We start from the raw sequence: 461,373 nt of genomic DNA, 5'->3' as shown, positions 1-461,373 counted from the left end.
AGCCACAGATACTCCTCCAGCCTCGCGGCGGGGCCCGGCTTCGAGGGGCCCAGAACTTCGCCAAGTCGGTACGCCAGGGCATCCGGATCGCAGACATCCAGGATGTTCTCGGCGACCAGGCGGCCACACTAAATGTCCTGTATCCAGACGGAATCGCTCGATTGTGGGGTGCCACTCCTACCGCGCAGGCCGACAACGAGAAAGTGCGAGCCCTGCGAGATCGCCGCGTCGGTGACGATGTGTACTTCTATACGGCGAACCGCTTCTTCGCTCGTGCACGCATCCTTCATCTGTTCACGAGCTCGCCTGTGGCACGAAAAGTCTGGGGAGCCGGCGAGGACAACGCCACTTGGGAACACATCATGGCGTTGGGGGACGTCGAGGAATTCCCCACTCCTGTCCTGGCAGCGCCCATACTGCGCCGCATGAAGGTCCCAGCGCCCCTGCGGAGCCTCACGCTGCGGCCCTCCGAGACCTACCGCAGCGTTCTCCAACTCCTACCGAGGGAAAGACAGCCGGTAGGTCCCTCATCGGCGGCGGCGCCTTCAGCCATACCCCACCAGCTCACCACGGAGAGTCTGCTGCAGCGACTGGGCTCCCTCCGCACTCATCGTCAACCAGGAAGCAAAACGCCCAGCCGCCACCAGCCATTGGCTTTGCTGTGGGCGATATCCCGGATTTCTGCAGATATGCCTCGCCTGACGCCCTGGGCCCTCTTCCGAACCGAAGTGAGCCCGCTCCTCGCCGAGTTCGGACTCCCCGGTTCCCAAGTCACACCCGAGTACCCCTTCTGGCACCTGCGTGGCAGCGGCCTTTGGGAGGTGCACGGGATGGAGCGTGACGCCGGTTCTGCCCCTGGAACAGGCGCCCTCGACACGCACCAGCCCGTCGCCGGTCTGGCCCACACAAGCGCTGAGTTGCTGAGGGACCCCCTTACCCGTCTGCAGGCCGTGATCAAGCTGTGCAACACCTACTTCGACGGTGTCGACCAGCGCGAGTTGCTCAATCGGGTAGGCCTCGCCGGATACGCCACGGCTGACGGCCTGGTCGATGGGGACAACGACGCTGACGGCCAGCAGGGTGCCGCTGCGACCGAGCGTGCGACCGGTCCAGCCGCACGACGGACGCGCACCTCCTCACAGCTTGTTCGCGACGCCGCGATCGCCACGCGGGTCAAGGAACTGCACGGCCAGGCCTGCCAGGTGTGCGAGACCCGCCTGCAGTACAGGCGCAGGCCCTACAGCGAGGCTGCCCACATACGTGGCCTCGGATCCCCGCACGACGGTCCGGACGAACAGCCGAACCTGCTCTGTCTCTGCCCCAACCACCACGTTCTGTTCGACGGGCTCGAGATCTACGTCGACGTCGACGGGATCGTGCGGCAGACACACGGAGGCGATTCCCTGGGACACCTCCGCCGGCACCCCGACCATTGGATCGACGAGGAGTACCTGCAATACCACCGAACTCTGTGTGAGCTCAACAGGCTGACGATGAGCTGACGGCTCAGACTCGACGCTCACCACTCGGCACTCTCGTCCCGACGGCATGGGAGTGCCGAGTGCCAGCCCGTCCGTCAGGCTTTCACAACCCCGTGCCGCCCCACTCGCCAGTTCCCAAAGCTTCTCCCGTGGGTTCGGGAACAAGCGCGAGCACGTCGGATGGAGGGGGCCCTGCCACTGGAGAGCGCCTCTATCTGGAAGTCCCTTACGCGGACAAGGGCGAGGCGAAGGAGCGGCTCGGCGCACGATGGATCGTGATCGCCGTAAGTGGTATGTAGACGCGGCCAAGGTGAGCCGTGAGCAGGCCGCGCCGGTTGCCGCCGTCATCGTGCCTTCCGCCGAACGGTCGAAATGCCAGCCGGGTTGGTCGGCAGACGGCACCGCAGGCGATGTACAGACCGGTCGCCCCTCATGCATGAACACTGCGCCTCACCCATGCCACTGCACAACTCCGGTTGCAGTAAAGTTGGTTGTGCTGCGCGTCCTCCCGGAGGTGTACGAGCGCGGAGTTCATGTGCCGGTCGGCGGCATGTGAGCAGTGGTGGTGAATCGCCGTGCGGACTCGCGCGGTGTGTGAGCGGATGCCCGGTGGGCCGTCCCCCCACCATTCCTGCTCACCGCCTAGGAGTGGTCACCTGTGAACCCTGCCGAGTACAAGCCTGCGCGTTTCGCCTTGGTCCGTAAGGTCCTGGTGGACGTCGCCATCAGTGTCGTCGCCAACGTGTTGGTGGTGGCGATGATGTCGGCAGCGCACCTGCTTTTCTGAGCAGGCGAGTGGCGGGCGCCCGGGGGTGCCCGCCACTTCACTTCGAGCGCAGGACTCAGAACAACATCATTTCGTTCTTCAATTTGGCCTTGCTCTGTGCTCGTCGGGCTCTGCGGCTTCGCGCGGCCCCGCTGTTCCGCGCGATTCTCAGCTCGGGCGGGATGGTCGCCTGAGTCGGCCGGAGCCCGTGTACGTCGACCTCCCCGACCAGTTTCCTGAGGTGCCGCCGGGTCTCCTCGTCGGTGGAGTAGAGGACGGTCGCCCGGCTCGCTCTGGTCAGCAGGACGTGGTATGCGTGACGCACGCAGCGCGCGAACTCGTCGTCGTCGAGGGTGCTGACCCGGACCTTCGGATCGAGCGACCCGGGCTTCGCGACCCGCATCACGCCGGCTTTCGGGTCCTTGCGCTGCTTTCCCCGCTGAAAGACCCAGCGGTCGGTACGCCAGACCATGTCATCGCCCATGATCACCCCGCACCAGTCCCACTCGAGCCCTTGTGCGGTGTAGACACAGCCGATCTGCCCGATACCGGCATCGTGCACGGGCCAGATCCTCGACGGAGGCTCACCGTTGGCGCAGAAGGACTCGCTGGACGCGTTCCACGGGCGGTGCCAGCCACCGATGCGCACGTCATTCTCTAGGTTCTTGTTCGCGTCCGGCTTGCTCCAGGGCCAGCAATAGCCCGCCACCATGCGGGCGGTCGCTCCCGCATCGAACTCGGTGCGGACGACGTGCTCCATCTCGTCGGGCGTGTCGACGACCTCGATATGCATGAGTCCGTCCGGGACCCACTCGTGCGGCTCCTGCGCGGAAACACCGAGCAACGCCCGAGCCCAGCGGAGGTAGGCGTCGCTGCCTCCGCATCGGTACTGCTCCGTCAGACGGTAGTGACGGACGACCGCATCGCGGCGTCGCGCGGCGTCCTCGATGAGTTCCGCGGTGCCGACCTCCTGCGGGCGCACGGTCTGACCGGCGTCCAGAAAGAAGACGGTCAGACGTGACGCGTCGAGCAGTTCGTCCACCTGTGGCTTCGTACCCTGCTTCTCCGTGGGGAGGCGGTAGTTGGTGGTCCTGTCCCGTAGCCGGTGCGCCTCGTCGCAGATCAAGACGTCCAGCGGCGGATTCGGTGGCGTCACGAAACTGCTGAAGTACGCGAAGCGTTCCCTGAACTCGGCCTCGGTGTACCCGACGCTCTCCTTGATCGCGGCGTTGAAGGCCCGCGAACCACTCGCGTACTTCACTGTTCGACCGGCGGCTTCGAGATCGGCTCGTAGTTGTAGCCCGATGGCACTTTTCCCCGTGCCTGGTCCTCCGCTGACCAGGAAGACGGCGTGCTGCGGACGTGGCACGATCGCCTCCCGGTCCGGGCTGTCCAGAATCAACTCCGAAGCCTCGAGTACGTCATCAGCCACCTTTTTCTGGCGCCCCCGCAAGGTGAAGACCGTGTCCTCTCCGCACGAGTTGACCATGGCGTCGAGAAGCGGCGTGTTACGGAGGTTCATCCGGTGCAGTATGTACTCGGCCGCCGAGTAGTCGTCCTCTGCGCTGAAATGGCTCTGCAGGTCCTTGAGAAGTCTGTCCCGGGTATCACTCGTATACGTGTACGCGTATGGACCTGTAGGCGCGTCAACGCCGAGCAGTGGCCGGACGGATTCATCCGTGGCGTTGTGCAGATACGCGAAACCACCGCATTCGAACCGCAGCCCGCGCAACGGGCCTTCGGGGCCGGTGAACAGCACGTGATATTGGCTGAGTTGGAGGGCGGGGTGTTTGACAGGATCTTCGATCCCGTCGACGTATACGAGATCGGCTGTCGCGGCCTCCACCCTCGTCACCGCCGACCACTGCTTCAGCTCGACGAGTTGCACGGAAAGGACGCCTTCCGCCGGGTGCCTGCCCACGAGAACCACGTCGATCTGCCCGTCGGCGTCTGGAGTTTCGGATTCCTCCACGGTCGGCGAGCATTCGACGATCATCTCGACGTTGCCCCGCTCGGCGGCCACCAGATCCTCAGCGAGGGAGACGAGGCTGCTGGCCCACGCCTGGCGCTCGCCGTCAGAGGACTCGCCTCGTCCGAAGTGCACCCAACGGGCGGCCAGGTGCGGCACCAGACGGCGCCGTGCGTGTAAAGCGAGCAAGTCCCGTGCTGTCAGGCGCAGCAGGAGCATGGACACGAGATGGTTCCCCCAGGGCACGAGTGACTCGTGCGGGTGGGGGCGTGTCCGCGCAGGGAAGCCCGTCGGGCCGCAATCGGTTCCCGTGATCTTAAGGAGACGGCCGGCCGTCCGAAGGCGGCTACGCCGTTGTCGGCCCGAAGTGCAGACATCATGGCTGGATCACGTGTTCGATGGCGAAGAATCGTCCCGTCAGACCATGGAAGGCTGCCGCTCCTGACAGCCGCCCGTCAGCTGCCGCAGCCTCTCCCGCGTCTCCGGGTCCGTCGAGTACACGATCGTGCCGACCATGCCCCGGGTCAGCAGCACCTTGTACGTGTTGCGGATCAGACGGTCCACGTCGGTGTCCGGGGTGGACTTTTTGAAGACCGGGTCCTTGGACGCCGTACGGTCCGTGACCCAGCGATCGCCACGCCAGACCAGGTCGGGGCCGATGATGACACCGGACCAGTCGTACTCGAAGCCCTGGGCGGTGTAGACACAGCCGACCTGCCCGAAGCCCGCTGGATCTGTGGCCCACAGCGCGGACGGGGGCGCGCCGGAAACGGACCTGTCCCCGCGCAGGTTCCAGGGGCGGGCCCAATCGTCGATCACGACGTCGGGAGGCAACGGGTTGCCGGGCTTGGGCTCCGGGGACCAGCGCCAGCAGTAACCGGCGGACATGCGGGCGCCGTAGCCGTGGGCCCGACGGGCTTCCAGGAACGTCTCCATCTCCTGCGGACTGTCGGCGACCAGCAGGTGCATACGGTCGTCGGGTTCCCAGACGACCGGTCCGCCAGGCTCGAGGCCGAGGAGTCTGACGACCCAGCGCAGGTAGGCGTCGCTGCCTCCGCAACGGAACTGGCTGTCCAGTGGTACGACGTGGCAGGGGATGCCTCGTCTGGCCGCTGCTGCCTTGATGTCGGACACTGTGCCCAACTCGCCCGGCCGCACGACCTGATGCTCGTCGAGGAAGAAGACGGGTACGTATGCCACGTCGATAAGCTCGTCGATCTGTGCCCGGCCGGTCCGATGGGCCGCACGGGTGTAGCGGTTGGCGGAGGTCTCCCGGATGCGGTGCGCCTCGTCGCAGATCAGCGCGCTCAGACTGTTCTTCTCGACGGTCATGAAGCTGTTGAAGTACTTGAACAGATCCTGGACTTCCCGCTTCCGGGACCCGACGACCTTCCTCATCGTCTTCGTGAACGACTGCGAGCCGGTGGCATGCAGCGCCGGAACCCCGCGCCGGCACAGCTCTCCGAGCAGTTGGAGGGCGATCACGCTCTTGCCCGTACCGGGACCGCCGGTGACGATCACGATTTCCTTGCCGTCGGCGCGCTTCGCCCTCTCCACCGCGTTGAGCACCATGCGGTACGCGACCTGCTGCTCGTCGAGGAGAACGAACTGCTGACGTTCCCGCACCTCCTCAGCGGCCACGGACATCAGCTGCTTCGACGGCACGGTGGCGCCCGCGAGCAGTTCGTCCGCCGCACGGGCGCCAGGATGTTTGTCACTCAGCTCGGAACGGAGGTGATCGAGGAAGTCGGCACGGCGATCCCCGGTGAAGAGGAGTCCATGACCGTCACGCTCGATCTCCCGCAGGCCTGCCACACCGGACTCGGTCGCGTTGTGCAGGAACGCCACTCCGTGGACCCGGTCCCCGTGCTCGGCCACCGCTCCGTTGAAGTTGACCAGGTAGTCGCAGTAACGGCGCACCTGCTCGATCGGGTTGAGGACCGGGTGGGTGTAGGGGTCGACATAGCACAGGGCAGGGTCGTCGTCGTGCGGAAGCGCCTGGCTCCACTGCTTCAGCTCCACCACGACGTACGACGGCTCCCCTGTGACCGGATGCACACCGGCGAGCACAACGTCCGCTCGCTTGCTGTTCAACGGGAGCGCGTACTCCAGCATGACCTCCACATCGCCCAGGCCCGCGTCGTTGAGCGCGGCGGCCAGGAGGGGGATGCTGCGCTCCCAGGAACGGATCTCCGAGGCGCCGGGGCTGTACCCGTGCATGTGGGCGAACCGGTCGGTGAGGTGCAGAAACAGTGAACCGTCGAATGCCATGACGGCGACCGTTCTCGCGGACGCACGGAACAGCAAGGACTTCCCCCAGGCAGCACGAAAAGACTCGTGCGGGTGGGGGCATGTCCTTCAAAACTCCATCGGAGTGGAGCGGAAGCCCGTCGGGCCGCGTTGACGATGTGTTTGAGGGTACCTGGCGGCCCTGGCAGTCGTACGCGTGGTCGCAGTGGCGGCAGCTGAAGCCGTGCCCGGTCTCCCCTGCCGACGTCCGGATGCCGGAGTGCACGGCCTCTGCTGTCTGGATCAAGAATCCTTCGCAGGCATCAGGCCGCCCTCCGACTCGACCAAGTCCCGGGCGGCGATCAACGCGTCGACATCGCCCGTCAGCGCGTCCCGGATATCGACTCCGAGCCGCGCCCATCCGAAGAAGCCAGCGGCCTCCCGCAGCAGATCATCGCAGTGCACGCCCGGTCCTTCGTCGACCACGTTTCTGAGCACGAGCTGCCGTTCCACCAAGGGAACCTCCGCCACTCGTCGGGCGCACCGCTCCGTCGGTGTGCGGGCGAACTCTGTCTCGTGGCCGGGCCTGTCGTAGGCCGTCCCGACGTGGACGATCTTGCCCTGCCTGAGCAGACGGCGAAGAGCTCGGTCGATGCGGTCACGGACCACCTGGCGGCTCGTATGCGGCCACCCGGAGACGACCCTCGGGCAAGTCGGGCAGCGCCCGTTCGATCATCCACTCCGCCAGACGGGACCGCACGGCAAAAACCATGCCATTGGGGACAGAGCGGCCCAACATCTGCCGGTCACTGGCCCGCTCGGGCGACAGATACAGCCCAGTACTGGCGTCACTTTCGGACGCCAGCAGCCGCAACCTGGTCAACTCCGAGATCGCCCCGCGGTCGCCTGCGACGGTTCGGCCTTGACGTCCAGGGCGTCGAGGCTGGCATCACCGAACGGGGCGGGACGGTCTTGCGTCCCAAGCCCGCTTCTACGTAGGGGGCTTCAGCACCATGGCCTCGCTCTGGCGTTGTTCATCGCCTAGCCGGATCCAAGTCCCGACTTCCCCTTCGACTTCCGTCCGCCGATGAGTCTGCGCGCGGGACGGATCGCGGTGCCTTTCGCGGAACGTGCCGAATGCGAGGGCACTTTTCCTGGTCCGGCGAAAATCACGCGCAGCGCCAGCAGCATGATCTGACGGCCGCCGTGAACGGTCGGCTCAGTGACCTTGCCCTCTCATCTGCGCTAGGGACTTTTTCAGGGCATCCAATGGTGCCCGAGGGGCTTTCCGCCGCGTAACCCGGCAAGTCCCCGAAAGACCGGAGAGGGCCTCTGTCGCAGAACAGAGGCCCTTTTCTGAAGCCAAGCCGCAGGTGACGGCAGACGAGTCGGGCTGTACGCCGGGTTCTGTCGCCCGGTCGCCTCGCGGCGGCCGGGGAGACGGCCATCCATCTAGGGCCGGTGTTGCCACCGGCCTCGTGCGGTCTACCCGCGGACTCGGGCGGGCAGCCCTCGAACGTCCGCGCAGAGACACCGGAGTGTCTCCTTTTGACCTTGCTCCGGGTGGGGTTTACCTAGCCGCCTGAGTCACCTCAGGCGCTGGTGGTCTCTTACACCACCGTTTCACCCTTACCGGGGACCGAGATCCCCGGCGGTCTGTTTTCTGTGGCACTGTCCCGCGGGTCACCCCGGGTGGCCGTTAGCCATCACCCTGCCCTGTGGAGCCCGGACGTTCCTCGGGAAGGTCCACAAGAACCTCCACGCGGCCGTCCGCCCGGCTCGTCTGCCGTGTGGACCATGGTACCGGCCGCGCGGGCCGCCTCGGTCCGGCCGTCGCCGTCGCCAGGACCGAGCCGGCCAGGATGAGGGCGAAGGCCGCAACGGTGCCCGTGGTCAGGCGCTCGTCCAGGAAGAGCGCTCCGGCCGCGACGGCCACCGCCGGGTTGACGTACGTGATCACCGTCGCCCGCGTCGGTCCCGTCTCCTTGATGAGTTCCAGGAAGGCCACGAAGGCGACCGCGGTGCAGATGACGCCGAGGCCCGCGAGGGCGGTCAGGACCTCGGGAGAGGGAACCGAGGACGGCCGGGTCGCGATCGCCGCGGGGGCGTAGACCAGGGCCGCCAGGGTCAGGCAGGGGGCCGTGAGGTGGAGCGAGGGGACGTCCTTGAGGTGGCGGGCGGCTATCACCGGCGCCGTCGCGTAGCCGATGACCGTCAGCAGCACCTCGGCGAGCGAGCGGGCGTCGCCGCCGGTCAGGTGCGGGATCGTGAGGACGGCGACGCCGGACAGCCCGAGCGCCAGGCCCGACATGCGGCGGGCGCCCAGGCGTTCCGTGTCGCCGAAGAGGCGGGCGGCGGCCACGCCGACGATCGGTACGCCCGCGATCAGCAGACCCGCCGTGGAACTGGAGAGGTGACGCTCGGCGTCCGTCAGGGTCCACCAAGGGATCATGATCTCGATGCACGCGAAGGCCAGCATGGGGCGCCAGTGCGTCCGTACGCTGCGGGTGAGCCCGGTGAAGCCCCCCTGGCGGAGCGCGAAGGGCAGCAGCAGCGCGGCACCCACCGCACAGCGCGCGAACACCACCACCGACGGGGACACGCCGTCCACCGCCACTTTGATCATCAGGTAGGGGATGCCCCAGACCACTCCCATCAGGGAGAACAGGAACCAGCCGCGTGCAGTCATGCGGGCAGTGTGGGTCGGGTGGGGGGTCTTCGTCTTGAACGTTGTTGCGCCGCGGCGACCGGAACGCCCTTGCGCCGCCCCCGCTTGGACGCGCTACGACCACACGCTCGCGCGGTACGCCGCCGGGGTCACCCCCAGCACCCTGCGGAACCAGCGCGTCAGATGCGCCTGGTCCGCGAAGCCCACGAGAGAGGCGACCTCCGCCGGGCGCAGACCGCGCTCCAGCAGGCCGCGGGCCCTGTTCACCCGGTGCTGCGCCAGCCAGGCGTACGGGGGCATGCCCATCGTCGTACGGAAGGCGCGCAGCAGTTGGTAGCGGGACAGGCCCAGGTCCGCGGCGAGGTCCGCGAGGGAGGGAGGGCTGAGGAGTTCGTCGGCGAGGCGGTCGCGGACCGTGCGGGCGACGGTGCCCGCGCCGGGGATCGTGTCGGGGGCGGGGCGGGCCGTGGAGTGGCGGCAGGCGAGGGCCGTGAGCAGCCAGGGGATTCGGGACTCGGCCTCCAGCGGGTCGGGGCAGGCGCTCAGGTCGGTGTGCGCGGCGCGCAGGGCGGCGGCCAGTTCGGGGTCGTCGATGACGGGGTCGCGGAAGTGGGGAACGGTGCGGGTGCCTTCGGCGAGGAGGGCCGGCTGCGGGTACAGGGCGCGGTACGCGTAGCCGTCGGGGATCGCGGGGCCGCCCGTGTGGGCCTCGCCGGGGGCGAGGACGACGATCGAGCCCGGGCCGGTGTGGATACGGCCGCCCCGGTAGTCGATGAACTCGGCTCCGCCCACGCAGACGCCGACGGTGTACTCGTCGTGGGCGTGGGGGGCGTAGCGGTGGTTCTCGAAGCGGGCGGTGAGGAGGTCGAGGGGGTGGCCGTCCCGGCCCAGGGTGGCTCTGGTCCAGTGGGTCTCTTCGCGTCCTGTGCGCATGATTCTTTCCCCCGGTGTCGTCGAGGGGGCAACACCGTTGGGGGCTGTTCCATGCCCTGGCCTTCGGCTCGGCAGGGCGTTTGTTCGCCCCCGCCGCCCCTACCCTTCCCATCCCCGGGGGCTGCGCCCCGGACCCCGCCCGGGGCTGCGCCCCCGCACCCCCTGCGGGGCTCCGCCCCCGCACCCCGCCAAGGGGCTGCCGCCCCCTGGACCCCCGCCATCGCCCGAAGGGCTCGTCCTCAAACGCCGGACGGGCTGAGTGTGCGGGCCAGCGCCAGGGGGCCCGACGGGCCAGGAATGCGCGCCCACGCAGGAAGGTTCCGGGCGGGGGGGCGGACATGCGCACCCCCACCAGATGGTTCCAGGCGGCCGGAGATGTGTGGACGCGCCCACCAGAGGGTTCCGGGGTGGGTCGGAGGCGCGAGGCTGTGTGGGAGGGGAGGGGCGGCGGCGGGATCTATACGCTGCCCTGCCGCCCGGAGGATCACCCTTTCACGCCGGTGCGAACCGTGCCTTCGTCGTGCCGGGGTTCGCCGCCGTGAGGCGTACGCGCAGGTGTTCACCCAGGGGAAGTCTCGAACGGCCGCCCTCGATACGGGCGACGACCGCCGGGGACACCAACTGCACCGTTCCGACGGTGGGGTCATGGTCCTGTACGTCGACCACGCAGGCCTCGAAGAGGTCGCCGACGCGGTCCTTGAGCAGTGCGGCCTCGACGATGTCGACGCACTCGCGCTCGACGGTGCCCGCGCGCCGGCTGCCCTCGGCCATCTCCTTGGGCAGGGCGTCGAGGGCGGTGAGGACCCACTCGGGGGGCTGCCGGCCCTCGGCGGCGGCGAGGCAGATCTCCGCGGCGTAGCGGTCGCCGAGGCGGCGCAGTGGGGCCGTGCAGTGGGCGTAGGGCGCGGCTACGGCGGCGTGGGAGGTGACCTCGGGGAGCAGGCCGTCGCGGAAGACCGTGTAGCCCGCGCCCCGCAGCAGCGTCGTGCACTCCTGGAGGAAGGCCGCGTGGTGCGGCAGGTGCGGGTCGAGGGAGCGGATGAGCCGGGCGTACGAGACGTGGTGCGGCCAGTCGATGCGCAGGGCCTTGGCGGTACGGCGCAGGCGGCCGACCGCGCCGTCGGGGGCGGCGGGCAGGGTGCGCAGTACTCCGGTGCCGTGCGCGAGCATCAGCTCGGCGGCGGCCATCCCGGTGAGCAGGGAGATCTGGGCGTTCCAGCCCTCTGCGGGGAGGGGGGCGCGGTAGGCGAGGGCGCAGGTCCCGTCCCCCTCGACGATCTCCTGTTCGGGAACGTTGAGCGAGATGCCGCCGCGTTCCACCTCCAGCCGTTCGCGCAGCGTTCCGATGTCCTCGAGGAGGGCGACGGGTTCCTCGGCCGTCCCCGCGTCGATTCCCCGCTGGACGTGCGCGTAGTCGAGCTTGGCCCGGCTCCGTACGAGGGCGCGGCGTACGTCGGCCGACTCGGTGCGGCCGTCCGCGTCGAGGTCCAGCGTCCACAGCACGGCCGGGCGGATCCGGTCGGGGAGGAGGCTGGCGGCGCCCTCGGAGAGCCGGGGCGGGTGGAGGGGCACCGTCTCGTCGGGGAAGTAGAGCGTGGTCACGCGGCGGTGTGCCTCGGCGTCGAGCGGGCCGCCGGGTGTCACGAAGGCGGCGACGTCGGCGATCGCGTACCGCACGCGGTAGCCGCCCTTCTCGCGCCGCGCGAGGTGCATCGCCTGGTCGAGGTCGGTGGAGGTCGGCGGGTCGACGGTGAAGAAGGGGATGTCGGTCGCGTCGTAGGAGGGCAGCCGGGGTGACCGGCCCGCCTCCTCCAGGACGTCGGGCGGGAAGCTCTCGGGTACGCCGAGCTCGGTGCGCAGGGCGCACAGGGCGGCCCTCAGGGGAGCCTCCGGTGCGCAGACGGCGCGCATGTGGCGGCGGGGCATGGGTCGAGCGTAGGTCGCCCACGGGCGTCGGGCACCCCGGGCCGCACCCCTTAGGCTGGCGCCGGGTCCCACCCACTGTGAGGAGAACACCACCGTGCTCGTGCTGCTGCCGCCCTCCGAGGGGAAGGCCCCCTCGGGCCGGGGAACCGCTCTGAAACTGGAGTCGCTGTCCCTGCCCGGCCTCACCGGGGCGCGTCGGGCGGTCCTCGACGAGCTGGCCGAGCTGTGCGCCGGTGACGAGGAGAAGGCGCGTGAGGTGCTCGGGCTGAGCGAGGGGCTGCGCGGCGAGATCGCCAAGAACACGGAACTGCGCACCACCGGCGCGCGGCCGGCCGGGGAGATCTACACGGGCGTGCTGTACGACTCGCTGGACCTCGCCTCGCTGGACGCGGCCGCCAAGCGGCGCGCGAACCGTTCGCTGCTGGTGTTCTCGGGGCTGTGGGGCGCGGTCCGGGTGACGGACCGCATCCCTTCGTACCGCTGTTCGATGGGCGTGAAACTGCCCGGACTCGGGGCGCTCGGCGCGCACTGGCGGGCTCCGATGGCCGCGGCGCTGCCGGAGGCGGCCGGGGACGGACTGGTGCTCGATCTGCGGTCCTCGGCCTACACGGCCGCGTGGAAGCCGAAGGGCGAGGTGGCCGGGCGGACGGCGACGGTGCGGGTGCTGCACTCGCAGTGGGTGGACGGGGTCGAGAAGCGGTCGGTGGTCAGCCACTTCAACAAGGCGACCAAGGGCCGGATCGTGCGCAGCCTGCTCAGCGCGGGCGCGGCGCCCAAAAACCCGGCCCAGCTGCTGGAGGCGCTGCGGGATCTCGGGTACGTGGTGGAGGCGAAGGCGCCGGCCGGCGCGGGCCGGGCGTGGGCGCTCGACGTGGTGGTGACCGAGATCCACTAGCGGCCGTCCGGGGCGTCGCACGGGACGGTTCTCCCATGCGTTGCAGCATACGCAACGACCTTTGCGCATGCTGCAAACCCCGGGCAGGATGACGGGCATGACCTCGTCGCTGCCCTCGCCTTCGCCTGCCCCCGCACCCGGTCCCGCGTCCGGCTCCGTGCTGGACCTCGCGTCCGTCATGCCCGTCGTCGTGGTCACGGACGCCGCCGACGCGGTGCCGCTGGCGCGGGCGCTCGTCGCGGGCGGCCTGCCCGCGATCGAGGTGACGCTGCGGACCCCGGCCGCGCTGGACGCCATCCGGGCGATCGCCGCCGAGGTGCCGGACGCGGTGGTCGGCGCCGGCACCGTCATCACGCCGGTCCAGGTGGCGGACACCGTGGCCGCCGGAGCGCGCTTCCTGGTCAGTCCCGGCTGGACGGACGGGCTGCTGGACGCCATGAAGGCCTCCGGGGTGCCGTTCCTGCCGGGGGTGTCCACGGCCTCGGAGGTGGTGGCGCTGCTGGAGAACGGGGTGCGGGAGATGAAGTTCTTCCCGGCACAGGCGGCGGGCGGGACGGCGTACCTCAGGTCACTGGCCGGGCCACTGCCGCAGGCGCGCTTCTGCCCGACGGGCGGCATCACGCCGGACTGCGCCGCGGAGTACCTCGCGCTGCCCAACGTCGGGTGCGTGGGCGGCACCTGGATGCTTCCCGGCGACGCGATCGCCGCGAAGGACTGGGGCCGGATCGAGTCGCTGGCCAGGAACGCGGCCACGCTGTACGCCCGTTGAGCCACGGCCCGGGGATCGGTTCACCCCGATGACGACCTCGACGACCGCGGAGACCCTCCGGGCCGGGGTCACCCGGCGAGAGCGGACCGGCGGTCCGCTCAGCGCAGGTGCGAGGTGTCGTTGAACAGGCGCAGGCTGGCGTTGCCGTCCGCGTAGTACGCCACCGCGGACAGGGAGGCCGCGGACAGCTCCATACGGAACAGTGACTCCGGCGGGGCGCCGATCGCGAGCTGTACGAACGTCTTGATCGGGGTGACGTGGGTGACGAGCAGGACCGTGCGGCCCGCGTAGGCGGCGAGCAGCTTGTCGCGGGTGGCGGCGACGCGGCGGGCGGTCGTCTCGAAGCTCTCGCCGCCACCGGTGGGTTCGGCCCTCGGCGAGGCGAGCCAGGCGTTCAGGTCGTCGGGGTGGCGCTCGCGGACCTCGGCGAAGGTCAGGCCCTCCCAGGCACCGAAGTCCGTCTCGCGCAGGCCGTCCTCGACGGTCACGTCGAGCCCGAGACGCGCGGCGACGGCCTCCGCGGTCTGCCGGGTCCGGGTGAGCGGGGAGGCCACGATCGCCTGGATCGTGCCGCGCGCGGCCAGCGCCGCGGCGGCCCGCTCGGCCTGTTCGCGGCCGGCGTCCGACAGCGAGGGGTCACTGCCGCCACTGCCGGAGAACCGCTTCTGCGGGGTCAGCGGGGTCTCGCCGTGCCGCAGCAGGACGAAGGTGGCGGGCGCGCCCATGTCGGGGGCCGCGCCCCATCCGACGGTCGGGGCGGGGGCGGCCACGTTCCGCGCGGCCCGTACGTCGTTCTCGGACTTCGCGGCTTCGCCGCCGCCCGGTGACGGGGGTGCGACGGGAGTCGTCGGGCTGCCGGACCGTGGGGGCTCGTCGCGCAGTTCCCCGCGCCCCTTGCGGGGCCCGTGCGAGACCGGTGCCATCAAGGCCGCTCGGGCCTTCGCCGCACCCGCCGCCGCGTCCCCCGGCGGGCCCGACGGCTCGGGCGCCGCGGACCTCGTCACCCTCGCGTCCAGCTCCGCCGTCGACCGCGACGGCGACCACCGCTCGCCCCGCTTCCCGGCGTCCATGGCCTCGTTGGCCAGCCGGTCGGCGTGCTTGTTCTCTTCGCGCGGGATCCACTCGTAGGTGACCTGCTCGGACGGCAGGACGCGGGCGGCCTCGGCGGCCAGCGGCTTCATGTCCGGGTGCTTGATCTTCCAGCGGCCGGACATCTGCTCGACGACGAGCTTGGAGTCCATCCGGACCCGGACCGTGGCGGCCGGGTCCAGTTCGCGGGCCGCCTTCAGTCCGGCCACCAGGCCCCGGTACTCGGCGACGTTGTTGGTGGCGACGCCGATGTACTCGGCGGCCTCCACCAGCGTCTCCCCCGTGACCGCGTCGATGACCACGGACCCGTACCCCGCCGGGCCCGGGTTGCCCCGGGAACCGCCGTCGGCCTCGACGATGAACTCCCGCACGCCCATGGTCCCTACAGGCCGGACTCGGACGTGCGCACCAGGATCCGGCGGCAGTTCTCGCAGCGCAGCACGGTGTCCGGGGAGGCCGCCTTGACGTCGTTGACCTCGGTGATGTTGAGCTCCAGGCGGCAGCCCTCGCAGCGGCGCTGGTAGAGCCGGGCCGCGCCGACGCCGCCCTGCTGCTCGCGCAGCTTGTCGTAGAGCTTGAGGAGATCGGCCGGGACCGAGCCCGCGACGACACCCCGCTCCTTCGTCAGCGAGGCCGCCTCGCCGTCGAGGGACTCGAAGGCCCCGTCCCGTCGCCCGGTGGCGTCGTCGGTCTTCGACTGGACGGAGGAGACCCGCCCGGTCAGTTCGGCGACCCGCTCCTGCGCGGACTCGCGGCGCTCCATGACCTCCAGGACGACGTCCTCCAGGTCGCCCTGCCGCTTGGCGAGGGAGGTGATCTCGCGCTGGAGGTTCTCCAGGTCCTTGGGGGAGGTCACGGCGCCCGAGTCCAGGCGCTGCTGGTCACGGGTGGCGCGCTGGCGCACCTGGTCGACGTCCTGCTCCGCCTTGGTCTGCTCGCGGGCGCAGTCGCTCTCCTCGGTCTGCGCGGCGACGAGCAGGTCGCGCAGTTGCGTGAGGTCCTTGTTCAGCGACTCGATCTCGGCGTGCTCGGGCAGCGACCTGCGCTTGTGCGCGAGCTGCTGCAGGCGGGCGTCGAGGGCCTGGACGTCGAGGAGTCGGATCTGGTCGGCGGGCGCGGCGTTCAGTTGGGGGCTCCAGATGTGTCGGTGTTCGAGGCCGCGTGGGCGGTCCAGGGGTCGGTGACCGTCTTCGAGACGTGGACCCGCAGGTCCCATCCGTGGCGGTCGGAGATCTCGTCGAGCTGGGTGGCGGCCAGCTCGCACCAGGGCCACTCGGTGGCCCAGTGCGCCGCGTCGAGCAGCGCGAGAGGACGGGGGGCGCGGACCGCCGTGAACTCCGACGCCGGGTGGTGGCGCAGGTCCGCGGTGAGGAAGGCGTCGACACCCGCGGCACGCACGTCGTCGAAGAGGCTGTCGCCGGAGCCGCCGCTGACCGCGACGGTCCGTACGAGTGCGTCGGGGTCGCCCGCGACCCGGACGCCCTGCGCGGTGGCCGGCAGCCGGCCCGCGGCGCGCGCGGCGAACTCGCGGACGGTAACGGGGTGGTCCAGTTCACAGACGCGGCCGAGGCCACGGCGTCCCTCGGGGTCGGCCGGGTCCGGTACGAGGGGGCGGACGACGCGGAGGCCGAGCGCGCCGGCCAGGGCGTCCGAGACACCGGGGTCGGCCCGGTCGGCGTTGGTGTGCGCGACGTGCAGCGCGATGTCGTTCTTGATGAGGGTGTGCACGACGCGGCCCTTGAAGGTGCCGGCGGCGACCGTCGTCGTCCCGCGCAGATAGAGCGGGTGGTGGGTGACCAGCAGGCCGGCGCCCAGCTTCACCGCCTCGTCGACGACGTCCTGGACCGGGTCGACCGCGAACAGGACCCGCGTGACCTCCTGGTCGGGGTCGCCGCAGACGGTGCCGACCGCGTCCCATCCCTCGGCCCTCTCGGGCGGCCAGAGGGCGTCGAGCGCGGCGATGACTTCAGACAGACGGGGCACGGGCAAAGGCTACCTGCCCCACGTCCGTGTCCCACCGGTCACGGGTTCTCCCGACCGGGCGGGCGGGCCGCCCCCGGACACGGGACCGGCCGTCACCCCCGCCCCGCCCTCTCCTCCCCACCCCGCTCAGCACACCCGTCCCCGTTCCCTCAGGCGAATCGCGGCACCGCCACCCTTATGTGTGAAGCGGCCGGGCGTCGCTCCCGCGTCTGTGCGTACGAAAACTAGCTTCGTCGCCGGAGGTGACCGAACGATGACGGCCTGTGCGACCGAGTCCGCGGCGGAACACGAGAACGCGGAACACGAGAAGGGCCCGGCCAGCCGCCCCGGATGCGTGCTCACCGCCGACGGAACCTACGCGGCGCGCCTCGCGCTCGACGGCGAGTGCTGGTTCCCGGAGCGCTGGACGCTGGACGGCCCCGAGCCGTACGCCGTACCGCTGCCGTCCCACCAGCCGGAGGAGCCCGGCACCGAGGTGCTGCCGATGACCGACGGTCGGGTGCTGATCCACCGGGTGACGGCCGACCGGCACGCGTTCTCGCTGCTGTACCCGACCGGGCCCGGCACCGGGGAGCTGCCGCTCGGCGCCGTGGAGTGCCCGGAGGAGGGCTCCCGGCTGTGGCTGCTGCCGCCCGCGCCCGACGGGGAGCACGCGTACGCCCTCGCCGTGGGACGGGGGTCCACGGCGGTCTGGCTGGTGGCGGGCGGCGCCTTCGGGCCCGAACACCTCGCCGAGATCCCGGGCCGCTGTTCGGGCGGGGTGTGGCTGGACGGCACGGGACGCATGCTGGCGCTGGACCGCTTCCAGGGCGGCCGGACCAAGACCGTGGTCGTCGATCTGGAGCGCGGCGGCGAGGTGTCACCGCTGCTGCAGATCGCGGAGGACAGCGACGACCGGCTGCTGCTCGCGGACGCCGACAGCGGGCTGCTGCTCATCCGCTCGGACGCGCCCTCGCCGGGGCACGCCCGGCTGGGCTGGGGGGTGCTGGGAAGCACGCTGCCGGTCCGCTTCCCGGAGTGCCTGCGCGCCTCGGACTGCGCGGTGACGCCGTTCGCGATCCAGCCGGGGCAGGTACTGACACCGGAACGCTGCGTGGTGGCCCTGCGGATCGACGGGCCGGCCGGCACCTGGGTGGGGATGTGGCGGCCCGTCGAGCGCCAGGTCCACCATCTCCCGGCGCCCGAGGGGTGGTTCGCGGGCGCGGGGCTGCTGACCGAGGAGGGTGTGCTCCGGCTGCCGTACGCCACGGGGGCGGTGCCGTGCGGGGTGGCGAGTCTGGCGGCGCCCGCCGTTCCGGTGGACGCGGAGTGCGCGCGTCCGGCGGAGCGGGTGGCCGCGCGTCCGGTCCCGCTGCAACAGGCACCCCTGACCGGCCGGACCGCTCCGTCCGCCCGGCCGGCGGGACGGGACGGGCCCGTTCCGGCCGTTCCCGGCCTGCCGTTCGTTCCGGCCGTTCCCGCCGTTCCGGTCGCCCGGGCCGAACGGGGGGCCGGCGGCAGGGCGCCCGGCGGATGGGAGCGGGTGGAACTGGCGGAGGCGAATCCCGGTCACCCGCCGACGGCCCGGACTTGACCACCGGTTAGAATCCCCCGGCTGCAAAGAAGGATCTTGTTGACGGGGTGAACACCAGATGAGCGACATCAGCACCATGGAACCGCCGGTCACCGACGCCCAGGACGCCACGGCGTCGGACACGGGCCACGGCAGGCACCGGGGGCCGGTCTCCGGCCAGGACGACGAGGCGATGCCGCACGGCCGGCACCGCAAGCCGTCCGGTCAGCCGGACAGCGCGGCCTGACGGCACGACGGACCTGCGACACGACGGACGTACGGCACGGCCCCGCTCACCTCGGGTGAGCGGGGCCGTGCCGTACGTCGACGTCCGCCGCGGAATCTCCCGCACGTCGCCGGGGCCGCGCGCGCTCCCCGGAACCCGGTCCCGCCCGACCCAGTTCGATCCCGCCCGGTCGAGTGCTACCCCCGCTTCAGCCCGAGTACCTCCGCCGCCGCGAACGTCTCTCCTCGCGGGCGGCCGGCGTAGTGCGGGCTGAGCAGGGCGTCGAGTTCGTCGTACGTGAAGACGTCCTGTTCGGTGTCGAACTTGGCGGCGACCCGGGGCCGTTCGACGACCGCCACCATGCCGCCGTGCACGACGAGCAGTTGTCCGTTGATGTGCGCGGCGGCGGGCGACACCAAGTAGCCGACGAGCGGGGCGACATGCTCGGGGGCGAGCGGGTCCAGCCCCTCTCCCGGCTCCGCAGCGGCCTGTCCGGGCGGGAATCCCGCGAACACGTCCTCGGTCATCCGGGTCCGGGCGCGCGGGCAGATGACGTTCGCCGTCACCCCGTATCTGGCGAGCGCCAGCGCGGTCGACGTGGTCAGGCCGACGATCCCGCCCTTGGCCGCCGCGTAGTTGGGCTGTCCCGCCGAACCCGCGAGGAACGCCTCCGACGAGGTGTTGACGATCCGCCCGTACACCGGCCCGTCCGCCGCCTTGGACCGCGCCCGCCAGTGCGCGGACGCGAAGTGCGTCATGTTGAAGTGGCCCTTGAGATGGACCCGCACGACCGAGTCCCACTCCTCCTCGGACATCGAGAAGACCATCCGGTCGCGCAGGATGCCCGCGTTGTTGACCAGGATGTCCAGTCTTCCGAACTCGGCGACCGCCGACTCGACCAGATCGCGGGCCTGTTCGTGGTCGGCGACGTCGCCGGTGTGGGCGAGGGCGCGGCCGCCCGCGGCCCGGATCCCGGCGGCGACCTCCTCGGCGGGCGCGGCCGAGGCCGCGCCCGAACCGTCCCGCCCGGGGCGTCCGTAGTCGTTGACGACGACGGACGCGCCCAGGCCGGCGAGTTCCAGCGCCTCGGCCCGGCCGAGGCCGCGCCCCGCGCCGGTGACGATCGCGGCCAGTCCCTCAAGTGGCAGTGACATCAGGGTCCTCAGCGGTGGTCGGGGTCGGAAGCGGTGACCGGGGGCGGAAGCGGTGACCGGGCTCAGATCTCGATGCAGGTGCGCAGGGCGGTGCCCGTCCGCATCTGGTCGAGTGCCTCGTTGATCCCGGACAGCGGCACCCGGTGGGTGATCAGGCCCTCCAGGTCGATGCGGCCCGCGCGCCACAGGGCGATGGTCCGCTCGTAGGAACGCAGGACGTCCCCGCCGCCGTACATGGAGGGCAGGATGCGCTTCTCGTCGAAGAACAGCTCGAACATGTTGAGCTGGAGGAAGTCGTCCATGGCGCCCGCGCCGACGACGACGAGGGTGCCGCCGCGCCGGGTGTTCTCGTAGGCGGTACGCGCGGTGGTCGACCTGCCGACGACCTCGAAGACGTAGTCGAAGCCCTCGCCCGCGGTCACCGACTGCTTGGCGTCGGCGAGTCCGTCCGGCGCGACCGCCCTCGTCGCGCCGAACCTCAGCGCGGCCTCGCGACGGGAGGCGACCGGGTCGACGGCGACGATCTCGGCGGCACCCTTGAGCCGCGCGCCCTGGATGGCGGAGATGCCGACACCGCCGCAGCCGATCACCGCGACCGACGAACCGGCTTCCACGTCGGCGGTGTTGAGGGCGGCGCCCAGGCCGGTCGTGACGCCGCAGCCGATGAGGGCCGCGATGTCGAAGGGCACGTCGTCGGGGATGGGCACGGCGCAACCCGCGTCCACCACGACCTCCTCCGCGAAGGTACCGGTCCCGGCGAAGCCGAAGACGTCCTGGCCGGAGCGCCGGAAGTTGGGGGTGCCCGCGTTCATGAAACCGGCCAGACACAACTCGGTCTGGCCGCGCCCGCAGGCGGGGCAGGCACCGCAGGCCGGCAGCCAGCAGACGACGACCCGGTCGCCGGGCTTGAGTTGGGTGACCCCCTCGCCGACCTCGATGACCTCCCCGGCACCCTCGTGACCGGGCACGAACGGCGCGGGCTGCGGCAGTACGCCGCTCATCGCGGACAGGTCCGAGTGGCACAGTCCGGTGGCCCGCACCCGGATCCTGACCCGGCCGGGCCCGAAGCCCACCGCCTCGACGTCGTCGAGGACGTCGAGTTTGTCCTGGCCTGTCTCGTGCTGTACGGCTGCGCGCATGGTGCGGCTCCTCTCAACGGTGGGCTGGACTCACGCGTGTTCGACGACGGTGTCGGCCAGCACCGGCGCGTCGTCCCGGTCGGCCGCGGTCACCGACACCCGGATCGCGCCGTCCCGGACCGGCCCGCGCCACATGCGGACGCGCAGGGTCTCGCCGGGGAACACGACACCGGCGAAGCGGGTGGTGTAGGAGCGGACACGGGACACGTCCCCGCCGAGCAGGGTGTCGACGACCGCCTTGAGCGTCACGCCGTAGGTGCACAGGCCGTGCAGGATCGGCCGGTCGAAGCCGGCCAGCTTCGCGAACTCGGGGTCCGCGTGCAGCGGGTTCCAGTCGCCGGAGAGCCGGTAGAGCAGCGCCTGGTCCTCGCGGACCGGGCGTTCGACGGTCCGGTCCGGCGGGCCGTCCGGCGCGTCGAGGCGCGCGGAGGGACCGCGGTCACCCCCCCAGCCGCCCTCTCCCCGTACGAAGATCTGGGCGTCGTTCGTCCACAGGGGTCCCTCGGCGTCCGCGACCTCGGTGCGCATGACCAGGATCGCGGCCTTGCCCTTGTCGTACACGGCGGCGATCCGTCCGGTGGCCGTCGCCCTGCCCTCGGCCGGTATCGGACGGTGCACGGTGACGCGCTGCCCGCCGTGCAGGACGCGGGCGAGGTCGACGTCGACGCCGGGCATGGACAGACCGCTGATCACGCCGGGTGAGCCGGCGCCCGCGACGGTGGCGAAGCTCGGCAGGACGTGGAGGGCGGATTCCAGGGTGTACCGCAACTCGTCGGCGTCCGTGGCGGGATGGGGCTTGTCCGGGTTCGCGCCCGCTCCGACACCGAGGTGGTAGAGCTGGACGTCCTTCCGGTCCCAGGTGATCTCACCGCTGCGGGGTTCGGCGGCGAGGGCCTTTGCGGCGTCGATGGGCATGGGGCTCCTGATCACTAGCGCGAAAGACCTCGATGCGGCCGTCCGCACCGTCGGCCGCACCGAGGTCGACACGGGGCCTCGGAACCCGCCTGTTCTAGAACGCGTTCCAGTACGGCGACCCCCTGTATAGCCCAGCGCCCCCGAGTTGTGAAGGCTGCTGACGTCATGTCAGATCCGGGGTTCGCGGCACCGTCCGTGACACGGGATCCGGGGCGGGTCGCGGCGCCGGGCGCGACCCCGGCCGACGGAGGCCGTGACATTTGTCCCGGCCGACTGCCCACAAGTGCCTCTGCCGGGCCCGGTGTCCGGGCTCGTAGCGTCGTCCTCATGACATGGACGACGGGGACGGAAGCGGCGGTGTCCTTCAAGGGGGCCGCCAAGGCGTTCGGCGCGGTGCGCGCCGTGGACGGGGTGGATCTGGAGATCGCCCGCGGCGAGACCGTGGCGCTGCTCGGGCGCAACGGGGCGGGCAAGTCGACCACGATCTCCCTCCTGCTCGGCCTGAACGAGCCCGACGAGGGATCGGTGGCGCTCTTCGGCGGGCCCCCGGAGCGGGCGGTGCGCGCCGGGCAGGTCGGCGCCATGCTCCAGGAGGCCCGGCCGGTGCCGCGCGTCACGGTCCGCGAGCTGGTCTCCTTCGTGGCGGGCCGTTATCCGGCACCGCTGCCGGTGGACGAGGCGCTGCGGCTGGCGGGGATCGCGGAGCTGGCGGGGCGACGTGCCGACCGGCTCTCCGGCGGCCAGTCCCAGCGGGTGCGGTTCGCGGTGGCACTCGCCGGGAACCCCGCGCTGATCGTGCTGGACGAGCCGACCGCCGCGCTGGACGTGGAGGCGCGGCAGGCGTTCTGGACGTCGATGCGGGCGTACGCGAGGCGCGGGCACACCGTGCTGTTCTCGACGCACTACCTGGACGAGGCGGACGCGCACGCGGACCGGATCCTCGTCATCGACCGGGGCCGGATCGTCGCGGACGGCACCGGTGAGCAGCTCAAGCGGTCCGTGGGCGGCAACCTCGTCTCCTTCGACCTGACCGGAGCGGGGACGCAGGGGCTGACCCTGCTGCCCGGCGTGGTGTCGGTGGAGGTGCGCGGGGACCGGGCACGACTGCGGACCGACGACTCGGACGCGACGGTGCTCGCGCTGGCCCGGCGGGGCTCCATCCGTGGCCTGGAGGTCACCGCGGCGTCACTGGACGACGCGTTCCTGGCCCTCACCTCATCCGTTCCGGAGGGATTGTGATGCTCGACTATCTGCGGCTGGAAGTACGCCGGACGCTGCGCGACACCGGCTTCGTGATCGGTGGCGTCGCGATGCCGGTGATGATGTACCTGCTCTTCACCAACCTCGGCGGCGGAGGCGACGACGGCGGCTGGAAGACCGGTTCGATGATCGGGATGGCCGCGTACGGAGCGGTGGGATCGGCCCTGAACACCGGCGGCGGTGTCGCCGAGGACCGGGTGACGGGCTGGCTGCGGCAGCTGCGGGTGACGCCGATGACACCGCGCGAGGTGGTGCTGGGGCGGGCGCTGACCGGCTCGGTGACCGTGCTGCCGGCGATCGCCGCGGTGCTCACGGCGGGCGGTGTGGTCAACGGCGTACGTCTGGCGATCTGGCAGTGGGCGGCGGTCGCGGTACTGCTCTGGCTCGGCTCCGTCCCGTTCACGCTGCTCGGCCTCGGCAACGGTTACCGGCTGACCGCGCAGACCACCGGCGTCGCGAACATGGCGTGCAACCTGGGGCTCTCGGTGGTGGGCGGCCTGTGGTTCCCGATCACGCTGTTCCCCGGCTGGCTGCGGTCGGTGTCCGTGTACACGCCGGCCAACCGCTTCGCGGAGCTCGGTATGTCCATCACGGACGGCCACGCTCCGGCGCTCGGTGCGGTAGCGGTGCTCATGGCCTGGCTGCTGGCCTTCGGTTCGTACGCTGTGGTCTCGTACCGCAGGGCGGGGCGGACCGCCTGAAGGCGGTGGGCCGTCCGCGGTGCGGACGGCCCGCTCCTCAGGGGTGCGGGCCTCGCGTCACGGGTGCGGGCCCTTTTCACGGGTGCGGGCCCTCCTCACGGGTGCGGGCCGCCCGCACGGCACCGGGCCGTCCGTACGACGGCGACGGCGACGGCGACGGCGACGGCGACGGCGACGGCGACGGCGACGGCGACAACGGCGCGGCGGCCGGGAAGACTTTCGACAGGCGCGGGGAACGGGGAGCACGGACATGGCGTGGACGGACAGCTCGTGGATGCGTGGAGTCGTCTGCCGGATGGAGGCGCGGCGGGGGGCGAGGCGGCGGTGGAAGGCGGACATGGCGAGGTTCAAGGCCGCGCGGCGCATCGCGCGCAGGAACGGGGAGCCGCTGCCCGAGAATCCCGGCCCGCCGCCGACCGGGTTCGCGCTGCTGCCCTGGCTGCTGCTGGGCATGGGCGCCTTCTCCAACCTCTTCCAGGGCACGACCGCCAACCCCTGGATCGGGGCCATCGGCCTGTTCGCCTTCAACTCCCTCTACGTCTACGTCGCGTTCCGTGCCTTCGTGAAGAAGACGCGCGAGGCCCGCTCCACGCGTCTGGCGCTCACCGCGATGGGTGTGCTGACCTGCGGCCTCGCCATCGGCTACGGCGGCAACTGGCTGCTGTTCTTCCCGCTGCTGGGTCTCGCGACGGGGGCGATCCTGCGCGGCCCCTGGCTCGGCCGGACGGGAATCGGTCTGGCCGCGCTGGCGGGCGGCGTCTCCGGCGTCCGCGAGGGCTGGGACGCGATCAACATCACGTACGGCACGTTCCTGTCCACGATGGTCACGGCGGCGATCCTGTCCCTCGCCGAGGCGGTACGGGAGCTGCGGGCGGCCCGTGAGGAGCTGGCCCGGCGCGCCGTCGAGAAGGAGCGGCTGCGCTTCTCCCGCGACCTGCACGACCTGCTCGGCCACACGCTCTCCGTGATCGTGGTGAAGTCCGAGGCGGCCCGCCGGCTGGCGCCCCGCGACCTGGAGGCGGCCCTGGTGCAGGTCACCGACATCGAGTCGGTCGGCCGCCAGGCGCTCACGGAGATCCGCGAGGCGGTCACCGGTTACCGCGAGGGCAGCCTCGCCACCGAGCTGGACCGGGCCCGCTCCGCGCTGTCCGCGGTGGGCGTCGACCCGGTCGTACGGCAGTCGGGGCCGCCCCTCGTGCCGCGGGCCGAGGCGCTGCTCGGCTGGGTGCTGCGTGAGGCGGTCACCAACGTGGTCCGGCACAGCGGCGCGACCCACTGCGAGATCACCGTCCACGGCGCGCGGGACCGGGTCCGTCTGGAGATCGTGGACGACGGGGACGGCCCGCTCGCCCCGGCACCCGTGCCGGGTATCGGCGGAACCGGCCTGAAGGGCCTGACCGAACGTCTGGCGGCGGCCGGCGGATCCCTGCGGGCCGGCCCGTCCCCGCGCGGCGGCTTCACGGTCACCGCCGAACTCCCCGTGGAGGGCGAACTCCCCGTGGAGGACGAACCTGCCGGGCAGGACGCACTCGCCGTGGAGGACGGACTCACCCTGGAGGGCGAACCCCTCGCGGGAGGCGGCCCCGCGGCGGGGGAACGCCGGACGAAGGGCCTGCTCCCCGCGGGCACGGCGCAACTGCCGTCGCCCAGGACACCCGAAGCGCCCAGGACGCCAGAGACGTCCAAGACGCCGAAGACGCCGAAGACGTCCACGGCACCCGACGCACCCGACGCACCCGGAGCGCGGTGACCACCCATCTCACCCCGTCCGTCCGGGACATGACGCTGCCGCGGGCCTACGCTGGGCCCGTGGACGAGATGCCCCGGGATCACCGGCCGGTGAAGTGTGTGAGGGTCCTGCTCGCCGAGGACCAGGGAATGATGCGCGGGGCGCTCGCCCTGCTGCTCGGCATGGAGGAGGACCTGGAGGTCGTCGCACAGGTCGCGGCGGGCGACGCGATCGTGGACGCCGCGCTGCTGCACCGCCCGGACGTGGCCCTGCTGGACATCGAACTGCCGGGCATGAGCGGTCTGGACGCGGCCGCCGAGCTGCGCCGACAGGCCCCTGACTGCCGCGTGTTGATCCTCACCACCTTCGGACGGCCCGGTTACCTGCGCCGCGCCATGGAGGCGGGCGCCGCGGGGTTCCTGGTCAAGGACGGACCCGTGGAGGAACTGGCCGAGGCGATCCGGCGGGTGCTGACCGGCGAGCGGGTCATCGACCCGGCACTGGCCGCGGCCGCGCTGAGCGCCGGGCCCAGTCCGCTCACCGCCCGCGAGTGCGACGTTCTGAAGGCATCGGTGGACGGCGCCACCGTCGCCGACATCGCGGGCAGGCTCCACCTGTCCGAATCGACGGTCCGCAACTACCTGTCCTCCGCGATCGGCAAGACCGGCACCCGCAACCGTATGGAGGCGATGCGGGAGGCCCGCCAGCAGGGATGGCTGTGACCGGCGGTCCCCCGCGCCGCCGCGCGCCCGCTACTTCGTCACCGCCGCCGCCTCGAAGGTCCTGCCCTCCGGCCCCAGGCAGACGAACCAGTCGGACGGGGATCCGTCCGCCGGACGGATCAGGTCCTCGAAGTCCCCGACGATGCCCGTGCCCGGAGCGGGCCGGTACACCTTGGTCGTCGTGGCGTCGTCCCAGGTGCAGGTGACCTCCTGAGCGGTCCTGGGGACCCGGCCGATCACGAGCCGCTCACCGGACCCTCTCGGCGTCGTCCCCCTGGTCTCCAGCGGCAGCGCGGCGGACCGCAGGTCCCGGCCCGACAGCGTGCCGTGCTTGTCGAACACCCCGAGCATCTCGGTCGACGTCCTGCCGTCCAGGGTCAGGCGCACGAAGTACGCGCTCCTGCCGACGAGTCCGGCGGCGGTCGGCGGCGCCGCCTCCGGATGCCCGAATCCGGACTCGGTGACGGCCCGCAGCTGGCGCTGTGCCTGCGTCCGGTCGCGGGGCGCCCCATACACGTAGACGACCACCTTCCACTTCTTGCCGTGGTCGGTCCCCCGGGCCAGATCGCTGCTCCACGGCTCGTACAGATGCCGTTCGTCGTTCAGCGGCGGGCGCGTCGCGGCCGGCTCGACCCGCTTCGCGCCGTCGCCCGCCGCCCCGGCCAGCGCCAGCGTCCCCGCCGACCCGGCGACCACCAGGGCGGCGGTCGCGGCGATCGCCCAATGGCGGGCCCTGCGGCACCGGCCGCCGCGGGGGCCCGCGAGATCCGGGCCGTCCCCGCCCCCGGGGTCCGGGCGGCCACACTCCCGAGGGCCGGACGGCCCCTCTCCCGGACACGGTCGGTCACAGCGGCGCGGTCACCGCGGACGCCGCCCCTCCCGCCCGTGCCACGGACCGGCAGGCATCGCGGGCGGCCCGGGAACGTACGACACAGGGCGGGCGGCGTACGGAACAAGCCGGGGCGTACGACACAAGCCGAGGGCGTACGACACGCGCCGCGGGGTGTACGACGCCGCCCCCTCCCCGTTCAGCCGCGGGCCGCCCGCAGCAGCGTGACCACCGCCGCGCCGCCGAGCCCGATGTTGTGGGCGAGGCCGACCCGCGCGCCCGTCACCTGGCGCTCGCCGGCCTCGCCCCGCAACTGCCAGACCAGCTCGGCCACCTGGGCGATCCCGGTCGCTCCCAGCGGGTGCCCCTTCGAGATCAGACCTCCGGACGGGTTCACCACCCACCGGCCGCCGTAGGTGGTGGCCCCCGATTCGACGAGCTTGCCGGACTCCCCCTCGCCGCACATGCCCAGCGCCTCGTACGTCAGCAGCTCGTTGATCGAGAAGCAGTCGTGCAGTTCCACGACGTCCACGTCGTGGATGCCGAGTCCCGCCCGTTCGTAGACCTGGCGTGCGGCCTCCCGGGACATGGGCTGCCCCACGACGTCGATGCACGAGCCGGAGGCGAAGGACTCCTCCGTGTCCGTGGTCATGGCCTGCGCGACGATCTCCACCGCCCGTCCGCCCAGCCCGCGCTCCTCGGCGAACCGCTCGGACACGACGACGGCCGCCGCGGCGCCGTCGGAGGTGGGCGAGCACTGGAGCTTCGTCAGCGGCCGGTGCACGACCCGGGAGGCGAGGACCTCGTCGACCCCGTACACGTCCCGGAACTGCGCGTACGGATTGTGGGCCGAGTGCCGGTGGTTCTTGGCGCCGACCGCGGCGAGCTGTGCCTCGGTGGTCCCGTACCTCTCCATGTGCTCGCGGGCCGCGTCACCGAAGATCTGCGCGGTGGGCGGGGACATCTCGAAGCCGTGCCGGGCGGCCATGATCCCGTAGTGCCGGGCCACCGGGGACGTCGCGAAGTCCCCGCCGTCGGCGCCACCGCCCAGCGCCCCGCGCTTCATCTTCTCGAACCCCAGCGCCAGCACGCAGTCCGAGATCCCGCCCTCGACGAACTGCCGCGCCAGCATCAGCGCGCTCGCCCCGGTGGCGCAGTTGTTGTTGACGTTGTAGACGGGCACGCCGGTCAGGCCCAGCTCGTAGGCGGCCCGCTGCCCCGCCGTGGAGGCCTGGAAGCAGTGCCCGACGGGCACCTGCCGGACGTCGGAGTACGCGATCCCCGCGTCCCCCAGGGCACGGGTGCCCGCCTCCTTCGCCATGTCCCAGTACTGCCACTCCCGGGTCTCCGGCTTCTCGAAACGGGTCATCCCGACCCCGACGACGTACGCCTTCACGGCACCCCCAGCCTCACGGTGCGCGCCAGACTAGAACACGTTCTATTCGAGCGCCAGGTCTGACGGCCGTTCAGATCCTCACGAGAAGGTCAAGTTTTCGTTAGTACGCCGAAGCATCGGAATAGTTGCCCCGGCACACCGGGTTCACCTTGCACGTATCCCGTACCGACTCCCGCACGGATTCCCGCACGGATCGTTCTCTCCTCTGCTCATCTCCCGGCCTGGAGGCCTCACGCAATGACGCACACGACGACCCAACAGCCCGCCCGGAGGACCAGTACCGCGGTCGTGCCGGTGCTGGCCTTCGCGGGCATCGTTGTCGCGGTGATGCAGACCCTGCTCGTCCCGGTCATCAAGGACCTGCCGAAGCTGCTGGGCACCGCCCCCAGCAACGCCACCTGGGTCCTGACCTCGACGCTGCTCGCGGGAGCCGTCGCCACCCCGATCATGGGCCGGCTCGGTGATCTCTTCGGCAAGCGGCGCATGCTGCTCACGAGCCTGTCCGTGATGGTCGTCGGCTCACTCGTCGCCGGATTCACCAGCGACCTGCTCGTGATGATCGCCGGCCGTGCGCTGCAGGGCTTCGCCATGGGCGCGATCCCGCTCGGCATCGGCCTGATGCGCGACATGCTGCCCCGCGAGAAGCTCGGCTCGGCGATGGCCCTGATGAGCTCCTCGATCGGTGTCGGCGGCGGTCTCGCGCTGCCGCTCGCGGCCCTGGTCGCGCAGCACGCCGACTGGCACTCCCTGTTCTTCCTCGCCGCCGGACTCGGCGTGGTCTCGATCGTGCTGACCCTCGTCGCCGTGCCCGAGTCCCCGATGCGCGCCGAGGGCACCTTCGACGTCCTGGGCGCGATAGGCCTGTCCGCGGGACTCGTCCTCTTCCTGCTGCCGATCACCAAGGGCAGCGACTGGGGCTGGAGCTCGGGCACCACGCTCGGTCTGTTCGGCGCCTCGGCCGTCGTGCTCGTGCTGTGGGGCGTGATGGAGCTGCGCGTCAAGGCGCCGCTGGTCGACCTGCGCACGACCGTCCGACGCTCGGTGCTGTTCACCAACCTGGCCTCGATCATGGTCGGTGTCTCCTTCTACGTCGTCTCCCTCGTGCTGCCCCAGCTCCTCCAGTTGCCGAAGGCCACCGGTTACGGCCTCGGCCAGTCGATGGTGGTCGCGGGTCTGTGCGTGGCGCCGCTCGGCCTGACGATGATGTTCACCGCGCCGGTCTACGCCCGGATCTCCGCCAAGTACGGCCCCAAGGTCACGCTGATCATCGGCATGGTGATCATCGGGATCGGCTACGGCGCGGGGCTCGGCCTGATGAGCGCCGCCTGGCAGACCATCGTGATCGCGGTGGTCCTGGGCGCGGGCATCGGCCTCGCCTACTCCTCGCTGCCCGCGCTGATCGTCGGCTCCGTCCCGGCCTCCGAGACGGGCGCGGCCAACGGCCTCAACACTCTGATGCGCTCGATCGGCACGTCGGTGTCCAGCGCCGTCATCGGCATGGTGCTCGCGAACACGGCCAGTGACGCGGGCGGTGTCGCGATCCCCACCATGCACGGATTCCGGGTCTCCTTCATGATCGCGACGGGCGCGGTGGCCGTCGGCCTGGTCATGGCCCTCTGCCTGCCCCGCCAGCGTCAGGCCACCAAGCCGCGGCTGCGTGCCAGCAGCGCCGAGGACGCCGCGCTGGAGCGGGCCCAGGAGGTGCTCGGGGGCTTCCGCGGCCGGGTCCTGAACACCGACGGCGACCCCGTCGCCCGCGCCAAGGTCACCCTGATCGACCGGCGCGGCCGGCAGGCGGGCGCCACGCTCTCCGGGGAGGACGGCAGCTACGCGCTGGCCGTGCCCGCCGAGGGCGCGTACGTCCTCGCCGCCAGGGCCGCGGGCCACGGCCCGCTCGCCTCCTCGGCGACCCACTCCGGCGACGACCGCCCGGTCGACCTGGACCTCGCCCTGCCGGGCGAGACGGTCCCCGCGTAGATCCGGCCGAACGGGGTCCCCCGGACCGGCACCACCGACCGGACCCGGTGCCGGCACCACCGGCCCCGCCGGCACCACGCCGAAGACCGGCCCCACTCGGATCCGGACCGGCCCCACCCCGGACCGGCGCCACCGGCCCCACCCCGGACCGGCACCACCGGCCCCGCCCGTAGGACCCGCAGGGCACCGCCCGCAGGGCCTGTCGGCGGCCCCTGGTCGCAGGTCCCGCCGGAGGCCCCGCCGAGGGTGTCCGTCGGCGGGTGTCCATGGGTGGGTCCCCTCGACCGGACGGCTCCCCTCGACGGGGACCGCCCACAGGTGCCCGTCGACGGTCCCGTCCGGAGGGTCCTCGTCGGCGGGGTCCGCCGACGAGTCCCGCCCGCGGAACCCGCGCGGCCCCGGCGGCCCACCCCCGTCACCCCCGTGGCGGGGGTGTGGTGCAGCATGGGGCGCCCACGGCCCGTACCAGCGGGACCGGTATCAGCTGGAGGAACCCATGCCCGCGGCACCCAAGCCGGAGATTCTCGCCGCCTTCGAGGCCGCCAAGGGGTTCATGCCGCTCGACGAGGGCCTCGCGCTCCACGACGCCGCCGTCGAGGCGGGCCGGCTCGGGCTGCCCCTCCTGGAGGTCGGCACCTACTGCGGGCGCTCCACGATCCTGCTCGCCGACGCGGCGCGCGCGGCCGGAGTGACGGCGATCACCGTCGACCACCACCGGGGCAGCGAGGAGCAGCAGCCCGGGTGGGAGTACCACGACCCGTCCACGGTCGACCCCGAGATCGGCCGGATGGACACCCTGCCCACGTTCCGCCGCACCCTCCACCGGGCGGGCCTGGAGGAGCAGGTGGTCGCGCTCGTCGGCCGCTCGCCGCAGATCGCCGCGTTCTGGGGGACACCCCTCGGTCTCGTCTTCATCGACGGCGGTCACACGGACGAGCACGCGTCCGGCGACTACGAGGGCTGGGCCCCCCATGTGGCCGAGGGCGGCCTGCTGGTGATCCACGACGTGTTTCCCGACCCGGCCGACGAGTTCACCGGCCAGGCCCCGTACCGCGTCTACCTCCGGGCCCTGGAGTCCGGCGCCTTCACGGAGGTCTCGGTGACCGACTCGCTGCGCGTCCTGCGCCGAACCGGCGCAGGGATCTGAGGTCACGGTTAGAGTCGCTGACGTGTCGTACGTAGGCCCTGACTTCGAACCTCCCCAGCCGCGCCGCCCCCGGCGCGGGCCGATGACCGTGACGCTCGCCGCGCTGGTGACGGGCGCGCTGGCGGGATGGCTGGTGTGGCAGGCGGTGGGGGACCCGGGCGGTCCCACCGGGACCGCCGCGTCCTCGTCCATCTCACCGACGTCCCCCTCCTCCGGGCCCGCCGCGTCCTCCGCGTCCCGGACACCGTCGGCGTCCGCGACGGGCGGCGAGAACCGCCGAAGCCCGTCCCCCTCCGGGTCCGCCGGCCGTTCCGGTCCCTCCAGCGCGGGCGGCGGCGCCGCCTCCGGCCCGCTCAAGGGCAAGGTCGTGGTCGTCGACCCGGGACACAACCCGGGCAACTTCCAGCACGCGGCCGACATCAACCGCAAGGTGAACATCGGCACGAACTCCAAGGAGTGCGACACCACCGGTACGTCGACCAACGCGGGTTACACCGAAGCCCGGTTCACCCTCGACGTCGCCCGCCGGCTGCGTACGCTCCTCCAACAGGAGGGCGCCACGGTGAAGTTCACTCAGGACGGCGACCGCCCCTGGGGTCCGTGCGTCGACGAGCGGGCCCGGATCGGCAACGACGCGCACGCCGACGCGGTCGTCTCCATCCACGCGGACGGCTCCGCGGCCGGCAACCGCGGCTTCCACGTCATCCTCCCCGCGTCCGTCCACTCGGGCGCCGCCGACACCCGGCCCATCACCGCCCGGTCGCGGGACCTGGGCGAGCGCATCGCGGGCAACTTCGTCCACGCCACCGGAAGCGCGCCCTCCAACTACATCGGCGGCGGCACCGGACTCGACGTCCGCAGTGATCTCGGCGGTCTCAATCTGTCAACGGTTCCCAAGGTGTTCATCGAGTGCGGCAACATGCGCGATAGCAAGGACGCGGCGTTGCTGACCAGCGGCGCGTGGCGGGAGAAGGCGGCGCGTGGAATCTCTGAGGGAATCGTGGGGTTCCTGCGCGGGTAGTGACCGGCGGGTCACACCCTCCGGACGCCTCGATCGTACGGGCGATAGTGTCGCCCGTACGATGTGGGGCCGTCCACGCGCTTCACACCAGGGCCTTACGGCGACATGGTGTCAGCGACGCCTCCACCGACGACGAGACGACCGACGAAGGACCTGAAGTGAATATCCGCTCCCTCACTCGAGGCGACGGCGTGGTGATCGGAGCAGCGGTACTGCTGTTCATCGCGTCGTTCCTCGCCCTCTTTTCGATCGACGCCGTCAGCGTCAACGGGACGAAGTACAGCTACGCCAGCCCCGGCATCTGGTCGAGCGGCCCCTTCGTGTTCAGCGTGATCCTGGCCGGCCTCTTCGGAGCCGGGCTGGTCGTCGCCTCACGCGCCCTGCCGCGGGTGCCGAAGGTCGCCGGACTCGACCTCGGCCCGTTCGGTGTCGCGCTCACCGTCTTCGCGGCGTGGAGCGCGCTCGGGAACCTCTTCGACCCGGCGGGCGGCGGGGGCGGCGGTGTGAGCCCCGGTGCCGGTCTCATCCTCTCCCTCATCGCGACGCTGCTGATGGCGGGGGCCGCGATCGCCACCCCTCTCGTCCCCGCGCTCCAGGTCGCCCTCGTGCCCGCCCCGCAGCCGGCCGCCCCGCAGCCCTACGGTGGTCAGCCGCAGGGTGGCTACGGGTACCCGGGTGCCCAGCAGCCCGGTCAGCCCTCCTACGGCGGCCAGCCGCAGCAGGGACAGGCGTTCGGTGGCCAGCCCGGTCAGCCGCAGCAGGCGCCGGCCCCGCAGCCGCAGCTGCCCGCCGGGGACTTCTCGCCGTTCTGGTTCGCCGTGCCGGTGCCGCGTCCGCTGTTCTCGGAGGACGGTTCGCCGACGCCGATCGCCGAGCTCGCGCCGGGCACCTGGTACCTGGCCGTGGAGCAGCGCGGCCAGCACCTGGTGGCGCAGACGCAGGACGGCCGTCGCGGTGTGCTGCAGGACAGCTCGGGGATCCAGCGCGGCTGACGCGCGACCGTTTCCCCACGGCCCCTCGCCCTTTCGGGCGGGGGGCCGTTGCCGTACAGTCGCCTGACGGTTGCACAGAGCTGACGATGCGTCAGAACGTGGCGCCTGGAGGGGACATGCGGCTCGGCCTCGCACTCGGTTACTGGGGGCGCGGCCCCTCCGCGGACCATCTTCCGCTGGCGCGGGAGGCGGAGCGGCTCGGGTACCACTCCGTGTGGACCGCCGAGTCCTGGGGTTCGGACGCCTTCACCCCGTTGACCTGGATCGCCGCGCAGACCACCCGGATCCGCCTCGGCACGGCCGTCGCGCAGATGGCCGCCCGCTCCCCCACCACGACCGCGATGCACGCGCTCACCCTGGACCACCTCTCGGGCGGACGGATGATGCTCGGCCTCGGTCTCTCGGGGCCGCAGGTGGTGGAGGGCTGGTACGGGCGCCCCTTCCCGAAGTCCCCGCTGACCGCGACCCGGGAGTACGTGGACGTCGTACGCCAGGTACTCGGACGCGAGGGACCGGTGCGGCTCGACGGGCGTTTCCACACCCTTCCCTACCGGGGCGCCGACGGCACGGGGCTCGGCAAGGCGCTGCGGCCGATCACCCATCCCCTCCGTGCCGACCTGCCCGTCCTGCTCGGCGCGGAGGGGCCGAAGAACATCGCGCAGACGACGCGGATCGCGGACGGCTGGCTGCCCCTGTACTGGTCGCCCACCCGCCCGCAGGCGTACGAGGCCGCCCTGGCCGAGCTGGGTGACGCCCGCGCGGGCGCGGCCCCGTTCCTCGTCGCGCCCATGGCCCATGTCCGTGTCTGTGACGACGTCGCCGAGGGGCTGCTGCCCGTCAAGGCGATGCTCGGCTTCTACATCGGCGGCATGGGGCACTCGGCGCGCAACTTCCACGCCGATCTGATGGCCCGCATGGGCTACGAGGACGAGGCGCGGCTCATCCAGGAGTTGTTCCTCGCCGGGCGCCGTCAGGAGGCGGTGCTCGCCGTGCCGGACGCCTTCGCCGACGAGATCTCACTGGTCGGACCGCGTGAGCGCATCGCCGAACGGCTCGACCTGTGGCGCAAGGGACCGGTGACAGACCTGCTGGCACTGTCACCGGACCCTCACTCGCTCCGCGTACTGGCGGACCTCAACCAGTAGCCGCGGCAGGGCGGAAGGAACTCACCCGCCGGTCAGCTGGGAGGTCGACGGCACCTTGTCGGTGACCTTGGCGCCCGCGCTCTTACCGGCGTCCTTCACCTGGTTGATGATGTCGTCGAACGAACCCACCGTGTCGTCGGTCGACTTGCCCTTGCGGAGCTTGGCGGGAAGGCTCTTGAGGGCGTCGATGCCCGCGGTCAGCGGGCCGATCGCCTTGGACAGGGTCGGGTCGCCCTTGGCGTTCCTGCTCGCGGCCTTGAGCCTGTTGTACGCGAAGGCACCGGCGACACCCGCCTTGATGAGGGCGAGCCTGCGTCCCTTCACGCCCTTCTTGAACTTTCCGGCCTTCCACGGCTTCACGATCCACTGGTAGGTGGCTCCGGCCGCGAGGCTCGCGTTGGCGACGAAGCGGGTCTTCGAGAGCCTCTGCTTCTCGACGGTGGTGCTCGGGGACGGGGTCGCGGCCACCGCCGCCGCGACGGCCGCGGTGTCCTTGGTGGCACTGCTGCCGCTGCTGGAGCAGGCGGTGGCACCGGCGACCAGAGCACAGGAAAGAGTGAGCGCCACGATGAGGCGCCGTATCGATACAGGCACGGGGTCCTCCGGGGTGGGGGAACGGTTCTCCTCGGATGCCGGAGAACACGTCTCTTACAGCAGCCTCACCCGTCACGACGCGTTACGCCACTTGGGCGAAACCCGTACGGGTTTCAACCCTGGATACGCGGCAACCCGGACGGCATGTCCCCTCGATATCGCAACGGCTCCAACCAGGCGGGCACGGTCATCGCGATCGTCGCCGACGTGATGGCCCTCATCCTGGGCCTGTGGATCCTCATGTACCTGCTGGACGCGAACCGGGCCAACGACCTGGTCCAGTTCGTCCACAACCTGGCGAGCTGGCTCGCGGGCTGGTCCCGTGACCTGTTCACCTTCGACGAAGCGTGGGCGCGCGTCGTGGCGGGCTACGGTCTCGCGGCCGTCGTCTACCTCTTCATCGGCCACGCGATCGCCAACCGCATGCACCGCCACTGAGCCCGTCCGCCACCGCGGCTCGCCGGGCCCGAGGGCTGTCCCCTGATCCCCGGTGGATGAGCGCGCGGCGTCGGACGCGGTGCGTCGCGAGGCGGAGGGTCGTCCTCGTACCGGGTGTACGCGGGCGACCCCGACGACGCGGCGAGGCGCCGTAGCTGTCGTCGTGCGCCCGCCGGGGATCACCGAACAGCCCTCAGCAGCACTCCGCGTCGAGCCCCCGCGGCAGACGCTCACCGCCGAAGACCGCGCAGGTCGGCTCGTCGCCGCCCAGCGCGGCGACGGCGAGGAGCAGCGAACCCGCCGTCCAGGTGGTCAGCTCCTCGGGCCAGATCGCCCGGGCGTCGAAGACGTAACCCGTCCAGTACAGGCCGGTCTTCGGGTCGCGCAGATGCTGGATGGACTGAAGAATCTCCAGAGCACGGTCGGACTCGCCCACGGCCCAGAGCGCCAGGGCGAGTTCGGCCGACTCACCGCCGGTCACCCACGGGTTGGGCACGACACAGCGCACGCCGAGCCCGGGTACGACGAAGCGCTCCCAGCCCTCCGCTATCCGGGACTTGGCCTCGACGCCCGTCAACGCGCCGCCGAGCACCGGGTAGTACCAGTCCATCGAGTAGCGGTCCTTGTCGAGGAACCGCTCGGGGTGCCTGCGGATGGCGTGCCGCAGCAGACCGAGTGCCAACTCCCAGTCGGGCTGCGGCTCCTCGCGCTGGTCGGCGATCGCGAGCGCGCAGCGCAGCGCGTGGTGGATCGACGAACTCCCGGTCAGCAGTGCCTCGTCGGTCGCCGTCCCGTCGTCCCCGCGCTTCCAGCCGATCTGCCCGCCGGGCTGCTGGAGCCGCAGCACGAACTCCACGGCCGCGTAGACCGAGGGCCACATCCGGTCCAGGAAGGTGTCGTCGCCGGTGGCCAGGTAGTGGTGCCAGACGCCGACCGCGATGTACGCGCAGAAGTTCGTCTCCCGGCCGCGGTCGGTGACGTCCTCGAAGTCCCCGTCGGCGTAGGCCGCGTACCAGGACCCGTCCGGGTTCTGGTGCCGGGCCAGCCACGCGTAGGCCCGCTCGGCCGCCTCGTGCTCGCCCGCCGCGTCCAGCGCCATGGCCGCCTCGGTGTGGTCCCACGGGTCGAGGTGATGACCGCGGAACCACGGTATGGCGCCGTCAGGACGCTGCGCCCCGAGGATCGCGCGCACCGTGACGGCGGCCTCCTCGGCGGTGAGCACCCCGGGCAGGACGAGGTGCTCCGTGCGGGGTGTGGTCACGAAGCGTCCACCGCGGCGGCGTCGGCGGGCAGGTGCGGCTTGGTCGCGTAGGCCACGAAGCTCTTGCCGATCAGCGGGTTCAGCGCGTTCTCCGCGACCCGGGTGGCCAGCGGCTTCTTCATGATGTCCCAGACCAGCAGCTTGTGGTACGCCCGCACGGGCAGCGCCTTGTCGTTGTCGACGCCGAACGCGCACTTCAGCCACCAGTAGGGGCTGTGCAGGGCGTGGGCGTGATGGGTGCCGTACGGCTTGAGCCCGGCCTCCTTCATCTTGCCCAGCAGTTCGTCCGCCCGGTAGATGCGGATGTGGCCGCCCTCGACCTCGTGGTAGGCGTCGGACAGGGTCCAGCACACCTTCTCGGGCCCGTAGCGCGGGACGGTGATCGCGATCCGGCCGCCGGGCCTGAGCACCCGGACCATCTCGGCGAGGACGCCCTTGTCGTCGGGGATGTGCTCCATCACCTCGGAGATGATCACGACGTCGAACGACTCGTCGGGGAACGGCAGTCGGAGTGCGTCGCCCTCCATGGCGGTCGCGGTCGCGCCCTCGGGCGCCTCGCCCGCCTCCTTCATCGCCGCGAACCACTTGGCGACCTCGCGGATCTCCTCGCCGTTCTGGTCCAGCGCGACGACCCGGGCCCCGCGCCGGTAGCACTCGAACGCGTGCCGGCCGGCACCGCAGCCGAGGTCCAGCACGCGGTCGCCCGGGGCGAGCGGGAACCGGGAGAAGTCGACGGTCAGCACGTGGCCCTGCTTTCGCGGTTGGGTACGACAACTTCAGCTGCTTCTTCGGCGACGCCTGCGGGGGCGGCGCCGGGAGTCACGGGGAGACCGGGGGCCGGGGTCGCGGAGGGCGCGGGGCCCGGGGCGACGCGGGGGGAGGCGGGGTCCGGTGCGGCGCGCCGGGGAGCGGGTCCCGCGGCGTGGGCGATGGCCTCGCGGTAGTGGGCGACCGTGCCCTGGGCCGCGCGGGCCCAGGTGAAGCGCTCCAGGACCCGCGCGCGTCCGGCGGAGCCGAGCCTCACGCGCAGTTCCGGGTCGCCCAGCAGCCGGCTGAGGCCCGCGGCCAGCGCGCCGGCGTCACCGGGCGGCACCGCGAGGCAGGTCTCGCCGTCGGGGCCCGCGACCTCCGGGATCGCTCCGCCGGTGGTGGCCACCAGCGGCGTACCCGTGGCCATGGCCTCCGCGGCGGGCAGCGAGAACCCCTCGTACAGGGAGGGCACACAGGCGACTTCGGCGGACCGGACGAGGTCGACGAGTTCGGCGTCCGAGATGCCCTTGACGAACTCGACGGCGTGCTCCAGGCCGTACCGCTCGATGGCCTGGGCGACGGGCCCGTCCTCGGCGCGCCTGCCGACGACGACCAGGTGGGCGCCGGAGTGCTCGGTGCGGACCTTGGCGAGCGCCTCGACGAGGTGGACGAGTCCCTTGAGCGGCACGTCCGCGCTGGAGGTGGTGACGATCCGGCCCGGCACCTGCGGTACGGCGGGGTCGGGTGAGAAGAGGTCGGTGTCGGCGCCGATGTGCACGACGTGGATGCGGTCCTGGGTCACGCCCAGGTGGTCGACGATCTCCTGGCGCGAGGTGCCGGAGACGGTGAGCACCGACGGCAGACGGCGCGCGACGCGCTTCTGCATCCGCGTGAAGGCGTACCAGCGGCGCACGGACGCGCGGCGGCGGCGCCCCTCGGCGGCGTCCAGCTCCAGCCGGCGGTCGACGGTGATGGGGTGGTGGATCGTGGTGACCAGGGGTGCGCCCACGTCTCCCAGCAGCCCGTAGCCGAGCGTCTGGTTGTCGTGCACGACGTCGAACGCGCCCTGCCGGGCCCGGAGATGACGGCGGGCACGCAGCGAGAAGGTCAGCGGCTCGGGGAAGCCCCCGGTCCACATGGTCCCGACCTCCAGGGCGTCGATCCAGTCGCGGAACTCCTCGCGCGCCGGCGTGCGGAAGGGGTCCGGCTGGCGGTAGAGGTCGAGGCTGGGCAGTTCGGTGAGGCTCAGTCCCGGGAGGCCCTCGTCCAGCACGGGGTAGGGCTGGGAGCCGATGACCTCGACCCGGTGGCCCAGGCGGGCGAGTTCGCGCGAGAGGTGCCGTACGTACACGCCCTGACCGCCGCAGAACGGGTTCCCCTTGTACGTCAGGAGCGCGATGCGCAACGGTCCGTCGCCGTCGATGGCCGCGCCCGCTCCGGGGCCCGCCTCCATGGCCTCAGCGGTCACTTACGGCCCCCTTCTCCCTGCACATTCCCGCGAGATTACGCCGGGACGCTAATCTAGAACAAGTTTCAGACTTGATCGTTCGAGGAGCACTGAATCTACCGGCAGGTAGGGCCCCTGTGAGAAGTGGATCAGGTGATCCGCGCCACGACGGAGACGTTCCGGCCCACGGATGTGTTCTGCCATGCTGTCTGATCGCTCCTCCAGCTGAACCCACGGAACGGGACCCATGCCTGCGGAAGTCAAGGTGGAAGCCAAGTCCGCGCAGTTCGCCTCTCCCCCGCTCACCGAGCGCCAGGAAGCACGCCGTCGGCGGATCCTGCACGCGAGCGCGCAGCTGGCCGGCCGGGGCGGATTCGACGCGGTGCAGATGCGCGAGGTCGCGGAGTCGTCGCAGGTCGCCCTGGGCACGCTCTACCGCTACTTCCCCTCGAAGGTCCATCTGCTGGTGGCCACCATGCAGGACCAGCTGGACCACATGCACGGCACCCTGCGCAAGAAGCCGCCGGCCGGCGACTCGGCGGCGGAGCGGGTCGCCGAGACGCTGATGCGGGCCTTCCGCGCCCTGCAGCGCGAGCCGCACCTCGCCGACGCCATGGTCCGCGCGCTGACCTTCGCGGACCGCAGCGTCAGCCCCGAGGTCGACCAGGTGTCCCGGCAGACCACGGCGATCATCCTGGACGCCATGGGCCTGGACGACCCGACCCCCGCGCAGCTCTCGGCGGTCCGCGTCATCGAGCACACCTGGCACTCGGCCCTGATCACCTGGCTCTCCGGCCGCGCCTCCATCGCCCAGGTCAAGATCGACATCGAGACGGTGTGCCGGCTCATCGACCTGACCGACCCGGGCGAGACGGCTCCGGCCAAGAAGGCGTGACGGCGCGGGGCCGCTCCTCGTTCACTCCTCGGGCGGGAACACCGGCTCCCCGCTGCCCAGCAGCGTGATCATGATGGCCTCCACCGGGCAGCCCTCCGCCGCCGCCAGGATCCTCTCATTGGCGTCGGTCTCAGGTTCGGCGGGGTGGGACTGCATGCCGGAGTCGAGGCGGAAGGCCCCGGGGACGAGGTGGACGCACTGGGCGGAGCCGATGCACAGGGAGCGGTCGACCTCGATGTTCCAGCGGTCGCCCATCCCTTACGCCTCCCAGCCCGCGGGCAGGTGGATCATCTTGTGCTCCAGGAACTCGCCGTAGCCCTCGGGCCCGAACTCCCGCCCGAGTCCGGAGTTCTTGTAGCCGCCGAAGGGACCGAGCATGTCGAGGCTGAAGGTGTTGACGGAGTAGGTGCCGGTACGGACCTGGCGCGCGATGTCGACGCCGTGCGCGACGTCCGCCGTCCAGACGCTGCCGCTCAGCCCGTAGTCGGAGTCGTTGGCGATCTTCACGGCCTCGGTCTCGTCGCCGTAGGGGAGCAGGCAGATCACCGGTCCGAAGATCTCCTCACGGGCGATCCGCATGGAGTTGTCCACGTCACCGAAGAGGGTGGGTTCGACGTACCAGCCGCGGTCGAAGCCGTGCGGGCGGCCGCCACCCGTGAGGATCTTGGCGCCCTCCTCCTGGCCGATGCGGATGTAGTCGAGGTTGCGCCGCCGCTGCCGCTCGGCGACCAGCGGGCCCACCTGGGTCGCCGGGTCCAGCGGGTCACCGACCACCAGGGCGCTCGCGGCGGCCGCGAAGGCGTCCGCGAACTCGTCGTAGCGCGAGCGCGGCACAAGGATGCGGGTCTGGGCGACGCAGGCCTGGCCGTTGTTCATCCAGGCGGCCTGGACGATCCCGGGGACGGCCGTGGCGAGGTCGGCGTCCGGCAGCACGACCGCCGCCGACTTGCCCCCCAGTTCGAGCGTCACGCGGGTGAGGTTGCGCGCCGCGACCTCCATCACGCGCCTGCCCGCCGCGACCGATCCGGTGAAGGAGACCTTGTCGACGCCGGGATGCCCGACCAGGTACTCGCTCACCTCGCGGTCGGCCGGGAGGATCGACAGGACGCCCTCGGGCAGTCCGGCCTCCCGGGCGATCTCGCCCAGCAGATAGGCGTCCAGGGGTGATTCGGGGGACGGCTTCAGTACGACCGAACAGCCGGTCAGCAGCGCGGGAGCGAGCTTGGCGGCCGCCACGAACTGCGGCACGTTCCACGGCACCACGGCCGCGACGACCCCGACCGGCTCCCGCCGGACGAGGATCCTGCCGAGGACTCCGTCGCGCGTCTCCTCGTACGTGAAGTCGCGCGCCACCGTGAGGGCGGCGTCCCAGACCATCATCGCGCCGAGGGCCTGCGCGAGGACGCTCCAGGAGTACGGGGAGCCGTTCTCGGAGGAGATGACGCGGGCGATCTCCTCGTGGCGGGCGCCGATCGCGTCCTTGATCCGGGTGACGACCGCGATCCGTTCGCCGGGGCTCATCCGGGGCCAGGGGCCCTCGTCGAAGGCGCGCCGCGCGACGGCGACGGCCCGGTCGACGTCCTCGGCGCAGGCGTGCGGGACGCGCCCGATGACCTCTTCCGTGTGCGGCGAGATCACCTCGATGACGCCGGTGCCCAGCGGGTCCGTCAACTCCCCGCCTATGAACAGCTGTCCGTGTTCCACGAGCTCGGTCATGACCGACCGCCTCCCCGGGGGGCGTTCTCCGACACTGCCGACTTCTGACGCTTCATCAGATACGAGAACTGATACCAGCTCCGGTCGGAGGAGTCCACGGGCCGGAGTCCTCGGACCGGGCTCCGGGGCGCAACAGTTGGTTCGGGCACCCATTGGAATACGTTCTAGTTATAGTGACGGCAGGACGGCGATTGGTGGGAGCCCATGACTCAGGTGACCGATCACGGCGGGGGCGTACGGTCGCTCGCGGTCCCCATCCCCGACAACCCCCTCGGCACCACACTGGTCCACGTCGTCGACACCGACCGGGGCCCCGTCCTGATCGACACCGGCTGGGACGACCCGGCCTCCTGGGACGTCCTGACCGCCGGGCTCGCCGCGTGCGGCATCCCGGTCGCCGAGGTGCACGGCGTGGTCATCACCCACCACCACCCCGACCACCACGGCCTGTCCGGCAAGGTGCGGGACGCGTCCGGCGCGTGGATCGCGATGCACGCGCTGGACACCGAGATCGTCCGGCGGACCCGGGAGCACAAGGCGGAGCGCTGGTTCGCGTACATGGCGGACAAACTCGAGGCCTGCGGCGCGCCCGAGGAGCACGTGGCGCTGCTGCGCGCCGCGCGCACGGCCCGGCGCTCGAGCGGCCTGCCCCAGTTCGCCCCCGCGCTCCCCGACCGCGAGATCGTCCCCGGCGAACTGCTCGACCTGGCCGGCCGCCGGCTGCGCGCGATCTGGACCCCGGGCCACACACCCGGCCATGTCTGCCTCCACCTGGAGGAGGCTCACCCGGCCGGACTGCCGGGCCACGGCCGCCTGTTCTCCGGCGACCACCTGCTGCCGCGGATCACCCCGCACATCGGCCTGTACGAGGATCCGGACGACGCCACCGTCGCCGATCCGCTCGGCGACTACCTCGACTCCCTGGAGCGCGTGGGCCGTCTCGACCCCGCCGAGGTACTCCCGGCCCACCAGCACTCCTTCACCGATGCCCCGGGCCGGGTACGGGAGTTGCTCACCCACCACGAGGAGCGCCTCACCGGTCTGCTCACCCTCCTCGCGACCCCGCTCACCGCCTGGCAGCTCGCCGAGCGCATGGAGTGGAACCGGCCCTGGGAGCAGATCCCCTTCGCCTCCCGGAACATCGCCGTCTCCGAGGCCGAGGCCCACGTGCGCCGCCTGGTGAAACTCGGCCGCGCGGAAGCCGTCGCGGGAAGCGGTCCGGTGACGTACGTGGCGGTGTGAGCCGCCCGGCGCGGCCCGCTTCCGTCGTGCCTCAGCCGTCCCCCGCCGCGTAGTCCAGCCCTTCCTCGTACGGCATGGAGCGGCCCTGGTCGTACGCCTCCTTGTACGCGGTGCCGCCGATCTCGGCCCGGATGCGGCGTTCGTGGGAGCGGCGGGTGGCGAGCAGGTCGGGTGAGTCCATCTGCGCGCGGCCGGTGAGCTCCCAGACGCGCTCGCCGATACCGAGGAGCCGGGCCGCGCGAGGTCCGTCGCCGGCCGCGACGACGGCCGCGGCCAGGACGTCCAGCGCCATGGCCGCGCCCACGGTGTTGTGCAGCAGGACGTGCCCGGCCAGCGCGGTGCGGGCGTTGCCGACCGCCGCGCCGACCTCGCCGCGGGCCAGGTCGGTCTGCGCCACGACCGTGTCGGCGAAGGCGCCCGCCCAGGACTCCCCGCACGCCGCACTGGCCTCCCGGGTCTCCTCGGCCACGACGCGCGCCCGCTCGTACTCGCCCCGCAGCAGGTGTGTGAACGACAGCGCCACCCGGACCTGGAGCTGGGCGGCCCCGAACCCGTCCGGTCTGATCGGCAGCCGGGGTGTGGCGGACAGCACGTCGACCGCCTCGGCCAGCCGGCCGCTCAGGGCCAGCCCGCCTCCCGTGAGGTACGCGGCGGCCACCACGTCCGCCGGGTCGCTCTGTTCGTCGGCCGCGTCCGTGCAGCGTTCCGCCCAGTGGGCCGCGACCGCGAGATCGCCCTGGAGCAGCGCCACCGCGCCCCGCGCCCACATGGCGCGGGTACGGTCGGGTCCGGGTGCCGGGTCGGTGGCGAGCACCAGGTCCAGACAGTGCCGGGCGTCGCGCGGATATCCGCAGTGCCGCCACAGGAACCCGACGTCGGCCGCCATGCCCAGGGCGATCCGGCTGTCGGGGTCGGTGAGCGCGCAGTCCATCGCCGCACGGAGGTTGGCGTGTTCGGTGAGAGTGCGTTCGCACCAGGCCACCTGCCGTCCGGTGTTCCACTCGGCGCAGCCCTGGCGGGCCAGCCGCCGGAAGTGGTCACGGTGGCGCAGACGCAGGGCGTGTTCCTCGCCGAGGGCGCGCAGCCAGTCGGCGCCGAACTCCCGCACGGTGTCCAGGAGTCGGAAGCGGGCGGGGTCGGTGCGGTGGCGTTGCACGACGGACTGCTCGACGAGCCGGTCCAGCAGGCCGGGGATCCGCCCGGCGGGCAGCGGGCCGCCCACGCAGACCTCCTCGGCGGCGCCCGCGCAGAAGCCGCCCGCGAACACCGAGAGCCGGGCCCACAGCAGCCGCTCCAGCGGCGCGCACAGTTCGTGGCTCCAGCCGATCGCCGTGCGCAGGGTCCGGTGGCGCGGCTCCCCGCCGCCGTCCGGCGGTGAGCTGAGCAGGTCGAGCCGGGAGGGCAGCCGTTCGCCGAGGCGGTCGTGGAGCTGGGTGAGGGAGAGTTCGCGGAGCCGGGCGGCGGCCAGTTCGAGGGCGAGCGGGATCCCGTCGAGGCGGCGGCACACGGATTCCACCGTGGCCCGGTCGGTGTCGTCGGGGGTGAAGTCGCCGGTCGCTACGGCCGCGCGCTCGGCGAACAGGGTCACGGCGTCACCGGCGACCGGCAACGGGTCCAGCGGCAGGACGAGTTCGCCGGGCAGTGCGAGCGGCTCCCGGCTGGTGACGAGGACCCGCAGTCCGGGGAGGACGGGCAGCAGGGTCTCGACCAGGGCGGCGCAGTCCGCGAGGACGTGCTCGCAGGAGTCGAGGACCAGGAGCAGCCGTTTGCCCCGGGCCCAGTCGGCCACCAGGTCGGCGACCGGGCCGGTCGACTGGTCGGCGAGCCGCAGCGCCTCCACGACCGCGAGACCGACCAGTCCGGCGGTGCGCAGCGGGGAGAGTTCCACCAGCCAGACGCCGTCGGGGTACGCGTCCTGGACGCGGGCCGCCGCCCGCAGTGCGAGCCGGGTCTTGCCCACTCCGCCGGTCCCGACGACGCTCAGCAGCCGGTGGACACCCGCCGCCGGGTCCAACTCGTCCTCCAGTACGCCGAGTTCCTCGCGGCGCCCGACGAAGCCGCGCGCCTGGGCGGGGAGGTTGCCGGACCGGCCACCGGTCGCCCCGTCCTCCGCGTCACCCCCCGAACCGCAGCCCGGCCCACGGGCCCCGCCGTTCCCGGCACCACTCCCGGCACCGCCCGCCACCCCGCCAGTCGCCTTGTCGGACACACCGACCAGTCTGACCGGATCATGGGCGTGCCCGGCCCCGGTCCCGGAACTCGGACGGGAAGCCGTCCGCATCGGCCTGTTTCCGGACACGTTCCGACACCGTGCGGTCAACTCCCCGCGAGCGGGGCGGTAAGGGCGCCGACCGGAGCCCGGCTCCTCCCGTACGTACGAGGACACCCGCGGCCACCGCCGGCCGTCCCCGGTGTCATCACCCGGCGACACTCGCCCCGTCGCGGCACCGGCGCGTGTCGCGGCACCGGCGCGTGTCGCGGAAGGCGCGCCCGTCTCCCGGCGTCGGCTCGGCCTCCGGCCGGACGGCGGGCGACCCCCGGCCGGACGGCGGAGCCTTCGGGCCGGACGGCGGGGCCTAGAAGGCCAGCGTGCGAACCAGTTCCTCGGCCTCGCCGAGGAACTGGACCTCGGTCGTGCTCATCGTCGGATTGACTGCCCGTCGCCGCACCGCCTGTGCGAGACCGTCGCGCGTCACACAGTCCGTGTTCGCGTCGAGCATCGCGGCCAGGGTCTCCCCCGCCACCCCGGCCCGCGCGTCGCCGCCGACGGCGACCTGCGCGAGGATCACCGCGGACATGCCCCAGTCGAGGCCGGGCGGGCCCTCCTCGGCGTCGGTCCAGTCGATGACCTTCGGACCGTCCGGGGTGAGCATCACGTTGTCGGGGTGCAGGTCCAGGTGCAGCACACGGACGGCGGGGTCGGCGGAGAGCCGCGCGGGCACGGCGTGCAGTCTGCGCAGCAGCCGGGCGAGGGTCAGCCCGGCCTCCTCCGCGGAGAACAGTCCCGCGCCGAACGCCTCCAGCATGGTCGGCCCGGTCAGCCGTTCCATCACCAGGTCGCCGCGGGTCGCCGCCCGCACCCCCGGCACCGGATAGCCGTGCCGGCGTACGTGTTCCATCACCGTGGCCTCGGCCGTCGCGTCGCCCCGGCCCTCCCGGTCACGCCGCAGCACCCATGTCTCGTCGATCTCGTAGACATCCGCCGAACGTCCCGAGCCGAGCAGTCTCCCCGTCCGCATGAGGCGAACCTAGCCGGTCGCGGGCCCCGCCCCGAAGGCGGCGCCCGGCCGATTCCTACGGGCCGGTAGAGTGAACGCGTCGTCATCACCCCCGTACGGGAGGAAGCCGGTACACATCCGGCGCCGACCCTGTCCCCGAACTCTCGGCTCCGTCCGAGCGGGGAGACCCCGATCCGTGAACCGCCCAGCCGGCGGTGAGCCGGATCATCGCGCCCGGGACGTGAACGACTCGTGCCATCGGCAGCCCGCCGGTGGCCGGCACCGTCGAGGCATACGGAGCCGGAGCCGCTCGGGGCCAAGCCTGCGCCCGGTGCTGCCCGGCCCCCGCAGGGAGAGTCATGATCGTTCGCCGCACCGCCGCGGTACTGGCAGCCACCGTCGTGATCGGTACGGCCCTCGTCCCGGCCGCCGTGGCGGACGGTTCCTCCCCGTCCCCCACCGCGTCCCCGGCGATACCCTCCGGCCTCTTCGGCAGCACCGACCCCACCTACGACGGCGTGTGGCGGCAGTCCCTCGCCCTGCTCGCCCAGCACACGGTGGGCGAGCGGCCCGCGTCCAAGGCCGTCGACTGGCTGGCCGGTCAGCAGTGTGCGAACGGCGCGTTCGCCGCGTACCGCGCCGACGCCGCGGCCGCGTGCGACACGAAGACCATGGTCGACACGAACAGCACCGCGGCGGCCGTCCAGGCCCTCGCCGCGCTCGGCGGCCACGACGGCGGGACGCGTAAGGCGGTCGGCTGGCTGGAGTCCGTACAGAACAAGGACGGCGGCTGGGGCTACACGGCGGGCGGGCCCAGCGACGCGAACTCCACGTCGGTGGTGGTCGGGGCGCTGGCCGCGGCCGGCGGCAAGCCCGGGGACGTGAAGTCCAAGGAGGGCGGGTCGCCGTACGACGCGCTGGTGAAGCTGTCGGTTCCGTGCGACGGCAAGGGCGCCGACGCGGGCGGCTTCGCCTACCAGCCGGACAAGCACGGCGCGCTGGCGGCCAACGCGGACGCCACGGCCGCGGCGGTGCTGGGATCCCTCGGCAAGGGGCTCGTGACGACGGCCGGAAAGCCTCTCCCGCACGGCTACACCTGTGAGAAGGCGGCCACCCCGACGCCCGGGCAGGCCGCGAACAACGGCGCCTTCCAGCTCGCCCGTCTGCTGCACGACACCCCGTACCTGAAGTCGGCGATGCCCGGCGCCAAGGACCGGCCCGACTACGGCAACACCGCGGACGCGGTCGTCGCGCTGGCCGCCCAGGGCGGGATCGCGGAGACGAAGAAGCCCCTCGCCTGGCTGGAGAAGAACTCCGGGCCCTGGGCCACGGCGTCCGGTCCGGCCGCGTACGCGCAGCTGATCCTCGCCGCGCACGCCACCGGCACCGACCCGCGCGCGTTCGGCGGCACCGACCTCGTCGAGCGGCTCGGCGCGACGGGCCCGGCCGTCCAGGCGTCCGCCGGCGCGGAGAAGAAGGACCAGAAGGACCAGAAGGACGACAACAAGGGCGTCAACGTCTGGTGGATCATCGGTGTCGGTCTCGTCGGCGGCATCGGCATCGGCTTCCTGATCAGCGGACGCTCGAAGAAGCAGCAGCCGTGAGCAGGCGCCGTACGACGGCCCCGGCCCCCCTCCTCGCCCCACTGGTCCTCCTCTCCCTGCTGCTCGCTCCGCTGCTGCTCGTCCTCACCGCCGCCGGGCAGGCGCAGGCCGTCGGCTACCGCTACTGGTCCTTCTGGGACCGGACCGGCGGCACCTGGACGTACGCGACACAGGGCCCGTCGACCGCGCGGCCGTCCGACGGCGACGTCGAGGGTTTCCGCTTCGCGGTGAGCGAGGACTCGCAGGACGCCTCGAAGCCGCGCGGGAAGGCCGACTTCGCGTCCGTCTGCGCCGGGACCGGGACACGGGCGGGCACCAAACGGGTGGCCCTGGTCCTCGACTTCGGCACGGCGGCCGACGCCCCCTCCGGAGAAGCGCCTCCGGCACCGCGTACGGCCTGCGCCCGCGTCCCCTCCGACGCGACGGCGGCGGACGCCCTGGCCTCGGTGGCCAAGCCGCTCCGCTACGACACCAACGCCCTGCTGTGCGCCATCGCCGGGTACCCGCGGGCCGGCTGCGGCGAGCAGGTCTCGGCCCCGCACCAGCCCACGGCCTCCGGCCACCCCCGGTCCGGGGCACCCCACCACGGTCCGTCCGCGGGCCTGCTCGCGGGCCTCGCGGCGGTGGCCCTGCTGGGCGCGGCCGCGATCTGGCAGGCCCGCCGCCGCCGGGGCTGAGCCACGATGACGACAGGCAACGAGAAACGGGAAGCGGCGGCGGCCGGCCGGTACGTCGCCCGGCGGAGGCCCGCGGCGCCGACCACGCCACCCGGGACACCGCTGTCGGCCACACCTGCCGCACCGGTGCCGACACCGGCACCATCGGCGGCGACCCCTGTCGTCCCGGCCACACGGCCCGCGTCATCCGCGCCGCCCGCCTTCGGCACACCAACCGCACCCGGCACTTCCGCCGCACCCGACGCCTCCGCCGCGCCCGACACACCTGTCACTCCCGCCGTGCCCGGCGAACCCGGCACTTCCGCGGCCTCCGCCGCGCCCGCCCAACCCGACGCACCCGCCCCCGCCGGGCTCGGCGAACCCGCCGCGATGCCCGGCGAACCCGACGCCCCCGCCACCCTCATCGCGTCCGGCACTTCTGTAACCCCCGCCGCGCTCGGCGAACCCGCCACACCCGCCACCCCCGTCGCCCCCCGCACGTCCATGACCCACGCCGCACCCGGCGAACCCGTCCCGGCCCGCGTCCGCTCGAACCGGCGGCTCCCCCGGCCTGAGTCCGACTCCGCCCTGTCCGTCGTGCCGGACGACGGCAGCGGCGGGCGCGGGCGTCGGCGGCCACCCCGTACCCGCGCGCCGCAGACGCACCGCGGCAACGCCCTGCATCCCGGCGCCTGGTGGATCTGGGCCCTGGGTCTGGGTACCGCCGCCTCCCGCACCACCAACCCGCTGCTGCTCGCCCTCCTCGTCGGCACGGCCGGATACGTGGTGGCGGCACGCCGCACCTCGGCCCCCTGGTCCCGCTCGTACGGCGCGTTCGTCAGGCTCGGTCTGGCCGTGCTCGGCATCCGTCTCGCCTTCGCGGTCCTCCTCGGCTCCCCCGTCCCCGGTTCGCATGTCCTCGTGACGCTCCCCGAGGTCCCCCTCCCGCACTGGGCGCAGGGCATCCGCATCGGTGGCCGGGTCACCGCCGAGGGCCTGGTCTTCGCGCTCTACGACGGCCTGAAACTGGCCACGCTCCTCATCTGCGTCGGCGCCGCGAACGCCCTCGCGAACCCGGCACGGCTCCTGAAGTCCCTGCCGGGCGCGCTGTACGAGGCGGGTGTCGCGGTCGTCGTCGCGCTGACCTTCGCACCGCACCTGATCGCCGACGCCGGGCGGATGCGCGCCGCCCGCCGGCTGCGTGGCCGCCCCGACCGGGGCCTGCGCGGTCTGCTGCAGGTCGCCCTCCCGGTCCTGGAGAGCGCGCTGGAGCGTTCGGTCGCGCTCGCCGCGGCGATGGACGCGCGCGGCTACGGCCGGACCGCCGAGGTGGCGCCCGCCGTCCGCCGCACCACCGCCGTCCTGACGCTGAGCGGCCTGGTCGGCGTCTGCGCCGGCACGTACGGACTGCTGACCGCCGAGGGCGACGGTTACGGACCACCCGTACTGCTCGCCGGGCTGGCCGCCGCACTTGGCGGTCTGTGGCTGGGCGGCCGTCGCTCCCCGCGCACGCGCTACCGCCCCGACGTGTGGGGCGCACGGGCATGGCTGGTGGCCGGGTCCGGCGTCGCCGTCGCCACCGGACTGATCGTCTGCGCCGCGTACGACCCCGTGTCGCTGCGCACCGGTGTCGTCCCGCTGGTGGCGCCGGCCCTTCCCCTGTGGCCCGCGGCCACCGTGCTGGTCGGCCTGCTGCCCGCCTTCGTCGCCCCCGTTCCCGGGTCGCCCCGCCCGCCCGCGGAACGCCCGGCCCGAGAGCCCGCCGCCCCCGAGGAGCCCTCATGATCCGCTTCGAGGATGTCTCCGTGACGTACGACGGAGCGGCCGAACCCACCGTCCAGGGCGTGGACTTCGAGGTGCCCGAGGGTGAACTGGTGCTGCTCGCCGGGCCGTCCGGGGTCGGCAAGTCCACCGTTCTCGGCGCGGTCGGCGGTCTCGTCCCCCACTTCACGGGCGGCACCCTGCGCGGTCGTGTCACGGTCGCCGGCCGGGACACCCGCACCCACAAACCACGTGAACTCGCCGACGTAGTCGGCACGGTGGGCCAGGACCCGCTGTCCCATTTCGTGACGGACACGGTCGAGGACGAACTCGCCTACGGCATGGAGTCGCTCGGTATCGCACCGGCGGTGATGCGCCGCCGCGTCGAGGAGACCCTCGATCTGCTGGGCCTGGCCGACCTGCGTGACCACCCCATCGCCACCCTCTCCGGCGGTCAGCAGCAGCGGGTCGCCATCGGCTCGGTCCTCACCCCCCATCCGCGGGTCCTGGTCCTCGACGAACCCACCTCCGCCCTGGACCCGGCCGCGGCCGAGGAGGTCCTCGCCGTCCTGCAGCGCCTCGTCCACGACCTCGGCACGACCGTCCTGCTGGCCGAGCACCGCCTCGAACGCGTCATCCAGTACGCCGACCGCGTCGTCCTCCTCCCCTCCCCCGGGACACCGCCGCTCCTCGGCACCCCGGCCGAGATCATGGCCGTCTCCCCGGTGTGTCCGCCGGTGGTGGAACTCGGCCGGCTGGCCGGCTGGTCCCCGCTCCCCCTCACCGTGCGCGACGCGCGGCGCAGGGCGGGGGCGCTGCGCGAACGGCTCGCGGAGCTCGTACCGCCGGCGACCTCGGCACGCGGGCTCCGCCCCGCGTCGGGCGCCCCCGCCGCCGGGCCGCCCCCGCGTCCCCGGTCCTTCCCGCCCGCACGTCCGCGTCCGCGTCTCCTGCGCCGGCACACCCCCGATTCCCCGGACCCGGCCGCACCGGTCGCCGTCGTCGAGGGCCTCGCCGTCCGCCGCGGTCCGGTCGAGGCGCTCCGCCGCGTGGACCTGACCGCCTCCCCCGGCGGGATCGTCGCGCTGATGGGACGCAACGGAGCCGGCAAGTCCACCCTGCTCGGCACACTGGTCGGGCTGGTCGAACCGGCCGCCGGATCCGTCCGGGTCAAAGGCGCGGTCCCGCACCGGACGGCACCCCAGGACCTGATCCGGCGCGTCGGTCTCGTACCGCAGGAGCCACGGGACCTGCTCTACGCCGACACGGTCGCCGCCGAGTGCGCCGCGGCCGACGCCGACGCGGGCGCCGAGGCGGGTACCTGCCGGGCACTGGTCTCCGCGCTGCTGCCCGCGATCACCGACGACACCCACCCCCGGGACCTGTCGGAGGGGCAGCGGCTGGCGCTGGCGCTGGCCGTCGTCCTGACGGCCCGCCCCCCGCTGCTGCTCCTCGACGAACCGACCCGGGGCCTCGACTACGCGGCGAAGGCCCGGCTGGTCGCCATCCTGCGCGAGCTGGCCGCCGAAGGGCACGCCATCGTCCTGGCGACCCACGACGTGGAACTCGCCGCGGAGCTCGCGCACCGCGTGGTCGTGCTCGCGGACGGCGAGGTCGTCGCCGACGGCCCGACGGCCGAGGTGGTCGTCGCGTCCCCGTCCTTCGCCCCGCAGGTCACGAAGGTGCTGGCCCCGCAGCCGTGGCTCACCGTCGCCCAGATCAGGGACGCGCTCACGAGGGACACGCTCGCATGACCGGGTCCAGCACCCCACGACGCCCCGCACCGCACCAGCCCCAGGTCCGTGCCGTCCGCCTCGGCCCCCGCTCCCTCGCCGCGCTCTGCCTGGTGAGCGTCATCGGCGTCGCCGGATTCGGCTGGCCGCTCTTCGCCGACCCCGCCTCCCAGGTCGGCACACACGCGCAGGACGCCCCCTGGCTGTTCGCGGGGCTGCTGGTCCTGCTCGTCGCGGTCGTGGCCGCGACGATCTCCGAGTCCGGGCTCGGCCCGAAGGCGGTGGCCATGCTCGGGGTGCTGGCCGCGACCGGTGCCGCCCTGCGGCCGATCGGGGCCGGGACCGCCGGGATCGAGCCGATGTTCTTCCTGATGGTGCTGAGCGGACGGGTGCTCGGACCGGGGTTCGGGTTCGTGCTCGGGTCCGTGACCATGTTCTCGTCCGCGCTGCTCACCGGCGGGGTGGGGCCGTGGATGCCGTTCCAGATGCTCGCCATGGGCTGGTTCACGATGGGCGCCGGACTGCTGCCGGGGCCGGACCGCCTGCGCGGGCGCGCCGAGCTGTCGCTGCTCGCCGCGTACGGGTTCCTGGCCGCCTTCGCGTACGGCACCGTCATGAACCTGGAGGGCTGGCCCTTCATGAACGCGCTGGCCTCGAACGTCGCCTTCGACCCGCACGCCGGCGTCCCCGCCAACCTGGCCCGCTTCCTCGCGTACTGCCTGGCCACCTCGCTCGGCTGGGACCTGGGCCGGGCCGTCGTGACGGTCGTCCTGACACTGACGCTGGGCGCGCCGCTCCTCAGGGCGCTGCGCCGGGCCACCCGGCGGGCCGCCTTCGAGACGCCGGTCACGTTCGACCCCCGGTGATCTGCGGCGCCGGTCACACCGGCCGGACGCGCTCCGCACATCCCCGTGCGCGCTGTGCGAGACGGAGGGTGAGGCAGCCCACAGGACGTTGGTCACATCCGAGGCGCGATAGTAGCGATTCCTGGTGGCATGAACGCGTCGTTGTGCCCTCTGACCTGGGGTTTGAGAGCCAGATCACATAAGGCACTTTCTCCCCGGATGCGACCACCACTAGTAAAAGGGGGTCATTGCGGACCGGCCGCCGGCCTGTTTCTCTGAAGCAGTCGCGAGGCGCCGAAGAACCCACCCGGGTTTCGGCACCGACGTACGCAGTCACCACGCACCACATGGTTCCGGCCTACCGCGACGGTCGTGTCCCCGAAGAAAAAGGTTCTCCGTGTCCGTCTCCTTCATCCGCCGCATCGCCTCTCCGAAGAAGGTCCTCACCACTGCCGCCGTGGCCACCGCCACCGTCGGCATGGCTCTGGCCGCGGCTCCCGCCCAGGCCGCCACCACCTCGGCCTCCTCCGCCCAGTCGATCGCGCACGAGATGATCCCGGACGCCACGCAGTTCACCGCCTTCAGCAAGATCGTCGAGCGCGAGAGCGGCTGGAACCCCAGCGCCACGAACGCCGCGTCCGGCGCCTACGGTCTGGTCCAGGCCCTGCCCGCGTCGAAGATGTCGACCGCCGGCTCCGACTGGAAGACCAACCCCGCCACGCAGATCAAGTGGGGTCTGGACTACATGAACTCCCGCTACGGCAGCCCGGCCGCCGCGTGGAGCTTCTGGCAGGCCCACAACTGGTACTGAGCGACCCCCACCGCACGTGAAGGCGGCGGCCCCCGATCCCCGGGGCCGCCGCCTTCGCCATTCCCGGGCCCCGTACCGGGCCTGACCGGGCCTGACCCGGCCGGGCCGCGTACCCGATCCGCCTCGGGCCGCGTACGCCGCGTGCCCCCGGCCGCGTATCCCTCCCGGCACGGGCCACGTACCCCACCTGACCCGGACCCCTTACCCCGCCCGGCACACGCCGCGTACCCCACGTGCCCCGGCTGCCTACCCCGCCCGGCACGGGCCGCGTACCCCACCTGGCCCGGGCCTCGCATCCCGCCCGGCACAGGCCGCACTCGCCGCCCTGCACGGGCCACGGCCCCCGGTGGCGTCGAGCGGGACGGCACCCACGCGCGAAGCCCCCGCCGTGGAGGGCGCCCGGTCGCGGCCGGTCGCCGCGCCCGCCCGGGTGAGGGGCCCTGCCGAAACCTCCGGGCGCCGTACGCCCGGACCCCGCCACGCCCGGACCCCGCCACGCCCGGACTCCGCGACACCCGTGCGCCGAACCGCGGCGATCCGGTGGCGGTCTGCGCCCCCGGCGCGGGACCCCGGACATCCGGGCGGCCCAGGCGTCCGTGGTGGACTTGGGCGCACCACGACCGTCCAGCCGACCGGAGGCCCCATGAGTGCGGACAGCGCGGCCGCGCGGACCGACGACCACGAAGAGCGCGGACTGCGCCTGGTCGTGGTGCTGTTGGGGCTGACCGTGGTCAGCGGGCTCATCGACGCGGTGAGTTATCTCGGGCTCGGGCACGTCTTCACCGCGAACATGACCGGCAACGTGGTGGTGCTGGGCTTCGCCGCGGCCGGGGCACCCGGCTTCTCCGTGTGGCACACGCTGACCTCGCTCGCCTGCTTCCTGGTCGGCGCCGCGGTCGGCGGACGGGTCGCGGTGCGGTTCGGCGGCCGCTCCCGCCGGTCCTGGGCGCGGGTCACGCTCGCCGTCGAGGCGCTGCTGGTCGGCGGGTGCGCGGCGGTCGCCTTCGCCGCGCCGGACGCCACCGGCACGACGTACACCCTGATCGCCGTCACGGCCTTCGCCATGGGCCTGCGCAACGCGACCGTCCGCAAACTGGGCGTCCCCGACCTGACGACCACGGTCCTGACGATGACACTGACGGGCCTCGCCGCCGACACGGCCGTCGGCGCCGGTGCGGGCAACCGCTCCCCTCGGCGCGCGGCCTCCGTCGCCGCGATGGCCGTGGGCGCGCTGCTGGGCGCGTGGCTGGTGCTCCGTCACGGACTGGGGATCCCGCTGCTGATCGCGGCGGTGGTGACGGGGGCGCTGGCCGTGGCGGCCTCCGGGCGGGAGTAGTCCGACCCCCGGACGGGAGTGGGCTGCCACCGGGCGGGAGCGGGCATGCTCCGGGCGGGAGCGGCCCTTGGGCTCACCCGGCTGCCGCCGTCCACGGGGCTCCGGGCAGACTGCATCGGAGCAGTCCCATGACCAGGAGGACCACGCATGATCACGCTCACGAAGGAAGACGGCCCGGCGGACCTGGACGGAGTGACCCATCTGTCCATCGGGGTGTCCTGGGACCCCACCGCCGGATCGAGCGGCGGACTGATGGGAAAGCTCCGCCGGCAGGCCGGCACCGACCTCGACCTGATCGCGATCGCGATGCAGGGCTCGGACCCGGTGCGGCTGGCGGGCCTCGACTCCCTGGACCCGCTGGGCAACGGCTCGTTGGTGCACAGCGGCGACAACCAGACCGGACGCGGTGAGGGTGACGACGAGACGGTGACCGTCGAGTTCGCCCGGGTGCCGGCCAACGTCACGTCGATCGTCTTCGTCGCCGCCGCGTTCAAGAAGGGCAGTTCCTTCCAGAAGGCGCGGAACATCAGCATCAAGGTGTACGACGCGACCGGGGGCAGCACCCAGCAGGTCGCCGACATCTGGCCGAGCCTGCTCAGCAACGACAACGGCTGCGCCGTGGCCAAGGCGATAAGGGCCGGCGGTGTCTGGAAGCTGGAGGTGATCAACCAGACGGGCAGGATCAAGCAGGGTGACGAGCGGGACCTGATGCGCTTCGCGGTGAACAAGTAGGGACACGAACGGCCACACGAGTGGGGGACTTGGGGGCTGACCTCCGTGTCAGCCCCCGCCCGACGTGACTCCGGTGCCTCCCGGTCACAACCGCTGGATGATCGTCCCGGTCGCCAGCGCCCCGCCGGCGCACATCGTGATGAGGGCGAACTCCTTGTCCCTGCGCTCCAGTTCGTGCAGGGCGGTCGCGATCAGACGCGCTCCCGTGGCCCCCACCGGATGGCCGAGCGCGATCGCGCCGCCGTTCACGTTGACCTTCTCCAGGTCCTGTTCGAAGACCTGGGCCCAGCTCAGCACCACCGAGGCGAAGGCCTCGTTGATCTCGACCAGGTCGATGTCCCTGAGCGACATGCCGGCCTTGCCGAGTACGGCCCGAGTGGCGTCGACCGGTCCGTCCAGGTGGAAGTGCGGGTCCGCGCCGACCAGCGCCTGGGCCACGATCCGGGCCCGCGGCCGCAGCTTCAGCGCCCGCGCCATCCGCTTCGAGGCCCACATGATCGCGGCGGCTCCGTCCGAGATCTGCGACGAGTTGCCCGCCGTGTGGACGGCCGTGGGCATCACCGGCTTGAGGCGCGACAGCGCCTCCGCGGATGTGTCGCGAAGCCCCTCGTCGCGGTCGACGAGTCGCCACATGCCCTGCCCGGCGCGCTGTTCGTCCTCCGTCGTGGGGACCTGCACGGCGAACGTCTCCCGCTTGAAGCGCTCCTCGGACCACGCCACGGCCGCCCGCTCCTGCGAGAGCAGACCGAGCGAGTCGACGTCCTCCCGCGTCAGTCCACGGCGACGCGCGATCCGCTCCGCCGCCTCGAACTGGTTGGGCAGGTCCACGTTCGCCTCGTCGGGGAACGGCTTCCCCGGGCCGTGCTTGGACCCCGAGCCCAGCGGCACCCGCGACATCGCCTCGACACCGCAGGAGATGCCCACGTCGATCACCCCGGCCGCGATCATGTTGGCCGTCAGGTGGGCGGCCTGCTGCGAGGAGCCGCACTGACAGTCGACGGTCGTCGCGGCGGTCTCGTAGGGCAGGCCCATGGTGAGCCAGGCCGTACGCGCGGGGTTCATCGACTGCTCCCCCGCGTGCGTCACCGTGCCGCCGACGATCTGCTCGACGCAGTCGGCGTGGATGCCGGTGCGGCCGAGGAGTTCACGGTAGGTCTCGCCCAGGAGATAGGCGGGGTGGAGATTGGCGAGCGCGCCACCGCGCTTGCCGATGGGGGTGCGTACGGCTTCGACGATCACGGGTTCCGCGGCCATGGGGCTAGGTCCTCTCCTCGCTGACCCGCGCAGCGCGGGGCGTCCCGGCCCACCCACCGCGCCGAACTAGAACCTGTACTAGTTCTCCGTGCAGTCTGCTGAGCCGAGCCCCCGCGCCGCAAGGGTCGTGCAGGCCCCGAAGTCGTCACCGACGCCGTCTCCGCCCTCAATTGAGGGCGCCGCACCCCTTGCGACTTGTAGAACCCGTTATTACCTTCACGGCACTTCCCATCTTCTGATGGGCCGTCAGGCGGTTGGAACTCGGCTGCCGCGGCACGACTGTCAGAACACGGCGTCGGAACGACGTCGTCACGACAACGGCGTCAGAACACGGCGTGGAACAACGTCGTCACAACGGAACGCGTGAGACCTGGAGTTGCCGATGCCCTGTCCAGCGCTGCCCGACGGGTTCGACTTCACCGACCCCGACCTGCTGCACCATCGTGTGCCCCTGCCGGAGTTCGCCGAGCTGCGCCGGGCCGAACCGGTCCGCTGGATACCCCAGCCGCCCAACCTGGCCGGCTTCCAGGACGAGGGCTACTGGGCGGTGACCCGGCACGCGGACGTCAGGTACGTCTCCACGCACCCGGAGCTCTTCTCCTCGTCCCTCAACACCGCGATCATCCGCTTCAACGACCACATCGAGCGCGACGCGATCGACGCCCAGCGGCTGATCCTGCTCAACATGGACCCGCCCGAACACACCCGCGTCCGCCAGATCGTGCAGCGCGGTTTCACCCCGCGGGCCATCCGGGCGCTGGAGCAGCGGCTGCGCGACCGCGCCCTCGCGATCGTCGGGAGCGCGCGTGCCCACTCCGGGCCCTTCGACTTCGTCACCGAGGTCGCCTGCGAACTGCCCCTCCAGGCGATAGCCGAACTGATCGGCATCCCGCAGGACGACCGGGTCAAGATCTTCGAGTGGTCCAACCGGATGATCGCGTACGACGACCCGGAATACGCCATCACCGAGGAGGTCGGCGCCGAGTCGGCCACCGAACTCATCTCGTACGCCATGAACATGGCCGCCGACCGCAAGCAGTGCCCGGCGAAGGACATCGTCAGCACCCTGGTGGCGGCCGAGGACGAGGGCAACCTCGGCTCCGACGAGTTCGGCTTCTTCGTGCTGATGCTGTCCGTCGCCGGCAACGAGACCACCCGCAACGCCATCACGCACGGCATGCACGCCTTCCTCACCCACCCCGAGCAGTGGGAGCTCTACAAGCGCACCCGTCCGGCGACCACCGCCGAGGAGATCGTCCGCTGGGCGACCCCCGTGGTCTCCTTCCAGCGCACGGCGACCCAGGACACCGAACTGGGCGGCAAACGGATCAGGAAGGGCGACCGCGTCGGCCTGTTCTACGCCTCCGCCAACCACGACCCCGAGGTGTTCGCGAACCCCGACGACTTCGACATCACGCGTGACCCCAACCCCCACCTCGGCTTCGGTGGCGGAGGCCCGCACTACTGCCTGGGCAAGTCCCTGGCCGTGCTGGAGATCGACCTCATCTTCCACGCGATCGCCGACGCGATGCCGGACCTCTCCCTGGTGGGCGACCCACGCCGGCTGCGCTCCGCGTGGATCAACGGTGTCAAGGAGCTCCAGGTCGACGCCGGCTGACCCCGGCACCCGCTCGGGCCGGCGGCCTCCCGGCGCCCGTCGGCCCGTCCCGCGGGAGGCAGGGGCAGCCCCCTACGCTCCGCCCCTGCCTCCCCCGAGGGCCGGCCCCCGGACGCGGCGCGTGTCGCGATCCGCCGACTCACCCGCCGACCTGCCCACCCGCCGGGTTGTCCGCGGGAGCGCCCGCCCGGCTGCCCGCGGGAGCGGCTGTCGCCGCGGCCGGCTCCTCCGTACCGGTCGCCACGGCCGGTGTCCGTGGCCTCGGGCCCTGGAGGAGGTGGGTCAGGCCGAAACCCGCGGCGACGACCGCCGCGCCGCCCACCGCGTCCAGTACCCAGTGGTTGCCGGTCGCCACGATCGCCGACACGGTGAAGAGCGGGTGCAGCAGACCGAGGGCCTTCATCCACCACTTGGGCGCCAGGATCACGATCACCAGTCCGCACCACAGGGACCAGCCGAAGTGCAGCGAGGGCATCGCCGCGTACTGGTTGGTGAGCGCGGTCAGCGTGCCGTAGTCCGGCTTGGAGAAGTCCTGCACGCCGTGCACGGTGTCGATGACACCCAGCCCCGGCATCAGGCGCGGCGGGGCCAGCGGGTAGAGCCAGAAACCGACGAGCGCCAGCAGCGTGGCGAAGCCGAGTGCCGAGCGCGCCCAGCGGTAGTCGCCGGGACGCCGGATGTAGAGCAGGGCGAGGACGGTGAGCGGGACGACGAAGTGGAACGACTCGTAATAGAAGTCGAAGAAGTCCCGCAGCCACTCGACCTTGAACACGGCGTGGTTGGCCCAGTGTTCGATGTCGACGTGCAGGAACCGCTCGATGGACAGTATCTGGTCGCCGTGGTGCTCGGCGGTGGCCCGGCCGCCCGCGTTGGTGCCGCCCGTCGCGGCCAGTCTGACCTGCTGGTAGGCGGAGTAGCCGACGCGGATCAGGAGCAGTTCGAGCAGCAGGTTCGGCCGGGTGCGGACGCGGCCGAGGAAGGGCAGCAGCGGCACCCGCTTCCACCGGGTGGGGACGGGCTTCGCGTAGTCCGTGGGGATCGGCGCCCGGTAGTACTCCGAGGTGCGGGAGAGGAACGGCACGACCGTGGCGGCGGCGAGCGCGGCGAGCAGCACCACGTTGTCGCGCAGCGGGTGGACCACGGTCATGTTCGGCAGCATCATCGTCGCCGGCAGGGTCATCACGAGGATGACGGCGACGGGCCACATGGCGCGGTCCGAGGCCTTCCTGCCGACGCGGCCGACCAGCGCGAGCAGGACCCACAGCAACTGGTGCTGCCAGGTGGTCGGTGAGACGGCGACGGCGACGCAGCCGGTGATCGCCACGGCCAGGAGCAGCTGCCCGTCCTCGGCGTAGCGCACGGCACGGCGCAGGCCGAGCACCGCGACGGCCGCGCCGAGCAGCAGGAACAGGCCGATCTCCAGAGGGCCGTTGAGGCCGATACGCAGCAGCGCGCCGTGCAGCGACTGGTTGGCGAGGCCGTCGGCCTCCCCGCCGAGCCCGACACCTCCGAGGTGGTGCACCCAGTACGTGTGGGAGTCGTGCGGCATCGCGGCCCAGGCGAGGGCCGTGCAGGCGGCGAAGGTCAGCGCGCCGGACACGGTGGCGCGGCGGCGCCCGGTGAACCAGAGCAGCGGCGCGAAGAGCAGCACGGTGGGCTGCAGCGCCGCCGCGAGGCCGATCAGGACGCCGCTCGCGCGCTCCCCGCGGACGGTGAAGCAGCCCAGCAGGACGAGCAGGACCGGGATGATGCTGGTCTGGCCGAGGTAGAGGGCGTTGCGGACCGGCAGCGACAGCATCAGCAGGCTGATGGCCACGGGTGCGGCGAGCAGCGAGGTGCGGCGGCTCACGGGCTGCGGCAGGGCGCGCGCGGCGACCACACCGAGCACGACGACGAGCGACAGGCTGCCGAAGGTCCATCCCCAGCCGAGCCCCTGTTCGGCGGCGCGGGTGAGCGGCTTGAGGACGAGTCCCCCGAAAGGGGTTCCGGTGAACTGCGTCGAGTCGTACAGCGACCCCTTCACATGCAGGACGCCCTCAGGTCCGACCCAGGTCTCCAGGTCGGTCAGCCGGTCCCCTTTGGGGGTGCTCAGGACGACGGCGACCTGTCGCACCGCGAGGACCGCGGTGATCAGCCACAACCCGATACGGATCGTGCGCAGCCGCGCCTGCGCCGATTCCGCCGCCCCCGCCCCGAAGGCACCACCCGCTCGCCCGCCGTGCTCCACATTCGCCACGCCCCGTCGACCCTCCCGCCCCGTTCGTCCCGCATGTCCCGTGCGCCGGTTTCCTTCCGAACCTCTAGAGGCTCGCACCACCCCCGTGGATGGACGCAGGCAACCCCCCCTTCACCTGACGTCCCCCTACCTTTTGTCCGGATGACGATAGTGCGAGATCGGTTCGGTTCCCCGCCCGGTCTGCGACATGGATCACATTCGTCCGCGACAAAGGTCACAGACAGGCCATCCGGAGCCCGCCCCCCGGCCGCCCGTCACCCCTGCGCACACGGCGTTTGCGCACGTTGCGCGCAGGTTCGGCGACGGCGCGTGACGGGACGGAGCGACCCTATGGTCGCTTTTCCGTCTGTCCCGGGTCACCCCCGGGGCGGACCACGTCCTTGTCCCCGTCGAAAGGCAGGCGAGCGGAATCTTGCCCTCCGTCAGTCCCGTCGCTCCCGCAGCTCCCGTCGCTCCTGTCCGGCTCCGGCCCCCGGCGCGCCCGGAGGTCACCGTCACCGACCCCGCCCTGGTGAAGCGCGCCGTGAAGGCCGCCGCCCTCGGCAACGCGATGGAGTGGTTCGACTTCGGCGTCTACAGCTACATCGCGGTGACGCTGGGCAAGGTCTTCTTCCCGTCCGGCAACCCCACCGCCCAGCTGCTGTCCACCTTCGGCGCGTTCGCCGCGGCCTTCCTCGTCCGCCCGCTCGGCGGCATGGTCTTCGGACCGCTGGGCGACCGCATCGGCCGCCAGAAGGTCCTGGCGCTCACCATGATCATGATGGCGGCGGGCACCTTCGCGATCGGCCTGATCCCGTCGTACGCGACGATCGGAGTCGGCGCCCCCCTGCTGCTGCTCGCCGCCCGGCTGGTGCAGGGCTTCTCCACCGGCGGCGAGTACGCGGGCGCCTCCACCTTCATCGCCGAGTACGCGCCCGACAAGAAGCGCGGCTTCTTCGGCAGCTGGCTGGAGTTCGGCACGCTCGCCGGATACATCGGCGGCGCGGGTCTGGTCACCCTCATGACCGCCTTCCTGTCGACCGAGGACCTGCTGGCCTGGGGATGGCGCGTGCCGTTCCTGATCGCGGGCCCGATGGGCGTCATCGGGCTGTATCTGCGGTTGCGCCTGGAGGAGACCCCGGCGTTCGCGGCGGAGCTGGAGAAGGCCTCCAAGAAGGAGAAGGACCGCCCCAAGGTGGCGCTGCGCACGATGCTCGCCGGCCAGTGGCGCGCGCTGCTGCTCTGCGTCGGCCTGGTGCTGGTCTTCAACGTCACCGACTACATGCTGCTGTCGTACATGCCGAGCTATCTGACGAGCGAGCTGAAGTACGACGAGACGCACGGCCTGCTGGTCGTCCTCGGCGTAATGGCGCTGATGATGATCGTGCAGCCCTTCGCGGGCGCGCTGACCGACCGGGTCGGCCGCCGCCCGGTGATCGCGGCCGGCTGTGCCGGATTCCTCGCGCTGTCCGTCCCGGCCATCCTGCTCATCCGCCAGGGCAGCCTGCTCGCGGTCGCGCTCGGCATGGGCGCGCTGGGCCTGCTGCTGGTGTGCTTCACCTCCGCGATGCCCGCCGCGCTGCCCGCGCTCTTCCCGACGAAGGTCCGCTACGGCTCGCTCTCCATCGGCTTCAACATCTCCGTCTCGCTCTTCGGCGGCACGACCCCGCTGGTGGTCACGGCGCTCATCGGGGCGACCGGCAACATGATGATGCCCGCGTACTACATGATGGCCGCGGCCGTGATCGGCGGTGTGGCGGTGTGGTTCATGTCCGAGTCGGCGGGCCTGCCACTGCCGGGTTCCGCCCCGGCCGTCGAACCCGGCACCCGGCCCGACGCCGGAACCGGCACCCCGCGCGCCGCCGGGACCGACGCCTGACCCACCGCCGGGGATCGGGCCCGTGCCGCCAACACCGATCGGCCCGCGTCACCGCCGCCGACCGGCCCGTATCACCACCGCTGATCGGCCCATCCCACCGCCGCGTCCGGAGGACCACTCCGGTCATGCGGCTGACAAGCGCGGGGAGCGCGACTAGATTCGTCGACGGAACTAGTTAGCACTTCTAACTAGGCATACGAAAGGTATGGTGCATGAGCGAGTCGCAGTTGTGGAACGACGTCGACGACTACTTCACCGCCCTCCTCGCCCCCGCCGACGAGACCCTGACCGCCGCGCTGCGCGACAGCGACGCCGCCGGCCTTCCGAAGATCGGCGTCGCGCCGAACCAGGGCAAGCTGCTCCAGCTCCTCGCCCATGTCCAGGGCGCGCGCCGCATCCTGGAGATCGGCACCCTCGGCGGCTACAGCACGATCTGGCTGGGCCGCGCGCTGCCCGCCGACGGCCGGCTGGTGACCTTCGAGTACGACGCCACCCACGCGGAGGTCGCCCGCCGCAACCTCGCCCGCGCCGGCCTCGACCGGATCGCCGAGGTGCGGGTGGGTCCCGCGCTGGAGTCGCTGCCGAAGCTGGCCGAGGAGAACCCGGAGCCGTTCGACTTCGTCTTCATCGACGCGGACAAGGTGAACAACCCGCGCTACGTGGAGTGGGCCCTCGAACTCACCCGCCCGGGCAGCCTGATCGTCGTCGACAACGTCGTCCGCGACGGCCGCGTGACCGACGCGGACAGCACCGACCCGAGCGTGCGCGGCACCCGCGCCGCGCTGGAACTGATCGCCGCCCACCCCAGGTTGAGCGGTACGGCGATCCAGACCGTGGGCAGCAAGGGGTACGACGGGTTCGCGCTGGCCCGGGTCCTCGACTGAGGAGCCCGGCCGGGGAGACCGGCCGGGCGCCCGGGACGCGTTCGCGGGCGCTACCGCTCGTGGTAGAAGCCCACGTTGACGCTCTGCGGGCCGGTGCGGTCGAAGATGACGATCTCTCCGGTGCTGCCCGCGGGGAGCTGCGCCGTCCCGCCGTACGGGACGGACCGGGTCGACATCCCGGCGAAGGTCAGCCGGACCTCGGAGGAGGGCTCCGGACGGGAACCGTGCAGCCACGTGACCTGCCAGGAGCCCTCCGGACCGCACAGGAACTCCAGATGGACCCGGGAGACGAACAGCCAGTCGTCGGGGGTCGCGAGCCGGCACACGGTCCGGTCCCGGCCCACCCGCAGCACGGCGCCGGGGTCGCTCGGTGCGTCGGCCATCAGCATTCCGGCCGTCGCGCCCGCGTCCGCCCCGGTGACCGAGGCCATGGTGAGTTCGAGCACGTGCGCTCCTTCGCGTTCCGGTGGTGCTTCCCACCGGTTCGATCGTCCTGGTGCCGGGCGTGGTCGACACGCCGCCGCCGCATGATAATTCGACCGATCGTCCGCTCGGGCGTCCTCCGGCACAATGGACGTATGACCGAGCGCAAGCCACCCGGCGTCAGCTTCGAGTCCTGGGTCGACCGGCAGATCCGCGAGGCGGAGGCACGCGGTGAGTTCACGGACCTCCCCGGCGCGGGAAAACCGTTGCCCGAGGTGACCGACACGTCGTACGACGAACTGTGGTGGATCAAGCGGAAGATGGCCCGCGAGGGCCTGTCGGTGCTGCCCCCGACCCTCGCCCTGCGCAAGGAGGCCGAGGACGCGCTCGCCGCGGCGTCGGCGGCGCCCTCGGAGCGGGCCGTGCGCCGGATCGTCGAGGACATCAACGCCAAGATCCGCGAGGTCATGTTCAAGCCGCCGCCCGGGCCTCCGCTCGGCCTCAAGCCCTACGACGTGGACGAGATCGTCCGGGACTGGCGCGAGCGCCGGGCCGGGTGACCGGCGTCGACGCGTGAGGCCGCGCCCCGGAACATGGTCCGGGACGCGGCCTCACGATTGCCGTGCTGTGCCGTGCGGTGCGGTGCCGTTCAGAGGTGGAGCAGGCGCTCCGTGACCTCGCGGTAGTCCCGCAGGGCCAGGCGCAGTTGCTCGGTGTCGGACGCCTCGTCCGCGCCGGCCTTCTCCCAGGACGTGCGCAGCGTGCGCCGACGCCGGGCCATCGCGTCCGTGAACTGGGCCGTGAGCTCCTCGAGGACATGATCGGCCTCCTCGACGGACGCCCGCGGACCGTCGACGAACCCGCCGACCGCGTGCCGCATCCGCAGCGCGTACTTGTCGCACGCGTCGTGGGACAGCAGCGCGCTGTCGTCCGCGCCGGAGACACCGTTCCCGCGTGCCGTACCCGGGTCGTGCGCGCCGGTACGGGCGGGCTCTCCGGAGCCGTCCGCCGCGCGCCCGGCGGCCGGGGTCCCGGTCCCGCGGGAGCCCTTGGACTCACGCGCCGAGGTCGCCTCGCGGGAGGTGGTCGCCTCGCGGGAGCCCAGGGGGACCGGAGTGCGCGGCGTCACGGCGTGCTCGCCGGTGGTGGATGCGGCCCGGTCCGGTGTCTCAGGGTGATCGTCCGCGGTCGCGCCGGACGGGGCCACCGTCTGTTGGGCGGGCGCGGGGAAGGGGGTGCGCGCCGCCGTGCCGCGCTCACCGGCACCGGCCGCCCGGTCCGGGGTGTCGCGCAGGGTGTCCGTGGCCGCGCGGCCGCGGTTGCGCTCGTCCCCTCGTACCGCCGCGCCGTCGGTCCGCTCGGCGCCGGTACCACTGGTCCCGGCCTTCTCGGCGTCGGCCCTGTCGGCTTCGGTCTTCTCGGCCTCGGTCTTCGATGTCGTCCCGGTCCTCGGTGCCGACTCGTCCCGCGGGGTCGTCTCGTGTCGCGGGGTCCGCCCGGCGGGTGCCGCCTCCGCGTCGCCCTTCAGCACCTCGCGGCGGGTCGCCGTGTCCTTGCCTTCGTCCGGTGTCATGTCATTCACCTTCCTCAACTCCCCTTCACCTGGCGCCTGTTGAGCGCCCACGGCGTCCGGGATCGGTTGTCGGGAGCCGGGTCCGGCCGGTCGGCGGCGGAGTCCTGGCGCTCGGTGGACACCAGTTCCTCGAAGAGGCCGCGGGCCTCGATCATGGCCTCGCGGAGTTCCTCAGTGCCGGCGCGGTCGTCCGGGGTGGGGCTGTGCGTGGCCTCGTGAACCCGCCGGTAGCCGTGGACACGGTGTCCGTGGTGGACCGAGAGTGCCTCCAGCCGCTCGTCGTAGCGCTCACCGTCGGGGAAGCCGCGCTCACCGGCCACCTCGCCGAGCAGCTGGTCCGCCTCGGCCACCGCGTCCCGGGGGGAGTCGACGAAACGTTCCTGGGCCGCCGTCCAGCGGGCCGTGTACCGCTCACGGGCCGCCTCCTCCAACGGCCGCCGCCGCAGCGAGCCGTGGCGCTTGACGCGCTCGGCGAGGTCGCGCTCGGCGGCCCTGGCGTCGCCGTCGTGCCGGGCGACGACCCGGTCGTACTCGGGCCCGAAGCGCCGCCGCAACGTGCGTCCGCCCTGCGGCCTGCGGGCGAGAAGGGTCAGGGCGGCTGCGACAACGGCAACGGCCGCCACGATCACGATCAGAGCGATGATGACGCCTGTGGACATGGATGCCTTCCGGGGTTTCTCGACCCAACGGGCCGGTTCGCGGATCGGGTTGCCCGGAAGTACGCCTTCAAACGGGGCCGGCCGCGCCCGGTCCCGCACGATCCGGCGCCGGTCGACGCATAACCGGTTGCGGACCGGGCCCGGTGCCTCCTGACAATGACCGCCATGACACGTACCGGCGACCCCGCGACCGACGAGACGGCCGACGACGCGAGGAACGACCCGAAGAACGACGCCGAGGCGGCCGCCGCGAGCGGCTCGACCGGCCCCGCGCGCAGCTGTGTGCCGAGCCACGCGACGGACGTGGCTTCCTGGACCGTCGGCCCCGAGCCCTTCGGCTCCCCCGCCGCCCGGGCACTGTGGCGGGCCTACTACACCGAGGTCAGCGACCGCTGGTACCTGCTGCACGAGGGCCACGCGACCGATCCCGGCGAGCTGGAGCGGGAGATCGCCGCGAGCACGGGGGCCGAATTCACCGCGCCCACCGGAGTGCTGCTGGTCGCCCGGTACGGCGGCGAACCCGGGGGCATGGCGGGAGTACGGATGCTCGACACCGTCACGGGTGAACTGAAGCGGGTCTTCGTACGGCCGGAGCTGCGCGGCCGGGGCGGCGCGGCACTGCTGCTCGCCGCGGCCGAGCGGGCGGCACTCGGCCTCGGCGCCCGGAAACTGGTCCTCGACACCCGCGGCGACCTCGTGGAGGCGCGCACGCTCTACGCGCGGCACGGCTACGAGGAGACCGCGGCCCACAACGACGACGTCTACGCCGACCACTGGTTCGCGAAGCGGTTGCGGACACCCTCCTGAGCTGTCGTCGCGCCGATCTCGTCGTCAGGGCGGATCTGGGTACGGGGGCGGATCTGGGGAGGGGGTCAGGGTCGGTGGTCGGGGTGCGGTGGTGTGCGTGCGCTGGTGTGCGTGCGGTGGTGTGCGTGCCGTGGTGTGTGGTGTGGGTGTGGGTTCGGGGCGTCAGGTCGGGCCCTGCGGTCTCGGTACCGACCCGTCGTGCGGGCGCTCCGCGTCGGAGCCCGACATCTCCGCGTTCAGCTCCTCGACCAGCCTGACCAGGTCCGTCGGACGGTCCGGACCCCACCAGTCGCCCAGCAGCTCGGCGAGGGAGTCCTCACGGGCCTTCGCCAGGTTCCCGGCGGCCTCGCGGCCCTCGTCGGTGAGCACGAGGTCGAGACCCTCCCGGTCGACGAGGCGGCGCACCTCCAGCTGACGGGCCGCGGCGAGCACCACCGGCAGCGGTACGGCGCTGCCCTCGGCCAGTTGCGCCGGCTCGGCCCAGCCGTACTTCTTGATCCGCAGCAGCAGCCAGCTCGCGGCGGGCAGCAGGTCGTACCCGGACCGCGCGGTGATCTTCTCGTAGATCTCGCGCCGCCCCTCCCGGGTGCCCAGCACCGACAGCGCGCGGCACACCTCGTCGTACGACGACCGCTCCACCGGATTGGTGGCGAACGTCTCGGTGAGGTCCGGCGCCGTGACAGATCCCCGCAGCTTGTCCTCGCGCAGGAACCAGGCCAGCACGAAACCCAGCAGGGCGACCGGAGCCGCGTACAGGAAGACGTCGGTGATCGACGAGGCGAACGCGTGCAGGATGGGCCCGCGCAGCGTGGGCGCCAGGCCGGAGATGCCCTTCGGGTCGGCCTTCAGACTGTCCGGGGAGATGCCCGGCGGCAGCTGCCGCCCGCTCAGCGCGACCGTCAGTTTGTCGCCGAGACGGCTCGCGAAGACCGTGCCGAAGATCGCCACTCCGAACGAGGCGCCGATGGAGCGGAAGAAGGTCGCGCCGGAGGTGGCGACGCCCAGATCCTGGTACGAGACCGCGTTCTGCACGATCAGGACCAGAACCTGCATCACCAGGCCGAGTCCCAGGCCGAAGACGAAGAAGTACGCGCTCATGCGGCCGGTGCCGCTGTGCTCGTCGAGCTGGTGCAGCAGGAGCAGACCGATGGTGGTGATCCCGGTGCCGGCGACGGGGAACACCTTCCAGCGGCCGGTACGGCTGACGATCTGGCCGGAGACCGTGGACGAGATCAGCAGCCCGAACACCATGGGCAGCATGTGCACGCCCGACAGCGTGGGCGACACGCCCTGGACGACCTGGAGGAACGTCGGCAGGTAGGTCATCGCACCGAACATCGCGAAGCCGACGATGAAACTGATCACGGCCGAGAGGGTGAAGGTCCGGATGCGGAACAGTTTCAGGGGCAGGACGGGTTCCGCCGCGCGCCGCTCCACGGCCACGAAGACCACGGCCAGCGCCACGCCGACCGCCGCGAGGCCGATGACCTGTGGAGAGCTCCAGCCCCAGGTGGTGCCGCCGAGTGAGGCGACCAGGACCAGACAGGTGGCGACCGTGGCGACGAGGAAGGTGCCGAGGTAGTCGATGACGTGCTTGGCGGCCTTCCCGGGGATGTGCAGGACGGCCGCGATCACGACGAGCGCGACGACGCCCACGGGGAGGTTGATGTAGAAGACCCAGCGCCAGCTGAGCTGCTCGGTGAAGAATCCGCCGAGCAGCGGGCCGAGCACGCTCGTCGCGCCGAACACGGCGCCGAACAGGCCCTGGTACTTGCCCCGTTCCCGGGGCGACACGATGTCGCCGACGATCGCCATGGACAGCACCATCAGTCCGCCGCCGCCCAGTCCCTGCAGCGCCCGGAAGCCGATCAGCTCGCCCATGTTCTGCGACATGCCGCACAGCGCGGAGCCGATCAGGAAGATCACGATCGCGGTCTGGAAGAGCTTCTTGCGGCCGTACTGGTCGCCGAGCTTGCCCCACAGCGGGGTGGCCGCGGTCGAGGCCAGCAGATAGGCGGTGACCACCCAGGACAGGTGCTCCAGGCCGCCGAGGTCGCTGACGATGGTGGGCAGCGCGGTCGACACGATCGTCTGGTCCAGGGCGGCCAGCAGCATGCCGAGCAGCAGTGCGCCGATCGAGACGACCACGCCGGCGTGCACCGTCTCCTGGGCGTCGGAGGCGGCCGCGGAACGCCTTCGTTCGGCGGACTCGTTCACGGCGTACGGGGGTGTACCGCCGTTCGTGCCCTGCGCGTCCGTGTGCGTGTCCGGCCGCGCGTCGCCCTGCGCGTCTCCCTGGACGTCGCCGGGTATGTCGCCCGTCATTCGCACCTCCCGTGGGGCCCGCGGTCTCGGTCACCCTCCATGGTGGGCGGTATGTCCGTCTGCGGCCTGTCGAGCCGGAAGGGGGAGTTCCGGGGGCTCCCGGAAGTGGCCGGGGGACCTGTGGATAGCCTCAGGGGCTCAGCGGGGGATCTTCAGGGGAGGGGACCCAAGGCGTGACTGAACCGAACGGGCATGTCTGTCCGGAGTGTGCCGTGCCCCGGGCGGGGGACGGGACGCCGTCGTGCGCCTGCACGCTACGCGCGTCCGACGCCCTGCGGGACGCCCGTACGGCGGAGGCGGCCGCGGCGGAGGACTTCGATCCGCTGCGGATACGTCCGTACGTGGAGCTCGGGGTGGGCGGCGGAGGTGAGCCATCCGGCGCCGCGCGCGGAGGCGTGGACGGAGGCGGGGACGAGGACGCTTCGGCTCGGACGATGCGGCTGGGGAGGGTGCCGGCCGACGACACGGTGGCGCTCTTCCGGGTCGGGCACGGGATGCCGGCTCCGGGTGCCGGGGCGGGCGCCGGTGCCGGCGCCGAGGCGGATGCGGATACGGACCGTGGCGCCGGGGCGGGGCGGCCGCGGCGGGGGCGGCGGACCGCGTTGCTGGCCGCCGCCGGTGTGGTCGTGGCTGTCGCGGCGGCGGGGTTCGTGAGCGGGCTCTTCTCGTACGACGCTCCCGCGCGGGACGGGGCGCTGCCGGACGAGGTGAGGGCGAGCGTGCCGGATCCGTCGCCGACGTCCGCCTCGGCGTCGGCGTCCGCGCCGCGATCGTCGCGGTCGGCGGTGGCCGCGGCGCCGTCCAGTACCGGTCCGTCGCCCTCGGCGTCGGCCTCGACCGCGTCGGCCTCGCCGTCCTCATCGGCTTCGCCGTCACGGTCGGCCGGGCCGTCGCAGTCTCCCCGGAGTCCCGCGACGACTGCCCCGGCGGCGCCCGGACAGGAGACCTCGCCGTCGAACGGACAGCTGTCGGCGACGCTGCGGCGCGGCGACCGGGGGCCGGAGGTCACCGAGCTCCAGCTGCGTCTGCGTCAGCTCTTCCTCTACAACGGCAAGGCCGACGGCACCTACTCACGTCAGGTGGAGGACGCCGTACGCCGGTACCAGTGGGCCCGCGGCATCAGGAGTGACGAACAGGGCGTGTACGGCACGGCGACCCGGGCGAGCCTCGAATCGGAGACGCGGGAGCCGTAGCCGCTGGGTGGTGGGGCCGTAGCCGCTGGGTGGTGGGGCGGGGCCGGGGCGGTACGTCGAGGGTGTCGCCGCCGGATCAGACGCAGTCCGGGCAAGCGACCCGCAGCTCGATCCGAACGTAAGCGACACCCTTACGACGTACCGCCCCGGCCCCTCCCGCAGGACGAACGGCTGCGGGAGGGGGAGCGCTCCCTGCGTGCGGGGTCATCACCCCATCAACCCCCGGGGAGCCATCACCCCATCAACCCGCGGAGGAGCCGAGGCGCAGCCCCAAGGGCGTAGGGATCAGCCCCGGGCTGGGTTGGGGGCCCGGCTGGGTTGGGGGCCCGGCTGCGCTGGGGGCGGAGGCCTCGCCCCTCGGGAGGGCAGGGGCGGCGGGGGTGAGGGAACCGGCCGCCCGGGTCAGTTGACGTGCAGGCGCAGGGAACCGTCGCCGACCCGCTCCACCCGTATCTGCGTCAGGTCGCGGACGAGGACGTCGGGACGGTGGAAGCCGGCCCGCGGCCCGACCCCGACCACCCGCATCCCCGCCGCCCGCCCGGCCGATATCCCCGCACCGGAGTCCTCGAAGACGACACAGTCCTCGGGCGCGACGCCCAGCTCGGCGGCGCCCTTCAGGAACCCCTCGGGATCCGGCTTGCTCGCCCCGACCGACTCGGCGGTCACCCGTACGTCGGGCAGTTCCAGCCCGGCGGCGGCCATCCGCGCGCTGGACAGGCCCACGTCCGCCGAGGTGACCAGCGCGTGCGGCAGTCCGTCGAGCGAGGCCAGGAACTCCGCGGCACCGGGGACGGCGACCACGCCGTCCATGTCGGCGGTCTCCTCGGCGAGCATCCGCGCGTTGTCGGCGTGGTTCTGCTCCATGGGCCGGTGCGGCAGCAGTACCGCCATCGAGGCGAACCCCTGCCGTCCGTGGACGACCTTCATGACCTCGTCCCCGTCCAGCCCGTGCCGGTCCGCCCAGCGGCGCCAGCAGCGCTCGACGACGGTGTCCGAGTTGACGAGGGTGCCGTCCATGTCGAGCAGGAGGGCGCGGGCGGTCAGAACGGTGGTGGCCGTCATCGGCAGGCTCCAGAACGCGGGGGGAAAGAGAGGAAGGGCACGGCGGAGGGGGCGATGTCCGGTCCGGCCGAGGCCCGGCACCGGGTCCCCCCGGAGGGACAAGGCGGCCCCGTCCGCCGGTCAGGGAGTGCGGACGGGAGCCACTTTGTTTCTCTACGATACAAAACGGGCGGCCCCGGCGCCACCGCTTCCGCCGGGACCCCACCCGTTCCGGGCGGCTCGGCACCGTTCCGGCCGGCTCAGCCCGCGACCGCCTCGTACAGGCTCCACACCCCGAGCGCGAGCATCAGCACCGCGGCGACCTTGGTGATGAGTTCCAGCGGCACCCGCTTCATCAGCGCCTTTCCGCCGACGATACCGAGCCCGCCGACCGCCCAGAGCGCGAGCACCGCACCGAGACCCACGGAGAGCGGGTCGTCGTAGCGGGCCGCGAGGTTCGCCGTCATGATCTGCGTGAGGTCACCGAACTCGGCGGCCAGGATGAGCATGAAGCCCGCCCCCGAGACCTTCCAGAAGGTCTGGTTCTCCGGCTTGCGGACCTCCTCCTCGTCCTCGCCCTTCTTCAGCAGCAGCACGGCCGCACCGGCGAGGAAGAGCACACCCGTGAGCGCGTGCACGATCTGCTGCGGCAGCAGGGTCAGCACGCTGCCCGCCGCCACGGCGAGCGCGACATGCACGGCGAACGCGGCGGCGACGCCCGCGAAGACGTACGAGGCGCGGTAGCGGGTGCCCAGGACGAGCCCGGCGAGCGCGGTCTTGTCCGGCAGCTCGGCGAGGAAGACGACGCCGAACACGAGCGCCATCACGGTGATGCTGATCAAAATCCCTCAATCGGTCGGGGCCGCCCCACCGAGAGTGCTGTGACTGCGACGCGACACCTCGGCACGGCAGCACACATCGGCGCCCGCGCGCACGAGGACGCGGCGGGCGGTGCACTGCGTTGCCGAAGGTCTCGCCAGCCGGCCCGCACGGACCCGTGGGTCCCGGTCGAGGCCTGCTTCCGGGCGCCGGCTCAGACGAGCTGAGCAGTATGTCGACGGTCCGGCGAAGAGCTACTCCCCTTCTGCGCCGACCACTCTACGGGACGGCGAAAAGGCCGGGTAAGGGCCGAAGGTCCCTTCGACGGGAGCCGGCGATCCGTGACGTCAGAGGTCTTGGCATGTCATGAGCACGTCACTAGTTTCTTACCTGACGCACCCCTCCCGGAAACGAGCCGGCGCAAGCATGGGCCCGCTCGCTCCAACGTCCCCCCACTCCAAGGGAGTTCGCATGCCGAAGGTCTACGCGCGTCGACGGCTGAGCATACTCGCAGCCTTCACCGGCCTGATAGCCATGGCCGGGATATTCAACGGCCCCACCGCCTCCGCCGCGCTGCCCACCCCGGTCAGCGCCGCCACCGCCCGCACCTACCTCGCCTCCCTCTCGGTGAAGACGGAGAACCGCACCGGCTACAACCGTGACCTGTTCCCCACCTGGATCACCATCAGCGGCACCTGCAACACCCGTGAGTACGTCATCAAGCGCGACGGTTCGAACGTCGTCACCAACTCCGCCTGCACGGCCACCAGCGGCAGTTGGTACTCCGTCTACGACGGCGCCACCTGGACCGCCGCCTCCGACCTGGACATCGACCACCTCGTACCGCTCGCCGAGGCCTGGGACTCCGGCGCCGGCGCCTGGACCACCGCGCAGCGTCAGGCCTTCGCCAACGACGTGACCCGCCCGCAGCTCATCGCCGTCACGGACAACGTCAACCAGCAGAAGAGCGACCAGGACCCGGCCGAGTGGATGCCCCCGCTCAGCTCGTACGCCTGCACCTACGTCCGCGCCTGGGTCCAGGTGAAGTACTACTACAACCTCGCCGTCGACTCCGCCGAGAAGGCCAAGCTGAGCTCCGTCCTCAACGGCTGCTGAAACGGCCGCCGAACCAGCGCCGTCCCCCCACCTCCGAAACCGGCGCGCTTCGCGGAACCTCCGCGCTCCCCTCCGTCGTTCCGTACCGTACGGGGCGACGGAGGAGGGTGATCACCATGGCGGAGCTGCTCCTGGGGCCGCTGTTGAGGTATGTCGACGGCTCGTCCGCGACCTTCTGGGTCGAGGCGAACCGTCCGTGCACCGCCGAGGTACGTCTGGCGGACGGCGCCCACGGCGAGGCACGCACGTTCCAAGTCGCCGGACACCACTACGCGTTGGTGCCGGTCGACGGACTGACGCCGGGCACGGTGTCCGCGTACGAGGTGCTGCTGGACGATGTCGCCGTCTGGCCGCTGCCCGACTCGGCCTTCCCGCCCTCGGTCGTCCGTACCCCGGACGGACAGGACGCGGTCCGGGTCACCTTCGGCTCCTGTCGCTGGGCGGCTCCCCCCGCCGACGAGAAGGACCCGGTGGGCCCCGACGCCCTGGACACCCTCGCACGACGTGTCGCCGCCACCCCCGACGGCGAACGCCCCGACGTCCTCCTGCTGTTGGGCGACCAGGTGTACGCCGACGAGGTCTCGGACGCCACCCGCGCGTGGCTCACCGCCCGCCGCAGTCTCGCCGACCCCCCGGGCAGCCAGGTCGCGGACTACGAGGAGTACACCCGCCTCTACTACGAATCGTGGCTCGACCCCGAGGTCCGCTGGCTGCTGTCGACCGTGCCCAGCTGCATGATCTTCGACGACCACGACGTCATAGACGACTGGAACACCAGCGCCGCGTGGGTCGCCGACATCCGGGCCACGGTGTGGTGGCGCGAACGGCTGCTGAGCGGCCTGATGTCGTACTGGGTCCACCAGCACCTCGGCAACCTCTCGCCGCGCGAACTCGCCGAGGACCCCCTCTACGCCGCCGTGCGCGAGACCCCCGACGGCACGGACGTGCTGCGCGGCTTCGCCGCCCAGTCCGACGCCGACCCCGCCTCCGTACGCTGGAGCTACCGCCGCGACTTCGGCCGCGTCCGGGTCCTGATGGTGGACACCCGGGCAGCCCGGGTGCTGGCCGAGGACGAGCGGGCGATGCTGGACCCGGGCGAGGCCGGGTGGCTGCGCGAGCAGGCGCTCGACGCCCCGGGCTCGTACGACCACCTCCTGATCGGGACCTCACTGCCCTGGCTGCTCCCCCATCTGGTGCACGACGCCGAGGCCTGGGACGCCGCGCTGTGCCGGGGCGAACGGGGCGCGCGCTGGGCCGGGTTCGGGGAGAAGCTGCGCCGCGGGGCCGACCTGGAGCACTGGGCGGCCTTCCCCGCCTCCTTCGACGCGCTGGCCGGGCTGCTCGCCGAGGCCGGTACGGGTCCGGACGCGCCGGCCACCGTGTGCGTGCTGTCGGGAGACGTCCACCACGCCTATGTCGCCGAGCCCGCCTGGCCCGAGGGCACGCCCGGCCCCGACGCCCGCGTGCTCCAGCTGACCTGCTCCCCCGTCCACAACTCCATACCCCTGTACATACGGCTCGGATTCCGCTTCGGATGGAGTGCGGCGGGCCGGGCGATCGGCCGCCGTCTGGCCCGGCACGGCGGCTGTGCGCGCCCCGCCGTCAGCTGGCGCAGGACGGGCGGACCCTGGTTCGGCAACCAGCTCATGACCCTGACCCTGCAAGGCCGTTCCGCCCGGTTGCGACTGGAACAGGCGCGGACGGGGTGGAGCGTCGGGGGCAGGAACGGCGACAGGAACAGCGGCAAGAACGGCAGCGGGAGCGGGAGCGGGAGCGGGGGCAGGAACGACGGAAGGAACGGGGGCACGAACGACGGGAGGAACGGCGGTGCCCGGCTGCGGACCGTCGCGGAGTCCGAGTTGAGCCCGTGAGTCCGGGAGGCGGTACGTCCGGGGGCCCGTGAGTCCGGGAGGCCGTGGGTCCGGAGGCGGCGGGTCCGGGAGGCGGCGGGTGGGCCGTTTACGGGAGTCCCCTGGGGTCCCGCACGTCCGCAGTCGTCCGCAACCGCCCCTTGCGGGCGGTGTATACGGTTGTCGCGCGCGTCGCCCGTGATGCTCGTGACGCATCACACAACCGGCGCCCCTCCAGCCGCCCGGGGCTCCGCCCCCGTGGCCCGCGACGGCATGATGAGGCGGACCGTCCGCTTCCAGCGGGCAGTTCACCGCCATGCGCCCCACCATGTCCGGGAGTCACACTCTTGTCTGCACCGACCGCGGAATCCGCAGGGCCCGCCGAGCCGACCGAGGTCTCCGTCGCCGTGGTGGGCGCCGGACCGCGCGGTACGAGCGTCCTCGAACGTCTCTGCGCCTCCGCGCCGGAGCTCCTCCCGCCGGACACCAGACTGACCGTCCACGTCGTCGACCCGGCACCGCCCGGTCCCGGCCGCGTCTGGCGCACCGCGCAGTCACCGCACCTGCTGATGAACACCGTGGCCTCGCAGGTGACCCTCTTCACCGACGACAGCGTGGACTGCTCGGGCCCGATCCGCCCCGGGCCGAGCCTGCACACCTGGGCGGGCGGTGACCTCGGCCCGGACGAATACCCGACCCGCGCCCACTACGGCCGCTATCTGGAGTGGGTGTTCGCCGAGGTGGCGCGGGGAGCACCGGACACGGTCCGCGTCCGGACGCACCGGGCGCGCGCGGTACGGCTCGACGACGGCCCCGGCGGCCACCAGACCCTCACCCTCGACGACGGACGCACGCTGCCCGGACTGTCCGCGGTCGTGCTCGCGCAGGGCCATCTGCCGGTGTCCGCGGACCGGAGCCCGCGCGGCCTCGCCTCGTACGCACGACGGCACGGTCTGCGGCACGTCCCGCCCGCCAATCCGGCCGACGTCGACCTCTCCGCCCTCGCGCCCCGCGAGCCCGTCCTGCTGCGCGGGCTCGGCCTCAACTTCTTCGACCACATGGCGCTGCTGACGGCGGGCCGCGGCGGCCGCTTCACCCGGACCCGGCGGGGCCTGCGTTACCACCCCTCGGGCCGGGAGCCCCGGCTGTACGCGGGCTCACGCCGCGGCGTCCCGTACCAGGCCCGCGGCGACAACGCGAAGGGACCGTACGGCCGTCACACCCCGCTCGTCCTCACCCCCGAGGCCATCGCCCGCTTCCGCGCACGCGCCGACTCGGGTGCGGCGCCGGACTTCCTGGGCGAGATATGGCCGTTGGTGGCGAAGGAGGTCGAAACCGTGTACTACGAGCGGCTGTTGAGGGGACGCGGGAGGCTCCACGGCGTCACGGACGAGTTCAGGCGGCGCTTCCTCGCCGTACCCCACGGCGATCCCCAAGAGGCCCTCGCCCTGGACGAGTTCGACGTGCCGGAAGCCGACCGCTGGTCCTGGGACCGCATGTCGCGTCCGTACGGCGGGCACGCCTTCGCCGACGCGGGCGAGTGGCGCGGCTGGCTGCTCGCCCATCTGCGCGAGGACGCCGAGCAGGCCGCGCTCGGGAATGTCGAGGGCCCGCTGAAGGCCGCCCTGGACGTGCTGCGGGACCTGCGCAACGAGGTACGGCTGGTCGTCGACCACGGCGGCCTGCGGGGCCATTCGCGCCGGGAACACCTGGACCGCTGGTACACGCCGCTGAACGCCTTCCTGTCCATCGGGCCGCCCCGCCGACGCGTCGAGGAGATGACCGCGCTGATCGAGGCGGGTGTCCTGGACGTCCTCGGCCCCCGGCTCGACGTGCGGGCCGAGGACGGGGCCTGGATCGCGCACTCCCCGGACGTACCGGGCTCGGCCGTACGCGCGACCACGCTCATAGAGGCACGGCTCCCGGAACCGGACCTCAGGCGGACCGCCGACGAACTGCTCGCCCGGCTGCTGAAGACGGGCCAGTGCCGCCCGCACACGACGGACGGCCACGAAACCGGGGGGCTGGACGTGACACGCCGCCCGTATCACCTGATGGATCGTCAGGGTCACGCGCACGCACGGCGGTTCGCCTTCGGAGTACCGACGGAGGGCGTGCACTGGGTGACCGCGGCCGGCGCCAGACCAGGAGTGGATTCGGTCACGCTGTCGGACGCCGACGCGGTGGCGCGGGCCGCGCTACGTGCGACAACACCCGAAACGGAACCGGAAACGGAAGTCGGACCGTGGCTAAATGTTGAACTTGCAAGCATAGATTAGGTTACCCTAACGTTGTTGACTCACTCGGTTCCGCCCCCAGGATCCGGTTCCCCACGGACCGGACCAGACCGAAGGAGTCCCCCCACATGACCGAGCGTCTCGACAGCGCCCAGCCGTACGCCATCGGCCTGTTCCGCCTCGTCATAGGCCTGCTCTTCGCCGTGCACGGCGCCGCCTCCCTCTTCGGCGTCCTCGGCGGCGCCGCGGGCACCGACGGAGGCGCCATCCCCTCCGGCACCTGGCCGGGCTGGTACGCGGCCGTGATCCAACTCGTCGGCGGCACCCTGGTGCTGCTGGGCCTCGGCACCCGCGGCGCCGCGTTCCTCGCGTCGGGCTCGATGGCGTACGCCTATTTCGACGTGCACCAGTCGACGGCCCTGTGGCCGATCGAGAACGGCGGCGAGCTGTCGGCGCTGTTCTGCTGGGCCATGCTCCTGCTGGTCTTCACCGGCTCGGGCGCCCTCGGTCTCGACCGGCTGCTCACCGCGCGCGCGACCCGGGCCCCCGGCGAGGACGAGCGGGCCACGGAGCCCGTCGCGGCCTGACCCGGCCGGCACCGCACGAGCACCCTGACCCGCCCCGCACCGCACCGCACGACCACGGCGCCCGCCACCTCACGGAGGTGACGGGCGCCGCCCCTTCGGACCCCTTTCGTCCCCACCCCGCTCCGGCTGCCCCCGCTCGCCCTCCCGCTCCCCCGGCGTCAACGCACCGTGAGCAACACATAAGCCCCCCGTGACCCCACTGTCACACCCGCCGCGTACGCTGTATGGCTGTCACAGGCCGCCCTGCCGCTCCCCCGCGACGTAGCGGCGAGGTCGTGCCCTCGGGGGAGTACAGGGGAGTTTCGGTGCTGGAGAGTGTGGGGTCGCTGACGGGCAGCCCATGGATCTACGCGGCGGTGGCCGTCTCGGTCCTGCTGGACGTCTTCCTGCCGGTGCTGCCCAGCGGCGTCCTGGTCATCACCGCGGCCACCGCCGCGGCGGCGGGTTCCACGGGAGCCGTGCCGCACGCGGTGCCCGACATCCTGGCGCTCACCCTCTCCGCCGCCACCGCCTCGGTCCTCGGCGACCTGGTGGCGTACCGGCTGGCCTGGCGCGGCGGCGAACGTCTGGACCGTGCCATCGCCCGCTCCCGCCGCCTCTCCAGCGCGCAGGAACGTCTCGGCGCGGTCCTCGCGCGCGGCGGAGGCGCGGGCGGCGCGCTGGTCGTCCTCGCCCGCTTCGCGCCCGCCGGCCGCTCGGTCGTCTCGCTCGGCGCCGGCGCCGCCCACCGCCGCGTCCGCGAGTTCCTGCCCTGGTCCATACTCGCGAGCCTGACCTGGGCCGTATACAGCGTGGCCCTCGGCTACTTCGGCGGCCAGTGGCTGGGCGCGACCTGGCTCGCCACGGCGGTCTCGTTCGCGGCGCTGTTCGGCGCCGGCGCGGGCGCGGCGTACCTGATGCGCCGGCCCGTACCCCAGGAGTCGAGCACCGGCGCCTGACGCACGGAGCGCCCGGGACGTACGGAGCGCCCAGAGCCCACGGGACGCCGGAAGCGGACGGGACGCCCGGGGTGCTTCATGATGCTTCATGAGGTGCTCCGCGCGGCCGTTCCGCCAGGTCGGTTCATCCGGCCCGCTGGGTGACCCCTCGTACCTCCAGGCCGTCCAGCAGCTCGGCCGTGGCGGCCGCGACCGCCTCCACCGCCCGCTCGAAGACCTCGCGGTTGTGCGCGGCCGGGGCACGGAAGCCGGAGACCTTGCGGACGTACTGGAGGGCGGCGGCGTGGATGTCCTCCTCGGTGGCCTCTTCGGGGAGTACGGGCGGGCGGAGAGTCTTGATGCTGCGGCACATACGCCCAGTCTCGCGCGGACGACGCCTCCGTGGCCTCCGGTCGGCACATCCGGTCGCCCCTACCGGACGCCCCTACCGGACGCCGCCCGCGTTCGTGATCCCGGCGCGGCGCGCACCCCGCTCGTGCCGGACTCCCCGCTGACCCCGACCAGCGAGCAGGCCGCGCGGGCCGCGCGGGCCGCCGTGATCCTGGGAGCCCGGCACGTCGTCCCCCGCGCTTCGAGCACTGGGGCCACTTCACCGAGGACGGTGCCACGCCGGCGAAGGCCTTCACGGAGGCCGGACTCGGCGACCGGCTGCACCTGTTGGAGCCGGGGGCGTCGGTGCGGCTGTAGCGCCGGACGGCGCGGCCCGGCATGATCCACTCCCAGGCGGCCACCTTTCCGGGGCCGACCGACGAGAGGATCGGACGGGCATGACGAAGGACGTACGCGACGAGCACGACGGGCGCGATGAGCGGTTCACGGTGGCGGTGCTGGGCCCCGGCGGTGTCGGCGGGCTGCTCGCCGCGCTGGTGGCGCGGGCCGGACACCGGGTGATCTGCCTGGCCGGGGACGACACGGCGGAGGTGCTGCGCGCGGACGGCATCCAGGTCCGCAGCGGCCGGTTCGGGGATTTCACGGCGCGGGTCGAGGCGGACACCGAGCTGCGCGAACCGGTCGACGCATGTCTGATCGCGGTCAAGCACACGGCGCTCGACGCGGCACTCGACCGGGTACCCGCTGGGGCGCTCGGCGACGGCCTGCTCGTCCCCTTCCTGAACGGCGTCGAACACCCCGCGGCCCTGCGCGCCCGCTACGGGTCCGCCCGGGTGGCCCCCGCCGTCATCCGTGTCGAGTCGACCCGGACCGCCCCCGGAGTGATCGAACACGGGAGCCCCTTCGCGGAGATCGATCTGACCGGCGACACGGTGGCGCGCGAGCGGCTCGACGCGCTCGCCGGGGTCCTCGCGGCGGCCGGTCCGGCCGTCCGCGTCCAGGCCGGCGAGGCGGCGGTGCTGTGGGCGAAGATGTCGTTCCTCGCCCCGTTCGCGCTGCTGACGACCCGTTACGGGCTGCCGCTGGGCGACGTCCGTACGCTGCACCGCACGGAGTTGACGGCTCTGGTGGCGGAGACGGCCGCCGTCAGCCGGGCGAGCGGGGCCCCTGCCGACGCCGCCGCGGCCCTCGCCCGCTACGACGCCTTCCCGCCCGGCACGAAGTCCTCCATGCAGCGTGACGCCGAGGCGGGTCGTCCGCTCGAACTGGACGCGATCGGCGGCGCGTTGCTGCGCGCCGCGGCCCGGCACGGGGTGCCCGTGCCGGTCGCCGAGCGGCTGGTGCGGGAGCTGGAGGGCGCGGGTCCCCGCTGACGCGGGGCACGGGTCACGCGTGGGTCTTGGCCAGCAGCTCCACGATCTCGGCGGTCGTACCGGTCTCGCCGAGACGGGGGAAGATCCGCTCGACGCTGTTGCGGTGGGTCTCGCCGTCCAGGTCGGACATGGCGTCGGTGGCCAGGGTCACGTGGTAGCCGTGCTCGTGGGCGGCACGGGCGCTGGACTCGACGCCGATGCTGGTGGCGATGCCGGTCAGCACGATCTGGGTGACCCCGCGGCGGCGCAGCTGCAGGTCGAGGTCGGTGCCGTGGAAGGCGCCCCAGTTCCGCTTGGTGACGGTGATGTCCCCGGGGTGTCCGGCCAGTTCGTCGACGACGACGTCCCAGCCCTCCGGGAAGCTGCGGGCGCGGCTCGGACCGTCGATGCGGCCGCGTACGGCGTCCGCTCCGTCCGCGGCGGCGGTGACCCGTACGAGGACGACCGGGAGCCCCTGCTCGCGGAAGGCGTCGGCGAGCAGCACCGACCGCTCCACGACCTCGGCGGCGGTGTGGGGGACGAGGCCCGGGTTCCCGACGATGCCGTTCTGCAGGTCGATGACGACGAGGGCGGTGTGCGGGTCGAGCGTGGTGACTGCCATGGTCAGGCCTTTCGGAGGGTTGTGCGGGTACGGGTGCCGGTGTGGGTGCCGGTGCGGGTACGGGTGCCGGTGTGGGTACGGGTGCCGGTGCCGGTGCGGGTGCCGGTGCCGGTGCGGGTGCCGGTGTGGGTGCGGGTGCCGGTGTGGGTACGGGTGCCGGTGTGGGTACGGGTGCCGGTGTGGGTACGGGGTGAACGGTCCGGGAGCGGCGCCGCCGGGAGCGGTACGGCGCCGGCGGCCAGGAAGGACGGGGGACGCTCGGTGCGGTCAGCCGGCGTCGGCGTCGTCCGCGCGGACGACGTCGGCGGCGGCGGGCAGGGCGTGGAGTGGCGGCGCCGGGGGGCGGGACTCCGCGTCGGCCGTGCGCGGGGGGCGGAACTCCGCCGGAGTCGTGCGCGGGGGGCGGGTGTCACGGGCGCGTGAGCCGGTCCAGTACGGCCATCGCCTCGATGACGCTCTGCCGCTCGGCCTCCGTGCAACGGTCCTGAAGGGCCTTGGCCAGCCATTCCCCGCGGGCCTGCCGCGTGCCCTCGACGCGCTCGCGGCCGGCGTCGGTCAGCGTGACGAGCTGTCGGCGGCCGTCTCCCGGGTCCGGGTTGCGGGCGATCAGTCCCTGCTGGTCGAGCACGGCGAGCGTGGCGGCCATGGACTGCGGCCGTACGCCCTCGGTGGCGGCCAGCGCACTCGCCGTGGCGGCTCCGCTCTTGCTCACCAGGGTGAGCGCGGAGACCTGTGAGGGGGTGAGGTCCTGACGTTCGGAGACCTCCCTGATCCGCCGCCGCAGCCGGTTGAACGCCACCCGCAGATCCTGTGCCGCGCGGGCGGCCGACTCGGAGACGCCCTCGGCGCTGTCGTCCATGGCGCCACACTAAATCCGTCAGTCAAGACTGTCCAGTTTGAACTGACCAGTTGAGACTGCCCAGTCCGGGCCGACCAGTCCGAGCCGGCCGATCCAAGCCGGCCGGTTCGCACCGCACGATCCGGGGCGGCCACCCGTTCGCATGAACTCCCGGAAGGAACTCGCACCCCAAAATCGAACAGGCGTACCATTGTCGGGTGGCGGCGACCTATGACTTTCCGAGTGACCTCCTGGCCGGCCAGGAGGACCTGCATCAGGTCCGGGCGGAGCTCCTGGCCCTGCTCAAGCGGCTCCCCTGGTCGGTGGAACCCCTGGACGGCTTCAGCGACGACAGGGGCTGGCGCCAGGTGGAACGCCCCGCGTCCCCCGGCTGGACCGCCGACGAGCAGGCCGAGGTGGAGAAGCTCAGACAGCGTGAGCGCGAGCTCGCCGTGTTCGTGACCTGCCACCGCTTCTGGGCGGAGGTCGCGCCTCCGGACACGGTCGACGCCCGCGCGAACCTGAAGCACGCCCATGGGTCGCCGACAACGAACCCGTCGTAAACCGCCTCCGGGACGGACCGACGGCCCGCGTACGCGGCGACAGGAGTACGTGGGAGGTGGCGGGCGGCGTACGGGGGCCGGCGGGCGGGGTTCAGGGTCCGGCGGGCGCGCACGAGGTCCGGTGGACGGCGTACAGGGTCCAGCGGGCGCGTACGAGGTCCGGTGGACGGCGTACAGGAGGGTGACCCTCGCACGGCGCGACGGCCGGAGTACGGGCCGGCCGTCATGGCGGCCGCCGCAACTCCCCCCGGGTCGCGGCCAACTCCTTCTGAACCGCGGCGAATTCACCACACCGGAAGTCGCGTCCGAGGTACCCAGGAACCCCGCGAGCCAACACAATGAGTCACCGGCGATTACGCGGAGGCGGCCATGCGCATGCTCCTCATCGAGGGTGACTACCGGATCCTGAACGGGGAACCGGACGGCGACACCGTCCGCTTCGACCCCCACGACGCGGCCTTCTGGTACGACGTCCCCGGCTCGCACAGGATCGACAAGAGCCACCGCAACAGCCGCGGCGGCGCCAATCTCAGGCTCGACTCGATCGACGCGCTGGAGACCCATTACCTGGGCACGGGCCCGCACCAGGTGCACCAGCCGCTGGACTGGGCGCACGCCGCCCGGGACGAACTGCTGGCCTGGCTCGGCTTCACCGCCGTCCAGCTCTCGGGCGAGAAGGTCACCGGCACGACTCCGGCGAGCGTGCCCGGCTTCGTTCTGGCCAGCACCATCGACGTCCACAGCCGCTGCGTCGCGCTGGCCGGGCGGGGCGCGCCGCCCGCCGGCACCAGGAGCGGTGACTGGGTGACCGTGGACGCGCCCCTGCTGCGGACCACCGTCAACCACCACCTGCTCGCGCTCGGCCTGGTCTTCCCGACCTTCTACGCGAACCTCTCCTCCGGCCTCCGCGCCGAGATGACCGCCGCGGCCGCGCAGGCCGACGCGGCGGGCCTCGGCGTATGGGCCGCCGACCGGACCACCGAGGGGGCGAAGATCACGGGGCTGTCCTCGATCACGGACGACCTGGTGCTCCTCCCGAAACTCTTCCGCCGCCTCGCGGACTACCTCCGCTTCGCCGACGGTCCCTCATTGGACGGCTTCCGCGCCTACCTCTTCGGCGGCGGCGACCGGTTCCGTGTCCTCTCCCAGGGCCCGGCCGCCAAGACCCTGACCGGACTGCACCACGTCGTCGACGTCACGGACGGAACGGTCCGCATGACCCACCCCGTCACCGACCTGGTCTTCGCCGAGGAGTGACCGCGCCCTCTCCCCTTTCGGGTGAAATCCGGCGGACGGAGACAACCTCGCGTCTCCCCGCCACGTCGTAGACCCACACGACACCGACCGCCCCAGGGGAGACCATGAGCGACCACCAGCACCAGGAGCGCCAACAGCAGCCCGGATGGGGCGGACCGCCCCAGGCGCCGGGTCACGGGGCGTCCGCACCCCGGCCGCCGAGGAAGCGCGGGGTGGGCAGAGTCGTGGGGCTGGGCCTCCTCGGCGTCCTCGGCCTCATCGTGGTCATCGGGATCGCCGGGGCGGCCGGCCGCGGCGGCGGCGCGGACGAGGACAGCGGCGCCTCGAACTCCTCCGTCCACAACGAGGCGAGGAGCGAGGCGAGGAGCGACTCACGCGACGGCTCCGGCGACGGGGCCGGGGACACCGGAGCCGGATCACAGGCCGCCGACTTCAGGTCCTGCGTGGACAAGAACGGCACCGCCACCGAGAAGGCGGCCGTCCGGCACATCACGAAGGTGACCGGGGCCGACAAACGGAACAACATCCTCGACGCCCCTGAGGTGTTCACCGACTTCAGCGGCGGCCTCACCGGCCCGCACCAGGGCGAGGGCAAGCTCATCGCCTCCGCGTTCAGCTCCTGCTACGAGTCGGACAACGGCCTCGTCACCGTCTACGACAAGGCCGGCCAGATCCTCGCCAACGGCACCTTCTGAGGGTCCCCGCGCGGGCAGCGCCACCCGTGGAGGTCCTCTTCGTCTTCGACCGGTTCCCGGAACAGGACGGCCACCGCGAACCCCGCCCCTACCGCGGCCGCTCCGACCTCCCGCCCGTCGGTGTCTTCGCCGGCCGCGGCCCCCGCCGGCCGAATCGCATCGGGGTGACGAGCTGCGCCGTCGAATCCATCCGCGTCCACGCGTCGACGGTGGTGGGCCTCGACGCGGTCTCGGGGACCCCGGTCATCGACCTGAAGCCGACGACGACCGAGTTCCTCCCCGCCCACACCAGGCAGCCGGAACGGGTCAGCGACCTGACGTCGGAGTACTTCCAGTCGTAGATCCGGAGGACGGAAGGTTTCCAACCACCGGGATCCGCCAGGTGAGTTCGTTGTCCGGTCCGAGCCCGTGCCGACGCGGTCACGGTGGGGTCGGGTTGAAGGGCCGAGCCCTATCCGTCGCCTTCGCCCCGGACGCCGTCCGCGAAGACGAAGAGCGGTTTCGCGCCGTGCCCGGGTGCTTCGGCGAACGAGATGGCCTCGGTGAACCGTTCGAGCGGGAACGGCTCGCCCTCGGGAATGCTCAGCACTTCGTCGGTGACGAGTCCGCGGACCTCGGACAGCGCGCGCAGCGCGTCCTCCGGCGAGGTGGCGCCGAACCAGCGGTTCAGCCAGAAGCCCCGGACCGTCTTGGTCTCGTAGATGACCGAGCGTGCCGACAGCGGGATCGTCAGCGCCGCCGGCTCGGTCTGCCGATGGGTGGAGAGCGCGCCGTAGACCACGACCTGCCCTCCTGGAGCCAGGGCCTGGGAAACCTGGGCACCCACATGGCCCGCGACACAGTCGACGGCCTTGCGCACACCGGCCGATCCGGCGATGTCGGCCACACGCCGCATCAGGTCCTCGTCCTCCGTGCAGATGACCTCGTCACCACCGAACGTCCTGATCTCCTCGACGGCGTCGCGCCGCCGGACGACGTTGATCGTGCGGATACCCAGGTGCCTGGCCAACTGGATGACGAGCCGGCCGACGGTGGAGCCCGCGGCCGTCTGCAACAGCCATTCACCCGGCTGTACGTCGAGTTCGCGAGTCACCAGGAGCAGCGCGGTCAACGGGTTGACGGCGAGCTGACAGGCGCTGGAGTCACTCAGATGATCGGGGACCGGCAGAAGTCTCCGTGCATCGGCGACGAGGTACTCCTGCCAGGTGCCGGCCACACTCGGCCCGGGTACCGCGGGGACGGCGGCGGCCACCACGCGATCACCGGTCTCCAGTCCCTCGGTGTGCGGACCGAGCGCCTCGACACGGCCCACGCATTCCATGTGCCCCCCGACAGTCGGGAACTCGGGCGAGAAGCCGTAGCGGCCACCCAGCACGTGCAGATCACTGGCGTGGATCGGAGTCGCCTTCACACGGACGAGGGCCTGACCGGCGTCCGGCGTGGGAACGGGACGGGATTCCAGCCGCAGGACGTCGGCCGGCTCGCCGACCTTTCCGGCTACGAGCGCGCGCATGGACCGGGGCATGAGTGACCTTCCGTCTCTCGGCGGCCGACGAACCCGGCGGGCCGAGGTCAGTGTTCGGGTCCGCTCGTCGCGCCGAGCGGAGGACCGGCGGATCCGAGGCCGGGCGGAGGACCGGCGAACGGATCGGCTGTCTGAAGGTGTCGGCGAGACGCGTGACGAGCGCCTGTGTGCCGTCGGTCGGCGTTCATCACCTCGATGGACCGGACCCCGGGCACATCCTCTGCCGACCCGCCGTACGCACCGCACCCGCACCCGCGGGCCCCTGGTCCCCCACATCACGCTAAGCGCCACGAACAGGCTCTGCAATCCAGCCCCAGCCCCCGCACCAGCCCCCTCCACCACCCACGACCGAAGCACCGCACGGACCACGCGCCGGTGCGTGGACTCCGTGTGGGCTCTCCGGCGCGTGAATGGCACGACGCCACCCTTCGTCCCGAGCCGTGGGCACGGCGGTCCTGGGGTCTGCCGGGCACGTCAGTCGGCCGCTTGGGCCTGGTGGCGGTCGCTCGGAGGGACGGAAGTTGCCGTACTTCGCTGCTGTACGGCACCCCTGGAGGGTCCGCCCCCGAACGAGACAGCGTGGCGGCCGGCGCTTGCGCGATCATCAACGCATGGAATCGTGGACGATCAAGCACTTCTCCCAGGCCAACCCGGCAGGAACCGGGCAGGATGACGTACCTGCGCTGCTTCGCAGAGTCGCCGACTCCATCGAAAACCTCGGCTCGGTCGAGGTCCAGGATCTCGTCATGCATACGGAGGTCACCGCGGACGGCTATTGGCCGAGTCTTACGGTCTACTTCCACGACGCCGAAGACTGATCCGGGCCGTACGCGGACGCTTGCACTCGGTCCGCTTCCTTGTCGGACCGATCACAGGGACCCGTCGACGGCGGGTCAACCTGCCCTCTGCCCGGTCCTGTTGGCCGCTGGGGTGCGGCGTCGACCGCCCGCGTTCGCGCCTGTTGGTGTCGGGTGCCGGTGGCAGACCTGAGACTCGGACGGGGCGCCGCCGCCTGGACGGCGCCCCTCCGGACGTCAGCCGACGTGCAGGGTCAAGGCGGCCGTGTGGAGCGTGCCGCCAGTCCGGAACTGCAAGAACAGCCGCCAGTTGCCCGCGGTGGGCAGTTCGGCGTGGAAGGCCAGATCCGGGCCTCCGTTGCCGCCGGTGACCTTGGTGGTCGGGTGAAGATGAGCGAACTCCTGGTTGCCCTCGTGGAAGGCAGTCAGGTGGGCGTAGGTGTTCAGGTAGGGCTCGAGGCCGGTGACCGGCTTGCCGTCCTTCGACACGCTGACGCCCAAGGGGTGGGCCATGCCGGCCATCGGTTCGCCCTTGACGGTGACGGTGTACCCATCGACCTCCGCGGTGGTGGCCGGCGCGGGCAGCGGGGTTTTCGTGGCGTTACCGGGGACGGTCACGGTGCGGCTGAGGACGAAGTCCCTGCCCTTCCCCGTCCCGCTGTCGGGGGTGAAACCGGCGAAGGTGCGCCAGGAGCCGGGTGCCAGGGCGGTCAGATCGGCCGTCCAGGTGCCGTCCGGGGCCATCGTGGGGTGGATGTGCTGGAAGCCGGTCAGGTCGGAGCGGATGGCGTAGAAGTGCATCCGCTTGGTCTGGTCGAGGGCGAAGCCGGTGACCGGCTTGTCCCCCGTGCCGGTGACGGTGAATCGGTAGGCGGCCCGCTTGCCGGACGGCAGGGTCGTGTCCTTCGAGGCGAGGCGGTAGCCGTCCTGAGTGTCGGACAGTCCGTTCCCGTCGGCCATGTGGTCCATGCCCGGCATGTCGCCCATCGAGGGTGACGCGCTCCGCGACGAGGACGCCGAGGCCTTGGTGTCGTGGTCCATGCCGGGCATGGACGAGGAGTCGCCCGAGGAGCCGCAGGCGGCCAGAGTCAGCGCGAGAGCGACTGCCGTACCGGCCGCGGCGACAGCACGGCGGCGCACAGTGGAACGAGATGAAGCGAACATCGAGTGGTGGTCTTTCCGGGTGGGCGCACCACACCGGTGGCGCGCGGAAGTGAACAGGACACGGGGCCGAACCGGCTGTCGCCGAGGTTCGGCGTCGTGTCTGTCAGGTCCGCGCGACGCACACCTGATTCAGGAGATCCCGTCCACTGGTCGGCGGACCCCGCCGCCCCGTCCGGCCGACCGCCGCCCGCAGTCCCGCGGGCATCCAGAAAGCCGGCACCGCGACAGCGGCCGGCGCGAGCAGGCCTGGCGTCGGCAGGGGGATCCGCTTGGACGCCGGCGTGGACACACACAGCACCCCGGGCATCCCCGAAGCATCAGCGTGGCGCACACTCAGGCCCGGCTGATGCGCGCCCGGCGCATGGCCCATGGTCACCGGGGCAAGGTCATGCCCGTCGGACATCGATGAGGACATGGGTGAGGACATCGGCGACGACATCGCCGGCATCGCCCCGTGGCAGCCACCGGCGGCGGTGGCCGGAGCGCCATGCATGAAGAACAGGCCGAACAGGACCGCGCACACCGCCAGCAGCCGGGTGACTCCCCGGTTGCCCGCCTGTCCGCCACCCACAACCGTTCCCCTCCCGTGCTCGACCGTGCTCGCCGTCCGCGTACCGCCCTACTGGACGATACCCCGGCAGGGTATTGCTCGCCCGACTCCTTCGCATCCGGAGCCGGCGCCCGGACTGTCGGCCCAGGGCGCAACGCGCGCTCGACGCCCCGTCGCCGACCGGCCAAGGGCGATGCACGCCCAGCACAGGCTTTGAGACGTGACCTCATCCTTCTTATCGGGTCGATCACGGGGGTCCGTCAACGTCGACCAACGGCCCTTGCGCCTTGGTCGATCGTTCACCATGATCAGCCGGGGGCCTCATTCCTGGTGGGCGCGGACGGTTTCGAACCGCCGACATCCGCCTCGTAAGGGCGGCCGTGGTCGGCGACGTAGTTCCCCAGGTCGCATCGGCTGTAGCGACGACCCAGGTGAACAGTGCATCTCGACTGCGACGAGCCGTCATTGACCGTGGTTGACCGCACGATGTGGCACGACTGTGGCACGGTGCGATCGACGGAGCGCTTAGAAGGCGCTTGGCGCGTCGAGCGTGGCACCGCCTCTAACCTGCGCCGCTCCCCCGCCCCGACTCTCAGTCGGCCAGTCCTCGACACACATTCGACAGGGCATGGCTTCGCTACGGCCGCAGGTAGACCTCCTCGACGTCAACTCCCGCCTCGGGCTGCCTGGCGAAGCTCACATAGACGGGGTACTCGCGATAACCCACCTGCATGTTGGCGAACTGATCCACATCGTGGTTGGCGAACCGGTGCAGATACTGGAGGAACAACTCCAACTCCGCTTTGGACAGTGGCTCGTCGTGCCGCTCATTGCGCATGCACGCACGATACGAGGTTGGCGAACGGTGTGGGGCCGTCCCCATTGCAGTCCGCTGACCGATCCGCGAGGCGCTGTCGCAGGCCTCGGCTACGTTGCCCACATGACTGACAGAGATCCACTCGTGCCCGCGCTGACCCGACTGCTCGTCGACATCGTGCGGTGGCTGGACGACTGCGACGACGACGAAGTGAACCCCGACTCCGCGGTGAAGATGATGGAAACCATTGGCTGGGCGCTGCTGCAACTACCGTCCGATCAACGCCGCCGATTCCTGCAAGTGATCACAGACTTGGCCGAAGCGGAGCAGGAACCTGCGGTACGTGACTTCCTGAAGTCGTTCCCCCTCGACATCGGCATGATCGAGGACGAGGAGAGCTGAGTCCGGGCTGATCGGCAGCCGCCAGTTCAGTTGTCGTCCTACATGTGCCGGCTACCGGTTGATCGGGATCTCGTAAACGATCTCGCAGTGCGCAGCGGGCACAACGATGTCCGCCGTCTCGACCGGTCGCCCCTGGTCGCTGTAGTACGTCCGCCGGATGTGCGTGACAAGCGCGGCCTTCTGGATGCCGAGCAGGGACGCCTCCTCGGCGGTCGCCTGCCGCGGCTCCGGCTGCTCCACGGCATGGCTGACGGTGACACCGATGGCGGCCATCCGGTTCACGACACCCGCTCCGGCATGCGGCCCGCCCTCCGGGAGAACGACGAGAGTGCCGGCGGTGAGGTCGTAGGGCTCCCAACTCGTCGACAGCTGCACCGGCCTGCCATCGGCCAGGAACTCGTACGTCGTCCGGACGCACAGGTCGCCGTCCGCGATACCGAGACGCTGCGCGATCTCCTCGGGCGCCGGCACCTTGGCGTCGGTCCGGCTCTCCCAGTCACCCTGCCTGCCGACTGCCTTCATATCCGTACGGAACGGTGACCCGTCCGGCTGCTCGCGCGCTGACGAACGGACGACCCGCACCCGCTGCCGCGGTTCGGCCACGTACGTCCCCGAACCGGCCCGGCCCTCCAACACGCCCTGGGAGATCAGCAACTCCTGCGCCCGGCGCACCACGTTCTCGCCCACGCCGCACTCCTGGCCGATCTGGGAACGGGAGGGGAGGCGATCCCCCGGCTCCCAGACGTGCTCCGCGATGCGCCGCCGGAGTTCGTCGGCGATACGGAGATACGGCGGCTGCTCAGGCATGTAGAAAATCTAGTCCACTAGCCCTAATCTAGTTAACTAGCTTTACTCAAAGTGATCGCCGGTGACGGAGGCTGCCCTGTGCCCGCTTCGGGAGTAAGCGCGGCCGCCATCGCCGCACGACTGTCCGCCGCTGGGCTCCCCACGCGCCTGGAGGAACACGACCGGCACACCTCGATCGAAGCGGAGGTGCCGGAAGAGCTCTCCGCGGACTCATGGCGGGAGGTCCTGGAAGTGGTGGCCGAGGCAGATCGATTCGGCCTCTTCGCCACCAGCCTGAACGGCCGCACCCTCTGGGCGGTCGTACGCAAAACGGCCCCCGCGACGGGCGATGTCGGGGGACCCAGCCATCAGCGATAGGAGCTGAAACCCGTGCTCAACCGCATCCGCCGCGCCCTCTCACTCACCAGAAGGCACCACTCCCCCAAGGACCGGCACCGCCGCGCCTTAGCCTCCACGGGACCGACGGGTGCCCGCGCCCGCTCGGCGCCAGTTGCCGAGGCCGCGGCCATCCTGCGGCAACACCCCGGCCGCCCCCACCGCATGGACTCGCCAACGGGGCCGGACATCCTCCTCGTTCGACCGTACGTCCTGGCCTGGGAGGAGCGCAGACGCCCACGGCATTCGATGATCGTGGCCCCCCATCTGCCACCCGCGGCCTGGTCGCTCCTCGCGGGAGGCCGATGATGCCCGCCCACCAGCGCCCCCGAATCACGGACACTTCACCCATCCCCTACCGGTCGACCGCGTGCCGGCTCGGCACACACCACGCCTGCTCGGAGTCCTCCCCCGACGCGGCACCGGTGGATGTACCGGTGGTGTACGAGGCGTGCGCCTGCCCGTGCCACTCGACGCCCAGCCGGCCCGCACCCACGGAGGTGCAGCAGTGAGGGACTGAACGCCCAGCGGCGCGCTGGTCTCCCAAGTCGAGATCACCTCGACGACCGTGCAACGCGGCGACGTCATCCAGATCGGCGGTCACGCGTACAGAGTGAGAGACCTTTTCCAGCTGCCCCAAGGAGCCAAACAACTGCTCTTCGAGTCAGGCGAGTTGCTGACCATGCACACACGGACCCGGCTACTCGCCGTACGCATGTCGAGAAGGCGGTGACCCGGACCATGCCTGCCCGCCACCACGACATCGCCGACGACCTCCGGCGCCAGATCACGACCGGCCGCATCAAGCCCGGCGAACGCCTCCCATCCGAATCCGGGCTGGCCGACCGATACACGGTCAGCACAGCGACCCTGCGCAGCGCCCTCGCGCTACTGCAAGGGGAAGGCCTGGTCGAGAAGATCCACGGCAAGGGCAACTACGTCCGCCACCGCCCCCGCAAGATCACATACGTCGGAGGCTGGGGAACGCTGGACCCGTGGACGGCGGCCGAAACGGCTCTGCGCGTCACCGACCAGGCCACCGCGATCGAAGCTCACGGACATCTGGCAGCCCTGCTACGCCTCCCCAACGGCAGCCCGCTGACCGAATACCTCAGCGTCAGCTACGAGGGAGACTCCCCGCACAGCCTGGCCCGCATCTACGTCCCCCGCGGACCGGAACCCACTGAAGTACTCGACAACGGCGCTTCCTACGTGCGTGCAGAAGCGAGTTTTGCCGTTCTGAGCGCCCTGTCGGCGGAGGTCCGCGAGACAGTCTCCGCCCGCCTCCCGACGCCAGATGAGGCTTCCGCTCTCCGGATCAACCCGGGCCTGGCAGTACTCGCGATCACCCGAGTAGCCGCCGACACCGCCGGCCACGTCCTCGAAGCCGCACTCCTGGTGTTCCCCGGAGACCGCGTCGAGGCAATTTTCACTACCCACCACGTACTCAACGAGAGGCTGAAGCACGGATGACGGCGCAGGACGAATTACGACTTCTCCCGTGGACGGGGCCCGAGGGCAAGCCGTGCTACCTGAGCACGGACGACAGGGACGGCTTCATGTCCCGCCTGGCGGACAACATCGAATCGATACAGCTCGGCTCGGCGGCTGAACTGCTGGACCAGGTGGAATCCCTCACCGAGGAGCAGGCAACCCCTGAAGACCTGCGGCTCTTGGCGAAGGAAATGGCCGGAGCTCTGCGGGACGTCCTCCGCATTGCGACCAGCCGCGGTCAGCTTCGGGAGGTGAACGCTCACCGCTCCTGAGAGGACAATCGGCATGGGCGGTCGCCGGCAGCAACGTTCCGATCTCCCGCACATGGGGAAGAGCCGAACACCCCTGACTCTTCCCCCTTCTGCACTGGTCAGCTTCAACGGATGCACCGTGCCAGGTACACCCAGAGGTGAAGAACTGCACGTGCTCTGCGAATCAACCGACGACACTCGGCCACAGGGCTCTCGGCTTGGTAGGCATAGGCGGTTCGAGGCATCAACCCCCGGTGTTCCACGTGGTTCCCTGTACAAACGGCCACGCGTCCGGCTCGGGACCTGTTACCGACGACAGTGCGATGTCAGTGCAGTCGAACAGAATGCGGGCCATGAGCGACCACTACGAACTTGTCTTCTCCACCTTCCTGCACGATGACACGCCTGCCTCGGTTCTGGCGGCCCTGCGTTGGCATATGGGCATGGACGACAACGTCAAAAATCCGGAAGGCCTGGACCCGGACGACATCCGTACCCGTTGCTCCTCCCGGGCCAGAGCCGACTCCCCGGCGGCGACATCGCGTCCCTGCGCCGTTCGGTACTGGAGTTCACATCATCGGGGACGCGGTACGAATGGGAACTCTTCGTGCGCATCTACTGGGTAGATGACCTCACGCTCCACCTTGACGCACTGCTCGAGCTGATCGCTCCTCACGTCGCGGAACGAGGCTACGGCGGCTACATACGCGACGTACACGACACCGAGGTGAACCCCTTCAAGTTCCACGACGGCACATACGATCCCGTCGAAATATAAAATGGTGCATTCCCACGCCCACAACGAGAGACACCACATCTCGCCTGACGGGCAGCCGACCCTGGAAGGAAACCCCTTCGATCAGGGGCTGTGACCTGCCCGTTCACCGGGTGCCCTGGTAGCTGACCTGTCACGGGTTGTCGCCGCACGTCACTGTCGAACCACCTCGCACGGCCCTTCGACTGCTGCTCGGGACTGTCAAGGAACATGTGGTCGGATCGTCAGTGTTCTGTCACGTAAGAGTGCCGGGGCGCCCTGCTGTAGCCGAGCCGTCAGTGCACGCTCTGCCCCTCCCCAAAAATGATCGACCCAGCCATGCCTTAATCACCCGACATCCGCGTTTGTCGTACACAGCCCGGTCGGAGACATCACGATGTACGCACCATCGTGAGAGGGCACCCATGACGAACACTCTTGCCAAAGGCGCCAATGCAGCTCTGTCCACAGCGGTCTGCCGCGTCACCCTCACCTCGCCCACGACGGGCATCGACGTCTCTGCCGTTCTACTCGGGCAGGACGGCAAAGTCCGGGGCGATGACGATCTTGTCTTCTACAACCACCCGGCACAGGACGGGGTCGTACAAGAAAAGCAAACGATCGTCGCGGACCTGGCAGCGGTCCCCACCACGGTCGACCGCATTGCGGTCGTCGCCAGCATCGACCCCGAACTGCGTGTCACTCACTTCGATGCGAGTAACACCCCGCACGCAGTCGTCGACTGCGGGAGCGCCCGGTTCGCCTTTCTGCCGCCGCCGCTCACGCATCGGGAGACGGTGGTGATCCTGATTGAGCTCTACAGACGTGCAGGCGGGTGGAAGACCAGAGCAGTAGGCCAGGGGTGGGATACAGGGCTGGCAGGGCTGGCTTCCGACTTCGGTATCGTCGTGGACGATCCGGGGCCATCCCCGTCTCAGGACTCACGCGCCGTGAGGGCTGCACAGACCCGGCGCACGCCTGCCGTACCGCCGCCGCCCACCTACGCGCCGCACATGCCAACAGCGGCCCCACCAGTCCGCCAGATGACGCCGTCTCGCCCACCCGTACCGCTGGGCAAAGTCGCCCTCACCAAGGCCGGCCAGGCGACCATTGACATGCGCAAGGACGACCCAAGCCTTGTCGTGACGGCCACGTTGGAGTGGAACGGCGGAAGCGCAGCTCGGCGACGAGCCGGCGCCGACCTCGACCTGTATGCCCTCTACGTTCCCGGAAGTCTCGTTACTCCTCCCGGTAAGCGCCCGAACAAATCTGATCAGGTCGTCTACTACCGGCAGCTCGGATCGCCCTTTGCCATGCCCTACATCGCCCTCGCCGGTGACTCCCGGGTGCCCGGCCGCGAGACCATCACCATCCGTCGCCCCGACCTACAGGGCTACGTCCTCTTGTGTGCCTACAGCGCGGTAGAGAATGGCGCCGGTTCGTTCAAGTCGTATGGGGCTCGGGCAGTCGTCACCGACGGCCGGGGCTCCACAGTGACGGTGCCGCTGTTCAACAACCGCAACTTGTCCTACTGGGTCGCCATTGCTTTGATCGACTTCACAGTTCCCGGCGGTGCCCAGATCCGGCACGTGGAGAAATACAGCGGCAACCACGTCGAGGCGCGCCCCACGCTGTACTCCAACGGGAACTTCCGCATGAGCACCGGAAAGGTCGAATTCAAGACCAGGTAGTCGATGCCGAGCGAAGAGAAGGTCCCAAAGAGCCGACGAAACCCCGCCTCCCGGGCAGCGGATGTCCTGAGCTTCGGGAGCTAAGGGAGTTTACGGGAGGTGGCCGAACCGACCTGTGGCGATGCCCTGTCGGAGCCTGAGTCTCGGCCGGCCTCCTCCCCGCTGTTCCCCGTGGTTCCCCGCCCGATCTGGCACGGGTCTGGCACGGCTGCGTCGCCAAGCAGTACGGCGAGTTCCCTTAGGTCGTTCGCGACCATGACTTGAGCGAGACGTCCGGCGATGGCCACGACCTCTGGCCAGGCAGATGCCCGGAGATACTCCGCGTCGGTGTCGTGGGGCGCCTCGGCAGCCGCGGCGTTGAGTGCGGCACCGAGTTCTCTCATCAGACCGACCTCTTCGTCACTTCGTAGGCTGACGCCGAGGTACCGCTCTGGCTCGTCGGCGTCGCAGAAGTCGTCGAAGAGCGTGTGGAAGACATGGGCCAGGCCTTCGAACGCTGCCGGATCGAGCCACACATTCCGCTGCCACGGCGGATTGGCCAGAGCCAGCACCACAGGTACAACGTGGGCTCGGTGGTTCGCTAGCACTCGGGCGGCATCGCTCACGAGTCCGAGCGTAGCGACCGCAGGTGATGGAGGCATCGGCTCTCTCAGAGCACCGTATTAGGAGTTCGATCCCGCGCCTGCGTGGCTGCTGTCCAACCTGTGCGCGGGTGCCATTGTCGGATACTGCCGTATGCCGCCGTCCGGGCTCGTTGATGTCAGCGTGGGATGTCAGCGAAACAGCTGCGGCAGCTGGGTGACGGCCATGCCAAGCAGCTGACGGCCCTAGCACTGATCTAGCTCCCCAGCAACGGAGAACCCGTTGGTGGGGGCTAGATCAATGCGTAATATCTCTGTCTACCGCACGTCCACGTAGTCCCCGGCGGTCTTGACCGTCGCGGTCGTGCTGGTGCCGGAGAAGTAGTAGCGCCAGTAGCCGTCGCTGGCAGCTGTCGCAGTGGCCTTCAGGTTGCCGGTGCTGTTGGTGTACACGGTTTTGACCGTCGTGTAGGTGTCTGTTCCCGCTTTGCGGAACTGCAGCTTGACCGGCTGATTGGTGTAGCCACGGTAGTCGTGGGACTCCCAGTTGGCGCGGGTCAGTTTGCCCGTGACAGTGATGGTCTTGCCCTTGGCGACCGGCTCCGGTGAAGCGTTGACGCTGAGCTTCGAGTAGCGCTGGATGTTCGTGTACTTGTAGGCATCTAGGGAGATGCCGCCGTTGCCCTTGTCGAAGGCGTCGACGCCGACTTTCCACTGCCCGGACCAAGAGTTCTTCTCCAGGTCGCGGGGGTTGAGGGTGAAGGGGACAACGCAGGTCTTCGTCGTGGCGTCGACGGCTGTGCACGTGGGACGGCGGAACGGCACCGTCATGTCCGTGTCTTCTTCCTTGGGGCCGCCGTGCCACACGAACACGCGGGCCGTATCGATGCCGTCCGGATCGGTGGCGGTCACCGAGGCCGAGAAGGTGACCGTGTTGTAGATGCCGACCACGATGGGCTTGCCACCGTTGACCGTGACGCTGGTGATCGTTGTGTCGCCACCCCACGACTCGTCGGCCTGAGCCGTTGGAGCGCTTGCGACGGCGAGTGCCAGGGCGCCGGACAGAGCGGCACCTATGGCGATTGAGCGCATGTAGTCCCCAGGAAAATCAGGCCTGCCGGTCGAGCCCCCGCCGCAGGCACCACGATAGATAGCGGGAGCGTACTGCGTTCACGCCAACTTGGCTGATTGTCCACCTGTATGTCAGTCACCAACCCCAGCGCGACCAACATCGCGGAGGACCGGACCACCTGCACGACGCCCCGGGGCACACCGCAGACCGCAAGCGCACATGGGCCAAGCCTCCAGGGAGGCAGATCCCGAGACGCCACCATGCCTGCCATCCGCGCCGTACGCACAGGTGGCAGGCGTGATCGCGAGGCTACTTCTTCTTGCCCTGGGTCTTGCCGGAGATCTTGAGGGCCTGCGTTTTCGCTGCTCAGAGGCAGTGGGCTCGGGCGCCTGGCGGTCGCCGTTGGTCGTCCTTGGCCGCTGTCGGTCAGCCTCGGACGGCCCAGAGACGACCCCGGGACGGCCGACCGGCCTATACCTCGCTCATGCGGTACGGCTCAGGCAACGGCGACAACGGCACGTCGAGAACGTGTCCCAACAGAGCACGTGCAACGGCATCGCGCTCGCAGTCCGGTTGGCCTGGCCTCATTGAGAGGATCACACGATCCCGGGTGACCACCGCAGCGCCTGTGAAGCTTGGGTCGGTGATCGAAGACTCATCGAGCGTGACGTCCAGCTCCGCGAGAAGATCGGGCAGAGGGACGTTGAGAAGGTGTTCAGGACTCAGCACCAACTGCGCGTTGCCGGTTGGCAGCTCTGCCGTCCGTACTTGGTCGAACTTCGTCGAACTTCGTCACGGGCCTATCTCCTCAGCTGGCCTTTGATGGGTGCCAGAGTGCCGCCACAGGGCCGGGGCTGGCGCAACGCCACGCTGAACGGTCCCCCCATCACGGTGAGGACCAAGACGCCAGTGCGAGGACCGGGCGGAGCACATCAGCTTGGGAAGCTGTGGGCATTCGGGGCTGGTTCGGGCGCTGACCTGGGCGGACGGCGCGTCTGCGGCCTCGTTGGAATGGGCCGCGTTCACCTTGGTTCCCCGCTGTTCCCCGCTGGATCTGGTGCGGTTGTGGTGCGAGCTCCCGGGCGTGGCTTTCTGGCAGCCATCAGTCCCAGCCCAACGATGATGACGGTCGGCACGAGGCTCAACACTTCGGACAGGGCCACGATCGGGAACGGGGCGCTGAGAGCTCGGGGGAGCTTGCCCAGTGCTGCGACACCGAAGCCGAGGGGAAGCCAGACTCGGAAGAGGCGGAAGCGAAAGGCGTCTGCTCCGCGGCGTACCCGTTCTTGTTCCATGAAGCGTCAATACATGGCCGCGACGATGAAGAGGGCGCCGATGCCCACGATGCCCCAGGTCAGTGCTGCCACGATTCCCCCACCACGCCGTATGCGCCACGCTGAGTGAGTGGGTGGCAGCGATCGAACGCAAGTTTTTGCACTTCACCTTAGAGTGAGCTGATCGACTCCTGTGTTGGATGAGCCGGGAGTTGGTTTTCAAAGGAAAGGGGCGGGAAGCAACTGATGTCCGGATTTTGGGGTGGGCGGATCCGAAGACCCGCTGTGGTGGGAGCGAGCGGGGCGTTGGTCGCGGCCTCAGTGCTGCTCGCACCCGTGGCGAGTGCCGCGGAGGGCGAACTCGCCACGGTAGGCCTGGTCTCCTCGGTACAGGACCCGGCACACCGCAGCGCGTCGAGTGCCGAGTTGGGAGACGGTAGCCGCGTCGAACTCGTCGACGGGCGGAACCTCCGGGTCAGGGCGGACCCGGGAGGCTCCGGGGGTCACCCGGCCCGCTACTCGGTCGCCGCCATGAACGGCACGCTGTCCGTACGGCCGACAGGGAAGTCCGCGGCAGACCGTACGGGTGCGAAGCTTCCGCTGACTGCGACGGGTACCGTGCGCAGCGGTCTCAGGACGGCGACCGCCACCGCGTCGACGTATACGGTGAAACTGAGCATCACGCACGCCGACGTCAGATCCAAGCTCTTCTACGTCTGGAACCGCAAGACCTGGACGTCGTACGCCGTCAACAGTGACACCGCAGGCGGCACGGCGAGCGTGAAGCTGCCGCCGGGCGACTACTTCTCGGTGGCGTTGCACAACGACTGGCTGGAGCCGAGCTACCTGCTCACTCGTACCTTTACCGTCGGTTCGGCCGCCACCACGGTCACTTTCGACCAGAGCGCGGCGAAGGAGACCGCGATCCGCACCGACGACACCACCGCCACCCGGGACTCCTCTGCCGTGTGGATCAGCGTCCCGGGCGGCGACCTGGCGGGCTTCGCCGGCGGCGGGCCCGAAAAGGTGTATGTCACCCCGTTCTCGGTGCCCGGTGTCTCGCTGCGACTGCACGAAGTGCTCGGCAAGAAGGGCTCCTCCGCAAGCGTTCCGAGCCCCTACCGCTACGACCTCACGCACAGCTACACCACGACGGTGCCCACCTCGCCCGTCACCGCGGTCCGTACCTCCGCCCTGGCGAAGACCGTCACGAAGGTCAACGCCCCGGGCACCCGCACCACCGCGTACCTGCAGAGCTCCCCTTCTTTCGGTGAGTGGACGGGGGTGTTCATCGGCGGCTCGGTGCCGGCCGCCGGTTCCCTCACCGAGTACGCCACCCCGGGCGTCACCTACAGCCGCCTCCTGAACTACGGCACTGGCGAACTGAACCTGAACCTTCCCGATCGCACCCTGCCTGCCGGGACCAGCGCGGGCGAGGTCCTGGGCGCGGCCCCGCTCCAGCCGGTGCGCGGCCAGTGGATGGGCTCGCAGCGGTACTACGGGAAGATCTCGCTGTACGAGGGAAACGCCTTCGGTGACGTCGCGGGCCACTCGGGCTCCGACTTCCGCGCGACCAGTTCCTACAAGCTGACGTCGGACGGCGTCACCTATGCCCAAGCTTCGGGACTCGACAGCTCCCACGGTCTGATGTCGTCGAGCCTGCCGTCATTCGAGAGGGTGTACGCCCTCGACCAGACCGTGCACCGCCGCGTCCCTTACTCCTCGTTGTCTACGGACGTGCGCAACGAGTGGACGTTCCGCTCGGGTTACGCGGAGGGCAGGGAACTCCCGTTGATCGATGCCCGGCTGAAGGTCTCGGGGCTTGACAGCCTGGGCCGTGCGGCTGCCGGGACGGTCCGGATCGACGCGAGCGCGAGCACCCGCAACACTGCCGCGGCCGAGGCGAACACCAAGGTCACGGGCCTCGCGTACTCCACGGACGACGGCACGAGCTGGACCGACCTGCCCGTCGCGGCCGACGGCTCCGCCACCCTGGACGTACCCGCCACCGCTTCCTTCGTCACCCTGCGCGTCACCGCCGACGACGACGGGGGCGGCAGCCTCCGCCGCACCATCGTGCGGGCGTTCGGGGGCCCGGCCACGCCGAGCGACGAGACGGTGGGCGCGACCCGTATCTCGAACGTCGTGGTGAACGGCGGAAAGCCGGTGGAGCTGACCGACCAGCCGCTCCAGTATTTCCAGGCGAAGTTCACCGCGACCGACCCGTCGGGAATCGCGAACGGCGACATGTACCTCTACCGGGGGTCGTACGCCAGCCCCGACGCCATCCTCTACGGCACCTGGACGGCGACCTGTACCAAGACGAACGCGACCACCTCCACCTGCGAGACGGAGTTTGCCTACATCCAGCCCCGCTGGACCCTCGGCCGCAACTCCCTCGCCGGTACCTGGAAAGCCGCCGTCTGGGCCGAGTCCGCGGACGGCACGGGGCACGTGGATCTGCACGCGGCCAAGTCGCCGTCCGTGCTGCGCGACGCGACGGTGACGGCCGACGCGTCTCCCGAGCCGGTGACTAAGGGCAAGACGATCACCATCACGGGCAAGCTCTCCCGCGCGGACTGGGAGACGCTCGGCGGCTACCACGGATACGTCGGACAGAAGGTGATGCTCCAGTTCCGCAAGAAGGGGGCGTCCGCGTACACGACGGTGAAGACGGTCTCCACCAGCAGCACGGGAGGCCTGAAGACCACGGTGAAGGCATCGACGGACGGCTACTGGAGGTACGCCTTCACCGCTACGTCCACCACCGCGACCGCCACCTCCAGTGGCGACTTCGTCGACGTCCGCTGATCCAGCTCACCCTGCCGGGCCCCTGGATCGATCCGGGGGCCCGGACCGCCTACCACCTCGGTCGCGCGCAGGCGTAGGCCGCGGTGCCGGCGGTCTGAAGGAGCAGGGTCGTCCAGGTGCCCGCCGGTGTGCCGGGCGGCAGCAGCAGCCAGGTCGCCATCCGCATAGGCGTGCTCGTGGCGAGCGGGGCGAAGAACGAGAACAAGAGCCGGGTGAACATCGGCGGGTGCGGCGGCCGGCGGCGGCTCGGCATGGTGGGCTCTGCGCTGGAAGGTGTCGGCGAGGCGGCGTGGGGCGATCGTCCACGGCCAACCCGTGGCCGTCCCGCCCATCCAGACGCGGCCCGGCTTTGCCACGCGTGATTGACAGCTGGCACCGTCGATGCGCGCCGTCTGAGCCTCAGCCGAAAACAGTCAGCCACGACGGCGGGCGCGGCAACCGACCACGCACGCGTATGCCTCGCTCCGCCCCCACGAGCCTCAGCCACGCTGTCGCTGCCGTCGACCAGAGCAATCTGTGACGGCCGGGCCGTGACGACAGGGCCCTCGGCATGTCGCGGCCAAGGGGCTCGCATACCTTCACGTCATGGACTTCAACATCACCGCAGGGGAGGAAGCCGTCGTGTTCCACGTGGCGAGCCTCGTCCAGGATGGCCTCTCCCCCACGGATGACGACTTGGCGAAGGAACTGGGTGAAGAGGTTCGCCCAGTGCTGCAAGCGCTCCTGGGCAAGGGTTGGCTTGTGGTTGACGAGGATCGCGAGCTGGCCTTGTCCACGATCGCACGGCACGTCGTGTCCAGCCGCAGGGATGCCGAGGGGCCGCCGGCCTAGCAAGAGAGCTTGCCGTCGCCCTGGTTCGTTCGCCACAGCGCGGATTACTCGTAGATGGTCGCGGCCTGCAGAGCTCGTGCGAAGAAGGTCCAGTCGCCACTGACCGGCAGCTCGCGGCTGGCATTGCCGTACCAGCCGTCGGCGTCATCGACCCATGCCGCCAAAGCCTCCAAGAAGCTCGGGAGGTCCGCGTTCTCCCATGAGCTTCCGTCCTCGGCGTGGCTGCGCTGCAACGAGCAAACGAAGGCGGCCAGGGCCTCTCTGCTGTCGACGTGCTCAGGAGAAACAGTCACCCGGGGGACCCTACTTGGCCCATCGCCCCGAGGCTTGGTGAGCACCGCCTTGTAAGGGCGGTCGTGGTCATCGGCATGTCCGTCCAGGTCACTACGGCTGTAGCGGCGGCCCGGGTGAACGGTGCATCTTGACTGTGGCGAGCCGTCGTTGACCGTGGTTGACCGCACGATGTGGCACGCCTGTGGCACGAGGACCGCTTCGTCCCGAAGCAAGTGGGTGGGCCCTCAACCTGGGGCCGGCACTTCTCACCTGTGCGATGCCGATTGCTCCAGAGGATGCCACGTGGCAGCAGCACTCCGCGTCCGTGGCCCCAGCAACTGATGGACTCAAACAGGTGGTCTGAGCGTGCACGCTTCCTCAATCGCCCGCACCACACATGTTGAAAACGCATCACCAACAGCCATGAAGAATTGAACGTAATCTTCCAAATCTGCTGAAGTAGGCTTAACGGAATAGTCTCCGTGTGCAATCAGATTCCTTTTGTTCACGATCTCTTCTAGCTTTATGTCGACGCGAACACTCAACCCGGAGCCCTGCAGATGCGATGTCGCACTATCGATGATGTCGTCGATCCCGATCAGCGCGAATGATTCGCGCAAGACATCGGGTTTCAGGCTCGTCATCTGACGCGACAGGATCTTTGAGGAAATTACCTGTGGGTCAATAGTGCGTTCTTGGTCCCACAAGGCCGAGAAGGCTGTAAAGAGCCGCCTTGTTCTGTGCACTCGATCTACGCCAGGCGGCAATGATGCAATCTCCTGAATCCTGTCTCGGGTGAACAGCTCCAGGAATGCTGGAGGCATCTTGCGTGCGGGCGGGCGCACTGCGCAGACCTCGTCGACATACTCGCTGAGCGCTCCCTTTGCGAATCCCTCAAAGTGTGCAACTAGGAGGACCAGACAAGCGCGGTGTACTGCATTCTCCAATTGGATGGCCTCGTCGGCCCTAGGAACAAGAGGCGAGTGGGGTCGTACCGCCAACAAGAGATTGAGTTCTGCCGTGCTATTGACAAAATCCTCGTACGCGGCAAGCTTGGTCGACATTTATCATGCACTCTCAAGCTCTTCATGCAGAGAGCATGAAATTCCGAGATCAGCCAAGCCCTTAGCAAACCTGGAAACCCGATAGTGCACTCGGGACCGGTCGGCGGTGGCGCGACCGATAGAGAAGAGAAAATTCTCGTCCCGTAGAAGCTCTTCCCGCAACTCCCGTACTTCGTTTGGCTTAGCACGGATCGCTTCGCGGTCCGCGTGAGCAAAGGGGATCATGATTGCATCAAAGAGTGCCTTGTTCATGCCCGGAGCGGGCCTGCCGTTAGGCGCAGGAAGCCTGAAGGCGGATTCCCCGAATACTTCGGCAACCGTGCGGCACACGTCAGCGAAAACGTCCATTTCTGCTTTCGATGGAACGCCTGCCCGATTTTCCCGCATGTAGCTATTAAGTAGCTGCCGGAGGGGAGGCCGGTAGTCGGCAATGGTTTCATAGAGCGAGAAGAAGCGCAGAACCAGCTCTTCAAACTCCATCCGTCGATTTCGGATGCCGCTGAGGATTCCTGTGAAATACGGAAGTTCTGCCGTGCGCCTCAAGAAGTCGTTTAGGTCGCCTCTGTAGATGCAATTCCTGAGTTCCTGAGAACCGAGGCGAGCGGATCCAGTGTTCAGACGCTCGAAGACGTCGAACTTGATGTCTGGATCGGAATCCTCCGTGATTACAATGCAACGGATGGTCCTGCCGCTAAGTCGTCGTTGATCTCGCACTGTCAAGTCAGAGAAGAACTTCCCTTCTAGCTCCGAAAGAACCGGGATCCCTTTAAGTTCGAAATCCCCCTCGAGGTAGTTACTGATCGTCGTAATGCGCTGCAACCCATCAATAACTTCGTACGCGCCATCTTCGTTTTCGGCAAAATAGCACACAGGTACAGGAATATTGAGGAGCAGGCTTTCGATTAGCCTGCTCGCTTTTGCCCTATCCCACACGTACTGGCGCTGATATTCGATGTTGAGGAGCAGGCGGTCTTTCTTGATGTCATCAACCAAGGTGCCTACGGAGAGATCGTACGGTTGCGTGACGAGTCGCCGTTCGCGGTTAGCGAGATTCAAGGGCTCTCGTTGGTCCCCCGTAACGTCCTCGTCGGCGTCGTCGTCGAACAGCGTCTGATCCTCAGTCACGCGTTGCTCCTTGGTTGTAATTCGATACTCAGCGTAGCGTGCGCTTCCCGCCGTATCTATATGTTTGCTGCTGATAGCACTCGAGCGAGCCGTGTCCCTCGAGGTCGGCGGAGCGGCTTTGGGCGGGAGCTGCCATGGGGCGAGTGATCATGGCCCCGTAAGCTTCCGGCGAGTCGGGCAGTCTGTGGACCTGCCCGCTAAAGCACGACGTTGGGGCCATGATCTTCGAGGCTCGCCCCATGGTGGCTGCCTAAAGCCGTGGAGCCGACCGCCCCAGCCACAGAGGGTGTCCCCCCACTTCACGCCCGCAGCTCGCTAGCGCGCCGCCGGGCGGGGCCGCCGCTGGCGAAGACAGGGCGGCGGCCCCGCCGACAAGGCGGCGCGCACCCGCGCCGTGCGCGGGCCTTGATGAAGTAGGGAAAGTTCTACCGCGCCGTGATGAGGCTCTTGCCGTCGTGGCTGCGCACGTGAGGCCCGTTGCCGTCCAAGGCGTCCAGGAGCCGGACTGCGAAGACCTCGGCCATGCGCTCGCTGACCTCTTCGGGCGTGAGCCAGTCGACCGCGGTTGATTCGCTGGAGGTGCGCTCGGTGCCGCCGGAGGGCTTGCAGCGGAAGACCAGGGCGACGATCCCCCGGGTGGTGTTCTTGTACACCCCGGTGAGCTGGTCTACCTCGACGTGGATGCCGGTCTCCTCAAGGACTTCGCGGGCGACGCCGGCTTCGGGGGTCTCGTTGAGTTCCAGTACGCCACCGGGAAGTTCCCAAGTGCCGTTGTCCGCGCGGCGGATCGCCAAGAGTCGGCCGTCCTCACCAATCACCACTCCGGCTACGGACACGGAGTGGAGCGGCGTTGACTCGCCTTCATGGGCACTGTTACTCATGTGCAGGAGCATAGGAGGAAGAGAAGGACTATGGGAACAGCAGTAGGAGGTGAGCGGTCCGTACCTCGCTACGTACAGATCGCCGACGAGATCGTGCAGCAGATTCGGGCCGGTGTCATCAAGCCCGGCGACATGGTGCCCAGCGAGTCCGAGCTGGTCGACCGCTACGGCGTATCAGGCGGCACGATCCGCAAGGCCATGGTCGAGGTGCGTGCGAGCGGGCTGGTCGAGACACGGCACGGCAAGGGATCGATCGTGAAGGATCGGCCGCCCGTGCGCCATCGGTCCTCCGACCGCTTCCGGCGATCACTTCGGCAGGGTGGCAAAGCTGCCTATCTCGCCGAGTCCGCGCAGTCCGGCGCCACGGCCAAGGTGAGCGTCCTCTACATCGGCCCGATGGAGGCCCCCGAGGATGCCGCGGAGCGGTTGGGGGTCCCCGCCGGCACTCAGGTGCTCGCCCGGCGACGCCTCTACTTCCGCAACGGCACGCCCGTCGAGACGGCGACGTCGTACCTCCCGTGGGACGTCGTGAAGGACATCCCCGAGCTGTTCGCCGAGAACCCCGGCGGTGGCGGCATCTATGCCCGACTCGAAGACCATGGGCACGAGTTCGAGGAGTTCGTCGAGACGCTGCAAGGGCGGCCGGCCTCCAAGGCGGAGTCCTCGGAGCTGGCTCTCAGCCCTGGCTCCCCCGTGATTCATCTGATCCGTGAGGCGCGTACGACCGAGGGTCGCGTGGTCGAGGTCTGCGACACGCTCATGGCCGCTGACCAGTTCGTTTTCGAATATCGGATCCCCGCAGTCGACTGACGCGCACTCAACTCCCCCCAGCCCGTCGCGAGTTATTTTTCGCGGCGGGTTGACTCATGTACAGGAGTCATGCACTCTTCTTCATGTCACTCATGTACATGAGTGACGGAGTCCAGCCTCTATAGAGGAGTGAATCGCTGTGCGCCAAATTCCCGTCGACACCACGAACGCGACCGTGATGGTCGCCAAGGCCCCGCAGCCGAAGGTCAAGGACCGCCGGACCGGTGAGATCGCCCTCGACAAGGACGGCGTCACGCTGATGACGGTGGAGGTCATGTTCTCCACGCCGGACGAGGTGGAGATCCTCAAGCTCACCGTCCCCCAGCCGGGCGTCTCCGAGGACCTGGCCATGGGCACCCCCGTCGCCCTGACGGGCCTGGTCGCCTCGGCGTGGGAGAACGAGTTCAACGGCCAGAAGCGCCACGGAATCGCCTTCCGCGCGGTCGCCGTCACCTCGCTCGCCGCCGCCGGCTCGACGTCGAAGGCGGCCTGATCATGACCGCGTTAACGGTCGCGCTGGTGGTGGTCATCGCTGCCGCGCTGGTCCTGCGGTGGCGGCGCCCCGCCTGGTACTGGCTGGTCTTCGGTGCCGCCTTCGCCGCGGTGCGCGTCCTGTTCCAGTACACCTCCGTGATGGACGCCTGCGGGCTCACGGTTCCGCCGTCGCGCTGGCGCCTGGCCATGGCCCGTCTCGCCAACCGGCCCGTCCCCGAATCCCGCGCGCCACGCATCCTGCGCCTCCGGCCCACCCGGACCGGCCTGGTGCTCCGGCTCAAGCTCCGTCCCGGGCAAGACGCCTTCGACGTCTCCGCCTCCTGCGACCGGCTGCGCCACTCCTTCGCCATGTACGGCGTCACCTCACGTGAACTGCGCTCCGGGGTCGTCGAGGTCCGGATGACCGGATACGACGTCCTCAAGCGGGTCCAGATGCCCGCCAAGACCGATCCGGCACCGATGCGGGTCCCGGTCGCCCTACGCGAGGACGGTGCGGTGCACTACCGCGACTACCGGACCGTCCCGCACGGGCTCACGCTCGGTGCCACGGAGTCGGGGAAGTCCGTCTACCAGCGCAACCTGGTGGCCGGCCTCGCCCCGATGGATGTCGCGCTGGTCGGGATCGACTGCAAGCAGGGCGTGGAACTCTTCCCGCTGGCTCGCCGGTTCTCCGCGCTCGCCGACAATCCCAACGCCGCCCTCGACCTCCTCGAAGCCCTCGTCTCCCACATGGAAGACGTCTACCAGGTGATCCGGGCCGAGCAGCGGATCACGGTGAACGTGCCGGATGCGGAGATCGCCGCAGACATCTGGGACCTCCCCGACCACCTGCGCCCGGTCCCGATCGTGGTCCTGGTCGACGAGGTCGCCGAACTCGCCCTGTTCGCCACGAAGGACGAGGAGAGGCGCCGGGACCGCATCATCACCGCCCTGGTCCGCCTCGCCCAGCTCGGGCGGGCTGCTGGGATCTATCTGGAGATCTGCGGGCAGCGCTTCGGCTCCGAACTAGGCAAGGGCATCACCATGCTCCGGGCCCAGCTCACCGGCCGCACCGCCCACCGCGTCAACGACGAATCCTCCGCCAACATGGCCTTCGGAGACATCGCCCCCGACGCGGTCCTCGCCGCTATCCAGATCCCCACCGAGACCCCCGGCATCGCCGTGACCGGCGACTCCTCCGGCGGCTGGGCCCGTATCCGCGCGCCGCACACCACGCTGCGCCAAGCCGTGAACCTCTGCAACAAGCACGCCGGCCGCACCCCGGACCTGCCCGCCCTCGCGCCGTTCCGGCCCGTCGCCGGCACCCCGGCACTGGCCTCCGAGCCGCTGGCCAAGGCTGCTCCCGCGACCGCCTGACCCCTCCTGCTGCCCGGCTGGCGCGACCGTCTCGCGCCGGGTCCCTACCCCCTCCATGCCGGAAGGAAGGAACGCCCCCTATGTGTGAGCACATCGAGGACTTCCACCGCACCGTGCTGATGCTCGGCGCCCTGGCCCTCTACGCGGACACGCCCGGCGCCGACGACACGTTCATCGACACCATCGGCCCGTCGCTCGCCGCGTCGCTTCCCGAGCCCCCGCCGGGCATGTTCCCGCCCGGTTACGACCCCACCGACGGCCCCGAATACCCCGGCGGCTCGTGATGGCCCGCCCCGCGTTCCGCGTGGACGCCGTCCTCGTTCAGGCCGTCATCGCCGGAGCCCTCTCCTTCGCCCACCTCCACGAACTCGCCGACGCCGCCGGACAAACCGGCTGGAAAGGATGGGCCTACCCCATCTCCGTGGACCTGCTCCTCGTCGCCGCCTGGCGACGACTCCGGAGCGACGGTCCGTCCCGGCTGGCCTGGTCCTGGTTCCTCATCGCCCTGGTCGCCTCGCTCGGCGCCAACGTCGCCACCGCCGGATTCCTCGACCTCGCACACCCCCCGGCCTGGCTGCGCTTCGGCATCGCCGGATGGCCCGCCCTCGCCTTCCTCGGCGGCACCCTCCTCGCCCACTCCCACACCGCCAACGACCCGGAACCGAATCCGCCGGCCCCCGCGGTCTCGGCCCCGGCGCCGGAAGCCGATCGGGAATCCGCCCCCGAACCGCAGCCCGAACCGGCACCGCTTCCCGCAGCCGAGGACACTCCCGCTCTCACCCCCGCCGCTTCTGCTCCGGCTGGTCCGCCGGTCCCGACTGCGCTGGTCGACCACGCCCGCAAACTCGCCGCCGACCACCACACCCGCACCGGATCACCGATCGACACCGACACACTCCGCGCCCGACTCGGCGTCCCCCCGCACCTCGCCGACGCCATCGCCGCCCAACTCACCTGACCCGAAGGGAGAACCCGTCATGCCCGCTCGCGACCACTTCCACTCCGTGATGCGGATCGGCCCCGTGCAGATCGGCACCCACCGCGACCGCCACGGCCACACCAAACACGCCGCCGTGTGCACCAACGACCGCTGCGGCTGGTCCGCCGACTACTCCAGTCAGTCCGCCGCCCAGCTCGCCGCCCGCACCCACCGCTGCACCGCCCGCTGAGGAGACACCCGTGCAGGTCCCGCTCTGGTTCGCCCTGATCGTCGTCGGCTGGCTCGGCGTGAAGCTCATCCGCCCGCCCTGGTGGCTCGTCGCCGTCCTCCTCCTTGGCGGCTACCTCCTCGCCGACAGCCTGCTCGCCCCCGCCATCGACACCGCCGTCAAGTAACCACCCACGAAAGGAAACCCCGCCATGCTCCGCCCCAAGGTCCCGGCCATGCCCCAGCCCACCGGCTTCGTGACTCCGCCCGCGGTCGTCGAGCCGACCGCCGTCATCCAGCACACCCCGCAGACCCCGGCTCCCGCCCCGTTCGTCTCCCCGGCTCCGGTCCCGACACGGCCGGCCGTGCAGCTCACCCCCGGCGCCGTCATCGCCCTCGTCGGCAGCGGCACCGCGGTGGTCCTGGTCGTCGGCGCCGTCCTGGTCTCGATGCTCCTCGCGGTCGCCATCACCGGCGCATCCGTCGCCATCTGCGCCCTGGTCATCCGCTCGCTCATCAACGCGGACTCCAAGCGGCGCTGACCGGCCCCCGGGTGGCCTCAACCGCCAAGTCTCGCCCGCCCGGGAGCCGTGCCCCATCCCGATCTCGCAACCGGAAGGAACCCCCAGCATGACGCACCGCACCCGCCCGCCGTCCCGGATCTGCCCGAACTGCGACGGCTTCGCCTCCGCCGCCATCACCCTCGGCGGCCGCGACCGGAACGGCCACCTGCGGACCATCACCGCGCAGTGCCCCGCCTGCCACGGCACCGGCACGCTCACCGCACGCCGTTCCGTCCTCTCCCCGGCCGGGCGGTGACGGTCATGCGTCGCACTGCCACTTCCCGGCCCACGTCCATCCACCTGTTCTGTGGTGCCGGAGGCGACTCGGACGGATTCCGCCGCGCCGGCTTCGACGTCGTCCTCGGCGCCAACCACTGGTCCCGCGCGGTCGAGACCCACGCCGCCAACTTCCCCGAGGCCGAACACCTCTGCGTCGACCTCGACCACTACGACATGCGGCGCCTGCCCAAGGCCCGCGTCCTGGTCGGCTCCCCGATCTGCACCGAGGGCAGCCCCGCCGACGGCGTCAGCCGCCCCAAGGCACCGCTCTCCGCCGGGCAACTGGACCTCTTCCAGGAAGGCCCCATGCAGGCAGCCGCGTGGGAACGCACCCGCGCGACGGCCTACGACATCCTGCGCGCCGCCGAAGTCCACAACTTCGACGCCGTCATCTGCGAGAACGTCCCCCGCTTCGCCACCGCCTGGCCCCTGTTCGCCTGGTGGCTGCACGGCATGGAGATCCTCGGCTTCCGCCACCAGATCATCTCCGTCACCGCCGCCCACGTCGGGACCCTCGACAACCCGCACGCCCCGCAGTGGCGTGACCGAATCTTCATCGTCTTCACCCGCACCGGCATGCGCGCCCCGAACCTGCGACTGCGTCCGCCCGCCTGGTGCACGGGCTGCGAGAGCGACGTGGAAGCCGTGCAGTCCTGGCGCAACGGCCGCACGATCGGGAAGTACCGGCAGCAGTACGACTACCGCTGCCCCAACACCCGCTGCCGTCACCAGATCGTCGAACCCTACGTACGCCCCGCCGCCTCCGCGATCAACTGGGACGACCCCGGCATCCGGATCGGCGACCGCGCCGCCCACGGCAGGGGCCCCCTCGCCGACTCCACCCTCCGCAAGATCCGCCTCGGCCTCACCAAGCACCGGGTGCCGTCCGTGGTCACCGTCAACCACGCCGACCAGGGCGACGGCCGCGCGTTCCCCGCGCTCGCCGCACCCCTGCCCACCCGCACGGTCCGCATCGGCGACGGCATCGCCACACCCCCGCTGCTCGTCCCGGCCGGCGGGAGCTGGAACACCACCGCGTCCCCAGTCACCGCACCCATGCGGACCCGCACCACCCGCGACAGCGAAGCCCTCCTGGTGCCCGCCGCGTTCATCACCGAGCACCGCGGGGGCGGCTCGACCACCCGCGCCATCGGTGACCCGCTCGCCTCCATCACCGCCGGCGGCAACCACCACGGACTCGTCATCCCCTACCGCAAGGGCAGCCCTACGACGACCGGCACCCCGCTCCACACCATCGCCACCCGCGAATCCGCCGCCCTCGTCCTCGCCGCCGACAACCGTGTCCCCGACCCGGTCGAGGTCGAGGACTGCTACTTCCGGATGCTCTCCCCGCGTGAACACCTACGCGCCCAGCGCTTCACCGACGACTACACCGTCCTCGGCCACGGCGGCGAACAGACCAAACAGGCCGGGAACGCCGTGCCCGCCAACGTCGCCCAGTGGATCGCCACCGCCCTCCTGGAGGTCCTGTGACCCTGAACCTCCTGACCGACCCCGTCACCCTCGGCGACCTGCTGAGGGTGGCCTCGGCCGACGACTTCGACCGCTGGCACGAACAGATCCGCCGCACCGGCGGCTGCGCCGACCCCATCCACCTCACCGGCTGGACCCTCACCAAGGACAAGACCACCGGCCAGACCCTGCACCACTACTCGACCGAGTCCGAGCCGGGCGGACGGCTGCGGGTCGCGTGCGGCAACCGGCGGGCCTCCCGCTGCCCCTCCTGCGCGTGGACGTACGCCGGCGACACCTACCACCTCATCCGTTCGGGCCTGGCCGGAGACGACCGCCGCGACATCCCCTCCACCGTCCGCGACCACCCCCGCGTCTTCGCCACCCTCACCGCCCCCTCCTTCGGCCCCGTCCACAACCGTCCCGACCGCGGCGTCTGTCGTTGCGGCATCCGTCACCCCGCCGCCGACCCCGCGCTCGGCACGGCCCTCGATCTGGAGACGTACGACTACGCGGGCGCCGTCCTGTTCAACAACCACGCGGGCGACCTGTGGCAGCGCTTCACCAACCGGCTCCGCCGCGAACTTGCTGCCCGCGCTGGCCTGTCACAGCGGGAGTTGAAGGAGTCGGCCCGGCTCTCCTACGGCAAAGTCGCCGAGTTCCAAAAGCGCGGCGCCCTGCACTTCCACGCCGTGATCCGCCTCGACGGAGCGGACGGCCCCGACACCCCGCCCCCGTCCTGGGCGAGCGTCGGCCTGCTCACCGACGCCATCCGCGCGGCCGCCGCGCACTCCTACACCTCGGTCTCCGCCCCCGCGGTCGACACGCAGCCGGCGCGCACCTTCCGGTGGGGAACTCAGCTCGACGTCCGCCCTGTGAAGGCGTTCGGGGACGGCTCCGACATCACCGAGCAGGCGGTCGCCTCCTACGTCGCGAAGTACGCCACCAAAGCCGCGGAGAACACCGGCACCCTCGACCGCCGGATCGGCGAACTCGCCGAACTCGACCGCCACCAGATCCCCGACCACACCCGCCGCCTCATCGAAGCCTGCAAGCACCTCGATCCGCTCTACCCCGAACGGCGCCTGTGGGCGTGGGCTCACATGCTCGGCTTTCGCGGCCACTTCTCCTCCAAGTCGCGCCGCTACTCCACCACCCTCGGCGAACTCCGCCAGGCCCGCGCCGACTTCCGCGCCGCACAGGAACGCGAAGCCCTCGGCCTGGACGACCGCGAGCCGGACACCGTCCTCGTCCTGGCCGACTGGCAGTACGCCGGCCACGGCCACACCCCCGGCGAATCCGCCCTCGCCGCCACCATCGCCCGCGACCTCCAGCACAACCGCGAGACCGCCCGCGAAGCCCTACGCGACCAACTCGCCCTGGAAGGAGCCGCCGCATGAAGGACCGATACCTCAGCGTCGATCAGGTGGCCGAACTGCTCGGCACCTCCGCGCGCTTCCCCCGGCGCCTGATAGCCGAGCGGCGCATCACCTTCGTGAAGGTCGGCCGTCACGTCCGAATCCCGGAGAGTGCCGTGGACGCCTACATCACGGAGCACACCGTGGAGCCGATCACGGTCCGTCCCTCGCGCCTGAAGGCGGTGGCCTGATGGCGAACTCCAAGGGGCGCCGTCGCCGCTTCGGGTCCGTGCGCAAGTTGCCCTCCGGCCGCTTCCAGGCCCGCTACCGAGGCCCGGACGGTCTGATGCGCACGGCTGACACGACGTTCGCGACGCAGACCGATGCGGACCGCTGGCTGGTCAAGCAAGAGGCCAAGATCCTCGACGGCGACTGGACGAACCCCGACGTGAAGATCGCGTTCGGTGACTTCGCGCGGTCGTGGTTCAAGGATCGTGACTACGCGGCCACCACGCGGGAGCGCAACGCCGGCGTGCTCAACCGGCACATCCTGCCGACGTTCCGCGCTGTCCCCCTGCGGGAGATCACCACGCCGCAGGTACGGCGCTGGCGTACTGACCTGCTCGATGCCGGAGTCGGGCCGGCCACCGTCTCCAAGGCGTACCAAGTCCTCCGGGCCATCATGAACACAGCCGTGGATGACGGACTGATCGAACGCAATCCGTGCCGGGTTAAGGGCGCGGGAACGGTCACCCACACCGAGCGGCCGTTCCTCTCTGTACCCGAGGTGTACCGGCTCGCCGACGCGGTCCCGCCGCACTGCCGCGCCCTGGTCCTCCTGGCCGCGTTCGCCGTGCTCCGCTTCGGCGAGCTGGCCGCTCTCCAGCGTCGGGACATCGACGTGGAGGCCCGTACCGTCTCCGTCCGCCGCTCGTACTCCGAGACCCGGACCGACGGCCTCACGGTCAAGGCGCCCAAGAGCGCGGCAGGCGTCCGCACCGTGGCGTTCCCGGCCTCGCTCGTGCCCGAGTTGGCGCACCACCTGGCGGAGCATGCGGAAGCCGGCCGCACCGGGCTCGTCTTCGTCGGGGCCCGCGGCGGTGTCCTCCGGCGGAACAACTTCCGGCGGATCTGGCTCCGCGCGCTCACCGCGACCGGTCTCGGTGACGTCCACTTCCACGATCTCCGGCACACCGGGAACACCCTCGCCGCGACCGGCGGCGCCACCACCCGCGAGTTGATGCAACGGATGGGCCACTCGTCGGTGCGGGCCGCGCTGGTCTATCAGCACCTCGTCAACGGGCGCGATCACGAGATCGCCGACTACGTGGACGGTCAGATCAGGAAGGTGAAGCGTCCTCCGCGCGGTCCATCTGGCACGTGAGTGGCACGGCGGCCCTCACCGGCCGGAAACGACAGAGGCCCAGATCACCGGCATCACACCGGCTGACCTGGGCCTTGTTCGTGTCCTGAGACTGGTGGGCGCGGACGGTTTCGAACCGCCGACATCCGCCTTGTAAGGGCGGCGCTCTACCGCTGAGCTACGCGCCCAGGACGAGTCGACAGCCTACATTGCCCGGGGGCATGCCCCGCAAACCCGTATCCGGTCGGGAAGGGCCGGTGGGCGGGGGTTAACCCCACCCCCGATCCGCCAGCCGCCCGGATCCCCCGGCGGAGCCCGGATCCGTACGGTCGAAGTGCGTCGAAGGAACGGCCCGAGGGGCCCGGCGCACGTCGCGTTCTTCTCAGGGGGATGAATCTTCATGGCACGTACAGCACGTACAGGAAGTACAGCACGTACGGCACATACAGCACGTACTCGGGCAGTGGCCGCGACCGGCGCCGTCGTGGCCCTCGTCGCGTCGCTCGCGGCATGCGGCGCCGGCGCCGGGGACGACCAGCACCCGGATCACCGGTCCTTCGCCCTGCACGGGCGCACGCTCACCGTCGACTCCGACGACTCCGCGCTCGAACTCGTCGTCGCCGGCTCCCGTACGGACAAGGTCGAGGTGACCCGGTGGTTCGAGGGGCACGTCGTCGTCGGAGGCGACCCCCGGGTGACCTGGGCGATGAAGGACGACCGGCTCATCCTGCGGATGAAGTGCTCGGGCATGATCGCCGACTGCAGCGCCAAGCACCGGATCGTGGTGCCGCCCGGCGTCGCCGTGAAGGTCGTCGACGGCGACGGCAGCGTACGGGCGAACGGCTTCGCGGCGGCCCTGAGCATCCGTACGTCGGACGGCAGCGTCCGCGTGACGGACTCCTCCGGCCCGCTGGACCTGCGCAGCGGCGACGGCTCGATCAGCGCGCTCGACGTGGACTCGCGCCGGGTGCGCGCCCGTACCGAGGACGGCTCCGTACGGCTCGGGCTCGGCGTCGTACCCGACCTGGTGGACTCCCGCAGCGGCGACGGTTCCCTCACCATCGAGCTGCCCCACCACGCCTACCGGGTGGCCGCCGGGAGCGACGACGGCTCGGTGCACGTGTCCGTGCCCCGCGACCCGGCCGGCTCCCACCGCGTCTCCGCGCACACCGGCGACGGGAACATCACCGTACGGACCGCGGAGTAGCTCGGGTTCGAGCTGCCCGTCCGAGCCGACGGCCGGGCCGGAGGATCGAGCCGCCGGTCCGTGCTCCGATTCGAACCCGCGTCTCGAACTTGCGAACCTTTCGGCCCGTGTGTTCGTCCTCTACCGGTGGGAGAATGACACCGGTACGGGGTGGATGACAGCACGGGAGAGGGATGTGACGGCGACGACATCTTCAGAGCCGCACACACCGTCGTCGTCGGGCGCGCCCCCGGTGCGCCCACGTGGCCTCCGTCGCGCCCCTCGCTCCCACGCGTACCGTGACGCGCTGACCCTCATGACGCTTCCGCTGCTGGCCGCGCTCGTCCTGCCCGGCGCGTTCGCCGGTGGCGGCACCCGCCGGTGGTTCGGCGGACGTTCCGAGAGCCAGCGTGCCGAGGCACAGGCCGCGAAGGACGCCGCCGCGTCCGCCTTCTACGAACTGGACACCGCCCAGCGGGATCTGCGCATCTCGATCGAGACGATCACCGCTGTCGACGACTCCCCCGCCGCCCGCCGCGCCGTCTCCGACTTCGACGCGCTGGGGCGGCGCATCGACGAGGCGAGCCGGAAGTACATCGAGGCCGTCGACGCCCACGATCTCGACCGGGACGAGCTGGAGGCCTCGGTCGCCGCGCGCGCCCGTACCGAGCTGACCGCCGCCAAGGACGAGTTGAACCGGGTGAAGGGCGAGCTGGACCGGTACGCGCAGGGGCTAGGTCCGCTGCTCGGCAAGGCCGAGACCCAGTTGGCCCGCCTCGCGCCGGCCGTCGAGCGGGCCCGGCAGGCGCTGCTCGCCGCGTCGAACGCGCTGGACGGCGTCCGTGGCTCGGGGCTCACCGCCGATGATCTCGCCGCCCGCCTGGCCGCTCTCGCACCCGAACTGACCAGGCTCAACCAGGGAGCCGGACAGCACGGCGTGCCCGAGACGCTGGAACGGGCCGAGCGGGTCTCCCGGGAGGCCGGGGCGGTGCGCGCGGAGGCCGAGCGGCTGCCGGAGCGGGCCGCCGAGATCGACCACCGGCTGGTGTCGCTGCGCACCCGCGCCGAGGCGCTGACCACCCGTGCCGGGCAGGTGGAGCCGGTACTGAGCGAGCTGCGGCGCCGGTTCACGGCCGCGTGCTGGCAGGACCTCCAGCACGTACCCGACCAGGCCGCGGAGAACGTACGGCAGGCCGAACTCAGGCTGAAGGAGGCGCAGGCCGCGCGGGACGCCCAGCGCTGGCCGGACGCGACCTCGCTGCTGTCCACCGTGCGGGCGCTGCTGAACGGCACCGACGAGGCGGTGTCGGCGGCCGGCGACCGGCTGCGGCGGCTCAACGCCGTCGCCAAGGACCCGCAGCAGGAGATCGACCGCACCCGGTTCGCCCTGCGCGACGCCCAGCGGCTGGCCATGGCGGGCCGCAACACGCCGGACCCGCGACACGCCCGTCCGCTCGACGAGGCCGTGTCCCGCCTGGACCGCGCCGTCTCCGCGCTGGAGGGGCGCCATCCCGACTTCTGGTACTTCCTGACCGAGACGGAGGCGGTACGGGGGGCGGCGGCGCGGGTCGTCTCCCAGATCCGCGAGGAGCGCGGAGCCGGGGCCTGAGACGGCCGGGTCCGCCTCACCCCTGGGTCTGCCTCACTCCTGGGCCGGCCCCATGCCCGACCGTCGCTGTGCCCGGCCGTCGCTGCCCGGCCGTCGCGGCCCGGCCGGTCTGTGGTGGCGGTCCCGGCCACGCGGGCGGATGCTGGTGGGTACGTACGGCCTCCGCTAGCTGCAGAGGGAGGCGGATATGGCCACGCACGTACTTCGTCCCGGACCCAGGAAGCGCTTCGCCCTCGACGAGCACCTGCCCGTCGATCACCGGCTGAGCACGTTCTACCGGATAGGCGCGGGCCTGATGGGCCTGTTCCTGCTCGCCTTCGGCATCCTGGGCCTCACCGACAACATCGGCTTCTTCACCACCCACGGGGACACCGTCGTGGGGCTGAACACCAACGGCACGCTCAGTGTGCTGTCCATCTGCGTCGGGCTCATCCTGTTCGCGGGCATGGTGATCGGCGGGAACGTCGCGTCGACCGTGAACATGGTGTTCGGCGTGCTGTTCATCCTCAGCGGCTTCCTGAACCTGGCGCTGCTGGACACCACCTTCAACTTCCTCGCCTTCCACATCCAGAACGTGCTGTTCAGCTTCGTGGTGGGCGTCCTGCTGATGTTCTTCGGGATGTACGGGAGGGTCGGCTCGGCACTGCCGCACGACAACCCGTACTGGAAGGCCCGCCATCCCGAGACGGTGGAGCGGGAGGAGCGCATCCGGACCCTGAACGAGTCGGCCACGGCGACGGCCCTGCAACGAGGCCGCAGCACCCCGGAGGCACCGGGGACCCCGGGAGCGGGCGTCTCCAGAAGGAAGGACCCGGGTGTCATGGGTCCCGGAGACGGGAGCCGCGGCGCCGGGAAATCCCGCGGTGAGGACCCCGGCACCCTGGGCCGCCAGGGCGAGGACCCCGGCACCGCGGGCCCCGGGGGCAGGGATCCCGGGGCCATGGACCCGTAGGCCACGCGATCCGGGCGGTCACGTGACCGCCCGGATCAGGTGCGGTAGGCGTAGTACGCGGAGTTCGGGTACGACGCGAGGAGGCTCGACACCGACCGGCGGTAGGTGTCGGTGTCGTGGTAGGTCAGATACGGTACGCCGCTCGAACTGCGGTAGGACGTGATCATGGTGTGGTCCTTGGACCCGTCCTTGTCGAAGTCCATCTGCATGACGTCGCCGACGTCCATCTGGTAGACGTTCGCCAGCGGGGTGGTCCGCCGTGCGGTCTGGGTGAACCAGGACCACTCGTTCACCCCGACCCAGGAGTCGGACTGCCCCGAAGTGCCGTAGTACCAGGTGCCGTAGTCCTCGTCCGAGGACGTCACCGACTGCCAGCCACCCGCCTTCAGGGACTGGCTCACATAGTTGGTGCAGTCGCCGCCGGCCGAATTGAAGCTCCGGTAGGCGGTGTTGTAGTTCTTCCAGTACTTCTCGGCGTACGTGGCCATCGCCGCGTAGTCGTACGTGCCGCCGGTGAGGTTCTTGGCGGCGGCGGGCGCGGGATACGTGGTCGCCGCCCTGGGCGCGTCGATGACCGCCATCGTGGTCACGCCCGCCGGCGTGGCGGTCACGGGCTCGGCGACGGTCACCGGCTCGTTGACCTGCCGGGGACCGTCGTCCGTCGAGCGCAGGCCGGACAGCTTCCAGGTGCCGTCCGGCTGGGCGGCGAACGTCAGGACGTGGTGCGCGCTGAAGCCCGTCGTGGCGGGCTCGTCGCCACGGATCCTCCGGTAGGTGAGGACGGTGGTCTCGGTGACCCAGGCCGTCGCCCGCTTTCCCGTCACCCGGGTCCGGTCGACGGTGACCCCGGTGTCGGCGGCGGTGTAGGCCTCGCCCAGCGCCGCGAGGCGGGACCGGGTGCCGTGCAGGGAGGCGACCGCGGTGTCCTCGGTGCGCGTCAGCGCGGCGGACAGGGAGACCCCTCTCGTCCCCGCGGCGTTCGCGGCCGCTCTCAGTGCCGCGCGGGGGGCCACCGTCCCCGGGACGAGCAGGGCGTCCGTGCGGTCGGTCAGCACGGCGTCCGCGATCCGGCCGAAGGCGTCGGTCGTGGCCCGGTCGACGGTGACGGGCGCGTTCGCCGCGTGGGCGGTGGACAGGGGCAGCAGGACGGCGGAGAGGGCAACCGCCATCAGCACGGTCGAGCGGCTGCGGCTCGACGTCTGCGATCTCACTGAAGATTCTCCTCGGGTCCCCCGGCCGGGCGCCGGGCAGAGAATCTTTACATGTCCCGTTCAACTGCGGTGAAACCGGGGAGATTTCCCGGAGGAAGGGTCAACTCCCGTACGGAAAAGGTAAGTTGACCGGCCGACAGCTACTTCACCACCGTCGACCAGTCCGGTGACTGCGCGGGATCCAGGCTGCGCAGCCTGGCCAGCGTCGCCGGCTTCTGCACGTCGAGCCAGTCGGCCAGTTCCCGGAAGGACACACAGCGAACGCCCTTCTTGGTGCAGACGTTCTTGACGACCTGATCGATGGACTTCATGTAGATGCCACCGTTCCAGTCCTCGAAGTGGTTGCCGATGAAGAGCGGCGCCCGGCTGCCGTAGTACACGCGGTCGAAGCCCGCCATGTACGACTGCACGGTCTCCTGCTCCCACTGCGGGTACTTCGCGGGGTCGCCCGTGGTCTCGCCGCCGGACTGGTTGTAGAGGAAGTTGAAGTCCATGGACAGGCCCTGGTACTTGCCGTTCTCGTACGGGAGCATCTGGAGCGGGAAGTCCCAGACGCCCTCCTGCTTGGTGGGCCATATCTGGTACTGGCCGGCCGAGCTGGCGTCGTAGCGCCACTTGTACTTCTTGGCGGTGGCCTTCATGGCCTTGAGCAGGTTCGGCTGCCCCTCCAGACACGGCGCGCGACCGCCGTTGACCTCACGCGTGGGGTCGAAGGGCAGGGCCGGCAGGTCCGTGTAGCCGGTGTTGGTCTTCCACTTCTCCACGAAGGAGAAGAACTGGTTGATCTCGCTCTCCCACTCCGCCACACTCCAGTCCCCGCCGCCCTTGTCACCGCAGAAGTGGCCGTTGAAGTGGGTGCCGATCTCGTTGCCCTCCTTCCACGCCTCGCCGAGCTGCTCCAGCGTGGTGCGGATGTGCTCGTCGGTGGGGTAGCTGATCGCGGCGGAGCCCGGCGAGTGCATCGGCGGCTCGTAGAGCGTCTTCTTGGCCTTGGGCAGCAGATAGATGCCGGTCAGGAAGAACGTCATGTGGGCGTTGTACTCCTTGGCCATCTCCGTGTAGTGGGAGAACAGCTTGTCGTCGCCCTGCAGGGCGCCGTCCCAGGAGAACACGACGAACTGGGGCGGTTTCTCACCCGGTTTGAGCGGCACGGGCTTCAACCCGCCCTTCTGCGGGCCGCTGTAGGACGTGGAGCCGTCCCCGAGCACCTTGGTCTTCCCGTCCCACACGGGCTCCTTGGGCGCCTTCGGGGCTGCACTGGAGCCGCGTCCGGCGGACGCGGCCGGAGTGGTGCTGTCCGAGCCCCGCAGAGCGAGGAAGGTGGCCGTCGAGGTGGCCACGACGAGGAACGCCGTCATCGCCACGAAACTCTGGCGGGCGGACGTGGCAGCGGAACCGGGAGCGGGCTCGCGGCGGCGGCGCCTGCTGTGCTTCGAGTTCATACGGGGCACATTCTGGGATGGGGGCGGACGGAGCGAGGGACGGCTTCTCGGCCGTCGTGGTCAGCCGAGCGGGCTCATGGCGCCGGCCCAGATGCCGTACGGGACATCGTCGTCGGGGGTGCCTGCGATCCCCTTGAGCGGCAGCGGTTCGAGGCTCTTGGTCAGGTCCAGGCGGTAGAGGACGACCGCCGTCGACACGGAACTGTTCGTGCCGACGAACCAGGCGGCCTTGTCGTCGTGCGTGGTGCCGGCCTTCCCGGCCGCCCGCGGCGCGGACTGGGACGCGGCGGGATGCGCCTCGCGGAAGGAGTCCGTGAGCGCCTCGGTGACCTGGGTGGCCACCTCGGGACGTACCGCGCGGTGGGGCCGGGGCGTGACCAGGGCCACCGCGGAGCCGTTGCGGGTGACGCGCCGCACGGAGTACGGCTCGGTGTGCGACCCGTCCGCGGCGAAGGTGGCGTACGAGTTCGCCATCCGGATCGCGCTGGGTGTGGAGCTGCCCAGCGACAGCGCGGGCACCTGCGGTCCCAGGCTGGAGGGGAGCAGACCGGCGGCCTCGGCGGTCTGCCGCACCTTGTCCAGTCCGGTGTCCATGCCGAGCTGCATGAACGGCACGTTCACGGACCCGGCCAGCGCCTTGCGCAGACTGATCGGCCCGTAGGACTTGTTGCCGTCGTTGTGGGCGGCGACCTTCTTGCCGCTGCGGTCCCAGTAGGGGCCCTCGGGCGTGGAGACGGGGACGCCGTCGTCACCGTCGTAGACGGACTCGGGCGAGACCGGTGCCGCCGTGCTGTCGCGGGTCTTGTGGATCCCGTGCTGGAGCCCGGCGGCGTAGACGAACGGCAGGAACGCCGAACCGGCCGGGACGGTGGTGGCGTTGGACTCGTTGTAGCCCTGCGTGCGGTGGTCCGGACCTCCGTAGACGGCGAGGATCCGGCCGTCGGTGGAGACCGAGGCGGCTCCGTAGTGCGCGGTCTTCGCCGTGGCGGGATCGCTCTTCAGCGCCTTCTTGCGGGCCTTGGCCACGGCGTCGGTGAGCGCGGTCTCCCGCTTGCGGTCGAAGGTCGTGTAGATCTGGTAGCCGCCCAGGTCGAACTCCTTGTCGGAGATGTGGCCGGCCTTCTTGGCGTACTGGGTCGCCAGCTCCACCAGGTAGTCGCTCTGCTTGCCGGTGTCGTAGACCCGGCCCTGCTTGAGCGGCTCGGGGAACTTCGTGTACTTGGCGCGCTCCGCGGGCGACAGCTTGCCGATCTTGACCATGCGGTCGAGGATCCAGGACCAGCGTTCCACGGCCCGGTCGTGGTTCTTCTCGCTCAGCGTGGGGTCGTAGAGGCCCGCGCCCTTGAGGAGCGAGGCGAGGAAGGCTCCCTCGCTCGCGTTGAGCCGGCTCACGTCCTTGCCGTAGTAGGCCTGGGCGGCGCGCTGGAGGCCGTAGGTGCCGCGGCCGAACCAGCTGGTGTTGAGGTAGCCCTCCAGGATCTTGTCCTTGCTCATCCTGTTGTCGAGCTTCAGGGAGATCATGGCCTCGGTGAACTTGCGGGTCACCGTCTGGTTCTGCGTCAGATAGACGTTCTTGACGTACTGCTGGGTGATCGTGGAACCGCCCTGGGTGTCCCCCTGGCCCACCGTGCGCACGAGGGCCCGGCTGATGCCCTTGAGGGAGATGCCCGGGTCGGAGTAGAAGCTCTCGTTCTCCGCCGCCAGCACGGCCCAGCGCACCTGCTCGGGAATGTCCTTCAGCGGCATCGCCTGCCGCTGCACCCATCCGGTGCGGGCCATGGGCGTCCCGTCCGACCAGAAGTAGACATTGTCCTGCTGGGTGGCATAGGTGTTCAGGTTCTTGGGGATGTCCGTGGCGGCGTACGCGATGGCCAGCAGCGAGGCGCTCAGGCCGACGGCCAGCCCCCACGCCGCCAGCCACTGTCGCCACGAGGGCACCCAGCGCCGCCAGCCGGTACGGCCCGGCCGGGGGTACTGCGGTTTCACGCGGCGGGCGAGAGGCGCGAGGCGCCCGGCGAGGGCGGAGGACTGCACGGGCCGGCGACGGGAGCCACGATGGCGTGAATTCGCCCCTCGATCGGCTTGTTGTGTCTCTTCCTCCGCGTCCGGGGACTCCTCGGCGGACGTCTCGTCGGGGACTTCGGCGCGCGGCGGTATACGAAGCTGCGTGGTCTCCTCGGCGGGACGCTCCGCGCGCGGCGGTATTCGAAGCTGGGTGGTCTCCTCGGCGGGCGGCACCCGCAGTTGGGTGGTCTCCTCCGCGGGACGCTCCGGGCGCGGCGGTACGCGCAGCTGCGTGGTCTCCTCGGCGGGTGTCTCGTTCCCCGTGCGTCGGCCCGCGGGGTTCTTCGGCTCGCCCTCGCGCCGGCCTGCGCGGCCGTGGTCGTCCGGTTCAGCCATGGCGGGCTCCGGCGCGTGGACGGCCCAGAGGATGCGGGACATCCATGCGATGCCATGCCTCGGTCACGACTGCGTCTCCCTCCGCACTTCGGAATTGCGCGCGCGGGCAGATGCATCGGCCGCACATGCGGCTGCGAGCCCCCCTCCCCGACCTTGCGGCTCGTCGCGGCCCTCTTAAATTATCAGCGACTAATACGATCTCTTCGCTCAGGAACGAGACAGAAAAGTTCCGGAGCTCAAGTCGGCCTGCCGCAATCGACCGTGAACTGACTGTTTCCGGTCCCCGCCGTCGCCGCCGGAAAGCCGGATCACGGAACACTGCGATCCTCACCATCAGCCCGCTAACCTGGGCACATGCCTCGCTACGAGTACCGCTGCCGGACCTGCGGCGACACCTTCGAACTGAGCCGCCCGATGGCGGATTCCGCTGCCCCCGCGGCCTGCCCCGCCGGGCACGACGACACAGTGAAACTTCTCTCCACGGTCGCGGTCGCGACGGGCGGCGGGGCGTCGGCGCCGCGCCCGAGCGGTGGTGGAGGCGGGGGCGGCGGCGGTTGCTGCGGCGGAGGCTGCTGCGGCTGACTCCCCTTTTCTCAGGAAGTCTTCACGTTTGTCCGGCGGTCCCGGGAGCGTCGCCCCCGGGACCGCCGTCGCTTCCTCAGACCGGGCCTTGGCGCTCGCAGGCGGTCAGGAACTCCCGCAGGATCCGTTCGCCCGCCGCGACACCCCGCTCCGGGAGCGCCGTGACCGCGGGGCCGGTCCAGTCGGCCTCGGCCAGCTCGCCGTGGCCCGGACGCCAGCCCCGGTCGGCGGCCAGCAGCAGGTCCGCGTCGAGGAGGGAGTCACCGGCGGCGAGGGTCAGGGTCGTACCGGTACGCCGGGCGACCTCGCGCATCGCCGCGCTCTTGGTGAGCGGCTTCGGAACGGCGTAGATCTTGCGGCCCTGGAGCGAGACGGTCCAGCCGCGGTTCTCCGCCCAGACCGCGAGATCCTTCACCCACTCCTCGGGCAGCAGTTCGCGCTCGACGACGAGGTAGACGAACAGGTCCTCGGCGACGCGGTGTTTGCGGACCCAGGCCGGGTCGGCGGTGGCCTCCAGGTGCGCGCGCACCTCGGCCAGCGGAGCGCATTCGGCGGCGAGCCGCGCGGTCACCCGCGCGTGCCACCCCGGGTCGGACACGCCGTCGACGAGCAGGTGTCCGCCGTTGGCGCAGATCGCGTACTTCGGGGCGGGACCCGGCAGGTTGATGCGCTGGTACTGCTTGCGGGTACGGGTCGTGGTGGGCACGAAGTCCGCCGTGTCGCCGAGTTCCTGGAGCAGCGTGGCGGCCGTCTCGGTCAGGTAGGACAGCGGTCTGCTCTCGTGCACCTCGACGCAGAGCAGCCGGGGTGCCCGTGCGTCCGGCATGGTCAGCCCGAGGGCCGCGGCGGAGTAGATGAGCGTACGGTCGAGATCGCTGGCGACGAGCGCTTTCGCCGCGGACATCAGACCGCCACCGCCCTGCCGTCGGCGCCGGTCGCGCCGCGCGTGTACTTCGGATGGATCAACCCCACGCAGGTGTAGGGGAGTTCGGCGACCTCCTCGACGGGCACCCCGCGCTGCTCGGCGAGCAGCCGTACGTGGTCGAGGTCGGCGCCGGCTCCCGCGCGGGCCAGGATCTTCCAGGGGACCCGGCGCAGCAGTACCCGGGTGGTCTCGCCGACGCCCGGCTTGACGAGGTTCACGTCGTGGATCCCGTACTCCTCGCTGATCCGCTCGACGGCCGCCCAGCCCTCCCAGGTGGGGGTACGGTCGCCGGCGAGGAGTTCCTTGCCCTGGGCGCAGGCCGCCTCGGCGACGTCGGGGAAGTGGGCGGCGACGGCGTCCAGGAACTCGGCGGAGACGTCGGAGCCGGCGAGTTCGCGGTAGAACTTCGCGCCGTGGAAGTCGTGTTCGCCGACCAGGTCGGAACGCAGGACGGTCCGCGATATCAGCCCGGACACGGTCGAGTTGAGGCAGGCGGACGGGATGAGGAAGTCCTCACGGGTGCCGTACGTCCGTACGCAGGAGCCCGGGTCGGCGAGGACCGCGATCTCCGGGTCGAAGCCGGTGATGCCTTCGGCGGCCTCGAACTCCTCGACGGCCTGGGCGAGTTCGCGGGTGATCGCGCCCTTGCCCGTCCAGCCGTCGACGAACACGACGTCGGCGGGGTCGTGGTGGGCGGCGAGCCAGCGCAGTGCGTTGGGGTCGATACCGCGGCCGCGGACGATGGAGACGGCGTAGTGCGGCAGGTCGACGCCATGGCGGTACTGGGCCCAGCGGCGCATCAGGACGCCGACGGGGGTTCCCGCGCGGGCCAGCGACACCAGGACCGGCCGTGGGGCGGAGGTGTCCGGGCCGAGCGGGGAGCGGGAACGTTCGGCGAGCACCAGTTCGGTGACGGCGCCGACGGCCTGTGCGATGCGGGCGGCCGAGGTGTCCAGGGCCGCGCGGAACAGCTCCTGGTACTGGTCGCTGGGCTGGTACTCGACGGGCAGCGACTCGGCGTAGTGGGCGCCGCCGCTCTGGATCGCCTCCTCGCGCTCCTCCGTCGGCGCCTCCAGCGTCACGTCCGAGAGATCCCGCAGCAGCCAGCCGACCTCGTCCGGCGCGTACGAGGAGAAGGCGGGGCCGCGGAGGGGCTCGGGCAGCATGGAGGGCCTTTCGGTGGACGGCCGTGCGGGGACGTACGAGGGGACCACGGCGAGCAGGACACTCGGGGTGTGGTCGGCGAGTCCGGCCAGCAGTCCCCCGGGGGCGTGCAGCTCGGGGGTGTCGGCGGCGGAGTCCACGACGGCCACGACGGCGTCGAAGCCGGCGCCCGCGACGTTGTAGGCGTAGCGCTCGCCGGGGCCGTCGTCCGGGTGGTCGTGGGCCGGGAAGACGAGGCGGGTGCGTATCGCGTAGCCGGGGTCGTCGAGGGCGAGCACCGGGGACCTGGTGGTCGTGGAGTAGCGCACCTCCGTGGCCACCACCTGTTCCAGTTCCCTGGCCAGCCTCAGCGGCGCGTACATCAGCTCCTCGAAGCCGAGCACCAGCACGCGGCGGGCGCCGGGCGGCAGCGCCTCGGCGATCCGCGCGGCCATGGCGGGCAGCGCGCCGTCCAGACGGACGCGGTGTCCGGGCGTGAAGCCGTGCCGGCCGCCGTCGGGGACGCCGCGCGGCCAGCCGAGCTCGACACGGGTGGCGGCCGGGTGCGCCCGGCGGTGCGGGGCGCGCCCGGCCGCCCGGGGCGGGTGGTCGGACGGGGCCGGGGTGGCGGCGGGGTCCGGCCGCTCCCCGGCGGTCGCCTCCCGCTCCCGCGCGGACGGCGCGTCGGCGGGTGTCGTCGGGACGGGACGGCCGGCGTCGTCTTCGGCCACCACGCCCGTCCCGGACGCCGAATCGTCACCCGGGGCCGGCGGGTGTCCCGGCACGGGCACCTCGTCCAGGGCCTGTCCGCGTCCCGGCGCGGGCATCTCGTCCGGCGCCGGTGCGCGTCCCGGCGCGGATCCGGCGTCGCCGCGGTCGGCGGACTCGTACTCCGCCACCAGTGCCTGGCCCTTCTCCAGTACGCCCTCCGGAAGCTTCACCGTGCCGCTCGCCGCGACGACCAGGTCCACCCGCGCGCCGATCTCCCGGGCGAAGTCCTCCAGCCGGCCGAGATCGGCGGGCGACCGCATGTCGACCAGCGCCACTATCACGTACCGCTCGCGCGGATGGCGGGCGTGCAGGTCACGGATGGTGTTGAGGACCGTGTTGCCGGTCGAGAACTCGTCGTCGACCAGGACCAGCGGACCGTCCCCGGCCAGCAGACGGGGATCCTGCGGCAGCAGGAGATGGGACGTGGCGTGCGAGTGCGACTCCTCGAAACCGCCCGCCGGGGTGACGCCCGGGACGGGGCGGCGGGTCGAGTGGAGGTACGGCGCGAGGCCCACCCCGTCGGCGACGCAGTGGCCGAGCCCGGTGGCCGTCTCCGCGTACCCGAGGACGACGGCCGCACGGGCGTCCTCGGTGCCGAGCAGCTCCCGCACACGGCGGCCGAGCGCGAACCCGTACCCGTACACCACGGACGGCGACTGCGGGACGTGCTTGCCCAGCACGTTCGAGACCAGCAGATGCGCCCGCCGGGGGTTGCGCCGCAGCGCGAGTCCCAGCAGGTCGCCCAGCTTGTCGTCACCGACGAGTTCGACGCCGAGCCGCTCCGCGACCCAGGTCCCCGTCCACACCACGTTGTCCATCAATTCCTTAGTCTGCGAGGTCGTACGTGTCGGCGCGGCCCGGTCAGGCCGGGAGCCCGGCGGCGAGCAGCTCCACGAAGCCGATGTCCTCGTTCGCGACGCCGAACACCTCGGCGCGCTCCAGAGTGCGCTCGGCCCAGGCGCGGTGCGGCTTCACCTCGTTCATCTTGTTCGTGTACGCCGACCGCAGCACACCCCCGCCGCCGCGCTCGGGCCGCAGGATGTCCTGCGCGTCGCTCCACTCCTCGTGGCTGACGACGGACAGCGCGTGCACGGCCGGGACGTGCGAGGGGTGGATACAGGTCTTGCCGAGCAGTCCGTTGGCGCGGTCGAGGGCGATCTCGCGCAGCAGTCCGTCCATGTCGTGCTCGATCAGGGACTGGCGCAGCTCCTCGACCTCGCCCTCCTGGAAGGGGCTGCGGCGCAGCTGCGGCTTGAACATGCGTTCCTGGACCCGGAAGTACTCCCAGACCGGTCCGGTCACCGTGAAGCCGGTGCCGTCGGCGCGGCCGAGCGTGTTCACCACGTCGGCGATCACGGAGGCGACGATCTGGACGTCGTAAGCGGTCATGTCGGGCGCTCGGCGCAGCCCGTACGCCGAGCAGAAGTCGGTGACGCCCAGGCGCAGCGCGAGGACGCGCTCGCGGTACTTGTCGACGACCCGGGAGATGCCCGCCAAGGTCTCGCGGCGGCTCTCCAGGTACAGCAGGCCGGGCGATTCGAGGACCGGCATGGCGAACAGCCGGCGTCCGCTCGCGGCCTCGGCCGCGGTGAGCGCCTCCAGGAACGGGACACCCCGCTCCTCGGTGAACTTCGGCAGTACGAATCCGGACAGCAGCCGTACGGACGCGCCGAGCCGCTGCACGAGGTCCGGGATCTGCTCCGGCTCGCGCACCCGTACGAACAGCAGCGGGAGCTCGGCCGTGGGCCGTGCGGCGAGGTCGGCGAACTGCCGGACCAGGTTCCGCTCCGCCCCCAGGACCTCGGAGTCGTCGATCGAGTCCTCCAGGCACAGCACCATGGAGACCACGCCGCGTGCGGCCTGCTTGAGGATGTCGTCGGCGAGGTGGGGCCGGGTCGCGGGGCTGTAGAGGGTGGCTCCCAGGGCCGCCGCCAGCAGGCGGGACGGGGAGTCGGCGGTGAAGACGCAGGGCTCGCGGTAGAAGAGACGCTGCCGCTCTTCAGGAGCGATGTGCCCGAAATGACGCATGAGACTCCCCCATGGCGGCTAGTCGGATCTACGGGATGTGGCCGGTAATAGTACGTACAAATGCATGTCAGGGGTTCCCACCCGGCGTGAAGTTCAGGTAACTCGGCCATGTCGGTTGCCCTCACGTTCCGATCGGGAATGCTCACCCCCGCGTTGTCGTGACCAGGACCGAGAGGGCAGGATGACCGCATGACGCACGCGATGCTGAAGGGGTCGAACATCCCGCTGGACGCCACAGCGGTTCGTGCCGTGCTGCGCTGGACGCCCGGGCAGGGTGTTCCGGACGTCGACGCCTCGGCTCTGCTCCTCGGTCCCGACGGTCGTGTGCGATCCGACGAGGACTTCGTCTTCTACAACCAGCCCCGTCATCCTTCGGGCAAGGTGTGGCGGCTCGGCAAGAAGCGCGTCACCGAGGGCCTCACCGACACGATCCAGACAGATCTGGCCGGTGTCGAGCCCGGTGTCGGACAGATTCTGCTGGTCGCATCGGCGGACGGGGTCTCCTTCGACCGCGTACGGTCCCTGCGCATTCTGCTGTACGACGCCTCCGGTGCCGAGGGTGAACCGCTGGCGTACTTCGACATCAAGCCGGAGACAGGTACGGAGACGGCGCTGATCTGCGGCGAGCTGTACCGGCGCGGTACGGGCTGGAAGTTCCGGGCGCTCGGTGAGGGTTATCCGAACGGGCTGGAGGGGCTGGCCTCCGATTTCGGGATCACGGTGGACGAGTCGGAGCCGGAGGCTGCGGCCGGGGCGGTACCGGAGGCGGCGGACTGGGCCGTCCCGGTGACGTCGCCGGAGACCTCGGTGCCGCTGCCGGCCGAACAGCCCGCTCCGGTGCCCCAGCAGCCCGCGTACGGCTATCCGCAGCCGCAGACGGCACCCGCGCAGCCCGCCTACGGCTATCCCCAGCCGGTGAGCCGGCCGGCCTACGGTTATCCGCAGCCGCAGACGGCGCCCGCCGTTCCGCCGGCGTACGGGTTCCCGCAGGCGGTCGGCACGCTGCCCGACCCGGATTTCCGGCTGCCGCCGCAGGGTCCCCAGTTCGTCGGCCGCTGAGGCGTACCGCGGGGTGCCGTCCGGCCGGGACGGCGCTCCGCGGCGGGTCCCAGGACCGGTCCGGCGGAGGCGCTGCACCTCGTGGCGTGCCCGGTCGTCGACGGCACGGCGTGCTCAGCGGTCGACCTTGGACTTGTACCCCCGCCCCCACTGCAGTCCCCAGCCGTACAGCCGGTCGAGTTCGGCCTGGAAGCCGTAGACGAACTTCACCTCGCGGCGCACGGTGATCTCGCCCTTGTTGTTCTCGATCATCACGACCGCGCAGGACCGGGCCTGCGGATGGCGTTCGTCGAGGCCGATCTCGATCCTCGGGCCGTTGCTCGGGTAGAGCGTGATGACGGCGTGCGTGCGGTCGAAGGCGGGCGTCTGGTCGTAGATGTAGACGAAGACCAGCAGCCGTTTGATGTCGTCGCGGTGGTCGAGGTTGACGTAGGCCGTCTCGCCCGACCCGGAACCGAAGCGGTCGTCGCCGCTGAGCTTCACGAACGGCGGACCGTTGATCTCGCCGAGGAGGCCGCCCAGCGGCTGCACCACGCCCTTGGTGCCGTCCGTGAGCTCGTACAGCACGCCCAGGTCGAGGTCGACGTTCACCATGCTCTGGGTGTGCGCCTGGACGACGTCCGGCTTGAAGATCTTGAGCGGGTGGCGCAGCAGACTGCCGCGCTGCTGGTCGCGGCCGATGTCGGAGGTGCGCATCCGCCAGGACAGGTTGATGCGCAGGTTGCCGGTGGCCGCGCCCTGCTTGGTGAGCGAGACCGTGTGGTTGCGTTTGGTCAGTTCTATGGAGTTGGTGGCCGCGCTGCCGGAGTCGAAGTCCGTCGTGCGCCCGCGCCACAGCTCGTCCCAGAAGCCCATTGCCGATCCCGCCCCCATGCTGCCTCGATATGCGGCGGGGCGGCCGTGAGGACCGGTCCCCGACAGCCGCCCCGTTCAGAGCGTTCCCTCACCCGGCCCCGGTTCACACCCGCGCGGCGCCGCCTCAGGGGCGAGCGGGCCGACGGGACGCGACACCGGCGCCGGCGCCCGGGAGGCGAACCCTGCCCCGGGACGGGGGCCCGTCAGACCCCGGACGAGACCTCAGCCTTCTCGTCCGAGGTCGTCCCTTTTCCCTCGGCGGCCGCGAGCGCCTTGTTGCGGCGTACCGACGACCAGAAGGACCAGCCGATCAGGACGACACCGACGAGACCGGTGATGACCTCGTTGATCTGGTACTGGATGGTGACGAGCAGGATCACGGCGAGGGCGCCGATCGCGTAGTGGGCGCCGTGCTCCAGGTAGACGTAGTCGTCGAGGGTGCCCTGGCGGACCAGGTAGACCGTCAGCGAACGGACGTACATGGCGCCGATACCGAGACCGAGCGCCATCAGCACGATGTCGTTGGTGATGGCGAAGGCCCCGATGACGCCGTCGAAGGAGAACGACGCGTCCAGGACCTCCAGGTAGAGGAACATGAAGAAGGCGGCCTGGCCGGCCAGGACGACGGCGGGCTTCTTCTTGCCGGTCCGCTCGGCCTCCTCCTCTTCCTCGTGGGTGCGCTCCTCCTCCTCTTCGAGCCGGTCCTCGAAGAAGCCGGAGAGTCCGCCGACGACCATGTAGGTGACCAGACCCGCGATGCCGGAGATCAGCACCGTCTGCGCCTTGTCGGCGTGGCCGCCGCCGTGCTGGTGGGCGTGGACCGCGAAGGTGAAGGAGGTGATCAGCAGGACGATCAGGGCGATGCAGACCGACAGCATGTCGACCTTGCCGAGCTTGGCCAGCGGGCGCTCGATCCAGCGCAGCCACTGGATGTCCCGGTCCTCGAAGATGAAGTCGAGGAAGATCATCAGCAGGAACATGCCACCGAAGGCGGCGATCGACGGGTGGGCGTCGGTCACCAGCTGCTGGTACTTGTCCTTGTCGTTCAGCGCGAGATCGACCGCGTCGATCGGGCCGATCTTGGCGCTGATGGCGACGATGGCGACGGGGAAGACCAGACGCATACCGAAGACGGCGATCAGGACACCGACCGTGAGGAAGATCTTCTGCCAGAAGGCACTCATCTTCTTCAGGATCCCGGCGTTGACCACCGCGTTGTCGAAGGACAGCGAGATCTCCAGGACGGCCAGGATCGCCACGATGCCGAAGGCGGTCCACCCCCCGTAGAAGGCCGCTGCGACCAGACCGATCGCGGTGATCGCGAACGACCAGCCGAAGGTTTTCAGAAGCACTGGCTACCCAATCATCGTGTGGTGGGGGCACCCCCAAGCGCCGGCTTGGGGGAAGGACTCCCCCGCGCCGTACTCGGCTTTACCTACTGTTGACCACGAAGTCTAGAGGCCCGCCCTCGGCTGGTGCAGGTGGGCCTAGGAAACATTGACTCCGAAGTCCAGGGCGATACCGCGCAATCCGGACGCGTACCCCTGGCCGACGGCGCGGAACTTCCACTCGCTGTTGTAGCGGTAGACCTCACCGAAGATCATCGCGGTCTCCGTGGAGGCGTCCTCGGAGAGGTCGTAGCGGGCGAGCTCCTGTCCGTCGGCCTGGTTCACCACGCGGATGAAGGCGTTGCTGACCTGCCCGAAGGTCTGGCCACGGTTGTCGGCCTCGTGGATGGAGACCGGAAAGACGATCTTGTCGACATTCGCCGGCACCTTGGAGAGGTCGATCAGGATCGACTCGTCGTCGCCCTCGCCCTCACCCGTGAGGTTGTCGCCGGTGTGCTCCACCGAGCCGTCGGGGCTCTTGAGCTGGTTGTAGAAGACGAACCACTCGTCACCGAGCACCCGGCCGGAATTGCACAGCAGCGCGCTGGCGTCCAGGTCGAAGGGGGCTCCGGTGGTGGAACGCGCGTCCCAGCCGAGCCCGATCATCACGTGCGTGAGGTTCGGTGCGGCCTTCGAGAGGGAGACATTGCCTCCCTTGGCGAGCGTGACGCCCATGATCTGATTCCTCCCCGGTGAAGCGTTCACTCAGTCCTGCGGGCGGTGTCCCCGCCGTTCCCGGCCGGCCCGTCCGTTCGGTCCGGGTCCGGGGGGTGTCTTCCCCCGGCACGGCACAGCATGCGCGCGACGCCCCCGCGCCCGGATGTCGCACACCGGGCGCGCGGATGTCGGCAGGCCCGGCGCCGCACCCCGAGAGGTGCGGCGCCGGGCCGGGGAGCCGGAGGCCGTGGGCCCGGGACAGGGCCGGACGGCCGGGAGCTCGACGCAGGGGTACGGCTCAGACGTTGACGCCGAAGTCCTGCGCGATGCCGCGCAGGCCCGAGGCGTAACCCTGGCCGATGGCGCGGAACTTCCACTCCGCGCCGTTGCGGTACAGCTCGCCGAAGACCATGGCGGTCTCCGTGGAGGCGTCCTCGGAGAGGTCGTAGCGGGCGATCTCCGCCTCGCCGGCCTGGTTCACCACGCGGATGAACGCGTTGCGGACCTGACCGAAGGACTGCTGGCGGTTCTCGGCGTCGTAGATGGAGACCGGGAACACGATCTTCTGGACGTCGGCCGGGACGGCTGCGAGATTCACCTTGATCTGCTCGTCGTCCCCCTCGCCCTCACCGGTGATGTTGTCGCCGGTGTGCTCGACCGAGCCGTCCGGGCTCTTCAGGTTGTTGAAGAACACGAAGTTCTGGTCGGAGCTGACCTTGCCGTCCGCGTTGGTGAGGATGGCGCTGGCGTCGAGGTCGAAGTCGACGCCGGTCGTCGTACGGGCGTCCCATCCCAGACCGACGATGACCGCGGTCAGTCCCGGGGCCTCCTTGGTCAGCGATACGTTGCCGCCCTTGCTGAGGCTGACTCCCACGAGTCCTCCCATTGGTGTCCGGGGGCGGGGAGCCCCGTCGTGCGTTGGTATCGGATCAACGTGTCGATCCTAGTGACGGGTTCCCGCACCCTGCAGGCCCTGCGACCGAAGAATCACAGGGTGTCGAGCGCCTTCACGTACTCGTTCAGGTCACGCGCGTCGGGCAGACCGTTGACGACGGTCCAGCGGACGACGCCCGCCTTGTCGATGATGAAGGTGCCGCGCACGGCACACCCCTTGTCCTCGTCGAAGACGCCGTACGCGCGTGAGGTGTTGCCGTGCGGCCAGAAATCGGAGAGCAGCGGGTAGTCCAGGCCCTCCTGGTCGGCGAAGACGCGCAGGGTGTGGATGGAGTCGTTGGAGACGGCCAGCAGCTGGACGTCGTCGTTGACGAACTTCGGCAGTTCGTCGCGCAGGGCGCACAACTCGCCGGTGCACACACCGGTGAACGCGAACGGGTAGAAGAGCAGCACCACGTTCTTCGCGCCGCGGAAGTCGGACAGCCGCACGGTGGCGCCGTGGTTGTCCTTGAGCTCGAAGTCCGGTGCCTCGGTGCCGACCTCGATCGCCATACTCACTCGCTTCCCTTCCAGGGGGCTGTTCGGGTGACGCCCACCCTACGCAGGGACTTCCCGGCGTCCCGGCACGGCCCATGCCGAGGCCCCCGCCGGCGGATCGCCGGCGGGGGCCTCGGACACGGATGGGTCTGCGGCAGACGGAGCGACGGCTCAGCGCTTCGACTTGGGCGTGGCCAGACGCGTGCCCGACCACTCCTTCCCCACGGAAATGCTCTTCGTCTGGGAAAGGCCCGCGGTCTGGGCGGCGTCATTGATGTCGCTGGGCTCGACGTAGCCGTCCCGGCCGGTCTTCGGGGTCAGCAGCCAGATCATGCCGCCGTCCTCAAGGAGACCGATGGCGTCCACCAGGGCATCCGTAAGGTCGCCGTCCTCGTCTCGGAACCACAGCAGCACGACGTCTGCGACGTCGTCGTAGTCCTCATCGACCAGGTCCTGGCCGATCAACGATTCGATACCTTCACGGAGGTCGTGGTCAACGTCGTCGTCGAAGCCGATCTCCTGGACCACCTGTCCGGGCTCGAACCCCAGCCTGCCGGCCGGGTTGGTCCGCTCCTCCGCGTGGTCCGCGGTCGCGCTCACGGCTTGCCTCCTGATCATGTTTCGGTAGATGTCTCAGCGACGCGCGTGCGCGCAGCATTGGCCGTAGTCCACACGGGCGGGACGGATCGCGCAAGTACCCGGCCGTCGAGACCGCCGAAACGGTGACGATCCCGGCGGTGTCGGCGCAACTCCAGTCGGCGAATCACGGCCATTGGTGACGCACACCACACCTTTCTGCCCCATTTGTGAAGTTCGGAACCCTTGGAGCGTACGAGACCCGAACGACTTTGCGGAACGCGTCACGGACTGAGCGTATCGTTGCGTTTTGGTCTGGCCCGTCCCGGCGATCTGCGGGAATGTCTCGGTTACCTATCGGTAGAGATGACGATTCCGTTCCCGAGGTACACGATTGGGGAGCGGTGCCGAGACACCGTGAATCCGCCCCAGACAGCGCCCAGAAAGCTCTTACTCAGCCTCCCGGGCAGCCTTCAGACAGCCCTCTGACAGCGAAGGAACAGCGTGGCTTCCGGATCCGATCGCAATCCGATCATCATTGGCGGCCTTCCCAGTCAGGTCCCGGACTTCGACCCCGAAGAGACACAGGAGTGGCTCGACTCGCTCGACGCCGCCGTCGACGAGCGTGGCCGCGAGCGCGCCCGCTATCTGATGCTGCGGCTCATCGAGAGGGCCCGCGAGAAGCGCGTGGCCGTGCCCGAGATGCGCAGCACGGACTACGTCAACACGATCGCCACCAAGGACGAGCCGTTCTTCCCCGGCAACGAGGAGATCGAGCGCAAGATCCTCAACGCGACCCGCTGGAACGCGGCCGTGATGGTCTCCAGGGCCCAGCGCCCGGGCATCGGTGTCGGCGGCCACATCGCCACCTTCGCCTCGTCCGCCTCGCTCTACGACGTCGGCTTCAACCACTTCTTCCGCGGCAAGGACGGGGGCGACGGCGGCGACCAGATCTTCTTCCAGGGCCACGCGTCCCCCGGCATCTACGCCCGCGCGTTCCTGCTCGACCGGCTGAGCGAGCAGCGGCTCGACGCGTTCCGCCAGGAGAAGTCGAAGGCGCCGTACGGGCTGTCCTCGTACCCGCACCCGCGGCTGATGCCGGACTTCTGGGAGTTCCCGACCGTGTCGATGGGCCTCGGCCCGCTCGGCGCGATCTTCCAGGCGCGGATGAACCGCTACATGGAGGCGCGCGGCATCGCGGACACCTCCGCGTCGCACGTCTGGGCGTTCCTCGGGGACGGCGAGATGGACGAGCCGGAATCGCTCGGACAGTTGTCCATCGCGGCTCGCGAGGGCCTCGACAACCTGACGTTCGTGGTCAACTGCAACCTCCAGCGTCTCGACGGCCCGGTGCGCGGCAACGGCAAGATCATCCAGGAGCTGGAGTCGCAGTTCCGGGGCGCCGGATGGAACGTCATCAAGCTGGTGTGGGACCGCAGTTGGGACCCGCTGCTGGCGCAGGACCGCGACGGCGTCCTCGTCAACAGGCTGAACACCACGCCCGACGGCCAGTTCCAGACGTACGCCACCGAGACCGGTTCGTACATCCGCGACCACTTCTTCGGCGACGACCACCGGCTGCGCGCCATGGTCGAGGGCATGACCGACGCCCAGATCCTGCACCTGGGCCGCGGCGGTCACGACCACAAGAAGATCTTCGCGGCGTTCTCGGCGGCCAAGGCGCACGCGGGCCAGCCGACGGTGATCCTGGCGCAGACGGTCAAGGGCTGGACGCTCGGCCCGAACTTCGAGGGCCGCAACGCCACGCACCAGATGAAGAAGCTGACGGTCGGCGACCTGAAGGGCTTCCGCGACCGGCTGCACCTGCCGATCTCGGACAAGGAGCTGGAGGACGGCGCGCCGCCGTACTACCACCCGGGCCGCAACTCCGAAGAGATCCAGTACATGCACGACCGGCGCAAGGGACTCGGCGGTTACGTCCCGACCCGTGTCGTACGCGCGAAGCCGCTGCAGCTGCCCGAGGAAAAGACGTACGCGAGTGTGAAGAAGGGGTCGGGCCAGCAGTCGATCGCCACGACCATGGCCTTCGTGAGGCTCCTGAAGGACCTCATGCGGGACAAGGAGATCGGCAAGCGGTTCGTGCTGATCGCACCCGACGAGTACCGCACCTTCGGCATGGACTCCTTCTTCCCGAGCGCGAAGATCTACAACCCGCTCGGCCAGCAGTACGAGTCCGTGGACCGCGATCTGCTGCTCGCGTACAAGGAGTCGCCGACCGGCCAGATGCTGCATGACGGCATCAGCGAGGCGGGGTGCACCGCGTCGCTGATCGCGGCGGGTTCGGCCTACGCCACGCACGGCGAGCCGCTGATCCCCGTCTACGTCTTCTATTCGATGTTCGGTTTCCAGCGCACCGGTGACCAGTTCTGGCAGATGGCCGACCAGTTGGCGCGCGGTTTCGTGCTCGGCGCGACCGCCGGCCGTACGACACTGACCGGCGAGGGACTCCAGCACGCGGACGGCCACTCCCAGCTGCTCGCCTCGACGAACCCGGGCTGTGTCGCGTACGACCCGGCGTACGGTTTCGAGATCGCGCACATCGTGCAGGACGGTCTGCGCCGGATGTACGGTCCGGACGCGGAGGACGTCTTCTACTACCTGACCGTCTACAACGAGCCGATCCAGCACCCGGCGGAGCCGGCGAACGTCGACGTGGACGGCATCCTCAAGGGTGTCCACCGCTTCAGCGAGGGCACCTCGGGCTCGATCCCGGCGCAGATCCTGGCGTCCGGCGTCGCGGTTCCGTGGGCGCTGGAGGCCCAGCGGATCCTCGCCGCCGACTGGAACGTCAGGGCGGACGTCTGGTCGGCGACCTCGTGGAACGAGCTGCGGCGCGAGGCCGTCGAGGTCGAGCGGCACAATCTGCTGCATCCCGAGGAGGAGCAGCGGGTGCCGTACGTGACGCAGAAGCTGAGCGGTTCCGAGGGACCGTTCGTGGCCGTGTCCGACTGGATGCGATCGGTTCCCGACCAGATCGCGCGCTGGGTGCCGGGGACGTACCAGTCCCTGGGCGCGGACGGTTTCGGCTTCGCGGACACCCGCGGGGCGGCGCGGCGCTTCTTCCACATCGACGCGCAGTCGATCGTGGTCGCGGTGCTGACCGAGCTGGCCCGTGAGGGCAAGGTCGACCGGTCGGTGCTGAAGCAGGCGATCGACCGCTACCAGCTGCTCGAAGTGGCCGCGGCCGACCCCGGGGCCGCGGGCGGCGACGCGTAGACCCGCGTACACCGGTCGCGAGAGGGGCGGCGGAGCCCGGAGCTCCGCCGCCCCTCCGTCTTTCTTTCTACGATGCGGGTATGAAAGAGCTATCGGCGCAGGTCCGTTGGGAGCAGCGCACGCAACGGCCCCTGCTGGCGCTCGCGGTGGCGTTCGCCCTGGCCTACGCCGTGCCGATCGTGGACAGTGACGCGAGTCCCGCCGTGACGGTGGCGTGCACGGTGGTGGAGTGGACGGTGTGGGGGTCGTTCGCCACCGACTACCTCGTACGGCTCCTGCTGGTCCGCCGTCGCAAGGAGTTCGTCCGGACGCACTGGCTGGACCTGTGCGCGGTGATCCTGCCGATCCTTCAGCCGCTGCGGCTGCTGCGGCTGGTCGCCACACTGACTCTGGTCGGGCGGCGGGCCCGGATGGCCTCGCAGATCCGGCTGACGACGTATGTCGGGGGCGCGGTGGTCGGGCTGCTCATGTTCGGTTCGCTCGCGGTGCTGTCGGTGGAGCGGGAGTCTCCGAACGGGAACATCAAGACGCTGGGCGACGCGGTGTGGTGGTCGTTCACGACGATGACGACGGTGGGGTACGGGGACCACGCGCCGACCACCGGGATGGGCCGTGTCCTCGCGGTCGGTCTGATGCTCTCCGGCATCGCCCTGCTCGGTGTGGTCACCGCGAACATCGCGGCGTGGTTCATCTCGCGCTTCGAGAAGGACGACGTGGAGGAGCGCCGGCAGACGGCGGCGATCGAGGCACTGACGGAGGAGGTGCGGGCGCTGCGCGCGGAGGTCGCCGCGCTGTCGGGCGTCCGGGACACCGTCCGCCATCCCGCACCCGGGGTGGCGGAGGAGCCCGCGCACTGACACGCGCGGGGGCGCCGTGCCGGGAGTGGGGCCGGCTCCGGGCGGTCGCGTGCTCTCCGCCCCGGCGAAGTCGCGTGTTCCCCGCGCCCGTGAGGTCCCGTGTTCCCCGTGCCCCGGCAGGCGCCCCCGCGCCTTCGGGACTGCGGGCGCGCTGCCCCCCTCCGACAGCGCGCCGCAGATCCGTTCGCCCCCCTGTTCGTGCGGAGGACGTGACCCACTGTGACCTGCGGCGCGCGCCGAACGGGCGGGATCTTGAGCGGTGTCACCCGGACGGGTGAAACCGAGCGGGAATCGACGGTCAGATGTGACCGCCACCTGCTCCCGCGGCGTCCGCGTTCTCGCCCCGCTTGGTGAGCAGCGCGACGAAGACCGCCACCACGGCCACCACGGCGGCGACCATGCAGGCCAGGCTCATGCCGGAGATGAAGGTGTCGTGGGCGACGGTCGTGATCTTCTCCGCGAGCCCGGCCGGGGTGCCCTTGGCCACCGGCGCCGAACCGACCTGGACGGCCTGCGAGGCCTGGTCGAGCTGGGCCGGGGTGAGCGGCGGAAGCTTGGCCTCGGCCCAGTTGCCCGCGAGGTCGCCGTCGACCTTGGAGGCCATCACGGCGCCCAGGACCGCCGTACCGAGGCTTCCGCCGATCTGCATCGCGGCCTGCTGGAGACCGCCGGCGACACCGGAGAGCTCCATCGGCGCGTTGCCCACGATGACCTCGGTGGCACCGACCATGACCGGGGCGAGCCCCAGACCGAGGCCGCCGAACCAGAGCGACATGACGGCGCTGCCGGTGCCCGTGTCCAGCGTCGACATGCCGTACATGGAGACCGCGGTGAGGACCATGCCGCCCGCCAGCGGGATGCGCGGGCCCGTCCTGGTGATCAGGGCGCCGGCCAGCGGGGAGCCCACGATCATCATTCCGGTGAGCGGGAGCAGGTGCAGTCCGGCGTCGACCGGGCTCATGCCGTGGACGTTCTGCAGATAGAAGGTGACGAAGAACAGGCCGCCCAGGAAGGCGATCGCCATCAGCACCATGAGGACCACGCCCGCCGACAGCGGTACGGAGCGGAACAGTCCCAGCGGGATGAGCGGCTCCGCGACCCGTGTCTCCCACAGGGCGAAGAGGCCGAAGCCCAGTACCGAGGCGGCCAGGAAGGCCCAGGTCAGACCGGAGCCCCAGCCCCAGGCCGGGGCCTTGATGAGCGCCCAGACCAGGCAGAACATGGCGCCGGAGAGCAGGGCGATACCGGGGATGTCGAAGGAGCGCGGGGCGTTCCGCGCACGGTGGTCGGTCAGGATCAGCAGGCCGAGGACCAGCGCGGCGACACCGACCGGGACGTTGATGAAGAAGACCGACTGCCAGCTCACGTGCTGGACCAGCAGGCCGCCGAGGATCGGGCCGCCCGCGGTGGAGGCGCCGATGACCATGCCCCAGATGCCGATCGCCATGTTCAGCTTCTCGGCCGGGAAGGTGGCGCGCAGCAGGCCGAGCGCGGCCGGCATGAGCAGCGCGCCGAACAGACCCTGGAAGACACGGAACGTGACCACCAGGGCGATACTGTCGGACAGGCCGATGGCCCCGGAGGCCGCGGCGAAGCCGACCACACCGATCAGGAAGGTCTGGCGGTGCCCGAAGCGGTCGCCGAGCTTGCCCGCGGTGATCAGCGTGACCGCGAGCGCGAGGAAGTATCCGTTGGTGATCCACTGGACCTCGGCGAAGCTCGCGCCCAGGTCCTTCTGGATGGCCGGGTTGGCGATGGCGACGATGGTGCCGTCCAGGGCGACCATCATGACGCCGACGGCCACGGTGAACAGGGTGAACCACGGGTGGCCGCGCAGCCCGGAGGGCCCCGGCCGATCCGGCGGGGCGACCGGTGTCCTGTCTCCGGACCCCGCCGTGTCGATGGTGGTCTGACTAGTCATGCGCCGAGGCTAGTGACAGCCGCTGACAATTGACAAACCAGTTCACAAGTCGGCAACTGTCACGTCACCCACGAGTACGCTGAGCTGGGCGGGAGAACAGAAGAGGACCCCATGGAGATGACCTCCTTCACATCGATGGCGCAGCGTCCGGGCCTGCGCGAGCGCAAGAAGCAGCGCACCCGGGACGCGCTGCTGCGGGCCGCCCTCGAACTGTTCGTGACACAGGGATACGAGCGCACGACCGTGGACGAGATCGCGGAGGCCGTCGACGTCTCGCAGCGGACCTTCTTCCGCTATTTCGCGGGCAAGGAGGACGTCGCCCTGTTCACCCAGGGCATCGCCGAGTCGCGCTTCCTCGCCGCCGTCCGTGAACGTCCGCCCCACGAAGCCCCGTTGGAGGCGCTTCGGCGTGCCGTGCTGGAGGGCTGGGACACCATCGGCGAGGCGGTCGAGGCGGTGGTGCCGATGGAACTGCACATGCGCGCCTACCAGTTGATCGAGTCGACGCCCGCGCTGCTCGCCGCCCATCTGCGCCGTTCCGCCGAGCTGGAGGACGAGATCGCCCGGGTGATCGCCGAGCGCGAGGGGGTCGACGTGGAGACGGATCCGAGACCGCGGGTCGCGGTGGCCGTGTTCGGCGGGGTGATGCGGGTGACGGGCCGGATGTGGGGCGCGGGCGAGGACGGCAGCGTCGAGGCGATCCGCGCGCTGACCGTCGCGCATCTCGACCATCTGGGGCCCGCATTGGCGGAGAAGTGGCGCACGGAATGAGCAACTCTGGGCACACAACGTCACTATTTATCTGAAACTGAACCCGCTTTGCCCCAATTACCCCGCCAGAAACGTGATCCCCACCACTCGTTTAACGGGAGCCACGCCTCTTCTCCTAGGGTGTCCTCTCAGTGACTTCCTTCGAGACATCCCCTCAACTGAACGTCTGGCGTGCGTTGCTCGCGCTGGCCGTGGTTTTCGTGATGCTGGCCACCAGTGGCTGGACCGCGGTCCACAGCCATCGGGGGGCGACGCCCCTCCAGGCGTCCCGCTCCGCGTGGGAGCACGGCCGGGTCGCCGGAGAGGCTCTCCCGGACCCCGAGTCCGCACCGGGGCGCCTGTCCCGCTTCTTCGCCTCGCTCGACGCCCGCCAGCGCGGCCGGCTGGCGCACCGCTACCCGCTCGCGGTCGGCAACATGAACGGCGCGCCCGTGCGGCTGCGCTACACGGCCAACCGCATCGCCATCGGGCAGCAGCGCAGGATCGAGCTCAAGCGCATGCACGACAACCGGCTCTCGGCCCTCGGGCAGCAGGAGGCCGGCCGCCGCATGCACCGCTACGAGGCGATGCTGCACAAGGGCCGCAGGTTCCTCGCCTTCGATCCCATGGGCTCGGGGCGGGTCGCCGAGGTCTTCGGCAACCTCGACAGGGCCCGGCGGATCTCCGTCGTGGTACCCGGCGTCGACACCGACCTGCTCACCTTCCAGCGCACCAACAAGAAGTACTCGGCGCCGGTCGGCATGGCGACGTCCCTGTACGGGGCGGAGCGCGCGGCCAGCCCCGGGACCCGTACGGCCGTGATCGCGTGGGCCGACTACACCGCGCCCAGCGGACTCGGCATGGACGCGGCCACCGGCGTCCGCGCGCAGGAGGGCGCGGTCCGGCTGAACGCGCTGCTGCGCGCGCTGCCCGGCAAGGCGCCCGTCGCCCTGTACTGCCACAGCTACGGCTCGGTGCTCTGCGGCGTCGCCGCCCACTCACTGCCCTCCCGGGTCTCGGACATAGCGGTCGCGGGCAGTCCCGGCATGCGCGCCGACAACACGACGGCACTGCGCACCACGGCCCGGGTCTGGGCGATGCGGGACTCCGACGACTGGATCCAGGACGTCCCGTACCTCGAGTTCGGCGGCCTCGGACACGGCGCCGACCCGGTGTCGAAGGCGTTCGGCGCGCGAGTGCTGTCCGCCCGGGGCGCCAAGGGCCACGGCGGCTATTTCGAGCCGGGCACGGAGAGCCTGCGCAACTTCGCGGACATCGGCGTCGGCGCGTACGACACGGTGCGGTGCGCCCACGACGACGACACCTGCCGACAGGGTCTGACCGACGCCTCGGCGGCAGGACGCGCGTAGAGGACCGGAAAAGTGCGGCCCGCCCGAGGAGGGGACTCCGGCGGGCGCGCCGCTTACGATGGCCCGCATGGGTGACGTACTGGCCGGATTTCATGCCGCCTGGGAGTTCGAGTCCGACTCCGTGCTCATCCGCTTCGAGCGGGGGATCCGTACACCGAAGCTGTTCCAGTCGCTCGGCGAACGCCGGGTCCCGCTGGAGGCGATCGGGGCGGTCACACTGACGCCGGGCAGGCGCGGCACGGTCGTGCTGCACGCCGTCCCCAGGGTGGGCGCCGACCCGCTGATGGACGCGGCCGCCGGGCAGCTGAAGGAGGGGTGCGACCCCTACCGGCTGGTCCTGCCCGCCGACCGGGAGACCCTCGCCGAGTACTACGCCGACGAGCTGCGCGCCCGGCTCACCGGGGACGCCGGCCCCGTCGAGCGCCACCTCGTCGCGGCGCCCGAGGCGCCGCTGCGCTTCAAGGCGTACGACGGGAAGGCGGCCTTCGACGGCACCTCGGTGTCCTTCCGCTGGTTCTGGACCGGCGCGTCCTCCGCCAAGTGGAAGGCCGGCGACCAGATCTTCCCGGTCGCCGGGCTGAGCGGGGTCGAGTGGCGCTCCCCCGAGGTCTTCGAGGGTCATCTGCGGCTGCTGCGCCGCGAACCCGCCGTCGCACAGCCCGCCCAGGCGGACCAGGATCCGGCCGCGGTCGTCTTCGGACTCGGTTACGGGCCCGTCCACGAGTCGCTCCCGTTCGCGGCCTCGGTGCTCGCCGCGGTACGGGCCTCGGGCCCCGCGGCCGTGACCGCGGTCCCCGCTCCCCGCCGCGACCCGGCCGACATCGCCGACCGCATCCGCCACCTCGGCGAGCTGCACGAGGCGGGGCTGGTCACGGACGAGGAGTTCACGAGGAAGAAGGCGGAGCTGCTGGCGGAGCTGTGAGGCACGCCGTCAGCGCCACGGGCGGAGCTGTGCGGCTGCGGTGACGCCGCGGTCCTACTCCCGTCCCGCCGACGAGAACGACATGTCCGCGTACCGCTCCCCCGCCACCTTCGAGGCGATCGGCTCCAGCAGCGCCATCTCCTCGTCGCCGAGGACGATCCGCGTGGCCGCCGCGTTCTCCTCGACCCGGCCGCGCCTGCGCGTCCCCGGGATCGGCACCGCCGACACCCCGTACGACGCGGCCTGCCGCTGCACCCAGGCCAGCGCGACCTGGCCGAGAGAGACGCCGTGCGCCTCGGCCGTCGCGCGTACCGGCTCCAGCAGGGCGGCGTTGACGGCCGCGTTGTCACCGGTGAAGCGGGGCTGCTGACGGCGGAAGTCGGATTCGGTGAGATCCGTGTCCGCGTTGGCGAACGATCCGGTCAGGAAGCCGCGCCCGAGCGGCGAGTACGGGACGAGCGCCACGCCCAGCTCACCGGCCGCCGGAACCACGCCGGCCTCGATGTCACGGCTGAACAGCGACCACTCCGACTGCACGGCCGTGATCGGATGCACGGCCTGGGCGGCACGCAGCTCCCCGCCGGTGACCTCGCTGAGCCCGAGGTGCTTGACCTTGCCCTCGCGCACCAGTTCGGACATGACCCCGACGGTCTCCTCGATGGGGATGTTCACGTCACGGCGGTGCATGTAGTAGAGGTCGATCACCTCGACGTCCAGCCGCCGCAGGCTCGCCTCGACGGCCTGGCGGATGTAGGGGGCGTCGTTGCGGACGACCCGCTTCGTCGGGTTGTCCGGCGGGATCGACAGGCCGAACTTCGTCGCGATGACGAGCTCGTCCCGGTGCGCCTTGAAGAACGGGGACAGGAACGTCTCGTTCGCGCCCTGGCCGTAGGCGTCCGCGGTGTCGAAGAGCGTGACGCCGAGTTCCAGCGCCCGTTCCAGGGTGGCCCGCGCCTCGTCGGCGTCGGTGGGCCCGTACGCGAAGCTCATGCCCATGCAGCCCAGACCCTGCGCCCCGACCTCGGGGCCGTCGGTGCCGAGCCGTACCTTCGCGATCTTGCTGTCCGTCATCAGGACCTCTCCGACGCCAGGGGTCGCCCGGCGTCCGCGTAGAAACTGATCTTGTGGTCGAGGACCGCCAGGGTGTCCTGGAGCTCGGCGATCCGCGCCTGCACGTCCCGGCGGGTGGCTTCCAGGAGCTCGAAGCGCGCGCGATAGGTCTCGTCGCCCTCCCGCACCAGTTCCGCGTACCGCACCATGTCGGCGACCGGCATCCCGGTGAGCCGGAGCTTGCCGACGAGGCTCAGCCAGTCCAGGTCGCGGTTGCTGTACCGGCGCTGCCCGGTGTGCGAGCGGTCGATGTGCGGCATGAGACCGATCCGCTCGTACCAGCGCAGGGTGTGCGCGGACAGGCCGGTGAAGGCGACGACCTCGCTGATCGTGTAGCTGTCCTGGCCGTCCGGGCGCCGCTGCCGCTCGGGGGGCGCCGCGCACACATCGGTCCTGGTGCCGGTCTCGGCGGCCTCGGCCGTGGTCTCCATCACCGTCATGGCCTCCACGCTAAAACCTTGGAGTGCACTCCAAGCAAGCGGATTCCGGTAAAAGACGACCACCGCGAAACGCGGGACGTCCGCGGGGTGCGCTGGCTACCGTGCGGATCATGATTCTCGTACGCCGTGCCGTGCCCGAGGACGCCCGGGAAGTGCTCCGCCTGCGCCAGGTGATGCTCGACTCCGTCTTCACCACCGACGGCTCCACGCTCTGGCACGCGGACTCCCTCCCGACGATATCCGGCAGGCTGGGCCGGCCCGACGGGGACTTCGCGGCCTTCGTCGTCGACCACCCCGGCCGGCCGGACGCGCTGGCGGCGCTCGTCGCCGGGACCATCGAGTACCGGATCGGGCGGCCCGGCAATCCACGGGGCGCGGTCGGTCACGTCTTCAGCGTCGCCACCGACCCCGGCATGCGGCGCCGGGGGTACGCGCGGGCGTGCGTGGAGACGCTGCTCGACTGGTTCCGCGAGCGGGGCGTGCCCCAGGTCGACCTGAACGCGTCCCCGGAGGCCGAGCCGCTGTACGCGTCGCTCGGGTTCGTGCGCAAGCCGGACCCCTCGATGCGGCTCCGCCTCTGAGCCGCTTAGGCTCGTACGCATGTCCCTGCGCAGTCTGGCGTTGATCGAGAACTGGCCCGTCCCCACGGCCGCCGCGGCCGTCGTCCGCGCGGACGGCACGGTGACGGGGTCGTACGGTCCGGTCGACCACCGCTTCCGCCTCGCCTCGGTCACCAAGCCGCTCGCCGCGTACGCCGCGCTCGTCGCGTACGAGGAGGGGGCCGTCGATCTCGACGAGCCGGCGGGTCCGGCCGGCTCGACAGTCCGCCATCTCCTCGCGCACACCTCGGGGCTCGCCTTCGACGAGCACCGGGTGACGTCCCCGCCCGGGGAGCGGCGGCTGTACTCCAACGCCGGGTTCGAGGTCCTCGGGGACCACATCGCCAAGGCGACGGACATCTCCTTCCCGGAGTACCTGCGGCAGGCGGTACTGGAGCCGCTGGGCATGACGGGGACGTCGCTGGACGGCTCGCCCGCCAAGGACGGGGTGTCGACGGTGGCGGACCTGGTGCGGTTCGCGGCGGAGGTCCAGGCACCCCGGCTCCTGGACGCGCGGACGGTGGCGGACGCGATGACCGTGCAGTACCCCGGCACGAAGGGGGTGCTGCCCGGATACGGCCACCAGAACCCCAACGACTGGGGGCTCGGCTTCGAGATCCGTGACTCCAAGTCCCCGCACTGGACGGGCACCTCGTCCTCGCCGCGTACCTTCGGCCACTTCGGGCAGTCCGGTACGTTCCTGTGGATCGATCCGGTGCTGCGCGCCGCGTGCGTCGCCCTCACGGACCGGGCGTTCGGGCCGTGGGCGGCGCAGGCGTGGACACCGTTCACGGACGCTGTGCTGCTGGAGCTGCGCGGCTGAGGCGGCACGGCTCCGGGACACCCGGGGTGCCTCTTCGCGTACGGGCCGGTGGGGGCCGGTCGCGCGTCCGCACCCGTGTCCGCGCCTCACGGACGCCCCCGCGGAACCCCGCGGAGCGGACCGTCAGCCCGTCGCCGGCATCGCCCACAGCAACAGCTCCGCCGGAGTCGTCGCCACCGCCTCCAGATCCTTCGCACCCGTGATGCGGGCCGCGTCACCCGGCCCCAACTCGGCTCCGTCCAGGGCTACTTCACCCCGCACCGCGTGGACGTACACGAACGCCGCGTCCGGAACCGCCGTCCGCTCCCCCAGCGCCAGCCGCCGCACATGCAGCATCGCCTCGGCCTCCGGGACCGCGTACGGAGTGGAGTCCGCGATGCCGTGGACGACCTCGTAGGACGGGACACCGCCGGGCGCGACCGGAGCCAGCCACATCTGCACGAACACCAGCGGACCCGGCCCGTCGTTGCGCTCGACGTGCCGCACACCGGCCGCCGCGCTCAGCCGCTGCACGTCCCCGGCCCGCACCAGCGACTCGTGACCGGCGGAATCCCGGTGGGTCAGCTCCCCCTCCACCACCCACGTGACGATCTCGGTGTGACTGTGCGGATGCTCGTCGAAACCCGCGCCGGGCGCGAGCCGTTCCTCGTTGCAGGCGATCACCGCGCCGAAGCGGAGATTGGCCGGGTCGTAGTGCGGGCCGAAGGAGAAGGCGTGCAGCGAGGAGATCCCGGCCGCCGGTTCCCCGCCCCGGTAGCGCTCGTCGGCGCGCCGTACCTCGATCACAACCGCCACATCCGCCACATCCGACAGCGCCGTACGTCCGTCACGTCTCCCACCGTAGCCCCGCTTCTCTCCCTCCCGGCCCCGAGGGGAGACCCGCCGCCGCACGGCTCCGTCCTGATAAGGCAGTCTTGTCCCGTGCCCGAACCCGAAGCCAGCAATATCGAGCGCCCAGCGCACGACGTCCACACGCACTCGGCGACCCTGAAGCGGCTGGAGAAGTCGTCCGGAAGTCTCGCCGCGCAGGCCATCGCGCGGATGGACGAGACGCTGCCGTGGTACCGGGCCATGCCACCGGAGAACCGTTCCTGGATCGGGCTCGTCGCCCAGGCCGGTATCGCCGCGTTCACCGAGTGGTTCCGGCGTCCCGACGCGCCCCAGGCCATCTCCACCGACGTGTTCGGCACCGCCCCCCGCGAGCTGACCAGGGCCATCACCCTGCGCCAGACCGTCGAGATGGTGCGGACGACGATCGAGGTGATGGAGAGCGCCATCGACGAGGTGGCCGCTCCCGGTGACGAGTCCGTGCTGCGCGAGGCCCTGCTCGTCTACGCCCGTGAGATCGCCTTCGCCACCGCCCAGGTCTACGCGCAGGCCGCCGAGGCCCGCGGTGCCTGGGACGCCCGGCTGGAGTCCCTGGTCGTGAACGCCGTACTCTCCGGCGAGGCCGACGAGGGCGCCGTCTCCCGCGCCGCCGCCCTCGGCTGGAATTCCCCCGAACACGTCTGCGTGGTGCTGGGTACGGCACCCGACGGTGACAGCGAGCTGACCGTCGAGGCCATCCGGCGGGCCGCCCGGCACGCCAAGCTGCAGGTGCTGACCGGGGTGCTCGGGGACCGGCTCGTGGTGATCGCGGGCGGCAGCGACAACCCGCTCGCGGTCGCCAAGTCGCTGATCGGCCCGTATGCCGCCGGGCCCGTCGTCGCCGGACCGATCGTGCCCGACCTGCTCGCCGCGACCCGCTCCGCGCAGGCCGCCGCGGCCGGCCTGAAGGCGTGTCTCGCCTGGCAGGACGCCCCGCGCCCGGTCCTCGCCGACGATCTGCTGCCGGAGCGCGCGATCGCCGGAGATCCGTCGGCCCGCGAGCAATTGGTGGAGGAGATCTACAGACCACTGGAGGAAGCCGGCTCCGCGCTCCTCGAAACCCTCAGTGTCTATCTGGAACAGGCGAGCAGCCTCGAAGGCGCGGCCCGAATGCTCTTCGTTCACCCCAACACCGTGCGCTACCGGCTACGACGTGTGACTGACGTCACCGGTTGGTCACCCTCGGATGTACGATCCGCCTTCACACTGCGGATCGCGCTCATCCTGGGGCGTCTGGCCGATGGAGATCTCCAGACGTAGGCATTTGTCGGAGCCCTACAATTCCCCTTCGTGTTCTTCGTCCCTGTCCCCACGGGCGGCCGTGGCCGTCCACAAGAGAGAGTGTGAGAGTGCTCGTACTCGTCGCTCCCGGCCAGGGCGCCCAGACGCCCGGCTTCCTGACTCCCTGGCTCGATCTCCCCGGTGCCGCCGACCGCCTCGCCGCGTGGTCGGACGCCATCGGTCTCGACCTTGCCCACTACGGCACGCAGGCCGACGCGGACGCGATCCGGGACACGGCTGTCGCGCAGCCGCTCCTGGTCGCCGCCGGACTCCTCTCCGCCGCGGCACTCGGCGACGTCTCCGCCCTCGCTCCCGGCGCCGTCGCCGGGCACAGCGTCGGTGAGATCACCGCCGCCGCGTTCGCGGGAGTGCTCGACGACACCGCCGCGCTGACGCTCGTACGCACCCGTGGCCTGGCGATGGCCGAGGCCGCCGCCGTCACCCGGACCGGCATGTCGGCGCTGCTCGGCGGTGACCCCGAGACGACGGTCCCGCATCTGGAGAAGCTCGGCCTGACCCCCGCGAACGTGAACGGCGGTGGCCAGATCGTCGCCGCCGGCACGCTGGAGCAGCTGGCTGCCCTGGAGGCGGACAAGCCCGACGGCGTACGCCGGGTGGTGGCCCTGAAGGTCGCCGGCGCGTTCCACACGCACCACATGGCACCCGCCGTCGAGGCGCTCGCGCGGGCCGCCGAGGACCTGAACCCCGCGGACCCGCTGGTCACGTACGTCTCCAACAAGGACGGCCAGACCGTCAAGTCCGGCGCGGACGTCCTGAAGCGGCTGGTCGGCCAGGTGGCCAACCCGGTCCGCTGGGACCTGTGCATGGAGACCTTCCAGGAGCTCGGCGCGACCGCGCTGATCGAGGTGTGCCCGGGTGGCACGCTCACCGGCCTCGCCAAGCGCGCGCTGCCGGGTGTGAAGACCCTGGCGCTGAAGACCCCAGACGACCTCGACGCGGCTCGCGAGCTCCTCGCCGAGCACAGCGCCTGACAAGGAGCCCGAGAGCATGTCGAAGATCAAGCCCAGCAAGGGCGCCCCGTACGCGCGGATCCTGGGCGTGGGCGGCTACCGTCCCGTGCGGGTCGTGCCCAACGAGGTGATCCTCGAGACGATCGACTCCTCCGACGAGTGGATCCGCTCGCGTTCCGGCATCGAGACCCGGCACTGGGCCTCCGACGAGGAGACCGTCGCCGCGATGTCGATCGAGGCGTCCGGCAAGGCCATCGCCGACGCCGGGATCAACGCCGACCAGATCGGCGCCGTGGTCGTCTCCACCGTGTCCCACTTCAGCCAGACCCCGGCCATCGCCACCGAGATCGCCGACAAGCTCGGTACGGACAAGGCCGCCGCCTTCGACATCTCGGCCGGCTGCGCGGGCTTCGGCTACGGGCTGACCCTGGCCAAGGGCATGGTCGTCGAGGGTTCCGCGGAGTACGTCCTGGTCATCGGCGTGGAGCGGCTGTCCGACCTCACCGACCTGGAGGACCGTGCGACGGCCTTCCTGTTCGGCGACGGCGCGGGCGCGGTCGTCGTGGGCCCCTCCCAGGAGCCGCACATCGGCCCCACGGTGTGGGGCAGCGAGGGCGACAAGTCCGGCACCATCAAGCAGACCGTCCCGTGGGACCGCTTCCACAGCGGCGACGTCTCGACCCTCCCGCTCGACTCCAAGGGCGAGATCAAGTTCCCTGCGATCACGCAGGAGGGCCAGGCGGTGTTCCGCTGGGCCGTGTTCGAGATGGCGAAGGTCGCCCAGCAGGCGCTGGACGCGGCCGGGATCAGCCCGGACGACCTGGATGTCTTCATTCCCCATCAGGCCAACGAGCGGATCATCGACTCGATGGTGAAGACGCTGAAACTGCCGGAGCACGTCACGGTCGCCCGGGACGTACGCACCACCGGCAACACCTCGGCCGCCTCGATTCCGCTCGCGATGGAGCGGCTTCTGGCGACCGGTGAGGCGAAGAGCGGCGACACCGCGCTCGTCATCGGATTCGGGGCGGGTCTCGTGTACGCCGCCACGGTCGTTACCCTCCCCTAGGCACACCGTCCGGACCACTCCGGCCGGAGTACCGCCACACCATCTGGATACATACCGAAGGAGCGCCTGACATGGCCGCCACTCAGGAAGAGATCGTCGAAGGTCTCGCCGAGATCGTGAACGAGATCGCCGGGATCCCCACCGAGGACGTCCAGCTGGACAAGTCCTTCACCGACGACCTGGACGTCGACTCGCTGTCCATGGTCGAGGTCGTCGTCGCCGCCGAAGAGCGCTTCGACGTGAAGATCCCGGACGACGACGTCAAGAACCTCAAGACCGTCGGCGACGCGACCGACTACATCCTCAAGAACCAGGCCTGATCCGCGGACCGGGCCCGGCCCGGTCCACCGATCAGTCCGTTGCCCCGCCACCCGGCGGTGGCGCCGCTGAATCCTCGTATCCGTTGGAGAAAGAATTCCCGTGAGCTCGACCAATCGCACCGTGGTCGTCACCGGTATCGGCGCAACCACACCGCTGGGTGGCGACGTAGCCTCTACCTGGGAGGGCCTGGTCGCCGGCAAGTCCGGTGTCCGCCCCCTGGAGCAGGAATGGGCCGCCGAACAGGCGGTCCGCATCGCGGCGCAGATCGCCGTGGAACCGGGCGAGGTCATCCCCCGCCCGCAGGCCCGCCGTCTCGACCGCTCGGCGCAGTTCGCGCTGATCGCGGCCAAGGAGGCCTGGGCGGACGCCGGCTTCACCGACCGGGCCGGCGACGACCCGGCCATCGACCCGGACCGCCTCGGCACCGTCATCGCCTCCGGCATCGGCGGCGTGACCACCCTGCTCGACCAGTACGACGTGCTGAAGGAGAAGGGCGTCCGCCGCGTCTCCCCGCACACCGTCCCCATGCTCATGCCGAACGGCCCGTCGGCCAACGTGGGCCTGCTCGTCGGCGCCCGCGCCGGCGTGCACACCCCGGTCTCCGCCTGCGCCTCGGGCGCCGAGGCCATCGGCTACGCCATCGAGATGATCCGCACCGGGCGCGCCGACGTCGTCGTCGCGGGCGGTACCGAGGCGGCCATCCACCCGCTGCCCATCGCCGCCTTCGGCAACATGATGGCGATGTCCAAGAACAACGACGACCCGCAGGGCGCCTCGCGGCCCTACGACGTCGCACGCGACGGCTTCGTCCTGGGCGAGGGCGCCGGCGTCCTGATCCTGGAGTCCGCCGAGCACGCCGCCGAGCGCGGTGCCCGGGTCTACGCCGAGGCGGTCGGGCAGGGCATCTCCGCCGACGGCCACGACATCGTGCAGCCGGAGCCCGAGGGCCGCGGCATCTCGCGCGCCCTGCAGAACCTGCTGGACAACACCGACCTGGACCCGGCCGAGATCGTGCACGTGAACGCGCACGCGACCTCGACGCCCGCCGGTGACGTGGCGGAACTGAAGGCGCTGCGCAAGGTCTTCGGTGACGACGCCGACCACATGGCGGTCTCCGCGACCAAGTCGATGACCGGTCACCTCCTCGGCGGCGCCGGGGGTGTGGAGTCGGTGGCGTCGGTGCTGGCGCTGTACAACCGGATCGCTCCGCCGACCATCAACATCGACAACCTCGACCCCGAGGCCGAGGCGAACGCCGACATCGTGCGCGGGGAGGCCCGCAAGCTGCCCGTCGAGGGCCGCATCGCCGCGCTGAACGACTCGTTCGGGTTCGGCGGGCACAACGTGGTGCTGGCGTTCCGCACGATCTGAATTCGCCCGTAGGCGCACTGAACCGGCGTGTGGCCCGGACTCCCTGTCGGAGTCCGGGCCACACGCGGTCGTTCGTCGGGTGCCGGGTCGTGGGGGGGGCCGGTCGCGTGGTTCCCCGCGCCCCTGTGGGCCGCTCCCGTACGAGGAGCCGTGCGGAACCCGCCCGGGAACCCGTCAGACCACCTGGTGGAGCCAGCGAACCGGAGCGCCCTCTCCCGCGTAGCGGAAGGGTTCCAGTTCGTCGTCCCAGGGCTTGCCCAGGAGCTTGGCGAGGTCGGCCTCCAGGTCGGTCTCGCCGCGCTGGGAGCGCAGGAGCGCGGCGCGCAGCCGGTCCTCGGGGATCAGGATGTCGCCGTGGATGCCGGTGACGGCGTGGAAGATGCCGAGTTCGGGGGTGCAGCTGTAGCGCTCGCCCTCGGCCGTGGCGCAGGGCTCCGCGGTCACCTCGAAGCGCAGCATCTGCCAGCCGCGCAGCGCTGAGGCGAGTTTGGAGGCGGTGCCCACCTCGCCCTTCCAGGAGAACTCGGATCTCCAGGTGCCCGGCGCCGCGGGCTGCCGGATCCAGTCGAGGTTGACGCGTGTACCGAGCACGCCCGCGACCGCCCACTCGACGTGCGGGCACAGCGCGCGGGGCGCGGAGTGCACGTAGAGAACTCCACGTGTCGTCACTGGGGCCTCCGGGCAGAGCGAGACATCTTGTAACTTAGCGGAACGGCAGTGGCAGGGCGGCCACGTGGCGAGGCTACCGTGCGGCGGCGCAAGGAGTGTGACGTACCGTCGGTCCCAGCGCCCAGAACATTGAGGTTTCACCCAAGGGGACGCGGTGCGACCGATCGTGTACTGCCGGGTGTCGGCCAACCGTGTCGGTCAGGTGCTGACCAAGCATGTTCAACGAACGAGGGGACCAGGGGATGCGCTTGCGTAGCCACCGTCCGCGCGCCGTCCTCGCCGTGGTGGCGGCGGTCCTGCTGGGTGCCGCCGGGTGCGACGCGTCCGGTGACGGCTCCCCCGCTCCGCACGGCACGGCCGAGGGCCGTCCCTCCCCGAAGCCGACCCCTCTCTGGAACCGCAGTCCCCGCTCCGTGGCCGCCGTCGGGGACTCCATCACCCGCGGCTTCGACGCCTGCACCGTGCTGTCCGACTGCCCCGAGGTCTCCTGGGCGACCGGTACCGACACCGGGGTGCGCAGTCTCGCCGTGCGGCTGCTGGGGCGGCAGGGGGCCGCCGAGCGGAGCTGGAACTACGCGGTGACCGGTGCGCGGATGGCGGACCTGCCGGAGCAGATGGCGCGGGCCGTCGCCGAGAAGCCGGAACTGGTGACGGTGATGGTGGGCGCCAACGACGCGTGCCGCTCCTCGGTCTCGGCGATGACCTCGGTCGCCGGGTTCCGCTCCGCGTTCCAGGACGCGATGGGCGCCCTGCGCGACGAGCTGCCGAGGACTCAGGTGTACGTGTCGAGCGTCCCGGACCTGATGCGGCTGTGGTCCGAGGGGCGCGGCAACCCGCTGGGCAAGCAGATCTGGAAGCTCGGCATCTGTCCCTCGATGCTGGCCGACGCGGACTCCATGGGTTCGACGGCGACGCTGCGGCGGGCGAAGGTGCAGCACCGGGTGGAGCAGTACAACGAGGTCCTCGGGGACGTCTGCGCCAAGGACCGGCGCTGCCGGTTCGACGGGGGCGCGGTCTTCGGGTTCCGCTTCGGCACGGACCAGCTGAGCCACTGGGACTGGTTCCATCCGAGCAAGGACGGTCAGGCCCGGCTCGCGGAGCTGGCCTACCGGGTGGTGACGGCCCGGCAGCCGGTGGGCCGGGCGGACGGGCCGGGGTGAACGGCCGGGGTGCCGGGTCGGTGGGCCGGGCCGGGGGCCACAGGTGGTTGGCCTAGGCTTCCGATCATGGACAGCGAACTCTTCGGCACCCTTCCCGACGGCACCCCGGTCCACCGCTGGACGCTGGAACGTGCCGGGGTGCGGGTGCGGATCCTGACGTACGGCGGGATCGTCCAGTCGGTCGAGATCCCCGACCGGGACGGCCACCGCGCGGACGTGGTGCTGGGCTTCCCCGACCTCGACGGGTACCTCGCGCATCCGGACCCGTATCTCGGGGCGCTGGTCGGGCGGTACGCCAACCGGATCGCCGGCGGCCACTTCCCGCTCGACGGTCTCACCTACCACCTCGCGCGCAACAACGCCCCCAACTCGCTGCACGGCGGGGACCGCGGTTTCGACAAGCGGGTGTGGGACGCGGAACCGGTCGGGCACGGGCTGCGGCTCACCCGGGTCTCCCCGCACGGCGAGGAGGGCTTCCCGGGCCGTCTGGAGGTCACGGTGACGTACGCGCTGGACGAGGCGGGCGCGCTGCGCATCGCGTACGAGGCGGTCACGGACGCGCCGACCGTGGTGAACCTGACGAACCACTCGTACTGGAACCTGGCCGGTTCGGGGAACGCGGGTGGTCACGAACTCCAACTGGCCGCCTCGCGGTTGACGCCGGTGGACGCGGACCTGATTCCCACGGGGGTGCTGGAGTCCGTGGACGGGACGCGCTTCGACTTCCGGACGCCGCGGAAGGCCGGCGCCGGGTACGACCACAACTTCGTGCTGGACAAGGGGACGACGGCGAGCGCGGTCGGGGTCGCGGAGCTCCACGACCCCGCCTCCGGACGGGTGCTGACGGTCGCCACCACCGAGCCCGGCATCCAGCTCTACACCGCGGACCACCTGGGCGACCCGTTCGCGCCCGGCGACGGGATCGCGCTGGAGACGCAGCACTTCCCCGATTCCCCGAACCGGCCGGAGTTCCCGAGCACGCAGCTGCGGCCGGGCGCGACGTACCGCTCGGAGACGGTGTACGGGTTCGGGGTGCGCTCCTAGCCGGGGCCGGCCGGCCGAGGGCGTCCGGGAAGCGACGAGCCCCGGTCCGGAGGTCAGGTTCCGGACCGGGGCTGCTCGGGAGGGGCTTGTCCCGGATCAGACGTTAATCGTCGCCACGACCCGACGGTCGGTGATCGAGCGGCCGGCGGCAACCTCGTACGAACCCTTCACAAACACCCACGTGCCGGCGTCCTCGTCCCAGATCTCGAAGGCGCGGCGGGGGATGCCGAGCACGGCCTCGGCGCTCTCGCCCGGCCCCGCCTCGACACCGGCGAAGGCGGCGAGCCATCGGACCGGGCGCTCGCCGTCCGCCTCGGCCGGCCTCAGATAGAGCTGGACGACCTCGCGGCCGGGGCGCGCGCCGGAGTTGCGGACGCGGACCGTGACCGTCGCGGCGCTGCCTGCGTCGACGTCTCCGTCACCGGTGGACGGTTCGATCGACTCGTACGTCCAGTCGGTGTAGCCGAGGCCGTGGCCGAAGGGGTACGCGGGGGTCCTGCCGTCCCTCTCCCAGGCGCGGTAGCCGATGAAGGCACCCTCGCCGTAGGGGAGCGCGCCGTCGACGGGGACCACCTGGGTGACCGGGGCGTCGGCGAGCGGACCCCAGGTCGTGGGCAGCCTGCCGCCGGGCTCGTGGGCGCCCGTGAGGACCCCCGCGAGGGCGCCGCCGCCCTCCTGGCCGGGGAACCAGGTGAGCAGCACGGCGGCGACCTCCTCGCGCCACGGAAGTTCCACCGGGGAGCCGGAGTTGACGATCACGACGGTGTTCGGGTTGGCGGCGGCGACGGCGTGCACCAGGTCGTCCTGGCGGCCGGGGAGCCGGAGGTTCCCGCGGTCGAAGCCCTCGGACTCGACACGTTCGGTGGTGGCGACCACGACGACGGCGGTGTCCGCGGCGCGGGCGGCCTCGACCGCCTCCGCGATCAGCTCGTCGGGGTCGCGCCGCGGTTCCTGGTGGACGAGGGAGAAGCCGACCATCCTCAGGGGCGCGCCCTCGGGCTGGACGACCACCTGGCGCAGGGACACCTCGTACGTCTCATCGGCGGTGAGGTCGACCCGGGCGCGCTCCTCGGGGGCGCCGAAGAACGCCGTGAACGGGCTGTCCTCCGTGGGGAGCTGGGTGCCGTCGAAGCGGACCGTGCCGTCGACGGTGAGGGTGAACGCGCCCAGGCCCTTGATGCCGAAGGTGTGCGCGCCGCCCACGCGCGGGGTGAAGGTGCCCCTCAGGTCCACGGTGTGGAGGTTGTCGTGGGTGACGCCTTCGGGGAGGTCGTTGCCCATCCACTGGAGGTGGCCGTTGGGCGCGGAGCCGGTGCCGATCAGCTCGCCGTCCCGGTCGCGGCATTCCGCGCGGAGCGTGAACCCCTTGTCGGCGACGGCGAGTTCCTCGTTCGGGTCGGCTCCGACGGTGTAGGTCAGGCTGCCTTCGGGGAGTGCGGCGGTGAGGCCGTCCAGGGGCGACACGACGTGGGCGGGGAAGACGGTGGCGGAGCCGCCGCCGAGGACACGGGCGTCGCGGGCGGCGGCGCCGCTCAGCGCCACGGTGCCCGGCCGCAGCGGCAGCGTCGCGTTCTCGTTGCGTACGAGGACGAAGGAGCGGTGGGCGATCTCGCGGGCCAGGGCCTCGCCGTCCACGGTTCCGGGCAGCTCGGTGACGACCGGCTCGGCGCCCTCCAGGATGCCGACGCGGGCGGCGAGCCGCAGGACGTTGCGGACGGCCTCGTCGACCTTCGCCTCCTCGGTCCGGCCCGCGCGGACGGCGGCGGCGAGCGCCTCGCCGTACACGGTGTCGGGACCGGGCATGGCGACGTCGAGGCCGCCCTCGATCGCCCCCACCGTCGAACGGGCCGCCGTCCAGTCGGAGACGTTGAAGCCGTCGAAGCCCCACTCGCCGCGCAGGACCTCGTTCACGAGGTGGTGGTGCTCGGTCATCGTGGTGCCGTTGACCGAGTTGTAGGCGGTCATGATGCCCCAGGGGTGGGCGTTCTCGACGATGGCCTCGAAGGGGGCCAGGTAGAGCTCGCGCAGGGCGCGTTCGGGGACGAGGTTGTCCACCGTGAAGCGGTCGGTCTCGGCGTCGTTGGCCACGAAGTGCTTGACGGTGGTGCCGACGCCGCCGGACTGCACGCCCCGCACATAGCCGGCGCCGATCCGTCCGGTGAGGTACGGATCCTCGCTGTACGCCTCGAAGTGGCGGCCGCCGAGCGGCGAGCGGTGCAGGTTGACCGTGGGCGCGAGCAGTACGTGGACGTGCTTGCGGCGGGCCTCCTGGGCGAGGAGGACCCCGGCACGGTGGGCCAGGACCGGATCCCAGGTCGCGGCGAGCGCGGTCGGTGAGGGGAGCGCGACGGACGGGTCGTCGGCGGTCCAGCGCACGCCCCGCACACCGATCGGGCCGTCGGACATGACGAGGGAGCGCAGTCCGATCCCGGGGAGTTCGGGCAGCGACCACATGTCCTGCCCCGCGAGCAGCCGTGCCTTCGTGTCCAGGTCGAGCCTCCCGAGGGCCGCCTCGACGACCGCCTCGCGCGCCCGGTCCGCCGCGTCGCCGCTCCCGCTCCCGGCCCGGTTCTCCGCTGCCTCCGTCACGGTGGCACCTCCTCGTTGAAGTCCGTGAAACCCGTGAAACCCGTCAAGCCCGTGAAGCCCATCGCATCCGCGAAACCCGCGCGGCCGTACGGCTGTACGGCCGCACGCCAACGGGATCCGCCGGACGTTCTCATCCTGCACCCCCAGCCTGTAGAGCGGTAGGTTTCGTGTCCTTGCCGTGACATTCTGGGTGGGTGAATACCGTACGGTGACGCCATGACGACCAGGACCAGGAGCGAGGAGCGGCGCGCGGAGATCGTGCGCGCGGCCCTGGAAGTGATCGCCGAGCGCGGTTACCGGGGCGCGAGCATGGCCGCCGTCGCCGAGCGCGTGGGCCTCACCCAGCAGGGGCTGCTGCACTACTTCCCGACCAAGGACACCCTGCTGGTCGCGGTCCTCAAGGAGCGTGACCAGTGGGACGCCGTGCCCGACAGCCAGTGGCGGCTGGATCTGCTGGCCTCGCTCGCCGACTACAACGCGATGCGGCCCGGCATCGTGCAGACCTTCTCGGCGCTGCTCGGCGAGAGCGTCACGGAGGGGCATCCGGCGCGCGAGTTCTTCACCCGGCGGTATGTCGCCGTGCGCGCGAGCATGGCGCAGGTGCTGCGCGCCGAGTACGGGGAGCGGCTGCCGAGCGGGCTCACGCCGGAGCGCGCCGCCCCGCTGCTGGTCGCGGTGATGGACGGGCTGCAGTACCAGTGGCTGCTGGATCCGGAGTCGGTGGACATGCCGGCCGCGTTCCGGGACTTCCTGGTGCTGCTGGGCGAGGCCTGAGCCCCGGCCCCTGCACCGTCCGCCCACGTCGCCGGCCCGGCGCCGGCGCCCCGCCGCGTCAACCGGGCTTCTCCGCAGCGCCGTCGGCGGGGCGACGCGTCAACGCTCCGTCGCCGGGCCGACGTCGGACTCACTGGCGCCAGACGGCCGCCAGCGTCTTGCTCACCACGCAGACGACGGCGAGGGCGACGGCCCAGCCGGCGGCCCCGGCGACGGCGAGCGCGGCCACGCCCGCCCCGAACCAGAGCAGTTCGAAGCCGACGCGGACCGCGCCACGGGTCTTGTACCGCGACTTCGGGGAACCGAACAGCGCCCACAGCGCGATCAGTACGGCCGGGCCACCGATGCCGAGCAACCAGGTGACCGGCGCTGTCCTCTCCCCGCCGAACCCCCCGTACGCGGCGGCCACGAGGGTGGCGAGCTCCAGCAGGAACAGGACGCCCAGGTTCGCCGCCTTGATGACCTTCATGCGCGGCAGTATCACCCGGAAGGAATCACTCCGGCCCCCCGGCCGGCGGGGACGGCGGCCACCACCTCGATCTCTATGAGCGCCCGCGGGTCGAAGAGGCGGGAGACCTCGAAGGTCATGCTGGTGGGCGGGGTGCCGGTGAGGTACCGGGCGCGTACGGCGCCGTACTCGGGGATTCCGGTGATGTCCGTGAGGTACGTACGGATGTTGATGACGTCGGCGAGCGTCGCGCCGTGCGCCCTCAGCAGCGCGTCGACCGTCTCGAAGACACCCCGGCTCTGCTCGGCCAGGTCCGCACCGTCGGCGACCTGACCGGAGAGGTACAACAGGGCTCCGCCGCCCGCGGGTTCGACGCGCGCCACCTGGGAGTAGTAGTCGTTGGCCGGCTGGGGCGCGCCGGCCGGACTGTCGAGTGTGACCCGCACGGATCCTCCTCAGGCCGGATTCCGGCGGATGCGCTCGACGGCCAGCGCGATGTCCCCGTCGGCGACGGCGGGATCGGCGGCCGCCCGCTTGTAGTGCTCCAGTACCGCCTCCATCGCGGGGAGTTCGGCGGTCTTCGTGGCGAGGGCGACGTCCTTCACCGCGAGCGAGGTACCGAAATGCACGTCCTCGGCGAAGGCGCGGCCGACGGCGCCGCCGAGCGGGCCGCCCGCGAGCGAGGCGCGCACGGTGTCCTCGTCGAGGCCGAGCGCGTCCGCGAGGACCATCGCCTCGGCGACGAGGGCGACCCCGCCGAGCACGGCGGTGTTGACGACGAGCTTGAGCGCGGCACCGGAGCCGGACGGGCCGGTGCGGGTGACGGTACTGAGGGGCGCGAGCACCCGCTCGACGCCGGCCACGTCACCGCCCGCGAGAATGCCGAGCTGTCCCGCGGCCGCCTTGTCCGTACTGCCCGCCACCGGCGCGTCGACGAGCCGCACGCCCTCCCCGAGCCGGGCGGCCAGTTCCCTCACCACGTCCGGGCCGACCGTCGACATCTCCACCCAGTACGTCCCCGGGCGCAGGTGTGGCACGACGGCGTCCGCGACCGTGCCGAGCGCGGCGGGGTCGGCGAGCATCGTGATCACCACGTCGGCGTCCCGCACGGCCTCGGCCGGGGACGCGGCGAGGGTGGCCCCGGCGGCGACCAGCGGCTCCGCCTTCGCGGCGGTGCGGTTCCACACGGTCAACGGGTGTCCGGCGTCGAGGAGTCGGCGCGCCATCGCCGAGCCCATGTGACCGAGTCCGAGGAATGCGATCTTTTCCATGTCCCCGACGCTAGGCGCGCCCGGATGATGCGGCAAGCGAATGTCTAGCATGGCTCCCATGCCCGACCCGCATGACGTACCCGGCCTCTCCACCACCTGGCTGCGTGTCTTCCTGGAGGTGGCCCGGCACGGTTCGTTCACCGTGGCCGCGCGGACCCTCGGCTGGACGCAGTCCGCGGTCTCCCGGCAGATCTCCTCGCTGGAGGCGGCGCTCGGCGGGGCCCCGCTCTTCGACCGGCTGCCCCGGGGCGTCCGGCTGACGGAGGCGGGGCGCGTCCTCGTACCGCACGCCGAGACGGTCGTCGAGCGGCTGCACGGCGCCGGACGCGAACTGGCGGCGCTGCACGAGGCGGCGGGCGGGCGGCTGCGCTTCGGCGCCTTCGCCACGGCCGACGCGGCACTGGTGCCGCGCGCCATCGCCGCCTTCCGCACCCGTCGTCCGGGAGTACGGCTCAGCCGCGAGGAGGGACTGACCCCCGCGCTGCTGGACCGGCTGTCCGCGGGTCATCTGGACCTGGCGATCGTCTCGACGACGGGCCGCGCCCCCTTGGAGGCGCACGCCCTGCACCACCTCCTCGACGAGTCCCTGTACGTCGCCGTGCCCACCGGTCACCCGCTCGCCGCCGAGTCCTCGGTGCGGCTGCCCCAACTAGCCGACGCCGACTGGATATCGGGCTCGGCGCGCCCTGAGGGCACTCTTCTGGACGCGGCCCTGCGGCACGGTTTTCGTCCGCGTGTGGCGCACGTCGTGGCCGAGTGGACCGCGAAGCAGGGGTACGTGGCCGCGGGTCTCGGGGTGACCCTGGTCCCGGCGCTCGCCGCCGAGTCCGTGCGTCCGGACGTCGTCCTGCTGCCGGTGCGCGACGAGGAGGCGCCGGCCAGGGCGGTGTACGCGGCGACGGTCCGTGGCCGCGCCCTGACACCGGCCACGGCGGCGTTCCTGGGCGCGCTGCGGGAGGCGGCGGCACGGATCCCCGTATGACCGCCGTGCCGCACCGCACCGCGCCACGCAAGACGCGCCGGGAGGCACCGCCCGTCACACCCGGGCGGGTGAGCGCCGCGCGCGTCGTCACTCCTCATGGCGTACGCCCCCTCCGTCACGCGATACTGCGGCCGTCCGGCAGCACCCCACGGCGACGGAAGGCATGAACTCCCTTGACCTACACAGGCGTTCGGATCGGCTTACTCGCACTGACCCTGCTGGCGGGATCGGCGGCCACCCCCACCGCGTCCGCCGCGGCGCATCCCGGCACCACGGGCTCCGGCACCGTCGGCACCACGGGCTCCACCACCGTCGGCTCCGGCACCGTGGAGGAGCAGCGGCTCGATCGGGCCGCGCCCCAGGAGATCCTGCGGCGCTCCGGATTCGACGCGGTGGCACCAAAATTCACCCGGGCACTGGAACGGTCGGGCTCGTACACGCGGGCCGAGCACGTGGTCGTACAGCAGGGCGCCCGGCTGTGGCGGCGGGCCGTGGACCGGGCGCAGGGACGCGGCCCCGCGGGCGGCGACCTGAGCCGTGACGACGACCGTCCGCTGTACTGGGCACGGCTCGCGATGACCCGCGAACTCCGCGGGTGGACGCCCGGGTTCGGGCTGACGGACACGCAACGCGCGCGGCTCGTAGCCGCGTTGGAACAGACCTCGCGCGGCCAGCGGGACTTCCACTACCCGCGTGCCAAGGGCGTGAAGCGGATCCTGGTCACCGGGTTCGACCCGTTCACCCTGGACCGTGACGTCCGGATCTCCAATCCGTCGGGGGCCACGGCCCTCGCGCTCGACGGCACGACGATCCGGACGGCGGACGGACCCGCGCGGGTCGAGACCGCCGTCTTCCCCGTCCGCTGGCAGGACTTCGCCGAGGGCACGGTGGAGCGGACGCTGCGGCGGCAACTGCCGCGCGTGGACCTGTTCACGACGGTGAGCCAGGGCCGCGTCGGACGCTTCGACGTGGAGCGGACCAACGGCGCCTGGCGGGGCGGCTTCCCGGACAACGACAACGTGTCGCGGACCGGGACGGTCCCGGTCACCGATCCGGCCTCGCAGCCGCAGTGGACGTCGACGACCCTCCCCTACGAGCGGATCGTGGCCGCGGACACCGGCCGCTTCCCGGTGTACGACCACACCTCGGTGACCGAGATCCCGGCCAAAGGCACCGATCCGGTCGTGCGCCCGGACGGCCCGACCCCGGGCTCGACGGCACGTGCCGGGGGCGGCGGGGACTATCTCTCCAACGAGATCGCCTACCGCGCGACGCTGCTGCGCGACCGCCTCGGTCTGCACGACAGCCTGCCGGGCGGCCATGTCCACACGCCTGTGCTCGAGTTCGGCGCCGGTAACACGGACCCGGCGACGGGGACGGTCACCGATCCGGAGTTCGTACGCAACCGGCTGGACATCATCGCCCAGGTCCGGTCGATCCTGACGGTGGCCGCCGACGCGGGCTCCCCGGGGGTCAGTGGGACGGCGCGAACGCGAGACTGACGCGGAGGCCGGCCGGAGCGGTGGTGACGGCGAACGTGGTGACGGCGGCGGCGAGGACCTGGTTCACGCCGTCGCCCCCAGCTCCCGGTCCTCCTGGTCTCCCCGGTCCCGCTGGTCCGTGTGCGGCTCACCCGTCTCCTCGCCGAGCAGGTCACGGGCCATCAGCGTGGCGCCCGCGACGGCGCCCGGCATCAGGAAGACGGCGACGACGGGGACCAGGAAGGCGAGGCCCAGGGGGGTGCCGAAGCCCCAGACCAGCATCTTGCGGGACCGGAGCAGGGCGAGGCGGGCGCGGAGTTCGACGCGGCGGCGCTGGAGGGCCACCGCGGTCAGTTCCTCGGTGAGGAAGAAGCCGGTGACGAAGAAGCCGACCACCGGGACGACCGTCTGGCCGACGACCGGGACGAAGCCGAGGGCGAAGAGCAGAACGCCCCAGACCAGGGCCCGTACGACGATACGGAGGCTGTCGCGTGCGGAGATCCACAGCTCACGCCTCAGCGGCAGTCCCGATTCGGGGGCGGTGCCGTCCGGGGAGACGTCGCGGTCGACCTTCTCGGAGAGAGACTCGTAGAAGGGCTGTCCGACGAGGAGCGTGACCGCGGTGAAGGTGACCACGGCGAGCAGGAGGGCGAGGGCGAAGAGCACGGCGGTCAGCAGCCCGCGGAAGACGCCCTGCCAGGGGCTCGTCCAGTGGTCCGCGAAGGGGGTGGCCCAGCTGACGAAGTCCTCGCCGTAGAGGGCGAGCGCGATGAGTGCGGCCACGTACAGCACGAGGGTGATCAGCCCCGGAAGCAGGCCGAATCCGTACTGCTTCCCGTGCCGTGCGACCCATCGCTGGCCCTGTATGAGGTAGTTGAACCCTGCCCCGAGATCACGCATGCGGGCCACCTTACCGGCGCTCGGGCCCCCTTCCCCCGCGCCCGGCGCCCCTGGACGCGGGGACTCCCCGACGGGCCTACGCCGGCGTCACCGCCACCACCACGCTCCCGTCCGCCGCGGGCGACACCGCCGCGGACACCCGGACCGCCGCCGCCCGGGCCATCCGTCCCGCCCGTGACGCCGAGGCCAGCAGCAGCGGCTGGAGGTGTTCGAGGCCGGAGACGAAGAGCTCCTCGCCGGCGATCAGGACGGGACGGACGGCGTCCGAGGTGGCGGCCGCGGCCTCCGTGAGGTCGGCCAGCGGCGGCAGCGCGGCCCGTACGACCTCCGCCCCCGCCGTGGCCGCCCGCTCGGCGAGCGCCACCTGCAACGGCAGCAGCGGAGCCAGCGCCGCGGTCAACGCGTCGGCTATGCGTCGGAGTTCCGGGGACGAGTCGCGCAGGACGCCGGCCGCCGCGCGGACCACCGGCGTGGACGCCAGCAGCGTCCCCGCCACCACCCCCGCCGCCGCGGGCAGCAACGGCGACCCCGCCTCCAGCAGCTCCCCCAGCGCGGCGGCCGCCTCCTCCACCGCGGGCTCCACCGCGTCGAGGACCGGCAGCAGGCTGTCGCCCACCGCGGCCAGCAGCACCCGGGCCGGTTCGCTCACGGGATGCATCGCCAGCGGCGCCCCGGTCGTGCCCAGCCGTGTCAGTGTGTCCACGATCCGGTAGAAGGCCTCCTGCGCCTGCGGCGACGCACTCGCCTCGGCCAGCTCCGCCGTGGTCTCCCGCAGTACCCGCAACGCCTCCGCCCCGGACCCGTCCCGGGGATCGAGGGTGTTGAGCGCGATTCTGGTGATGTTCCCGGCCGTGTCGAGGAGTTGGCCGGTGATGTCGGTCGTGGTGCGCGCCATGCGCAGCACGTCGTCCTTGCTGGGGAGCGACGGAATCGGGGACACGAGCCCTCCTCGCCACGCGTGGCACACCGGCCGGGGGCCCACGCGGCCCTCCGTCGCGCCGGTGCCCACCCCCAGCATGCCCGCTGCGACCCCCCGGGGATGCGCCATCCATGGCATTGGTGACGGCGGGGGCTTCCCGGTACCGGAGAGCCGAGCTCGTTGCGGGAGAGTCGAACACGTACGCCTCGCCGCGCCGGCCCCACGGCGGCCGGCGGTCACGCGTGCGTCATCAGCGGATCGCACACGGTCCTCTTCGGCACCGAGCCGCTCTTCCGCGATCTCCCGAAGGGTGAATTCCCGCAGGTGGCAACGGCGTTGCCGACGGCGTCGCGAGCGGCGCCGGGTCCCACCGCGGCGCCCGCCGGACGCGGGCGCGGGCCGCGCCCCGGTCCCGGGACGCGGCCCGTGCCGCGGTCGGTGGACCCGTCGGACGAGCGTCACCGTGACGTCGCCGCGGGTCGCCTTCGAGTACGGGCAGACCCGATGGGCCTCCTCGATCAGGTCCCGCGCCGTCGCCCCGTCCACGGCCGGGACGGCCGCGGAGATCTCGACGATGACGCCGAACCCGTCGTCGTTCCTGCCCAGACCGACCCTGGGCCTCAGAGCTTGACGATCATCTTTCCGACGTTGTCGCCGCGCAGGACGCCGAAGAACGCCTCCAGGTTGTTCTCGACGCCCTCGACGACGGTCTCGCTGTACTTCAGCTCGCCGGAGCGGACCCAGCCGCCGACCTCCTGGACGAACTGCGGCTGCAGGTCGTAGTGGTCGCCGACCAGGAAGCCCTGGATACGGCCACGGGTCTGGATGAGCCGGGCGAGGTTCTTCGGGCCGGGGGCGGCCTCGGTGTTGTTGTAGACGGAGATCATGCCGCAGACCGCGATACGGCCGTCCCGGTTCAGCCGGCCGATGGCGGCTTCCAGGTGGTCGCCGCCCACGTTGTCGAAGTAGACGTCGACGCCGTCGGGAGCGGCCTCGCGCAGCTGCTCGCCCACCGGGCCGTTCTTGTAGTTGAACGCGGCGTCGAAGCCGTACTCCTCGACGAGCAGCTTGACCTTCTCGTCGGAACCCGCCGACCCGATGACCCGCGAGGCGCCCTTGAGCCGGGCGATCTGACCGACCTGGCTGCCGACGGCACCGGCCGCGCCCGACACGAAGACGGAGTCGCCCTCCTTGAAGGAGGCGACGCGCAGGAGGCCCGCGTAGGCGGTGAGACCGGTCATGCCGAGGACGCCGAGGTACGCGGAGAGCGGCGCTGCCTCCGGGTCGACCTTGACGGCCTGCTTGGCGTCCACGACGGCGTACTCGCGCCAGCCGAGGAAGTGCAGGACGTGGTCACCGGCCTCGATCCCCTCGGCGCGGGAGGCGACGACCTCGCCGACCGCACCGCCCTGCATGGCCTCGCCCAGCTCATAGGGGGCGGCGTACGACTTGGCGGCGCTCATCCGGCCGCGCATGTACGGGTCCACGGAGACGTACTTGTTGCGTACGAGGACCTGGCCCTCCCCGGGCCGCGGGACCTCGGCCTCGACGAGGGCGAAGTCCTCGGGCGTCGGCCAGCCGACCGGGCGGGCGGTCAGGTGCCATTCACGGCTGACGGAGGGAAGCTGGATGTCGGTCATGAGGGTGTGTGCCTTTCCTGCATGCATGCACGCTTGCCCGCGCACTACGGCTCTAATACTTCAGTACCTGAAACAACCATGCTCCTGAATATTTCATGATGTCAAGTAAGGGAGTATTCTGGAGGCCATGGCCACCCAGAAGACCCCCCGGATCGACCCTCTCACCATGGAGGTCGTCGACCTCATCGGCACGGTCGTGGCCCGGTACCACGAGGAGTACGAGGACGCCGCCGCCGAGCACGCCCTCACCGGGGCGCAGGCGCGGCTGCTCGGTCTGCTGTCGCTGGAGCCGCTGCCGATGCGGAGGCTGGCGCAGAAGCTGAAGTGCGAGCCGTCGAACGTGACGGGGATCGTGGACCGGCTGGAGGTGCGCGGGCTGGTGGAGCGGCGGCCGGACCCCTCCGACCGGCGGGTCAAGCTGGCGGCCGCGACCGAGGAGGGGCGGCGGGTGGCGCACTCCCTGCGGGAGTCACTGCGATTCGCCCGGGAGCCTCTGGCGGGGTTGTCGCGCGAGGAGCGGGTGTCTTTGCGCGATCTGCTCCAGCGCATGCTGACGCCGTAGCCGCGACGCCCTGGTTCCTCGCCCCCGCCGCCCCGGCCCGGCCCGGCCCGGCCCCGAGCCGGGGGCTGCCGCCCCCGGGGACCCCCGCATCGGACGGCGTCGTCCTCAAACGCCGGACGGACCGAAAGCGCGTGACCCTGCCGCGAGCCTTCCGGCCCGGACAGGCTGAAAACGCGTGATCCGACCGCCGGCTTTCCGGCCCCGACAGGCTGAAAACGCGTGACCCCGCCGCCGGCCTTCCGGCTCGGACGGCCTTGCGGGTCTTGTCCTCGATCGCCGGACGGGCCGGGGGTGCGGGCCTGTGTGCTGGAGGTTCGCGGGTGGGGTCGGAGATACCGGCTCGTACTGAGCGGTGTTCCGGACGGGCCGCTGGGCGTGCGCCCCCGCGCTGGAAGGCCGACGCCGGCGCCATGCCCTTCAGCCCGTCCGGCGCTCGAGGGCGGGCCCTTCGGGTGATGCGGGGGTCCAGGGGGCGCAGCGCCCCTGGTGGGGGTCCGGGGGCCGGACCCCCGGGGAAGGGCGGGCGGGAACCCTACGTGCACCACCACAGGAAGCGATTGCACGTGTGCGACGGGGAAGGCGCCGGAGACGGCGGCGCCGACGTCGGCGCGGCCGGCGGAGTCGTGACCGACCTCGTCGGCGCCGACGAGGCGGGCGCCGACGTCGACACCCCGCCGCCCGTCCCGGCCGTGGCCGACTGATCCTGCGTGTCCTTCTTGTCCCCGTCCTTGGACTTGTCCCCCTTGGCGGACGCCGACGCGGACGCGGAGGGGGAGGCGGAGGCACTCGGCGAACCCGTCGCGGACGGGGCTCCGCTCCCGGAACCCCCGGCGTCGCCGCCGGGCCGCGCCGTACGTGTCGCGGAGGTGCCGGAGCCGCCGTCGGCGGACGCGTCCGCGCCGGCCGCGCGCGGAGCCACCCCGGGCGCGTCGACGCCGAGTTCGGCGAGGCTCAGTCCACCCGCGGCGAGCAGCAGACCGGCCCCGGCGAAGAGCACCCTGCGCCGCCTCCTGCGGTGCGCCGCGGCCTTCCGGTCACGCCGGCTCGCCCCGCCCGCGGCGGGCCCGCGCCCACCTCGCCGGCCAGGGGTGCGGCGCCCACGACGGCCACCCTCACCGTCGCTCTCGTCGTCCCCGGCGTCCCCGCCGTCCTCCTCGTACGCGTCCTCGTTCTCGTACGCGCCCTCACTCTCGTACGTGTCGTCGGAGTCGTACGGGTTCGTACCGGCGTCCGCTTCCGGGTGTGTCCCGGTACGGTCCGCGGGTGAGCGAAGCTGTTCGGCTGAGGTGCCGCACCCCGGGCAGGCAAGGGCGCCGTTGAGGTGCCTTCGGCACGGGTCGCAGTAGTCCATGACGCCGGAAGACTAGGTTCCTCACCCGTCACGTTGATAGTCACGGCTGTGAAAGTTGTGTGGTGAACCATCCATTCCGGCGCGTCGCACGCCGCCTTCACAGGGGCACGTGGGCGACGACCCGAGGCATACCGGCAAAATCCGCCGCCGACCATTGCGTTCGACCCATTGACACCCCCGGGCCCGCGTCCTTACTGTCACGCCAGCATTTCGAACGTGTGACGAAATTTCGAACAGAATCGCAAGAGCACAGGGGGCAACTGCCGTGCGCATCACGGGAATCAGCACACACGTGGTCGGGACGCCCTGGCGGAACCTGACCTACGTCCAGGTGCACACCGACGAGGGCCTGACCGGAGTCGGCGAGACCCGCATGCTGGGCCACACCGACGCGCTGATCGGCTATCTGCGGGAGGCCGAGGCCAATCACATTCTCGGTTCCGACCCGTTCGCTGTCGAGGACCTCGTCCGGCGCATGAAGTACGGCGACTACGGGCGGGCCGGCGAGATCGTGATGTCGGGCATCGCCGTCATCGAGATGGCCTGCTGGGACATCAAGGGGAAGGCGCTCGGCGTCCCCGTGTGGCAGCTGCTCGGCGGCAAGGTCACCGACCGGGTCAAGGCCTACGCGAACGGCTGGTACACGACCGAGCGGACCCCGGAGGCCTACCACAAGGCCGCTCAGGAGGTCGTCGCCCGCGGGTACCGGGCCCTCAAGATCGACCCGTTCGGCACCGGCCACTTCGAGCTCGACCACGAGGCCACGCTCTACTCCGTCTCGCTCATCGAGGCGGTGCGCGACGCGATCGGCCCCGAGACCGAGCTGATGCTGGAGATGCACGGCCGGTTCTCGCCCTCGACCGCCGTCCGGCTCGCCCGCGAGCTCGCGCCCTTCAAGCCCGCGTGGCTGGAGGAGCCGGTGCCGCCGGAGAACCTGAAGGCGCTGGAGAAGGTGGCCGCCAAGGTCGACATCCCGGTCGCCACCGGTGAACGGATCCACGACCGCGTCGAGTTCCGCGAGCTGTTCGAGAGCCAGGCCGTCGACATCATCCAGCCCGACGTCGGTCATCTCGGCGGGATCTGGGAGACCAGGAAGCTGGCCGCGACCGCCGAGGCCCACTACGTGCTCGTCGCGCCGCACAACGTCGGCGGGCCGGTCCTCACCGCGGCCTCCCTCCAGGTCGGCTTCAGCACCCCCAACTTCAAGATCCTGGAACACTTCAACGACTTCGCGGACGCGGAGATCAAGAAGATCGTGAAGGGCGCCCCGCAGGTCGTCGACGGTTACTTCGAGCTGTCCCACGAGCCCGGTCTCGGTGTCGAGCTGGACGTCGACGCGGCGGCCGAGTTCCCGCAGCAGCAGGCCCGCTTCGACCTCTGGGCGGACGGCTGGGAGCAGCGCAGGCCGAAGGGGGCTCAGTGAGCACCGCGGTCGTCGTCGAGGCGCCGGGCGAGCACCGGCTGACCGCCCACGAGCCGGTGCCGCCGGCCGCGGGCGAGGCGCTGGTCCGTGTGCACGCCGTCGGCGTCTGCGGCAGCGACCGCGAGGTGTACCAGGGCAACCGGCCCGAGGGGTACGTGCGTTATCCCCTCACTCCGGGCCACGAGTGGTCCGGGACGGTGGCGGAGGTCGGTGCCGGGGTGCCCGCCGGTCTCGTCGACCGCAAGGTCGTCGGTGAGGGCTTCCGCAACTGCCAGGTCTGCGACCGCTGCCACGCGGGCGAGACCACCCTGTGCACGGCGGGATACGAGGAGACGGGGTTCACCCAGCCGGGTGCGATGGCCGCCACCCTCACCCTGCCCGCGCGCCTGCTGCACGTCCTGCCGGACGACGCCGACCTGACGGCGGCGGCCCTGCTGGAGCCGGCCGCCTGCGTCGCGGCCGCCGCGCTCAAGGCGAACGCGCGCCCCGGCGAACGGGTCGCGGTGGTGGGCACGGGGACCCTCGGGATGTTCGCCGTCCAGTTCCTGCGGGCGGGTTCCCCCGCGGAGCTGCTCGTCGTGGGCACCCGCCCCGACCGGGACAAGCTCTCGCGGACCTTCGGCGCCACCGACTTCCGTACCAAGGACCAGGAGCTCCCCGCCGACTTCGACGTCGTCGTCGAGACCGCCGGGTCCGCGTCCGCCGCGCGCACCGCCGCCTCCCTGCTCAGGCGCGGCGGACGCCTGGTCCTCACGGGCATCCCGGCGCCGGGCGCCGAGGGGCTCGACCCCACCGATCTCGTCGTACGGCAGCTGGAGGTGCACACCGTGTTCGGGGCGCCGCCGGAGGCCTGGGCGCACACGGTGCGGGTGTTCGGCGCGGGGCTGCTCAGCCCCCTGCCGCTGGTCACGCACGAACTGCCGCTCACCGGGTTCGCCGAGGCCATCGAGTTGGCGGGGTCCGGCGATCCCTCGGTGGGCAAGGTACTGCTGCGTCCCTAGCCGTACGCCGGTACGGGGACACCTGACGGCTCCGTACCGGCGTACCACCAGGCCCCCGCGCACCGAAAGCCGCGAACTCCGTCCGAAATCACGAACATGAAGGACAGCCAGTGACCGACCCCTCTCCTACGACTCCCCGTCGACCCGGTGAGCAGGCACTCGCCGCGCTCGGCCTGGGCGCGCCCGCCCTCTCCCCCGCCGACGCCTCGCCGCACAGCTTCCCGGAAGGCGGTCGCTGGCGCACCGAGGTCCCGTCCGTGGAGGGCCCCGAGGCCCTGGCGGTGGTCCTCAAGGAGTCCTCGCGCCTCGATGTGCCGATCCACCGGATCAGCCAGGGCAGCGGCGTCTGGATGCTGACCGACGCCGAGATCACCGAGATGGTCGAGGCCGCGGGCTCCCGCGACATCGAGCTGTGTCTGTTCACCGGCCCGCGCGGCACCTGGGACATCGGCGGTTCGGTACGCTCCGACTCACGCGGCGGCGGTCTGCGCGCCCGAGGCCACGACGCGGTGGCCGGCTGTGTCGAAGACGCCGTCAGGGCGACGGAGTTGGGCGTCAAGTGCCTGCTCGTCGCCGATGAGGGCGTGCTGTGGACGCTGCACCGGGCACGCGTGGCCGGGATCATCCCGGCCGACACGACGCTCAAGCTGTCGGCACTCGTGGGGCCGGTCAACCCGGCCTCGTACGCGGTATACGAACGGCTCGGCGCGGACTCCATCAACGTGCCGAGTGATCTGACGCTCGATCACCTCACGGAGATCCGTCGGGTTTCGGCCGCACCCATGGACATGTACATCGAAGCCCCTGACGATCTCGGCGGGTATGTCCGGATGTACGAGGTGGCCGAGCTGATCCGGCGCGGCGCACCGATCTATCTGAAGTTCGGCCTGTCCAAGGCCCCTGGGATCTACCCGTACGGACACCATGTGCGGGATCTGACCCTGAACACCGCGCGGGAGCGAGTGCGGCGCGGCAGGCTCGCCCTGGACCTGCTCGCGCGGCACGGAGCGGACGGCGACATGGCGCCGCTGGGCTCGCGAACGCCCGGGCGGATGACACGTTTTGACACCTCCTCATAACGTTCCGACTAACTCCCCTTCACAAAAGCCGACACGGCCGCGCACAATCCCACACACCTCTCCTCGGTCTTTTCTTCGCATCGCCCCACGGAGCGTCCCCGCATCGCGAGGCCGAGCCCGGTCCACGACATCAAGGAAGATGATCATGCGCAATCGCAGAGCTGCCCTCACCGCCATAGCCGGCGCCGCGTCCCTCGCCCTGTCCCTGTCCGCCTGCGGCCAGAGCAGTGACGGCGGCAGCAAGAGCGACAGCAAGGACATCAAGGGAGCCACCATCGGCATCTCGATGCCGACCAAGTCCTCCGAGCGCTGGATCGGGGACGGCAACAACGTGGTCAAGGACCTTCAGTCCAAGGGGTACAAGACCAAGCTGGCCTTCGGTGAGGACGACCCCGACCAGCAGGTCTCGCAGATCGAGAACATGATCACCCAGGGTGTGAAGGCCCTGATCATCGCGGCCATCGACAACAAGTCGATGAACAACGTGCTCCAGCAGGCCGCCGACGCCAAGATCCCGGTGATCTCCTACGACCGCCTGATCCTCGGCACCAAGAACGTCGACTACTACGCGTCGTTCGACAACACCAAGGTCGGCGAGCTGCAGGCCGGTTACATCGTCGACAAGCTCGGCCTGAAGGACGGCAGCAAGAAGGGCCCCTTCAACATCGAGCTGTTCGCGGGCTCGAACGACGACAACAACACGAAGTACTTCTTCCAGGGCGCGATGAACGTCCTGCAGCCGTACATCGACAAGAAGCAGCTCGTCGTCAAGTCCGGCCAGACGCAGCTGAACCAGGTCACCACGCTGCGCTGGGACGGCGGCACCGCGCAGAAGCGCATGGACGACATCCTGACCTCGGCGTACAAGACGGCCCACGTCGACGCGGTGCTCTCGCCCTACGACGGCATCTCCATCGGCATCCTCTCGTCGCTGAAGTCGGACGACTACGGGTCCAAGGGCAAGCCGCTGCCGATCGTGTCCGGCCAGGACGCCGAACTCGCGTCGGTGAAGTCGATCATCGCCGGCGAGCAGACGATGACCGTCTACAAGGACACCCGCGAGCTGGCCAAGGTGGCCTCGAACATGGTCGACGCGTCGCTCAAGGGCAAGAAGCCCGAGATCAACGACGACAAGACCTACGACAACGGCACCAAGGTCGTCCCCGCGTACCTGCTCCAGCCGGTCAGCGTCGACAAGACCAACTACGAGAAGGAACTGGTCGCCACCGGCTACTACAAGGACAGCGACCTCAAGTAACCGCCACCTCCTAGTGATTGGAAGGCACGACCATGGCGGGACCCGTCCTGGAAATGCGCTCGATCGTCAAGACCTTTCCCGGCGTCAAGGCGCTGTCGGACGTCACTCTGACCGTCCAGCAGGGCGAGGTCCATGCCATCTGCGGGGAGAACGGCGCCGGCAAGTCGACCTTGATGAAGGTCCTCTCCGGCGTTCACCCGCACGGAAGTTACGAAGGGGACATCCTCTTCGAATCGGAGGTCTGCACCTTCAAGGACATCAGGGCCAGTGAGCAGCACGGCATCGTGATCATCCACCAGGAGCTGGCCCTGGTGCCCTACCTCTCCATCGCGGAGAACATCTTCCTCGGCAACGAGCACGCCACCCGCGGGCTCATCAGCTGGTCCGACACGCTGCGGCACGCCTCCGAGCTGCTGCGGCGGGTCGGGCTCGACGAGAACCCGCAGACCCGGGTCGCCGACATCGGCGTGGGCAAGCAGCAGCTCGTCGAGATCGCGAAGGCGCTGTCGAAGAAGGTGAAGCTGCTCATCCTGGACGAGCCGACCGCCGCCCTGAACGACGAGGACAGCGGCAAACTCCTGGATCTCATCCTGGAGTTGAAGAACCAGGGCATGACCTCGATCATCATTTCCCACAAGCTGAACGAGATCGAGCGGGTCGCGGACTCGGTGACCATCCTGCGCGACGGCCGGACCATCGAGACCCTCGACGTGAAGGCCGCGGAGACCACCGAGGACCGGATCATCAGCGGCATGGTCGGCCGCGACCTGGAACACCGCTTCCCGGAGCGGACCCCGCACCACCCGGAGGAGGGCGCCGCGCCCGCCCTGGAGATCCGCGACTGGACCGTGTTCCACCCGATCGACCAGCAGCGCAAGGTGGTCGACGACGTGTCGATCACCGTGCGGCGCGGCGAGATCGTCGGTATCGCCGGGCTGATGGGCGCCGGCCGCACCGAACTGGCGATGAACGTCTTCGGGCGCGCCTACGGCCGCTACGCGGGCGGCACGGTGCTCAGGGACGGCGCGGAGATCCGGACCAAGACCGTGTCCGAGGCGGTCGGGCACGGGATCGCGTACGTCACCGAGGACCGCAAGCACTACGGTCTCAACCTCATCGACACGATCAACCGCAACATCACGCTCAGCGCCCTGGGCAAGGTCGCCAAGCGCGGGATCGTCGACGAGCACGAGGAGCGGCAGGTCTCCGAGGGCTTCCGCAAGTCGATGAACATCAAGGCACCCACGGTGTTCGAGCCGGTGGGCAAGCTGTCGGGCGGCAACCAGCAGAAGGTCGTCCTGAGCAAGTGGATCTTCGCCGGCCCGGAGGTGCTGATCCTCGACGAGCCGACCCGCGGGATCGACGTGGGCGCCAAGTTCGAGATCTACACGGTCATCGACAAACTGGCGGCCGAGGGCAAGGCGGTCGTCTTCATCTCCTCCGAGCTGCCGGAGCTGCTCGGCATGTGCGACCGCATCTACACGATGGCAGCGGGACGGCTGACCGGTGAGTTCTCGCGGGCGGAGGCCTCGCAGGAATCGCTGATGCGTCAGATGACGAAGGACAAAGAGGTAACGCGATGAGCACGGATGTGACCGCCAAGACGCCGGCCCCCGCGCCGCCGGGAAAGAGCGGGCCGGCCGCCGGTGAGGGCCTGCTGCAGCTGATCCTCGACGGCATGCGCCGCAACATGCGGCAGTACGGCATGCTGTTCGCCCTGGGTCTGATCGTGGTGCTGTTCGCCGTGTGGACCGACGGCGACCTGCTGCTGCCGCGCAACGTGTCCAACCTGGTGCTGCAGAACAGCTACATCCTGATCCTCGCGATCGGCATGATGCTCATCATCATCGCGGGCCACATCGACCTGTCGGTCGGCTCGCTGACGGCGTTCGTGGGCGCGATCGGCGCCGTGCTGATGGTCAACCACGACATCTCCTGGCCGCTCGCCCTGGTGCTGTGCCTGGCCATCGGCGCGGCCGCGGGTGCGGCACAGGGCTTCCTCATCGCGTATCTCGGCATACCGTCGTTCATCGTGACCCTGGCGGGCATGCTGACCTTCCGCGGTCTGACCGAGATCTTCCTCAAGGGCCAGACGATCGGCCCCTTCCCCGAGGGTCTGCAGAAGGTCGCCAACAGCTTCCTGCCCGCGGTCGGGCCCAACACGAACTACCACAACCTCACGCTGCTGCTCGGCATCGCCCTGATCGCCTTCGTGGTGTTCCAGGAGGTCCGCGACCGCAAGCGGCAGCAGGAGTTCTCACTCGGCGTCCTGCCCAGGAACCTCTTCCTGCTCAAGCTCGTCGCGCTGATCGCCGCCGTGCTCACCGTCACCATGCTGCTCGCCAGTTACAAGGGCGCTCCGGTGGTCCTGCTGATCCTCGGTGTCCTGGTGGCCGGCTTCGGCTACCTGATGCGCAACGCGGTCATCGGCCGGCACATCTACGCGATCGGCGGCAACCTCCCGGCGGCGAAGCTGTCGGGTGTGAAGGACAAGAAGGTCACCTTCCTGGTCTTCCTGAACATGGGCATGCTCGCGGCCCTGGCGGGTCTGGTCTTCGCCGCCCGCTTCAACGCGGCCTCGCCCAAGGCCGGTCTGAACTTCGAACTCGAAGCGATCGCGGCCTCGTTCATCGGCGGTGCGTCGATGAGCGGCGGCGTGGGCACGGTCCTCGGCGCGATCATCGGTGGTCTCGTCCTGGGCGTGCTGAACAACGGTATGAACCTCGTCGGCATCGGCAGCGACTGGCAGCAGGTCATCAAGGGCCTGGTACTGCTGGCCGCGGTCGGGTTCGACGTGTGGAACAAGCGCAAGGTCGGTTCGTAAGTCGCTAGGGCCCCCACTCCGGTGGGGGCCTTCAACTTCCACTGCAGGAGCCGCACATGGAAACCAGCAGACGAACGATCATCGCCGCAGCCGCGGCCGCGGGCGTCACCGCGGCCACCGTCGGCACCGCACACGCCGGCACCGGGGCCGGGAAGCCGGTGAAGGAGCTCTTCGGCAGGCTCGCCGACGGCACCAAGATCCACCGCTGGTCGCTCGCGAACGGCGGCACGCGTCTGAAGGTCATTTCCTACGGCGGGATCATCCAGTCCCTGGAGATCCCCGACCGGCACGGCCGCTACGCGAACGTCTCCCTCGGATACGACAACCTGGCGTCCTACGTCGCCGGTACGACGTTCTTCGGGGCGACGATCGGCCGCTACGGCAACCGCATAGCGGGCGGCCGTTTCACCCTGGACGGCAAGACCTACCAGCTCTCCGTCAACGACGGCGTGAACAGCCTGCACGGCGGGGCCAAGGGCTTCAACACCAAGGTCTGGGACATCGAGGGCTTCACCTCCGGGTCCGACGTCGGCCTGCACCTGCACTACACCAGCATCGACGGCGAGATGGGCTACCCGGGCACGCTCAGGGTGAAGGTGACCTACACCCTCACCCGGCACGGCGACTGGCGCATCGACTACGAGGCCACCACCGACAAGGCCACCGTCGTCAACCTCACCAACCACACCTACTACAACCTCGCCGGTGAGGGCCGCGGCGGCATCTACGACCACGAACTCACGCTGGCCGCGCGGCGCTTCACCCCCACCGACGCCGGCCTGATCCCCACCGGCGAGCTGGCCGGGGTCGCGGGCACCCCCTTCGACTTCCGGCACGCCAAGCCGATCGGCCGCGACATCCGGGTCGGCCACCCCCAACTGGTCACCGCCAAGGGCTTCGACCACAACTGGGTGCTCGACAAGGGCGTCACCGCCCGGCCCGAGCACATCGCCACCCTGCGTGACCCGGGCTCCGGCCGCACCCTGAAGATCGCGACCGACCAGCCGGGCGTGCAGTTCTACTCGGGCAACTTCCTGGACGGCACGCTGGTGGGCACCTCCGGACACACCTACCGGCAGGGCGACGGCATGTGTCTGGAGACCCAGCACTTCCCGGACTCCCCGAACCGTCCCTCCTTCCCCTCGACGGTGCTGCGCCCGGGCAGCACCTACCGCACGACGACGGTGCACTCCTTCAGCGCCTGACGCCCACGAAGCCTCGCGCGGACGCGGTCCGGGCCCCTGAGGTTGCCCCGGAGACCGGACCGTCACCGGATTCTCACGAGTTGAACAGCACCACCCCCGTCTCCGTATGAGAGGGCGGCCCGTGCTCCCCCGCACGGGCCACCCAGAGACGGAGGTTCCATGGCCGACAACGTCGCCTCGCTGTTCCGCGGTACTGCGGCGCACAGCCCCTCGATGGCTGCGCTCGCCCGCGAGAGCGACGGAGTCGGCCCGATCGACTTCTGCATCCCGTGCAACCCGTACTTCCCCACGCCGGGCATGTTCGACGAACTGGCCGGGCGGCTGCGCGAGATCATCACGTACTACCCGAGCAGCGCCGACACCATCACCGCCGAACTGTGCGCGCTGCTCCGGCTCCCGCCGAGCTGTGTCGCCATGGGCAACGGTTCCACGGAACTGATCACCTGGATCGACCACCTGCTGGTCCGCGAGTCCCTCGCCATCCCCGTCCCCACCTTCGGCCGCTGGACCGACCAGCCGATGGAGACCGGCAAGCGCGTCGACATGTTCCCGCTCCAGGAGTCGGCGGCCTTCGCCCTCGACCCCGCGAAGTACGTCGACTTCATCCGTGCCCGGGGCACCCGGGTCGCCGTCATCTGCAACCCCAACAATCCCGACGGCGGCTTCCTGAGCCGGCAGACGGTCGTGAACTTCATGGACGCGCTCCAGGACCTCGACCTGGTGATCATCGACGAGTCGTTCCTGGAGTTCGCCGACGCGGAGAACGAGCCGAGTGTCGTCGAGGAGGCGGTGCTGCGGCCCAACGTCATCGTGCTGCGCAGCCTCGGCAAGAACTTCGGCCTGCACGGCATCCGGTTCGGCTACCTCGTGGCCAACCCCGCGCTCGCGGGCAGGATCCGCTCCATGCTGCCCAAGTGGAACCTCAACTCCTTCGCGGAGACCGTGGTGTTCATGCTCAAGGAGCACGGCGCCGAGTACATGGAGAGCCTGCACCTGGTGCGCCGCGACCGGCTCGACATGGCCCGTCAGCTGACCGCGCTGCCCGGTCTGACGGTCTACCCCTCGCAGGGCAACTTCCTGTTCGTACGGCTGCCCGTGGGTGCCGAGGGCACCGTCGTCCGCGACCGGCTGCTCACCGAGCACCGGATCCTGGTCCGCGAGTGCGGCAACAAGATCGGTTCGTCCAGTCGCTTCCTGAGACTCGTGGTGCGCCCCCAGGTGGACGTGCGTCGCCTGGTGTCCGGCCTGGAGCAGGTGCTCTACGGGTCCAGGAGGGGAGCCGCCGTGCCCGAGCCGAGCACAGGGACCGCCTACAGCTCGGGCACGGCGGCGGTGGACCGTCTGATCAGCGAGACGAACGGGGTCGGCATGCCGCTGGCCGCGCAGGCCGCCGCGATGGGTCTGCCGCCCGCGCAGACCTGGCCGGGCCCGGCTCAGGCCCCGGCACAACTGCCCGGCGGCATGCCCGGACTGATGCCCGCCCCGGCTCCGGCGGCGGCCATGATGCCCGCCCCCGCCCCCGCGCCGGCGGCCGCCATGATGCCGCCGATGGCTCCCATGCCGCCGGCGGCGCCGCCGCAGCAGCCCATGCCCGCGGTCGCCCAGATGCCGCCCGCCCCGATGCCCGCGGTCGCGCAGGCCCCCGTACCGGCCATGCCGAGCATGCCCGGCGCACCCGGAATGCCGGGGATGCCGGGCATGCCGGGGATGAGCCCCGCTCCCGCCGCCGGGCTCGGCCAGCCGGCGATGCCCGGCCTGCGCAACGGCGGACTGACCGCCGCCCAGGTCCGGGGCCGCACCCAGCCGGAACCGGAGCCCGCGCCGCAGCCGATGGGCTGGCCCGCCGCCGGAGCCGTGTACAACCAGGTCGGCTGAGGGCTGTCCCCTGATCCCCGGCGGGCGCACGACGACGGCCACTTCACCTCGCCGCGTCGTCGGGGTCGCCCGAATGCGTCCGGTACGAGGACGCCCCTCCGCCTCGCGACGCACCGCGTCCGAGGCCGCGCGCCGATCCACCGGGGATCACGGGGCAGCCCTTGGGGCCGCGCACACGTAAGGCCGCGTACATGACGAAGGGCAAGGAGATCTCCCGCTCCTTGCCCCCTTCAGCGTACAGCGCGCCAGGGGGCTTGCGGCAAGGCCCCGGTCGTGCCGCAGAATCGTCGACCGAGGCCGGAACCTGGCGAAATGCCGACTCCACGAGGTACGTGCGCCTTTGCCCGGGTCCCGTCCCGGATCGCGCGCGGCCGTAAGCGTCACCCGAGCGCGCGGAGTGTCCGGCCGGTCTCCCCTCTCCTTGAACGGGCGTTCGGATGATTGACGTGATCGTGGTCGGCTGCGGACCGACCGGGCTGATGCTCGCCTGCGAACTGCGGCTGCACGGTGTGCGCGTGGTCGTGCTGGACAAGCTGTCCGAGCCGACCGCGGAGTCCCGCGGGCGCGGCCTGCACGCGCGCAGCGTCGAGATCATGGACCAGCGCGGCCTGCTGGACCGGTTCCTCGCCGTCAGTGAGAAGTTCCGGGCCGGCGGTTTCTTCGGCGGCGTCCGCAAGCCGTGGCCCGACGGGGTGGACACGGCGCACCCCTACGGCCTCTCCACCCCGCAGCCGGTCACCGAGCGCCTGCTCCACGAACGGGCCCTGGAACTCGGTGCCGAGATCCGGCGCGGCCGTGAGGTGGTCGGGCTGGGGCAGGACGAGAACGGTGCCGGTGCCGGGGTGAGCGTCGATCTCGCGGACGGCACGCGGTTGCGCGCGCGGTATCTCGTCGGGTGCGACGGTGGGCGCGGTGTGGTGCGCGGGCTGCTCGGTGTCGGCTTCCCCGGGGAGCCCGCCAGGGTCGAGACGCTGCTGGGCGACATGGAGATGACCGAGGACCGCGCGACGGTCGACGCCGTCGTCGCGGAGGTCCGCAGGACCCAGCTGCGGTTCGGCGCCCTCTCCAACGGGGACGGGACCTACCGCGTCCTCGTGCCCGCGGAACGGGTGGCGGAGGACCGCGCCACCGCGCCCACCCTGGAGGAGTTCAGACAGCGGCTGCGGGCGGTCGCGGGCACCGACTTCGGCGTGCACTCGCCGCGCCTGCTGTCGCGCTTCAGCGACGCGACCCGGCAGGCCGAGCGCTACCGGGTCGGCCGGGTCATGCTGGCCGGCGACGCGGCGCACATCCATCCGCCGACCGGCGGCCAGGGGCTCAACCTCGGCATCCAGGACGCGTTCAACCTCGGCTGGAAGCTGGCCGCCGCGGTCGGCGGCTGGGCACCGGAGGGCCTCCTGGACAGCTACCACGCCGAACGCCACCCGGTGGGCGCGCGCGTACTGGACAACACCCGCGCGCAGATCACGCTGCTGGGGACCGAGCCGGGGGCGGTGGCGCTGCGCGAGCTGTTCTCGAAGCTGATGGACTTCGAGGAGGTGAACCGGTACGTGACCGAGATGATCACCGCGATCGGGGTCCGCTACGACTTCGGCGAGGGGCACGACCTGCTCGGGCGGCGGATGCGCGACATGGAGCTGAGGCGGGGCCGCCTCTACGGGCTGACACACGCCGGCCGCGGGCTGCTGCTCGACCGGACGGGCCGGCTCTCGGTGACGGGCTGGGCGGACCGGGTCGACCACGTCGTCGACGCCGGCGGGGAGCTGGACGTGCCCGCCGTGCTGTTGCGTCCGGACGGTCATGTCGCCTGGGCCGGCGAGGACCGGGCCGATCTGCTCGGCCACCTGCCGAGATGGTTCGGCGCACCGGCGCGCTGACCGCGCGCCGGCCCGCGCCCTCCCGTTCACCTGCCGCCCGTCCGTCCGGCCGCGGCCGACCAGCCCGGCAGGTCGATCTCGGCCCGGACCGTCTTGCCGGGCGGCTCCCGGTGCAGCACCTCCCACCGGTCGGCGAGCGCCTCGACGAGGACGAGCCCGCGCCCGTGTTCGTCGAGCGGGTCCGCGGGCGGTACGTCGCCAGGTCCCGGCGGACACGCCCCGTCGCGCGTGTCGGTCACCTCGACCCGGACGCTGCCCGTGACGAGGGAGAGCCGCAGCTCGAAGTCGCGGCCGGGCACCCGGCCGTGGGTCACCGCGTTGGCGGCCAGCTCGGCGACGATCACGGCGGCCGTGTCGGAGGCGTCCGTGCCGTGCGGGACGCCCCAGGTGTGCAACTGGTTCAGGGCGAGGTGGCGGGCGAGACGGGCGCCGCGCGGAGTGGCACTGAAGCGCTGCGTGAACACACGTACGGTAACCGGGCGTCGGGGGGTGGGCGGTGCGGTCATGCCCCCAATCTGACGGTCCTCAGGCCTGCTTCACCAGGTCCGCGCCGCGTACGCCGCGGGAGCGTACGCGGTGACGGGGTGGACAGTACCGGTCACCGGGCGTGACCATGGTCGCGGGAGGTGACCATGGCGGTCGAGGGTGCGGTGGGGACGGGTGGCGAGCCTGATTCGTCCGACAGTCTGCGGACGTTCGGTGCGGTCGTACAGGCCCTGCGGGAGCACGCGGGGCTGAGCCGCGAGGAGTTCGGCGAACGCGTGCGGTTCTCCAGACACACCGTGGCGTCGGTGGAGTTGGGGCGCCGTATGCCGGACCCGACGTTCGTGGAGCGGGCGGAGGAGGTACTGGGGAACACGGGAGCGTTACGGAAGGCTGCGGGGCATCTGGCACGGCAGCCGGGGCTCGCGGCGTGGTTCCGGCAGTGGGCGCGGCTGGAGGCGACCGCGATCACCCTCTACACGTACGAATGCCGCCTGATTCCGGGGTTGTTGCAGACCGAGGCGTACGCGCGCACGCTGTTCACGAACCAACTGCCCCCGTTGGACGACGCGCAGATCGAGGCACAGTGGGTGGCGCGGGCGGAACGGCAACGACTGCTGCGGGCGCGGCCGAACACGGCGTTCGGTTTCATCCTGGAGGAGGGCGTGCTCCTGCGGCGCACGGGCGGGGTGGAGGTCGCACGGGGGCTCATCGATCACGTCCTGGAGATCGCCGGGCTACGGAACGTCGAGATCCAGGTCATGCCGCAGGTACGGGAGACGCATGCGGGGCTGGATGGTCCCATGCAGCTCTTGGAGACGCCGGAGAACACATGGTTCGCCTACTGCGAAGGACAGCGAGGCGGCTTGCTCATCCCCGATCTGAGGGAGATCAGCGTCCTCCAACGGCGCTATGCCAGGATGCGTTCACAGGCTCTCACCATCACGGACTCGCTGAGCCTGTTGGAGCGGATGCGAGGAGAGTTATGAGCACCAGCGGACCGGCGTGGTTCAAGTCGAGCTACAGCAGCGGCGGCGACGGCGACTGCGTCGAGGTCGCCACCTCGCCGCGCACCGTCCACGTCCGTGACTCCAAGGATCCCCAGGGTCCCCGCCTCACCCTCTCCCCCGTCACCTGGTCCGACTTCCTCACGTACGCCGTCACCCGCGCCTGAGGTCCCGGACGCCGTGGCCGCGCCGGGACCCTGATATGACCGGGGTCGGCCGTATCGCTGTGGACAATGATCACAGTCGCGCCGCTGCCCCTGGGAGGCCCCGCATGGTGTTGAGCAGACGTACCTTCAGCGCACTCGCCGGCACCGCCGCGCTGGGCCTCACGCTGGGCGGCAGCGGGGACGGCGGCGCGTACGCGGTCGGCACCGTGCCCACGGGACCCGCGCCCGGACCGCCCGGCGCGGACGGACGGCGGCACACCATCGGGTTCGACAGCTACTCCATGCTGATCGACGGCAGGCGGGTGGTCCTGTGGTCCGGCGAGGTCCACCCCTTCCGGCTGCCGAGCCCCTCCCTCTGGCGCGACGTGCTGCAGAAGCTGCGCGCCCACGGCTACAACACGATCAGCGTCTACGTCTCCTGGAACTTCCACTCCCCCGCCCCCGGGCACTACGACTTCACAGGCGTCCGCGACCTCGGTCTGTTCCTGCGCACGGCGGCCGAGACGGGCCTGTACGTGATCCTGCGGCCGGGCCCGTACATCAACGCCGAGGTCGACGCGGGCGGCTTCCCGGGCTGGCTGACGGTCACCCCGGGCACCGCCCGGACCTCCGACCCGGCCTATCTGGCCTACGTCGACGAGTGGCTCACGGCCGTGAACCGGGTCGCGGCCCGGCACCTCCACACCGACGGCGGCGGCACGATCGTCCTCTACCAGCTGGAGAACGAGTACGCGAACAACGTCACCAGCCCGCTCGGCCGCGACTACATGGCCCACCTCTACGCCAAGGTCCGCGCCGACGGCATCGACGTACCGCTGTTCCACAACGACAAGGGAAGGAACGGCCACTGGGCACCCGGGACCTTCGACACCCATGGGGAGAGGGGCCGTTACCTGTACGGCTTCGACGGCTACCCGTCCCCGTCCGAAGCGCCGCCGGACTGGGGCTACTTCGGCGTCGGCGGGACGAAGGGCGGCGCGACCGCGAGCCCCGGGACCCCGGGATTCCTGGCCGAGTTCGGCGGTGGCTGGTTCGACCCGTGGGGCGGGGTGGAGTTCGACGGCGAGGGATACGCGGGGTCGGCCCGGACCCGGGACGCGGCGTACGAGCGGCGCTTCTACCTCACCAACCTCGCCAACGGCATCAAGGTCCACAACGTCTACATGACCTTCGGCGGCACGTCGTGGGGCTGGCTGCCGGCACCGGTCGTCTACACGTCGTACGACTACGGCGCGGCCCTCGACGAGGCCCGCAGGCCGACCCCGAAGCTCGTCCCGATGCACCAGATCGGGCAGCTCCTGCACTCCGTGCCCGACCTCGCCAAGCTGGACCGGGCGCCGGACGTCGCGGTCGGCGACGGCAGCGGCGGATCGCGGGCCGACGCCGGGATCACGGCGTACCACCTCGTCAATCCGGACACCAGGGCGCACTTCCACGTGCTGCGCAACGACCGGCCGGCCGACGTCGTGGCCGGCGTCACCCTCGCCGGGGAGAGCGTCCGCGTGGCCCTTCCCGGTCTCGACGCCCGGCTGCTCGCCACCGGACTCTCCCTCGGGCGGCGGACACTGCGGTACTCCACCGCGCAGCCCATGATGCGGCTGGCCGCCGGACGCCAGGACATCGCGGTGTTCACGGGGCGCGCGGGCGAACCGACCTGGACGGTCCTGGAGTGCGCGAGCGCGCCGAAGGTCACCGTGCTGGAAGGCAGCGCCCGCCATACGCACGCGCACGGCCTGCTGCGCATCGACGCCGAACTCGGCGGCCTGACCCGCGTGCTGGTGGAAGGAGGCGGCAGTACGACGCCGCTGCTGCTGCTCCTCGCCGACGACGCGGCCTCCGCGCGGCTGTGGCGTCACGACACCCCGTCGGGCCCGGTCCTGGTGCGCGGCCCGGCCCTGGTGCGCACCGCGGACCTGCGCGGCACGACCGTCCATCTCACCGGGGACACGGTGACGGCCGCGGACCTGGAGGTGTGGGGGCCGCGCGGGGTGAACGGCGTGGTCTGGAACAAGGGCACGCCGCGCACCCGCGCCACCGCGTCCGGCAGTCTGCTGGCCGAGCGCCGGCTGCCCGGTGTACCGGCCGTGAAGCTCCCGGCGCTGGCGAAGTGGCGCCATCGCGCCGAGAACCCGGAGTCCACCGCCGGTTTCGACGACTCGGCCTGGCGGACCGCGGACCGGAGGTCCTCGCACAGTGTCACCCCCGTGCCGGCCGGGCAGCCCGTGCTCTTCGCCGACGACTACGGCTTCCACTACGGGGACGTCTGGTACCGGGGTCATTTCGCGGACATGAGCGGCGCGGAGTCGGTGAACCTGTCGTACGTCACGGGCACTCAGGGGCTGCTGATGGCGTGGCTCGACGGCAAGCCGCTGGGCACGCACCGGATGCCGGTGCCGGACAAGAAGACGGTGCGGCAGGGGACCTGGGCCGCCACGGCCACCTTCCCGATCACGCCGGAGGTCCGCCGGGCGAAGGGACCGCACGTGCTGTCCGTCCTCGTGCGCCGGATGCAGCACGACGAGGACGGCGCGGCCCGCGACACCCACAAGGCGGCCCGCGGGCTGACGGCCGTGACCTTCGGCGGCGCCGCGCCCGCACTGCGCTGGCGGATCCAGGGTGCCGCGGCGGCGGACCCGGTGCGCGGGCCGCTGAACCACGGCGGCCTGTACGGGGAGCGGCAGGGCTGGCATCTGCCCGGATTCGCGGAAGGCGGCTGGCAGTCCGTGGAGTTCCCGCGGGCGCGGCGGGGGCAGGGGGTCTGCTGGTACCGCACCGGGTTCCGGCTCGCGGTGGACCCCGCCGTGGACGCCTCGATCGGGCTCACCCTCGCCGACGACCCGTCCCGCGCCTACCGTGTCCAGATCTTCCTGAACGGCTGGAACCTCGGCCAGTACATCAACGACGTGGGTCCCCAGCACACGTTCGTGCTGCCGAACGGGGTGTTGAACACACGTGGTGCCAACACTCTGGCCCTCGCCGTGCTCGCGGACGGGACCACACCCGCGGGTCCGGGCACGGTGCGGCTGACGCTGTTGGGCAGCGCGGCCGGAGGAGTACCGGTGACGCCGGTGGACTCTCCCGGCCGGTGACCGCCCGCGGGGCCCGCTCGTCCCCGGCCGGTCGGCGACCGGCCGGGGACATCGGGGTCCCCGGCCTTCGGGGAACCCGTCAGCCGGCGAACGCGGGCTGTGCCAGACCCTTGCCGGCGCCCGGGACGACGAGCACCGAGCCGGAGAGCGGGTGCGGAGCGGCCAGACCCGTACGCGCGGTGGTGATGTACAGGTCGGTCAGGTCCGCGCCGCCGAACGCGCAGGCGGTGGGGCGGCGCACCGGGAGGTCGATCACCCGGTCGAGAACGCCGTCGGGGGTGTAGCGGCGGACCGCGCCACCGTCCCAGAACGCCACCCAGACACAGCCCTCGGCGTCCACGGTGAGCCCGTCGGGGTAGCCCTCGTCGGCTCCGGTGGTCACCAACGCCCGCCTTTCGCGCGGCAGTTGGTCCTCGCCGATGTCGAAGACGTCGATCCGCCGGGTCGGTGTGTCGATGTAGTACATCAGCCTGCCGTCAGGGCTCCATCCCGTGCCGTTGCTGACGGTGACGTCGTCGAGGAGGGTGTGCACGGTGCCGTCGGCGGCGATCCGGGACAGCGCGCCGCCGCCCCGGGCCTCGTCGTAGCGCATGCTGCCGGCCCAGAGCGCGCCGTCGGGGGCGACCGCGGCGTCGTTGCCCCGGCGGCCCGGGACGAGCTCGCGGTGCAGCCAGCGGAACCCCTCGGGCGAACCCGGCGAGCCGGATGAGCCGGATGAGCCGGACGGACCGTACAGCCCCACGCCGTCACGGAGGTTGACCACGAGGCCGCCGCCCGCGCGGGGCTTGGCGGCACCCACATGCTGCTCGGTGACCATGACCGTACGGCGCCCGGAGAGCGGCTCGTAGGTGTGGACCCGGGAGCCGAGGATGTCGACCCAGATCAGCCGCTGTCCGCGGGCGTCCCAGGTCGGGCCCTCACCGAGGGCCGCGTCGGCGCGTATCGCGACGTCGAAGGCGGTCATCCCGCCACGCTCCGGTGTCCGAGCCGCTCGGAGAGCTCGGCCGCGCCCTTCGCGGCGAGCTGTTCCAGCTCGGCACGGCGCTCGTCGCTCCAGCGGATCATCGGTACGGAGATGGAGAGCGCGGCGACGACCCGTCCCGTGCGGTCGCGCACCGGGGCGGCGACACAGCTGACGTCCGGGTTCGACTCCCGGCTCTCGACGGCGACTCCGCGGCGGCGGATCTCCGCCAGGGCCTCGCGCAGCGCGCCCGGTTCGGTGATGCTGTTCGGTGTCATCGCGGACAGGTCCGCGTCGTCGGGGATGCGGGAGGCCAGCTCCGGACCGGGCAGCGAGGCGAGCAGCATCTTGCCCACGGAGGTGCAGTGGGCGGGGAGCCTGCGGCCCGCCGCCGACACCATGCGCACGGCGTGCGTGGAGTCGACCTTCGCGATGTAGATGACGTCCGTGCCCTCCAGGATCGCCACATGGACCGTCTCGTCGCAGGTCTCGGCGACGGAGCGGGCCACCTGCTGGCCCTCCGCCGCGAGGTCCAGCTGCTCGGCGTAGCGGCTGCCGAGCTGGTACGGCCGCACACCGAGGCGGTACCGTCCGGGCTGGCCCGGCATCTGCACGATGTACGAACGGGCGGCGAGCGTGGTGACCAGCTCGTGCACCGTCGTACGCGGCAGTTGCAGCCTGCGCACGATGTCGGGGGCGGAGAGCGTGCCGTCCCCGTCGAGGAAGAGCTCGAGAATGTCGAGAGCTCGGGTCACGGCAGGTACGAGGCGTCCCACAACCGGCCCCCTCCCTATGTTCGAAATTTCAACAGATGATCGGCATGACGAACACAGGCTACTCATGGTGGTCTTGGAGGGGCAATGGGTGGGCGGCAGCGAGGTGCCGGGGGCTGGTTTCGACCGGTGGGGACGGCGAGGCGCACGGACCGTACGCGGGTGCGCCCCGATGCGCGACCATGGACCCCATGCCCGCCAAGCGACCCGCCGGCCCCTTCACCCCGCTCGACTTCCAACTGGTCCTGCTGCGCCGCATGGCCGACCACAACCCGGACCTCGTCGACGACGCGCGCCGTGAACTGGGTGTCTCCCTCGCGGACATGCGCGAGGCCAATCGGCGCTGGCAGGCCATGCTGCACGCCCCGCGCTCCCGTTCCGCCGCCCACCGTTACCGCTCGGTCCTCGGCACCCCGGAGTCGGTCACCCCGCGCCGGATCGGCGACCTCGCCTGCGAGGCCCTGCTGTGGCCCGTCCCCCTCTGGCCGGATCTGCGCTTCGAGGTTCTCGCCCTGGCGAACGGGGTGGTCTGGAACGAATGGCTGGTCCGCGCACCGGGTGCCGCCGCTCCGGTGCTCAGGACCCTCGACGACCTGACCCCCTGGTCCTGCACGGTCGACGAGGCCGCCCGCGCCTTCGCACCCGCCCGGCCGCTGGAGGGCACCGCCCCCACCCGCTGGGGGCTCGCCCTCACGGCCCCGGACGCGTCCGGGGTACGGCGGGAGTGCGCGGCCGAGTTCACCTGGGGGCTGTTGCAGCGGGTGGCCGTCAGCGGGCGGCCCGGATGATCGCCTCCGCGACGACGGGCACCGACTCCGGGTGCAGCCGGAGGAAGAGGTTGGGTTCCACCAGTTCCAGTTCCATGACGCACGGCTGTCCGTCGTCGCCGTCGACCACGTCGACCCGGGCGTAGAGCAGGGCATCGCCGTCCGGGCCGTCCGGTACGGCGGCCAGCGCGCGCTCGGCGACGGCGAGTTCGGCCGGCGCCGGCTGCCAGACCTCCAGCCGGGGGTGCGGGACCTTGTCCGCGTCGTACGCCGTGCCGGGCGCGAGGACGGCGCCCTTGCGGGCGGCGTGCAGGAAGCGACCGCCGAAGAACTGCAGCGCCCGCTCGCCGGCGGTGTCGACACCGCGCAGATAGGGCTGGACCATCGCGGTCAGCCCCTTCTCGTGCATACGGGCGAGGTGTCGCAGCGCGGTCTCCCGCTCCTCGGGCCGGTAGCGGGCGGCGAGCCGCGCGCCCGCGCCCGACGTGGGCTTCACGACGTACTCGTGGCCGTCGGGAAGGTCTGCGGGGTCGCCGGGCGCGAGGTAGCGGGTCGGCACGGTCGGTACCCCGGACGCGGCCAGTTCGCCGAGGTAGCGCTTGTCGGTGTTCCACCGCACGACCGCCGCCGGATTGGCCAGCCGGGTGAGCTTCGCGACCCGCTCGGCCCACGCCACGAACTCCGCGACCCGCCAGCTGTAGTCCCAGGTCGAACGGATGACGACGAGGTCGAAGTCCGCCCAGTCGGCCGCCGGATCGTCCCAGTACACGATCTCGGCCCGCGCCCCGGCGTCGTCCAGGGCCCCCTTCAGCACGGGCAGGTCCCGGTCCGCGCTCGCCGTGCCCTCCTCCGGCCGATAGGTGGCGAGCGCGATGCGGGGGCGGGCGGCTGTGCGGGCCACGGCGGACTCCATCCTCGTAACGTCTGGTCTCCGGGGAGGCTACAACCGCCTGTGCGGCCCGGGTTCCCGCGGGGGCCCGGGGCTCATCGGGCCGGGACGCGCTCGGCCGGGACGGCCGCGACGGCGCGCACCGCCCGGATGTCCCCGGGGCGGCGCAGGGCCCGGGACACGGCCTCGATCTCCGCCAGCAGGTTCCCGGTGTCCGGGTCCACGAGCAGAGCGGTGACGTCGTCCCGGCGCGTTCGCCTCCCGGTCCTGACGGCGTCCTGCACCGTCACCGCGTGGGCGAGCGCCCGCGCCCGGCCGGCCTCGAACCCCAGGGCGACCGCCGCCTCGTACGCCGTGCGCCGCCGGTCCTCGTCGAGGAACCGGGCGAGATGGAGCAGCGCGTCCCGGATGAACGTCTCCCGGCGCATCAGGCGCAGTTCCGGGGTGGCCCGGAGCCTGACCGGGGCGCGCCCACCCACGACCGTCCGCACCAGCCGGTACAGGGGCCGCAGCCGCCAGAGGCCGAGCCGGGTGCGCGCACGCCGGTGCAGGTACTGGCCCGCGTGCGGCAGGATGAAGCCGACCGCGATCAGGACGGCGGAGAGGGAGGCCACCGGCGGGGCCAGTGCGGTGCTGAGCCAGTCCAGGTCGTGGCCACTCCAGCGGGCGCCGACGGCGACGGCCTTCGTGGCGTCGTAGACCAGGTTCACCGTGTAGCCGACACCCAGGAACTTCAGCCCGCCGCGCAGCCACACGTCGAGTCCGTCGGTACGGATCCAGTTCCAGATCAGCTTGGACGTGATCAGGCAGGCCCCGGTGTGCGCGAGCAGATAGAGCACGATCAGCTCGCGCATGAAGGGCGTGCGGGCGTAGTACGTGTCGAGGTCCCGGATCCGCTCGACGGGCGCGTCGGCGAGCGCGAACAGGACCCACAGCGCGACGATCACGCCGGCGTAGGCGCCGACGATCCAGCGGGTGGCGCGGCGGGTGGCCCCGGAACGGTCGGTGGCGCCGCCCCGCCAGGTGGTGATCATCAGCAGGCAGGATCCGCCGAAGGCGGTGACGAGGCTGTAGAGCAGGGGCGCCGAGATGTTCGGTACGCCGGTGACGCGGTTGGTCCAGGTGATCGTCGGCGGCGCGGCGCAGACGAAAACGGCGCAGGCGAGGACGAGGAGGCCGCCGACGGCTCGAAGGAGCGGGTCCTTCCAGAGTGTGACGATGCTGGGCAGCTTGATGGCGAGGGCGGCGGCGAGGACCGCGATCGGTATCCAGAAGGAGATGTAGATCCCGGCGAGGAAGTGGGAGGGATCCATCGCGGGTCAGTCCTGGGGACCGCGGTAGCCCAGGGAGGCCTGGATGGCGCGTCCGACCGGGTCCGCGGGGCCCTGCGGGCGGGAGCCGGTCACCCAGGAGCGGAAGACGCTCGCGAGGTGGAGACCGAAGTCCTCGGCCTCGGCCTCGTCGGCCTCGTGCGAGCCGTTGCGGGCGGCGACGGTGAGCGCGATCTCCTGCCAGCGGGGGTCGTCCGACAGGGCGCGGGCGGCCGCAGCGCCGGCGAAGTGGTGGTGGGAGTGGGCGTGACCGGCCGACATGTGCCACAACTCGTGCCCGAGGATGACGAGTTGCTGGACCGATTCGGCACGCTCCTCGACGATGACGAGGTCGAAGTCGTGGAACTCCATCCACAGACCGGTGACCTCGATCTCGTCGGGGAAGCGTTCGAAACGGAGCTGGACGGGCCTGCCGTCACGGCGCCGGCTCATCTCCTCGCAGAGCGCTCCGGCCAGTTCCCGTACGTCGACGGGCGTGTCGAGTCGCCTCTTCAGGGTCCGGGACAGCTCGACCGCGAGGGCGCGCATCTCCGAGTCGGCCCTGCGCGAGAACAGTGCCGCCGCGCGCTTCCGGACCCGTCCGGCCCGTCCGGCCGTCCTGCCCGTCACACCGCTCGCCGCACTCCGCGTCACTCCGCTCTCCGCCCCGCTCCTCGCTCCGTCGCGCAGTCGACCCGTCGCCCGGTGATGCCGTCGTGGCGGTTGACCCCTCAAATTGTCGTGCCGTGGGCGAGACTACGGGCCCGGATCGCCCCACGCCATGGTTTTCCGCACGGTCGTTCCCGGTTCGGAGACGACGTGACCACCCCCGGCCCGGACGTCCCGGCGCGCGTGCCGGTGAGACACCCTCGTCCGGGGCTCCACGCGCGTCCTGGTGCGGGTTCGGGTGCCGGCGACGGCGTACGCGGCGGTGCGGTTCCGGATGCCGGCGACGGCGCGCGCCGCGGTGCGGGTCCGGGTGCGGCCGCCCGTGCGCCGTCCGGTGTGATCTGCCTCGCGCTCGGCCTGTCGCGGGCTCCGGCAGGTTTCCCGCGCCCTGGTGTAGGAACGGTTCTGACTGTCACCGGCAGAACGTCCCTACTGGCAAGGAGCACCTCGCGTGTCCTCCCTCTTTCCGGCCCTGGTCAGCGGTTCGACCGCACGGCGGCCCGCCCTACGCTTCGGCGACCGGTCCCTGACGTACGCGGAACTCGCCGCCTCGGCGGGCGCGCTGGCCGCGCGCCTCGAAGGCCGGGAACGGATCGCCGTGTGGGCGACGCCGTCCCTGGAGACGGCCGTCGGGGTGGTGGCCGCGCTGCTCGCCCGGGTGCCCGCCGTGCCGCTCAACCCCAAGTCGGGCGCGAGCGAACTGGGGCACATCGTGTCCGACAGCGCGCCGTCGCTGGTGCTCGCCGGAGAAGGCGACGACCTGCCCTCGCCCGTACGGGAGTTGGAACGCCTCGACGTCGTGACGCACCCCGCCGGCGAAGTCGTGGCCCGGTACCCCTCCGAGCCGGACGACCCCGCCGCGCCCGCCCTCGTCGTCTACACCTCCGGCACCACGGGTCCGCCCAAGGGCGCCGTCGTCCCGCGCCGCGCGATCGCCTCGACCCTGGACGCGCTGGCCGACGCCTGGCGGTGGACGGGCGACGACGTGCTCGTCCACGGGCTGCCGCTCTTCCATGTGCACGGGCTGGTCCTGGGCGTCCTCGGCCCGTTGCGGCGCGGCGGGGCGGTGCGGCACCTGGGGCGGTTCAGCGCGGAGGGCGTGACGCGCGAGCTGAACGCGGGGGCGACCATGCTGTTCGGGGTGCCGACCATGTACCACCGGCTCGCCGAGGCGCTGGAGGGGGACGCGGAACTGGCCAAGGCGCTCGGCCGGGCGCGACTGCTGGTCTCCGGTTCCGCCGCGCTGCCGGTCCACGACCACGAGCGGATCACGGCGGCGACCGGGCGGCCGGTCGTCGAGCGGTACGGCATGACCGAGACCCTCATGAACACCAGCGTCCGGGTGGACGGCCCGGCACGGCCCGGGACCGTCGGGGTGCCGCTGCCCGGCGTCGGACTGCGACTGGTCGAGGAGGACGGTTCGACACTCGCCTCGTACGACGCGGACGGCACCCCGACCGGCTCGTACGACGCCGGGGGCAACCCCACCGGCGCCTACGACGGCGAGAGCGTCGGCGAGATCCAGGTGCGCGGGCCGAACCTGTTCACCGAGTATCTGAACCGGCCCGACGCCACCGCCGCCGCGTTCACCGCGGACGGCTGGTTCCGCACCGGTGACATGGCGGTGCGCGACGCCGACGGCTGCGTACGCATCGTGGGACGCAAGGCCACCGACCTCATCAAGAGCGGCGGTTACAAGATCGGCGCCGGTGAGATCGAGAACGCGCTGCTCGAACACCCCGCCGTGCGTGAGGCCGCCGTCACCGGGGAGCCCGACGACGACCTGGGCGAGCGGATCGTGGCCTGGGTGGTGACGGGGGACGCTCCCGCCCCGGGCCTCGACCGCGAACTCGCCGACCACGTCGCCGGCCGGCTTGCCCCGCACAAGCGCCCGCGCTCGGTGCGGTTCCTCTCCGCGCTGCCCCGCAACGACATGGGCAAGATCCTGAAGCGGGCGCTCCCTGACGCCCTCGCGGACTCGCGCCCGCGCACCGGCCCGAGCGACGTCTCGCATGACTGACCGCCTCCCGGCCCGCGAGGCCATCGCCCTGGTCACCGACGGGTTCACCGAACTCCGGGTCCCGATAAGACATTTCAGGCCCGATGGCCCGCTGGCCTGGCAGGGGTACGACGAGGCACGCTCCAGGGCCGCCGCCCGCACCGGCGAGGACGAGTCCGTCGTCTGCGGCAGCGCGGTCGTCGGCGGGACCCGGGTCGCGCTGATCGCCTTCGAGTTCGGCTTCCTCGGCGGCTCGCTCGGCGAACGCACCGGTGATCGTCTGGAGGCCGCGTACACCCATGCCCGGGAACACCGGCTGCCGGTCGTCTCGCTGGTCGCGACGGGCGGCAGCCGGATGCAGGAGGGCATGCTCGCGCTCACCCAGCTCCAGCGGGTGGCCCGGCAGTCGGCGCTGACCCGGGAGGCGGGGCTGCCGCAGATCGCGGTGGTCCGGGACCCGACGACGGGAGGCGGCTGGGCGACGCTGGGCGCGGGTTCCGACGTGACCCTGGCGCTGCCCGGCGCCCAGGTGGGCTTCGCCGGCTCCCGGGTCCGTCCGCCCGGCGCGGACCCCGCCGCGTACACGGCCGAGGCCCAGGTGGCGTCCGGCGCGGTGGACGCCGTCGTACCGGAGGAGTCGTTGCGGGAGACGCTGGCGCTGTGGCTGGCCCTGCTCAGCGCCCCCTCCGCCGAGGCCGCGCCGGTGCCGGCCGCCCTCGGCGCGCCCGGCCTGCCCGCCACCGGCCGGGATGCCGTCGACCGTGCCCGCTCTCCCGAACGACCGCGTGCCGAGGCCTACTTGGACGCCTACTTCAGCCGCCGCGCGGCGATCAGCGGCGACCGCTGCGGCGGCACCGACCCGGGTGTGCTGTGCGGGTTCGGCTCCGGGCCGAAGGGGCGGACGGTCGCGTACGCGGCGCAGTGCGGGACCGCGACCCGGCCCGCCGGGTACCGCACGGCGGCACGGCTGATCCGTCTCGCGGGCCGGCTCGGCGTCCCGGTGCTGACGCTGGTGGACACTCCGGGGGCGGCCAACGACGCGCGGGCCGAGCGGGAGGGCGCGGGATCGGCGATCGCGGACCTCTTCGCCGCGGTGGCCACCGCCCGCACTCCCGTCACCACGCTGGTGATCGGCGAGGGCGGCTCGGGCGGCGCCCTCGCCCTGGCCGCGCCGGACAACACGTGGGCCACGCCCGACAGTTATTTCTCCGTCATCGCGCCGGAGCTGGCGGCCGCGATCCTCAAGCGTCCCGCGAACGAGGTGCGCGCCACGGCGGACCAGCTCCGCATCCGGCCCCAGGACCTGCTGGACCTGGGGGTCGTGCGGGGCATCGCGGACCACGCGGGGAAGTGAACACGCCGGATCCCTCCCGGGGGGGGAACCGGGGCCGCCCGCACCGTGCCCGCGAGGTCGGTGCCGACGTCGTACGCGCGGTTGATCATCGGCAGATGGGTCCAGTGGTCGTCGGGGGTGGCCGCGGACCGCACGGTCTGCTCGGAGCGGCCCGGAAAGGCGCCCTGGCCGCTTCCGGTCCGGCCGGCCCCTCGCGGCCCCATCGCCGGCGGTCCGGGACAAGACGGGAACAGCCGCGAAGAGCCGGGAGGAGTCGTGGAAGGCCGGGCCTCGGCACGACTCCCACCGGGCCGAGGAGCGCCACGGGTTGCGGGGACGGGCGACATCTGGTCGCGCGCCGGGAAGCGGGACCGGGGCCGCGCGGGACCGGTCCCCCCCACCTCCCGTCCGCTCCCCGGCCGCCCTTCCTCCGCCCTGTCACCCCGCCGGGTCCGTGGGCGGCGAGTCCCCGGTCGACGGGTCTCCGGTCGGCGGATCTCCGGTCGGCGGATCTCCGGTCGGCGGGTCTCCGGTCGTCCGCCGGTGGTCGTCCGACGCCGGTCCGCCGGCGGTCGGGCCTCCGCCGCGTCGGGGTCTCCGCAGGGTCGGCCCTCCGGTCCGCCGGTCCCCCGGTCCCCCGGTCCGCCCGCCGGGCGATCACCGGACACTGGCCGGCGTCACCCGTCCGGCGTCACCCGTCCGGCGGTACCCCACCCGGCCCTCTTCGGAAGGCGCCCCGGGCCTGTGGAGCGGACGATGCGAGAAGGGACCGCCAAGAGGCGGAGCCCGACGGTCTGCTCTCGGGAGGACCCGCCATGACCGCCAGTCTGGAGCAGCTGCGCCGCTGCCACTTCGCCGTCGACCTGGGCGCGGCCAGGACACGGGTGTATGTGAAGGGCGCGGGACTGGTCGTCGACCAGCCGAGTGTCGCCGCGATCAACACGAAGAACGGCGCGCTGATCGCGGTCGGTGAGTTCGCGGAGAAGATGACCGGCCGGACCCCCGACTACATCCGCGTGATGCGGCCGGTCTCCGGCGGCACGGTCGTCGACATCGAGATGGCCCAGCGCATGCTGCGGCAGCTGCTCGGCGACAAGGTGCGCCGCACCCTGCGCCGCAAGCCGAGGCTGCGCGCCGCCGCCTGCACCCCGCACGACGCCGACCCGCTGGCGCAGCGCGCGACGATCGAGACGCTCGTCGGGCTCGGGGCGAGGCGGGTGGAGCTCGTCGACACGCTGATCGCGGCGGCGGTGGGCTGCGGGCTGCCGGTCGAGCGGCCCGAGGCCACCATGATCATGGTGTGCGGTGCCGCCGCCACCCAGGTCGCCGTGCTCTCCCTGGGCTCCATCGTGACCGCCGAACGCATTCCGGTGGGCGGCGAGGCCGTCGACCGCGCGATCGTGCAGCACCTGCGCCACCAGCACGAGCTGATGCTCCCGTCGCAGTCCGTACGACCGCTGCAGCTCGCCCTGTCCGGCAACGGGCTCACCCCGCACGGCCCGACGTCCACGGAGATCCACGGGCGGGACGTGGCGACCGGCCTCGCCCGTTCGGTGCAGGTCGACACCGCCGCCGTACGCGACGCCATCCAGACCCCGCTGACCGCCGTGCTCGACGGGATCGGGAAGGTGCTGCGGGCCTGTCCGCCGGATCTGGTGGCCGACCTCGCCGACCGCGGGATCATGATGGTCGGCGGGAGCGCGCTGCTCCCGGGGCTCGACCAGATGCTGCGGCACGCGACGGGCATGCCGGTGCACATCGCCGAGCGGCCGGACGTGTGCGCGGTGCAGGGCCTCGGCTACATGCTGGAGGGCAAGATCGAGCCGCTGACGCTGGAGCCGCTGCCGGGCTGACGGCCGGCGCGCCCGGGACCGGTCGATCCCCGTCCCCCCGTCCCCCGAGCTCCGAGGGGCCCGTATGACCGACCCCGTCCCCCGGCTGCCGGCCCTCCTGGAAGCAGTGCTGTGCGTCGGCTCCGACCTCGAACTGCGGGCCACGCTCCAGCACATCGTGGATGCCGCCGCCGACCTGACGGGGGCCCGGAGCGCGGCGCTGGACATCACCGATCCGGGCGACGCCGGACTGCTGGAGATCCGTACGGCCCGGCCGCCGTCGGCCGGCCCTGACCGGCACCCCCGCGAGCGGCCCGCCGACGCGCTGGGCGTCCCGATCCTCGTCGACGACGCGGCCTTCGGGAACCTGTACGTCGCCGGGAGGCGTGGCGGTCCGTTCACGGATGAGGACGAGCAGCTGCTGCGGATGCTCGCGACCCAGGCCGGCGTCGCGATCGGCAACGCCCGGCTGTACGAGACGGCCCGGCAGCGCGAACGGTGGATCGAGGGCGCGGCGGCCGTCACCACCGCGCTGCTCACCGGAGAGGACGCCGCCGACGCGCTGACGACCGTCGCCGAGCGGGCCCGGATGCTCGCGGACGCCTCGGCCGGCCTCATCCTTCAGCCCACGGCGGAGGGCGGCATGAAGATCGTGACCGCTGCCACGCCCGCCGCCCCCGGTGGCCCCGCCGCCGCCGGTGACCCCGGTGACATCGTCGGGACCACGATCGAGCCGGGCAGCCCCCTGCTGAGACATCTCCTGGCCGGCGAACCGGTGTTCATCGACGACTCCGCGACCGACCCGCGGCTGACCACGCACGTACGCCACCGGTTCGGGCCGAACATGATGCTGCCGCTGCAGTCGGGCGGCCGGCTCATCGGCACCCTCGTCCTGCCCCGGGACCGCGGCGGCCGCCCGTACAGCGAGGCGGAGCGGCTGCTCGCCGCGCAGTTCGCCTCACAGGCCGCGCTGGCGCTGGTCCTCGCGGACGCCCAGCACAGCCGGGAGCGGCTCGCGGTCTACGAGGACCGCGACCGGATCGCGCGTGACCTGCACGATCTGGTCGTCCAGCGGCTCTTCGCCACCGGCATGATGCTGGAGTCCACACAGCGGCGCAGCTCCGGGGCGGCCGAGGCGGAGCTGCGCGAGATCCTGGGCCGGGCCGTCGACGAACTGCAGTCCACCGTCCAAGAAGTGCGCACCGCGATCTTCGCCCTCCAGCAGCCGCCCGCCGACGCCCCCACCACCCTGCGCGGCAAGGTGCTGCGCGAGACGGCGAGCGCCGCCGCGGCCCTGGGTTTCCAGCCGTCCACCCGTTTCACCGGCGCGGTGGAGGCACTCGTACCGGAGCCCGTCGTCGGCCACCTGCTCACGGCCCTCCGCCGGGCCCTCACCTCCGCCGCGCGCCGCCCAGGGGTGTCCCGCGTCGAGGTCACGGTGGACGCGACGACGAGACTCCCGGACGGGCGGCCCGGGGTGCGGCTGACGGTGTTCCACGACGGCGGTACAGGAAAGGGCGGCATGGTGGACGACGGCGCGGAGGAAGGGGACACGAACCAAGGGGAGACGAGCGAAGGGGACACGGACGGCGGTACGGGCACGACGGTCGTGTGGCAGTCGCCCCTGTGAACCCCCGGCCGGTCGGCCATTACGCCAACCGCGCTTTTCCTCCCGCCTCTTGACGCTCCTCTCCGGCCTCCGTACCGTCACCTCTCGCATACGTGGATATGACCACCATTCACATCCGCGGACATGTGGGAGACAAGACGAGCAGGACACAGGTCAAAGGTGAGGACGGGGTGGCCATGACCCAGCGGCGCGTGGTGGTGTCCGGTGGCGGCACCGGGATCGGCCTGGCGACGGCGGAGGCGTTCGCCGCGGACGGGGACCGGCTGGTGCTCCTCGGCCGCCGCGAGGAGGTGCTGCGCAAGGCGGCCGACGCGCTGAACGGACGGTTCGGGGAGTCGACGGCGACCTGGTGCGCGGCCGACCTCGCCGATCCCGAACAGGTCGGCACGGTACGGGACTTCGTCACGGCGGACGAGACCCCGGTGGACGTGCTGGTGGCCAACGCGGGCGGCAACGCGGCCGCCGCGCACGACGGCACCCTCGCCTCCATCGCGGACGGCTACCGCCGCAACTTCGACGCCAACGTCCTGACCGCAGTACTGCTCACCGAGGCCCTGCTCCCCCACATCCGCAGGCCCGGCGGCCGCGTCGTACAGCTCTCCTCCATCGCCTCGCTGCGCGGCACGGGGTCGTACGGCGGCTCCAAGGGCTGGATCAACACGTACACCTACGACCTCGCCCAACGGGTCGGCCCCGAGGGCATCACGGTCAACGCGGTCGCCCCCGGCTTCGTCGGCGACACGGAGTTCTTCGGCGACCGCGCGACCCCGGAGTTCGTGGCGTCGCGGGTCGCGCAGTCCCTGACGGGGCAGCCGGGTCACCCCTCGGAGATCGCGGCGGCCGTCCGGTACGTCGCGTCACCCGAAGCGGCGTATCTGACGGGGCAATTGCTGCACATCAACGGCGGGGCGGCGCTGGGCCGCTAGACGGCCCCGCCCTCCGCACGGCGTTCCGGCCCCTCCGCCCGCCCCGTGACGCTCCGGCCGCCCGCCCCGCCGGGCGGCCGTTCGGACAGCCCCGTCACTCCCGGACCGGCACGGGGGTGGATCAGCCCGCTCAGCAGGTCCGCCGGACGGCAAGTCCGCCGGACAGCAGGACAGCAGATCAGCCGGTCCGAGCGGACCCTGAGCCACCGGGAACAGCGCGTGCCCGCTCCGGTCCACTCCAGCCCTCTCCGGCGCTCTCCGCCCCTCTCCGGCTCCGCTCCGGCCCCCTCCCGCTCCGTTCCGGACTCTCCGGCTCCGCTCCGGCCCCCTCCGGCTCCGTTCCGGACTCTCCGGCTCCGCTCCGGCCCCCTCGTGGACGGTTCACGCGCCGGCCGCTCCCACCGGCGTCCGCCGCGATGTTCCGGGTATCGGGACGCCGTGTTCACCGGTCGGGGTGGGCCCGGCCGCGCCGGCCCCCGCGGGAGGTGGGCCCGGCCGCGCTCCGGACGGGCGTGGACGTGAGTGGATCAGAATCACCCGGCCGGTGTTGCGCACACCGTCGCCGAAGGCCGCGCGGCCGCCCACGGAGGTCTCCGGACCGTCGGCCGGCCGTCCGCGCGCGGCGGGGGCACCTGATCCTGGTCCGGATGGATGAATGCGGGCCGTCGTCTCGGGGCTGCGACGCCCCTCACCGCGTTTCCACAGATAGAAACGGTTCTGCTACGCAGGCACTGGGTGGGGCGGGTGGGACTCGAACCCACGGCCGACGGATTATGAGTCCGCTGCTCTAACCGGCTGAGCTACCGCCCCTTACGGCGCGTCGCGCACATTTGTGCGCGCCGTCTGCCGCAGCATAGCCGCTCATACGATCTCCTGCTTCGGATGGTCGGCAACGCATGACCATGAGGACTTCGGTGCCGGTCACGCGGTTCCCCCGGACATGAAAAAGGACCCCTGAGGGGTCCTCTTCCGTTGCTCTCCCGACTGGACTCGAACCAGTAACCTGCCGGTTAACAGCCGGCTGCTCTGCCAATTGAGCTACAGGAGATCGAGCTCCCCCGACTGGACTCGAACCAGTAACCTGCCGGTTAACAGCCGGCTGCTCTGCCAATTGAGCTACAGGGGATCGCACTCGTTGCATCGAACGCATCTACCTGGGTATTCGCCAGGGGGCGTGCGCTCGCTGCGACACATACATTAGCGCAAGCAGGGGGGTGCTCCGCCAATCGGTTCCCCCCGCACCGATGCCGAGGCAAGGGAAGGGTGGCCGTCATGCGCTACCGGCTCACATTCGTCGCCGGACTGGCCGTGGGTTACGTGCTGGGCACACGCGCCGGGCGCGAGCGCTACGAGCAGCTGAAGAAGTCCGCGCGGCAGCTCGCGCAGAACCCCGCGGTGCGCAACACCGCCGAGACCGCCGCCCAGCAGGGGCGCCAGGCCGCGGGCAAGGCGTACCACGCGGTGAGCGAGAAGATGGGCGACCACGTGCCCGCCTCGGTGACCCAGCGGGTCCGCTCCCTGCGCGAACGGAACACCAACGGCGCCGGCGAGGACGACTGGGGCACGACCAACACCTGAGCCCCCGAACGGCCGTATCGCCCGAAAGGTCCGGCGCGAGAGGCGTCGGACCCCTGGCACCGGCGCCTCAGAGGCCCCCGGGAACCCGCCTTCACCAGGGGTGACACCCGGCCCGGCGCGCTCACCTCCCGCGGTACGGCAGAATTTCCACCATGGGGATAGTCGCCGGGTTGGACAGTTCACCCGATTTCACTCGCATCGTCGTCTGCGACACGGACACGGGCGCCGTGCTCAGGCAGGGGTATGCGCCGCACCCGGTGGAGAGCACCGAGGGCGGCGGCCGGCCTTCCGACGTCGATCCGCAGGCGTGGCTGCTGTCCCTGGGCGAGGCCGCCGGCGGCGGCCTGCTCGAAGGCGTGCAGGCCATCGGCGTGTCGGCCCAGCAGAACGGGCTCGTCCCCCTGGACGCGCAGGGCAACACGGTGCGCCCCGCTCTCGTCGGCGGTGACAAGCGGGCCCAGGTGGCCGCCGCCGACCTGATCGACGCGCTCGGCGGGCGCGAGGCGTGGGCCCAGGCCGTGGGCTGCGTCCCCCAGGCCGCGCAGCCGGTGACGAAACTGCGCTGGCTGAGCAGGACCGAACCCGACGCGGCCCAGCGCACCGCCCTGCTGCTCCAGGCGCACGACTGGCTGGTGTGGCAGTTGCTCGGCCGCCCGATGCGCCGGACCACCGACCGCGGCGGGGCCTCCGGCACCGGCTACTGGTCGGCGGCGACCGGCGCCTACCGGCCGGATCTCGTCGATCTCGCGCTGGGCCACCAGGCCACGCTGCCCGAGGTGCTCGGCCCGTCCGAGGCCGCCGGCACCACCCCCGAGGGCCTGCTGATCTCGGCGGGCACCGGCGAGACGATGGCGGCGGCCTTCGGGCTCGGCATCGGGCTCGGGGACGCGGTCGTCTCCCTCGGCGCCTCCGGGTCCGTGATGGCCGTGCACACCGAGGCGCTCGCCGACCCCTCCGGCATGATCACCTCCCTGGCGGACGCGACCGGTCTCCATCTGCCGGTGGTGACGACCCTGAACGCCGTACGGACCCTGCGCGGCGCCACCGAACTCCTCGGCCTGTCCGACCTGGAGAGCCTGTCGGAGCTGGCGATGAAGTCCACGCCGGGCTCGCACGGACTGGTGCTGCTCCCCTATCTGGAGGGTGAGCGGACCCCGAACCTGCCCCACACGGCGGGCACGCTCTCCGGGCTGCGGCGCGAGTCGATGCGGCCCGAGCACCTGGCGCGGGCCGCCTTCGAGGGCATGCTGTGCGGGCTCGCGGACGCCCTCGACGTCCTGCGCGGGCGGGGCGTGGACGTCCGGCGTGTCTTCCTGCTCGGCGCCGCCGCGGAACTCCCGGCCGTACAGGCCGCGGCGCCCGCGCTGTTCGGCGCGCAGGTCGTCGTACCGCAGCCCGCGGACTACGCGGCGCTCGGTGCGGCCCGTCAGGCGGCCTGGGCACTCGGCGTGTCGCAGGGCACCCTCGACCCCCGGCTGCCACCCGTCTGGCAGGGTGCGGTCGCCCAGGTTCTGGAGCCCGGCGAGGAACTGGCGGTGGGCCAGGCCGTACGGCAGCAGTACGTCTCCGTACGGGAGCAGACGCATCCTGGGGCGTTTCGCGCCTAGCCGCGCGCAGGGGGGCACACGGGGGAACCGGGTGCGCGGTGAAGTCCCGTGAGGGCCGCGGACGTAGGTCCGAAGGTCCGGTTCCGGTCGGCTCTTGGTCCGCTCTTGGATTAATCGGTTGGGGTAACGCGGGTCGGGTGTCCGACGATAGGGGGTGGTGCACACCCGACCGTGCCGCCGTCGACGACTCCGAGAGAAGCCGCGTGCTCATACGACTGCTTCGGACCTACCTCAGTCCGTACAAGAAACCCATCTCCCTCCTGGTGTTCCTGCAGTTCCTGCAGACCTGCGCCACCCTCTACCTGCCGACCCTGAACGCGCACATCATCGACAACGGCGTGGTCAAGGGGGACACGGGATACATCCTGTCCTTCGGTGCCCTGATGATCGGGATCTCGCTGGTCCAGGTCTTCTGCAACATCGGAGCCGTCTACTACGGCGCCCGGACGGCGTCGGCCGTCGGCCGGGACATCCGCGCGGCCGTCTTCGACCGGGTGCAGTCGTTCTCGGCGCGCGAGGTCGGCCATTTCGGTGCCCCGTCACTGATCACCCGCACCACGAACGACGTGCAGCAGGTGCAGATGCTGGCGCTGATGACGTTCACCCTGCTGGTGTCGGCTCCGATCATGTGTGTGGGCGGCATCGTGCTCGCCCTCGGCCTGGACGTGCCGCTGTCGGCGATCCTGGTCGCCGTCGTACCCCTGCTCGGCATCGGCGTGACGCTGATCGTGCGCAGGCTGCGCCCGCTGTTCCGGACCATGCAGGTGCGCCTGGACACCGTGAACCGCGTGCTGCGCGAGCAGATCACCGGCAACCGTGTCATCCGCGCCTTCGTCCGGGACGACTACGAGAAGGACCGCTTCCGGGGCGCCAACACCGAGTTGACCAAGATGTCCCTGGCCACCGGCCGGATGCTCGCCCTGATGTTCCCGATGGTCATGACCGTCGTGAACCTCTCGTCGATCGCCGTGGTCTGGTTCGGTGCCCACCGCATCGCCAGTGGCGGCATGCAGATCGGTGACCTCACCGCGTTCCTCGCCTATCTGATGCAGATCGTGATGTCCGTGATGATGGCCACCTTCATGTTCATGATGGTGCCGCGCGCGGAGGTCTGCGCCGAGCGCATCCAGGAGGTCCTGGACACCTCCTCCAGCGTCGTGCCGCCCACCGCGCCCGTCCTGGAACTGCGACGACACGGTCATCTGGAGATCCGCGGGGCCGGGTTCCGCTACCCGGGTGCCGAGGAGCCCGTGCTGAAGTCCATCGACCTGGTGGCGCGGCCGGGTGAGGTGACGGCCGTGATCGGGTCGACGGGCAGCGGCAAGTCGACGCTGCTGGGTCTGGTCCCCCGTCTGTTCGACGCCACCGACGGTCAGGTGCTGGTGGACGGCGAGGACGTGGCGTCCGTGGAACCGCAGTTGCTGGCCAGGACCGTCGGGCTCGTCCCCCAGAAGCCGTACCTGTTCGCCGGCACGGTGGCGAGCAACCTGCGCTACGGCAATCCGGACGCGACGGACGAGGAGCTGTGGCACGCGCTGGAGGTGGCACAGGCCAAGGGCTTCGTGGAACAGCTCGACAACGGTCTGCACTCGGCGATCGCGCAGGGCGGCACGAACGTGTCGGGCGGTCAGCGCCAGCGCCTCGCGATCGCGCGCACCCTCGTGCAGCGCCCGGAGATCTACCTCTTCGACGACTCCTTCTCGGCCCTCGACTACGCCACGGACGCGGCGCTTCGGGCCGCGCTGTCCGAGGAGACCGCCGAGGCGACCGTCGTGATCGTCGCCCAGCGGGTGTCGACCATCCGTGACGCCGACCGGATCGTGGTCCTCGACGAGGGCCGGGTCGTCGGCACCGGACGCCACCACGAACTGATGGCGGACAACGAGACCTACCGGGAGATCGTGCTCTCCCAGCTGACGGAAGCGGAGGCCGCCTGATGGCCGGGCCCATGGGACGCATGATGGCCGGGGGCGGCCCCGATCAGCGCTCGCTGGACTTCAAGGGATCCGGTAAACGGCTCCTGGCGCAGTTCAAGCCCGAGCGCGTCACCCTGTACGTGATGCTGTGCGCGGTCGTGCTGAGCGTGGGGCTCTCGGTGGTCGGGCCGAAGATCCTCGGCAAGGCCACCGACCTGGTCTTCGCGGGGATCATCGGACGGCAGATGCCGGCCGGGTCCAGCAAGGCGGAGGTTCTCGCGGGCATGCGCGCGCGGGGCGACGGCGGCATGGCCGACATGCTCTCGGGAACCGACTTCACCCCGGGCAAGGGCATCGACTTCGGCGCGGTCGGCGACGTACTGCTGCTCGCGCTCTGTACGTTCCTGGTGGCCGGCCTGCTGATGGCGGTGGCCACACGCCTGGTGAACCGGGCCGTCAACAAGACCGTCTTCCACATGCGTGAGGACCTGCAGGCGAAGCTGTCGCGCCTGCCCCTCTCGTACTTCGACAAGCGGCAGCGCGGCGAGGTGCTCTCGCGGGCCACGAACGACCTCGACAACATCCAGCAGACGCTCCAGCAGTCGATGGGCCAACTGGTCAACTCGCTGCTGACCATCGTGGGTGTGCTCGTGATGATGTTCTGGGTGTCGTGGCTGCTGGCGCTCGTCGCGCTGGTCACCGTCCCGATCTCCTTCTTCGTCGCGACCCGCATCGGCAAGCGTTCGCAGCCGCACTTCGTGCAGCAGTGGCGCGTCACCGGCAAGCTCAACGCGCACATCGAGGAGATGTACACCGGGCACACGCTGGTGAAGGTGTTCGGACGCCAGGAGGAGTCGGCCGCTCAGTTCGCGGAGCAGAACGAGGAGCTCTACGAGGCGGGTTTCAAGGCGCAGTTCAACAGCGGGGTCATGCAGCCGCTGATGATGTTCGTGTCGAACCTGAACTACGTGCTGGTGGCGGTGGTCGGCGGACTGCGGGTCGCGTCGGGCTCGCTGTCGATCGGTGACGTGCAGGCCTTCATCCAGTACTCCCGGCAGTTCTCGATGCCGCTGACGCAGGTCGCGTCGATGGCGAACATGGTGCAGTCCGGGGTCGCGTCGGCGGAGCGTGTCTTCGAGCTGCTGGACGCGGAGGAGCAGGCGGCGGATCCCGTGCCGGCGGCCCGTCCGGACGAGTTGCGCGGGCGGGTGGCGCTGCAGAACGTGTCCTTCCGCTACGACCCCGAGAGGCCGCTCATCGAGGACCTCTCCCTGAAGGTGGAGCCCGGACACACGGTGGCCATCGTCGGCCCGACCGGCGCGGGCAAGACGACGCTGGTGAACCTGCTGATGCGCTTCTACGACGTCACGGGCGGCCGGGTCACGCTCGACGGCGTCGACATCGCGTCGATGTCCCGGGACGAACTGCGGTCCGCGATCGGCATGGTGCTCCAGGACACCTGGCTGTTCGGCGGCACGATCGCGGAGAACATCGCGTACGGGGCCTCGCGCGACGTGACCCGCGGGGAGATCGAGGAGGCGGCGCGGGCGGCTCACGCGGACCGGTTCGTCCGGACGCTGCCGGACGGCTACGACACCGTGATCGACGACGAGGGGAGCGGGGTCAGCGCGGGCGAGAAGCAGCTGATCACCATCGCACGCGCGTTCCTGTCCGATCCGGTGATCCTGGTGCTCGACGAGGCGACCAGCTCCGTCGACACCCGCACCGAGGTGCTGATCCAGAAGGCGATGGCGAAGCTCGCGCACGGGCGGACGTCGTTCGTGATCGCCCACCGGCTCTCCACGATCCGGGACGCGGACACCATCCTCGTCATGGAGGACGGGTCGATCGTGGAGCAGGGGGCGCACGCGGAACTGCTCGCGGCCGGTGGGGCCTACGCGCGGCTGTACCAGGCGCAGTTCGCCCAGGCGGTGGCCGAGGTCGACTAGCGGGAGCGGGGGCGGAGGAGGGGCGCGGGGCGCGCCCGTCGCCGCCCCTCCCCGCTCCCGCGGCCGTCGGGTCCGGCGCTCCGTCCGGTGGGCGGGGCGCTCCGGACCGGCGTCGCGGTATCGCCGCGTCGGAGTCACGGCATCGCGGCTTCGACTCGGCATCGCGGCAGCACCGCGTGGGAATCACGGCATCGCGGCCTCGACTCGACATCGCGGCAGCGCCACGTCGGCATCGCGGCTTCGGCTTCGGCTTCGGCTTCGGCTTCGGCTTCGGCTTCGGCTTCGGCTTCGGCTTCGGCTTCGGCTTCGGCGGAGGAGACCCGTCAGTCGAGGTAGCCGCGCAGTTGGTCCGCGAAGGCGTGGTCCCGCAGTTTGTTGAGGGTCTTGGACTCGATCTGGCGGATGCGTTCGCGTGTCACGCCGAAGATGCGGCCGATCTCCTCCAGGGTGCGGGGGCGGCCGTCCGCCAGACCGTAGCGGAGCTGCACCACCTTGCGTTCCCGCTCGCCGAGCGTGGACAGGACCGCCTCCAGGTGCTCGCGCAGGAGGAGGAACGCGGCGGACTCGACGGGCGACGCCGCGTCGCCGTCCTCGATCAGGTCGCCCAGCGCCACGTCGTCCTCCTCGCCCACGGGGGCGTGCAGGGACACCGGCTCCTGGGCCAGGCGCAGCACTTCGCTCACCCGCTCGCTGGGGAGGTCGAGGTGGGCGGCGACCTCCTCGGGCGTGGGTTCGTAGCCGCGTTCCTGCAGCATGCGGCGCTGCACGCGGACCACCCGGTTGATCAGCTCGACGACGTGGACGGGGACCCGGATGGTCCTGGCCTGGTCGGCCAGCGCCCGTGACATGGCCTGCCTGATCCACCAGGTCGCGTACGTGGAGAACTTGTACCCGCGGGCGTAGTCGAACTTCTCGACGGCCCGGATCAGGCCCAGGTTTCCTTCCTGGACGAGGTCGAGCATGGTCAGGCCGCGGCCCACGTAGCGCTTCGCCACCGAGACCACCAGCCGCAGGTTCGCCTCGATCAGCCGGCGCTTGGCCATCCGGCCCATGACGACCAGTTTGTCGAGGTCGAGGGCGAGTTGGCTGTCCAGGTCGGTGGCGAGCCGCAGCCTCTCCTCGGCGAAGAGACCGGCCTCCACCCGGCGGGCGAGTTCGACCTCCTCGGCCGCCGTGAGCAGCGGGATGCGGCCGATCTCCCGCAGGTACTGACGGAACAGGTCGGAGGAGGGGCCGCCGGTGTCCGCGGTGCGGGTGCGCAGCGGCTCCACGGGTTCGGGGGCCTCGGTCTCGACGTCGACCGCGTCCGGGGGCGGCCCGTCCGGCTCGGGCGGGGCCTCCTCCGGCTCCGCCTCGGGGTGGTGCGCGGCACGGCTCTGCGGGGGGAGCGCCGCGACGGCGCCGGGCTCCGTGTCCGTGGGATTGTCGGTCTGCGTGAGGGTCTGGGTCTGCACGGGGGCGACCTCCAGGAATGTCGCTGCTGAGGCGTGCGGCAGCGGTACGTCGGGGATGGGGGCGGCGGCCTCGCCGCTGTCCATCCCGTAGTCGTTTGGCGGAACGGCGGGTATCGGGAACCCGCCGCGTGCGGGTCGGCCGCGCTCCGAGGACTCAGGCACCGGAACCCAGTGTGGAGTACGACACATCGCCGCCACGAGGGGCGTGCGGTGACTTTTTGCGTCCGGTGCGTGACCGCGCGATTACCCTCGTGCACGAGTGCGCAGGACCGGGCGTGCGAAACCTGCGGAAAGGCGCATGTGGGGGGCGGACACCCGGGAACATGCGGGCGCCGGGGGCCGTGTCAGGGACGTGCGGGTTTCGGGCGCGGCGCCGGTGGAGTGGTGGTGGCCCTGACCGGACCGGCCCTCAGAGCGCCTCCGCGCCCCGCTCGCGCAGCGCCTGCCCGTACTGCTGGAGGACCCACAACTCGTTCTGCACGGCGGTCAGCTGGGCCGGGTCGCCGTGGGCGCTGGCACGGGCCAGGGCGCCCTGGACGTCCACGACACGACGCTCGACGGCACGGCGGCGGACCATGACCAGCTGGTCGCCGGCGTAGGTCTCGTCGACGGTCTTGCGCATGATGGCCTCGACGGCCAGCTCGGTGACCATGGCGCGCACCGTGTTGTCCGGGGCGGCCTCGCGGACCAGGACGAGGTACTCCTGGGGGTCCTGGGCACCGTACTCCGCGCCGCCCGCCTCCATGATCGCCTGGCGTACGGCGGCGTACGGCGGGGCGGTGAACTCGTCGATCCCATAGGCGTCGAAGGCCGGGGAGACCAGCTCGGGGCGCTGGAGGGCGAGCTTCAGCAGCTCGCGCTCGGTGGCGAAGACGGGGTTGCGGAGGTTGAGGGCGGGGCCGCCGTGAGGTGTCTGGACGGCCGCGTACGTCTGCTGCGGCCGCTGTCCGGCGGGGGCCGGGCCGGCCGGGCCCTTGCCGCCGCGGTCGCGGGCCCAACGGGCCAGCTGGGCCACCCGCTTGACCACGAACTGGGTGTCGAGGATGCCGAGCATGCCCGCGAGCTGCACGGCGACCTCGTGCTGGGCGCCGGTGTTCTTGATGCGGGCGACGACCGGGGCCGCCTCGTCGAGCGCGGACGCCCGCCCGGCCGGGGTCTCCAGGTCGTAGCGCGCGACGATGTGGCGAAGGGCGAACTCGAAGAGCGGGGTGCGTGGTTCCACGAGGTCGGCGACCGCCTCGTCACCCTTGGCGAGGCGCAGCTCGCAGGGGTCCATGCCGTCCGGGGCGACCGCGATGTAGGTCTCGGCGGCGAACTTCTGGTCGTCCTCGAAGGCGCGCAGGGCCGCCTTCTGGCCGGCCGAGTCGCCGTCGAAGGTGAAGATGACACGGGCCGAGCCGTTGTCCATCAGCAGTCGGCGGAGGATCTTGATGTGGTCGCCGCCGAAGGCCGTGCCGCAGGTCGCGATGGCGGTCGTGATGCCGGCCAGGTGGCAGGCCATGACGTCGGTGTAGCCCTCGACCACGACCGCGCGGCTGGTCTTGGCGATCTCCTTCTTGGCGAGGTCGATGCCGTACAGGACCTGGGACTTCCGGTAGATCGCCGTGTCGGGTGTGTTGAGGTACTTCGGGCCGTTGTCCGCCTCGTACAGCTTGCGCGCGCCGAAGCCGACGACCTCGCCGCCGATGTCGCGGATCGGCCACATCAGGCGGCCGCGGAAGCGGTCGATGGGGCCGCGCCGGCCTTCCTGGGAGAGGCCGGACAGGAGCAGCTCCTTGTCGGAGAAGCCCTTGCCGCGGAGGTAGCGGGTGAGATGGTCCCAGCCCTGCGGGCTGTAGCCGACGCCGAAGTGCGCGGCGGCGGCCTGGTCGAAGCCGCGCTCGGCGAGGAACTTGCGGCCGGTGTCGGCCTCGGGGCTGGTGTCGAGCTGGTCGATGTAGAACTGCGCGGCGGCCTTGTGGGCCTCGACCAGGCGGATGCGTTCGCCACGCTGGTGGGACGGGTTGTACCCGCCTTCTTCGTAACGGAGTGTGATGCCCGCCTGTCCGGCGAGACGCTCGACCGCCTCGGAGAAGGAGAGGTGGTCGACCTTCATCACGAACGTGATGGTGTCGCCGCCCTCCTGGCAGCCGAAGCAGTGGAAGAGACCCTTGCTCGGGCTGACCTGGAAGGACGGTGACTTCTCGTCGTGGAAGGGGCACAGGCCCTTGAGGTTGCCGCCGCCCGCGTTGCGCAGCTGGAGGTACTCCGAGACGACGGCGTCGATCGGGACCGCGTCCCGAACAGCCTTCACGTCCTCGTCGTTGATCCTTCCAGCCACGCGTGAATTCTACGGGGGCGCGGTGACAGCCGAGCGCCGCCGTGGGTCACGGGAGCAGACTGTCCAGCGGGACGTGCGGGTCGGCCAGTGCCTCGGCGTCCACCTGGGCCCGGGATCGGATCAGCTGCTGGATCGGCTCCGTGACGTCCCACACATTCACGTTCATCCCGGCCAGCACCCTGCCGTCCTTCAGCCAGAAGGCGATGAACTGCCGCTTGCCCGCGTCTCCGCGGATCACCACCTGGTCGTAGGTGCCCGGGGGCGCCCAGCCGGAGTACTCGAGTCCGACGTCGTACTGGTCGGAGAAGAAATAGGGCACGCGGTCGTACGTCGTCTCGCGGCCCAGCATCGCGCGGGCGGCCGCCGGTCCGCCGTTGAGGGCGTTGGCCCAGTGCTCGACGCGCAGCCGGGTGCCGAAGAGGGGGTGGGGGAAGGCGGCGACGTCGCCGGCGGCGTGGATGTCGGGGTCGGAGGTGCGCAGCCGTTCGTCGACTGCGATGCCGCCGCCCTGCGCACGGGGGGCGATCTCCAGGCCGGCGGCCTCGGCGAGCCCGGTGCGCGGCGCCGCTCCGATGGCCGCCAGGACGTCGTGGGCCGGGTGTTCCTCGCCGTCGTCGGTGCGGGCGGCGAGCACCATGCCGTCCTGGCCGACGATCTCGGTGAGGCGGGCACCGAAGTGGAAGCGGACGCCGTGCTCGCGGTGCAGCTCGGTGAAGAGCTGGCCGAGCTCGGGGCCGAGGACCGAGTGCAGCGGGGTCGCCTCCGGCTCGACGACGGTGACCTCGGCGCCGTACTCGCGGGCCGCGGCCGCGACCTCCAGGCCGATCCAGCCGGCGCCCGCGATCACGATGTGCCCGTTGTCCCGGCCGAGGGCGGCGAGGACTCCCTTCAGCCGTTCGGCGTGGGCGAGGCGGCGCAGGTGGTGGACTCCGGCGAGGTCGGTGCCCGCGATGTCGAGGCGGCGTGGCTCGGCACCGGTCGCGAGGAGCAGCTTGTCGTAGTGGACGAGGGTGCCGTCGTCGCCGAAGCGGACCGTCTTCGCGGTCCGGTCGATCGCGTCGACGGTCTGGCCGAGGTGCAGCTCCACGTCGTTCTGCGCGTACCAGGCGGGTTCGTGCACGAAGACGCTGTCGCGCTCCTCCTTGCCGAGGAGGTACCCCTTGGAGAGCGGCGGGCGCTCGTAGGGGTGGTCACGTTCGTCGCAGATCAGTATCACCCGCCCGGTGAATCCCTCCGCTCGGAGTGTCTCGGCCGCCTTGGCGCCGGCCAGGCCTCCTCCGACGATGACGAATGTCTGATCCGCGTCGACCACTTGATGCCTCCTCGTAAGGATGTCGCCCCATGCGAGCGTCCCGCACGCAGCGTGATGCGGGAAGAGGGAGTGGCCCGATCAGGCCACGCAGGGTCACACTCCGCCGCCTGCGGTGGGGCGGGTGGTGAGCCTGAGGTGCAGTGAGCGCGCCGAGGCGTCCGTCAGCGAGGCGATCTGGTCGACGATCACCCGTTTGCGGGCGCGGTCGTCGGGCGCCTCGTCGAACAGTGCCCTGAACTGCGGGTCCAGGCCGTCCGGGGCGCGGGCGGTGAGCGCCTCGGCGAGTTCGGCGACGACGATCCGCTGATCGGCCCGGAGCAGCTCCTGCTCGGCGCGCTGCATGACGTAACGGTCGGCGACCGCCTTGAGGACCGCGCACTCCAGGCGCGCGGCGCGCGGAACGACCAGTTCCGCGCCGTACCGGGTGAGTCTGCCGAGACCGTACGTGGTCCGTGTGGCGCCCTCCGCGGCCAGGCAGAAACGCCCGATGAGCTGGCTGGTGGCGTCCTTGAGCCGGGCCTGCGCGATGGCCGATCCGTCGTAGCCGTGCGGCCACCAGTCCTGGTCGAGGAGGCGGTCGAGGGCCTCGGCGAGTTCGGCGGGGTCGGTGTCCGCGGAGACGTACCGCCCGACGGCCACCGCGAAGATCTCCTGCCGCTCCGGCTCGGCGTACAGACAGCCGGGGTCGATGTGGCCCGCGTGCAGCCCGTCCTCGACGTCGTGCACCGAGTACGCCACGTCGTCCGCCCAGTCCATGACCTGGGCCTCGAAGCAGGTACGGGTCGGGGGGGCGCCCTCGCGGATCCAGTCGAAGACGGGCCGGTCGTCCTCGTAGACGCCGAACTTCGGTGACCCGGGGGCGGTGGGGTGGGCGCCGCGCGGCCAGGGGTACTTGGTGGCGGCGTCGAGGGTGGCGCGGGTGAGGTTGAGTCCGACGCTGACGAGCTCGCCGGTCTCCTTCGACGGCACGAACCGCTTGGGCTCTATGCGCGCCAGCAGCCGCAGCGACTGCGCGTTGCCCTCGAAACCTCCGCAGTCCCGCGCGAACTCGTTCAGCGCCTGTTCGCCGTTGTGCCCGAAGGGCGGGTGGCCGAGGTCGTGGGAGAGACAGGCCGCCTCGACGAGGTCGGGGTCGCAGCCGAGGGCGGCGCCCAGCTCACGGCCGACCTGGGCGCATTCCAGGGAGTGCGTCAGCCGGGTGCGGGGGCTGGCGTCCCAGGCCCGGTCGAGGGTTCCCCCGGTGCGGGCGGAGTCGAGGCCCTGCGGGAGGGTGCCGGGCGTGACGACCTGGGTCTTGCCCGCGAGCCGGCGCAGCGCCGAGGAGTGCAGCACACGCGCGCGGTCGCGCTGGAAGGCGGTGCGTCCGGGGCGCTTGTCGGGCTCGGCCGCCCAGCGCTCGACGGCGCTCTCGTCGTACTCCTCGGGGCCGGGGTGGTGCTCGAACGCCTTCGGTGCGGTGCCTTCCATGCACCCGACAGTAGACGCAGGCGGTGACGATCGGGGCCCGCGGGACCGCCGCGCGCCCCGGTTCAGGTCGCGGCGAGCTCGCGTTCGGAGGCCGGCTCGGGGGTCGCGAGTGCCTGGTCGTAGCGGTGCAGGACGAGGCGGGCCATCGCCGGGTGGGCGCCCAGGGGCGCGGCGGCGATCCAGGGGGCGGCCTCGGCGCACGCGGTGGCGAAGCGGCCGGGCGCGGTGAAGTAGGAGGCGACGGCGACGCGGTGGCGGCCACGGGCGGCCATGGCGCGCACGGCGGCCGGGACGGTGGGCGTGGCGGCGGACGCGTACGCCGCCACGACGGGCACCCCGAGGCGTTCGGCCAGCAGCCGGGCGGTGTGGCGGGTGTCGAGGGCCGCTTCGGGGTCGCGGGAGCCGGCGGCGGCCAGCACGACGCCGCTCCCCCGGCGGGCGGCGTCGCTCGTCCGGGTGTGCCAGCCGGCCTCGACCAGCCGCGCGTACAGGGTCTCGACGAGCAGCGGGTGCGGGCCGAGCGGGGTGGCGACGCGGGCGCGCAGGCCCGGGACGGCGGCCACGGCGTCGGGGACGTCCCGCTTGACGTGGTGGCCGCGGCTGAGCAGCAGCGGCACGAGGACGGCGCGGGGGTCACGGGCCGTGTCGATGGAGGCGAGGGTGGCGGCCAGCAGCGGTTCGTCGAGTTCGATGTGACCGAGCCGCACGGACAGGTGCGGGCGCATCTCGCGGACCCGTTCGGCGAGGGCGCTCACGGTGGCGAGCGCGCGCGGGTCGCGGCTGCCGTGCGCGACGAGGACGAGCGGCGGGCGCGCCGGGCGCGGTGTGCCGTCGAGCGCGACGAGGCCGAGCCGGCTGCCGAGCCGGCTGGTGATCGCTCGCATCAGTTGCGCCGTGCTGTCGAGGGGAGCGCCCGGGAGCAGCCGGGCCCCGGTGCCGGTCGGGGGCTCGTCGTGAGGGGGTTGCGACGCCGTCATGGGCTGATGGTGCCGGTAGGAGGTTGCCGTGCCGTTGCACCGGCATGACGGGTGTTTTCCGGGGGTTCACGGTGGCGTGCGGCCGGTCTGTGAGCCTCCCGAGCCCGCGGTCGGGCGGCGCCGGCCGACCGTGGTGGTCCCGGTCGGCGTACCGCACCGAACCGAACGGGCCTACGCTGCGTCCCCATCTGTCGAACGCCGCCGCGAGCCGACGCCACACCCGGGGGGACACCGACCATGCTGCGCCTGCCGCGCCCGAGCACCCGTAGACCGTCCTCCGCTCGGCTCAAACGGCTCCCGCGGCTCCCGCGCACCCGGGCCGGGCAGCGCCGGGCGGTGCAGGTGATCATGCTGCTGTGCGTTCTGGCGCTGCTCCCCGCGACCTGGCTGTACGTGGTGACGGGCGACCGGCTGCGGACCACCGCGGACGTGCCGAGGACCGGGGTCGCGGTGGTGTTCGGCGCGGGGCTGTGGGACGGCGAGCCGTCCCCGTACCTCGCGCACCGGCTGGACGCGGCGGCGCGGCTGTACCGGGCGGGGCGGATCGAGGTCGTCCTCGTCACCGGGGACAACAGCCGCGAGGACTACGACGAACCGGACGCCATGCGCGCGTATCTGACGCGGCACGGGGTGCCGGACGGCCGGATCGTCAGCGACTACGCCGGGTTCGACACCTGGGACTCGTGCGTGCGGGCCCGGAAGATCTTCGGGATCCACGAGGCGGTGCTGATCAGCCAGGGGTTCCACATCCGGCGGGCCGTCGAGCTGTGCCGGGCGGCGGGGGTGCGTTCGTACGGCGTCGGGGTCGACGCCAAGCACGACGTCACCTGGTACTACGGGGGTGCCCGCGAGGTGTTCGCGGCGGGCAAGGCCCTGCTGGACGTGGTGTTCGAGCCCGATCCGCGCTTCCTCGGGCGGAAGGAGCCCGGGGTGGCGCGGGCGCTGGCGGCGGCGGGCGCGCGGTGATCCCCGCCGACCTGACACCCGCGGAATGCCGGGTCCGGGACGCCTTCCCGCTCGGCGAGGGCGTCGACTTCCGCGAGAGCCCCGACGAGGACCCCGCGGACGGCGCCTCCTGGGGACCGGAGCGGACCGTGCGCGCCGAGGTGCTGCGGGCACTGCTGATCGGCGCGGACGCCCGGGACGGCGAGATAGCCGGCCTGAGGCTGAGCGGGGCGCGCGTCACCGGGCGGCTGGACCTGACCTACGGGACGGTCGACCATCCCGTACGCCTGCGGTTCTGCCATTTCGAGCGGGACCCGAACCTGTACGGGGCGCGGCTGCGCAACCTGGTGCTGAGCGACTCGGTGCTGCCCGGACTCACCGCGGGCACCCTGCGGGTGGAGGGCGTGCTGCGGCTCAGCTGCTGTCGTGTCACCGGGCAGGTGCGGCTCCAGGGCGCGAAGATCTCGGGCGCCGTCTTCCTGAACGGGGCGCGGCTCGGGGTGCCCGCGGACCCGGACGCCCCCGACCGGGATCCCGGGGCTCCGGAGACCGCGGCGGAACCGGCCCTCCAGCTCAACCACGCCGAGGTCGGCACCGATGTGTGGGCGGTCGGTCTCGTCGCCCACGGCCAGGTCCGGCTGAACGGCGCCACCCTGGGCGGGCAGTTGAACCTGGACGACGCGGAGCTGCACACGCCGGGCGGGACCGCGCTGCACGCCGAGACGCTGACCGTCGGCACCGATCTGCGGGCCATGCGGCTGCGCGCCCACGGGCGGGTCAACCTGAGCGGTGCCAGGATTCCCCACCAGCTCAATCTGGCCTACGCCCAGTTGTCGAACCCCGGGGGACCCGCCCTGCGGGCCAGCAGCTGTGTCATCGGCGAGCTGTGGCTGCGCGACGCCGCCCCGATCGTGGGCACGGTCAATCTGCGCCGCTCCCAGCTGGACCTGCTGCACGTTCCCCCGCAGACCTGGCCGGGCCGGGTGCGCATCGACGGCCTCAGCTATCGCACCCTCGCCCCGCACCTGCCCGCCGAACTGCGGCTGCCGCTGCTGGAACGCGAGGAGTCCGGCTATCTTCCGTACGCCTACGAGCAGTTGGCGGCCGCCTACCGGACCGCGGGTGACGACGCCGCGGCGCGTTCGGTGCAGCTGGCCAAGCTCCGGCGGCACCGCGGGACACTGTCACGCCCCGCTCGGTTCTGGGGTCTTCTGCAGGACGCGACCGTCGGGTACGGGTTCCGTCCGATGCGTGCGGCCGGCTGGCTGCTGTTGCTGCTGTGCACGGGGGCGCTCGCCTTCGCGCTGCACCACCCGCACGCCCTGAAACCGGCCGAGGCACCCGGCTTCAATCCCCTCGTCTACACCCTCGACCTGCTGCTGCCCCTGGTCGACTTCGGGCAGGAGACGGCCTTCGCGCCACGCGGCGGGTTCCAGTGGCTCTCGTACCTGCTGATCGCCACCGGCTGGATCCTGGCGACGACGATCGCGGCGGGCGTCACCCGCTCGCTCAACCGCCAGTGACCGGCGGCGGTCGCCGGTCACGCGCCGCTCCCGGCGCACCGCTCCCGGCGGGCACCGGCGACGGACCCCGTCACGGCGTGCGCCGGCGCTCCCGCCAGTCCCCGCCCGGGACGGGCCGGCCGTGGGCGCGCAGCCGGGCGGCGACGGCGGGGGCGGCCAGGTACACCCAGGCCCGCGCGGCCGTGCCGTCCACGCGGGTCACGTCCCGCACCACCCGCTCGTACGGACTGAGGGGGTCGCCCGGCACGTACTCCTCCAGCCTGTCGAGCGCGCCGAGCAGTTCCCCGTACGCCTCGGGCAGCGCCGTGACCAGTTCCCCGCGCACGACACCGGCGGGCTCCTCGACGGCGTACGGGTAGCCGGGGCCGTCGTACAGCACGATCCCCCCCATCCTTCCGGGCTCCTCGGACAGCGTCCGTCCGCGCAGGAAGAGGTCGTGGTTGTGTTCGCCGGGGCGCAGCGTGCCGTAGACGAAGAACGGCAGCCGTCCCGCGTGCGTGGCGTTCAAGAGCCGGTCTCCTCCCCTCGTCCCCGGGGTTGTCCCGGGGCCGCTCCGGAGGGTGCCACAAGCGTCGTTCCTGTGGTTGTTCCGGGGGCGTTCCGGCCGCCGTCTCCATGATCGTCACTCATTCGTGAGGGCGCGGAAACGATCCTCTCCACACTCGCCGAAACCACGCGAGCGCTATGGACATGACATGTCATGGACCTTTAAACCTGAACGGACATCAGCGCCCCCCCACCCCACCACGCGCCTGAGCGTGCCTCCCACACACGCCTGAGCGTGCCTCCCCGAGGAGACCGATGAGCCGGAACCGGATACGGCCCACCCGAGGTTCCCGTCTGGCCGCCGCCGGGGTGGCCGCGGCCACCACCGCCCTGCTGACGAGCGCCCTCACCCCCACCGCAGGCGCGGCCGACCGGCCGAGCCGGGCCACCGCGATCGCCGACGCGGCGACGGCCCTCGTGCGCGAGGCCGCCCGGCTGGGCCTGACCTCCGCCGAGGGCACCAGCGTGCGCGACGTCGTCGTCGACGCGGACGGCGGCCGCCATGTGCGCTACGACCGCACGTACCGCGGCCTGCCGGTGCTCGGCGGCGACTTCGTGGTCCACCTCACCCCCGACCGCTCCTACCGCGGCGCCGACCGGGCGACCTCCCGCGACCTGGCCCTCCCCACCACCACGCCCGCGCTCTCCGCACCGAAGGCCGCCGGTCTGGCCGCCACCGCGCTGCGCGCCGCGCACGTCGGCCAGACCCTGAGGAAGGTGACGGCCCGGCCGAGACTGGTGGTCGACGCCCTGCACGGTGCGCCCCGGCTGGCCTGGCGCACCGACGTGGTGGGCCAGGACTCGCTGGGCAACCCGGTCGCCCGCGCGGTGCTGACCGACGCCCGCACCGGCCGGCAGATCGACGCCTGGGACAGTATCGAGACGGCGACCGGTGACGGCAGGTCGCTCTACAGCGGCACGGTCCCGCTGGAGACCACGCCGTCCGGATCGGCGTACCAGCTGAAGGACCCGACCCGTGGGAACACGTACACGGGCGACGCGGCGGACAAGACGGACCTGTGCGTCCTCGGGATCTGCGTCAGCCGCGCCCCGGCGACCCTCTTCACGGACGCCGACAACCACTGGGGCGGCGGGGCGGCCCCGGACCGCTCCTCCGCCGCGGTCGACGCCCAGTACGGCACGGACCAGACCTGGGACTACTACGAGGACGTGCACGGACGGAACGGCATCGCGGGCGACGGGAAGGGCTCGTACAACCGCGTGCACTACGGCACCGACTACAACAACGCCTTCTGGGACGACGACTGCTTCTGCATGACGTACGGCGACGGTGACGGGACGACGCTCGGCCCGCTGGTCGCCCTCGACGTGGCCGGTCACGAGATGTCCCACGGCGTGACCTCGAAGACGGCGGCGCTGACGTACTCGGGTGAGTCCGGCGGTCTCAACGAGGCGACCTCCGACATCTTCGGCACGCTGGTGGAGTTCCACGCGCACAACGCCACCGACCCCGGGGACTACCTGATCGGCGAGAAGGTCGTACGCTCCGGGTTCGGCAAGCCGGCCCTGCGCTTCATGGACCGGCCCTCCAAGGACGGCGACTCGGCGGACTGCTGGAGTTCGTCGGTGGGGAACCTCGACGTCCACTACTCGTCGGGCGTGGCGAACCACTTCGCGTACCTGCTCGCCGAGGGCAGCGGCGCGGCGACCGTCAACGGAGTCTCCTACAACAGCCCGACCTGCGACGGTTCCACGGTCACCGGCATCGGCCGGGACAGGCTCGGCGCCATCTGGTACCGGGCGCTGACGGTCTACATGACGTCCTCGACCAAGTACGCGGGCGCGCGGACGGCGGCCCTGAGCGCGGCCAAGGATCTGTACGGCGCGGGGAGCACGGAGTACGCCGCGGTCGCGGCGGCGTGGTCCGCCGTGTCCGTGGGCTGACTCGGCGGTCGCCGGGCCGTACGCCCAGGGAGCCTCCCCGGGCCGTACGCCCAGGGAACGTCCGGTCGTGCCGAGGTCGAGCGGGCGCCGCGTCCCTCGCCTGGGCCGCACGCCCGGGTCGCCGGGGCCGTCCGGGCGTCCGTGTCGCAGGGGCCGTCCGGGCGTCCGTGTCGCTGGGGCCGGAAGCGCATGTCGCCCGGACCGGGCGTCCGTTGGCCGACACCGGACGCACAGGTCGCCGGGGCCGGGCGCCTTCACCCGTTCACCCCCGCCCTTCCCCCATCGGACGCCCGCTCGGCCCTCGCGTTCGGCGCACACCGTTGACCTGCCGAAACTCTCTCCGATCCCCCCGTACGGCCCTCTCTCACGACACCCGTTCAGCACACGTCCGGCTTTCCCCCGGCAAGCGGGCGCCCTCCGATGCCACTTTCCTCGGAAGGGCAGGGGCACGACCGACGCAGCGGCACTTGGGGGTGCCGCGGGCCGCGCCCCCTCGGAGGAGCAGCAACCATGCGACGCACAGCCCGTCTGCTGACCGGTACCGCGCTCGCCGTCGCCGCCGCGGGGCTCACCGTCGCACCCGCGTACGGCGAGAGCACCGTGAACCTGGAGGTGTCCCCCGCCACCGCGCTCCCGGGTGGCGACATCACCGTCAGCACGGCGGCGTGCGGTACGAACGGCGCCGCGACGGGTGACGCCAGCGCGGTCGGCGCCGGCACCTTCATGCTCGCCGCCGGCACGCGCGAGAACGACGCGGTCGGCCGGTTCCGGGTGCCGCCGAGCGCGCAGCCGGGAACGTACGAGATCGTCGCGAAGTGCTCCCGCGGCACACAGGTCACCGGCGATCTGACGGTCACCATGGCCGCGACGACCCCGGCGCGCGACCAGATCCAGCCGCGCGGACATGTGAACACGGGCGTCGGTGGCGCACTCGGCACCGACCCCACGAAGACCGCGGCGGGAGTGGCGGCACTGGCCGTCGCCGCCGCGGGCGGTACCTGGCTCCTGCATCGCCGGGCGAGAGGCGACGGGATCTGACGGACACCCTCCGCTGTCCGTCCGCCGGTACCGCCGTCCCCTCCCCCTCCGTGGCCCGACGCCCCTCGCGGCCCGGAGGGGGACGGGGACCCACCCCCGACACCCCCCAGAGCGACACCCCGAGGCGGCCCGGAAAGGACCCCTGAAGAACCCCGAGAGGAGGCTCCCGTGCGCCGGATGTCCAAGGCCGGTCCCCCGGGCAGCGCCGGCGACGCCGGCAGCACAGGAAACATAGGCAACATAGGCAACATCGTCATAACGTCCGTCACCGTGGTCGCCCTCTGTTCGGGCGTCTGGCTGGTGCGCAGTGGCACCGAGGGCCATCCGCCGCCCCAGCCGTCCGTCGCCCAGTCGGGCACCGGAGGCGCCGCCCGGCAGCCGGTCCCCGCGCTCCGCCACTCCCCGCCCGAGCGGATCCTCATACCCTCGATAGGTGTGAACGCCCCGCTGATGGGCCTCGGACTCACCCCCCAGGGCAGTCTGGACGTCCCGCCCGCCGCGCGGAAGAACCTCGCGGGCTGGTACGAGGCCGGCACCACGCCCGGCGAACGCGGCACCGCCATCGTCGCCGGTCATGTCGACAACACCGAGGGGCCGGCCGTCTTCTACGACCTCGGCGCGCTGCGCAAGGGCAGCGCCATCGAGGTGGCCCGCCGTGACGGCGGCACCGCCCGCTTCACCGTCGACGCCGTCGAGGTGTACGACGCCCGCGACTTCCCCGACGACAAGGTGTACGGGGCCGCGTCCCGCCCCGAACTGCGTGTCATCACCTGCGGCGGCGGCTATTCGAGCACGACGGGATACCAGGGCAACGTGGTCGTCTTCGCCCATCTGACCGGCAGCCGCTGACCCGGGCCCGGCCGGTGCTCCGGCCTCAGGCCGCCCACTGCTGGTACGCCAGGTTGGCGACCAGCGCGAACACCACCGTCAGCAGGACCACCCGGACGAACCCGCTGCCCCGCTTCAGCGCGGTGTGCGCCCCGACCGTGCCCCCGACGAGGTTGAAGACCGCCATCAGCGCGGCCAGCTGCCAGTACACCGTGCCCTTCCAGGCGAAGGTCGCGAGGGCGCCCGCGTTGGTGCAGCAGTTGACGATCTTGGCGGTGGCGGAGGCGGTCACCAGGTCGAGGTGGAGCAGCGCGGTCAGAGCGAGGACGAGGAAGGTGCCCGTGCCGGGGCCGATGAGCCCGTCGTAGAAGCCGATGCCGAGGCCCGCCAGTCCGATCGCGGCGAGCACACGGCGCGGCGAGACGGGCTCGGTGGAGGGCGCGGTGCCGAACGCGGGGCGCAGGATGACGAATGTCCCGACGCCGACCAGGACCACCATGACGACCGGTTTCAGGACGTCCGTGCTCATCCCGGCGGCCACGAAGGCACCGGCCGTCGACCCGGCGAGTGCCGCGAGACCGATCCGGACGGCCAGCAGCACGTCGACGGGCGCCTTGCGCGCGTACGTCACCGCCGCGCCGCTCGTCCCGACGATCGCGACCGCCTTGTTGGTGCCGAGCGCGTACGCCGCCGTGGTCCCGCTCGGCAGCCCGAGCAGCAGCGCGGGCAGCAGGAGCAGTCCGCCGCCGCCCACCACGGCGTCGATCCATCCCGCCGCGAGGGAGGCGAGGCACAGTACGACCACCATGGTCAGCGATATGTCGGGCATGATCGCGACCCTATGGACCGGATGGATGTGCCGTCCACGGAATTGGGTGTCTTCTGAGGTTCACCTCCTCGCGCGCGGGCACGGCGGGCGCGCCCCCACCCATCGGTGAGGGGTGTCGGCGGCGCCTGCCGGTGGGGGTGCGCCTTGCGCTGAGGGGGCCTGCGGGAGCTCCCGGTGAGCGGTGCGCCCGGCTGTGAGGGGTCTCGGCGGTGCCGGCCGGTGGACGGGGCACCCAGCGGTGACGGGTGCCGGCGGGACCCACCGGTGAGCCATGACGGACGGCGGCACCCGGTGGCGACGCGTGCCGGACCGCGGCACCACCGGTGGCGTCCATCGGACGGGGGCGGCGAGGACCCTCACAACCGGTCGCCGCCCCCGCTGAGGTCAGCGTTCCGCCCGGGAAACAGCGGTGATGCGACCGGGTAACACCGGCATCGCACGCTGCGGACATGACCTCGAACGCGCGGCCGGCGGTGACCGGCACCGGATCCGCGGCGGCCCGTCCCGCCCGGGGCGCGAAGCACCCGGCGACCCGGCGGACCCGGCGGACCCGGCGTCCCGACGAGCCCGGCGCCGCGAACAACCGGCGCTCGGGACGGCTCCCGCCGCACCCGCCGGCGCCGAGACGCACCGCCCCCGCCACCGCGTGCCGCCCACCGGGGTCCTGGCCGCAGGCCGCTCCACCGCTCCCCAACGACGGAGGCTCCTGATGTCCACGGACACCCCCACCATCGTGCTCGTCGGCCACGGCATGGTCGGCCAGCGCTTCCTGGAGGCGCTGGCCGAGCGTGGGCTGACCGCCACGCACCGGGTGGTCGTGCTGTGCGAGGAGCCCCGTCCGGCCTACGACCGGGTCCGGCTCACCTCGTACTTCTCGGGCCGTACCCCGGACGAACTGTCGCTCACCGACGCCGGGTTCATCGCCGCGCACGGCATCGAGCTGCACCTCCGCGACCCGGCCGAGACGATCGACCGGGCGGCGCGGACGGTGACGGCCCGCTCCGGTCTGACCGTCGCCTACGACACCCTGGTCCTCGCCACCGGCTCCGTCCCCTTCGTGCCGCCCGTGCCCGGCAGGGACGCCGAGGGCTGCTTCGTGTACCGGACCATCGAAGACCTGCTCGCCATCGAGGAGTTCGCGAAGGCGCGGGCCACGACCGGCGCGGTGGTCGGTGGCGGTCTGCTGGGGCTGGAAGCGGCGGGCGCGCTCCAGGGCCTCGGACTGGCCACCCACATCGTGGAGTTCGCGCCGCGGCTGATGCCCGCGCAGGTCGACGAGGGCGGCGGCGCGGCACTGCTGCGTACCGTCAGGGACCTCGGTCTGACCGTCCACACCGGCACCGGCACCCAGGAGATCGTCACCGGTGCCGACGGCGCCGTGACCGGCATGAGACTCTCCGACGGTTCCGAACTCCCCACGGATCTCGTCGTGTTCTCGGCGGGCGTGCGTCCACGCGACCGGCTCGCCCGCGACACCGGGCTCACGGTCGGCGAGCGCGGCGGCATCACGGTCGACGAGCGGTGCCGCACCTCCGACCCGCGTGTGTTCGCGATCGGCGAGTGCGCCCTCGCGTCCGACGGCCGGGTGTACGGGCTGGTCGCGCCCGGGTACGAGATGGCCGAGACGGCCGCCGCGACGATCGCCGGCACGGACGCCGGTTTCACCGGTGCCGACCTCTCCACCAAGCTCAAGCTGCTCGGTGTGGACGTCGCGTCCTTCGGCGACGCGCACGGCACCACCGCCGGCTGCCTCGACGTCGTCTACTCCGACTCGCGCTCCGGCACGTACCGCAAACTCGTCGTCGGCCCGGACGGCGAGCTGCTCGGCGGCATCCTGGTCGGCGACGCCGACGCGTACGGCACCCTGCGCGCCCTCACCGGCTCCGTGCCGCCGATCGCCCCCGAGCACCTGGTGCTTCCGGCGGGCACGGGCGCCCCGGTCGCTCTCGGCCCCTCCGCGCTCCCCGACTCGGCCGTCGTCTGCTCCTGCCACAACGTCACCAAGGGCACGGTCCGCGCGGCGGTCACCGAGCACTCCCGCACCACCGTGCCGGAGGTGAAGAAGTGCACCAAGGCCGGTACGGGCTGCGGGAGTTGCGTCAGGGTCCTCGGTCAGCTCGTCGACGAGGAACTGGCGGCGCACGGCGTCGAGGCCGACCACGGCCTGTGCGGCTGCTTCCCGCAGACCCGCGAGGAGCTGTACGAGATCGTCCTCGCGTTGCGGATCTCCTCGTACCAGGCGCTGCTCGACCGTTACGGGCGGCCCGGTGCCCGGGGCGGCGACGGCTGCGAGGTCTGCAAACCGGCCGTCGCCTCGGTCCTCGCCTCGCTCGCCGCGGTCACCGGCGCGAGCGGCCATGTCCTCGACGGCGAGCAGGCGGCCCTCCAGGACACCAACGACCATTTCCTCGCCAACCTGCAGAGGAACGGCTCGTACTCGATCGTGCCGCGGGTCCCCGGCGGCGAGATCACCCCCGAGAAGCTCATCGTGATCGGTGAGGTCGCCCGGGACTTCGGTCTCTACACCAAGATCACGGGCGGTCAGCGCATCGACCTGTTCGGCGCCCGGGTCGAGCAACTCCCCCTGATCTGGGCCAGGCTGGTGGACGCGGGCTTCGAGTCGGGGCACGCGTACGGAAAGGCGCTGCGGACCGTGAAGTCCTGCGTCGGCCGGACCTGGTGCCGCTACGGGGTCCAGGACTCGGTCCGGATGGCGATCGACCTGGAGCTGCGCTACCGCGGGCTGCGCTCGCCCCACAAGCTCAAGTCCGCGGTCTCCGGGTGCGCCCGGGAGTGCGCCGAGGCCCGGTCCAAGGACTTCGGCGTCATCGCCACGGCCGGCGGCTGGAACCTCTGGGTCGGCGGCAACGGCGGTGCCACACCGCGCCACGCCGACCTGCTCGCGCAGGACCTGGGCGATGCCGAACTGATCCGTCTGATCGACCGGTTCCTGATGTTCTACATCCGTACCGCCGACCGGCTGGAGCGCACCTCGGCCTGGCTGGAGCGGATCCCGGGCGGACTCGGCCATGTCCGGGACGTCGTCGTGCACGACTCGCTCGGCATCTGCGAAGAGCTGGACTCCCTGATGGCCGCCCATGTCCGCGCCTACCGCGACGAGTGGGCGGAGACCATCCGCGACCCGGAACGGCTGGCCCGCTTCGTGTCGTTCGTGAACGCCCCCGGCACCCCCGACCCGGTGGTCGGCTTCGTCCCCGAACGCGATCAGATCAAACCGGACCTGCCGCTGCTGGCCATCGGCCGACGCCCCCTGGAAGGAAGCGCCCAGCGATGACCCGACCACGGAACACCCAGCCCCCGAAGGTCCAACTGCGCTTGTATGACGCCTGGTTGACCATCTGCGAGCTGTCCGCCCTGACACCCGGCCGGGGGGTGGCCGCGCTGCTGCCGGACGGCCGCCAGGCCGCTGTGTTCCGCGACCGGTCGGGCCGGACGTACGCCATCGACAACCGCGACCCGTTCAGCGGCGCGGCGGTCCTCTCCCGCGGCCTGACCGGCTCCCACCAGGGCCGTCCCTTCGTCGCCTCGCCCCTCCTCAAGCAGCGGTTCGACCTGGAGTCGGGACGGTGCCTGGACGACGGGACGGTGACGGTCACGACCTACGAGGTACGGACACGGCCGGACAGCGCGCACACCGACTGACCTGACCGGTCGTTCCGGAAAGACCTGGGGGCACCGCTCGCGGACCTTGCGAAGAAGGACCGGCACACGCGGTGCGACATCGGCACGACCGGGGTGTTCCTGGCTCCCCGGGCCCAGATCCGGCGGATGCGGACCCGGCCGGACGGCGGCGCGAACCTGGAGGTCGACGGCGGCGGGGCGCTCCGGGGCGCCGGTCGACCGGTCAGGCCTTCAGGGCGTCGTACGGCACTCCGGTGAGCTGCTCGGAGACGTCCCAGAGCCGCTCGCCCGCCGTGTCGTCGCGGGTCCAGCCGGTCCGCCAGGACTCCGCCGGAGCGCCGCGCCACATCGCGAACGATGGTCCGGTGAAGGAATCGGGGCGCACGCCGGGCGCGGTGGCCGCGTACAGCGTGGGCAGGGCCCCCGCCTGCGGGCTCTGCCCGAAGACCCGGTTGCCGATCTCCATGAACCGCTCGGCTCCCTTGCGGCCGGCCATCCGGGGCCCGGCGGTCTGCAGATTCGTCGCGGCGTACCCGGGATGCGCCGCGGCCGCGACGACGTCGGACCCGACGGCCGCCAGTCGGCGCGCCAGTTCATGGGTGAAGAGCAGGTTGGCGGTCTTGGAGCGGGCGTAGGCGATCCAGCGCCGGTAGGAGGGGCGCTCGCTGTCGAGGTCGTCGAGGTCGATGTTCGAGAGCGCGTGCACCATGCTCGACACGGTCACGACGCGTGCGCGGGGGGTGTTCAGCAGGGCGGGGAGCAGCATCCCGGTGAGCGCGAAGTGCCCGAGGTGGTTGACCCCGAACTGCGTCTCGAACCCGTCGGCGGTACGCCCCTGCGGCAGGGCCATCACCCCGGCGTTGTTGACGAGCAGGTCGAGGCGCTCGCCGTACGCGTGGTCGTACGTCGCCGCGAACTCCCCCACGGAGTCGAGGTCTCCGAGGTCCAGTCGTACGAACTCCACGTCGGCGCCCGGTACTTCGGAGACGATCCGGTCGCCCGCCTCGTTCCCCCGTGCCTCGCTCCGGCAGGCCAGCACGACCCGCGCTCCACGCCGGGCCAGCTCACGCGCCGTGACATGGCCGATCCCGCTGTTGGCGCCGGTGACGACGGCCGTACGACCGCTCTGGTCGGGGATGTCGTTCACGTTCCACGCGGCCATGCCGGACCTCTTTCACCGATGCCTGTCACTCACCGTACGCCGCACCCCTTTCTCCTGCCTCGGACCGTCGGGCCCGGTCAGTGACGCCGGACCAGCGGGTCAGTGACGCCGAATCAGCTCGGGATCGATCCGCCGCCCGACCAGCGGCAGCGCACCGACCGCGGCGACGGCCACGACGCCCAGCGCGCCGACGAGCAGGACAGGGACCCCGGCCCCGTCCCAGAACACCGTCCCGCCTCCGACGACCAGGTAACTCGTCTCGGCCATCTTCCCCACCAGCACCGCCGGCACCAGCCCCACCACCAACGGCAGCACCACCTGCGCCACCTGCACGGCCCGCAGCGTCCGCGCCCGCGCCCCGAGCAGGGTCAACGCGGTGACCTGCGGCCGCCGCTCCACGGCACGGTCGGTGGCGGCCACGAGGTAGGCGGCGACACCGATGACGAGGCCGAGGACGATGCCTACGGTGAGGAGGGTTTTGACGATGGCGTTCTCCTGGAGGGCGGTGACGTCAACTCCCTGCGGGACGACAATCTCCGTAGGGACGGCTGCGCCGATCCCGTCGAGAACACGCCGCACCGTCGCGTTGTCGGAGTCGCTGACGAGAACGAGGGTGGTCCGCAGCGGATAACGGACGTGCCTCGGCAGCATGGTCGGCGGCAGGAGAATCGCCTCGCCACCGATCATTTCGCTGCCCGCCTTGTTGTGGACCCGCACCTTCTGGTCCGGCACCGTGAGCTTCAGATCGCGGTTGTGGCGCCCATCCCCCAGCGCGAAGTGGAAGCTGTCCCCCGCTTCGAAGCCGCCCTCCGTCGGCGCGGAATCCCGCAGCCACAGAGGCCGTCCGTCGACGCACCCTTCGACCGACCGCACCGCCCTTCGTAACTGGGTACACGAGGCGACCACCGCGGTGGCGGCGTTGTGTGGCAGTTCGCCGCCGTCGTAGTCCGACGTCATCACGGCGAAGTGCGTCCGCAGCCCTGGCAGGCTTTCCAGCGCCCGCCGCTGAGACTCCCCGATCTTCTCGAGCAGGATGTCGTACCGCTGCACCGCCGAGGTGTTCCTGGAAACCTCGTTCATCTGGATGACTACGCCCTGCGCCAGGGAAGCGACGAACACCAGCAGAACAAGGCCGGCGGCCACCCGGAGCACACCACCGGACTCCGCCTCGTTGCGCCGCATCGCGAGGCCCAGCGGGAGCGACTCCGTGGTGCGGGCCACCCTGCGCGCCAGAAACCCGGACAGCTCGGGAAGAGACAGCACGAGCCCCACGCCGACGAGGACGATCGCCGACGGAACGAGCCACGCCGACAGGAACGTACTGGTGGGGACATGCCCCGTGGCTCCTGCGACGCAGTAGCCCGTCATCACGCCGACACCGGCGGCCAGAGGCACGAATCCCCACTTCGACGGCGCCTTCTCCACCGCGCCGCGCCGAACGGCCAGTGGACTGGCCGCGGCCTTGCGCGCGCTGGCACGACCCACGAACCACGCGAGCGCGGGACAGCCCACAAGGCACACCACGACCGTCGTGGCCGAGAGGTTCCCGTCGGACGGATACATGCTGAAGCCGGGCAGGCCGACCCAGCACACGAGCTGGTTCACCACCTCGTACTGGAAGAGGCCCAGGACAGCGCCCAGAGTGGCCGCCGCGACCGTCTCGGCGGCGTTCACCCGCTGCGTGCCCTTCCTGCTCAGCCCCAGCAGCCGGAGGGCGGCCAGGCGGCGGGTGCGCTCGGCCGCGGACAGACGCGCGCACACCGAGAGGAAGACGGTGAGCGGCAGCAGCACGACACCTGCCATGGCGAAACGGAGGGTGTCGAGCGTGGCAGGCTCCATCGTGGGAATCGGCACGTAGCCAATGCCCCACCGCCTGACGGGACGTCCGTCGGAGAGCGCGCTGCGGCTCACGCCCACGTAGGCCACGAGTTCGTCGGGGCGCGCCAGCCCCTTGGCTCCGATCAGCCCTGCCTCCTTGCCCGGAAGCCGCTGTGCCAACCCCGGCTCGGCCCGCAGCAGTCGGTGCAGAGCGGGGGAAGTGAATACCTGGCCGTCCCGGGGGAGCGTGACCAGACCGGGCGGCGGCTCGATCTCCCTGGTGCCTCGCGCGATGAAGACCCGGGTCAGAGGTGTCGCGCCATAGGGATCGGTGCGGTCGATCGCCAACGGAAAGCCGTCAGAGATCGCACGGCCGGTGCTGTCTCGCGCAACGACCCGCTGCCGGGCCGCGACACGCCCGTCCTGGGATTCGAGGATCCCTGGAATGGCGAGCACGATCGCCAGACAGCACACACCGAGCGAGCCGCCCGCCACCATGAGGGCGAACCGCGCGCGATTTCCGCGCCCGCTGCCGAGCAACAGCTTCAGCCCCAGAAGAAGTTCCCTCACGACGCTTCCTGTTCTCGGACGAGCAGTGAGCCGTCGCACATCGTGTAGTGACGGTCCGCCCGCGCCGCGACCTTCGGGTCGTGGGTGACCAGGACGACGGCCGTGCCCTGTGAGCGGGCGAGGCCGAGGAACTCGTCCAGCACCGTGGCGGCGTTGGCGCTGTCCAACGATCCGGTGGGCTCGTCGGCGAAGACCACCGCCGGCCGGTGCACGAGGGCACGCGCCACAGCGACTCGCTGGCTCTGGCCGCCCGAAACCTCCGAGGGGCGCCGCCCCCGCAGGTCGCCGAGCCCGAGTCGTTCCAGCACCTCGCCGGCCGCGGCGAGCGCCTTTCTCTTGCGCTGCCCTGCCAGTCTCAGCGGAAGCGCCGTGTTCTCCTCCACGGTCAGTTCGGGCAGCAACTCCCCGTACTGGAAGACGAATCCGAAGCGATCGCGACGCAGCGCACTGAGCCGGTCATCGTCGAGCGCACCCAACGTTCGTCCCTCGAAACGGACTTGCCCTGACGTGACGGGCAATACGCCTGCCAGGCAGTACAGGAGGGACGACTTTCCCGACCCGCTCTGTCCCGTGATCGCTACCGCTTCTCCCCGCCTCAGGGCGATGGTCGCGCCCCTGACGGCATGCGACCGTCCGTAGAAGAGGTCGATCCCCGTGGCCGACAAGATCTCTGACGTTTTGATGTGGGTCTCCAGGCAAACAGCAGCGGGCGGACCCGGGCTCACGCCCGGGTCCTGCGCGCCGGGGCGTCGGCTACGGCTCGAAGTGGCGCGGCACGGAGCAGTTGTCCGGCACGACGGCACCCAGGTCCCGACAGGCCCGGACCTCCGCGTCATCCGTGTACCGCTGGGCACCGTCCCAGTTGAAGTGGTGCATGGACACGGTCTGCCGCTGCTTCCCGTAGTAGCGGACCCAGTTGTGCCCCTCGACCCGGACCTGCATGTACACGTTGTGGCCGTCACCGACCGAGGCGTCCCGGAGTTCACCGGTCCACTCGAAGGCGCCGTGATTCCGGCCGGCCGGGTTGAACTGGTAGTGCCCGCGGGTGAAGGCCACGCCGGTCGGTGTCAACGGAGGGATCGTGTGCCACGACTCCGCCGCCGCGACCCCCATCCCCATAAGGAACACCCCAGCCGCCACCGCGCTCACCATCGCCGTCTTCATCTGTCACCTCTCTGATCCCGGCAGTCCCACGACCACCGGAGATGACAGAAGGTAATGGATCAGTAACGCGCTGAAACCTTTGGCCTCCGGATCGCCATCCCATCAGGTGATCCGGGAGCACGGGAGGCGCGGGTGAGGGTCGGGGTGGGTGGTCAACCCCTCCTGAGGTGCGGTGACTTCCTCGGCGTGGACCGCCGGAGGCTCACGCACGACGGGGCGGCACCCCGCACAAGGTGCCGCCCCGCTTCTTTCGTACGCCGGAACCGTCGATCGCCGGTGAGGGTCGAATGGCGGTCTAAGGGACCGGAGTTCCCGGTGCGCCCGCGGCTACCGGTGGTCGCTGCCCTTCGACGTCGACGCCGCGCGGCCCGCCTCCAGGCGCGCCACCGGAATCCGGAACGGCGAGCAGGAGACGTAGTCGAGACCCACCTCGTGGAAGAAGTGGACCGATTCGGGGTCACCGCCGTGTTCGCCGCAGACCCCGAGCTTCAGATCGGGACGCGTCGCGCGGCCCGCCTTGACGGCGGAGCGGACGAGGGAGCCCACGCCGTCCCGGTCGATGGTCTCGAAGGGCGAGACCCCGAAGATGCCCTTCTCCAGGTACGCCGTGAAGAAGCTCGCCTCCACGTCGTCGCGGGAGAAGCCCCAGACGGTCTGCGTGAGGTCGTTCGTGCCGAAGGAGAAGAACTCGGCGGCCTCGGCGATCTGTCCCGCCGTGAGGGCGGCCCGCGGGAGTTCGATCATCGTGCCGATGGCGAGCTTCAGTTCGACGCCCGTCGTCTCCTGCACCTCCGCGATGACCCGGTCGGCCTCGTCGCGGACGATCTCCAGTTCCTGGACCGTGCCGACCAGCGGGATCATGACCTCGGCGCGCGGGTCGCCCTTGGCGTTCCTGCGCTCGGCCGCCGCCTCCGCGATGGCCCGCACCTGCATCGTGAACAGGCCGGGGATGACCAGACCGAGGCGCACACCGCGCAGACCCAGCATCGGATTCTGCTCGTGCAGCCTGTGCACCGCCTGGAGCAGGCGCAGGTCGTTCTCGTTGGCGTCGCCACGCGACTCCGCGAGCGCCACCCGTACCGACAGTTCGGTCACGTCGGGCAGGAACTCGTGCAGCGGCGGGTCGAGGAGACGGATCGTCACCGGAAGACCGTCCATCGCCTCGAAGAGTTCGATGAAGTCCCGCTTCTGGAGCGGGAGAAGCTCCTTCAGGGACTCCTCGCGCTCCGCGTCCGTGTCGGCCAGGATCAGGCGCTCCACCAGCTCACGGCGGTCACCGAGGAACATGTGCTCGGTACGGCAGAGGCCGATGCCCTGCGCCCCGAAGCGCCGCGCCCGCAGGGCGTCCTCCGCGTTGTCGGCGTTGGCCCGCACCCGCAGCCGGCGGACCCGGTCCGCGTACGCCATGATCCGGTGCACGGCGGCGACCAGTTCGTCGGCGTCGTCCGCGCCGGCGTGCATCCGGCCCTCGAAGTACTCGACGACCGGGGAGGGCACGACCGGGACCTCGCCGAGGTACACCTTGCCGGTGGAGCCGTCGATCGAGACGACGTCGCCCTCCTCGATCACGACCCCGCCGGGGGCCGTCATCCGGCGCCGCTTGGTGTCGACCTCCAGTTCCTCCGCGCCGCACACGCACGTCTTGCCCATGCCGCGCGCGACGACCGCCGCGTGCGAGGTCTTGCCGCCGCGGGAGGTGAGGATGCCCTCCGCCGCGATCATGCCGTCGAGGTCGTCGGGGTTGGTCTCGCGGCGGATCAGGATGACCTTCTCGCCGGAACGCGACCACTTGATCGCCGTGTACGAGTCGAAGACGGCCTTGCCGACGGCCGCGCCCGGCGAGGCGGCGATGCCCCGGCCGATCTGCTCGACCTTCGCCTGGTCGTCGAAGCGCGGGAACATCAGCTGGGCGAGCTGGGCGCCGGTCACGCGCTGGAGCGCCTCGGCCTCGTCGATCAGGCCCTGGTCGACGAGCTGGGTGGCGATCCGGAAGGCCGCGCCCGCGGTGCGCTTGCCGACGCGGGTCTGGAGCATCCACAGCTGGCCGCGCTCGATGGTGAACTCGATGTCACAGAGGTCCTTGTAGTGGTTCTCCAGGGTCTCCATGATCCGCATCAGCTGGTCGTACGACTTCTTGTCGATCGACTCCAGCTCGGCGAGCGCGACCGTGTTGCGGATGCCGGCGACGACGTCCTCGCCCTGGGCGTTCTGCAGGTAGTCGCCGTACACGCCCTGGTGCCCGGAGGCCGGGTCGCGGGTGAAGGCGACTCCGGTGCCGGAGTCGGGGCCCAGGTTGCCGAAGACCATCGAGCAGACGTTGACGGCCGTGCCGAGGTCGTGCGGGATGCGCTCCTGGCGGCGGTAGAGCTTGGCGCGGTCGGTGTTCCAGGAGTCGAAGACCGCGTGGATGGCGAGGTCCATCTGCTCGCGCGGGTCCTGCGGGAAGTCCCGTCCGGCCTCGGTCTTGACGATCCTCTTGAACTTCGTGACCAGCTTCTTGAGGTCCGCGGCCTCCAGCTCCGTGTCGACGCTGACCTTCTTGGCCACCTTCGCGGCCTCCAGCGCGTCCTCGAACAGCTCACCGTCGACGCCGAGGACCGTCTTGCCGAACATCTGGATGAGACGGCGGTAGGAGTCCCACGCGAAGCGGTCGTCGCCTGACTGCCGGGCGAGACCCTGGACCGACTTGTCGGAGAGCCCGATGTTCAGGACCGTGTCCATCATGCCCGGCATGGAGAACTTCGCACCGGAACGGACCGATACGAGCAGGGGGTCGTCGGCCTGGCCGAGCGTCTTGCCCATGCCGGCCTCGAGCGCCTGAAGGTGCGCGCCGACCTCGTCACGCAGTGCCGCGGGCTCCTCGCCGCTGTCGAGGTACGTCTTGCAGGCCTCGGTGGTGATCGTGAAGCCCGGAGGGACGGGAAGGCCCAGGTTGGTCATCTCGGCGAGGTTCGCGCCCTTGCCGCCCAGGAGGTCCTTGAGGTCCTTGTTGCCCTCGGTGAAGTCGTAGACGAACTTCACTTCCCCGGCACCGCTGTCGCCGCTCCCGGCTACGTGGGGATCTTTGTTTTCCGACACGCGTCTCGACTCCTCGACGTCGCGGTGGCTGCCCTGACGGCGAGGAACATACCCAGATCGAAGGCACCTGGGTACGTCCACTTGCACGTCATGCGCCTGTAACCACCCGTCCGCCACGCGATCGAAAGTCAAGGCTTGGCAAGCGGTCGGAGCGGGATGTTTTCACTTCTTGAACGAGCGAGAGCGCGCCCATCGATATTCACGCTCACCTGAGCAGCCTCCGGCACGTCTGAGTTTAATCGATGAACGATCAGGGGGTGGCACTGAGTGCCACCCCTTAGGGAAGTGCAGTCGCTCAAGATCCGCTCATTTGAGCGTCACCCCGATCAGAGGTGGCGAGAATCACGCCGGAAGGACGGCCGGTATTTCACCATGCGGACCACGACTCGGACCCGACACACGACTGTCATACGACGTCTGGTGCCGCTGGGGCCACGGGCTGAGCGCCCGTGCGGGCGGCTGCCGCCGGGTGCCGGAGACCGAGTGCCGATGGGTGGCGGATGGCGGATGCCGCCGGGTGCCGGGGGCTGAGTGCCGATGGGTGCCGGGTGCCGGTGGCAGCCGGGGGCTGAGTGCCGCCGCGTGGCGGGTGGCGGTCGTCCCCGGGTGCCGGGGCCTCATACGCCCAGTGCCGCCAGCCGCTCCTCGGCCCGCTCCGGCGCGTACAGGTACTCCACGACCAGCGCCCCGGCACCGACCAGTCCGGCCCGCTCGCCGAGCCTCGACGTCACCACGTCCAGATGAGCGGTGGAGCGGGGCAGCGCCCGCTGGTAGAGCAGTTCACGCACACCCGTGAGGAACGGGGTCCCGGCCAGGTCTCCGGCGATCATCAACACACCCGGGTTGAGCAGGGTCACGACGGTCGCGAGAACGTCTCCGACCTGCCGCCCCGCCTCCCGGGCGAGCGCCATCGCCTCCGGGTTCCCGGCCGTCAGCAGGTCGCGGACGTCCGAGCCGGAGGCGGCCGGCACCCCCGCCTCCACGAGCCGCCGCGCCACGGCACCACCGCTCGCGACGGCGGCCAGGCATCCGTACGACCCGCACCGGCACAGCGCGTCGGCGCCGACCCGGATGTGTCCTATGTCGCCGGCGCCGCCGTCGACACCCCGGTAGATGGAGCCGCCGACCACCATGCCCGCGCCGATACCGGTGGAGACCTTGACCAGGGCGAACGCCGAGCAGTCCGGGTACCCGGTGCGCTGTTCGCCGTACGCCATCAGGTTGGCGTCGTTGTCGACGAGGACGGGGACCCCGGCCCCCGTGCCGCCGCCCGCGTGTTCCGCGAAGGCTCGCCCCAGGCGCCCGCGGATGTCGTAACCGTCCCAGCCCGGCATGATCGGCGGCTGCACGACCTTGCCGGTCTCGCTGTCGACCGGCCCCGGCACCGCCAGTCCGATCCCGCACACCGAACCGGCGGCCCGCCCGGCCTTCTCCAGCAGTTCGCCGAACCAGCCGCCCAGTTCACCGAGGACGGCGTCCGGGCCGTCCTCGATACGCAGCGTGCCGTGGTGCTCGGCCTGGATCTCGCCGGTCAGCGAGACCACGGCGGCCCGGCCGTGCCGGGTGTCCAGGTCGGCGGCGAGGACGACGGCGTGCGCGTCGTCGAACTCCAGCGTGATGGAGGGGCGTCCGCCCAGCGGGGAGTCCACCGGGCCGCCCGCGCCCTGACGCAGCCAGCCCGCGCGGAAGAGCCGGTCGAGGCGCTGACCGACCGTGGCCCGCGACAGACCGGTGGCCTGTTGCAGCGCGCCGCGCGTCGTGGCCCGGCCGCTGCGCACCAGGTCGAGCAGATCTCCGGCGCTTGCCTGGTTCCCGGCCCTCATGGACTTCGCCGCCCTTCCCGTCATGCCGGTCATGCCCAACCCCTTGCGTTCCCCAACTCTGCATTACATATTGAGTTTTGCGTGTTAAATAGACGTAACCCTACGGTACCCAGTGCCGAACCGGTCGGCCGGACGTCTTCGGGGAGACCTGAGTGGACAGCACAACCCAACTCGCCATCCGCCGCGCGGGAATCACCGCCCCCGTGCGCGCCTCGGGCTCCCCCGCTCCGCCCGGCTCGCGCGAGATCACCCATGCCGCCGCCGACGTATACGATCCCGTCCAATCCGCCGGCCCGCCGCACGTCAGGGCCGCCCACGTGCTCGAAGACAACTGGACGGGAACGTCCACCGTGCCCTCGCGCGGCCTGTATCCGCACCAGTGGTCCTGGGACTCGGCCTTCATCGCGATCGGGCTGCGTCATCTGTCCCCCCTGCGGGCGCAGACGGAGTTGGAGACCCTGCTCGGCGCCCAGTGGGGCGACGGCCGGATTCCGCACATCGTGTTCAACCCCTCCGTCCCGCTCGACGCGTACTTCCCCAGCCCCGACTTCTGGCGCTCCTCGACCGCGGGACGCGCCGCGGGCGCCCCGCGCACCGTACAGACGTCCGGCATCGTGCAGCCACCGGTGCACGCGCTCGCCACCTGGCTGGTGCACCAGGCCGACCCCGGCCTGTCCCGCGCGCGGTCCTTCCTCACCCGGATGTATCCCCGCCTCGCGGCCTGGCACCGCTATCTGCTGCACCGCCGGGACCTGGGCGGCGGCGGGCTCGCCTCCGTGGTCCACCCCTGGGAGCAGGGCATGGACAACAGTCCCTGCTGGGACGCCCCGTTGAGCCGGATCACCCCGGCCCCGCCGCGCACCTTCCGGCGCGCCGACCTCGACCACGGCTCCGCCGAGGACCGCCCCACGGATCTCGACTACGGGCGGTACGTGCGGCTCGCCACGGACTACCGGGACGGCGGGTACGCCGACGGGACCGGAGACGGGTCCGGAGACGGGTTCGGAGACGGGTCCGGCCGCTTCGCCGTCGAGGACCCGGCGTTCAACGCGCTGCTGATCGCCTCCGAGCACGCGCTCGCGGCCATCGCCCGGGAACTCGGTGCTGCGGGGACCGCGCGGCACGCACGCGCGGAGCGTCTGACGGCGGCCCTGGTGGAGCGGCTGTGGGACCCGGCCGAGGGGATGTTCTTCTGCCGCGACGTGTACGGCGACGACGAGAGCGGCGCTCTCGGAGCGGAGCGATGCTCTCCGAGCGGTGACCTTGCTTCGGGGCCCGGTCCACAGAGCGGTGCTCACGGAACGGAGCAGTGCTCACGGAGCGGTGATCGTGCCTCGGAGCGACCCACGCGGAGCGGTGATCGCGAAGTGCAGCCACGCTCACGGAGCGGTGCTCACGAAACGGAGCGGCGGTTACGGAGCGGTGCTCACCATGCGGAGCACCGCTCTCCGGGCGGTGCGCTGATCCCGGAACGCAGTGTCGCCGGACTGCTCCCGCTCATCCTGCCCGCGCTGCCCCGCGACATCGCCACCACTCTCGTCCGCACCGCGGCCGGCCCGCACTTCGGGCTCGGCGGGGTCTCCCGGCTGGTGCCCAGCTACGACCTGACCGGGCACGCCTTCGACCCGCGCCGCTACTGGCGTGGGCCGGCCTGGTTCAACACCAACTGGCTGCTGGAGCGCGGGCTGCGGCTGCACGGGGAGCACGGGCGCGCGCGGGAGCTGCGTTCGGCGCTGCTGGAGACGGCGGACGCGTCCGGGTTCGCGGAGTACGTGGATCCGTACACCGGCGAGGCCTGCGGAGCACTCGGCTTCAGCTGGACGGCCGCGCTGACGCTGGACCTGCTGCACGAGCCCTCGGGGGCGGACCAGGCCGTCGTGTCCCGGCCGGGGCGCGACGCGTTCGACACGGACACGGCACAGGGCGCGGCCCCGCACGGCACACCGCCGGGCGGCACGGCGCCGCGCAGTTCATTCGAGACGGGCGCCAAGGGAGGGGACCGGGGATGACGGACCGGCATCATCTGCTCGTGCACGGTGGGACGTTCGCCGCCGTCGGTGACGGCGGGGACATCAGCGGGGTGCGGGGCGGCAGCTCCCCGGACGGGCTGTTCGTACGGGACGCCCGGCACCTCAGCCGCTGGCAGCTGACCGTCGACGGCGCGGTGCCCGAGGCGCTGACGCCGGTCTCGGACGGCGACACGGCACGCTGTGTGCTCGTCCCGCGCGGCGGTCGCAACGAACCGCCCGCGTACACGCTCTTCCGTGAACAGGCGGTCACCGACGGCGCGTTCGTGGAGGCGCTGGGGCTCACCAGCAACCGTCCGACGCCCACGACCGTGCGTGTCGCGCTGACCGTGGACGCCGACTTCACGGACCAGTTCGAGCTGCGCTCCGACCACCGCACGTACACCAAGACCGGTGCCGTACGAGGGCGCCGGATCCTGGACGACGGCGTGGAGTTCAGCTACCGGCGCGGGGAGTGGCGGTCCTGTACGACGGTGACCTCCGAGCCGCCGCCGGACGGGGTCGAGGAGACGGGCACGGGCGCCCGGCGCCTCGTCTGGACCCTGGACCTCCCGCCGCACGCCTCGGCGGAGCTGTCGCTGCGCGTCGCGGCACGTCCGCACGGCGCGCTGAAGGAGCCGGAGGTGCCGCGGTCCCCCGCGGCGGCGAACGAGCGACTGCTCGCGCTGGAGGACGAGTTCGCGGAGGGGGTGCCCTTCCCGACCGGCTGGCCGGAGCTGGCCGCGGCCTGCGCGCGCGGGCTGTCGGACCTCGCGGTGCTCCAGGTCCCGGCGACCGGCCCGGACGGCGAGGAGCTGCGGGTGCCGGCCGCGGGGGTCCCCTGGTTCCTCACCCTGCTGGGCCGTGACGCCCTGCTGACCTCGCTGTTCGCGCTCCCCTACCGTCCCCGGCTCGCCGCCGCCACGCTGCCCGCGCTCGCCGCGACGCAGGCGGTCGAGGTGGGGGCTGGCGCGGTGGCCCAGCCCGGCAAGATCGTGCACGAGGTCCGGCACGGCGAGCTGGCGCACTTCGGGCAGGTGCCGTACGGGAGGTACTACGGATCGGTGGACGCCACGCCGCTGTTCCTGGTGCTGCTCGGCGCGTACACCGAGCAGACCGGTGACGTGACCCTGGCCCGGCGGCTGGAGTCGCACGCCCGCGCGGCGATCGGCTGGATGCTCGACCACGGCGGCCTGACCTCGTGCGGCTATCTCGTCTACCGCGCGGACGGCGGCGGTCTCGCCAACCAGAACTGGAAGGACTCCCCGGGTGCGATCTGCTCGGCGGACGGCAGCCGCCCCAGCGGCCCGGTGATGGCGGCGGGCGCGCAGGGATACGCGTACGACGCGCTGCGCCGCACCGCTCATCTGTCCCGTACGGTCTGGGGCGACGAGGTCTACGCGGCCCTTCTGGAACAGGCCGCGGGTGATCTCCGCGACCGCTTCCAGCGGGACTTCTGGATGAGCGAACAGGCTTTTCCCGCACTGGCGTTGGACGGTGACGGTCGGCAGGTCGACGCGCTCGCCTCGGACGCGGGCCATCTGCTGTGGTCCGGTCTCCTGGACAAGGAGTACGGCGAACTGGTCGGCCGGCGTCTGCTGGAGCCGGACTTCTTCTCGGGCTGGGGCGTACGCACACTGGCCGCCGGGCAGAGTGCGTACCACCCGCTGTCGTACCACCGCGGTTCCGTCTGGCCGCACGACAACGCGCTGATCACGCTGGGGCTGGCCCGCTACGGCCTGCACGACGAGGCCCGCGCGGTCGCCCACGCCCTGGTCGACGCGGCCACGGCGGCCGGCCACCGACTCCCCGAGGTCCTCGCGGGCTACGGCCGTGCCACGCACGCGGAGCCGGTGCCCTACCCGCACGCGTGCGTACGGGAGTCGAGGTCCGCGGCGGCGCCGCTGGCGCTGCTCACGGCGGTGGGGGGAGCCTGACGGTCCTCAGACGGTGTTCATGGCGTCCCGGGCCGTCCCGGTGAACCGCTCCAGCGTGTGGCGGAAGACCTCGTGGGCCCCGTCGAAGCGCTGGTGGGCGCCCGGGTCGCCGCGAGTCACGTGCCACAGCGCCCGGTTGGCCTGCGCCGCCGCCTGCTGAAGGGCCGTGGCCGCCTCGGCGGCGGGGACCGGGCCCTCCAGGACGACGACCCGGACCGCGCGCATGAGCGGGTCGAAGGCGCCGCGCAGTTCGTCGCGCAGTTCCTGAACGCACGTCAGACGGTCGTCGGGGTCGTCGAGTTGCGCGTAGGCGTCACCGACCCGCCAGTACAACTGGCCGGTGAGGTGCGCCTGTTCCATGAGGTCGAGGTAGGCGCCCCGCCGGGTCTCCCGGATCCGGTCGCGGTGCTGGACCCGGGCCGACGCCTCGGCCTGGACCCGGGCCGCGCGGGCGTTGCCCTGGGTGGTCACCCAGCTGGCGAGCACCGCCGTCGCGCCGGTGAAGACCGCGACCCACACCGTGCTGTCCGTCACGCCGATCAGTGTCGGGGAGCGGTGTTCCCCTGTCGAGGGCGCCTGCCGTCGGCGGGTGAGACGGGTGCGGTCAGCCCCCGGAGGTGTCCAGTTCGGCGTCCTCGCCGATGCCCGCGCAGTCGTACGGGTCCTGCAGCCAGCCGTCCGGCAGGACGACCCGGTTGTTGCCGGAGGTGCGGCCGCGGGGACCGTCGGCGCCGGCCGGCCATGCCTGGTCGAGGTCCAACTCCTCCAGTCCCTCGGAGAGTTCGGCCAGTGACGAGGTGATCGCGAGGCGCTTTCGCATGTCGGAACCGACCGCGAAGCCCTTCAGGTACCAGGCCACGTGCTTGCGGAAGTCGATGACGCCGCGCGCCTCGTCGCCGATCCACTCGCCGAGCAGGCCGGCATGCCGGACCATGACGGCCGCGACCTCCCGGAGGGTCGGGCGGACGCCGGGTCCCCCTGGGCCTTCGGCCAGGCCGTCCGTACGGCCTTCGAAGGCCGCCACCAGGTCGGCGAACAGCCACGGCCGGCCGAGGCAGCCGCGCCCGACCACGACGCCGTCGCAGCCGGTCTCGCGCACCATCCGCAGCGCGTCCTCGGCGGACCAGATGTCGCCGTTGCCGAGGACGGGGATCTCCGGCACGTGCTCCTTGAGACGTGCGATGGCGTCCCAGTCCGCCGTGCCGCCGTAGTGCTGAGCAGCGGTGCGGCCGTGCAGCGCGATGGCCGTGACACCCTCCTCGACGGCGATCCGGCCGGCGTCCAGGAAGGTGATGTGGTCGTCGTCGATGCCCTTGCGCATCTTCATGGTGACCGGCAGGTCCCCGGCGCCGCTCACGGCCTCGCGCAGGATCGCCCGCAGCAGGTTGCGCTTGTAGGGGAGGGCGGAGCCGCCGCCCTTGCGCGTCACCTTCGGTACCGGGCAGCCGAAGTTCAGGTCGATGTGGTCGGCGAGGTCCTCCTCCGCGATCATGCGGACGGCCTTGCCGACGGTCGCCGGGTCCACGCCGTACAGCTGGATCGAGCGCGGCTGCTCGCTCGCGTCGAAGCGGATCAGCTGCATGGTCTTCTCGTTGCGCTCGACCAGCGCCCGCGTGGTGATCATCTCGCTGACGAACAGGCCCTTGCCGCCGCTGAACTCCCGGCACAAGGTGCGGAAGGGCGCGTTCGTGATCCCGGCCATGGGGGCCAGGACGACGGGCGGCTGGACGGTGTGGGGGCCGATCGACAGCGGAGTGGCGGGGGCGAGGACGGTCGTGGACATTCCCCCATTGTCGCGTACCGGAGCGGGTGCCGTGACAGTGGCCGGCGGCCTCCCCGGAAGTGCGGTGGCCGCCGGGGACGCCGGGGACGCGCCGTGACCGCCGTCACCCGATCGAGTGAGGTTCATTAGTTAGACGCACTATCGAAGTGGGCGTAGGCTTGTGGAATGCCCGAGCTCACCCCACGCCACCGCCTCCTGGTGCTCGCGATCTGCTGCATGAGCCTGCTGATCGTGAGCCTGGACAACACGGTGCTGAACGTCGCCCTGCCCTCGATGCAGAAGGAACTGCACGCGAGTGTCGCCGGCCTCCAGTGGACGATCGACGCGTACACGCTGGTCCTCGCGTCGCTGCTGATGCTCGCGGGTTCGACCGCCGACCGCATCGGCCGGCGCCGGATCTTCAAGGCGGGCCTGGTGATCTTCACCATCGGCTCGGTGCTGTGCTCCCTCGCCCCGAATCTCGAGTCCCTGATCGCCTTCCGCATGGTGCAGGCGGTCGGCGGTTCGATGCTGAACCCGGTGGCGATGTCGATCATCACCAACACCTTCACGGACCCGCGCGAGCGCGCCCGCGCGATCGGCGCCTGGGGCGCCGTGGTGGGCATATCGATGGCCGCGGGCCCGCTGGTCGGCGGACTCCTGGTGGACTCGGTGGGCTGGCGCTCGATCTTCTGGATCAATCTCCCGGTGGGCCTCGCCGCCCTCCTGCTCACCTGGCGCTACGTCCCGGAGTCCCGCGCCCCCAAGGCCCGCCGCCCCGACCCGGTCGGCCAGCTCCTCGTCATCGCGCTGCTCGGCTCGCTGACGTACGCGATCATCGAGGCGCCCGGTTCCGCCGTCGCCAGGACCGCGGTCTTCGGCGCGATCGCCGTCGCCGCCCTGCTCGGCCTGCTGTGGTACGAGCCCCGGCGCGCCGAACCCCTCATCGACCTGCGCTTCTTCCGCTCGGCGCCGTTCAGCGGGGCCACGGTCATCGCCGTCAGCGCGTTCGCGGCGCTCAGCGGATTCCTGTTCCTGTCGACGCTCTATCTGCAGAACGTCCGCGGTCTGGACGCGCTGCACGCGGGTCTGTGGATGCTGCCCATGGCGGCGATGTGCTTCGTGTGCGCGCCGCTGTCCGGGCGGCTGGTCGGCAACCGGGGCCCCCGGCTGTCCCTGCTCGTCGCCGGGATCACCATGACCGCGAGCGGTGTCCTGTTCGCCGGCTTCGAGGGCGAGACGTCGAACGTCACGCTCGTCATCGGGTACGTCCTGTTCGGCCTGGGCTTCGGTTTCGTGAACGCCCCCATCACCAACACCGCCGTCTCCGGCATGCCCCGCACGCAGGCCGGTGTCGCCGCCGCCGTCGCCTCGACGAGCCGCCAGATCGGCGGCACGCTCGGTGTCGCCGTGATAGGAGCCGTCCTGGCCTCCGGCGTGGGGGCGTCGGCCTACCGTGACACCTTCGTCGAGGCCGCCCGCCCCGCCTGGTGGATCATCGCCGGATGCGGCCTCGCCGTCCTGGTCCTGGGCGCGCTGACCAGCGGCCGCTGGGCGCGCGGAACGGCCGAACGGACGGCCCGCCGCCTGGAGTCCGTCGAGGTGAAGGACGCGGTGGGCGTACGCGCCCAGGACGCGCCCGCCTAGGCCGCCGCCCGCGCGATCTCGTACAGCTTCTCCAGCCCCTCCCGGCTCGACTCGTCGGTGGGGGCGTAGGTCACCATCCGGGCACCCATGTCGGGGGCGAGCCACAGGTCGGTGTGGTCGAGGGTGAGGAGCCCGACGTACGGGTTCAGGAACTGCTTCGTCTTGCTGCGGGCGCCCCCGAACACCTCGTAGCGCTCCCAGATCTCGCGGAACTCCGCCGACTCCGTCCGCAGGCGTTTGACCAGCATCTTCCACGCGGGCTCGCCGAGGTGTCCGGCCATCGACGCGCGCAGCTTGGCGGCCATCATCCGCATGGTCTCGTCGAGGAGCACGATCGACCTGCGCCACTCCTCGTGGGTGTAGACGAGGACCATGCAGTTGCGGTCCTCGGGCGCCACCGCGTCCAGGTCGCTCATCATCAGCCGGGCGTACGTACGGTTGTACGCCAGGATGTCGTACCGGCTGTTCTGGATGCAGGCCGGGACCGGTTCCAGCTGCGTCAGCATCTGGCGCAGCGCCGGGGTGAGCGTCGGGCACCGCGCGGCGGGCGTGGGGTCGGCGGCGCCGGCCAGCTGGAAGAGATGGGCGCGCTCGCTGGAATCCAGCAGCAGGGTGCGGGCCAGCGCGTCGAGAACCTGCTCGGAGACCTGGATGTCGCGGGCCTGTTCGAGCCAGGTGTACCAGGTGACGCCGACGGCCGAGAGCTGGGCGACCTCCTCGCGGCGCAGTCCCGGGGTGCGCCTGCGCCGGCCGCGGGGCAGCCCCACCTGCTCGGGCGGGATGCGCTCGCGCCGGTTGCGCAGGAAGGCGGCGAGTTCGTGCCGCCGGATCGCGCTTCCGCGCGGGGCCGCCCCGGCGGCCGGGGTGGTGGTCGTCTCCCGCACCATCGTCGTCATGCCTCCAGAGTGCCGTCCACCGGAACCTGTTTCCAGGTACTGCTTCTACCAGGATAAGGACACTCTGGTACCAGCCTGAGAAGGGGACGAAGCTCTTTACGTGACCGAAACCGGAACCCTGACCACACCAGTCCGATCACCGTCCGCGCCACCCCTCCTCGGTGGCCTCGGACTCTTCACCGTGCTGCTCGGTGCGGCACTCCCGCTCATCGACTTCTTCATCGTCAACGTGGCCCTCCCGACCATCGGCCGGGACCTGAACGCGAGCGAGGCCGTCCTCGAACTCGTCGTCGCCGGGTACGGGGTCTCGTACGCCGTCCTGCTCGTCCTGGGCGGCCGGCTCGGCGACCTCTTCGGGCGCCGTCAGCTCTTCCTCGGCGGCATGGCGGCCTTCGGCCTCACCTCACTGGCGTGCGGGCTCGCGCCCAGCGCCTGGACGCTGGTCGCGGCCCGCGTCGCACAGGGCGCGGCGTCCGCCGCGATGCTCCCGCAGGTGCTCGCCACCATCCAGGCGGCGACCGCGGGAACCCGCCGTGCCAAGGCCATGGGCCTGTACGGCGCCACGGCGGGGCTCTCCATGGTGGCCGGGCAGATACTCGGCGGCCTCCTGGTCGCCGCGGACATCGCGGGCACCGGCTGGCGCGCCGTGTTCCTCGTGAACGTCCCCGTCGTGCTCGTCGGCCTGGTCCTCGCCGCACGGGCGGTGCCGGAGACCCGCTCGCAGCACCCGGAGCCCATCGACACCTCCGGCACGGTCCTGCTCGCACTGTCGCTGCTCACGCTCCTGGCGCCGCTGACCGAGGGCCGCGCGGCGGGCTGGCCGCTGTGGACCTGGCTGTCGCTGGCCCTGTTCCCGCTGCTGGCGGCGGCGTTCTACTTCGTCGAGCGCCGGGAGGACCGGGCCGGCCGCACTCCCCTGGTGCCGCCGAGCCTGTTCGCGCTGACCTCACTGCGGCGGGGCCTGATCATGATCGTGCCGTTCTCGATCGGCTTCAGCGGCTTCATGTTCGTCATCGCGGTGGCGCTGCAACGGGGCGCGGGCCTCGGTCCGGTCGCGGCCGGGCTGGCACTCGCCCCGATGGCCGTGGTCTTCTTCGTCACCTCCCTCTGCGGGCCGCGGCTGATCGCCCGCCACGGCACCCGGGTCGTCACCGCGGGCGGCCTGATCCAGGCGGTGGGCGTGGCCCTCATCGCGCTCACCGCGTGGCGGTCCTGGCCGGACCTCGGAATGTGGGAGCTGCTCCCGGGCGCGGCGGTCGCCGGTGCGGGGCAGGCGCTCCAGTTGCCGGTGCTCATCCGGATCGTCCTCTCCGAGGTCCCGGCCGCGCGGGCCGGTGTCGGCAGTGGCGTGATGGCGACCACCCAGCAGTCGGCGCTCGCCGTCGGCGTCGCCACCCTGGGCACCCTGTTCCTGTCCCTCGCCCCGGGCCACGGCATGCGCGACGCCCTCGTGACGACACTGCTGGTACAGCTGGCGGGCGTGGTCCTGACGACGGCACTGAGCCTGCGGCTGCCGCGCACGGTCGGCTGAAGGGGGTCGCCGCGCGGGCGGGATCGCCGCGCGGGCTGAGCAGGGGCCCCGGTGGCGGACCGCCGGGGGCAGACCGGCCGGGCCCACCGACCACGCCGACCGGGGGCCGGACGACCGCGGCGAACCCGACGGGGGCCACCTGGCCGTGGCCGACCCGACCGGGATTCATCGGACCCTGACCGGCCCGAGCGGGGTTCATCGGACCCTGACCGGCCCGAGCGGGGTTCATCGGCCCATGGCCGGCCCGACCGGGGTTCATCCGACCGTGACCGACCCGGCCAGGACCACAGAGGATCGGGCGAGCGCCGGGTCGTTCAGTGGCCGACCAGGCAGAACGGGTGTCCGGCCGGATCCGCGTAGACGTGCCAGCCTCGCCCGGCGGAGTCGTCCAGCACGGTCGCGCCGCGCGAAAGGACCTGTTCGCGCGCGACGTCCAGGTCCGGGACGCCGAAGTCCAGATGGAACTGCTGGGGCCGGCTCGGCTGGGGCCAGCGCGGCGGCTCGTACTCCGCCACCCGCTGGAAGGCCAGGACCAGGCCGGACGGTGTGTGGAGCGTCGCCCAGCCCGCACCGAGCGCCCAGCGCCGGTCGGGCCGGTCGACTTCGCCGCCGAGCAGTTCCGCGTAGAACGCGGCCAGCCGGTGCGGGTCCGGGCAGTCCAGCACGACGCACTGCAGTTCGGCGGTGACGGGGGCCGGTCCCGGGCCGGCCGGCGGAGCGACCAGGGTCTGCGACTGTCCCGAGCGCCGCAGGGCGTCCGCGACGAAGCCGCCGGACTTCAGCTCCTCGACGAGGTCACGGAGGAAGCGCACGGTCTCGGGGCGGCGGGTCCTGGTCGTACCGACCGCCTGCCGGATCTGCATGAACCGGTCCTCGATCAGCCGGAGTTCGGTATGTTCCGCGACATACGCGGTCATCGGCTGCCGGATCCCGGCCGCGGCCTCCAGCCGCTCGGCACGGAACGTGTCGACGCCCTCCTCCCCGCGTACGACGGTCGCGTGCCGCAACGTGCGGGTGAGGAAGAGGTCGTAGGCGGACCCGCGCTTCACACCGATCCGTGTACCGGGACGGTCGACGTCGGCGGCGCTCGTGAGGTTCGAGTCACCGGGCACCGCGTACACGCCCTCGATCACCACGTACGGCTCCGTGAAGGCGACTTCGGCCTCGCGCGCGGGCTCGACGGCAAGGAAGCAGAGGTCGGCCCGGCCCTCCGCCATCGCCTCGTAGGACTTGCGGGCCGCGTCGAAGCAGAGGAGTTCCACCGGAAGTCCGAGCCGCGCGCCGATCTCGCGCGCGAGGTCCACGGTGATGCCGGCCGGGGACCGCGGGGTGCCCTGGGCCAGTACCGGGTTGCCCAGATTGATCGAGGCCCGCAGGGTGCCGTTCGGTGCGAGATCCCGCGCTATGGCGGCGACTTCGGTCGTCATGCGGCGGAGTCTAGGCCGCCGGCATCGCGGGCCCGGCGGTCAAGTCGTGGCCGAAGAGCCCCCGTTGATCTTGTCCATGCTGCACACTCCTTGCTGCACACGCCTTGCCGGGCAAGCCGAGCGGAAACACCAGGAGGTGTCATGCTGCAGATCAACACGAGCAAGGTGAGCCGCTGGGACCAGCACGGCCGCGAGCACGTCGTCCACGTCCAGCGGACGGGGATGCAGCGCACGATCAGGTGCGGTACCTGCGGCTGGCGCAAGGGCGCGCAGTTCCTGCCGTGGCTGAAGGCGGAGGAGCACCTCGCCGAGGCCCACCAGGCGACGGTGGACCCGACGGAGGGCTGAGCGCTCTCCGCCGGGCCCGCCGGTCAGGGCCGCAGGCCGCGCAGGACGAGGTCGACGACCGCCGTGAACTCGGCCTCGATGCCGGGCTGTTCCCATTCGCGGGCGTAGGCCGGGTCGTGGAAGCGGTTCGTGGCGTCGAAGAGCGCGCGGGCCGTCGCGGCGGCGTCGTCGTCCACCGCCGCGAAGTCTCCCTCGCGCACGCCTCGGCCGACGATGTCCGCGAGCTGCCCGACAAGGTCCAGGACGTGTTCCTCGACCACGCTGCTGGTGTCGGCGAGGAGCACGGTGTACGTGGCGAACAGCTCGGGGTCGTCGCCCGCCTTGTGCCGCTTGGCGGCGAACAGCGCGCCGAACCACTGTCTGAGGGCCTCGGGAGGCGTCTCGTCCGTCGTCCCGGCGATCCGGGCCAGCGTCTGCGACGTGCGGTCCAGCCAGCGTTTGGTGACCGCCTCCCGCAGCGCCGCCTTCGTACGGAAGTGGCGGTAGACGCTGCCGTGGCTGACGCCGAGCGCGCGGGCCACGTCCACCACGGTGGCCTTGGCGGGGCCGTGGCGGCGCAGTACCTCCTCGGTCACTTCGAGGATGCGCTCGGCGGTCAGGGTCTCGCTGGTCGGTGGTGCCATGACGACGACCGTACCCGGAGGTACCGTCAGCGCTCCGTGCCGAGGTGTGCCATCTGTGCCCGCGGGTAGCGGTCGCCCGCGGCGGCGCCGTCCGGCACGGCCTCCTCGATGGCGGTGAGGTCACCGGCGTCGAGGGTGACGTCGAGGGCGCCCAGCGCCTCCGTCAGCCGCTGCCGGGTGCGGGCGCCGACCAGCGGCACGATGTCCTCACCGCGTGAGAGCACCCAGGCGATGGCGATCTGGGCGACGGAGACGCCCTTCTGCTCGGCGACCTTGCGCAGCGCCTCGACGAGGGTGAGGTTGTGCCGCAGGTTCTCGCCCTGGAAGCGGGGGCTCATGGAGCGGAAGTCGTTCGCGCCCAGTTGCCGGTCGGCGGTGAAGTGGCCGGAGATCAGCCCGCGGGAGAGCACGCCGTACGCGGTGATCGAGATGCCCAGCTCGCGGGTGGTCGGCAGCACCTCGTCCTCGATGCCCCGGGAGATGAGCGAGTACTCGATCTGGAGGTCGCTGATGGGGGCGGTGGCGGCGGCCCGGCGGATGGTGTCGGCGCCGACCTCGCTGAGGCCGATGTACCGGACGTGGCCCTTCTCGACCAGTTCGGCGATCGCGCCGACCGTCTCCTCGATCGGTACTCCGGGGTCGGCCCGCGCGATCCGGTAGACGTCGATGTGGTCCACGCCGAGGCGCTGCAGGGAGTACGCGACGAAGTTCTTCACGGCGGCGGGCCGGCCGTCGTGGCCGCCCCAGCCGCCGTCCGGGTCGCGGAGCGCGCCGAACTTGACGCTGGTCCGAGCCTGTTCGCGCAGGGCCGCGGGGGCGGTGCGCAGGGCTTCGCCGATGAGCATCTCGTTGTGGCCCATGGCGTAGAAGTCGCCGGTGTCCAGCAGGGTCACGCCGGCTTCGAGTGCGGCGTGGACGGTCGCGATGGACTCGGCCCGGTCCGCGTCGCCGTACAGCGCGGACATGCCCATGCAGCCGAGGCCGAGGGCGGAGACCTGGGGGCCGTTCGTTCCGAGGGGACGGGTGCGCATGAAGGTTTCCTTGGGTTGGGGGGGGTGGGTGCCGTGCAGGCGGCCCGCATTCACCATGACATGACAGCTGACAGATTTCAATATCTGTCAGCTGTCACATGTCACGCGTCGCGCCGCGGCCACCGGGCCGACCGCCTCCGGCCGCCCCTCCGATCACCTCGGCGCCCCACCCTCATTTGGTCCAGACCTATTGACGACAGGTCCGGACCGCGCGCAATGTCATGTATGCGACACGCCCCCTCCGCGTCCCCCACTCCAGGAGGCCCCGCATGATCCGCCGGAAGTTGCGCCTGCTCGCCGTCGCGCTGGCGGCAGCCGTCCTCGCCCCCCTGTCGGTCGCCGCCGCCCCCACCGCGTCCGCGGCCGACACCTGCGCCGTGAAGTCCCGCCCGGCCGGCAAGGTCCTCCAGGGCTACTGGGAGAACTGGGACGGCTCGTCCAACGGGGTCCACCCACCCTTCGGCTGGACCCCGATCACCGACTCCCGCATCGCCGCGCACGGCCACAACGTGCTCAACGCGGCCTTCCCCGTGATCCGGTCCGACGGCACCGCACTGTGGGAGAACGGGATGGACGCGGGCGTGAAGGTCGCGACGCCCGCCGAGATGTGCGCGGCCAAGGCGGCCGGGCAGACGGTCCTGCTGTCCATCGGCGGGGCCGCCGCCGGGATCGACCTCAGTTCCTCCGCCGTCGCGGACCGGTTCGTGTCGACGATCGTGCCCATCCTGCAGAAGTACAACTTCGACGGGATCGACATCGACATCGAGACCGGCCTGGTCGGCAGCGGGGACATCGGCCGGCTCTCCACCTCCCAGGCCAACCTGGTCCGCATCATCGACGGGGTGCTGGCCCGTATGCCCGCGAACTTCGGGCTGACCATGGCACCCGAGACGGCCTACGTCACCGGCGGCAGCATCACGTACGGCTCGATCTGGGGCGCGTACCTGCCGATCGTCAAGAAGTACGCGGACAACGGCCGCCTGTGGTGGCTGAACATGCAGTACTACAACGGCAGCATGTACGGCTGCTCCGGCGACTCGTACGCGGCGGGCACCGTCCAGGGCTTCGTCGCGCAGACGGACTGCCTGAACAAGGGACTGGTGGTCCAGGGCACCACCGTCAAGGTGCCCTACGACAAGCAGGTCCCCGGTCTGCCGGCCCAGTCCGGGGCGGGCGGCGGCTACATGTCACCGAGCCTCGTCTCCCAGGCCTGGCGCCACTACGGGACCTCGCTCAAGGGCCTCATGACGTGGTCGGTCAACTGGGACGGCTCGAAGAACTGGACGTTCGGCGACAACGTGAAGGCGTTGCAGGGCCGTTGAGACACCACGAAGCCCCCGCCCCCCCGTGGTCACGGGGGGCGGGGGCTTCGCCGTCGGCCGGTCGGCCGGCCGCCGGTCGGTCAGCGGCGGGCCGCCGGTCGGTCAGCGGTCGGTCAGCGGTCGGTCAGCAGCCGATCAGACGGGACGCGAGGTAGCCCTCGATCTGGTCGAGCGACACGCGCTCCTGCTTCATCGAGTCGCGCTCGCGCACCGTCACCGCGTTGTCGTCGAGGGTGTCGAAGTCGACGGTGACGCAGAACGGGGTGCCGATCTCGTCCTGGCGGCGGTAACGGCGGCCGATGGCACCGGCGTCGTCGAAGTCGATGTTCCAGTTCTGGCGCAGCGCGGTGGCCAGGCCCTTGGCCTTGGGCGACAGCTCCGGGTTGCGGGAGAGCGGGAGGACGGCGACCTTGACCGGCGCGAGGCGCGGGTCGAGGCGCAGCACCGTGCGCTTCTCCATCTTGCCCTTGGCGTTGGGGGCCTCGTCCTCGACGTAGGCGTCGAGGAGGAAGGCCAGCATCGCGCGGCCGACACCGGCGGCGGGCTCGATGACGTAGGGGGTCCAGCGCTCGCCGGCCTCCTGGTCGAAGTAGGACAGGTCCTGGCCCGACGCCTTGGAGTGCGCCGTCAGGTCGTAGTCCGTGCGGTTGGCGACGCCTTCCAGCTCACCCCACTCGTTGCCGCCGAACTGGAAGCGGTACTCGATGTCGGCGGTGCGCTTGGAGTAGTGCGAGAGCTTCTCGGCCGGGTGGTCGTACCAGCGCATGTTCTCCTCGCGCATGCCGAGACCGGTGTACCAGCTCCAGCGCTGCTCCATCCAGTACTCCTGCCACTGCTCGTCCTCGCCCGGCTTGACGAAGAACTCCATCTCCATCTGCTCGAACTCGCGGGTGCGGAAGATGAAGTTGCCGGGCGTGATCTCGTTGCGGAAGGACTTGCCCATCTGCGCGATGCCGAACGGCGGCTTCCTGCGCGAGGCGGTCTGCACGCTGGCGAAGTTGGTGAAGATGCCCTGGGCGGTCTCGGGGCGCAGGTACGCGACGGAGCCGCTGTCCTGCGTGGGGCCGAGGTGGGTGGAGAGCAGGCCGGAGAACTGCTTGGGCTCGGTGAAGGTGCCCTTGTTGCCGCAGTTCGGGCAGTTCAGGTCGGTGAGACCGTGCTCGGGCAGGCGGCCGTGCTTCGCCTCGTACGCCTCCTCCATGTGGTCGGCGCGGTAGCGCTTGTGGCAGAAGGTGCACTCGGTCAGCGGGTCCGTGAAGGTGGCGACGTGACCGGAGGCGACCCACACCTCGGGGGCCAGGATCACGGACGAGTCGAGACCGACCACGTCCTCGCGCGACGTGACCATGTAGCGCCACCACTGGCGCTTCAGGTTCTCCTTGAGTTCGACGCCGAGCGGGCCGTAGTCCCAAGCGGCACGCTGTCCGCCGTAGATCTCACTACAGGGGAAAACGAAGCCACGGCGCTTGCTCAGGCTGACGATGGTGTCGATCTTGTCGGCGGCCACGATGCTCTCTTCAGTACGACGGACGGCGCGAATGACTCAGGTTACCGGCGCCGCCCACCCTCGTATCAAATCGGTTCGGTGACGACCCTCCTCGCCCGCCGTTCACCGAGGACTTGCCCAGGGCTTGTTGACAATCGTTTCCAGGTTTGTTGAAAATGACTGTCATGAACGTACGACGACGCCTCATATCCGGGTCCGCGGCACTCGCGGCCACCACTCTCGGTCTCGGCACCCTCTCCGCCTGTTCCGGGTCCGCGGCGGCCGACGGCGGGAACGACGGGAAGCTCGACGTCGTGGCGTCGTTCTACCCCATGCAGTTCCTCGCCGAGCAGATCGGCGGGACGCACGTGCACGTGACGAGCCTGACCGAGCCGGGCCAGGAACCGCACGACCTGGAGATCAGCGTCCGGCAGACCGTGCGGCTCGAGAAGGCGGGCGCCATCGTCTACCTCAAGGGCCTGCAGCCGGCCGTCGACACCGCCGTCGCCCAGTCCCAGGTCGGCACGAAGATCGACGCCGCGTCGCTGACCCGACTGGAGAAGCACGGCAACGAGGTCGGCGGGCACGCCGCCGCCCACGACGACAGCGACGGCGAGGAGACCGGGGCCACCGACCCGCACATCTGGCTCGACCCGGTGAAGTACGCCGAGGTCGCCCAGGGCGTCGGCAAGGGCCTGGAGAAGGCCGACCCCGGGCACGCCGCCGACTACCGGAAGAACACCGCCGCGCTGGTCGGGAAACTGGGAGCCCTGAACACCCGGTTCGCCGACGGGCTGCGGAGCACCAGGACCACCACCTTCATCACCACCCACGCCGCCTTCGGCTACCTCGCCGAGCGCTACGGACTCACCGAGGAGGCCATCAACGGCCTCGACCCGGAGTCGGAGCCCAGCGCGAACCGTGTGAAGGACCTTGAGAGGATGGCGAAGGCCGACGGCGTCTCGACGGTCTTCTACGAGACGCTCGTCAGCGACAAGACCGCGAAGACCATCGCCGGCGACGCGAAGCTGGGAACGGACGTCCTCGACCCGATCGAGGGCATCACCGCGAAGTCCCGGGGCGACGACTACTTCCAGGTCATGGAGTCCAACCTGAAGGCGCTGCAGAAGGCTCTGGGCGCCAAGTGATCCCTACGGAGGACGGCATGACGACCGAGCCGGTCATATCCCTGCGCCGTGTCACCGCCGAACTGGGCTCACGCCCCGTCCTGCGCGGCATCGATCTCACCGTCCACCGCGGCGAGGTCGTCGCGCTGCTCGGCGCGAACGGCTCGGGCAAGTCGACCGCCGTGCGCAGCGTCATCGGCCAAGTCACGGTCAGCGGGGGCGAGATCGAGCTCTTCGGTACACCGCGGCACCGTTTCCGCGAGTGGCGGCGCGTGGGGTACGTCCCGCAGCGCACGACCGCGGCCGGCGGCGTGCCCGCCACGGTCACCGAGATCGTCGCCTCCGGCCGGCTGTCCCGCGCCCGTTTCGGCGTGCTGCGCCGGGCCGATCACGAGGCCGTGCGGCACGCCCTGGAGCTCGTCGGCATGGCGGACCGCGCCAAGGACTCCGTGAACGCCCTCTCCGGCGGCCAGCACCAGCGGGTGCTGATCGCCCGCGCGCTGGCCTCCGAACCCGAACTGCTGATCATGGACGAGCCGATGGCGGGCGTCGACCTGGCGAGCCAGGAGGTGCTGGCGCGGACGCTCAGGCAACAGGTGGCGGCCGGCACCACGGTGCTGCTCGTCCTGCACGAACTGGGCCCTCTGGAGCCGCTGATCGACCGCGCGGTCGTCCTGCGCGACGGCTGCGTCCTGCACGACGGGCCGCCCCCGGCCGCGGTGGGCCAGCACGCCCTGCCCGGCCACGACCACGTACACCCGCACACGGCTCACGACGCCGAACCGATCCGGACGGGACTGCTGAGCTGATGGAGATCTTCGACTACACCTTCATGCAGCGGGCGCTGCTCGCCGCCGTCCTGGTGGGCATCACCGCGCCCGCCGTCGGCATCTACCTGGTCCAGCGCCGGCAGGCCCTGATGGGCGACGGGATCGGCCATGTGGCGATGACGGGCGTCGGCCTCGGCTTCCTGCTGTCGGCCAACCCCGTGTGGATGGCGACGGCCGTCTCCGTGCTGGGCGCCGTGATCATGGAGCTGATCCGCTGGTACGGCAAAACACGCGGCGACATCGCGCTCGCCATGCTCTTCTACGGCGGCATGGCGGGCGGCGTCATGTTCATCAACCTCGCGCCGGCCGGCTCGAACGCCAACCTGACCTCGTACCTCTTCGGCTCGCTCTCGACGGTCAGCGAGTCCGACGTGACGGCGATCTGCCTGCTGGCGGCCTTCGTGGTGCTGGTCACCGTGGGGCTGCGCCGGCAGCTGTTCGCGGTCAGCCAGGACGAGGAGTTCGCACGGGTGACCGGCCTGCCCGTGCGCGCGCTGAACCTGCTCACCGCCGTCACGGCGGCGGTCACCGTGACGGTGGCCATGCGTGTCGTCGGCCTGCTGCTGGTGAGCGCGCTGATGGTGGTGCCGGTCGCGGCGGCGCAACAGCTCAGCCGCAGCTTCGTCGCCACCTTCGTGATCGCGGTGGCGATCGGGGTGAGCGTGACGATCGGCGGGACGGTGACCTCGTTCTACCAGGACGTGCCGCCCGGTGCGACGATCGTGCTGCTGACCATCGGGGCGTTCATCGCGCTGACCGTGCTGGCGACACCGCTCGCCCGGCGCCGGGCGCGCGCCGCGGCGGCCGGACAGTCGGCCGGGGACCCGGCGGAGTGCGTGATTCCGGCCGGCCGTGCCCCGGAACGGAAGGTCGGCGTCTGACCACGGACAGTCCGGGCTGGCACAATGGCCGGGCAAGAGCAGACGCGAGGAGGCAACGGTGACTACCGCTGGATCGCCCGTTCGGGGCCGCTCCACCCGGCAGCGTGCCGCCGTGGCGGCGGCGCTCGACGAGGTGGACGAGTTCCGCAGTGCGCAGGAACTCCACGACATGCTCAAGCACAAGGGTGACTCCGTCGGGCTCACCACCGTGTACCGCACGCTGCAGAACCTCGCCGACGCCGGCGAGGTGGACGTGCTGCGCACCTCAGACGGCGAGTCCGTCTACCGCCGTTGCTCCACCGGCGAGCACCACCACCACCTCGTCTGCCGGGTCTGCGGCAAGGCGGTCGAGGTCGAGGGCCCCGCCGTCGAGAAGTGGGCCGAGACGATCGCGGCGGAGCACGGCTATGTGAACGTCGCGCACACGGTGGAGATCTTCGGCACCTGCGCGGACTGCGCCGCCGCCAAGGGGTAGCGGACGGCACCGACGGGTGCCCGAGGCCGCCGACGGGCGGCGCGGACCACCGGTGACAGGCGCGGACCCGGTGAGAGACGCGCGGACCGCCGGTGAGAGACGCGCCGCGCCGGGTTCCGGCCGCGGCGCGCGCGGGCTGTCCCGCCGCGGTCGTGTACATCACGGCAGGCGCGGATGAGGGGGGTGCCCGGCCGGGCACCCCCCTCATCCGCGTCCGTGGGTGTCAGGCCCCTTCCGGGCGGCCCCGCATCGCTTCCTCCATGGCGAGCAGGTCCTCGTTCGGGACGGCGCCACCGAAGCGGCGGTCGCGCTGGGCGAACTCCACGCAGGCACGCCACAGGTCACGGCGGTCGAAGTCCGGCCACAGGACGTCCTGGAAGACCATCTCGGCGTAGGCGCTCTGCCAGAGCAGGTAGTTGGAGGTGCGCTGCTCGCCGCTGGGCCGCAGGAACAGGTCCACGTCCGGCATGTCCGGGTAGTAGAGGTACTTCGCGAAGGTCTTCTCCGTGACCTTGTCCGGGTCGAGCCGGCCCGCCCGCACGTCCTCCGCCAGGGCCTGCGCCGCGTCCGCGATCTCCGCGCGGCCCCCGTAGTTCATGCAGAAGTACAGAGTGAGCCGGTCGTTGTCCTTGGTCTGCTCCTGGGCGATCTGGAGCTCCTTGGCGACCGACTTCCACAGCTTGGGCATCCGGCCCACCCAGCGCACCCGGATGCCGAGCGCGTCGAGCTGGTCACGCGTCTTGCGGATGAAGTCGCGGTTGAAGTTCATCAGGAAGCGCACCTCGTCGGGCGAACGCTTCCAGTTCTCGGTGGAGAACGCGTACAGGGAGATGGCCCCGACGCCGACCTCGATCGCGCCCTGCAGCACGTCCAGCACCCGCTCGGCGCCGATCTTGTGGCCCTCGGTGCGGGGCAGCCCGCGCTCCTTGGCCCAGCGGCCGTTCCCGTCCATGACGATCGCCACGTGGTTGGGGACCAGCTCGCCGGGAAGCTTGGGCGCGCGGGCACCGGACGGGTGCGGCTCCGGCGTCTCGTACTCGCGGCGCTGGCGCCCCAGGAACCCGCGTACCACCATGTGTCTCTCGTCTCCCTAGGTCTTGCGTCTGTTGCTCTGCACTACTTCTCGACGTACCGCAGCGAGCGCAGCCCGCGCTCCAGGTGCCAGTGCAGATAGGCCGAAACCAGCCCGCTGCCCTCCCGGACGAACCGCGGCTCGCACGCGTCCGCGGTCTCCCAGTCTCCCGTGAGCAGTGCGCCCAGGAGTTCGAGGGCTCCCGCCGAGGGTACGACGCTGCCGGGCACCCGGCAGTCGACGCAGACGGAACCTCCCGCGGCGACCGAGAAGAACCGATTCGGTCCCGGCATCCCGCACTTGGCACAGGCACTGAAACTGGGGGCGTAACCGTTCACGGCGAGGGAGCGCAGCAGGAAGGCGTCGAGGACGAGGTGCGGTTCGTGCTCACCGCGGGCGAGGGTGCGGAGCCCACCGACGAGCAGCAGGTACTGCTGCACCGCGGGCTCCCCCTCATGGTCCGTGAACCGCTCGGCGGTCTCCAGCATGGCCGTCCCCGCCGTGTACCGCGCGTAGTCCGTCACGATCCCGCCGCCGTACGGGGAGATCGTCTCGCTCTGTGTGCACAGGGGCAGGCCGCGTCCGATCAGCTCGCTGCCCCGGGCGAAGAACTGCACGTCCACGTGGGAGAAGGGTTCGAGGCGCGCCCCGAACTTCGACTTGGTGCGCCGCACGCCGCGCGCCACGGCCCGTACCCGGCCGTGACCGCGCGTGAGCAAAGTGATGATCCGGTCCGCCTCACCCAGCTTCTGGGTGCGCAGCACGATGCCGTCGTCGCGGAACAGACTCATGCGGTCCATTCTCGCCTACGGCGCCCGCGCCCGGCCCGGACGGGCCCCTTTCGTCCCGCCCGCTCCCGTCACCGCCTTCAAGGGACCTCGCCGCGGCTGCGTGCGTTGGCGTACGCGGTGGCCGCGCTGAGCCGTTCCGCGGGGGTGGCCCGGCGCACCGCGCCCGGATCGCAGTCCCACTCCCTGCCGCCGCCGAGCGGCCTCAGCTGTACGTACGGCCCCACGTGCCCCATGACCATCCCCACCCTCCCGGTGTCCCCGTCCACGGCGTACGAGCCGACCGGCGGCCTCGTCGGCGGCTTCACCGCAGTGCCGCCCGGCCGGTCCGGTGCGGCGGCAACGTAATTCCGGCCTTCTTCCGTGCTGCCCGCAATTCCTCCACCGTTACCTCCGCCTCTTCGGCGCGGGACGCCGAGTGTTGTGCCCTCACCCTGTTCCCCGGACTTATGGAGTTTCACGCTTCGTGTCTCCGTGATGCCACTGTGCACCTACACTCGGCAGGAGTCTGCCTTCGACAAGTACTGCACGTCATGGGACGTTTGACCTGTGGCCAAGGGTGCACGGCAGAGGGTGTGCGATTTCCTTTCGGAACCACTCCGGACGGCTCGAACGGCCCATTCGCAAAACACGTTCGGATGCGTCGTCGCGGATCGAAAAAACCTGGAACCCGATGGTCCTTTCGAGTACGGCCGGCCAAATGCGCGGAAGGCCGACGGCGCGCGCACCGCTGGGAAATTCCACGCCGCACCGAGTTCACCCCGGGGGGCGGCCGGGGCGGTCGGGGCGATCACGGAGTCGCCGGCGAGGGCGACCGTCTCCGGGCCGTACGGATCGATCGCCGGTCGCCTGCGGGGCGGAGCGAGGCGAGGACGCCACGGATCGTCGCCGGACACCCGTCGACGGCGGGACAGGCGGCGGGCCGTCACCCGGAGACCGGCCCCCGCGCCGGCGCCGGCGCCGAACTCGCCGTGCGTCAGGGCCACCCGCTCACGCACGCCGGGACGAGCGGACCCGGTGCGTACGGGGGCGGGTGCGTGCGGCGTTGTCGGCGGACGGCCGTACTGTGCACCCAACGCCGTCTCGCATCACCCGCACTGGAGGAACCATGTCCGCGAGCGCCCGTCTCGTCACCACGCTCGCCGGCCCGCTGGATTCGGCCACGGCCGGCGCTCCGGACGTGCTGTGCCTGCCGGACCGGACACTCGTCCTACAGAGCGACGACGCCCAACTGGCCGCGTACGACCTGGCGGATGCGCTCGCGGGCGAGCCCTCCGTGGCGCGCTTCCCGGCGCCGTGGCGGCGCCGCTTCGGTACGCGCACCGTCGCGCCGGGACTGGACGTCGCCGTCTTCGCCGGCCTGCACGCGATACGGGCGGTCGACGTACACGGAGCGACCCTGTGGGAGGTGCGGCACGGCTGCTGGGAGGGCGGCTGCCCGGAGTTGCACGCCTCGGTCGACGAATACACCGACAGCCGCGACCACTTGTACGCCGACAGCGGCTCGGCGGTCTTCTCGGCGGACGGCAAGCTGGTGTGGGCCCACGTGCGCGGGCCGCTCACCGAGGGCGGCGAGGACCCCGAGGTGCTCGACGAGTGGCTGGTGCTCGACGCGGCCGACGGGACGGTGCTCGGGGAGGCGGACGCGCAGACGGTGGCCGCCGGTTCGGACCATGTGTCGCACCCGGACCCCGGGCAGATGGGGCTGAGTGTCGGCGAGGGCCAGGACGGGGTGCCGCTGCTGTGGGGCCACTGGGACGGCGAGCGGCTCTCCGTCGACCGGATCGGTGACGACGACCGGATACTGCTCGCGGTGAGCCCGTCCGGCGAGCACTTCCTGACGGTCACCCACTATCAGGAACTCCTCGCCCTGCACCGCGTCGCGGACGGCTCGGTCGTCTCCGAGCTGGACGCCGACGAGGCCGTGACGCCCCATCCCGCGCTCCCGCCGGAGATCGACGAGACCGAGGTGCACTGGGACTACTACGCCGGTTTCCTCGACGAGCACACCGTCATCACGGGCACGGTCGAGGCCGACGAGGAGTTCGGGGCGGGGCGGCACTGGCTGGTCGACGTGCGCGACATGCGACTGCTCGGCGAGGTCGGCTATCCGTTCCCGGTGTCCGGTGTCCCCCTGGCCCTGGGCGACGGCAGCTGGTGCACGGTCTCCGAGGACACGAACGAACTCCAGGTGTGGCGGCTCGACGCCTGAGCCGGGGTTCGGGGCGGCTCCGAGGAGCGGCCCGGGGTTCAGGACCGGCTCCGCGGGGGCGGTCAGGAGCGTGCTCGCTCACCGCGGCCCCGTACGGACCGCCGCCGCCACGGCGACTCCACCCCGTGCCCTCCACGCCCGCCACGGACGAACGCCACCGCCCGCTCGGGCGGCGGCCGTCCCGGCGGGGCTGCCGGGACGGCGGGGCTGCCCGGGCGGCCGGAGGCCCGGCCGCGGCTCTTCACCGGGCCGACGTGGGCGGATCCGGCCGGACGGCACCCCGAGCCGGACCGCCGCGCCGTACCGGAAGCCGGTTCAGCTCACGCCGCGCGACGCCTGCGCCGCCCGAGCCTCGATTCCGCGGAAGTGGTCGGCCATCGCGCGCTGCGCCGCCTCGACGTCGCGGGCGCGCAGCGCCGTGACGATGTCCCGGTGGCGGCGGACGGTCACCCCGGGTGCCGGGTCGTCCGTCCAGCCGCGGACGCCGGCGACCCGGCTGAAAACCGTCCAGAAGGCGCCGAGCAGTTGCGGCACCAGTGCGTTGCCCAACGGCGCGTACAGCAGTTCGTGGAATTCCCGGTCGAGTTCGGGGAAGGGCCGGCCCGCGCGGCCCGCCTCCTCCATCTCGGCCACGACGGCTTCGAGCCGGTCGAGTTCGGCCTCGGTGAGCACCGCCGCGACCCGGTGTATCAGCCCCTCCTCCAGGACCTCGCGGACCTGGAGGATCTCTGCCAGCGCCCCGGTCTCGTTCGTGTCGTCCTGCCGGGCGAGCGTGCGGAAGGTGAGGCCGTCGGCGAAGGGGGTCAGAGAGGCCTGGCCGACATAGGTGCCGTAACCGTGCCGGATATCGACTATGTCGAGCGCCTGCAAGGCCTTCAGCGCCTCACGGACGGAGTTGCGGCTGACGCCGAGGTCGTTCATCAGCTCCGTCTCGGTGGGCAGCGGGGCGCCCGCCCGGAGTCTGCGGTCGAGGATCAACTGCGTGACCTCGCGCTGGATCTGGCTGCTCACCCGGCGCTCGGGCCTGCGCCGACTCCCGGTCTCCTCGGCCATGCGCCGCATCGTACGCTCACTGGACATCCGACGTCCCACCTCCGGGCGTATTCAGTACCAACTACCCTTATGTCAAGGCTTCATTGGTCGCACCCCTGGAAGATACGCCATTCGTGTGCGAACCCTTGACCGCCCCCACCGCCCCTCCTATGGTCACGCTGCCCCCATGACGTAGGACGTCGTATCTCCATCTCTCGGACCACCTCTCCCCACTGGAGGAACCGTGCGCGACGTGACCGATCTCCCGGCGCCGCACCGCCGGTCGTTCCTGAAGTACACGGGCGCGCTCGGCGCGGCCGCCGCACTCTCCGCGTCGCTGGCCGCCTGCTCGTCCGGCCCGCAGTCCACCAACGACACCGGCGGCGGGAAGGGCGGCGAGGACGCCGCGCTCACCGCGGTCATCGGCTACGGGAACGACGGGAGCTGGGACCCGACACAGACCGCGTCCGCCTTCTCGATGGCCGCGAACCAGCACATCTACGAGGGTCTGCTCGACACCGACCCGATCTCCCGCGAGCCCTACGCGGCCCTGGCCACCGAGGTCCCCTCCGACCTCACCGGCACCTCGTGGAAGTTCACGCTGCGATCCGGGGCCACCTTCCACGACGGCGAACCCGTCACCGCCGACGACGTGGTCTTCGTCTTCGACCGGATTCTCGACCCGAACACCCAGACCCTCGCCAAGGGGTTCTTCGAGAGCTGGCTGGAGAAGGCCCGCAGGATCGACGCCTCGACGGTCGAACTGGTCCTCAAGTTCCCGTTCCCCGACGGCCTTTCACGGCTCACCCTGGCGAAGATCATGCCGAGGCACGTGTTCTCCCGGCCGGGTGCCTGGGACGACGCGATCAAGGGGAAGGCGGTCGGCTCCGGGCCGTACCGGCAGACCGCCCACCACCCCAAGTCGAACACCACCTTCGAGGCCTTCGCCGGCTACAACGGCCCGCGCCCGCCCGCCTTCAAGCGGATGAACTGGCTGACGATCGTGGACGCGGCCCCACGCGTCGCGAAGATCTCGGGTGCCAGTGCCGGTGCGCAGATCGCCGACAACATCCCGTACGCCAACATCGAGCAGCTCAAGAAGGGCGGCATGAGCGTCCAGGGCGGCGCGGGGATGAACAACCTCTTCCTGATGTTCAACACCCGGCACAAGCCCTTCGACGACGTACGGGTGCGGCAGGCCCTGCACTACGCCATCGACACCGGCAAGATGGTCGAGGTCGCCCTCAGGGGGCACGGGAAACCGTCGAGTTCGTTCCTCAACGAGGGCAACCCGGCCCACCGGGCCGCGAAGACCGTCTACGCGTACGACCCCGAGAAGGCGAAGAAGCTCCTGACGGCCGCCGGGGTGTCGGGGCTCAGGATCGACATCCTGGCGGTGAACGTCAGCTGGATCGTGGACTGTCTGCCGACCATCAAGGCGTCCTGGGACGCGATCGGCGTCGAGACCACGCTCTCACCGCAGGAGACGACGGCCGTGTTCACCAAGATGGACCAGAAGCAGGACTACCAGGTCGTCGCCGCCGCCTCGAACCCCAACCAGTTCGGACTCGACGCCGACCTGATCATGCACTACAACTACGGCCCGCGGAACCTGTGGATGCAATACGCCCGTTGGGCCGGTGACCCGGTCGCCCGGCAGCTCTTCAAGGACATGGACCGGGCGACACGGGAGCCGGACGCCGACCGGAAGAGGGCGATGATCCAGGACTACGTCGACGTCGTCGCGGAACAGGCCGTGCTCTACCCGGTGGTGCACAACGAGCTGATGACGGCCTGGGATCCCGGGAACCTCTCCGGGGTCAGGGCCCAGCCCTACCCCGGCATCAACCTCCTCCAGGCCAAGTGGGCATGAAGGGACGGGGAGTTCGCCGATGACGGCCATCGTCCGCATCCTGGCCCGCCGGGTCGCCCTGCTCGTCCCGCTGCTGCTCGGCATCGTGCTGTTCGTCTTCCTGGTGATGCGCTTCTCGGACGTCGACCCGGCGTCCGCGTTCTTCCAGGGCGCCAACCCCACACCGCGGCAGCTGCACGACTTCCGGGAACGCAACGGCCTGCTCGACCCCTTCCCCCTCCGCTACGTCCACTTCGTCGGCGACCTGCTCCACGGCGACCTGGGCACCAGTGCCCTGACCCGGGCACCGGTCGTCGACCAGGTCACCACCGCACTGCCGCTCACCCTCCAGCTGACCTTCCTGGGCCTCGGCATCGCGGTGGTGCTGGCGCTGCTCGGCGGGGTCACCGCCGCGCTCCACCGCGACCGGCTGCCCGACCAGGTCATCCGGGTCGTGTCGCTGACCGGGGTGGCGGCGCCGGGCTTCTGGCTGGCGCTGCTGATGATCCAGTACCTGGCCGTGGACCGGGGCTGGTTCCCCACCGGCGGATACGTCAACCCCGGTGACTCGCTGGGCGGCTGGCTGCGGACGATGACCCTGCCGGCCTTCGCGCTCTCGCTGCCGGTAGCCGCGCAGCTCACCCGGATCGTCCGCACGGCCGTGGTCGAGGAACTGGACAAGGACTACGTACGGACCGCGGTCGGAAGCGGGCTGCCGCCGCTGGTCGTGGTGGGGCGGAACGTGCTCCGCAACGCCCTGATCAACCCCCTGACCGTGCTGGGACTGCGGGTCGGCTATCTGCTGGGCGGCGCGGTCGTCATCGAGACGATCTTCTCGCTGCCCGGGATGGGCAAGCTGATGATCGACGCCGTACAGAACGGCGACCCGGCGGTCGTCCAGGGGGTCGTCCTGACGACGGCCGCCGGCTTCGTGGTCGTGAACCTCGTCATCGACATCCTGTATCTGCTGGTCAATCCACGTCTGAGGGACGCCGCTCGATGATCATCACGCGCAAGAGTCTCGCGGCGGCCCTGGCCCGGCCCGGCGTCCGGCTGCGCCGGCTCCCCGTCCTGTCCCGGTTCGCCGTCTGCTTCCTGGCCCTCGTCGTCCTGCTCGCGCTGTTCGCTCCCCTTCTCGCCCCGCACGACCCGCTCGACCAGCAGCCGCGGGCCGACGGCAGCGGGCATCCCTCCGCGGGCCACTGGATGGGCCAGGACAGCCTCGGCCGGGACCTCCTCAGCCGGCTGATGTACGGCGCCCGCTGGTCCCTCGCGATCGGTCTCGGCGCCACCGCGCTGGCCCTGGTCGTGGGCGCGCTCCTCGGCGCGGTCGCGGCGACCTCCCGCAAGGCGGTCGACGAGACGCTGATGCGCTGCCTGGACGTGGTGATGGCGTTCCCCGGAATCGCGCTGGCCGCCGTCCTGGTCGCGGTCTTCGGCGGCGGCATCACGGTCCTGATCTGCGCGATCGCGTTCCTGTTCACCCCACCGGTGGCCAGGGTCGTCCGGGCGAACGTGCTCGACCAGTACGGCGAGGACTATGTGACGGCCGAACGGGTCATCGGTGCCCGCACACCGCACATCGTGCTGCGGCACGTGGCCGTCAACTGCGCCGCCCCCGTCCTCGTGTTCTGCACGGTCCAGGTCGCGGAGGCGATCGTCTTCGAGGCGTCGCTGTCCTTCATCGGCGCGGGCGTCCGGCCGCCGGACCCGTCCTGGGGCAGTGTCATCGCGGACGGCAAGAACATGGTGCTGACCGGCGGCTGGTGGGCGACGGTCTTCCCCGGCCTGCTGATGCTGGTCACCGTACTGTCGCTGAACGTCCTCTCCGAGGGGGTCTCCGACGCGTGGGCGGCACCGGCCGCGCGGGAGGTGGACGCCGGCGGGGACCGGCTGGAGACGCCGGAGCCGGGCAGTGGAACGGTCCTCGAACTGCCGGGTCTCGCGGAGGCGGCGGCCCGGCTGCGTTCCCGGGCCCGCCCGCTGCCCACCGGCCCGCCGGTCCTCCGCGTCGAGAACCTCGCCATCGGCTTCGACGCCCGGCACAGCGGCGTGGACATCGTCGACGGCATCAGTTTCGAGGTGCGCCCGGGTGAAGTCCTGGGCCTGGTGGGCGAGTCGGGCTGCGGGAAGTCGCTGACGGCGCTCGCGGTGATGGGCCTGGAACCGCCGGGAACCCGGGTGCGGGGCCAAGTCCTTTTCGACGGACGACAGTTGGTGGGCGAGTCGATGCGGGTGCGACGACGGCTGCTGGGCCATGAGATGGCGATGATCTACCAGGACGCGCTGTCGTCGCTGAACCCCGCCATGACGATCCGGGCACAGCTGAAACAGGTGGTGCGCAGGGGCGGCAGACGCTCCCCCGCCGAACTGCTGTCGCTGGTCGGCCTCGATCCCGCCCGCACCCTGCGCAGTTACCCGCACGAGCTCTCCGGCGGCCAGCGCCAGCGCGTCCTGATCGCGATGGCCCTCTCCCGCAGCCCCCGGCTGATCGTCGCCGACGAACCGACGACGGCGCTCGACGTGACCGTCCAGGCGCAGATCATCACGCTGCTGCTGCGGCTGCGCGAGGAACTGGGCTTCGCCCTGGTCCTGGTCTCGCACGATCTGGCGCTCGTCGCGGACGTCACCGACCGGGTGGTGGTGATGTACGGCGGCCGGATCGTGGAGACGGGCGTGACAGCCGACCTGGTCGGGTCACCCGCCCACCCCTACACGCGGGGCCTGCTGGGCAGTGTCCTGTCCCTGGAGTCGGCGGCCACCCGCCTGACACAGATCAAGGGGGTCGTGCCCTCCCCCGCCGACTTCCCGGCGGGCTGCCGGTTCGCCGACCGCTGTCCGTCGGCGACCGAGGTGTGCGGGACGACGCGACCCGTCCTGCTGGGCACCCCGGCGCACACGGCGGCGTGCCACCACCCGGCGGTGGAGCTGACGACCACGGAGAGCGAGACCGTCGCATGACCGCACTCGTCCGGCTCGCGGACACCCATGTCGTCCACCGCGCCCGCAGCGGCGGTCCGTTCGCCCGCGACCGGGTGTACGCCCTGACCGGTGTCGATCTGACCGTCGCGCCCGGAGAGACGGTCGGGGTCGTCGGCGAGTCCGGCTGCGGGAAGTCGACGCTCGCGAAGGTGCTGGTGGGCGTCCAGCGGCCGGCGTCCGGCACGGTGACGTTCGGCGGCCGCGACCTCTGGACGATGAAGCCGGCCGAGCGACGGGCGGCCGTCGGCGCCGGCACGGGCATGATCTTCCAGGACCCGTCGACGGCACTGAACCGCCGACTGTCCGTACGACGGATCCTGCGCGACCCGCTGGACGTGCACCGGCGCGGCACACCGGCCGGACGTGAGCTGCGGGTACAGGAGTTGATGTCCCTGGTGGGCCTGCCCAGGGCCCTGGCGGAGGCCCTGCCGGGGCAGCTCTCCGGGGGGCAGCGCCAGCGCGTCGCCATCGCGCGCGCCCTGGCGCTCGACCCCGACCTGGTGGTGGCCGACGAGCCGACCAGCGCGCTGGACGTGTCGGTCCGCGCCCAGATCCTCAACCTCCTGCTGGACCTCAAGGAGCGGCTCGGGCTCGCGCTGGTGTTCGTCTCGCACGACATCCAGACGGTACGCAGGATGAGTGACCGCGTGGTCACGATGTACCTCGGCCGGATCGTGGAGGAGTCCCCGGCCGCCGAGGTCACCGCCCGGGCCCGGCACCCGTACACCCGCGCCCTCTTCTCGGCCACGCCGGGTCTTCTGGCACCGATCGACCCCATCCCGCTGGCGGGCCCGGTGCCCTCGGCCACCCGGCCGCCGACCGGCTGCCCCTTCCGCACCCGCTGCTGGAAGGCGGACGGCACCTGTGCGTCCGCCATGCCGGACTTCACGGCCGCGTCGACCCCCGGACACCGCTTCCGGTGCCACCATCCTGTGCGGGAGGGCGAGTCGACGCACGACCTGGTGGCACAGGCGGTGGCGGTCTCTCCCCCCGTGGCCGACATCCCCGCCCAGCATCACCAGCATCAGCCCTAGGGAGCCTCCATGCCGATCCCCGCCCCGCTGACCGGTGTCGTACCGCCCGTCTGCACGCCCCTGACACCGGACCGCGAGGTGGACGTCCCCTCGCTCATCAAGCTCGTGGACCATCTGGTGGACGCCGGGGTCGACGCGCTGTTCGTGCTCGGCTCGTCCTCGGAGGCGGCGTATCTGACCGACGCGCAGCGCCGGCTGGTGGTGGGGACGGTGAAGGCGCACCTCGGCGGCCGGCTGCCCCTGCTGGCGGGGGTGATCGACATGACGACCCCCAGGGTGCTCGACCATGTCGCGTCGGTCACCGCGGCGGGGGCGGACGCGGTGGTGGCGACGGCGCCCTTCTACGCCCGTACCCACCCGGCGGAGATCGCCCGGCACTACCGTCTGGTCGCCGCGCGCTCCTCCGTGCCGGTCTTCGCGTACGACCTGCCGGTGTCCGTCCACACCAAGCTGGACGCGGAGCTGGTGCTCGAACTGGCCGCGGACGGGGTGCTGGCCGGTCTCAAGGACTCCAGCGGTGACCTGGGCGGGTTCCGCGCGGTGGTGACGGGGGCGAGGACGCGTCCCGGTGTCGCCGGATTCAGTGTCCTCACCGGTTCCGAACTCGTCGTCGACTCGGCGCTCGCGCTGGGGGCGGACGGGGCGGTGCCCGGTCTCGCCAACGTCGATCCGCACGGGTACGTGCGGATCGACCGGCTCTGCCGGGAGGGGGACTGGGAGCGGGCGCGGGCCGAGCAGGAGCGGTTGTGCGCGTTGTTCGGGATGGTGGGGGTCGGTGACTCCGGGCGGATGGGGAGTGGGTCGTCCGCGCTCGGGGCGTTCAAGGCCGCGCTGTATCTGCGGGGGGTGATCTCCTGTCCGGTGACGGCGGAGCCGCAGGTGCCGTTGTCGGAGGGGGAGGTGGAGCGGGTGGGCAAGTATCTGGCGACGGCGGGCCTTCTGTAGAGGTTCTTCCGCCCCCGGACCGTCACCCCGACGGTTTCGGGGCGAGCCGACGGAACTCGATGCGGGCGTACGGGCCCGGCTCACCCGTCTCGTAGAGGATCCCGACCCGCCCGGAACCGAGCGGCACGAGGTCCGAGTACGCGGCCGGCCGCGAGGAGAGCGTCATCGCCCTGGTGAACGTGACGCCGGAGTCCGCACTGCTCCACAAGGCCATGGCCCGCCGCGCGTGAGGTACGGACGGCCCGGAGAAGAGCAGGGGAGCGTGCGGGCCGGGCATCTGCAGGACGCCGCCCTGGACCACCGGCACGTCGTTCAGCGCCGGCTGGACGGCGTACGGCCGGGACAGCGTCCGTCCGCCGTCGTCGGAGTAGGCGTCCAGCCGGTGCCCGCCCGCGCCCCCCGTACCGTTCTGGTCCCGCGCGGTGAAGTACAGCCGCCCGCCGGGAAGTTCGGCCACCCCGCTCTCGTTGACGTTGAGCCGTCCGTCGTAGGAGTCGTCGACGAACCCGAGCCGCCAGTCGAGGCCGCCGTCGTCGCTGTAGAGGGCGTGGCCGCCGTAGTACCGGGGTTCCCGGCCGGTGTCGGCGGAGCCCGGCGGCGGCGCCGAGGAATGGTCGGCGGGAACCACCAGCCGCCCGGCGTGCGGACCGTGCCGCAGGGCGATGGCGTGGCCGGGCCCGGTGGCGTACCACCGCCACCACGGCCGCTTCACCGCGCCGGTGATCTCCCGGGGAGCGGAGAAGTGACGGCCGTCGTCACGGCTCGTCTGGACGAAGACACGGCGGCCGAGTCCCCGCGCGGCCTCGCCCCGCATGATCCGCGCCTCGGTCACCCCGCCGCCGTTGAAGCAGGTGAGCAGCACGACGCGGCCGCTGCGGGGGTCCACGACGGGGGCCGGGTTGCCCCGGGTGTTCCCGCCGCCGTCCGCGACGACCCGCAGCGGACCCCACGTACAGCCGCCGTCGGCGGAGCGTCTGAGGACGACGTCGATGTCCCCCGTGTCGCCTCCGCCGTCGTGCCGCCCCTCGGCGAAGGCGAGCACCGTGCCCGCGCCGGTCCGGACGACGGCGGGGATGCGGTAGGTGTCGTAGCCGTCCCGGCCCGCGGTGTACGGCACGGAGACCGCGCAGTGGGGCCCCGACCGGGAGGCCGCCGACGGGGAGGCGGCGGACGCCGTACCGACGCCGGCGGGAGCGGCGAGGAGGCCCACGGCCAGCGCGACGCCGAGGCTGCGTCTCAGGGGGGCCTCGCTCTCGCCTCGCACACCGCGAGGCGCGCTACGTCACGTAGCGCACAGATTACCCCTGGTGATCATTCCGTGCCTCCGTGCCGCGGTCTAGTACGGCGTGCGCGCCGCGACCAGGAGCCGGGTCACCTCGTCCGCGCAGATCGTCAGCGCCGCGCCCACGGTGGACAGGACGTCCCGTTCGGCGGGCGTGTACGGCCCGTCGGCCAGGGCGATCCGGGCCCCCTGGAGCAGGATCGATTCGCGGCCGGCCGACGCGAGGTGCGGCGCGAGCGGGTCCAGTGCCTCGTGGAGCTCTATCGCGAGGCCCGCCCCGCAGGGCTCCCCGAAGAGCCGGCCGGTGTCCGCGGCGAGGGCCTCGACGAGCGCGGCGAGCTGGTCCTCGGTGCAGTCGTCGAAGCCGGCCGAGCGCACCGCGACGGCGGCGGTCTCCAGGGACGTACGGGAGCAGGTGCCGCCGGCCGCGAGCACGGCGAGCGCGACGGTGTGGACGGCGTCGCGGAGCATCGCCGAGAAGCGGGTGGTCGTGGGGTGGTCGAGGACGTCCGCGCCGTAGTGGCGGCGGCACGCGGCGCACTCGACGACGGGGCCCGTCTCACCGCGCGGCAGGACCGGTACGCCGAGGAGGGTGAAGCGGCGACGGCCGGTGAGGCGCTGGTAGTTGCGGTCGCCTCCGCAGCCCGGACAGAAGAACTCGCCGTCCCCCATGGTGGTCCACGCGGTACGGGTGCCCAGGATGCGGGGAACCTGAACTGCACGACCGTTTCGTCCCCACCCTGGCAGCACCGTCGCACACCTCCGTAACGCCGCGGCAACATCGCCGCGCTGGCGTGATGTTAGCCACATTGTTGATGTGGAGTCAGTACCCCGGACGAGACCTCTCCGTGATCTTCACGGGGATTGGCCGGTAAACGACGCGGCTCCGCCCGCCCCGGAAGGCGGACGGAGCCAGGAAAGCGCCGGTCAGGGTGGTCAGCGGGCCGCGCGGTTGACGGCGGAGACCACGGCCTTCAGCGAGGCGCGTGTCGTATTCGCGTCGATCCCGATTCCCCACAGGACCTTGTCACCGATCGCGCACTCGATGTAGGAAGCGGCCTGCGCGGACGCGCCCTCACTCATCGTGTGCTCCTGGTAGTCCAGCAGGCGTACGTCGACGCCGATGGACTGCAGGGCGTCGAAGAACGCGGAGATCGGACCGTTGCCGCTACCGGTCAGGACGGTGTCGGTGCCGTCCACCGAGGCCTCGACGGTCAGCGAGTCGATGCCGTCGCGGTCGGTCGTGGTCTGGCCGGTCTTGACCTGGATGCTGCCCCACGCGTTCTGGGGGTTCGGCAGGTACTCGTCCTGGAAGATCGCCCAGATGTCCTTCGGGGTGACCTCGCCGCCCTCGGCGTCCGTCTTGGCCTGGATGATCTTCGAGAACTCGATCTGCATCCGGCGCGGCAGGTCCAGCTTGTGGTCGTTCTTCAGGACGTACGCGATGCCGCCCTTGCCGGACTGCGAGTTGACGCGGATGACGGCCTCGTAGCTGCGGCCGACGTCCTTCGGGTCGATCGGCAGGTACGGGACGGCCCACTCGATGTCGTCGACGGTGACGCCCTTCGCGGCCGCGTCGGCCTCCATGGCGTCGAAGCCCTTCTTGATGGCGTCCTGGTGGGAGCCGGAGAAGGAGGTGTAGACGAGGTCGCCGACGTACGGGTGACGGGCGTGGACCTCCATCTGGTTGCAGTACTCGGCGGTGCGGCGGACCTCGTCGATGTTCGAGAAGTCGATCTGCGGGTCGACGCCCTGCGAGAACAGGTTCATGCCCAGGGTGACCAGGTCGACGTTGCCGGTGCGCTCGCCCTGGCCGAACAGACAGCCCTCGATGCGGTCGGCGCCGGCCATCAGGGCCAGCTCGGCGGCGGCGACGGCCGTACCGCGGTCGTTGTGCGGGTGGACGGACAGGCAGACGTACTCGCGGCGGGAGAGGTTGCGGCTCATCCACTCGAAGCGGTCCGCGTGCGTGGAGGGGGTCGAGCGCTCCACGGTGGCGGGCAGGTTCAGGATGATCTCCCGGCCGGGGCCGGGCTGGTAGACGTCCATGACGGCCTCGCAGACCTCCAGGGCGAAGTCCAGCTCGGTGTCGGTGAAGATCTCGGGGCTGTACTGGTAGCCGAAGGTGGTGCGCTCGTCGAGCAGCTTCTCGGCGTACTCCATGACCAGCCGGGTGCCGTCGACGGCGATCTGCTTGATCTGCTCCTTGGAGCCGCGGAAGACGACCCGGCGGAAGACGGGGGCCGTCGCGTTGTACAGGTGGACCGTGGCGCGCCTGGCGCCCACCAGGGACTCCACCGTGCGCTCGATCAGGTCCTCGCGGGCCTGGGTCAGTACGGAGATCGTGACGTCGTCCGGGATGGCCGTCTCGTCCTCGATGATCGAGCGGACGAAGTCGAAGTCCGTCTGGCCGGACGCCGGGAAACCGACCTCGATCTCCTTGTAGCCCATCCGCACCAGCAGGTCGAACATCTCGCGCTTGCGGGCCGGTGACATCGGGTCGATCAGCGCCTGGTTGCCGTCCCGCAGGTCCGTCGACAGCCAGCGGGGGGCGACGGTGACACGCTGGTCCGGCCAGGTGCGGTCCGGGATGTCCACCTGCTCGTACGTGCCGTACTTGTGGACCGGCATGGCGGTGGGCTGCTGGAAGTTCGGCATGATGCGTGGGCTCCTCAGAGGGTGTCCGGAAGGACGGCCGACGGCGCAACGCCGAACTCCGCGGGGAGGGGGTCGGCCTCGACTACAGGCCCTCGCCGCGGCAGCTAAGGAGAAGCAGCCCGAAACGCATGATGCTCCGCAGCCTAGCCGAGCCGTGCTCCGTACGGGGGGCTGTATCAGTATGCGGGATCGCCGGCCCATAAGGAAGAAAGCAGACAAAAAGTACATCACATCACTCAGAGTGAGCCTTCATACCACCGGAGAGCGGACGGGGGCACTCCCTATCACCGCATTTCACACGATCTTGGTCGCCGGTAGTGACACGGGAGTGACTCAGTGCAATGGTGCCGGGCATGACCGCCAACGCGGCAGGCTTCGAGCCTGTCTTCTGCACCATCGTGCCGCCCCACGTCCTCGACACGCTGGCCCGGCACGAGGACCCCGCGCTCTCCGGACCCGCGCGCCGCACCCTGGAGCGCGACGCCTTCGAACGCACCCACCGCCGGCTGACCACGGTCATCGGCGCGCCCGCGGTGGCCGCGCCCCAGGACGCGGCCGCCGACAAGCCGCGGCGCACCGTCTACGACGCCCGCCACCACCAGGACCTGCCCGGCAAGAAGGTCCGCGGCGAGGGTGACGGCCCCGGCAGGGACGCCACCGTCAACCGCGCGTACGCCGGCCTCGGAGCCACCTTCGACCTGTACCTCAACGCCTACGCGCGGAACTCGATCAACGGCGAGGGACTCCCTCTCGACGCGAGCGTGCACTTCGACCGGGACTACAACAACGCCTTCTGGAACGGCGAGCAGATGGTCTTCGGGGACGGTGACGGTGAGATCTTCCTCGACTTCACCATCCCGGTCGACGTCATCGGCCACGAGCTGACCCACGGCGTGACCCAGTACACGGCGAACCTCACCTACTTCGGCCAGCCGGGCGCGCTCAACGAGTCCATGTCCGACGTCTTCGGCTCACTGATCAAGCAGTACACGCTCGGCCAGACCGCCGCCGAGGCCGACTGGCTGATCGGCGCCGGACTGCTCGCCCCGCGCGTCACCGGCAAGGCGCTGCGCTCCATGAAGGAGCCCGGCACCGCGTACGACGACGACGTGCTCGGCAAGGACCCGCAGCCCGCGACGATGGACGGCTATGTGAAGACCGGCCGCGACAACGGCGGTGTCCACATCAACTCCGGCATCCCCAACCACGCCTTCTACCTCGTCGCCCAGGCGCTCGGCGGCCACGCCTGGGAGCGTGCCGGGCAGATCTGGTACGACGTCCTGACCGGCGGCGAGCTCCCGTCGCAGGCGAGCTTCACCGACTTCGCCGGCCTGACGGTCGCCTCGGCACGCGCCCGCTACGGGGAGGGCGAGGAACTGCAAGGGGTGGCGAAGGCCTGGGAGCAGGTCGGGGTCGCGACGTCGTAGCCCCGGCGTCCGATCCGTACTAGACAGGACCCATGCGTATTCAGGTGAGGCGCACGGGCGGATTCGCGGGCATCGAGCGCCGGGCCGAGCTGGACACCTCGGGGCGGGCCGACGGCCGTGAGTGGCAGGCCCTGGCCGAGCGGGCGGTCGCCGCCGGCCGGGGCACCCGCCCCGCCGGGGTCCCGGACGGTTTCAGCTACGAGATCACGGTGGACGGCAGGACGGTGTACGCGGCCGATCCGAGCCTGACCGAGGAGCAGCGGGAGCTGATCTCACGCGTGCTCAAAGAAGGGGCGTGAGAAGGGGCGCGGGAAGAGGCGAGGGAAGAGGCCCGGGGAAAGGGGTGGGGGAACCGGGCGCCGCCGAGGAAGCGGTAACTCGTAGTTCACGCCCGCCCGTTGACTTCCTTTACTGTCGGTAAGGATGATCGCGCGCATGGCGACGAACCCCCTACCGCAGTTCCCGCCCGGCTTCCTCTGGGGCGTGTCCACCTCGGCCCACCAGATCGAGGGCGCCGTCGAGGAGCGCGACCCCTCGGTGTGGGACGCCTTCACCGCCGAGCCCGGCCGCGTCAAGGACGGCTCGACCGCGGCGGTGGCCTGCGACCACTACCACCGCTATCCCGAGGACGTGGCGCTCCTCGCCGACCTGGGCGTGGACGCGTACCGCTTCTCCGTCTCCTGGCCCCGGGTGAACTCCCCCGGCGGCCTCGACTTCTACGACCGGCTCGTCGACGCGCTGTGCGCGGCCGGGGTGCGCCCGGTCCCGACCCTCTTCCACTGGGACCTGCCGCTGGAGCTGGACTGGCTGAACCGGGACACGGCGGAGCGCTTCGCCGAGTACGCCGCCGTCGTCGTCGGCCGGCTCGGTGACCGCGCGCGGAAGTGGATCACCCTGAACGAGCCCGCCGAACACACCCTGCTGGGCCACGCGCTCGGGGCGCACGCCCCCGGCAGGCGGCTGCTCTTCGACGCGCTTCCCGTGGCCCACCACCAGCTCCTCGCGCACGGCCTGGCGGTACGGGCGCTGCGCGCGGCCGGGGCCGGCGACATCGGGATCGCCAACTCGCACGGGCCGACCTGGGCGGCGTCGCGGCGCGCCGAGGACGTGGAGGCGGCGGACTTCTACGACCTTCTGCTCAACCGGCTGTTCGCGGACCCGCTGCTGCTGGGCCGCTACCCCGACGGCGTCGGCGAGCTGATGCCGGGACACCCCGAAGGCGTCGAGGCGGATCTGAAGGTGATCGCGGAGCCGCTGGACTGGTACGGGATCAACTACTACCAGCCGACCAGGGTGGGTGCCCCGCAGGGCACGGAGATCGAGTTCGGCGGTCTGACCCTGCCCGCCGAACTCCCCTTCTCGGTGCGGGAACTGGAGGGCTACCCGGTCACGGACTTCGGCTGGCCGGTGGTCCCCGAGGCACTGACCGAACTGCTGCTGGACTTCCACCGGCGCTACGGCGACCGGCTCCCCCCGGTGGTCATCACCGAGAACGGCTGCTCGTACGAGGGCATCGACGACCAGGAACGGATCACCTTCCTCGACGGCCATGTCCGGGCCCTGCACCGGGCGTCGGAGCAGGGCGTCGACGTCCGCGGCTACTTCGTGTGGTCGCTGCTGGACAACTTCGAGTGGGCGGAGGGGTACGCGCGCCGCTTCGGGCTGGTGCACGTCGACTACGACACGCAAAAGCGCACCCCGAAGGCGTCGTACCTCTGGCTCCGGGACGCCCTGCGGGCGCGGGGATGACGGCGGCGGACCCGGCCGGGACGCCCCCGAGCGCCCTCTCCGAGCCCGTCGAACGGGTCGGCCGGGGCTGGATCTCCGCGCTCTCGCTCGCCAACGGGGCGATCTGGGTGGGCTGGTACGGACCGCTGCAGATCCTTCTCGCCTCCCAGGCCGAGGACTTCGCACCCGGCACCGGCCTGTCCAAGGAGACGGTGCTGGCGTGGGTGACCGGCGCGGGCGCGGTCGTGTCACTGGTCGCCAACCCCGTCTTCGGCGCGCTCTCCGACCGGACCACGGCCCGCCGGGGCCGCCGTACGCCGTGGATCCTGGCCGGGTCGGCGGGCGGCGCCCTGTCGCTGCTGCTCCTGGCGGGGGCAGGCGGGATCTGGACGATGGCGCTGGGCTGGTGCCTGGTCCAGCTGACCCTGAACGCCGCCTTCGCCGCGGTCACCGCCGCCGTCCCCGACCGGGTGCCCCGGCTCCAGCGGGGCTCGGTGGGCGGCTGGCTGGGCGCGGCGCAGATCCTGGGCGTGGTCGGCGGGACGGGCCTGGCGACCGTGGCCGGGGGCGTGGGCGGCGGCTACGCGGCCTGCGCGGTGTTCACGCTGGTGGGCGTACTGCCGTACGTGCTGCGCTTCCCGGACCTGCGACTGCCGCTCGCGCGGCGGCCACCCTGGTCGTGGCGCTCCTTCGCCGCCTCCTTCCGGCTGAGCCCCCGCGACCATCCGGACCTGGCCTGGGCCTGGCTGACCCGCTTCCTGATCAACCTCAGCAACGCGCTCGTCCTGCTCTACCTGCTGTACTACCTGCGGGACCGGCTGCACTACGACGATCCCGAGAACGGTGTGCTGATCCTGACGGCGGTCAACGGTGTCACGCTGCTCGCCACGGTCGTGGTCGGCGGCGTGTGGTCGGACCGGGTCGGCCGCCGCAAGCCGTTCGTGATCTGGTCGGGCGTGCTGATGGCCCTCGCGACGGGGCTCCTGTCCGGCTGGCAGACCTGGCCGGGCGCGATCCTCGCGGCGGCGGTGCTGGGCGTCGGCTTCGGCGTCTTCACCTCGGTCGACTTCGCCCTGATGACGGACGTGCTGCCCAGGGCCCTGGACCGCGGCAAGGACCTCGGCGTCATCAACGTCGCCAACGCCCTGCCCCAGGTGGCCGCCCCGGCGCTGGCCGCCCCGATCGTGACGTACCTGGGCGGCTACCGGATGCTGTACCTGGTGGCGGCGGTGATCGGCCTCGTGGGCGCGGTGCTGGTGCGGCGGATCAGGGGCGTCGACTGAACCCTGCTGCCCGGCCACGGCCCGGCTCGCGGCACCCGTGGAGTGAGCGGCGGGCACCGGCCCCCTCCCGTGCTCGCGGGCGGCCCCGGCCGCTTTCGCCGGTCCTCGGAGAAACCTCCGAGTGGCCGGTCCGGTGACCTTGACACGATCTGATGGCCCATCAGTTGATGGCCCGGCGTTCCATTGACTTCTCTCACCACCCGCACGTCAATGGCCCCCTGTCGGCGCGGACGAGCCGCTGCGCCCGCATCCCTCAGGAGGGGGCAACAACCATGGGAACCACGGGTTCGACAACCCGAAGACGCCGCTGGGCGGCGCTGCTCGGGGCGACCGCGCTGGCGGTCACCGCGGGCGGAGCGCTGGCCGCCCCGGCCGGAGCCGTGTCCACGGAATCCCAGAACGTGGACTTCGCCACGCACTGCATCCCGCCGCCGATCGCGGGCATCCCCCCGATCGACGGCACCACCACCGCGGTGGTCTCGGTGGACAACGCCACTCCCAAGGTCGGTGACACCGTCACCGTGACGTACAAGGTGGTCACGCCCGCCGCGAGCAACCCCACCGCCATCAGCCTGCCGGCCGACATCATGACGCCCACCGGCAAGGTCACCCTCGGCGGGGCCCAGACGGGCTCCATCACCGTCGCGGGTCCCAAGAAGAACGACCCGGTCGCGGGCAACGCCCCCTTCCCGTCGTTCAGCATGACCGGCACCTTCACGGTCACCGCGCCGGGCGCCATCACGCTCTCGCCCGGCGACTACAACATCCACACCAGCTACATCCTGGAGCTCGACACCCCCTGCACCGTGACCAACCCGCCCGCCCCGGTCTCCGACACGGTCACCGCGACGGACGGGACCCAGACCAACACCCGTGCCATCACGCTCGGCACGGCCTCCGGGAAGCCCGGTGACAGCGTGACCGTCACCGGCAGCCACTTCACCCCGGGTGCCACCGTGACCCTCGCCGGACGGTCGGGGGCCACCCAGACCGCCGACACCGGCACCGCCACCGCCGACGCCCAGGGCGCGTTCAGCGGCACGCTGGCCGTCAACGACAAGACGACGACCGGTGTGGTGGCGTACGAGGGCGCGAGCTGGAGCGACACCAAGGGCGCGGGACCGGCGGCGTACGTGGTCGTCGACGACACGCCCGTCCCCGACAACGCCCAGAAGATCACCACCACGGTGAAGGCGGGGACACTGTCGATGTCACAGGCCGGGGACGCCGTCCAGCTGTCCGCGGTCGACTTCGGCCAGGGCGGGGCCTCGGACGGAGCCCTGCGTACGGTGACGGTCAAGGACTTCCGCGGCGGACCCGCGGGCTGGTCCCTGACCGGCAAGGTCACCGACTTCACCGGTCCCGGCGCCAAGATCGACGCCGGCCGGCTGAGTTGGAGCCCCGCCTGTGTCACCAAGGCGGCCAGTCCGAGCACCTGTCAGGCCGGTTCGTCCGGCACGGTGGGGCTCGCGGGAGCGACGCTGGCGTCCACCCCCAACGGGGGCCTCACCGGGGGTGAGTTCACCGTCGACGCGGGCCTGTCGCTGAACGTGCCCGCGTTCACCCCGCCGGGCTCGTACTCCGGCGTGCTCACGCTGACGCTCACCTGACCGTTCCGTTCGCACCCCGGTGGCCGGGCGCGCACCCGCCCGTCCACCTCGTCCGTGGGGGTCCGCACCCATGCGCAAGCCGTATGCCCTCCCGCTGTCCGTCCTCCTGTCCTTCCTGCTCGCCCCGCTCGTCCTGCTCGCGCCGGCCGCGTCCCGCGCGTACGCCGCCGACAACGGCAGCTGGTCCGTCTACCCGTTCGCGACCCAGCTCTCCGCACGGCCGTACTTCATCCTCTCCGCCGACCCCGGCACCACGGTCAGGGACAAGGTCACCCTCACCAACAAGACCGGTGCCCCGCTGGCCTTCCGGCTCTACGCCGCCGACGCGTACAACACCGTGCGCGACGGGGGCTTCGCGGTGCGTACGGCGAAGGAGAGACAGCGGGAGGTGGGCGCCTGGGCGCGGCCGGCCCGCTCCCGGGTGACGGTTCCCGCGCACGGCTCGGTCACCGTGCCGTTCACACTCCGGGTCCCCGAGCGCGCCGAACCCGGAGACCACGCCGGCGCGCTGGTCGCGCTCGACGAACGGGTCGACGCCGGCTCCGGAGCGGTCGCGATGGGGGTCCAGCGGGCGGTCGGCGCCCGGATCTACCTCCGGGTCGGCGGACCGACGGTCCCCGCCCTCGCCGTCGAGAAGGTCCACATCAGCCACCACCAGCCGCTGGTACCCGGCACGGGCACCAGCACCGCCACCATCACGTACACCCTCCACAACACGGGCAACGTGACGCTGGACCCCCGGGTGCGGCTGAGGGCGGAGGGGCTCTTCGGCCGGACGCTGTTGACCCGGAACCTGACCAGGATCCCCGCCCAGCTGCTGCCCGGGCAGCGGGTACGGCTGAGCGAGCCGTGGCACGGGGCCCCTCAGCTCGACTGGGGCGACGTGACCGTGACCGCGAGCGCCCAGGGCACCCGGCAGTCGGCGAGCACGTCCTTCCTCGCCCTGCCGTGGCTCGTACTGGCGCTGGTGGTGGCGGCGGCGCTCGGCGGCGCGGCGGTGCTCAGGGCGCGTGGCGGGCGGGGATGGCCGTGGGCACCCGGGGCGTCGCCGGGCCGTGTCCGGCCGTGGCCGTTCAGAGGGCGTCGGGACCTCGCTCGTCCGTCCGTACCCGCACCACCGTCTCCACCGGAACCGTCCACACCTTCCCGTCGCCGATCTTCCCCGTCCGCGCGGCCTTGACGATCGCGTCGACGGCCGGACCCGCGTCCGCGTCCTCGACGACGACCTCGATACGGACCTTGGGGACGAGGTCGACCTGGTACTCGGCGCCGCGGTACACCTCGGTGTGCCCGTGCTGGCGCCCGTACCCGCTGGCCTCCGTCACGGTCAGACCGTGGACGCCGAGTTCCTGCAGCGCGGTCTTGACCTCGTCGAGGCGGTACGGCTTGACGATCGCGGTGATGAGCTTCATGCCTGGGTCCTGGCCTTCTGCGCGGTGGGAGGGACGACGGGACCGGGGTCCCGGGCGTGGCCCGGGACCCCGTGATCGTAAGCCGTCACGGCGTGCGCCGCGGGGCGGAGGCCGGTGTGTTCACGCACCCGGTCCGCCCGGCGTCCGACGCCCCCGCCGGGGCGCGCGGGAGCGCCGGTTCGTGGTGCGTGGGGGCTTGCGGAACCTCACGGCGGGCGCCGGAGGCGCACGGCGTGCGGCAGGTGCCCGTGGATCAGGGAGAATGGGCGCCATGAGCGTTCGTAGTCAGTCATCCGAGCCGTCCGAGGCCACCCATCGCGCCGGTTTCGCCTGTTTCGTGGGCCGTCCCAACGCGGGCAAGTCCACTCTCACGAATGCTCTGGTCGGCCAGAAGGTGGCGATCACCGCGAACCAGCCGCAGACCACGCGGCACACGGTACGGGGCATCGTGCACCGCCCCGACGCCCAGCTGATCCTGGTCGACACCCCCGGTCTGCACAAGCCGCGCACCCTGCTGGGCGAGCGCCTCAACGACGTCGTGCGCACGACGTGGGCCGAGGTGGACGTCATCGGCTTCTGCCTGCCCGCGAACGAGAAGCTCGGCCCGGGGGATCGTTTCATCGCGAAGGAGCTGGCGTCGATCAAGAAGACGCCGAAGATCGCGATCGTCACCAAGACCGACCTCGTGGACAGCAAGACACTCGCCGAACAGCTCATCGCGATCGACCAGCTCGGTCAGGAGCTGGGGTTCGAGTGGGCCGAGATCGTGCCGGTGTCGGCGGTCGCCGACCAGCAGGTGAGTCTGCTGGCCGACCTGATCGTCCCGCTCCTTCCCGAGGGACCCGCCCTGTACCCAGAGGGCGACCTGACCGACGAGCCCGAGCAGGTCATGGTCGCGGAACTGATCCGTGAGGCGGCGCTGGAAGGCGTACGCGACGAACTGCCGCACTCCATCGCCGTCGTCGTCGAGGAGATGCTCCCGCGCGAGGACCGGCCCGCCGACAGACCGCTCCTGGACATCCACGCCTTCGTCTACATCGAGCGTCCCAGCCAGAAGGGCATCATCATCGGCCCCAAGGGCAAGCGCCTGAAGGAGGTCGGGATCAAGTCCCGCAAGCAGATCGAGGCGTTGCTGGGCACACCGGTCTTCCTCGACCTCCACGTGAAGGTCGCCAAGGACTGGCAGCGCGACCCCCGCCAACTCCGCAAACTGGGCTTCTGACCCACCCGCACCCGGGGAACACACCCCGGGGCGCGGGGCGCGGCCCCGTCCCGCCGGGAGGGGGCCGGTCTAACCGGCGGACGTCACCGCCCGCACGACCCCGTCCGCTCCCGCCAGCAGCACCGGCGTACCCGCCCCGCCGAGGTCGCGTACGGCCGCCCGGTCCTCGTCCGACACCGCCTCCGCCCCGGAGACCACCGCGGCCGCCTCCAGGGACGTCGCTCCGGATGCCACCGCCATGGCCACCGCCGTCCGCAGGGCACTCAGCCGCAACGAGGGCAGCTCCACGGTGCCGGCGACGTAGGTACGGCCCGTGTCGTCCCGGACGGCCGCCCCCTCGGGCACCCCGTTGCGGGCCCGCGCGGAGCGGGCCAGGGTGACGATCTTGCGGTCCTCGGGGTCGAGCGCGCTGCTGTCGGTCATGCACCGAGCATACGAAGCGCCGCCCGTGGCCCGCGCGGCGGTCCACACCCATCGGTCCCCGCCGTCCCGCCACTCGCCCCGGATCCGGTCGTGGCCCACGCGACGGGAGTGCGCCGCGACCGCTCAGGGCCGGTCGAGCCGCAGCCGCTCGGCCTTCGGCAGACCGGCGACGACGAGGTCGTACGAGTCCTCGACCAGCTCCCGGACCAGGCGGTCGGGGAGTTCACCGTCGGCCGTGACCGTGTTCCAGTGACGCTTGTTCATGTGGTAGCCGGGGATGATCAGACCGGGGTACTCGCCGCGCAGCCGGATCGCGTCCTCCGGGGCGCACTTGAGGTTGACCGTCAGCGGGCGCGCGTCCAGGCTCGAGAGCGCGAAGAGCTTGCCCAGCACCTTGAAGACCGAGGTCTCCGGGGTGAAGGGGAACTCCTCGACGGCCGCGTTGAAGGAGAGGCAGAACGCGCGCAGTTGCTGCGGGGTCATTCCGGTTTCTCCCCCTCGCCGGGCTCCGCGGCGGGGGCCGGTTCGACGAGCACGGTGACGATCTTGTTCCGGCGTCCGGCCGCGGTCTCCGCCGTCAGCCGCAGCTCCCGCCTGTCGGGCAGCTCGACCACCGAGGAGGCACCGGCGATCGGGACCCGGCCGAGCGCCTTGGCGAGCAGTCCGCCGACCGTCTCCACGTCCTCGTCGTCGTACGCCTCGAAGCCGTACAGCTCGCCGAGGTCTCCGATGTCGAGGCGCGCGGTCACCCGGTAGCGGTCGTCGCCGAGCTCCTGGACCGGCGGCAGTTCACGGTCGTACTCGTCGGTGATCTCGCCGACGATCTCCTCCAGGATGTCCTCGATGGTGACGATGCCGGCCGTCCCGCCGTACTCGTCGATGACGACGGCGACGTGATTGCGCTCCTGCTGCATCTCGCGCAGCAGATCACCCGCGTTCTTGGTGTCGGGCACGAAGGTGGCGGGCCGCATGGCCGTCGACACCAGCTCGGACTCCGCGTCGCGGCTGATGTGCGTCTTGCGGGCCAGGTCCTTCAGGTACACGACGCCGACGATGTCGTCCTCGCTCTCCCCGGTGACGGGAATGCGGGAGAAGCCGGAGCGCAGGGCCAGGGTGAGCGCCTGCCGGATGGTCTTGTGGCGCTCGATGACGACGAGGTCGGTGCGCGGCACCATGACCTCGCGGACGAGGGTGTCGCCGAGCTCGAAGACCGAGTGCACCATGCGGCGCTCCTCGTCCTCGATCAGCGACTCCTTCTCGGCGAGGTCGACGAGCGCGCGCAGCTCGGCCTCGGAGGCGAAGGGGCCGCGCCGGAAGCCCTTGCCGGGTGTCAGCGCGTTGCCGATGAGGATGAGCAGCGACGGGATCGGGCCCATGATCCGCGCGAGCGGCAGCAGGACGTACGAGGCGGCGGTCGCCGTGTTCAACGGGTGCTGACGGCCGATGGTGCGCGGGGAGACGCCGACGGCGACGTACGAGACCAGGACCATGACCCCGAGGGCGACCCCGAGGGCCTGCCAGGTCTTGTCGAACTCCTGGAGGCAGGCGTACGTGACGAGCGCCGCGGCGGCCATCTCGCAGGCCACGCGGACGAGCAGTGCGACGTTGAGATAGCGGGTCGGGTCGGCGGCGACCTGCGCGAGGTTGGCGCTGCCCCGCCGGCCGCTGCGTACCGCCTCCTCGGCGCGGAAGCTGGAGACGCGCGCGAGGCCCGCCTCCGCACAGGCGGCGAGCCAGGCGACGACGACCAGCAGGACGGCGCCGAGGACGAGTTGAGGACTCATGACACGGTCGGGGCCGGTGAGGGGCCCGTCATGCCCTTCTCCGCGCGCCAGCCGTCCACGATGGCCGCCTGGAGACCGAACATCTCGGCCTTCTCGTCGGGCTCCTCGTGGTCGTAGCCGAGCAGGTGCAGCACTCCGTGGACGGTGAGGAGCTGGAGCTCCTCGTCCATGGAGTGCTGCGTCGGCGCGTCCTTGCCCTGCCGCTCGGCGACCTCCGGGCACAGCACGATGTCGCCGAGCAGGCCCTGCGGCGGCTCTTCGTCGTCCTTGGACGGCGGGCGCAGCTCGTCCATGGGGAAGGACATGACGTCCGTGGGACCCGGTAGGTCCATCCACTGGATGTGGAGCTGCTCCATGGCGTCGGCGTCCACGACGATCACCGAGAGCTCGGAGAGCGGGTGGATGCGCATCCGTGCGAGCGCGTAGCGGGCGATGTCGAGGATCGCCTGCTCGTCGACCTCGGTTCCGGACTCGTTGTTGACGTCGATCGACATGCTGGTGCTGGTCTACTTCCCCTTGTGTCCGGCGTTGCCGCGGCCCTTGCGGGAGCCGTTCTCGGTGCCGTTCTCGCTGTCGTACTTCTCGTACGCGTCGACGATACGGCCGACCAGCTTGTGCCGGACGACATCGTGGGACGTGAGCCGTGAGAAGTGCACGTCGTCGAGGCCCTCCAGGATGTCCTGGACCTGACGCAGGCCCGACTGTGTCCCGTTCGGCAGGTCGACCTGCGTCACGTCACCCGTGATCACGATCTTCGATTCGAAGCCGAGGCGGGTGAGGAACATCTTCATCTGCTCGGCGCTGGTGTTCTGGGCCTCGTCCAGGATGATGAAGGCGTCATTGAGCGTACGCCCGCGCATGTACGCCAGGGGCGCGACCTCGATCGTCCCGGCGGCCATCAGCCGGGGGATCGAGTCCGGGTCGAGCATGTCGTGCAGCGCGTCGTACAGCGGGCGCAGGTAGGGGTCGATCTTCTCGTAGAGCGTGCCGGGCAGGAAGCCGAGGCGCTCGCCCGCCTCCACCGCCGGGCGGGTCAGGATGATGCGGTTGACCTGCTTGGACTGGAGCGCCTGCACGGCCTTCGCCATCGCGAGGTAGGTCTTGCCGGTGCCGGCGGGGCCGATGCCGAAGACGATGGTGTGCTTGTCGATGGCGTCGACGTACCGCTTCTGGTTGAGCGTCTTGGGTCGGATGGTGCGGCCGCGCGAGGACAGGATGTTCTGTGTGAGCACTTCGGCGGGGGTCTCCTCGCCGTCGCCCTCCCCGTTCTCGCTCGCCCTGAGCATGGCGATCGAGCGTTCCACTGCGTCCTCCGTCATGGGCTGCCCCGTGCGGAGCACCAGCATCATCTCGTCGAACAGGCGCTGGACGAGAGCGACTTCACCGGCGTCGCCGACCGCACTGATCTCGTTGCCCCGGACGTGGATGTCGGCCGCCGGGAAGGCCTTCTCGATCACGCGCAACAGTGCGTCTCCGGAACCCAGAACAGTCACCATGGGGTGCTTGGCCGGGACGGTGAAGTGCGCGCGCGCCTGCCCCTGAGCGGGGCCGTGAGCTGTGGGTGTCTGAGTCATGGGCCGGCTCTGTAGGCCTGCTTTTCCTCCTTGATCGGCACGCTTGCCACGGGGGCAGCCTTGCGACTCCAAGCGTACGTCTCCGCACTGACAGAGCCGTAGGGCTTTTCGTCACCTGTCCCCGCGGCCTCGCCCTTTCTCGCGGGGCCGGTTCACACCGACCGGCCGAACCCGATGGTCGGCACCGCCCGCCGCAGCGGCCACGGCCGTGTCACCTCGGGCAGCAGTCCCTCCAGGAAGGCGTACCGGCGCAGTGCGGCCGGGTCCTGGTCGTCGACGGACTGGACGCGGCGCCACCAGGCCGCGATCTCGGACCAGCCGGGGGCGGAGAGGGAGCCGCCGAACTCCTGGACGGAGAGGGCGGCGGTGAGGCCGGCGAAGGCGAGGCGGTCGGCGAGCGGCCAGTCGGCGAGGGTGCCCATCACGAAGCCGGCGACGAAGACGTCCCCGGCACCGGTGGGGTCGAGGGCCTCGACGTCGATGGCCGGAACCGCGGCGGTCTCGCCGGTGCGGCCGTCCACGGCGTAGGCGCCCTCGGAACCGAGGGTGACGACGGCCAGCGGTACGTGCTCGGTCAGCGCGTGCGCCGCGGCCCGCGGGCAGCGCGCGCCGGTGTAGCGCATCGCCTCCTGGGCGTTGGGCAGGAACGCCTCGCAGTGTTCGAGGTCGGCGAGGCCCGCCAGGTCCCAGCGGCCGGTGTCGTCCCAGCCGACGTCCGCGAAGATCCGGGTGCCCGCGCGCGCGGACTCGGCGATCCACTGCGCGCGTGTGCCGGGGGTCAGGGAGGCCACGGCGGCACGCGCGCGCGGGGCGTGTTCCGGGGCGGTCTCCACCGGTGGCGGCTCGTGCCCGTGGCTGACCATCGTCCGCTCCCCCTCGTAGGCCATCGACACGGTGACCGGTGAGTGCCAGCCGGAGACGGTGCGCGACGGGGAGAGGTCGATGCCCTCGCCCTGCTCCAGGGCGTCCCAGCAGTACTCGCCGTAGTGGTCGTCCCCGAAGGCCGCGGCCAGGGAGGTCTTCAGGCCGAGCCGGGCCAGCGCCGTCGCCATGTTCGCCACGCCGCCGGGGCTCGACCCCATGCCGCGCGCCCAGGACTCCGTCCCGCGGACCGGGGCGGAGTCGAGCCCGGTGAAGACGATGTCGAGGAAGACGGTGCCGGTGAGGTAGACGTCCCAGGGCGGATCCTGGGGGGTGCGCAGACCGGCGAGCGGGTCGACGTGGGCCTGGCAGTACGGTCGCTCTCCGTTGGACGGGATCACGGTGCGCTCCCTGAGGTGGTGCGGATTCAGGCCAGTGTGCACCAATTGGCGCCCGGGACGGTGTGGATCCCCGCGGAGCCGTCCGTCGCGTATCGAGCCCTTCGGACGAGCGGGCCGGGGCGACGAAAAGTCTCGTGTTTACCCTGCCTTCACCACACCAAACGGAACGTGATTCAGATCACCCCGCCCTGTCTGTTTCCCGCCCGGGCCCGCTTGATACAAATTGCCCGCGCGTTCCTGTCCGTCGACAGCCGCCCAACCCCCCTCATCGAGCCGTCATTCCGCATGCCCTGGGAACGCCCGTGTCCGCCCGCACCACCACGTCCTGGCCCTTCGTCGCCCTTTTCACGGCCGGGTACCTCGCCCCGTACCTCCTGCCGACCACCGTCGGCCGGCTGAACGCGGGTCTCCCCCTCTCCGCCACCGAGGCCGGCTGCGTCGGCAGCGTCCTGCTGCTGAGTTCGGCGACGGCGGGTTTCCTGCTCGCCTCCCGCGTCGACCGCTTCGGCCCGCGCCGGCTGGCCCGCGCCGGGCTGCTGCTCGCCGTCCTCGGCTACGGCACCGCCGCTCTCACCACCACCGTCGCGCCGGTCGTGGCCGGGGCGGTCGTCGGCGGCCTCGGCTCCGGCACGATCACCACCGTCGCGGCCACCGGGATCGCCGCCCAGCGCGATCCCCACCGCACCACCACGCTCGGTCTGCTCGGCGTCTCCGCCCTCGCGGGCACGTTGTACCTGACCATCCCGCACCTGGGCCCGGGTCACGGCCAGCCGCTCGCCGCGATCGCCGTCACCGCGCTGCTCGTCCTGCCCTCGACCCGGCGGCTGCCCACCCGCACGGCCACCGCGCGGACCCTGCGCGCCGGCACCCCGCTTCCGCATCTTCGCGCCGGGGTCGTGCTCGCCGCCGCCATGCTCTGCTGGTCCCTCGCCCAGAACTCCCTGTGGGGCGTCAGCGGGCGCATCGGCCTGACCCAGGCGGGGCTGAACGAGGTCACCGTCGGCGCGGTGTTCGCCGCGGCGCTCGGCGCCGGGCTGCTGGGGGTGATCGGGGCGGGCGCGCTCGGCCCGCGTCTCGGCCGCGCGCTGCCCATCGGTGCGGGCACCGCGCTGATCGCGGGGTGTATCGCGCTCAGCGCGGCCGCCGACGACCTGCCGTCCTTCGCGACCGGCGAGATCGCCTGGAACACGCTGTACCCGGTCGTCCTGTCCTACGTCATCGGGCTCGCCGCGTCCCTGGACCAGCGCGGGCGATGGGCGGTCCTGGTGGGCTCCGCCTCCTCGCTCGGCACGGCCTGCGGGCCGCTCACGGGCAGTCTGCTCTCCGCCCGGACGGGCTACCCGGCGATGGGCGTGATCCTGGCGCTCGGCCTGCTCCTGCTCACCGTCCCGATGACGGCGGTGGCCCTGCGCACCCGGCGCGGCACGCCGCGGGAACACCCGGTGGTCGAGATCCCGCTGGAGACGGCCGCGGCCCGGCGGGCGGCGTACGGCACGGTGGGCCCCCGGCAGACCGCCGCCGCGTCGGGCCCCGGCCCGCTCTAGCCCCGGCTCCGCCCCGATCCGCCCTGCGCCCGCACCGCACGGGGCGCCTCCGCTCCGGTCAGGGGCCGCCTCCGGACCGGCCGGGCCGCCCTCCGGACCGGAGCACCCGACCTCGGAGGGACCGGACCGGGGAGCGGGCCACCGACCGAACCGGGGTCGGGCCGGAGTCCGGACCAAGGACCGGGCCGGAGTCCGAGCCAGGGACCGGACCAGGGTCGGGCCGGCGACCGGACCGGGGTCCGGCCGGAGTCGTGGGCTCTCCCCCGCCGTCCGGAGCGGTTCAGCGGCCGGTTGGAGGGCAGGCCCCGGTGGCACCCCCGGGCGCGGTTCTATCCGAACTCGTACGCCTCGACCTCGGCGAGGTAGCGCGCCCGCCGCTCCTCGTCGTGGTCGAGGAAGGACGCCTCGAACGAGTTGCGCGCGAGGTCCCGCATGCGTTCGCGGTCCAGCCCGAGCGCCTCGCGCACCGCGTGGAAGGTGTCACCGACGTACCCCCCGAAGTAGGCGGGGTCGTCGGAGTTGACGGTGCACAGGAGCCCGGCCTCCAGCATGGCGGGCAGCGGGTGGTCCTCCAGGACGTCCACGGCGCGCAGCCGTACGTTCGACAGCGGGCAGAGTGTCAGCGGCACCCGCTCCCGGACCAGCCGCTCGACCAGCTCGGGGTCCTCCATGCAGCGCAGCCCGTGGTCGACGCGTTCGACGCCGAGGACGTCCAGCGCCTCGGTGATGTACGCGGGCGGCCCCTCCTCGCCCGCGTGCGCGACGCGTCGCAGCCCGAGGGCGGCTGCCGCCTCGTACACCTCGCGGAACTTGGCCGGCGGGTGGCCGACCTCCGCCGAGTCGAGGCCGATGCCGACGATCCGGTCGAGGTAGGGCCTCGCGGCCTCCAGCGTCTCCATCGCCGACTCGGCGGACTCGTCACGCAGGAAACACATGATCAGCTGGGTGGAGACGCCGTGCGTGCGCTCGCTGCGGGAGAGCGCGCGGGACAGCCCCTCGACGACCGTCCCCATCCCGACACCGCGCGCCAGGTGGGCCTGCGGGTCGAAGAAGATCTCCGCGTGCCGCACGCCCTGCGCGGCGGCCCGCGTCAGATAGGCGTCGGCGAGGTCGGCGAAGTCCTGTTCGGTCCGCAGGACGGCCATCAGCTCGTAGTACAGGTTCAGGAACGACTGGAGGTCGTCGAAGAGATACGCCTTGCGCAGCTCCTCGGTGTCCGCGTACGGCAGCGTCACGCCGTTGCGCGCGGCGAGCTCGAAGGCGAGTTCGGGCTCCAGGGTGCCTTCGACATGGAGGTGCAGTTCAGCTTTGGGGAGGGGCATCAAAGCATGGTACGGGCGTTTTATGAGCGCTTGGGAACCGGCACCCGGATCAGGTCGTGCGCCACGGTCAGCTCCCCGTCGAACCCGGCGGCCCGCGCCTGCCGCTCGAACTCGGCGGGATCGGCGTACCGCTGGCTGAAGTGTGTGAGCACCAGATGCCGTACACCCGCGTCGCGTGCCACCCGGGCGGCCTGACCGGCGGTCAGATGCCCGTGGTCGGAGGCGAGTCGCTCGTCCTCGTCCAGGAACGTCGACTCGATGACGAGCAGGTCGCAGCCTTCGGCGAGGGCGTTCACCCCCTCGCACAGCCGGGTGTCCATGACGAACGCGAACCGCTGGCCGCGCCGCACCTCGCTGACGTCGTCCAGGCGGACTCCGCCCAGCGCACCCTCGCGCTGGATCCGCCCGACGTCGGGCCCCTTGATGCCGTGCGCGGCCAGCCGCTCCGGCAGTATCCGCCGCCCGTCCGGCTCGACCAGCCGGTATCCGAAGGACTCCACCGGGTGGGAGAGCCTGCGGGCCTCCAGGGTGTAGGAGCCGGTGACGGCGAGCACGCCGTCCGCGTCGACCGGCGCCTCGGTGAGCGCGACGGTCTCGCGGTACGCGGTGGCGTACCGCAGCCGTTCGAAGAAGTGCCGGCCGGAGCGGGGGTAGTGCGCGGTGACCTCGTGCGGCACGCGGTCGAGGTTGATGCGCTGGATCACGCCGGCGAGCCCGAGCGAGTGGTCGCCGTGGAAGTGCGTGACGCAGATCCGGTGCAGGTCGTGCGCGGCGACCCCGGCCCTCAGCATCTGCCGCTGGGTGCCCTCGCCGGGGTCGAAGAGCAGCCCCTCCCCGTCCCAGCGCAGCAGGTAGCCGTTGTGGTTGCGGTGCCGGGTCGGGACCTGGCTGGCGGTGCCGAGGACGACCAGTTCACGTACGGACAAGGCCGGTCAGCCGGGGGGCCACTGCATGCCGCGGCCACCGAGGAGGTGCGCGTGCGCGTGGAAGACGGTCTGTCCCGCACCGCTGCCGGTGTTGAACACGATCCGGTAGCTGTCGAGCTTCTCCTCGCCCGCGATCTCACCGGCCTCGCGCAGGACGTCCGCCGCGGTCCCGGGCTCGGCGGCGGCCAGCGAGGCCGCGTCCGGGTGGTGCGCCTTGGGGATGACCAGGATGTGGGTGGGCGCCTGCGGGTTCATGTCGCGGAAGGCGAGGGTCGTCCCGCTCTCCCGGACGACGGTCGCCGGGATCCGTCCCGCGACGATCTTGCAGAACAGACAGTCGTCCTGCGGTTCTCCCGTCATGCGTGTCCCTCCTCGTGCCGGCCGGTCCCTGGGTCCCGGGCGGCGTCGTTCCCCGCGTCCCGCACGGCGCCGGCCACCACACCGTGCACGGCGTCGATCATTACGCCGTGCATGCTATCGGCACTCCCGTCAGCGCGACTCCGGCAGTGACGGCGGGGTCTTCGCCGGGTTCTCCTCCAGGGCCGCGAGCGCGATCCGGATCGCCTCGTCCAACTGGACGTCGCGGCCCGCGGCGTGGTCCTGCGGGGCCTGGACGACCTCGACGTCCGGGTCGACGCCGTGGTTCTCCACGCCCCATCCCTGCCCCTCCAGCCAGAACGCGTACTTGGGCTGGGTGACGAGCGTGCCGTCGACGAGCCGGTAGCGGCTGTCGATGCCGATCACCCCGCCCCAGGTGCGCGTGCCGACCACCGGACCGATCCCGAGCGCCTTGACCGCCGCGTTGACGATGTCCCCGTCCGACCCGGAGAACTCGTTGGCCACGGCGACGACCGGGCCGCGCGGCGCGTCCTCCGGATAGCTGTACGGGCGCATCCCGCGCGGCAGGTCCCAGCCGACGATCCGCCGCGCGAGCTTCTCGACGACCAGTTGGGAGGTGTGGCCGCCGCGGTTCTCCCGCACGTCCACGACCAGCCCCTCCCGGGCCACCTCGATCCGCAGGTCCCGGTGGAGCTGGGCCCACCCGGAGCCGACCATGTCCGGTACGTGCAGATACCCCAGGCGGCCCCCGGAGCGTTCGTGGACGTACGCCCGCCGGTCCGCGACCCACGCGTGGTAGCGCAGCGCCTCCTCGTCGGCGAGCGGGACGACCACCGCGTGCCGGGGATCACCGCCGCCGGACGGGGAGACCGTCAGCTCGACCGGCTTGCCCGCCGTGCCCACCAGCAGCGGCCCGGGACCGGTCACCGGGTCCACCGGCTGCCCGCCGACCTGGACGATCGCGTCCCCGGCCCGCACCGCGACGCCGGGGGCGGCGAGCGGTGCCCGCGCGTCGGGGTCGGAGGTCTCCGAGGGGAGGATCCGGTCGATGCGCCAACTGCCGTCCTCGTGACGGGAGATGTCCGCCCCGAGCAGTCCCTGCGCCCGGTCGCCGCCGCCCCAGCCGCCGCGCGGGCTCACATACGCGTGGGAGGTGCCCAGCTCGCCCTGCACCTCCCAGAGGAGGTCCACCAGGTCGTCGTGGGTGGCGATCCGGTCGAGGACCGGCCGGTAGCGGTCGAGTACGCCCTCCCAGTCGGTCCCGCCCAGATCGGGCCGCCAGAAGTTGTCCCGCATGAGGCGGCCCGTCTCGTCGTACATCTGGCGCCACTCGGCGGCCGGGTCGACGGTGTGGCGGATCCGCGAGAGGTCGACGGTGATGTTGGTGTCGCTCTCGTCGTCGTTCGAGGCGCGGCGGTCGCTGGGGACGAGCTTGAGTTTGCCGTCGGTCCACAGCAGGACCCGCTTGCCGTCGCCGGTGACGGCGAAGTGGTCGGCGTCCGCGGCGAGATGCTCGATGCGGTGCTGGGCCAGGTCGTAGCGCTCCAGCTCGGTCTTCGGGTCCGGGTCCTCCGGGGTGGCGCGGGAGGACCCGAGCACCCCGCGGACCGGGTGGCGCAGCCACAGCAGTCCGTCCTTGGCGGCCCGCAGCGTCGAGTAGCGGGCCGCCTCGACGGGGAAGGGGACGATCCGGTCACCGAGTCCTTCGAGGTCGATCCGGGTGGCGGGGGTGCCCTCGCTGTCGGGTGTCTCGGCCCCGCGGCCCTCGGGGGTCTCGAAGGCGCGGCCGTGCCGCTGCGGTCCGAAGGGGGACGGGGTGGTCGCGGCCAGCGTGATCAGGTGCGGGCGGGACCCGCCCACGAACGCGAGGTCGAAGACGTGTTCGTCGTAGACCGGGTCGAAGGAACGCGCGGAGAGGAAGGCGAGGTGCTTGCCGTCGAGGGTGAACGCGGGCGCGTAGTCACGGAAGCGCAGCGGCGTCGCCTCGGTGACCGACAGGTCCGCGGTGTTCGCCAGTTTCAGCTGGCGCAGCGGACGCGGGCCGGGGTGCGACCAGGCGAGCCACGCGGAGTCCGGCGAGAAGACCAGCCCGCTGACGTCGCCGTCCGCGCTGCGGTCGACCTCGCGCACCTCCCCGGTCTCCCGCTCGACGAGCAGCACCCGCCCGTCGTGCGAGGCGACGGCGGCGCGGCTGCCGTCCGGGGCCATCGCGAGCCCGAGGACACGGCCGAGCTGCCCGGCGGCGAGCCGGCGCGGGGTCGCTCCGGGGGCGGTCCCGGTCGCCGGGGCGAACTCCAGCGCGTCGTCGCCGGCCGCGTCGGTCACCCACACCACGTACTCCTCGCCGTCCACCCGGAAGGTGCGCGGCAGCCGGGCGCGTACGCCGGGCCGGGCGGCGAGCGCGCGGGCCGGACCGGAGCGGTGGGTGACCCAGTGGACGGCGCCGCGCACGGAGACCGCGCTGCCGCGTCCGGTGTGGTCGGGCGCGGCGGCCGAGAACCAGCGGGACGCGCTGACGGGGTACGGCTGCTGGTCGACGCGCTGGCCGCCGAGCCTGATGTCGAGCCGGCGCGGCTCGGCGCCGTCCAGGTCGTCGAGCAGCCACAGTTCACCGGCGGACGCGTAGACGACCCGGGTGCCGTCGGTCGCCGCGTGCCGGGCGTAGAAGGTGTCGAGGGGGGTGTGCCGGCGCAGGTCGGAGCCGTCGGCGAGGGAGGAGTAGAGGGCCCCGACTCCTTCGTGGTCGGAGAGGAACGCGAGCCGGTCCCCCGCCCACAGGGGGTATTCGAGGTTCCCGTCCAGCTCCTCGTGCAGGCGTACGAACTCTCCGTCGCCCTCGCGGTCGATCCACAGCTTGCCCGCCGTGCCGCCGCGGTACCGCTTCCACCAGGCGGCCTCGCGTCCCATCGGGGCGGAGAGCAGCAGGACGCCCGGCCCGCCGTACGCGACATCGCCGACCGGACCGTGGGGGAGGGTGGTGGCGGGACCGCCGTCGAGCGGGACGGCCCTCGCCCAGCTGCGCCGCAGGCTCGCCTGGCCCTGGGTGCTCAGGGCGAGCACCCGTCCGTCCGGGGTCCAGCCGCGCACCTGGGTCCGCGCGCTCCCCCAGTACGTCAGCCGTCTGGACGCTCCGCCCTCCAGCGGGGCCACGTGCACCTCGGGCGCCCCGTCCCGGGCGGAGGTCCAGGCGACGTTCTCGCCGTCGGGGGAGATGCGCGGATGGTTCACCGGAACGTTGTCGGCACTGACCCGCCAGGCGCGGCCGCCGCCGTCGAGGGGAGCGACCCAGACGTCGTCCTCGGCGGTGAACGCGACCAGATCGCCGCGCAGATGCGGGAAGCGGAGGTAACCGGACGATACGGACGATGCAGACTCAGTCACCCGATCACCCTATGCAGCGACAGCTCCCCCGGAAAGGGGTTTGGATCACTTGCCCCGGCCTGACCGGGGCCCGCGCGGACCCCGGTCAGTTGCGCAGGAGCAGCCACTCCTGGAGTTCCACGAGGTTGCCCTCCGGGTCCTTGAGATGGGCCACGCGCATGCGGTCGGTCAGCGGAGCGGGCCCGTGGGCGATGACGCCGCCGCGCGAGACGACACCGGCGCAGTAGGCGTCGAGGTCGTCGACGCGCAGGACGACCAGGGAACGGTGGCCCGTCGCCGAATCGCCCACCTCACCGAGGATCTGGGCCATCATCGAGCGGTCCTGGAGCGCGATGCCCGCGGAGCCGGTGGCGGGACTGAACTTCTCGTACGGCCCCCCGGTCGCGCCCGACTGGGGCTTGAGACCGAGGACTTCGGCGTAGAAGCGGTAGCAGGCCGGGAAGTCGGCGACCAGCAGTCGTACCTGGGCGAGTTCCAACGCATCCCCCGTACACGTTCGTTCAGGACCAGCGGCCGGTGCGCCCCAGCAAAAGCGCGGTGGCCGCGGTCCCCGCGGTCGATGTACGCAGCACGCTACGCCCCAGCCGGTACGCCTTCGCACCCGCCTGCGCGAAGAGGTCCAACTCCTCGGGGGAGACGCCTCCTTCGGGGCCCACCACCAGCACGATCGTTCCGGACGAGGGCAGTTCGGCCGTCGCGAGCGGCTCGCTGCCGTACTCCCGGTCCTCGTGCAGCACCGCCGCGAAGTCCGCTTCGGCCAGAAGCGCGGCGACCTGCTTGGTGGTCGCGGCGTCCGCGATCTCCGGGAAGCGCACCCGGCGGGACTGCTTGCCCGCCTCGCGGGCCGTCGCCCGCCATTTCGCGAGCGCCTTCAGACCCCGGTCGCCCCGCCACTGGGTGACGCAGCGCGAGGCGGCCCAGGGGACGATCGCGTCCACCCCGGTCTCGGTCATGGTCTCGACGGCCAGCTCGCCCCGGTCACCCTTGGGCAGGGCCTGGACGACGGTGATACGAGGGGACTCGGGAGGTTCCTCGGCGAAGGACCCGACGCGCACGACCAGCCGGTCCTTGCCCTCGGCGTCGACGACGACGCACTGCGCCCAGCGTCCGGCGCCGTCGGTGAGGACGACGTCCTCGCCCTGCCGCAGCCGCTTCACGGAGACGGCGTGCCGGCCCTCGGGTCCGTCGAGGACGTAGCGTCCCGCGCTGTCCGCGGCGAGGTGGTCGACGACGAACACCGGTGCCGTCATCGGTCCGCACCGCCCGCTTCGCCGGCCGTCGACAACGCTGTCCGTGCCGCGTCCAGCTCGGCGCACAGCACCTCCACCAGCTGTCCCGCGGACAGTTCACGGGCCATCCGGTGTCCCTGCCCTGCCCACAGGGCCATGCCCTGCGCGTCGCCCGCCCTGGCCGCCGCCTTGCGCAGCGGGGAGGTGAGGTGGTGGACCTCGGGGTACGCGGCGGGCGCGTACGGCCCGTGCTCCCGCAGAAAGCGGTTGACCAGGCCGCGCGCGGGGCGGCCGGAGAACGCGCGCGTCAGCTCCGTGCGGACGAAGAGGGGGTTGGTCAGGGACTGCTTGTGCACGGCGTGCGCGCCGGACTCCGGGGTGGCGAGGAACGCGGTGCCGAGCTGCGCCGCGTTCGCGCCCGCGGCGAGCACCGCGGCGATCTGGCTGCCGCGCATGATGCCGCCGGCGGCGACGACCGGGATCTGCACGGTCTCGCGGACCTGGGCGATCAGGGAGAGCAGTCCGATCCCCGTGCCGTCCGTCTCCGGGTTGTCCCGGTGGGTGCCCTGGTGACCGCCGGCCTCCACGCCCTGCACGACGACCGCGGCGGCCCCCGCCCGCTGCACCGCGAGGGCCTCCTCGGCCGTGGTCGCGGTGATCACGGTGAGCGTGCCGACCCGGGCGAAGGAGTCCAGGACGTCTCGGGTGGGGCAGCCGAAGTGGAAGGAGACCACCGGCACCGGGTTGTCGAGGAGGACCGCGAGCTTGGCGTCGTAGCCGTCGTCGCGACCGCTGTCCGGGTCGCCGAGGTCCGTCTCGTACCAGGAGGCCTCACCGGCCAGCTGGTGGGCGTACACCTCGACGCTGGCCGGGTCCGCGTACTCGGCCTGCGGCATGAAGAGGTTGACCCCGAAGGGCCGGCTCGTCAGCCCGCGCAACTGCTTGATCTCCTGGTACATGCCGTCGGCGGTCTTGTAACCGGCGGCGAGGAACCCGAGCCCCCCGGCCTCGGACACGGCGGCCGCGAGGTGCGGGACGGAGACGCCGCCCGCCATGGGGGCCTGCACGATCGGGTGAGGGAAGAGATCGGTCAGTGCGGAGGACATGACGGCATGTTGTCACGTCCTCCGAACAAGTCCGAAATCCGGCCTTCCGCCTGCGGCGGGCCATCGGGAGGGACGGTCCGCGGCGGCTTTTCGGCCTCCGCCGCCCCTGCCCGTCCCGCCCGCGGGGGCCGCGGCCCCCGCGCTTCCGCTTCGACCCGGACGGCCTCGTCCTCCGACGCCGGCCGGGCCGCGGCACGAACCGCCGCCGGGGTCAGCGGCCGTTGAACGCGTCCTTCAGACGGGAGAACAGGCCCTGCTGGCCCGGCTGGAACTGCCCGGTCGGACGCTCCTCGCCGCGCAGCTGCGCCAGCTCCCGGAGCAACCGCTCCTGCTCCGGATCGAGCTTGGTCGGCGTGGTGACCTCGACATGCACGATGAGGTCGCCCCGGCCGCCGCCGCGCAGATGCGTGACACCGCGTCCGTGCATCGGGATCGACTGTCCCGACTGTGTGCCGGGCCGGATGTCGACCTCCTCCAGCCCGTCCAGGGTCTCCAGCGGCACCTTGGTGCCGAGCGACGCCGCGGTCATCGGAATGGTGACCGTGCAGTGCAGATCGTCACCGCGGCGCTGGAAGGTCGAGTGCGGCAGCTCGTGGATCTCGACGTAGAGGTCACCGGCGGGACCGCCGCCGGGACCGACCTCGCCCTCGCCCGCGAGCTGGATCCGGGTGCCGTTGTCCACGCCCGCCGGGATCTTCACCGTGAGCGTGCGCCGGGACCTGACCCGCCCGTCGCCCGCGCACTCGGGGCACGGGGTCGGCACGACGGTGCCGAACCCCTGGCACTGCGGGCACGGACGGGACGTCATGACCTGGCCCAGGAACGACCGTGTGACCTGGGACACCTCGCCGCGTCCGCGGCACATGTCGCAGGTCTGGGCGGAGGTTCCCGGCGCGGCGCCCTCACCGTTGCAGGTGGCGCACACGACGGCCGTGTCGACCTGGATGTCCTTCGTGGTGCCGAAGGCGGCCTCGTCCAGCTCGATCTCGAGCCGGATCATGGCGTCCTGGCCGCGCCGCGTGCGCGACCGGGGGCCCCGCTGCGACGCCGTGCCGAAGAAGGCGTCCATGATGTCCGAGAAGTTGCCGAAGCCACCGGCTCCGAAACCGCCCGCTCCCGCGCCGCCCGCCTGGGACAGCGGGTCGCCGCCGAGGTCGTAGACCTGCTTCTTCTGCGGGTCCGACAACACCTCGTACGCGGCGTTGATCTCCTTGAACCGCTCCTGCGTCTTCGGATCGGGATTGACGTCCGGATGCAGCTCGCGCGCGAGCCGCCGGAAAGCCTTCTTGATCTCGTCCTGGGACGCGTCGCGGCGCACGCCGAGCACGGCGTAGTAGTCCGTGGCCACTTAAGACTCCGCCAGGATCTGTCCGACGTACCGTGCCACCGCTCGTACCGCTCCCATCGTTCCCGGGTAATCCATGCGGGTCGGTCCGACCACGCCGAGTTTGGCTACTGCCTCGTCGCCCGAACCGTAGCCGACGGAGACCACGGACGTGGAGTTGAGTCCCTCGTACGCGTTCTCGTGACCGATCCGTACGGTCATGCCCGAATCCCCCGCCTCCCCCAGCAGTTTGAGGAGCACGACCTGTTCCTCCAGCGCTTCGAGCACCGGTCTGATCGTGAGGGGAAAGTCATGTCCGAAGCGAGTCAGGTTCGCGGTGCCGCCGATCATCAGACGCTCCTCGGTCTCCTCGACGAGCGTCTCCAGAAGCGTGGAGAGCACCGTCGTGACCGTACCCCGGTCGTCCGTCTCGAAGGCGTCCGGGAGGTCCTGGACGAGCGGCGGGACGTCCGCGAAGCGGCGGCCCGCGACCCGGCTGTTGAGCCGGGCCCGCAGATCCGCCACCGACGTCTCACCGAACGGCGCCGGACAGTCGATCATGCGCTGCTCGACCCGCCCCGTGTCCGTGATCAGGACGAGCATCAGCCGGGCGGGGGCCAGGGACAGCAGCTCCACGTGCCGCACGGTCGATCTGGTCAGCGACGGGTACTGCACGACGGCGACCTGCCGCGTCAGCTGCGCGAGCAGCCGCACGGTCCGTCCGACGACGTCGTCGAGGTCGACGGCGCCGCCCAGGAAGTTCTGGATGGCCCGCCGCTCGGGCCCCGTCATCGGCTTGACGCCCGCGAGCTTGTCGACGAAGAGCCGGTAGCCCTTGTCGGTGGGGATGCGCCCGGCGCTCGTGTGCGGCTGGGCGATGTACCCCTCGTCCTCCAGGGCGGCCATGTCGTTGCGGACCGTGGCCGGGGAGACCCCCAGCCGGTGCCGCTCCGTCAGCGCCTTGGAACCGACCGGCTCCTCGGTGCCGACGTAGTCCTGGACGATGGCGCGCAGCACTTCGAGCCTGCGTTCACTCAGCATCGCGCGCACCTCCAGTTGTCCGTCGCTCGTCGCCTCGCCTGGCACTCAGCGCGTGCGAGTGCCAGCATGCCCCGGCCCAGTGTACGGCCGGTGGGTACGGCCCCGGCAAGGGCGGGCCCGCGATCTTGGGCACGTATGCCGACGTGTCCCGTGATGTCTCACCGGCGTTCCGCCCTCCCGCTAGCGTCACCGTATGAAGGTGACTTGGGAAGAGCCGGGTTGGGAGGAGCTGGCCCCCCGCGTGGGACGGCGGCGGCTCGCGGGCTGGGACTGCACGGCCGGGCTGGTGGTGGGCGCGGGCGCGGCGCTCATGGTCGACGCGGGGGCGAGCCTCGGGGAGGGCGCACGGTTGCGCGCCGAGGCGCGAGCACTCCTCGGTACGGACCGGGACGTGACGCACCTCGCACTCACCCATCCGCACTTCGACCATGTCTTCGGCGCGGCGGCGTTCACGGGCGCGCAGGTGTTCGGGGCCGCCGGTCTCGGCGCGGTGTTCGCGCACGGGGCCGAGGACCTGCGCGCGGACGCCGTACGCCACGGCCTGGACCCGCGTGACGCCGCCGAGGCCGCGGACGCCCTGGTCCCCCCGCGGGACCCCGTGCCGGACGAGCTGACGCTCGACCTGGGCGGCGGGGTGCGGGCACGGCTGGTGAACGTGGGTCCGGGCCACACGGCGCACGATCTGGTGGTCCTGGTGACCGGACCGGCCGGCTCCCCGGAGGTCGTCTTCTGCGGGGACCTGGTGGAGGAGTCGGGCGAGCCCCAGGCGGGTCCCGACGCCGTCTCCTCGCGCTGGCCGGCGGCGCTGGACAGGCTGCTCGGTCTGGGCGGCGAGGAGGCGGTGTATGTGCCCGGTCACGGGGCCGCGGTGAATGCGGCGTTCGTCCGGGCACAGCGGGACGCGCTCGCGACACGTTTCGGCGTGTCGTAGGGATCTCCGCGCCACCTCGCCGCCGGTTCTCCTATCGTCATCCGAATGCGCCAGTACTCTCCGGATCTCACCCCGCCGTGGAAGAAGCCCCAGCCGGTGCCCGAGGTCCCCGCCGACCCGGGTCTGGTGGTCGAGGAGCCCCGCACGGGGTTCTGCGGGGCGGTGATCGGCTGCGAGGCGGGCACGGTGACGCTGGAGGACCGCTTCGGCAAGCACCGGGTGTTCCCGCTGGAGCCGCGCGGCTTCCTGCTGGAGGGCAGGGTGGTCACGCTGGTCCGGCCGGCCGCGGGGCCGGTACGGCCCGGCCGCACGGCATCCGGTTCGGTCGCCGTGCCCGGCGCACGGGCCCGGGTGGCGCGGGCCGGCCGCATCTACGTGGAGGGCCGCCACGACGCCGAACTGGTCGAGCGGGTCTGGGGCGACGACCTCCGCGTCGAGGGCGTCGTGGTCGAGTACCTGGGGGGCATCGACGATCTCCCCGCCGTCGTCGACGAGTTCGCTCCGGGGCCGGACGCCCGGCTGGGCGTGCTGGTCGACCATCTGGTCCCGGGCACGAAGGAGTCGCGGATCGCGGAGGCGGTCACCAGTGACCACGCCCTCGTCCTCGGCCACCCGTACATCGACGTCTGGGAGGCCGTGAAGCCGTCCTCCGTGGGCATCGCCGCCTGGCCCCGGGTCCCGCGCGGGCAGGACTGGAAGACGGGCGTGTGCCGGGCCCTGGGCTGGCCGGAGAACACCGGTGCGGCCTGGCAGCACATCCTGTCCCGGGTGCGCTCCTACAAGGACCTGGAGCCGGAACTCCTGGGCCGGGTCGAGGAGCTGATCGACTTCGTCACGGCCGGCACCGAGGACTGAGGCCGGGCGGGTGCCCCGTGTGCCCGCGGGCCGGTGCGTCAGTCCACCAGGTCCCGGACCACCGCGTCCGCGAGCAGACGTCCGCGCAGTGTGAGGACGGCGCGGCCCTCGTCGTAGGGACCGTTCTCCAGGAGCCCGTCGGACAGGGCGCGGCGCGAGGCCGAGAGTCCCTCCGGGCGGAGCAGGGAGAGCGGGCAGCCTTCGCGCAGCCGCAGTTCGAGGAGGATCCGCTCGACGCGGCGGTCCTCGCCGGAGAGCAGCTCGCGCCCCGCCCCGGGGGACCTCCCGGAGGCCAGCGCCGCCGCGTACGCCCCGGGGTGCTTCACGTTCCACCAGCGCACGCCGCCGACGTGGCTGTGGGCCCCGGGCCCGGCTCCCCACCAGTCCGCGCCGCGCCAGTACAGCTCGTTGTGCAGGCACCGGCCGGCCTCGGAGGTGGCCCAGTTGGACACCTCGTACCAGTCGAAGCCCGCCGCCGCCATCACCTCGTCCGCGATGAGGTAGCGGTCCGCGTGGACGTCGTCGTCCGTCATCGGGACCTCGCCGCGGCGGATGCGCCGGGCCAGCTGGGTGCCCTCCTCGACGATCAGGGCGTACGCGGAGACGTGGTCGGGTCCGGCGCCGAGGGCGGCGTCCAGCGAGGCCCGCCAGTCGTCGTCGGACTCGCCGGGCGTGCCGTAGATCAGGTCGAGGTTCACGTGCTCGAAGCCCGCCGCGCGGGCCTCGGCGACGCAGGCCTCGGGGCGCCCGGGGGTGTGGGTGCGGTCGAGCACCTTCAGTACGTGCTGCCGGGCGCTCTGCATGCCGAACGAGATCCGGTTGAAGCCGCCGGCCCGCAGGGTCGCGAGGTACGCGGGGTCCACGGACTCCGGGTTCGCCTCCGTGGTGATCTCGGCGTCGTCGGCGAGCCCGAACTCCTCGCGGACCGCGTCCAGCATCCGTACGAGGTCGTCGGCGGCCAGCAGCGTCGGCGTACCGCCCCCGACGAAGACCGTACGGACGGGGCGCGGGTCGTCGCCGAGCACCTTGCGGGCGAGCCGGACCTCGTCGATCAGGGTGGCGGCGTAGTTGTCGCGGGAGGCGAGCACGCCCCCGGTGCCGCGCAGTTCGGTCGCCGTGTAGGTGTTGAAGTCGCAGTACCCGCAGCGGGTCGCGCAGTACGGCACGTGGAGGTAGAACCCGAGGGGGCGGTCGGCGGCCCCGGCCAGGGCGTGCGCGGGCAGCGCCCCGTCGTCGGGGACGGGCTCGCCGTCGGGGAGTGCGGAAGGCATGTCTTCCATTGTCCCGTACTCGGCCGCATGCCCCTTTCCGCGCCGGTCCGCCGGTGTCCCGTACCCGTACTCCGTACTCGGCCGCACGCCCCGTTCCGCGCCCGTCCGCCGGTCTCCACGCCCGCTCGCACCCTGGTGGGGCTTGGCGGACCGGTGCGGGGGCGCGCGCCGGGACGGGGTCGGGCGGCGCGACCCGTTCGGGCGGCGGCGTCCGCTCGCGCTCCGGGCACCGCTCCCCCGCTGTGTCCACTCCCCCCTCGGCTCCCTCCGCCCCTCCGCCCGCTCGCGCCCCGGGCCGTGGTGTGTGGAGGTGACCCGGCCGGGGGGCCGGTCCCGCTGCCCGTGCCGGGGATCTCCGTGGTCGCCGCATACGACCGCGTCTCTCGGCGGCCGGGCCTCGTCGTCCCGGGGCCCTCCCAGCTCCGCCTCCGGCACCGGCGGGGCCGGGCCGTCACTCCGCCCGCGGCACCGGCGGGGCGAGGCCGTCACTCCGCCTGGAGCACCAGCAGGGCCAGGTCGTCCTCCGGCGGCTTGCTGCCGAACTCGTGCACCAGTCGCCGGATCCGCTCCGCGACGAGCTCGACGCCGAGCCCCGTACACCCCGCGAGGGCCCGCGCGAGCCCCTCGTCGTCGTCGAACTGGCGCGGCCCGCTGCGGCGCTCCGTCACGCCGTCGGTCACACACAGCACGGTGTCGCCGGGGTACAGGTCCAAGGTCTCGGACACATAGGTCGCGTCCTCGAAGACCCCGAGCAGCGTCTGCGGCTCGGCCACCTCCCGTACGTCGCCGTCGGGACCGAGGATCAGCGGCAGCGGGTGTCCGGCCGACGCGAGGGTGCAGCGCACCCCTCCGTCGAAGGGCACCAGTTCGCCGTACAGCATGGACAGGAAGCGGGTCTGCGGGCCCTCGTCGGGGCCGAGGCCGGGTCCGCCGGCGGCCACCAGCGCGCGGGCCGCCGCGTCGGCCGCCTCCGTCGCGTCGTCGAGCAGGAGCTGGTTGAGGCGGTCGAGGACATCGGCGACCTGGCAGCCCTCCCGGGCCAGCAGCCGCACCCACGGGCGAGCGAGGCCGATCACGACGGCGGCCTCGGGCCCCTTGCCCTGCACGTCGCCGAGGACGAAGCACCAGCGTCCGTCGCCGGCCGGGAACAGGTCGTAGAAGTCCCCGCTGGGGCCGCCCTTGTCGAGCGGCTCGTAGACGAGGGCGCTGCGCACCCCGGGGATCTCGGCGACCGCGCCGGGCAGCAGGCCCCGCTGGAGGACCCGGCTGATGGTGGCCTGCCGCGCGTACTGGCGGGCCGCGCCGATGGCGAGGGCGATCCGGCGGCTGAGGTCCTCGACGAGCCCGGTGATCTCGTCGGGGAAGCAGGTCAGCCCGGCCCGCCCGATCACGAGGGTCCCGAGCGGCCGGCCGCCGGCGATCAGCCGGTAGGCCATCGCCGCCCCGCTCACCCCACCCCTCTCGTTCAGGCCACCCGCACCACTCGTCCCACCCCTCTCGTTCAGGCCACCCGCACCGCTCGCCTCGCCCGCGGCGCCCAGCATGTCGCCCGCCTCCAGCGTCTCCCCCGGCCAGGGCACGGGCACCGCCCGGGAACGCACCGAGTCGGGCAGCCGGGGCGGGTCCTTCTCCAGTGCCCGGCGCAGTTCCTCGATGCGGTTCTCGCTGCCGTGCCAGACCCGGGCGAGTCGCGGTCCCAGCGCCAGGCCGAGGCCGCCCGCCCGGTCGGTGGCCTCGTCCTCCAGCCAGACCGCGCACCAGTCGGCGAGCCGGGGCACCAGGAGCTGTCCGGCGAGCGCGGCGACCAGGTCCTCGTCGAGCTGGCCGGCGAGCAGGTCGGAGGCCTCGGCGAGGAAGGACAGGGCGCCGCGGTTGAGCCAGTCGTGGTCACGGGACGGATCGCGCCCCGGCTCCGCGACGCTCGTCCCGGCGTCGGGCGTCCCGATGCCGCGCTCCCCGGCGTACGCCCCGGTCTCCGCGCCGCCGCCCGTTCCCGCGCCGCCGTTCCTGCCCACGTCACCGCCCGGCCCCTCGTCCGCGCCCCCCTCGACGTGCCGGCCCCGCCCCAGGCCCTGAACCCGGGCCCTTGGACCCCGGTCGGCGCCCGCCTCCCCGGCCCCGCCCGGCAGGGTGCCGGTGACGCCCCCCGCCTCCCCGGCCAGTCCGAAGCCCGCGCCGAATTCCGCCGCGCCGTCCACGGGCAACCGCGCCCACACGGTCTTCACACCGGTGCGATAGGTGATGCCCCAGGCTTCCGAGAGCGCGGAGACGAGCCGCAGCCCGCGCCCGTACTCCGGTGTGCCGTAAGGGCGTTCGGCCGCGTCCTCGCGTACCGCGCGCGACGGATGGTGGTCGGACACCTCGACGATCACCGCGTCCGGAACGCCCGCCCCGCCGTCGTCGCCGAGCTCGAACCGGCACACCAGCTCCACGTCCGTACCCGCGTGCACGACCGCGTTGGTGACGAGTTCGCTGACGATCACGACGGCGTCGTCGCGGAGGCGTTCACCGAACGCGCCGGCGCCGGGCGGCGCGAGTGCCGCCCGGTCGGCGAGCGCCTCGCGCACCAGCCGCCGGGCGGCACCGGGCGCGAGCGGGGTGCCGGACAGCGCGGCGCGCACCACCGTCTCCAGGCCCGCACGGTGGTGCGCGGGCGCGTCAGGCGCGAGTGCCGTGGAGTCCCGCTGGGACTCCCGTTGCGTCGGAATGGCCCCCACTGGGCAGCTCCCTGAGCAGTTCGGACGAATACGCCTCAGGCGACACGGACAGAGTGACAGACTGACTGCGCCCATAAGCGCCGAGTTACCGAAGTGGGCCGCCATGAGTGAGAACAGTGCTACGCGTGTGCTCGAAGACGGACAGAATCGGGCATTCGAAGACGGCCTGATCCGGGCGTCCGATCTGCGTCCGCCGCTCGCCGCGATGACCGCCGCACGCGACGGCGACTTCACCGAGGTGCCGGAGACGGGGTACGCCCCGGTCGCGGAGCTGAGCACCGCGTTCAACCAGATCATCGACCGCGACATCCACTTCAACACGGAAGTGCGGCGGTTACGACGGGAGTTGGTGTGACACGGACGGCTGGACGAGTGCCGGTCCGCGGGTCCGGGACAGGGCAGCCGGACCACCCGTGTCGGCGGCCGGGCCAAAATGCTTGGCCTGTGGGGCAGTTGACGTGCAATGACCGAGAGCGTCAACGTGATGGCCTCCCGGCTGACGACCAGTTCGTGAACATCATCGGCGTCGCCATCAACTACACCGTCATCGCCGACTCCCTTACGGGGTCGCTGCTCGGTGAGTCACAGCGGCCGGCCGTCCAACTCCGGAACCGCTCCGACGAACTTCAGTCGAAGCGGGCGGAGTTGCAGCGCTCCAACGCGCAACTGGAGGAGAAGACGGCGCTCCTGGCCACCAGCTCCCCGTACAGGTCCGAGTTCCTGGCGAACATGTCGCACGAGCTGCGCACGCCGCTCGACTCCCTGCTGATCCTCGCCCGTCTCCTCTCCGACAACCCGGACGGCCGCCTCTCCGACCAGGAGGTGCGGTTCGCGACGACGAGTCACCGCTCGGGCTCCGACCTCCTCCAGCTCGTCAACGACATCCGCAACGTCCGCGCGCTCACCCATGTGCCGGGGCGCGTCGGCATGCCGGTCCTGTACACGGAGAACGGCCGCGAGGGCATCGAGACCCCGCAACGCGATCCCGACATCCAACTCGTCCTGATGGACATCATGATGCCGGAGACGGACGGCCACGAGACGATCTCCGTCATCCGCCGCAGCCCCCGCTGGACGGGCCCGCCCGTCGTCGCGCTCACCGCCAAGGCGATGCCGGAGACCGCGAGAAGTCCATCGCCCGCGGCGCCCACGACCACGTACCCGAACCGGTGGACGTCGACCGGCCGCTGACCGTCGTCCGCGCCCTCCTCGACCCGGAGGGCGCGGGACCCGGAGCGCCGGACGACGGTGTTCCCGAATCCGTTGCTCCGGGGCCGAGCACGACCGGGGAGGCCGCGGCCCCGCCGACGACCGAGTGAGGCACAGTCGCCATGAGCACTGAGGAAACGACCGACGAACGCGCCAGCATCCTCCTGGTCGACGACATGGAGGACAACCTGATCGCGCTGGAGGCCGTCCTGGGGTCCCTCAACGAGCCGCTGGTGCGCGCGCGTTCGGGTGAGGAGGCGATGAGGGCGCTGCTGCGGCAGCGCTTCGCCGTCGTCCTCCTGGACATCCGCATGCCCGGCATGGACGGCTTCGAGACCGCCGCCACCATCAAGCGGCTCGACCGGACCAAGGACGTCCCCATCATCTTCCTGACCGGCACCGACGCCGACGCGGGCTACGCCTTCCGCGGTTACGCCACCGGCGCCGCGGACTATCTGACGAAGCCGTTCGACCCCTGGGTGCTGCGCGCCAAGGTCACCGTGTTCCTGGACCTGTACCGCAAGAACCAGCAGCTGGAACGCCTGCTGGCCCGGGAACACGTCCACGCCGCCCGGATCAGCGCCCGACTGGCGTCCCTGGAGGACCAGTTGGCGACCGAGGACCCACCCGACGTGCCGGATCTGCGCAGGCAGCTGGGAGAACTGCAACGCCTGGTGGCGAGGGGGGCCGGCACCCGCGCCCCATGAGGGACGCGGGTGCCGCACGAGCGACGCGGGGAGCCTGTCCGGTCCCGGCGGACCCGCGGCCGGCGAGCGGTCCGGCCGCGGAGGGCGCGCCGCTCGGGCTCACGCCTCGCGCGTACCGGCGTACATCTCCTCGATCAGCCCCTTGTACTCCCGCTCCACGACCGGCCGCTTCAGCTTCAGGCTCGGCGTGATCTCCCCGTGCTCGATGTCGAGGTCACGCGGCAGCAGGCGGAACTTCTTGATCGTCTGCCAGCGCTGGAGCCCGTTGTTGAGCTCCTTCACATAGCCCTCGATCAGCTCGACGGTGACGGGGGCGGCCACGACATCGGCGTACGACCTGCCCGCCAGCCCGTTCTCCTTCGCCCACTCCAGGATCGACGGCTCGTCGAGGGCGATGAGGGCGGTGCAGAAGTTCCGGTCGGCGCCGTGCACGAGGATGTTGGAGACGTACGGGCAGACCGCCTTGAACTGGCCCTCGACCTCGGCGGGCGCGATGTACTTGCCGCCGGACGTCTTGATGAGGTCCTTCTTGCGGTCGGTGATGCGGAGGTATCCGTCGGGGGACAGCTCGCCGATGTCACCCGTGTGGAACCAGCCGTCCGCCTCCAGCACCTCGGCGGTCTTCTCCGGCAGTCCGTGGTAGCCCTCCATGATGCCGGGGCCGCGCAGCAGGATCTCGCCGTCGTCCGCGATGCGCACCTCGGTGCCGGGCAGCGGCTTGCCGACCGTGCCGGTGCGATACGCCTCCCCGGGGTTCACGAAGGAGGCGGCGGAGGACTCCGTGAGGCCGTACCCCTCCAGGATGTGGATGCCGGCGCCCGCGAAGAAGTAGCCGATCTCGGGGGCCAGGGCCGCGCTGCCGGAGACACAGGCGCGCAGTCTGCCGCCGAAGGCCTCTCGGATCTTGGCGAACACGAGCGCGTCCGCGACCTTGTGCTTGGCCGCGAGCGCGAAGGGGACGGAGGCGGTGCCGGTACGGCGGAAGTTGTCCTGCCCGGCCTTCGCGTACTCGCGGGACACCTCGGCGGCCCACTGGAAGATCTTGTACTTGGCGCCGCCGCCGGCCCGCGCCTTGGCCGCGACCCCGTTGTAGACCTTCTCGAAGATGCGCGGGACGGCCGCCATGTACGTCGGCCGCACCACCGGCAGGTTCTCGATGATCTTGTCCACCCGGCCGTCGACGGCGGTGACGTGACCGACCTCGATCTGGCCGGAGGTGAGCACCTTGCCGAAGACGTGGGCGAGCGGCAGCCAGAGGTACTGCACGTCGTCGGGACCGAGCAGTCCCGTCGAGGCGATGGCCTTCGCCATGTACGACCAGTTGTCGTGCGGGAGGCGGACCCCCTTGGGACGGCCGGTGGTGCCGGAGGTGTAGATGAGGGTGGCGAGCTGTTCGGCGGTGATCGCGCCGACCCGCTCCTCGATCAGATCGGGGTTCTTCTCCAGATAGGCGGCGCCGCGCGTCTCCAGCTCGGCCAGGGTCAGGACCTCGTCACCGGTCTCGACGCCGGCCGGGTCGATGACGACCACATACGTCAGCCCGGGCAGCTCGGCGCGCTTCTGCCGCACCTTGGCGAGCTGGGCCGCGTCCTCGGCGATCAGGACCCGGCTCTCCGAGTCGGAGAGGATGAACGCCGACTCCTCGGTGTTCGTCTGGGGATAGATCGTCGTGGTGGCCGCGCCCGCGCACATGATGCCGAGGTCGCAGAGGATCCACTCGACCCGCGTGGCGGAGGCGAGCGCGACACGCTGCTCCGGCTGCACACCCAGTTCGATCAGTCCGGCCGAGATGGCGAAGACCCGCTCGGCGGCCTGCGCCCAGCTCAGCGACTTCCAGTCGTCCGCGCTCTGACCCGCGGGGGCGGCGGCCCGCTCGGGCGAGGCCGGTGCCCCGGCGGCGGCCGGCACGGGGTAGCGGTAGGCCTCGGCGTCCGGTGTCGCCGCCACGCGCTCCAGGAAGAGGGCCGCGACGGACGGCGGACGGTTCTCGATCAAGGTCTGTGTGTCGCTCACGACATCCTCCGGGGCCCGCGACAGTGCGGCTGGCTGGCTCATTTGCGGCTGTTGTTTAACTCGCGAGTAACTATCGAGCAGTGATCAGAGTAGAGCGCGTCCGGCCGGTGCGTAAGGGGCGGCGTCCTGTCACTTCCTACAGAGAGCGACGGTGCGCACGCGCGAGGGCCCGCCACGCGAAAGCGCAACGGGCCCTTGAAATCGGCGAATCGGCCTACCCTGGACGGCTACTTCTTGCCCTTGGCCGCGCCGCCGCTGTCGTCGCTGGACAGCACGGCGATGAAGGCTTCTTGCGGAACTTCCACAGAGCCCACCATCTTCATCCGCTTCTTGCCCTCCTTCTGCTTCTCCAGCAGCTTCCGCTTACGGGAGATGTCACCGCCGTAGCACTTGGCGAGGACGTCCTTGCGGATGGCGCGGATGGTCTCGCGGGCGATCACACGGGAGCCGATGGCCGCCTGGATCGGCACCTCGAAGGCCTGCCGCGGGATCAGCTCGCGCAGCTTGGCGACGAGCCGGACACCGTACGCGTACGCCGCGTCCTTGTGGGTGACCGCCGAGAAGGCGTCGACCTTGTCGCCGTGCAGCAGGATGTCGACCTTGACCAGGCTGGAGGCCTGCTCGCCGGTGGGCTCGTAGTCCAGCGAGGCGTAACCGCGGGTCTTGGACTTCAACTGGTCGAAGAAGTCGAAGACGATCTCCGCGAGCGGCAGGGTGTAGCGGATCTCGACCCGGTCCTCGGAGAGGTAGTCCATGCCGAGCAGGGTGCCGCGCCGGGTCTGGCACAGCTCCATGATCGCGCCGATGAACTCCGAGGGCGCGAGGATGGTCGCCCGCACGACCGGCTCGTACACCTTGTCGATCTTGCCCTCGGGGAACTCGCTCGGGTTGGTGACCGTGTGCTCGCTGCGGTCCTCCATCTCGACGCGGTAGACCACGTTCGGGGCGGTCGCGATCAGGTCGAGCCCGAACTCGCGCTCCAGCCGCTCACGGATCACGTCGAGGTGCAGCAGTCCGAGGAAACCGACACGGAAGCCGAAGCCCAGCGCCGCGGACGTCTCCGGCTCGTACACCAGCGCCGCGTCGTTGAGCTGGAGCTTGTCCAGGGCGTCGCGCAGCTCGGGGTAGTCGGAGCCGTCCAGCGGATACAGGCCCGAGAAGACCATGGGCCGGGGGTCCTTGTACCCGCCGAGCGCCTCGGTGGCGCCCTTGTGCAGGGTGGTGATCGTGTCACCGACCTTGGACTGGCGGACGTCCTTCACGCCGGTGATGAGGTAACCCACCTCACCGACACCGAGCCCGTCGGCCGCCTTCATCTCGGGGGACGAGACGCCGATCTCCAGCAGCTCGTGGGTGGCGCCGGTGGACATCATGCGGATGCGCTCACGCTTGTTGAGCTGGCCGTCGATGACACGGACGTACGTCACGACACCACGGTACGAGTCGTACACGGAGTCGAAGATCATCGCGCGGGCGGGGGCGTCCTGGACTCCGACCGGGGCGGGGATCTCCGCGACGACCTTGTCGAGCAGCGCCTCGACACCCAGGCCGGTCTTGGCGGAGACCTTCAGCACGTCCTCCGGGTCGCAACCGATGAGGTTCGCGAGCTCCTCGGAGAACTTCTCCGGCTGGGCGGCCGGCAGGTCGATCTTGTTCAGTACGGGGATGATCTTGAGGTCGTTCTCCATCGCCAGGTAGAGGTTGGCGAGAGTCTGCGCCTCGATGCCCTGGGCCGCGTCGACCAGCAGGACCGTGCCCTCGCAGGCCGCGAGCGACCGCGACACCTCGTACGTGAAGTCGACGTGCCCGGGGGTGTCGATCATGTTGAGGATGTGGGTCTTGCCCGGGTTCTCGGACGGTGCCCAGGGCAGCCGGACCGCCTGGGACTTGATCGTGATGCCGCGCTCGCGCTCGATGTCCATACGGTCGAGGTACTGAGCACGCATCTGCCGCTGGTCGACCACCCCGGTCAGCTGGAGCATGCGGTCGGCGAGCGTGGACTTGCCGTGGTCGATGTGCGCGATGATGCAGAAATTGCGGATCAGAGCCGGGTCGGTACGGCTCGGCTCGGGCACATTGTTAGGGGTCGCGGGCACGCAGGGTCCTGTCTCTTGAGGCGCCTGTCGCCTCGGGTCGGATCGATACGTAGGCTCCATGGTCCCACGGGCGGGAGGCTGCGACCGGTTTGGGCCGGTCGTGTGGCGGCTGGTAGCCTGGGTGGCTGTGTCTCATGCCCTCTCTGCACGAGGCACACCCCAAGGAAATCAAACGGCGGGCGAGACGTGATGTCTCGCGCGCCTGAACCTGTAAAGGCTCATTCGTGGCGAACATCAAGTCCCAGATCAAGCGGATCAAGACCAACGAGAAGGCCCGGCAGCGCAACAAGGCCGTCAAGTCCTCTCTGAAGACCGCGATCCGCAAGGCCCGCGAGGCTGCTGCCGCGGGTGACGTCGAGAAGGCCACCGAGTACACGCGCGCCGCGTCGCGCCAGCTCGACAAGGCCGTCTCGAAGGGCGTCATCCACAAGAACCAGGCCGCCAACAAGAAGTCGGCGCTTGCTTCGAAGGTCGTTTCCCTCAAGGGCTGAGTCCTACTCGACTTGACCGCCGGAAGGGACCAAGCGGGCCCTCTCATCCGCTCCTGACCGGCACCCCCGGATCTGTGCGCGGCCTGCGTTCGCCACGCGGGCACGGATCCACAGGCTTGAACCAGAAACCCCGTCCCACCTCCTTCCCCAGGAGGCGGGACGGGGTTTCTGCCTTCAGGGGGCGCGATCAGGGGGAAGGTGCGGGGAAAAATGGGGGAGGGGGGAAGGGGGGAGGGGCAGGGTCTCCCATCGGAGGACTGGGCTTCCATCGGGGCTCGGGCCCGGCTTCCGGCGGGGGCTGCGCTTCCGGTAGGGGCTGCGCTTCCGGCGAGGGCTGTGCTTCCGGCAGGGTCCGCTTTTCAGCCCGCCCTGCCTTCGGGACGAGCCCTTCGGGTGATGGCGGGGGGGCTGGGGCGCGTGGCGCTCGTGGCGGGGGCCTGGGGCGCAGCAACCTCTTGTCGGGGGCTGCGGCGCAGCAACCTCTTGGCACGGGCTGCGGCGCAGCAACCCTTGCACAGGGTTACGCGCGGAGCGCCTATGGCGGGGGCTGGGGGCGGAGCACCCCTTGTCGGGTGCAGAGGCGGAGAAACCCTTGCACTGGGCTGCGCGCGGAACGCCTGAGGCGGGGACCGGACCGGAACGCCCATGGCGGGAGGGCCAGAGGCGGGACTCCGCGAGAAGGACGGGACGGGTAGGGGCAGCGGGAGCGACGGCCCACCCCGCCGTACATCACCGGGAAAAGACCTAACCCCGTCGGGACCGAGCCGCCCGGGCGATGGTCACGACCGCTTTCTCCAGCGCGTACTCGGGGTCGTCTCCGCCGCCCTTGACCCCGGCGTCCGCGTCGGCGACCGCCCGCAGGGCGACGGCCACCCCGTCCGGCGTCCACCCTCGCATCTGCTGCCGCACCCGGTCGATCTTCCACGGCGGCATGCCCAGCTCGCGGGCGAGATCGGCCGGCCGGCCGCCGCGCGCGGAGGACAGCTTCCCGATCGCCCGTACGCCCTGCGCCAGCGCGCTGGTGATCATGACGGGGGCGACCCCGGTCGACAGGGACCAGCGCAGCGCCTCCAGCGCCTCGGCTGCCCGCCCCTCCACGGCCCGATCGGCCACGGTGAAGCTCGACGCCTCGGCCCGCCCGGTGTAGTACCGGCCGACGACGGCCTCGTCGATCGTGCCCTCGACATCCGCGGTCAGCTGGGACACCGCGGACGCAAGCTCCCTCAGATCACTCCCGATGGAGTCGACGAGCGCCTGGCAGGCTTCCGGTGTCGCGGACCTCCCCAGCGCCCTGAACTCGCTCCGCACGAACGCCAGCCGGTCCGCCGGCTTCGTCATCTTGGGGCACGCCACCTCCCGGGCCCCCACCTTGCGCGCGGCGTCGAGCAGTCCCTTGCCCTTGGCCGCGCCCGCGTGCAGCAGCACGAGGGTGATCTCCTCGGCCGGCGCGCCCAGATACGCCTTCACGTCCTTGATGGTGTCGGCCGACAGATCCTGCGCGTTGCGTACGACCACGACCTTGCGCTCGGAGAAGAGCGACGGGCTCGTCAGCTCGGCGAGCGTGCCGGGCTGCAACTGGTCCGGGGTCAGGTCGCGGACGTCCGTGTCGGCGTCGGCGGCCCTGGCGGCGGCCACCACCTCCCGCACGGCACGGTCGAGCAGGAGATCCTCCTGGCCCACGGCGAGCGTGACGGGGGCGAGAGGGTCGTCTTGTGCGGTCTTCTTGGCCATCCCCGAAAGCATCCCACGCGCCACTGACAACGAAGGCCGCCCGGCCCGGCCCGGCCGACAGGGTCACCGCAGGACGGCGCGGATGCCGAACGACGCGTGCGTGCCCGAAGGACACGTTGGATCCCCGAAAAACGCGCGGAGGTCGGACGACGCGCGTCCGGTCACGGCCACCCCACCACCGGCTCACCACCCGCATGCCCCGCACATCCGCATGTCGACACGCCCCGCTTCCGGCACCCTTCGGCACCGGCAACGACCGCATCCACCCGCTCAGGCCAGCCCCTGCCCTCAGCCCTCAGCCCTCAGCCCTCAGCCCTCAGCGGAGCCTGACACGGCGGGGCTCTACGGCTCCTCGCGCCAGCCGTCCCACTCCGCCGCGAACTCGTCCAGCTCCTTCGGATCGAGCCGCTCCTCGGAATCCGTCAGGACCACCAGCCACTGAGCGTCCTCGGCGTCGTCCTCACCCGCCAGCGCGTCCCTGACGAGCTGCGGTTCCTCCGCGAGCCCGAAACGGTCACCGACCGCCTCCGCCGCCTCTTCCGCCGCGTCGCGGTCGGGCAGTACCAACACATGTCTCACGTCACTCACGAGGACATTTTCCGCTACGTCCGGCGGGGCCGACGCCCGGGTCCCTCATGGCACCCGACGATCTGCGCGTCCGTTCAGTCGCCCGGACGTGACGGGGCGGGGCGGGCGACTGGGCTACCCGCGGTGTCACATCGCCGGGCGGGGCCGTCGCGTTCTCCCCGGCGACGGCGTTCGCGCGGCACGGCGCGTATCGCCGGACTCCGGCGCCTGTGCCGGGACTGCGACCGCGTAACGCCCGTCGGCCTACGAGTACCCCCCTCCGTGCCCGCCCCGGCTGATCGCCCCCACCGAACGATCAGGACTTCCGCACCTCCGGCACCTGGTCCAGTTCGATCCCGAAGCGCTCCCGGTAGATCGCCAGTACCTCCTCGTCCGTGGCCGCCTCCGTCACCTCCTTCGTCCCGTCCGGCGCCGTCACCGTCAGGCTCCGCCCGCTGAGCGTGATCCGTCCTCCGTCCTCCGTGACCCGCGAACACACCGTGGACCGGCCGAAATGCGACATCGGTGAGGTGCTGTGCCACCAGGCGCCGGCCACGAAGTCGCCGAGCACCCGCGGCCGTACCTCCAGGCGGTACTGCGGTTCGGCGTTCCGGATGACGTCCAGGTCCTCGGCCTCCCGCCGCCCTCCGACTCCCCGTACCCCCGCCGCGTCCGGTCCCGCCTCGACGACCCTGAACGTGCCGCCCGGGTCCGCCTGTTCGCTCCGCTCCCCGAAAGCCAGCGGATAGTGACTGTGCGTCCCGAAGCCGACGTCCGCCAGCCAGTCGCCCCCGTCCACCGTCCGGACCCGCAGCGCGAGGTGGTCATAGGGAATTCCGAGCCGCCCTTCCTCGCCGTACGTCCGGGCCGAGAGAAGCGTCACATCGAAGCCCAACGCCCCCAGCAAGCCCCCGAACAGGCCGTTCAGTTCGTAGCAGAATCCGCCCCTGCGCGCGCCCACCACCTTGTCCAGCAGGCGTTTCTCCTCCAGCACGATCTCCTCTCCCAGATGGATCGACAGGTTCTCGAACGGCACCGTCTTGAGATGGCGAAGGTGCAGCTCACGCAGCACCCCGGAGGTGGGCCACGCCGGGTGCTGGGCACCGATCCGGCGGAGGTAGGCATCAGCCTGTGCGGAATTCATGACCTCAGTCTCTCGCCACGCCCAGCTCCGCGCCCGCACCGACCACAGCCAGAGCCCCGTCCTCGTCCGTCCGCAGCACCACGGCACCTCCCGCACGCAGCGCCCCGACCGTGCCGGGAGCCGGATGCCCGTACGGGTTGTCCCGCCCGCAGGAGATCAGCGCGATCCGCGGAGCGGCCCTCCGTATGAGCTCCGGATCCTGGTACGCCGAACCGTGGTGGGCGACCTTGAGCACGTCCACGTCCGCCAGTTCGCCGGCGTCGGGGGATCTCAACAGCGCCCGCTGGGCCGGTGGTTCGAGGTCCCCGAGCAGTAGCATCCGTAGCCCGGCCGATCGCACGAGCAGGGCGACACTAGCGTCGTTCGGGCTGTCCGGCACAGGGCCCGGCGGGCTCGGCCCCGGCCACAGCACCCGCCATTCGAGACGTCCCGTCCGCCGTCGCTCCCCGGCCACGGCCCGTGTCACCTCGATGTGCCGCGCGGCCGCCTCCCGCCGGACGAACTCGGCCTGTTCCGGCGGCTCCTCGAACCCCGTCGTCTCGATCGCCCCCACGGAACGACCGCGCAACACCCCCGGCAGCCCCGCCACATGGTCGGCGTGGAAGTGCGTGAGCACGACGAGCGGAATCCGGGTGACCCCGAGCGCGCTGAGGCAGTGGTCGACCAGTCCCGGGTCCGGTCCGGCGTCCACCACCACCGCGGTGCCGTCGCCCGCCGCCAGCACCGTGGCGTCTCCCTGACCCACGTCGCACATCGCGAACCGCCAGCCGGGCGGCGGCCATCCCGTGATCACCCTGGTGAGCGGTGTCGGCCGCACCACGAGCAGCAGGAACACCACGAGGAACACGCCGATCGCCCACCGGCGCTCCAGGAGCCGTCGCCCGACGAGCACGACGAACGCCGTGACCAGGGCGAGCAGCAGCGCCCCCGCCCAGCTTCCCGGCCAGTCCACCGCCCCGCCGGGCAGGGCCGCCCCGGCCCGGGCGATGTCCGCGATCCACCGGGCGGGCCAACTCGCGCACCACGCGAGTGCCTTGGCGACGGCCGGGGTGATCGGGGCGGTGGCGAGCGTCGCGAATCCCAGCACGGTGGCCGGTGCGACGGCGAACTCCGCGAGCAGATTGCACGGCACCGCCACCAGGCTCACCCGTGCCGACAGGACGGCGACGACCGGCGCGCACAGTGCCTGTGCCGCTCCCGCGGCGGCCAGCGCCTCGGCCAGCCGGGGTGGCACCCGGCGCGCGCGCAGCGCCGCGCTCCAGCGCGGGGCGAGCGTCAGCAGGGCGCCGGTCGCAAGGACGGAGAGCAGGAAGCCGTAGCTACGGGCCAGCCAGGGGTCGTACAGCACCAGGAGGAGCACGGCCGTGGCCAGCGCGGGGATCAGCGATCTACGGCGTCCGGTCGCGACGGCGAGCAGGGTGACCGAGCCACAGGCCGCGGCCCGCAGCACGCTCGGATCGGGTCGACAGACGATCACGAAGGCGAGCGTGACCGCGCCTCCCAGCAGCGCGGTCGTGCGCAGCGGAAGGCCGAGCCGGGGTGCGAGGCCGCGTCGTTCGGCGCGCTGGGCGAGGCCGGGCGGTCCGATGAACAGGGCCAGCAGAATCGCGAGGTTGCCGCCGCTGACCGCGAGCAGATGCGTGAGGTCCGTCGCCTTGAACGCGTCGTCGAGCTCCGGTGTGACCCGTGCGGTGTCCCCCACGACGAGCCCCGGCAACAGGGCCCGCGCGTCCGCTTCCAGTCCGCCGGTCGCCTGCCGCAGCCCCTCGCGCAGCCGACCGGCGAAGCGCTGCGGTCCGGACGGCTCCCCCACCACCTCCGGCGGCCCGCTCCCCCGCACCCGCAGTACCGCCGCGACCCGGTCCCCGTCGGCTTGCGCGGGCGCCAGCCGCCCTGCCACCCGCAACCGGGTCGACGGCAGGAGCGACAACCAGGACGACCGCCGCCCGGCCGGCCCGGACGAGCCTTTCGGCGCCCTCGCGTCGACGATCAACAGCACCGGTGTTCGCGTCTCCACCGCTCTTCCGATACCGTCCGGCGGCGTGACCCGCCGGACCTCGGCGTCGAGCAGCACGGCCGTCGGAGCCGCGTGGTCCCCCTTGATCCGGGGACGGGTGAGCCGTGCGTCGGAGGTCACCTCCGCCTCGACGGTCACGTGGGCGAACTGCCGCGCCAAGGACGGGATGGGCCCACGGCGCACGTCCGCCCCGTGCAGTCCCGCGGAAGCGGCGGCCGCCGCGGCACAGAGCAGCACGGCGGCGGCGGAAACCCTCGGCCACGCCCGCCACGGGGTCGCCCGCTGCCGCGGTTCGCCCCGCGGGCCCGTGCCGTGCGTGCGCCCGCGTCCCGTCACGAGCAGGACGCAGGCCACGACCAGGCAGCCCACCACCGCACCCGTGGTCCACCCGGCCGGGGCGTCCAGTGCCAGCGCCGCCGTCGCCCAGGCCGCCAGCGCGGGTGGCACGAGTCGCAGGTCCGCCGGTCCTTCCTCCTGGGGATGCGCCCGACCCAGCCGCTTGCCCGAGGCCGCGTGCACGGCTCGGCGGTCTCTGACCTCGGCCGCGTCCCAGGCCCCCCGCGTGTACCCGGCCCCGCCGATGCCCCCGGCCTCATGGGCGGTCTCGGCCTCATGAGAGCTCAGGCCGTCGCGGAGGTCCCGGTCGTGGTGGAGGTCCTGGACCTCAGAGACGGTCCGGGGAACGGAGGCAGTCAAGGGGTCGGGGACGGTCCGGTGGTCGGACACGGCACGGGGTTCGGGGACGGTGCGGACGGGGGCCGTCCCCGTCCGGGGAGTCATGGGCCCGTTCACGGCCGCACGAGATTCCGCAGATCGGCGAACCGGCGGTCACCGATTCCGTTGACCTCGCGGAGCTCGTCGACCGAGCGGAAGCCCCCGTGCTCGGCGCGGTTTATTGCTGCTTTCTTCGCGTGTCTCACATGCCTCAACTCCGTTGATCCGGTGTGGGGTTAGCAGGTGGTGATGGTCGTGTCCGGGGCCTAGCGTCCCGGCCTGTGTTGGTGCACTTCTTCTCTTCCGAGGGCTGGCAGTCCTGGGGCCTCGGTGGTCAGCCGTTGATCCCTGAGCGGATGCCGGTCCTGATCGATGACGACTTCCTCTTCGAGGACGAGCACGGGCCGCGGGCCACACGGGCGGTGAACTCGTGGCTGCGTACGTTGCCGACGAGCGGGGCGCCGTCGCCGAATTCGTGGCGTGCGTACGCGCTCGCTGCCCGGGACTGGCTGACGCATCTGCGGCGGCACAGCCTGAAGGTGTTCGCTTCGCGGCAGGATCTCGTTGCGGCTCTGGGAACGTACGCGGACCGGCGGCTGTCGGGGCCGCTGGACGAGCGGCTGAAGTCGTCGTCGTGGGAGTTGCAGGTGACTGCACTCAGCCAGTTCTACGACTGGGCGGTGGCCGAGGGCCTGGCTCAAGCGGTGCCGTTCACGCAGGCCGTCGGGGTGCGGATGGTGGACGGTCGGCTGGTCGAGGTGGGCCGGAATCTGGCGAAGTTGCGTCGGCCGAAGCCGCACACCAAGGTCCAGTACCTGGAGGCGGACTTCGCCGAGCTGTTCTGTCATGGCCTGGGGGGACTGGGTCCGGACGGCCTGGAGGATCCGACGTTCCGCGGCCGGTTCCCGGGACGGAACGCGGCGATGGGACAGCTGGTGCTGGGCAGCGGGATGCGGAGCCGGGAGTTCACGCACCTGCTGGTTCACGAGGTTCCGCCGCTGCCGGCGGAGCCGACCGAGGTCCCGATTCCGTGGGCGGTTCCCGAACTGGGCGCCAAGGGGCGGAAGTTCCGCACGACGTGGATCGACTACGCGTCGCTGGCAGCGGTGCACGCCTACGTCGACCTGGAGCGCGAACTGTCGCTGGGTCCCTGGACGCCGAGGAATCCGCTGGTGGTGGAGGAGGCGGACTTCCGGGGCGGGCGGGTCAACGGGCGACGGATGTCCTGGTCGTCGCTGGCGCCGGAGGAACGACTTCGGCTGGTCGGTCCCGAGGGCGGCTCGCTGTTGCTGGCCCTGAGCTACGGCGGGCGACCGTTCGTGGACTGGGGGACGCTGTTTCGTCGCACGGCCTGCCGGATCCGTGAGCGCTTCGAGCCGCGGTTCCCGGAGGTCGGACCGCACCGATGCCGTCACTCGTTTGCGATGGCCACGCTGGAGAAGCTGGTGGAAGGCCACTACCGGCAGGCCGCCCAGCTCGCGACGGCGACGGGCGATGCGGCTGGGCTTGCGCTCTACCTGCTGAAATCCGATCCGCTGCTGATCTTGCGGGACCTGCTGGGGCATTCCAGCGTGACCACGACGGAGATCTACTTGAAGCGCCTGGACGTGCACCGCATCTACCGGGCGGCCTGGGAAAGGACCCGTGGTGAGGTCGATCCGGCCGCGCTCGCCGAGGCTGACACCGAGTTCTCGGAGGCGGTCTGAATGCCCGCCGAAGTGATTCGTGAGCCGTTGTCGCTGAAGGTGTCGCTGCCCGGCCAGGAACCCGTGCTGGTCAGCATCGGCAAGGTCGCGAACCCGGATCTGGCGGCCGACCTCGCCGAAGGGCTCGCGGCGACGGTCCATCCCAACGGCCCGATCGCGAAGCTGACCACGCTCAAGGCCTTCGTGGTCACGCTGCGGCGGATGGTCCGTGAGCTGACCGCCGACGGGTTCACCGGCTCGGCCGCCGAGCTCACCCGGCCCCTGCTCGGCGGGCTCTGGCTTCGCTCGCAATACCTGGTGGAATACCGCACCCGCACGATCCTGCGGTCTTTCGACCAGCGGCATCAGACCCTGGCGGAGCCAGTGAGGCAGATGGTGTTCGGCACCAACTACACCCGGCCGCTCTTGAACGGGCCGCTGAAGCCCTACGAGCCCGACGAGTGGAACCGACTGATCGACCTCTGCAAAGCAGAGGTACGCCGGCTCGGCGAGAGGCACCGCGCGATGATCACGCTGGCCGAAGGCGGGCAGGATCCGGCGGTCGGCGGCTGGAGCAAGGCGAACGCCGCCTGGCTGCTGACGCGGACCGGGCCGGTCAGCCGGGTCCCGGTCGCCGAACACCTTGGCATGACGCTGAACAACTTCAAGCACCGGTGCGGCAGCGTCACCAAGGAGAGGGAGACCCTGTTTCCCACGCACATCCAGGCGGTCCCCTACGTTCTGCTGATGTCTGCCTGGACCGGCATCGTCCCGGACGGGCTGGCCGGTCTGACCACGGACGATGTCCGCTGGACCGGGCGCCAGGCGATGCTCCTCTCCTACACCAAGGGCCGCACCTCCGAAGAGTCCGTGGTGCTGTCCCCGAGAGCTTCGGGCCTGCTGCAACAGTGGCTTGAGCACACCGAGTTGATGAGACGACACGTCCCCGACGAGCTGGCCCGCCACGTCTGGCTGGTTCTGGGCCGCAACCTGGTTCCCCATGCGGGAACGTTCCGCGAGTATCTGCTGCGGACCTGGGTGAAACAGCACGCCCTGAAGGGCGACAACGGAGAGCCGTTTCCGGTCGACCGGCGCCGGCTGCGGACGACGTTCATCGCCCAGCGGGGTCAGCGCGAGTGGTCGCTGCGGGCCACGATCGACCCCAATCACTCGCCGCAGGTCGAGGGAGATCACTACCTGTCGGCGGCGACCCCCGCCCAGCAGGCCGTGATCGACGACATCATCTCGGACGCCCAGAGCGATCTCCTGCGACGGGCCAGCACTCCGGCCGTCGTCGACGAGGCGGCCTCCGCCGCCCGGCTCCCGGAGGAAGTACAGCGTCTGGGACTGGACCGCGGTGTTCTGGCCGAGCTGCTGGCCGGTGAGAGGGACGTGTTCACGGCGTCCTGCACCGACCAGCTGGCGGGGCTGCACGGCCCCAAGGGCAAGCCGTGTCCGGCCAGGCCCTGGGTTTGTCTGCTCTGTCCGCTCGCCGTGTTCGCACCGCGTCACCTGCCGAATCTGCTGCGGCTGAAGGCTTACTTCGCCCGGCAGTTCAGGGCGATGCCGCGCGAGCAGTTCGCGGTGGTCTTCGCGCCCTACGCTCATCGGCTGTCCTCACAGATCCTGCCCCGCTTCCCGGCGGCCGCTGTCGCGGCCGCCGGGAAGGAGGTCGGCGACACAGACGCGGAACTGCCCTTGCGGGCCGAGGAGATGACGCCGTGACGATCTCGGCTGTTCATCACGGTCTGCCTTCTGGGTCGCTGTTCGCCGGGGCGGATATCGCCTCCACGGCAGGGCTGAACTGGAAGAACGGGGCTGTTCGGCCCCGTTTCGAGGACGAGGTGTGGTCGTTCGAGGGCTGGGCGGACGCCCCGGTCCAGATGAAGACGACCGAGAAGACGTGGGACTTCCCCCGCATCCGCGACCCGCTCTGGCGAGTGGTCGCCAAGGAACTCGCGCTGTCCTGGATCGCCACCCGGGACGAGCGGGTGCTGGCTCTGCCCCGGGCCCGGCGCATCCCCCGGCACCCGCGGACCGTCTGGTCCCGGCTCTATCTGCTGTCGTTCTGGTTCAACTGGCTGCACGAGCGGCGCGTCCCAACGCTCGCGGCGGTGACCCAGGATCATTGCGAAGCGTTCATCAAGGACTACGGCGTCATCCGCGACAAGACCGGAGCGGTGATCCGGCCCAAGGCCGGCAACTCCCTGCGGTCGCTCGTCTCCGCGATGCAGGAGATCAGCGATTACGCGGGTGTGTTGTCCGCCGACCGCTACCGGGCGGGGTTCCGGCCCTGGGGCGAACGCTCGCCCAGAGAGATCACCGGGACACCGGCCCGGCCCGACGTCCAGATCAAGACGTCGCCGCTGCCCGACGAAGTGCTCGCTCCGCTGCTGACCGCGAGCCTGCACCTGGTCGAGGTCCTCGGACCACACATCGCCAACCTGCGACGGACTCGCCGAGCCGCACTCACCCAGTGGGACACCTTGAAGCGGACCCGCTATCTGAGCATGGACGACCCGGACGAACTCGCCGAGATCCTCGATGACCATCGCCGCGGCCACAAGCCGCTGCCGCGACTGGACCCGGGGCAGATCACCAAACGCCTGAACCGCGGCTGGGACCCGCAGGACCCGCTCCTGCACGTCAGCTTCCAACACCTCGTTCGCCCCAGCGGGCACTGGGACATCTCCGCCCCCATGCTCCGGCGGTCCCGGCCGTTGCTGGAGACCGCTCTCGATGAGGTCGGCCACGAATACGTCTGGGCCCGCGGCGGCGCCGAGGTCCCCCGCGCGGACACCGGCGAGTTGATCCCCTGGACGCTTCCCCTGCCCTCGACCCAGGCGGACGCCCTGGCCCGCGTCGCCGCCCACGCCTGCCTGATGACCGTCTCGGCACTGACCGGGATGCGAGCCAGCGAGCTGACCGAACTTCTCGTCGGCTGCCGGGTCAAGACCGAGGAAGACGCCCCGGGCCTGGCCCGGCACCGGATTGCGAGCAAGGTCATCAAGGCCCGCCGCTGGGGCGGTGAGCGAGATGAGTGGGTCGTCGTCGACGAGGTGGTGCACGCGATCGGCCTCGCCGAGAAGCTCACCGACGCCGCCGAGGGTGAGTTGCTGTTCGGGCGGATCCACAACTTCGACAACGGTGCCGCCCTCTGGCTGCGTCGCTGGGTCGGCTCGTCGGCCGGACAACGGATGGGGCTCGCCCCGATTCCCGAGGACGCGATCCACCCGCGACGTCTCAGGCGCACGCTCGCAGTCGAGATGGCCGCCCGGCCCGGCGGCATCCTCGCGACGAAAGTGCACTTCAAGCACCTGACCGTGGTGACCAGCGAGGGATACGCCCACCGCCCCGGAGGGGCCCAGGCCGTCTTCCACCAGGAATGGAGGAAGGCCGAAGCGGCCGAGAAACTGCACCGCACCGCCGAGGCATTCCGGCAGTTCCAGGAAGGCCAGCTTCCCGCTGGCCCCGGCGCCGACGCTCTGCTGGCCACGTTCCGAGCCGTCGAGGACGAGCTGGAGGGACACGAGCCCGGCCCGGCGAAGGTGGTCACCGACCGGCAGGTCGAACTCCTGCTGAAGAAGAAGGCCGCCGCCCTGCACCTCTCTGCGGCGAACTACTGCTGGTTCGAGGATCCCGCGAAAGCGCTCTGCCTCAAGCTCGCCGGCGCCAAGTCCGCCACGGCTCCGCTGACCGGAATGTGTGACAGCGGACGGTGTCCGCAGGCCACCCATCACCTCGTTCACCGTCCCGTCTGGCAGACCGCCGCCGACAACAGCACCGTCCTGCTGGCCAGCCCACGCATTCCGGCCGGGGAGAAGGACCGGCTCCTGGCCGAGCACGAGCGCTCGATGCGGATCCTCGAAGAGATCGACAAGGCAGCCGGAAAGGCCGGATGAATGGCTCACAGCCCCGAACAGCGCGACCAGATCGAGCGGCGCATCCGCGCGGCCATCGACCGGCTCCTGGCCGGACACATCCCGGCCGGCGGGGCCTGCGACGTCAAGACGCTGGCGCGGGAGGCCGGTGTCTCCCGGGCCGCTCTCTATCGGACCTGGGGCCACCTCAAGGACGAGTTCGAAAAGCGCAGGGCCGCCGCCTGGGCCGCAGGCCAGCAGCCCGACCCGCGCGAGGCCCGGATCGCCCGGCTGCGGGACCAGAACCAGCGGCTCACCCACAAACTCGCCCGCACCCACACCGAGTTCAACCAGCTCAAGGAACGTCACCAGGTGGCCCTGTCGGTCCTGGCAGCCAAGGAAGACGAGCTCCAGCGGCTTCGCCGCGAGCTGGGGACGTTCAGCCGTACTTCCCCGACCGCCGTCCCGGAACAGGGCGTCGTTCCTCTGCGGAACCGGTGAGCCTTGTTCACCCACAGGAGTGGACCTTCACCTGCGGCTCCGACGAGACACGCGTGTTCCGCGTCTTCGACGCGGAACACGCCCGCGCAGCCCCTCCCAGCGAGACACCGCCGAAGGTGGACACACTCTTCGCCGCGTTAATCCAGTACTCGACGATGTGCCGGGCGAGCACCGGACCGACACCGGGGAGGGTGTCGAGCTGGTCGACGGTGGCCGTGCTGAGGGAGACCGGAGCCGATGGTGCCGCCCCGGAACCGGGTCCGCCCGCACCACCCGCGATGGAGCCGCCGCCCGTGACCGGTCCCGCCACGGGCGCGGGAGCACCGACGGCGACCTGTTCGCCGTCCACGAGGAGGCGTGCGCGGTTGAGACCCTCCGTGTTCGCCCCCGGCCGCACCCCGCCCGCGGCCCGCAGCGCGTCCTCGACCCGCGAACCGGCCGGCAGTCGCTGGAGCCCGGGACTGCGCACCTTGCCGCTGACGTCCACCACGATCTCGGTCGCGGCCGGGCCCAAGGTGTTCGCCTCCCCGGCCGGGCCGCCCGGCACGGCCGGGGAGGGTCCCATGGCTCCGCTGCCACTTCCAGCCCGCTCCCGTCCGCCGAAGGGAGCGATCGCCCGTACCGCTTCGGGTATCGGTAGGTTCGGATATTCAGGAGTGTGGAATAGCCGGTGACGTCGAGGATCAGCAGAACGACGATCAGGCCGTCGACGCCCTACTGCGCGAACTGGCCAAGGATCTTGCTGATGTTGGGGCTCGCGTCCTCGGCTGCCACCAGCCTGAGCAACTCAGGTATCAGAAGGACGTCCATACGGGGTGGGCGCAGGAAGGGTCAGCGCAGTTCAGAACATGGGAAAGGCTCCGCCCGGGGAGCCGGAGCCTCGACGCGGAGATCAGCCTGCCTGCGTCTCGCCCATCTTGATCTCCTCCGGGGTGAGGGTGGGGCCGTGGGAGACAGACACCGTGGCCATCAGTCCGGGGGTGTTGGCCTTCCGCAAGGCAGCCATCTCATCCGGACCGCTCACCTCGAAGTTGCACAGATAGCAGCCAAAGCCGTTCGCGGTGAACGTTGTCTCCGTAGCCGTATGGCGGACGGGTTCGAAGGTGAGGAGACCCTGCCCGCCGCAGGCGGGACAGTCGCCGCCCGAGGTCTTCAGTACGAGCATGTCGCCGTCCCTGATCTCCATCGGCTTGACGAACCACTCCTCCTTGCGGGGCTGTGGCGCCTTGAGTGCGCCTTCCTTGACCTCCGCCGGGAGACCTACGAACCGGTCCTCGAACGCATGCCGAGCCTGAGTAATACGCAGCTGAACGTCGCGGAAGACCTGGTCCTCCTGCTCGTTCACAGCGTTCTTGACCGCGTTCGTCCACCGCCCCCAGAACTCGTCCAGCGGTTTGCCGAGATCGTTCAGTAGCGTCTCGATCGTCCGGGCGAGGGGAGAAATCATCCCCTTCGCCAGGACGCTGTCTGGAGAAGTGTGAGCTGCTCCGTTGCGCATCTCGATCAGCAGGTCGAGCTGGGAGTCCTTCTGGAGCACGCCGATCTTCTGGAGTCGCTTGATAGCTTCCGAGGCCCCGACGGTGCGAACCCTCTCCTCGTCCAACTGGAGGTGTCCACCGACGTGCAGCACCATGTCCGCGCTGTTGTTGCGGATCTCCGCGATGTAGACCGGGTTCTTCGAGACAAGGACTGCCTTGGCCAGCTTCTCAACGGCCACACCAGCGTGGAGGGCGAACTCGTCGTACTCCGGGCGGCCATGGTCGTCCATGGCTCTGTGGGCGGCCTTCTTGGCGCCCTGAAAGAAACTCTCGGACGAGAGCGAATCGTTCATGAACAGGACATTAGCCGCCTTGTACTACAGGTGCGATCGAATTCATAGACCCGGTCCGGACGTGAACGCCCCCGGAATTCCAGGGGCGGGCTGTAGATGGGCGGGTCTCAGTCCACCACCGGAGGAGACCTGCGTCTGCGTTGCCAGTCAGGCAAGCAGGGCGTAGTCACGATCGACTGGCCACCTCGGCTGCGTAGGTTGTCCTGACGGCCCCGGCCGACCAGCGTTCGGCAGCCTGTGGACTGATCCCGAGCAGGCGGTGAAGGACGGCTGCGGGCATCTGCGTGCAGAGGTCGAGCAGGGCCGCGCATCGTCCAGCTTCGGCAGGAAGTCCGATGTCGCGGAGGCGTCGGGTGAGTTGTTTGCTGGTCACGGGCCGACCGGGCATCTGCAAGGACGGGAAGATCCAGGGCGCGTTGTGCTCATTCGACATCACCGTGCGCTCGTGGTCGCGGGAGATGTCAACGAGTTGGAGGACCAGGCCGTCGAGGGGCTGCGGCAGCCTCAGCGGAGTCCTGTGGAGGCGGAGAGCCACTCCGTTCTCGTCGTGAATGACGTGTGCCGTGGTCAACCGGCAGCTTCTCGCGGGGAACTGGCCATAGAGCACGACCAAGAGCCCAGCGACGCGGTCTCTCGTCTCGATGGAGTCGTCATTCAAGAGCCGCCGGGCGGTCGCCCAGCGTTCGTCGGCGTCCAGCGGGAGGTGAAAGATCCGCCGCGGCCGGGCCGGGATGCTGATCCCGGAGGCGAACTTGCTGCGGACTGCCCAGCGGACGAACGGCGCTGCTGCGTAGGGGCCTTGGTGGTTTTCCGAGGTGAGCCAGAGGTCGATGAGGGGCTGTCGGCAGGTTGCCAGGGTGTCGCCCTGGCTCTTGATCCAGTTCAGGAAGGTGATGGCCTTGGCTATCTGCGTCTGGGCGACGTCGTTGGTGTGGGCGGAGATCGGTTTGCCGCGGGCTCGTCGCCGGATGTGGGCGATGCGGTCCCATCGGGCGAACGCGGTGATCAGGCGGCGGTCCTCCGGATCGTCGATGGTTGCGGTCCTCTGCTCGATCCATCGCTCCAGCCGGGCCATGTACTCGTCCCGGACCGGGAGGATGCCGGCGGAGACCAGGACGGCCCGGAAGTAGTCGACAGCTAGGTCTCGCTGGTGGCTCATGCGAGCGTCGAGGGCTTCGTGGCTGAGGTCGCAGGTGCCGGCGGCGAGGTCGGTGACGAGACGGGTAGCGGTGGCCGACTCCCGCAGATAAAGCAGGGTCCGGCGGGGGTTGAGGTCCAACAGCGCGGCCGCGACCTTGTCGAGTTCGGGGCGGCGTTTGCCGTCGGGCGGTGTCAGCAGCGTCCGCAGCTGTCGTTCCCCTGCGCATCTGCGGCAGAGGCCGAAGTGGAACAACCGCTCGACCGTGCCGCACTGCTGGCAGGGCCTTTGGGCTTCGGGGGCCATCTCCCAGCAGTTCTCGCAGATCGGTCCCCGTACCGTTCTGGCGGTAACGCGGGAGGGGGTCCCGCAGTCGGTGCAGGGCTCCAGCCTGCGGGAACATGTCCGGCAGCGAGGCGAGTCGGTCTTGGCGAAGAGGCAGCCGCGGAGCTTACCGCAGGAACCGCACTGGACGACCGGCGGTTTGAGGCAGACAGCGCAGAGCGGCCCGTCGCCGGTGCGGGCGGCCACGGCGTCGAGCCGACCGCAGACACCGCATGTCTCCCGGTAAGCGGGCTCCTCTCGGCGGCAGGTGACGCAGATCGGGGCGCCCGCGTCGTCGCGGCCGGCGACCGGGCGATGGCGCCCGCACCACTTGCAGGACTCGGCCTTCGAGCGGTTGTAACAACTCCCGCAGACCCGCATCCGCTTGATCGAGTGCGTCAATGGAACCGCGCGGTCGCAGTGCGGGCACTTCGGCGCCGGAACGCTCTCGGCTCCCGCCTGGTGCAGCCGGTCGGCCAGCAGCAAGGTCCGCGGCGAGCGGTGGGGAACCTGACCGGCCAGAAGGCCCGGTTGGTTCTGAAGGTCCCAGAGCAGACGGCGGGCGACCGTGGCCTTCCCCCCGGTGACCTCGGTGATCACCGTCTGGAGCACAGTCCTGTCGAGCCCGACGCCGGACAGGTGACTCAACAGGTCGGCAGCCGGGTCCTCGGTGCAGTCGCCCTTGAAGCAGAAGCGGCAAACCTCACGACCGAAGCGGTCCAGACCGTAGCGCGGGGTCTCGCCGTTACCGCAGGCGACGCAGGCCCAGCCCTTCGCCCTCGTCCGGTAGTTGCTGCATGAGGAACAGATCCGCAGCCCGGACTCCTGGGTGCTCGTCAGCGGCGCCAGCCTGCCGCATCGCGCGCAGGGCGGGCGGACAACGTGGACGGCGCCGCCCTCTTGCAGAAGACGGATCAGGCGTTCGACCGAGGCCGGGCCTTCGGCCCGACCCGAGGTCAGCAGCCCGGGATCGCCTTCGAGAACTTTGGCCAGGCGGACGGCGGCTGCCTTGGACCGAACCGCCCGGGCCATCGCGGCCTGAACGGCATCCGGCGGAAGATCGGGTTCAACGACGGCGACCAACTGACGGATCACCGCATGCGGGTCGACGGCGGCTTGGGCAGAAGCGTTCACGACCGGGTGACCCGAGCCCGCTTGGGCCGGAAGTCGCCGACACCGGTGGTCTCAGTGCCGTCCGCGGCCTTCTTCGCCCTCGGCCTGCCTGCGGCGACCGGCTCGATCAGCTCGTCCATCGAGCAGTCGAGGATGTCCAACAAGGACATCAGGACCTTGAGGTTGAGCCGTTCCGGGACCTCCACCACCAGCCGGTAAATCTGGCTGGCGGACAGATCGATGCCCCGCTCGGCCAGCGGAGACCGCAGGTCGGTGGTGGAGAACATGCCCTTCGTGGCCATGACCTCGCGCAGGTGCCACTTGTAGTCGAGCTTCGCCGTCACCGCTGTCCACTCCGTTCCAGGGCCCGCTGCCCGGGGTCGTTGTCGAAGGCCAGGTCGATGGCCTTGAGCATCATCGTGTTGGCGAAATCGTCGCTGACCGCGGTGTAGAGAGCGGTCGTGGACGCGTAGAGGTGGCCAACCTGTTCCTGGATGAACTTCGGGTCGACGCCGTCCTCGATGTTGTGCGTGACGTACGAATGCCGCAGGCAGTGCGGCACCAGTTCCTCCGAGAGCCCCAGCTCATCGCGGTAGAGAGCGAACCGGTCCTCGATCTCGCGCGTCCGCAGCCGGCCGCCACGTTCGGTCAACCACAAAGCCGGGTGCGTCGGGAATCCGTAGCGGGGACGGCCGTTGACGACGTAGTCCTCCAGGGACTCCACCGCCCACGGCATAATGCTGGCGACGTTCCGCCGCCGCGGGCCGGAGCCCTTGGTGCCCTTGGCCTTGCGGACGTGCACCATGCCGTACCGGCCGAACTGCGGAGCCTTCGCGTTCCGGTAGAGGTCCACCATGTCCAGGCCGGACACCTCCGAAGCCCGCAGACCCCAGCCGTAGATCGTCTTGAACAAGGTGGAATCCCTGTAGGCGGTCAGGGCCCCCTTTCGGCCTCGCTTGATCATCCGGTCCACCCGGTCATCGATGTGATCGAAGAGGAGCTGGCACTCCTCCCGCGTCATCGGCCGGCGCTCTTCGCCTCCCTCGTAGTCCACGAGGTGTTCGCGCCGATTGCCGTCATGAAGGATCGGCGTCGGATGCGTGCCGAACCGTTCCAGACAGACCTCCACCCACCCGTAGACCGGGTTGAGGAGGTAGTCCATGAACAAGCTCACGGCCCCCTGGTAGTTGCGGAGCGTCGACTTGGCGCGGTTGTGTCGCATCACCAAGTCCGCCATCCACTCGTCGATGTGCGCGGCCGTCCACTTCCACGGGTACTCATTCGTGAAGTCCCCGAAGGTCTCGACGACGCGTCGCCGGCCATCGACAGTCCCCGGCTGGAGCCCCCGGCCCCCCACCTGCTGCCGTGCCCAACCCGACAGCATCGCGTCGAGTACGGCGTCCTCGGGGTGCAGCAGATGTACCCCCGAGACCAGCTCCAGCACAGCGGCCCCATGTACTTCCCTCGTACCGTCGGACACTCCCCACCCTCTCTCACTAAAGGATGGAATCATGCATCTAACGAATGCTTCCAAACAAACTCGCAGGTCAGGGCCGCGATGAGCTTGGATGGACGTCAGGCGGCCAGCCGGTACACTTCCCGCAGTTCAGGGCCAGGCACCAGCGGGCGATCGTGCATCGGATGCAATTCCCCGGGGTCAGCGCGCACCGGCTGCGCCCTGCCCGCCCAGAAGTGCTGCACGGCGAAGACCGCGGCGATGACGAGCAGGACACCGAGCGCCGCCACGCTCCGGCGCTCCAGGCCGCACCTCGACTGCAGCCACAGCGGCATCCGCTCGCGTGCGGCGAGCCCGGCCCGCTGTCGCCACTCGGCCGCGGCGCCGCTCGTGGGAACGCCGGTGCCCGCGGGGTCGTCCGTGTCCGGCGCCGGAGCCGCCACTCGGACTGCGGGCTCGTCGGGCGAGGGGCCGTCACTGCCGTCGTCGCCCCGAGGGACCCGGTCCCCACCCCAGCCCCTGGCGGCCCCGAGCCCCGTCGAGGTTCTCGCCCTGGGGGCGCCCACGTCCTGGTCCACCCCCGGCGGCCCGTGCCCCGACTCCCCTTCCTTCCGGCCCGATGCGGGGAAGAGCGCCCGCGCGCGCAGACGGAACGCCTCGGCCGGGGCGTCGTGGCGCCGGGCCTCGGCACCGGAGCGGCTTCGCGGATGGGGACGGCGGTGGTGGGAACGGCCGTGCCGGGTGCGGCCGTCGGAGACGGGACCGCGCCCCGGCCCACTGGTCGGTGTGGCGGTGCGTGAGCGTGATCGAAGTGCCATGCGTCGAGGATCCGACACTTCGTCATCTCGCGATGATCTTGCTCAATTCCGGTGGACCAACGGCGGGTTGTGGACAACCCGGTCACCCGTGGGAGTCACAGCAGGCATGGCATACCCGGAGCCGCACACATACCCAGCACGGCCGGCACGATCGACCCGGCCTGCCCTGCCTGCCCGGCCGGCCCCATCCGTTCAGCGGTTTTCCCGCCCTCACCGAGGCGAGATGACCGCCCCCAGCAACCCGGGCCCGGTGTGCGCCCCGATCACCGCCCCCACCTCGCTCACATGCAGATCGGCCAGCCCCGGCACCCGCGCCCGCAACCGGTCCGCGAGGGCGGACGCCCGCTCGGGGGCGGCCAGGTGGTGGACAGCGATGTCGACCTGGGCGCTGCCCGCGCGCTCGGCCACGATCTCCTCCAGCCGGGCGATCGCCTTGGAGGCCGTGCGCACCTTCTCCAGCAGTTCGATGCGGCCGCCGTCCAGTTGCAGCAGCGGCTTCACCGCGAGCGCGGAGCCGAGCAGCGCCTGTGCGGCCCCGATACGGCCGCCGCGGCGCAGATAGTCGAGGGTGTCGACGTAGAAATACGTGGAGGTGCCCGCGGCCCGCTTCTCCGCGGCCGTGACGGCCTCGTCGACGGTGCCCCCCGCCTCCGCGGACCGGGCCGCGGCGAGCGCGCAGAATCCGAGGGCCATCGCGACCATCCCCGTGTCCACCACGCGCACGGGCAGGGGAGCCTCACGTGCCGCGAGGACCGCGGCGTCGTAGGTGCCGGAGAACTCGGCGGACAGATGGAGGGAGACGATGCCGGTCGCACCCGACTCGGCGATCGCGCGGTAGGTGGCGGCGAAGACCTCGGGGCTGGGCCGGGACGTGGTGACGGGGCGCCGCTTCTGGAGGGCCTGGGCCAGGGAACGGGCCGAGATCTCGGTGCCTTCTTCGAGGGCCTGGTCGCCGAGGACCACGGTCAGGGGCACCGCGGTGATGCCGTGGCGCTCCATCGTCCGGGGCGGCAGGTAGGCCGTTGAATCGGTGACGATCGCGACATGGCGGGACATGAGCTGGAGGTTACCCGCCGGGGCGTCCGGACGGCAGCCCGGCCCTCTCACCTGGGCTCCAGGTCGGGTCAAGTCGTGCTCTCGGGGCGGGGCTTCTTCTGCCAGGGGTAGGTGGGACGCGGCCCCGGCGGTGTGATGGCGGAGCGCGTCGGCTCCTCGGCCGGGCGCGACCGAGGAGGCCCCGGCCAGGTCTGGCCGCCGGAAGCGTTCGCCTCCGGAGCCGGTGCCTCGGGCCAGGAGGACGTGGGTTTCGGCTCGGTCGTCCAGTGCCGCAGCGCGCCCGCCTCGACGTCGATCTGCGCGCTCAGCGAGTCCAGGTCGTCCTCGGCGAACCGGCGCGCGCGGTCCCGCGCGGCCCAGCGCAGTGAGTCGGCGGACCCGGTGATCCGCTCGGTGCGCTCGCGCAGTCCGGGCAGCCGCGTGGCCAGGGTGCCCTTGTCCGGCTCCGTCTCCAGGCGCTTGAGCTCGTCGTCCAGCTCCCGCCCGTGCGCGCTGAGCCGCTCGAAGAGCGCCAGTGACTCCTTCAGGGACTCGTCCTCACCCACGCCCGCGTGCAGCGCGTCCTGCGTGGCCCGCATCGAGGTGCGCAGCTTCAGCCGCAGCTGGGCGATCTCGCCGGCCGGGCCGAACTGGGTGAAGGTCTTGGCGCGCAGGGTGCTGTCCTCGACCGTGCGGCGGGCCTGCGAGATCGTGCGGTCCACGCCGCGCTTGGCGGCGCCGATCACCTTCACCGTGGCGTAGGCGCCCAGGACCACGAACAGCAGGAAGAGCAGAGCGATCACTGCGATCACGGTTTCCACCACGCTCCTCCTCCCGAAGGCCGCGGCGGCTGCCGCGACGCTCTTCAACGGTAAACGCAACGGGCAGGTCCGGAGTTCCGGAAGAACCCCGAACCTGCCCGTAGGGGACTACCCCGACGCCCCGGCCCGAAAGCGGCCGGAGCGCCGAAAGACCCCGCGCGCACTCACGCGCGGACCCGGCCGCAGGTCCGGGCGCCGGCCCGGCCGCAGACCCGGCCGCAGACGCCCGCAGGTCCGGGCGAGACCGCCATGGACCACGCCACGAACTCCACCCCGGACACCATGGACCACGGCACCGACCACCATGGACCGCTACGGACCACGCCACAGCCCCCGTCGAGGACCGCCACGGACCCCGCGAGCCGCTCGCGCGCGAAACCGCCAGCCCCAGCTAGGCGGTGACGATGTTCACCAGCTTCGGCGCCCGCACGATCACCTTGCGGATGCCCGCGCCGTCCAGCGCCGCGACGACCTTCTCGTCGGCCAGCGCGATCTTCTCCAGATCGGCGTCGGAGATCGACGGGGAGACCTCCAGGCGCGCCTTGACCTTCCCCTTGATCTGCACGACGCAGGTCACGGCCTCGTCCACGACGTACGCCGGATCGGCCACCGGGAAGTCCTGGTGCACCACCGAGTCCGAGTGGCCCAGCTTGCGCCACAGTTCCTCGGCGATGTGCGGCGCCAGCGGCGCGATCAGCAGCACCAGGGACTCGGCGACCGTGCGCGACACCGGGCCGCCCGACTTGGTCAGGTGGTTGTTCAGCTCGGTGACCTTGGCGATCGCCGTGTTGAAACGCAGACCTTCCAGGTCCTGGCGCACGCCGTCGATCGCCTTGTGCAGGACCCGCAGCGTGTCCTCGTCCGCACCGGCCGCGCCGGCCGTGCCGTCCTCGACGACGGTGACGGCACCGGTGGTCTCGTCGACGACGTTGCGCCACAGGCGCTGCAGCAGCCGGTACTGGCCGACCACCGCGCGCGTGTCCCACGGTCGCGACACGTCCAGGGGACCCATCGCCATCTCGTACAGGCGCAGCGTGTCCGCGCCGTACTCGTCGCAGATCTCGTCCGGAGTGACCGCGTTCTTCAGGGACTTGCCCATCTTGCCCAGCAGCCGGGAGACCTTCTCGCCCTGGTGGTAGTACGCGCCGTCGCGCTCCTCCACCTCGGCGGCCGGCACGGCGATGCCACGGCTGTCGCGGTACACGAAGGCCTGGATCATGCCCTGGTTGAACAGCTTGTGGAACGGCTCGGCCGAGGAGACGTGGCCCAGGTCGAACAGGACCTTCGACCAGAAGCGCGCGTACAGCAGGTGCAGCACGGCGTGCTCGGCGCCGCCGACGTACAGGTCGACCCCGCCGGTGGGCTGCCCCTCGCGCGGGCCCATCCAGTACTGCTCGATGCCCGGGTCGACCAGCTTCCGGTCGTTGTGCGGGTCCAGGTAGCGCAGTTCGTACCAGCAGGAACCGGCCCAGTTGGGCATGGTGTTGGTCTCGCGCCGGTACTTCCGCGGGCCTCGGCCGTCGCCCAGGTCCAGGGTGACGTCGACCCAGTCCTCGTTGCGGGACAGCGGCGTCTCCGGGGAGGTGTTCGCGTCGTCCGGGTCGAAGGTGCGCGGTGAGTAGTCCTCGACCTCCGGCAGCTCCAGGGGCAGCATCGACTCGGGCAGCGGGTGGGCGACCCCGTCCTCGTCGTACACGATCGGGAAGGGCTCGCCCCAGTAGCGCTGGCGGCTGAACAGCCAGTCGCGCAGGCGGAAGTTGACGGTGCCCTCGCCGATGCCCCGGCGGGCCAGCCACTCGGTGATGCGCGCCTTGGCCTCGACGACACCCAGGCCGTCCAGGGAGACCTCGGCGCCCGCGGAGTTGACGATCTTCGCGTCGTACGAGGCGAAGGCGTCGTCCCATGTCGAGGGGTCGGTACCTCGCTCGTCGCTCGGCTCGACGACGCAGCGCATCGGCAGCTCGAAGGCGCGCGCGAACGCGAAGTCGCGGGTGTCGTGCGCCGGGACGGCCATGATGGCGCCGGTGCCGTAGCCCATCAGCACGTAGTCGGCGATGAAGACGGGGATCCGCTCGCCGCTGACCGGGTTGGTGGCGTACACGCCGGTGAAGACGCCGGTCTTGTCCTTGGCCTCGGCCTGACGCTCGACGTCCGACTTCGACGCGGCCTGCGCGCGGTAGGCGGCGACGGCCTCGGCGGGGGTGGCGTGAGCGCCGGTCCACACCTCGTGGGTGTTCTCGGGCCAGGCCGCCGGGACGAACTTGTCGACCAGCGGGTGCTCGGGGGCCAGCACCATGTAGGTGGCGCCGAACAGGGTGTCCTGACGCGTGGTGAAGACCGTGATGGCGTCGCCGTCGACGGGGAAGTCGACGCGGGCGCCCTCGGAGCGGCCGATCCAGTTGCGCTGCTGCAGCTTGATGGCCTCGGGCCAGTCCAGCACTTCCAGGTCGTCCAGCAGGCGGTCGGCGTACGCGGTGATCCGCATGTTCCACTGCCGCAGCTTGGCCTTGAAGACCGGGAAGTTGCCGCGCTCCGAGCGGCCGTCCGCGGTGACCTCCTCGTTGGCCAGTACGGTGCCCAGCCCGGGGCACCAGTTGACGGGCGCGTCGGAGGCGTAGGCCAGCCGGTACTCGCTCAGGGTGTCGGCGCGCTCGACGGCGGTCAGCTCGTTCCACGCGCGCGTGGTGCCGTCAGCGCCCGAGACGGCCCGGTCACCGCTCTCGAACTGGGCGATCAGCGCGGAGATCGGACGGGCCTTGCCGGCCTCGTCGTCGTACCAGGAGTTGAAGATCTGCAGGAAGATCCACTGGGTCCACTTGTAGTACTCCGGGTCGATCGTGGCGAACGACCGGCGCTTGTCGTGGCCCAGGCCCAGCGCGCGCAGCTGGACCTTCATGTTCTCCATGTTGGCCTCGGTGGACGCGCGCGGGTGCGTGCCGGTCTGCACGGCGTACTGCTCGGCGGGCAGGCCGAAGGCGTCGAAGCCCAGGGTGTGCAGGACGTTGTGACCGGTCATCCGCTGGAAGCGGGCGAACACGTCGGTGGCGATGTAGCCCAGCGGGTGGCCCACGTGCAGGCCCGCACCGGAGGGGTAGGGGAACATGTCCATGATGAACTTCTTGGGCTTCGCGACCAGCTCGGGATCGCCCGCCAGGTCACCACTGGGGTTCGGCGCCTCGTACGTGCCCTCGGCGTCCCAGAAGTCCTGCCAGCGTGCTTCGATCTCCGCGGCCATCGCGGCCGTGTAGCGGTGCGGCGCTGCCACCTCGGAGGCGGCAGCGGGGTTCGTCTCGCTCATGATCCTCAAAGCTCCATCGATCGTCTCTGCCAGCGGCTCAGAAATGAAAAATCCCCTCGCACAGGAGGGGAAGCCGCGCCGATTCCGACCACGGGTCGTCAGTGGTCGGGACTGATCAGCGCGGCTCGCTAAGCAGAAGGCGTACGGCACGCATGGCGTCAGGGTACCGCAGCACCCGCGCGCGTCGCGACGGGCTTCCGGGGCACGCGACACGCCGTGCGACAGTCACGATCACGCCAAAAAACTGAACAATATTCAAATATTACTTCGCGTAACGGACCCTAAGGGACAACACAAGGCCCTGGAGGCCCTTTGATAACAACGTAATAACTCAATCTCGTATCCCTCAGGAGGGACTCGACCTAGAGTGCGGCTTCGGGACCGCTTCCCCGAACCGTTGGGAGTAACCCCCCTATGAACCCTCGTCGTAATGGCAGCACTCTTCCCCGCCCAGGCCGCTCCGCCTATGGAGTGGCCACCGCTGTCATTCTGCTTCTCATACCCGTGGTCGTACTGGCAGGAGGCAACGGAGTCCGGGACTTCCTCAACTTCGGCGCCGGCGTGCTGTCGCTGGTCGCCCTCTCCTGCTCCGTCATCTGGGGGCTGGTGGCGACCGACCGGCTGTTCCTCAACACCCGCCAGCGCCTGGTGGCGCAGGCGGTGCACCGCACGACCGCCGTGTCCTCGGTCGCCTTCCTGCTGCTGCACATCACGGTCAAGCTGGCGCTCGACCACACCGTGCTGATCGCCGCGCTGATCCCCTTCAGCCTCGGCGTGTCCGGGACGGCCGGACTCATCGGCTTCGGCTCCCTGGCCGGACTGCTCATGATCTTCACGGCCGTCACCGGCGCGCTGCGCGGCGCCTTCGCGTCCCCCGCCCCGGTCGCATCCCGCTGGCGCGCGATGCACATGCTGGCCTACCCGGCCTGGTGCTCCGCGCTGATCCACGGCCTCTACGCGGGTCGACAGGCGAAGCCGATCTTCACGATCCTGTACAGCCTGTGCCTGGTCGCGGTCATGGCCGCGCTCGCCCTGCGCGCGGCGCCCGCCCCCTACAAGCGCAGGATCGCCGACCGGTTCCTCGCGCTCCTCGGCGAGGGCAACGGCTTCGGCGCCCGGATGGCGCGCGAGGAGCGGCTCACGGCATCCCGCGCCTCCCTGGCCGAGAACACCGCGCCGGGCTTCGCGCCGCGCCCCGCCCAGCAGTCCGCGGGAGACTCCTTCGTGCCGCCGCAGCGCGCCCCGGGCCCCGGACAGTCGCTCTACCAGACCCCGGCGGACCCCGCCGCGGGCGGGACGCCCGGTTTCGCGGCCGCCTACCGGGCCATGTCGGGAACGCCCGGCGCGAATCCCGCGGGGGCCGCGCCGACCGAGCGCTTCCAGATGCCGGTGAACACACAGCAGCCCACGGAGGCGTACCCGCGCCCCGACGGCAGCAGCCCGTCGGGGAGTTGGCCCGTCCCCTCCCCGCCGCCGGTCGGCGAAGCGCCCCGCTCCGCGTACGACCCGCTCGCCGACACGGGATACAGCATCCCCGTCTACGACAATTCGACCACGGCCGGCTACGGCACGAGTGATGTGTACGACACCGGTGAGACGAACCCCGCCTTCCGCACGTACAACACCAACGACACGTACGACAGCGGTCCCACGCCTGACGTACTGCCGGGTGCCTTCGACGCTCCTGGCTCCGGTGAACCATGGAACGCCCCTTCCGGAGGCTTTAAGTGAACGAGGCCCTGCCCGACGTCCCGGAGGTCCGCGTCGTCGGACTTCCGCAGCTCACGTCGGGTTTCGACCTGGTTGAACGGCTCGACCTGCCCATGCACCTCAAGGTGCACGGGCCGCTCGAGCCGATGGGCGGTGAACAGCTGGCCGGCCTCGCCGAGGCGATCGGCCTGAAGGGCCGCGGCGGCGCGGGCTTCCCCTTCGCCAAGAAACTGCGCTCGGTCGCCGAGTCGGCCATCAGCAAGGGCATCCGGCCCGTGGTGGTCGTCAACGGAAGCGAGGACGAACCCGCCTGCCGCAAGGACACGGTCCTCATCAACCGTGCCCCGCACCTCATCCTGGACGGAGCCCTGCTCGCCGCGGAGGCCATGGGCGCGCGCACCCTGGTCATCGGCGTGACGCGTGAGTCCACCCAGCGGTCCATGGAGGCCGCGCTGGCCGAGCGCGGCCTGAGCGACCGGCGCGGATCGCCGCTTCGCGCGCGCGTGCAGCGCAATCCGGTCCGCATGGTGACCGGGGCGGCGGCCTCGCTCGTCCGCTCCATCGACGGCGGCCCGGCCATCCCGCCCGGCCGCAAGATCAGCGCGTCGCAGACCGGGGTCGGCGGCGCGCCCACGCTGCTGTCGAACGCCGAGACGTTCGCGCAGCTGGCCATCGCCGCCCGCATCGGCCCCGACCGCTACCGCAACACCGGCCTGTACGACGAGCCCGGCACCGTCATGCTCACCGTCTCCGGCGCGGTCGCGCGCCCCATGGTGATCGAGGTTCCGACCGGCGTACCGCTGCGGTACGTGCTCCAGCTCGCCGGTGCCCCGCCCGTACCGCAGGGCGTGCTGACCGGCGGGTACCACGGCAAGTGGCTGGACGCGGCGACGGTCAACGAGGCGATCGTCTCCCGCAACTCCCTGGACGCCGTGGGCGGATCGCTCGGCGCCGGCGCGATCCTCCCGATCACCCAGGAGACGTGCCCGCTGGGCGAGTCGCTCCGCGTGGCGCAGTGGCTGGCCGAGGAGAGCGCGGGACAGTGCGGTCCCTGCTACCTCGGCCTGCCCGCCGCGGCGCGCGGTCTGGAGGACATCCTCAACGGCGGCGGTCCGGCCGCCCTGGAGGCCGTGAAGCAGGTCGCCAAGGCCGTGAAGCGACGCGGTGCCTGCTCCCACCCGGACGGCTCGGCGATGTTCATCGAGTCGACGATCAAGGCGTTCACCGACGACCTCGCCGCGCACGTCCTCGGAAACGGCTGTGGAAGGCCCGTGGAGGGCGTTCTGCCGCTCTTCGAGGGCGGGCAGACCCCGACGGGCATCCCGGGCGGCCAGGCGCAGGAGGAGGCGGGCCCCAGCCGCCAGAAGATCTACGTCGACTGGACGCTGTGCCGCGGGCACGGCCTGTGCGCGGACATCCTGCCCGAGGTCTTCGAGCTCGGCGCGGACGGCTTCCCCACCGTCGCGCAGGCTCAGGTCCCCCGGTACGCGGAGGCGAAGGCGCTGCGTGCCGTACGCCGCTGCCCGGCGCTCGCCCTGCGCCTTGAGGAGGACTCCAGGTCCTCCGCGCCGGCCCGCAACAACCTGCCGGTGCTCTCCCAGCGCCGGGGCCGCCGGGCGCTCGGCAGCGGCCGCTGAACACGACGGGGGCCGGCCGCCCGGACGATCGGGTGGCCGGCCCCCGAACACGATGAAGGCGGGCCACCCTGTCCGGGTGGCCCGCCTTCATCTTCTGTGGAGCTAAGGAGAATTGAACTCCTGACCTCCTGCATGCCATGCAGGCGCTCTACCAACTGAGCTATAGCCCCTTGCGCTGTTCCGCCCGGTCTCCCCGGCGGCGACGCCAACATTACACGGTCCTCCCCGTGCACCACCAAATCGATTCCGCGCCGCTCGGACAATACGGACATGCGGGATAGTGTCGGCCTCCGTGACCGTGATCGCCCTCCCCCGCGTCCGCCGCCACGCGTCCGTCGCCCTGGGGACATGCCTGTTGTCGTTCGCCGCCTTCTGGTGCGCGCAGCGGGCCGCGCACGTGTCGATGATCGACCTGACGGTGTACCGGGCGGAGGGCGCGACCGTACGCGCGGGCGGCGACCTCTACGCGCTGCGCACGACCGAGGCCCATCTGCCCACGACGTACCCGCCGTTCGCGGCCCTGCTGTTCACACCGCTGACCCTGCTGGACCCGGCGGCCCTGCGGACGCTGGCGACGGCCGGGAACCTGGCCCTTCTCGTGGCGTTCGTGTCGCTCTCGCTGCGACTCGCCGGCCACGCGCGCGCGAAGAGCGCGTGGTGGGCGTCGGCGGCGGCCGTCTGGTGCGAGCCGGTGTGGACGACGCTGCGCTACGGGCAGGTGAACCTGCTGCTCGGCGTGCTGGTGCTGTGGGACCTGAGCGGGCGGCCCGTACGGCGCTGGGCCGGGGCCGGCATCGGGATCGCCGCGGCGGTCAAGCTGACCCCGATGCTGTTCGCGGTGTTCCTGCTGGCCGCCGGCCTCGTGGAACACGCCCGCGGGGGCCGCGGCGGGTCCCGGCTGCGCCACGCGCGCGGGGCGGCCGTCGCGTTCACCGGGGCGACGCTGCTCGCGGCGGCCGTCCTGCCGTACGACTCGTGGCGCTTCTGGAGCCGGATGGTCTTCGAGGCGGGCCGGGTCGGGCTGGTGGAGGACACCGCGAACCAGTCGCTGCGCGGGGTCCTGGCCCGCCTGCTGCACAGCGCGCACCCCGGCCTCTGGTGGGTCGCCGCGGCGGCCGTGGCGGGGGTGCTGGGAATCACCGTCGCCGTGGCCGCGGAGCTGCGTGGACTGCGGGCCTGGGCGGTGGCGGCCTGCGCGGTGACGGCACTGCTGGTCAGCCCGGTGTCGTGGTCGCACCACTGGGTGTGGTGCGTGCCGGTGACGCTGCTCCTCGCGACGCGCGGGAGGACGTCCGCCGTCGCCACCGCCCTGGTGTTCTGCTCGTACGCGCTGTGGTGGGTGCCGCACGGTCCGGGCAGGCTCGAACTGCACCAGAACGGCGTCCAGTCGGCGCTGTCGGCCCTCTACGCGGCAGCCGGTTGCGTCTTCCTGGCCGTCCTCGCGGTCAGGCTGTCGCGAACGAGTAGAAACGCTTGAGCGTGCAGTGCTCGTCGAGGAGCCGCCCGTAGATCGGCTCGCCCTCCAGCTCGCGGTACGTCTCGATCGGGTCGCCTTTTATGATCAGCGCCCGCGCGCACTCCTCGCACCAGTACTGGTAGTCGTGGTTGACCGGTTCCATGTCGCGGACGATGGGCGTACCACTGCCGCACCAATCGCACTTTCGCCTGTGTGCACCCATCGATCAGCTCCAGCTGTGGCCGCAGGCCGTGCACACGTAGGAGATCCCGCCGTTGTCGCCGAGGACCTGGGCGATGTGGACGGATCCGCAGGAAGGACAGTCGAGGAGGGTGGCTCTTCTACGTTTCGGTGCCACTTCGAGAAGATCGTGGACCTCCTCGAGGATGCTCGCAGGCATCGCTACTCCCTCCCGTCGGGCCGCGCCCCCTTCCGGCCGTTTGATTCTGCCACGGCCGGAGCAATACGGTCAGCGACGCCTTCGTACCAGTCCGGACACGGCACCCGACGTAGCCGTCGCGGCCAGCGCATACGTGCACATGAGGAGCGCGTCCGCAGAGGTATACGCCCCCGGAGGCCCAAGTGACTCAAGCCGGATCAAGAAGAGTGTGCCGAAGGCCGCACGACGGTCCGGGACACACAGAAAATCCCGCCCCCTGGAGGGGACGGGATCCTGTTCACCGATCTTCGACGACTCGGAAGAGCCGATCTGTGGAGCTAAGGAGAATTGAACTCCTGACCTCCTGCATGCCATGCAGGCGCTCTACCAACTGAGCTATAGCCCCTTGCGTTCTTCCCGCCCTGCGGGGCGAACAAGAAGAACTTTAGCCTGCGACCTGCCGGAAAGTGAAATCCGGTCCCGGCGGCTCCGCGGGACCGGACAGAGCGCCGTCCGAACCGCTCAGTCGTCGTCTCCGAGCACCGGCTCCGGCAGCGTGCCGGCGTTGTGCTCCAGCAGTCGCCAGCCCCGCGCGCCCCGTCCGAGGACGGACCAGCAGCAGTTGGAGAGGCCGCCGAGACTCTCCCAGTGCTGTGACTCCAGGCCGAGCAGACGCCCGATGGTCGTACGGATCGTGCCGCCGTGGCTGACGACCACGAGCGTGCCGTCCTCGGGGAGTTTGTCGGCGTGTCGCAGCACCACGGGAGCGGCCCGGTCGGCGACCTCGGACTCCAGTTCGCCTCCGCCGCGGCGCACGGGCTCGCCGCGCTTCCACGCGGCGTACTCGTCGCCGTACCGGCCGAGGATCTCCTCGTGCGTCAGCCCCTGCCAGACGCCCGCGTAGGTCTCCCGCAGGGCTTCGTCGTGGGTGACGTCGAGGCCGGTGAGCTCGGCCAGCTCGGCGGCCGTGGCGGCGGCGCGCCTCAGGTCGGAGGCGACGATCGCGTCGGGCTCCAGCGAGGCGAGCAACCGGGCGGCGCGCCGGGCCTGGCCGATGCCGGTCTCGGTGAGCTCCACGTCCGTGGAGCCCTGGAAGCGGCTCTCCACGTTCCAGGAGGTCTGGCCGTGCCGCCAGAGGATGACCCGGCGGCCCCGGCCCTGCTTCCTGCCGGCCTCGGCGGTCACCGCAGCTCTCCCAGTTCGGCGGAGTCCTCCTCGGCCTGCAGCTTGGCGTGCTCGGCGGTCTTGCCGCGGGTGGCCTTGGCGTCGGCCGGCAGGTCCAGCTCCGGGCAGTCCTTCCAGAGCCGCTCCAGGGCGTAGAAGACGCGCTCCTCGCTGTGCTGGACGTGCACGACGATGTCGACGTAGTCGAGCAGCACCCAGCGGGCCTCGCGGTCGCCCTCGCGGCGGACCGGCTTGACGCCGAGCTCCTTGCTCAGGCGCTCCTCGATCTCGTCGACGATCGACTTGACCTGGCGGTCGTTGGGCGCGGACGCCAGCAGGAAGGCGTCGGTGATCGAGAGCACATCGCTGACGTCGTAGGCGATGATGTCGTGCGCGAGCTTGTCGGCGGCCGCCTGTGCGGCGGTCTTGATGAGCTCGATGGAGCGGTCCGTGGCGGTCACTACGCGGCTTTCCGTCGGCGGTCAGTAATGACTCAAGGGTCTCACGGACAGCCGACGGCACCCCACGCGTTTCCGCGGTCGTGCCCCGAGAGCCCCGGGGCACGGCCGCGGACACCTCGTGATCGCCGGTCGTCACCGCCGATCACGCGGGGTCATCCGGTGGGGGCGCTCACCTTGTAGTCCTGGCCCAGGACCACGGACACGTCCGCGTTGGACGTCGCCCCGCCCTTCTTCACGGAGCTGGTCGGCAGGCCCAGGGTCTTCGCGACCTCGACGGCGTCGTTCTTCTTGGCGTCGTCGGCGTACGTGATCCGGGACACGCTCTCGGCCGCGGCGGCGGTGCCGGAGTCCAGGAAGGTGTAACCGCCGTTGACCAGGACGACACGGGCGTTGTCCGTGGCGGACTTCACTCCGGTGGCGTTCTTGATGCCGACGCGGACGGCGGCGCCGGCCTCGGGGCTCTTCGCGGTTCCACCGAGCACGTCCTTGACCACACTGTCGGTGGCGCTCTCGCTCAGGGTGCCGTCCTGCTGCACGGGCAGCAGCGCCGTCTTGTAGTCGCCGCCCTTGGCGAGGTCGGCGAGTTTGGCGAGGAAGACACCGAGGTCCTGGTCGGTCAGCGGCGGGTCGAGGATCTGCGCGAGGGTCTGCACGGTGGTCGTCGCGGCCTGCTTGTCGGAGGACAGCTTGCGCAGCACGCCCTGCATGACCTGACCGAACCGCTCCAGCTGGGCGTTCTGGGCCTCGCCGGGGGCCCGGTAGGTCGCGTAGGCGACGGCCGTCTTGCCGCTGAGGGTCTGGTCCTCGCCCTTCTTCACGAGGGGCGGCTCGCCCTTCTTCTTCGCCTCGGGGTCGGGCACGGCGGTGTTGGTGGTGATGTCGATGTTGCCGACGAGTTCGACGAGGTTGCTGAGGTAGGGGGTGTCGAGGCGCCAGGTGCCCTGGATGTCGGTCCCCAGCACCGTGTCGATCGCCTCCTGGGTCCCGGAGGAACCGTCGTCGTCGACGGACTTGGCGAGCGTGGTCGTCGAACCGTCGTCGCCGGTCAGGGCAAGGGAGTTGGGCAACAGGACGGTGGTGCCCTGCTTGGTCGTGGTGTTGTCGACGAGCAGCGCGGTGGAGGTGCCGCCGCCCTTCGTGTCGTGCAGGTGGACGACGAGCACGTCGCGGTTCTGGGCGCTCGACGCCGCCGTCACGGCGGGCTTGTCGTGCGCGGTGGTGCCGGGCAGCTTGCCCGCGTACCAGAGGTAGCCGACGCCGCCGACCACGACGAGGGCGAACACCACGACCAGGGCGACGATCCGGCCGCGGGCGCGGCGGCGGGCCTCCTCGCGGCGCTCGGTGCGGTTCTCGGTGAACTTCAGCCAGTCGATGACGTCCTCGGACTCGGCCTCCTGCTCCTCGACGAACGCGAACTGCTCGGTGCCGTGGTCCCGGTCGGCGCGCGGCCCACCGTCCTCGGTGGAGCCCGCCTGCTGCGGGATGTACGCGGTCTGCTCGGCGACCCGCGGCTGCTGTCCGGTGCTCGTGGCACCGGCCGCGCCCGGGGTCTGCCCGTCGTACCCGGCGTGCCCGTCCCGCACCGCCCGGCCGGTCTGCCCCGGCCGGCCCGGCTGAGGTGTCTGACCCGTCGGGCCCGTCCGCCCGGTCTGTCCGCCGCGCTCGGTCCGCGTCGTGGGGGCCGAGTGCGCCGTGCGGGGGGTCTGGGACGTCGGGGCCTGCTGCCCGTAGGAGTCGTACGCCGTGCCCGCCCCGTCAGGAGCGGACGCGCCGGCTCCGTAGGGGTCGTAGGGGTCGTACGCGGGGACGGAGGTCTGCTGACCGGTGTCGTAGGAGGACGCGGGCTGCCGGCCTGTGTCGTAGGACGACGTCGGCTGCCGGCCGGTGTCGTAGGACGACGTCGGCTGCTGACCGGTGTCGTAGGCCGTCCCGCCGTTCGCGTACGGGTCGTAGCCGTAGCCCTGGGCCTGTTGCGGCTGTTGGGGCTGCGCGTACGGGTCGTAGGTCTGCCCGGACGGCTGGGGCGGCACCTGCCGGTACACAGGCTGCCCGAACTCGTCGTAGCCGACGAGCTCGTACTGGTCGCCGCCCGTGTATCCGTCGTATCGGTCGTTCACCGGTGCCCCTCTCGGCTCACTCGCCGCGGTACAGCTCACGCTTGTCGATGTAGCGCACTACACCGTCCGGCACCAGATACCAGACGGGATCTCCCCTGCCGACCCTCGCACGGCAGTCTGTGGACGAGATGGCGAGCGCGGGAACCTCGACGAGCGAGACCCCGCCCTCGGGCAGCCCGGGGTCCGTCAGGGTGTGGCCGGGCCGGGTGACTCCGATGAAGTGCGCGAGGGAGAACAGTTCTTCCGCGTACCGCCAGGTGAGGATCTGGCCGAGCGCGTCGGCGCCGGTGATGAAGAACAGGTCGGCGTCGGGGTTGAGCGAGCGCAGGTCGCGCAGGGTGTCCGTGGTGTAGGTCGGTCCGCCGCGGTCGATGTCGATGCGGCTCACCGAGAACTGCGGGTTCTCGGCGGTCGCGATGACCGTCATCAGATAACGGTCCTCGGCCGGGGTGACCTTCCGGTCGGACTTCTGCCACGGCTGCCCGGTAGGCACGAACACCACCTCGTCGAGGTGGAACCGCGCGGCGACCTCGCTGGCCGCCACCAGGTGCCCGTGATGGATCGGGTCGAACGTCCCGCCCATCACGCCGAGACGGCGCTTGCCCGGATTCGAGGGGCCGTTGCGCCGACCGGTCGTCAGACGGCGCACGCCGCCACGCACCACGCGACCCGCGGCGTCGCCTGCGGCGCCGCTCTCCGGGTCACTCGCCGGACCGGTAGGCATGTCCTGCTCTCCCATGCGTGCAGACCCTACCGGCCCGGTCGACGGGCTCCGCCCGACAGGGGTCCCGGGGACGGCCGCGGGTGGCTGAAAGGGCTCAGCGGTCGCGGTTGAAACGCGTCACGATCCACAGCAGCAGGAGCAGGACGAAGAGGGCGCCGCCCCCGGTCAGGAACGGGTTGAGGCTCTCATGGTTACCACCGTGCTCCTCGCCCTCGGCGGCAAGAGTGACCAGCTGTGCGGCAGTGCTGTGGAAGCTCATCTCGGCAGGACCTATCCGATGGGGGTCCCCCCGCTCGGGCGAAGCCGAGAGTGGGGGAGCGCGGGATAACGACGTCGGCCCATCGTAAGCGGGCGCCCCGGCGACGATCACCCCGACTCCGCCGTTGGGGAAGCCGGTTGCCGCGCGCGGCGCCCACCGGCACGCCGTACGGCGGTCACCCGCGTCCGTGACCGCCGTACGCGGTGCCGGGCGCCCGGAGCGCGGCTCAGTCGTCCTCGCGCTTGTACCCCCGCAACAGGAACCAGGCGGTCAGGGCCAGTCCGACGATCATCACGATCAGCACGACGCGGAGCAGATCGCCCGGGCCCTGCTTGTCTGCCGCGCTCGCGGCCTCGGTGAGCCAGGCGGCTGCGGGGATGTGCTCCATGGCGTACGACTCCTTCTCTGTACTGCCCGTCCACGGTATCTCCGCCTAGGCTGGGCCGTGCCTTGGGGGCACATAGGGCACTCCGACGCACATGGGGGAAGACATGTCCGACGACGGTCACCAGCGGAACGGGCACGAGAACGTGCCGAGCAGGCAGCGCAGGCGCTTCGAGGGGATCTCCTCGCGGGCGTACGAACACCCGGCGGACCGCTCGGCCCTGGTGGCCCTGCGCAAGCTCTCCGGCTTCGACACGGTCTTCAAGGCCCTGAGCGGCCTGCTGCCCGAGCGCAGCCTGCGGCTGCTGTTCCTGTCCGACTCGGTGCGCGTCTCGGACGCCCAGTTCGCGCACCTCAACGCCATGCTGCGGGACGCCTGTTACATCCTGGACCTGGAGAAGGTCCCGCCGATGTACGTCTCCCAGGACCCGCAGCCCAACGCGATGTGCATCGGCCTGGACGAGCCGATCATCGTCGTCACGACCGGTCTCGTGGAGCTGCTGGACGAGGAGGAGATGCGGGCCGTGATCGGGCACGAGGTCGGCCACGCGCTGTCCGGTCACTCCGTCTACCGCACGATCCTGCTCTTCCTGACCAGCCTCGCCCTCCGGGTGGCCTGGATCCCGCTGGGCAACCTCGCGATCATGGCCATCGTGACCGCGCTGCGTGAGTGGTTCCGCAAGTCGGAACTGTCGGCCGACCGGGCGGGGCTGCTCGTCGGACAGGACCCGCGGGCCTCGATGCGCGGACTGATGAAGATCGCGGGCGGCAACCACCTGCACGAGATGAACGTGGACGCGTTCCTCGCGCAGGCCGAGGAGTACGAGGCCGGGGGCGACCTGCGCGACTCCGTGCTCAAGATCCTCAACGTCCTCCCCCGTACGCACCCCTTCACCACGGTGCGCGCCGCCGAGCTGAAGAAGTGGGCCGGGTCCCGCGACTACCAGCGGATCATGGACGGTCACTATCCGCGGCGCAGCGAGGACAAGGACACCTCGGTCTCGGACTCCTTCCGGCAGTCGGCGTCGAGCTACGCGACGGACGTGAAGAACTCCAAGGACCCGCTGATGAAGCTGGTCAGCGACATCGCGGGCGGTGCGGGCGACCTCGGCGGCCGGGTGCGGCGCGGCTTCGGCGGCTTCGCGGGCGGCTCCCCCAAGGACGCGCCGGCGCGGGACGGCGACGAACGCCCCGGCGACGGTGCCTCGGACGGCGGCCACCCGGACGGTGACGCGGGGGCCGAGGGCGACGCGGGTCCCAAGGGCGACGGCTGACCGGTCCCATGCCGGTCGCGGGCCGGTGATCACCGATCGCTGACCGCTGACCGCCGGTCGGCGGTCGGCGGTCGGCGGTCGGCGGTCGGCGGTCGGCGGTCGGCGGTCGGCGGTCGGCGGTCGGCGGTCGGCGGTCACTGAACATCCTCGGTGGTCGGCGGTCACTGAACACCGTCGGTGGTCACCGGTCGCTGATCGCCGGGCACCCCTCGTGACGCCGCCCGAGGATCGCCAGGCGCCGACGCGCGGGTCAGATCCTCGGCTGCGCGCTCGTCGCCAGCGATCCGCACAGCGCCGTCGCGTCGCCGGTCGCGTACGGGTCGGTGCCGGCCGGGCCGCCCGCCTTCGCCGTCTGCCCGGCGAGCAGCGGACGCAGCCGGTCCGCCGAGTCGTCGGCGCAGGCGAGCGGTCCGGCCTGGAGGGAGGAGACCGTCAGCTCGGCCTGGTGCATGCGCAGGTCGTCGCGGTCGAAGCGGAAGCGCAGCTCGCGCCGGACGGTGAACAGGGAGGCCTTCGCCCCGGCGTCCGAGCCCGCCGGCTTCAGGGCGTAGACGAAGGTGTGGTCCGCGACGACCTCAAGGGTGTTCGAGTCGGATTCGGTGGCCTGCAGAGTGCCCTGCACCCGGATCCTGAAGTCGGCCAGCTCGGTGCGCGCGGTGTCGAAGCGGACCAGCCAGCCGGTGGGCGCGTGCCGCCCGTCCGCGGCCGGATGGGTGAAGCTCCGGTCGAACTGGTCGAGCTGCTGGGGGTCGAGCAGGATCCGTACCGGCCGGTCGGTGCCGCCCGTGAGCACCTCCGGGTCGAGCGAGGACTTCACGAGGTAGTCCTTGGCGGTCGTCAGGGCGGCGACGACCTGGCTGTCCGAGAAGTGCGCGGTGCGGCGGGAGGCCGGCAGCGCTATACCCTCGGCGCCGACGCCGAACTGCGCCGCGGGACTGTGCGCGTACAGGTCGTCGACGTTCGCGGCGCCGGGCACCGGGGTCTGGGGCGCGAGGGGTATGACGGTCATGCGCAGCGGCTCCGGCGGCCGGGCGACGGGGTTCTGGTAGGGGTGCCGGACGCCCATGTAGATCGCGGTGCCGAAGGCGACGGCTATCAGCAGGACCAGGATCAGCGCCTGCCGGGACAGGCCGCGCTGGAGGGCGGGCCGGCGCCGTACGGCCGGGGCGTGATCGGCCATCCGCTCCCGCGCGGAGAACTCCTGGAGGCGGGCAGCGCGGACGAACGACTCGTCGAAGACGACGGATCGGTACTCGTCCTCTCCACCTGTGGGAGCGCCCTCGGGTGTCCCCTCAGGAGGGTCTCCAGGCCCGCCCATACCTTCAGAGTAGGTCGCCGGAGCCCCGGGTAAACGCGGAGGTGCGCGACAAGTTCTGACAGGAACCCACCAGGACCACCCGGGAGCGCCGGCGTGTTCGAGGGGTCGACGACGCCGCTGGTGTCACGGGGTCCTGGGCACCGCCGACACGGCCGGGTGGGAGTAGTCGGCCGAAGCCGAGGGGCCGGTGCCGGTGACCTTCTCCCGGCCCTGTTCGAGGCCCGTGGAAGCCGGTGGCGGGACCTGGTCCTGGCGGTTCGACGAGGCCCCGCGGTAGACGGCCGTGAAGGCCAGGGCGACCATGCCGATACCCATCACGACGGCCAGTACCCAGGCCACCGGGCGGTGCCAGCGGGCGTGCTTCCCGTAGATCCTGCCGTACGTTCCCGGGGCGCCGTAGCGGCCTTCGAGGACATCGGCGTCGTCCGGGTCGTCCAGGTCCGGGTCGCGGTCGTGCTCGCCGTGGCCGTCGGGTCCGAAGCCGTCCTCGTAGCGCTCGTCGTCGCCGCGGGTGCCCCGGGCGTGCGCCCGGCGCGCTTCCGCCTCGGAGGCCTCAGCCCGGGCCTGAGCGGCTGCCAGCAGGCGTTCCACGGCGGTCGGCTCATGGATCACCGCCGCCCGTACGAAGTCCTCGTCGAAGACCACGGAGGCGAACTCTTCGTCCGCACCCCCGCGGTCACGGTCGTCGTCGGGCTCCCAGCCGTCAGGGAACGGCGTGCCCCCCACGTCCTCCGGCACGGATCCAGAGTAGACCTGGGGGGTCATTTTGGGCAGACGGTATGGAAATTCATCCGCCAGGCGAGACGCCTCCCCCGCGGGCCGCACCGGCGCACGCCGTACGGCCTGCGCCGCGTTCCTCACGCCCCCGGCGTCCCGGTGCCTCAGCGGCGGATGTGCCCGTCCCCCGTGACGATGTACTTGGTGCTCGTCAGCTCCGGCAGCCCCATGGGCCCCCTGGCGTGCAGCTTCTGGGTGGAGATGCCGATCTCCGCGCCGAAGCCGAACTGGCCGCCGTCGGTGAACCGCGTGGAGGCGTTCACGGCGACCGTGGTGGAGTCCACCAACTGGGTGAAACGGCGGGCGGCCTGCTGCGAGGTGGTGACGATGGCCTCGGTGTGGCCGGAGGTCCACAGCCGGATGTGTTCGACGGCCCGGTCGAGGGAGTCGACGACCGCGGCGGCGATGTCGTAGGAGAGGTATTCCGTCTCCCAGTCCTCGGGCGTGGCCTCGACGACGGTGGCCTTGGAGTCCTTGGCGTAGGCGAGGACCCGCTCGTCGGCGTGGACGGTGACCCCGGCGGCCGCGAGGGCGTCCAGGGCGCGCGGCAGGAACTCGGGCGCGATGTCCTGGTGCACGAGGAGGGTCTCGGCGGAGTTGCAGACGCTGGGCCGCTGGGCCTTGGAGTTGATCAGGATGTCGATCGCCATGTCGAGGTCGGCGTTGGCGTCGACGTACACGTGGCAGTTGCCGGTGCCGGTCTCGATGACGGGGACGGTGGACTCCTGGACGACCGTACGGATCAGCGAGGCGCCGCCGCGCGGGATGAGGACGTCGACCAGGCCGCGGGCACGCATCAGCTCGCGCACCGACTCGCGTCCCTCGCCGGGCACCAGCTGGACGGCGTCGGCGGGCAGTCCGGCGCCTCCCACGGCGTCGCGCAGGACGCGGACGAGGGCGGTGTTCGACTCGAAGGCCGAGGAGGAGCCGCGCAGCAGGACGGCGTTGCCGGACTTCAGGCAGAGGGCGGCGGCGTCGACCGTCACGTTCGGGCGGGCCTCGTAGATGATGCCGACGACGCCGAGCGGGACGCGGACCTGGCGCAGGTCGATGCCGTTCGGAAGGGTGGAGCCGCGCACGACCTCGCCGACCGGGTCGGGCAGCGCGACGACGTCCCGTACGTCCGAGGCGATGGCGCGCACGCGCTCGGGCGTCAGCGTGAGGCGGTCGACGACGGTCTCGCTGGTCCCGGCCTCCCGGGCCCGCGCGATGTCCTTCGCGTTGGCCGCGACGATCTCGCTCGTACGGACCTCCAGCGCGTCCGCGATCGCGAGCAGCGCGTCGTCCTTCTCGGCCCGCGGCAGCGGTGCGAGGTCGGCGGCGGCGGCCTTGGCTCGGTAGGCGGCCCGGGTGACCGGAGACATCGAGTCGTACGGCGAGAGCGTGGTCATGTCGGAAGGGTAGTGCGCCGGGGGCGTCCGTCCAGCCGCTGTCCCACACCACGAGACACCCTCAAAAGGGGTGAACTCCCACCGGAGTGGCCGGAAGCGGCCCGTACCCCTCCGCGATGCGCTGGTGGTAGGTCTCGCGGTCGATGACCTCCAGGCCGACGATCTCCCAGGGCGGGAGCTTGGCGGTCTGCCGGTGCTCGCCCCACAGCCGCAGGGCGACGGCCGCCGCGTCGTGCAGGTCGCGGGCCTCCTCCCAGTAGCGGATCTCCGCGTGGTCGTTGGCGTACCGGCTGGTCAGCAGGAAGGGGTGGTCGTGGGCGAGCTGTTCGAGGCCGCGCCGTACCTCCTTCAGCGGTGCCTCGCCGCCCGAGACGCTCAGCGTGACGTGCCACAGCCGCGGCTGGTCGGCCGGCTCCTCGCCCTCGAAGCTGTCTCCGGCCGCGACGCTCGTCAGGGCCCGTTCCTCGCCCGCCGCACGGGATGAGGCTCCCCCCACCCGAGCGGAGCCGAATGAGGGTGAGGCACTACCGCGCGACGCCGCCGCCCCAGGGCGTACTCGTCTCACGACGGCCTCCTTCACGCAATGGTCGTAACAGAACCTCGGGGTCTCCCTGCAACAAAGTTGAGCAGGTGGGGAGCGTCCGCGTGGCGCTTTTACGGAGTTTCACCGCGCCGCGACGAGCGTCCGCGAAACGTTCACACCAGTTTTCGGCCGGGGTGCGGAGATTGGCCACCTGGTCGCACGCCGGCGCTACGGCGCAAGGGTGCCACGGACAGACGTCCTACGGATGCAGGAGCACCAGGTCGTCGCGGTGGACGACCTCGCGTTCGTAGGCGGGGCCCAGTTCGCGCGCCAGCTCGCGGGTGGAGCGGCCGATGAGCTGCGGGATCTCCTTGGCGTCGAAGTTGACCAGGCCCCGCGCGACCGCGCGGCCGCCGCTGTCGCGCAGCTCGACGGGGTCACCGGCGGCGAAGTCGCCCTCGACGGCCGCGATACCGGCCGGCAGCAGCGAGGTGCGCCGGTCGACGACGGCGCGCACGGCCCCGTCGTCCAGGACGATCGCGCCCCGCGGGGTCGAGGCGTGCTGGAGCCACAGGAGCCGGTCGGCGGAGCGCTTGCCCGTGGGGTGGAAGTAGGTGCCGGTGTCCCCGCCCGCCAGGGCCTCGGCGGCGTGCACGGCGGAGGTGAGGACGACGGGGATGCCCGCGGCCGCCGCGATCCGGGCGGCCTCGACCTTGGTGACCATGCCGCCGGTGCCGACGCCCGCCTTGCCCGTGCTGCCGATGTCGATGTGCGCGAGGTCCCGCGGCGCGCGCACCTCCGCTATCCGGGACGTGCCGGGCTTGGCGGGGTCGCCGTCGTAGACACCGTCCACGTCGGAGAGCAGGACCAGCAGATCGGCGCGGACGAGGTGGGCGACGAGGGCGGCGAGGCGGTCGTTGTCGCCGAAGCGGATCTCGTCCGTGGCGACGGTGTCGTTCTCGTTGACGACCGGCAGGGCGCCCATCGCGAGGAGTTCGTCGAGGGTGCGGGCGGCGTTGCGGTGGTGGGCGCGGCGGCTGGTGTCGTCGGAGGTGAGGAGCACCTGTCCGACGCGGATGCCGTGCCGGGCGCAGGACGCGGTGTAGCGGGCGACGAGGAGGCCCTGGCCGACGCTGGCGGCGGCCTGCTGCCGGGCGAGGTCCTTGGGACGGCGGCGCAGGCCGAGCGGGGCCAGACCGGCCGCGATGGCGCCGGAGGAGACGAGGACGATCTCCTTCTCGCCGCCGCTGCGGTGCTTGGCGAGCACGTCGACGAGGGCGTCGACACGGTCCGCGTCGAGGCCGCCCGCGGCCGTCGTCAGCGAGGAGGAGCCCACCTTGACGACCGTCCGGTGGGCCCGTGCCACAGCCTGCCGTACCGCTGCCGCCCGTCCTGCCGCGTTCCCTTCCGCCTGCCCTGCCACCTGCGGTGTGTCCCCTCGCGTCGGTCCGTCGTCCCGCCGGGCAATCTACGCGAAGGGGCCGGGCCGACGCCTCCCGGTCCAGCTGGCGGACGCCTCCGCGTAGTCGCCCGCTCACAGCTCGCGCAGTCGGAAAAGGTTGTACACGTTCCTCATGGAACTTAAAGAGGACGCAAAGATAAGTTGAACGTTGTGGCACCTAATGTTCATCCAGTGAAGCGCATACTCCTGAGATCAGGGAAAAGCCCGTTCGACGTAGTCCCTGTGGAGCAGGCCCTCCACCAGGACGTCTTCGCCACCAACTCGGGCAATCTGATCTTCAGCGACGCCGCGCACAAGATCCTCACGACCCCGGGGACCGAGGTCGTGTCGAACGGCATCCGTACGAACGTCGCGGCCGCGGGCCGGATCAACGAGGAGTTCGACGCGTTCGTCGTGCCGTTGGCCAACGCCTTCCGGCCCTCGTTCGAGCCCCAGCTCAGACGCCTGACGCAGCTCATCGGCAAGTTGCGGATACCCGTGGTCGTGCCGGGGATCGGCGCGCAGACCGGCCTCGACTACAACCCGGCCCGGCTGAAGCCCATGGAGCCGGCCGTACGGGAGTTCGTCGCCGCCGTTCTCGACCGCAGCGCCTCCATCGGGGTGCGCGGCGAGTTCACCGAGCGCTATCTGAAGGACATGGGCTTCCGTGACGTCGAGGTCATCGGCTGCCCGTCGATGTTCATGTACGGCAAGGACCTGGACGTCCGCAAGGGTTCTCCCGAGCTCGGTCCCGAGTCCCGGATCGCGGTCAACGGTTCGCACAGCGCGCTGAAGTCCCAGGGTCTGGACCCGGTGATCCGCCGGGCGCACACGCGCTATCCGTATCTGCGCTTCATCGGACAGAACCTGAGTGACGCCCGCCAGCTGCACTGGCGCGACCTGTCGGACCCGAACGCCTCCGTCACCGCGATGCCCACGCACCCGGACCACCCGATGTACCGCGAGGACAAGGTCCGCGTCTACATCGACCCCGTCACCTGGATCGACGACCTGCGGGACTTCGACTTCTCGTTCGGCTCCCGCATCCACGGCAACATCGCGGCGCTCCTCGCGGGTACGCCCGCGACCGTGCTGTGCGGCGACTCGCGCACCCTGGAGCTGTGCCGCTACTTCGACATCCCGCACCGCAGGATCAAGGGAATGTCGCGGGACCTCGACCCGGCCGAGCTGTACGCGGAGGCGGACTTCGGCGCGCTGAGGGGCGGCCACCAGGAGCGTTTCGAGCGCTTCACGGGCTTCCTGGACCGCAACGGCCTGCGGAACACGTTCACGCACGGCGACGGGGGCGCAGCCTACGACAGGCGCATGGCCTCGCTCGCCTTCCCGGCCGGCGTCCGCCCCTGGAACGACGCCGACGTGGCCTCGCTCACCACCCGGTTCGGCTGGCTGCAGACCCGTATCACCGAGTTGTCCACGGACAACGCCAAGCTGCAGCGTGACCTCGACCGGGCCCGCAAGGGCACCCCGAAGGCCCTGGTGCGGGCCGTCGTACCGCAGCGCTCCGTCTACCGCATGGCGCGCCGCGCGGTGGGGCGTCCCCTGCGCAAGGCGCTGCAGTCCGGCCGGCAGTAGCGCCCGCCCTCGCGGGGTGCGTACTCCCCCGGTACGCACCCCGTCGACGCCCGTTCCGGCCGCCCCCCAGGTGCCGGAACGGGCGTCTCACGTCATCCCTGCGCGCGGCGCCCCAGCACCTTGCGGGCCACCCGGCGCGCGGTGCGCATACCGGGGAAGTGGGCGGCGGGCGCGAACTTGAAGCTCTCGATGGTGACCGTCTCGCGGGCGGTCGGGACGAACCAGCTGTCCGGGACGGGCGCCGCCTTGTCCCGGAAGTGCGGGTAGCCGAGATAGGCCTTGCGGCTGCGCGGGTCCACGTGGAGCGTGGGCGCCTTCTTCTTCTTGAGGAACACCAGGAGGTCGACCAGGAGGTCGGCCCGGCCCAGCCCGGCCAGGTTCATCCGCAGCCGCTCGTTGACCTTGAGACGGTCGGCGACGCCCTCGGTCCAGTACGCGTCGATCAGCGGCTCGGCCAGCGCGAGCTTGTCGCGTCTGACCTCCTCGTCGTCCTTGAGGAAGGCGGGACCGAACTGCGGGAGCAGGGTGATGAGGAAGGGCCGGACCATCAGGCCGTCGCGGCGCTTGCCCGCGGGCACGTGCTCGGCGATCAGCCCCATCAGGGCACGGGCGGAGTCGAACCGCAGCCGGTAACCGCCGCTCTTGGTCACGTGCTTGCCGTCCTCGCGGCCGACCAGGTAGTAGCAGTCGTAGTCGGCGATCACGGAGACACCGTCGGCGCGGAGGTAGGCCTCCATGGTGAACAGGGCGTCCTCGCCGGTCTTCAGGGACTCGTCGAAGTGCATGTCGTGCCGGGTGAGCAGCTCGCGCCGGAAGAGCTTCTGCGCGCTGAGCGTGAACTTGATCTGCGAGGAGAACACGTCCGTGCGGGGCAGGGTCTTGCCCCACATCGACTTCGGGGCGATGCGGTTGACCCCGATCACCTTGCCGAGCACGACGTCCGTGCCCTGCGCGTCGGCCATCGCGACCATGCGCTCCAGCGCCTCCGGGCCCAGGTGGTCGTCGGCGTCGAGGAAGAAGACGTAGCGTCCGCGGGCCTTGTCGAGACCGACGTTGCGCGGACCGCTGGGGCCGCCCGAGTTGGCCTGCCGGATCACGGTGACCGCCATGGCCGCGCGCTCCGCGAACTCCTCCAGCCGCTCCCCCGTGCCGTCCGTCGACCCGTCGTCGACGGCGATGACCTCGATCCGGTCGGGACCGAGAGTCTGCTCCTCCACCGACCGCAGGCACTTGACCAGGTAGGGCATGGCCTCGTACGCCCCGATGATCACGCTGACGTCAGGCTGCGTCACTGTCACGTTTCCCCATCGTCATCAGAATATTTCCCCCGTATCACCGCAAGGACTACTTAGAAGACGGGCGAGAACAGGAATCGGTTGCCTGATGAACCCTCACGTGTGACGTGCTTCACAGAAAGAAGCCCGGCTCCGAGGGTGTACCTCGGAGCCGGGCTCTGTCATACGCGCGTGGACGACCGGCGGCCGGCCGGCGGCGAGGGGATCATCCCTTGACCGCCGCACCGCCCGTCTCGCCCGCGGTCGCGGCCCGCTGGCCGGGCACCGCGCCCGCCGGCTCCGCCGCGGCGGACGACGCCGCGGCCTCCTGGCCCTGGTTGCGCACCCGGGCCTTCTTCGCCAGGTCGCGCACCGCGCCGTTGAACTGGTCGATCGAGGCCGGCTCGTCGGGACCCAGCAGGTACCGCTTCAGTTCCCGGCGGTCGGCGGCCAGCGTGTCCGCCGACGGGTCGGCGACCCCGGCGAGCAACTCGTCCAGTTCGGCGGCCGAGTTGGAGAGGATCACGGCGGCGCGCACCGCGGTGTTCTGCCGCTTGAACTCCTCGGCGCCCAGTTCCGCGGAGTCCGTGACCGCGTACGGCTTGCCGCTCGCGATGAAGTCGGAGACCACGCTGGATATGTCCGAGACCATCGCGTCGGAGACGTTGAAGCAGTCGTACAGGCGGGGCTCGGCGCCGGTGATGACCCGGTGCTCGGCGCCGGGGAAGGAGCGCCAGTAGGCGTCGTTCCACTCGGCGCGCAGCCGGGCGACCTCGGCGTGCGCCGCGGTGTCGACCATGCCGTCACGGGTCGCCTCGGCCTCGTCGCCGCTCTCGGTGACACCGGTCAGCCGCTCGATACGGGCCGCGATCCGGGCCAGCTCGGCCACGGCCGCGCTCCGGGCCGCCGCGTCGCCGGTGAAGCGGGGATCGGCGGCGCGTTCGGCGGCCGCCTTCGCGACCAGCGCGACGATCCGCTCGTGCACGGCCTTGGCCTGCGCGCTGCGGGTGCCGGTGAACGGGTGCGGCTTGTAGAGGACACGGACCGGCGGATCGGCCTGTACCAGGCGGCGGACGATGTTCTCGCCCGCCAGCAGGATCGAGGTGTTGCCCGGGTTGTCGTCCCAGCCCTCCCAGGTGGGGGCGTACAGGATCGTCGGGCAGCGTCCGTCGGCGGCGGCGCCGGGAAGTCCGTCCGGCGCCTCCTGCCGGGTCCGGATCGGCGCGAGCTGCGGGCGGCCGACCTCGGCGATGTCGTCGTCACGGACGCCGACGTCGGCGATGGCGTAGCGGTCGCGTCCCGCACGGCCGGCGGTCCACACCTCGTCGTACGCCTTGCTGAACGGGTTGACGCTGGCGAGCTTGTCACTGTCGCCGTGTCCGATGAAGACGTGCTTCATGGTGGGCACGCGCAGCAGATGGATGTTCTTGCCGACGTTCGCCGCGTACAGCGCGACACGCACCGTGGACAGGTCCATGTTCATCAGGTGCACCCCTCCGGGCACGCAGATGACCGGCACCGTGGTGGGCGCCATCCGGTCCAGGACGGCGCGCTCGCGCAGGATGATCAGCGGCCGGGTGTCCAGCTGCTCCATCGTCTCCAGCCACATGTTGACCTGGTACGCGGAGTCCTTGGAGCCCGAGAAGTAGAGCACCGTCTCCGGGCGGTACTCGCGCAGCCAGCCGTCGACCGCGGCGAGGACCTTCTCCGCGTTCGGCGGGGTCTTCCCGGCCCGGATGTACGGGACGAGCGCGACGACGTAGAGGAACGCGAGGCCCAGCGTGACCGCGATGCCCGCGAAGCCGTACACGTTGGTGTCGGTGGCCGCGGTGACGAGCACGCCGGTGACCGCCACCAGGTCGAGGTGAAGCATCTTCTCCGCGGCCCGGTTCAGCAGGCGGCGCGGCGGCGCGTCGGGGATGCGGACGCGGGAGGCCAGGTCGACGTTGCGGGTGGCGACGGGCATCTTGCGGCGCAGCCGGATCAGCGTGACCAGCGCGCTGTGCGGGGCCTGGAAGCCGTAGAAGGCGAGGAAGCACGCGATCGCCGCGTAGAAGACCATGCTGTTGGACAGGTCGAGACGCGCCAGGAGGAGCACCAGCAGCAGCTGTCGCACCAGGAATCTGATGGACAGACCGGCACGCACCTTGCTGAGGCGGTTGACCAGATAGCTGCCACGACGGTGCAGATAGTGGTCCGCCAGGTACGTCACGGCGGCCGCGGCGGCGAAGGCACCGACGCTCGGCAGGAGCGCCGCGAGCATCAGGCAGGGAAAGCCCAGCATCATGAGGGCCGCCGCAGCCAGCTCGGCGGCACTGCCCACCCGGGCAACGCGTATAGCGGTGGAAATCACGGATAAACCTGCTCTTGGAGGGGAGTGCCGGTTTGGTACGGAAAATGCGCTTGGTTCTGAAAAAGAACTGAAGCGGCTTTGTGAACGTTCTGGGAAATCTACGGATTCAGGCCTCTGTGAATGCGCAGCGAACACGCACCCACAGAGGCCTGAATTACCGAAAGATATTGAGATTGATTATGCCACGCCGTCCTGCCGGTCCAGCACGCTCGCCAGCGCCGCCTCGAAGCCGGAGCCCTGCCCGGCGCGCGCCGTCGGGTCCTGCTGGCGCACGTCGATGACGTGACCGGTCAGTTCGGAGACGAGGACGTCGAGCGAGGTGCGCGCCACGGCCTCGGAGGAGAGCAGCGAGCCCGTGGGCTCCTGGCCGAAGGCCTTGGTGCGCATCGGGGTCGCGGTGCGCTCGGGGTTGATGCAGTTGACGCGGATGCCGTCGCCGGCCCACTCGTCGGACAGCGCCTGGGTGAGGTTCACCATGGCGGCCTTGGTGGAGGAGTAGAGGCTGTACTCGGCGCGGCCGCGGGTGTAGCTGCTGGAGGTGTAGAGGAGCAGCTGCCCCTTGGTCTCGGCCAGGTACTTGTACGAGGAGCGGGCGATCTGCACCGGGGCCAGGTAGTTGACCTTCAGCGCTTCCTCGATGGTCGCGTTGTCCGTCTCGGCCAGCTTGCCGATGCGCAGCACGCCGGCGGTGTTGATCACGTAGTCGATGCGCCCGGTCTCCGCGTAGGCCGTGGACAGCGCGTCGTCGACCTCCTCCGGGTTCTCGACGTGCGTGCCGGTGGTCGAGCGGCCGAGGGCGTAGGTCTTCGCCCCGTAGCCCGCGGCGAGCTCGGCTATGTCCTTGCCGATGCCGTACGAGCCGCCGAAGACCACCACGGTCTTGCCGGTGAGCAGTTCGCGGTAGGCGGCCTCGTCGGCCTGCTCGGGCGCGGCGGTGGAGGCGAGCTGGAAGAGCTTGTCGGCGATGAAGACGTCGACGGGCTGGGTGACCTTCATGTTGTACTCGTCACCCGCGACGACGTGGATCGGCACGTCCGGCAGGTACTTGAGCACGACCGAACAGTCGTCGGTGGCCTGGAAGTTGGGGTCACCGGAAGCGACCTCGTAGGCGCGGCGGATCGTGGACAGCTTGAACGCCTGGGGCGTCTGGCCGCGGCGCAGCCGGGAGCGGTCCGGGATCTCGGTGATGAACTCGCCGTCCTCGCCGTGGGTGCGGGTCACGATGATCGTGTCCGCGGACGGGATGGCGACGTCCACGGCCTGGAAGCGCTCCAGCGCGGTCACGCAGTCGTCGATCACGCGCTCGGACAGCAGCGGGCGTACGGCGTCGTGGAACAGGACGTTCGCGTCCTCGCCCTCGGCCAGGCCCTCGCCGAGGGCGGCGATGGCGCGCTCGGTCGTCTCGTTCCGCGTCGAGCCGCCCTCGATCACCTTGGTGACCTTCTTCAGCCCCGCCTTCGCGACGATCTTCTCGACGTCCGGGACGTAGCCCGGGGCCATCAGCACGATGATGTCGTCGATCGAGTCGGCCTGCTCGAAGGTGGTCAGCGTGTGCTCGATGACCGCCTTGCCGGCGATCTTCAGCAGTTGCTTCGGAATCGACAGACCCACCCGCTGGCCGGTGCCGCCGGCCAGGATCACTGCGGTGGTACGGGGCTTGGCAATGTGCTCAGACACAGGTGACCTACCTTGGGGCGACAGGGAACATTCGGATGGTCCCACTTACGGTTACTGCGGTGCAAGGTGAGCGACCTCTGCCGCATATGTGCGCGCAACCGGATATTCACCTTGCATGCAGGCGACTTCCCGGAGACCTGTCCGGGTTGTACGGATTTGCTGTGAGTAAGTGCACACGTTTTCCCTGATCCCTTCACGTCCGCTCCGGGCAGGGAAGGCCGCGACCCCGCCCGGCACCGGACGAGGTGTCCGCTTCCTGTGCCGGCGGTCACGCCCGCTTCGGGTGCCCGAGGCGCCCGGGTCGCTCCGTGACGCGCCCGCTCAGGACCTGACGGGTTCCCCGGACCGCGTCGGGTGAACCGGTCGCGAGGCCGCGAGGGCGCACCGACCCCGGCACCCGGGGACGCGGCCACAGCGGGAGCCCATGGAATGGAGAGCCGCCCGCGGAGATCTGGGCCGCCGGGCCACTGGCCGCCGGGCCGCCGGAGCACCGGGCCGCCGGAGCGCCCGGCCCGCGGCACGGTCCGTACCGCCCGTACCCCCCCGTACCGCCCTTCCACCCCTACCGCCCTCACCGCGAGGGCGGGGTCTTCGCCGGCGTGAACGGGGTCCGTGAGGGGCCGGCGTCGTCGGGGAGAGCGCCCAGGCCGTGGCGGTGGGGGCCGGGCGGCCGGCCTTCCGGGCGGGTGCGTCGAATCTCTCACCCGAGTCACACCCGGGAACGCTCCGGGACCACGTGAGTCCCCCGGCCCCGCGGGTCGGGGCGGGCCGGGGAGATCCGTGAGCGCCGGAGCGTTCCCGTCCGGACGGTCAGACCAGGCGTACGCCCGGTTTCCCCGCCTCGACCCGCAGCCGGGCCAGCGTGCTGGAGGCGGCGTCCGGCCGCAGCACCGTCCCGGGGGCGCGCACCGTCGCGTCGATGCCGTCGCGCCCGATGTCGAAGAGGTGGTAGCCGCGGTGGGCGTCGATGAACTTCCAGTGCGGGTTGTCCGGCATCCGCGGGTCCCACTCCGCGTGGAACGCGGCCTGGTCCTGGTCGCCGCCGCTGGAGATCGAGGTCCCCACGAACTCGGCGCCGACGACGTCGGAGTCCGGCTCCGCGAAGTCCCGCCTGAGATCACTGACCATGCTGAGATGGCGGTCGCCGGTCAGCACCACGGGGTTGCGCACGCTCGCGAACTCGCCCATCAGCGCGTTGCGTTCGGCCTGGTAGCCGTCCCACGCGTCGTAGTACCAGAGCTTGCCCTCGCCCACCTGCAGATCGGTCTCGGCCATCATGATCTGCGAGGCGATGAGGTTCCAGCGGGCCGGCGAGTGGTGCAGGCCGTCGAGCAGCCACTCCTTCTGCGCGGCGCCGAGCATGGTCATCGAGGGGTCCTCGGCGCCCGCCCGGCCGGTCGCCTGGTCGCTGCGGAACTGCCGGGTGTCCAGCACGTTCAGCCGGACCAGCCGGCCGAAGTCGAGGCGTCGGTACATCTGGATGTGCGGCCCGTCCGGGACCGCGGTCGCCCGGACCGGCATGTGCTCGTAGTACGCCTGGTAGGCGGCCGTCAGCCGGGCCACGAAGGCGTCGTGCGACTGTTTGGCCGGGTCCTGCGGGACCTCGCCGGCGAAGTCGTTGTCGACCTCGTGGTCGTCGAAGGTGACCACCCAGGGCGCGGCCGCGTGCATCGCCGCGAGGTGCGGGTCGGTGCGGTACTGCGCGTAGCGGTTGCGGTACTCGACCAGCGTGTACGGCTCCCCGCCGCCCTCGTGCCGGCGGACGGCCGTCGCGGACGGCGCGGACTCGTAGATGTAGTCACCGACGAACAGGACGAGGTCCGGGTCCTGGCCGAGCATGTCGGCGTACGGCGTGAAGTAGCCGTTCTGCCAGTTCTGGCAGGAGGCCAGGGCGACGCGGAGCGAGCCGCCGCGGCTGTGCGGGTGCGGCGCGGTGCGGGTGCGTCCGACGGGCGAGAGCCGGCCCGAGGCGCGGAAGCGGTACCAGTAGGCGCGGTCGGGGCGCAGACCGCGTACGTCGACGTGGACGCTGTGCCCGTACGCGGGCAGCGCCTGCGTGACGCCCCTCCGTACCGGCCTTCTGAAGCGGGCGTCCTCGGCGACCTCCCATTCCACCGGCACCGCGCGGTCGGGCATGCCACCGCCGCCGAGCGGGTCGGGTGCGAGTCTGGTCCAGATCACGACGGCGTCGGGCAGCGGGTCCCCGGAGGCCACGCCGAGCGTGAACACCTCCCCGGGCAGGGGTGTTTCGGCCGCGCGGGCGGTGGTGGGCCGCCACAGCTGGGTGGTGGCCGCCGCACCGAGCACCGCGCCCCCAGCGGTGAGTAAGCGGCGTCGATCGCGTGAGAATGCTCCGGTCATCGGCGAACTCCCTTGCTTCGGTGGCCCCTCGGACATCAGAAGGCTCACACGGCGCAACGACACGGTCGCTGAACGGAGTTCATCAAGCGCATGACAAATAGGCGAGCAAAGAGCGACCCGCCGCGGTGGGGAAGGCCCCCTGCGACGCGACGGGTCCGGCGGTTTCCCTGTGTCCGGCACGCGCCCGGCGTCCGGCGCGCTCTCGATGTCCGGCACGCGCCCGGTCTTCGACGGTCTCCCGGTCTTCGACGGTCTCCAGGTGTCCGGCGGTCTCCAGGTGGCCGACCGCTTCTAGGTCCTGACGATCTCTCAGCCGTTGAACCCCGGGGCCGGCCGGGCACCGGTGGCGACAGTGCCGGGGATGCCCGCACCGAAGGTGAACGAGCCCTTCGCCGTCACCCCGGAGGAGGTCGACCGCAGTACCCACACCGACCCGGCGTGGCGGCCGGCAGGGCGGTGACCGTCGCGGCGGGCAGCGACAGCGCGACGACGGCCGCACGTCGTGTTCGCCGCGGGAGGCACTCCGGCAGGGGCACGTGAACTCCGGGCGGCTGGAAGGAAGTCGGGCGCGGAGCGGGTACATCCACGTCCGCGCCCGCTACGCCCTCCGGTCCACCCGCTCGGCTGCCCACCGCACACCACGTCGTCCCCGCCGTTCACCGGGGACGACGCGGCCCCGCGGGGCCGGACTGTGCCTAGAACGGCTCGAAGTCGTCGTACTCCTTGTCCGCGTCGTCCCGCTCCGCCTGCTTGTCACGGCGGCGCTGCGCGGCGGGCCGGGAGGTGTCGAGGCGGTGGTCCTCGCCACGGCGGCCGAGCATCTCGGCGCCCGCCATGACCGTCGGCTCCCAGTCGAAGACGACGGCGTTCTCCTCGGGGCCGATGGCGACGCCGTCGCCCGAGCGGGCGCCCGCCTTCACCAGCACCGCCTCGACGCCGAGGCGGTTGAGGCGGTCGGCGAGGTAGCCGACGGCCTCGTCGTTGTTGAAGTCCGTCTGACGGACCCAGCGTTCGGGCTTCTCGCCACGCACGCGGAAGAGGCCCTCCTCCTCCTGCACCACGGTGAAGCCCGCGTCGTCGACCGCCTTCGGGCGGATGACGATCCGGGTCGCCTCCTCCTTGGGCTTGGCGGCGCGCGCCGAGCCGACCACTTCGGCCAGCGCGAACGACAGCTCCTTCAGACCCATGTGGGCGACCGCGGACACCTCGAAGACGCGGTAGCCGCGCGCCTCCAGCTCGGGGCGGACCATCTCGGCCAGGTCCTTGCCGTCCGGTACGTCGATCTTGTTCAGGACCACCATGCGGGGCCGGTTGCCGAGACCGCCGTACTGCTTCAGCTCCTCCTCGATGATGTCGAGGTCGGTGACCGGGTCACGCTCGGACTCCAGGGTCGCCGTGTCGAGGACGTGCACCAGCACGCTGCAGCGCTCCACGTGCCGCAGGAACTCGAGGCCGAGGCCCTTGCCCTGGCTGGCACCGGGGATGAGACCGGGCACGTCGGCGATCGTGTAGACCGTCTCGCCCGCCGTCACCACTCCGAGGTTGGGGACGAGGGTCGTGAACGGGTAGTCCGCGATCTTCGGCTTGGCCGCCGACAGAACGGAGATCAGGGACGACTTGCCCGCGCTCGGGTAGCCGACCAGCGCCACGTCCGCGACGGTCTTCAGCTCCAGGACGATGTCCTGGAAGTCTCCGGGCACACCGAGCAGCGCGAAGCCGGGGGCCTTGCGGCGGGCCGAGGACAGCGCCGCGTTGCCGAGACCGCCGCGGCCGCCCTGGGAGGCGACGTACGACGTGCCGTGGCCGACGAGGTCCGCGAGGACGTTGCCCGCCTTGTCCAGCACGACGGTGCCGTCCGGCACCGGCAGGATCAGGTCCTGACCGTCCTTGCCGGAACGGTTGCCGCCCTCGCCGGGCTTGCCGTTGGTCGCGCTGCGGTGCGGCTTGTGGTGGTAGTCGAGCAGCGTGGTGACGGACTGGTCGACGACCAGCATCACGTCACCGCCCCGGCCGCCGTTCCCGCCGTCGGGGCCGCCCAGCGGCTTGAATTTCTCCCGGTGCACGGAGGCACAGCCGTGGCCTCCGCTACCCGCGGCGACATGCAGCTCGACGCGGTCCACGAAGGTGGTCATGGGGGGTGCCTCCAGCACTTCGGTTACGTCAGTACGTACGGAATGTCTTTTGCGTACTGTATTTCAATGTCAACACGCGAAAGGCGGACCCGCTTCCCGTACGGGAAGTGAGGTCCGCCTCGCGAAAGAACCGGTCAGGCGACCGGAACGATGTTCACGACCTTGCGGCCACGGTGGGTACCGAACTCCACCGCACCGGCGTCAAGGGCGAACAGCGTGTCGTCCTTGCCACGGCCGACGCCGTTGCCCGGGTGGAAGTGGGTGCCGCGCTGGCGGACCAGGATCTCACCGGCGTTGACGACCTGACCGCCGAAGCGCTTCACGCCGAGCCGCTGAGCATTGGAGTCGCGACCGTTCCGAGTGGACGATGCGCCCTTCTTGTGTGCCATCTCTCCTCAGTCCCTTACTTCGCAGCCGCGGGGATCTCAGTGACCTTGATCGCCGTGTACTGCTGGCGGTGGCCCTGACGACGGCGGTAACCGGTCTTGTTCTTGTAGCGAAGGATGTCGATCTTGACGCCCTTGTGGTGGTCCACGATCTCGGCCTGGACCTTGATGCCGGCAAGGACCCACGGGTCGCTGGTCACGGCGTCGCCGTCGACAACGAGCAGGGTCGAGAGCTCGACCGTGTCGCCAACCTTGGCAGTGGAAATCTTGTCAACCTCAACGATGTCGCCCACAGCAACCTTGTGCTGGCGACCACCGCTGCGCACGATGGCGTACACGCGGATCTCTCTCTCACTCGGGACGGAACCCCGCAGTCCAGCCACGCGCAGAAGCGAACGGCCTCTCCCAGGACACATGGCACCGGGAGGAAAAAGGTTTACGGGATCGCGGCGCATCGAAGAACACGCCGAGGGGCAAGGTTACGGGGCCACGACCGAAAGGGTCAAACCAGGTCGGGCCCCGCGGATGTGCCACCGGTCACGCCGGTGCCCCGGGCTCCGCCGAAGGGCGGAGAACCGGGGCACCGGGGCGGGACTCAGCCCTCGTCGGTGGAGGCCGTGACGGAGGGGAGCGTCTGCTCCGCCGCCGCGGTCTTCTTCGACGTCGACTTGGCGGCCGTCTTCTTCGCCGTCGTCTTCTTGGCCGTGGTGGTGGCCTTCTTGGCGACGGTCTTCTTGGCCGCGGTCTTCTTGGCGACGGTCTTCTTCGCCGTCGTCTTCTTGGCGGCCGTCTTGCGGGCGGCCGTCTTCCTGGCCGGGGCCGGAGCCTCGGTCTCCGCGCCGGCCTCGGCCGCCCGGTCCTGCCCGCTCTCCACGGGGGACTCGGCCGGCGTCTCGGCCGTCACCGACGGGACGACCATGACGGCCGCCTCCTCGGACGCGGTGGGCGCGGTCGCCTTGCGGACGGCGCGCCGACGCGGGCGGGCCGGGGCCGCGCTCTCGACGGGCACCTCCGCGGGCGCTTCGGCGGCCTGCTCGGCCGGGACCTCCGGCGCGGGCGCCGCGACCGGCTCCGTGACCGTGACCGCGGCCTCCTCCGCCGCCTTCGGGGAACCGGCCGGAGCCGACACCTTCCGCGTCGCACGGCGCCGTGTACGGCCCTTGGGAGCGGCCTCGTCCTCGACGGCGTGGGCCGGCGCGGCCTCCGTCACCGCGACGGCCTCGGCCACCGGGGCCTCGACCGCGGGGGCCTCGACGACCGGGTCCTCGACCGCGACCGGCTCGGCCTCGGCTGCCTCACGGGAAGCCCGCTCGGCCCGCTCCTCGCGCCGGCTCCGGGGAGCACGCTCCTCGGCCTTCGGCGCACCCGCGGGGGCCGAGGCACGCCGGGTGGCGCGGCGCCGCGAACGGCCACGGGACGCCGCGGCCTCCGCCTCGGCGGCGCTGCTGTAGAACTCCTCGTCGGCCCGGAACTCCGCCACGGGCTGCGTCGGCGCGGCGGCCTCGGCGGCCACCTCGGCCTCGGACTCGACCGTCTCCGACTCCTCCGCGGCCTCGTGCGTCTGCTCGTGGTCGTGGTCGTGCTCGTGCGTCTGGTCCGCACCGCCACGGCCGCGCTTCTTGCGCTTGCCGCCGCCCCCTACGGAGGTGGGCTGCTCCATGTGGACGATGACACCGCGGCCGTTGCAGTGGACACAGGTCTCGGAGAAGGACTCCAGCAGGCCCTGGCCGACCCTCTTGCGGGTCATCTGGACGAGGCCCAGCGAGGTCACCTCGGCCACCTGGTGCTTCGTACGGTCGCGTCCCAGGCACTCCAGGAGGCGCCGCAGCACCAGGTCCCGGTTGGACTCCAGCACCATGTCGATGAAGTCGATGACGACGATGCCGCCCAGGTCGCGCAGCCGCAGCTGGCGCACGATCTCCTCGGCCGCCTCCAGGTTGTTCCTGGTCACGGTCTCTTCGAGGTTGCCGCCCTGACCGGTGAACTTGCCGGTGTTGACGTCGACCACGACCATCGCCTCGGTCTTGTCGATCACCAGCGAACCACCGCTGGGCAGCCAGACCTTGCGGTCCAGCGCCTTCATCAGCTGCTCGTCGATGCGGTACGTCGCGAAGACGTCGACCTCGGAGGTCCACTTCGACAGCCGGTCGGTCAGGTCGGGCGCGACGTGCGCGACGTACCCGTGGATGGTGTCCCACGCCTCGTCACCGCTGACGATGACCTTGGAGAAGTCCTCGTTGAAGATGTCGCGGACGACGCGGACGGTCATGTCCGGCTCGCCGTAGAGCAGCGTCGGGGCGTTGCCGCTCTTCGCCTTCTTCTGGATGTCCTCCCACTGCGCCTGCAGACGCTCGACGTCACGGCGCAGCTCGTCCTCGCTCGCGCCCTCGGCGGCGGTGCGCACGATGACGCCCGCGTCCTCGGGGACGATCTTCTTGAGGATGGTCTTCAGACGCGCGCGCTCGGTGTCGGGCAGCTTGCGGCTGATGCCGGTCATCGAGCCCTCGGGCACGTACACCAGGTAGCGGCCGGGCAGCGAGACCTGGCTGGTGAGGCGGGCGCCCTTGTGGCCGATCGGGTCCTTGGTGACCTGCACGAGGACCGACTGGCCGGACTTGAGGGCGACCTCGATGCGGCGCGGCCCGTTGGCCATGCCGAGCGCCTCGAAGTTGACCTCACCGGCGTACAGGACGGCGTTGCGGCCCTTGCCGATGTCGATGAAGGCGGCCTCCATCGACGGCAGCACGTTCTGGACCTTGCCCAGGTAGACGTTTCCGACGTACGAGGTCGACTGCTCCTTGTTGACGTAGTGCTCGACGAGCACGTTGTCCTCGAGGACGCCGATCTGGGTGCGCTCGCCGCTCTGACGGACGACCATCACGCGCTCGACGGCCTCACGGCGGGCCAGGAACTCGGCCTCGGTGATGATCGGAACACGGCGGCGGCCCTGCTCGCGCCCTTCGCGGCGGCGCTGCTTCTTCGCCTCCAGGCGGGTGGAGCCCTTGATGGACTGCACCTCGTCGCTCGGGTGGTCGTCCTTCTTGCCGCGGGGCTCGCGGACCTTGACGACGGTGCGCTCGGGGTCGCTCTCGGTGGACTCGGCCTCCGTGCCGGAGTCACCGGCACGGCGGCGACGCCGACGACGGCGACGGCTGCTGCTGGAGCCGCCCTGCTCGTCGCGCTCGTCGGTGTCCTCCGCGTTCTCGGCGTCCTCCGCGTCCTCGGCGGACTGCTCGGCGGTGTCCTCGGCGTCCTGCGCGGCCTGCTCGGCGGCGTACTCGTCGTCACCGGCCTCGCCGTCCGCGTCGGCGGACTCACCACGGCGACGGCGACGGCCACCACGGCGGCGGCGACGGCGCGAACCGGCCGACTCCTCCTCGTCGGACTCGTCACCCTCGGCGACGTCCTCGGCGGACTCGTCGGCCTCCTCCGCCTCGTCGACGGTCTCGACGGGGGCGGCCTTCGCGGGGGCGGCCACGGGCTCGTCCTCGACGGCCCGGCGGCGGCGACGACGGCGACCACCGGTCGTCTCCTCGGCGGCCTCGACGGGCTCGGGGGCCACGACCGGCTCGGTCACCTCGTCGGCCTCGGGAGCCTCCAGGGCCTCCTCCGCCGCTTCGGCCGCGGCCGCGGCCGCGGCCGCGGCCCGCTCCGGCGTCTGGAACATGGGCTCGGTGAACACCGGCGCCTGGAAGACGGCGACGGCCGGACGCGCGGGGCGTCGTCCGGACTCGGTCTCCTTCGGCGCGGGGGCGGAGAAACCGACGGCCGCCTTGCGGGTCGCACGGCGGCGGCCGCGGCGCGGGGCACCGTCCTCGGCGGACTCCGTGGTCTCGGCGGACTCCGTGGACTCGGTGGCGGTGCTCTCGCCGGAGCGGCGGGTCTCGCTGGGCCCGCTCTCACTGGGCTGGGTCTCGCTGGACACGGGCGCCTCCACACGCTCGTCGGCGGTGTCGCCCTCGGGCGTACCGGCGGGTGCGGAGACGCGCCGGGTGGCGCGACGTCGGGTGGTACGACGCGGTGCGGCGTCCTCGGTGACGGGCGCCTCGGCCTCGGCGGCCACCGGCTCCGGCGCGGCTTCGGCGGGCACGACGGTCTCGGCCGCCTCGACGCTCGCGGCGGCCTGGGGCGTGCCGGTCGGTGCGGAGGCACGTCGGGTGGCGCGGCGGCGCGGGCGGGCGGCGGGCGCGGCCTCTTCGGCGGCGTCCTGCCCGTCCTGGGCCTCCACGGCGGGGGCCGATGCCTCGGGAGCGTCGACCACGGTCTCCGCGGCCTCCGCCGTCACGGGCGTACCGGCGGGCGCGGAGGCCCGGCGGGTGGCACGACGGCGGCTGCGCCGCGGAGCGGTGTCCTCGGCGTCGGTGTCCGGGGCGTTGATGTCCGGGGCGTCGGTGCTGTCGGCCGGGGTCGACTCGGCGACGGCGGCCTCGGCCACCGCTTCCTCCACCGTCTCCTCGGCCTCTTCGGCCTCGGCGGCCGCTACGGCCTCGGTGGATGCCACCGGCGGTATGGCCGGGGCGGTGGTCTCGGCCACGGCCCCGGATTCGGCCGCGCCCGTGGGCGGACCGGCCGGACGCGACGCCGCACGGCGGCGGCGCCGCGGCGGCAGGGTGTCGCTGGGGGTGTTGTTGTCGGAGCCCGTGGAGGGCTCGTTGGGTTCGGTCGGCTCGAGCATGCGGGTGGATCTCCCGTCAGGCTCCCGGGCGCCGCGCCTGGTCCGGCAGTGCCGGTGACGTCCGCGGCTCGCGCGATGCGCGGTGCCGCCGTCCGGGGCGCGGGCGCCGCACGGGAGCTCTCTGTGTCCTGTCTCGCCGGTTCCGTACGCCATGTGTGCGTACGGCCTGGCGAAAGTCTTCTGGTGGGTGCGCTGCCCGACCCAGGTGGCTCCCGGATACGAGGGCGGCGCTACGACATCCGTCCCTACGCGGGACCTTCCTTACGCCGACGCCTTCGCGGCGGCAGCTGTGGCGGCCCCTGTGCGATCGGCTGGGGCGGCCGTGACTGCCTCGCGGTCGGGCGCGAGCGGGTCGGTCACCGTGCCGGTCTCTTCATCGAACAGCCCCTGCGCCAGCCTGGTCACCGCTGCGGCGACCGGCGGCGCCAGGTCGGCCACGGCGCGAAGACCGGACAGGACGTCGTCGGGTCGAACGGCAGGCGTCACGTGCCGAACAACCAGCCGCAGTATCGCACAGGGCTGGTCCGTCGGCCTATCAGCCTGCGCGGAGTGCGCCTCCAGGCTCGCCACCGCGCTACGGGCGTCGAAGGTGCGCATCCCGTTCTTGGTCCTGCGCTGGACCTCCACGGAGTCGGCCGCGGTGAAGGCCACGACCGCGCGCTCCGCGTCCTCGGGTGCCACGCCGTCGAGGCGCAGCTCCCACACGGACGCGGTGAGCCGGTCGGCGAGACCCGAGGTGCGGGCCTCGACCGCCTCGATGATGTCGAGCCCGACAGGCATCGACTCGTCGAGGAGCTCACGCAGTTTCTGAGGGTCACGCGCCGCCGTGAGCGCGATCTCCAGGTACTCCGCCTCACTGCCCGTGCCGGTGGGTGCGGCATTGGCGTACGACACCTTCGGATGCGGCGTGAACCCCGCCGAGTACGCCATCGGCACCTCGGCACGGCGCAGCGCGCGCTCGAAGGCGCGCTGGAAGTCACGGTGGCTGGTGAACCGGAGGCGGCCGCGCTTGGTGTAGCGCAGTCGGATGCGCTGCACCGCGGGTGCGGGCGGCGGGCCTTCGGGCTGTCGCTTGCCCAGTGTCGTTCAGTCCTTCGTGAGAGCGGTCGTACTGCTACCTAGAGTACGTGCAGCGGCGGCTCCCGGTTCCCCGCGGGGTTTCGCCGGCCGGAGCGGCTCGGGCTCGCGGGGCGTGCCGAACAGCATCCGGCGGACGTCGGCACGGGCCTGCCGCGCGGACTCGCGGGCGGCGGCCAGGGCCTGCCGGGTGATCCGGCCCGCGGCGCGCGCGGCCTCGGCGGCGGGCCGCAGGACGGTGTCCTGTACGACATGCCCGAGCGGGGTCAGCACGGTCCGGTACGCCCAGCGCGCGGGCTCCACGAAGGCCCGCCGGAGCAGCCACGCGAGGAAGCGTCCGACGGCGAGCGAGAGATGCCCGGCCACCCGCCAGGCATGTGCGAACGCGTCCACGGCCTCCCGGCCGACGACAGCGAGGACGCGTCCCACCGGCACCAGCACCCAGCGCCACACCGCGAGCGCGGGCAGGACGAGCAGGACCCACAGTGTCCGGTGGAGAGCGGTACCGATCCCTACGAAGATCATCCGTACGAGTTGTCCGAGTCCGCGCGCCGTCCACGCGACGGCCCGGCCGGCGGGCGCGAGGACCCACTCGTAGAGCCACATCGCCGGTACGACGATCAGATACCGCGTGAGCCAGACCACGGTCCTGTACACCCCGAGCCCGACAGCCGCGAGGCCGGTCCCGGCACCCTTGAGCAGCCGTGCGAGCACACGTCCCACGGGCACCAGCACCCACACGTACACCCGGCCGAGCCCGGCGAGAACACCCCGGAGCACCCGGGCGAGCGCGGCGCCGGTCCCCCGCGCGGCCCACGCGACCGCGTGCCCCAGGGGGGTGAGCACCCGGTCGTACAGCTGGACGGCGGGGACCACCAGCAGCACGTATCCGAACCACCCCAGGATCCGGCCGGCCGGGACCACGACGTACCGCCACAGCGTCACCCACGGCCACACGGCCACCGCCCACGCCACCCACAGCAGCGCCCGTCCCGCCGGCCGCAGCACGGTGTCGCGCAGCAGCCGCCCGCCGGCGACCAGCGCGTCCCACGCCATGCGCACCGGCACCACGAGCACGAACACGACGATCCGCACCGGCAGCCGGACAGCGACCGTGAGGCACCCCTCGGCCCGGGGCACGGGTCGCTCGGCGGGCCGCTTCTCCAGATCCATACCGAAGGAGACGCGTCACCCCGGCGTCTGGATGCGCGCGACCGCGTCCGGGTCGGTCCGGCGTCCCGCGGCGGCCTCCACGGCCGCCCGTACGAGCTCTCGTGGACGGCTCAACCCCTCGGCCCTGGTGCCGACTTCACCGAACGCGCCGAACGAGCCGGCTCGGCGGCAGTCGCGACGCCCTTCCGGTGACGGACGGGCCGGGGCGGGGCGGGCGCCGCGTCAGGAGTACGGGAGCGGGTCACAGCGGAGCAACAGACACATCCGGGTGGGCTGAAAGGACCGGACGGGGGCACTCGGCTCCCTGAGGCACCGAACGGTGCCACTCCCTAGAAGGAAAGAGAAACCCATGTACATAGGACTGGGCACCGTCGTCCTCATCATCGTCATCGTCGCCGTCGTCATGATGCTGCGCCGCGGCTGACCGAAGCCTCGCGTGCCGCGCCACGGGGCGAGAGACGCCCCGCGTACCGCACGATCCGCAATGACCCATGGCCCGCCCCGAATTCCACGCTCCGGGCGGGCCTGGTCACGACCTGCGGCGGCCGGCGGCGGTGCTCCGAGAACCGCGCCGTCGACTCACCGCGCCGAGCCCGGCCGACGCCCCCGGCGCGTCACAGCCCTCGCACGCACGTCGCACGGACGTCGCCGAATGGGTGGCGCGCCCGACCGGGCCGACCGCCCCCGCGGCTCCGCCGAGCGTTGTGACTCCACTGACTGATGTGGCTCCATGTGACTGATGTGGCTCCGCGGTGCGCGGGAGGTCACGGTGGCGCCCGGCACGCGGCCGTCCCGATCCGCTCGCACCACCGGCTCTCCGGCGGGGCTCCGGCAGGTTCGCCGCGTGGGGCTGTCACAAACGAGGAAGCCGTCTTGTCGTTCCTGCGGACAGTCCCTGTTTGGAGGAACACATGAGCGCTGAGCACGCACACCTGCCCCCGGGCGTCGAGGTGATCGCGACCCTGCCGGACGCGGCGTCGCGGATCCCGGCCGGTGCCGAGGCCAGAACCGTCCGCGTCACCCTGTCACCCGGCGACCCGGGCGCACCGCCGCACCGTCACCCCGGGCCGATCTTCGGTTACGTGACCGAGGGCGAGATCCTCTTCGAGCTGGAGGGGCAACCGCCCCGGGTGCTGAAGGCCGGGGACGCCGTGTTCGAACCCGGCGGCGACGTGATCCACTACCAGGGAGGCAACAACCTCCCCGACGCGCAGTCGCAGCTGGTGGTGACCATGTTCGCGCTTCCGGGCACGCCGATCCTGACCGTGGTCGGCGCGGAGGAACTGGCCGAACGACGACACCTGCGGTTCACCCGGCCCTGATGACCGCCATCGGCCCCGGCCGAGCACCGAACCGCCCGGAACGGGGCGCCGGGCGGCGTCAGGTCCTCCCGCTCACGCGCCGGGAGCGCGGAAGGTCACCTGCCGGCGGGCGGCCTCGTCGATCTCGTCGAGGGTGAGGAGAGGGGTGGCACGGGTGTGGAGGGCGCCGCTGGCCTTGACGGTGAGGCTCACGGCGGCCATGGACACCGGATCGGGGAGGTCGATGACGCACACGAGGTCGTCCTCCCCGAAGGCGAAGTACATGACCTCGACGCTGCCACCGAGGCCGGTGACGACCCGGTCGACGGCGGCGCGACGGCCACTCGCACCCTCTTTGAGCAGACCTTCGGCGCCCTCGGGCGTGTAGGAGGCCTGGATGAGGAACTTCGGCATGGGGATGCTTCCTGCCCGTCGCTGGTCCGGTTTCCGGAAGGACCTTCCCGCTGTCGCCCCGTCCGCCACGCACGAGCGGCCGCATTCACTCTCGCGAGACGAGCACCCCGGCAGGACCGCCACGGGAGAATCCGGACGCATGCCCGCCACATCTGGGGTGCCCCTTTCGCGCGGCCACCAGATGTTGCGTCGGGCCCTGACTGGCTGATTCCACGTAAGTCCGAAGCCGTATTCACGTCATGCCCTGTACACACGAGGCCCGTTAGTGATTCAGGCCACACACGTACGCACCCGGTGCACACCATTACGGGCCCGCGGGCGGAAACGGTGCCCCCTCCATCCCGGTGCCAGCCGATCCCCCGCCGGAGCCATGGCCGCGCCCCGGGCCGTCGGCGCGGAGAAGCAAGGGTTCGAAGTGCCTACCGCGGCCAACGCCGCGGCGGCCTCGTCCTCCCTCGCTCCTGCCAACACCTCGATCCCCCGACAGAGGTCCAGGCTCGCCTCAGTGCACGTGACCGTTCGAAGCAGGTGCCGGCGCCCCGCTGTTGACCGTCAGTGGAAGCAACTTCCTTTCCGTGGGGTCGATTTGCATGCGCGTTCCCATCTGCCGCCGCAGTCCTCCGGCGGGCCGACTCCCCCAGTACGGCTGGTAGTACCCGGGGACGACCACGGCTTTCCCCTGGCCGGGCAATCGCCCTTGAAGGGCCCCCTGAAAAGCACCCCAGTCGAATTCCAGCGGGTGTCGACGCGGTGAGCGGGCGCGGCAGCTCACCTGTGTTCAGGTCAAGCCACCAACCGCCGCTCGATGTGATCGCGTGGCACCGCACGCACTGCTCAGCGGGGCGATCGCGTTCTCACGCACGGGTGCCTTGCGCGCCGGGACGCTGCTTCTGGGCGTCCACAACGGCCCGCTCCAGCACGGCGGTCCAGTTGATGACCGTGCCGGGCTTGACGCCGTCGGCCTGCTTGACCTGGACAGCGCGGCTGCCGAGATAGGTGTACGTCCCGCGGTCGAAGATCCACTCGGTGCGGTCGCCGCTCCGCTGGTCGACGTGGGCCAGGGCGATGCCCTCGCGACCCGCGGCATCCTGGGCATGCTCCACCACCACAACCCCGGGGATCTTGGCCGCGGCCCGGTACAGCGCCGCGTTCAGCTTCGCCGGCGCGATCTCCTCGTTGAGCAGGTCGCCGACCGTGGTGAATGCCTGCTGGTCCGGGGAGTTCCCCTGACCCTTGGTCTCCTTGTAGATCCTCTTCAGCAGGGCGTCCGGGTCGGTGGGCAGCGTCTTGAGGTAGTCGTAGGAGGCGGCGCCCCAGCTGGGCTCGACGTCGCTGTCGAGGGTGCTGCCGCCCTTGGGCTGGTAGCCGGGCTCGTCAAGCCAGCCCTGCTTGCCGTCGGGAGAACTCCAGACCTCACGGATGTGCAGGGGCTGGACCCATGCCTTGGAGTCGTCTTTGTCGGTGTGCGAGACGGTGACGTAGGAGACCTTGCTCTTGATGTAGATGTACTGGCCCGGGCCGGGTTCGGGCGTCTCGCGGGCCGACGCGGCGGCGGCGATGTGCTCGACGGTGGAGGCCAGTTGGGCGGTGCTGCCGGGCTCGATGCGGACGACCGGCGCTTCGACCGGGGGCGGGGTGGCCACGGCCGGGTCGCCGCCCGCGGAATTGGTCAGCGCGGTGAAGGCGAACGCGCCGGCCAGGGCGGCGGCGGTGACCGGGACACCGATCAGCAGGACACGGCGGGCCGGGCGGCGGGACGACGCGGGGGCGGGTGCGGTGGACCGGAACTCGTTCATCAGGTGCTCCTCGAGAAGCAGGTGACGGTCGAGCGACAGGTGCGGGTCTCCGGGTGCCGGCAGCAAACGCGCCAGCTCCGCGTAGTCCGGCGACTCCTCGCGCCGCGGCTTCTTGCGGATCATTCGGACCCCTCCTCGTACGACTCGTGCGACCGGGCCGCAGAGGTGCGGCCGCCCTGTACTTGTCCGTCGCCCGACGGTGGTTCCCCGCGTTTCCTCAGTTCTTCCTCGGCCAGCTTGCTCAGCCGTCCGCGGGCGCGGGACAGGCGCGAGCGCACGGTGCCGACCGGGATGCCGAGTGCTGCCGCCGCCTCCGCGTAGCCGAGCCCGGACCACACACAGAGCGTGAAGACCTCGCGCTCACTGCGATTCAGCTTCTTCAGCGCCCGCTGGGCGGCGGCCAACTGGTCGGCATCGGCTATGCGGCCGACGAGTTCGTCGGCGAAGTCCGGGACCGTCTCCTTGGCCGGCAGACGTTGCAGGGCCCGCTGATGACGGCGCGCGGCACGGGTGGTGTTGCGCAGTACGTTCACTGCGATGCCCATCAGCCAGGGGCGCGGGCTGTCGCCCTCGTCCCGCAGTCTGGCGCGCAGCCGCCACGCCTCCAAGAAGGTCAGGGAGACGACGTCCTCGGCGACGGTCCAGTCCCCGGTCACGCGCACCGCGTGCCGGTGGACCAGTCGGGCGTGGTCACGGAAGAGCTCGCGGAACGCCTCCGGGTCGCCTGCCCGTATCCGGGTGTGCAATGAGTAGTCCACGTCAGTCCTTGTCCAGACGGCGGGGCGGGTTCCCGTGGTGTGCGTCACACGGTGGGGGCCCGGTTCCCCCTGGCGGCGCCGAACTGCCCTCGGATCCACTCCGCCTCCTGGACGATCCCCGCAACGGCTCCACGGCTCGGCAACGGCGTCCGAGAGGGCGCCGCCCACACCGCGCCGGGGACGCCGCCGGCGCGGAGGGGCGGCGAGGGCCCGACGTGCCTACCGCAGCCGACGCAGCCGCCACCTCCCCCTCGCTCACCCCGCCAGAGCCTCGACCACCCGATCGGTCGCGCGCCCCGCTCACGTCGGTGCGCGTGACCACGCGAAGCGGGAGCCGGCGCCGCGTTCTTGACCGGCAGCGGCAGCTTCCTGCCCGTCGGGCCGGACGGGACGTGGGTGTCCATCCGCGGACACGGGCCGCGTCACACGGCCCGACAACCGGGTCAGCCATCCAGATCGGCCAGCAAGCCACGGATGCGCTGTGCGATCTCATCGCGGATCGGCCGCACCGCGTCGACGCCCTGCCCCGCCGGGTCGTCGAGCCGCCAGTCGAGGTACCGCTTGCCGGGGAAGACCGGGCAGGTGTCACCGCACCCCATGGTGATCACGACGTCGGATGCCCGCACCGTTTCCTCGGTCAGCACCTTCGGGGTCTCCGCGGAGATGTCGATGCCGACTTCCCTCATCGCGTCGACGACCGCCGGATTGACCGTGTCGGCGGGAGCGGAGCCGGCCGAGCGGACTTCGACCCTGTCGCCCGCGAGGTGCGTGAGGAACGCGGCGGCCATCTGGGACCGCCCGGCGTTGTGGACGCAGACGAACAGCACGGACGGACGCGGGGTGGCAGTGCTCATGGCAGGTGTCTTTCTGCGGAGAGGCGGGCTCGGGGAGCGGACGGAGCGGGTTCGGTCCCACCGTGAGGGACGACGGCACCTGTCGCAGCGGGCGCCGTTCGGCCGAACACCACCGCCGACAGCCCCAGGCCGACAGCGGCACCGACCAGTTGCGCGGCGATGAACGGGGCGACGGAGGCGGGGGCGATTCCCGCGAACGTGTCGGTGAAGGCCCGACCGATGGTCACCGCCGGGTTCGCGAACGACGTCGAGGACGTGAACCAGTACGCGGCCCCGACGTAGGACGCCACCGCGGCTGATGCGAGGTGGGCGCGACCGGTCCGGCCCAGGCCGAGGACCAGCAGGATCAGCCCGGCGGTGGCCACGATCTCGCCCAGCCACAGATGGCCGCCGGAGCGGTCGTGCGTGGACCACTTCACCAGCGGTTCGGCGAACATCGCGTCAGCCAGGACCGCGCCGCCGATCGCGCCCACGATGTGGGCGAGGACGTACACGGCTGCTTCGCGTGCGGTCATCCCGTCACCGTTCTTCCGTCCGGTGAACCAGACGGCCAGGGTGACGACCGGGTTGAAGTGGGCCCCGGAGACCGGCCCGAACAGCGTGATCAGCACGGCCAGGCCGAAGACGGTGGCGAGGGAGTTCGCGAGCAACTGCACGCCGACGTCCCGCGACAGCTCCGTCGCCTGGATCCCGGACCCGACCACCACCGCGACCAGCACGGCGGTCCCCACCAGCTCGGCCACGGCACGCTGTCCCAGCGACGCGCTCACACGGTCACCCCCACGGGCTCAGGGGTGGTCAGGAACGCGCCCAGCCGGTCCAGTACGCCGGGGAGCACCCAGTAGTAGACCCAGGTCCCCCTCCGCTCACAGTCGATGAGTCCGGCCTGCCGGAGCAGCTTGAGATGGTGGGAGATCGTCGGTTGCGACAACTCGAACGCGGGCGTCAGCTCGCAGACGCACACCTCGCCGCCCTCCCGCGAGGCGACCATCGAGAGCAGCCGCAGGCGCACCGGGTCACCCAGCGCCTTGAACACCTTCGCCAGTTCGACGGCCCGATCCGCGGACAGCGGGGCCGAGGCCAGCCCCTGACAGCAGGCGCCGTCCACCTCCTGGCCCGTCACCTCAAGTCTTTGTTTCGACATGCGTCTATGTTGACGTTTTTCGATCCAAGGCGCAAGGTTGCATCAACAAACATCAATACAAGCTCTTCCAGGACCTGCCGTGCCCCGTCATCCAGGAGTGAGTGACGATGAGTGAGCAGCCCGCTGAGACTCTGCGCGAGACCGTCCGCCGGCGGTACGCCGCCGCGGCCGTGAAGGTCACCGAGGGCGGCACCGCGTGTCGCGGGCCGCATCCGGGCGAGGTGGAGGAGCACTTCGGCGCCACCCTCTACGCGGCCGACGAGCGCGACGCCCTGCCCGCCGGAGCCGTCGCCGCCTCACTGGGCTGCGGCAACCCGACCGCCGTGGCCGATCTCCGCGAAGGCGAACGCGTCCTCGACCTCGGCTCGGGTGGCGGCATCGACGTCCTGCTCTCCGCCCGCCGCGTCGGCCCCGCGGGGAGGGCCTACGGCCTCGACATGACTGACGAGATGCTCCAACTCGCCCTCGCCAACGCCAAGAAGGCGGGCGCGACGAACGTCGAGTTCCTCAAGGGCACCATCGAGGCCATCCCGCTCCCCGCGGGCAGCATCGACGTGGTGATCTCCAACTGCGTGATCAACCTGTCGACAGACAAGGCGGCGGTGTTCGCCGAGACGTTCCGTGTCCTGACGCCCGGCGGCCGCATCGGCGTCTCGGACGTGGTCGCGGACGACACCCTCACCCCCGCCCAGCGCGCCGGGCGCGGCGACCACGTCGGTTGCGTCGCGGGCGCCCTGTCCTTCACCGAGTACCGGGAAGGCCTCGAGGCGGCGGGGTTCATGGACGTCGGGATCACCCCCACCCACTCAGTGGCCGACGGCATGCACTCCGCCGTCGTCCACGCCACCAAGCCCCAGAGCGGGGCCAAGACATCCCGGACGACCGGGTCGGCCGATACGTGCTGAGGCGTCGACGCCTTCCGCACACCCGCAGAGGCCTCCGCCGACCCCGGCGTCACGGCCACAGGGGCACAGACCGCATCCGGCCGCGGTGGCCAGAACCGACCCGGACAGCCTTGAGGCCCCTCCCGATCGGGAGGGGCCTCAGGGCTCGTACGGAGCGCCTCGCTCACGTCAGTACGCGTGACCGCTCGGCGCCGGCGTCGCGTTCCTGCCCGTCAGAGGCGGCAACTGCTCGGCAACCGGGCCGATTCGTAGGACCGAATCCACCTTCGGGTACCCGCGACGGCCGCGTCACTCGGCGCCCTGACTCGACGGACCGGGTTCCGGCGGTATGCCGCCCAGGGCCCGCGGCGGGATGCGGACTGGTCAGCCGGTGCAACCGGCCACGGGAGACGGGCTGCCGACGCAGTTGGTAGGACGGTTTCCCGTGATGGGGGAGCGTTTGTTCACCACGACGCTTCCGGTCCCGTCGAACACGCCTCCAGGGGCATTGCCCGCGTTGTTCTTGGTGACGGAGCTGTGGTCGAGGACGAGGTGGGAGCCGGGGTTGACGTTGTAGACACCGCCGGCCAGCAGAAGGGCGGTGTTCCTCTTGATGGTGCTCCGGTTGAAGGTGGCTCTTCCGAGCTGCGCGTTGGTGACGCCTCCTCCGTGGTCGCTGGCGGTGTTGTCGACGATCGTGGTGTCGTCGACGGTCATCCGGGAGTCGTTCCAGAGGCCGCCGCCGTCACCTGCCGTAACCCTGTTGCCGGTGATGGAACTGCGGCTGATGGTGATCCTGTCGTCGTTGAACACCCCTCCGCCAAAAAATCTGCCGGCCGTGTTGCCCTCGATCGAGGTGGAGATGACGGAGGTGGAGCCCTCGCTGGAAATCCCCCCACCGGAACCCGCGGCCTCGTTGTCGGCAACCCTGGATCGAACGAGCCTCAGGGTTCCCAGGTTCTCGATGCCGCCACCGTTGTTACCGGCGGTGTTCCCTTTGACGAGGACAGATGTCGCGTGGAGTGTCCCCCGGTCCTGGACGAGGACGCCCCCACCGTCGCCGGTCACCTCGCCGTTCTCGATCTTGAGATCGCTGAGTGTCACCCGCCCACCGGCTGCGACATCGAGGAGGCGGAAGAGGTTCGCGGTGGTACCGCGCCGGAGCGTGGCGCCGTGTCCGTCGATGGTGACGGGCACCGTGACGGGAGGTGTCGCGTCATCGCCCGAGGCGGCTGCCGTGAAGTCGTAGACGCAGCCTCTGGCGAGACGGAGGTCACCAAAACCTCGGGCGTTGGCTCTGGCGATGGCGGCGACAAGAGAACTCGCCTTGCACCGCACATGCTCAGGGCTGTGGGCAACGGCGGGGACAGCGGTGACGGCGGTAGCGGCCGCGGCAATCGCGGCGGCACCGGCAAGGGCTCGCAGTGCGGGCAAGACGGCATCCCTCTTTTGGATCGACGGTCTCCAGGCATACGACCTGCGGGGGCGCGCAACACGGATGCGCGACAGTGCCGAGAATGTGCCTAGATGATTTCCGGCACAGGGAGCCACGCGGGCCACTCCGTCGTTCGGTCGGTGAGGGCAACCCGAAGAGACCTGCTGTCCGTCACCCGGTCGCCGTGGCCGACGGGCGCCCCCCCTGGCGCGGCGCTCGACCGGGAAGTCCGGGGCGTGGGGCAGGAGCGGTGGCGCGCGGACCGGTCGAGCGCCGCGCGTGTGCGGCGCCGTGAACCGGTGGTGGAGACAGTTGGGACTCGGTGCCGTTCAGGGAGGCCGAGGCGCACGGACCCGCAGGTCGTGAAGCGCCAACAAGCCCCCTCCCGGTCGAGGAAGGGGGCTCGGATGGTCGCTGTTCCCCTTGGCAGCGGCGAACCCGCCCTACACCCAGTCCACCCCGGAGACGATCGCCGAAGACGCTCCGGGGCGCGGCAACGGCGTCCGGGTGGGCACCGCCGGCGCGGAGCAGCGAGGGCCAGAAGTGCCTGCCGCAGCCACCACCGCGACGACCTCACCCTCGCCAACCCCCGCCAACGCCTCAACCACCCGATCGAGCACCAGGCTCCTCACCTCAGTGCGCGTGACCGCTCGCGGCCGGCGCCGGCGCAGCGTTCTTGACCGTCAGCGGCAGCAGCTTCTTGCCGGTCGGGCCGATCTGGATGTGGGTGTCCATCTGCGGCCATATGCCAACGTGCCTAAAACGGCTACTGTGCTGGTCATGGCGAAGCGAACGAGGACGCGCACCGCAACTGACCGCAACCGGTACTCAGTTGAGGCCGAGTGGACGCCAACCGACTTAGCCCTGTTGAGAGATCTGAAGAAGGCTGAAGCACTCTTACCCAACGACGCTCCGCGGGCCCTGCTGTCCGTACGGCTGTCCGTGCTCACCGACGACACGACGTCACCCGTCCGCCAGGAGCTCGACCTCCGCAAACTGGCTCTGGACCGCGGCTGCCGAGTCGTGGGCGTGGCCAGCGATCTCAACGTGTCGGCGATGAAGGTTCCGCCCTGGAAGCGCAAGGAGCTCGGGGACTGGCTCAACAACCGGGCGCCGGAGTTCGACGAGATCCTCTTCTGGAAGCTGGACCGCTTCGTACGACGCCTGACCGACCTCAGCACCATGATCGACTGGTGTCTGAAGTACGGGAAGAACCTCGTCTCCAAAAACGACTCGATCGACCTGACCACCACCGCCGGGAAGATCATGATCACGATCGTCGGCGGCATTGCCGAGATCGAGGCGACCAACACGAGCACCCGGGTCGCAAGCCTCTGGGACTACACGAAGAGCCAAAGCGACTGGCTCGTGGGCAAGCCCGCCTATGGATACGAGACGGCGGAGACCGAAGACGGCAGGATCACGCTCGTCATCGACAAGGACGCCTACCGAGCACTGCACTGGTGTCGTGACGCAGCATTACGGCCCAGGCCCGCTTCCGCCCGCCGCATGGCCAAGGTCCTCGTACGAGCCGGCTACTGCGGGCCGGGACTGACAACATCCACGATGCTCCGTCGCCTCAGAAACCCCGCTCTCATGGGCTACCGCGTAGAAGAGGACAAGAACGGAGGCGTACGCCGATCGAAGGTGGTCCTTGGCGACAACGCCCAGCCCATCCGCGTGGCCGACGCGATCTTCACCGAGGAGCAGTTCAAGAGTGTTCAGGAGGCCCTGGACCGCCGCGGGAGGAACCAGCCCACCAGACAACCCGGCGGCGCGACAAAGTTCCTCGGCGTCCTGATCTGCCGTGATTGCAACTCGAACATGATCGTGCAGACGAACCGGGTCAAGGGACGGTCGTACTCCTACCTACGCTGCGGGAAGTGCAAGGCTGGCGGTCATGGCGCTCCGAACCCCGAAGAGATCTACAGCAAGCTTGTGGACGACGTCCTGAAGGTTCTCGGGGGCGAGCCGGTCATGACGCGCGAGTACCGGCAAGGTGCTGAGGCCCGAAGGGAGCTTCAGCGCCTGGAAGAGGCCACCAACTACTACATGACTGGTCTGGAGCCTGGGGGACGATTCACGAAGACGCGCTTCACCAAGGAGAAGGCGGAGAAGACGTTGGACGACCTCATCAAACAACTGGAGGCCATCGACCCGGAGTCGACGCAGGACCGGTGGGTCGCTGTGCACAACGGCAAGACGTTCCGTAGCCGCTGGGAGGAAGGCGGCATGGAGGCCATGGCCGCCGATCTGCTCCGGGTAGGTGTGAGGTGCGAGGTCACAAGGAGCAAGGTCCAGGGCGTACGTGCCCCGCACATCCGCATGAAACTCATGATCCCGAAGGACGTGCGGGACCGCCTGATACTCAAGGAAGACGACTTCGCCGACGCCTTCTAGTACCACAGTAGGCAATATCGAACGCGCATCCCCTGGAGTCACAGCGTTTATGGATCTTTGACGCAGAGCAGTCAAATAGTCATGGCCGCGATACAGGTAGTGATTGAAGTGGATCAGCTGGAAGTAAGCGACCTGGAGTTGCTGCGAGCTGAAATAGCCCAAGACGCACCCCTGATGGAAAGTCGCGCCCTAGATGGGGACACTGTCGTACAGGCAGTAACGACTCTCACTGCAGCAACGATCCCGATCTTCTATCAATGGCTCTCGAGTCGGGTTGACCGTAATCAGCGGACGGTAATTTCGCGAGACGGAGAACGCATCGAGCAACTGACTCGAGCAGATTTGGAGCAACTAATTCGGGACCTTCAGGGCGAAATAGATGACCCTCCGGATGCGACAGGAAATCAGGACGGCACCGAATGAGTTCCCCTAGCACGGAAGCTGCTCATGCATTCATTTCAGCAACGCGAGGGTCGAAATCGCTCGACAGCGCCCTGCCGGAGTTGAAGCATTTATACTCACAATTCGCCGCCCAGGCCCTAGATTACGTGCGAAAAATTGCCCACCCACAACGGCTGGGTAGCCTTTCTCTCGTACCTACTTATTCATGCAACCCTAAGGCCGAGAATTTCACCCTCGACGGCACTACCTATGTGATTTACGATCAGTTCGGAGGGCAAGTATTCAATAAGTTGAACCGATTCATCTTCGAACCTTTCGAACAGCGCTACATCGAAACTTACCTGCACAAGCTCTGGGCCTGCTTGAATCTTGCTAACGGAGCCCCCAGGCGGGCGCTTGATCACGCACTTTGCTATTCGCGGGCTGGCAAATACCGCTGGCTTCCCTTGATCGAAGAGCGGGAAACACGCGCACTCTTCACTGCAGCTCAAGAGGCTTTTGTGATTGCGCACGAGGTCGCGCACTTCTTTTACCGTCACCGTACTATTGGAAATAGTGCAGTAAAGCGCAATTTTATCTCGCTCCTGAAGCTGGGCGATGAGTGGGAGCGATCGAAAAGTCAACACGTCGATGATTCAGAGGTCATAAAAGATGCGCTTGCCAGTTGGGTCGACGGATTCCGTAGGCGTGCCGGCCGCGATCCAGACGCGAATGAAATTTCTATCTACGTCGAGCGAATGAAATCCCGTTCGAGTCGACGGTGGGACCCTCGGATTGACTTGATTGATGTGGTACTGCAGGATGCGGAACTTTTGGAAGAGTGTATATGTGATGCCCTAGGTGCAGATATTGCTGCCAGGGTCCTGCAACGCGAAATGGGGTACGTCGGTGCATTGCTTGCCGTATCGCTAGGCCTCCAGAATCTGCGCTTTCTGCAATATGCGGATAAGCTCACCAGATTCATGTCCGGGCGACTTGAAAGCCTTGATCATCACCACACGGACGTGCGACGCTGGCTTTCCTTCAGGCATATTTCACTCGGCTTGTTGATGCGATACTTGGACGATGCTGTCGACCTTAGCGTTGAGGTGCCCATGTCTATGGATGAGTACTTGGGGTGCGGAGACATCCTGAACGACTATGTCGGCCGCTTCGCAAAGTTCAACAGTCGTCACTATTCGGCCATATCTGAAGGCGGCGCTGAGCCCTTCTTGGCTACTAGTGCTTTCGAGATAGATGGCCTGCACCTAAATGCCGACTATGAACCTCTCGTAAGCATTTCCAACAAGCAGTGTGCGATGTTGACGCGACAGCTATGCGGTTGGCGGTAGCCATCGCCTTCGTGGCCAACGCGATTTACTCCCGAAACCAACCTCTGTGTACCCAAAACGGTTGGTGATGAGCGAGAGCAGTCACTTGTGCTAAGGCCGAACCGAGGAACCGCTGGACGCGGAAGCAGGCACGTAGCGCGCGTCGGCCCTCTGGGACTTGGCGCAGAGCGAAGCTCACAGTGCGGCTCCGGACGTCCTCCCCGATACGAACCACGACGCCGTATTAAACGGTTCTTCCATCCCGTCGTCGTCCACTATCACAATCTCACTTTCGATCATGGTGGCTGTGTTGCCTCCGCTGTCGCCCGGCAGGGGCAAAGGGCTTACGAGCTGAGAACCGCGCTTAGTCGTCAGTGCCGTTCCCTCTCTCGTTGCGCCTCCAAAGCCAGGCATCGAGACTCGGCGAGGTCATCGGCAATGCCAGCGGCGATATGAGCCGCGCCAGGTGTGTGGCCGGAGCCGACGTATCGCCACTGTCGCTCGGTGATCGCGTCGGGCAAGTCGACGTAGCCCGCGTGACGAGCGCGTTCGGCACGCAGCACTCCGTACGTCGTTGAGTAGGCGCGGGACTTGGTGAGGATGTGTCCGCGGTAGCCGAGAGTGTGCGCCCACGCCCGGAGACGGAGGGGTTCAAATTCGGGGAGGCCGCCCAGACTCCAACAGATCCGCATCAGGCTGCGCACGTGGTCGTTCACGGGTGCGGACGCAATGTCACCCTCGGTCGCAAGCGGGTAGTCGGTGCCGGCCCCTGTGTCGGTCGCACCTTTGGTGACGTACTTCGCCACGTACGCCGCGACCGCGTCATCATCCGGACCTTCACCGTCTGGCAGCAGCGACCGCGCATCGACTTGGGCGCCCCAACGCAGCGTCATCTCACCCACGGCGGGGCTGTGGGGGGTGCGGACCACGACCCGGAAGGCAGATGCGCGCACAGCACCGCTGAGCAATTCCGCAGTGCCCCAATCGGGAGGGTCGTCCTCCGACCCGTCGGGGCCGTCGAGGCGTACGACGGCGTGCACATGTACGGCCGCACGTTTCTGGTACTCGGCAACGCGGGCGAAGGACAGCCGGGCGTGCCGGGCGAAGTGGGACTGTACGAGGCCCGCGGAGGAGGCGAGACGGCGGCGGACGTCGATGACGAATCGGTCCCACAGCTTGGAGGCGTGCGCGTGCCACAGCACGTGGGCCGTGTAGTCGTAGCAGTCGGGGCATAGCGGTTGGCCGACGACCGGCGCATCTGAGGCGTGCACCGTCCTGCAGCCGGTGGGGCGTCCGTGCTCGCAGGTTCCGCCATCGCGGCGGGGGCGGCACTGCTCGCCAGCGCGGTGGACGGGGCCGAAGGATGGGGCGGTGAGGGTAACGAAGAGCCGAGGCCGGTGGCGGACCGATTCGGGAACGTTCTTGCCGCCGAGGAGGCCGGCGCGGACCAGGTGGAAGGTGTCTCCGGCGTGAAGGCGGGAGCAGGCCGGGCAGACGGTTGCGCGTCGGTTGCGGCAGCGGACGAGGAGGCGTTCCCCGGGTTCGTCACGAGTGTCGTAGTGCTGGAGGATCTCCCCGGTCCCGCCATCGAGGGTGGTGGTGGAGCCAGAGAGGTGGACGGGGCGGGCGCAGCCGCCGGTAGCGGTTACCTGCTCCAGCCAGCGCGGAAACTTCGGGTCTTGGGCGATGCGGATGGCATCCCGATCTGCTTCTGAGAGCTGACGCAGGCGCGCCGCGCGGTCGAGGGCGGCGCGCCTGTCAGCCGGGGTGAAGTCCGGGGTGATGGTGGTGGCCTTCCGGGGTGGGCCGCCGAAGCGGCACGGGTGATGGTGGGTGGCGCGCTGTCGTCCATGGGGATCACTCCTTGCGAGGTGGGGTGGTGACGTGGGTCAGCGGATGGTTCCGGTGCCGCGGCAGACGCGGCAGCGGTGACGCCGTCCGGTCCAGGTTCTGCGGGCTCCGTCGCCCTTGCAGTAGGGGCACCTCACGCGGGGCATGGGCATGGTCTGGGTCCTTCCTGCCGGTCTAGAAGTGGGAGAAGCCGCTCAGGACCCAGGTCATGAAGCCGTTGATGGTGAGGCTGACGGGGGTCTGGCCGAGGTACATGCCGAAGAGGGCGATACAGACCGCTTCCCAGGCACGGACGTCGCGGGAGCGCACGAGGAGGAAGGTGATGATCCCGAAGACCACCACGAGGGACACGGCGGTACCTGTGCTGATCACTTGTCGTCTCCTTCGAGCGCTGCGAGGGCACGGTCGATGGCGGGCAGTTCGGGAGTCAGGGCGCCGTGCTTCCGAGCCGTTGCCATGGCCTCTTCGGCGGTTGTCAGGTGGGAGCGGGCACGACTCCAGCCACCGTCCGGACCGGTGCACACGGCCATGCCCTGTTCATCCGCGGTGATCGACTGAGCGACGACGACGGAGTCCTTGTTGAGATCCCCGAGGGTCATCTCTGCTGTGCCGGGGTCGTTGACCCGATGGCAGATCCGACCCCCGAGCTGCGCCCGTAGGGCGGTGACGCCGGGGCCGAGGTCGGAGCCGACGCGTTGGCCGGCGACGACCAGGTGCATGCCGAGCGCCGCCCCGAGCTGGGCCAGGCGCAGGAGGAGCGTGGAGCACTGTTCGGCTTCCGCCTTGCTTTCGCGTCGGCCGTCGGAGAGGTACAGCTCCGCGATCTCGTCGACGATCACCACGACTGGCACCGGCCGTAGCTTCTCTGGGAGTTCCCAGATGGAGCGGACGCCGGCCGTGCGGCAGGCGTGCATGCGGTCGTGCATGTCGACGACGAGGGCGGTGAGGACGGCAACTGCCTCACGTCGGCAGGTGGTGAGGGCGCTGAGCCGTTCGGCGAAGAGGCCGAGTTCCATGCCGCCCTTGCAGTCGATGCCGACCAGGGCGACGGGTTGCGGAGCGAGTTGGGTGATCAGCCGGGCCAGCAGGGTGGACTTGCCCGATCGGGTGGCGCCGGCGATGAGCCAGTGCGGCACGAGCCGCAGGTCCATGACCCACGCCCCGCCGTTCTCCAGTACGCCGATGAGCGCGGATAGGAGAACGGCGGGCGCGGAGGCTAAGCCGGGCCTGGCCAGCGGGTCACTGGCGGTTGCGGTCAGGAGCACGAGGCCGCGTTCCGGCGAGGTGACCCGTACGGCGTGGACCTTCCACGCATGCACCAGGGCATCCGCTGCCTTCATATAGGTCGCGGGGGTCTGGCCTGCGTGCAGGCGCACGGTCGCCGTGAGCCCCATGCGGTTGGCCCGCGGGAACGAGAGCCGCGGAGTCACCGGCCGCAGCGGGTCACCTTTCACGATCAGGTCCCCGAACAGCCCGCGAGACGGCCGTCGAGTGACGGTGAGGTCGTTGAGCAGGGCGACCTTGCGCCAGGTGAGCGCCACCCGCAGGGCGGTGGCCGGGTAGCCGGCGAGGTACCAGTGCCAGGCCGGACGACGTTGGCGTAGCTGGTCGCCGACTACCAGCACCCAGGCCAGTGCGGCGAGCCCGAAGGCGAGCACGATCGGCCCCATCACGCGGCACCGCTGTTCTTGGCCGGTGCGGGGGTGCCGTGTACGGGGGTGATGGCATCGGCGCGGAAGCTGATTCCGTGCCGGTCGCCCATGGCCCAGGCGAATGCGGTCAGTCCGGTGACCTTGAGTATCTGCCCTTCCTCGATGCCCTTCGGCTCACCGGCGACCGCGATCTCGATGACGGAGATGCGTCGTCCGTCCTGGCGCACCGTGACGGCGACGGTGTATACGGTGTTGCCGTCGCGGTCCTTCTTGACCTCCTGTGTCTCGAAGTTGCTGATCTTCGCTTCGGGTGTGATGGCGCACCGCAGTACGCCCAGTCGTGCTGTGTCCACGGGAATGGACTGCATTGCTTGGCCTCCTTGGCCAGTCGGAACATCTGACATATTCAGACGTCACTTGTCCTTACGAGTTACGACTATGTGGCTCTGTACGGCGAGGGGTCAACTACTTATGCTGACGAGTGATGTCGCGCGTGCGACGTGCCTACGACTCCGACCCGAAGGTGCCGAGATGACGGAGATCCAACGCCCCGGAGCTCTCTATCAGCAGGTCGCCGCCGCGATCCGGGAAGCGATCGTGAAGGGCGAGTTCGCCCCTGGCGCTCCGCTGCCCTCCGAGGCGCAGCTCATCGAGCGCTACAAGGTCTCCCGTCCCACCGTCCGCAACGCCGTCGCAGCCCTGCGAGCGGAAGGCCTGATCGAGGTGCGGCACGGCAAAGGCAGCTTTGTGCGTTCCGACGGCCAGCCGGCCGTCACCCTCGAACGCCGAATCAGCCGTACGCCGGACGGGCGTTTCGTGATGCCCAATGGCGCCGTCTGGGACGAGGCGGAGGAGCCAACCCCGTACCGCACGCACACCACCAAGTCCACGGGCCAGCTCCTCGAACTCGGCGAGGAGGAAGCCCTCTTCGGCTGCGACCGACTGCTCACCGACCCCGCCACCGGCACCCGTGCGATGCATCGGACGCTGATCCCGTTCGAGGTGACCGAGGACGTCCCGACGCTCGCCGATGCACCCGACCGCCGCCCAGACTCCATCTACGGGCTGCTCACCCAGGCCGGACACAAGCTGTGGTGGTCGGAGACAGTCCGCGCCCATATGCCACTCCCGGACGAACGGACTGCTCTCCAACTCCCGGACGCGACGCCGATCCTGCAGCTGTCCCGCGTCACGCACGGCACGAGTGGCCGCCCACTGATTCTCGAAGAGCTCCGCGTCGGGGCGGACCGTGCCGAAGTCGCCTACCGGATCACCGCCGACAAAGAGCCCGCACAGCAATCCCGCGACTGACCCGCAACCGCCATCGGTCGAAACAGTCTTCACTTCCTCAAGGGCGCGCCTGCGGCGCGCCGGGCAGCCCGGCCGCCCCGGCCGGGCGTGCGGCGTGGCCGCCGGTCCCGTCCGGTCGCCCGACTGCCCGCACCGCAGCGCGCCCAGGGAGTCGAGGCGTCGACCGGTCGGCTTGGGCCGGGGCCCGCGGGGCTGGGGGTCGCCGGCCTCCGAGACTTTAGGCAGCTCCCATGGGGCGAGCCTCGAAGAACAGGGGGCCGATCGGGCCATTGCGGGCAGGTCCAAGGACTGCCCGATCCGCTGGCGAGCGTAAGGCCCCCTGTTCACTCGCCCCATGGCAGCTACTGCCCAAAGGCTCTGCGGCCGGCGACGTGCCCACGCGCGCCACTCAACAGCAATCACGCGCGTCATGCCGCACCGCCGTTGTCATCCGAGGCGACCGACGCCAAGAGCATGGCGAGCCGGTCCACAGCGTGGGGGTGGCCCGTGATCCGCACTGCCCCGCCCCCGTCAGCGTTCGTCGAGGCGACCGCCCGCACCTGGTCCAGCTCGAACCCCGTGACAAGGAACGCCCGGTTCAACCGATCGGCAGCCTTCCGCGCATCCCGCCAGCCCGCCACGTAGTCGACGCCGGACGCCCACAGACCGCAGTCCACGCCCGCGACGTCGAGTTCGTCGCTCAGCCAGTCCTCACCCGCGCCCGTCACCTTGCCCACCTCTGCCCTGATCTAGGTAATGATTCGTCAACTTCCTTTGGTCCAGGGCGGAACGCAGCGCAACGGCCCCGGTACCATCAGGCACCGGGGACCGTCGCGTCCCCTCCCGGACCACCCCAGTTGCTGCCAGGCGCGGGGGTGGTCCGGTCTCGGTATGAGGTTGTGAAGCGCGGCCCCTCGCATGGGAGGGGAGCCCCCGATGGGATCCGAGGAGCCGCGCCCCTTGCGGCCGGAGTGGTCAGACTCCGGCCGGGGTCCGGGCCGCCGTCCTCTCCCGATCGCGTGGGAGAGACGCGGAGACGGCAGCCCGGAGATCTCTAGGTCGTACCGTCGAGGTCGAAGCGGCACCACACGGTCTTGCCACCGAGACTCTTCGGCGACCACCACACCGCGTCAACCAGCCGCTGAACGATCAGCAGCCCGCGCCCGCGGTCAGGCAACAGCGCCTCCGCGAAGTCACCGGCCAACTGCGGGGAGACGAACTCGCCCACCGGCAGATCAGGCGGGGTGGAGTCCTCATCGGCGACACCGATGAACAGCCACCCGGGCCACGCCTTGACCAGCACATCAATCCGACGCGCGGCACCAGGCCGCGTCAGGCACTCGTCCGGCACCGCGTGGTGCACGACGTTGCCGACCAGCTCCGAGACGACGAGCCGGGCATCGTCGACCATGTCGCCGAACCCCCAGTCCTGGAGGCAGCCGCTCACCATGGTGCGCGCGGCGAACACCGTGCTTGAGGACTCGTCGAAGAGCGTCAGCGCCCGGAAGTGACCCGACGAGGGATCTTGCGCCGCTTCACGCAGCGAGATCGCCCGCGGGGTGTTCGCTACGCGTTTGCTCTGCCGAGCATCCATCGCGTCCCCTGCCGACTGTCGACGGGCTCTTGCCGCCCATCACTCCGTGCCGAACAGTGAACGGCGCCAGCCGCTCAGCCGGGAGCGTTCACCAGGGGGTTCACGTGAACACCTGCAAAGGCAGCGGGGGTTCACCGATGAACCCCCCAATGTCATAGGCCTGTGTCACGATGAACACTCGCTGTCATTCTCGGGTTGGCAGGGGAGCATGAGCCGAGAGCCAAACGCACAGTTGATCGCGGTCATGGACGAGGCGAACGTCTCGAACAAGGGACTCGCCAGGCGGATGCAGGACGCCGCCGCTCAGCACGGAACGAGTCTCGGAACGACGCACGTCGCCGTACAACGATGGCGCGACGGTGCGGGCATCCAGCCCCCGACAGCGGCCATCATGGCCGACGTACTCGGCGCCAAGCTCGGCCGCCGCGTCTCGCCCGCCGATCTCGGATTCATCGACCACGCTGCGCGGCCGGCCACTCCACAGCCGATCGGGTATCCCACCAGCGTGCCCGACGTACTGTCCATGCTGGACGGACTCGCCGACCAGCGAGCCGAAGCCGCCACCCCTGACGACCTGGTGATCGCGGACAACGATCTCAACTCAGCCGTCCTGTCATGGATGATCGCGCGCCCGGATGGCGTCGAGGCCGACAGGCCCGCTCACCAACGCATCGGCATGCGCGACGTACGCGCGATCCGAGATGCGGCCAGCATGTTCATGCAGCTCGACTTCAAATACGGCGGCGGCCACGGCCACAGGGCACTGCGCCACTACTTCCGCCACGAAGTCCTCCCTCTCCTGAACGCCAGCTACAGCGAGAAGGTCGGCACCGCGTTATTCGGGGCCGCCGCCGAGGTCTCCCAGCTACTCGCATGGACCGCGTACGACACCGGGAACCAGCGGCTCGCCCACCGCTACCTGACATCGACACTGCGCCTGTCCCAGGTCGTCGACGACCGCATGTTCGGCGCCCGCATCCTCGGCAACCTCAGCCACCAGGCCAACTACCTCGGCAACCACGCCCAAGCGATCCAACTCGGCCGCGCCGCCGTCGAAGGCGCCAAGGGCCGGGCCACCCCACGGGCCATGGCGAACTACTCAGCCATGGAAGCCCGCGCACTGGCCAACGGAGGGGACCCGACCGGCGCCGGCCGTGCGATGAACGAAGCAGAACGCCACTTCGAGCACGCCGACACCACCGACGACCCCGCATGGCTGGGCTACTTCGACTCTGCGGAACTCATGGGCGAGCTCTGCCACTGCTTCCGCGACCTCAAGATGCGCCGCGAGTCCGTCGAAGCCGCACAACGCGCGGTCGATGAAACCGACCCGAAATACGCCCGCACCCTGGGGTTCTGCCGCATGGTGCTCGCCCAAAGCCACCTGCTGAACGGTGAACTGGAAGCCGCCGTCACGACAGCCAGCCTGGCCGTGGACGGCGGAGACACCCTCCAGTCCTCCCGCTTCCAGCGCTACGTGTCCGACTTCCAGACCGAAGTGACCATCCACGCGGCGAACCCCATCGTGGCCGCCTTCAACGACCAGGTACGCGACGCCCTCGCCCGCCTGGACGACGACGAGTAGGTGCTACCAAGGACGCCAGTCCCGAGGCCCGTCGTCATCGCGCAGCCCAGCGATACGCCGGCGGTACTCGGCCGCCGTCCGCTCGTCTTCCTGAACGTTCTGCATCAGCCACGTCGTCATCCCGAACTCTTGCAGCCCACGCAGCGTCTCGTACCCGTGCCAGTCGTACAGATCCCGCCCGTACGCCCCCACGAACTCGGCGTACTGCTCGTCGGTCTGCCACCCAAGACTGTGGTGCTCCACTGCCGTGACCATCAGATCCCACTCAGGATGATCGAAGCAGAAGGCCTCAAAGTCGATCAGGATCACTTGATCTCGATCGTCCACCATGAGGTTCTGCACGTGGGCGTCGCCGTGCACGGGCCCCTTGGGGGTCTCGAACCGCAACTCCTCGAACTTGTCCCGTAGCTCCCGCCAACGCTTCCGCAGGAAGACCCGGTCATCCTCCGGGATCACCGCCCGATCGAGCCGCAACTCCTGCTTGCCGAAGGGATCGAACGAGGGCAACTCCAGACCGGCCGGCAACGTCAAGGAGTGCAGATCCCGAAGGATCCCACCCAGCTCCCCATACGTGGCCCTACGGCCCCCCTCCTCGATCAGGTGCCAGAACGTCACAGGGTGTCCCTCGACCAAGAGGGGCTGCTCAAGATCCTCGATGATGCGCGCGGCAGGGAACCCCTCCTCCGAGAGCCACCGCGAAACAGCAACCTCGTTGCGTGCTGTCCGTAGCCACTCTTCACCACGGGCAACCCGCACGATCACCGGCGCGGAAGCCAGCCGGAACAACGCGTTCTCCCCGAGGCGAATCAACTCGGCGCCTCTGTCATCGAGCCCCGCAGCCCGGCACGCGGCAACCATCACCCGCGTCGCTACCGCCGGCGTGAACCCTTCTTCCGATCGAGCAGCGTCAACCGCCATGCCCGTACCAGCTCCCCTAGTCGCACGCGATCAACCAGCGCACGCTTGCGGGCGACCAACCCCGACGTACGCCGGACACAACCACGACGGTACCTAGTACCCAGGGAGCCGACGAGAGTGTCCCAAGAGCAGCCGCATCACGACTCGGCTGCACACTGCGGGACGAGCCCACTCAATCTGGGGCAAAGCAACGGATGCCGTGGCGACGAGTGCCATCAGCTTGGGAACCTACGGTCCTTCAACTTGGTTGGGCGCTGAACCGACTTGCGGGAGCCCCTTCTCGATGAAGCTTCTTCGCACTCGGCCCCGGCAGACTGTTCGGTACGGCGTCAGGTGGCCGCGGACAAGGACGCAAGGCGGATTGTCGTTACTATGCCCGGATGATGACCTCTGCGTCGGCATCTCCAACTCTCTTCGAAACGCCCGTTGCTGTTCTTGCTCTCGCAGTGTCTCTCCTGAGCCTTGCGACAGCCCTAGGTGCCCTTGGCTGGCAGATCGCCAAACACCGATTGGACGGTGGGCGTCCGAAGGTCTACCTCAATACGGCTGTCTGGGAGCCGGGCCGAAGACTCACAGTGAATCGGTCGGGTAAATGGGAACTGTTCGATGGCGGCTTCGGTGCACCGGGTGCCGAGAACATAGAACTGGCGCAACTCGTTGTCGAGAATCCCGGCCGCACCGCGATTACTGTTTATTCACCGGGTTTGGCAGTCGCCGGAACAAGGAGCAAAAATTATCGCATCTCACCACGATCTTTTGAGCTCAAGGACTTCGGTGCAGATAGCTCTACCGCTGCCACGTCTGTTCGCATCAACCCGTACGACAGGGTCACCTTCCTCTTCGACTATTGGTCGGCGATGTCTCGGCTCAAGAAGGAGGCAAACGGCCAGGGGGTACGCCTACGCGGATGCGTATCTGTGGCAGGCAGAGGTAAGTCGTCCTTGTCCAGCAAGCGTCTCGCCTGGCTGATTCAACCCGAAGCCTGGATGGCACGCACGGGAAGAGCCGAGATTTCGCCGTTCACAGTTATCTGGCGGGAACTCATGAGAGCGAACGTAAAGAAGTTTTCGAGCGGGAGCGGAGACGAGGAAGGCGGAGGCGGGTACCTGCTGGGAATTATTGTGAGCCAGGCTATGCAAGAATTCCCCGATAGGCCAAGTGTGCGAGATTTTGTCGACGCGCTACGCCGAGCTGATCAACAGCACGGCCGGGAGAACTTTCAGTACGCGAGCCTGATTCTTTCTATGGACGAGGCCCTCGATTGTTACGGTGGGAAACTTTCCGCCTGGACCTTCACGGCTACAAAGCCGGTGTAGCCGATTAGGGCTGAAAATCGCTTCGGGGTGAGTGATCTTGGCCTCGTAGGCTTTAGGCATGTCGGGCATCCTGTGGACCTGCCCGGGAAAGCGCGAGATCGAGCAAGGTGATTGAAAAAACCGCGCTCTCAAATTTCTTTGATTATATTACGCAAGACGGAAGGGAGCTTACTCACAGAGATTCTGTGACGCTCATATTTCTTCACCCTCCTCCCCGTCAGTAGCTTAACTTCAATTGAGGCGTGAGTCGAACTTAGTGGAATTACACACAGATTCAGCGGCTGGGCCGTAGCGGTCGCGTCTGCCGAAAAACACGCCTGATGATTCTCATGTGGGAGAATTCTCCTCCAAGAGCGTCGGTGACTCGCACAGCACGCCAATTCATTGGCAAAGTCACGAGCGGTACTTTGACGCTCCTCCGGGGATCCGGATAGACCCTTCTCGACGACTCGAGCCAGACTCAATGGTACCTGCGGTGCGATTTCGCGGATATCAAGAAACCTTCTGCCGATAATCAAATTCCTACGCTCTAGCAAACTTACCCCTTTTGGACCGGTGGGGTACTGCCCCGACAAGAGGTAGAAAACTGTGGCCGCAAGCGAATAGACGTCGGATGAAATCGAGCACGCATCTGGAGCCATAGATAGTACTTCAGGTGCAACTGTGGCCAGGGTCCCATTGGCTGGTGCACGACCGTTAGAATCAATCGCCACCGCCATCCCCATGTCGCCAAGGAGTACGGCACCCGCGCCATCTAGGTATGCGTTCCCTGGCTTCACGTCCCGATGCAACAATCCTGCTTTATGCATCCGGTCGAGTCCATAACCCAGTTGCTGCCCCCAACGGACCGCCGCCTTTGCTTCAACTCCAAATGATTCTGCGTGATTCTCAAGGTCACCTCCATCCATAATCGGCGTCGTGATGTAGCGAATATCAGAACCAACCACAATGTCTGCATTCAGCACAGATAGCAGGAACTCGCTGCTCAAATGCTTAAGGGTCTGCGCTTCATCCCAAGTGGCTGCTTGATTCTGCTGGGGTTTAAGCAACTTCAAAGCCACCTCGGTACCCAGATGATCATCACTGACACGGTAGACCTCGCCGTTGGCACCCACCCCCAACAGTGCGAGAACTCGGTATCGATCATTGATGCGATCACCAACTTGACTAGCGACAGGTCCCAGCATGGCGAACACCCTATAGTGAGCGGCATGTTGGCGCTCGGAGTCAGTACAGCGTTCGCTGCTGGAAGGTCACCTGTTGTCACCTTAGTCTTTGCGGAAGGTGATCTTCAGGATCCTAAGCTTGTCGAGGCATGCGAACTTAGAACCGCAGAGACATCGATCCTTGATCAGATCGAGGACGTGGCAAGGAAACTCAGCAGCACTCTCTCGGGCAGAAGCCCTGACGCTGTGGTCATCCGGACCGCTGACACCGCGCCCGCCGGCAGTCGTGCCCTTGGGCCGCGCTATCGCCTCATGATCGAAGGTGCGCTGGCTTACGTGTGTCGCGTCCAGAAAATCCAGGATGTGCGGGTGCGCAACGGTAAGGAGATGGGAGAGGCCCTCGGCACGAACAAGGCCGGAGCCCTAGCCCGCGGCAAGAGTCTCGATGCGAAGCGCTTTGAAGCGGCTGCAGCTGCGGTAACCGCGCTGCCGTCACAGCCCTGACGGTGTCCCGGTGTACGCCGCGCTTGGCAGACCACCGGAGTCGTACCGCAAGACCGTCAGTGCATCCACGCCGCAGTCAGCAGCCTGTGCGGACACAGGCATCAGTTGGTAGAGGACCGCTGCATCGACCTGGGCTGCACCAGCTGCGCGTGCGATGCGGGCCGCCTGGGCAACGGCGGTGCCACTCGCAAGGTTCACATCAATGATCAACACCTTGCCGCTGCTCTGGGAACTACTCGATAGACACTGCAGGCCAGTTGACACCTGCAAGACAGCCCCCACTAGTCGTTCTGCCACTGGGCTGGCAGCTAGCACTGCTAGTGCACCCGAAGACTCTGCCAACTCCGCAACGCGCTGTGCCGCTTCCCTCAGTTCAGTTGGCTGAGCAAGTCGATCAATGTTTGTTTGAGCGATACCAACGGCTGCTAGCAAGTCCCCCATCACGCCACCCCGCGTTCTCCGACGAGCCCCGACTTCCAGTCTCATGGGGTAACGAGGGGTTGCCAATAGTGTTGTGGAAGCCGTTACCTATATCTCTTCCTGGATTTCCTACGCTCGACGTGGATCCGACTTAGTCTAGTTGATGACGCTTCGTCCCCACTGACGTGCAGTATTGGGGGCGATCTTCCCCGCTTGCCAGTCTCTCCCTGAGAACTCCCCAGGCGACGAGTGGGAAGCGAAGTGCAGCCGAGGGACTTTGGGCCGGAGTTGCTTTGGCGCGAGTGATCACGGCCTCTGCAGCACCGACGCCAGCTGTGCTGCGCAGACCCACAAGTCACGGAACACGCCAACGAGCCCCCTCCCAGTCAAGGAAGGGGGCTCAGATGCTCCTCTGTCCCGCTTGGCAGCGCCGAACCTGCCCTAGACCCACTCCACCTCGGAGACGATCCCCGCAGCAGCTCCAGGGCCCGGCAACGGCGTCCGGGAGGGCGCTGCCGGCGCGGAGCGGCGAGGGCCCGAAGTGCCTACCGCAGCCAACGCCGCGGCGACCTCGTCCTCGCTAGCCCCCGCCAATGCCTCAATCACCCGATCGAGTGCCCCGCTCACGTCAGTGAGAGTGACCGCTCGAAGCGGGCGCCGGCGCAGCGTTCTTGACCGTCAGAGGCAGCAACTTCTTGCCGGTCGGGCCGATTTGTATGGCCGTGTCCATCTGAGGGCAGACGCCGCAGTCGAAGCACGGTGTCCAGCGGCAGTCCTCGACCTCGGTCTCGTCGAGGGCGTCCTGCCAGTCCTCCCAGAGCCAGTCCTTGTCGAGGCCGGAGTCGAGGTGGTCCCAGGGGAGGACCTCCTCGTAGGTGCGCTCGCGGGTCGTGTACCAGTCGACGTCCACGCCCTGCGCGGGGAGGGTCTTCTCGGCGCAGGCCATCCAGCGGTCGTACGAGAAGTGCTCGCGCCAGCCGTCGAAGCGGCCGCCGTCCTCGTAGACGGCGCGGATGACCGAGCCGATGCGGCGGTCACCGCGGGAGAGCAGGCCCTCCACGATGCCGGGCTTGCCGTCGTGGTAGCGGAAGCCGATGGAGCGGCCGTACTTCTTGTCGCCGCGGATCTTGTCGCGGAGCTTCGCGAGGCGGTCGTCCGTCTGTTCGGCGGAGAGCTGCGGGGCCCACTGGAAGGGCGTGTGCGGCTTGGGGACGAAGCCGCCGATCGAGACCGTGCAGCGGATGTCGTTCTGGCCGGAGACCTTGCGACCCTCGGCGATCACGTTCATCGCCATGTCGGCGATCTGCAGGACGTCCTCGTCCGTCTCGGTCGGCAGGCCGCACATGAAGTACAGCTTCACCTGGCGCCAGCCGTTGCCGTAGGCGGTGGAGACGGTCCGGATCAGGTCCTCCTCCGAGACCATCTTGTTGATGACCTTGCGCATGCGCTCCGAGCCACCCTCGGGGGCGAAGGTCAGGCCCGAGCGGCGGCCGTTGCGCGTCAGCTCGTTCGCCAGGTCCACGTTGAAGGCGTCGACGCGGGTGGAGGGGAGGGAGAGGCCGATCTTGTCCTCCTCGTACCGGTCCGCCAGGCCCTTGGCGAGGTCACCGATCTCGCTGTGGTCCGCGGAGGACAGCGAGAGCAGGCCCACCTCCTCGAAACCCGTCGCCTTGAGACCCTTCTCGACCATGTCGCCGATGCCCGTGATGGAACGCTCACGGACCGGGCGGGTGATCATGCCCGCCTGGCAGAAGCGGCAGCCGCGCGTGCAACCCCGGAAGATCTCCACGGACATCCGCTCGTGGACCGTCTCGGCGAGGGGCACCAGCGGCTGCTTGGGGTAGGGCCACTCGTCGAGGTCCATGACCGTGTGCTTCGACACACGCCACGGGACGCCCGACCTGTTGGGCACGACCCGGGCGATCCGGCCGTCGGCGAGGTACTCGACGTCGTAGAACGCCGGGATGTAGACGTTGCCCGTCTTCGCCAGGCGGAGGAGGACCTCCTCGCGGCCGCCCGGGCGGCCCTCCGCCTTCCAGGCCCGGATGATCTCGGTCATGTCGAGCACGGCCTGCTCGCCGTCACCGATGATCGCCGCGTCGATGAAGTCGGCGATGGGCTCGGGGTTGAAGGCCGCGTGACCGCCGGCCAGCACGATCGGGTCGTCGAGCGTGCGGTCCTTGGACTCCAGGGGGATCCCGGCCAGGTCCAGGGCCGTCAGCATGTTCGTGTAGCCCAGCTCCGTGGAGAAGGACAGCCCGAACACGTCGAAGGCCTTCACCGGGCGGTGGCTGTCCACCGTGAACTGGGGGACCCGGTGCTCGCGCATCAGCTCCTCCAGGTCCGGCCAGACGCTGTAGGTGCGCTCGGCGAGGACGCCCTCGCGCTCGTTGAGGACCTCGTAGAGGATCATGACGCCCTGGTTGGGCAGTCCGACCTCGTAGGCGTCGGGGTACATCAGCGCCCAGCGGACGTCGCAGGCCTCCCACGGCTTGACCGTGGAGTTGAGCTCCCCGCCGACGTACTGGATCGGCTTCTGCACATGCGGGAGCAGAGCTTCGAGCTGTGGAAACACCGACACAGCGGCTTCGGCAGGCATCTCGCGAACCTTCGTGAGCTGGGATGTACTGACAGGGGTGACCATCCAGCCTAACGCGGCCGGGAGCACCCCCCGTACGCTCAGATCCCGCCGCCGCCCGCGATCGGCTCCCACTCCCCCGGGAACGCCGCCTCGACCGCCGCCGCGCGCCGTTCCTCACGTCCGTACAGCACCCCGTACGTGAACGCGCTCTCGCCCGCCGCGTGGGCCTGGGCGGCCAGGTCGCGCAGTGTCTCGCGGGCCATCACGCTGTCCTGGTGGTCGCCGAGCAGGCTCTGCAGCGACTTCATCGACTTGACCAGGCCGGCGGCGGGTCCGCCGAGGGCGGGGGCGGCGGCCTCGGCGGCGTACCGGGTGCGCTTGGCCTTCTTGCGGGCCTCGTGCATCGCGAGGTCGCGGTCGGCGCCCGGAGGCAGGTCGAGGGCTTGGGCGACCAGGGCGGAGACCTTCGCGAAGTCCTTCCGTACGGCCTTGGTGATCACCTTCGTGGGGTCGCCCGCCGCGGCCTTCAGCAGGGGCGGGTCGGTCACCACACCGTCCAGCGCCGCCAGCAGGTCCAGGTAGCGGCCGCCGTCCAGAACGGCGATCAGATGGCGTCGGGAACCGTCACCGCCCGCCCGCGACCAGTTGCGCAGCCGATCGCGGACGGGGCCGGTGAGCAGGTCGTCCGGGAGGTCGTCGAGTGCCGTCGTCAGGCGTTCGGCGAGGACTTCCTGGTCGCGGCCGACGCCCAGTTCACCGGCGAGCCACTTCAGTTCCGCGCCGATCGGGTCGGTGACGGCGCGGTCGAGGATCTTGCCGTACGAGCGGAAGGCGCTGCGCATACGGCGGGTGGCGACGCGCATGCTGTGGACGGAGTCGTGCAGGTCGCGGCGGACGGCGGGGTCCAGTTCGATGATCGCGTCGCGCTGGGTGCGGAGGTAGGCGAGGACGTGGTCGCCGGCCGTCCGCGGGGCGCGGTCCGCGGGCTTGTCGCGCTGGTGGCCCTTCCCCCGCTTCACCGCGGTGTCCGTGACGTCCGCGGTGTCCGTGACGTCCGCGGTGGCCTCGGTGGCCGTGTCGCTGAGGGCCCTGGCGAGTTTGGACTTGGAGGAGGAGCGTTCGAGGCCCGCCTTGCGGAGCTTCTTCTCCACCTTGTCGAGGAAGGCCGGATCACCGTCGTCGGCGAGCTCCACCTCGATCTCCGTCCACTCGGCGACACCGGTGCCGCCGCTGAGGCGCTCCGCCCGGACGCGGTCGACGCTGACCTCGGCGAGCAGGGCGCCGGAGCCGTCGACGAGGTGGCGGACGTCCCGGGCCGACAGCAGACGTACGACGGGGACCAGTTCGGCTTCGCGCACCCGGGAACGTACGAGGGCGGACAGGGAGCGGGGGACGGTGTCGGCGAGCGGGGCGCGGATCTCGTCGCGGACGCCTTCGGAGACGGGGAGTTTGAGGTGCCAGCCGGCGTCGTCGCCGCCGGTGCGTCGGCGCAGGGTGAGGGAGGCGGCGGCGAGTCGCTGGTCGGCCGTGTCGTAGTAGGTGGCGTCGAGGTCCGCCACGCCCTTGTCGATGACGCCCGAGACTCCGGGGACGCGGGTCAGGTCCGGCAGGGCCGGGTCGCCTCCGGTGGGGGGACCCTCGTACTTCCGCTCGATTTCTCGCTTGGTGTCCGCCATGACCTGAATCTAGTGGCAGCGGGGCCGGTATGGCAGTGCCCGGACCTGCCGGGACTGTCGCGGGGGACCTGTTTTCGCCCCTGCCGGCCCTGCCCGTTCCGCTCCGCCGGGGGCCGCCGTCGCCGGTCGCCCGCACTCCCCGAACGATCTCGTCCGAAAAACCCGGCCGGGACCGGACGAACCGGCCCGACCGGCATTCGGGCGACGACGGCTACGGCTACGGCCACGGCCACGGCCACGACGATCACGATTCGCCCTACGGGCACTCCGTCACGCGGCAACCGCCCCCGCAACGGGTCGGCCATCCCCACCACGCGGCAGCCACTCCCCTCCCGCGTCGACCACCCACGCCACGGGTCGGGCAGCCCCCGGCCACCGAGCGAGCCCCACGCATCGAGCGGGCCCCACCCATCGGCAGGCCCCTGGCATCGCGGGCCCCGGCCACCGGCCGGGCGACGACCGGCCGCCGACCGGCCGCCGGACCCGGGCCACCCTGAAGACGGGCGCGCCCGGCGACGCTTCCCGCGTGCGCCCGGCCCGGCGCCTCGCGCAAGGCGTCCCCGCCCAACCGCCGGTGGCCTACGCCGACATGGGCCGTTGGACTCTGATCGACTGCAACAGGCCCACCGCCACCCATACCGCGAACATCGATGAGCCGCCGTAGGAGACGAAGGGGAGGGGGAGACCGGCGACCGGCATGATGCCGAGCGTCATGCCGATGTTCTCGAAGGCCTGGAAGGCGAACCAGGCGATGATGCCGGCGGCGACGATCGTGCCGTACAGCTCGGTGGTCTCGCGCGCGATGCGGCAGGCCCGCCAGAGCACGACGCCCAGCAGGAACAGGATGAGACCGGCGCCCACGAAGCCCAGTTCCTCGCCCGCGACCGTGAAGACGAAGTCCGTCTGCTGTTCGGGCACGAACTGGCCCGTCGTCTGGGAACCGTGCCCCAGGCCGGTGCCGAAGAGCCCGCCGGAGCCGATCGCGATCCGCGCCTGGTTGGTGTTGTAGCCGACGCCGGCCGGGTCGAGGTCGGGGTTGGCGAAGGCGGCGAAACGGTTGATCTGGTACTCGTCGAGGATCTTGAGCTGCCAGATCGCCACCGCTCCCAGCGCGCCGGCGCCGAGCAGGCCGAACACCCAGCGGTTGGAGGCGCCGGAGGCGAGCAGCACACCGAGCACGATGATGACCGCGACCATGATCGTGCCGAGGTCGGGCATGAGCATCACGATCATCATCGGGACGGCCGCGAGGCCCAGCGCCTGGAGCACCGTGCGGTGGTCGGGGTACTGCTTGTCACCCGCGTCCACCCGGGTGGCCAGCAGCATCGCCATGCCCAGGATGATCGTGATCTTGGTGAACTCGGCGGGCTGGAGCGACAGACCGCCCGCGACGAGCCAGTTGCGCTGGCCGTTGATCGTCGCGCCGAGCGGGGTGAGCACCAGCAGGATCATGAAGACCGACAGGCCGTAGAGGATCGGGACCGCGGTGCGCAGGGTGCGGTGACCGAGCCAGACCGTGCCGATCATCAGCGCGATGCCGATGCCGGTGTTCATGAGGTGGCGGATGAGGAAGTAGTACGGGTCGCCCTGGTTGATCTCGGTGCGGTTGCGGGTCGCCGAGTAGACGAGGGCCGAGCCGATCAGCGAGAGCGCGACGGCCGAGAGCAGTATCGGCCAGTCGAGGCGGCGGGCCAGCGAGTCGCGGGCGAGGAGCCGGGACATGCCGCCGCGCTCGGGGCCGTACCCGGAGACGGAGAAGTTGTTCGCTCCGGTCATGTCAGGATCCTCGTCCTCCGCCGCTTCCGCGGGCGCTGCGAACGCCTGCGGGTGTCGCGGTTGCTGGTGTTCGGCGACGGCGTGGTGGCTCCGTCCTGGTTCTGGTCGGCGGTGCCGGAGGTGTCCTTCTTGTTGGCCTGTTGGTCCTTGGCCGGGTCCTTGGAGATCTCCGGGGAGTCGACCGAACCGTCGGGCTGGATCTTGGGAAGGCTCTTCTGCGGGGTGGGGAGCAGGGCCTTCTTCTTGTCGATGGCACCGTCGGGCGAGACGCCGTACAGGGCGTTGTAGATGTTGCGCACGGCTTCACCGGAGGCGCCGGAACCCGTACCGGCCTGGGCGATCGTCATGACGATCGTGTAGTCCTTGGAGTACGTGGCGAGCCAGGACGTGGTCTGCTTGCCGTAGACCTCGGCGGTACCGGTCTTGGCGTGCAGCGGGATCTTGTCCTGCGGCCAGCCGCCGAACTTCCAGGCGGCCGTACCGCGGGTGACGACGCCTTCCAGGGCGGCGTCCATGCCCTTGAGCGTGGCCTTGCTGATCGGCAGTCGGCCGCGGGTCCGAGGCTTGATCTCCTTGACGCTCTTGCCGTCGGCGCTGACGATCGCCTTGCCGATGGTGGGCGTGTGCACGGTGCCGCCGTTGGCGAGCGCCCCGTAGATCATGGCCTCCTGGATCGGGGTGACGAGGGTGTCGCCCTGACCGATGGAGTAGTTGATCGAGTCGCCCTCGCGCATCTTGTTGCCTTCGAGGCAGTTCTCGTACGCGATCTTCTGGACGTAGTCGCCGTCCTTCTTGCCGGTCTTGCACCAGACGGCCTTGTTGGCCTTCCAGTAGCTCTGCTTCCACTGGCGGTCGGGGACGCGGCCGGTGACCTCGTTCGGCAGGTCGACGCCGGTCTCCTTGCCGAGGCCGAACTGGTGGGCGGCCTTGTAGAAGAAGTCCTTGGGGGTCTTCTTCGGGTTGATGCCGCCGTCCTTCTTCCACTCGTTGTCCGCGAGGCCGTAGAAGACGGTGTCGCAGGAGACCTCGAGGGCCCGGCCGAGGGAGATGGGGCCGAAGTTCTCGCCCTCGAAGTTCTTGAAGACCTGGCTGCCGACGGAGTACGAGCTGGTGCACGGGTAGTGGCCGTCGAAGTCGTAGCCGGCCTCGACCGCGGCGGCCGTGGAGACGACCTTGAACGTCGAGCCGGGCGCGGACTGACCCTGTATGGCCCTGTTGAGCAGCGGGTAGTCGGAACCCTTGCCGGTCAGCTGCTGGTAGTCCTTGGCGGAGATGCCGCCGACCCAGGCGTTCGGGTCGTACGTCGGGTTGGACGCCATGGCGACGATCCGGCCGGTCTTGGCCTCCATCACGACGACCGCGCCGGAGTCGGCCTTGTAGTTCTCGCTGGTGATCTTGTCGTACTGGGTACGAGCGATCTTCATCGCGTTGTTCAGCTCGTACTCGGCGACGCGCTGGACGCGGGCGTCGATGCTGGTGACGAGGTTCGCGCCGGACTCGGCCTTGTCGCTCTTGGCCTTGCCGATGACGCGGCCCAGGTTGTCGACCTCGTAGCGGGTGATGCCGGCCTTGCCGCGCAGTTCCTTGTCGTACTGGCGTTCCAGGCCGGAGCGGCCGACCTGGTCGGAGCGCAGGTACGGCGAGTCGCTGTCCTTGGCCTTGGTGATCTCGGCGTCCGTGACCGGCGAGAGGTAGCCGAGGACCTGGGCGGCGTTGGACTTGCCCGGAGCGGCGTAGCGCCGTACCGCCTCGGGTTCGGCGGTGATGCCGGGGAAGTCCTCGGAGCGCTCACGGATCTGCAGGGCCTGCTTGGCGGTGGCCTCGTCCGTGATGGGGATCGGCTGGTAGGGCGAGCCGTTCCAGCAGGGCTGCGGGGTCTTCGCGTCGCACAGCCGGACCTTCTGGATGATGTCCTCGGGCTTCTCGCCGAGCACGCCGGCGAGCTTGGTCAGCACCGCCTTGCCGTCGTCCTTCATCTTCAGCAGGTCGGTGCGCGAGGCGGAGACCACCAGCCGGGTCTCGTTGTCGGCGATCGGCACACCCCGCGCGTCGAGGATCGAGCCGCGCACGGCGGGCTGGACGACCTGCTGGACGTGGTTGCCGGAGGCTTCCTTGGCGTACTCGTCGCCGTTGCGGATCTGGAGGTACCAGAGGCGGCCGCCGAGGGTACCGAGGAGGGAGAGCACGAGAATCTGGATGACGACGAGTCGGATCTGGACCCGTGGGGTCCTGCCGGTCTCGGGGATGTTGGTCACTGCTGCTGCCTCCCCCTCTCAGTGTGTGTACGAGACATACGAATACCCGGCCAACCTGTGTGCGCGAGCCACGGCGCCCGGAGTGAACTCATCTGCGGTCACAGTCGCTTGACCCCCTTGATGCGCCCCGCGCGGGCGACGCGCGCCCTGGCCGCCTTGACCCGCATACCGCGCTGGCTGCCGATGCGCAGGCCGGTGCCGGAGGCGAGCCATCCCGAGGACACGTCGGCGGCCTTCGCGGACGTGCCGGACTCGCCGAGCGGGTTGTTCTCGGCACGCCGGGCCAGCGCCATCAGCCCCGGCACCACGAAGGGGGCGAGCAGCAGGTCGTAGAGCGCGGCCGAGAACAGCAGGCCGCCGAGGCCCACGTGACGGGCCGCGGTGTCGCCGACGAGGGCGCCGACACCGGCGTAGAGCAGGGTGGAACCGACCGCGGCGGCGACGACCACGGCCATCGGTCCGGTCGCGGACTTGAGCTGGCCGTTCTCCGGCTTCACCAGACCGGCGAGGTAGCCGATGACGCACAGCACGAGGGCGTAGCGGCCGGCCGCGTGGTCGGAGGGGGGCGCGAGGTCGGCGAGCAGGCCCGCGCCGAAGCCGATGAGGGCGCCGCCGACGTGGCCGTAGACCATCGCGAGGGCCAGCACGGTCAGCAGGACCAGGTCCGGCACCGCGCCGGGGAGGTGGAGACGGGCGAGGACGCTCACCTGGATCACCAGGGCGACGACCACCAGGGTGGTGGAGAGCAGCATCCGGTTGAGACGCATGGGATTCGGCTCCTACTGCTGTTGCTGCTGGCCGTCGAGGGGGGCGCTCGCCGAGGGGGTGACCGTGACGGTCACGGTCGGCGTGGGCGTCGGTCTGGGCTTGGGGGGCAGGACCTCGTCGCGGGGGTCCTTGCGGGGGGCCCGGACGACGACGCCGACGATGTCGAGCTTCGTGAACGAGGCGTACGGCGTCACGTAGACCGTGCGGGTCAGGCCGCCGCCGGAGGGGTCGACGCGGGAGACCACGCCGACCGGGACGCCCGGCACGAAGGGCTTGTCGGCCTGGGACCCGAAGGTGACCATCCGGTCGCCCTTCTTGATCTTCGCCTTGCCGTTGAGCAGTTCGACGCGCAGCGGGCGGTCGCCCTGGCCGGAGGCGAAGCCGAGTTCGTCGCTCGACTCCATGCGGGTGCCGACCGTGAAGTCGGGGTCGTTGGCGAGCAGGACGGTGGAGGTGTCGGGGCCGACGGTGGTGATGCGTCCGACCAGTCCGTCCCCGTTCAGGACGGTCATGTCGCGGGTGATGCCGTCGTTCGCGCCGACGTCGATCGTCACGGTCCAGGAGAAGCCCTGGGCCGCTCCTATGGCGATGACCTCGGCGCCCTTGATGCCGTACTGTCCGTCGCCGGCCATGCGCAGCATCTTGTCGAGCTGGCCCAACCGGCTGCGGTTGCGGTCGTCGCTGCCGAGTTTCGCCTTCAGCGCCGCGTTGTCGTGTTCGAGCCGGGCGACGCGGTCGTGCCGGTCGTCCGAGTCACGGACCGCGGTGATCGCGTTGCCGACGGGGTCGACCGCGGAGGACACCCCGTTCTCGATCGGGCCGAAGACCGTCGCGGCGGCCTGACGGGCACCCTGGACCGGTGAGTCCTCTCCGCCCCGGATGTCCACCGTGATCAGAGCGAACGCGATGGCGATCAGCAGCACCAGGAGCAGCCGGCTCTCTCGTGTGTCCCTCACGTGCGGCGGCCGTGCCTTCCTCGTCGGTATTCGTCGTACCCAAAGAGGGCAGCCCGCAAGGCTGACCGTAGGGCCTCCCCAAGAGGCTGCCCCAAGAGGCTCTTTGGGTGAGCTTATGCCTCTATATCAACGATCCGCCGTACGAGAGGAGATCATCTCGTACGGCGGAACCGAAGAGTTACCTCATCTGCGCGGCTGGGCGTCCAGCACCTGCTGGAGTGCCTCGAACTCCTCGACGCACTTGCCGGCGCCGAGCGCCACGCTGTCCAGCGGGTCCTCGGCGATGTGGATCGGCATGCCGGTCTCGCGGCGCAGCCGCTCGTCGAGACCCCGCAGCAGGGCTCCACCGCCGGTCAGAACGATTCCGCGGTCCATGACGTCGCCCGACAGCTCGGGCGGGCACTTGTCGAGCGTGGTCTTCACGGCGTCGACGATCGCGTTGACCGGCTCCTCGATCGCCTTGCGGACTTCGGCCGCGGAGATGACCACGGTCTTGGGCAGCCCGGAGACGAGGTCGCGGCCACGGATCTCGGTGTGCTCGTCGGTGTCGAGGTCGTACGCCGAACCGATCGTGATCTTGATCTGTTCCGCGGTCCGCTCACCGAGGAGGAGGCTGTACTCCTTCTTGATGTGCTGGATGATCGCGTTGTCCAGTTCGTCGCCCGCGACGCGGATGGACTGGGCGGTGACGATGCCGCCGAGCGAGATCACCGCGACCTCCGTGGTGCCGCCGCCGATGTCCACCACCATGTTGCCCGTGGCCTCGTGGACCGGCAGGCCGGAACCGATGGCCGCGGCCATGGGCTCCTCGATGATGTGCACCTGGCGGGCGCCGGCCTGGGACGACGCCTCGATGACGGCACGGCGCTCGACTCCCGTGATACCGGAGGGCACACAGACGACGACACGGGGGCGGGCGAGGTAGCGCCGCTTGTGGATCTTCAGGATGAAGTAGCGGAGCATGCGCTCGGTGATCTCGAAGTCGGCGATGACGCCGTCCTTCAGCGGACGTACGGCAACGATGTTGCCGGGGGTCCGCCCGATCATCTTCTTGGCCTCCGCGCCGACCGCGAGAATGCCACCGGTGTTGGTGTTGATCGCGACGACGGACGGCTCGTTGAGTACGATCCCGCGACCCCTGACGTACACCAGCGTGTTGGCGGTCCCGAGGTCGACAGCCATGTCACGGCCGATGAACGACATTGAGTTCCCCATCAGGATTCGTCTGGCCTTCCCAAGTGGAGCTTTGACGGCTTGTTAGGTAGGCGAGGTGGGTGCTGTGACGTGAAGGCTTACATCGTAGACGCGCCTGCACGAACACTGCGCGAGGGTCTTCGCCATTGTCAGCATGTGCGGCGCCGCCCCGCTTGTGGAGACGGGCCATCGGGGGCACGCGTTCCCCCGATCGCCACGCATATGCCACAGGAGGGGCGGAAATTCCGCGGCCGCCCCGGACGGGACGTCCGGACGACGAGACCGCCCCACGAAAAATTCGCGGAAAATTAGCGCTCGCCGGTCCGTGGAACTCAGTCGCGGCCGGGGAAGAAGATCTTCAGCTCGCGCTCGGCGGACTCCTCGGAGTCCGAGGCGTGGATCAGGTTCTCGCGGACGATGACGCCGAAGTCACCACGGATGGAGCCGGGGGCGGCGGCGATGGGGTCGGTGGGGCCGGCCAGCGCCCGCACCCCTTCGATGACCCGATCGCCCTCGACGACCAGCGCCACGACCGGGCCGGACGCCATGAACTCGACCAGCGGCTCGTAGAACGGCTTGCCCTTGTGCTCGCCGTAGTGCTGCTCCAGCGTGTCCTGGTCCAGCGTCCGCAGCTCCAGCGCGGTGATCTGCCAGCCGGCCTTGCGCTCGATGCGGCTGATGATCTCGCCGGTCAGGCCACGACGGACGGTGTCGGGCTTGAGGAGGACGAGGGTGCGCTGGCTCACGGTGGTGCTCCTTCAGGTCACGAGTGTGCGGGTGACCGAGGCTACAGGGCGTGTCGGGGTGGGTGTCACGCAGAGTCAGGTGGTACGGGGCCGCCCGGGTCACGCGGAAACCGCGGGGCGCGTCCGCTACGCGGCGTGCCCCTCCGCCTCCGCCTGCGCGGCGAACCGCGCCTTCGCCTCGTCGATCTTCCGGCCGTAGTGCACCGAAGCCCACCACAGGGCGGCGAAGACCGCGCCCAGGAAGAACATCGAGGTCACGAAGAACCCACTGGCGATCAGCACGATCTGAAGGGCCCAGCCGAGCTGCACGCCTCCGGGTCGGGTGATCATGCCACAGAGCAGGACACTCAGCACCATGACGATCCCACTGACCGTCCAGACGGTGGCCGTGGACAGCCCCGGGTCCTTCATCGCCACCAGCCCGGCGAAGCCGACGACGAAGAACTCGCCGATCAAGGTCGAAGCACAGAGCGTACGCACGGCGGTCAACGCCTTCCCAGAAGCAGTCGGGCCTCGCCGACGGTGATGACGGACCCGGTGACGAGGACGCCGCCGCCGGAGTACTCGCTCTCCTCCTCGGCCAGCGTGATCGCGGCCTCGATCGCGTCGTCGAGGCGCGGCTCGACCTGCACCCGGTCCTCACCGAAGATCTCGACGGCGATCCCGGCGAGTTCGTCCACGTCCATCGCGCGATGACTGGAGTTCCGCGTGACCACGACCTCGGAGAAGATCGGCTCGAAGGCTTCCAGCAGCCCTCGCACGTCCTTGTCGGCACTCGCGCCGACCACACCGATCAGCCGGCTGAAGTCGAAGACCTCGCTGACGGCCTCGGCGGTGGCGCGGGCGCCCGCCGGGTTGTGCGCGGCGTCCAGGACGACGGTCGGCGAGCGCCGCACGATCTCCAGGCGGCCCGGCGAGGTCACCGAGGCGAAGGCCTTGCGGACGGTGTCGATGTCGAGGCTCTGCGCGTGCGCGGCACCGACGCCGAAGAACGCCTCGACCGCGGCGAGCGCCACGGCGGCGTTGTGCGCCTGGTAGGCGCCGTGCAGCGGCAGGAAGATCTCCTCGTACTCCCCGCCGAGCCCGCGCAGCGTGACCAGCTGGCCGCCCACGGCGACCTGCCGGGCCACGACCCCGAACTCCAGGCCCTCGCGGGCCACGGTGGCGTCGACCTCGACGGCCTTCTTCAGCAGCACCTGGGCCGCGTCCACCGGCTGCTGGGCCAGGATCACGTTCGCGTCCTGCTTGACGATGCCGGCCTTCTCGGTGGCGATCTCACCGGGGGTCGTGCCGAGGCGGTCGGTGTGGTCGAGGTCGATGGGGGTGACCACGGCCACCGCGCCGTCGATCACGTTGGTGGCGTCCCAGCTGCCGCCCATCCCGACCTCGACGACGGCCACGTCCACGGGCGCGTCCGCGAAGGCCGCGTACGCCATGGCCGTGAGCACCTCGAAGAACGAGAGCCGGTACTCCTGCTGCGAGTCGACCATCTCGACGTACGGCTTGATGTCCTCGTACGTCTCGATGAACCGCTCGGCGGAGATCGGGGTCCCGTCGAGGCTGATCCGCTCGGTGACCGACTGGACGTGCGGGCTGGTGTACCGGCCGGTGCGCAGGTCGAAGGCGCCGAGCAGTGCCTCGATCATGCGCGCGGTGGACGTCTTGCCGTTCGTTCCGGTGATGTGGATCGAGGGGTACGCGCGCTGCGGCTCGCCCAGGACGTCCATCAGCGCGGCGATGCGGCTGACGGAGGGCTCCAGCTTGGTCTCGCCCCAGCGGGTGGCGAGGTCGGCCTCCACCTCGCGCAGCGCCTTGTCGGTCTCGGGGTCGCCCGGCCGGGCGGGTACGTCGACCCGCTGGGCGGCGCTGCCCTGCGCGCGCAGGGTGCGGCTGCCGGCCTCGATCACCGCGAGATCGGGGTCACGGTCGGTCTCGGCCTCGACGATCTCGTCGAAGACACCGTTCGGATCCCGCGGGTCCGACTCGTCTGACTCGCTGCTGTCGTACGGGGGGAGCTCACTCACAGGTCCAGTCTACGGAGCGGGGGCGCTTCGCTGTGAGTGGGTGGGGGCGGGTCGGGCGACGCGACCGGGGACTGCCGCCCCGGGACCCCCGCGTCGGCCTCGAGGACCTTGTCCTCGAACGCCGCACGGACTGAGAGACGTGCCCCGGCCGCCGGCCGCCGGCCTTCGAGCACGGGCCCACTCCCTCAGCCCGTCCGCAACCTATGAGCGTGGGCCCGCGTCTCCAGCCCGTCCGGCGTTTGAGGACGAGCCCTTCGGGCGACGGCGGGGGTCCAGGGGGCGCGGCGCCCCTGGCGGGGGTCCGGGGCGGAGCCCCGGGGACGGGACGGGCAGGGGCGGCGGGGGCGAAGACACCCGGGGCCGCCGGAGGCCCCCGCGGCTGAACCCCGGGGGCCTCCGGCGGTGAACGGAGCCGCTACGCCTCCGGCAACCGCTCCAACTGCGTCCGGATCCGCGCCATGTCCTCGTCCGCCTTGGCGAGACGCGTACGGATCTTCTCCACGACCTGGTCCGGAGCCTTCGCGAGAAACGCCTCGTTGCCGAGCTTGGCGTTCGCCTGCGCCTTCTCCTTCTCCGCCGCGGCGAGATCCTTCGCGAGCCGCTTCCGCTCGGCCGCCACGTCGATCGTGCCGGAGAGGTCGAGCGCCACCGTGGCACCGGCGACGGGCAGCGTCGCCGTGGCCGCGAAGGCCTCCCCCTCCGGCTGGAGACGCAGCAGCTGCCGGATGGCCGCCTCGTGCGGGGCCAGCGCGGTCCCGTCGAGGTCAAGCCGGGCCGGGACCCGCTGACCGGGCTGGAGACCCTGGTCGTTACGGAAGCGGCGGACCTCGGTGATCACCGACTGGAGGGACTCGATCTCCCGCTCGGCGGCGGTGTCGCGGAAGCCGCTGTCCTTGGGCCACTCGGCGATGACGACGGACTCGCCGCCCGTGAGGGTCGTCCAGAGCGTGTCCGTGACGAACGGGACGATCGGGTGGAGCAGCCGCAGCGTGACGTCGAGGACCTCGCCGAGGACCCGGCCGGAGACCTTCGCCGGCTCGCCGCCCGCCATGAACGTCGTCTTGGACAGCTCGACGTACCAGTCGAAGACCTCGTCCCAGGCGAAGTGGAACAGGGCGTCCGACAACTTGGCGAACTGGAAGTCGTCGTAGAGGGCGTCCACTTCGGCGACCGTGGCGTTCAGCCGGGACAGGATCCAGCGGTCGGTGGCCGACAGCTCCTCGGCGGGCGGGAGTTCACCCTCGACCGTCGCGCCGTTCATCAGCGCGAAGCGGGTGGCGTTCCAGATCTTGTTCGCGAAGTTGCGCGAGCCCTGGACCCAGTCCTCGCCGATCGGCACGTCGACGCCGGGGTTGGCACCACGCGCGAGCGTGAAACGCAGGGCGTCGCTGCCGTACTTGTCCATCCAGTCCAGCGGGTTGACCGCGTTCCCGAAGGACTTGGACATCTTCTTGCCGAACTGGTCACGGACCATGCCGTGCAGGGCGATGGTGTGGAACGGCGGGGTGCCGTCCATCGCGTACAGGCCGAACATCATCATCCGGGCGACCCAGAAGAAGAGGATGTCGTAGCCGGTGACGAGGACGGAGTTCGGGTAGAACTTCGCGAGGCTCTCGGTCTGTTCGGGCCAGCCGAGCGTGGAGAACGGCCACAGGCCGGAGGAGAACCAGGTGTCGAGGACGTCGGTGTCCTGGTGCCATCCCTCGCCCGTGGGGGCCTCGTCGTCCGGACCGACGCAGACGATCTCGCCGCCCGGCCCGTACCAGACGGGGATGCGGTGGCCCCACCACAACTGCCGCGAGATGCACCAGTCGTGGAGGTTGTCGACCCAGTCGAAGTAGCGCTTCTCCATCTCCTGCGGGTGGATCTTGACCTTGCCGTCGCGGACCGCGTCGCCGGCGGCCTTCGCCAGCGGACCGACCTTGACCCACCACTGCATGGACAGCCGCGGCTCGATGGTGGTCTTGCAGCGCGAGCAGTGGCCGACCGAGTGGACGTAGGGCCGCTTCTCGGCGACGATCCGGCCGTCGGCGCGCAGGGCGGCGACGATCGCGGAACGGGCCTCCAGGCGGTCCAGGCCCTGGAACGGGCCGGGGACCGTGATGACGGCGTGCTCGTCCATGACCGCGATGTTCGGCAGGTTGTGGCGCTGCCCGATCTCGAAGTCGTTCGGGTCGTGGGCGGGCGTCACCTTGACGGCGCCCGTGCCGAACTCGGGGTCGACGTGCTCGTCCGCGACGACCGGGATGGACCGCTCGGTCAGCGGGAGACGGATGAGCTTGCCGACGAGGTGCTTGTACCGCTCGTCGTCGGGGTGGACGGCGACGGCGGTGTCACCGAGCATCGTCTCGGCACGGGTGGTGGCCACGACGATGGCGTCGTCCCCGTCCCCGTACTTCATGGAGACCAGCTCGCCGTCGTCGTCCTGGTACTCGACCTCGATGTCCGAGATGGCGGTCAGACAGCGGGGGCACCAGTTGATGATGCGCTCGGCGCGGTAGATCAGCTCGTCGTCGTAGAGCTTCTTGAAGATGGTCTGGACGGACTGGGAGAGACCCTCGTCCATCGTGAAGCGCTCGCGCGACCAGGCGACGCCGTCGCCGAGACGGCGCATCTGCCCGGAGATCTGTCCGCCGGACTCGGCCTTCCACTGCCAGACGCGCTCGACGAACGCCTCCCGGCCGAGGTCGTGCCGGGACTTGCCCTCCTTGCCGAGCTCCCGCTCGACGACGTTCTGCGTGGCGATGCCGGCGTGGTCCATGCCGGGCTGCCACAGCGTCTCGAAGCCCTGCATGCGCTTGCGGCGGGTGAGGGCGTCGATGAGGGTGTGCTCGAAGGCGTGCCCGAGGTGGAGGGAGCCCGTGACGTTCGGCGGCGGGATGACGACCGTGAACGGCGGCTTGTCGCTCTTGGCGTCCGCCTCGAAGTAACCCCGTTCTACCCAGCGCTCGTAGAGCGGCCCCTCTACATCGGCCGGCGCGTACTGGGTCGGCAGTTCGGAGGTGGGCGCTGCTTGCGGCTGCTGAGAGTTCTCGGTCACGGGGTCAGTTTAGGGGCGTCACGCCCGTGTCCCGAAACGGGATTACTTCGTAACGGTGCGGCCCCCGGACACCTGGCCCCTCGCCCGTTGCGCCAGGATGTCAGGAACACATAAGCATCTGGAGGGGAACCCAGAATGAGCTACAACCAGCCGGGCCCGTACGGCGGGCAGCCCCAGCAGCCCGGACCGTACGGCGGTCAGCCGGAGCAGCCTGGCCCGTACGGCCAGCCGCCGCAGGCGCCCCAGCCCGGCTACGGCTACCCGGCGCAGGCTCCGGGGACTCCCCCGCAGCCCGGCTACGGCTACCCCCAGCAGGCTCCCCAGGCTCCCCAGGGCGTCCCGCCCCAGACGCCTCCGTACGGTCAGCAGCAGCCTTACGGCCAGCAGCCCCCGTACGGTCAGCCCTACGGTGTCCCGCAGCCGCCCGCGCCCGGCGGCGGCAAGAAGAAGACGGTGCTCATCATCGCCGCGGTGGCGGTCGTCGCGGCGATAGCCGTGACGGCGGCCCTGGTCGTCGGTGGCGGCGGGGGCGGCAGCTCGGTCGCGGACGACGGAGCGCACAAGCTGACGACGCCGGCGACGGTGATCGGCGGCACGTACAAGAAGAGCGGCGGCTCCCAGTCCGGCACGATGTCCAAGTCGGACATCAAGGACGCCGAGAGCTGGGGCATCAAGAACCCCAAGGACGTCAGCGCGAGCTACCAGAGCGGGACCCCGGTCGACGGCAAGGCCGTGACGTTCAGCGGCGTCTACGGCAGCATCGACGACCCGGAGAAGGTCGTCGACGCCATGTTCGACAACACCGAGAAGCAGTCCCGGAAGGGCTCCGCCTCCGACGGCAAACTCGTCGGCAGCCCGCAGAAGATGACGCCCGCCGGCTTCAAGAACGGCGTCATGAAGTGCCAGATGGTGGAGACCACGACCAGCGGGAAGACGACCCGGATGCCGATCTGCGTCTGGGGCGATCACAGCACGGTCGCCTACGTGGTCTCGTACGACATGGCCACCGTCATCGCGGGCAAGAGCGGCTCGATGGACGACGCGGCGGCGACGGCGGCCAAGCTCCGCGACGACGTCCGCCAGAAGATCTGACCGTTCGCGTCGGCACGGACACGAAGGGGCCCCGGTCGGTCGACCGGGGCCCCTTCGTCATGTGCCTGGTGTGTCCATCTGCGGGTTACGCCGTCTTCTGCTCCCCCGGGCCCCGCCCGCGGGCGTCCCGCGGGATGAGTGTCGGGTTGACGTTCGACAGGACCACGTCGGCCGTGATGACGACCCTCGCCACGTCCTTGCGCGAGGGAACCTCGTACATCACCGCCTGGAGGACCTCCTCCATGATGGCGCGCAGGCCGCGCGCGCCGGTCTGGCGGAGGATGGCCTGGTCGGCGATGGCTTCGAGCGCCTCGCGCTCGAAGTCCAGCTCCACGCCGTCGAGTTCGAAGAGACGCTGGTACTGCTTGACGAGCGCGTTGCGCGGTTCGACGAGGATCTGGAGGAGCGCCGCGCGGTCGAGGTTGTGGACCGACGTGATGACCGGGAGGCGGCCGATGAACTCGGGGATCATGCCGAACTTGACCAGGTCCTCGGGCATGACGTCCTCGAACTGGTCCTTCTCCTCCAGTTCACGCTTCGAGCGGATCGTCGCGCCGAAGCCGATGCCCTTCGCACCCGCGCGGGACTCGATGAGCTTCTCCAGACCCGAGAACGCACCGCCCACGATGAACAGGACGTTCGTCGTGTCGATCTGGATGAACTCCTGGTGCGGGTGCTTGCGGCCGCCCTGGGGCGGGACCGACGCGGTCGTGCCCTCCAGGATCTTCAGCAGCGCCTGCTGGACACCCTCACCGCTCACGTCGCGCGTGATCGACGGGTTCTCGCTCTTGCGGGCCACCTTGTCGATCTCGTCGATGTAGATGATGCCCGTCTCGGCCTTCTTGACGTCGTAGTCCGCTGCCTGGATGAGCTTCAGCAGGATGTTCTCGACGTCCTCGCCCACGTAGCCCGCCTCCGTCAGCGCCGTCGCGTCGGCGATGGCGAACGGGACGTTGAGCATCCGGGCGAGCGTCTGGGCCAGCAGGGTCTTGCCGGAGCCCGTGGGACCCAGCAGGAGGATGTTGGACTTCGCCAACTCGATGGCGTCGTCCCGGTTCTGGCCGCCGCCGTTCTCACCCGCCTGGACCCGCTTGTAGTGGTTGTACACAGCGACCGAGAGGGCCTTCTTCGCGGCCTCCTGGCCGACGACGTACCCCTCCAGGAACTCGTAGATCTCGCGAGGCTTGGGGAGTTCCTCCCAGCGGACCTCGCTCGTCTCCGCGAGTTCTTCCTCGATGATCTCGTTGCAGAGATCGATGCACTCGTCGCAGATGTACACACCGGGGCCTGCGATGAGCTTCTTGACCTGCTTCTGGCTCTTGCCACAGAACGAGCACTTGAGCAGATCGCCGCCGTCACCGATGCGTGCCACGGTGTGCTTCCCCTTCGCCTGGGAGACGCCTAGGTCCAGCGGCTCCTGGTGCTGCCTTATGAACGACGGTACCTTGCCGAGCCCCCCGTTCGGGCCCCCCTTGGCGCGGTTCACTTTGTCGTGAACCGCGCCAAGGAGCGGCAGACGATACAGCGGTACGTCAGACGACCGCGGAATTGTTCATCTTGCGGGTGGAGATGATCTGGTCGATCAGCCCGTACGCCAGCGCGTCCTCAGCGGTGAGGATCTTGTCGCGCTCGATGTCCTCGCGGATCTTCTCGATCGGCGTGGTCGAGTGCTTGGCCAGCATGTCCTCGAGCTGCGCGCGCATCCGGAGGATCTCGTTCGCGGCGATCTCGAGGTCCGAGACCTGGCCGCGGCCGGTCTCGCTGTAGGGCTGGTGGATCAGCACACGGGCGTTCGGGAGCGCCATGCGCTTGCCCGGCGTACCGGCGGCCAGCAGGATCGCGGCGGCCGAGGCGGCCTGGCCCATGCAGACCGTCTGGATGTCGGGCTTCACGAACTGCATCGTGTCGTAGATCGCGGTGAGCGCCGTGAAGGAGCCACCGGGGCTGTTGATGTAGACCGAGATGTCACGGTCGGGGTCCATCGACTCCAGGCACAGCAGCTGCGCCATGACGTCGTTGGCGGAGGCGTCGTCGATCTGCACGCCGAGGAAGATCACGCGCTCCTCGAACAGCTTCGCGTACGGGTCGTACTCACGCACGCCCTGCGAGGTGCGCTCGACGAAGCGCGGGATGACGTAGCGGGACTCCGCACGAGGACCGGTGTACTCGGCCTGCGTGCGGGCATGGAGGCCGCTGCCGGGGAAGTCGTTCACTGTGTCTCCTGAAGAGCCTGAAAAGGGCTGAGGCGGTCGCCTGGGGGCGCTGGGGGCTCCTGCGCCGCCCCGAGGGCGGGATGGCGGCGGGTGGGCCCCCACAGCCGCCCTGAGGGCGCTGAGGGCCTTTACGCGGCCCCGGTGCCGCCGCCGCCCGGCATACCGGCAGCGGTGGGCATGATGTCGTCGATGAGGCCGTACTCCTTGGCCTCGATCGGGTCGAACCAGCGGTCGCGGTCCGAGTCGCGGGTGATCTGCTCCACGGTCTGGCCGGTGTGGAACGAGGTCAGCTCCGCCATGCGCTTCTTCGTGTGCAGCAGCCGCTCGGCGTGGATCTTGATGTCGGAGGCCGAGCCGGCGAGGCCGGCCGACGGCTGGTGGATCAGGATCTCCGCGTTCGGCAGCGCGAACCGCTTGCCGGGGGTGCCCGCGCTGAGCAGGAACTGGCCCATCGAGGCCGCCATGCCCATGGCGATCGTCACCACGTCGTTCTTGATGTACTGCATGGTGTCGTAGATCGCCATGCCGGCGGTGATCGAACCGCCGGGGCTGTTGATGTAGAGGTAGATGTCCTTGTCCGGGTCGGAGGCAAGGAGCAGCAGCTGCGCCGTGATCTTGTTGGCGATGTCATCGTCGACCGCCTGGCCGAGGAAGATGATCCGCTCGCCGAGCAGTCGGTTGTAGACCTGGTCGCCGAGGCCACCACCGATGGGGTCGCCGGCAGCTGTGGGCATCAGATTCGTCACGTATCCACCTGCTCGTCTTACGACGGCGCCGGGCCGTCTCACGTCTTCTGCTGGGGGCGTGGGACCCCGGTGCAACACCGCTCCGGGCGGCTCGGGGACTCCCCTGCCCTCGTATTCATGGACCCTAACGCGCTGGTCCCTCCGGGGAATCCCGCAGAAGGAACTGTTCGCTGTGAGCGCATGCGCTCCGCCGGGTCGGACAGGGGGTTTGGCGGGTCTCCGCCCCGCAGGGGGGCGCGGGAACGGCGCGATCCGCCCCCCCCTGCCCGGCGCACGAAGCCGCGGTCGGGTCCGCCACGGGCGGTCCAACGGCGGGTGCGGCTCGTCGTGGGTCGCTCGCGCCGTTTCCCGCGCCCCCCGAAGGACGACGGGCCCCCGGGGACAAGAAGTCCCCGGGGGCCCGTCGCAGAGCTGCTGCGGCCCGGCCCGCTTACGCCTCGGGCTTCTCCTCGGAAGCCTCGTCACCGTCGGTGACCTCGGCGACGACCTCGGTGGACGACTCGGTCTCGTCCTCCTCGTCGTCCAGGTCGACGATCTCGCCGTTCGTGTCCTTGACCGTGGCGGCCTCGACGACGACCGCGAGCGCCTTGCCGCGGGCGACCTCGCCGACCAGCATCGGGACCTGGCCGCCCTCGACGACCGCCTGGGCGAACTGGTCGGGGGACATGCCGGAGGAGGCCGCGCGCCGCATGAGGTGCTCGGTGAGCTCCTCCTGGTTGACGTTCAGCTTCTCCTTGTTGACGAGCTCGTCGAGGACGAACTGCGTCTTGATGCCCTTGACCGCGGCTTCCTTGGTCTCGGCGTCCCACTCTTCCTCGGTCTTGCCCTGGATCTCCAGGTACTTCGCGAGGTCGAGGCCCATCTGGCCGAGCTGGTGGTGCTCAAGGTTGTGCTTGCGGGTGTTGATCTCGTCCTCGAGCAGCTTCTCGGGAACGGGCACCTCGACCAGCTCGAGCAGCTTCTCCAGGACGCGCTCCTGGGCCTGCGTGGCCTGGTCGTACTCCTTCATGTTCTCGAGGCGCTTGCGGCTGTCCGCCTTCAGCTCGTCGAGGGTGTCGAACTCGGAGGCGAGCTGCGCGAAGTCGTCGTCCAGCTCGGGGAGTTCGCGTGCGGCGACCTGGCTGACCTTGACGGTGACCTCGGCCTCCTTGCCGGCCGCGGAGCCGCCCTTGAGCTCGGAGGTGAAGGTGGTCCCGCCACCGGCCTCCAGGCCCTTGACGGCCTCGTCGATGCCTTCCAGCAGCTCGCCGGAGCCGATGGTGTAGGAGACGTCGGAGGCGACGCCGTCCTCCAGCACCTCTCCGTCGACCTTGGCCTCCAGGTCGAGCGTGACGACGTCGCCCTCCTCGGCGGCGCGCTCGACCGGCGAGGTGGACGCGAAGCGCTCACGGAGCTCCTCGACGGCCTTCTCGATGTCCTCGTCGCTCACCTCGATGGCGTCGACCTCGACCTCGATGCCGGAGTAGTCCGGGATCTCGATGGCCGGACGGACGTCGACCTCGGCGGTGAAGTTCAGCGTCTCGCCGTCCTTCAGCTCGGTGATGTCGACCTCGGGCTGGCCGAGGACGTTCAGCTCAGCCTCGTTGACCGCTTCGGTGTAGAACTTCGGGAGCGCGTCGTTGACGGCCTCTTCGAGCACGGCGCCGCGACCGAACCGCTGGTCGATGACACGGGCCGGGATCTTGCCCTTCCGGAAGCCCTTCACCGTGACCTGCTGGTTGATCTTCTTGTACGCCGCGTCGAGGCTGTCCTTGAGCTCCTCGAAGGGCACCTCGACAGTGAGCCGAACCCGGGTCGGGTTCAGGTTCTCCACGGCGCTCTTCACGGTTCGGTCTCCTTGTGGCTGACTTCTTGGGGGTACTGCTGCGGGGTTCCACCGCGTGCGTCCGCCCGGTCGGTCGGGCGGAGCCTCAGTGGATGCACGAGCCCTTGAGAGACGTGACAGTGCAGACATACGGGCGCGCAACCTGCATAGTAACCGCAGGCGGTACACGCCCCAAAAGGCGATCTTGCGATCCCGGCCATCGGCCTTCGGTCGCCGGATGCCACTGGTGGTCGGGGTGGCGGGATTTGAACCCACGGCCTTCCGCTCCCAAAGCGGACGCGCTACCAAGCTGCGCCACACCCCGTCGGTGCGACACGTAGGGTACATGCCCGCAGGCAGTGCGGCTGCCGCATTTCGCGGGCGTCCGCGAGGCGCGGGAACAGGGTGTGCGTCCAGGGGGTACAACCCGCTACGATGCCTTCAGCGGCGCGGTCACTGACCTGCGGTGCGATGCATGCGGGCGTAGCTCAATGGTAGAGCCCTAGTCTTCCAAACTAGCTACGCGGGTTCGATTCCCGTCGCCCGCTCCATACGACTCAGGGCCAGGCCGGAGGATCATTCCTCCGCCTGGCCCTGATCGCTTTCAGAGGCTCCGATCAGCCCTCCGTGCCCGCCACGTGCCCGTGCCTCATCCACCGGGCCGGCACGTCGCTCCGAGAGGCCGCGGGGCGCTCGGCAGAACCCCTGGCCCTGCCGGAATCCGGACTTGACCTACGCGGGTTCGGTTGCGCCGACGGCGCGAAGGGGTACCCGCGGCGCGAAAAGGCACTCAGGGCGCGAACGGCACGAAAGGTCGCACGCCCGGCGCGGACCGCGCAGGGCGGTCACCCCGGGAGCGGTGAGGCGCGGCGAGCGGGGACGGCCGGGGGCGCGGTCGGCGGCGTCCGCGGTCGCCGCACGGGGGCCCCGTCGGACCGGGATCGGGCATCGCCCGAACGGCCCGTAACCGCCCGTCGGCAGCCGCCGGCCGGGACCGCCGGCCAGGGACCGCCGGTCAGAAGCTGATCGAGTTGATGGTCTGCGCTATCGAGTCGAGGAACCGTTGGATGGACGGAGCCATGCCGGTCGACGCGAGGAAGAAGCCGAAGAGCACCGCGACGATCGCGGGCCCCGCCTTGATCGATCCTCCCCGTATCAACACCACGAGGATGATCGCCAACAGCAGTACCACTGACAGCGAGATGGCCACAACTGATCACACCCTACGGTCGGTTCGCTCTCCCGGCCCGGGGATGCAACCCCTCACACCCCCGCCAGAACCATCGTGCCACCAACGCGGCTCCCCTATGCCGCGGGTGACACATCATCGGCCGCGGACCCGTGGAGCGCGCACGGCGGCGGCGTTCCGGGACAGGTGAACCGCACTGCCCCGCAGTGCAATTCGAGGGCGCACCGGGCCGGCGAATTCAACGGGACCGTTGCCGTGTCCACACATCTCGTTCGCAGGCAATTCCAATTATTCCCACACGCACGTCGAGGGAGCCGCACACCGGCCCCCAACAGGCCACTAAAGACTAATGAACCGGACATTTCACCAGAGTCGCCCGCGAACCTTATGCACCGTTTAGTCGTGAAGAATGAGGACAGAGCGTCCACACAACAACCGCATACGGTAGGCGAATCGGTATGCGGATCGCGTGCGAACCAACAGGCACACATCTTCAAATGCGGGGTACTCGCAGGCCATATGCAGGAATGAACTCGAGGGTTTTACGAAGACACACACACGACGCTAGGGTGCCTCAGATGTTCCACGCCGCCTCGCCCCCCGCCAGCGCAGCAACGTTCCGGACCGTCTCCCTCCGTACCTGGTGGGAGGGTCCGTGACGAACTCGCTCCGACCGAACGGCCAGCAGCGAGCACCACTCCCCCCGGCACAGCAGCCGGCCCGGGGAGTGCCGGGTCCGCGCCCACCACGGAATCAGTCCGCGCAGCACGCCACGACGGGAACGACCGGGGCCGCCGCCCCGGCCTCGAAGCCCGCGGCACGGCGCGACGCCTTCTTCGACAACGCCAAGTACCTGGCGATCGTGCTCGTGGCCATGGGGCACGCCTGGGAGCCCCTGAAGGGTCAGAGCCGCGTGCTGGAGGCGGCGTACACGGTCGTCTACTCCTTCCACATGCCGGCCTTCATCATCATCTCCGGCTACTTCTCGCGCAGTTTCGACATGCGCCCCGACCGTCTGAAGCGGCTGGTGACCGGCGTCGCCGTCCCCTATGTCGTCTTCGAGGTGTCGTACGTCCTCTTCAAGCGCTGGGCCGACGGCGACACGTCGCTGCCCATCAGCCTGCTCGACCCGTGGTACCTCACCTGGTTCCTGTGCGCGCTGTTCATCTGGCGGCTGACCACTCCTCTGTGGAAGCTGGTGCGCTGGCCGCTCCCGGTCGCGCTCGTCGTCGCCATGCTCGCGTCCGTCTCACCGGACATCGGTGACGACCTCGACCTGCAGCGCGTGCTCCAGTTCCTCCCGTTCTTCGTGCTGGGCCTGGTCATGAAGCCCGAGCACTTCCAGCTGGCGCGCCGCCGTGAGGTGCGGATCCTGTCGGTGCCGGTGTTCGCCGCGGCGCTGGCGGTGGGCTGGTGGGCGGTGCCGCGGATGAACGCCGCCTGGTTCTACCACCGCGACAGCGCGCAGGAACTCGGTGTCCCGTGGTGGGTCGGCCCGATGATGGTGTTCGCCCTCTTCGGCTGTTCGCTGCTGCTCACCGCGTGCTTCTACTCCTGGGTGCCGCGCCGCCGGACGTGGTTCACGGGACTCGGCGCGGGCACGCTGTACGGCTATCTGCTGCACGGCTTCCTGGTCAAGGCGGGCACCTACTGGGGCTGGTTCGACCACGCGCGGCTGCACACGCCGCTCGGTGAGATCTTCGTGACCCTCGTCGCGGCCACGGTCGTCACCCTGCTGTGCACGGCACCCGTGCGGCGGGTCTTCCGCTTCGCGATGGAGCCCAGCATGGACTGGGCCTTCAAGCGGGACGCCACCGAACTGGCCCGCGAACGGGCCAGGGCACGGACCTAGGCGGGGGCGGCCGGAGTCAGTTCGGGGGCAGGCCCAGCAGGGCCCGCATGGCGGCGTACTTCTTCGTGAGCCGTGCGCGCGTGTGCTCGTCGAGGACCGCGAGCCGGTCCGGGTCACCGTTGTGCGCCAGGTCGGAGGCCTTGACCAGGAGGGCGCCCGGAGTCGTACGGATGCGCTCGGCGTACGACTCCGGGGGCTCTCCTTCGCGTTTGGTGAGCGCCAGCACGATGTCCCGCGTGCGGTCGGGCAGCGCGGCCTCGCGCAGCCAGTCCTCGGAGAGCACGTCGTCCTCGACGGCGTCGTGCAGCCAGGCCGCCGCCATCTGTTCGTCGTCGCCGCCGCGCTCACGCACCCCGTCCGCGACGGCCTGGAGGTGCTCGGTGTACGGCCGCCCCGCCTTGTCGGTCTGGGCGGAGTGCGCCGCACGGGCGAGGGCCTCTATCTCGGCCAGGGTCAGGAGAGTCTGCGTCACCCCACCAGTGTCTCCCGTCGCAGGGCCGCGCGGGCCGGGACCGCGCCCGCCGTCGCGCCGGGCACGGCGATCTGCGCGCGGGCGCCCGTACGGCGCCGAGGAACGCCCGTCGGGAGAGGGGTCAGCGGGCCGGGGACGGGGAGGGGGCTTCCCGGCAGATCAGCAGGAGCGCCCTGTCGTCGTTCACGTCCTTGGCCACCGCCTCGATGAGGTGCCAGGCCGCGCCGTGGAAGCCGCCCGCGACATAGCGGTCCGCCTCGCCGGTGAGCCGGTCGATGCCCTCGACGATGTCACGGTCGGAGGTCTCCACCAGGCCGTCCGTGAAGAGCATCAGGACGTCACCGGGCCGCAGCGAACCCTTGACGGAGTCGAACTGGGCACCGTCGTACACCCCGAGCAGCGGACCCTCGGCCGCCTTCTCCTCCCAGCGCCCGCTGCCCGCGCTGAGCTGGAGCCCCGGCGGGTGTCCCGCGGAGAAGAGTTCGTAGTCGCCGGAGTCGAGGTCGAGGACCAGGTGGATGGAGGTGGCGAAGCCCTCGTCCCAGTCCTGACGCAGCAGGTAGCCGTTGGCCGCGGGAAGGAAGGCGTGCGGCGGGAGCGAGCCCAGCAGGCCGCCGAAGGCGCCGGACAGGAGCAGCGCCCGCGAACCCGCGTCCATGCCCTTGCCCGACACGTCCGTGAGGACGGCCTCCAGGGTCCGGCCGCCGTTCGTACGGGCCGCGACCACGAAGTCGCCCGAGAAGGACTGGCCGCCGGCCGGGCGCAGCGCCATCTCCCGGTGCCAGCCGAGCGGCAGCTTCGGCAGCTTGCTCTGGACCCGGATGCGCTCGCGCAGGTCGAAGAGCATGGTGCCGCCGCGCCGCCAGGGCACGCCCACGCGGCTGCGGAACTGCGCGATCAGCAGGCCGAAGAAGCCACAGGCCGCGACGACGAGGACCACACCGGGGGTCACCCGGGACGGGCCCTCCGTGTACGGGCCGAGTTTCACGGACTCCACTATCAGCGCGGTGGCGGCGGCCGCGTAGAGACCCAGCAGGCTCGCGGGGCGCAGCAGGAGGCCGCCCGCCACGATCGGGAGGACCAGCGCGGCAGGCGAGCACCAGACCGAGTTGACCAGAGTGGTCGCCGCGATCACCGGAATCGTGAGCAGCAGGCCGGCCAGGGCGATCCAGTCGGAACCGTCCCCGCGGAAGTAGTCCACGGCGGATCTGCGCAGGCCGGTGCGGGCCCGGTGCCACTGCTTCTTCAACCGGGCCGTGAACGTCTCGGCCGCCGCGCGCCGCCCTCGTCCTGCTGCCATTAGTTCGGGACCCTATCCATCGGACCAGGTGCTTGGCACGGGAGGTCCCACTTGTCCCCCGTCCGAGCGCTCAACATCACAGTGAACCGCACAGTGAACTGCACGGGGAGCCCCATGGGGAAGGTCACGGCACACACCCCCCGCGGCCGGTGGAAAATTCTCTCGCTCGTACCGCATCGCCCTGGTAGGCATGGCTCATGACGACTGACTTGCGGGTGCTGCGGCAGCCCGAGTGGGATGCGTGGTACGACAATCTGGTTCGCGCGTTCGGGGGCGTGCCGGAGTCGTCCGAGGAGCGCGAGCTGTGGGCCGAGCTCACAGAATACGACCGTTCCCTGGGAATCTGGGAGGACGACCGGTGCGTGGGCACCGCGGGGGCGTTCTCCTTCCGGGTCACGGTCCCCGGCGGCGCCTCCGTACCGGCGGCGGGCATCACGATGGTGAGCGTCGCGGCCACGCACCGGCGGCGCGGGCTGCTGACGGCGATGATGCGACGGCAGCTGGACGACATCCGCTCCTGGGGCGAGCCGCTCGCCGTCCTGACCGCGTCGGAGCCGGCGATCTACGGCCGGTTCGGCTACGGCATCGCGACGTACCAGCACCGCGCCGAGATCGACACGACCCGGGTACGGCTGTCCGTACCGCCCGGCACCGATGACGTACGCCTGCGGTTCGCCGCGCCGGCCGACGTCCTCGACGCCTGTGAGTCGGTGTACGCACGGACGGTTCCGGGGCGGCCCGGCATGCTGGCGCGGCGGCCCGGCTGGGAGCGGGTCATGGTGCTCGACCCGGAGGGCGAGCGGGGCGGGGCGTCGCCCCTGCAGTGCGTGGTCGCCGAGCGGGACGGCGAGGTGGTCGGCTACGCCCGGTACCGGATCAAACCGGATCACGACCACGCCGGGCCCCGGGCCACCGTCGTCCTCGACGAGCTCCAGGCGCTGGACCCGGCGGCGGACGCCGCGTTGTGGCGGCTGCTCTTCGACCTCGACCTGACGACGACGCTGCGCACCCGGGGGCGCCCGGTGGACGAGTCGTGGCAGCACATGGTGTCGGACATCCGGCGCTGCGCCGTGCGGTCGCTGGACGCGCTGCACGTACGGCTCGTCGATGTCGACGCCGCGCTGGAGGCACGGACGTACCAGGCGCCGGTGGACGTGGTGTTCGAGGTCGAGGACGCGTTCTGCCCCTGGAACGAGGGGCGTTGGCGGCTCACCGGTGACGCGAAGGGCGCGACCTGCGTGCCGACCCGGGAGCCCGCCGATCTCGCGCTGTCCGTACGGGAGTTGGGGGCGGCGTATCTCGGTGGGGTGTCCCTGGTGTCGCTCGCGGCGGCCGGGCGGGTGCGGGAGCTGCGGCAGGGGGCGCTGGCGGAGGCCTCGGTGGCCTTCTCGTCGGCGGTCGCGCCGTGGCTGCCGCACGGGTTCTAGAGCGGTCCGGGGCCGGGGCGCGGGCCCCGGCCCCGGGTCACCGGTGCTGGCAGTTCGGGCACCAGAAGAGGTTGCGGGCGGCGAGACCGGCGGTGCGGATCTCGCCGCCACAGATGTGGCAGGGCAGGTTCGCCCTGCGGTACACGTAGACCTCGCCGCCGTGGTCGTCCACGCGGGGCGGGCGGCCCATGGCCTCGGGCTCGTGTGCCGGACGCACCGTGTCGATGCGATTGTTGCGCACGCCCTCGCGCATCAGGTCCACGAGGTCGGTCCAGAGCGCGTCCCACTCGGCGGGGGTGATGTCCCTGCCCGCGCGGTACGGGTCGACGCCGTGCCGGAAGAGGACCTCGGCGCGGTAGACGTTGCCCACGCCCGCGATGATCTTCTGGTCCATGAGGAGGGCGGCGATCGTGGTGCGGCTGCGGGAGACACGGCGGTAGGCGGCCGACGGGTCCGCGTCGGGACGCAGGGGGTCCGGGCCGAGCCGGGCGTGTATCGCCCGCTTCTCGTCGCCGGTGATCAGCGCGCAGGTCGTCGGGCCACGGAGGTCGACGTACGTCGTGGGGTTCGCGAGGCGGAGGCGGACCGTGTCCGTGGGGGGCGGGGCGGGGGCGTCGCCGAAGGTCACCTTGCCGAAGAGGCCCAGGTGGATGTGGATCCACTCGGAGGCGCGGAAGCCGAGGAAGAGGTGCTTGCCGTGGGCGTCGGCGGATTCCAGGGGGGTGCCGTCGAGGAGGGCGGCGGCGTCCGCGAACTTGCCCTGGGGACTGGTGACGTGGGTGGGGGTGCCGGTGAAGGCGCCCGCGTAGTCCTGGGCCAGGCGGTGGATCGTGTGCCCCTCGGGCACGGGGTCCTCCTGTGGTGTGTGTACCTGTGACGATCTGGGGCGTGGGGCCTTTTCTCGCCCCCGCCGCCCCTACCCGGTCCCATCCCCGGGGGCCGCGCCCCCAACCCCCGCCCGGGGGCCGCGCCCCCTGGACCCCCGCATCGCCCGAAGGGCTCGTCCTCAAACGCCGGACGGGCTGAAGTGCACGGGCCCGCGCCGGATGGTTGCGGACCGGGCTCGTCCTCAGACGCCGGACGGGCTGACGGTGCGGGGCCGCGCCGCATGGTTCGCGAGGGGTTGAAGACGGCCGCCCGTGCTCAAGGGTGTCCGGCCGGCCCGAGTGGTTCCGGCCGACTGAACGGTTCCCGACGGGCCGGACGATGTGGTCCGGCCCGTCTTGTGGGGGCTACGCCTGGGGGTGGTGGGGCGGGATCGGCGGGAGGTCGCCGGTGGTCTCGTACACCGAGAGCATGTCGATGCGGCGGGCGTGGCGGGCCTCGTCGGAGAACGGGGTGCCGAGGAAGGTCTCGACGAACTTGGTCGCCTCTTCCTCGGAGTGCATACGGGCGCCCACGGAGACGACGTTGGCGTTGTTGTGCTCGCGGCCCAGCGCGGCCGTCTCCTCGCTCCACGCGAGGACGGCACGGACGCCCGCCACCTTGTTCGCCGCGATCTGCTCGCCGTTGCCGGAACCGCCGATCACGATGCCGAGGGCCCCGGGGTCGGCCGCCGTGCGCTCCGCGGCGCGGAGGCAGAACGGCGGGTAGTCGTCCTGGGCGTCGTAGACGAGGGGCCCGCAGTCGACGGGCTCGTGGCCGGCCTCCTTGAGCCACTCCACGAGGTGGTTCTTGAGTTCGAAACCAGCATGATCGGAGCCGAGATACACGCGCATGGTCCGAGTGTGACACGGCTGATTCGGATCGGCCTCGCCGGGTGCCGCCAGGGAAAACTGTGAGTAAAACTACAAAACCTCAAGGAAACCTCAAGTAACGATCCGGATTCAAAGGTTCACGAATTCCTTTGCCTCCGATTCACTGGACCGGCTCGTACACCGCTCGTACGAGTCCCGTACACCGCTCGTACGGGAAGTACGAGAAATCCGTGCAGTTCACCCCCGACGGAAGTACGGGAAATCCGCTCACCGGCGCAAAGGAATCCCCCCTCATGACCTCGCAGCCGACCCCCACGAAGGCCGCCGACGGCCCCGGAGGCCCCGGAGAACCCGGTTCGGGCCTCCAGGCCGGGCTCAAGAACCGTCATCTGACCATGATCGCCATCGGTGGAGTCATCGGTGCGGGCCTCTTCGTGGGGTCCAGCTCCGGTATCGCCACCGCGGGACCGGGCATCCTGCTCTCCTACGCCCTCGTCGGCACGCTCGTGGTGCTGGTGATGCGGATGCTGGGCGAGATGTCCGCCGCCAATCCGACCTCCGGTTCGTTCTCCGCCCACGCCGACCGCGCGCTCGGGCGCTGGGCCGGTTTCTCGATCGGCTGGCTCTACTGGTTCTTCTGGGTGGTCGTCCTGGCCGTCGAGGCGACGGCCGGCGCCACGATCCTCGAAGGCTGGGTCCCCGCCGTGCCGCAGTGGGGCTGGGCGCTCATCGTGATGATCGTGCTCACCGCGACCAACCTGGTCTCGGTCGGCTCGTACGGTGAGTTCGAATTCTGGTTCGCCGGGATCAAGGTCGTGGCGATCGGCGCGTTCGTCATCGTCGGCGGCCTCGCGATCTTCGGTGTACTGCCCGGTGTCGACGCGCAGAAGGCGGGACTGGGGAACCTGAGCGACCACGGCGGCTTCCTGCCGCACGGCCCCGGCGCGATCCTCACCGGTGTGCTCCTGGTCGTCTTCTCCTTCATGGGCAGCGAGATCGCGACCCTCGCCGCCGGCGAGTCCGAGAACCCGCAGCGGGCCGTCACAAAATCCACCAACAGCATCATCTGGCGGATCGGCGTCTTCTACCTCGGTTCGATCCTCGTCGTCGTCGCCCTGCTGCCCTGGAACGACCCGTCCATCAAGGAGAAGGGCTCCTACGTCGCGGCCCTCGACTCCCTCGGCATCGCGCACGCCGGTCAGATCATGAACTTCATCGTGCTGACGTCCGTGCTGTCCTGTCTCAACTCCGGCCTCTACACGGCCTCCCGGATGGCCTTCTCGCTCGGTCAGCGCGGGGACGCGCCCAAGGCCTTCGCCAGGACCACCTCGCGCGGTGTGCCGCTCGCCGCGATCGTCGTCTCGGTCGTCTTCGGCTTCGTCGCCGTCTTCTTCAACTACAAGTTCCCGGACTCCGTCTTCCTCTTCCTGGTCAACTCCTCCGGCGCGGTCGCCCTCTTCGTCTGGCTGGTCATCTGTTTCTCGCAGCTGCGGATGCGGAAGATCATCGAGCGTGAGGCCCCGGAGAAGCTGGTCGTCAAGATGTGGCTGTACCCGTACCTGACCTGGGCCACGGCCGCGCTGATCGTCTTCGTCCTCGGTTACATGCTGACCGACACCGAGCACGACGGACGCGAGACGGTGCTGCTGTCGCTGCTCGTCGCCGCCGTGGTGATAGCCATCGCGGTGGTCAGGCAGCGGCTGCGCCGCGGCGCTCCCGCCGTGGAGTCCGCGGACACCCCGGTGCCGGTCGAGGTCTCGTCCGAGGCCCGCTGAGCACCACGGATCCGGCGAAGGGGCGGGGCCCGGCGGCAGTGCCGCCGGGCCCCGCCCCTTCGCGCAGAGCGACTCTCGGCCGCTCCTGACCGCCCCCCACTGCTCACAGCGGTGTGAAGCTGTTCCTCACCTCGTCGTAGACACGCAGCGCGGCCGCCTCGATGTCCGGGTGGTACCAGGTGCTGATCTCGTACGACGTGCCACCGGACCGGAAGCCCAGCAGCCGCACGTGCCAGAGCCGGCCCTTGGCCATGACGGTGTACTCCCAGGCGACCGCGGGCTCCCCCCGGAACGTCGTCCGCTCCAGCCGGATCCGCCGGTAGTCCAGCCCCTTGCTGGTGTCTCCCTCCGCCTGCTGCCACTGCGCCAGCAGGTCGCCCCTGGCCGGGGTCGCGTTGGCCACGATCTCCTGCGCGCTGTCGGGCGAGGTGTAGTGCACCTCGGAGCCGCTCTGCGCCACCCGTTGCCAGTCCTGTGGCGGAACCCAGGCGTACAGGCCGGCCTCCTCGCGCGCACCGGCGGGCGGGCTCGGCGGACGCGACGTGCCGTCGACGGTGGGGGGAGGTGAGGACGGTTCACCGGGTGTCGTCCGCGAGGCGGCCGAGATGGGGGACGACGCCGTCGCGCCGCCGGTGTCGTGGGACGCCCCGCCGCCCGCCGCGATCACGATCCCCACGACGGCTCCCGCGACCACCACCCCGCCGGCGGCGACGAGCGCCGTCCGGCGTCTGCGGCCGCCCGGAGCCGACGGCACCGCGGGGCCGGGGAGTTCGCCCGACGGCATGAGCGCGGGGGCGGGACGGTGGGCGGTGGTGTGCGAGGCGAGGGAGGCGGGAGAGGCGGGAGAGGACGGCGCCGAGGCAGCGGAAGGCGTCGAGGGCGGGGGAGGGGTCGAGGGGGTTTCCGAGCTGACCTGTGAGTGCCGCTCGGGGGGAACCTCGGTGGAGGCGTTGGGTGTGGGAGTGGAGGTGGGAGTGGCAGTGGGGGTGACGGTGAGCGTGGGGGCCGGGGGCTCGGGTCGTTCGGGTTCCTCGGTCCCCGGCACCGGAGTGGGTGTTTCGCGGGGCTGTGTCCCGGTGGACCGAGTCCCGTGGGCCCCGGTTTCGGGGGCCCAGGTCTTTGGGACCCCGGTTTCGGGGGCGGTTGCTGCCCGCTCCTCGTCCCGGATCTCACCGCGGTCGGACGGGGACGTCCGCGTCGGGATGTACCCGGCGGGAATGGCGTCCTGCACGAGATCGGGTTCGGGACCAGGTTCGGGACCAGGTTCGGGACCGGGACCCGGTTCGGCTTCGGGTTCGGGACCGGGTTCGGCTTCCGGTTCGGGACCGGGTTCGGACCCGCGCTCGCGCTCGCGATCGAGTTCTGGGGCGGTACCGGATCCGGGCTCTGGTTCCGGATCGGCTTCTGGTTCCGGCTCCGGTCCGAAGTCCCGGTCAGGACCAGGGGCGGAGTCCGGCACGCGTGCGGGCGCCTCCTCAGGCTCAGGCTCCCGCTCCCGCTCCCGCTCCCGCTCCGCCCCCGCCCCTTTCTCCGGACCCTCCCCTCTCTCTGCCGCTTCCCCTGTCTCCGCCTCCGCCTCTGTTTCCCGTTCCGGCTCCGGTGCCGGCGGACGGCGCCGTGCCGCTCGTATCAGCTGGGGGTCCAGGAACACCGGCGTGGGGGACTCCTCGTAGACCGGGACAACGGAGGTCGCCGCGTCCGGTACCCGCGAACCTTCCGGTGTCCCTAAGGGCCCGGCGGCGCCCGGCGCGGCTTCTCCCTCCGGGGTACCCGGGCCCGGACCGGGCGGCCGTTCCGACTCGCGCGTCGGCCCCGGCGTCCGCTCCGGGGGCGCTCCAGGAATCGACGCCGGTGCCGGGAACGCGATCGGCCACAACGCCGCCTCCAGCTCCTCCAGCCCCGGCCGGGTCGACGGCTCCTTCTCCAGGAGCTCCGCCAGAACGTCCCTCAAGTCACCCTCGACAGGCGGAAGTTCGGGCTCCTCGTAGAGGACGGCGTGCAGTGTCGCCAGGGTGGTCGAGCGGGAGAACGGGGAGCGGCCGCCGAGGGCCGCGCAGAGCGTCGCCCCGAGGGACCACACGTCGGACGGCGGGCCCTGCGGGCGGCCGGAGATGCGCTCGGGCGCCATGTAGTCGGGGGAACCGACCAGCATCCCGACCATGGTGAGCGCCTCGGCGTCCTGCAACGCGGCGATGCCGAAGTCGGTGAGGACGACCCGCTGACCGCGCCGCTCGATCAGGACGTTGCCCGGCTTGATGTCCCGGTGCAGCACTCCCCCGGCGTGCACCTGGCGCAGCGCCGAGACGAGTCCGAGGCCGACACGGGCCGCGGCGGGCGGGTCGAGCGGGCCGTCATCGACCACCACCTGTTCGAGTGAGCGGCCCGCGACCAGTTCCATCACGATCCACAGCCGCTCGCCCTCGTCCACGACGTCGTAGATGCGTACGACGTTGGGGTGGTCGATCCGGGCCGTGGCCCTGGCCTCGCGCAGGGTGCGTTCGCGGCGGGTGCGGGTGTCCTCGGAGTCGAGTCCGTCGATACGCATCTCCTTGACGGCGACCTGCCGGTCGAGCACGTCGTCCATGGCCCGCCACACCCGCCCCATTCCCCCCTGCCCAATACTCTCGGCAAGCCGATATCGGCCCGTCACCAATAATCCCGGAACACCGCCACTCGTATTCCCCGTCAATATCCCGCACCCCCTCGAAACCCACCACGATCGCCCGCCACACAGGAAACACAATGGTCACACTTCATGCCGTACCAGCATAGTGCGGAGAAATCTTGTGGTACCTCTTCAAGTACTGCGAATTCAGGCGCAGCCAAGGGGGACGAACATGAGTTCTCGTCACACGACGACCATCGCGGGATCGCTGCTCACGGCATCTTTTACGGCCGTGATGATCCTTTCCTTCACCGCCGTCGCGGACGACCAGGGACCCGGGAGCGGCAAGGGAGGAAAGGCCGTCGATCCGGCCCCGGCAGGCGTGCGGCTGACCACCACACTTCCCGGAAAGATCTCGGTGGACAACAGTTCGCACGAAACGTCGATCACCGCCACGGTGAAGAACGAGGGGACCAAGGAAAGCGGTGGCATCCGGCTTTTGGTGGTCGGTTTCGACGGTCTCCAGGTCAAGGGCGTTCAGGGATGTTCCGCCATGGCCGGAAAAGATCTCCCGAAAGGGTCGAACAGTGGTTTCGTATGCGACGTCGGCAATCTCGCGGCAGGAAAGTCGAAGTCGTACGCCGTCGACGCGACCTTCGATCTGAGCAAGACCGGAAAGATCTGCCTGCCGGTCCAGGACAGTGGCGGAAAGAAGACGTTCTGGCAGCAGGGCCCGGTGCCGTTCGGTGCGACGAATCCGTCGCCCAACGCCCCGACCACCCCTCTGCTGCTCGACACCACGAACAAGCCGGTGTCGCCGGGTGGTGACGAGTTGCCCAGGACCGGTCCGGGAAGTGATCTCCTGCCGCTCGGCGCGGCGGGGGCGGCGCTCGTCTCGATGGGCGCGGCGGGGCTGTGGTGGTCCCAGCGGCGGCCTCGGCGGCAGCCGTCCTGATCCGAGGGGGCGCCGGCGCGGACGCGCGACCGGCAAGTCACGGAGCGGCGGGACCGGAGGACCGGAACGCCGAAGAAGAGCGGAGACGCGGGGACGTAGAAACGCGGAAGAGGCTCGCCGGACCGGAGGTCGCGATGCGACCCAGCGAACCTCTTCCGCGGGAATCACTGGATCAGGGCCCGTGGCGTGACGGCGGGCCCGCCACGCCACGCCCGTCACGGCGGGCCCGTCACGTCGGGGCCGCGACGTTGGGGCCCCGACGTCACTTCTTGTCGAGGAACTTCCACGCCGTGGGCAGCAGGCCCATCGCGAGTGCCGCCTTCAGCGCGTCGCCGATGAGGAAGGGGGTGAGACCCGCGGCGATGGTCGCGCCGAAGGACATGCCGGTGGAGGCGCCCAGGTACGGGAGGCCGACCGCGTAGATGATCGCCTCGCCCAGCAGCATCGCGCCGGCCGTGCGCAGTACCGAACGGTCGGCGCCGCGGCGGGCGAGGGCGCCCACGGCGGCAGAGGCGAGGACCATGCCGAGGACGTAGCCGAGGGAGGGGGCCCCGAAGCCGGAGGCACCGCCCGCGAACCAGGGCATCCCGGCCATCCCGACGAGCGCGTACACCAGGAGCGAGAGGAAACCGCGGCCCGCGCCGAGCGCCGTGCCCACGAGGAGGGCGGCGAAGGTCTGGCCCGTCACCGGTACCGGGGAGCCCGGCACGGGGAGGGAGATCTGGGCGGCGATCCCGGTGAGCGCGGCGCCGCCGAGCACCAGGGCGGTGTCCCGGACCCGGGAGGCCGGGAGCAGGTCGGCGAGGACCTCGCCGGGGCGGATGCCTGTGCGGGGCGTGACGGCAGCGGTGCTCATGGGGACTCCGGCGGGTGACAGGGGCTGCGGGACACGGTGACGCTATCCCAGGGGCCGGGAGCGGATCATCATCAGCGGTCGACAAAGCGGGGATCAGCGGCTTGGTGCACCTCTCACAAAAGTGCGTCATACACCTGCCGGAGCGTGACACTGGTCACTGAGGTGGGATCGTTTCTGCTACGGGGTCGAGGTGAGCGCCCGCTGTAGGGTCCCGCCAAATCGTTCCGCTTCCGGCTCGGAGGCCGTACAGCCCCACGCATCGCCCCGCGCCCCGGCCCGCCGGCCAGGTGACCGGAGTGTCACACTCCGCATCGTGCGCGTCCGGATGGTGGGCAGGCGCCGCCCCGGAGCGGAGGCGCCGCCCAGACTGTCGGCGTTTTGCCCCCTCGCACGTAAGGGACCACCCGCTCTCATGTCCCGCACCACCCTCGACGCCCCGCCCGGCACCCCGGCCGCCGCGGACGTCCCCCTCTCCCACGGCCTCAAGCAGCGCCACCTGTCGATGATCGCCCTCGGCGGGGTGATCGGCGCGGGCCTGTTCGTCGGCTCCGGCGCGGGCATCGCCGCCGCCGGACCGTCGATCGTGATCGCGTACGCCGTCTCCGGCCTGCTCGTCATGCTGGTGATGCGGATGCTCGGCGAGATGTCGGCCGCCCATCCGTCCTCGGGCTCCTTCTCGGCGCACGCCGAACGCGCGATGGGCCCGTGGGCCGGCTTCACCGCCGGCTGGTCCTTCTGGGTGCTGCTGTGCACGGCCGTAGGCCTGGAGGGCATCGGCGCCGCGAAGATCGTCACCGGCTGGCTGCCGGGTACGCCCGAGTGGGGCTGGGTCGCCCTCTTCATGGTGGTCTTCTGTGTCGCGAACCTCGCCGCCGTGAAGAACTTCGGCGAGTTCGAGTTCTGGTTCGCCGCGCTGAAGGTCGGCGCGATCGGCCTGTTCCTCGTCCTCGGCGTGCTGGCCATCGCCGGGGTGCTGCCCGGCACGGACTCCCCCGGCACGGCCAACCTGGCCGACTTCCTGCCGCACGGCGGCGAGGGGCTGGTCATCGGTCTGCTCGCGTCGGTCTTCGCCTACGGCGGCCTGGAGACGGTCACCATCGCGGCGGCCGAGTCGGAGAACCCGGTCCAGGGCGTCGCGCGCGCCGTCCGGACGGCGATGTGGCGCATCGCGCTCTTCTACATCGGCTCGATGGCGGTCATCGTCACGCTGGTGCCCTGGGACTCGAAGGCGGTCGTCGAGCAGGGCCCGTACGTCGCGGCCCTGGACCGACTGGGCATCCCGGGCGCCGGCCCGCTGATGAACGTGGTCGTGCTGGTGGCGCTGCTCTCGGCGATGAACGCCAACATCTACGGCTCCTCGCGCATCGCCTACTCGCTGGTGGAGCGCGGTCAGGGCCCGAAGGCCCTCGGGAAGGTCTCCGCCGGGGTCCCGCGCGTCGCGGTGCTGGTCTCCTGCGTCTTCGGCTTCGCCTGCGTCCTGCTGAGCTACTGGCGGCCCGACGACGTCTTCCCCTGGCTGCTGAACATGATCGGCGCGGTGATCCTGGTCGTCTGGATCTTCATCGCGGTCTCCCAACTGCGGCTGCGCCGCGCGGTGGAGCGCGAGACGCCGGAGAAACTGGTCGTGCGGATGTGGCTGTTCCCCGTACTGACCTGGGTCGCACTGGCCGGCATGGCGACGATCTTCGTGCTGATGGCCCGCGAGCCCGACACCCGGGTACAGCTGTACTCCACGGGTGCGATGACGCTGCTCCTGGCGGCCGCCGGGTACACCAGGCAGCGGCTGCGCACCCGGAACTGAGCCCCCGCCACACCCGGCGCCTCGCGACATCCGCCACACCCGGCGCCTCCGCGACACCCATCAGACCCGCCACACCCACCCCACCAGAAAAACCCTCGCGCACCCCGCGCGAGGGTTTTTTGCTGCTAGCGTGCAGTTGCAAGTTGGTTGCAATAAGCTTGGAGGGGACCCCGCCATGCCCGTCTACACACTCCCTGAACTGCCGTACGACTACTCCGCACTCGCGCCCGTGATCAGTCCCGAGATCATCGAGCTGCACCACGACAAGCACCACGCGGCGTACGTGAAGGGGGCCAACGACACCCTGGAGCAGCTCGCGGAGGCGCGCGACAAGGAGTCGTGGGGGGCGGTCAACGGCCTGGAGAAGAGCTTGGCCTTCCATCTGTCCGGCCACATCCTGCACAGCGTCTACTGGACGAACATGACCGGCGACGGCGGCGGTGAGCCGCTCGCCGCGGACGGCGTGGGCGACCTCGCGGAGGCCCTCACCGAGTCGTTCGGCTCCTTCGCCGGGTTCAAGGCCCAGCTGACCAAGGCCGCCGCGACCACGCAGGGGTCCGGGTGGGGTGTCCTCGCCTACGAGCCGCTGAGCGGGCGTCTCCTCGTCGAGCAGATCTACGACCACCAGGGCAACGTGGGCCAGGGCTCGGTGCCGATCCTGGTCTTCGACGCCTGGGAACACGCCTTCTACCTGCAGTACCGCAACCAGAAGGTCGACTTCGTCGAGGCGATGTGGCAGGTCGTCGACTGGCAGGACGTGGCGCGCCGTCACGCCGCCGCGAAGTCCCGCACGAATGTGCTGCTGCCGGCCCCCTGAGGCGGCGGCGAGACGTCCTGCTCGTGATCGTCTTCTCACCCTTCACGCGGCAGGCGGAGAAACGGAGAGCCCCCGCGCGGACCTGCCGCGCGGGGGCTCTCCCGCGCCGCGGCTCAGGCGCACGGCACGTTGAACGACAGCAGCGCGGCCGCGCCGTCCGTCATCCGGAGTTCGGTGAGCGCCCCGTTGCACAACCGGGGGAAGACCCTGCGGTACCCACCGAGCGGGATGCCGAGCAGCGAGCACAGCACCAGACGCAGCAGGGTGTTGTGGGCGACGACCAGGACGCGTTCGCCGTGGTGGGCCGCCGCGATGCGGCGCAGGGCCGCGGTGCCGCGGGCCGCGGCGGTCCGGGGGTCCTCCGCCTCCGGGAAGGGGTAGGACACCGGGTCGGACCGGTACGCCTTCGCGCGGGCCGGGTTGTCGGCCTCGAACTCGGCGAGGGTACGTCCCTCCACGACGCCGAAGTCGCATTCGCGCAGGGTCGATTCATGGTGTGCGGTGAGGCCGAGGGCCCGGCACGCGGGGGCGGCGGTGGCGACGGCTCGGGAGAGGGTCGACGTCCACACGGCGTCCACGGGATGGGCGGCGGCCCAGCGGCCGAGGGCCTCCGCCTGCGCGCGTCCCTCGTCCGTGAGGGCCACGTCGCTCACCCCGGCGTAGCGGTTCTCGGCGTGCCAGACGGTCTGGCCGTGCCGGGCCAGCAGCAGGGTCGCGCTCGCCGGAGTCCCGGGGCTCGTGGCGTCGTCGGTGGTGTGCGTCGTCCTCATGACCCCGCAGTATCCAGGTCGAGGCGGGCGCGTGCGTGCGCTCCGACCGAAGCGGGCAGCCAGCCGCGTTCTTCGAGTACGCCGACCAGGCGTGCGTAGGGCTCGGCGAACCGCGCCGTGCGGGCGGGGCGGGGGGTGAGGACCGTACGGACCCGGACCATGTGCGCGGCGGCGTCCGCGAGCGTGGCCGCGCCTCCCGTACCGTACGCGGCGAGCACGGCCATGCCCAGGGCGGTCTCGGTCTGTTCGGGGACGCGGGCCGGGCGGCCGAGGATGTCCGCGCGCAGCTGGTTCCAGTACGGGCTGCGGGCGGCGCCGCCGGTGAGGGTGAGGGGGCCCTCCACGGGGGCGCCCAGGTGGTGCAGGTAGTCCAGGCAGAGGCGTTCCACGAATCCGACGCCCTGGAGGAGGGCGGCCCACAGGTCGGCGTCGGAGGCGGGAGTGCCGAGGACGAGGGGGACGGCGTCCGGCGCGAGGAAGGGAAAACGTTCGCCGGGTGAGACCAGTGGATAGGCGAGGACGGACGCGGGTTCGTGGGCGGCGGCGGCCCGGTCCAGGGCGGCCGGACCGGCGTCCGGGAAAGCCGCCCGCAAGGCACCGGCGCCGACACCCGAAGCCCCGCCCGGCAGCCAACCGCCCTCCGGGGCCCGGTGGTTGTAGACGACTCCGGAGTCGTCCCGGACCGGGTGCGCGGCAACGCCCTTGAGGACGAGTGTCGTTCCGAGCACCGTGTTCCAGGAGCCCTCGCGCAGCGCGCCGGAGGCGATCTGGGCGGCGCAGCCGTCGGTCGTCCCGGCGATCACCGGTGTGCCGGCGGGGATGCCGGTCCGCTCGGCGGCCTCGGCGTGGACCGTGCCCAGGGCGCTGCCGGGGCGGACGACCTCGGGCAACAGGTCGCCGGTCAGGCCGAGTCCGGCGAGGGCGGCGTACGGCCAGGTGTCGTGTTCCAGGTCGTAGGCCGTCTTCAGCGCGTGACCGGAGTCGGTGGGCGCCGGATGCCCCACGAGGTGGGTGACGATCACGTCGGCCTGGTGGGCGAGGCGGGCCGGCCCGTACTCCTCCACCAGCCACATCGCCTTCGGCAGCCCCCAGCCGTTCTGCACCCGCAGGCCCGCCTCCCTGGCCCGCCCGGCCTGCGCCGCCGCGCGACCGTCGTCGTACATCAGGCCGGGTGTCAGCGGGCGGCCCGAACCGTCGGTGAGCAGCACCGTGCCGGAGGTGGCGCACACCGCGAGGCCGCCGATCCGGGCCGGCGGACGGCCGGTGAGCGCGGCCCGGGAGGCGTCGCACACGGCGTCCCACCATCGCGCCGGATCCTGTTCGTGCCGCACCCCGGCGCGCCGTCCGCCCAGCGGGGCCGCGCCGGCGCCGAGGACCGTGCCGTCGCCCGTGACGAGCAGGGCGCGGACGCCCTGTGTGCCCAGGTCGATGCCCAGCCAGGCCGTTCCGTCACCCTCCACCGGGACCTCCCGCGCCGTCGCACCCGATCGGTCTGTCACCCGAACGTACCGACTCCACCTCCTGTACGGCCGGCGCGCGGGCTGGGAACCTGCTGCGGTGAGGACCACACCTGTCCATGTGCTGGCCGCCGGTGACCACTTCGTCCTGCCGTCCCTGATCGCCGAGGCGGTACGCGCCTCGCTCGGTGAACATCCTTGCTCCGTGCGGGAGTTGAAGCTCGGCTGGCCGTTGGAGCCGTTCGGTCCGGTGGCCGAGGTGGAGGAGGCGAGCGACGCCGAGGAGGACCTGATCGACGGGCTCGCCGACGCGGACGTCCTGGTCACCCAGATGGGGCCGGTGACGGAGCGGGTGCTCGCCTCCTCGCCCCGGCTGCGGCTGGTGGTCGTGTGCCGGGGCGGCCCGGTGAACGTGAACCGTGACGCGGCCCGCGCGCACGGCGTACGGGTGTGTTTCGCGCCCGGCCGGAACGCGGCGGCCACCGCCGAGTTCACCGTCGGGCTGCTGCTCGCGGTCCTGCGGCGCATTCCGCGGGCGCACGATCTGCTGGCCCGGCAGGAGAGCTGGGACGGGGCGGCCTACTACACGTACGAGCGGGCGGGGCTCGAACTGGAGGACCTGCCGGTCGGACTCGTCGGGTACGGGGCGGTGGGGAGCCGGGTGGCCCGGGTGCTCGGCGCGTTCGGCGCGCGGGTCCTGGTGTACGACCCGTATGTGCGCGGCGAGGTGCGCGGACTGCGGGTCGGCTCGCTGGACGAGCTGCTGCGCCGGTCCCGGGTGGTCAGCCTGCACGCGCGCCTCACCACCGAGACCCGCGGCCTGCTCGGCGCCCGCGAGCTGGGGCTGCTGCCGCCCGGTGCCGTCCTGGTCAACGTGGCGCGCGGCCCGCTGGTCGACGAGGGCGCGCTGTGCGAGGCGCTGCGCAGCGGCCGGCTGTCGGCGGCGGCGCTGGACACCTACGAGCGGGAGCCGGTCCCGCCCGGCTCCCCCCTCTTCGGCCTCGCCGCCTCCGGACGGCTGGTCATGACCCCGCACCTCGGCGGGGCGAGCCGCGCGGTGGCCGAGAAGGCGGCCCGTATCGCGGCGGCCGAGGTGGGCCGCTGGACCCGCGGGGAGCCACTGGCGCACTGCCTCGACCGAGGCCCGTGACGAGCGACGCGTTGATCTGAGGAGGCGCCATGTACGTCGGTGTCGATGTGGGCACGTCCCTGGTGAAGGCCGCGGCCTTCGACGCCGGGGGCCGCCCGCTGGCCGTCGAGTCCCGGCCGGTGGGCCTCTCCTTCCGCGCGGGTCTCGTCGAACAGGACATGGAGGAGGTGTACGCGGCGGTGGCCGCCGTGCTCACCGCGCTGACCGCCGCCGTGCCGGACCCGGTGGAGCTGGTGGGGCTGACCGGACAGGGCGACGGGGTGTGGCTGGTCGACGGCGAGGGCATGCCGATGCGGGCCGCGGCCTCCTGGATGGACGGCCGCGCTCACGAGCTGCTCGGCCGGTGGCAGGCGGACGGCACCTTCGAGGAGGTCTTCCGGCGTACCGGCGGCGCGATGTTCCCGGGCTCCCCCGGTCCGCTGCTGGCCTGGCTCGACCGTCACGAGCCCGGTTCCCTCGACTCCGCCGCCACCGCCCTGTACTGCAAGGACATGGTCTTCGAACGACTGACCGGGGTGCGGGCGACCGATGTCTCGGACGCGTCGATGCCGTTCCTCGACCCCCGCACCCGGACGTACGACGACCGCGTCCTCGAACTGCTCGGCCTGACCCACCGGCGCCGGCTGCTCCCGCCGGTCGGCGATCCGCTGCCCGTGGGCCGGACGCTCGGCGGCGGACTGCCCCTGGACACCCCGATCGCCAACGGCCCCTACGACCTGGCCGCCTGCGCGCTCGGCGCGGGCCTCACCGGGCCCGGCGACGGCCTGCTGATCGTCGGCACCTGTCTGGCCGCGCTGGTGGCCACGACGGACCTCGACCTGACCGGCGAACCGGCCGGCCTGTACATCTCCACCGACCGGCCGGGTTTCTGGCTGCGCGCCATGCCCGCGATGGTCGGCACGGCGGCGCTGGACTGGGTGCTGTCGACGACGGGGGTCCGCCACGACGAGGTGGACGCGCTGCTGGACGCGGCCCCGCCCGGCGCGAACGGGGTGCGGGTGCTGCCGTACTTCGCCCCGTCCGGCGAGCGCGCGCCGTTCGTGGAGCCGCGGCTGCGGGCCGAGCTGACCGGCGTCTGTCTGGAGTCCACCCGCGGCGACCTCGTCCGCGCGGTCTGTGAGGGCATCGGCTACGCGGCCCGGCACTGTCTGGAGGCCGCGGGTCTGAAGGGTTCCCTGGCGGTCTGCGGCGGCGGCACCCGCAGCCCCGCGTGGATGCGGCTGCTCGCCGACGTCCTGGGCCGGCCGCTGCGGGTGGTCGAGGGCGAGGTGGGCGCGCGCGGCGCGGTGCTCGCCGCCGCCGAACGGCACGGGATCGCTCTCGACAGGGCCGCGTGGACGGAACCGACGGCGGTGGTACGGCCGGACCCCGGGCGGGCGGCGTACTACACCGGGGGGTACGAGGACCACCTGTCCAGGCTGGCGTCGGCCCGCGAACGCGCCCGCCACTGAGCCCCGAGCGGCGCGGCGCCGCGATGCAGGGCGCCGGGATGCACGGCGCCGCGCGGTGGTGTGCGACACCGCGCGATGGTGTGCGGCGCCGCGCGGTGGCGCGCGGTGGTGTGCGGTGTCTTACGGTATGGGGTCTTGCGGGGCATTGTGGCGGGATGCCTAGGGAAATGACGTATCCCTGCTACACGTGCGGATCGGACCAGCCGCACCGACAGCCCCGGGACGACCGGGAACGGGACATCATCCGCGAACTGACACACGCCCGGACGCCCCACGCCTATGTCGACGACTACTGGATCTGCGGTCGCACCGACTACGACTGCCGCAACATCCGGCACGCGTGGCGGGTCAAGCCGTTCGACCCGCCACGCAAGATGCCCGAGCCGGACTGACGCACCGGACCGGACCGGAGGCCGCCGAGCGGCACCGGCTCAGAGGTTGCTGAAGTCCGGGCCCGCCGTGCGCGTCCGCTTGATCTCGTAGAAGCCGGGCGTGGAGGCGACGAGCAGCGTGCCGTCCCACAGCCTGGCCGCGGCCTCGCCCTGCGGGGTCGGGGTGACGACCGGGCCGAAGAAGGCTATCTGCTCGCCGTCGGCGCCGGGGAGCGCGATCACCGGGGTGCCGACCTCCTGGCCGACCTTCTCTATGCCCTCCTTGTGGGAGGCGCGCAGCTCGGCGTCGAACTCGAAGTCCTCCTGGTCGGCGTAGTCGATCAGGGAGGCCGGCAGGCCGACATCGGCGAGCGCGCCCGCGACGGCTTCGACGGTCGGGCCCTCGCCCTGGTTGTGGATACGGGTGCCGAGCGCGGTGTAGAGCGGGCCGAGGACGTCCTCGCCGTGCTTCTGCCAGGCGGCGGTGACCACCCGGATCGGCTTCCAGGCCTTGGTGGCGAGCATCTCCCGGTACTCGTCGGGGAGCGTGTCCAGCTTGTCCTCGTTCAGCACCGCGAGGCTCATGATGTGCCAGCGGACCTCGATGTCGCGGACCTTCTCCACTTCCAGGACCCAGCGCGAGGTCATCCAGGCCCAGGGGCACAGCGGGTCGAACCAGAAGTCGACGGGGGTCTTGCCGGAGTTGGTCTCGGACATGGTTCTCCTCAAAGGGTCCTCTTTCCCGGCCCCAACACCACAGGTCCCCCGGCTCATTCCCGGGTGCCCCGCGTCAGGTGCACATGGGAGGATCGGTCCTGTTCACACATGTCTATGACGCCATGAGGGAGTGCCGCCCGTGCCCGGTGAGAATCTGTCCCGCGACGAGGCCCAGGAGCGGGCAGCCCTGCTGTCCGTGGACGGGTACGAGGTCTCGCTCGACCTGCGGTCCGCCGTGGGTGCCGTCGAGGCCGGAGCGCGTACGTTCCGCTCGGTCACCACGATCCGCTTCCGCTGTGCCGAGCCCGGCGCCGCGAGCTTCGCCGACCTGATCGCACCGAGCGTCACCGCCGTGTCGCTCAACGGCAGGGACCTCGACCCCGGCGAGGTCTTCGACGGCTCCCGCATCCGGCTGGAGGACCTCGCCGCGGAGAACGAGCTGGTGGTCGACGCCCAGTGCGCGTACTCCCGCACCGGCGAGGGCATGCACCGCTTCGTCGACCCCGAGGACGGCGAGACCTACCTCTACACCCAGTACGAGCCCGCGGACTCCCGGCGCGTCTTCGCCAACTTCGAGCAGCCGGACCTCAAGGCGCCTTTCCGCTTCGAGGCGCAGGCCCCCGAGGGCTGGGTCGTGTGGAGCAACGGCGTGGGTGAACTCACGGACGGAGTCTGGAAGTTCGCCGAGACGAAGCCCATCTCGACGTACATCACGGCGGTCGTGGCGGGCCCGTACCACTATGTGACGGACAGCTACTCCCGCGCCTTCGACGACGGTACGACGCTGGAGATCCCGCTCGGCGCGATGTGCCGCAAGGGTCTGGCCCCCCACTTCGACGCGGACGACGTCTTCCTCGTCACCAAGCAGGGCCTGGACTTCTTCCACGACCACTTCGACTACCCGTACCCCTTCGGCAAGTACGACCAGGCGTTCGTGCCCGAGTACAACCTCGGCGCGATGGAGAACCCGGGACTCGTCACCTTCCGTGAGGAGTACATCTTCCGCGGCAAGGTCACCCAGGCGTCGTACGAGGGCCGGGCGAACGTCGTCCTGCACGAGATGGCGCACATGTGGTTCGGCGACCTCGTCACCATGGAGTGGTGGGACGACCTGTGGCTCAAGGAGTCCTTCGCCGACTTCATGGGCGCGTTCGCGCTGGTCGGGGCGACCCGCTTCGAGGACGGCTGGATCACCTTCGCCAACCGCCGCAAGGCGTGGGCCTACCGCGCCGACCAGCTGCCGTCCACGCACCCGATCACGGCCGACATCCGCGACCTCCAGGACGCCAAGCTCAACTTCGACGGCATCACGTACGCCAAGGGCGCCTCGGTCCTCAAGCAGCTCGTCGCGTACGTCGGCCAGGACGCGTTCCTGGAGGGCGCGCGCAGGTACTTCAAGCGGAACGCGTACGGCAACACGCGCCTGGGCGACCTGCTGTCGGCGCTGGAGGAGACCAGCGGGCGCGATCTGGCCGCCTGGTCACGGGCGTGGCTTCAGACGGCCGGGGTCAACTCGCTGACGCCGCAGGTGATCCTGGACGCGGACGGGCGGGTCGCCGAGCTGTCCGTCCTCCAGGAGGCGGCCGAGTCGCATCCCGAACTGCGCCCGCACCGCGTCGCGGTGGGCCTCTACCGGCGCGAGACCCGGCCGGACGGGGAGTCCGGTCCCCTGGTGCGCTACGCACGCGCCGAGACGGACGTCGACGGCCCGCGCACGGTGGTCGGCGAACTCGTCGGCGCCGACGCCCCGGACCTGGTCCTCGTCAACGACGACGACCTGACCTACTGCAAGATCCGGTTCGACGAGAACTCACTGGCCACGCTCCGGGAGCTGCTCGGTGACATCACCGACCCGCTCGCCCGCGCGCTGTGCTGGTCGGCGCTGTGGAACATGACCCGGGACGGGCTGATGCCCGCCCGTGACTTCGTCGGCCTGGTACTGCGCTTCGCGGGCCGCGAGTCGGACATCGGCGTGCTCCAGATGCTGCACGCCTGGGCGGACTCCGCGCTCACCCACTACACGGCGCCGGACTGGCGGGCGACCGGCGGCCGGCTCCTCGCCCAGGGCGCGCTGAAGGAGCTCCGGCTCGCCGAGCCCGGCAGCCAGCACCAGCTCACCTGGGCCCGCTTCTTCGCGGCGGTCGCGTCCGAACGCGCCGACCTGCGGCTGCTCCAGGACCTGCTGGACGACACGTCGAAGATCGACGGCCTGGACGTCGACCAGGAGCTGCGCTGGGCGTTGCTGGAACCGCTGGCCGCGCACGGGATCGCCGACGAGTCCGTGCTGGCCGCCGAGCTGGCCCGCGACGACACGGCCTCCGGCAAACGCCACCAGGTCCGCTGTCTCGCCGCCCGCCCGTCGGTGGCGGTCAAGGCCCAGGCCTGGGCCCAGGTCGTCGAGTCGGACGCGCTGTCGAACGCGCTCGTGGAGGCGACCATCGCGGGCATCACCCAGCCGTCGCAGCGGGAGCTGCTCGCGCCGTACGCCGAGAAGTACTTCGCCGCGATCGAGCGGATCTGGGCCGAGCGGTCCATCCAGATCGGCATGGACGTGGTGAAGGGGCTGTTCCCCTCCCTCCAGGACTCCCAGGGGACCCTGGACGCGACGGACGCGTGGCTGACGGCGCACGAGAGCGCGGCACCGGCCCTGCGCCGCCTGGTCCTGGAAGCCCGTGACGACCTGGCACGGGCGCTGCGCGGACAGCGGCGGGACGCGGCGGCGACCGCCGGCTGAGCCGAGCGGAAAAGGGCGGACACCGGCGACCACCGGCGGTCCGGCCCATGACACCGGAGGGGCACCGGTCACGACCGGTGCCCCTCCGCTCATGCCCCTCCGCTCATGCCCGCCTGCTCATGCCCGCCTGCCCGTGCCCGCCTGCCCGTCTCCGTCCGCCCGTCCCCCTCCAGCGCCGCGCTTGCCCCTCCACCGCGCTCCTCCTCGCACCCCTCCGACATGCCCCTGCCCCGGGCATCACCGGAACGGGTGGTTACGAAATTCAGGTAAGCAGAGCCGTAACCCCTCACGCCCCCCATCCGGACCAGCGCCTTTCGGCAGTCGAACGCCCGTACTTTAGGACGAGCTTGTCCGCATTTGTCGACAGGCGTGTAACAGCGGTTAGGGGACGGACCGGGCGCGGAAAACCCCCGTGCATGAACCACGACACCCCGCTCTCCCCCCGCCCCCTGCGTCACCTCTCCGACGTCCGGCGCCGGGTGCTGACCACCGCCCAGCTCCGTGCCCGCGGCGTCACCGCCGCCGGGGCGAGCGAGCGGTGCCGGCCGGGCGGACCCTGGCAGCAGTTCCTTCCGGGTGTCTTCCTCCTCCACCCCGGACCGCCCACCTCCGAGGAACGCCTGCACGCGGTCCTGCTGTTCGCCGCCCGCACCCCCGCGACGGCACCCGCGACCGCGATCCCCGTCCAGCCGGGCGCCGAGGAGCCGCACGCCCCCCAGCCCTACGCCGACGCCCTGATCACCGGCCTCGCCGCCCTCACCCTGTACGGCTTCACGTCGGCTCCGTCCCTGCTCTCCCTCGACCGGATCGACGTCCTGGTCCCCCGGCTGCGCCGGCTGCGCTCGCAGGGCTGCGCCCGCATCGTCCGCACCGCCTCCCTGCCCGCCCCCTGCCACGTCACCGGCGTCCCGGTCGCCCCGGTCCCGCGCGCCCTCGCCGACGCGGTGGCGGAGCTGACGGACGCGGACGCGGCACGCCGTCTGCTGACCGAGGCGGTACGCGGCGGCCACTGCGATCCGGCAGCGGTGGTGCGGGAGTTGACGCAGGCCCGGCTGCTGAGCCGGCCGCACGTGGTGGACGCCGTCGACTCCCTGCTGGCCGAGGGCCGCTCCGTCGCGGAGGACCGGCTCTACCGCATGGTCCGTGAGCACGGCCTGCCCGACCCGGTCTGGAACGTGGACCTCCGTCTGCCGGGCGGCCCTCACCTGGGCGGTCTGGACGCCTACTGGCCGGAACAGGCGGTGGCCCTGGAGCTGGACACCCGCGTTCCCCGGCAGGACGAGGACGCCCTCTGGTCGGAGTACGCCCGCAAGCGCGAGCACCTGGAGCGTCTGGGCATCACCGTCGTCCACGTCACGCCGAAGAAGCTCCGCGACGCGGTCCAGCAGCAGGCGACGGTCGTACGGACCGCGCTGATGGCGGCCCGCGACCGTGAACCGGCGGCGTACGTCGTGGTGCTGCCCCGGTAGGCGGGGCGCGGTCGGACGACAGGGGGAGCGGAGGGGGCACCGGGTACCGCCGGTGGCCCTTCCCCGTGCGCGGGGGCGCGGACCCGGGCGGCCGCTGCCCGGAGCCGTACTCCGCGTCGATCACGGCGTCGCCGTTTCCTTACGCGGGGACTCAGCCCTTCTTCAGCACGAGCTCCGTGTTGCGGTCGCCCGAGGTGCCGCTCAGGGCGGTGCTGCGGCCCGGCGCGTTGTAGGAGAGCTCGCGGTAGAGCGCCGCCAGACCCGTCTGGCTCAGGTCGGAGAAGTCCGTGCGGTGCGGGGCGGCGGACTCGATGAGGGTGGTGAACAGGGAGAGCGTGCCGTCCTTGTTGTCGACCAGCTCGATGATGCGGGCGAGGTGCGGGAAGTCGACGTGGGAGGCGGTGTTGATCTCCCAGAACGACCCGTTGCCCGGCGCGGAGTGCGGGATGATCTCGTTCTTGTGGGTGTGGCCGTTCACCCAGGCCAGGACGTTGCGGTGCCTGGAGAGCGCGGCGACGACCTCTCCGCCGCCGTGGCGCTGCTCGGTGGGGTGGGCGGGGTCCTTGCGGGTGTTGTGCATGGACTTGCTGGTGTGGTGGCTGAAGACGATCGCGTACGAGTCCTTGTTCTCGGTCAGCGTCCGCTCCAGCCACTTCAGCTGGGCCGTGCCGACCGAGCCCTCGTAGTGGCCGCCCGGGTCGGTGGTGTCGAGGCTGACGCCGATGACGTCGTCGGCGATCCGGAAGGCGTAGTACTGGGTGCCCGCGCTGAGGTTCGCCTCCGAGTAGCCGTGGCCGATCGGACCCGGCCCGGTGTGTGCCGGGTCGAGATGCGCCTTGAGGTACTCGGCGGGGGTGAAGGGGGCGCGCGACTCGTCGGGGGTGACCGACCTGAGCTCCCGCGCGTGCGCCTTGAGCAGGTCCCGCAGCAGGGTGCCCTTGGGGTCCTTGTCGTTCTTGATGGCGGCGCGCAGGTCGACGCTCTGCGAGGCAGGCAGGCTCATCAGCTTCTTGCCGCCGACGGCGAACTCGGCGAGGAAGGAGTCGCCGTGGCGGTAGCAGCCCAGCGGCAGCGCGTCGTGGTTGCCGACGGTGGAGTACCAGGGCAGGCCGAGACCCGGGCTGCGCAGTTCGCGGACGGCGGCGGCCAGGAAGCCGTTGAGGCGCGGGAAGCCGCGCTCCTTGTCGGCGTCGCGCACGGCCCCGTCGGGCTGCCAGTACGTCTTGATGCCGCTGTTCTGGACGCCCTCGTAGTGGCGCGGGTCACCGCTGTTGGGGCGGATACGGCCACCGCTCATGACCTTCAGGAACCAGTCCAGCTCCGTCCTGGAGTTGTTGTCCGTGTTGTCCCCGGTGGTCATCACGAAGTGCAGCGGGGAGCCGGTGACGGGGGCTCCCCGCAGCGAGTTGACCCGCTCGACGAGCGAGACGGCGCCCGCGACGGTCAGCGCCTCCTGCGGACGCCAGGCGTTCACGGCGCCCGAGCGCAGGAACTCCAGCCGCAGCGGGTGCTGGACGTCGATCAGGTGCAGGTCGGTGAACTGCACGAAGGAGGCGAGCGCCGTGCGCCGTTCGGCCCGGCCGGCCTTGGCCGCCGCCAGGTCGCCGCGCACCACCCGCTTCCAGGCCGGGCCGTCGCCGAGCCGCCGGTATCCGCCGGAGCCGGAGCGCGGGGCGGCGACGCTCTGCAGGGTGGTGCCGCGCTCGTACGGTGCCAGGGGGGCGGGGGGCGCTTTGCGGGAGGCGGCGACGGGCGCCTCACCGGCGCCGGCGGCATGCGCCCCGCCCGCGTCGGCGGCGTGCGCCTCGGAGCCGGGCCGCAGGGCGTAGCCGATGCCCGCGGACAGGGTCACCGCCCCGGTGGCGGCGAGGAGGGTACGGCGGTTCATGGCAGCGGCGGTGGCGACAGAGCGTATGCGCGACATGGCGCGATCTCCCCGAGTGCGAACGCGTCGGCAGTGGTCGCGGGGGGCTCGTTGCGGTAACTCCCCGCTCACTCTGGATCGTTGGCACCTGGGGTGACCTGGACGTTAACTCGGCGGCAACGCCCGACGCCGATCACCGTACGTGGATCTTGGACTACCCTGCGCGTCCATGGAGCTCTCCCCGGACGGCCGGGAGTCGGTCACTCCGTGTTCATTTTCCGGGGTACTGAACCGTGGTCGGGGCCCGGCACGGCCTGGTCCGCGGGCCGCGCCGTACGCCCGAGCGCCGGTCGCTCGCGCCAGAGTTCCAGGCCCGCGTCGACCAGCCCCACCCGTTCGAGCGACGGCACCTCGTCGAGGGGGTACCAGGCCGCCATGTCGGTGGAACCGTCCGTCTCGTGGCGGAGGTCGCCGCCGGTGATCCGGGCCTCGTAGAGGATACGGAGGGCGTGGAAATCGGTGGCTCCGCCCATCCGGCGCGGGTGGGTGCGCAACTGGGAGTCGACACCGAGCAGCGCGACCGGTTCGACGGCGTACCCCGTCTCCTCGTCGACCTCGCGGACGACGGTGTCGTACGGGTCCTCGCCGTGGTCCATGCCACCGCCCGGCAGGGTCCACCGTCTGGTCCCGTCGCCCGCGACCCACCGGGCCAACAGCATCCGCCCGTCCCGCACACATACGGCGTAGGCCGCCACCCTCAACTGCTTCGGCATGCCCAGACGTTACGGCAGCGCGGGGTTGGCGGGAGAGTATTCGGGCGGCGACCAGCACAGGGGGCTGCCCGCGGGTGTCTCGGCGACCCCGGTGACGGTGAAGCGGACCGTGCGCTCCCCGTCCGGGGCGTACCGCGCGCGGGCGGTACCCGTGAGCCGCAGCACCGTTCCCGACGTCCAGTCCAGGAAGAGCAGTCCGGCCCGCGGGTCCGCCTCCAGGTTGCCGAGGGTCAGGAACATGGCGTTGCCGGGGTAGTCGCGCCAGCGCAGCTCGGACGGGCCGTCGGCGTGGACGAAGCCCGGGTTGCCGCCCCGGTGGCTGGCGTCGGCGCCGTGCGCGTGGACGGTGGCGAGGAAGAAGGTGTCGGCCGCCTCGACGAAGGCACGCTGCCGGGGGGAGAGTCGGACGGAGCGGCGGACCTCGCCCGGCCGGCGTTCGACCGTCTCGTAGGACTCCCTGCGCTGCAGGTACTTCGGGCAGTTGGCGAAGACCCGGTCGGCCTCCACGGCGAACCCCCGCGCGGTGGGCCGGGACCTGCCGTTCAGGCGCATCCGGCGGCGGGTGCGCGGGTCGAGCGCGATCGTGCCGACGAGGGTGCCCTCGGCGGCGAGCGCCGCGGCGAGGGGGTCGCCCTCGACGGGACGGCCGGTGACCGAGATCTGCCGGACGCCGGTGGCCCGCACGAAGCCGGGCGGGCCCGTGAGCAGCGAGGCCCAGACCGCGCCGGTGGCCGGGTCGGCCGCACCGGCCACCAGCATCGGCTGCTGTTCGAGGAAGGCGGCGGCCACCGGGCGGATGCCCTGTCCGACCGCCTGTCCCACGTGGTCGGCGAGATCACGGACGCCGACCCGGTCCTGTACGGCGCGCGAGCCGGAGTGGTAGGTCATCTCACCCTCCGTCTAGAAGAAACCGCAGGTCGGAGCCTGCTCGGAGGGTGCCGGTGCCCCTTCGGCGCCGGACGGGGCGTAGATCTCCAGCCGGGTGCCGTCCGGGTCGTGGAAGAAGATGCCGCCGGACGACGAGCCCTCACGGTGGGCGACCACGCCCTCGTGGGCGAAGGTGACGCCGTGGCCGCGCAGCGCCGTCTCGTACGTCCTGACCTGGTCGATCGTGTCCACTTCGAGGGCGAGGTGGTGGAGGCCCGCGCGGTCCTCGCCGTACGGCACCCGCGCCTGCTGCCAGAGCGTGAGGACGGGGCCGCCGTCCCCGTCCGAGGAGCCCAGGAACGCGTACCTGCGCTCGCCCTCCTCGCCCTCCTCGCCCTCCTTGCCCTCGGCGAGGAGGGCGAAGCCGAGCACGTCCCGGTAGAAGGCGAGCGAGCGGTCGAGGTCCGTGACGTTCAGGCCGATGTGGCCGGTGCGCGGTGTCATGACTGTCCTCCGGGACGGTGGCGGCCCCCACACCGATGGCTAACCTTCATAAACGAGTTTAAGGGTTAGAATGGGGAACGTCAACCGGTCATCTACTCTTGAACGGTTAGCCGCCGAAGGGAGCCCCACCGTGTCCGCCGTCACCGACCCCCGCCCCCTCACCGGGGAGCCGCTCGCGCTCGACCTGCTCAACACCCGCTGGATCAGCGAGGGGGTACCCCAGGACCTCCTCACGGACACCGGGGGGCTGGCGGTGTGGCTGGCCGCGAACGGGCTCGCCCTCCCGGCCGACGAGACGGTGCTGCGCCACACGCTCCAGGCGCGCGACGCCCTGCACGCGGTGGTGGACGCCACGTCGCGGGAGAAGACCGACGGGGCACCCCTGACGGGGACCGAGCGGATCGAAGCCGTCCTCGCGCACGGCCGGATCAGGCTCACCCTGACGCCCCAGGGACCCGGCGAGCGCACCGAGTTCGAGGACCCCGCGTGGGGACCCGGCTGGCTCGCCGCGCGCAACTACCTGGAACTGCTGGGCACTTCCCCCGACCGCATCCGGCACTGCGCCCACGAGAGCTGCGTCCTGCACTTCCTCGACACCTCGCGCAACGGCACCCGGCGCTGGTGCTCGATGGCGAGCTGCGGTAACCGGGCGAAGGCGTCCCGCCACTACGCGCGCACGAAAGAGGACTGAGCCGACTCCCGGGCGGTTCGAGGCGTCCGTCATGTCCGGCCATACCGCGCTATCACCGGCGTGACGTATGGCGGAAGTACGCCATGCTTCCATCCCATCACGGTCAACTCTCCCCAAATAACTGTCCCTTGGGTAAAGCTGAGCGGTCATCCGGGTTCACATACCGGACTGATGTGATCGCGTCCCGCAGGAACGTCGGGACGGGTCACCCACGCTCGTTCCTTTACCTACAAGGGATGCCGATGACCCTCGACCCCCAGCGCGCCCCACTCTCGGGCGCGAGACGCGTGGTCCGCATAGCCGTGGCCGCCGGCCTGGTGACCGCGCTCTCCGCGGCCGGACCGATACCCATGGCCCTCGCCGCGGACCACGCACCCGCCGCCACGCCCGACCCGGGCACCAAGTCCGCGAGCGCCAAGCTCGGTTCGGACGACGCGGCCCTCCTCGCCGAGGCCAAGGCCGACGGCACCAAGAACGTCACGATGATGGTCGCCACCGCGCCCGGCCAGACCGAGCAGGTCGCCCGGCAGCTGGACGCGGTCCAGGGCGGTCTCGTCGGCCGGACCTTCGACAAGGTCGGTTACGTCCGGGCCACCGTCCCGACGGCGAAGGCGGACGCGGCCATCGCCGCCGCCGCCAAGCTCTCGTCCGTGCACGGCATCGACCTGCGCCAGGACATCGCGCTGGACGACCCGACACCGAGCGCGGACACGGCCAAGGGCGCCGGCAGGGCCACGGGCACGGTCACCCGCTCCGCCCCGAACAAGAACACCCCCGCCGAGAACCCGTACAACCCGTCCTTCGAGACGGGCGCCGTCGACTTCGTGAAGAAGAACCCGAAGGCGGACGGCCGCGGCATCACCATCGGCATCCTCGACTCGGGCGTGGACCTGGGCCACCCGGCGCTGCAGAAGACCACCACCGGCGAGCGCAAGGTCGTCGACTGGGTCACGTCCACCGACCCGGTCAACGACGGCGACGGCAGCTGGCGGCGGATGACCAGTTCGGTCTCCGGCCCGTCCTTCGCCATCACGACGGCCAGCCAGGGCACCGAGACGTTCAAGGCTCCGGCCGGCGCCTACAAGTTCAACTACATGTACGAGTCGGCCACCGCGGGCGGCGACGAAGCGGGCGACCTGAACCGCGACGGCGACACCACCGACGCCTGGGGCGTGCTGTACGACCCGGCCTCCGGCACCGTGCGGGTCGACACGAACGACAACCTCGACTTCACCGACGACGTGCCGATGAAGCCGTACAAGGACGGCTTCCAGGTCGGCTACTTCGGCAAGGACAACCCGGCGACCGACGTCGTCGAGCGCATCCCGTTCGTCGTCGAGATCCGCAAGGACGTGGTCTACGACGCGGCCGGTTCCAAGGCCGACTACGTCAACATCGGCGTCATCTCCAGCGAGCACGGCACGCACGTCGCGGGCATCACCTCCGCGAACGGCCTGTTCGGCGGCAGGATGAACGGCGCCGCCCCCGGCGCGAAGATCGTCTCGTCCCGCGCCTGCGTGTTCGGCCCCGGCTGCACCAACATCGCGCTCACCGAGGGCATGATCGACCTCGTCGTCAACCGCGGCGTCGACATCGTCAACATGTCCATCGGCGGCCTGCCCGCGCTGAACGACGGCAACAACGCGCGCTCCGAGCTCTACACGCGTCTCATCGACACCTACGGCGTCCAGCTGGTGATCTCCGCGGGCAACTCCGGCCCCGGTGCCAACACCATCGGTGACCCCGGCCTCGCCGACAAGGTCATCTCGGTCGGCGCGTCCATCTCCAAGGAGACCTGGGCCGCCAACTACGGCTCGGTCGTGGAGAAGAAGTACGCGATGATGCCGTTCTCCTCGCGCGGTCCGCGTGAGGACGGCGGCTTCACGCCGACGCTGACGGCGCCCGGCGCCGCGATCAACACCACCCAGACCTGGCTGCCGGGCTCCCCGGTCGCCGAGTCGGGCTACACCCTGCCGGCCGGCTACTCGATGCTCCAGGGCACCTCGATGGCGTCCCCGCAGGCCGCGGGCGCGTCCGCGCTGCTCCTGAGCGCCGCCAAGCAGAGGCACATCGCCCTGACGCCCGCCGACCTCCGCACGGCCCTCACCTCGACCGCCGACCACATCAGGGGTGTGCAGGCGTACGAGGAGGGCGCGGGCCTCATCGACATCGTGGACGCGTGGAAGGCCATCAGGGACGACGCGACCGCCCACGAGTACACGGTGAAGGCGCCGGTCGACACCGCGATCGACTACGCGCTGAAGACCCCGGGCTTCGGCACCGGACTGTACGACCGCGAGGGCGGTCTCAAGGCCGGCGAGAAGAAGACCTACGAGATCACCGTCACCCGTACCTCCGGTCCGGACCGGGCGATCCGCCACGAGCTGCACTTCGAGAACAACGCCGGTGACACCTTCAGGATCGTCGGCTCCGACGAGGTGCGGCTCGAACTGAACAAGCCGGTCACCGTCAAGGTCTCCGCGAGGGCCTCCTCGGCCGGCATCAAGAGCGCGATCCTCGAACTCGACGACCCGAGGACCGAGGGCGTCGACCGGCAGATCCTGACCACGGTCGTGGTCTCGACGCCGGTCAAGTTCGCCTTCTCCGCGTCGGATTCGATACAGCGCGACAGCACCCGGTCGTACTTCCTGACCGTGCCCGAGGGCGCCAGGAGCCTGGAGGTCGCCATCGGCGGGCTGAAGGGCCTGAGCCAGACCCGGTTCATCTCCATCCACCCGTACGGTGTCCCGGTCGAGGACACCGGCACGCCGTACTGCTACAGCAACTACCCGAACACCAACGGCTGCAAGCCCGACGTGCGCGCGTACGCGGACCCGCAGCCCGGTGTCTGGGAGGTCGAGGTCGAGGCGCGCCGTACGTCGCCGCTGCTCGACAACCCGTACAAGCTGGAGGCCACCGTGCTCGGCGCGGCCTTCGACCCGCAGACCGTGACCGTGCCCGAGGCCAAGGTGGGCACCCCTGTCACCGCCTCCTGGAAGGTCACGAACCAGTTCGCCGCGCTCGACGGCAGGCTGAAGGGCGGCCCGCTCGGCTCCTCGAAGACGGACCGGCCGACGATCGCCCAGAACGCCACGCAGACCACCACGGTCGACGTGCCCGCGGGCGCCGCCTCGCTCGACGTCGCCATCGGCAACGTCTCCGACACCGCCGCCGACCTCGACCTGACGGTGTACGACTCGGCCGGCAAGCAGGTCGCCCAGTCCGCGGACGGCGACTCGGAGGAGGCGGTCTCCATCCCGAGCCCCGCCGCCGGCAGGTACACCATCGAGGTCGCGGGCTACTCGGTCCCGTCGGGCTCGACCGCGTACGACTACCGTGACGTGTTCTTCTCGTCGGCGCTCGGCACGGTCGGCGTCGACGCGTCCACGCCGGTGAAGCTCGCCACGGGCGGCACGGCGACGGTGTCCGGCACCGTCACCGCGCTGGCCCCCGCCCCCGAGGGACGCGAGTTCTTCGGCCAGGTGCAGCTGGTGAACGCGCGTGGCACCGCCGCGGGCCTCGGCAGCGTGAAGATCGAGAAGGTCACGCCGTAGCGCGTGCCCCTCTGAGGGGCGGGCGTCCGGAATTCCGGGCGCCCGCCCCTTTCCCGTGCGCGGGCCGCCCAGCCCGCCCGCCCTTTCCCCGTGCGCGGGCCGCCCCGCTCGCCCGCGCGGGCCTGTCCGGCGCGGGCGAGCCCTCTCACTCGCAGGCGAGGCCACGGGAGGCGGGCAGCGCCCCGGTGATCCACCGCCGGTCGCGGGCGATGGCCTCCTCCCCCGTCGTCCACCGGTCGGGGGTCACCGCGCCCCGCCGGATGCCGACCAGCACGTGCTCACCCCGCCGCGGGCCGGACTCCCGGTCCACCAGGAAGGTGACCCGCGGCTTCCCCTCCGCCGGCTTGTAGAAGCGCGTCACGTCGAGGGTGACCCGGTCCCGCTCGGTGCCCGCGACCGGCTCGATCGCGCTGATCTCGCCCTCGACCAGCAATCGGGAACAGGCGAGGTAGCCGGGGGCGCTGAGCGAGGCCGACCCGCTCGCGCCGTCCGCCGCCTTGGCCGCGCTGTCCGACGACGCCTTCGAATCCGCGCCCCCGCCCTGCGCGATCAGCCAGCCCATGCCGCCGACCATCGCGGCGACGGCGGTCACGACGAGAGTGCCCAGGGCGACCGCTAGGGGACGGCGGCCCCGGTTCCTGGGAGCCCCCGCCGGACGGCGCGGGCGCTGCCGGGGAGCCCGCACGGGCACCGGCTCCTCACCCGGCTCCGCCAGCGCGCCCCCGATGGCGGCCAACTGCTCCCGCAGCAGCACCAGGTCCGCGACCGCCGACCGGTGCTCCGACACCGCCTCGGGGTCGTCGCGGACCCCCTCGGGCAGCGGTTCACCGGTGATCGCGGCCCACAGCGCGTCCGCTGCCGTACCGTCCTCGTGCTCGGCGTACCCGGCCACGTCACACCACCTCGTCCTCGTGCAGGCGGGCGCGCAGGGCACGGACCGCCGAGTGCAGCCTGCTCTTGACCGTGCCCTCCGGGATGCCGAGCTCCTCGGCTATCCCCCGCACGGAGAGATCGGCGTAGAAACGCAGGACGAGGACCTGACGGTGCGCGTCGGGCAGGTCGTCCAGCCCGCGCGCCACGGCGAGCGAGAGCACGCTGGAGTCCTCGCCCGAGGGGTGCTCCAGCTGCCGGAGCCCGGCCAGCCGCTCACCGAGCCGCTGCTGACGGTGCTTGGCCCGGTGCCAGTCCATGGCCAGGTTCGACGCGACGACCGCCGCCCACGCGGACACATCACGCGGGGCCTCGTCCCCCTTCGCCGCGCGCTCCAGCAGCCGCAGGCGGACCTGCTGCACCCCGTCCGGCAGGTCCGCCTGCGGCACACCGCCGAGCGCGAGCACCGCCCGTACCCGGCGTTCCTGCGCCGCGTCCAGCGGGTCGTCCACCCGCTGGGCACCGCGTGTCCTTCTGCGCAGCACAGCTGCCCTCCCCTCCCGCGTTTCCCCTACGACGCCGGTGCGGGCCGAAACGTTCGGCCACGCTCCGCCCCCTCGCACCGAGTCGTACGTCACACCGGACCGGGGCCGGCGGGACACGGGCACCGTACGGCTTGCGGTTCCCGGGGTCCGCCGGACGGTCTTCTTCCGGCTGCCGCCCCGCCGGTCCCGTCCCACCCCTCGAACGGCGTGGGCAAAGGATTGGACACGACGGCACGGGTGAGACGCATGATGGAAGCGCTGGACCACGTAGAACGCACGCAAAGGGAGTCGCCGTGAGGGTCGGAATCGTCGGAGCCACCGGTCAGGTCGGCACGGTCATGCGCAGGATCCTGGTCGAGCGGGACTTCCCGGTCACGGAGCTGCGCCTGTTCGCCTCGGCCCGCTCGGCCGGGACGGTGCTGGACGGCGTGACGGTGGAGGACGCGACGACGGCCGACTACTCCGGCCTGGACATCGTCCTCTTCTCGGCGGGCGGCTCGACCTCGAAGGCGCTGGCCGAGAAGGTCGCCGCGCAGGGCGCCGTCGTGATCGACAACTCCTCCGCCTGGCGCAAGGACCCGGACGTACCGCTGGTGGTCTCCGAGGTGAACCCGCACGCGATCGCCGACCGTCCCAAGGGCATCATCGCGAACCCGAACTGCACGACGATGGCCGCGATGCCCGTCCTGCGGCCGCTGCACGACGAGGCGGGACTGGAGGCGCTCGTCGTCGCCACCTACCAGGCCGTGTCCGGATCCGGTCTCGCGGGTGTGGCCGAGCTGCACGGCCAGGCGCTGAAGGTCGTCGCGGACGCCGACCGGCTGACCCACGACGGCGGGGCGGTCGACTTCCCGGAGCCGCAGGTCTACAAGCGGCCCATCGCCTTCAACGTGCTCCCGCTCGCCGGTTCGATCGTCGACGACGGTCTGCACGAGACGGACGAGGAGCAGAAGCTCCGCAACGAGTCCCGCAAGATCCTGGAGATCCCCGGCCTCAAGGTCTCCGGCACCTGCGTCCGGGTCCCGGTCTTCTCCGGCCACTCGCTTCAGGTGAACGCCCGCTTCGAGCGCCCGATCACGGTGGAGCGCGCCACCGAGCTGCTGGCCGGCGCCCCGGGTGTCACCCTCTCCGAGATCCCGAACCCGCTCGAGGCGGCGGGCCAGGACGCGTCGTACGTCGGCCGCATCCGCGCCGACGAGACGGTCGAGCACGGCATCGCCCTGTTCATCTCGAACGACAACCTCCGCAAGGGCGCCGCCCTGAACGCGGTCCAGATCGCGGAGCTGGTGGCGGCCGACCTCAAGGGCTGACGCCCACCGCACACGCCCCAGGGGCGGTCACCGCACGGTGGCCGCCCCTTCGCACGGCCCGTCCGCATCCCCTCGCGGTACGTCCGTTCCTCCCCCGCCACGTCCGCCCCGCCCGCGGCACGCGCTCGTCACGCCCGGCGGACCTCGTACAGGAAACAGCCGTACTCGACGGCCCGTACATGGACCAGTTCCACCGCCGGATCGGCGAACGCCGCCTCGAAGGCCGCCTCCAACGCGGACCACTCGGGGACCTCCACCAGCCGGCCGCCGAGAATGCGCCCCCCGGCGGAGTAGCGCCGCACGGTGCGGTGGGCGCCCTCGAACGGCCGGACGTCCGCGGCCGGACCTCCGCACTCCCGCGCGTGGACGAAGACCGGACCCTGCTCGTCGTACGCGCCCGGATCGACACCGGCCGCGGCGGCCCAGCGGCGCAGCGGGGCGTACGAGACGAGCGCGATCAGCTCCCCCGGCTCGCTGCGGCGCAGGCAGCAGCGGAGCGGAGCGCCGCCCTCCACGTCCGTGACGGGAACCATCGGGCGGCCGGCGTCGTCAGCTGTGCGGAGATCCTTCAGGATCCCCGCTTCGATGGGGCGTGCGATGCGGTTCGTCATGCGCTCCAGACTCGCGCCCGAAAGCCCCGGTCACCGGCGGGATACGGACATCGCGTTCCGTGCTGGTCCCGTGGAAGGATGGCGCAACCGTCACATAACGAGGAGATGACCGCGTGCCTGGCACAAACCTGACCCGCGAAGAGGCGCAGCAGCGCGCGAAGCTGCTCACCGTTGACTCGTACGCGATCGATCTCGACCTCTCGGGCGCGCAGGAGGGCGGCACCTACCGGTCCGTGACCACGGTGCGCTTCGACGTCGCGGAGAGCGGCGCGGAGTCCTTCATCGACCTGGTGGCCCCGGCCGTTCACGAGGTGGTCCTCAACGGGGACGCCCTCACCCCCGCCGAAGTCTTCGACGACTCGCGGATCACGCTGCCGGGCCTGCTGGAGGGCCGTAACGTCCTGCGGGTCGTCGCGGAATGCGCGTACACCAACACCGGCGAGGGTCTGCACCGGTTCGTCGACCCCGTCGACCAGCAGGCCTACCTGTACACCCAGTTCGAGGTCCCGGACGCCCGGCGCGTCTTCGCGTCCTTCGAGCAGCCCGACCTCAAGGCCACCTTCCGGTTCACCGTGAAGGCGCCGTCCGGCTGGACCGTCATTTCCAACTCGCCGTCGCCCGAGCCCAAGGACGACATCTGGGCCTTCGAACCGACGCCGCGGATCTCCACGTACATCACCGCGCTGATCGTCGGCCCGTACCACTCCGTGCACAGTGTGTACGAGAAGGACGGACAGAGCGTGCCGCTCGGCATCTACTGTCGCCCCTCGCTCGCCGAGTTCCTGGACTCGGACGCGATCTTCGAGGTCACCCGGCAGGGCTTCGAGTGGTTCCAGGAGAAGTTCGACTACGCGTACCCGTTCAAGAAGTACGACCAGCTCTTCGTGCCGGAGTTCAACGCGGGCGCGATGGAGAACGCGGGCGCGGTGACGATCCGGGACCAGTACGTGTTCCGGTCGAAGGTCACGGACGCCGCGTACGAGGTGCGCGCCGAGACGATCCTGCACGAGCTCGCCCACATGTGGTTCGGCGACCTCGTGACCATGGAGTGGTGGAACGACCTGTGGCTGAACGAGTCGTTCGCCACCTACACCTCCATCGCCTGCCAGGCGTACGCCGAGGGCAGCCGCTGGCCGCACTCCTGGACGACCTTCGCCAACTCCATGAAGACGTGGGCGTACCGGCAGGACCAACTGCCCTCCACCCACCCGATCATGGCGGAGATCCGCGACCTGGACGACGTGCTCGTCAACTTCGACGGGATCACGTACGCGAAGGGCGCGAGCGTACTGAAGCAGCTCGTCGCTTACGTCGGCATGGACGAGTTCTTCCGGGGCGTGCAGGCGTACTTCAAGCGGCACGCGTACGGCAACACGCGCCTGTCCGACCTGCTGGGCGCGCTGGAGGAGACCTCCGGACGCGACCTGAAGAACTGGTCGGAGAAGTGGCTGCGGACCGCCGGCATCAACGTCCTGCGCCCGGAGGTCGAGACGGACGCGAACGGGGTCATCACCTCCTTCGCGATCCGCCAGGAGGCCCCGGCCCTCCCGGCGGGTGCCAAGGGCGAGCCGACGCTCCGTCCCCACCGCATCGCGATCGGCCTGTACGACCTCGACGACGCGAGCGGCAAGCTGGTGCGCGACGAGCGGATCGAGCTCGACGTCGACGGTGAGCTGACCGCCGTGCCCGAGCTGACCGGCAGGCGCCGTCCGGCCGTCTTCCTGCTCAACGACGACGACCTGTCGTACGCCAAGGTCCGTCTCGACGAGGACTCGCTGGCCTTCGTGACGGAGCACCTCGGCGACTTCGAGTCCTCGCTGCCGCGCGCGCTGTGCTGGGCCTCCGCCTGGGACATGACCCGCGACGGTGAGCTCGCCACCCGCGACTACCTGTCCCTGGTGCTGTCCGGCATCGGCAAGGAGTCCGACATCGGTGTCGTGCAGTCGCTCCAGCGGCAGCTCAAGCTGGCGATCGAGATGTACGCCGCCCCCGCCACCCGCGAGTCGCTGCTGACCCGCTGGACCGAGGCGACCCTCGCGCACCTGCGCGCGGCCGACGCCGGCGGCGACCACCAGCTCGCCTGGGCGCGCGCCTTCGCGGCGACCGCCCGGACCCCGGAGCAGCTGGACCTCCTGGAGGGCCTGCTGGAGGACCGGGAGACCATCGAGGGGCTCGCCGTCGACACCGAGCTGCGCTGGGCGTTCGTGCAGCGCCTCGCGGCGGTCGGGCGCTACGACGAGGCGGAGATCGCGGCCGAGTACGAGCGCGACCGGACGGCGGCCGGTGAGCGGCACGCGGCCACCGCGCGGGCCGGCCGTCCCACCGTGGAGGCGAAGGAGGAGGCCTGGGTCTCGGTCATCGAGTCCGACAAGCTTCCGAACGCCGTGCAGGAGGCGGTGATCGGCGGCTTCGTGCAGACCGACCAGCGTGAGCTGCTCGCGCCGTACGCGGACCGGTTCTTCGCCGTGGTGAAGGACATCTGGGACTCCCGTTCGCACGAGATCGCCCAGCAGATCGCGATCGGCCTGTTCCCGTCGATCCAGGTCTCCGAGGAGACCCTCGCCAAGACGGACGCGTGGCTGGCCTCCGCCGAGTCCAACGCGGCCCTGCGGCGCCTGATCTCGGAGTCCCGCGCCGGGATCGAGCGCGCGCTGAAGGCGCAGGCGGCGGACGCGGCGGCTTCGTAGCCGGCCGCACGTCCGACGCGGTACGGACAGGGGGCGCCCGGCGTTGTGCCGGGCGCCCCTTTCCGTTCACGGGGCGCGTAGTCCTCTTCGGGGCCGGGCGCCCCTTTCCGTTCACGGGGCGCGTAGTCCTCTTCGGACCGGGCATCCCTCTCCGTTCGCGGGGCCTGCGGCCCTCTTCGGACCGGGGGCGGCGGGTCTTCGGCGTCCGCGCGGCCCGCGGACGCGTCCGGGCCGGTGATCCGCCGGGCCGTCGCCGCCCGCGGACGCCTTCCGCCCACCGCGTCGGCCGGCCCCTCCCGCGCCGCGCCGCGCGCTCCTCACAGCAGGGCGCGGGCGAGCGCGAGCATGGTGCGCGCCTGGAGCGCGGTCTGGTCGGCGACCGCCACCCAGCGGGCGTCGAACGTGCCCTCCAGCTCGCGGGCCCACCCGTCCACGAGCGTGTCCAGCGCCGGTGCCCCACCCAGGGCCTTGCTCATCATGGCCGCCGCGCGCAGCGGGATGCGGCGGGCCGCGATGCCCAGCGAGACGGAGTTGCCCACGGTGGTGGCCAGTTCGGCCGCGCTCCAGGTGTCCACGACGCCGGAGCCGATGTCCATTAGTTCGCGGGCCGCCGTGAAGTGGGCCAGCCCGTCGGACGTTTCGGGTGGAAGTGGGTCCAACTCGCCGACCACCGACTCCAGTTGCTTGATCCGGCCGAGCAGGATCTCGCTGACGTCGGCGAGTTCACGGCGCGGCTCGGCCACCGGGCGCGGATCGCCGACGCCCGCCACGCTCCAGAAGGGCGCCTCGACCACGGCCGAGACGGTGCCGTGCCGCATCGCGTGCAGCCAGGTCGCCCGCGAGACGAAGCCCGAGGGGTCCCGTTCCTCGGCCGGGCTGCCGTCGGGCAGGACGAGCACGCCCGGTCCCTCCACGAGCCACCCCATACCGTCGAAGGGCCGGTGCTCCAGGGGAATGGCCAGGTCCGCCGCGATCCGCCGGTAGGCGGCCGGCGCTCCGGGCACCGCACGGGTCAGTTGCAGGAAGGTTCCACCTACTTCGACACCGTGCAGCGAGAACTGCACGACGGGCCGCAGTCCGTCGATGAGCCCCAGCAGGACCTCGGACTCCGGCATCGGCGCGCGCGGGTCCCCGGCGACGGGCGGGAACTCGGGCTGGGCGGCGAAGGCGGGGCGGTAGAAGCCCCGGTAGTAGCTCCCGATGGGGGGCGGCGCGGCGGCGGGCGGTCCGGCCCGCCCCGGCCGTCCGGCTCCCGGCGGCGGCATGCCTTCGGACGACGGCCCGGCCGTCCACCCGTGCGCGGGGTCCACGGCGTGCGCGACGCCCGCGGTGTCTGAGGTACCTGAGGCATCTGCGATGTCCACCGCGTCGAAGGTGCCGTCGGCGGTCGAAGTGCCGTCGGCACGCAAGGCGCCTTCGGTGTCCACGGTGTCCGAGCGGCCGGAGACGTTCGCGGTCATCCAGCCCTCGGCGAGACTCGCGCCGTCGGGATCGAGGCAGAGCAGGAAGTGCCAGGTGCAGTTCAGCCCTCCGACACCGCTGCCCAGAACGCTCGGATCACGGGCGAACCGCTGCGCGAGCCGGAGTGAAGTGGCCCCGCCCACCGGCTCGTTGGCGTGCGCGCCGGCGACCGTGAGCACCTGGCGCGGGCCGTGTCCGGCCGACAGCAGCCACAGCGGCCGGCCGGCACGCGAGGTCCCGATGTCGCGCAGACGCAGGACACCGGGCCTCGCGGCCACCGCCGCACGAGCGCCTCGCAGCAGCCCGTCCAGGGTGGGATACGGGGTTCCCCGCATGCCGGGATCCGGTCAGGTGCCGTTCGCGTTGCTGGCCCCGGTGGTCTCCTTCTTGTCCAACGGACGGATCACGATCTTGGCAGCCATGTGGTCCCCTCTCCTTCACAACCGACTGTGCGCGACAGCGGAACCCGGTCCGAGCCGGGCCGTCGAGCGGGTACGGCGGGCTGGTCAGCCGCCGTTGCCCCCGCTGCTGTCGCCCGTGGTCTCCTTCTTGTCCAACGGACGGATCACGATCTTGGTGGGCATGCCAACTCCTCCCCCTCACAAGGATGTTGCGCATAGCGGCGCGATCGCCGACCGCGTCTTGTCAAGGCTCGACTCGGGGCACCAGAGTGTCAAGGCATGTACCTGTAACGGGAAGGGGTCCTGGTGACGGTCACGGTCGAGAAGCTCCGCCGGCCCCGGATCAAACCCGAGCACCGGGCCTACCGCACGGTCGACGGCAACGTCCGCATCGGCAGCGTCATCCACGGCATCGGCGCGGAGATCGCCGACCCGGAGGGCTGGGTCTGGACCCTGGTCGGGGCGATGGACGGGACGCGGGAGCCGGCCGCGGTGGTCGACGCGGTGCTGCGGGCGCATCCCGGACTCCCCGGTCTCACGGACGAGGACACCCGTCAGGCGATGGCGGACCTGCTGGACGCCGGGTTCGTGGAGGACGCGGGAGCGCCCGTACCGGTGTCCGGACGGGAGCGCGTCCGCTACAGCCGGGGCGTGCCGCTGCTGCGCTGGATGGACCTCGGTCCCCGGGCGACCCCGTGGGACGCCCAACTGCGGCTGCTCAGCGCCCGGGTGCTGCTGATCGGCGTCGGCGGCACGGGAGGTCATGCCGCGCAGAGCCTGGTCGCCTCCGGAGTCGGCCGTCTGCACTGCGTGGACCCCGACGTGGTCGAACTGTCGAACCTCAACCGCCAGCCCCTGTTCCGCGAGTCCGACCTCGGCCGACCCAAGGTGGAGGCCGCGCTCGGCACGCTGCGGGCCCTGAACTCGGACGTGACGGTGACCGGGGAGCGGCGGGAGGTGCGGGGCCCGGAGGATCTGGCGGAGCTGGTGCGGTCCGGGGCGCCCGCGGTCCCACGTCCGCCCGCGGTCCCCCGTCCACCCGCGGCCCCCCGTCCGCCCGCGGCCCCCCGTCCACTCGGGGTCCCGGCCACGTCCGAACTCCCGGGCGCTTCCGAGCCGTACGACCTGCTCGTTCTCGCCGCCGACCGTCCGGACGACATCCGGCGCTGGGCGAACCGTGTCTGCCTGGCCGCGGGCCTGCCGTGGGTCGACGCCGGATACCGGGGTCCCCTGGTGACGGCCGGGATCCACGTGCCCGGCCGGGGAGCGTGCTGGGAGTGTCTGCGGGCCGCGGAGGTCGCCCGCCGTGATCTGCGGCTGGCGCCGGGCCAGGACGAGGAGGCCGCCTCCCCGCATCTCCCGTGGAACCCCGCGAGCGCGGTCACCGCCGGTCTGTCCGGCGGGCTGCTCGCCCACGCGGCCCTGGCCCTGCTCACCGGCGTGCCCGCACTCGACCCGGGTTTCCGTTTCGGGATGAACCTGATGCTGCCGGGCGATCCGGTGCTGGAGAGGTCCCCGCGGCGGCCCGACTGCCCTGCCTGCGGCGACGACCGGCCCACCGGAGGACGCGCCGGGTCACAGGCCGCGGAACGGAACGGTGGACCGCCGGGAGAACCGACCCGAGAACCGCCGCCGGAACGGACCGGGGAACCGCCTGCGGAACGGACCGGGAAACCGCCGGGAGAACCGTCGCCGGAACGGACCGGAGAACCGCCGGGAGAACCGGCCGGAGAACGGGCCGAGGGGCGGTCCTGGAACCGGGCCGGAGGACAAGGGTGACCCGGTCCGCCCGGGAGCCCCATGGGCGCGCCGGCCCCACCGGCCGGCCTCCGGCGGCCCCGGGCCCCATTCCCCACGTACGGCTCCACCGGCTCGACTCGCGCCCCGACGGGGACGAATGGATCGTCGGGCGGCTCGCGACCGGCCGGTTCGTCGCACTGCCCGAGGTCGGCAAGGAGGCGCTGGATCTGCTCGGGCAGGGGCTGGGCGCCGCCGAGGTCGGACGGCGGCTGCGGGAGACGACCGGCGACGACATCGACGTACCCGACTTCGTCGAGGCGCTGGTGGACCTCGGGTTCGTGGCCGAGGTGGACGGACGGGCGACGGAGTCGCCGCCTCCGCCGAAGCCGACGTTCGCCCGGATCCGGCCCCGGCACGTGCGCTGGGTGCTGAGCCCCGTCCTCCCCGTCCTCGTCGGACTACTCATCGCGGCCGCCCTCCTCACCGGCCCGCCCGTTCCGCTCGGTTACCGCACCCTTCTGTGGAGCCCGCACGGCAGCGCGGTGATCGCGCTCGGCGCGGGCGTGGGCTGGGTACTGCTGCTGCTGCACGAGTGCGCGCACCTGGTGGCGGCCCGGGCGACCGGCGTGCCCGGCCGGATGCGGCTGGGCACGCGACTCCAGTTCCTGGTCATGCAGACGGACATCAGCGGCATCGAGATCGCCCCGCGCCGCCACCGCCTGACCGCCTACCTGGCCGGCATCACGACCAACCTGTCCGTCGCCTCGCTCGCCGCCCTCGCCGCGGGCGCCACGGACGGCACGGCCCGCCGGATCCTGGCCGCCGTCGCGCTGCTCGCCCTGCTCCCGCTGCCCTTCCAGCTCATGGTCTTCATGCGCACGGACCTGTACTTCGTGCTCCAGGACCTGACGCGCTGCCGCGATCTGTACGGGGACGGGGTGGCGTTCTCGAAGTACGCGGCCCGGCGTGTGCTGCGGCGCGGCCCGCACGCCCCGGACCCCAGCCTCGGACTGCCCGCCCACGAACGGCGGGCCGTGCGCGTGTACAGCGCCGTGCTCGTCGTGGGCACCACGCTGTGTCTCGCGTTCCTCGTGACCGTCACCCTGCCCGCGGACGTCACCCTGTTCGCCCGCGCGGTGACCCGGCTGGGCCCCTGCCACTCCGCCGCCCAGCGCCTCGACTCCGCGGCGGTCGTGGTCGCGCTCGGCGCGGTCCATCTGCTGTGGGCGCGCACCTGGTGGCGGGGGCGCCGGCTCAGTGCGGGACCATCCCGCCCGTGACGTTGACGAACGTGCCGGTGATGCCGCCCGCCCGGTCGGAGGCGAGGAAGGCGGCGGTGGCGGCGATCTCGGCGAGGGTGGGGTTGCGGCGGGTCATCCGCATCCCCGCGAGGTTCGCGAGCAGCCCCTGGAGGGCCGTCTCGTCGAGGTCCATCCGGGGGTCGACCGCGATCAGCTTCTCCCGGGTCAGCGTCTCGGGCACCCCGGCCGCCCACAGGCCCACGACGCGCAGTCCGCGCGGTCCCAGCTCCGCCGCCAGGTTCCGCACCAGCGTGTCGATCGCCGCGTCGGCCGGTCCGGTGCCGCCCATCATCGGACTGCCGTACGCGGAGCCGCTGTTGAGCGTGAGCACCACGCCCGAGCCGACCTCGGCCATCCGCCGGGCGGCGGCGCGGGCGGTCGTGAACGTGGCGCGGATGCCGGTCTCGACGGGCCGTACGAAGTCCTCGAC

General features: G+C 71.0%; 391 protein-coding genes, 8 tRNA genes, 1 other RNA gene and 6 pseudogenes (2 of these 406 running past the window's edge). 186 read left to right on the top strand and 220 right to left on the bottom strand.

The features are described 5' to 3' along the window. The 3 genes from GFH48_RS39410 to GFH48_RS39400 form a co-directional block, all read left to right on the top strand. Positions 1-1,502, top strand: the 3' portion of a protein-coding gene (locus tag GFH48_RS39410; protein ID WP_228121003.1) for an HNH endonuclease. Its footprint begins 304 nt before the window's first position; 1,502 of the gene's 1,806 nt are visible here — the last part of the coding sequence; the start codon falls outside the window, past its left edge; the stop codon is at positions 1,500-1,502. Between the two features lie 59 nt (positions 1,503-1,561). Next, on the top strand, positions 1,562-1,780 hold the full coding sequence (locus tag GFH48_RS39405) for a DUF5710 domain-containing protein (protein WP_322747005.1): 219 nt from the start codon (positions 1,562-1,564) through the stop codon (positions 1,778-1,780). A 359-nt stretch (positions 1,781-2,139) separates the two neighbouring features. Continuing rightward, positions 2,140-2,268, top strand: coding sequence for a DUF6408 family protein (locus GFH48_RS39400; RefSeq protein WP_228121000.1), 129 nt, complete (start codon positions 2,140-2,142; stop codon positions 2,266-2,268). 55 nt (positions 2,269-2,323) lie between these two features. Here the strand turns inward: GFH48_RS39400 and GFH48_RS28020 are convergent, their stop codons facing one another. The 7 genes and pseudogenes from GFH48_RS28020 to GFH48_RS27985 all read right to left on the bottom strand — a co-directional run bounded on the left by GFH48_RS28020 (position 2,324) and on the right by GFH48_RS27985 (position 11,972). Then, the gene (locus tag GFH48_RS28020; protein ID WP_194280897.1) at positions 2,324-4,435 is read right to left on the bottom strand and encodes a DUF2075 domain-containing protein; all 2,112 of its coding nucleotides are present in this window, start codon (positions 4,433-4,435) and stop codon (positions 2,324-2,326) included. A gap of 198 nt (positions 4,436-4,633) precedes the next feature. Beyond that, on the bottom strand, positions 4,634-6,523 hold the full coding sequence (locus GFH48_RS28015; protein ID WP_153290889.1) for a DNA/RNA helicase domain-containing protein: 1,890 nt from the start codon (positions 6,521-6,523) through the stop codon (positions 4,634-4,636). Positions 6,524-6,748: 225 nt separating this feature from the next. Then, positions 6,749-7,114, bottom strand: a complete 366-nt coding sequence (locus tag GFH48_RS28010; RefSeq protein ID WP_194280699.1) for a hypothetical protein — start codon at positions 7,112-7,114, stop codon at positions 6,749-6,751. Between the two features lie 711 nt (positions 7,115-7,825). Further along, an RNA gene (rnpB, locus tag GFH48_RS28005) (RNase P RNA component class A) lies at positions 7,826-8,227 on the bottom strand. Between the two features lie 118 nt (positions 8,228-8,345). Beyond that, positions 8,346-9,071: pseudogene (locus GFH48_RS40180) on the bottom strand (DMT family transporter); the annotation flags it as partial. A gap of 156 nt (positions 9,072-9,227) precedes the next feature. Then, positions 9,228-10,046 carry an AraC family transcriptional regulator gene (locus GFH48_RS27990; protein WP_153290887.1) on the bottom strand — a complete coding sequence of 273 codons (819 nt, stop codon included), beginning with the start codon at positions 10,044-10,046 and terminating at the stop codon, positions 9,228-9,230. 492 nt (positions 10,047-10,538) lie between these two features. After that, positions 10,539-11,972 (bottom strand): RNB domain-containing ribonuclease, encoded by a 1,434-nt coding sequence (locus tag GFH48_RS27985; protein WP_153290886.1) that lies wholly within the window; start codon positions 11,970-11,972, stop codon positions 10,539-10,541. A 94-nt stretch (positions 11,973-12,066) separates the two neighbouring features. On the opposite strand from GFH48_RS27985, the gene yaaA reads away from it, so the two are divergent. Beyond that, positions 12,067-12,867, top strand: coding sequence for a peroxide stress protein YaaA (gene yaaA / locus GFH48_RS27980; RefSeq protein WP_153290885.1), 801 nt, complete (start codon positions 12,067-12,069; stop codon positions 12,865-12,867). A 97-nt stretch (positions 12,868-12,964) separates the two neighbouring features. Continuing rightward, complete coding sequence (eda, locus tag GFH48_RS27975) at positions 12,965-13,636, top strand: bifunctional 4-hydroxy-2-oxoglutarate aldolase/2-dehydro-3-deoxy-phosphogluconate aldolase (RefSeq protein WP_153290884.1); 672 nt, start codon at positions 12,965-12,967, stop codon at positions 13,634-13,636. Between the two features lie 98 nt (positions 13,637-13,734). Here eda and GFH48_RS27970 read toward each other — a convergent pair whose 3' ends face one another. Genes GFH48_RS27970 through GFH48_RS27960 form a run of 3 tightly spaced genes read right to left on the bottom strand, consistent with a single transcriptional unit; the run spans position 13,735 to position 16,708 of the window. Beyond that, complete coding sequence (locus GFH48_RS27970) at positions 13,735-15,096, bottom strand: bifunctional RNase H/acid phosphatase (protein ID WP_153290883.1); 1,362 nt, start codon at positions 15,094-15,096, stop codon at positions 13,735-13,737. Positions 15,097-15,107: 11 nt separating this feature from the next. Then, the gene (locus tag GFH48_RS27965) at positions 15,108-15,851 is read right to left on the bottom strand and encodes a zinc ribbon domain-containing protein (protein ID WP_194280896.1); all 744 of its coding nucleotides are present in this window, start codon (positions 15,849-15,851) and stop codon (positions 15,108-15,110) included. Continuing rightward, complete coding sequence (locus GFH48_RS27960) at positions 15,848-16,708, bottom strand: Nif3-like dinuclear metal center hexameric protein (RefSeq protein WP_153290881.1); 861 nt, start codon at positions 16,706-16,708, stop codon at positions 15,848-15,850. Before GFH48_RS27960 ends, GFH48_RS27965 begins: the two co-directional genes overlap by 4 nt. A 253-nt stretch (positions 16,709-16,961) precedes the next feature. Here GFH48_RS27960 and GFH48_RS27955 point away from each other — a divergent pair, with 253 nt between their 5' ends. Together GFH48_RS27955 and GFH48_RS38670 are read left to right on the top strand one after the other, a co-directional pair. Then, the gene (locus GFH48_RS27955) at positions 16,962-18,281 is read left to right on the top strand and encodes a hypothetical protein (RefSeq protein ID WP_228120996.1); all 1,320 of its coding nucleotides are present in this window, start codon (positions 16,962-16,964) and stop codon (positions 18,279-18,281) included. Positions 18,282-18,339: 58 nt separating this feature from the next. Further along, positions 18,340-18,507 (top strand): hypothetical protein, encoded by a 168-nt coding sequence (locus tag GFH48_RS38670; protein ID WP_194280698.1) that lies wholly within the window; start codon positions 18,340-18,342, stop codon positions 18,505-18,507. A 176-nt stretch (positions 18,508-18,683) separates the two neighbouring features. On the opposite strand, the gene GFH48_RS27950 is transcribed toward GFH48_RS38670, so the two are convergent. The 3 genes from GFH48_RS27950 to GFH48_RS27940 all read right to left on the bottom strand — a co-directional run bounded on the left by GFH48_RS27950 (position 18,684) and on the right by GFH48_RS27940 (position 21,694). After that, on the bottom strand, positions 18,684-19,640 hold the full coding sequence (locus GFH48_RS27950) for a 3-oxoacyl-ACP reductase (protein ID WP_153290880.1): 957 nt from the start codon (positions 19,638-19,640) through the stop codon (positions 18,684-18,686). A gap of 62 nt (positions 19,641-19,702) precedes the next feature. Continuing rightward, the gene (locus GFH48_RS27945; RefSeq protein ID WP_153290879.1) at positions 19,703-20,779 is read right to left on the bottom strand and encodes a Zn-dependent alcohol dehydrogenase; all 1,077 of its coding nucleotides are present in this window, start codon (positions 20,777-20,779) and stop codon (positions 19,703-19,705) included. Positions 20,780-20,809: 30 nt separating this feature from the next. Further along, positions 20,810-21,694, bottom strand: coding sequence for a MaoC/PaaZ C-terminal domain-containing protein (locus GFH48_RS27940; RefSeq protein WP_153290878.1), 885 nt, complete (start codon positions 21,692-21,694; stop codon positions 20,810-20,812). A gap of 327 nt (positions 21,695-22,021) precedes the next feature. Here GFH48_RS27940 and GFH48_RS27935 point away from each other — a divergent pair, with 327 nt between their 5' ends. The 4 genes from GFH48_RS27935 (at position 22,022) to GFH48_RS27920 (ending at position 26,106) form a co-directional block, all read left to right on the top strand. Continuing rightward, complete coding sequence (locus GFH48_RS27935; protein WP_153290877.1) at positions 22,022-22,933, top strand: ABC transporter ATP-binding protein; 912 nt, start codon at positions 22,022-22,024, stop codon at positions 22,931-22,933. Then, positions 22,933-23,655, top strand: coding sequence for an ABC transporter permease (locus GFH48_RS27930; RefSeq protein ID WP_153290876.1), 723 nt, complete (start codon positions 22,933-22,935; stop codon positions 23,653-23,655). The genes GFH48_RS27935 and GFH48_RS27930 overlap by 1 nt, the downstream gene beginning before the upstream one ends. Positions 23,656-23,992: 337 nt before the next feature. Beyond that, a complete protein-coding gene (locus GFH48_RS27925; protein ID WP_228120994.1) occupies positions 23,993-25,405 on the top strand; it encodes a sensor histidine kinase in 1,413 nt (470 codons plus the stop codon). A 68-nt stretch (positions 25,406-25,473) separates the two neighbouring features. After that, entirely contained in the window at positions 25,474-26,106 is a 633-nt protein-coding gene (locus GFH48_RS27920; RefSeq protein ID WP_153293147.1) for a response regulator transcription factor, read from the top strand. Between the two features lie 30 nt (positions 26,107-26,136). Here the strand turns inward: GFH48_RS27920 and GFH48_RS27915 are convergent, their stop codons facing one another. Beyond that, positions 26,137-26,802 (bottom strand): hypothetical protein, encoded by a 666-nt coding sequence (locus GFH48_RS27915; RefSeq protein WP_153290875.1) that lies wholly within the window; start codon positions 26,800-26,802, stop codon positions 26,137-26,139. Between the two features lie 332 nt (positions 26,803-27,134). Continuing rightward, positions 27,135-28,331 carry a lipid-transfer protein gene (locus GFH48_RS27910; protein ID WP_153290874.1) on the bottom strand — a complete coding sequence of 399 codons (1,197 nt, stop codon included), beginning with the start codon at positions 28,329-28,331 and terminating at the stop codon, positions 27,135-27,137. 237 nt (positions 28,332-28,568) lie between these two features. Between GFH48_RS27910 and GFH48_RS27905 the strand changes: the two genes are divergently transcribed. The 5 genes from GFH48_RS27905 to GFH48_RS27885 all read left to right on the top strand — a co-directional run bounded on the left by GFH48_RS27905 (position 28,569) and on the right by GFH48_RS27885 (position 34,613). Then, on the top strand, positions 28,569-30,308 hold the full coding sequence (locus tag GFH48_RS27905) for an MFS transporter (protein ID WP_153290873.1): 1,740 nt from the start codon (positions 28,569-28,571) through the stop codon (positions 30,306-30,308). Between the two features lie 496 nt (positions 30,309-30,804). After that, positions 30,805-31,455, top strand: coding sequence for a class I SAM-dependent methyltransferase (locus tag GFH48_RS27900; RefSeq protein WP_153290872.1), 651 nt, complete (start codon positions 30,805-30,807; stop codon positions 31,453-31,455). A gap of 22 nt (positions 31,456-31,477) precedes the next feature. Beyond that, on the top strand, positions 31,478-32,476 hold the full coding sequence (locus GFH48_RS27895) for an N-acetylmuramoyl-L-alanine amidase (protein ID WP_153290871.1): 999 nt from the start codon (positions 31,478-31,480) through the stop codon (positions 32,474-32,476). Positions 32,477-32,634: 158 nt separating this feature from the next. Then, positions 32,635-33,468, top strand: coding sequence for a DUF5336 domain-containing protein (locus GFH48_RS27890; RefSeq protein WP_153290870.1), 834 nt, complete (start codon positions 32,635-32,637; stop codon positions 33,466-33,468). A gap of 116 nt (positions 33,469-33,584) precedes the next feature. Then, positions 33,585-34,613, top strand: a complete 1,029-nt coding sequence (locus GFH48_RS27885) for an LLM class F420-dependent oxidoreductase (RefSeq protein WP_153293146.1) — start codon at positions 33,585-33,587, stop codon at positions 34,611-34,613. 21 nt (positions 34,614-34,634) lie between these two features. Here GFH48_RS27885 and GFH48_RS27880 read toward each other — a convergent pair whose 3' ends face one another. Then, positions 34,635-35,207: a hypothetical protein gene (locus GFH48_RS27880; RefSeq protein ID WP_153290869.1), complete on the bottom strand. Its 573-nt coding sequence runs from the start codon at positions 35,205-35,207 to the stop codon at positions 34,635-34,637. Positions 35,208-35,351: 144 nt separating this feature from the next. On the opposite strand from GFH48_RS27880, the gene GFH48_RS27875 reads away from it, so the two are divergent. After that, positions 35,352-35,645, top strand: coding sequence for a hypothetical protein (locus tag GFH48_RS27875; protein ID WP_153290868.1), 294 nt, complete (start codon positions 35,352-35,354; stop codon positions 35,643-35,645). A gap of 193 nt (positions 35,646-35,838) precedes the next feature. On the opposite strand, the gene GFH48_RS27870 is transcribed toward GFH48_RS27875, so the two are convergent. Genes GFH48_RS27870 through GFH48_RS27860 form a run of 3 tightly spaced genes read right to left on the bottom strand, consistent with a single transcriptional unit; the run spans position 35,839 to position 39,124 of the window. Beyond that, on the bottom strand, positions 35,839-36,906 hold the full coding sequence (locus tag GFH48_RS27870) for a prenyltransferase/squalene oxidase repeat-containing protein (RefSeq protein WP_153290867.1): 1,068 nt from the start codon (positions 36,904-36,906) through the stop codon (positions 35,839-35,841). Continuing rightward, complete coding sequence (locus tag GFH48_RS27865; protein WP_153290866.1) at positions 36,903-37,649, bottom strand: class I SAM-dependent methyltransferase; 747 nt, start codon at positions 37,647-37,649, stop codon at positions 36,903-36,905. The genes GFH48_RS27870 and GFH48_RS27865 overlap by 4 nt, the downstream gene beginning before the upstream one ends. Beyond that, positions 37,643-39,124, bottom strand: coding sequence for a glycosyltransferase family 4 protein (locus tag GFH48_RS27860; RefSeq protein WP_153290865.1), 1,482 nt, complete (start codon positions 39,122-39,124; stop codon positions 37,643-37,645). Before GFH48_RS27860 ends, GFH48_RS27865 begins: the two co-directional genes overlap by 7 nt. Before the next feature lie 226 nt (positions 39,125-39,350). Here GFH48_RS27860 and GFH48_RS27855 point away from each other — a divergent pair, with 226 nt between their 5' ends. Beyond that, positions 39,351-39,998: a TetR family transcriptional regulator gene (locus tag GFH48_RS27855; protein ID WP_153290864.1), complete on the top strand. Its 648-nt coding sequence runs from the start codon at positions 39,351-39,353 to the stop codon at positions 39,996-39,998. A 21-nt stretch (positions 39,999-40,019) separates the two neighbouring features. Here GFH48_RS27855 and GFH48_RS27850 read toward each other — a convergent pair whose 3' ends face one another. Together GFH48_RS27850 and GFH48_RS27845 are read right to left on the bottom strand one after the other, a co-directional pair. After that, positions 40,020-40,253, bottom strand: coding sequence for a ferredoxin (locus GFH48_RS27850; RefSeq protein WP_153290863.1), 234 nt, complete (start codon positions 40,251-40,253; stop codon positions 40,020-40,022). Between the two features lie 3 nt (positions 40,254-40,256). Then, positions 40,257-41,714: an aldehyde dehydrogenase gene (locus tag GFH48_RS27845; RefSeq protein ID WP_153290862.1), complete on the bottom strand. Its 1,458-nt coding sequence runs from the start codon at positions 41,712-41,714 to the stop codon at positions 40,257-40,259. A gap of 204 nt (positions 41,715-41,918) precedes the next feature. On the opposite strand from GFH48_RS27845, the gene GFH48_RS27840 reads away from it, so the two are divergent. Further along, on the top strand, positions 41,919-42,956 hold the full coding sequence (locus GFH48_RS27840; RefSeq protein ID WP_153290861.1) for an MBL fold metallo-hydrolase: 1,038 nt from the start codon (positions 41,919-41,921) through the stop codon (positions 42,954-42,956). 31 nt (positions 42,957-42,987) lie between these two features. Here the strand turns inward: GFH48_RS27840 and GFH48_RS39780 are convergent, their stop codons facing one another. Continuing rightward, positions 42,988-45,165, bottom strand: coding sequence for an ATP-binding protein (locus GFH48_RS39780; protein WP_194280697.1), 2,178 nt, complete (start codon positions 45,163-45,165; stop codon positions 42,988-42,990). Between the two features lie 367 nt (positions 45,166-45,532). Beyond that, complete coding sequence (locus tag GFH48_RS27830) at positions 45,533-46,195, bottom strand: phosphotransferase (RefSeq protein ID WP_153290860.1); 663 nt, start codon at positions 46,193-46,195, stop codon at positions 45,533-45,535. Positions 46,196-46,533: 338 nt separating this feature from the next. Here GFH48_RS27830 and GFH48_RS27825 point away from each other — a divergent pair, with 338 nt between their 5' ends. The 8 genes from GFH48_RS27825 to GFH48_RS27790 all read left to right on the top strand — a co-directional run bounded on the left by GFH48_RS27825 (position 46,534) and on the right by GFH48_RS27790 (position 55,652). Next, on the top strand, positions 46,534-47,778 hold the full coding sequence (locus GFH48_RS27825; protein WP_153290859.1) for a prenyltransferase/squalene oxidase repeat-containing protein: 1,245 nt from the start codon (positions 46,534-46,536) through the stop codon (positions 47,776-47,778). Beyond that, entirely contained in the window at positions 47,775-48,455 is a 681-nt protein-coding gene (locus GFH48_RS27820; RefSeq protein WP_194280696.1) for an SCO2322 family protein, read from the top strand. Before GFH48_RS27825 ends, GFH48_RS27820 begins: the two co-directional genes overlap by 4 nt. Positions 48,456-48,938: 483 nt before the next feature. Beyond that, positions 48,939-50,219 (top strand): energy-coupling factor transporter transmembrane component T, encoded by a 1,281-nt coding sequence (locus GFH48_RS27815; protein WP_153293144.1) that lies wholly within the window; start codon positions 48,939-48,941, stop codon positions 50,217-50,219. Beyond that, entirely contained in the window at positions 50,216-51,949 is a 1,734-nt protein-coding gene (locus GFH48_RS27810; RefSeq protein WP_153290858.1) for an ABC transporter ATP-binding protein, read from the top strand. Before GFH48_RS27815 ends, GFH48_RS27810 begins: the two co-directional genes overlap by 4 nt. Beyond that, positions 51,946-52,794, top strand: coding sequence for an ECF transporter S component (locus tag GFH48_RS27805; RefSeq protein ID WP_153290857.1), 849 nt, complete (start codon positions 51,946-51,948; stop codon positions 52,792-52,794). The genes GFH48_RS27810 and GFH48_RS27805 overlap by 4 nt, the downstream gene beginning before the upstream one ends. A gap of 376 nt (positions 52,795-53,170) precedes the next feature. Continuing rightward, the gene (locus GFH48_RS27800) at positions 53,171-53,584 is read left to right on the top strand and encodes an aggregation-promoting factor C-terminal-like domain-containing protein (protein WP_153290856.1); all 414 of its coding nucleotides are present in this window, start codon (positions 53,171-53,173) and stop codon (positions 53,582-53,584) included. Between the two features lie 643 nt (positions 53,585-54,227). After that, the gene (locus GFH48_RS27795) at positions 54,228-54,920 is read left to right on the top strand and encodes a YoaK family protein (RefSeq protein ID WP_153290855.1); all 693 of its coding nucleotides are present in this window, start codon (positions 54,228-54,230) and stop codon (positions 54,918-54,920) included. 147 nt (positions 54,921-55,067) lie between these two features. Beyond that, on the top strand, positions 55,068-55,652 hold the full coding sequence (locus GFH48_RS27790; protein ID WP_153290854.1) for a TerD family protein: 585 nt from the start codon (positions 55,068-55,070) through the stop codon (positions 55,650-55,652). 84 nt (positions 55,653-55,736) lie between these two features. Here GFH48_RS27790 and GFH48_RS27785 read toward each other — a convergent pair whose 3' ends face one another. After that, a complete protein-coding gene (locus tag GFH48_RS27785) occupies positions 55,737-56,906 on the bottom strand; it encodes a steroid 3-ketoacyl-CoA thiolase (protein WP_153290853.1) in 1,170 nt (389 codons plus the stop codon). A gap of 382 nt (positions 56,907-57,288) precedes the next feature. Between GFH48_RS27785 and GFH48_RS27780 the strand changes: the two genes are divergently transcribed. Further along, positions 57,289-58,524, top strand: a complete 1,236-nt coding sequence (locus GFH48_RS27780; protein WP_153290852.1) for a cytochrome P450 — start codon at positions 57,289-57,291, stop codon at positions 58,522-58,524. Positions 58,525-58,663: 139 nt separating this feature from the next. Here GFH48_RS27780 and GFH48_RS27775 read toward each other — a convergent pair whose 3' ends face one another. Beyond that, complete coding sequence (locus tag GFH48_RS27775; RefSeq protein ID WP_153290851.1) at positions 58,664-60,760, bottom strand: bifunctional glycosyltransferase 87/phosphatase PAP2 family protein; 2,097 nt, start codon at positions 60,758-60,760, stop codon at positions 58,664-58,666. Between the two features lie 412 nt (positions 60,761-61,172). Here GFH48_RS27775 and proP point away from each other — a divergent pair, with 412 nt between their 5' ends. Beyond that, a complete protein-coding gene (gene proP, locus GFH48_RS27770; protein ID WP_153290850.1) occupies positions 61,173-62,618 on the top strand; it encodes a glycine betaine/L-proline transporter ProP in 1,446 nt (481 codons plus the stop codon). Positions 62,619-62,830: 212 nt separating this feature from the next. After that, on the top strand, positions 62,831-63,502 hold the full coding sequence (locus tag GFH48_RS27765) for an O-methyltransferase (protein WP_153290849.1): 672 nt from the start codon (positions 62,831-62,833) through the stop codon (positions 63,500-63,502). A gap of 50 nt (positions 63,503-63,552) precedes the next feature. Here the strand turns inward: GFH48_RS27765 and GFH48_RS27760 are convergent, their stop codons facing one another. After that, on the bottom strand, positions 63,553-63,948 hold the full coding sequence (locus GFH48_RS27760; RefSeq protein ID WP_153290848.1) for an FHA domain-containing protein: 396 nt from the start codon (positions 63,946-63,948) through the stop codon (positions 63,553-63,555). A 132-nt stretch (positions 63,949-64,080) separates the two neighbouring features. Between GFH48_RS27760 and GFH48_RS27755 the strand changes: the two genes are divergently transcribed. Next, positions 64,081-64,485, top strand: a complete 405-nt coding sequence (locus GFH48_RS27755; RefSeq protein WP_153290847.1) for a DnaJ family domain-containing protein — start codon at positions 64,081-64,083, stop codon at positions 64,483-64,485. Positions 64,486-64,574: 89 nt separating this feature from the next. On the opposite strand, the gene GFH48_RS40175 is transcribed toward GFH48_RS27755, so the two are convergent. Next, the gene (locus GFH48_RS40175) at positions 64,575-65,498 is read right to left on the bottom strand and encodes a hypothetical protein (protein ID WP_407698670.1); all 924 of its coding nucleotides are present in this window, start codon (positions 65,496-65,498) and stop codon (positions 64,575-64,577) included. Positions 65,499-65,512: 14 nt separating this feature from the next. Then, positions 65,513-66,157 (bottom strand): hypothetical protein, encoded by a 645-nt coding sequence (locus GFH48_RS27745; protein ID WP_153290846.1) that lies wholly within the window; start codon positions 66,155-66,157, stop codon positions 65,513-65,515. Between the two features lie 303 nt (positions 66,158-66,460). Between GFH48_RS27745 and GFH48_RS27740 the strand changes: the two genes are divergently transcribed. Next, on the top strand, positions 66,461-66,964 hold the full coding sequence (locus tag GFH48_RS27740) for a GNAT family N-acetyltransferase (protein WP_228121417.1): 504 nt from the start codon (positions 66,461-66,463) through the stop codon (positions 66,962-66,964). Positions 66,965-67,126: 162 nt separating this feature from the next. Here GFH48_RS27740 and GFH48_RS27735 read toward each other — a convergent pair whose 3' ends face one another. Continuing rightward, positions 67,127-69,289 (bottom strand): MDR family MFS transporter, encoded by a 2,163-nt coding sequence (locus GFH48_RS27735; RefSeq protein WP_153290844.1) that lies wholly within the window; start codon positions 69,287-69,289, stop codon positions 67,127-67,129. Positions 69,290-69,462: 173 nt separating this feature from the next. Between GFH48_RS27735 and GFH48_RS27730 the strand changes: the two genes are divergently transcribed. Next, complete coding sequence (locus GFH48_RS27730; protein ID WP_153290843.1) at positions 69,463-70,482, top strand: peptidoglycan-binding domain-containing protein; 1,020 nt, start codon at positions 69,463-69,465, stop codon at positions 70,480-70,482. 402 nt (positions 70,483-70,884) lie between these two features. Here GFH48_RS27730 and GFH48_RS27725 read toward each other — a convergent pair whose 3' ends face one another. Then, entirely contained in the window at positions 70,885-71,544 is a 660-nt protein-coding gene (locus GFH48_RS27725; RefSeq protein ID WP_194280695.1) for an HAD family hydrolase, read from the bottom strand. Between the two features lie 239 nt (positions 71,545-71,783). Further along, positions 71,784-72,365, bottom strand: a complete 582-nt coding sequence (locus GFH48_RS27720) for a TMEM165/GDT1 family protein (protein ID WP_153290842.1) — start codon at positions 72,363-72,365, stop codon at positions 71,784-71,786. Positions 72,366-72,813: 448 nt separating this feature from the next. Between GFH48_RS27720 and GFH48_RS27715 the strand changes: the two genes are divergently transcribed. The 5 genes from GFH48_RS27715 (at position 72,814) to GFH48_RS27695 (ending at position 79,070) form a co-directional block, all read left to right on the top strand. Continuing rightward, positions 72,814-73,458, top strand: coding sequence for an HNH endonuclease family protein (locus GFH48_RS27715; RefSeq protein ID WP_153290841.1), 645 nt, complete (start codon positions 72,814-72,816; stop codon positions 73,456-73,458). A 116-nt stretch (positions 73,459-73,574) separates the two neighbouring features. Further along, positions 73,575-75,329, top strand: coding sequence for an alkaline phosphatase D family protein (locus GFH48_RS27710; protein WP_153290840.1), 1,755 nt, complete (start codon positions 73,575-73,577; stop codon positions 75,327-75,329). A gap of 326 nt (positions 75,330-75,655) precedes the next feature. After that, positions 75,656-77,587, top strand: a complete 1,932-nt coding sequence (locus GFH48_RS27705) for an FAD/NAD(P)-binding protein (RefSeq protein WP_153290839.1) — start codon at positions 75,656-75,658, stop codon at positions 77,585-77,587. Between the two features lie 86 nt (positions 77,588-77,673). Beyond that, on the top strand, positions 77,674-78,132 hold the full coding sequence (locus tag GFH48_RS27700; RefSeq protein ID WP_153290838.1) for a DoxX family protein: 459 nt from the start codon (positions 77,674-77,676) through the stop codon (positions 78,130-78,132). Positions 78,133-78,437: 305 nt separating this feature from the next. After that, a complete protein-coding gene (locus GFH48_RS27695; RefSeq protein ID WP_194280694.1) occupies positions 78,438-79,070 on the top strand; it encodes a DedA family protein in 633 nt (210 codons plus the stop codon). 124 nt (positions 79,071-79,194) lie between these two features. Here GFH48_RS27695 and GFH48_RS27690 read toward each other — a convergent pair whose 3' ends face one another. Then, complete coding sequence (locus GFH48_RS27690; protein ID WP_153290836.1) at positions 79,195-79,422, bottom strand: DUF2277 domain-containing protein; 228 nt, start codon at positions 79,420-79,422, stop codon at positions 79,195-79,197. A 415-nt stretch (positions 79,423-79,837) separates the two neighbouring features. Here GFH48_RS27690 and GFH48_RS27685 point away from each other — a divergent pair, with 415 nt between their 5' ends. Then, the gene (locus GFH48_RS27685; RefSeq protein ID WP_153290835.1) at positions 79,838-80,773 is read left to right on the top strand and encodes a ketopantoate reductase family protein; all 936 of its coding nucleotides are present in this window, start codon (positions 79,838-79,840) and stop codon (positions 80,771-80,773) included. Between the two features lie 13 nt (positions 80,774-80,786). On the opposite strand, the gene GFH48_RS27680 is transcribed toward GFH48_RS27685, so the two are convergent. Both GFH48_RS27680 and GFH48_RS27675 read right to left on the bottom strand, forming a co-directional pair. After that, complete coding sequence (locus GFH48_RS27680; protein ID WP_153290834.1) at positions 80,787-81,374, bottom strand: hydrolase; 588 nt, start codon at positions 81,372-81,374, stop codon at positions 80,787-80,789. A 409-nt stretch (positions 81,375-81,783) separates the two neighbouring features. Continuing rightward, a complete protein-coding gene (locus GFH48_RS27675) occupies positions 81,784-82,233 on the bottom strand; it encodes a MarR family winged helix-turn-helix transcriptional regulator (RefSeq protein ID WP_153290833.1) in 450 nt (149 codons plus the stop codon). 197 nt (positions 82,234-82,430) lie between these two features. On the opposite strand from GFH48_RS27675, the gene GFH48_RS27670 reads away from it, so the two are divergent. From GFH48_RS27670 to GFH48_RS27655, 4 genes are all read left to right on the top strand, one after another. Beyond that, positions 82,431-82,775: a hypothetical protein gene (locus tag GFH48_RS27670; protein ID WP_153290832.1), complete on the top strand. Its 345-nt coding sequence runs from the start codon at positions 82,431-82,433 to the stop codon at positions 82,773-82,775. 369 nt (positions 82,776-83,144) lie between these two features. Further along, entirely contained in the window at positions 83,145-84,032 is an 888-nt protein-coding gene (locus GFH48_RS27665) for a nuclease (RefSeq protein WP_153290831.1), read from the top strand. A 104-nt stretch (positions 84,033-84,136) separates the two neighbouring features. Next, positions 84,137-84,727: a hypothetical protein gene (locus tag GFH48_RS27660; RefSeq protein ID WP_153290830.1), complete on the top strand. Its 591-nt coding sequence runs from the start codon at positions 84,137-84,139 to the stop codon at positions 84,725-84,727. A 26-nt stretch (positions 84,728-84,753) separates the two neighbouring features. Continuing rightward, the gene (locus tag GFH48_RS27655; RefSeq protein WP_153290829.1) at positions 84,754-85,068 is read left to right on the top strand and encodes a TrmO family methyltransferase domain-containing protein; all 315 of its coding nucleotides are present in this window, start codon (positions 84,754-84,756) and stop codon (positions 85,066-85,068) included. Between the two features lie 110 nt (positions 85,069-85,178). Here GFH48_RS27655 and GFH48_RS27650 read toward each other — a convergent pair whose 3' ends face one another. Further along, positions 85,179-86,240 (bottom strand): zinc-dependent alcohol dehydrogenase family protein, encoded by a 1,062-nt coding sequence (locus tag GFH48_RS27650; protein ID WP_153290828.1) that lies wholly within the window; start codon positions 86,238-86,240, stop codon positions 85,179-85,181. Positions 86,241-86,863: 623 nt separating this feature from the next. On the opposite strand from GFH48_RS27650, the gene GFH48_RS27645 reads away from it, so the two are divergent. Further along, positions 86,864-87,070: a hypothetical protein gene (locus GFH48_RS27645; protein WP_153290827.1), complete on the top strand. Its 207-nt coding sequence runs from the start codon at positions 86,864-86,866 to the stop codon at positions 87,068-87,070. A 216-nt stretch (positions 87,071-87,286) separates the two neighbouring features. On the opposite strand, the gene GFH48_RS27640 is transcribed toward GFH48_RS27645, so the two are convergent. The 3 genes from GFH48_RS27640 to GFH48_RS27630 form a co-directional block, all read right to left on the bottom strand. Further along, positions 87,287-88,189, bottom strand: coding sequence for a FixH family protein (locus tag GFH48_RS27640; RefSeq protein WP_228120991.1), 903 nt, complete (start codon positions 88,187-88,189; stop codon positions 87,287-87,289). A gap of 127 nt (positions 88,190-88,316) precedes the next feature. Then, on the bottom strand, positions 88,317-88,784 hold the full coding sequence (locus GFH48_RS27635) for a hypothetical protein (protein ID WP_153290825.1): 468 nt from the start codon (positions 88,782-88,784) through the stop codon (positions 88,317-88,319). A gap of 616 nt (positions 88,785-89,400) precedes the next feature. Next, positions 89,401-89,601, bottom strand: a complete 201-nt coding sequence (locus tag GFH48_RS27630) for a hypothetical protein (RefSeq protein WP_153290824.1) — start codon at positions 89,599-89,601, stop codon at positions 89,401-89,403. Between the two features lie 102 nt (positions 89,602-89,703). On the opposite strand from GFH48_RS27630, the gene GFH48_RS27625 reads away from it, so the two are divergent. Next, on the top strand, positions 89,704-89,982 hold the full coding sequence (locus GFH48_RS27625; RefSeq protein ID WP_194280693.1) for a hypothetical protein: 279 nt from the start codon (positions 89,704-89,706) through the stop codon (positions 89,980-89,982). 51 nt (positions 89,983-90,033) lie between these two features. Here the strand turns inward: GFH48_RS27625 and GFH48_RS27620 are convergent, their stop codons facing one another. Then, positions 90,034-90,789, bottom strand: coding sequence for a GntR family transcriptional regulator (locus GFH48_RS27620; RefSeq protein ID WP_153290823.1), 756 nt, complete (start codon positions 90,787-90,789; stop codon positions 90,034-90,036). 78 nt (positions 90,790-90,867) lie between these two features. Between GFH48_RS27620 and GFH48_RS27615 the strand changes: the two genes are divergently transcribed. From GFH48_RS27615 to GFH48_RS27590, 6 genes are all read left to right on the top strand, one after another. After that, complete coding sequence (locus tag GFH48_RS27615) at positions 90,868-91,146, top strand: hypothetical protein (RefSeq protein WP_153290822.1); 279 nt, start codon at positions 90,868-90,870, stop codon at positions 91,144-91,146. A gap of 553 nt (positions 91,147-91,699) precedes the next feature. Beyond that, positions 91,700-91,897 carry a hypothetical protein gene (locus tag GFH48_RS39385; RefSeq protein WP_153293141.1) on the top strand — a complete coding sequence of 66 codons (198 nt, stop codon included), beginning with the start codon at positions 91,700-91,702 and terminating at the stop codon, positions 91,895-91,897. Between the two features lie 8 nt (positions 91,898-91,905). Continuing rightward, complete coding sequence (locus tag GFH48_RS27605; protein ID WP_153293140.1) at positions 91,906-92,637, top strand: GntR family transcriptional regulator; 732 nt, start codon at positions 91,906-91,908, stop codon at positions 92,635-92,637. Next, positions 92,634-92,930, top strand: a complete 297-nt coding sequence (locus GFH48_RS27600; RefSeq protein WP_153290821.1) for a hypothetical protein — start codon at positions 92,634-92,636, stop codon at positions 92,928-92,930. Before GFH48_RS27605 ends, GFH48_RS27600 begins: the two co-directional genes overlap by 4 nt. A 586-nt stretch (positions 92,931-93,516) precedes the next feature. Next, complete coding sequence (locus GFH48_RS39380; protein WP_228120989.1) at positions 93,517-93,687, top strand: hypothetical protein; 171 nt, start codon at positions 93,517-93,519, stop codon at positions 93,685-93,687. Positions 93,688-94,088: 401 nt separating this feature from the next. Continuing rightward, complete coding sequence (locus tag GFH48_RS27590; protein ID WP_153290820.1) at positions 94,089-95,354, top strand: TerD family protein; 1,266 nt, start codon at positions 94,089-94,091, stop codon at positions 95,352-95,354. A gap of 80 nt (positions 95,355-95,434) precedes the next feature. On the opposite strand, the gene GFH48_RS27585 is transcribed toward GFH48_RS27590, so the two are convergent. Continuing rightward, positions 95,435-95,959, bottom strand: a complete 525-nt coding sequence (locus GFH48_RS27585; RefSeq protein ID WP_228120987.1) for an SCO4402 family protein — start codon at positions 95,957-95,959, stop codon at positions 95,435-95,437. A 294-nt stretch (positions 95,960-96,253) separates the two neighbouring features. Beyond that, positions 96,254-97,027 (bottom strand): calcium-binding protein, encoded by a 774-nt coding sequence (locus tag GFH48_RS27580; RefSeq protein WP_153290819.1) that lies wholly within the window; start codon positions 97,025-97,027, stop codon positions 96,254-96,256. Positions 97,028-98,587: 1,560 nt separating this feature from the next. Here GFH48_RS27580 and GFH48_RS27575 point away from each other — a divergent pair. Next, positions 98,588-101,092: a hypothetical protein gene (locus GFH48_RS27575; protein WP_153290818.1), complete on the top strand. Its 2,505-nt coding sequence runs from the start codon at positions 98,588-98,590 to the stop codon at positions 101,090-101,092. 49 nt (positions 101,093-101,141) lie between these two features. On the opposite strand, the gene GFH48_RS27570 is transcribed toward GFH48_RS27575, so the two are convergent. Then, the gene (locus GFH48_RS27570) at positions 101,142-101,345 is read right to left on the bottom strand and encodes a hypothetical protein (RefSeq protein WP_153290817.1); all 204 of its coding nucleotides are present in this window, start codon (positions 101,343-101,345) and stop codon (positions 101,142-101,144) included. A gap of 332 nt (positions 101,346-101,677) precedes the next feature. Here GFH48_RS27570 and GFH48_RS27560 point away from each other — a divergent pair, with 332 nt between their 5' ends. Further along, on the top strand, positions 101,678-101,923 hold the full coding sequence (locus GFH48_RS27560; RefSeq protein WP_153290816.1) for a hypothetical protein: 246 nt from the start codon (positions 101,678-101,680) through the stop codon (positions 101,921-101,923). Between the two features lie 44 nt (positions 101,924-101,967). Here the strand turns inward: GFH48_RS27560 and GFH48_RS27555 are convergent, their stop codons facing one another. From GFH48_RS27555 to GFH48_RS27540, 4 genes are all read right to left on the bottom strand, one after another. Beyond that, positions 101,968-102,216, bottom strand: coding sequence for a DUF7660 family protein (locus GFH48_RS27555; RefSeq protein ID WP_153290815.1), 249 nt, complete (start codon positions 102,214-102,216; stop codon positions 101,968-101,970). A 327-nt stretch (positions 102,217-102,543) separates the two neighbouring features. Beyond that, entirely contained in the window at positions 102,544-103,260 is a 717-nt protein-coding gene (locus tag GFH48_RS27550; RefSeq protein WP_153290814.1) for an MAE_28990/MAE_18760 family HEPN-like nuclease, read from the bottom strand. 3 nt (positions 103,261-103,263) lie between these two features. Further along, a complete protein-coding gene (locus tag GFH48_RS27545; protein WP_194280691.1) occupies positions 103,264-104,385 on the bottom strand; it encodes a DUF262 domain-containing protein in 1,122 nt (373 codons plus the stop codon). A 425-nt stretch (positions 104,386-104,810) separates the two neighbouring features. Then, a complete protein-coding gene (locus GFH48_RS27540; RefSeq protein ID WP_194280690.1) occupies positions 104,811-105,278 on the bottom strand; it encodes an NUDIX hydrolase in 468 nt (155 codons plus the stop codon). An 18-nt stretch (positions 105,279-105,296) separates the two neighbouring features. Between GFH48_RS27540 and GFH48_RS27535 the strand changes: the two genes are divergently transcribed. The 13 genes from GFH48_RS27535 to GFH48_RS27475 all read left to right on the top strand — a co-directional run bounded on the left by GFH48_RS27535 (position 105,297) and on the right by GFH48_RS27475 (position 114,131). After that, positions 105,297-106,076 (top strand): GntR family transcriptional regulator, encoded by a 780-nt coding sequence (locus GFH48_RS27535; RefSeq protein WP_153290812.1) that lies wholly within the window; start codon positions 105,297-105,299, stop codon positions 106,074-106,076. A 139-nt stretch (positions 106,077-106,215) separates the two neighbouring features. Further along, entirely contained in the window at positions 106,216-106,569 is a 354-nt protein-coding gene (locus GFH48_RS27530; RefSeq protein WP_095854622.1) for an SCO3933 family regulatory protein, read from the top strand. Positions 106,570-106,571: 2 nt separating this feature from the next. Continuing rightward, positions 106,572-107,927, top strand: coding sequence for an FtsK/SpoIIIE domain-containing protein (locus GFH48_RS27525; RefSeq protein WP_153290811.1), 1,356 nt, complete (start codon positions 106,572-106,574; stop codon positions 107,925-107,927). Positions 107,928-108,007: 80 nt separating this feature from the next. After that, entirely contained in the window at positions 108,008-108,211 is a 204-nt protein-coding gene (locus GFH48_RS27520; protein WP_153290810.1) for a hypothetical protein, read from the top strand. Continuing rightward, positions 108,211-108,885 (top strand): DUF2637 domain-containing protein, encoded by a 675-nt coding sequence (locus GFH48_RS27515; protein WP_153293138.1) that lies wholly within the window; start codon positions 108,211-108,213, stop codon positions 108,883-108,885. The genes GFH48_RS27520 and GFH48_RS27515 overlap by 1 nt, the downstream gene beginning before the upstream one ends. Before the next feature lie 19 nt (positions 108,886-108,904). Next, the gene (locus tag GFH48_RS27510; protein WP_069764280.1) at positions 108,905-109,096 is read left to right on the top strand and encodes a mobile element transfer protein; all 192 of its coding nucleotides are present in this window, start codon (positions 108,905-108,907) and stop codon (positions 109,094-109,096) included. Positions 109,097-109,106: 10 nt separating this feature from the next. Then, on the top strand, positions 109,107-109,262 hold the full coding sequence (locus tag GFH48_RS27505) for a hypothetical protein (protein WP_153290809.1): 156 nt from the start codon (positions 109,107-109,109) through the stop codon (positions 109,260-109,262). Between the two features lie 24 nt (positions 109,263-109,286). Beyond that, positions 109,287-109,616 (top strand): SpdD-like protein, encoded by a 330-nt coding sequence (locus GFH48_RS27500; protein WP_153290808.1) that lies wholly within the window; start codon positions 109,287-109,289, stop codon positions 109,614-109,616. An 88-nt stretch (positions 109,617-109,704) separates the two neighbouring features. Next, a complete protein-coding gene (locus GFH48_RS27495; RefSeq protein ID WP_153290807.1) occupies positions 109,705-109,893 on the top strand; it encodes a hypothetical protein in 189 nt (62 codons plus the stop codon). Between the two features lie 5 nt (positions 109,894-109,898). Beyond that, a complete protein-coding gene (locus GFH48_RS39775) occupies positions 109,899-111,410 on the top strand; it encodes a DNA cytosine methyltransferase (RefSeq protein WP_153290806.1) in 1,512 nt (503 codons plus the stop codon). A gap of 2 nt (positions 111,411-111,412) precedes the next feature. After that, entirely contained in the window at positions 111,413-112,789 is a 1,377-nt protein-coding gene (gene repSA, locus GFH48_RS27485; RefSeq protein WP_153293137.1) for a replication initiator protein RepSA, read from the top strand. Next, a complete protein-coding gene (locus GFH48_RS27480; protein ID WP_153290805.1) occupies positions 112,786-112,998 on the top strand; it encodes a helix-turn-helix domain-containing protein in 213 nt (70 codons plus the stop codon). The genes repSA and GFH48_RS27480 overlap by 4 nt, the downstream gene beginning before the upstream one ends. Then, positions 112,998-114,131, top strand: coding sequence for a tyrosine-type recombinase/integrase (locus tag GFH48_RS27475; RefSeq protein WP_153290804.1), 1,134 nt, complete (start codon positions 112,998-113,000; stop codon positions 114,129-114,131). Before GFH48_RS27480 ends, GFH48_RS27475 begins: the two co-directional genes overlap by 1 nt. Before the next feature lie 92 nt (positions 114,132-114,223). Here GFH48_RS27475 and GFH48_RS27470 read toward each other — a convergent pair. Next, a tRNA-Val gene (locus tag GFH48_RS27470) sits at positions 114,224-114,298 on the bottom strand. Between the two features lie 212 nt (positions 114,299-114,510). Between GFH48_RS27470 and GFH48_RS27465 the strand changes: the two genes are divergently transcribed. The 3 genes from GFH48_RS27465 (at position 114,511) to GFH48_RS27455 (ending at position 117,857) form a co-directional block, all read left to right on the top strand. Continuing rightward, complete coding sequence (locus tag GFH48_RS27465) at positions 114,511-115,317, top strand: DUF4097 family beta strand repeat-containing protein (protein WP_153290803.1); 807 nt, start codon at positions 114,511-114,513, stop codon at positions 115,315-115,317. Positions 115,318-115,471: 154 nt separating this feature from the next. Next, positions 115,472-116,905: a hypothetical protein gene (locus GFH48_RS27460; RefSeq protein ID WP_194280689.1), complete on the top strand. Its 1,434-nt coding sequence runs from the start codon at positions 115,472-115,474 to the stop codon at positions 116,903-116,905. A gap of 187 nt (positions 116,906-117,092) precedes the next feature. Further along, a complete protein-coding gene (locus GFH48_RS27455) occupies positions 117,093-117,857 on the top strand; it encodes a DUF4383 domain-containing protein (protein ID WP_153290801.1) in 765 nt (254 codons plus the stop codon). Between the two features lie 35 nt (positions 117,858-117,892). On the opposite strand, the gene GFH48_RS27450 is transcribed toward GFH48_RS27455, so the two are convergent. The 3 genes from GFH48_RS27450 to GFH48_RS27440 all read right to left on the bottom strand — a co-directional run bounded on the left by GFH48_RS27450 (position 117,893) and on the right by GFH48_RS27440 (position 122,910). Beyond that, a complete protein-coding gene (locus tag GFH48_RS27450) occupies positions 117,893-119,026 on the bottom strand; it encodes an amidase domain-containing protein (protein ID WP_153293136.1) in 1,134 nt (377 codons plus the stop codon). A 182-nt stretch (positions 119,027-119,208) separates the two neighbouring features. After that, entirely contained in the window at positions 119,209-120,510 is a 1,302-nt protein-coding gene (locus tag GFH48_RS27445; protein WP_228120982.1) for a polysaccharide deacetylase family protein, read from the bottom strand. 60 nt (positions 120,511-120,570) lie between these two features. After that, positions 120,571-122,910 carry a transglycosylase domain-containing protein gene (locus tag GFH48_RS27440; protein WP_228120980.1) on the bottom strand — a complete coding sequence of 780 codons (2,340 nt, stop codon included), beginning with the start codon at positions 122,908-122,910 and terminating at the stop codon, positions 120,571-120,573. Positions 122,911-123,264: 354 nt separating this feature from the next. Here GFH48_RS27440 and GFH48_RS27435 point away from each other — a divergent pair, with 354 nt between their 5' ends. Continuing rightward, positions 123,265-123,492, top strand: a complete 228-nt coding sequence (locus GFH48_RS27435; protein ID WP_153290800.1) for an FmdB family zinc ribbon protein — start codon at positions 123,265-123,267, stop codon at positions 123,490-123,492. A 76-nt stretch (positions 123,493-123,568) separates the two neighbouring features. On the opposite strand, the gene GFH48_RS27430 is transcribed toward GFH48_RS27435, so the two are convergent. Genes GFH48_RS27430 through GFH48_RS27420 form a run of 3 tightly spaced genes read right to left on the bottom strand, consistent with a single transcriptional unit; the run spans position 123,569 to position 128,359 of the window. Continuing rightward, positions 123,569-124,396 (bottom strand): HAD family hydrolase, encoded by an 828-nt coding sequence (locus tag GFH48_RS27430; RefSeq protein ID WP_153290799.1) that lies wholly within the window; start codon positions 124,394-124,396, stop codon positions 123,569-123,571. Continuing rightward, positions 124,396-127,149 (bottom strand): phosphoribosyltransferase, encoded by a 2,754-nt coding sequence (locus GFH48_RS27425; RefSeq protein WP_153290798.1) that lies wholly within the window; start codon positions 127,147-127,149, stop codon positions 124,396-124,398. Before GFH48_RS27425 ends, GFH48_RS27430 begins: the two co-directional genes overlap by 1 nt. A gap of 43 nt (positions 127,150-127,192) precedes the next feature. Then, positions 127,193-128,359 (bottom strand): HpcH/HpaI aldolase/citrate lyase family protein, encoded by a 1,167-nt coding sequence (locus tag GFH48_RS27420; RefSeq protein ID WP_153290797.1) that lies wholly within the window; start codon positions 128,357-128,359, stop codon positions 127,193-127,195. Positions 128,360-128,548: 189 nt separating this feature from the next. Between GFH48_RS27420 and GFH48_RS27415 the strand changes: the two genes are divergently transcribed. Further along, positions 128,549-129,418, top strand: coding sequence for a TerD family protein (locus GFH48_RS27415; protein ID WP_153290796.1), 870 nt, complete (start codon positions 128,549-128,551; stop codon positions 129,416-129,418). A 114-nt stretch (positions 129,419-129,532) separates the two neighbouring features. On the opposite strand, the gene GFH48_RS27410 is transcribed toward GFH48_RS27415, so the two are convergent. The 6 genes from GFH48_RS27410 to GFH48_RS27385 all read right to left on the bottom strand — a co-directional run bounded on the left by GFH48_RS27410 (position 129,533) and on the right by GFH48_RS27385 (position 134,349). Continuing rightward, complete coding sequence (locus GFH48_RS27410) at positions 129,533-130,273, bottom strand: TerD family protein (RefSeq protein WP_153293133.1); 741 nt, start codon at positions 130,271-130,273, stop codon at positions 129,533-129,535. Between the two features lie 203 nt (positions 130,274-130,476). Continuing rightward, entirely contained in the window at positions 130,477-131,625 is a 1,149-nt protein-coding gene (locus GFH48_RS27405) for a DUF475 domain-containing protein (protein WP_153290795.1), read from the bottom strand. A gap of 135 nt (positions 131,626-131,760) precedes the next feature. After that, on the bottom strand, positions 131,761-132,336 hold the full coding sequence (locus GFH48_RS27400) for a TerD family protein (protein WP_148013792.1): 576 nt from the start codon (positions 132,334-132,336) through the stop codon (positions 131,761-131,763). Positions 132,337-132,616: 280 nt separating this feature from the next. Beyond that, positions 132,617-133,192 carry a TerD family protein gene (locus GFH48_RS27395; protein ID WP_148013793.1) on the bottom strand — a complete coding sequence of 192 codons (576 nt, stop codon included), beginning with the start codon at positions 133,190-133,192 and terminating at the stop codon, positions 132,617-132,619. A gap of 113 nt (positions 133,193-133,305) precedes the next feature. Beyond that, positions 133,306-133,764 carry a peroxiredoxin gene (locus GFH48_RS27390; protein ID WP_153290794.1) on the bottom strand — a complete coding sequence of 153 codons (459 nt, stop codon included), beginning with the start codon at positions 133,762-133,764 and terminating at the stop codon, positions 133,306-133,308. Between the two features lie 156 nt (positions 133,765-133,920). Continuing rightward, positions 133,921-134,349 carry a DUF3052 domain-containing protein gene (locus GFH48_RS27385; RefSeq protein WP_153290793.1) on the bottom strand — a complete coding sequence of 143 codons (429 nt, stop codon included), beginning with the start codon at positions 134,347-134,349 and terminating at the stop codon, positions 133,921-133,923. A gap of 480 nt (positions 134,350-134,829) precedes the next feature. On the opposite strand from GFH48_RS27385, the gene aceE reads away from it, so the two are divergent. Together aceE and GFH48_RS27375 are read left to right on the top strand one after the other, a co-directional pair. Next, positions 134,830-137,562 carry a pyruvate dehydrogenase (acetyl-transferring), homodimeric type gene (aceE, locus tag GFH48_RS27380; protein WP_153290792.1) on the top strand — a complete coding sequence of 911 codons (2,733 nt, stop codon included), beginning with the start codon at positions 134,830-134,832 and terminating at the stop codon, positions 137,560-137,562. Between the two features lie 80 nt (positions 137,563-137,642). Next, positions 137,643-138,419, top strand: coding sequence for a potassium channel family protein (locus GFH48_RS27375; RefSeq protein ID WP_153290791.1), 777 nt, complete (start codon positions 137,643-137,645; stop codon positions 138,417-138,419). A 298-nt stretch (positions 138,420-138,717) separates the two neighbouring features. On the opposite strand, the gene GFH48_RS27370 is transcribed toward GFH48_RS27375, so the two are convergent. Next, the gene (locus tag GFH48_RS27370; protein ID WP_407698723.1) at positions 138,718-140,208 is read right to left on the bottom strand and encodes an MFS transporter; all 1,491 of its coding nucleotides are present in this window, start codon (positions 140,206-140,208) and stop codon (positions 138,718-138,720) included. Between the two features lie 249 nt (positions 140,209-140,457). On the opposite strand from GFH48_RS27370, the gene GFH48_RS27365 reads away from it, so the two are divergent. The 3 genes from GFH48_RS27365 (at position 140,458) to GFH48_RS27355 (ending at position 143,382) form a co-directional block, all read left to right on the top strand. Next, positions 140,458-141,111: a TetR family transcriptional regulator gene (locus GFH48_RS27365; protein ID WP_194280894.1), complete on the top strand. Its 654-nt coding sequence runs from the start codon at positions 140,458-140,460 to the stop codon at positions 141,109-141,111. 131 nt (positions 141,112-141,242) lie between these two features. Further along, on the top strand, positions 141,243-142,460 hold the full coding sequence (locus tag GFH48_RS27360) for an alpha/beta hydrolase (protein ID WP_153290788.1): 1,218 nt from the start codon (positions 141,243-141,245) through the stop codon (positions 142,458-142,460). A gap of 67 nt (positions 142,461-142,527) precedes the next feature. Continuing rightward, positions 142,528-143,382 (top strand): DUF4429 domain-containing protein, encoded by an 855-nt coding sequence (locus GFH48_RS27355; protein ID WP_153290787.1) that lies wholly within the window; start codon positions 142,528-142,530, stop codon positions 143,380-143,382. 54 nt (positions 143,383-143,436) lie between these two features. Here the strand turns inward: GFH48_RS27355 and GFH48_RS27350 are convergent, their stop codons facing one another. Then, complete coding sequence (locus GFH48_RS27350) at positions 143,437-144,453, bottom strand: aldo/keto reductase (RefSeq protein ID WP_153290786.1); 1,017 nt, start codon at positions 144,451-144,453, stop codon at positions 143,437-143,439. Beyond that, the gene (locus tag GFH48_RS27345; RefSeq protein ID WP_153290785.1) at positions 144,453-144,932 is read right to left on the bottom strand and encodes a MerR family transcriptional regulator; all 480 of its coding nucleotides are present in this window, start codon (positions 144,930-144,932) and stop codon (positions 144,453-144,455) included. Before GFH48_RS27345 ends, GFH48_RS27350 begins: the two co-directional genes overlap by 1 nt. Positions 144,933-145,042: 110 nt before the next feature. Between GFH48_RS27345 and GFH48_RS27340 the strand changes: the two genes are divergently transcribed. Next, on the top strand, positions 145,043-145,513 hold the full coding sequence (locus GFH48_RS27340) for a GNAT family N-acetyltransferase (RefSeq protein WP_153290784.1): 471 nt from the start codon (positions 145,043-145,045) through the stop codon (positions 145,511-145,513). 19 nt (positions 145,514-145,532) lie between these two features. Beyond that, complete coding sequence (locus GFH48_RS27335; protein ID WP_153290783.1) at positions 145,533-146,354, top strand: serine hydrolase domain-containing protein; 822 nt, start codon at positions 145,533-145,535, stop codon at positions 146,352-146,354. A gap of 123 nt (positions 146,355-146,477) precedes the next feature. Here GFH48_RS27335 and GFH48_RS27330 read toward each other — a convergent pair whose 3' ends face one another. Further along, positions 146,478-147,140 (bottom strand): pirin family protein, encoded by a 663-nt coding sequence (locus tag GFH48_RS27330; RefSeq protein WP_194280893.1) that lies wholly within the window; start codon positions 147,138-147,140, stop codon positions 146,478-146,480. Between the two features lie 135 nt (positions 147,141-147,275). Here GFH48_RS27330 and fasR point away from each other — a divergent pair, with 135 nt between their 5' ends. The 5 genes from fasR (at position 147,276) to fabF (ending at position 152,234) form a co-directional block, all read left to right on the top strand. Further along, positions 147,276-148,481, top strand: coding sequence for a fatty acid biosynthesis transcriptional regulator FasR (gene fasR, locus GFH48_RS27325; RefSeq protein ID WP_153290782.1), 1,206 nt, complete (start codon positions 147,276-147,278; stop codon positions 148,479-148,481). Between the two features lie 89 nt (positions 148,482-148,570). Then, complete coding sequence (locus GFH48_RS27320; RefSeq protein WP_153290781.1) at positions 148,571-149,494, top strand: ACP S-malonyltransferase; 924 nt, start codon at positions 148,571-148,573, stop codon at positions 149,492-149,494. Positions 149,495-149,510: 16 nt separating this feature from the next. Continuing rightward, positions 149,511-150,542 carry a ketoacyl-ACP synthase III gene (locus GFH48_RS27315; RefSeq protein ID WP_153290780.1) on the top strand — a complete coding sequence of 344 codons (1,032 nt, stop codon included), beginning with the start codon at positions 149,511-149,513 and terminating at the stop codon, positions 150,540-150,542. 71 nt (positions 150,543-150,613) lie between these two features. Beyond that, a complete protein-coding gene (locus GFH48_RS27310) occupies positions 150,614-150,862 on the top strand; it encodes an acyl carrier protein (protein WP_148013808.1) in 249 nt (82 codons plus the stop codon). Between the two features lie 100 nt (positions 150,863-150,962). Further along, entirely contained in the window at positions 150,963-152,234 is a 1,272-nt protein-coding gene (gene fabF, locus GFH48_RS27305) for a beta-ketoacyl-ACP synthase II (protein WP_153290779.1), read from the top strand. A 174-nt stretch (positions 152,235-152,408) separates the two neighbouring features. On the opposite strand, the gene GFH48_RS27300 is transcribed toward fabF, so the two are convergent. Next, the gene (locus GFH48_RS27300; protein WP_153290778.1) at positions 152,409-152,903 is read right to left on the bottom strand and encodes a DUF3145 domain-containing protein; all 495 of its coding nucleotides are present in this window, start codon (positions 152,901-152,903) and stop codon (positions 152,409-152,411) included. 242 nt (positions 152,904-153,145) lie between these two features. Between GFH48_RS27300 and GFH48_RS27295 the strand changes: the two genes are divergently transcribed. Both GFH48_RS27295 and GFH48_RS27290 read left to right on the top strand, forming a co-directional pair. After that, positions 153,146-154,063 carry an SGNH/GDSL hydrolase family protein gene (locus GFH48_RS27295; protein WP_153290777.1) on the top strand — a complete coding sequence of 306 codons (918 nt, stop codon included), beginning with the start codon at positions 153,146-153,148 and terminating at the stop codon, positions 154,061-154,063. Between the two features lie 66 nt (positions 154,064-154,129). After that, positions 154,130-155,107 (top strand): aldose epimerase family protein, encoded by a 978-nt coding sequence (locus GFH48_RS27290; RefSeq protein WP_153290776.1) that lies wholly within the window; start codon positions 154,130-154,132, stop codon positions 155,105-155,107. A 96-nt stretch (positions 155,108-155,203) separates the two neighbouring features. On the opposite strand, the gene GFH48_RS27285 is transcribed toward GFH48_RS27290, so the two are convergent. Next, positions 155,204-157,696, bottom strand: a complete 2,493-nt coding sequence (locus GFH48_RS27285; protein WP_153290775.1) for a beta-glucosidase family protein — start codon at positions 157,694-157,696, stop codon at positions 155,204-155,206. 198 nt (positions 157,697-157,894) lie between these two features. On the opposite strand from GFH48_RS27285, the gene GFH48_RS27280 reads away from it, so the two are divergent. Beyond that, positions 157,895-158,470, top strand: coding sequence for a TetR/AcrR family transcriptional regulator (locus tag GFH48_RS27280; RefSeq protein WP_153290774.1), 576 nt, complete (start codon positions 157,895-157,897; stop codon positions 158,468-158,470). Positions 158,471-158,600: 130 nt separating this feature from the next. Here GFH48_RS27280 and GFH48_RS27275 read toward each other — a convergent pair whose 3' ends face one another. From GFH48_RS27275 to GFH48_RS27265, 3 genes are read right to left on the bottom strand one after another with little or no spacing between them, the layout of a single operon-like run. Beyond that, positions 158,601-158,939 carry a YrdB family protein gene (locus tag GFH48_RS27275; RefSeq protein ID WP_153290773.1) on the bottom strand — a complete coding sequence of 113 codons (339 nt, stop codon included), beginning with the start codon at positions 158,937-158,939 and terminating at the stop codon, positions 158,601-158,603. Between the two features lie 11 nt (positions 158,940-158,950). Beyond that, positions 158,951-159,364 (bottom strand): RidA family protein, encoded by a 414-nt coding sequence (locus tag GFH48_RS27270; RefSeq protein WP_153290772.1) that lies wholly within the window; start codon positions 159,362-159,364, stop codon positions 158,951-158,953. A gap of 9 nt (positions 159,365-159,373) precedes the next feature. Continuing rightward, the gene (locus tag GFH48_RS27265) at positions 159,374-160,189 is read right to left on the bottom strand and encodes an NAD(P)-dependent oxidoreductase (RefSeq protein ID WP_153290771.1); all 816 of its coding nucleotides are present in this window, start codon (positions 160,187-160,189) and stop codon (positions 159,374-159,376) included. 49 nt (positions 160,190-160,238) lie between these two features. On the opposite strand from GFH48_RS27265, the gene GFH48_RS27260 reads away from it, so the two are divergent. Next, complete coding sequence (locus tag GFH48_RS27260) at positions 160,239-161,171, top strand: LysR family transcriptional regulator (protein WP_407698669.1); 933 nt, start codon at positions 160,239-160,241, stop codon at positions 161,169-161,171. Between the two features lie 173 nt (positions 161,172-161,344). Continuing rightward, a complete protein-coding gene (locus GFH48_RS27255) occupies positions 161,345-162,673 on the top strand; it encodes a pyroglutamyl-peptidase I family protein (protein WP_153290769.1) in 1,329 nt (442 codons plus the stop codon). Between the two features lie 63 nt (positions 162,674-162,736). Here GFH48_RS27255 and GFH48_RS27250 read toward each other — a convergent pair whose 3' ends face one another. The 4 genes and pseudogenes from GFH48_RS27250 to GFH48_RS27235 form a co-directional block, all read right to left on the bottom strand. After that, on the bottom strand, positions 162,737-163,552 hold the full coding sequence (locus tag GFH48_RS27250) for an EI24 domain-containing protein (RefSeq protein WP_153290768.1): 816 nt from the start codon (positions 163,550-163,552) through the stop codon (positions 162,737-162,739). Positions 163,553-163,628: 76 nt separating this feature from the next. Next, the gene (locus tag GFH48_RS27245; protein ID WP_228120974.1) at positions 163,629-164,492 is read right to left on the bottom strand and encodes a hypothetical protein; all 864 of its coding nucleotides are present in this window, start codon (positions 164,490-164,492) and stop codon (positions 163,629-163,631) included. A 432-nt stretch (positions 164,493-164,924) separates the two neighbouring features. Further along, positions 164,925-165,083 (bottom strand): annotated as a pseudogene (locus GFH48_RS39360) (organic hydroperoxide resistance protein); the annotation flags it as partial. Between the two features lie 8 nt (positions 165,084-165,091). Beyond that, entirely contained in the window at positions 165,092-166,111 is a 1,020-nt protein-coding gene (locus GFH48_RS27235) for an NADP-dependent oxidoreductase (protein WP_153290767.1), read from the bottom strand. Between the two features lie 127 nt (positions 166,112-166,238). Between GFH48_RS27235 and GFH48_RS27230 the strand changes: the two genes are divergently transcribed. Then, positions 166,239-166,673 (top strand): MarR family winged helix-turn-helix transcriptional regulator, encoded by a 435-nt coding sequence (locus tag GFH48_RS27230; RefSeq protein WP_153290766.1) that lies wholly within the window; start codon positions 166,239-166,241, stop codon positions 166,671-166,673. A gap of 532 nt (positions 166,674-167,205) precedes the next feature. Here the strand turns inward: GFH48_RS27230 and GFH48_RS38660 are convergent. Continuing rightward, positions 167,206-168,024: an SCO2400 family protein gene (locus GFH48_RS38660; protein ID WP_194280687.1), complete on the bottom strand. Its 819-nt coding sequence runs from the start codon at positions 168,022-168,024 to the stop codon at positions 167,206-167,208. 265 nt (positions 168,025-168,289) lie between these two features. Between GFH48_RS38660 and GFH48_RS27225 the strand changes: the two genes are divergently transcribed. From GFH48_RS27225 to rox, 9 genes are all read left to right on the top strand, one after another. Next, a complete protein-coding gene (locus GFH48_RS27225; RefSeq protein ID WP_153290765.1) occupies positions 168,290-169,447 on the top strand; it encodes a mandelate racemase/muconate lactonizing enzyme family protein in 1,158 nt (385 codons plus the stop codon). Continuing rightward, a complete protein-coding gene (locus tag GFH48_RS27220) occupies positions 169,444-170,448 on the top strand; it encodes a zinc-dependent alcohol dehydrogenase (RefSeq protein ID WP_153290764.1) in 1,005 nt (334 codons plus the stop codon). Before GFH48_RS27225 ends, GFH48_RS27220 begins: the two co-directional genes overlap by 4 nt. Before the next feature lie 110 nt (positions 170,449-170,558). Further along, positions 170,559-171,527 carry a hypothetical protein gene (locus GFH48_RS27215; protein WP_153290763.1) on the top strand — a complete coding sequence of 323 codons (969 nt, stop codon included), beginning with the start codon at positions 170,559-170,561 and terminating at the stop codon, positions 171,525-171,527. A 139-nt stretch (positions 171,528-171,666) separates the two neighbouring features. Next, positions 171,667-172,785 carry a multiple monosaccharide ABC transporter substrate-binding protein gene (chvE, locus tag GFH48_RS27210; RefSeq protein WP_153290762.1) on the top strand — a complete coding sequence of 373 codons (1,119 nt, stop codon included), beginning with the start codon at positions 171,667-171,669 and terminating at the stop codon, positions 172,783-172,785. 32 nt (positions 172,786-172,817) lie between these two features. Continuing rightward, positions 172,818-174,368 (top strand): multiple monosaccharide ABC transporter ATP-binding protein, encoded by a 1,551-nt coding sequence (gene mmsA, locus GFH48_RS27205; RefSeq protein ID WP_153290761.1) that lies wholly within the window; start codon positions 172,818-172,820, stop codon positions 174,366-174,368. Next, a complete protein-coding gene (mmsB, locus tag GFH48_RS27200) occupies positions 174,365-175,609 on the top strand; it encodes a multiple monosaccharide ABC transporter permease (protein ID WP_153290760.1) in 1,245 nt (414 codons plus the stop codon). Before mmsA ends, mmsB begins: the two co-directional genes overlap by 4 nt. A 56-nt stretch (positions 175,610-175,665) precedes the next feature. After that, positions 175,666-176,814 carry an aldose epimerase family protein gene (locus GFH48_RS27195; RefSeq protein WP_153290759.1) on the top strand — a complete coding sequence of 383 codons (1,149 nt, stop codon included), beginning with the start codon at positions 175,666-175,668 and terminating at the stop codon, positions 176,812-176,814. 159 nt (positions 176,815-176,973) lie between these two features. Continuing rightward, on the top strand, positions 176,974-178,689 hold the full coding sequence (locus GFH48_RS27190; protein WP_153290758.1) for a pyridoxal phosphate-dependent aminotransferase: 1,716 nt from the start codon (positions 176,974-176,976) through the stop codon (positions 178,687-178,689). Between the two features lie 437 nt (positions 178,690-179,126). Next, positions 179,127-180,566, top strand: a complete 1,440-nt coding sequence (gene rox / locus GFH48_RS27185) for a rifampin monooxygenase (protein ID WP_153290757.1) — start codon at positions 179,127-179,129, stop codon at positions 180,564-180,566. Positions 180,567-180,592: 26 nt separating this feature from the next. Here rox and GFH48_RS27180 read toward each other — a convergent pair whose 3' ends face one another. Continuing rightward, entirely contained in the window at positions 180,593-181,072 is a 480-nt protein-coding gene (locus GFH48_RS27180) for an ATP-binding protein (protein WP_153290756.1), read from the bottom strand. 126 nt (positions 181,073-181,198) lie between these two features. Between GFH48_RS27180 and GFH48_RS27175 the strand changes: the two genes are divergently transcribed. The 3 genes from GFH48_RS27175 to GFH48_RS27165 all read left to right on the top strand — a co-directional run bounded on the left by GFH48_RS27175 (position 181,199) and on the right by GFH48_RS27165 (position 185,312). Continuing rightward, positions 181,199-182,038, top strand: a complete 840-nt coding sequence (locus GFH48_RS27175) for a helix-turn-helix domain-containing protein (RefSeq protein WP_153290755.1) — start codon at positions 181,199-181,201, stop codon at positions 182,036-182,038. Next, positions 182,035-182,223 carry a DUF397 domain-containing protein gene (locus GFH48_RS27170; protein ID WP_153290754.1) on the top strand — a complete coding sequence of 63 codons (189 nt, stop codon included), beginning with the start codon at positions 182,035-182,037 and terminating at the stop codon, positions 182,221-182,223. The genes GFH48_RS27175 and GFH48_RS27170 overlap by 4 nt, the downstream gene beginning before the upstream one ends. A 104-nt stretch (positions 182,224-182,327) precedes the next feature. Continuing rightward, positions 182,328-185,312, top strand: a complete 2,985-nt coding sequence (locus tag GFH48_RS27165; protein WP_153290753.1) for a beta-galactosidase — start codon at positions 182,328-182,330, stop codon at positions 185,310-185,312. 79 nt (positions 185,313-185,391) lie between these two features. On the opposite strand, the gene GFH48_RS27160 is transcribed toward GFH48_RS27165, so the two are convergent. Next, positions 185,392-186,276: an SMP-30/gluconolactonase/LRE family protein gene (locus GFH48_RS27160; RefSeq protein WP_153290752.1), complete on the bottom strand. Its 885-nt coding sequence runs from the start codon at positions 186,274-186,276 to the stop codon at positions 185,392-185,394. After that, positions 186,273-187,049, bottom strand: coding sequence for an IclR family transcriptional regulator (locus GFH48_RS27155; protein ID WP_153290751.1), 777 nt, complete (start codon positions 187,047-187,049; stop codon positions 186,273-186,275). The genes GFH48_RS27160 and GFH48_RS27155 overlap by 4 nt, the downstream gene beginning before the upstream one ends. 179 nt (positions 187,050-187,228) lie before the next feature. Here GFH48_RS27155 and GFH48_RS27150 point away from each other — a divergent pair, with 179 nt between their 5' ends. Beyond that, positions 187,229-187,834 carry a hypothetical protein gene (locus tag GFH48_RS27150; protein ID WP_153290750.1) on the top strand — a complete coding sequence of 202 codons (606 nt, stop codon included), beginning with the start codon at positions 187,229-187,231 and terminating at the stop codon, positions 187,832-187,834. Here the strand turns inward: GFH48_RS27150 and GFH48_RS27145 are convergent. The 3 genes from GFH48_RS27145 to GFH48_RS27135 form a co-directional block, all read right to left on the bottom strand. Beyond that, complete coding sequence (locus tag GFH48_RS27145; protein ID WP_153290749.1) at positions 187,815-188,726, bottom strand: ATP-grasp domain-containing protein; 912 nt, start codon at positions 188,724-188,726, stop codon at positions 187,815-187,817. The genes GFH48_RS27150 and GFH48_RS27145 overlap by 20 nt on opposite strands. 71 nt (positions 188,727-188,797) lie before the next feature. Beyond that, positions 188,798-190,015 (bottom strand): MAB_1171c family putative transporter, encoded by a 1,218-nt coding sequence (locus tag GFH48_RS27140; RefSeq protein ID WP_153290748.1) that lies wholly within the window; start codon positions 190,013-190,015, stop codon positions 188,798-188,800. Positions 190,016-190,021: 6 nt separating this feature from the next. Next, positions 190,022-190,561, bottom strand: a complete 540-nt coding sequence (locus tag GFH48_RS27135; protein ID WP_153293130.1) for a toxin-antitoxin system, toxin component family protein — start codon at positions 190,559-190,561, stop codon at positions 190,022-190,024. Between the two features lie 571 nt (positions 190,562-191,132). Between GFH48_RS27135 and GFH48_RS27130 the strand changes: the two genes are divergently transcribed. From GFH48_RS27130 to GFH48_RS27110, 5 genes are all read left to right on the top strand, one after another. Then, complete coding sequence (locus tag GFH48_RS27130; RefSeq protein ID WP_153290747.1) at positions 191,133-192,701, top strand: acyl-CoA synthetase; 1,569 nt, start codon at positions 191,133-191,135, stop codon at positions 192,699-192,701. Continuing rightward, entirely contained in the window at positions 192,694-194,034 is a 1,341-nt protein-coding gene (locus tag GFH48_RS27125) for a carboxyl transferase domain-containing protein (RefSeq protein ID WP_153290746.1), read from the top strand. The genes GFH48_RS27130 and GFH48_RS27125 overlap by 8 nt, the downstream gene beginning before the upstream one ends. A gap of 794 nt (positions 194,035-194,828) precedes the next feature. Next, positions 194,829-195,866, top strand: coding sequence for a rod shape-determining protein (locus GFH48_RS27120; protein ID WP_153290745.1), 1,038 nt, complete (start codon positions 194,829-194,831; stop codon positions 195,864-195,866). Positions 195,867-195,930: 64 nt separating this feature from the next. Then, on the top strand, positions 195,931-197,475 hold the full coding sequence (locus GFH48_RS27115; RefSeq protein ID WP_153290744.1) for a GAF domain-containing sensor histidine kinase: 1,545 nt from the start codon (positions 195,931-195,933) through the stop codon (positions 197,473-197,475). 176 nt (positions 197,476-197,651) lie between these two features. Beyond that, positions 197,652-198,401: an SDR family NAD(P)-dependent oxidoreductase gene (locus tag GFH48_RS27110; RefSeq protein ID WP_153293129.1), complete on the top strand. Its 750-nt coding sequence runs from the start codon at positions 197,652-197,654 to the stop codon at positions 198,399-198,401. A gap of 736 nt (positions 198,402-199,137) precedes the next feature. On the opposite strand, the gene GFH48_RS27105 is transcribed toward GFH48_RS27110, so the two are convergent. From GFH48_RS27105 to GFH48_RS27095, 3 genes are all read right to left on the bottom strand, one after another. Continuing rightward, positions 199,138-199,211: transfer RNA gene (locus GFH48_RS27105), tRNA-Ile, on the bottom strand. A gap of 165 nt (positions 199,212-199,376) precedes the next feature. Next, positions 199,377-199,449: transfer RNA gene (locus GFH48_RS27100), tRNA-Asn, on the bottom strand. A 5-nt stretch (positions 199,450-199,454) separates the two neighbouring features. Continuing rightward, positions 199,455-199,527, bottom strand: a tRNA-Asn gene (locus GFH48_RS27095). Positions 199,528-199,673: 146 nt separating this feature from the next. Between GFH48_RS27095 and GFH48_RS27090 the strand changes: the two genes are divergently transcribed. The 4 genes from GFH48_RS27090 to GFH48_RS27075 all read left to right on the top strand — a co-directional run bounded on the left by GFH48_RS27090 (position 199,674) and on the right by GFH48_RS27075 (position 205,451). Beyond that, positions 199,674-199,979: a YtxH domain-containing protein gene (locus GFH48_RS27090; protein ID WP_153290743.1), complete on the top strand. Its 306-nt coding sequence runs from the start codon at positions 199,674-199,676 to the stop codon at positions 199,977-199,979. Positions 199,980-200,131: 152 nt separating this feature from the next. After that, complete coding sequence (locus tag GFH48_RS27085; protein ID WP_153290742.1) at positions 200,132-201,586, top strand: FGGY family carbohydrate kinase; 1,455 nt, start codon at positions 200,132-200,134, stop codon at positions 201,584-201,586. A 203-nt stretch (positions 201,587-201,789) separates the two neighbouring features. Further along, the gene (locus GFH48_RS27080; RefSeq protein ID WP_153290741.1) at positions 201,790-203,523 is read left to right on the top strand and encodes an ABC transporter ATP-binding protein; all 1,734 of its coding nucleotides are present in this window, start codon (positions 201,790-201,792) and stop codon (positions 203,521-203,523) included. After that, positions 203,523-205,451: an ABC transporter ATP-binding protein gene (locus tag GFH48_RS27075; RefSeq protein ID WP_153290740.1), complete on the top strand. Its 1,929-nt coding sequence runs from the start codon at positions 203,523-203,525 to the stop codon at positions 205,449-205,451. Before GFH48_RS27080 ends, GFH48_RS27075 begins: the two co-directional genes overlap by 1 nt. Positions 205,452-205,774: 323 nt before the next feature. Here the strand turns inward: GFH48_RS27075 and GFH48_RS27070 are convergent, their stop codons facing one another. From GFH48_RS27070 to GFH48_RS27050, 5 genes are all read right to left on the bottom strand, one after another. Continuing rightward, complete coding sequence (locus GFH48_RS27070; protein WP_153290739.1) at positions 205,775-207,067, bottom strand: RNA polymerase sigma factor; 1,293 nt, start codon at positions 207,065-207,067, stop codon at positions 205,775-205,777. A gap of 247 nt (positions 207,068-207,314) precedes the next feature. Next, positions 207,315-209,225, bottom strand: coding sequence for a DNA primase (dnaG, locus tag GFH48_RS27065; RefSeq protein WP_153290738.1), 1,911 nt, complete (start codon positions 209,223-209,225; stop codon positions 207,315-207,317). A 46-nt stretch (positions 209,226-209,271) separates the two neighbouring features. Next, on the bottom strand, positions 209,272-210,537 hold the full coding sequence (locus GFH48_RS27060) for an NAD(P)/FAD-dependent oxidoreductase (protein WP_153290737.1): 1,266 nt from the start codon (positions 210,535-210,537) through the stop codon (positions 209,272-209,274). A gap of 93 nt (positions 210,538-210,630) precedes the next feature. Beyond that, positions 210,631-212,004, bottom strand: a complete 1,374-nt coding sequence (locus GFH48_RS27055) for a deoxyguanosinetriphosphate triphosphohydrolase (RefSeq protein WP_153290736.1) — start codon at positions 212,002-212,004, stop codon at positions 210,631-210,633. Positions 212,005-212,066: 62 nt separating this feature from the next. Further along, positions 212,067-212,981, bottom strand: coding sequence for a sirohydrochlorin chelatase (locus GFH48_RS27050; protein ID WP_153290735.1), 915 nt, complete (start codon positions 212,979-212,981; stop codon positions 212,067-212,069). Between the two features lie 237 nt (positions 212,982-213,218). Between GFH48_RS27050 and GFH48_RS27045 the strand changes: the two genes are divergently transcribed. Beyond that, positions 213,219-213,947 carry a SanA/YdcF family protein gene (locus GFH48_RS27045; RefSeq protein ID WP_153290734.1) on the top strand — a complete coding sequence of 243 codons (729 nt, stop codon included), beginning with the start codon at positions 213,219-213,221 and terminating at the stop codon, positions 213,945-213,947. Then, entirely contained in the window at positions 213,944-215,449 is a 1,506-nt protein-coding gene (locus GFH48_RS27040) for a membrane-associated oxidoreductase (RefSeq protein WP_153290733.1), read from the top strand. The genes GFH48_RS27045 and GFH48_RS27040 overlap by 4 nt, the downstream gene beginning before the upstream one ends. 70 nt (positions 215,450-215,519) lie before the next feature. Here the strand turns inward: GFH48_RS27040 and GFH48_RS27035 are convergent, their stop codons facing one another. Beyond that, entirely contained in the window at positions 215,520-215,957 is a 438-nt protein-coding gene (locus tag GFH48_RS27035) for a gamma-glutamylcyclotransferase family protein (RefSeq protein ID WP_153290732.1), read from the bottom strand. Positions 215,958-216,250: 293 nt separating this feature from the next. Here GFH48_RS27035 and GFH48_RS27030 point away from each other — a divergent pair, with 293 nt between their 5' ends. From GFH48_RS27030 to GFH48_RS27020, 3 genes are all read left to right on the top strand, one after another. Then, positions 216,251-217,900, top strand: a complete 1,650-nt coding sequence (locus GFH48_RS27030; RefSeq protein ID WP_153290731.1) for a M4 family metallopeptidase — start codon at positions 216,251-216,253, stop codon at positions 217,898-217,900. A gap of 510 nt (positions 217,901-218,410) precedes the next feature. Further along, a complete protein-coding gene (locus tag GFH48_RS27025) occupies positions 218,411-218,938 on the top strand; it encodes a hypothetical protein (RefSeq protein ID WP_153290730.1) in 528 nt (175 codons plus the stop codon). 177 nt (positions 218,939-219,115) lie between these two features. Continuing rightward, positions 219,116-219,787 carry a class F sortase gene (locus GFH48_RS27020; protein ID WP_153293128.1) on the top strand — a complete coding sequence of 224 codons (672 nt, stop codon included), beginning with the start codon at positions 219,116-219,118 and terminating at the stop codon, positions 219,785-219,787. Between the two features lie 25 nt (positions 219,788-219,812). Here the strand turns inward: GFH48_RS27020 and GFH48_RS27015 are convergent, their stop codons facing one another. Further along, entirely contained in the window at positions 219,813-220,595 is a 783-nt protein-coding gene (locus GFH48_RS27015) for a sulfite exporter TauE/SafE family protein (RefSeq protein WP_153290729.1), read from the bottom strand. A 709-nt stretch (positions 220,596-221,304) separates the two neighbouring features. On the opposite strand from GFH48_RS27015, the gene nirB reads away from it, so the two are divergent. Both nirB and nirD read left to right on the top strand, forming a co-directional pair. Beyond that, complete coding sequence (nirB, locus tag GFH48_RS27010; protein ID WP_194280685.1) at positions 221,305-223,890, top strand: nitrite reductase large subunit NirB; 2,586 nt, start codon at positions 221,305-221,307, stop codon at positions 223,888-223,890. Beyond that, positions 223,887-224,258 (top strand): nitrite reductase small subunit NirD, encoded by a 372-nt coding sequence (gene nirD, locus GFH48_RS27005; protein WP_153290728.1) that lies wholly within the window; start codon positions 223,887-223,889, stop codon positions 224,256-224,258. Before nirB ends, nirD begins: the two co-directional genes overlap by 4 nt. Before the next feature lie 202 nt (positions 224,259-224,460). Here the strand turns inward: nirD and GFH48_RS27000 are convergent, their stop codons facing one another. The 6 genes from GFH48_RS27000 to GFH48_RS26975 all read right to left on the bottom strand — a co-directional run bounded on the left by GFH48_RS27000 (position 224,461) and on the right by GFH48_RS26975 (position 233,885). Then, a complete protein-coding gene (locus GFH48_RS27000) occupies positions 224,461-225,399 on the bottom strand; it encodes an oxidoreductase (RefSeq protein WP_153290727.1) in 939 nt (312 codons plus the stop codon). A gap of 99 nt (positions 225,400-225,498) precedes the next feature. Continuing rightward, entirely contained in the window at positions 225,499-227,787 is a 2,289-nt protein-coding gene (locus GFH48_RS26995) for an FtsX-like permease family protein (protein ID WP_153290726.1), read from the bottom strand. Beyond that, the gene (locus GFH48_RS26990) at positions 227,784-228,455 is read right to left on the bottom strand and encodes an ABC transporter ATP-binding protein (RefSeq protein WP_407698722.1); all 672 of its coding nucleotides are present in this window, start codon (positions 228,453-228,455) and stop codon (positions 227,784-227,786) included. The genes GFH48_RS26995 and GFH48_RS26990 overlap by 4 nt, the downstream gene beginning before the upstream one ends. 85 nt (positions 228,456-228,540) lie before the next feature. Beyond that, positions 228,541-228,858, bottom strand: coding sequence for a hypothetical protein (locus GFH48_RS39355; protein WP_228120971.1), 318 nt, complete (start codon positions 228,856-228,858; stop codon positions 228,541-228,543). Positions 228,859-229,278: 420 nt separating this feature from the next. Then, positions 229,279-232,029, bottom strand: coding sequence for a pyruvate, phosphate dikinase (ppdK, locus tag GFH48_RS26980; RefSeq protein ID WP_153290724.1), 2,751 nt, complete (start codon positions 232,027-232,029; stop codon positions 229,279-229,281). Between the two features lie 617 nt (positions 232,030-232,646). Further along, the gene (locus tag GFH48_RS26975; RefSeq protein ID WP_407698668.1) at positions 232,647-233,885 is read right to left on the bottom strand and encodes an ROK family transcriptional regulator; all 1,239 of its coding nucleotides are present in this window, start codon (positions 233,883-233,885) and stop codon (positions 232,647-232,649) included. Between the two features lie 119 nt (positions 233,886-234,004). Between GFH48_RS26975 and GFH48_RS39350 the strand changes: the two genes are divergently transcribed. Then, positions 234,005-235,861 carry an MGH1-like glycoside hydrolase domain-containing protein gene (locus GFH48_RS39350; RefSeq protein ID WP_407698667.1) on the top strand — a complete coding sequence of 619 codons (1,857 nt, stop codon included), beginning with the start codon at positions 234,005-234,007 and terminating at the stop codon, positions 235,859-235,861. After that, positions 235,858-237,795 carry an amylo-alpha-1,6-glucosidase gene (locus GFH48_RS26960; RefSeq protein WP_153293125.1) on the top strand — a complete coding sequence of 646 codons (1,938 nt, stop codon included), beginning with the start codon at positions 235,858-235,860 and terminating at the stop codon, positions 237,793-237,795. The genes GFH48_RS39350 and GFH48_RS26960 overlap by 4 nt, the downstream gene beginning before the upstream one ends. A gap of 6 nt (positions 237,796-237,801) precedes the next feature. Here the strand turns inward: GFH48_RS26960 and GFH48_RS26955 are convergent, their stop codons facing one another. Further along, complete coding sequence (locus GFH48_RS26955; RefSeq protein WP_153290722.1) at positions 237,802-238,329, bottom strand: hypothetical protein; 528 nt, start codon at positions 238,327-238,329, stop codon at positions 237,802-237,804. A gap of 70 nt (positions 238,330-238,399) precedes the next feature. Further along, complete coding sequence (dusB, locus tag GFH48_RS26950) at positions 238,400-239,578, bottom strand: tRNA dihydrouridine synthase DusB (RefSeq protein ID WP_153290721.1); 1,179 nt, start codon at positions 239,576-239,578, stop codon at positions 238,400-238,402. A gap of 165 nt (positions 239,579-239,743) precedes the next feature. Here dusB and GFH48_RS26945 point away from each other — a divergent pair, with 165 nt between their 5' ends. Next, positions 239,744-241,204 (top strand): MFS transporter, encoded by a 1,461-nt coding sequence (locus GFH48_RS26945; RefSeq protein ID WP_153290720.1) that lies wholly within the window; start codon positions 239,744-239,746, stop codon positions 241,202-241,204. Here the strand turns inward: GFH48_RS26945 and GFH48_RS26940 are convergent. Then, positions 241,201-242,100: a helix-turn-helix transcriptional regulator gene (locus tag GFH48_RS26940; RefSeq protein ID WP_153290719.1), complete on the bottom strand. Its 900-nt coding sequence runs from the start codon at positions 242,098-242,100 to the stop codon at positions 241,201-241,203. The genes GFH48_RS26945 and GFH48_RS26940 overlap by 4 nt on opposite strands. Before the next feature lie 100 nt (positions 242,101-242,200). On the opposite strand from GFH48_RS26940, the gene GFH48_RS26935 reads away from it, so the two are divergent. Next, positions 242,201-243,631 carry an MFS transporter gene (locus GFH48_RS26935; RefSeq protein WP_153290718.1) on the top strand — a complete coding sequence of 477 codons (1,431 nt, stop codon included), beginning with the start codon at positions 242,201-242,203 and terminating at the stop codon, positions 243,629-243,631. A gap of 314 nt (positions 243,632-243,945) precedes the next feature. Here the strand turns inward: GFH48_RS26935 and GFH48_RS39345 are convergent, their stop codons facing one another. Then, a complete protein-coding gene (locus tag GFH48_RS39345) occupies positions 243,946-244,356 on the bottom strand; it encodes a VOC family protein (RefSeq protein ID WP_228121404.1) in 411 nt (136 codons plus the stop codon). Beyond that, positions 244,345-245,058, bottom strand: a pseudogene (locus GFH48_RS39340) (transporter substrate-binding domain-containing protein); the annotation flags it as partial. The pseudogene GFH48_RS39340 and the gene GFH48_RS39345, both read right to left, overlap by 12 nt. A 141-nt stretch (positions 245,059-245,199) precedes the next feature. Here GFH48_RS39340 and GFH48_RS26925 point away from each other — a divergent pair. Then, the gene (locus GFH48_RS26925; protein WP_153290717.1) at positions 245,200-245,406 is read left to right on the top strand and encodes a hypothetical protein; all 207 of its coding nucleotides are present in this window, start codon (positions 245,200-245,202) and stop codon (positions 245,404-245,406) included. A 23-nt stretch (positions 245,407-245,429) separates the two neighbouring features. Here GFH48_RS26925 and GFH48_RS26920 read toward each other — a convergent pair whose 3' ends face one another. Next, positions 245,430-246,029: a TetR/AcrR family transcriptional regulator gene (locus tag GFH48_RS26920; RefSeq protein WP_153290716.1), complete on the bottom strand. Its 600-nt coding sequence runs from the start codon at positions 246,027-246,029 to the stop codon at positions 245,430-245,432. A 26-nt stretch (positions 246,030-246,055) separates the two neighbouring features. After that, on the bottom strand, positions 246,056-247,060 hold the full coding sequence (locus tag GFH48_RS26915) for an aldo/keto reductase (protein ID WP_153290715.1): 1,005 nt from the start codon (positions 247,058-247,060) through the stop codon (positions 246,056-246,058). Between the two features lie 269 nt (positions 247,061-247,329). On the opposite strand from GFH48_RS26915, the gene GFH48_RS26910 reads away from it, so the two are divergent. Further along, positions 247,330-248,382 carry a chitinase gene (locus GFH48_RS26910; RefSeq protein ID WP_153290714.1) on the top strand — a complete coding sequence of 351 codons (1,053 nt, stop codon included), beginning with the start codon at positions 247,330-247,332 and terminating at the stop codon, positions 248,380-248,382. Between the two features lie 124 nt (positions 248,383-248,506). On the opposite strand, the gene GFH48_RS26905 is transcribed toward GFH48_RS26910, so the two are convergent. Next, a complete protein-coding gene (locus GFH48_RS26905) occupies positions 248,507-249,889 on the bottom strand; it encodes a glycine--tRNA ligase (protein ID WP_153290713.1) in 1,383 nt (460 codons plus the stop codon). A gap of 164 nt (positions 249,890-250,053) precedes the next feature. Between GFH48_RS26905 and GFH48_RS26900 the strand changes: the two genes are divergently transcribed. Genes GFH48_RS26900 through GFH48_RS26885 form a run of 4 tightly spaced genes read left to right on the top strand, consistent with a single transcriptional unit; the run spans position 250,054 to position 253,181 of the window. Then, entirely contained in the window at positions 250,054-251,016 is a 963-nt protein-coding gene (locus tag GFH48_RS26900; RefSeq protein WP_153290712.1) for a metal ABC transporter substrate-binding protein, read from the top strand. Between the two features lie 17 nt (positions 251,017-251,033). After that, a complete protein-coding gene (locus GFH48_RS26895) occupies positions 251,034-251,804 on the top strand; it encodes a metal ABC transporter ATP-binding protein (protein ID WP_153290711.1) in 771 nt (256 codons plus the stop codon). Then, a complete protein-coding gene (locus GFH48_RS26890; RefSeq protein WP_153290710.1) occupies positions 251,804-252,706 on the top strand; it encodes a metal ABC transporter permease in 903 nt (300 codons plus the stop codon). Before GFH48_RS26895 ends, GFH48_RS26890 begins: the two co-directional genes overlap by 1 nt. 58 nt (positions 252,707-252,764) lie before the next feature. Then, positions 252,765-253,181, top strand: coding sequence for a Fur family transcriptional regulator (locus GFH48_RS26885; protein ID WP_153290709.1), 417 nt, complete (start codon positions 252,765-252,767; stop codon positions 253,179-253,181). Positions 253,182-253,404: 223 nt separating this feature from the next. Here the strand turns inward: GFH48_RS26885 and GFH48_RS26880 are convergent, their stop codons facing one another. The 3 genes from GFH48_RS26880 to GFH48_RS26870 all read right to left on the bottom strand — a co-directional run bounded on the left by GFH48_RS26880 (position 253,405) and on the right by GFH48_RS26870 (position 255,349). Continuing rightward, on the bottom strand, positions 253,405-254,256 hold the full coding sequence (locus tag GFH48_RS26880) for an isoprenyl transferase (RefSeq protein ID WP_153290708.1): 852 nt from the start codon (positions 254,254-254,256) through the stop codon (positions 253,405-253,407). Between the two features lie 41 nt (positions 254,257-254,297). Further along, positions 254,298-255,044 carry a DNA repair protein RecO gene (gene recO / locus GFH48_RS26875; protein WP_194280683.1) on the bottom strand — a complete coding sequence of 249 codons (747 nt, stop codon included), beginning with the start codon at positions 255,042-255,044 and terminating at the stop codon, positions 254,298-254,300. Positions 255,045-255,121: 77 nt separating this feature from the next. Further along, positions 255,122-255,349 carry a hypothetical protein gene (locus GFH48_RS26870; RefSeq protein ID WP_228120968.1) on the bottom strand — a complete coding sequence of 76 codons (228 nt, stop codon included), beginning with the start codon at positions 255,347-255,349 and terminating at the stop codon, positions 255,122-255,124. A gap of 800 nt (positions 255,350-256,149) precedes the next feature. Between GFH48_RS26870 and GFH48_RS26865 the strand changes: the two genes are divergently transcribed. Continuing rightward, positions 256,150-257,253 carry a hypothetical protein gene (locus tag GFH48_RS26865; RefSeq protein ID WP_153290706.1) on the top strand — a complete coding sequence of 368 codons (1,104 nt, stop codon included), beginning with the start codon at positions 256,150-256,152 and terminating at the stop codon, positions 257,251-257,253. 315 nt (positions 257,254-257,568) lie between these two features. On the opposite strand, the gene GFH48_RS26860 is transcribed toward GFH48_RS26865, so the two are convergent. Beyond that, complete coding sequence (locus GFH48_RS26860; protein ID WP_153293124.1) at positions 257,569-258,315, bottom strand: FadR/GntR family transcriptional regulator; 747 nt, start codon at positions 258,313-258,315, stop codon at positions 257,569-257,571. 214 nt (positions 258,316-258,529) lie between these two features. On the opposite strand from GFH48_RS26860, the gene GFH48_RS26855 reads away from it, so the two are divergent. From GFH48_RS26855 to GFH48_RS26835, 5 genes are read left to right on the top strand one after another with little or no spacing between them, the layout of a single operon-like run. Beyond that, positions 258,530-260,158 carry an ABC transporter substrate-binding protein gene (locus tag GFH48_RS26855; protein ID WP_153290705.1) on the top strand — a complete coding sequence of 543 codons (1,629 nt, stop codon included), beginning with the start codon at positions 258,530-258,532 and terminating at the stop codon, positions 260,156-260,158. Between the two features lie 19 nt (positions 260,159-260,177). After that, positions 260,178-261,140 carry an ABC transporter permease gene (locus GFH48_RS26850; RefSeq protein WP_153290704.1) on the top strand — a complete coding sequence of 321 codons (963 nt, stop codon included), beginning with the start codon at positions 260,178-260,180 and terminating at the stop codon, positions 261,138-261,140. Beyond that, a complete protein-coding gene (locus tag GFH48_RS26845) occupies positions 261,137-263,098 on the top strand; it encodes a dipeptide/oligopeptide/nickel ABC transporter permease/ATP-binding protein (RefSeq protein ID WP_153290703.1) in 1,962 nt (653 codons plus the stop codon). Before GFH48_RS26850 ends, GFH48_RS26845 begins: the two co-directional genes overlap by 4 nt. Beyond that, a complete protein-coding gene (locus GFH48_RS26840) occupies positions 263,095-264,153 on the top strand; it encodes an oligopeptide/dipeptide ABC transporter ATP-binding protein (protein WP_153290702.1) in 1,059 nt (352 codons plus the stop codon). The genes GFH48_RS26845 and GFH48_RS26840 overlap by 4 nt, the downstream gene beginning before the upstream one ends. Before the next feature lie 9 nt (positions 264,154-264,162). After that, a complete protein-coding gene (locus tag GFH48_RS26835) occupies positions 264,163-265,098 on the top strand; it encodes a dihydrodipicolinate synthase family protein (protein WP_153290701.1) in 936 nt (311 codons plus the stop codon). A 22-nt stretch (positions 265,099-265,120) separates the two neighbouring features. Here the strand turns inward: GFH48_RS26835 and GFH48_RS26830 are convergent, their stop codons facing one another. From GFH48_RS26830 to leuA, 3 genes are all read right to left on the bottom strand, one after another. Next, complete coding sequence (locus GFH48_RS26830) at positions 265,121-266,362, bottom strand: sialidase family protein (protein ID WP_407698666.1); 1,242 nt, start codon at positions 266,360-266,362, stop codon at positions 265,121-265,123. 72 nt (positions 266,363-266,434) lie between these two features. Further along, positions 266,435-267,130: a TerB family tellurite resistance protein gene (locus tag GFH48_RS26825; protein ID WP_153290700.1), complete on the bottom strand. Its 696-nt coding sequence runs from the start codon at positions 267,128-267,130 to the stop codon at positions 266,435-266,437. A gap of 186 nt (positions 267,131-267,316) precedes the next feature. Continuing rightward, on the bottom strand, positions 267,317-269,038 hold the full coding sequence (leuA, locus tag GFH48_RS26820; protein WP_153290699.1) for a 2-isopropylmalate synthase: 1,722 nt from the start codon (positions 269,036-269,038) through the stop codon (positions 267,317-267,319). Positions 269,039-269,391: 353 nt separating this feature from the next. Here leuA and GFH48_RS26810 point away from each other — a divergent pair, with 353 nt between their 5' ends. From GFH48_RS26810 to GFH48_RS26785, 6 genes are all read left to right on the top strand, one after another. Then, a complete protein-coding gene (locus tag GFH48_RS26810; protein ID WP_153290698.1) occupies positions 269,392-270,465 on the top strand; it encodes a M4 family metallopeptidase in 1,074 nt (357 codons plus the stop codon). A 32-nt stretch (positions 270,466-270,497) separates the two neighbouring features. Then, complete coding sequence (locus tag GFH48_RS26805) at positions 270,498-270,764, top strand: protealysin inhibitor emfourin (protein WP_153290697.1); 267 nt, start codon at positions 270,498-270,500, stop codon at positions 270,762-270,764. 124 nt (positions 270,765-270,888) lie between these two features. Beyond that, positions 270,889-272,214, top strand: a complete 1,326-nt coding sequence (locus GFH48_RS26800; RefSeq protein ID WP_153290696.1) for a GH1 family beta-glucosidase — start codon at positions 270,889-270,891, stop codon at positions 272,212-272,214. Continuing rightward, positions 272,211-273,476 carry an MFS transporter gene (locus tag GFH48_RS26795; RefSeq protein WP_153290695.1) on the top strand — a complete coding sequence of 422 codons (1,266 nt, stop codon included), beginning with the start codon at positions 272,211-272,213 and terminating at the stop codon, positions 273,474-273,476. The genes GFH48_RS26800 and GFH48_RS26795 overlap by 4 nt, the downstream gene beginning before the upstream one ends. A gap of 272 nt (positions 273,477-273,748) precedes the next feature. Next, on the top strand, positions 273,749-275,086 hold the full coding sequence (locus GFH48_RS26790) for a beta-xylosidase (RefSeq protein WP_153290694.1): 1,338 nt from the start codon (positions 273,749-273,751) through the stop codon (positions 275,084-275,086). A 70-nt stretch (positions 275,087-275,156) separates the two neighbouring features. After that, complete coding sequence (locus tag GFH48_RS26785; protein ID WP_153290693.1) at positions 275,157-276,266, top strand: WxL protein peptidoglycan domain-containing protein; 1,110 nt, start codon at positions 275,157-275,159, stop codon at positions 276,264-276,266. Here the strand turns inward: GFH48_RS26785 and GFH48_RS26780 are convergent. Next, a complete protein-coding gene (locus GFH48_RS26780; RefSeq protein WP_148013890.1) occupies positions 276,160-276,498 on the bottom strand; it encodes a P-II family nitrogen regulator in 339 nt (112 codons plus the stop codon). The two genes, GFH48_RS26785 and GFH48_RS26780, sit on opposite strands and share 107 nt — an antisense overlap. Positions 276,499-276,760: 262 nt before the next feature. Between GFH48_RS26780 and era the strand changes: the two genes are divergently transcribed. Further along, on the top strand, positions 276,761-277,720 hold the full coding sequence (era, locus tag GFH48_RS26775; RefSeq protein WP_194280682.1) for a GTPase Era: 960 nt from the start codon (positions 276,761-276,763) through the stop codon (positions 277,718-277,720). Positions 277,721-277,789: 69 nt separating this feature from the next. On the opposite strand, the gene GFH48_RS26770 is transcribed toward era, so the two are convergent. The 6 genes from GFH48_RS26770 to GFH48_RS26745 all read right to left on the bottom strand — a co-directional run bounded on the left by GFH48_RS26770 (position 277,790) and on the right by GFH48_RS26745 (position 282,763). After that, a complete protein-coding gene (locus GFH48_RS26770; RefSeq protein WP_153290691.1) occupies positions 277,790-278,143 on the bottom strand; it encodes a cytidine deaminase in 354 nt (117 codons plus the stop codon). Between the two features lie 123 nt (positions 278,144-278,266). Then, the gene (locus GFH48_RS26765) at positions 278,267-278,626 is read right to left on the bottom strand and encodes an MmcQ/YjbR family DNA-binding protein (protein WP_153290690.1); all 360 of its coding nucleotides are present in this window, start codon (positions 278,624-278,626) and stop codon (positions 278,267-278,269) included. After that, positions 278,623-279,927: a hemolysin family protein gene (locus GFH48_RS26760; RefSeq protein WP_153290689.1), complete on the bottom strand. Its 1,305-nt coding sequence runs from the start codon at positions 279,925-279,927 to the stop codon at positions 278,623-278,625. The genes GFH48_RS26765 and GFH48_RS26760 overlap by 4 nt, the downstream gene beginning before the upstream one ends. After that, positions 279,924-280,421, bottom strand: coding sequence for an rRNA maturation RNase YbeY (ybeY, locus tag GFH48_RS26755; RefSeq protein WP_153290688.1), 498 nt, complete (start codon positions 280,419-280,421; stop codon positions 279,924-279,926). Before ybeY ends, GFH48_RS26760 begins: the two co-directional genes overlap by 4 nt. Before the next feature lie 12 nt (positions 280,422-280,433). Further along, complete coding sequence (locus GFH48_RS26750; protein ID WP_153290687.1) at positions 280,434-281,501, bottom strand: PhoH family protein; 1,068 nt, start codon at positions 281,499-281,501, stop codon at positions 280,434-280,436. 152 nt (positions 281,502-281,653) lie between these two features. After that, entirely contained in the window at positions 281,654-282,763 is a 1,110-nt protein-coding gene (locus GFH48_RS26745; RefSeq protein ID WP_153290686.1) for a carbohydrate kinase family protein, read from the bottom strand. A gap of 302 nt (positions 282,764-283,065) precedes the next feature. Here GFH48_RS26745 and GFH48_RS26740 point away from each other — a divergent pair, with 302 nt between their 5' ends. Continuing rightward, positions 283,066-284,307, top strand: coding sequence for an MFS transporter (locus GFH48_RS26740; RefSeq protein WP_153290685.1), 1,242 nt, complete (start codon positions 283,066-283,068; stop codon positions 284,305-284,307). 329 nt (positions 284,308-284,636) lie between these two features. Here GFH48_RS26740 and GFH48_RS26735 read toward each other — a convergent pair whose 3' ends face one another. The 9 genes from GFH48_RS26735 to hrcA form a co-directional block, all read right to left on the bottom strand. Further along, positions 284,637-285,629: an adenosine deaminase gene (locus GFH48_RS26735; RefSeq protein WP_153290684.1), complete on the bottom strand. Its 993-nt coding sequence runs from the start codon at positions 285,627-285,629 to the stop codon at positions 284,637-284,639. Between the two features lie 20 nt (positions 285,630-285,649). Further along, positions 285,650-286,555, bottom strand: a complete 906-nt coding sequence (locus GFH48_RS26730) for a ribonuclease Z (protein WP_153290683.1) — start codon at positions 286,553-286,555, stop codon at positions 285,650-285,652. 6 nt (positions 286,556-286,561) lie between these two features. Beyond that, complete coding sequence (locus tag GFH48_RS26725; RefSeq protein WP_153290682.1) at positions 286,562-286,915, bottom strand: histidine triad nucleotide-binding protein; 354 nt, start codon at positions 286,913-286,915, stop codon at positions 286,562-286,564. Between the two features lie 129 nt (positions 286,916-287,044). Beyond that, positions 287,045-290,275, bottom strand: a complete 3,231-nt coding sequence (locus tag GFH48_RS26720) for a S41 family peptidase (RefSeq protein WP_153290681.1) — start codon at positions 290,273-290,275, stop codon at positions 287,045-287,047. An 85-nt stretch (positions 290,276-290,360) separates the two neighbouring features. Next, complete coding sequence (locus GFH48_RS26715) at positions 290,361-290,753, bottom strand: VOC family protein (protein WP_153290680.1); 393 nt, start codon at positions 290,751-290,753, stop codon at positions 290,361-290,363. Positions 290,754-290,775: 22 nt separating this feature from the next. Beyond that, on the bottom strand, positions 290,776-291,525 hold the full coding sequence (locus GFH48_RS26710; protein WP_153290679.1) for a 16S rRNA (uracil(1498)-N(3))-methyltransferase: 750 nt from the start codon (positions 291,523-291,525) through the stop codon (positions 290,776-290,778). Then, the gene (locus GFH48_RS26705) at positions 291,522-292,610 is read right to left on the bottom strand and encodes a nitronate monooxygenase (RefSeq protein ID WP_153290678.1); all 1,089 of its coding nucleotides are present in this window, start codon (positions 292,608-292,610) and stop codon (positions 291,522-291,524) included. Before GFH48_RS26705 ends, GFH48_RS26710 begins: the two co-directional genes overlap by 4 nt. 211 nt (positions 292,611-292,821) lie before the next feature. Further along, positions 292,822-293,958, bottom strand: coding sequence for a molecular chaperone DnaJ (gene dnaJ, locus GFH48_RS26700; RefSeq protein WP_153290677.1), 1,137 nt, complete (start codon positions 293,956-293,958; stop codon positions 292,822-292,824). Further along, complete coding sequence (gene hrcA, locus GFH48_RS26695; protein WP_153290676.1) at positions 293,959-294,975, bottom strand: heat-inducible transcriptional repressor HrcA; 1,017 nt, start codon at positions 294,973-294,975, stop codon at positions 293,959-293,961. Between the two features lie 193 nt (positions 294,976-295,168). Here hrcA and GFH48_RS26690 point away from each other — a divergent pair, with 193 nt between their 5' ends. Further along, on the top strand, positions 295,169-295,906 hold the full coding sequence (locus GFH48_RS26690) for an MBL fold metallo-hydrolase (RefSeq protein WP_153290675.1): 738 nt from the start codon (positions 295,169-295,171) through the stop codon (positions 295,904-295,906). A 45-nt stretch (positions 295,907-295,951) separates the two neighbouring features. Then, positions 295,952-296,761, top strand: coding sequence for a DUF3097 domain-containing protein (locus tag GFH48_RS26685; RefSeq protein ID WP_153290674.1), 810 nt, complete (start codon positions 295,952-295,954; stop codon positions 296,759-296,761). Positions 296,762-296,799: 38 nt separating this feature from the next. On the opposite strand, the gene hemW is transcribed toward GFH48_RS26685, so the two are convergent. Together hemW and GFH48_RS26675 are read right to left on the bottom strand one after the other, a co-directional pair. Continuing rightward, entirely contained in the window at positions 296,800-298,032 is a 1,233-nt protein-coding gene (hemW, locus tag GFH48_RS26680; RefSeq protein WP_153290673.1) for a radical SAM family heme chaperone HemW, read from the bottom strand. Positions 298,033-298,517: 485 nt separating this feature from the next. Then, on the bottom strand, positions 298,518-300,749 hold the full coding sequence (locus GFH48_RS26675) for an ATP-binding SpoIIE family protein phosphatase (RefSeq protein WP_153290672.1): 2,232 nt from the start codon (positions 300,747-300,749) through the stop codon (positions 298,518-298,520). Positions 300,750-300,852: 103 nt separating this feature from the next. On the opposite strand from GFH48_RS26675, the gene GFH48_RS26670 reads away from it, so the two are divergent. The 3 genes and pseudogenes from GFH48_RS26670 (at position 300,853) to GFH48_RS26660 (ending at position 302,665) form a co-directional block, all read left to right on the top strand. Beyond that, positions 300,853-301,104, top strand: a complete 252-nt coding sequence (locus GFH48_RS26670) for a hypothetical protein (RefSeq protein WP_153290671.1) — start codon at positions 300,853-300,855, stop codon at positions 301,102-301,104. A 146-nt stretch (positions 301,105-301,250) separates the two neighbouring features. Next, positions 301,251-302,068: pseudogene (locus tag GFH48_RS26665) on the top strand (response regulator); the annotation flags it as partial. 12 nt (positions 302,069-302,080) lie between these two features. Next, complete coding sequence (locus tag GFH48_RS26660) at positions 302,081-302,665, top strand: response regulator (RefSeq protein WP_153290670.1); 585 nt, start codon at positions 302,081-302,083, stop codon at positions 302,663-302,665. A 99-nt stretch (positions 302,666-302,764) separates the two neighbouring features. Here GFH48_RS26660 and GFH48_RS26655 read toward each other — a convergent pair whose 3' ends face one another. Continuing rightward, complete coding sequence (locus tag GFH48_RS26655; RefSeq protein ID WP_153290669.1) at positions 302,765-304,678, bottom strand: AMP-dependent synthetase/ligase; 1,914 nt, start codon at positions 304,676-304,678, stop codon at positions 302,765-302,767. Between the two features lie 227 nt (positions 304,679-304,905). Further along, positions 304,906-306,774: a translation elongation factor 4 gene (gene lepA, locus GFH48_RS26650; protein WP_153290668.1), complete on the bottom strand. Its 1,869-nt coding sequence runs from the start codon at positions 306,772-306,774 to the stop codon at positions 304,906-304,908. A 224-nt stretch (positions 306,775-306,998) separates the two neighbouring features. Here lepA and rpsT point away from each other — a divergent pair, with 224 nt between their 5' ends. Further along, positions 306,999-307,265 (top strand): 30S ribosomal protein S20, encoded by a 267-nt coding sequence (gene rpsT / locus GFH48_RS26645; RefSeq protein ID WP_153290667.1) that lies wholly within the window; start codon positions 306,999-307,001, stop codon positions 307,263-307,265. A 744-nt stretch (positions 307,266-308,009) separates the two neighbouring features. On the opposite strand, the gene holA is transcribed toward rpsT, so the two are convergent. The 5 genes and pseudogenes from holA to GFH48_RS26620 all read right to left on the bottom strand — a co-directional run. Continuing rightward, positions 308,010-308,996 carry a DNA polymerase III subunit delta gene (gene holA, locus GFH48_RS26640; RefSeq protein ID WP_194280681.1) on the bottom strand — a complete coding sequence of 329 codons (987 nt, stop codon included), beginning with the start codon at positions 308,994-308,996 and terminating at the stop codon, positions 308,010-308,012. Between the two features lie 342 nt (positions 308,997-309,338). Beyond that, on the bottom strand, positions 309,339-309,584 hold the full coding sequence (locus GFH48_RS26635) for a hypothetical protein (RefSeq protein ID WP_153290665.1): 246 nt from the start codon (positions 309,582-309,584) through the stop codon (positions 309,339-309,341). A gap of 295 nt (positions 309,585-309,879) precedes the next feature. Further along, complete coding sequence (locus tag GFH48_RS26630) at positions 309,880-310,707, bottom strand: arylamine N-acetyltransferase family protein (RefSeq protein ID WP_153290664.1); 828 nt, start codon at positions 310,705-310,707, stop codon at positions 309,880-309,882. Between the two features lie 4 nt (positions 310,708-310,711). Further along, positions 310,712-313,243: a ComEC/Rec2 family competence protein gene (locus GFH48_RS26625; protein ID WP_153293122.1), complete on the bottom strand. Its 2,532-nt coding sequence runs from the start codon at positions 313,241-313,243 to the stop codon at positions 310,712-310,714. A 269-nt stretch (positions 313,244-313,512) separates the two neighbouring features. Continuing rightward, a pseudogene (locus GFH48_RS26620) lies at positions 313,513-313,674 on the bottom strand (ComEA family DNA-binding protein); the annotation flags it as partial. A 45-nt stretch (positions 313,675-313,719) separates the two neighbouring features. Between GFH48_RS26620 and GFH48_RS26615 the strand changes: the two are divergent. Genes GFH48_RS26615 through GFH48_RS26600 form a run of 4 tightly spaced genes read left to right on the top strand, consistent with a single transcriptional unit; the run spans position 313,720 to position 319,484 of the window. Further along, positions 313,720-315,144: a tyrosine-type recombinase/integrase gene (locus GFH48_RS26615; RefSeq protein ID WP_153290663.1), complete on the top strand. Its 1,425-nt coding sequence runs from the start codon at positions 313,720-313,722 to the stop codon at positions 315,142-315,144. Beyond that, entirely contained in the window at positions 315,145-316,848 is a 1,704-nt protein-coding gene (locus GFH48_RS26610; protein WP_153290662.1) for a hypothetical protein, read from the top strand. It abuts the gene before it with no gap. Continuing rightward, complete coding sequence (locus tag GFH48_RS26605) at positions 316,845-319,025, top strand: hypothetical protein (protein WP_153290661.1); 2,181 nt, start codon at positions 316,845-316,847, stop codon at positions 319,023-319,025. Before GFH48_RS26610 ends, GFH48_RS26605 begins: the two co-directional genes overlap by 4 nt. Next, positions 319,026-319,484: a hypothetical protein gene (locus GFH48_RS26600; RefSeq protein WP_194280679.1), complete on the top strand. Its 459-nt coding sequence runs from the start codon at positions 319,026-319,028 to the stop codon at positions 319,482-319,484. Between the two features lie 7 nt (positions 319,485-319,491). Here the strand turns inward: GFH48_RS26600 and GFH48_RS26595 are convergent, their stop codons facing one another. The 9 genes from GFH48_RS26595 to leuS all read right to left on the bottom strand — a co-directional run bounded on the left by GFH48_RS26595 (position 319,492) and on the right by leuS (position 331,318). After that, positions 319,492-320,049, bottom strand: a complete 558-nt coding sequence (locus GFH48_RS26595; RefSeq protein ID WP_153290660.1) for an SLBB domain-containing protein — start codon at positions 320,047-320,049, stop codon at positions 319,492-319,494. A gap of 327 nt (positions 320,050-320,376) precedes the next feature. Next, on the bottom strand, positions 320,377-321,315 hold the full coding sequence (locus GFH48_RS26590; RefSeq protein WP_153290659.1) for a hypothetical protein: 939 nt from the start codon (positions 321,313-321,315) through the stop codon (positions 320,377-320,379). A gap of 166 nt (positions 321,316-321,481) precedes the next feature. Next, complete coding sequence (locus tag GFH48_RS39335; RefSeq protein ID WP_228120965.1) at positions 321,482-323,911, bottom strand: hypothetical protein; 2,430 nt, start codon at positions 323,909-323,911, stop codon at positions 321,482-321,484. Beyond that, positions 323,908-324,234 carry a helix-turn-helix domain-containing protein gene (locus GFH48_RS26580; protein ID WP_153290658.1) on the bottom strand — a complete coding sequence of 109 codons (327 nt, stop codon included), beginning with the start codon at positions 324,232-324,234 and terminating at the stop codon, positions 323,908-323,910. Before GFH48_RS26580 ends, GFH48_RS39335 begins: the two co-directional genes overlap by 4 nt. After that, a complete protein-coding gene (locus GFH48_RS26575; protein WP_407698665.1) occupies positions 324,231-325,334 on the bottom strand; it encodes a tyrosine-type recombinase/integrase in 1,104 nt (367 codons plus the stop codon). Before GFH48_RS26575 ends, GFH48_RS26580 begins: the two co-directional genes overlap by 4 nt. Before the next feature lie 131 nt (positions 325,335-325,465). Further along, a complete protein-coding gene (locus GFH48_RS26570; RefSeq protein WP_153290656.1) occupies positions 325,466-326,164 on the bottom strand; it encodes a hypothetical protein in 699 nt (232 codons plus the stop codon). Positions 326,165-326,374: 210 nt separating this feature from the next. Continuing rightward, positions 326,375-327,220: a DegV family protein gene (locus GFH48_RS26565; protein ID WP_153290655.1), complete on the bottom strand. Its 846-nt coding sequence runs from the start codon at positions 327,218-327,220 to the stop codon at positions 326,375-326,377. A gap of 68 nt (positions 327,221-327,288) precedes the next feature. Then, the gene (locus GFH48_RS26560) at positions 327,289-328,011 is read right to left on the bottom strand and encodes a hypothetical protein (RefSeq protein WP_153290654.1); all 723 of its coding nucleotides are present in this window, start codon (positions 328,009-328,011) and stop codon (positions 327,289-327,291) included. 400 nt (positions 328,012-328,411) lie between these two features. Then, positions 328,412-331,318 carry a leucine--tRNA ligase gene (gene leuS / locus GFH48_RS26555; protein ID WP_153290653.1) on the bottom strand — a complete coding sequence of 969 codons (2,907 nt, stop codon included), beginning with the start codon at positions 331,316-331,318 and terminating at the stop codon, positions 328,412-328,414. A 414-nt stretch (positions 331,319-331,732) separates the two neighbouring features. Between leuS and GFH48_RS26550 the strand changes: the two genes are divergently transcribed. Both GFH48_RS26550 and GFH48_RS26545 read left to right on the top strand, forming a co-directional pair. Further along, positions 331,733-333,049, top strand: a complete 1,317-nt coding sequence (locus GFH48_RS26550) for a cytochrome b/b6 domain-containing protein (protein WP_194280678.1) — start codon at positions 331,733-331,735, stop codon at positions 333,047-333,049. Continuing rightward, positions 333,046-334,665, top strand: coding sequence for an NADH-quinone oxidoreductase subunit NuoF family protein (locus GFH48_RS26545; RefSeq protein ID WP_153290651.1), 1,620 nt, complete (start codon positions 333,046-333,048; stop codon positions 334,663-334,665). The genes GFH48_RS26550 and GFH48_RS26545 overlap by 4 nt, the downstream gene beginning before the upstream one ends. Before the next feature lie 97 nt (positions 334,666-334,762). Here GFH48_RS26545 and GFH48_RS26540 read toward each other — a convergent pair. After that, a tRNA-Ala gene (locus GFH48_RS26540) sits at positions 334,763-334,835 on the bottom strand. Between the two features lie 122 nt (positions 334,836-334,957). Here GFH48_RS26540 and GFH48_RS26535 point away from each other — a divergent pair. Next, entirely contained in the window at positions 334,958-336,142 is a 1,185-nt protein-coding gene (locus tag GFH48_RS26535; RefSeq protein WP_153290650.1) for a glycosyltransferase 87 family protein, read from the top strand. On the opposite strand, the gene GFH48_RS26530 is transcribed toward GFH48_RS26535, so the two are convergent. The 10 genes and pseudogenes from GFH48_RS26530 to GFH48_RS38645 all read right to left on the bottom strand — a co-directional run bounded on the left by GFH48_RS26530 (position 336,111) and on the right by GFH48_RS38645 (position 341,613). Continuing rightward, entirely contained in the window at positions 336,111-336,344 is a 234-nt protein-coding gene (locus GFH48_RS26530) for a hypothetical protein (RefSeq protein WP_010986886.1), read from the bottom strand. The two genes, GFH48_RS26535 and GFH48_RS26530, sit on opposite strands and share 32 nt — an antisense overlap. Positions 336,345-336,347: 3 nt before the next feature. Continuing rightward, positions 336,348-336,521: a hypothetical protein gene (locus tag GFH48_RS26525; RefSeq protein WP_153290649.1), complete on the bottom strand. Its 174-nt coding sequence runs from the start codon at positions 336,519-336,521 to the stop codon at positions 336,348-336,350. A gap of 69 nt (positions 336,522-336,590) precedes the next feature. Further along, positions 336,591-336,743: pseudogene (locus GFH48_RS39330) on the bottom strand (MFS transporter); the annotation flags it as partial. A gap of 90 nt (positions 336,744-336,833) precedes the next feature. Then, positions 336,834-336,906: transfer RNA gene (locus GFH48_RS26515), tRNA-Ala, on the bottom strand. A gap of 116 nt (positions 336,907-337,022) precedes the next feature. After that, the gene (locus GFH48_RS26510; protein ID WP_153290648.1) at positions 337,023-337,685 is read right to left on the bottom strand and encodes a histidine phosphatase family protein; all 663 of its coding nucleotides are present in this window, start codon (positions 337,683-337,685) and stop codon (positions 337,023-337,025) included. Continuing rightward, the gene (rsfS, locus tag GFH48_RS26505) at positions 337,682-338,125 is read right to left on the bottom strand and encodes a ribosome silencing factor (protein WP_153290647.1); all 444 of its coding nucleotides are present in this window, start codon (positions 338,123-338,125) and stop codon (positions 337,682-337,684) included. The genes GFH48_RS26510 and rsfS overlap by 4 nt, the downstream gene beginning before the upstream one ends. A 152-nt stretch (positions 338,126-338,277) precedes the next feature. After that, a complete protein-coding gene (locus tag GFH48_RS26500) occupies positions 338,278-340,242 on the bottom strand; it encodes a LytR C-terminal domain-containing protein (RefSeq protein ID WP_153290646.1) in 1,965 nt (654 codons plus the stop codon). A 16-nt stretch (positions 340,243-340,258) separates the two neighbouring features. Continuing rightward, a complete protein-coding gene (gene nadD / locus GFH48_RS26495) occupies positions 340,259-340,981 on the bottom strand; it encodes a nicotinate-nucleotide adenylyltransferase (protein ID WP_194280677.1) in 723 nt (240 codons plus the stop codon). A 79-nt stretch (positions 340,982-341,060) separates the two neighbouring features. Further along, positions 341,061-341,225, bottom strand: a complete 165-nt coding sequence (locus tag GFH48_RS38650) for a hypothetical protein (protein ID WP_194280676.1) — start codon at positions 341,223-341,225, stop codon at positions 341,061-341,063. A 226-nt stretch (positions 341,226-341,451) separates the two neighbouring features. Then, the gene (locus GFH48_RS38645; protein WP_168528073.1) at positions 341,452-341,613 is read right to left on the bottom strand and encodes a hypothetical protein; all 162 of its coding nucleotides are present in this window, start codon (positions 341,611-341,613) and stop codon (positions 341,452-341,454) included. A 103-nt stretch (positions 341,614-341,716) separates the two neighbouring features. Between GFH48_RS38645 and GFH48_RS26490 the strand changes: the two genes are divergently transcribed. Further along, on the top strand, positions 341,717-342,883 hold the full coding sequence (locus tag GFH48_RS26490) for a M48 family metallopeptidase (RefSeq protein ID WP_153290645.1): 1,167 nt from the start codon (positions 341,717-341,719) through the stop codon (positions 342,881-342,883). A 250-nt stretch (positions 342,884-343,133) separates the two neighbouring features. Here GFH48_RS26490 and GFH48_RS26485 read toward each other — a convergent pair whose 3' ends face one another. From GFH48_RS26485 to proB, 5 genes are all read right to left on the bottom strand, one after another. Beyond that, positions 343,134-344,201, bottom strand: coding sequence for an SCO2583 family membrane protein (locus GFH48_RS26485; RefSeq protein ID WP_153290644.1), 1,068 nt, complete (start codon positions 344,199-344,201; stop codon positions 343,134-343,136). Between the two features lie 123 nt (positions 344,202-344,324). Further along, entirely contained in the window at positions 344,325-344,939 is a 615-nt protein-coding gene (locus GFH48_RS26480; RefSeq protein WP_455431628.1) for an SCO2584 family spore wall biosynthesis protein, read from the bottom strand. A gap of 143 nt (positions 344,940-345,082) precedes the next feature. Next, positions 345,083-346,369, bottom strand: coding sequence for a glutamate-5-semialdehyde dehydrogenase (locus GFH48_RS26475; RefSeq protein ID WP_153290642.1), 1,287 nt, complete (start codon positions 346,367-346,369; stop codon positions 345,083-345,085). Positions 346,370-346,430: 61 nt separating this feature from the next. Beyond that, positions 346,431-346,934 (bottom strand): hypothetical protein, encoded by a 504-nt coding sequence (locus GFH48_RS26470; protein ID WP_194280675.1) that lies wholly within the window; start codon positions 346,932-346,934, stop codon positions 346,431-346,433. A 217-nt stretch (positions 346,935-347,151) separates the two neighbouring features. Then, positions 347,152-348,258, bottom strand: coding sequence for a glutamate 5-kinase (gene proB / locus GFH48_RS26465; RefSeq protein WP_153293119.1), 1,107 nt, complete (start codon positions 348,256-348,258; stop codon positions 347,152-347,154). A gap of 267 nt (positions 348,259-348,525) precedes the next feature. Here proB and GFH48_RS26460 point away from each other — a divergent pair, with 267 nt between their 5' ends. Next, a complete protein-coding gene (locus GFH48_RS26460; protein WP_153290640.1) occupies positions 348,526-349,926 on the top strand; it encodes a polysaccharide pyruvyl transferase family protein in 1,401 nt (466 codons plus the stop codon). Between the two features lie 92 nt (positions 349,927-350,018). Here GFH48_RS26460 and GFH48_RS26455 read toward each other — a convergent pair whose 3' ends face one another. The 4 genes from GFH48_RS26455 to GFH48_RS26440 all read right to left on the bottom strand — a co-directional run bounded on the left by GFH48_RS26455 (position 350,019) and on the right by GFH48_RS26440 (position 357,591). Beyond that, positions 350,019-351,224, bottom strand: coding sequence for a glycosyltransferase family 2 protein (locus GFH48_RS26455; protein WP_153290639.1), 1,206 nt, complete (start codon positions 351,222-351,224; stop codon positions 350,019-350,021). A gap of 202 nt (positions 351,225-351,426) precedes the next feature. Beyond that, positions 351,427-353,553, bottom strand: a complete 2,127-nt coding sequence (locus tag GFH48_RS26450) for a hypothetical protein (RefSeq protein WP_153290638.1) — start codon at positions 353,551-353,553, stop codon at positions 351,427-351,429. A 177-nt stretch (positions 353,554-353,730) separates the two neighbouring features. Further along, complete coding sequence (locus tag GFH48_RS26445; RefSeq protein WP_153290637.1) at positions 353,731-355,230, bottom strand: bifunctional cytidylyltransferase/SDR family oxidoreductase; 1,500 nt, start codon at positions 355,228-355,230, stop codon at positions 353,731-353,733. Between the two features lie 810 nt (positions 355,231-356,040). Continuing rightward, positions 356,041-357,591: an alkaline phosphatase D family protein gene (locus GFH48_RS26440; RefSeq protein ID WP_153290636.1), complete on the bottom strand. Its 1,551-nt coding sequence runs from the start codon at positions 357,589-357,591 to the stop codon at positions 356,041-356,043. 169 nt (positions 357,592-357,760) lie between these two features. Here GFH48_RS26440 and GFH48_RS39770 point away from each other — a divergent pair, with 169 nt between their 5' ends. Further along, complete coding sequence (locus GFH48_RS39770) at positions 357,761-357,886, top strand: hypothetical protein (protein WP_265590178.1); 126 nt, start codon at positions 357,761-357,763, stop codon at positions 357,884-357,886. A gap of 400 nt (positions 357,887-358,286) precedes the next feature. On the opposite strand, the gene obgE is transcribed toward GFH48_RS39770, so the two are convergent. From obgE to GFH48_RS26410, 6 genes are all read right to left on the bottom strand, one after another. Then, complete coding sequence (gene obgE, locus GFH48_RS26435; RefSeq protein WP_153290635.1) at positions 358,287-359,723, bottom strand: GTPase ObgE; 1,437 nt, start codon at positions 359,721-359,723, stop codon at positions 358,287-358,289. 134 nt (positions 359,724-359,857) lie between these two features. Continuing rightward, positions 359,858-360,112, bottom strand: a complete 255-nt coding sequence (gene rpmA / locus GFH48_RS26430) for a 50S ribosomal protein L27 (protein ID WP_028802588.1) — start codon at positions 360,110-360,112, stop codon at positions 359,858-359,860. A gap of 14 nt (positions 360,113-360,126) precedes the next feature. Then, on the bottom strand, positions 360,127-360,447 hold the full coding sequence (rplU, locus tag GFH48_RS26425) for a 50S ribosomal protein L21 (RefSeq protein WP_006374708.1): 321 nt from the start codon (positions 360,445-360,447) through the stop codon (positions 360,127-360,129). Positions 360,448-360,704: 257 nt separating this feature from the next. Continuing rightward, positions 360,705-364,784: an Rne/Rng family ribonuclease gene (locus GFH48_RS26420; RefSeq protein ID WP_153290634.1), complete on the bottom strand. Its 4,080-nt coding sequence runs from the start codon at positions 364,782-364,784 to the stop codon at positions 360,705-360,707. Between the two features lie 261 nt (positions 364,785-365,045). Further along, positions 365,046-365,822: a TIGR03936 family radical SAM-associated protein gene (locus tag GFH48_RS26415; RefSeq protein WP_153290633.1), complete on the bottom strand. Its 777-nt coding sequence runs from the start codon at positions 365,820-365,822 to the stop codon at positions 365,046-365,048. A gap of 48 nt (positions 365,823-365,870) precedes the next feature. Continuing rightward, positions 365,871-367,034 carry a hypothetical protein gene (locus tag GFH48_RS26410; RefSeq protein ID WP_153290632.1) on the bottom strand — a complete coding sequence of 388 codons (1,164 nt, stop codon included), beginning with the start codon at positions 367,032-367,034 and terminating at the stop codon, positions 365,871-365,873. Positions 367,035-367,945: 911 nt separating this feature from the next. Between GFH48_RS26410 and GFH48_RS26405 the strand changes: the two genes are divergently transcribed. Continuing rightward, complete coding sequence (locus GFH48_RS26405) at positions 367,946-368,356, top strand: cupin domain-containing protein (RefSeq protein ID WP_153290631.1); 411 nt, start codon at positions 367,946-367,948, stop codon at positions 368,354-368,356. 72 nt (positions 368,357-368,428) lie between these two features. On the opposite strand, the gene GFH48_RS26400 is transcribed toward GFH48_RS26405, so the two are convergent. From GFH48_RS26400 to GFH48_RS26375, 6 genes are all read right to left on the bottom strand, one after another. Further along, complete coding sequence (locus GFH48_RS26400; RefSeq protein WP_153290630.1) at positions 368,429-368,749, bottom strand: GYD domain-containing protein; 321 nt, start codon at positions 368,747-368,749, stop codon at positions 368,429-368,431. 854 nt (positions 368,750-369,603) lie between these two features. Beyond that, positions 369,604-370,668 carry a CU044_5270 family protein gene (locus tag GFH48_RS26395; RefSeq protein ID WP_153290629.1) on the bottom strand — a complete coding sequence of 355 codons (1,065 nt, stop codon included), beginning with the start codon at positions 370,666-370,668 and terminating at the stop codon, positions 369,604-369,606. Beyond that, complete coding sequence (locus tag GFH48_RS26390; protein WP_153290628.1) at positions 370,665-371,303, bottom strand: RNA polymerase sigma factor; 639 nt, start codon at positions 371,301-371,303, stop codon at positions 370,665-370,667. Before GFH48_RS26390 ends, GFH48_RS26395 begins: the two co-directional genes overlap by 4 nt. A 443-nt stretch (positions 371,304-371,746) precedes the next feature. Beyond that, positions 371,747-372,157 (bottom strand): arsenate reductase ArsC, encoded by a 411-nt coding sequence (locus tag GFH48_RS26385; RefSeq protein WP_153290627.1) that lies wholly within the window; start codon positions 372,155-372,157, stop codon positions 371,747-371,749. Then, the gene (locus GFH48_RS26380) at positions 372,154-372,927 is read right to left on the bottom strand and encodes an aquaporin (RefSeq protein WP_153290626.1); all 774 of its coding nucleotides are present in this window, start codon (positions 372,925-372,927) and stop codon (positions 372,154-372,156) included. The genes GFH48_RS26385 and GFH48_RS26380 overlap by 4 nt, the downstream gene beginning before the upstream one ends. Further along, the gene (locus GFH48_RS26375) at positions 372,924-373,301 is read right to left on the bottom strand and encodes an ArsR/SmtB family transcription factor (protein WP_153290625.1); all 378 of its coding nucleotides are present in this window, start codon (positions 373,299-373,301) and stop codon (positions 372,924-372,926) included. The genes GFH48_RS26380 and GFH48_RS26375 overlap by 4 nt, the downstream gene beginning before the upstream one ends. A 107-nt stretch (positions 373,302-373,408) precedes the next feature. On the opposite strand from GFH48_RS26375, the gene arsM reads away from it, so the two are divergent. After that, positions 373,409-374,206 (top strand): arsenite methyltransferase, encoded by a 798-nt coding sequence (arsM, locus tag GFH48_RS26370; RefSeq protein ID WP_153290624.1) that lies wholly within the window; start codon positions 373,409-373,411, stop codon positions 374,204-374,206. Between the two features lie 363 nt (positions 374,207-374,569). On the opposite strand, the gene GFH48_RS26365 is transcribed toward arsM, so the two are convergent. Beyond that, a complete protein-coding gene (locus GFH48_RS26365) occupies positions 374,570-375,736 on the bottom strand; it encodes a hypothetical protein (protein WP_194280674.1) in 1,167 nt (388 codons plus the stop codon). A 664-nt stretch (positions 375,737-376,400) separates the two neighbouring features. On the opposite strand from GFH48_RS26365, the gene GFH48_RS26360 reads away from it, so the two are divergent. From GFH48_RS26360 to GFH48_RS26350, 3 genes are all read left to right on the top strand, one after another. Next, positions 376,401-378,020: a recombinase family protein gene (locus tag GFH48_RS26360; protein ID WP_153290622.1), complete on the top strand. Its 1,620-nt coding sequence runs from the start codon at positions 376,401-376,403 to the stop codon at positions 378,018-378,020. Between the two features lie 81 nt (positions 378,021-378,101). Then, positions 378,102-378,443 (top strand): hypothetical protein, encoded by a 342-nt coding sequence (locus GFH48_RS26355; protein ID WP_153290621.1) that lies wholly within the window; start codon positions 378,102-378,104, stop codon positions 378,441-378,443. Next, complete coding sequence (locus tag GFH48_RS26350) at positions 378,440-379,753, top strand: hypothetical protein (RefSeq protein ID WP_153290620.1); 1,314 nt, start codon at positions 378,440-378,442, stop codon at positions 379,751-379,753. The genes GFH48_RS26355 and GFH48_RS26350 overlap by 4 nt, the downstream gene beginning before the upstream one ends. Before the next feature lie 350 nt (positions 379,754-380,103). On the opposite strand, the gene GFH48_RS26345 is transcribed toward GFH48_RS26350, so the two are convergent. From GFH48_RS26345 to GFH48_RS26330, 4 genes are all read right to left on the bottom strand, one after another. Continuing rightward, positions 380,104-381,459 carry a replication initiator gene (locus GFH48_RS26345; protein ID WP_153290619.1) on the bottom strand — a complete coding sequence of 452 codons (1,356 nt, stop codon included), beginning with the start codon at positions 381,457-381,459 and terminating at the stop codon, positions 380,104-380,106. Between the two features lie 298 nt (positions 381,460-381,757). Further along, positions 381,758-381,955: a hypothetical protein gene (locus GFH48_RS26340; protein ID WP_153290618.1), complete on the bottom strand. Its 198-nt coding sequence runs from the start codon at positions 381,953-381,955 to the stop codon at positions 381,758-381,760. After that, entirely contained in the window at positions 381,952-383,253 is a 1,302-nt protein-coding gene (locus GFH48_RS26335) for an FtsK/SpoIIIE domain-containing protein (RefSeq protein WP_153290617.1), read from the bottom strand. Before GFH48_RS26335 ends, GFH48_RS26340 begins: the two co-directional genes overlap by 4 nt. Then, positions 383,253-383,603: an SCO3933 family regulatory protein gene (locus GFH48_RS26330; protein ID WP_153290616.1), complete on the bottom strand. Its 351-nt coding sequence runs from the start codon at positions 383,601-383,603 to the stop codon at positions 383,253-383,255. Before GFH48_RS26330 ends, GFH48_RS26335 begins: the two co-directional genes overlap by 1 nt. A gap of 163 nt (positions 383,604-383,766) precedes the next feature. Between GFH48_RS26330 and GFH48_RS26325 the strand changes: the two genes are divergently transcribed. Beyond that, entirely contained in the window at positions 383,767-384,546 is a 780-nt protein-coding gene (locus GFH48_RS26325) for a GntR family transcriptional regulator (RefSeq protein ID WP_153290615.1), read from the top strand. A gap of 407 nt (positions 384,547-384,953) precedes the next feature. On the opposite strand, the gene GFH48_RS26320 is transcribed toward GFH48_RS26325, so the two are convergent. Beyond that, positions 384,954-385,262, bottom strand: a complete 309-nt coding sequence (locus GFH48_RS26320) for a hypothetical protein (protein ID WP_194280673.1) — start codon at positions 385,260-385,262, stop codon at positions 384,954-384,956. Between the two features lie 317 nt (positions 385,263-385,579). Then, a complete protein-coding gene (locus GFH48_RS26315; protein ID WP_153290614.1) occupies positions 385,580-386,119 on the bottom strand; it encodes an ATP-binding protein in 540 nt (179 codons plus the stop codon). Positions 386,120-386,327: 208 nt separating this feature from the next. On the opposite strand from GFH48_RS26315, the gene GFH48_RS26310 reads away from it, so the two are divergent. Continuing rightward, positions 386,328-387,704 carry a sporulation protein gene (locus GFH48_RS26310; RefSeq protein ID WP_153290613.1) on the top strand — a complete coding sequence of 459 codons (1,377 nt, stop codon included), beginning with the start codon at positions 386,328-386,330 and terminating at the stop codon, positions 387,702-387,704. Positions 387,705-387,707: 3 nt separating this feature from the next. Here the strand turns inward: GFH48_RS26310 and GFH48_RS26305 are convergent, their stop codons facing one another. Beyond that, positions 387,708-388,622 carry a phosphotransferase enzyme family protein gene (locus tag GFH48_RS26305; protein ID WP_153290612.1) on the bottom strand — a complete coding sequence of 305 codons (915 nt, stop codon included), beginning with the start codon at positions 388,620-388,622 and terminating at the stop codon, positions 387,708-387,710. Between the two features lie 380 nt (positions 388,623-389,002). Here GFH48_RS26305 and GFH48_RS26300 point away from each other — a divergent pair, with 380 nt between their 5' ends. Continuing rightward, positions 389,003-389,938 carry a hypothetical protein gene (locus tag GFH48_RS26300; RefSeq protein ID WP_153290611.1) on the top strand — a complete coding sequence of 312 codons (936 nt, stop codon included), beginning with the start codon at positions 389,003-389,005 and terminating at the stop codon, positions 389,936-389,938. A gap of 128 nt (positions 389,939-390,066) precedes the next feature. Here GFH48_RS26300 and GFH48_RS26295 read toward each other — a convergent pair whose 3' ends face one another. Beyond that, positions 390,067-391,125, bottom strand: coding sequence for a serine/threonine protein kinase (locus GFH48_RS26295; protein WP_153290610.1), 1,059 nt, complete (start codon positions 391,123-391,125; stop codon positions 390,067-390,069). A gap of 24 nt (positions 391,126-391,149) precedes the next feature. Here GFH48_RS26295 and GFH48_RS26290 point away from each other — a divergent pair, with 24 nt between their 5' ends. After that, a complete protein-coding gene (locus GFH48_RS26290) occupies positions 391,150-391,608 on the top strand; it encodes a hypothetical protein (RefSeq protein WP_153290609.1) in 459 nt (152 codons plus the stop codon). Between the two features lie 1,048 nt (positions 391,609-392,656). Here GFH48_RS26290 and GFH48_RS26285 read toward each other — a convergent pair. The 11 genes from GFH48_RS26285 to GFH48_RS26235 all read right to left on the bottom strand — a co-directional run bounded on the left by GFH48_RS26285 (position 392,657) and on the right by GFH48_RS26235 (position 409,044). Then, positions 392,657-394,627 (bottom strand): TIGR03960 family B12-binding radical SAM protein, encoded by a 1,971-nt coding sequence (locus tag GFH48_RS26285; RefSeq protein ID WP_153290608.1) that lies wholly within the window; start codon positions 394,625-394,627, stop codon positions 392,657-392,659. 80 nt (positions 394,628-394,707) lie between these two features. Beyond that, positions 394,708-396,285: a CYTH and CHAD domain-containing protein gene (locus GFH48_RS26280; protein WP_153290607.1), complete on the bottom strand. Its 1,578-nt coding sequence runs from the start codon at positions 396,283-396,285 to the stop codon at positions 394,708-394,710. A 579-nt stretch (positions 396,286-396,864) separates the two neighbouring features. Next, positions 396,865-398,061, bottom strand: a complete 1,197-nt coding sequence (gene rodA, locus GFH48_RS26275) for a rod shape-determining protein RodA (RefSeq protein ID WP_153290606.1) — start codon at positions 398,059-398,061, stop codon at positions 396,865-396,867. Next, positions 398,058-400,316, bottom strand: coding sequence for a penicillin-binding protein 2 (mrdA, locus tag GFH48_RS26270; RefSeq protein ID WP_153290605.1), 2,259 nt, complete (start codon positions 400,314-400,316; stop codon positions 398,058-398,060). The genes rodA and mrdA overlap by 4 nt, the downstream gene beginning before the upstream one ends. Before the next feature lie 98 nt (positions 400,317-400,414). Continuing rightward, positions 400,415-401,083: a rod shape-determining protein MreD gene (gene mreD, locus GFH48_RS26265; RefSeq protein ID WP_153290604.1), complete on the bottom strand. Its 669-nt coding sequence runs from the start codon at positions 401,081-401,083 to the stop codon at positions 400,415-400,417. A 12-nt stretch (positions 401,084-401,095) separates the two neighbouring features. Then, the gene (mreC, locus tag GFH48_RS26260; protein WP_153290603.1) at positions 401,096-402,040 is read right to left on the bottom strand and encodes a rod shape-determining protein MreC; all 945 of its coding nucleotides are present in this window, start codon (positions 402,038-402,040) and stop codon (positions 401,096-401,098) included. Between the two features lie 183 nt (positions 402,041-402,223). After that, complete coding sequence (locus GFH48_RS26255) at positions 402,224-403,243, bottom strand: rod shape-determining protein (protein ID WP_153290602.1); 1,020 nt, start codon at positions 403,241-403,243, stop codon at positions 402,224-402,226. A 323-nt stretch (positions 403,244-403,566) separates the two neighbouring features. Further along, positions 403,567-403,980 carry a nucleoside-diphosphate kinase gene (gene ndk, locus GFH48_RS26250; protein WP_153290601.1) on the bottom strand — a complete coding sequence of 138 codons (414 nt, stop codon included), beginning with the start codon at positions 403,978-403,980 and terminating at the stop codon, positions 403,567-403,569. A gap of 126 nt (positions 403,981-404,106) precedes the next feature. Next, positions 404,107-404,460, bottom strand: a complete 354-nt coding sequence (locus GFH48_RS26245) for a DUF4233 domain-containing protein (RefSeq protein WP_153290600.1) — start codon at positions 404,458-404,460, stop codon at positions 404,107-404,109. A gap of 5 nt (positions 404,461-404,465) precedes the next feature. Then, on the bottom strand, positions 404,466-406,004 hold the full coding sequence (gene folC / locus GFH48_RS26240; protein WP_153290599.1) for a bifunctional tetrahydrofolate synthase/dihydrofolate synthase: 1,539 nt from the start codon (positions 406,002-406,004) through the stop codon (positions 404,466-404,468). A 415-nt stretch (positions 406,005-406,419) separates the two neighbouring features. After that, positions 406,420-409,044 carry a valine--tRNA ligase gene (locus tag GFH48_RS26235; RefSeq protein ID WP_153290598.1) on the bottom strand — a complete coding sequence of 875 codons (2,625 nt, stop codon included), beginning with the start codon at positions 409,042-409,044 and terminating at the stop codon, positions 406,420-406,422. A 135-nt stretch (positions 409,045-409,179) separates the two neighbouring features. On the opposite strand from GFH48_RS26235, the gene GFH48_RS26230 reads away from it, so the two are divergent. Further along, the gene (locus tag GFH48_RS26230; protein WP_153290597.1) at positions 409,180-410,136 is read left to right on the top strand and encodes a hypothetical protein; all 957 of its coding nucleotides are present in this window, start codon (positions 409,180-409,182) and stop codon (positions 410,134-410,136) included. Between the two features lie 85 nt (positions 410,137-410,221). Here the strand turns inward: GFH48_RS26230 and clpX are convergent, their stop codons facing one another. The 5 genes from clpX to GFH48_RS26205 all read right to left on the bottom strand — a co-directional run bounded on the left by clpX (position 410,222) and on the right by GFH48_RS26205 (position 415,224). Beyond that, positions 410,222-411,508: an ATP-dependent Clp protease ATP-binding subunit ClpX gene (clpX, locus tag GFH48_RS26225; RefSeq protein WP_153290596.1), complete on the bottom strand. Its 1,287-nt coding sequence runs from the start codon at positions 411,506-411,508 to the stop codon at positions 410,222-410,224. A 160-nt stretch (positions 411,509-411,668) separates the two neighbouring features. Next, entirely contained in the window at positions 411,669-412,349 is a 681-nt protein-coding gene (locus tag GFH48_RS26220) for an ATP-dependent Clp protease proteolytic subunit (RefSeq protein WP_153290595.1), read from the bottom strand. 128 nt (positions 412,350-412,477) lie between these two features. Further along, on the bottom strand, positions 412,478-413,083 hold the full coding sequence (locus GFH48_RS26215; RefSeq protein ID WP_060897745.1) for an ATP-dependent Clp protease proteolytic subunit: 606 nt from the start codon (positions 413,081-413,083) through the stop codon (positions 412,478-412,480). 442 nt (positions 413,084-413,525) lie between these two features. Then, positions 413,526-414,920 carry a trigger factor gene (gene tig, locus GFH48_RS26210; RefSeq protein WP_153290594.1) on the bottom strand — a complete coding sequence of 465 codons (1,395 nt, stop codon included), beginning with the start codon at positions 414,918-414,920 and terminating at the stop codon, positions 413,526-413,528. Between the two features lie 227 nt (positions 414,921-415,147). Beyond that, positions 415,148-415,224, bottom strand: a tRNA-Pro gene (locus GFH48_RS26205). A gap of 152 nt (positions 415,225-415,376) precedes the next feature. Between GFH48_RS26205 and GFH48_RS26200 the strand changes: the two genes are divergently transcribed. Beyond that, positions 415,377-415,450, top strand: a tRNA-Gly gene (locus tag GFH48_RS26200). 464 nt (positions 415,451-415,914) lie between these two features. Here the strand turns inward: GFH48_RS26200 and GFH48_RS26195 are convergent. Next, the gene (locus GFH48_RS26195; protein ID WP_054231893.1) at positions 415,915-416,109 is read right to left on the bottom strand and encodes a hypothetical protein; all 195 of its coding nucleotides are present in this window, start codon (positions 416,107-416,109) and stop codon (positions 415,915-415,917) included. Positions 416,110-416,743: 634 nt separating this feature from the next. Between GFH48_RS26195 and GFH48_RS26190 the strand changes: the two genes are divergently transcribed. After that, complete coding sequence (locus GFH48_RS26190) at positions 416,744-417,940, top strand: acyltransferase family protein (RefSeq protein ID WP_153290593.1); 1,197 nt, start codon at positions 416,744-416,746, stop codon at positions 417,938-417,940. Positions 417,941-417,956: 16 nt separating this feature from the next. On the opposite strand, the gene GFH48_RS26185 is transcribed toward GFH48_RS26190, so the two are convergent. Together GFH48_RS26185 and GFH48_RS26180 are read right to left on the bottom strand one after the other, a co-directional pair. Next, positions 417,957-418,412 (bottom strand): HD domain-containing protein, encoded by a 456-nt coding sequence (locus tag GFH48_RS26185; RefSeq protein WP_228120958.1) that lies wholly within the window; start codon positions 418,410-418,412, stop codon positions 417,957-417,959. Between the two features lie 121 nt (positions 418,413-418,533). After that, entirely contained in the window at positions 418,534-419,712 is a 1,179-nt protein-coding gene (locus GFH48_RS26180; RefSeq protein WP_153290592.1) for a PP2C family protein-serine/threonine phosphatase, read from the bottom strand. Positions 419,713-419,909: 197 nt separating this feature from the next. Here GFH48_RS26180 and GFH48_RS26175 point away from each other — a divergent pair, with 197 nt between their 5' ends. Further along, on the top strand, positions 419,910-421,139 hold the full coding sequence (locus GFH48_RS26175; protein ID WP_153290591.1) for a GNAT family N-acetyltransferase: 1,230 nt from the start codon (positions 419,910-419,912) through the stop codon (positions 421,137-421,139). 37 nt (positions 421,140-421,176) lie between these two features. On the opposite strand, the gene GFH48_RS26170 is transcribed toward GFH48_RS26175, so the two are convergent. Both GFH48_RS26170 and GFH48_RS26165 read right to left on the bottom strand, forming a co-directional pair. Then, entirely contained in the window at positions 421,177-421,986 is an 810-nt protein-coding gene (locus GFH48_RS26170; RefSeq protein ID WP_153290590.1) for an Fpg/Nei family DNA glycosylase, read from the bottom strand. Between the two features lie 385 nt (positions 421,987-422,371). Then, positions 422,372-422,857, bottom strand: coding sequence for a ribose-5-phosphate isomerase (locus tag GFH48_RS26165; RefSeq protein ID WP_153290589.1), 486 nt, complete (start codon positions 422,855-422,857; stop codon positions 422,372-422,374). A 272-nt stretch (positions 422,858-423,129) separates the two neighbouring features. Between GFH48_RS26165 and GFH48_RS26160 the strand changes: the two genes are divergently transcribed. Beyond that, on the top strand, positions 423,130-424,611 hold the full coding sequence (locus tag GFH48_RS26160) for an amino acid permease (protein WP_153290588.1): 1,482 nt from the start codon (positions 423,130-423,132) through the stop codon (positions 424,609-424,611). A gap of 103 nt (positions 424,612-424,714) precedes the next feature. On the opposite strand, the gene GFH48_RS39325 is transcribed toward GFH48_RS26160, so the two are convergent. Then, the gene (locus tag GFH48_RS39325; protein WP_407698664.1) at positions 424,715-427,216 is read right to left on the bottom strand and encodes a serine/threonine-protein kinase; all 2,502 of its coding nucleotides are present in this window, start codon (positions 427,214-427,216) and stop codon (positions 424,715-424,717) included. Positions 427,217-427,448: 232 nt separating this feature from the next. Here GFH48_RS39325 and GFH48_RS26150 point away from each other — a divergent pair, with 232 nt between their 5' ends. Next, entirely contained in the window at positions 427,449-428,171 is a 723-nt protein-coding gene (locus tag GFH48_RS26150; RefSeq protein WP_153290587.1) for a hypothetical protein, read from the top strand. Positions 428,172-428,433: 262 nt separating this feature from the next. Here GFH48_RS26150 and GFH48_RS26145 read toward each other — a convergent pair whose 3' ends face one another. Beyond that, positions 428,434-429,027 (bottom strand): biotin transporter BioY, encoded by a 594-nt coding sequence (locus GFH48_RS26145; RefSeq protein ID WP_153290586.1) that lies wholly within the window; start codon positions 429,025-429,027, stop codon positions 428,434-428,436. 412 nt (positions 429,028-429,439) lie between these two features. On the opposite strand from GFH48_RS26145, the gene GFH48_RS26140 reads away from it, so the two are divergent. Both GFH48_RS26140 and GFH48_RS26135 read left to right on the top strand, forming a co-directional pair. Next, entirely contained in the window at positions 429,440-430,828 is a 1,389-nt protein-coding gene (locus tag GFH48_RS26140) for an amino acid permease (RefSeq protein ID WP_153290585.1), read from the top strand. A 175-nt stretch (positions 430,829-431,003) separates the two neighbouring features. Beyond that, positions 431,004-431,645 carry a superoxide dismutase gene (locus tag GFH48_RS26135; RefSeq protein WP_153290584.1) on the top strand — a complete coding sequence of 214 codons (642 nt, stop codon included), beginning with the start codon at positions 431,004-431,006 and terminating at the stop codon, positions 431,643-431,645. Positions 431,646-431,758: 113 nt separating this feature from the next. On the opposite strand, the gene GFH48_RS26130 is transcribed toward GFH48_RS26135, so the two are convergent. Together GFH48_RS26130 and GFH48_RS26125 are read right to left on the bottom strand one after the other, a co-directional pair. Next, on the bottom strand, positions 431,759-432,415 hold the full coding sequence (locus GFH48_RS26130; RefSeq protein WP_153290583.1) for a histidine phosphatase family protein: 657 nt from the start codon (positions 432,413-432,415) through the stop codon (positions 431,759-431,761). Continuing rightward, positions 432,412-433,875 (bottom strand): FGGY-family carbohydrate kinase, encoded by a 1,464-nt coding sequence (locus tag GFH48_RS26125; protein WP_153290582.1) that lies wholly within the window; start codon positions 433,873-433,875, stop codon positions 432,412-432,414. Before GFH48_RS26125 ends, GFH48_RS26130 begins: the two co-directional genes overlap by 4 nt. Before the next feature lie 97 nt (positions 433,876-433,972). On the opposite strand from GFH48_RS26125, the gene GFH48_RS26120 reads away from it, so the two are divergent. From GFH48_RS26120 to GFH48_RS26110, 3 genes are all read left to right on the top strand, one after another. Beyond that, positions 433,973-435,022 (top strand): 2-hydroxyacid dehydrogenase, encoded by a 1,050-nt coding sequence (locus GFH48_RS26120; RefSeq protein WP_228120952.1) that lies wholly within the window; start codon positions 433,973-433,975, stop codon positions 435,020-435,022. Between the two features lie 29 nt (positions 435,023-435,051). After that, entirely contained in the window at positions 435,052-436,473 is a 1,422-nt protein-coding gene (locus GFH48_RS26115; RefSeq protein WP_153290580.1) for an FGGY-family carbohydrate kinase, read from the top strand. A 155-nt stretch (positions 436,474-436,628) separates the two neighbouring features. After that, a complete protein-coding gene (locus GFH48_RS26110; protein WP_153290579.1) occupies positions 436,629-436,865 on the top strand; it encodes a hypothetical protein in 237 nt (78 codons plus the stop codon). Between the two features lie 39 nt (positions 436,866-436,904). Here GFH48_RS26110 and GFH48_RS26105 read toward each other — a convergent pair whose 3' ends face one another. Continuing rightward, positions 436,905-437,561 (bottom strand): mycothiol-dependent nitroreductase Rv2466c family protein, encoded by a 657-nt coding sequence (locus GFH48_RS26105; protein WP_153290578.1) that lies wholly within the window; start codon positions 437,559-437,561, stop codon positions 436,905-436,907. 139 nt (positions 437,562-437,700) lie between these two features. Between GFH48_RS26105 and pepN (GFH48_RS26100) the strand changes: the two genes are divergently transcribed. Together pepN (GFH48_RS26100) and GFH48_RS26095 are read left to right on the top strand one after the other, a co-directional pair. Next, a complete protein-coding gene (gene pepN, locus GFH48_RS26100) occupies positions 437,701-440,295 on the top strand; it encodes an aminopeptidase N (RefSeq protein WP_153290577.1) in 2,595 nt (864 codons plus the stop codon). Between the two features lie 416 nt (positions 440,296-440,711). Beyond that, positions 440,712-441,764, top strand: coding sequence for a hypothetical protein (locus GFH48_RS26095; protein ID WP_153290576.1), 1,053 nt, complete (start codon positions 440,712-440,714; stop codon positions 441,762-441,764). A gap of 151 nt (positions 441,765-441,915) precedes the next feature. Here GFH48_RS26095 and GFH48_RS26090 read toward each other — a convergent pair whose 3' ends face one another. The 4 genes from GFH48_RS26090 to GFH48_RS26075 all read right to left on the bottom strand — a co-directional run bounded on the left by GFH48_RS26090 (position 441,916) and on the right by GFH48_RS26075 (position 445,772). Further along, positions 441,916-443,688 (bottom strand): TIGR03767 family metallophosphoesterase, encoded by a 1,773-nt coding sequence (locus GFH48_RS26090; RefSeq protein ID WP_153290575.1) that lies wholly within the window; start codon positions 443,686-443,688, stop codon positions 441,916-441,918. Between the two features lie 200 nt (positions 443,689-443,888). After that, a complete protein-coding gene (locus tag GFH48_RS26085) occupies positions 443,889-444,401 on the bottom strand; it encodes an NUDIX hydrolase (RefSeq protein WP_153290574.1) in 513 nt (170 codons plus the stop codon). A gap of 9 nt (positions 444,402-444,410) precedes the next feature. Then, positions 444,411-445,289 (bottom strand): pyridoxamine 5'-phosphate oxidase family protein, encoded by an 879-nt coding sequence (locus GFH48_RS26080; protein ID WP_153290573.1) that lies wholly within the window; start codon positions 445,287-445,289, stop codon positions 444,411-444,413. A 12-nt stretch (positions 445,290-445,301) separates the two neighbouring features. After that, the gene (locus GFH48_RS26075; RefSeq protein ID WP_153290572.1) at positions 445,302-445,772 is read right to left on the bottom strand and encodes a VOC family protein; all 471 of its coding nucleotides are present in this window, start codon (positions 445,770-445,772) and stop codon (positions 445,302-445,304) included. A gap of 130 nt (positions 445,773-445,902) precedes the next feature. On the opposite strand from GFH48_RS26075, the gene GFH48_RS26070 reads away from it, so the two are divergent. Together GFH48_RS26070 and GFH48_RS26065 are read left to right on the top strand one after the other, a co-directional pair. Further along, on the top strand, positions 445,903-446,463 hold the full coding sequence (locus GFH48_RS26070; RefSeq protein WP_228120949.1) for a CGNR zinc finger domain-containing protein: 561 nt from the start codon (positions 445,903-445,905) through the stop codon (positions 446,461-446,463). A 242-nt stretch (positions 446,464-446,705) separates the two neighbouring features. After that, complete coding sequence (locus tag GFH48_RS26065; RefSeq protein WP_153290570.1) at positions 446,706-450,017, top strand: S8 family serine peptidase; 3,312 nt, start codon at positions 446,706-446,708, stop codon at positions 450,015-450,017. Positions 450,018-450,162: 145 nt separating this feature from the next. Here GFH48_RS26065 and GFH48_RS26060 read toward each other — a convergent pair whose 3' ends face one another. Beyond that, on the bottom strand, positions 450,163-450,909 hold the full coding sequence (locus tag GFH48_RS26060; RefSeq protein ID WP_153290569.1) for a hypothetical protein: 747 nt from the start codon (positions 450,907-450,909) through the stop codon (positions 450,163-450,165). Position 450,910: 1 nt separating this feature from the next. Beyond that, positions 450,911-451,432: an RNA polymerase sigma factor gene (locus tag GFH48_RS26055; RefSeq protein WP_194280672.1), complete on the bottom strand. Its 522-nt coding sequence runs from the start codon at positions 451,430-451,432 to the stop codon at positions 450,911-450,913. Between the two features lie 293 nt (positions 451,433-451,725). Here GFH48_RS26055 and GFH48_RS26050 point away from each other — a divergent pair, with 293 nt between their 5' ends. Further along, positions 451,726-452,742 (top strand): aspartate-semialdehyde dehydrogenase, encoded by a 1,017-nt coding sequence (locus GFH48_RS26050; RefSeq protein WP_153290568.1) that lies wholly within the window; start codon positions 451,726-451,728, stop codon positions 452,740-452,742. 128 nt (positions 452,743-452,870) lie between these two features. Here GFH48_RS26050 and GFH48_RS26045 read toward each other — a convergent pair whose 3' ends face one another. Next, positions 452,871-453,353 (bottom strand): DUF1203 domain-containing protein, encoded by a 483-nt coding sequence (locus GFH48_RS26045; protein WP_153290567.1) that lies wholly within the window; start codon positions 453,351-453,353, stop codon positions 452,871-452,873. 113 nt (positions 453,354-453,466) lie between these two features. Between GFH48_RS26045 and pepN (GFH48_RS26040) the strand changes: the two genes are divergently transcribed. Continuing rightward, a complete protein-coding gene (gene pepN / locus GFH48_RS26040) occupies positions 453,467-456,040 on the top strand; it encodes an aminopeptidase N (protein ID WP_153290566.1) in 2,574 nt (857 codons plus the stop codon). Positions 456,041-456,357: 317 nt separating this feature from the next. Here pepN (GFH48_RS26040) and GFH48_RS26035 read toward each other — a convergent pair whose 3' ends face one another. Further along, the gene (locus GFH48_RS26035) at positions 456,358-457,836 is read right to left on the bottom strand and encodes a M14 family zinc carboxypeptidase (RefSeq protein ID WP_153290565.1); all 1,479 of its coding nucleotides are present in this window, start codon (positions 457,834-457,836) and stop codon (positions 456,358-456,360) included. Positions 457,837-458,208: 372 nt separating this feature from the next. Here GFH48_RS26035 and GFH48_RS26030 point away from each other — a divergent pair, with 372 nt between their 5' ends. Together GFH48_RS26030 and GFH48_RS26025 are read left to right on the top strand one after the other, a co-directional pair. Beyond that, positions 458,209-459,681, top strand: a complete 1,473-nt coding sequence (locus GFH48_RS26030) for a HesA/MoeB/ThiF family protein (RefSeq protein ID WP_228120946.1) — start codon at positions 458,209-458,211, stop codon at positions 459,679-459,681. After that, entirely contained in the window at positions 459,678-460,922 is a 1,245-nt protein-coding gene (locus GFH48_RS26025; protein ID WP_407698663.1) for a hypothetical protein, read from the top strand. Before GFH48_RS26030 ends, GFH48_RS26025 begins: the two co-directional genes overlap by 4 nt. On the opposite strand, the gene GFH48_RS26020 is transcribed toward GFH48_RS26025, so the two are convergent. Then, positions 460,897-461,373 carry the 3' portion of an SDR family NAD(P)-dependent oxidoreductase gene (locus tag GFH48_RS26020; RefSeq protein ID WP_153290564.1) on the bottom strand. It continues 300 nt past the right edge of the window, so only the last 477 of its 777 coding nucleotides appear in the window; the start codon falls outside the window, past its right edge; the stop codon is at positions 460,897-460,899. The genes GFH48_RS26025 and GFH48_RS26020 overlap by 26 nt on opposite strands.

The sequence above is a fragment of the Streptomyces fagopyri genome (assembly GCF_009498275.1).
GTDB classification, from domain to species: Bacteria; Actinomycetota; Actinomycetes; order Streptomycetales; family Streptomycetaceae; genus Streptomyces; species Streptomyces fagopyri.
This window is presented reverse-complemented; position numbering and strand designations above follow the sequence as displayed.

Excerpts from the sequence above, each read along its gene's own strand:
- GFH48_RS28020 (WP_194280897.1), bottom strand. The coding sequence starts at position 4,435 with ATGCTCCTGCTGCGCCTGACAGCACGGGACTTGCTCGCTTTACACGCA.
- GFH48_RS27990 (WP_153290887.1), bottom strand. The coding sequence starts at position 10,046 with ATGCGCACAGGACGCGAAGAGACCCACTGGACCAGAGCCACCCTGGGC.
- GFH48_RS27985 (WP_153290886.1), bottom strand. The coding sequence starts at position 11,972 with ATGCCCCGCCGCCACATGCGCGCCGTCTGCGCACCGGAGGCTCCCCTG.
- eda (WP_153290884.1), top strand. The coding sequence starts at position 12,965 with ATGACCTCGTCGCTGCCCTCGCCTTCGCCTGCCCCCGCACCCGGTCCC.
- GFH48_RS27955 (WP_228120996.1), top strand. The coding sequence starts at position 16,962 with ATGACGGCCTGTGCGACCGAGTCCGCGGCGGAACACGAGAACGCGGAA.
- GFH48_RS38670 (WP_194280698.1), top strand. The coding sequence starts at position 18,340 with ATGAGCGACATCAGCACCATGGAACCGCCGGTCACCGACGCCCAGGAC.
- GFH48_RS27950 (WP_153290880.1), bottom strand. The coding sequence starts at position 19,640 with ATGTCACTGCCACTTGAGGGACTGGCCGCGATCGTCACCGGCGCGGGG.
- GFH48_RS27945 (WP_153290879.1), bottom strand. The coding sequence starts at position 20,779 with ATGCGCGCAGCCGTACAGCACGAGACAGGCCAGGACAAACTCGACGTC.
- GFH48_RS27940 (WP_153290878.1), bottom strand. The coding sequence starts at position 21,694 with ATGCCCATCGACGCCGCAAAGGCCCTCGCCGCCGAACCCCGCAGCGGT.
- GFH48_RS27935 (WP_153290877.1), top strand. The coding sequence starts at position 22,022 with ATGACATGGACGACGGGGACGGAAGCGGCGGTGTCCTTCAAGGGGGCC.
- GFH48_RS27930 (WP_153290876.1), top strand. The coding sequence starts at position 22,933 with ATGCTCGACTATCTGCGGCTGGAAGTACGCCGGACGCTGCGCGACACC.
- GFH48_RS27925 (WP_228120994.1), top strand. The coding sequence starts at position 23,993 with ATGGCGAGGTTCAAGGCCGCGCGGCGCATCGCGCGCAGGAACGGGGAG.
- GFH48_RS27920 (WP_153293147.1), top strand. The coding sequence starts at position 25,474 with ATGCCCCGGGATCACCGGCCGGTGAAGTGTGTGAGGGTCCTGCTCGCC.
- GFH48_RS27905 (WP_153290873.1), top strand. The coding sequence starts at position 28,569 with ATGACGCACACGACGACCCAACAGCCCGCCCGGAGGACCAGTACCGCG.
- GFH48_RS27900 (WP_153290872.1), top strand. The coding sequence starts at position 30,805 with ATGCCCGCGGCACCCAAGCCGGAGATTCTCGCCGCCTTCGAGGCCGCC.
- GFH48_RS27885 (WP_153293146.1), top strand. The coding sequence starts at position 33,585 with ATGCGGCTCGGCCTCGCACTCGGTTACTGGGGGCGCGGCCCCTCCGCG.
- GFH48_RS27875 (WP_153290868.1), top strand. The coding sequence starts at position 35,352 with ATGTCCCCTCGATATCGCAACGGCTCCAACCAGGCGGGCACGGTCATC.
- GFH48_RS27855 (WP_153290864.1), top strand. The coding sequence starts at position 39,351 with ATGCCTGCGGAAGTCAAGGTGGAAGCCAAGTCCGCGCAGTTCGCCTCT.
- GFH48_RS27850 (WP_153290863.1), bottom strand. The coding sequence starts at position 40,253 with ATGGGCGACCGCTGGAACATCGAGGTCGACCGCTCCCTGTGCATCGGC.
- GFH48_RS27845 (WP_153290862.1), bottom strand. The coding sequence starts at position 41,714 with ATGACCGAGCTCGTGGAACACGGACAGCTGTTCATAGGCGGGGAGTTG.
- GFH48_RS27840 (WP_153290861.1), top strand. The coding sequence starts at position 41,919 with ATGACTCAGGTGACCGATCACGGCGGGGGCGTACGGTCGCTCGCGGTC.
- GFH48_RS27830 (WP_153290860.1), bottom strand. The coding sequence starts at position 46,195 with ATGCGGACGGGGAGACTGCTCGGCTCGGGACGTTCGGCGGATGTCTAC.
- GFH48_RS27825 (WP_153290859.1), top strand. The coding sequence starts at position 46,534 with ATGATCGTTCGCCGCACCGCCGCGGTACTGGCAGCCACCGTCGTGATC.
- GFH48_RS27815 (WP_153293144.1), top strand. The coding sequence starts at position 48,939 with ATGACCCACGCCGCACCCGGCGAACCCGTCCCGGCCCGCGTCCGCTCG.
- GFH48_RS27810 (WP_153290858.1), top strand. The coding sequence starts at position 50,216 with ATGATCCGCTTCGAGGATGTCTCCGTGACGTACGACGGAGCGGCCGAA.
- GFH48_RS27805 (WP_153290857.1), top strand. The coding sequence starts at position 51,946 with ATGACCGGGTCCAGCACCCCACGACGCCCCGCACCGCACCAGCCCCAG.
- GFH48_RS27795 (WP_153290855.1), top strand. The coding sequence starts at position 54,228 with ATGAGTGCGGACAGCGCGGCCGCGCGGACCGACGACCACGAAGAGCGC.
- GFH48_RS27790 (WP_153290854.1), top strand. The coding sequence starts at position 55,068 with ATGATCACGCTCACGAAGGAAGACGGCCCGGCGGACCTGGACGGAGTG.
- GFH48_RS27785 (WP_153290853.1), bottom strand. The coding sequence starts at position 56,906 with ATGGCCGCGGAACCCGTGATCGTCGAAGCCGTACGCACCCCCATCGGC.
- GFH48_RS27780 (WP_153290852.1), top strand. The coding sequence starts at position 57,289 with ATGCCCTGTCCAGCGCTGCCCGACGGGTTCGACTTCACCGACCCCGAC.
- GFH48_RS27765 (WP_153290849.1), top strand. The coding sequence starts at position 62,831 with ATGAGCGAGTCGCAGTTGTGGAACGACGTCGACGACTACTTCACCGCC.
- GFH48_RS27755 (WP_153290847.1), top strand. The coding sequence starts at position 64,081 with ATGACCGAGCGCAAGCCACCCGGCGTCAGCTTCGAGTCCTGGGTCGAC.
- GFH48_RS40175 (WP_407698670.1), bottom strand. The coding sequence starts at position 65,498 with ATGACACCGGACGAAGGCAAGGACACGGCGACCCGCCGCGAGGTGCTG.
- GFH48_RS27745 (WP_153290846.1), bottom strand. The coding sequence starts at position 66,157 with ATGTCCACAGGCGTCATCATCGCTCTGATCGTGATCGTGGCGGCCGTT.
- GFH48_RS27735 (WP_153290844.1), bottom strand. The coding sequence starts at position 69,289 with ATGACGGGCGACATACCCGGCGACGTCCAGGGAGACGCGCAGGGCGAC.
- GFH48_RS27725 (WP_194280695.1), bottom strand. The coding sequence starts at position 71,544 with ATGACGGCCACCACCGTTCTGACCGCCCGCGCCCTCCTGCTCGACATG.
- GFH48_RS27715 (WP_153290841.1), top strand. The coding sequence starts at position 72,814 with ATGCCGAAGGTCTACGCGCGTCGACGGCTGAGCATACTCGCAGCCTTC.
- GFH48_RS27710 (WP_153290840.1), top strand. The coding sequence starts at position 73,575 with ATGGCGGAGCTGCTCCTGGGGCCGCTGTTGAGGTATGTCGACGGCTCG.
- GFH48_RS27700 (WP_153290838.1), top strand. The coding sequence starts at position 77,674 with ATGACCGAGCGTCTCGACAGCGCCCAGCCGTACGCCATCGGCCTGTTC.
- GFH48_RS27690 (WP_153290836.1), bottom strand. The coding sequence starts at position 79,422 with ATGTGCCGCAGCATCAAGACTCTCCGCCCGCCCGTACTCCCCGAAGAG.
- GFH48_RS27685 (WP_153290835.1), top strand. The coding sequence starts at position 79,838 with ATGACGAAGGACGTACGCGACGAGCACGACGGGCGCGATGAGCGGTTC.
- GFH48_RS27680 (WP_153290834.1), bottom strand. The coding sequence starts at position 81,374 with ATGGCAGTCACCACGCTCGACCCGCACACCGCCCTCGTCGTCATCGAC.
- GFH48_RS27675 (WP_153290833.1), bottom strand. The coding sequence starts at position 82,233 with ATGGACGACAGCGCCGAGGGCGTCTCCGAGTCGGCCGCCCGCGCGGCA.
- GFH48_RS27665 (WP_153290831.1), top strand. The coding sequence starts at position 83,145 with ATGCGCATGCTCCTCATCGAGGGTGACTACCGGATCCTGAACGGGGAA.
- GFH48_RS27660 (WP_153290830.1), top strand. The coding sequence starts at position 84,137 with ATGAGCGACCACCAGCACCAGGAGCGCCAACAGCAGCCCGGATGGGGC.
- GFH48_RS27650 (WP_153290828.1), bottom strand. The coding sequence starts at position 86,240 with ATGCGCGCGCTCGTAGCCGGAAAGGTCGGCGAGCCGGCCGACGTCCTG.
- GFH48_RS27645 (WP_153290827.1), top strand. The coding sequence starts at position 86,864 with ATGGAATCGTGGACGATCAAGCACTTCTCCCAGGCCAACCCGGCAGGA.
- GFH48_RS27630 (WP_153290824.1), bottom strand. The coding sequence starts at position 89,601 with ATGCGCAATGAGCGGCACGACGAGCCACTGTCCAAAGCGGAGTTGGAG.
- GFH48_RS27625 (WP_194280693.1), top strand. The coding sequence starts at position 89,704 with ATGACTGACAGAGATCCACTCGTGCCCGCGCTGACCCGACTGCTCGTC.
- GFH48_RS27620 (WP_153290823.1), bottom strand. The coding sequence starts at position 90,789 with ATGCCTGAGCAGCCGCCGTATCTCCGTATCGCCGACGAACTCCGGCGG.
- GFH48_RS27605 (WP_153293140.1), top strand. The coding sequence starts at position 91,906 with ATGCCTGCCCGCCACCACGACATCGCCGACGACCTCCGGCGCCAGATC.
- GFH48_RS27600 (WP_153290821.1), top strand. The coding sequence starts at position 92,634 with ATGACGGCGCAGGACGAATTACGACTTCTCCCGTGGACGGGGCCCGAG.
- GFH48_RS27590 (WP_153290820.1), top strand. The coding sequence starts at position 94,089 with ATGACGAACACTCTTGCCAAAGGCGCCAATGCAGCTCTGTCCACAGCG.
- GFH48_RS27580 (WP_153290819.1), bottom strand. The coding sequence starts at position 97,027 with ATGCGCTCAATCGCCATAGGTGCCGCTCTGTCCGGCGCCCTGGCACTC.
- GFH48_RS27570 (WP_153290817.1), bottom strand. The coding sequence starts at position 101,345 with ATGCCGAGCCGCCGCCGGCCGCCGCACCCGCCGATGTTCACCCGGCTC.
- GFH48_RS27560 (WP_153290816.1), top strand. The coding sequence starts at position 101,678 with ATGGACTTCAACATCACCGCAGGGGAGGAAGCCGTCGTGTTCCACGTG.
- GFH48_RS27550 (WP_153290814.1), bottom strand. The coding sequence starts at position 103,260 with ATGTCGACCAAGCTTGCCGCGTACGAGGATTTTGTCAATAGCACGGCA.
- GFH48_RS27540 (WP_194280690.1), bottom strand. The coding sequence starts at position 105,278 with ATGCTCCTGCACATGAGTAACAGTGCCCATGAAGGCGAGTCAACGCCG.
- GFH48_RS27535 (WP_153290812.1), top strand. The coding sequence starts at position 105,297 with ATGGGAACAGCAGTAGGAGGTGAGCGGTCCGTACCTCGCTACGTACAG.
- GFH48_RS27525 (WP_153290811.1), top strand. The coding sequence starts at position 106,572 with ATGACCGCGTTAACGGTCGCGCTGGTGGTGGTCATCGCTGCCGCGCTG.
- GFH48_RS27520 (WP_153290810.1), top strand. The coding sequence starts at position 108,008 with ATGTGTGAGCACATCGAGGACTTCCACCGCACCGTGCTGATGCTCGGC.
- GFH48_RS27515 (WP_153293138.1), top strand. The coding sequence starts at position 108,211 with ATGGCCCGCCCCGCGTTCCGCGTGGACGCCGTCCTCGTTCAGGCCGTC.
- GFH48_RS27510 (WP_069764280.1), top strand. The coding sequence starts at position 108,905 with ATGCCCGCTCGCGACCACTTCCACTCCGTGATGCGGATCGGCCCCGTG.
- GFH48_RS27500 (WP_153290808.1), top strand. The coding sequence starts at position 109,287 with ATGCTCCGCCCCAAGGTCCCGGCCATGCCCCAGCCCACCGGCTTCGTG.
- GFH48_RS27495 (WP_153290807.1), top strand. The coding sequence starts at position 109,705 with ATGACGCACCGCACCCGCCCGCCGTCCCGGATCTGCCCGAACTGCGAC.
- GFH48_RS39775 (WP_153290806.1), top strand. The coding sequence starts at position 109,899 with ATGCGTCGCACTGCCACTTCCCGGCCCACGTCCATCCACCTGTTCTGT.
- GFH48_RS27480 (WP_153290805.1), top strand. The coding sequence starts at position 112,786 with ATGAAGGACCGATACCTCAGCGTCGATCAGGTGGCCGAACTGCTCGGC.
- GFH48_RS27475 (WP_153290804.1), top strand. The coding sequence starts at position 112,998 with ATGGCGAACTCCAAGGGGCGCCGTCGCCGCTTCGGGTCCGTGCGCAAG.
- GFH48_RS27465 (WP_153290803.1), top strand. The coding sequence starts at position 114,511 with ATGGCACGTACAGCACGTACAGGAAGTACAGCACGTACGGCACATACA.
- GFH48_RS27460 (WP_194280689.1), top strand. The coding sequence starts at position 115,472 with ATGACAGCACGGGAGAGGGATGTGACGGCGACGACATCTTCAGAGCCG.
- GFH48_RS27455 (WP_153290801.1), top strand. The coding sequence starts at position 117,093 with ATGGCCACGCACGTACTTCGTCCCGGACCCAGGAAGCGCTTCGCCCTC.
- GFH48_RS27450 (WP_153293136.1), bottom strand. The coding sequence starts at position 119,026 with ATGGCGGTTGCCCTCTCCGCCGTCCTGCTGCCCCTGTCCACCGCCCAC.
- GFH48_RS27445 (WP_228120982.1), bottom strand. The coding sequence starts at position 120,510 with ATGAACTCGAAGCACAGCAGGCGCCGCCGCCGCGAGCCCGCTCCCGGT.
- GFH48_RS27440 (WP_228120980.1), bottom strand. The coding sequence starts at position 122,910 with ATGGCTGAACCGGACGACCACGGCCGCGCAGGCCGGCGCGAGGGCGAG.
- GFH48_RS27435 (WP_153290800.1), top strand. The coding sequence starts at position 123,265 with ATGCCTCGCTACGAGTACCGCTGCCGGACCTGCGGCGACACCTTCGAA.
- GFH48_RS27430 (WP_153290799.1), bottom strand. The coding sequence starts at position 124,396 with ATGTCCGCGGCGAAAGCGCTCGTCGCCAGCGATCTCGACCGTACGCTC.
- GFH48_RS27425 (WP_153290798.1), bottom strand. The coding sequence starts at position 127,149 with ATGGACAACGTGGTGTGGACGGGGACCTGGGTCGCGGAGCGGCTCGGC.
- GFH48_RS27420 (WP_153290797.1), bottom strand. The coding sequence starts at position 128,359 with ATGCGTCATTTCGGGCACATCGCTCCTGAAGAGCGGCAGCGTCTCTTC.
- GFH48_RS27415 (WP_153290796.1), top strand. The coding sequence starts at position 128,549 with ATGACGCACGCGATGCTGAAGGGGTCGAACATCCCGCTGGACGCCACA.
- GFH48_RS27410 (WP_153293133.1), bottom strand. The coding sequence starts at position 130,273 with ATGGGCTTCTGGGACGAGCTGTGGCGCGGGCGCACGACGGACTTCGAC.
- GFH48_RS27400 (WP_148013792.1), bottom strand. The coding sequence starts at position 132,336 with ATGGGCGTCACGCTCGCCAAGGGAGGCAATGTCTCCCTCTCGAAGGCC.
- GFH48_RS27390 (WP_153290794.1), bottom strand. The coding sequence starts at position 133,764 with ATGGCGATCGAGGTCGGCACCGAGGCACCGGACTTCGAGCTCAAGGAC.
- GFH48_RS27375 (WP_153290791.1), top strand. The coding sequence starts at position 137,643 with ATGAAAGAGCTATCGGCGCAGGTCCGTTGGGAGCAGCGCACGCAACGG.
- GFH48_RS27370 (WP_407698723.1), bottom strand. The coding sequence starts at position 140,208 with ATGATGGTCGCCCTGGACGGCACCATCGTCGCCATCGCCAACCCGGCC.
- GFH48_RS27365 (WP_194280894.1), top strand. The coding sequence starts at position 140,458 with ATGACCTCCTTCACATCGATGGCGCAGCGTCCGGGCCTGCGCGAGCGC.
- GFH48_RS27355 (WP_153290787.1), top strand. The coding sequence starts at position 142,528 with ATGGGTGACGTACTGGCCGGATTTCATGCCGCCTGGGAGTTCGAGTCC.
- GFH48_RS27350 (WP_153290786.1), bottom strand. The coding sequence starts at position 144,453 with ATGACGGACAGCAAGATCGCGAAGGTACGGCTCGGCACCGACGGCCCC.
- GFH48_RS27345 (WP_153290785.1), bottom strand. The coding sequence starts at position 144,932 with ATGACGGTGATGGAGACCACGGCCGAGGCCGCCGAGACCGGCACCAGG.
- GFH48_RS27340 (WP_153290784.1), top strand. The coding sequence starts at position 145,043 with ATGATTCTCGTACGCCGTGCCGTGCCCGAGGACGCCCGGGAAGTGCTC.
- GFH48_RS27335 (WP_153290783.1), top strand. The coding sequence starts at position 145,533 with ATGTCCCTGCGCAGTCTGGCGTTGATCGAGAACTGGCCCGTCCCCACG.
- GFH48_RS27315 (WP_153290780.1), top strand. The coding sequence starts at position 149,511 with ATGTCGAAGATCAAGCCCAGCAAGGGCGCCCCGTACGCGCGGATCCTG.
- GFH48_RS27310 (WP_148013808.1), top strand. The coding sequence starts at position 150,614 with ATGGCCGCCACTCAGGAAGAGATCGTCGAAGGTCTCGCCGAGATCGTG.
- GFH48_RS27295 (WP_153290777.1), top strand. The coding sequence starts at position 153,146 with ATGCGCTTGCGTAGCCACCGTCCGCGCGCCGTCCTCGCCGTGGTGGCG.
- GFH48_RS27290 (WP_153290776.1), top strand. The coding sequence starts at position 154,130 with ATGGACAGCGAACTCTTCGGCACCCTTCCCGACGGCACCCCGGTCCAC.
- GFH48_RS27275 (WP_153290773.1), bottom strand. The coding sequence starts at position 158,939 with ATGAAGGTCATCAAGGCGGCGAACCTGGGCGTCCTGTTCCTGCTGGAG.
- GFH48_RS27265 (WP_153290771.1), bottom strand. The coding sequence starts at position 160,189 with ATGGAAAAGATCGCATTCCTCGGACTCGGTCACATGGGCTCGGCGATG.
- GFH48_RS27260 (WP_407698669.1), top strand. The coding sequence starts at position 160,239 with ATGGCTCCCATGCCCGACCCGCATGACGTACCCGGCCTCTCCACCACC.
- GFH48_RS27250 (WP_153290768.1), bottom strand. The coding sequence starts at position 163,552 with ATGCGTGATCTCGGGGCAGGGTTCAACTACCTCATACAGGGCCAGCGA.
- GFH48_RS27235 (WP_153290767.1), bottom strand. The coding sequence starts at position 166,111 with ATGACCGACATCCAGCTTCCCTCCGTCAGCCGTGAATGGCACCTGACC.
- GFH48_RS27230 (WP_153290766.1), top strand. The coding sequence starts at position 166,239 with ATGGCCACCCAGAAGACCCCCCGGATCGACCCTCTCACCATGGAGGTC.
- GFH48_RS38660 (WP_194280687.1), bottom strand. The coding sequence starts at position 168,024 with ATGGACTACTGCGACCCGTGCCGAAGGCACCTCAACGGCGCCCTTGCC.
- chvE (WP_153290762.1), top strand. The coding sequence starts at position 171,667 with ATGATCATGCGCAATCGCAGAGCTGCCCTCACCGCCATAGCCGGCGCC.
- mmsA (WP_153290761.1), top strand. The coding sequence starts at position 172,818 with ATGGCGGGACCCGTCCTGGAAATGCGCTCGATCGTCAAGACCTTTCCC.
- mmsB (WP_153290760.1), top strand. The coding sequence starts at position 174,365 with ATGAGCACGGATGTGACCGCCAAGACGCCGGCCCCCGCGCCGCCGGGA.
- GFH48_RS27195 (WP_153290759.1), top strand. The coding sequence starts at position 175,666 with ATGGAAACCAGCAGACGAACGATCATCGCCGCAGCCGCGGCCGCGGGC.
- GFH48_RS27190 (WP_153290758.1), top strand. The coding sequence starts at position 176,974 with ATGGCCGACAACGTCGCCTCGCTGTTCCGCGGTACTGCGGCGCACAGC.
- rox (WP_153290757.1), top strand. The coding sequence starts at position 179,127 with ATGATTGACGTGATCGTGGTCGGCTGCGGACCGACCGGGCTGATGCTC.
- GFH48_RS27180 (WP_153290756.1), bottom strand. The coding sequence starts at position 181,072 with ATGACCGCACCGCCCACCCCCCGACGCCCGGTTACCGTACGTGTGTTC.
- GFH48_RS27175 (WP_153290755.1), top strand. The coding sequence starts at position 181,199 with ATGGCGGTCGAGGGTGCGGTGGGGACGGGTGGCGAGCCTGATTCGTCC.
- GFH48_RS27170 (WP_153290754.1), top strand. The coding sequence starts at position 182,035 with ATGAGCACCAGCGGACCGGCGTGGTTCAAGTCGAGCTACAGCAGCGGC.
- GFH48_RS27165 (WP_153290753.1), top strand. The coding sequence starts at position 182,328 with ATGGTGTTGAGCAGACGTACCTTCAGCGCACTCGCCGGCACCGCCGCG.
- GFH48_RS27160 (WP_153290752.1), bottom strand. The coding sequence starts at position 186,276 with ATGACCGCCTTCGACGTCGCGATACGCGCCGACGCGGCCCTCGGTGAG.
- GFH48_RS27150 (WP_153290750.1), top strand. The coding sequence starts at position 187,229 with ATGGACCCCATGCCCGCCAAGCGACCCGCCGGCCCCTTCACCCCGCTC.
- GFH48_RS27145 (WP_153290749.1), bottom strand. The coding sequence starts at position 188,726 with ATGGAGTCCGCCGTGGCCCGCACAGCCGCCCGCCCCCGCATCGCGCTC.
- GFH48_RS27140 (WP_153290748.1), bottom strand. The coding sequence starts at position 190,015 with ATGGATCCCTCCCACTTCCTCGCCGGGATCTACATCTCCTTCTGGATA.
- GFH48_RS27135 (WP_153293130.1), bottom strand. The coding sequence starts at position 190,561 with ATGCGCGCCCTCGCGGTCGAGCTGTCCCGGACCCTGAAGAGGCGACTC.
- GFH48_RS27125 (WP_153290746.1), top strand. The coding sequence starts at position 192,694 with ATGACTGACCGCCTCCCGGCCCGCGAGGCCATCGCCCTGGTCACCGAC.
- GFH48_RS27120 (WP_153290745.1), top strand. The coding sequence starts at position 194,829 with ATGACCGCCAGTCTGGAGCAGCTGCGCCGCTGCCACTTCGCCGTCGAC.
- GFH48_RS27115 (WP_153290744.1), top strand. The coding sequence starts at position 195,931 with ATGACCGACCCCGTCCCCCGGCTGCCGGCCCTCCTGGAAGCAGTGCTG.
- GFH48_RS27110 (WP_153293129.1), top strand. The coding sequence starts at position 197,652 with ATGACCCAGCGGCGCGTGGTGGTGTCCGGTGGCGGCACCGGGATCGGC.
- GFH48_RS27090 (WP_153290743.1), top strand. The coding sequence starts at position 199,674 with ATGCGCTACCGGCTCACATTCGTCGCCGGACTGGCCGTGGGTTACGTG.
- GFH48_RS27085 (WP_153290742.1), top strand. The coding sequence starts at position 200,132 with ATGGGGATAGTCGCCGGGTTGGACAGTTCACCCGATTTCACTCGCATC.
- GFH48_RS27075 (WP_153290740.1), top strand. The coding sequence starts at position 203,523 with ATGGCCGGGCCCATGGGACGCATGATGGCCGGGGGCGGCCCCGATCAG.
- GFH48_RS27055 (WP_153290736.1), bottom strand. The coding sequence starts at position 212,004 with ATGGAAGGCACCGCACCGAAGGCGTTCGAGCACCACCCCGGCCCCGAG.
- GFH48_RS27050 (WP_153290735.1), bottom strand. The coding sequence starts at position 212,981 with ATGACGGCGTCGCAACCCCCTCACGACGAGCCCCCGACCGGCACCGGG.
- GFH48_RS27045 (WP_153290734.1), top strand. The coding sequence starts at position 213,219 with ATGCTGCGCCTGCCGCGCCCGAGCACCCGTAGACCGTCCTCCGCTCGG.
- GFH48_RS27030 (WP_153290731.1), top strand. The coding sequence starts at position 216,251 with ATGAGCCGGAACCGGATACGGCCCACCCGAGGTTCCCGTCTGGCCGCC.
- GFH48_RS27025 (WP_153290730.1), top strand. The coding sequence starts at position 218,411 with ATGCGACGCACAGCCCGTCTGCTGACCGGTACCGCGCTCGCCGTCGCC.
- GFH48_RS27020 (WP_153293128.1), top strand. The coding sequence starts at position 219,116 with ATGTCCAAGGCCGGTCCCCCGGGCAGCGCCGGCGACGCCGGCAGCACA.
- GFH48_RS27015 (WP_153290729.1), bottom strand. The coding sequence starts at position 220,595 with ATGCCCGACATATCGCTGACCATGGTGGTCGTACTGTGCCTCGCCTCC.
- nirB (WP_194280685.1), top strand. The coding sequence starts at position 221,305 with ATGTCCACGGACACCCCCACCATCGTGCTCGTCGGCCACGGCATGGTC.
- nirD (WP_153290728.1), top strand. The coding sequence starts at position 223,887 with ATGACCCGACCACGGAACACCCAGCCCCCGAAGGTCCAACTGCGCTTG.
- GFH48_RS27000 (WP_153290727.1), bottom strand. The coding sequence starts at position 225,399 with ATGGCCGCGTGGAACGTGAACGACATCCCCGACCAGAGCGGTCGTACG.
- GFH48_RS26975 (WP_407698668.1), bottom strand. The coding sequence starts at position 233,885 with ATGACCGGCATGACGGGAAGGGCGGCGAAGTCCATGAGGGCCGGGAAC.
- GFH48_RS26960 (WP_153293125.1), top strand. The coding sequence starts at position 235,858 with ATGACGGACCGGCATCATCTGCTCGTGCACGGTGGGACGTTCGCCGCC.
- dusB (WP_153290721.1), bottom strand. The coding sequence starts at position 239,578 with ATGTCCACGACCGTCCTCGCCCCCGCCACTCCGCTGTCGATCGGCCCC.
- GFH48_RS26945 (WP_153290720.1), top strand. The coding sequence starts at position 239,744 with ATGCCCGAGCTCACCCCACGCCACCGCCTCCTGGTGCTCGCGATCTGC.
- GFH48_RS26940 (WP_153290719.1), bottom strand. The coding sequence starts at position 242,100 with ATGACGACGATGGTGCGGGAGACGACCACCACCCCGGCCGCCGGGGCG.
- GFH48_RS26925 (WP_153290717.1), top strand. The coding sequence starts at position 245,200 with ATGCTGCAGATCAACACGAGCAAGGTGAGCCGCTGGGACCAGCACGGC.
- GFH48_RS26920 (WP_153290716.1), bottom strand. The coding sequence starts at position 246,029 with ATGGCACCACCGACCAGCGAGACCCTGACCGCCGAGCGCATCCTCGAA.
- GFH48_RS26915 (WP_153290715.1), bottom strand. The coding sequence starts at position 247,060 with ATGCGCACCCGTCCCCTCGGAACGAACGGCCCCCAGGTCTCCGCCCTC.
- GFH48_RS26910 (WP_153290714.1), top strand. The coding sequence starts at position 247,330 with ATGATCCGCCGGAAGTTGCGCCTGCTCGCCGTCGCGCTGGCGGCAGCC.
- GFH48_RS26900 (WP_153290712.1), top strand. The coding sequence starts at position 250,054 with ATGAACGTACGACGACGCCTCATATCCGGGTCCGCGGCACTCGCGGCC.
- GFH48_RS26895 (WP_153290711.1), top strand. The coding sequence starts at position 251,034 with ATGACGACCGAGCCGGTCATATCCCTGCGCCGTGTCACCGCCGAACTG.
- GFH48_RS26890 (WP_153290710.1), top strand. The coding sequence starts at position 251,804 with ATGGAGATCTTCGACTACACCTTCATGCAGCGGGCGCTGCTCGCCGCC.
- GFH48_RS26880 (WP_153290708.1), bottom strand. The coding sequence starts at position 254,256 with ATGGTGGTACGCGGGTTCCTGGGGCGCCAGCGCCGCGAGTACGAGACG.
- recO (WP_194280683.1), bottom strand. The coding sequence starts at position 255,044 with ATGAGTCTGTTCCGCGACGACGGCATCGTGCTGCGCACCCAGAAGCTG.
- GFH48_RS26865 (WP_153290706.1), top strand. The coding sequence starts at position 256,150 with ATGTCCGCGAGCGCCCGTCTCGTCACCACGCTCGCCGGCCCGCTGGAT.
- GFH48_RS26860 (WP_153293124.1), bottom strand. The coding sequence starts at position 258,315 with ATGCGGCGCATGGCCGAGGAGACCGGGAGTCGGCGCAGGCCCGAGCGC.
- GFH48_RS26850 (WP_153290704.1), top strand. The coding sequence starts at position 260,178 with ATGACGGCCATCGTCCGCATCCTGGCCCGCCGGGTCGCCCTGCTCGTC.
- GFH48_RS26845 (WP_153290703.1), top strand. The coding sequence starts at position 261,137 with ATGATCATCACGCGCAAGAGTCTCGCGGCGGCCCTGGCCCGGCCCGGC.
- GFH48_RS26840 (WP_153290702.1), top strand. The coding sequence starts at position 263,095 with ATGACCGCACTCGTCCGGCTCGCGGACACCCATGTCGTCCACCGCGCC.
- GFH48_RS26835 (WP_153290701.1), top strand. The coding sequence starts at position 264,163 with ATGCCGATCCCCGCCCCGCTGACCGGTGTCGTACCGCCCGTCTGCACG.
- leuA (WP_153290699.1), bottom strand. The coding sequence starts at position 269,038 with ATGCCGAACTTCCAGCAGCCCACCGCCATGCCGGTCCACAAGTACGGC.
- GFH48_RS26810 (WP_153290698.1), top strand. The coding sequence starts at position 269,392 with ATGACCGCCAACGCGGCAGGCTTCGAGCCTGTCTTCTGCACCATCGTG.
- GFH48_RS26805 (WP_153290697.1), top strand. The coding sequence starts at position 270,498 with ATGCGTATTCAGGTGAGGCGCACGGGCGGATTCGCGGGCATCGAGCGC.
- GFH48_RS26800 (WP_153290696.1), top strand. The coding sequence starts at position 270,889 with ATGATCGCGCGCATGGCGACGAACCCCCTACCGCAGTTCCCGCCCGGC.
- GFH48_RS26795 (WP_153290695.1), top strand. The coding sequence starts at position 272,211 with ATGACGGCGGCGGACCCGGCCGGGACGCCCCCGAGCGCCCTCTCCGAG.
- GFH48_RS26790 (WP_153290694.1), top strand. The coding sequence starts at position 273,749 with ATGGGAACCACGGGTTCGACAACCCGAAGACGCCGCTGGGCGGCGCTG.
- GFH48_RS26785 (WP_153290693.1), top strand. The coding sequence starts at position 275,157 with ATGCGCAAGCCGTATGCCCTCCCGCTGTCCGTCCTCCTGTCCTTCCTG.
- GFH48_RS26780 (WP_148013890.1), bottom strand. The coding sequence starts at position 276,498 with ATGAAGCTCATCACCGCGATCGTCAAGCCGTACCGCCTCGACGAGGTC.
- era (WP_194280682.1), top strand. The coding sequence starts at position 276,761 with ATGGGCGCCATGAGCGTTCGTAGTCAGTCATCCGAGCCGTCCGAGGCC.
- GFH48_RS26770 (WP_153290691.1), bottom strand. The coding sequence starts at position 278,143 with ATGACCGACAGCAGCGCGCTCGACCCCGAGGACCGCAAGATCGTCACC.
- GFH48_RS26765 (WP_153290690.1), bottom strand. The coding sequence starts at position 278,626 with ATGACCCCGCAGCAACTGCGCGCGTTCTGCCTCTCCTTCAACGCGGCC.
- GFH48_RS26760 (WP_153290689.1), bottom strand. The coding sequence starts at position 279,927 with ATGAGTCCTCAACTCGTCCTCGGCGCCGTCCTGCTGGTCGTCGTCGCC.
- ybeY (WP_153290688.1), bottom strand. The coding sequence starts at position 280,421 with ATGTCGATCGACGTCAACAACGAGTCCGGAACCGAGGTCGACGAGCAG.
- GFH48_RS26750 (WP_153290687.1), bottom strand. The coding sequence starts at position 281,501 with ATGACTCAGACACCCACAGCTCACGGCCCCGCTCAGGGGCAGGCGCGC.
- GFH48_RS26735 (WP_153290684.1), bottom strand. The coding sequence starts at position 285,629 with ATGCCCCTCCCCAAAGCTGAACTGCACCTCCATGTCGAAGGCACCCTG.
- GFH48_RS26725 (WP_153290682.1), bottom strand. The coding sequence starts at position 286,915 with ATGACGGGAGAACCGCAGGACGACTGTCTGTTCTGCAAGATCGTCGCG.
- GFH48_RS26710 (WP_153290679.1), bottom strand. The coding sequence starts at position 291,525 with ATGACGGCACCGGTGTTCGTCGTCGACCACCTCGCCGCGGACAGCGCG.
- GFH48_RS26705 (WP_153290678.1), bottom strand. The coding sequence starts at position 292,610 with ATGTCCTCCGCACTGACCGATCTCTTCCCTCACCCGATCGTGCAGGCC.
- hrcA (WP_153290676.1), bottom strand. The coding sequence starts at position 294,975 with ATGCTGAGTGAACGCAGGCTCGAAGTGCTGCGCGCCATCGTCCAGGAC.
- GFH48_RS26690 (WP_153290675.1), top strand. The coding sequence starts at position 295,169 with ATGAAGGTGACTTGGGAAGAGCCGGGTTGGGAGGAGCTGGCCCCCCGC.
- GFH48_RS26685 (WP_153290674.1), top strand. The coding sequence starts at position 295,952 with ATGCGCCAGTACTCTCCGGATCTCACCCCGCCGTGGAAGAAGCCCCAG.
- hemW (WP_153290673.1), bottom strand. The coding sequence starts at position 298,032 with ATGCCTTCCGCACTCCCCGACGGCGAGCCCGTCCCCGACGACGGGGCG.
- GFH48_RS26670 (WP_153290671.1), top strand. The coding sequence starts at position 300,853 with ATGAGTGAGAACAGTGCTACGCGTGTGCTCGAAGACGGACAGAATCGG.
- GFH48_RS26660 (WP_153290670.1), top strand. The coding sequence starts at position 302,081 with ATGAGCACTGAGGAAACGACCGACGAACGCGCCAGCATCCTCCTGGTC.
- holA (WP_194280681.1), bottom strand. The coding sequence starts at position 308,996 with ATGGCCAAGAAGACCGCACAAGACGACCCTCTCGCCCCCGTCACGCTC.
- GFH48_RS26630 (WP_153290664.1), bottom strand. The coding sequence starts at position 310,707 with ATGAATTCCGCACAGGCTGATGCCTACCTCCGCCGGATCGGTGCCCAG.
- GFH48_RS26610 (WP_153290662.1), top strand. The coding sequence starts at position 315,145 with ATGCCCGCCGAAGTGATTCGTGAGCCGTTGTCGCTGAAGGTGTCGCTG.
- GFH48_RS26600 (WP_194280679.1), top strand. The coding sequence starts at position 319,026 with ATGGCTCACAGCCCCGAACAGCGCGACCAGATCGAGCGGCGCATCCGC.
- GFH48_RS26595 (WP_153290660.1), bottom strand. The coding sequence starts at position 320,049 with ATGGGACCCTCCCCGGCCGTGCCGGGCGGCCCGGCCGGGGAGGCGAAC.
- GFH48_RS26590 (WP_153290659.1), bottom strand. The coding sequence starts at position 321,315 with ATGAACGATTCGCTCTCGTCCGAGAGTTTCTTTCAGGGCGCCAAGAAG.
- GFH48_RS26570 (WP_153290656.1), bottom strand. The coding sequence starts at position 326,164 with ATGGCACTTCGATCACGCTCACGCACCGCCACACCGACCAGTGGGCCG.
- GFH48_RS26565 (WP_153290655.1), bottom strand. The coding sequence starts at position 327,220 with ATGTCCCGCCATGTCGCGATCGTCACCGATTCAACGGCCTACCTGCCG.
- leuS (WP_153290653.1), bottom strand. The coding sequence starts at position 331,318 with ATGAGCGAGACGAACCCCGCTGCCGCCTCCGAGGTGGCAGCGCCGCAC.
- GFH48_RS26550 (WP_194280678.1), top strand. The coding sequence starts at position 331,733 with ATGAACCCTCGTCGTAATGGCAGCACTCTTCCCCGCCCAGGCCGCTCC.
- GFH48_RS26530 (WP_010986886.1), bottom strand. The coding sequence starts at position 336,344 with ATGGGTGCACACAGGCGAAAGTGCGATTGGTGCGGCAGTGGTACGCCC.
- GFH48_RS26525 (WP_153290649.1), bottom strand. The coding sequence starts at position 336,521 with ATGCCTGCGAGCATCCTCGAGGAGGTCCACGATCTTCTCGAAGTGGCA.
- nadD (WP_194280677.1), bottom strand. The coding sequence starts at position 340,981 with ATGGGAGAGCAGGACATGCCTACCGGTCCGGCGAGTGACCCGGAGAGC.
- GFH48_RS38650 (WP_194280676.1), bottom strand. The coding sequence starts at position 341,225 with ATGAGCTTCCACAGCACTGCCGCACAGCTGGTCACTCTTGCCGCCGAG.
- GFH48_RS38645 (WP_168528073.1), bottom strand. The coding sequence starts at position 341,613 with ATGGAGCACATCCCCGCAGCCGCCTGGCTCACCGAGGCCGCGAGCGCG.
- GFH48_RS26490 (WP_153290645.1), top strand. The coding sequence starts at position 341,717 with ATGTCCGACGACGGTCACCAGCGGAACGGGCACGAGAACGTGCCGAGC.
- GFH48_RS26485 (WP_153290644.1), bottom strand. The coding sequence starts at position 344,201 with ATGGGCGGGCCTGGAGACCCTCCTGAGGGGACACCCGAGGGCGCTCCC.
- GFH48_RS26475 (WP_153290642.1), bottom strand. The coding sequence starts at position 346,369 with ATGACCACGCTCTCGCCGTACGACTCGATGTCTCCGGTCACCCGGGCC.
- GFH48_RS26440 (WP_153290636.1), bottom strand. The coding sequence starts at position 357,591 with ATGACCGGAGCATTCTCACGCGATCGACGCCGCTTACTCACCGCTGGG.
- obgE (WP_153290635.1), bottom strand. The coding sequence starts at position 359,723 with ATGACCACCTTCGTGGACCGCGTCGAGCTGCATGTCGCCGCGGGTAGC.
- rpmA (WP_028802588.1), bottom strand. The coding sequence starts at position 360,112 with ATGGCACACAAGAAGGGCGCATCGTCCACTCGGAACGGTCGCGACTCC.
- GFH48_RS26420 (WP_153290634.1), bottom strand. The coding sequence starts at position 364,784 with ATGCTCGAGCCGACCGAACCCAACGAGCCCTCCACGGGCTCCGACAAC.
- GFH48_RS26410 (WP_153290632.1), bottom strand. The coding sequence starts at position 367,034 with ATGGATCTGGAGAAGCGGCCCGCCGAGCGACCCGTGCCCCGGGCCGAG.
- GFH48_RS26405 (WP_153290631.1), top strand. The coding sequence starts at position 367,946 with ATGAGCGCTGAGCACGCACACCTGCCCCCGGGCGTCGAGGTGATCGCG.
- GFH48_RS26400 (WP_153290630.1), bottom strand. The coding sequence starts at position 368,749 with ATGCCGAAGTTCCTCATCCAGGCCTCCTACACGCCCGAGGGCGCCGAA.
- GFH48_RS26395 (WP_153290629.1), bottom strand. The coding sequence starts at position 370,668 with ATGATCCGCAAGAAGCCGCGGCGCGAGGAGTCGCCGGACTACGCGGAG.
- GFH48_RS26385 (WP_153290627.1), bottom strand. The coding sequence starts at position 372,157 with ATGAGCACTGCCACCCCGCGTCCGTCCGTGCTGTTCGTCTGCGTCCAC.
- GFH48_RS26375 (WP_153290625.1), bottom strand. The coding sequence starts at position 373,301 with ATGTCGAAACAAAGACTTGAGGTGACGGGCCAGGAGGTGGACGGCGCC.
- arsM (WP_153290624.1), top strand. The coding sequence starts at position 373,409 with ATGAGTGAGCAGCCCGCTGAGACTCTGCGCGAGACCGTCCGCCGGCGG.
- GFH48_RS26360 (WP_153290622.1), top strand. The coding sequence starts at position 376,401 with ATGGCGAAGCGAACGAGGACGCGCACCGCAACTGACCGCAACCGGTAC.
- GFH48_RS26355 (WP_153290621.1), top strand. The coding sequence starts at position 378,102 with ATGGCCGCGATACAGGTAGTGATTGAAGTGGATCAGCTGGAAGTAAGC.
- GFH48_RS26350 (WP_153290620.1), top strand. The coding sequence starts at position 378,440 with ATGAGTTCCCCTAGCACGGAAGCTGCTCATGCATTCATTTCAGCAACG.
- GFH48_RS26335 (WP_153290617.1), bottom strand. The coding sequence starts at position 383,253 with ATGGGGCCGATCGTGCTCGCCTTCGGGCTCGCCGCACTGGCCTGGGTG.
- GFH48_RS26330 (WP_153290616.1), bottom strand. The coding sequence starts at position 383,603 with ATGCAGTCCATTCCCGTGGACACAGCACGACTGGGCGTACTGCGGTGC.
- GFH48_RS26325 (WP_153290615.1), top strand. The coding sequence starts at position 383,767 with ATGACGGAGATCCAACGCCCCGGAGCTCTCTATCAGCAGGTCGCCGCC.
- GFH48_RS26315 (WP_153290614.1), bottom strand. The coding sequence starts at position 386,119 with ATGGATGCTCGGCAGAGCAAACGCGTAGCGAACACCCCGCGGGCGATC.
- GFH48_RS26310 (WP_153290613.1), top strand. The coding sequence starts at position 386,328 with ATGAGCCGAGAGCCAAACGCACAGTTGATCGCGGTCATGGACGAGGCG.
- GFH48_RS26305 (WP_153290612.1), bottom strand. The coding sequence starts at position 388,622 with ATGGCGGTTGACGCTGCTCGATCGGAAGAAGGGTTCACGCCGGCGGTA.
- GFH48_RS26300 (WP_153290611.1), top strand. The coding sequence starts at position 389,003 with ATGATGACCTCTGCGTCGGCATCTCCAACTCTCTTCGAAACGCCCGTT.
- GFH48_RS26295 (WP_153290610.1), bottom strand. The coding sequence starts at position 391,125 with ATGCTGGGACCTGTCGCTAGTCAAGTTGGTGATCGCATCAATGATCGA.
- GFH48_RS26290 (WP_153290609.1), top strand. The coding sequence starts at position 391,150 with ATGTTGGCGCTCGGAGTCAGTACAGCGTTCGCTGCTGGAAGGTCACCT.
- GFH48_RS26285 (WP_153290608.1), bottom strand. The coding sequence starts at position 394,627 with ATGCCTGCCGAAGCCGCTGTGTCGGTGTTTCCACAGCTCGAAGCTCTG.
- GFH48_RS26280 (WP_153290607.1), bottom strand. The coding sequence starts at position 396,285 with ATGGCGGACACCAAGCGAGAAATCGAGCGGAAGTACGAGGGTCCCCCC.
- rodA (WP_153290606.1), bottom strand. The coding sequence starts at position 398,061 with ATGACCGGAGCGAACAACTTCTCCGTCTCCGGGTACGGCCCCGAGCGC.
- mreD (WP_153290604.1), bottom strand. The coding sequence starts at position 401,083 with ATGCGTCTCAACCGGATGCTGCTCTCCACCACCCTGGTGGTCGTCGCC.
- GFH48_RS26255 (WP_153290602.1), bottom strand. The coding sequence starts at position 403,243 with ATGTCGTTCATCGGCCGTGACATGGCTGTCGACCTCGGGACCGCCAAC.
- GFH48_RS26230 (WP_153290597.1), top strand. The coding sequence starts at position 409,180 with ATGAGCTACAACCAGCCGGGCCCGTACGGCGGGCAGCCCCAGCAGCCC.
- GFH48_RS26215 (WP_060897745.1), bottom strand. The coding sequence starts at position 413,083 with ATGCCCACAGCTGCCGGCGACCCCATCGGTGGTGGCCTCGGCGACCAG.
- GFH48_RS26180 (WP_153290592.1), bottom strand. The coding sequence starts at position 419,712 with ATGGCAGCAGGACGAGGGCGGCGCGCGGCGGCCGAGACGTTCACGGCC.
- GFH48_RS26175 (WP_153290591.1), top strand. The coding sequence starts at position 419,910 with ATGACGACTGACTTGCGGGTGCTGCGGCAGCCCGAGTGGGATGCGTGG.
- GFH48_RS26165 (WP_153290589.1), bottom strand. The coding sequence starts at position 422,857 with ATGCGCGTGTATCTCGGCTCCGATCATGCTGGTTTCGAACTCAAGAAC.
- GFH48_RS26160 (WP_153290588.1), top strand. The coding sequence starts at position 423,130 with ATGACCTCGCAGCCGACCCCCACGAAGGCCGCCGACGGCCCCGGAGGC.
- GFH48_RS39325 (WP_407698664.1), bottom strand. The coding sequence starts at position 427,216 with ATGGGGCGGGTGTGGCGGGCCATGGACGACGTGCTCGACCGGCAGGTC.
- GFH48_RS26150 (WP_153290587.1), top strand. The coding sequence starts at position 427,449 with ATGAGTTCTCGTCACACGACGACCATCGCGGGATCGCTGCTCACGGCA.
- GFH48_RS26145 (WP_153290586.1), bottom strand. The coding sequence starts at position 429,027 with ATGAGCACCGCTGCCGTCACGCCCCGCACAGGCATCCGCCCCGGCGAG.
- GFH48_RS26140 (WP_153290585.1), top strand. The coding sequence starts at position 429,440 with ATGTCCCGCACCACCCTCGACGCCCCGCCCGGCACCCCGGCCGCCGCG.
- GFH48_RS26135 (WP_153290584.1), top strand. The coding sequence starts at position 431,004 with ATGCCCGTCTACACACTCCCTGAACTGCCGTACGACTACTCCGCACTC.
- GFH48_RS26130 (WP_153290583.1), bottom strand. The coding sequence starts at position 432,415 with ATGAGGACGACGCACACCACCGACGACGCCACGAGCCCCGGGACTCCG.
- GFH48_RS26115 (WP_153290580.1), top strand. The coding sequence starts at position 435,052 with ATGTACGTCGGTGTCGATGTGGGCACGTCCCTGGTGAAGGCCGCGGCC.
- GFH48_RS26110 (WP_153290579.1), top strand. The coding sequence starts at position 436,629 with ATGCCTAGGGAAATGACGTATCCCTGCTACACGTGCGGATCGGACCAG.
- GFH48_RS26105 (WP_153290578.1), bottom strand. The coding sequence starts at position 437,561 with ATGTCCGAGACCAACTCCGGCAAGACCCCCGTCGACTTCTGGTTCGAC.
- GFH48_RS26095 (WP_153290576.1), top strand. The coding sequence starts at position 440,712 with ATGAACCACGACACCCCGCTCTCCCCCCGCCCCCTGCGTCACCTCTCC.
- GFH48_RS26090 (WP_153290575.1), bottom strand. The coding sequence starts at position 443,688 with ATGTCGCGCATACGCTCTGTCGCCACCGCCGCTGCCATGAACCGCCGT.
- GFH48_RS26085 (WP_153290574.1), bottom strand. The coding sequence starts at position 444,401 with ATGCCGAAGCAGTTGAGGGTGGCGGCCTACGCCGTATGTGTGCGGGAC.
- GFH48_RS26080 (WP_153290573.1), bottom strand. The coding sequence starts at position 445,289 with ATGACCTACCACTCCGGCTCGCGCGCCGTACAGGACCGGGTCGGCGTC.
- GFH48_RS26075 (WP_153290572.1), bottom strand. The coding sequence starts at position 445,772 with ATGACACCGCGCACCGGCCACATCGGCCTGAACGTCACGGACCTCGAC.
- GFH48_RS26065 (WP_153290570.1), top strand. The coding sequence starts at position 446,706 with ATGACCCTCGACCCCCAGCGCGCCCCACTCTCGGGCGCGAGACGCGTG.
- GFH48_RS26045 (WP_153290567.1), bottom strand. The coding sequence starts at position 453,353 with ATGACGAACCGCATCGCACGCCCCATCGAAGCGGGGATCCTGAAGGAT.
- GFH48_RS26035 (WP_153290565.1), bottom strand. The coding sequence starts at position 457,836 with ATGCGGGGAACCCCGTATCCCACCCTGGACGGGCTGCTGCGAGGCGCT.